The organism is Glaciimonas sp. PCH181 (genome assembly GCF_003056055.1).
Classification (GTDB): Bacteria; Pseudomonadota; Gammaproteobacteria; order Burkholderiales; family Burkholderiaceae_D; genus Glaciimonas.
In genome coordinates this window covers 403,701-865,073 of sequence record NZ_PYFP01000002.1, presented here as the reverse complement: position 1 = coordinate 865,073, position 461,373 = coordinate 403,701, and the positions used below count along the sequence as shown (strand labels likewise).

General features: G+C 51.1%; 433 protein-coding genes, 2 tRNA genes, 2 other RNA genes and 4 pseudogenes (2 of these 441 running past the window's edge). 251 read left to right on the top strand and 190 right to left on the bottom strand.

Annotation, left to right across the window (positions count from 1 at the left end; all coding sequences use genetic code 11):
* The 7 genes from rpoA to C7W93_RS16995 form a co-directional block, all read left to right on the top strand.
* Positions 1-262, top strand: the final stretch of a protein-coding gene (gene rpoA, locus C7W93_RS17025; RefSeq protein WP_108441469.1) for a DNA-directed RNA polymerase subunit alpha. 716 nt of this gene lie to the left of the window's left edge; only the last 262 of its 978 coding nucleotides appear in the window; its start codon lies off the left edge, out of view; the stop codon is at positions 260-262.
* A 169-nt stretch (positions 263-431) separates the two neighbouring features.
* On the top strand, positions 432-827 hold the full coding sequence (gene rplQ, locus C7W93_RS17020) for a 50S ribosomal protein L17 (RefSeq protein WP_108441468.1): 396 nt from the start codon (positions 432-434) through the stop codon (positions 825-827).
* A 197-nt stretch (positions 828-1,024) separates the two neighbouring features.
* Positions 1,025-1,987: an ATP-binding cassette domain-containing protein gene (locus tag C7W93_RS17015; RefSeq protein ID WP_370446479.1), complete on the top strand. Its 963-nt coding sequence runs from the start codon at positions 1,025-1,027 to the stop codon at positions 1,985-1,987.
* Between the two features lies 1 nt (position 1,988).
* Entirely contained in the window at positions 1,989-2,765 is a 777-nt protein-coding gene (locus tag C7W93_RS17010; protein ID WP_108441467.1) for an ABC transporter permease, read from the top strand.
* Positions 2,766-2,787: 22 nt separating this feature from the next.
* Positions 2,788-3,120, top strand: coding sequence for a divalent-cation tolerance protein CutA (gene cutA, locus C7W93_RS17005; protein WP_108441466.1), 333 nt, complete (start codon positions 2,788-2,790; stop codon positions 3,118-3,120).
* A complete protein-coding gene (dsbD, locus tag C7W93_RS17000) occupies positions 3,113-4,972 on the top strand; it encodes a protein-disulfide reductase DsbD (RefSeq protein ID WP_108441465.1) in 1,860 nt (619 codons plus the stop codon). The genes cutA and dsbD overlap by 8 nt, the downstream gene beginning before the upstream one ends.
* Before the next feature lie 222 nt (positions 4,973-5,194).
* Positions 5,195-5,833 carry a peroxiredoxin gene (locus C7W93_RS16995; RefSeq protein ID WP_108441464.1) on the top strand — a complete coding sequence of 213 codons (639 nt, stop codon included), beginning with the start codon at positions 5,195-5,197 and terminating at the stop codon, positions 5,831-5,833.
* A gap of 66 nt (positions 5,834-5,899) precedes the next feature.
* On the opposite strand, the gene C7W93_RS16990 is transcribed toward C7W93_RS16995, so the two are convergent.
* The 3 genes from C7W93_RS16990 to yihA form a co-directional block, all read right to left on the bottom strand.
* A complete protein-coding gene (locus C7W93_RS16990) occupies positions 5,900-7,048 on the bottom strand; it encodes a magnesium transporter CorA family protein (RefSeq protein ID WP_108441463.1) in 1,149 nt (382 codons plus the stop codon).
* A gap of 183 nt (positions 7,049-7,231) precedes the next feature.
* On the bottom strand, positions 7,232-8,257 hold the full coding sequence (hemB, locus tag C7W93_RS16985) for a porphobilinogen synthase (RefSeq protein WP_108441462.1): 1,026 nt from the start codon (positions 8,255-8,257) through the stop codon (positions 7,232-7,234).
* Positions 8,258-8,554: 297 nt separating this feature from the next.
* A complete protein-coding gene (gene yihA / locus C7W93_RS16980; protein ID WP_108441461.1) occupies positions 8,555-9,310 on the bottom strand; it encodes a ribosome biogenesis GTP-binding protein YihA/YsxC in 756 nt (251 codons plus the stop codon).
* Between the two features lie 235 nt (positions 9,311-9,545).
* On the opposite strand from yihA, the gene C7W93_RS16975 reads away from it, so the two are divergent.
* From C7W93_RS16975 to C7W93_RS16950, 6 genes are all read left to right on the top strand, one after another.
* Positions 9,546-10,205: a cytochrome c gene (locus C7W93_RS16975; RefSeq protein ID WP_108441460.1), complete on the top strand. Its 660-nt coding sequence runs from the start codon at positions 9,546-9,548 to the stop codon at positions 10,203-10,205.
* Between the two features lie 71 nt (positions 10,206-10,276).
* Positions 10,277-12,433: a cytochrome c biogenesis protein ResB gene (locus C7W93_RS16970; protein ID WP_108441459.1), complete on the top strand. Its 2,157-nt coding sequence runs from the start codon at positions 10,277-10,279 to the stop codon at positions 12,431-12,433.
* A 121-nt stretch (positions 12,434-12,554) separates the two neighbouring features.
* Entirely contained in the window at positions 12,555-13,700 is a 1,146-nt protein-coding gene (gene ccsB / locus C7W93_RS16965; RefSeq protein ID WP_108441458.1) for a c-type cytochrome biogenesis protein CcsB, read from the top strand.
* Positions 13,701-13,703: 3 nt separating this feature from the next.
* On the top strand, positions 13,704-14,393 hold the full coding sequence (locus tag C7W93_RS16960; RefSeq protein WP_108441457.1) for an HAD-IA family hydrolase: 690 nt from the start codon (positions 13,704-13,706) through the stop codon (positions 14,391-14,393).
* A 219-nt stretch (positions 14,394-14,612) separates the two neighbouring features.
* Positions 14,613-15,593 carry a protein-methionine-sulfoxide reductase catalytic subunit MsrP gene (msrP, locus tag C7W93_RS16955; protein WP_108441456.1) on the top strand — a complete coding sequence of 327 codons (981 nt, stop codon included), beginning with the start codon at positions 14,613-14,615 and terminating at the stop codon, positions 15,591-15,593.
* 117 nt (positions 15,594-15,710) lie between these two features.
* Positions 15,711-16,373, top strand: a complete 663-nt coding sequence (locus C7W93_RS16950; protein ID WP_108441455.1) for a sulfite oxidase heme-binding subunit YedZ — start codon at positions 15,711-15,713, stop codon at positions 16,371-16,373.
* A gap of 118 nt (positions 16,374-16,491) precedes the next feature.
* Here C7W93_RS16950 and lysA read toward each other — a convergent pair whose 3' ends face one another.
* Together lysA and C7W93_RS16940 are read right to left on the bottom strand one after the other, a co-directional pair.
* Complete coding sequence (gene lysA, locus C7W93_RS16945; RefSeq protein WP_108441454.1) at positions 16,492-17,781, bottom strand: diaminopimelate decarboxylase; 1,290 nt, start codon at positions 17,779-17,781, stop codon at positions 16,492-16,494.
* Between the two features lie 11 nt (positions 17,782-17,792).
* The gene (locus C7W93_RS16940) at positions 17,793-18,044 is read right to left on the bottom strand and encodes a lipoprotein (RefSeq protein ID WP_108441453.1); all 252 of its coding nucleotides are present in this window, start codon (positions 18,042-18,044) and stop codon (positions 17,793-17,795) included.
* 52 nt (positions 18,045-18,096) lie between these two features.
* Between C7W93_RS16940 and cyaY the strand changes: the two genes are divergently transcribed.
* Entirely contained in the window at positions 18,097-18,438 is a 342-nt protein-coding gene (gene cyaY / locus C7W93_RS16935) for an iron donor protein CyaY (RefSeq protein ID WP_108441452.1), read from the top strand.
* Between the two features lie 122 nt (positions 18,439-18,560).
* Here cyaY and C7W93_RS16930 read toward each other — a convergent pair whose 3' ends face one another.
* Positions 18,561-20,876, bottom strand: coding sequence for a penicillin-binding protein 1A (locus C7W93_RS16930; protein ID WP_108441451.1), 2,316 nt, complete (start codon positions 20,874-20,876; stop codon positions 18,561-18,563).
* Between the two features lie 447 nt (positions 20,877-21,323).
* Between C7W93_RS16930 and C7W93_RS16925 the strand changes: the two genes are divergently transcribed.
* From C7W93_RS16925 to C7W93_RS16890, 8 genes are all read left to right on the top strand, one after another.
* On the top strand, positions 21,324-22,403 hold the full coding sequence (locus C7W93_RS16925; RefSeq protein ID WP_225869916.1) for a pilus assembly protein PilM: 1,080 nt from the start codon (positions 21,324-21,326) through the stop codon (positions 22,401-22,403).
* A complete protein-coding gene (locus C7W93_RS16920; RefSeq protein ID WP_108441449.1) occupies positions 22,403-23,005 on the top strand; it encodes a PilN domain-containing protein in 603 nt (200 codons plus the stop codon). The genes C7W93_RS16925 and C7W93_RS16920 overlap by 1 nt, the downstream gene beginning before the upstream one ends.
* Before the next feature lie 29 nt (positions 23,006-23,034).
* On the top strand, positions 23,035-23,688 hold the full coding sequence (locus C7W93_RS16915; protein WP_108441448.1) for a type 4a pilus biogenesis protein PilO: 654 nt from the start codon (positions 23,035-23,037) through the stop codon (positions 23,686-23,688).
* Entirely contained in the window at positions 23,685-24,233 is a 549-nt protein-coding gene (locus C7W93_RS16910) for a pilus assembly protein PilP (RefSeq protein ID WP_108441447.1), read from the top strand. The genes C7W93_RS16915 and C7W93_RS16910 overlap by 4 nt, the downstream gene beginning before the upstream one ends.
* A 122-nt stretch (positions 24,234-24,355) precedes the next feature.
* Entirely contained in the window at positions 24,356-26,440 is a 2,085-nt protein-coding gene (gene pilQ, locus C7W93_RS16905; RefSeq protein ID WP_201747312.1) for a type IV pilus secretin PilQ, read from the top strand.
* Between the two features lie 87 nt (positions 26,441-26,527).
* A complete protein-coding gene (gene aroKB, locus C7W93_RS16900) occupies positions 26,528-28,312 on the top strand; it encodes a bifunctional shikimate kinase/3-dehydroquinate synthase AroKB (RefSeq protein WP_108441445.1) in 1,785 nt (594 codons plus the stop codon).
* Entirely contained in the window at positions 28,312-29,472 is a 1,161-nt protein-coding gene (locus tag C7W93_RS16895; protein WP_108441444.1) for a deoxyguanosinetriphosphate triphosphohydrolase, read from the top strand. The genes aroKB and C7W93_RS16895 overlap by 1 nt, the downstream gene beginning before the upstream one ends.
* Positions 29,473-29,529: 57 nt before the next feature.
* A complete protein-coding gene (locus C7W93_RS16890) occupies positions 29,530-30,228 on the top strand; it encodes a DUF4197 domain-containing protein (protein ID WP_108441443.1) in 699 nt (232 codons plus the stop codon).
* A gap of 211 nt (positions 30,229-30,439) precedes the next feature.
* On the opposite strand, the gene hpf is transcribed toward C7W93_RS16890, so the two are convergent.
* The 7 genes from hpf to C7W93_RS16855 form a co-directional block, all read right to left on the bottom strand.
* Positions 30,440-30,793, bottom strand: coding sequence for a ribosome hibernation-promoting factor, HPF/YfiA family (hpf, locus tag C7W93_RS16885; protein ID WP_108441442.1), 354 nt, complete (start codon positions 30,791-30,793; stop codon positions 30,440-30,442).
* A 107-nt stretch (positions 30,794-30,900) separates the two neighbouring features.
* Complete coding sequence (locus C7W93_RS16880; RefSeq protein WP_108441441.1) at positions 30,901-32,388, bottom strand: RNA polymerase factor sigma-54; 1,488 nt, start codon at positions 32,386-32,388, stop codon at positions 30,901-30,903.
* Between the two features lie 35 nt (positions 32,389-32,423).
* Positions 32,424-33,176 (bottom strand): LPS export ABC transporter ATP-binding protein, encoded by a 753-nt coding sequence (lptB, locus tag C7W93_RS16875; protein WP_108441440.1) that lies wholly within the window; start codon positions 33,174-33,176, stop codon positions 32,424-32,426.
* A gap of 1 nt (position 33,177) precedes the next feature.
* Positions 33,178-33,717, bottom strand: coding sequence for a lipopolysaccharide transport periplasmic protein LptA (gene lptA / locus C7W93_RS16870; RefSeq protein ID WP_108441439.1), 540 nt, complete (start codon positions 33,715-33,717; stop codon positions 33,178-33,180).
* 78 nt (positions 33,718-33,795) lie between these two features.
* Positions 33,796-34,395 carry an LPS export ABC transporter periplasmic protein LptC gene (gene lptC, locus C7W93_RS16865; RefSeq protein WP_108441438.1) on the bottom strand — a complete coding sequence of 200 codons (600 nt, stop codon included), beginning with the start codon at positions 34,393-34,395 and terminating at the stop codon, positions 33,796-33,798.
* Positions 34,396-34,405: 10 nt separating this feature from the next.
* Positions 34,406-34,972 carry an HAD family hydrolase gene (locus C7W93_RS16860; protein ID WP_108441437.1) on the bottom strand — a complete coding sequence of 189 codons (567 nt, stop codon included), beginning with the start codon at positions 34,970-34,972 and terminating at the stop codon, positions 34,406-34,408.
* Positions 34,972-35,991, bottom strand: a complete 1,020-nt coding sequence (locus C7W93_RS16855) for an SIS domain-containing protein (protein ID WP_108442185.1) — start codon at positions 35,989-35,991, stop codon at positions 34,972-34,974. Before C7W93_RS16855 ends, C7W93_RS16860 begins: the two co-directional genes overlap by 1 nt.
* A 329-nt stretch (positions 35,992-36,320) precedes the next feature.
* On the opposite strand from C7W93_RS16855, the gene C7W93_RS16850 reads away from it, so the two are divergent.
* Together C7W93_RS16850 and C7W93_RS16845 are read left to right on the top strand one after the other, a co-directional pair.
* A complete protein-coding gene (locus tag C7W93_RS16850) occupies positions 36,321-38,309 on the top strand; it encodes a monovalent cation:proton antiporter family protein (protein WP_108441436.1) in 1,989 nt (662 codons plus the stop codon).
* A 125-nt stretch (positions 38,310-38,434) separates the two neighbouring features.
* A complete protein-coding gene (locus C7W93_RS16845) occupies positions 38,435-39,364 on the top strand; it encodes an alpha/beta hydrolase (RefSeq protein WP_108441435.1) in 930 nt (309 codons plus the stop codon).
* A 15-nt stretch (positions 39,365-39,379) separates the two neighbouring features.
* On the opposite strand, the gene C7W93_RS16840 is transcribed toward C7W93_RS16845, so the two are convergent.
* From C7W93_RS16840 to C7W93_RS16825, 4 genes are all read right to left on the bottom strand, one after another.
* Complete coding sequence (locus C7W93_RS16840) at positions 39,380-40,153, bottom strand: phytanoyl-CoA dioxygenase family protein (protein ID WP_108441434.1); 774 nt, start codon at positions 40,151-40,153, stop codon at positions 39,380-39,382.
* A gap of 70 nt (positions 40,154-40,223) precedes the next feature.
* Positions 40,224-43,109, bottom strand: coding sequence for an excinuclease ABC subunit UvrA (gene uvrA / locus C7W93_RS16835; protein ID WP_108441433.1), 2,886 nt, complete (start codon positions 43,107-43,109; stop codon positions 40,224-40,226).
* 420 nt (positions 43,110-43,529) lie between these two features.
* Entirely contained in the window at positions 43,530-43,832 is a 303-nt protein-coding gene (locus C7W93_RS16830; RefSeq protein WP_108441432.1) for a hypothetical protein, read from the bottom strand.
* Positions 43,825-44,031, bottom strand: a complete 207-nt coding sequence (locus C7W93_RS16825) for a hypothetical protein (RefSeq protein WP_108441431.1) — start codon at positions 44,029-44,031, stop codon at positions 43,825-43,827. Before C7W93_RS16825 ends, C7W93_RS16830 begins: the two co-directional genes overlap by 8 nt.
* 231 nt (positions 44,032-44,262) lie before the next feature.
* Here C7W93_RS16825 and C7W93_RS16820 point away from each other — a divergent pair, with 231 nt between their 5' ends.
* Together C7W93_RS16820 and ssb are read left to right on the top strand one after the other, a co-directional pair.
* Entirely contained in the window at positions 44,263-45,459 is a 1,197-nt protein-coding gene (locus C7W93_RS16820) for an MFS transporter (RefSeq protein WP_201747311.1), read from the top strand.
* Between the two features lie 30 nt (positions 45,460-45,489).
* Positions 45,490-46,041: a single-stranded DNA-binding protein gene (gene ssb / locus C7W93_RS16815; protein WP_108441429.1), complete on the top strand. Its 552-nt coding sequence runs from the start codon at positions 45,490-45,492 to the stop codon at positions 46,039-46,041.
* A gap of 179 nt (positions 46,042-46,220) precedes the next feature.
* On the opposite strand, the gene C7W93_RS16810 is transcribed toward ssb, so the two are convergent.
* Positions 46,221-46,559 carry a helix-turn-helix transcriptional regulator gene (locus C7W93_RS16810; protein WP_108441428.1) on the bottom strand — a complete coding sequence of 113 codons (339 nt, stop codon included), beginning with the start codon at positions 46,557-46,559 and terminating at the stop codon, positions 46,221-46,223.
* A gap of 120 nt (positions 46,560-46,679) precedes the next feature.
* Here C7W93_RS16810 and C7W93_RS25300 point away from each other — a divergent pair, with 120 nt between their 5' ends.
* A complete protein-coding gene (locus C7W93_RS25300) occupies positions 46,680-46,811 on the top strand; it encodes a hypothetical protein (protein WP_255419195.1) in 132 nt (43 codons plus the stop codon).
* 42 nt (positions 46,812-46,853) lie between these two features.
* On the opposite strand, the gene arsH is transcribed toward C7W93_RS25300, so the two are convergent.
* The 3 genes from arsH to arsB form a co-directional block, all read right to left on the bottom strand.
* Positions 46,854-47,576 (bottom strand): arsenical resistance protein ArsH, encoded by a 723-nt coding sequence (gene arsH / locus C7W93_RS16805; RefSeq protein ID WP_108441427.1) that lies wholly within the window; start codon positions 47,574-47,576, stop codon positions 46,854-46,856.
* Positions 47,557-47,988 (bottom strand): arsenate reductase (glutaredoxin), encoded by a 432-nt coding sequence (gene arsC / locus C7W93_RS16800; protein ID WP_108441426.1) that lies wholly within the window; start codon positions 47,986-47,988, stop codon positions 47,557-47,559. The genes arsH and arsC overlap by 20 nt, the downstream gene beginning before the upstream one ends.
* A gap of 159 nt (positions 47,989-48,147) precedes the next feature.
* Entirely contained in the window at positions 48,148-49,221 is a 1,074-nt protein-coding gene (gene arsB / locus C7W93_RS16795) for an ACR3 family arsenite efflux transporter (RefSeq protein ID WP_108441425.1), read from the bottom strand.
* Between the two features lie 432 nt (positions 49,222-49,653).
* Between arsB and C7W93_RS16790 the strand changes: the two genes are divergently transcribed.
* Complete coding sequence (locus C7W93_RS16790; RefSeq protein WP_108441424.1) at positions 49,654-50,268, top strand: glutathione S-transferase; 615 nt, start codon at positions 49,654-49,656, stop codon at positions 50,266-50,268.
* 147 nt (positions 50,269-50,415) lie between these two features.
* Here the strand turns inward: C7W93_RS16790 and C7W93_RS16785 are convergent, their stop codons facing one another.
* A complete protein-coding gene (locus C7W93_RS16785) occupies positions 50,416-51,774 on the bottom strand; it encodes an MFS transporter (protein ID WP_108442184.1) in 1,359 nt (452 codons plus the stop codon).
* A gap of 163 nt (positions 51,775-51,937) precedes the next feature.
* Here C7W93_RS16785 and cyoA point away from each other — a divergent pair, with 163 nt between their 5' ends.
* The 7 genes from cyoA (at position 51,938) to C7W93_RS16750 (ending at position 59,052) form a co-directional block, all read left to right on the top strand.
* On the top strand, positions 51,938-52,885 hold the full coding sequence (gene cyoA, locus C7W93_RS16780) for a ubiquinol oxidase subunit II (protein ID WP_108441423.1): 948 nt from the start codon (positions 51,938-51,940) through the stop codon (positions 52,883-52,885).
* Between the two features lie 102 nt (positions 52,886-52,987).
* Entirely contained in the window at positions 52,988-54,991 is a 2,004-nt protein-coding gene (cyoB, locus tag C7W93_RS16775) for a cytochrome o ubiquinol oxidase subunit I (protein ID WP_108441422.1), read from the top strand.
* Positions 54,984-55,619 (top strand): cytochrome o ubiquinol oxidase subunit III, encoded by a 636-nt coding sequence (gene cyoC, locus C7W93_RS16770; RefSeq protein ID WP_108441421.1) that lies wholly within the window; start codon positions 54,984-54,986, stop codon positions 55,617-55,619. The genes cyoB and cyoC overlap by 8 nt, the downstream gene beginning before the upstream one ends.
* Complete coding sequence (gene cyoD, locus C7W93_RS16765) at positions 55,616-56,119, top strand: cytochrome o ubiquinol oxidase subunit IV (protein ID WP_108441420.1); 504 nt, start codon at positions 55,616-55,618, stop codon at positions 56,117-56,119. Before cyoC ends, cyoD begins: the two co-directional genes overlap by 4 nt.
* On the top strand, positions 56,116-56,997 hold the full coding sequence (locus tag C7W93_RS16760; RefSeq protein ID WP_108441419.1) for an SURF1 family protein: 882 nt from the start codon (positions 56,116-56,118) through the stop codon (positions 56,995-56,997). Before cyoD ends, C7W93_RS16760 begins: the two co-directional genes overlap by 4 nt.
* Positions 56,998-57,110: 113 nt before the next feature.
* The gene (locus C7W93_RS16755) at positions 57,111-58,493 is read left to right on the top strand and encodes an ATP-binding protein (RefSeq protein WP_108442183.1); all 1,383 of its coding nucleotides are present in this window, start codon (positions 57,111-57,113) and stop codon (positions 58,491-58,493) included.
* On the top strand, positions 58,483-59,052 hold the full coding sequence (locus C7W93_RS16750; protein WP_108441418.1) for a response regulator transcription factor: 570 nt from the start codon (positions 58,483-58,485) through the stop codon (positions 59,050-59,052). Before C7W93_RS16755 ends, C7W93_RS16750 begins: the two co-directional genes overlap by 11 nt.
* Before the next feature lie 105 nt (positions 59,053-59,157).
* Here C7W93_RS16750 and C7W93_RS16745 read toward each other — a convergent pair whose 3' ends face one another.
* The 4 genes from C7W93_RS16745 to C7W93_RS16730 form a co-directional block, all read right to left on the bottom strand.
* The gene (locus C7W93_RS16745) at positions 59,158-61,464 is read right to left on the bottom strand and encodes an EAL domain-containing protein (protein ID WP_108441417.1); all 2,307 of its coding nucleotides are present in this window, start codon (positions 61,462-61,464) and stop codon (positions 59,158-59,160) included.
* Between the two features lie 294 nt (positions 61,465-61,758).
* Positions 61,759-64,623 (bottom strand): insulinase family protein, encoded by a 2,865-nt coding sequence (locus C7W93_RS16740; RefSeq protein WP_108441416.1) that lies wholly within the window; start codon positions 64,621-64,623, stop codon positions 61,759-61,761.
* A gap of 134 nt (positions 64,624-64,757) precedes the next feature.
* A complete protein-coding gene (locus C7W93_RS16735; protein WP_225869915.1) occupies positions 64,758-65,792 on the bottom strand; it encodes an FAD:protein FMN transferase in 1,035 nt (344 codons plus the stop codon).
* A complete protein-coding gene (locus C7W93_RS16730; RefSeq protein WP_108442182.1) occupies positions 65,789-67,942 on the bottom strand; it encodes a 4Fe-4S binding protein in 2,154 nt (717 codons plus the stop codon). The genes C7W93_RS16735 and C7W93_RS16730 overlap by 4 nt, the downstream gene beginning before the upstream one ends.
* A gap of 549 nt (positions 67,943-68,491) precedes the next feature.
* On the opposite strand from C7W93_RS16730, the gene C7W93_RS16725 reads away from it, so the two are divergent.
* Complete coding sequence (locus tag C7W93_RS16725) at positions 68,492-69,640, top strand: porin (protein ID WP_108441414.1); 1,149 nt, start codon at positions 68,492-68,494, stop codon at positions 69,638-69,640.
* Positions 69,641-69,985: 345 nt separating this feature from the next.
* Positions 69,986-71,734 (top strand): PQQ-dependent methanol/ethanol family dehydrogenase, encoded by a 1,749-nt coding sequence (locus C7W93_RS16720; RefSeq protein ID WP_108441413.1) that lies wholly within the window; start codon positions 69,986-69,988, stop codon positions 71,732-71,734.
* A 942-nt stretch (positions 71,735-72,676) separates the two neighbouring features.
* Here the strand turns inward: C7W93_RS16720 and C7W93_RS16715 are convergent.
* A complete protein-coding gene (locus C7W93_RS16715; RefSeq protein WP_108442181.1) occupies positions 72,677-74,584 on the bottom strand; it encodes a sigma-54-dependent Fis family transcriptional regulator in 1,908 nt (635 codons plus the stop codon).
* 303 nt (positions 74,585-74,887) lie between these two features.
* Here C7W93_RS16715 and pedF point away from each other — a divergent pair, with 303 nt between their 5' ends.
* Together pedF and C7W93_RS16705 are read left to right on the top strand one after the other, a co-directional pair.
* Positions 74,888-75,355 carry a cytochrome c-550 PedF gene (gene pedF, locus C7W93_RS16710; RefSeq protein ID WP_108441412.1) on the top strand — a complete coding sequence of 156 codons (468 nt, stop codon included), beginning with the start codon at positions 74,888-74,890 and terminating at the stop codon, positions 75,353-75,355.
* A 122-nt stretch (positions 75,356-75,477) separates the two neighbouring features.
* Positions 75,478-76,323, top strand: a complete 846-nt coding sequence (locus tag C7W93_RS16705; RefSeq protein WP_108441411.1) for an ABC transporter substrate-binding protein — start codon at positions 75,478-75,480, stop codon at positions 76,321-76,323.
* Positions 76,324-76,478: 155 nt separating this feature from the next.
* Here C7W93_RS16705 and C7W93_RS16700 read toward each other — a convergent pair whose 3' ends face one another.
* On the bottom strand, positions 76,479-76,733 hold the full coding sequence (locus tag C7W93_RS16700) for an Arc family DNA-binding protein (RefSeq protein WP_108441410.1): 255 nt from the start codon (positions 76,731-76,733) through the stop codon (positions 76,479-76,481).
* Positions 76,734-77,259: 526 nt separating this feature from the next.
* On the opposite strand from C7W93_RS16700, the gene C7W93_RS16690 reads away from it, so the two are divergent.
* The 9 genes from C7W93_RS16690 (at position 77,260) to C7W93_RS16650 (ending at position 88,180) form a co-directional block, all read left to right on the top strand.
* Positions 77,260-77,604 carry a hypothetical protein gene (locus tag C7W93_RS16690; protein ID WP_108441408.1) on the top strand — a complete coding sequence of 115 codons (345 nt, stop codon included), beginning with the start codon at positions 77,260-77,262 and terminating at the stop codon, positions 77,602-77,604.
* Positions 77,598-78,194, top strand: coding sequence for a DUF6036 family nucleotidyltransferase (locus tag C7W93_RS16685; RefSeq protein ID WP_108441407.1), 597 nt, complete (start codon positions 77,598-77,600; stop codon positions 78,192-78,194). The genes C7W93_RS16690 and C7W93_RS16685 overlap by 7 nt, the downstream gene beginning before the upstream one ends.
* Before the next feature lie 54 nt (positions 78,195-78,248).
* Positions 78,249-78,407, top strand: coding sequence for a hypothetical protein (locus tag C7W93_RS24855; RefSeq protein ID WP_201747325.1), 159 nt, complete (start codon positions 78,249-78,251; stop codon positions 78,405-78,407).
* Positions 78,408-78,444: 37 nt separating this feature from the next.
* Entirely contained in the window at positions 78,445-78,702 is a 258-nt protein-coding gene (locus C7W93_RS25505; protein ID WP_370446476.1) for a DUF86 domain-containing protein, read from the top strand.
* A gap of 278 nt (positions 78,703-78,980) precedes the next feature.
* Positions 78,981-82,331 carry a DUF2126 domain-containing protein gene (locus tag C7W93_RS16675; RefSeq protein WP_108441406.1) on the top strand — a complete coding sequence of 1,117 codons (3,351 nt, stop codon included), beginning with the start codon at positions 78,981-78,983 and terminating at the stop codon, positions 82,329-82,331.
* A 306-nt stretch (positions 82,332-82,637) separates the two neighbouring features.
* On the top strand, positions 82,638-85,319 hold the full coding sequence (locus tag C7W93_RS16670) for a circularly permuted type 2 ATP-grasp protein (protein ID WP_108442180.1): 2,682 nt from the start codon (positions 82,638-82,640) through the stop codon (positions 85,317-85,319).
* Positions 85,316-86,266 (top strand): transglutaminase family protein, encoded by a 951-nt coding sequence (locus tag C7W93_RS16665; RefSeq protein ID WP_108441405.1) that lies wholly within the window; start codon positions 85,316-85,318, stop codon positions 86,264-86,266. Before C7W93_RS16670 ends, C7W93_RS16665 begins: the two co-directional genes overlap by 4 nt.
* 169 nt (positions 86,267-86,435) lie before the next feature.
* A complete protein-coding gene (locus tag C7W93_RS16655; RefSeq protein WP_108441403.1) occupies positions 86,436-87,443 on the top strand; it encodes an aldo/keto reductase in 1,008 nt (335 codons plus the stop codon).
* A 398-nt stretch (positions 87,444-87,841) separates the two neighbouring features.
* Positions 87,842-88,180 (top strand): hypothetical protein, encoded by a 339-nt coding sequence (locus C7W93_RS16650; RefSeq protein WP_108441402.1) that lies wholly within the window; start codon positions 87,842-87,844, stop codon positions 88,178-88,180.
* A 276-nt stretch (positions 88,181-88,456) separates the two neighbouring features.
* Here the strand turns inward: C7W93_RS16650 and C7W93_RS24490 are convergent, their stop codons facing one another.
* Positions 88,457-88,765, bottom strand: coding sequence for a hypothetical protein (locus C7W93_RS24490; RefSeq protein ID WP_146177575.1), 309 nt, complete (start codon positions 88,763-88,765; stop codon positions 88,457-88,459).
* Positions 88,766-88,877: 112 nt separating this feature from the next.
* On the opposite strand from C7W93_RS24490, the gene C7W93_RS16645 reads away from it, so the two are divergent.
* From C7W93_RS16645 to C7W93_RS16625, 5 genes are all read left to right on the top strand, one after another.
* Positions 88,878-90,692, top strand: a complete 1,815-nt coding sequence (locus C7W93_RS16645) for a methanol/ethanol family PQQ-dependent dehydrogenase (protein ID WP_108441401.1) — start codon at positions 88,878-88,880, stop codon at positions 90,690-90,692.
* A gap of 210 nt (positions 90,693-90,902) precedes the next feature.
* Positions 90,903-91,259: a cytochrome c gene (locus C7W93_RS16640; protein WP_225869970.1), complete on the top strand. Its 357-nt coding sequence runs from the start codon at positions 90,903-90,905 to the stop codon at positions 91,257-91,259.
* A 104-nt stretch (positions 91,260-91,363) separates the two neighbouring features.
* A complete protein-coding gene (locus C7W93_RS16635) occupies positions 91,364-92,203 on the top strand; it encodes a substrate-binding domain-containing protein (protein WP_201747310.1) in 840 nt (279 codons plus the stop codon).
* A gap of 81 nt (positions 92,204-92,284) precedes the next feature.
* Entirely contained in the window at positions 92,285-93,055 is a 771-nt protein-coding gene (locus tag C7W93_RS16630; RefSeq protein ID WP_146177574.1) for a hypothetical protein, read from the top strand.
* Between the two features lie 253 nt (positions 93,056-93,308).
* Positions 93,309-94,328 (top strand): ATP-grasp domain-containing protein, encoded by a 1,020-nt coding sequence (locus C7W93_RS16625; protein ID WP_108441399.1) that lies wholly within the window; start codon positions 93,309-93,311, stop codon positions 94,326-94,328.
* Positions 94,329-94,562: 234 nt separating this feature from the next.
* Here C7W93_RS16625 and C7W93_RS16620 read toward each other — a convergent pair whose 3' ends face one another.
* Together C7W93_RS16620 and C7W93_RS16615 are read right to left on the bottom strand one after the other, a co-directional pair.
* On the bottom strand, positions 94,563-96,554 hold the full coding sequence (locus C7W93_RS16620; RefSeq protein WP_108441398.1) for a sigma-54-dependent Fis family transcriptional regulator: 1,992 nt from the start codon (positions 96,552-96,554) through the stop codon (positions 94,563-94,565).
* 140 nt (positions 96,555-96,694) lie between these two features.
* Complete coding sequence (locus C7W93_RS16615) at positions 96,695-96,988, bottom strand: hypothetical protein (protein WP_108441397.1); 294 nt, start codon at positions 96,986-96,988, stop codon at positions 96,695-96,697.
* Between the two features lie 58 nt (positions 96,989-97,046).
* On the opposite strand from C7W93_RS16615, the gene C7W93_RS16610 reads away from it, so the two are divergent.
* The 3 genes from C7W93_RS16610 to gfa all read left to right on the top strand — a co-directional run bounded on the left by C7W93_RS16610 (position 97,047) and on the right by gfa (position 99,686).
* Complete coding sequence (locus tag C7W93_RS16610) at positions 97,047-98,153, top strand: S-(hydroxymethyl)glutathione dehydrogenase/class III alcohol dehydrogenase (protein ID WP_108441396.1); 1,107 nt, start codon at positions 97,047-97,049, stop codon at positions 98,151-98,153.
* Between the two features lie 11 nt (positions 98,154-98,164).
* Positions 98,165-99,040, top strand: coding sequence for an S-formylglutathione hydrolase (gene fghA, locus C7W93_RS16605; protein ID WP_108442177.1), 876 nt, complete (start codon positions 98,165-98,167; stop codon positions 99,038-99,040).
* Positions 99,041-99,110: 70 nt separating this feature from the next.
* Positions 99,111-99,686, top strand: a complete 576-nt coding sequence (gene gfa / locus C7W93_RS16600) for an S-(hydroxymethyl)glutathione synthase (RefSeq protein WP_108441395.1) — start codon at positions 99,111-99,113, stop codon at positions 99,684-99,686.
* A gap of 262 nt (positions 99,687-99,948) precedes the next feature.
* Here the strand turns inward: gfa and C7W93_RS16595 are convergent.
* The 11 genes and pseudogenes from C7W93_RS16595 to C7W93_RS16555 all read right to left on the bottom strand — a co-directional run.
* Positions 99,949-100,185, bottom strand: a pseudogene (locus tag C7W93_RS16595) (type II secretion system F family protein); the annotation flags it as partial.
* Positions 100,186-100,410: 225 nt separating this feature from the next.
* Entirely contained in the window at positions 100,411-101,409 is a 999-nt protein-coding gene (locus C7W93_RS16590) for a GlxA family transcriptional regulator (protein WP_108441394.1), read from the bottom strand.
* A gap of 185 nt (positions 101,410-101,594) precedes the next feature.
* Entirely contained in the window at positions 101,595-102,809 is a 1,215-nt protein-coding gene (gene pqqE / locus C7W93_RS16585) for a pyrroloquinoline quinone biosynthesis protein PqqE (protein WP_108441393.1), read from the bottom strand.
* 4 nt (positions 102,810-102,813) lie between these two features.
* The gene (gene pqqD, locus C7W93_RS16580; protein ID WP_108441392.1) at positions 102,814-103,077 is read right to left on the bottom strand and encodes a pyrroloquinoline quinone biosynthesis peptide chaperone PqqD; all 264 of its coding nucleotides are present in this window, start codon (positions 103,075-103,077) and stop codon (positions 102,814-102,816) included.
* 7 nt (positions 103,078-103,084) lie between these two features.
* Positions 103,085-103,810 carry a pyrroloquinoline-quinone synthase PqqC gene (pqqC, locus tag C7W93_RS16575; RefSeq protein WP_108441391.1) on the bottom strand — a complete coding sequence of 242 codons (726 nt, stop codon included), beginning with the start codon at positions 103,808-103,810 and terminating at the stop codon, positions 103,085-103,087.
* Positions 103,807-104,730: a pyrroloquinoline quinone biosynthesis protein PqqB gene (pqqB, locus tag C7W93_RS16570; protein ID WP_108441390.1), complete on the bottom strand. Its 924-nt coding sequence runs from the start codon at positions 104,728-104,730 to the stop codon at positions 103,807-103,809. Before pqqB ends, pqqC begins: the two co-directional genes overlap by 4 nt.
* Positions 104,731-104,853: 123 nt before the next feature.
* A complete protein-coding gene (gene pqqA / locus C7W93_RS16565; protein WP_108442176.1) occupies positions 104,854-104,928 on the bottom strand; it encodes a pyrroloquinoline quinone precursor peptide PqqA in 75 nt (24 codons plus the stop codon).
* The gene (locus tag C7W93_RS25295; protein WP_255419194.1) at positions 104,915-105,049 is read right to left on the bottom strand and encodes a hypothetical protein; all 135 of its coding nucleotides are present in this window, start codon (positions 105,047-105,049) and stop codon (positions 104,915-104,917) included. The genes pqqA and C7W93_RS25295 overlap by 14 nt, the downstream gene beginning before the upstream one ends.
* A 2-nt stretch (positions 105,050-105,051) precedes the next feature.
* Entirely contained in the window at positions 105,052-105,180 is a 129-nt protein-coding gene (locus tag C7W93_RS25290) for a hypothetical protein (RefSeq protein WP_255419193.1), read from the bottom strand.
* A 49-nt stretch (positions 105,181-105,229) separates the two neighbouring features.
* Positions 105,230-105,805, bottom strand: coding sequence for a cytochrome c (locus tag C7W93_RS16560; RefSeq protein ID WP_108441389.1), 576 nt, complete (start codon positions 105,803-105,805; stop codon positions 105,230-105,232).
* A gap of 175 nt (positions 105,806-105,980) precedes the next feature.
* Positions 105,981-107,654, bottom strand: coding sequence for a PQQ-binding-like beta-propeller repeat protein (locus C7W93_RS16555; protein ID WP_225869969.1), 1,674 nt, complete (start codon positions 107,652-107,654; stop codon positions 105,981-105,983).
* A gap of 342 nt (positions 107,655-107,996) precedes the next feature.
* Between C7W93_RS16555 and C7W93_RS16550 the strand changes: the two genes are divergently transcribed.
* The 5 genes from C7W93_RS16550 to C7W93_RS16530 all read left to right on the top strand — a co-directional run bounded on the left by C7W93_RS16550 (position 107,997) and on the right by C7W93_RS16530 (position 113,276).
* The gene (locus C7W93_RS16550; RefSeq protein ID WP_161539955.1) at positions 107,997-108,608 is read left to right on the top strand and encodes an ankyrin repeat domain-containing protein; all 612 of its coding nucleotides are present in this window, start codon (positions 107,997-107,999) and stop codon (positions 108,606-108,608) included.
* A 76-nt stretch (positions 108,609-108,684) separates the two neighbouring features.
* On the top strand, positions 108,685-108,864 hold the full coding sequence (locus tag C7W93_RS16545; protein WP_108441386.1) for a hypothetical protein: 180 nt from the start codon (positions 108,685-108,687) through the stop codon (positions 108,862-108,864).
* Between the two features lie 53 nt (positions 108,865-108,917).
* Positions 108,918-111,203, top strand: a complete 2,286-nt coding sequence (locus C7W93_RS16540; protein ID WP_108441385.1) for a TonB-dependent receptor — start codon at positions 108,918-108,920, stop codon at positions 111,201-111,203.
* Between the two features lie 502 nt (positions 111,204-111,705).
* The gene (locus tag C7W93_RS16535) at positions 111,706-112,695 is read left to right on the top strand and encodes a beta-propeller fold lactonase family protein (protein ID WP_108441384.1); all 990 of its coding nucleotides are present in this window, start codon (positions 111,706-111,708) and stop codon (positions 112,693-112,695) included.
* Positions 112,692-113,276 (top strand): cytochrome b, encoded by a 585-nt coding sequence (locus C7W93_RS16530; RefSeq protein ID WP_108441383.1) that lies wholly within the window; start codon positions 112,692-112,694, stop codon positions 113,274-113,276. Before C7W93_RS16535 ends, C7W93_RS16530 begins: the two co-directional genes overlap by 4 nt.
* Positions 113,277-113,346: 70 nt before the next feature.
* On the opposite strand, the gene C7W93_RS16525 is transcribed toward C7W93_RS16530, so the two are convergent.
* Positions 113,347-114,258, bottom strand: coding sequence for a LysR family transcriptional regulator (locus C7W93_RS16525; RefSeq protein ID WP_108441382.1), 912 nt, complete (start codon positions 114,256-114,258; stop codon positions 113,347-113,349).
* A 189-nt stretch (positions 114,259-114,447) separates the two neighbouring features.
* Here C7W93_RS16525 and C7W93_RS16520 point away from each other — a divergent pair, with 189 nt between their 5' ends.
* The 11 genes from C7W93_RS16520 (at position 114,448) to fba (C7W93_RS16470) (ending at position 126,554) form a co-directional block, all read left to right on the top strand.
* Positions 114,448-115,911 (top strand): form I ribulose bisphosphate carboxylase large subunit, encoded by a 1,464-nt coding sequence (locus tag C7W93_RS16520; RefSeq protein WP_108441381.1) that lies wholly within the window; start codon positions 114,448-114,450, stop codon positions 115,909-115,911.
* A 98-nt stretch (positions 115,912-116,009) separates the two neighbouring features.
* On the top strand, positions 116,010-116,429 hold the full coding sequence (locus C7W93_RS16515) for a ribulose bisphosphate carboxylase small subunit (protein WP_108441380.1): 420 nt from the start codon (positions 116,010-116,012) through the stop codon (positions 116,427-116,429).
* 96 nt (positions 116,430-116,525) lie between these two features.
* Complete coding sequence (gene cbbX / locus C7W93_RS16510) at positions 116,526-117,482, top strand: CbbX protein (protein WP_108441379.1); 957 nt, start codon at positions 116,526-116,528, stop codon at positions 117,480-117,482.
* Positions 117,483-117,487: 5 nt separating this feature from the next.
* Entirely contained in the window at positions 117,488-118,315 is an 828-nt protein-coding gene (locus C7W93_RS16505) for an HAD family hydrolase (RefSeq protein ID WP_108441378.1), read from the top strand.
* A gap of 65 nt (positions 118,316-118,380) precedes the next feature.
* Positions 118,381-119,085, top strand: coding sequence for a ribulose-phosphate 3-epimerase (gene rpe / locus C7W93_RS16500; RefSeq protein WP_108441377.1), 705 nt, complete (start codon positions 118,381-118,383; stop codon positions 119,083-119,085).
* A 35-nt stretch (positions 119,086-119,120) separates the two neighbouring features.
* Positions 119,121-120,218, top strand: a complete 1,098-nt coding sequence (locus tag C7W93_RS16495) for a class 1 fructose-bisphosphatase (protein WP_108441376.1) — start codon at positions 119,121-119,123, stop codon at positions 120,216-120,218.
* An 86-nt stretch (positions 120,219-120,304) separates the two neighbouring features.
* Complete coding sequence (locus C7W93_RS16490; protein WP_108441375.1) at positions 120,305-121,189, top strand: phosphoribulokinase; 885 nt, start codon at positions 120,305-120,307, stop codon at positions 121,187-121,189.
* Between the two features lie 12 nt (positions 121,190-121,201).
* On the top strand, positions 121,202-123,214 hold the full coding sequence (gene tkt / locus C7W93_RS16485) for a transketolase (protein WP_108442175.1): 2,013 nt from the start codon (positions 121,202-121,204) through the stop codon (positions 123,212-123,214).
* Positions 123,214-123,990, top strand: coding sequence for a phosphoglycolate phosphatase (gene gph, locus C7W93_RS16480; RefSeq protein WP_108441374.1), 777 nt, complete (start codon positions 123,214-123,216; stop codon positions 123,988-123,990). The genes tkt and gph overlap by 1 nt, the downstream gene beginning before the upstream one ends.
* A 22-nt stretch (positions 123,991-124,012) precedes the next feature.
* Positions 124,013-125,200, top strand: a complete 1,188-nt coding sequence (locus C7W93_RS16475) for a phosphoglycerate kinase (protein WP_108441373.1) — start codon at positions 124,013-124,015, stop codon at positions 125,198-125,200.
* Positions 125,201-125,489: 289 nt separating this feature from the next.
* Positions 125,490-126,554 (top strand): class II fructose-bisphosphate aldolase, encoded by a 1,065-nt coding sequence (gene fba / locus C7W93_RS16470; protein ID WP_108441372.1) that lies wholly within the window; start codon positions 125,490-125,492, stop codon positions 126,552-126,554.
* A 95-nt stretch (positions 126,555-126,649) separates the two neighbouring features.
* On the opposite strand, the gene C7W93_RS16465 is transcribed toward fba (C7W93_RS16470), so the two are convergent.
* From C7W93_RS16465 to C7W93_RS16430, 8 genes are all read right to left on the bottom strand, one after another.
* A complete protein-coding gene (locus C7W93_RS16465; RefSeq protein WP_108441371.1) occupies positions 126,650-129,331 on the bottom strand; it encodes an EAL domain-containing protein in 2,682 nt (893 codons plus the stop codon).
* Positions 129,332-130,351: 1,020 nt separating this feature from the next.
* Complete coding sequence (gene pelG / locus C7W93_RS16460; protein ID WP_108441370.1) at positions 130,352-131,731, bottom strand: exopolysaccharide Pel transporter PelG; 1,380 nt, start codon at positions 131,729-131,731, stop codon at positions 130,352-130,354.
* Positions 131,731-133,341 (bottom strand): GT4 family glycosyltransferase PelF, encoded by a 1,611-nt coding sequence (gene pelF, locus C7W93_RS16455; protein ID WP_108441369.1) that lies wholly within the window; start codon positions 133,339-133,341, stop codon positions 131,731-131,733. Before pelF ends, pelG begins: the two co-directional genes overlap by 1 nt.
* Positions 133,338-134,339: a lipopolysaccharide N-acetylglucosaminyl transferase gene (locus tag C7W93_RS16450; protein ID WP_108441368.1), complete on the bottom strand. Its 1,002-nt coding sequence runs from the start codon at positions 134,337-134,339 to the stop codon at positions 133,338-133,340. The genes pelF and C7W93_RS16450 overlap by 4 nt, the downstream gene beginning before the upstream one ends.
* Positions 134,332-135,789: a PelD GGDEF domain-containing protein gene (locus C7W93_RS16445; protein WP_108441367.1), complete on the bottom strand. Its 1,458-nt coding sequence runs from the start codon at positions 135,787-135,789 to the stop codon at positions 134,332-134,334. Before C7W93_RS16445 ends, C7W93_RS16450 begins: the two co-directional genes overlap by 8 nt.
* Before the next feature lie 121 nt (positions 135,790-135,910).
* The gene (locus C7W93_RS16440; RefSeq protein WP_108442174.1) at positions 135,911-136,456 is read right to left on the bottom strand and encodes a penicillin-binding protein activator LpoB; all 546 of its coding nucleotides are present in this window, start codon (positions 136,454-136,456) and stop codon (positions 135,911-135,913) included.
* Between the two features lie 111 nt (positions 136,457-136,567).
* Positions 136,568-140,626: a tetratricopeptide repeat protein gene (locus C7W93_RS16435; protein ID WP_108441366.1), complete on the bottom strand. Its 4,059-nt coding sequence runs from the start codon at positions 140,624-140,626 to the stop codon at positions 136,568-136,570.
* Complete coding sequence (locus C7W93_RS16430) at positions 140,616-143,480, bottom strand: bifunctional glycoside hydrolase 114/ polysaccharide deacetylase family protein (protein ID WP_108441365.1); 2,865 nt, start codon at positions 143,478-143,480, stop codon at positions 140,616-140,618. The genes C7W93_RS16435 and C7W93_RS16430 overlap by 11 nt, the downstream gene beginning before the upstream one ends.
* Positions 143,481-143,886: 406 nt before the next feature.
* On the opposite strand from C7W93_RS16430, the gene galE reads away from it, so the two are divergent.
* Positions 143,887-144,918 (top strand): UDP-glucose 4-epimerase GalE, encoded by a 1,032-nt coding sequence (gene galE, locus C7W93_RS16425; protein ID WP_108441364.1) that lies wholly within the window; start codon positions 143,887-143,889, stop codon positions 144,916-144,918.
* Positions 144,919-144,946: 28 nt separating this feature from the next.
* Here the strand turns inward: galE and C7W93_RS16420 are convergent, their stop codons facing one another.
* From C7W93_RS16420 to C7W93_RS16405, 4 genes are read right to left on the bottom strand one after another with little or no spacing between them, the layout of a single operon-like run.
* A complete protein-coding gene (locus tag C7W93_RS16420) occupies positions 144,947-145,843 on the bottom strand; it encodes a hypothetical protein (protein WP_108441363.1) in 897 nt (298 codons plus the stop codon).
* A 47-nt stretch (positions 145,844-145,890) separates the two neighbouring features.
* Positions 145,891-147,768, bottom strand: a complete 1,878-nt coding sequence (locus C7W93_RS16415; RefSeq protein WP_108441362.1) for a StlD/DarB family beta-ketosynthase — start codon at positions 147,766-147,768, stop codon at positions 145,891-145,893.
* Entirely contained in the window at positions 147,758-148,633 is an 876-nt protein-coding gene (locus tag C7W93_RS16410) for a fatty acid desaturase (protein WP_108441361.1), read from the bottom strand. The genes C7W93_RS16415 and C7W93_RS16410 overlap by 11 nt, the downstream gene beginning before the upstream one ends.
* On the bottom strand, positions 148,623-149,351 hold the full coding sequence (locus C7W93_RS16405) for a sterol desaturase family protein (protein WP_108441360.1): 729 nt from the start codon (positions 149,349-149,351) through the stop codon (positions 148,623-148,625). Before C7W93_RS16405 ends, C7W93_RS16410 begins: the two co-directional genes overlap by 11 nt.
* Before the next feature lie 642 nt (positions 149,352-149,993).
* Here C7W93_RS16405 and C7W93_RS25375 point away from each other — a divergent pair.
* Positions 149,994-151,904 (top strand): collagen-like triple helix repeat-containing protein, encoded by a 1,911-nt coding sequence (locus tag C7W93_RS25375; protein ID WP_108441359.1) that lies wholly within the window; start codon positions 149,994-149,996, stop codon positions 151,902-151,904.
* A 102-nt stretch (positions 151,905-152,006) separates the two neighbouring features.
* On the opposite strand, the gene prpF is transcribed toward C7W93_RS25375, so the two are convergent.
* The 4 genes from prpF to prpB form a co-directional block, all read right to left on the bottom strand.
* Complete coding sequence (prpF, locus tag C7W93_RS16395; protein ID WP_108441358.1) at positions 152,007-153,197, bottom strand: 2-methylaconitate cis-trans isomerase PrpF; 1,191 nt, start codon at positions 153,195-153,197, stop codon at positions 152,007-152,009.
* Positions 153,198-153,284: 87 nt separating this feature from the next.
* On the bottom strand, positions 153,285-155,879 hold the full coding sequence (gene acnD / locus C7W93_RS16390) for a Fe/S-dependent 2-methylisocitrate dehydratase AcnD (protein ID WP_108441357.1): 2,595 nt from the start codon (positions 155,877-155,879) through the stop codon (positions 153,285-153,287).
* Positions 155,880-156,087: 208 nt separating this feature from the next.
* Complete coding sequence (gene prpC, locus C7W93_RS16385; protein WP_108441356.1) at positions 156,088-157,236, bottom strand: 2-methylcitrate synthase; 1,149 nt, start codon at positions 157,234-157,236, stop codon at positions 156,088-156,090.
* A 64-nt stretch (positions 157,237-157,300) separates the two neighbouring features.
* Positions 157,301-158,188 (bottom strand): methylisocitrate lyase, encoded by an 888-nt coding sequence (prpB, locus tag C7W93_RS16380; RefSeq protein ID WP_108441355.1) that lies wholly within the window; start codon positions 158,186-158,188, stop codon positions 157,301-157,303.
* A gap of 257 nt (positions 158,189-158,445) precedes the next feature.
* Here prpB and prpR point away from each other — a divergent pair, with 257 nt between their 5' ends.
* The gene (gene prpR, locus C7W93_RS16375) at positions 158,446-160,089 is read left to right on the top strand and encodes a propionate catabolism operon regulatory protein PrpR (RefSeq protein WP_108441354.1); all 1,644 of its coding nucleotides are present in this window, start codon (positions 158,446-158,448) and stop codon (positions 160,087-160,089) included.
* Positions 160,090-160,555: 466 nt separating this feature from the next.
* On the top strand, positions 160,556-160,807 hold the full coding sequence (locus tag C7W93_RS16370; RefSeq protein WP_108441353.1) for a prevent-host-death protein: 252 nt from the start codon (positions 160,556-160,558) through the stop codon (positions 160,805-160,807).
* A 162-nt stretch (positions 160,808-160,969) separates the two neighbouring features.
* On the opposite strand, the gene C7W93_RS16365 is transcribed toward C7W93_RS16370, so the two are convergent.
* Positions 160,970-161,045, bottom strand: a tRNA-Phe gene (locus C7W93_RS16365).
* Positions 161,046-161,129: 84 nt separating this feature from the next.
* Between C7W93_RS16365 and C7W93_RS16360 the strand changes: the two genes are divergently transcribed.
* The 5 genes from C7W93_RS16360 (at position 161,130) to C7W93_RS16340 (ending at position 166,441) form a co-directional block, all read left to right on the top strand.
* A complete protein-coding gene (locus C7W93_RS16360; RefSeq protein ID WP_108441352.1) occupies positions 161,130-162,419 on the top strand; it encodes a UbiH/UbiF family hydroxylase in 1,290 nt (429 codons plus the stop codon).
* A 55-nt stretch (positions 162,420-162,474) separates the two neighbouring features.
* Positions 162,475-163,167 (top strand): DsbC family protein, encoded by a 693-nt coding sequence (locus tag C7W93_RS16355; RefSeq protein ID WP_370446502.1) that lies wholly within the window; start codon positions 162,475-162,477, stop codon positions 163,165-163,167.
* Between the two features lie 78 nt (positions 163,168-163,245).
* Positions 163,246-163,842, top strand: a complete 597-nt coding sequence (locus tag C7W93_RS16350) for an NTP transferase domain-containing protein (protein WP_108441350.1) — start codon at positions 163,246-163,248, stop codon at positions 163,840-163,842.
* 126 nt (positions 163,843-163,968) lie between these two features.
* Positions 163,969-164,439 (top strand): DUF3429 domain-containing protein, encoded by a 471-nt coding sequence (locus C7W93_RS16345; protein WP_108441349.1) that lies wholly within the window; start codon positions 163,969-163,971, stop codon positions 164,437-164,439.
* A gap of 196 nt (positions 164,440-164,635) precedes the next feature.
* Positions 164,636-166,441, top strand: coding sequence for a M61 family metallopeptidase (locus C7W93_RS16340; protein ID WP_108442173.1), 1,806 nt, complete (start codon positions 164,636-164,638; stop codon positions 166,439-166,441).
* A gap of 58 nt (positions 166,442-166,499) precedes the next feature.
* Here the strand turns inward: C7W93_RS16340 and C7W93_RS16335 are convergent, their stop codons facing one another.
* Both C7W93_RS16335 and grxD read right to left on the bottom strand, forming a co-directional pair.
* Positions 166,500-167,129: a UbiX family flavin prenyltransferase gene (locus C7W93_RS16335; RefSeq protein WP_108441348.1), complete on the bottom strand. Its 630-nt coding sequence runs from the start codon at positions 167,127-167,129 to the stop codon at positions 166,500-166,502.
* 11 nt (positions 167,130-167,140) lie between these two features.
* A complete protein-coding gene (grxD, locus tag C7W93_RS16330; RefSeq protein WP_108441347.1) occupies positions 167,141-167,452 on the bottom strand; it encodes a Grx4 family monothiol glutaredoxin in 312 nt (103 codons plus the stop codon).
* A gap of 235 nt (positions 167,453-167,687) precedes the next feature.
* Here grxD and rplU point away from each other — a divergent pair, with 235 nt between their 5' ends.
* The 4 genes from rplU to proB all read left to right on the top strand — a co-directional run bounded on the left by rplU (position 167,688) and on the right by proB (position 171,095).
* A complete protein-coding gene (gene rplU / locus C7W93_RS16325; RefSeq protein WP_108441346.1) occupies positions 167,688-167,999 on the top strand; it encodes a 50S ribosomal protein L21 in 312 nt (103 codons plus the stop codon).
* A gap of 49 nt (positions 168,000-168,048) precedes the next feature.
* Complete coding sequence (gene rpmA / locus C7W93_RS16320; RefSeq protein WP_108441345.1) at positions 168,049-168,306, top strand: 50S ribosomal protein L27; 258 nt, start codon at positions 168,049-168,051, stop codon at positions 168,304-168,306.
* A gap of 385 nt (positions 168,307-168,691) precedes the next feature.
* Positions 168,692-169,801 (top strand): GTPase ObgE, encoded by a 1,110-nt coding sequence (gene obgE, locus C7W93_RS16315; protein WP_108441344.1) that lies wholly within the window; start codon positions 168,692-168,694, stop codon positions 169,799-169,801.
* A gap of 175 nt (positions 169,802-169,976) precedes the next feature.
* The gene (gene proB / locus C7W93_RS16310; protein ID WP_108441343.1) at positions 169,977-171,095 is read left to right on the top strand and encodes a glutamate 5-kinase; all 1,119 of its coding nucleotides are present in this window, start codon (positions 169,977-169,979) and stop codon (positions 171,093-171,095) included.
* 78 nt (positions 171,096-171,173) lie between these two features.
* On the opposite strand, the gene C7W93_RS16305 is transcribed toward proB, so the two are convergent.
* A complete protein-coding gene (locus C7W93_RS16305; protein WP_108441342.1) occupies positions 171,174-171,764 on the bottom strand; it encodes a CNP1-like family protein in 591 nt (196 codons plus the stop codon).
* An 8-nt stretch (positions 171,765-171,772) separates the two neighbouring features.
* Entirely contained in the window at positions 171,773-172,360 is a 588-nt protein-coding gene (locus tag C7W93_RS16300) for an RNA pyrophosphohydrolase (protein WP_225869912.1), read from the bottom strand.
* 225 nt (positions 172,361-172,585) lie between these two features.
* Between C7W93_RS16300 and C7W93_RS16295 the strand changes: the two are divergent.
* Positions 172,586-174,326, top strand: a pseudogene (locus tag C7W93_RS16295) (proline--tRNA ligase).
* 175 nt (positions 174,327-174,501) lie between these two features.
* Complete coding sequence (locus tag C7W93_RS16290; RefSeq protein ID WP_108442172.1) at positions 174,502-175,113, top strand: lytic transglycosylase domain-containing protein; 612 nt, start codon at positions 174,502-174,504, stop codon at positions 175,111-175,113.
* 254 nt (positions 175,114-175,367) lie between these two features.
* On the opposite strand, the gene C7W93_RS16285 is transcribed toward C7W93_RS16290, so the two are convergent.
* Both C7W93_RS16285 and ffh read right to left on the bottom strand, forming a co-directional pair.
* Positions 175,368-175,733, bottom strand: a complete 366-nt coding sequence (locus C7W93_RS16285; RefSeq protein ID WP_108441340.1) for an SWIB/MDM2 domain-containing protein — start codon at positions 175,731-175,733, stop codon at positions 175,368-175,370.
* 347 nt (positions 175,734-176,080) lie between these two features.
* Positions 176,081-177,448: a signal recognition particle protein gene (gene ffh / locus C7W93_RS16280; protein WP_108441339.1), complete on the bottom strand. Its 1,368-nt coding sequence runs from the start codon at positions 177,446-177,448 to the stop codon at positions 176,081-176,083.
* Between the two features lie 416 nt (positions 177,449-177,864).
* Between ffh and C7W93_RS16275 the strand changes: the two are divergent.
* The 10 genes and pseudogenes from C7W93_RS16275 to C7W93_RS16230 all read left to right on the top strand — a co-directional run.
* Positions 177,865-178,623 (top strand): annotated as a pseudogene (locus tag C7W93_RS16275) (NYN domain-containing protein); the annotation flags it as partial.
* 200 nt (positions 178,624-178,823) lie between these two features.
* Entirely contained in the window at positions 178,824-179,633 is an 810-nt protein-coding gene (locus tag C7W93_RS16270; protein WP_108442171.1) for an inner membrane protein YpjD, read from the top strand.
* Positions 179,630-179,911: a PP0621 family protein gene (locus tag C7W93_RS16265; RefSeq protein WP_108441337.1), complete on the top strand. Its 282-nt coding sequence runs from the start codon at positions 179,630-179,632 to the stop codon at positions 179,909-179,911. The genes C7W93_RS16270 and C7W93_RS16265 overlap by 4 nt, the downstream gene beginning before the upstream one ends.
* 34 nt (positions 179,912-179,945) lie before the next feature.
* The gene (locus tag C7W93_RS16260; RefSeq protein ID WP_108441336.1) at positions 179,946-181,703 is read left to right on the top strand and encodes a PAS domain-containing sensor histidine kinase; all 1,758 of its coding nucleotides are present in this window, start codon (positions 179,946-179,948) and stop codon (positions 181,701-181,703) included.
* Positions 181,704-181,732: 29 nt separating this feature from the next.
* Positions 181,733-183,250, top strand: coding sequence for a sigma-54 dependent transcriptional regulator (locus C7W93_RS16255; RefSeq protein WP_108441335.1), 1,518 nt, complete (start codon positions 181,733-181,735; stop codon positions 183,248-183,250).
* 11 nt (positions 183,251-183,261) lie between these two features.
* Complete coding sequence (gene ampD, locus C7W93_RS16250) at positions 183,262-183,975, top strand: 1,6-anhydro-N-acetylmuramyl-L-alanine amidase AmpD (protein ID WP_108441334.1); 714 nt, start codon at positions 183,262-183,264, stop codon at positions 183,973-183,975.
* 427 nt (positions 183,976-184,402) lie between these two features.
* On the top strand, positions 184,403-187,327 hold the full coding sequence (locus C7W93_RS16245) for a ribonucleoside-diphosphate reductase subunit alpha (RefSeq protein WP_108442170.1): 2,925 nt from the start codon (positions 184,403-184,405) through the stop codon (positions 187,325-187,327).
* A 158-nt stretch (positions 187,328-187,485) separates the two neighbouring features.
* On the top strand, positions 187,486-188,595 hold the full coding sequence (locus tag C7W93_RS16240) for a ribonucleotide-diphosphate reductase subunit beta (RefSeq protein WP_108441333.1): 1,110 nt from the start codon (positions 187,486-187,488) through the stop codon (positions 188,593-188,595).
* 510 nt (positions 188,596-189,105) lie between these two features.
* Positions 189,106-189,924, top strand: coding sequence for a hypothetical protein (locus tag C7W93_RS25135; RefSeq protein WP_108441332.1), 819 nt, complete (start codon positions 189,106-189,108; stop codon positions 189,922-189,924).
* A gap of 265 nt (positions 189,925-190,189) precedes the next feature.
* Positions 190,190-190,732: a YggT family protein gene (locus C7W93_RS16230; protein WP_108441331.1), complete on the top strand. Its 543-nt coding sequence runs from the start codon at positions 190,190-190,192 to the stop codon at positions 190,730-190,732.
* Positions 190,733-191,065: 333 nt separating this feature from the next.
* Here the strand turns inward: C7W93_RS16230 and bfr are convergent, their stop codons facing one another.
* The 18 genes from bfr to C7W93_RS16140 form a co-directional block, all read right to left on the bottom strand.
* Positions 191,066-191,536 (bottom strand): bacterioferritin, encoded by a 471-nt coding sequence (bfr, locus tag C7W93_RS16225; RefSeq protein WP_108441330.1) that lies wholly within the window; start codon positions 191,534-191,536, stop codon positions 191,066-191,068.
* Between the two features lie 349 nt (positions 191,537-191,885).
* Complete coding sequence (locus tag C7W93_RS16220; RefSeq protein ID WP_108442169.1) at positions 191,886-192,302, bottom strand: biopolymer transporter ExbD; 417 nt, start codon at positions 192,300-192,302, stop codon at positions 191,886-191,888.
* Positions 192,302-193,042 (bottom strand): MotA/TolQ/ExbB proton channel family protein, encoded by a 741-nt coding sequence (locus C7W93_RS16215; protein WP_108441329.1) that lies wholly within the window; start codon positions 193,040-193,042, stop codon positions 192,302-192,304. Before C7W93_RS16215 ends, C7W93_RS16220 begins: the two co-directional genes overlap by 1 nt.
* A 153-nt stretch (positions 193,043-193,195) precedes the next feature.
* Positions 193,196-193,900: an energy transducer TonB gene (locus C7W93_RS16210; RefSeq protein WP_225869911.1), complete on the bottom strand. Its 705-nt coding sequence runs from the start codon at positions 193,898-193,900 to the stop codon at positions 193,196-193,198.
* 15 nt (positions 193,901-193,915) lie between these two features.
* A complete protein-coding gene (locus C7W93_RS16205) occupies positions 193,916-194,155 on the bottom strand; it encodes a bacterioferritin-associated ferredoxin (protein ID WP_108441327.1) in 240 nt (79 codons plus the stop codon).
* Positions 194,156-194,236: 81 nt separating this feature from the next.
* Complete coding sequence (locus tag C7W93_RS16200) at positions 194,237-194,569, bottom strand: hypothetical protein (protein WP_108441326.1); 333 nt, start codon at positions 194,567-194,569, stop codon at positions 194,237-194,239.
* Between the two features lie 75 nt (positions 194,570-194,644).
* Positions 194,645-194,851 (bottom strand): hemin uptake protein HemP, encoded by a 207-nt coding sequence (gene hemP / locus C7W93_RS16195; RefSeq protein ID WP_108441325.1) that lies wholly within the window; start codon positions 194,849-194,851, stop codon positions 194,645-194,647.
* A gap of 317 nt (positions 194,852-195,168) precedes the next feature.
* Complete coding sequence (locus C7W93_RS16190; RefSeq protein ID WP_108441324.1) at positions 195,169-196,422, bottom strand: class I SAM-dependent RNA methyltransferase; 1,254 nt, start codon at positions 196,420-196,422, stop codon at positions 195,169-195,171.
* 144 nt (positions 196,423-196,566) lie between these two features.
* Positions 196,567-197,169: a 2-hydroxychromene-2-carboxylate isomerase gene (locus C7W93_RS16185; protein ID WP_108441323.1), complete on the bottom strand. Its 603-nt coding sequence runs from the start codon at positions 197,167-197,169 to the stop codon at positions 196,567-196,569.
* A gap of 30 nt (positions 197,170-197,199) precedes the next feature.
* Entirely contained in the window at positions 197,200-197,622 is a 423-nt protein-coding gene (locus tag C7W93_RS16180) for a CopD family protein (RefSeq protein ID WP_108441322.1), read from the bottom strand.
* A 78-nt stretch (positions 197,623-197,700) separates the two neighbouring features.
* Positions 197,701-198,972, bottom strand: coding sequence for a glutamate-5-semialdehyde dehydrogenase (locus C7W93_RS16175; RefSeq protein ID WP_108441321.1), 1,272 nt, complete (start codon positions 198,970-198,972; stop codon positions 197,701-197,703).
* Positions 198,973-199,022: 50 nt separating this feature from the next.
* Positions 199,023-200,039 (bottom strand): DNA polymerase III subunit delta, encoded by a 1,017-nt coding sequence (gene holA / locus C7W93_RS16170; protein ID WP_108441320.1) that lies wholly within the window; start codon positions 200,037-200,039, stop codon positions 199,023-199,025.
* An 11-nt stretch (positions 200,040-200,050) separates the two neighbouring features.
* Positions 200,051-200,638, bottom strand: coding sequence for an LPS assembly lipoprotein LptE (gene lptE / locus C7W93_RS16165; protein ID WP_108441319.1), 588 nt, complete (start codon positions 200,636-200,638; stop codon positions 200,051-200,053).
* A gap of 183 nt (positions 200,639-200,821) precedes the next feature.
* The gene (leuS, locus tag C7W93_RS16160) at positions 200,822-203,467 is read right to left on the bottom strand and encodes a leucine--tRNA ligase (protein WP_108441318.1); all 2,646 of its coding nucleotides are present in this window, start codon (positions 203,465-203,467) and stop codon (positions 200,822-200,824) included.
* A gap of 262 nt (positions 203,468-203,729) precedes the next feature.
* A complete protein-coding gene (locus tag C7W93_RS16155; RefSeq protein WP_108441317.1) occupies positions 203,730-204,161 on the bottom strand; it encodes a biopolymer transporter ExbD in 432 nt (143 codons plus the stop codon).
* 70 nt (positions 204,162-204,231) lie between these two features.
* The gene (locus tag C7W93_RS16150) at positions 204,232-204,924 is read right to left on the bottom strand and encodes a MotA/TolQ/ExbB proton channel family protein (protein WP_108441316.1); all 693 of its coding nucleotides are present in this window, start codon (positions 204,922-204,924) and stop codon (positions 204,232-204,234) included.
* Positions 204,925-204,981: 57 nt separating this feature from the next.
* Positions 204,982-205,788, bottom strand: a complete 807-nt coding sequence (gene dapB, locus C7W93_RS16145) for a 4-hydroxy-tetrahydrodipicolinate reductase (protein WP_108441315.1) — start codon at positions 205,786-205,788, stop codon at positions 204,982-204,984.
* Positions 205,789-205,823: 35 nt separating this feature from the next.
* Positions 205,824-206,420 (bottom strand): outer membrane protein assembly factor BamE, encoded by a 597-nt coding sequence (locus C7W93_RS16140; protein ID WP_370446475.1) that lies wholly within the window; start codon positions 206,418-206,420, stop codon positions 205,824-205,826.
* Positions 206,421-206,494: 74 nt separating this feature from the next.
* On the opposite strand from C7W93_RS16140, the gene fur reads away from it, so the two are divergent.
* On the top strand, positions 206,495-206,914 hold the full coding sequence (fur, locus tag C7W93_RS16135; protein WP_108441314.1) for a ferric iron uptake transcriptional regulator: 420 nt from the start codon (positions 206,495-206,497) through the stop codon (positions 206,912-206,914).
* An 81-nt stretch (positions 206,915-206,995) separates the two neighbouring features.
* Here the strand turns inward: fur and hrcA are convergent, their stop codons facing one another.
* Together hrcA and C7W93_RS16125 are read right to left on the bottom strand one after the other, a co-directional pair.
* Positions 206,996-208,018 (bottom strand): heat-inducible transcriptional repressor HrcA, encoded by a 1,023-nt coding sequence (gene hrcA, locus C7W93_RS16130; protein WP_201747276.1) that lies wholly within the window; start codon positions 208,016-208,018, stop codon positions 206,996-206,998.
* Between the two features lie 139 nt (positions 208,019-208,157).
* Positions 208,158-208,898, bottom strand: a complete 741-nt coding sequence (locus C7W93_RS16125; RefSeq protein WP_225869910.1) for an HAD family hydrolase — start codon at positions 208,896-208,898, stop codon at positions 208,158-208,160.
* 75 nt (positions 208,899-208,973) lie between these two features.
* On the opposite strand from C7W93_RS16125, the gene C7W93_RS16120 reads away from it, so the two are divergent.
* From C7W93_RS16120 to can, 7 genes are all read left to right on the top strand, one after another.
* Complete coding sequence (locus C7W93_RS16120) at positions 208,974-209,900, top strand: NAD kinase (RefSeq protein ID WP_108441312.1); 927 nt, start codon at positions 208,974-208,976, stop codon at positions 209,898-209,900.
* 196 nt (positions 209,901-210,096) lie between these two features.
* Positions 210,097-211,776, top strand: a complete 1,680-nt coding sequence (gene recN, locus C7W93_RS16115; protein ID WP_108441311.1) for a DNA repair protein RecN — start codon at positions 210,097-210,099, stop codon at positions 211,774-211,776.
* Positions 211,777-211,940: 164 nt separating this feature from the next.
* The gene (hemH, locus tag C7W93_RS16110) at positions 211,941-213,047 is read left to right on the top strand and encodes a ferrochelatase (protein WP_108441310.1); all 1,107 of its coding nucleotides are present in this window, start codon (positions 211,941-211,943) and stop codon (positions 213,045-213,047) included.
* A 501-nt stretch (positions 213,048-213,548) separates the two neighbouring features.
* Positions 213,549-214,058, top strand: a complete 510-nt coding sequence (grpE, locus tag C7W93_RS16105; RefSeq protein ID WP_370446474.1) for a nucleotide exchange factor GrpE — start codon at positions 213,549-213,551, stop codon at positions 214,056-214,058.
* 122 nt (positions 214,059-214,180) lie between these two features.
* Positions 214,181-216,130, top strand: coding sequence for a molecular chaperone DnaK (gene dnaK, locus C7W93_RS16100; protein WP_108441309.1), 1,950 nt, complete (start codon positions 214,181-214,183; stop codon positions 216,128-216,130).
* Positions 216,131-216,351: 221 nt separating this feature from the next.
* Positions 216,352-217,488, top strand: coding sequence for a molecular chaperone DnaJ (dnaJ, locus tag C7W93_RS16095; RefSeq protein ID WP_108441308.1), 1,137 nt, complete (start codon positions 216,352-216,354; stop codon positions 217,486-217,488).
* Between the two features lie 247 nt (positions 217,489-217,735).
* Positions 217,736-218,401, top strand: coding sequence for a carbonate dehydratase (gene can / locus C7W93_RS16090; RefSeq protein WP_108441307.1), 666 nt, complete (start codon positions 217,736-217,738; stop codon positions 218,399-218,401).
* A 153-nt stretch (positions 218,402-218,554) separates the two neighbouring features.
* On the opposite strand, the gene panB is transcribed toward can, so the two are convergent.
* The 8 genes from panB to C7W93_RS16055 all read right to left on the bottom strand — a co-directional run bounded on the left by panB (position 218,555) and on the right by C7W93_RS16055 (position 224,798).
* Positions 218,555-219,388, bottom strand: coding sequence for a 3-methyl-2-oxobutanoate hydroxymethyltransferase (panB, locus tag C7W93_RS16085; RefSeq protein ID WP_108441306.1), 834 nt, complete (start codon positions 219,386-219,388; stop codon positions 218,555-218,557).
* Between the two features lies 1 nt (position 219,389).
* Complete coding sequence (locus C7W93_RS16080; protein ID WP_108441305.1) at positions 219,390-220,037, bottom strand: deoxynucleoside kinase; 648 nt, start codon at positions 220,035-220,037, stop codon at positions 219,390-219,392.
* Positions 220,038-220,190: 153 nt separating this feature from the next.
* Complete coding sequence (folK, locus tag C7W93_RS16075) at positions 220,191-220,697, bottom strand: 2-amino-4-hydroxy-6-hydroxymethyldihydropteridine diphosphokinase (RefSeq protein ID WP_225869909.1); 507 nt, start codon at positions 220,695-220,697, stop codon at positions 220,191-220,193.
* Positions 220,698-220,699: 2 nt separating this feature from the next.
* Entirely contained in the window at positions 220,700-222,058 is a 1,359-nt protein-coding gene (gene pcnB, locus C7W93_RS16070; RefSeq protein WP_108441304.1) for a polynucleotide adenylyltransferase PcnB, read from the bottom strand.
* 66 nt (positions 222,059-222,124) lie between these two features.
* The gene (locus tag C7W93_RS25285) at positions 222,125-222,247 is read right to left on the bottom strand and encodes a hypothetical protein (RefSeq protein WP_255419191.1); all 123 of its coding nucleotides are present in this window, start codon (positions 222,245-222,247) and stop codon (positions 222,125-222,127) included.
* A 20-nt stretch (positions 222,248-222,267) separates the two neighbouring features.
* Entirely contained in the window at positions 222,268-222,939 is a 672-nt protein-coding gene (locus tag C7W93_RS16065; protein WP_108441303.1) for an HAD family phosphatase, read from the bottom strand.
* Positions 222,936-223,676: a DnaA regulatory inactivator Hda gene (gene hda, locus C7W93_RS16060; RefSeq protein ID WP_108441302.1), complete on the bottom strand. Its 741-nt coding sequence runs from the start codon at positions 223,674-223,676 to the stop codon at positions 222,936-222,938. Before hda ends, C7W93_RS16065 begins: the two co-directional genes overlap by 4 nt.
* Positions 223,677-223,715: 39 nt before the next feature.
* Positions 223,716-224,798: an AI-2E family transporter gene (locus tag C7W93_RS16055; protein WP_108442164.1), complete on the bottom strand. Its 1,083-nt coding sequence runs from the start codon at positions 224,796-224,798 to the stop codon at positions 223,716-223,718.
* A gap of 153 nt (positions 224,799-224,951) precedes the next feature.
* On the opposite strand from C7W93_RS16055, the gene purM reads away from it, so the two are divergent.
* Positions 224,952-225,995: a phosphoribosylformylglycinamidine cyclo-ligase gene (gene purM / locus C7W93_RS16050; protein ID WP_108441301.1), complete on the top strand. Its 1,044-nt coding sequence runs from the start codon at positions 224,952-224,954 to the stop codon at positions 225,993-225,995.
* Between the two features lie 117 nt (positions 225,996-226,112).
* On the opposite strand, the gene C7W93_RS16045 is transcribed toward purM, so the two are convergent.
* The 9 genes from C7W93_RS16045 to C7W93_RS16005 form a co-directional block, all read right to left on the bottom strand.
* Positions 226,113-226,988: a peptidase gene (locus tag C7W93_RS16045; protein ID WP_108441300.1), complete on the bottom strand. Its 876-nt coding sequence runs from the start codon at positions 226,986-226,988 to the stop codon at positions 226,113-226,115.
* A gap of 126 nt (positions 226,989-227,114) precedes the next feature.
* Positions 227,115-227,927, bottom strand: a complete 813-nt coding sequence (locus C7W93_RS16040; protein WP_108441299.1) for a transglutaminase family protein — start codon at positions 227,925-227,927, stop codon at positions 227,115-227,117.
* A 7-nt stretch (positions 227,928-227,934) separates the two neighbouring features.
* Entirely contained in the window at positions 227,935-228,936 is a 1,002-nt protein-coding gene (locus C7W93_RS16035) for an alpha-E domain-containing protein (protein WP_108441298.1), read from the bottom strand.
* 1 nt (position 228,937) lies between these two features.
* A complete protein-coding gene (locus C7W93_RS16030) occupies positions 228,938-230,353 on the bottom strand; it encodes a circularly permuted type 2 ATP-grasp protein (protein ID WP_108441297.1) in 1,416 nt (471 codons plus the stop codon).
* Between the two features lie 182 nt (positions 230,354-230,535).
* Positions 230,536-231,021 carry a cupin domain-containing protein gene (locus C7W93_RS16025; protein ID WP_108441296.1) on the bottom strand — a complete coding sequence of 162 codons (486 nt, stop codon included), beginning with the start codon at positions 231,019-231,021 and terminating at the stop codon, positions 230,536-230,538.
* Between the two features lie 290 nt (positions 231,022-231,311).
* A complete protein-coding gene (locus C7W93_RS16020; protein ID WP_108441295.1) occupies positions 231,312-233,363 on the bottom strand; it encodes a sodium:solute symporter family protein in 2,052 nt (683 codons plus the stop codon).
* A complete protein-coding gene (locus C7W93_RS16015) occupies positions 233,353-233,697 on the bottom strand; it encodes a DUF4212 domain-containing protein (protein WP_108441294.1) in 345 nt (114 codons plus the stop codon). The genes C7W93_RS16020 and C7W93_RS16015 overlap by 11 nt, the downstream gene beginning before the upstream one ends.
* A gap of 153 nt (positions 233,698-233,850) precedes the next feature.
* The gene (locus C7W93_RS16010) at positions 233,851-235,335 is read right to left on the bottom strand and encodes a sensor histidine kinase (protein WP_225869966.1); all 1,485 of its coding nucleotides are present in this window, start codon (positions 235,333-235,335) and stop codon (positions 233,851-233,853) included.
* Positions 235,336-235,448: 113 nt separating this feature from the next.
* Positions 235,449-236,174, bottom strand: a complete 726-nt coding sequence (locus C7W93_RS16005; RefSeq protein WP_108441292.1) for a response regulator transcription factor — start codon at positions 236,172-236,174, stop codon at positions 235,449-235,451.
* Positions 236,175-236,568: 394 nt separating this feature from the next.
* Between C7W93_RS16005 and C7W93_RS16000 the strand changes: the two genes are divergently transcribed.
* From C7W93_RS16000 to C7W93_RS15920, 17 genes are all read left to right on the top strand, one after another.
* Positions 236,569-236,928: a hypothetical protein gene (locus tag C7W93_RS16000; RefSeq protein WP_146177573.1), complete on the top strand. Its 360-nt coding sequence runs from the start codon at positions 236,569-236,571 to the stop codon at positions 236,926-236,928.
* A gap of 378 nt (positions 236,929-237,306) precedes the next feature.
* A complete protein-coding gene (locus C7W93_RS15995) occupies positions 237,307-238,281 on the top strand; it encodes a Tim44 domain-containing protein (RefSeq protein ID WP_108441290.1) in 975 nt (324 codons plus the stop codon).
* 294 nt (positions 238,282-238,575) lie between these two features.
* Entirely contained in the window at positions 238,576-239,241 is a 666-nt protein-coding gene (locus C7W93_RS15990; protein WP_108442163.1) for a TetR/AcrR family transcriptional regulator, read from the top strand.
* A 22-nt stretch (positions 239,242-239,263) separates the two neighbouring features.
* Complete coding sequence (locus C7W93_RS15985) at positions 239,264-241,054, top strand: acyl-CoA dehydrogenase C-terminal domain-containing protein (protein WP_108441289.1); 1,791 nt, start codon at positions 239,264-239,266, stop codon at positions 241,052-241,054.
* 74 nt (positions 241,055-241,128) lie between these two features.
* A complete protein-coding gene (locus C7W93_RS15980) occupies positions 241,129-243,516 on the top strand; it encodes a 3-hydroxyacyl-CoA dehydrogenase/enoyl-CoA hydratase family protein (protein ID WP_108441288.1) in 2,388 nt (795 codons plus the stop codon).
* Between the two features lie 14 nt (positions 243,517-243,530).
* Entirely contained in the window at positions 243,531-244,727 is a 1,197-nt protein-coding gene (locus C7W93_RS15975; protein ID WP_108441287.1) for an acetyl-CoA C-acyltransferase, read from the top strand.
* A 142-nt stretch (positions 244,728-244,869) separates the two neighbouring features.
* Positions 244,870-245,634 carry an enoyl-CoA hydratase gene (locus C7W93_RS15970; RefSeq protein WP_201747275.1) on the top strand — a complete coding sequence of 255 codons (765 nt, stop codon included), beginning with the start codon at positions 244,870-244,872 and terminating at the stop codon, positions 245,632-245,634.
* A 282-nt stretch (positions 245,635-245,916) separates the two neighbouring features.
* Positions 245,917-247,467 carry a sugar ABC transporter ATP-binding protein gene (locus tag C7W93_RS15965; RefSeq protein ID WP_108441284.1) on the top strand — a complete coding sequence of 517 codons (1,551 nt, stop codon included), beginning with the start codon at positions 245,917-245,919 and terminating at the stop codon, positions 247,465-247,467.
* A gap of 91 nt (positions 247,468-247,558) precedes the next feature.
* Positions 247,559-248,542 carry an ABC transporter permease gene (locus tag C7W93_RS15960; RefSeq protein WP_108441282.1) on the top strand — a complete coding sequence of 328 codons (984 nt, stop codon included), beginning with the start codon at positions 247,559-247,561 and terminating at the stop codon, positions 248,540-248,542.
* Positions 248,543-248,672: 130 nt separating this feature from the next.
* Positions 248,673-249,590, top strand: a complete 918-nt coding sequence (locus tag C7W93_RS15955; protein WP_201747308.1) for an ABC transporter substrate-binding protein — start codon at positions 248,673-248,675, stop codon at positions 249,588-249,590.
* A 122-nt stretch (positions 249,591-249,712) separates the two neighbouring features.
* Positions 249,713-250,723, top strand: coding sequence for a zinc-binding alcohol dehydrogenase family protein (locus tag C7W93_RS15950; protein ID WP_108442162.1), 1,011 nt, complete (start codon positions 249,713-249,715; stop codon positions 250,721-250,723).
* Between the two features lie 6 nt (positions 250,724-250,729).
* A complete protein-coding gene (locus C7W93_RS15945) occupies positions 250,730-251,848 on the top strand; it encodes a D-mannonate oxidoreductase (protein WP_108441278.1) in 1,119 nt (372 codons plus the stop codon).
* 164 nt (positions 251,849-252,012) lie between these two features.
* Positions 252,013-252,927, top strand: a complete 915-nt coding sequence (locus tag C7W93_RS15940; RefSeq protein ID WP_108441276.1) for a GntR family transcriptional regulator — start codon at positions 252,013-252,015, stop codon at positions 252,925-252,927.
* A 94-nt stretch (positions 252,928-253,021) separates the two neighbouring features.
* Positions 253,022-253,354 (top strand): UxaA family hydrolase, encoded by a 333-nt coding sequence (locus C7W93_RS15935; protein WP_108441274.1) that lies wholly within the window; start codon positions 253,022-253,024, stop codon positions 253,352-253,354.
* A gap of 3 nt (positions 253,355-253,357) precedes the next feature.
* Complete coding sequence (locus tag C7W93_RS15930; protein WP_108441272.1) at positions 253,358-254,569, top strand: UxaA family hydrolase; 1,212 nt, start codon at positions 253,358-253,360, stop codon at positions 254,567-254,569.
* Positions 254,570-254,607: 38 nt separating this feature from the next.
* Positions 254,608-255,621: an aldo/keto reductase gene (locus C7W93_RS15925; RefSeq protein ID WP_108441270.1), complete on the top strand. Its 1,014-nt coding sequence runs from the start codon at positions 254,608-254,610 to the stop codon at positions 255,619-255,621.
* Between the two features lie 96 nt (positions 255,622-255,717).
* Complete coding sequence (locus tag C7W93_RS15920; protein ID WP_108441268.1) at positions 255,718-256,047, top strand: L-rhamnose mutarotase; 330 nt, start codon at positions 255,718-255,720, stop codon at positions 256,045-256,047.
* A 154-nt stretch (positions 256,048-256,201) separates the two neighbouring features.
* On the opposite strand, the gene C7W93_RS15915 is transcribed toward C7W93_RS15920, so the two are convergent.
* From C7W93_RS15915 to C7W93_RS15905, 3 genes are all read right to left on the bottom strand, one after another.
* Positions 256,202-256,312, bottom strand: a complete 111-nt coding sequence (locus C7W93_RS15915; RefSeq protein ID WP_370446501.1) for an entericidin A/B family lipoprotein — start codon at positions 256,310-256,312, stop codon at positions 256,202-256,204.
* Between the two features lie 240 nt (positions 256,313-256,552).
* Positions 256,553-257,230, bottom strand: a complete 678-nt coding sequence (locus C7W93_RS15910; RefSeq protein WP_108441265.1) for a MarC family protein — start codon at positions 257,228-257,230, stop codon at positions 256,553-256,555.
* Between the two features lie 255 nt (positions 257,231-257,485).
* Positions 257,486-258,754 carry a D-amino acid dehydrogenase gene (locus C7W93_RS15905; protein ID WP_108441263.1) on the bottom strand — a complete coding sequence of 423 codons (1,269 nt, stop codon included), beginning with the start codon at positions 258,752-258,754 and terminating at the stop codon, positions 257,486-257,488.
* Positions 258,755-259,010: 256 nt separating this feature from the next.
* Here C7W93_RS15905 and rnpB point away from each other — a divergent pair.
* The 10 genes from rnpB (at position 259,011) to C7W93_RS15860 (ending at position 267,324) form a co-directional block, all read left to right on the top strand.
* An RNA gene (gene rnpB, locus C7W93_RS15900) (RNase P RNA component class A) lies at positions 259,011-259,338 on the top strand.
* 259 nt (positions 259,339-259,597) lie between these two features.
* The gene (locus tag C7W93_RS15895) at positions 259,598-260,152 is read left to right on the top strand and encodes a fasciclin domain-containing protein (protein WP_108441261.1); all 555 of its coding nucleotides are present in this window, start codon (positions 259,598-259,600) and stop codon (positions 260,150-260,152) included.
* Between the two features lie 469 nt (positions 260,153-260,621).
* Positions 260,622-261,806, top strand: coding sequence for an enoyl-CoA hydratase/isomerase family protein (locus C7W93_RS15890; RefSeq protein ID WP_108441259.1), 1,185 nt, complete (start codon positions 260,622-260,624; stop codon positions 261,804-261,806).
* A 278-nt stretch (positions 261,807-262,084) separates the two neighbouring features.
* Positions 262,085-262,540 carry a DUF2244 domain-containing protein gene (locus tag C7W93_RS15885; protein WP_108441257.1) on the top strand — a complete coding sequence of 152 codons (456 nt, stop codon included), beginning with the start codon at positions 262,085-262,087 and terminating at the stop codon, positions 262,538-262,540.
* A 32-nt stretch (positions 262,541-262,572) separates the two neighbouring features.
* On the top strand, positions 262,573-263,742 hold the full coding sequence (gene coxB / locus C7W93_RS15880) for a cytochrome c oxidase subunit II (protein ID WP_108441254.1): 1,170 nt from the start codon (positions 262,573-262,575) through the stop codon (positions 263,740-263,742).
* A gap of 18 nt (positions 263,743-263,760) precedes the next feature.
* Positions 263,761-265,371, top strand: a complete 1,611-nt coding sequence (gene ctaD / locus C7W93_RS15875; RefSeq protein WP_108441252.1) for a cytochrome c oxidase subunit I — start codon at positions 263,761-263,763, stop codon at positions 265,369-265,371.
* A 33-nt stretch (positions 265,372-265,404) separates the two neighbouring features.
* Positions 265,405-265,512 (top strand): cytochrome oxidase small assembly protein, encoded by a 108-nt coding sequence (locus C7W93_RS25130; protein ID WP_225869908.1) that lies wholly within the window; start codon positions 265,405-265,407, stop codon positions 265,510-265,512.
* Positions 265,512-266,090, top strand: coding sequence for a cytochrome c oxidase assembly protein (locus C7W93_RS15870; protein ID WP_108441250.1), 579 nt, complete (start codon positions 265,512-265,514; stop codon positions 266,088-266,090). Before C7W93_RS25130 ends, C7W93_RS15870 begins: the two co-directional genes overlap by 1 nt.
* A 118-nt stretch (positions 266,091-266,208) precedes the next feature.
* A complete protein-coding gene (locus tag C7W93_RS15865; protein WP_108441248.1) occupies positions 266,209-266,424 on the top strand; it encodes a DUF2970 domain-containing protein in 216 nt (71 codons plus the stop codon).
* A 33-nt stretch (positions 266,425-266,457) separates the two neighbouring features.
* On the top strand, positions 266,458-267,324 hold the full coding sequence (locus C7W93_RS15860) for a cytochrome c oxidase subunit 3 (RefSeq protein WP_108441246.1): 867 nt from the start codon (positions 266,458-266,460) through the stop codon (positions 267,322-267,324).
* Between the two features lie 223 nt (positions 267,325-267,547).
* On the opposite strand, the gene C7W93_RS15855 is transcribed toward C7W93_RS15860, so the two are convergent.
* Positions 267,548-267,748 carry a twin transmembrane helix small protein gene (locus C7W93_RS15855; RefSeq protein ID WP_108441244.1) on the bottom strand — a complete coding sequence of 67 codons (201 nt, stop codon included), beginning with the start codon at positions 267,746-267,748 and terminating at the stop codon, positions 267,548-267,550.
* Positions 267,749-267,787: 39 nt separating this feature from the next.
* On the opposite strand from C7W93_RS15855, the gene C7W93_RS15850 reads away from it, so the two are divergent.
* From C7W93_RS15850 to C7W93_RS15830, 5 genes are read left to right on the top strand one after another with little or no spacing between them, the layout of a single operon-like run.
* Positions 267,788-268,552, top strand: coding sequence for an SURF1 family protein (locus tag C7W93_RS15850; protein ID WP_370446470.1), 765 nt, complete (start codon positions 267,788-267,790; stop codon positions 268,550-268,552).
* A complete protein-coding gene (locus tag C7W93_RS15845; protein ID WP_370446469.1) occupies positions 268,518-269,168 on the top strand; it encodes an SCO family protein in 651 nt (216 codons plus the stop codon). Before C7W93_RS15850 ends, C7W93_RS15845 begins: the two co-directional genes overlap by 35 nt.
* Positions 269,165-270,349 carry a heme A synthase gene (locus C7W93_RS15840; RefSeq protein ID WP_108441241.1) on the top strand — a complete coding sequence of 395 codons (1,185 nt, stop codon included), beginning with the start codon at positions 269,165-269,167 and terminating at the stop codon, positions 270,347-270,349. The genes C7W93_RS15845 and C7W93_RS15840 overlap by 4 nt, the downstream gene beginning before the upstream one ends.
* Positions 270,350-270,353: 4 nt before the next feature.
* A complete protein-coding gene (gene cyoE / locus C7W93_RS15835) occupies positions 270,354-271,238 on the top strand; it encodes a heme o synthase (RefSeq protein ID WP_108441239.1) in 885 nt (294 codons plus the stop codon).
* Positions 271,239-271,269: 31 nt separating this feature from the next.
* Complete coding sequence (locus C7W93_RS15830) at positions 271,270-271,914, top strand: SCO family protein (protein WP_201747274.1); 645 nt, start codon at positions 271,270-271,272, stop codon at positions 271,912-271,914.
* 89 nt (positions 271,915-272,003) lie between these two features.
* Here C7W93_RS15830 and rpoH read toward each other — a convergent pair whose 3' ends face one another.
* The 7 genes from rpoH to C7W93_RS15795 form a co-directional block, all read right to left on the bottom strand.
* On the bottom strand, positions 272,004-272,900 hold the full coding sequence (rpoH, locus tag C7W93_RS15825; RefSeq protein WP_108441237.1) for an RNA polymerase sigma factor RpoH: 897 nt from the start codon (positions 272,898-272,900) through the stop codon (positions 272,004-272,006).
* Between the two features lie 408 nt (positions 272,901-273,308).
* Positions 273,309-273,752, bottom strand: coding sequence for a GTPase (locus C7W93_RS15820; RefSeq protein WP_108441235.1), 444 nt, complete (start codon positions 273,750-273,752; stop codon positions 273,309-273,311).
* Positions 273,749-274,465, bottom strand: coding sequence for a response regulator (locus tag C7W93_RS15815; RefSeq protein WP_108441233.1), 717 nt, complete (start codon positions 274,463-274,465; stop codon positions 273,749-273,751). Before C7W93_RS15815 ends, C7W93_RS15820 begins: the two co-directional genes overlap by 4 nt.
* Before the next feature lie 650 nt (positions 274,466-275,115).
* Entirely contained in the window at positions 275,116-277,437 is a 2,322-nt protein-coding gene (locus C7W93_RS15810; protein ID WP_108441231.1) for an ATP-binding protein, read from the bottom strand.
* Between the two features lies 1 nt (position 277,438).
* A complete protein-coding gene (locus tag C7W93_RS15805) occupies positions 277,439-277,969 on the bottom strand; it encodes a DUF4390 domain-containing protein (RefSeq protein ID WP_370446500.1) in 531 nt (176 codons plus the stop codon).
* A 178-nt stretch (positions 277,970-278,147) separates the two neighbouring features.
* Complete coding sequence (gene rsmB, locus C7W93_RS15800) at positions 278,148-279,581, bottom strand: 16S rRNA (cytosine(967)-C(5))-methyltransferase RsmB (RefSeq protein ID WP_108442157.1); 1,434 nt, start codon at positions 279,579-279,581, stop codon at positions 278,148-278,150.
* An 8-nt stretch (positions 279,582-279,589) separates the two neighbouring features.
* On the bottom strand, positions 279,590-280,243 hold the full coding sequence (locus C7W93_RS15795; protein WP_108441228.1) for a LysE family translocator: 654 nt from the start codon (positions 280,241-280,243) through the stop codon (positions 279,590-279,592).
* Between the two features lie 206 nt (positions 280,244-280,449).
* Between C7W93_RS15795 and C7W93_RS15790 the strand changes: the two genes are divergently transcribed.
* Entirely contained in the window at positions 280,450-281,667 is a 1,218-nt protein-coding gene (locus C7W93_RS15790) for an MFS transporter (protein WP_225869907.1), read from the top strand.
* A gap of 542 nt (positions 281,668-282,209) precedes the next feature.
* Here C7W93_RS15790 and C7W93_RS15780 read toward each other — a convergent pair.
* The 6 genes from C7W93_RS15780 to ftsY all read right to left on the bottom strand — a co-directional run bounded on the left by C7W93_RS15780 (position 282,210) and on the right by ftsY (position 287,395).
* Positions 282,210-282,554 (bottom strand): DUF1840 domain-containing protein, encoded by a 345-nt coding sequence (locus tag C7W93_RS15780; RefSeq protein ID WP_108441222.1) that lies wholly within the window; start codon positions 282,552-282,554, stop codon positions 282,210-282,212.
* Between the two features lie 191 nt (positions 282,555-282,745).
* Positions 282,746-283,315: a hypothetical protein gene (locus C7W93_RS15775; protein WP_225869906.1), complete on the bottom strand. Its 570-nt coding sequence runs from the start codon at positions 283,313-283,315 to the stop codon at positions 282,746-282,748.
* Positions 283,316-283,352: 37 nt separating this feature from the next.
* Positions 283,353-284,309, bottom strand: coding sequence for a DMT family transporter (locus C7W93_RS15770; RefSeq protein ID WP_108441218.1), 957 nt, complete (start codon positions 284,307-284,309; stop codon positions 283,353-283,355).
* Positions 284,310-284,430: 121 nt separating this feature from the next.
* A complete protein-coding gene (gene ftsX, locus C7W93_RS15765) occupies positions 284,431-285,357 on the bottom strand; it encodes a permease-like cell division protein FtsX (RefSeq protein ID WP_108441216.1) in 927 nt (308 codons plus the stop codon).
* Complete coding sequence (locus C7W93_RS15760) at positions 285,354-286,034, bottom strand: cell division ATP-binding protein FtsE (protein WP_108441215.1); 681 nt, start codon at positions 286,032-286,034, stop codon at positions 285,354-285,356. The genes ftsX and C7W93_RS15760 overlap by 4 nt, the downstream gene beginning before the upstream one ends.
* A 65-nt stretch (positions 286,035-286,099) precedes the next feature.
* Positions 286,100-287,395 (bottom strand): signal recognition particle-docking protein FtsY, encoded by a 1,296-nt coding sequence (ftsY, locus tag C7W93_RS15755; protein WP_108441213.1) that lies wholly within the window; start codon positions 287,393-287,395, stop codon positions 286,100-286,102.
* 160 nt (positions 287,396-287,555) lie between these two features.
* Between ftsY and rsmD the strand changes: the two genes are divergently transcribed.
* The 3 genes from rsmD to C7W93_RS15740 are packed head-to-tail and all read left to right on the top strand — an operon-like array spanning position 287,556 to position 289,110.
* A complete protein-coding gene (gene rsmD, locus C7W93_RS15750) occupies positions 287,556-288,233 on the top strand; it encodes a 16S rRNA (guanine(966)-N(2))-methyltransferase RsmD (protein WP_201747272.1) in 678 nt (225 codons plus the stop codon).
* Between the two features lie 60 nt (positions 288,234-288,293).
* The gene (gene coaD, locus C7W93_RS15745; RefSeq protein ID WP_108442155.1) at positions 288,294-288,800 is read left to right on the top strand and encodes a pantetheine-phosphate adenylyltransferase; all 507 of its coding nucleotides are present in this window, start codon (positions 288,294-288,296) and stop codon (positions 288,798-288,800) included.
* Between the two features lie 52 nt (positions 288,801-288,852).
* A complete protein-coding gene (locus C7W93_RS15740; protein ID WP_108441211.1) occupies positions 288,853-289,110 on the top strand; it encodes a YfhL family 4Fe-4S dicluster ferredoxin in 258 nt (85 codons plus the stop codon).
* Positions 289,111-289,195: 85 nt separating this feature from the next.
* Here the strand turns inward: C7W93_RS15740 and C7W93_RS15735 are convergent, their stop codons facing one another.
* A complete protein-coding gene (locus tag C7W93_RS15735) occupies positions 289,196-290,038 on the bottom strand; it encodes an MOSC domain-containing protein (RefSeq protein WP_108441209.1) in 843 nt (280 codons plus the stop codon).
* A gap of 267 nt (positions 290,039-290,305) precedes the next feature.
* On the opposite strand from C7W93_RS15735, the gene C7W93_RS15730 reads away from it, so the two are divergent.
* On the top strand, positions 290,306-291,190 hold the full coding sequence (locus C7W93_RS15730) for an SMP-30/gluconolactonase/LRE family protein (protein ID WP_108441207.1): 885 nt from the start codon (positions 290,306-290,308) through the stop codon (positions 291,188-291,190).
* Between the two features lie 166 nt (positions 291,191-291,356).
* On the opposite strand, the gene C7W93_RS15725 is transcribed toward C7W93_RS15730, so the two are convergent.
* From C7W93_RS15725 to moaC, 4 genes are all read right to left on the bottom strand, one after another.
* Positions 291,357-291,620 (bottom strand): DUF2164 domain-containing protein, encoded by a 264-nt coding sequence (locus C7W93_RS15725; RefSeq protein WP_108441205.1) that lies wholly within the window; start codon positions 291,618-291,620, stop codon positions 291,357-291,359.
* 271 nt (positions 291,621-291,891) lie between these two features.
* A complete protein-coding gene (locus C7W93_RS15720) occupies positions 291,892-292,089 on the bottom strand; it encodes a hypothetical protein (protein ID WP_108441203.1) in 198 nt (65 codons plus the stop codon).
* Positions 292,090-292,277: 188 nt separating this feature from the next.
* Positions 292,278-292,481, bottom strand: a complete 204-nt coding sequence (locus C7W93_RS15715; protein WP_108441202.1) for a hypothetical protein — start codon at positions 292,479-292,481, stop codon at positions 292,278-292,280.
* 92 nt (positions 292,482-292,573) lie between these two features.
* Positions 292,574-293,080, bottom strand: a complete 507-nt coding sequence (gene moaC, locus C7W93_RS15710) for a cyclic pyranopterin monophosphate synthase MoaC (RefSeq protein ID WP_108442154.1) — start codon at positions 293,078-293,080, stop codon at positions 292,574-292,576.
* Positions 293,081-293,331: 251 nt separating this feature from the next.
* Here moaC and C7W93_RS15705 point away from each other — a divergent pair, with 251 nt between their 5' ends.
* Positions 293,332-294,855 carry a M48 family metalloprotease gene (locus C7W93_RS15705; RefSeq protein WP_225869905.1) on the top strand — a complete coding sequence of 508 codons (1,524 nt, stop codon included), beginning with the start codon at positions 293,332-293,334 and terminating at the stop codon, positions 294,853-294,855.
* A gap of 16 nt (positions 294,856-294,871) precedes the next feature.
* Here the strand turns inward: C7W93_RS15705 and C7W93_RS15700 are convergent, their stop codons facing one another.
* The 5 genes from C7W93_RS15700 to C7W93_RS15680 all read right to left on the bottom strand — a co-directional run bounded on the left by C7W93_RS15700 (position 294,872) and on the right by C7W93_RS15680 (position 298,628).
* Positions 294,872-295,483 carry a DUF2946 family protein gene (locus C7W93_RS15700; protein ID WP_108442153.1) on the bottom strand — a complete coding sequence of 204 codons (612 nt, stop codon included), beginning with the start codon at positions 295,481-295,483 and terminating at the stop codon, positions 294,872-294,874.
* A 79-nt stretch (positions 295,484-295,562) separates the two neighbouring features.
* Positions 295,563-296,534 (bottom strand): YheT family hydrolase, encoded by a 972-nt coding sequence (locus C7W93_RS15695; RefSeq protein WP_108441198.1) that lies wholly within the window; start codon positions 296,532-296,534, stop codon positions 295,563-295,565.
* A 261-nt stretch (positions 296,535-296,795) separates the two neighbouring features.
* Positions 296,796-297,227, bottom strand: a complete 432-nt coding sequence (locus tag C7W93_RS15690; protein ID WP_108441196.1) for a nuclear transport factor 2 family protein — start codon at positions 297,225-297,227, stop codon at positions 296,796-296,798.
* A gap of 149 nt (positions 297,228-297,376) precedes the next feature.
* The gene (locus C7W93_RS15685; RefSeq protein ID WP_108441194.1) at positions 297,377-297,586 is read right to left on the bottom strand and encodes a zinc-finger domain-containing protein; all 210 of its coding nucleotides are present in this window, start codon (positions 297,584-297,586) and stop codon (positions 297,377-297,379) included.
* Between the two features lie 121 nt (positions 297,587-297,707).
* Positions 297,708-298,628, bottom strand: a complete 921-nt coding sequence (locus tag C7W93_RS15680) for a branched-chain amino acid transaminase (RefSeq protein WP_108441192.1) — start codon at positions 298,626-298,628, stop codon at positions 297,708-297,710.
* A 246-nt stretch (positions 298,629-298,874) separates the two neighbouring features.
* On the opposite strand from C7W93_RS15680, the gene C7W93_RS15675 reads away from it, so the two are divergent.
* The 11 genes from C7W93_RS15675 to msrA all read left to right on the top strand — a co-directional run bounded on the left by C7W93_RS15675 (position 298,875) and on the right by msrA (position 309,625).
* Positions 298,875-299,783, top strand: a complete 909-nt coding sequence (locus tag C7W93_RS15675) for an AzlC family ABC transporter permease (RefSeq protein WP_225869904.1) — start codon at positions 298,875-298,877, stop codon at positions 299,781-299,783.
* Entirely contained in the window at positions 299,780-300,103 is a 324-nt protein-coding gene (locus C7W93_RS15670) for an AzlD domain-containing protein (RefSeq protein ID WP_108441190.1), read from the top strand. Before C7W93_RS15675 ends, C7W93_RS15670 begins: the two co-directional genes overlap by 4 nt.
* Before the next feature lie 121 nt (positions 300,104-300,224).
* Positions 300,225-301,418 (top strand): phosphoglycerate kinase, encoded by a 1,194-nt coding sequence (locus C7W93_RS15665; RefSeq protein ID WP_108441188.1) that lies wholly within the window; start codon positions 300,225-300,227, stop codon positions 301,416-301,418.
* Positions 301,419-301,534: 116 nt separating this feature from the next.
* Positions 301,535-302,968, top strand: a complete 1,434-nt coding sequence (gene pyk / locus C7W93_RS15660) for a pyruvate kinase (protein WP_108442151.1) — start codon at positions 301,535-301,537, stop codon at positions 302,966-302,968.
* A 45-nt stretch (positions 302,969-303,013) separates the two neighbouring features.
* Positions 303,014-304,078 (top strand): class II fructose-bisphosphate aldolase, encoded by a 1,065-nt coding sequence (gene fba, locus C7W93_RS15655; RefSeq protein WP_108441186.1) that lies wholly within the window; start codon positions 303,014-303,016, stop codon positions 304,076-304,078.
* A gap of 123 nt (positions 304,079-304,201) precedes the next feature.
* Positions 304,202-305,098 (top strand): phosphoribosylaminoimidazolesuccinocarboxamide synthase, encoded by an 897-nt coding sequence (locus C7W93_RS15650; RefSeq protein ID WP_108441184.1) that lies wholly within the window; start codon positions 304,202-304,204, stop codon positions 305,096-305,098.
* Between the two features lie 2 nt (positions 305,099-305,100).
* Complete coding sequence (purE, locus tag C7W93_RS15645; RefSeq protein WP_108441183.1) at positions 305,101-305,607, top strand: 5-(carboxyamino)imidazole ribonucleotide mutase; 507 nt, start codon at positions 305,101-305,103, stop codon at positions 305,605-305,607.
* Entirely contained in the window at positions 305,604-306,860 is a 1,257-nt protein-coding gene (locus C7W93_RS15640; RefSeq protein WP_108441181.1) for a 5-(carboxyamino)imidazole ribonucleotide synthase, read from the top strand. Before purE ends, C7W93_RS15640 begins: the two co-directional genes overlap by 4 nt.
* Positions 306,857-307,906, top strand: coding sequence for an L-threonylcarbamoyladenylate synthase (locus C7W93_RS15635; protein ID WP_108441178.1), 1,050 nt, complete (start codon positions 306,857-306,859; stop codon positions 307,904-307,906). The genes C7W93_RS15640 and C7W93_RS15635 overlap by 4 nt, the downstream gene beginning before the upstream one ends.
* A gap of 289 nt (positions 307,907-308,195) precedes the next feature.
* Positions 308,196-308,921, top strand: a complete 726-nt coding sequence (locus tag C7W93_RS15630) for an OmpW family protein (protein ID WP_108441177.1) — start codon at positions 308,196-308,198, stop codon at positions 308,919-308,921.
* A 173-nt stretch (positions 308,922-309,094) separates the two neighbouring features.
* Positions 309,095-309,625, top strand: a complete 531-nt coding sequence (msrA, locus tag C7W93_RS15625) for a peptide-methionine (S)-S-oxide reductase MsrA (protein ID WP_108441175.1) — start codon at positions 309,095-309,097, stop codon at positions 309,623-309,625.
* Between the two features lie 122 nt (positions 309,626-309,747).
* On the opposite strand, the gene C7W93_RS15620 is transcribed toward msrA, so the two are convergent.
* The 3 genes from C7W93_RS15620 to C7W93_RS15610 all read right to left on the bottom strand — a co-directional run bounded on the left by C7W93_RS15620 (position 309,748) and on the right by C7W93_RS15610 (position 312,292).
* Positions 309,748-310,959 carry a cyclopropane-fatty-acyl-phospholipid synthase family protein gene (locus tag C7W93_RS15620; RefSeq protein WP_108441173.1) on the bottom strand — a complete coding sequence of 404 codons (1,212 nt, stop codon included), beginning with the start codon at positions 310,957-310,959 and terminating at the stop codon, positions 309,748-309,750.
* Between the two features lie 137 nt (positions 310,960-311,096).
* On the bottom strand, positions 311,097-311,759 hold the full coding sequence (gene pdxH, locus C7W93_RS15615; protein WP_108441171.1) for a pyridoxamine 5'-phosphate oxidase: 663 nt from the start codon (positions 311,757-311,759) through the stop codon (positions 311,097-311,099).
* Positions 311,756-312,292, bottom strand: a complete 537-nt coding sequence (locus tag C7W93_RS15610; protein ID WP_108441169.1) for a hemerythrin domain-containing protein — start codon at positions 312,290-312,292, stop codon at positions 311,756-311,758. Before C7W93_RS15610 ends, pdxH begins: the two co-directional genes overlap by 4 nt.
* A gap of 331 nt (positions 312,293-312,623) precedes the next feature.
* On the opposite strand from C7W93_RS15610, the gene tcdA reads away from it, so the two are divergent.
* The 3 genes from tcdA to C7W93_RS15595 all read left to right on the top strand — a co-directional run bounded on the left by tcdA (position 312,624) and on the right by C7W93_RS15595 (position 315,669).
* Complete coding sequence (gene tcdA / locus C7W93_RS15605) at positions 312,624-313,472, top strand: tRNA cyclic N6-threonylcarbamoyladenosine(37) synthase TcdA (protein ID WP_201747271.1); 849 nt, start codon at positions 312,624-312,626, stop codon at positions 313,470-313,472.
* 73 nt (positions 313,473-313,545) lie between these two features.
* Complete coding sequence (locus C7W93_RS15600) at positions 313,546-314,580, top strand: transporter (protein ID WP_225869903.1); 1,035 nt, start codon at positions 313,546-313,548, stop codon at positions 314,578-314,580.
* A gap of 384 nt (positions 314,581-314,964) precedes the next feature.
* The gene (locus C7W93_RS15595) at positions 314,965-315,669 is read left to right on the top strand and encodes an MgtC/SapB family protein (protein WP_108441167.1); all 705 of its coding nucleotides are present in this window, start codon (positions 314,965-314,967) and stop codon (positions 315,667-315,669) included.
* Positions 315,670-315,695: 26 nt separating this feature from the next.
* Here C7W93_RS15595 and hutC read toward each other — a convergent pair whose 3' ends face one another.
* The 3 genes from hutC to epsC form a co-directional block, all read right to left on the bottom strand.
* Positions 315,696-316,412, bottom strand: coding sequence for a histidine utilization repressor (gene hutC / locus C7W93_RS15590; RefSeq protein WP_108441166.1), 717 nt, complete (start codon positions 316,410-316,412; stop codon positions 315,696-315,698).
* A gap of 175 nt (positions 316,413-316,587) precedes the next feature.
* Positions 316,588-317,526: an NAD-dependent epimerase/dehydratase family protein gene (locus C7W93_RS15585; RefSeq protein WP_108441165.1), complete on the bottom strand. Its 939-nt coding sequence runs from the start codon at positions 317,524-317,526 to the stop codon at positions 316,588-316,590.
* Between the two features lie 363 nt (positions 317,527-317,889).
* Positions 317,890-318,804, bottom strand: coding sequence for a serine O-acetyltransferase EpsC (gene epsC / locus C7W93_RS15580; protein ID WP_225869902.1), 915 nt, complete (start codon positions 318,802-318,804; stop codon positions 317,890-317,892).
* Between the two features lie 288 nt (positions 318,805-319,092).
* Here epsC and C7W93_RS24665 point away from each other — a divergent pair, with 288 nt between their 5' ends.
* On the top strand, positions 319,093-319,257 hold the full coding sequence (locus tag C7W93_RS24665; protein ID WP_161539952.1) for a hypothetical protein: 165 nt from the start codon (positions 319,093-319,095) through the stop codon (positions 319,255-319,257).
* A 186-nt stretch (positions 319,258-319,443) separates the two neighbouring features.
* Here the strand turns inward: C7W93_RS24665 and C7W93_RS15575 are convergent, their stop codons facing one another.
* Positions 319,444-320,337: a LysR substrate-binding domain-containing protein gene (locus C7W93_RS15575; RefSeq protein ID WP_108441161.1), complete on the bottom strand. Its 894-nt coding sequence runs from the start codon at positions 320,335-320,337 to the stop codon at positions 319,444-319,446.
* Between the two features lie 210 nt (positions 320,338-320,547).
* Between C7W93_RS15575 and C7W93_RS15570 the strand changes: the two genes are divergently transcribed.
* The 4 genes from C7W93_RS15570 to C7W93_RS15555 all read left to right on the top strand — a co-directional run bounded on the left by C7W93_RS15570 (position 320,548) and on the right by C7W93_RS15555 (position 325,056).
* Positions 320,548-321,360 (top strand): class II aldolase/adducin family protein, encoded by an 813-nt coding sequence (locus C7W93_RS15570; RefSeq protein WP_108441159.1) that lies wholly within the window; start codon positions 320,548-320,550, stop codon positions 321,358-321,360.
* 164 nt (positions 321,361-321,524) lie between these two features.
* On the top strand, positions 321,525-322,826 hold the full coding sequence (locus tag C7W93_RS15565) for an MFS transporter (protein WP_108441157.1): 1,302 nt from the start codon (positions 321,525-321,527) through the stop codon (positions 322,824-322,826).
* Positions 322,827-322,912: 86 nt separating this feature from the next.
* Positions 322,913-323,929: a ketol-acid reductoisomerase gene (gene ilvC / locus C7W93_RS15560; RefSeq protein ID WP_108441155.1), complete on the top strand. Its 1,017-nt coding sequence runs from the start codon at positions 322,913-322,915 to the stop codon at positions 323,927-323,929.
* Positions 323,930-324,177: 248 nt separating this feature from the next.
* Positions 324,178-325,056, top strand: a complete 879-nt coding sequence (locus C7W93_RS15555; RefSeq protein WP_108441154.1) for a LysR substrate-binding domain-containing protein — start codon at positions 324,178-324,180, stop codon at positions 325,054-325,056.
* A 102-nt stretch (positions 325,057-325,158) separates the two neighbouring features.
* Here the strand turns inward: C7W93_RS15555 and C7W93_RS15550 are convergent, their stop codons facing one another.
* Positions 325,159-326,688, bottom strand: coding sequence for a Rieske 2Fe-2S domain-containing protein (locus C7W93_RS15550; RefSeq protein WP_108441152.1), 1,530 nt, complete (start codon positions 326,686-326,688; stop codon positions 325,159-325,161).
* Positions 326,689-327,079: 391 nt separating this feature from the next.
* Here C7W93_RS15550 and C7W93_RS15545 point away from each other — a divergent pair, with 391 nt between their 5' ends.
* Positions 327,080-328,126: a PDR/VanB family oxidoreductase gene (locus C7W93_RS15545; protein WP_108441150.1), complete on the top strand. Its 1,047-nt coding sequence runs from the start codon at positions 327,080-327,082 to the stop codon at positions 328,124-328,126.
* Positions 328,127-328,142: 16 nt separating this feature from the next.
* On the opposite strand, the gene chrA is transcribed toward C7W93_RS15545, so the two are convergent.
* Positions 328,143-329,507 carry a chromate efflux transporter gene (gene chrA / locus C7W93_RS15540; RefSeq protein ID WP_108441148.1) on the bottom strand — a complete coding sequence of 455 codons (1,365 nt, stop codon included), beginning with the start codon at positions 329,505-329,507 and terminating at the stop codon, positions 328,143-328,145.
* A 374-nt stretch (positions 329,508-329,881) separates the two neighbouring features.
* On the opposite strand from chrA, the gene C7W93_RS15535 reads away from it, so the two are divergent.
* Positions 329,882-331,501, top strand: a complete 1,620-nt coding sequence (locus C7W93_RS15535; RefSeq protein WP_108441147.1) for a glucan biosynthesis protein — start codon at positions 329,882-329,884, stop codon at positions 331,499-331,501.
* Between the two features lie 140 nt (positions 331,502-331,641).
* Here C7W93_RS15535 and C7W93_RS15530 read toward each other — a convergent pair whose 3' ends face one another.
* The 3 genes from C7W93_RS15530 to C7W93_RS15520 all read right to left on the bottom strand — a co-directional run bounded on the left by C7W93_RS15530 (position 331,642) and on the right by C7W93_RS15520 (position 335,909).
* Positions 331,642-333,021: an L-serine ammonia-lyase gene (locus C7W93_RS15530; protein ID WP_108441145.1), complete on the bottom strand. Its 1,380-nt coding sequence runs from the start codon at positions 333,019-333,021 to the stop codon at positions 331,642-331,644.
* Positions 333,022-333,185: 164 nt separating this feature from the next.
* Entirely contained in the window at positions 333,186-334,346 is a 1,161-nt protein-coding gene (locus C7W93_RS15525) for a M20 aminoacylase family protein (RefSeq protein WP_108441143.1), read from the bottom strand.
* A gap of 222 nt (positions 334,347-334,568) precedes the next feature.
* Entirely contained in the window at positions 334,569-335,909 is a 1,341-nt protein-coding gene (locus tag C7W93_RS15520) for a DUF3100 domain-containing protein (RefSeq protein ID WP_108441141.1), read from the bottom strand.
* Positions 335,910-336,046: 137 nt separating this feature from the next.
* Here C7W93_RS15520 and C7W93_RS15515 point away from each other — a divergent pair, with 137 nt between their 5' ends.
* From C7W93_RS15515 to C7W93_RS15460, 13 genes are all read left to right on the top strand, one after another.
* Positions 336,047-336,958: a LysR family transcriptional regulator gene (locus C7W93_RS15515; RefSeq protein WP_108442148.1), complete on the top strand. Its 912-nt coding sequence runs from the start codon at positions 336,047-336,049 to the stop codon at positions 336,956-336,958.
* 301 nt (positions 336,959-337,259) lie between these two features.
* On the top strand, positions 337,260-339,458 hold the full coding sequence (gene fhuE / locus C7W93_RS15510; protein WP_108441139.1) for a ferric-rhodotorulic acid/ferric-coprogen receptor FhuE: 2,199 nt from the start codon (positions 337,260-337,262) through the stop codon (positions 339,456-339,458).
* Between the two features lie 872 nt (positions 339,459-340,330).
* The gene (locus tag C7W93_RS15505; protein ID WP_108441137.1) at positions 340,331-341,191 is read left to right on the top strand and encodes a hypothetical protein; all 861 of its coding nucleotides are present in this window, start codon (positions 340,331-340,333) and stop codon (positions 341,189-341,191) included.
* A gap of 121 nt (positions 341,192-341,312) precedes the next feature.
* A complete protein-coding gene (locus C7W93_RS15500) occupies positions 341,313-341,516 on the top strand; it encodes an AlpA family transcriptional regulator (protein ID WP_108441136.1) in 204 nt (67 codons plus the stop codon).
* Positions 341,513-341,875, top strand: a complete 363-nt coding sequence (locus C7W93_RS15495; protein WP_146177571.1) for a hypothetical protein — start codon at positions 341,513-341,515, stop codon at positions 341,873-341,875. The genes C7W93_RS15500 and C7W93_RS15495 overlap by 4 nt, the downstream gene beginning before the upstream one ends.
* Before the next feature lie 2 nt (positions 341,876-341,877).
* A complete protein-coding gene (locus C7W93_RS15490; RefSeq protein WP_146177570.1) occupies positions 341,878-342,156 on the top strand; it encodes a hypothetical protein in 279 nt (92 codons plus the stop codon).
* Positions 342,157-342,168: 12 nt separating this feature from the next.
* Positions 342,169-342,456, top strand: a complete 288-nt coding sequence (locus C7W93_RS15485) for a hypothetical protein (protein ID WP_108441129.1) — start codon at positions 342,169-342,171, stop codon at positions 342,454-342,456.
* A 126-nt stretch (positions 342,457-342,582) separates the two neighbouring features.
* Positions 342,583-342,858: a hypothetical protein gene (locus tag C7W93_RS24485; protein WP_146177569.1), complete on the top strand. Its 276-nt coding sequence runs from the start codon at positions 342,583-342,585 to the stop codon at positions 342,856-342,858.
* 3 nt (positions 342,859-342,861) lie between these two features.
* Entirely contained in the window at positions 342,862-344,685 is a 1,824-nt protein-coding gene (locus C7W93_RS15480; protein ID WP_108441127.1) for a type IV secretion system DNA-binding domain-containing protein, read from the top strand.
* Positions 344,682-347,141 (top strand): MobF family relaxase, encoded by a 2,460-nt coding sequence (mobF, locus tag C7W93_RS15475; protein ID WP_108441125.1) that lies wholly within the window; start codon positions 344,682-344,684, stop codon positions 347,139-347,141. Before C7W93_RS15480 ends, mobF begins: the two co-directional genes overlap by 4 nt.
* A gap of 115 nt (positions 347,142-347,256) precedes the next feature.
* Positions 347,257-348,750 carry a GNAT family N-acetyltransferase gene (locus C7W93_RS15470; protein WP_108441123.1) on the top strand — a complete coding sequence of 498 codons (1,494 nt, stop codon included), beginning with the start codon at positions 347,257-347,259 and terminating at the stop codon, positions 348,748-348,750.
* Positions 348,686-349,156 carry an ASCH domain-containing protein gene (locus C7W93_RS15465; protein ID WP_108441122.1) on the top strand — a complete coding sequence of 157 codons (471 nt, stop codon included), beginning with the start codon at positions 348,686-348,688 and terminating at the stop codon, positions 349,154-349,156. Before C7W93_RS15470 ends, C7W93_RS15465 begins: the two co-directional genes overlap by 65 nt.
* Positions 349,153-349,704: an ATP-binding protein gene (locus C7W93_RS15460; RefSeq protein ID WP_108441120.1), complete on the top strand. Its 552-nt coding sequence runs from the start codon at positions 349,153-349,155 to the stop codon at positions 349,702-349,704. Before C7W93_RS15465 ends, C7W93_RS15460 begins: the two co-directional genes overlap by 4 nt.
* Before the next feature lie 45 nt (positions 349,705-349,749).
* Here the strand turns inward: C7W93_RS15460 and C7W93_RS15455 are convergent, their stop codons facing one another.
* The 12 genes and pseudogenes from C7W93_RS15455 to C7W93_RS15405 form a co-directional block, all read right to left on the bottom strand.
* Positions 349,750-350,487, bottom strand: a complete 738-nt coding sequence (locus C7W93_RS15455; protein WP_108441118.1) for a hypothetical protein — start codon at positions 350,485-350,487, stop codon at positions 349,750-349,752.
* Positions 350,488-350,490: 3 nt separating this feature from the next.
* Entirely contained in the window at positions 350,491-353,007 is a 2,517-nt protein-coding gene (locus C7W93_RS15450) for an N-6 DNA methylase (protein WP_108441116.1), read from the bottom strand.
* Between the two features lie 9 nt (positions 353,008-353,016).
* Positions 353,017-355,110, bottom strand: a complete 2,094-nt coding sequence (locus tag C7W93_RS15445; RefSeq protein ID WP_370446499.1) for a DEAD/DEAH box helicase family protein — start codon at positions 355,108-355,110, stop codon at positions 353,017-353,019.
* A gap of 99 nt (positions 355,111-355,209) precedes the next feature.
* Positions 355,210-355,560 (bottom strand): annotated as a pseudogene (locus tag C7W93_RS25500) (type I restriction enzyme HsdR N-terminal domain-containing protein); the annotation flags it as partial.
* Positions 355,561-355,962: 402 nt separating this feature from the next.
* Entirely contained in the window at positions 355,963-357,396 is a 1,434-nt protein-coding gene (locus tag C7W93_RS15440) for a hypothetical protein (protein ID WP_108441112.1), read from the bottom strand.
* A 512-nt stretch (positions 357,397-357,908) separates the two neighbouring features.
* Entirely contained in the window at positions 357,909-359,123 is a 1,215-nt protein-coding gene (locus C7W93_RS15435; protein WP_108441110.1) for an integrase arm-type DNA-binding domain-containing protein, read from the bottom strand.
* A 215-nt stretch (positions 359,124-359,338) separates the two neighbouring features.
* The gene (locus C7W93_RS15430) at positions 359,339-360,541 is read right to left on the bottom strand and encodes an Arm DNA-binding domain-containing protein (protein ID WP_161539951.1); all 1,203 of its coding nucleotides are present in this window, start codon (positions 360,539-360,541) and stop codon (positions 359,339-359,341) included.
* Positions 360,511-360,717, bottom strand: coding sequence for an excisionase (locus C7W93_RS15425; protein ID WP_201747270.1), 207 nt, complete (start codon positions 360,715-360,717; stop codon positions 360,511-360,513). The genes C7W93_RS15430 and C7W93_RS15425 overlap by 31 nt, the downstream gene beginning before the upstream one ends.
* Positions 360,714-361,775, bottom strand: a complete 1,062-nt coding sequence (locus tag C7W93_RS15420) for a DUF551 domain-containing protein (RefSeq protein ID WP_108441106.1) — start codon at positions 361,773-361,775, stop codon at positions 360,714-360,716. The genes C7W93_RS15425 and C7W93_RS15420 overlap by 4 nt, the downstream gene beginning before the upstream one ends.
* Before the next feature lie 144 nt (positions 361,776-361,919).
* Positions 361,920-362,105, bottom strand: a complete 186-nt coding sequence (locus C7W93_RS24480) for a hypothetical protein (protein ID WP_146177568.1) — start codon at positions 362,103-362,105, stop codon at positions 361,920-361,922.
* A 72-nt stretch (positions 362,106-362,177) separates the two neighbouring features.
* Positions 362,178-363,245 (bottom strand): hypothetical protein, encoded by a 1,068-nt coding sequence (locus C7W93_RS24850; protein WP_201747269.1) that lies wholly within the window; start codon positions 363,243-363,245, stop codon positions 362,178-362,180.
* 10 nt (positions 363,246-363,255) lie between these two features.
* Positions 363,256-363,603, bottom strand: coding sequence for a hypothetical protein (locus C7W93_RS15405; RefSeq protein ID WP_108441102.1), 348 nt, complete (start codon positions 363,601-363,603; stop codon positions 363,256-363,258).
* A gap of 381 nt (positions 363,604-363,984) precedes the next feature.
* Here C7W93_RS15405 and C7W93_RS15395 point away from each other — a divergent pair, with 381 nt between their 5' ends.
* Positions 363,985-364,494 carry a hypothetical protein gene (locus C7W93_RS15395; RefSeq protein ID WP_146177567.1) on the top strand — a complete coding sequence of 170 codons (510 nt, stop codon included), beginning with the start codon at positions 363,985-363,987 and terminating at the stop codon, positions 364,492-364,494.
* Between the two features lie 49 nt (positions 364,495-364,543).
* On the opposite strand, the gene C7W93_RS15390 is transcribed toward C7W93_RS15395, so the two are convergent.
* Genes C7W93_RS15390 through C7W93_RS15345 form a run of 11 tightly spaced genes read right to left on the bottom strand, consistent with a single transcriptional unit; the run spans position 364,544 to position 370,436 of the window.
* Positions 364,544-365,791, bottom strand: a complete 1,248-nt coding sequence (locus tag C7W93_RS15390; RefSeq protein ID WP_108441096.1) for a DNA cytosine methyltransferase — start codon at positions 365,789-365,791, stop codon at positions 364,544-364,546.
* Between the two features lie 43 nt (positions 365,792-365,834).
* Complete coding sequence (locus tag C7W93_RS15385; protein ID WP_108441094.1) at positions 365,835-367,007, bottom strand: hypothetical protein; 1,173 nt, start codon at positions 367,005-367,007, stop codon at positions 365,835-365,837.
* Entirely contained in the window at positions 367,004-367,903 is a 900-nt protein-coding gene (locus C7W93_RS15380) for a recombination-associated protein RdgC (RefSeq protein ID WP_108441092.1), read from the bottom strand. Before C7W93_RS15380 ends, C7W93_RS15385 begins: the two co-directional genes overlap by 4 nt.
* A 24-nt stretch (positions 367,904-367,927) precedes the next feature.
* Positions 367,928-368,302, bottom strand: a complete 375-nt coding sequence (locus C7W93_RS15375; protein WP_108441090.1) for a hypothetical protein — start codon at positions 368,300-368,302, stop codon at positions 367,928-367,930.
* A 2-nt stretch (positions 368,303-368,304) separates the two neighbouring features.
* On the bottom strand, positions 368,305-368,526 hold the full coding sequence (locus C7W93_RS15370; RefSeq protein ID WP_108441088.1) for a hypothetical protein: 222 nt from the start codon (positions 368,524-368,526) through the stop codon (positions 368,305-368,307).
* A gap of 4 nt (positions 368,527-368,530) precedes the next feature.
* Positions 368,531-368,749, bottom strand: a complete 219-nt coding sequence (locus C7W93_RS15365) for a hypothetical protein (RefSeq protein ID WP_108441087.1) — start codon at positions 368,747-368,749, stop codon at positions 368,531-368,533.
* Positions 368,746-368,883 (bottom strand): hypothetical protein, encoded by a 138-nt coding sequence (locus C7W93_RS24660; RefSeq protein WP_161539950.1) that lies wholly within the window; start codon positions 368,881-368,883, stop codon positions 368,746-368,748. Before C7W93_RS24660 ends, C7W93_RS15365 begins: the two co-directional genes overlap by 4 nt.
* Positions 368,880-369,179, bottom strand: a complete 300-nt coding sequence (locus C7W93_RS15360) for a hypothetical protein (protein ID WP_108441086.1) — start codon at positions 369,177-369,179, stop codon at positions 368,880-368,882. The genes C7W93_RS24660 and C7W93_RS15360 overlap by 4 nt, the downstream gene beginning before the upstream one ends.
* Positions 369,176-369,607: a hypothetical protein gene (locus tag C7W93_RS15355; RefSeq protein ID WP_108441084.1), complete on the bottom strand. Its 432-nt coding sequence runs from the start codon at positions 369,605-369,607 to the stop codon at positions 369,176-369,178. Before C7W93_RS15355 ends, C7W93_RS15360 begins: the two co-directional genes overlap by 4 nt.
* On the bottom strand, positions 369,600-370,016 hold the full coding sequence (locus C7W93_RS15350; protein WP_108441082.1) for a hypothetical protein: 417 nt from the start codon (positions 370,014-370,016) through the stop codon (positions 369,600-369,602). The genes C7W93_RS15355 and C7W93_RS15350 overlap by 8 nt, the downstream gene beginning before the upstream one ends.
* 51 nt (positions 370,017-370,067) lie before the next feature.
* Positions 370,068-370,436, bottom strand: a complete 369-nt coding sequence (locus C7W93_RS15345; RefSeq protein WP_225869901.1) for a DUF1566 domain-containing protein — start codon at positions 370,434-370,436, stop codon at positions 370,068-370,070.
* Between the two features lie 454 nt (positions 370,437-370,890).
* On the opposite strand from C7W93_RS15345, the gene C7W93_RS24475 reads away from it, so the two are divergent.
* Positions 370,891-371,112, top strand: coding sequence for a hypothetical protein (locus C7W93_RS24475; RefSeq protein ID WP_146177566.1), 222 nt, complete (start codon positions 370,891-370,893; stop codon positions 371,110-371,112).
* A gap of 101 nt (positions 371,113-371,213) precedes the next feature.
* On the opposite strand, the gene C7W93_RS15335 is transcribed toward C7W93_RS24475, so the two are convergent.
* The 6 genes from C7W93_RS15335 to C7W93_RS15315 form a co-directional block, all read right to left on the bottom strand.
* A complete protein-coding gene (locus C7W93_RS15335) occupies positions 371,214-371,675 on the bottom strand; it encodes a hypothetical protein (protein WP_146177565.1) in 462 nt (153 codons plus the stop codon).
* On the bottom strand, positions 371,672-371,983 hold the full coding sequence (locus C7W93_RS15330) for a helix-turn-helix transcriptional regulator (RefSeq protein WP_161539949.1): 312 nt from the start codon (positions 371,981-371,983) through the stop codon (positions 371,672-371,674). The genes C7W93_RS15335 and C7W93_RS15330 overlap by 4 nt, the downstream gene beginning before the upstream one ends.
* Before the next feature lie 43 nt (positions 371,984-372,026).
* A complete protein-coding gene (locus tag C7W93_RS24655) occupies positions 372,027-372,491 on the bottom strand; it encodes a hypothetical protein (RefSeq protein ID WP_161539948.1) in 465 nt (154 codons plus the stop codon).
* A gap of 391 nt (positions 372,492-372,882) precedes the next feature.
* Complete coding sequence (locus C7W93_RS15325; protein ID WP_108441074.1) at positions 372,883-373,530, bottom strand: hypothetical protein; 648 nt, start codon at positions 373,528-373,530, stop codon at positions 372,883-372,885.
* A gap of 104 nt (positions 373,531-373,634) precedes the next feature.
* Positions 373,635-374,555 (bottom strand): exonuclease domain-containing protein, encoded by a 921-nt coding sequence (locus C7W93_RS15320; protein WP_225869900.1) that lies wholly within the window; start codon positions 374,553-374,555, stop codon positions 373,635-373,637.
* Between the two features lie 47 nt (positions 374,556-374,602).
* On the bottom strand, positions 374,603-375,292 hold the full coding sequence (locus C7W93_RS15315; RefSeq protein WP_108441073.1) for a S24 family peptidase: 690 nt from the start codon (positions 375,290-375,292) through the stop codon (positions 374,603-374,605).
* A gap of 83 nt (positions 375,293-375,375) precedes the next feature.
* On the opposite strand from C7W93_RS15315, the gene C7W93_RS15310 reads away from it, so the two are divergent.
* A complete protein-coding gene (locus tag C7W93_RS15310) occupies positions 375,376-375,720 on the top strand; it encodes a YdaS family helix-turn-helix protein (protein ID WP_108441072.1) in 345 nt (114 codons plus the stop codon).
* Positions 375,721-375,837: 117 nt separating this feature from the next.
* Here the strand turns inward: C7W93_RS15310 and C7W93_RS24470 are convergent, their stop codons facing one another.
* A complete protein-coding gene (locus C7W93_RS24470; protein ID WP_146177564.1) occupies positions 375,838-376,110 on the bottom strand; it encodes a hypothetical protein in 273 nt (90 codons plus the stop codon).
* Positions 376,111-376,251: 141 nt separating this feature from the next.
* On the opposite strand from C7W93_RS24470, the gene C7W93_RS15300 reads away from it, so the two are divergent.
* The 18 genes from C7W93_RS15300 to C7W93_RS15200 all read left to right on the top strand — a co-directional run bounded on the left by C7W93_RS15300 (position 376,252) and on the right by C7W93_RS15200 (position 387,616).
* A complete protein-coding gene (locus tag C7W93_RS15300; RefSeq protein ID WP_108441068.1) occupies positions 376,252-376,557 on the top strand; it encodes a CII family transcriptional regulator in 306 nt (101 codons plus the stop codon).
* A 289-nt stretch (positions 376,558-376,846) separates the two neighbouring features.
* Positions 376,847-377,038 carry a hypothetical protein gene (locus tag C7W93_RS15290; protein ID WP_108441064.1) on the top strand — a complete coding sequence of 64 codons (192 nt, stop codon included), beginning with the start codon at positions 376,847-376,849 and terminating at the stop codon, positions 377,036-377,038.
* Positions 377,039-377,123: 85 nt separating this feature from the next.
* On the top strand, positions 377,124-377,813 hold the full coding sequence (locus tag C7W93_RS15285) for a phage antirepressor KilAC domain-containing protein (protein ID WP_108441062.1): 690 nt from the start codon (positions 377,124-377,126) through the stop codon (positions 377,811-377,813).
* A gap of 166 nt (positions 377,814-377,979) precedes the next feature.
* Positions 377,980-378,855, top strand: coding sequence for a DNA adenine methylase (locus C7W93_RS15280; RefSeq protein WP_108441060.1), 876 nt, complete (start codon positions 377,980-377,982; stop codon positions 378,853-378,855).
* Positions 378,852-379,277, top strand: coding sequence for a hypothetical protein (locus tag C7W93_RS24465; protein WP_146177563.1), 426 nt, complete (start codon positions 378,852-378,854; stop codon positions 379,275-379,277). Before C7W93_RS15280 ends, C7W93_RS24465 begins: the two co-directional genes overlap by 4 nt.
* A gap of 2 nt (positions 379,278-379,279) precedes the next feature.
* A complete protein-coding gene (locus C7W93_RS15275; RefSeq protein ID WP_161539947.1) occupies positions 379,280-380,437 on the top strand; it encodes a DUF1376 domain-containing protein in 1,158 nt (385 codons plus the stop codon).
* A 220-nt stretch (positions 380,438-380,657) separates the two neighbouring features.
* Positions 380,658-380,885: a DUF3310 domain-containing protein gene (locus C7W93_RS15265; protein WP_108442144.1), complete on the top strand. Its 228-nt coding sequence runs from the start codon at positions 380,658-380,660 to the stop codon at positions 380,883-380,885.
* Positions 380,882-381,232, top strand: a complete 351-nt coding sequence (locus C7W93_RS15260) for a DUF1064 domain-containing protein (protein WP_108441054.1) — start codon at positions 380,882-380,884, stop codon at positions 381,230-381,232. Before C7W93_RS15265 ends, C7W93_RS15260 begins: the two co-directional genes overlap by 4 nt.
* The gene (locus C7W93_RS15255; RefSeq protein ID WP_108441052.1) at positions 381,232-381,555 is read left to right on the top strand and encodes a hypothetical protein; all 324 of its coding nucleotides are present in this window, start codon (positions 381,232-381,234) and stop codon (positions 381,553-381,555) included. Before C7W93_RS15260 ends, C7W93_RS15255 begins: the two co-directional genes overlap by 1 nt.
* Positions 381,552-382,043 (top strand): hypothetical protein, encoded by a 492-nt coding sequence (locus C7W93_RS15250; protein ID WP_108441050.1) that lies wholly within the window; start codon positions 381,552-381,554, stop codon positions 382,041-382,043. Before C7W93_RS15255 ends, C7W93_RS15250 begins: the two co-directional genes overlap by 4 nt.
* Positions 382,044-382,182: 139 nt before the next feature.
* Positions 382,183-382,521, top strand: a complete 339-nt coding sequence (locus tag C7W93_RS15245; RefSeq protein ID WP_108441048.1) for a hypothetical protein — start codon at positions 382,183-382,185, stop codon at positions 382,519-382,521.
* Positions 382,522-382,612: 91 nt separating this feature from the next.
* Positions 382,613-383,134, top strand: coding sequence for a hypothetical protein (locus tag C7W93_RS15240; protein WP_225869899.1), 522 nt, complete (start codon positions 382,613-382,615; stop codon positions 383,132-383,134).
* Between the two features lie 236 nt (positions 383,135-383,370).
* A tRNA-Met gene (locus tag C7W93_RS15230) sits at positions 383,371-383,446 on the top strand.
* 360 nt (positions 383,447-383,806) lie between these two features.
* A complete protein-coding gene (locus C7W93_RS15225) occupies positions 383,807-384,070 on the top strand; it encodes a hypothetical protein (RefSeq protein ID WP_225869767.1) in 264 nt (87 codons plus the stop codon).
* A gap of 131 nt (positions 384,071-384,201) precedes the next feature.
* Complete coding sequence (locus tag C7W93_RS15220; RefSeq protein ID WP_108441042.1) at positions 384,202-384,429, top strand: hypothetical protein; 228 nt, start codon at positions 384,202-384,204, stop codon at positions 384,427-384,429.
* A 534-nt stretch (positions 384,430-384,963) separates the two neighbouring features.
* Entirely contained in the window at positions 384,964-385,401 is a 438-nt protein-coding gene (locus C7W93_RS15210) for a hypothetical protein (RefSeq protein WP_108441038.1), read from the top strand.
* 5 nt (positions 385,402-385,406) lie between these two features.
* On the top strand, positions 385,407-385,856 hold the full coding sequence (locus C7W93_RS15205) for a hypothetical protein (RefSeq protein WP_108441036.1): 450 nt from the start codon (positions 385,407-385,409) through the stop codon (positions 385,854-385,856).
* Positions 385,857-385,915: 59 nt separating this feature from the next.
* Positions 385,916-387,616, top strand: coding sequence for a hypothetical protein (locus C7W93_RS15200; protein ID WP_108441034.1), 1,701 nt, complete (start codon positions 385,916-385,918; stop codon positions 387,614-387,616).
* A 64-nt stretch (positions 387,617-387,680) separates the two neighbouring features.
* Here C7W93_RS15200 and C7W93_RS15195 read toward each other — a convergent pair whose 3' ends face one another.
* Positions 387,681-388,238 (bottom strand): hypothetical protein, encoded by a 558-nt coding sequence (locus C7W93_RS15195; protein WP_108441032.1) that lies wholly within the window; start codon positions 388,236-388,238, stop codon positions 387,681-387,683.
* Between the two features lie 123 nt (positions 388,239-388,361).
* Here C7W93_RS15195 and C7W93_RS15190 point away from each other — a divergent pair, with 123 nt between their 5' ends.
* The 31 genes from C7W93_RS15190 to C7W93_RS15045 all read left to right on the top strand — a co-directional run bounded on the left by C7W93_RS15190 (position 388,362) and on the right by C7W93_RS15045 (position 413,045).
* Positions 388,362-388,670, top strand: coding sequence for a hypothetical protein (locus tag C7W93_RS15190; RefSeq protein WP_108441030.1), 309 nt, complete (start codon positions 388,362-388,364; stop codon positions 388,668-388,670).
* Positions 388,671-388,672: 2 nt separating this feature from the next.
* Positions 388,673-389,104 (top strand): HNH endonuclease, encoded by a 432-nt coding sequence (locus C7W93_RS15185; RefSeq protein WP_201747268.1) that lies wholly within the window; start codon positions 388,673-388,675, stop codon positions 389,102-389,104.
* A 304-nt stretch (positions 389,105-389,408) separates the two neighbouring features.
* Positions 389,409-389,888 (top strand): phage terminase small subunit P27 family, encoded by a 480-nt coding sequence (locus tag C7W93_RS15180; RefSeq protein ID WP_108441028.1) that lies wholly within the window; start codon positions 389,409-389,411, stop codon positions 389,886-389,888.
* On the top strand, positions 389,881-391,602 hold the full coding sequence (locus C7W93_RS15175; protein WP_108441026.1) for a terminase large subunit: 1,722 nt from the start codon (positions 389,881-389,883) through the stop codon (positions 391,600-391,602). Before C7W93_RS15180 ends, C7W93_RS15175 begins: the two co-directional genes overlap by 8 nt.
* A 1-nt stretch (position 391,603) precedes the next feature.
* Positions 391,604-391,759 carry a hypothetical protein gene (locus tag C7W93_RS24650; protein ID WP_161539946.1) on the top strand — a complete coding sequence of 52 codons (156 nt, stop codon included), beginning with the start codon at positions 391,604-391,606 and terminating at the stop codon, positions 391,757-391,759.
* Complete coding sequence (locus C7W93_RS15170; protein ID WP_108441024.1) at positions 391,760-393,316, top strand: phage portal protein; 1,557 nt, start codon at positions 391,760-391,762, stop codon at positions 393,314-393,316.
* A gap of 2 nt (positions 393,317-393,318) precedes the next feature.
* A complete protein-coding gene (locus tag C7W93_RS15165; protein WP_108441022.1) occupies positions 393,319-394,380 on the top strand; it encodes a S49 family peptidase in 1,062 nt (353 codons plus the stop codon).
* A 188-nt stretch (positions 394,381-394,568) separates the two neighbouring features.
* Positions 394,569-395,882, top strand: a complete 1,314-nt coding sequence (locus C7W93_RS15160) for a phage major capsid protein (RefSeq protein WP_108441020.1) — start codon at positions 394,569-394,571, stop codon at positions 395,880-395,882.
* Between the two features lie 57 nt (positions 395,883-395,939).
* Positions 395,940-396,386 (top strand): hypothetical protein, encoded by a 447-nt coding sequence (locus C7W93_RS15155; protein WP_108441019.1) that lies wholly within the window; start codon positions 395,940-395,942, stop codon positions 396,384-396,386.
* 57 nt (positions 396,387-396,443) lie between these two features.
* Entirely contained in the window at positions 396,444-397,301 is an 858-nt protein-coding gene (locus C7W93_RS15150) for a phage head-tail connector protein (RefSeq protein WP_108441018.1), read from the top strand.
* A complete protein-coding gene (locus C7W93_RS15145; RefSeq protein ID WP_108441017.1) occupies positions 397,301-397,642 on the top strand; it encodes a phage head closure protein in 342 nt (113 codons plus the stop codon). Before C7W93_RS15150 ends, C7W93_RS15145 begins: the two co-directional genes overlap by 1 nt.
* Positions 397,635-398,033, top strand: a complete 399-nt coding sequence (locus C7W93_RS15140; protein ID WP_108441016.1) for an HK97-gp10 family putative phage morphogenesis protein — start codon at positions 397,635-397,637, stop codon at positions 398,031-398,033. The genes C7W93_RS15145 and C7W93_RS15140 overlap by 8 nt, the downstream gene beginning before the upstream one ends.
* Positions 398,030-398,380 (top strand): DUF3168 domain-containing protein, encoded by a 351-nt coding sequence (locus C7W93_RS15135; RefSeq protein ID WP_108441015.1) that lies wholly within the window; start codon positions 398,030-398,032, stop codon positions 398,378-398,380. The genes C7W93_RS15140 and C7W93_RS15135 overlap by 4 nt, the downstream gene beginning before the upstream one ends.
* A gap of 98 nt (positions 398,381-398,478) precedes the next feature.
* Complete coding sequence (locus tag C7W93_RS15130; protein ID WP_225869898.1) at positions 398,479-399,081, top strand: phage tail tube protein; 603 nt, start codon at positions 398,479-398,481, stop codon at positions 399,079-399,081.
* A 28-nt stretch (positions 399,082-399,109) separates the two neighbouring features.
* Complete coding sequence (locus C7W93_RS15125) at positions 399,110-399,439, top strand: hypothetical protein (RefSeq protein WP_108441013.1); 330 nt, start codon at positions 399,110-399,112, stop codon at positions 399,437-399,439.
* A gap of 74 nt (positions 399,440-399,513) precedes the next feature.
* Positions 399,514-399,777, top strand: a complete 264-nt coding sequence (locus C7W93_RS15120) for a DUF4035 domain-containing protein (protein WP_146177562.1) — start codon at positions 399,514-399,516, stop codon at positions 399,775-399,777.
* Positions 399,778-399,798: 21 nt separating this feature from the next.
* The gene (locus C7W93_RS15115; RefSeq protein ID WP_146177561.1) at positions 399,799-400,290 is read left to right on the top strand and encodes a hypothetical protein; all 492 of its coding nucleotides are present in this window, start codon (positions 399,799-399,801) and stop codon (positions 400,288-400,290) included.
* A 93-nt stretch (positions 400,291-400,383) separates the two neighbouring features.
* Positions 400,384-403,134: a phage tail tape measure C-terminal domain-containing protein gene (locus C7W93_RS15110; protein ID WP_108441010.1), complete on the top strand. Its 2,751-nt coding sequence runs from the start codon at positions 400,384-400,386 to the stop codon at positions 403,132-403,134.
* Positions 403,135-403,141: 7 nt separating this feature from the next.
* A complete protein-coding gene (locus C7W93_RS15105; protein WP_161539945.1) occupies positions 403,142-403,639 on the top strand; it encodes an HNH endonuclease in 498 nt (165 codons plus the stop codon).
* Positions 403,639-404,505: a DUF2460 domain-containing protein gene (locus C7W93_RS15100; RefSeq protein ID WP_108441008.1), complete on the top strand. Its 867-nt coding sequence runs from the start codon at positions 403,639-403,641 to the stop codon at positions 404,503-404,505. The genes C7W93_RS15105 and C7W93_RS15100 overlap by 1 nt, the downstream gene beginning before the upstream one ends.
* Entirely contained in the window at positions 404,502-405,338 is an 837-nt protein-coding gene (locus tag C7W93_RS15095) for a DUF2163 domain-containing protein (RefSeq protein ID WP_108441007.1), read from the top strand. The genes C7W93_RS15100 and C7W93_RS15095 overlap by 4 nt, the downstream gene beginning before the upstream one ends.
* Complete coding sequence (locus C7W93_RS15090; protein ID WP_108441006.1) at positions 405,335-405,742, top strand: NlpC/P60 family protein; 408 nt, start codon at positions 405,335-405,337, stop codon at positions 405,740-405,742. Before C7W93_RS15095 ends, C7W93_RS15090 begins: the two co-directional genes overlap by 4 nt.
* Complete coding sequence (locus C7W93_RS15085; RefSeq protein WP_108441005.1) at positions 405,739-408,531, top strand: phage tail protein; 2,793 nt, start codon at positions 405,739-405,741, stop codon at positions 408,529-408,531. Before C7W93_RS15090 ends, C7W93_RS15085 begins: the two co-directional genes overlap by 4 nt.
* A 59-nt stretch (positions 408,532-408,590) precedes the next feature.
* Positions 408,591-409,619, top strand: a complete 1,029-nt coding sequence (locus tag C7W93_RS15080; RefSeq protein WP_108441004.1) for a hypothetical protein — start codon at positions 408,591-408,593, stop codon at positions 409,617-409,619.
* Positions 409,619-410,350, top strand: coding sequence for a LamG domain-containing protein (locus tag C7W93_RS15075; protein ID WP_108441003.1), 732 nt, complete (start codon positions 409,619-409,621; stop codon positions 410,348-410,350). The genes C7W93_RS15080 and C7W93_RS15075 overlap by 1 nt, the downstream gene beginning before the upstream one ends.
* 166 nt (positions 410,351-410,516) lie before the next feature.
* Entirely contained in the window at positions 410,517-410,810 is a 294-nt protein-coding gene (locus tag C7W93_RS15070) for a hypothetical protein (RefSeq protein WP_108441002.1), read from the top strand.
* Positions 410,807-411,286 carry a glycoside hydrolase family 108 protein gene (locus tag C7W93_RS15065; protein ID WP_108441001.1) on the top strand — a complete coding sequence of 160 codons (480 nt, stop codon included), beginning with the start codon at positions 410,807-410,809 and terminating at the stop codon, positions 411,284-411,286. Before C7W93_RS15070 ends, C7W93_RS15065 begins: the two co-directional genes overlap by 4 nt.
* Before the next feature lie 26 nt (positions 411,287-411,312).
* Positions 411,313-411,882, top strand: a complete 570-nt coding sequence (locus C7W93_RS15060) for a hypothetical protein (RefSeq protein ID WP_108441000.1) — start codon at positions 411,313-411,315, stop codon at positions 411,880-411,882.
* A complete protein-coding gene (locus tag C7W93_RS15055; RefSeq protein ID WP_108440999.1) occupies positions 411,875-412,132 on the top strand; it encodes a hypothetical protein in 258 nt (85 codons plus the stop codon). The genes C7W93_RS15060 and C7W93_RS15055 overlap by 8 nt, the downstream gene beginning before the upstream one ends.
* Positions 412,133-412,206: 74 nt before the next feature.
* Positions 412,207-412,641 carry a hypothetical protein gene (locus C7W93_RS15050; RefSeq protein WP_108440998.1) on the top strand — a complete coding sequence of 145 codons (435 nt, stop codon included), beginning with the start codon at positions 412,207-412,209 and terminating at the stop codon, positions 412,639-412,641.
* The gene (locus C7W93_RS15045; protein ID WP_108440997.1) at positions 412,638-413,045 is read left to right on the top strand and encodes a DUF1353 domain-containing protein; all 408 of its coding nucleotides are present in this window, start codon (positions 412,638-412,640) and stop codon (positions 413,043-413,045) included. Before C7W93_RS15050 ends, C7W93_RS15045 begins: the two co-directional genes overlap by 4 nt.
* Positions 413,046-413,340: 295 nt before the next feature.
* Here the strand turns inward: C7W93_RS15045 and ssrA are convergent.
* Positions 413,341-413,715, bottom strand: a transfer-messenger RNA (tmRNA) gene (gene ssrA, locus C7W93_RS15040).
* Positions 413,716-414,048: 333 nt separating this feature from the next.
* Between ssrA and C7W93_RS15035 the strand changes: the two genes are divergently transcribed.
* On the top strand, positions 414,049-414,519 hold the full coding sequence (locus C7W93_RS15035) for a hypothetical protein (RefSeq protein ID WP_108440996.1): 471 nt from the start codon (positions 414,049-414,051) through the stop codon (positions 414,517-414,519).
* 71 nt (positions 414,520-414,590) lie between these two features.
* Here the strand turns inward: C7W93_RS15035 and C7W93_RS15030 are convergent, their stop codons facing one another.
* The 5 genes from C7W93_RS15030 to C7W93_RS15010 form a co-directional block, all read right to left on the bottom strand.
* On the bottom strand, positions 414,591-418,361 hold the full coding sequence (locus tag C7W93_RS15030; protein WP_108440995.1) for a DUF748 domain-containing protein: 3,771 nt from the start codon (positions 418,359-418,361) through the stop codon (positions 414,591-414,593).
* 193 nt (positions 418,362-418,554) lie between these two features.
* Entirely contained in the window at positions 418,555-419,226 is a 672-nt protein-coding gene (locus C7W93_RS15025) for an HAD family hydrolase (RefSeq protein ID WP_108440994.1), read from the bottom strand.
* Between the two features lie 216 nt (positions 419,227-419,442).
* Positions 419,443-420,138, bottom strand: a complete 696-nt coding sequence (ubiG, locus tag C7W93_RS15020) for a bifunctional 2-polyprenyl-6-hydroxyphenol methylase/3-demethylubiquinol 3-O-methyltransferase UbiG (protein WP_108440993.1) — start codon at positions 420,136-420,138, stop codon at positions 419,443-419,445.
* Positions 420,139-420,329: 191 nt separating this feature from the next.
* Positions 420,330-420,962 carry an outer membrane protein OmpA gene (gene ompA, locus C7W93_RS15015; RefSeq protein WP_108440992.1) on the bottom strand — a complete coding sequence of 211 codons (633 nt, stop codon included), beginning with the start codon at positions 420,960-420,962 and terminating at the stop codon, positions 420,330-420,332.
* 291 nt (positions 420,963-421,253) lie between these two features.
* Positions 421,254-421,931 (bottom strand): OmpA family protein, encoded by a 678-nt coding sequence (locus tag C7W93_RS15010; protein WP_108440991.1) that lies wholly within the window; start codon positions 421,929-421,931, stop codon positions 421,254-421,256.
* Between the two features lie 410 nt (positions 421,932-422,341).
* Here C7W93_RS15010 and gyrA point away from each other — a divergent pair, with 410 nt between their 5' ends.
* The 16 genes from gyrA (at position 422,342) to cysM (ending at position 444,075) form a co-directional block, all read left to right on the top strand.
* Positions 422,342-425,059, top strand: a complete 2,718-nt coding sequence (gyrA, locus tag C7W93_RS15005; protein ID WP_108440990.1) for a DNA gyrase subunit A — start codon at positions 422,342-422,344, stop codon at positions 425,057-425,059.
* A 158-nt stretch (positions 425,060-425,217) separates the two neighbouring features.
* Complete coding sequence (gene serC, locus C7W93_RS15000) at positions 425,218-426,330, top strand: 3-phosphoserine/phosphohydroxythreonine transaminase (protein ID WP_108440989.1); 1,113 nt, start codon at positions 425,218-425,220, stop codon at positions 426,328-426,330.
* Between the two features lie 284 nt (positions 426,331-426,614).
* Positions 426,615-427,688 (top strand): prephenate dehydratase, encoded by a 1,074-nt coding sequence (gene pheA / locus C7W93_RS14995; protein ID WP_108440988.1) that lies wholly within the window; start codon positions 426,615-426,617, stop codon positions 427,686-427,688.
* A gap of 152 nt (positions 427,689-427,840) precedes the next feature.
* Entirely contained in the window at positions 427,841-428,947 is a 1,107-nt protein-coding gene (gene hisC / locus C7W93_RS14990) for a histidinol-phosphate transaminase (RefSeq protein ID WP_108440987.1), read from the top strand.
* Between the two features lie 63 nt (positions 428,948-429,010).
* On the top strand, positions 429,011-429,910 hold the full coding sequence (locus C7W93_RS14985; RefSeq protein ID WP_108440986.1) for a prephenate dehydrogenase/arogenate dehydrogenase family protein: 900 nt from the start codon (positions 429,011-429,013) through the stop codon (positions 429,908-429,910).
* Positions 429,910-431,250 (top strand): 3-phosphoshikimate 1-carboxyvinyltransferase, encoded by a 1,341-nt coding sequence (gene aroA / locus C7W93_RS14980; RefSeq protein ID WP_108440985.1) that lies wholly within the window; start codon positions 429,910-429,912, stop codon positions 431,248-431,250. Before C7W93_RS14985 ends, aroA begins: the two co-directional genes overlap by 1 nt.
* Positions 431,251-431,256: 6 nt before the next feature.
* A complete protein-coding gene (locus C7W93_RS14975) occupies positions 431,257-434,778 on the top strand; it encodes a DEAD/DEAH box helicase (protein WP_108440984.1) in 3,522 nt (1,173 codons plus the stop codon).
* Between the two features lie 144 nt (positions 434,779-434,922).
* The gene (gene cmk / locus C7W93_RS14970; protein ID WP_108440983.1) at positions 434,923-435,606 is read left to right on the top strand and encodes a (d)CMP kinase; all 684 of its coding nucleotides are present in this window, start codon (positions 434,923-434,925) and stop codon (positions 435,604-435,606) included.
* 308 nt (positions 435,607-435,914) lie between these two features.
* Positions 435,915-437,627, top strand: a complete 1,713-nt coding sequence (rpsA, locus tag C7W93_RS14965; protein ID WP_108440982.1) for a 30S ribosomal protein S1 — start codon at positions 435,915-435,917, stop codon at positions 437,625-437,627.
* A gap of 23 nt (positions 437,628-437,650) precedes the next feature.
* Positions 437,651-437,956 (top strand): integration host factor subunit beta, encoded by a 306-nt coding sequence (locus C7W93_RS14960; RefSeq protein WP_108440981.1) that lies wholly within the window; start codon positions 437,651-437,653, stop codon positions 437,954-437,956.
* A 254-nt stretch (positions 437,957-438,210) separates the two neighbouring features.
* A complete protein-coding gene (locus C7W93_RS14955; protein WP_108440980.1) occupies positions 438,211-438,525 on the top strand; it encodes a lipopolysaccharide assembly LapA domain-containing protein in 315 nt (104 codons plus the stop codon).
* A gap of 192 nt (positions 438,526-438,717) precedes the next feature.
* Entirely contained in the window at positions 438,718-439,893 is a 1,176-nt protein-coding gene (gene lapB, locus C7W93_RS14950; RefSeq protein WP_108440979.1) for a lipopolysaccharide assembly protein LapB, read from the top strand.
* 102 nt (positions 439,894-439,995) lie between these two features.
* The gene (locus tag C7W93_RS14945; protein ID WP_108440978.1) at positions 439,996-441,378 is read left to right on the top strand and encodes a UDP-glucose/GDP-mannose dehydrogenase family protein; all 1,383 of its coding nucleotides are present in this window, start codon (positions 439,996-439,998) and stop codon (positions 441,376-441,378) included.
* Positions 441,379-441,404: 26 nt separating this feature from the next.
* A complete protein-coding gene (rfaE1, locus tag C7W93_RS14940) occupies positions 441,405-442,343 on the top strand; it encodes a D-glycero-beta-D-manno-heptose-7-phosphate kinase (RefSeq protein WP_108442142.1) in 939 nt (312 codons plus the stop codon).
* A gap of 251 nt (positions 442,344-442,594) precedes the next feature.
* Positions 442,595-442,936, top strand: a complete 342-nt coding sequence (locus C7W93_RS14935) for a helix-hairpin-helix domain-containing protein (protein WP_108442141.1) — start codon at positions 442,595-442,597, stop codon at positions 442,934-442,936.
* A gap of 236 nt (positions 442,937-443,172) precedes the next feature.
* Positions 443,173-444,075, top strand: a complete 903-nt coding sequence (gene cysM / locus C7W93_RS14930; protein ID WP_108440977.1) for a cysteine synthase CysM — start codon at positions 443,173-443,175, stop codon at positions 444,073-444,075.
* Between the two features lie 84 nt (positions 444,076-444,159).
* Here cysM and C7W93_RS14925 read toward each other — a convergent pair whose 3' ends face one another.
* A complete protein-coding gene (locus C7W93_RS14925; RefSeq protein WP_108442140.1) occupies positions 444,160-444,492 on the bottom strand; it encodes a hypothetical protein in 333 nt (110 codons plus the stop codon).
* Between the two features lie 374 nt (positions 444,493-444,866).
* On the bottom strand, positions 444,867-445,442 hold the full coding sequence (locus C7W93_RS14920) for a DUF1415 domain-containing protein (RefSeq protein ID WP_108440976.1): 576 nt from the start codon (positions 445,440-445,442) through the stop codon (positions 444,867-444,869).
* Between the two features lie 468 nt (positions 445,443-445,910).
* Between C7W93_RS14920 and C7W93_RS14915 the strand changes: the two genes are divergently transcribed.
* A complete protein-coding gene (locus C7W93_RS14915) occupies positions 445,911-446,447 on the top strand; it encodes a YaeQ family protein (RefSeq protein WP_108440975.1) in 537 nt (178 codons plus the stop codon).
* A 119-nt stretch (positions 446,448-446,566) separates the two neighbouring features.
* On the opposite strand, the gene mltB is transcribed toward C7W93_RS14915, so the two are convergent.
* The 4 genes from mltB to C7W93_RS14895 all read right to left on the bottom strand — a co-directional run bounded on the left by mltB (position 446,567) and on the right by C7W93_RS14895 (position 451,864).
* Complete coding sequence (gene mltB, locus C7W93_RS14910) at positions 446,567-447,793, bottom strand: lytic murein transglycosylase B (RefSeq protein WP_108440974.1); 1,227 nt, start codon at positions 447,791-447,793, stop codon at positions 446,567-446,569.
* Positions 447,784-449,901 carry a DUF3488 and transglutaminase-like domain-containing protein gene (locus C7W93_RS14905; RefSeq protein WP_108440973.1) on the bottom strand — a complete coding sequence of 706 codons (2,118 nt, stop codon included), beginning with the start codon at positions 449,899-449,901 and terminating at the stop codon, positions 447,784-447,786. The genes mltB and C7W93_RS14905 overlap by 10 nt, the downstream gene beginning before the upstream one ends.
* Complete coding sequence (locus tag C7W93_RS14900; RefSeq protein WP_225869897.1) at positions 449,898-450,866, bottom strand: DUF58 domain-containing protein; 969 nt, start codon at positions 450,864-450,866, stop codon at positions 449,898-449,900. Before C7W93_RS14900 ends, C7W93_RS14905 begins: the two co-directional genes overlap by 4 nt.
* A 71-nt stretch (positions 450,867-450,937) precedes the next feature.
* Positions 450,938-451,864, bottom strand: a complete 927-nt coding sequence (locus tag C7W93_RS14895; RefSeq protein WP_108440971.1) for a MoxR family ATPase — start codon at positions 451,862-451,864, stop codon at positions 450,938-450,940.
* A gap of 279 nt (positions 451,865-452,143) precedes the next feature.
* On the opposite strand from C7W93_RS14895, the gene C7W93_RS14890 reads away from it, so the two are divergent.
* A complete protein-coding gene (locus C7W93_RS14890; protein WP_108440970.1) occupies positions 452,144-453,097 on the top strand; it encodes a histone deacetylase family protein in 954 nt (317 codons plus the stop codon).
* Positions 453,098-453,324: 227 nt separating this feature from the next.
* Positions 453,325-454,290 carry a ribosome biogenesis GTPase YlqF gene (ylqF, locus tag C7W93_RS14885; protein ID WP_108440969.1) on the top strand — a complete coding sequence of 322 codons (966 nt, stop codon included), beginning with the start codon at positions 453,325-453,327 and terminating at the stop codon, positions 454,288-454,290.
* Between the two features lie 88 nt (positions 454,291-454,378).
* On the opposite strand, the gene C7W93_RS14880 is transcribed toward ylqF, so the two are convergent.
* Positions 454,379-455,059, bottom strand: coding sequence for a TetR/AcrR family transcriptional regulator (locus tag C7W93_RS14880; protein ID WP_225869896.1), 681 nt, complete (start codon positions 455,057-455,059; stop codon positions 454,379-454,381).
* Between the two features lie 120 nt (positions 455,060-455,179).
* Between C7W93_RS14880 and C7W93_RS14875 the strand changes: the two genes are divergently transcribed.
* A complete protein-coding gene (locus C7W93_RS14875; protein WP_108440967.1) occupies positions 455,180-456,748 on the top strand; it encodes a 4-hydroxyphenylacetate 3-hydroxylase family protein in 1,569 nt (522 codons plus the stop codon).
* A gap of 216 nt (positions 456,749-456,964) precedes the next feature.
* Here the strand turns inward: C7W93_RS14875 and C7W93_RS14870 are convergent, their stop codons facing one another.
* The 4 genes from C7W93_RS14870 to groL form a co-directional block, all read right to left on the bottom strand.
* On the bottom strand, positions 456,965-457,765 hold the full coding sequence (locus C7W93_RS14870; protein WP_108440966.1) for a MetQ/NlpA family ABC transporter substrate-binding protein: 801 nt from the start codon (positions 457,763-457,765) through the stop codon (positions 456,965-456,967).
* Between the two features lie 60 nt (positions 457,766-457,825).
* Entirely contained in the window at positions 457,826-458,479 is a 654-nt protein-coding gene (locus tag C7W93_RS14865; protein ID WP_108440965.1) for a methionine ABC transporter permease, read from the bottom strand.
* Positions 458,469-459,518 carry a methionine ABC transporter ATP-binding protein gene (locus C7W93_RS14860; RefSeq protein ID WP_108440964.1) on the bottom strand — a complete coding sequence of 350 codons (1,050 nt, stop codon included), beginning with the start codon at positions 459,516-459,518 and terminating at the stop codon, positions 458,469-458,471. The genes C7W93_RS14865 and C7W93_RS14860 overlap by 11 nt, the downstream gene beginning before the upstream one ends.
* Positions 459,519-460,196: 678 nt before the next feature.
* Positions 460,197-461,373 carry the 3' portion of a chaperonin GroEL gene (groL, locus tag C7W93_RS14855; RefSeq protein ID WP_108440963.1) on the bottom strand. It continues 479 nt past the right edge of the window, so only the last 1,177 of its 1,656 coding nucleotides appear in the window; its start codon lies beyond the right edge, outside the window; the stop codon is at positions 460,197-460,199.

Sequence of the window (461,373 nt, the reverse complement as noted above, 5' to 3'; positions counted from 1 at the left end):
GCCATCACGTGCACCACAAGTTGATCCTATCCTGTTGCGTCCGGTCGATGATCTGGAACTGACAGTACGTTCAGCCAATTGCCTGAAAGCAGAAAATATTTACTACATTGGTGATTTGATCCAGCGTAGCGAAAATGAACTGTTGAAGACACCGAATCTGGGTCGTAAGTCCTTGAATGAAATCAAGGAAGTATTGGCTTCGCGTGGTCTGACTTTAGGTATGAAGCTTGAAAACTGGCCACCTGCCGGTTTAGAAAAGTAATATTTGCCGTAAGCAGCAAGGGCGATGTAAAATCTCGCCCCTGTTGTCAATTTTTTGGTTATTTTGACCAAGTTGTTGTTAATTAATCTTAAACCGGCCCGCGACTAGGCAAGATTGCCGAAATCGATCGAAGAGCTGGACTTAAACTCAAAACTGAAAAGGAATTATCATGCGTCATCGCCACGGCTTACGTAAATTAAATCGTACCTCTTCCCATCGTTTGGCTATGCTGCGCAACATGACTGTTTCGTTGCTGCGTCACGAAGCAATCAAGACAACATTGCCAAAAGCAAAAGAACTGCGCCGCGTTATTGAGCCGATTCTGACATTGGGTAAGACTGACACACTAGCAAACAAGCGTCTGGCATTTAGTCGCCTGCGTGACCGCGAAATGGTCTTGAAATTGTTTGCTGAATTCGGCCCACGTTACGCAAATCGCAATGGCGGTTACCTGCGTATCTTGAAAATGGGGTTCCGTGTTGGTGATAACGCACCTATGGCTTACGTTGAGTTGTTGGATCGTCCTGAGGTCAGCGACGAAGCAGATGTACCGACAGCAGACTAATACGTCAAGTACGTAAAGTGTGCGTTAAAATTGAAAGCCAGGCCTAGCCTGGCTTTTTGCATTTTGTGATTTTTTAAAGCTGCCTTCATGTATTACAGATTTCCATCGATCGTGAATGTAACTCCGCTAAGCTATTGATTTGCCACACGCCAGAACTGTGGCCCGACAAATAAGTACAATAATATAAGTGCTCAGCTATGGCCTCGATAATGGCTCCGATATCCGATTCATCCATCTTAAGTGTGACTAATCTGCGTAAATCTTTTGGCAGCAAAGGTGCCAAAACGATAGTGATTGACGGTTTGTCGTTCGAACTGCGCGCAGGGGAATGCTATGGCTTGTTAGGCCCGAACGGAGCGGGTAAGACTACAACGTTGCGGTTATGTCTCGGCTTAACGGCAGCGGATAGTGGCGATATTCGGTTAGCAGGTCATCCTATCCCGGCCGAGTCACGTTTAGCCCGTCAAAGGATCGGTGTAGTACCGCAGGGTGACAATCTCGATCCAGACTTCACCGTCTCAGAAAATCTCTTAGTCTTTGGTCGTTATTTCGGGATACCAGATGCCGTGATTAACGAAAGAATTCCAAAACTGCTGGAATTTGCCAATCTGGGTGCCAAGCAACATGCACGGATCAATGAATTATCCGGCGGCATGCGTCGGCGTTTAACGTTGGCCAGAGCGTTGGTCAACGATCCGGATTTGATTTTCATGGATGAGCCTACCACCGGTCTCGATCCGCAAGCCAGACATATGATTTGGGAGCGTCTGAAAACGTTGCTAAGCCAAGGGAAGACAATTTTATTAACCACGCACTTCATGGATGAGGCTGAGCGTCTGTGCGACCGTCTGGCAGTCGTCGATCATGGAAAAATGATCGCTGAAGGCTCGCCGCGCGCCTTGATTGCGCAGCATATTGAAGCCGAGGTAGTCGAGATTTATGGCGAGAAGGCCAAAGCGTGGCTGAATGGTGATGGTGGCGGCAACTCTGCCCGTTCGGCAAGGATCGAAATCAGCGGTGAAACTATTTTTTGTTATACCAACGATGCACAAGTACTCGTACATGAACTGCAAGGAACCCCGGGCGTGCGCTACATTCATCGTCCCGCCAATCTTGAAGATTTGTTTTTAAAACTCACTGGCCGTGAAATGCGGGATTGACATGAATATCTATGCATTTCCCGCATTTTCGAGACGTTTTCAGCCGATCTGGCAGCGCAATTTTTTAGTATGGAAGAAGCTGGCGGTAGCGAGTGTGTTAGGCAATATTGCCGATCCGCTTATTACACTGCTGGCTTTCGGCTATGGTCTGGGTAGTCTGCTCAAAGAAGTCGATGGCATTCCCTATATCCATTACCTGGCTTCAGGTTCCATCTGCATGTCAATTATGTGGGCCGCTTCTTTTGAGGCGCTGTATTCCGCATTTTCGCGCATGCATGTGCAGAAAACCTGGGATGCGCTGTTGAATGCACCGCTGGCGCTGGATGACGTGATACTGGCAGAAATGTTGTGGGCTGCCACCAAGTCGATTTTTTCCGGGGTAGCTATTCTTTTGGTGATGTTTTGTCTGGGAATCGGCCTGCATCCGCACACGTTGTTAGTGTTACCGCTATTATTCTTAATCGGTATGACTTTTGGCTCTCTGGGCTTGGTCTTCAATGCGCTCGCCAAGGGCTATGATTTTTTTACCTACTACTTTACGTTGGTGTTGACGCCGATGATCTTTCTGTCCGGCGTGTATTATCCATCGGCACAGTTACCAGGATGGTTACAGACGATTGCGCAGATATTGCCGTTGAATGCCGCCGTACATTTGGTGCGGCCGTTATTGCTCGGAACCTGGCCGACTACCCCAATAACTGATCTCGCTATTTTGATTGGATATTGTTGTTTTGGCTTTTACGCCGCAGTGGTCCTGACCCGTCGACGTTTATTGTAAGGAAAATACTTCGGAGGCGACTATGACAAATGCGCTGCTGGTAGTAACTAATATGCCCGATTTTTCGACCGCAAACGTGCTTGCGGGACAACTTGTGGAACGTAAATTGGCGGCCTGTGTCAATCTCCTGCCTGAGGTGCATTCAGTGTATCTCTGGCAGGGAAAATTAGAGCAGACGACAGAGGTGACATTGATGATCAAGACCACCACAGAGCGTTATAGCGAGCTTGAAAATTTTATTAAGGCAGCGCATCCGTACGAGCTTCCTGAAATTATCGCGTTGCCGATTGCTAAAGGCCTTCCTGCTTATCTCGAATGGATCGGCACTGAAACAAAAAGGGATTTGAATGTTTAAATGTTTCAAACCGGGATTGGTGCTTTTCTTGGTGCTAAGCCTGATGACTGTGTTCATGTCCGCTGCGCGTGCAGAAGAGGACTATCTGGCGCCAGAAGTTGCTTTTAAATTTTCGGCCCGCATGGCCGATCCAAAAACTGCCGAAGTGACCTATGCCATCGCTGATGGTTATTACATGTATCGCGAGCGGTTTCACTTTCAGGCAGAAGGCGCGACGCTCGGAGAGCCGCAAATCCCAGCTGGTGTGGTCAAATATGATAAAACTTTCCAGAAAGATGTAGAGACTTATCACCATAGCATCACGATTAAAATCCCGGTCGCAGCGGCTGCTGCGTTCACGTTGATCGTGGCCGGTCAAGGCTGTGCCGACAAGGGCTTGTGTTATCCACCGATGGAGCATCGCGTTAATCTATCGGCGAATGGCGGTCCATCCAGCGGTGGCGGTTTACTTGGTGCAATCGGCGCAGCCAAAGGAAGTGGCGCGGCGATTGATACTCCCCAACAAAATGCAACGGGGGCCGCAAATTTTTCGACAGCGAATCCCGCAGTGGTGAATGCAGATAGCGCGAATCTGACTGACGATGCCGATATTGGTCGTATCGAATCTTCTCTAAAAGGCGGCAAGCTTCTGGTCATCATGCCGCTATTTTTGTTGCTCGGACTCGGGCTATCCTTTACGCCGTGCGTATTGCCGATGGTGCCAATTTTGTCTTCGATTATTGTTGGCGAAGGCGCGCAGGTAAAGCGGCGACGTGCGTTTATATTATCGGTCGCGTATGCGATGGGGATGGCAATTGTCTATACCGCGCTGGGCGTCGCTGCGGGCCTTGCTGGCGAGGGTTTATCCGCTGCATTACAGAACGTCTGGGTATTGTCGGCATTTGCATTGCTGATGGTCTTGATGTCTCTCTCGATGTTTGGCGTATATCAATTGCAGTTGCCAGGATCGATGCAAACGAAACTGACGCAAGTATCGGATCAGCAGTCCGCAGGTAAACTTGCTGGTGTATTTGTCATGGGCGCGATTTCGGCGTTGATTGTGGGGCCTTGTGTTGCGGCGCCTTTGGCGGGTGCATTGGTGTATATCAGCCAGACTCGTAACGTCGTTATCGGCGGTAGCGCGTTGTTCGCGATGGCGGTTGGCATGAGTGTGCCGTTGCTGCTGGTGGGGATATCCGCCGGGGCTTTGTTGCCGCGTGCGGGCGCATGGATGGAGTCAGTCAAGCGCTTCTTCGGGGTGCTGATGCTCGGCGTTGCATTGTGGATGGTGTCTCCAGTCATTCCTGCGACGGTGCAGATATTTTGTTGGGCCGCGCTTGGGATTGGTTATGGTGCGTATTTATTGTGGGATAAGTCTGCACGTTGGTTCGCCAAGGCATTTGGTTTAGTGTTCATTGCGTTGGGCTTGTTGCAGCTGGTCAGTGGCGCCACTGGTGGTCGTGATGTGTTGACACCTCTCGCGCATCTTGGCGGCCAACAGATCGTGCATACCGAGTTTGTGCGCGTCAAATCGGTTGCAGAATTAGATGCAGCACTCGCACAAACGAACGGCAAAGCGGCGTTGCTGGATTTTTATGCTGATTGGTGTGTGTCTTGCAAAGAAATGGAAAAATTCACCTTCCCGGATCCGCGCGTAAAGGCCCGTTTCGCCGACTTAGTCTTGCTGCAAATCGATGTGACCGCGAACAATGCTGATGATAAGGCGATGCTCAAGCGCTTCAATTTATTCGGGCCGCCGGGCATCATCCTTTTTAATCGCTCGGGCAAAGAATTCTCCGGCGGCAGAGTGATTGGATTTCAGAATGCCGATACATTCGTACAATCATTATCAGCGTTGGACAAGACAAATTAATCACGTGTTTTTTGTGTCAATATTTGCTGATTGTTGCGCGAAGCAGCGCAACAATCAGCAAATTAACGTTTTTCTTCATAGCATAAAGTTATGTAGATAATCGTTAATAATCGTTAGTTAATCTTTGTATCAAGACTATAGTTTTAGATCTATCCAGACCGCAACAGGGTCTTGGCAGGAAGTTTGTCTAATAGTTACTTGCATAATTTAAAGGAGAACGAAATGACCTTACGTCTTGGCGATATCGCCCCCGACTTTGAGCAGGATTCTTCGCTGGGTAAAATTAAATTTTACGATTGGGTCGGAGATTCTTGGGTAGTATTATTTTCCCACCCGGCCGACTTCACACCCGTGTGCACAACTGAATTGGGCCTGACCTCTAAACTGAAATCGCAGTTCGAGCAGCGCGGCGTGAAAGTGATCGCCCTCTCCATTGATCCGGCTGACAAACATCAGGAGTGGATCAAGGACATCAATGAAACGCAAAATACGATAGTCGGTTTTCCGATCATTGCAGATGCTGATCGCAAGGTGTCGGAGCTCTATGACTTGATCCATCCTAATGCAAGCACAACCAATACAGTGCGTTCATTGTTCGTGATCGACCCAGCTAAAAAAGTACGTTTGATCATTACTTATCCTGCCAGCACCGGACGTAATTTTGATGAGATTTTACGTGTTATCGATTCGTTGCAATTAACTGACAACCATTCGGTAGCAACACCAGGAAACTGGAAAGATGGCGACGATGTAGTGATCATTCCGTCGCTGCAAGATGAAGAAGTTATCAAGCAGAAATTTCCAAAAGGTTATAAAGCAATTCGACCTTATTTACGCCTGACACCGCAGCCTAACAAATAATGCGCTGCAAGAAAAATGCCTCAAACGTTATTGTTTGAGGCATTTTTTTATGCGCAAAATAGAACGTTAGCGGCGTTCAGGTCGCGGACTTTCCAAATAGCGGCGGCGTCGAAAGAACGCCAGCATGCCAATGACAATCAGCACCATGCTAATCATTGTCAGCCAAAATCCAGTCTTGTTTTGCAGTAGCGGCATGACCGCGAAATTCATCCCAAAAATACCCGTAATGAGCGTCAGTGGCATAAACAGCGCAGTGATGACGGTCAGCGTACGCATGATTTCATTGGTCCGATGCGCAACGGCGGAGAAATGAATTTGCACTGCGGATTCAATCGATGATTCCAATCGGCTTGCGTGATTCAATACGCGTGTGATGTGTTCCATCACGTCATGAATACGTACTAACAATAAATCGCGTGCCCGGCTGATCGTAACGCCGTCGCCGTCATCGTCCATATCGACAAAGTAGTCACGCAATTCTTGCATCGCATCGTGCTGTTCTTCGCACAAACTTTCCAATTTGCGTAATTCAATACGCGCATCGAGCAATCTTACCCAGTCCTTGAACGGCCGCGCCGGATCGAGCAGCGCACGTTGCCAGCGATCAAGTTGCGAAGTCAGTGGTTGGCGTAGTTCCAGATATTTGTCGACCATGGCATTCAGCAGCCGCAGCATTAAATCTTCTGGTGAGTTTGGCAGTCGCGCACCGTTATGCAGAGGTTTGCTGCTTTTGTTGGCGTAGCCCAGCAGGCGACTACGCACCGCGCTAATGGTGCGGCTGTGGTGCTCATGGACTGTTACCAGCGCATTTCCCATGAGAAAGAACGTGATCGGCTGCGTGGAAAGATCACTTAATGCGGCGGCAGGCTTACGTTTGCCACTTTCTGCCACAGCGCTGGACGAGTCCTCCACGGTAGCCACTGGCGGGGTATCGCTATTGCTGCTGTCACGCGGCGATAATTTGCGAAATACCACCATGCCGTAGTCTTGCGTCGAATCGAAATACGACGGATGAGCAGGATTAATCGCATCTACCAAATGCGGATCATAAATTTGTGTGCCGGTGGCCGCAGCAATCATATCGCGCCAGCCCTCTGGATCAGCAGCGACCTCTTCGTGCGTCGTATCAATCCATAAGAAGCCTTGGGACGGTACGACGCTCGGCAATTCGCTGGTCTGTGTGACCTGATTGTCACCTATCAAAAAAATGTCCATAAGGGGATATGCGAAGTATCTGAGGAATGGTCTGCCGAGAGTTATCGCTAAAGATGTCGATTAGCGGCGCTGACGGTGTGAGGCGAAAAGCAGAGTATAGAATTATTTGTGCAGATTTAATGCGGCAACGTGGCGTTTTTGCTGAAGTCTGCTTACGCAAAAACGCCACATTTTCCAGCTAGATTAATTTTTGTGTAAATGGCGTGCAATATCTAGCGCGAAGTAAGTTAATACGCCATCGGCACCGGCGCGCTTAAATGCCATCATCGCTTCCATCATCGCCTTGTCATGATCAAGCCAGCCATTTTGCGCGGCAGCCTTAATCATTGCGTATTCACCGCTGACTTGATAAGCGAAGGTCGGGACTTTGAATTCGTCTTTGACGCGACGCACGATGTCCAGATACGGCATGCCGGGTTTCACCATTACCATGTCAGCACCTTCAGCCAGGTCTAGCGCGACTTCGCGAAGGGCTTCATTGCTGTTCGCCGGGTCCATCTGATAGGTATTTTTGCTGCTCTTGCCTAGATTAGCCGCAGAGCCGACTGCGTCCCGAAACGGGCCATAGAACGCCGAAGCATATTTGGCAGAGTACGCCATGATCCGCGTATGGATGTGCTGATGTGCCTCCAGCGCACTGCGAATTGCACCGATGCGTCCGTCCATCATGTCTGACGGAGCGACAATATCCACGCCAGCATCCGCCTGAGTGAGCGCCTGCTTCACCAGTAATACGCAGGTCTCGTCGTTGAGTACGTAGCCATCGGCATTCAACACGCCATCCTGACCGTGGCTGGTGTACGGGTCTAACGCAACGTCAGTCAAAATGCCTAATTCCGGGAAGCGTAATTTTAATGCGCGGACGGCTTGCGGAATTAGTCCGTTAGGATTCGTGGCTTCGATACCATCCGGCGTTTTTAAGGAAGGGTTGATTACCGGAAACAAGGCGATGACCGGAATGCCTAATTCGACGCACTCTTCGGCCACGTTTAATAACAGATCGATGGAAAGGCGCTCAACGCCGGGCATCGAAGCAACCTTCTCACGATGATTGCTGCCCTCGACCACAAAGACCGGATAAATCAGATCGGCGACCGTCACGGTGTTTTCGCGCATCATCGCGCGGGAAAATGCATCCTTACGCATACGACGCATGCGCAGCGCTGGAAAAGGGGCAACCAATGGGCTGAATTTGGGCGTATTTTGCATAACTGCTCCGAGGTCTTTCAATGAATTGTTGAGCCTTTGTTAAGGGATTTCGGGAAGGCTAAAAAAGTCGCGAAAATCATTAGAAAAAATCAAAAACTCTTGAACTTTTCAAGTTTGGCCGCCTCATAGCGATAGGTGCATTATTCACCTCCCGCTTCCCTCCCTGAGCGGGGCCATGTCGCTTTATGTGATAAGGCATTCTGCCCTGAAGATAATCCCCTTTCTTCAGGGCTTTTTTATTTCCGTCTGCTTAACTGTTGGCTATGAGTGTTGGTAATAAGCGACGGCAAATGGATCTTATGAGTGCTTACTTTGATCGTTCTGATCATCGCTGATGCTGTCGTCACCGGCGTCGACGTCAGTTTCCTGACTGATTTCTGATGTCTTATTATTGACCAATCCCGCCAATTCCAACACGCGCTGATTAGCTTCGTCCAGCCCGGTACGCTTCAACGCCGAAAACAATTGCGCCGTGAACGGCAGAGGCTGATTATTTTCGTCTACGTAGCTTCCCAGAAAAGTATGCGCCTGACGCAACGCATTGGTGGCATCGTTGCGATTTAATTTGTCTACTTTGCTCAGGATGCAATGGATCGGCTTGCCGGTGGGGGCAAACCACTCCACCATTTGGACGTCCAGATCAGTGAATGGGCGACGTGAATCAACAATTAGTACCAAAGCGGCCAATTGTGAACGACGGCGGACATAATCGCCGAGCAGTTCCTGCCAATGCAATTTGGCCGATCCTGAGACCTGCGCATAACCATAGCCAGGTAAATCGACTAGCATGGCGCGGATTTCATCGACCTTGGTTTCATCTTTGCGATGTTGGCCGACTTGAGCGCCACCGATCGAAAAATAATTGATATGTTGGGTTCGTCCCGGTGTTTTTGAGGCAAAAGCGAGCTTCTTTTGATTGCACAAAAGATTGATAGCGGTAGATTTTCCTGCGTTTGAGCGACCTGCAAAGGCGATCTCAGGAATTTGAGTGGTGGGCAAATCACGGAGGTGATTAACCGTAGTAAAAAAACGGGCTTGCCAGAGTAGGGACATGGAATGAGCAGAAAATGCGGTAGAGGCGGCGAAAATGCCGGAAAGCTATTGTACAATAAGGGGTTGTGTAATGTGGCATCGCGTATGTCAATAGGACGGGAGCTTGCTCTGCAGGCCTATATTGACCGTTGTTTGAGTGATAAGTGACTATGCGTAGCATCGATAGCCGCAATAAGAGATCGCCATCAGGGCAGAATTTATTGTCAAGTTTAATATAAAGTCTCAGGGTGTTTGAATGAACCGTGCGTTTCTCTCCGTTTTAAAGTCCTTGTTTATCACCGTATTGGCAACGTCGTCTTTTGCCTATGCAGCAGATGCACCAGCGGCGCCTAAAATCGATCCTGCCAAGGGCGAAGCGTTATTCACCAATGGCGATGCTGCACGCAATATTACGGCGTGTATTTCTTGTCATGGTGCCGCCGGTGCTTCATCCATCAGTCAAAACCCTAAGTTGGGTGGCCAGCATGCTGCGTACATTTATAAACAGCTGAAAGATTTCAAGGGCCCGGACCGCAACAACGCCATCATGTCGATGATGGCAAAATCGCTGACCGATGAAGAGATGGTGAATATCGCGGCCTACCTTGATGTGCAAAAAGCCAAGCCGGGCGCTGCTAAAAATAAAGATTCGCTTGATCTTGGCAAAAAGATCTATCGCGCTGGTATTGCCGAAAAGAATATTCCTGCGTGCGCGGCCTGCCATAGCCCGAACGGTGCCGGTATTCCAAATCAATTTCCGCGTATTGGTGGGCAGCATCAGGATTACACCGTTGCTGAGTTGACAAATTTCCGTGGCGGCGTTCGTAAGAACAGTCCACAAATGATTACCATTGCCAGCCGTATGTCTGACAATGAAATCAAAGCAGTAGCGGACTATATCGCTGGTTTGAAGTAAATTTATAGTTATTCGCGACATAGGGGGCGGCCAAGGCCGTCCCTTTTTATTTTCAAAAGAGCAAATTGCTTATGAGTACCAGCAACAAAGCGACAACCAGCATCGACGAGCCTCTACGCACTGGCGGTATCGAGTTGAGGACAAAGCATCGATGGCTTGCTGAATCGGTCGAGTTAATATCATCGATGCGTTTCGCCATCAGCATGTTGACCCTGATCGCGATCGCTTCAATTATCGGCACCGTGCTGAAGCAGAATGAGCCGATGCCCAATTATGTCAATCAATTCGGACCGTTCTGGTTCGATGTTTTTGCAAAACTGGGTCTGTACGCGGTCTATTCGACGTGGTGGTTTTTGCTGATTATGGGATTTTTGGTTCTGTCGACTTCTCTTTGCATTAGCCGTAATGGCCCTAAGATGCTAAAGGACATGCGCAGCTGGAAAGAAAATGTCCGTGAGCAATCGTTGCGCAATTTTCACCATAAAGCAGAATGGACCGCTGCTGTAGCGCCGACCACCTTAACGCAGCAATTATTGGCAAGAATCGCGGCAAAGGGTTACAAGACTAAAATCGTCCAAAAAAACGATGCTATATTAATAACGGCAAAGCAAGGCGCAGCCAATAAATGGGGCTACATTTTTGCTCATAGCGCAATTGTGATCATTTGTATCGGCGGCTTGTTAGATTCTGATCTGCCCATTCGGGCGCAAAAATTACTTTTCAATAAAATCCCCTTCAGCGGTACTGGCGTCATCGCCGATATCGGACCAGAGCATCGCTTAGGCTTGGGAAATCCAACTTTTCGTGGCAATACATTGATACCGGAAGGCTCGGCCAGCAGCACCGCCATCATTCCGCAACAAAACGGCGTATTGATTCAAGACCTGCCATTTACGCTCCAGTTGAAGCGCTTTGTTATCGATTACTACACGACAGGCATGCCTAAGTTGTTCGCCAGTGACGTCGTATTGCGCGACAACACGACGGGCGAAACCATTACTTCGACAGTCAAGGTGAATCAGCCCCTGATTTATAAGGGCATAGCGATTTACCAATCTAGTTTTGAGGACGGTGGCAGTAAATTACGCCTGACTGCTTTTCCAATGATCGGCACAAATAATGTGACCTCCCCATTGGCGGGCGAGGTAAATGGCACCACGCCGCTGGCTAGCAGCGGTAGTAATAATGAATATACGATTGAATGGTCTGGTTTTCGTCCGTTTAACGTAGAAAATATGGCGCAGCAAGGGCAGGATTTGCGTGCCGTTTCTACACCCAAAAGCTTTAACCAGAAATTGTCTGACGATCTTGGCAAGCACATGGGGTCCGGCGCAAAAAATGCGAACAACAAGGATTTGAAAAACGTTGGTCCTAGCGTGCAATACAAGCTACGCGACAAAAATGGACAGGCACGCGAATTCAGCAATTACATGCGGCCGGTAAAGGTTGATGAGGATTACGTGTTTCTGGCCGGAGTACGGGATCTGCCGGACGAGCCATTTCGTTATTTGCGCATTCCAGCAGATGAGAATGATTCTGTAGAAGAATGGATGCGCTTGCGGTCTGCTCTGATGAATCCAGAACTGCGTAGTCTTGCCGCGCAGCGTTATGCACAGCGGGCAATTCCCGAAAACCGCACAGGGATTGCCACTTTGCGTGAGCAATTGCAGCAATCCTCATTGCGAGGATTGTCACTGTTTGCCGGAAACGGGAAGCAGGCTGGTTATTTGGCAGTGTCAAAATTTCTTGAGCAAGTGCCCGCGCAGGAGCAAGAAAAAGCCGCTGATATTTTCATGAAAATTCTCAACGGTAGCTTGTGGGATTTGTGGCAAGTGGCACGAGAGAAAGATGGCTTAAAAGATGTGACCGCCGATGAAAAGCATGCCCGTTTCTTACAATTGAGCAGCAATGCATTGTCGGACGCGAGCTTCTATAATGCACCGGTATATCTGCAACTCAACGGCTTCGACGAGATCAAAGCGTCCGTATTTCAAGTTACGCGCTCACCGGGCAAGAAAGTTGTTTATTTAGGCTGCTTATTCTTGGTTCTGGGTGTGTTTTCGATGCTTTACATACGGGAACGTCGCTTGTGGGTATGGATTCGACCAGATGCGCAAGCCGAAGGCCAGTCGCACATCTTGATGGCGATGAGCACGCAGCGTAAGACGCTGGATTTTGAAAAAGAATTTGACGTAATGAAAACACAATTGATGCAATCGCAAGCTTAATTGGCAGAAACCCGTAGTTGAGCGATTATATAAACACGGTCACGATGCGTTAGACCAATGCGTGGCATGATGTGCACCGTTGATAATAGAAGTAACGCATAAGAACGATACGGAGAGAATGATGGAATTGATCCAAGCTTATTCACCACCAGACGGCTTTTTCAAGAAGCTGTCGATCTGGGACTGGGTGTTCGCTATCGCGCTGATGGCCGGTTCGTTATTTGCGTTAAGTCGGTATGGCGCGCATATGGACTATTACGAAAAAGCGGTGCTGTTTTTGGCTGCGCCGACCTTCGCGCTGGTTGGCTGGAACTGGAAGTCGGTACGTTGGCTGATGCCACTGCTGGCGGTGTTGGCCTTGTCGGCGATTGCGATGTACGACGGCTCGCTCGATATGGCAAACAAGAAATTTTTCCTTAAATATATCCTCTCAAGCCAATCTGCCATTTTGTGGATGGGCACACTGTTTTTCCTTTCGACTTTTTTCTACTGGGTTGGCTTGATCGCCCGTTCCGATTTCGGTCATTCGATCGGCTCCAAATTGTGCTGGGCTGCAGTGGTGATGGGCTTCACCGGCATGTTGGTGCGTTGGTATGAATCGTATTTGATCGGTCCGGACGTTGGTCATATTCCTATTTCCAACCTGTATGAAGTCTTTATTTTATTTAGCATGATCACCGCGCTGTTCTATTTGTATTACGAGCAACGCTATCGCACACGGCAACTCGGTCCTTTTGTCATGCTGGTCATTTCTGCTGCGGTCGGTTTTTTGCTGTGGTACACGGTGGCGCGCGACGCTGCTGAAATTCAACCGTTGGTCCCGGCTTTGCAAAGCTGGTGGATGAAGATCCACGTACCGGCTAACTTTATCGGTTACGGCACATTTTCGATGTCAGCGATGGTGGCAATGGCGTATTTGCTGAAATCGCATGGCTATCTGGTAGATCGTTTGCCGGCGCTGGAAGTGTTGGACGACGTGATGTACAAGGCGATTGCAGTGGGTTTCACATTCTTCACGATCGCGACGATTTTGGGCGCTTTGTGGGCGGCTGATGCCTGGGGCGGTTATTGGTCGTGGGATCCGAAAGAAACTTGGGCGCTGATTGTCTGGCTCAATTATGCGGCATGGTTGCATATGCGTCTGATGAAAGGCTTACGAGGTCGTGTTGCGGCTTGGTGGGCTTTAATTGGTTTGCTGGTTACAACCTTCGCTTTCCTCGGCGTCAATATGTTCTTGTCGGGTCTGCATTCTTACGGAGAGCTGTAACCAATGTTTGTACCGCAATTTGTTAATCCAGCGCCTGTTGTTGAGTCTTTGAAGAATGCAGGAATCGAACTGATTATTTTTGATTCTGATGGCACTTTAGTCGATAGCGAACTACTCGCCGCCGAAGCGATGGTGGCGCATGTTGCTGCATTTGGCGTGACGCTTACCGCACCAGAAGTGCTTGATCGCTTCAAGGGCGGCAAGATGGCGGATTGGGTAGCTGCTATCGAAGCGTTGCGCGGCGCTGCGTTGCCAACGTCGTTTGAAGCGACGTTGCGTGAGCGCACAGCGGTGTTATTGCAACAGCGGTTAAAACCAATACACGGCGCACTAGAATTGGTACAGGCTCTCAAAATACCTTTTTGTCTGGCCTCAAACGGACCACGTGAAAAAATTGAGTTGTGCCTTGGTGTGACTGGATTATTACCGTATTTCGAACAGCGCATTTTTAGCGCCTATGAATTAGGTGTCTGGAAACCGGCGCCTGACCTGTTTTTACACGCTGCCGCGCAAATGGGCGTCATGCCATCGCGTTGCGCTGTCGTCGAAGATAGTATTCCGGGTGCGCAGGCTGGCGTGGCTGCCGGTATGCGCGTCTTTGCACTACAAACAGGCGAGCTTGAGTTCGGCATGCCACCGCAAGCAACCGTGATTACGCGGTTAGCAGATCTACTCGGCCACATCGGTCATTAATCGATTCTCTGTTATGGGCAAACTTATTAGTTTGCCTATTTTCAATTCAGTATTCCACCCGCGAAATCATTCGCATCTGCAACGTTATTTTTTGCGTATAAGCTATAGGTGTGTTGTAAGGATGACCCATGTCCTTCGACTAACACTTTCTATTCGTAATTAGCCTACCTCACCCAGTAGCCGCTCATATTGCTTTACCGATCTTCACAGGAGATGCGCATGTTGATTCGCCGCAGCCAAAATGTCATAGATATTCCCGCGCCTTCCGAAATTACGCCGCGCGCCGTGTTTGAGTCCCGCCGCAGCTTTATTCGCCAATTGGCGGTCGGTTCGATTGCAACTGGTTCGATGCTTGAACTAGTCTCGCAACAGGCTTTTGCACAAAACCCAGCCGCCCAAAAACTGGCAGCAAAGCGGAATGCCGCCTTTGTTGTGACAGATAAGCCAACGCCCTATAAAGACGCGACGACTTACAATAATTATTACGAATTTGGGACGGATAAGTCCGATCCTGCGCAAAATGCCGGCACACTCAAAACCAAACCATGGAGCGTCATGATTGAGGGAGAGGTGAAGAAGCCGATAACACTTGATCTGGACAGTTTGATGAAACTGGCCCCATTGGAAGAGCGGATTTATCGACTGCGTTGTGTAGAGGGATGGTCGATGGTCATTCCGTGGATCGGCTACTCGCTGTCAGCATTAATCAAAAAAGTCGAACCGACCAGCAATGCGAAATATATCGAATTCATCACACTGGCCGACAAAAAACAAATGCCGGGCCTGAATAGTCCGGTGCTTGAATGGCCCTATGTAGAGGGCTTGCGCATGGACGAGGCTATGCACCCGCTGGCGCTGCTAACCTTTGGCATGTATGGCGAAGTATTGCCCAACCAGAACGGTGCGCCTGTGCGGATGATTTTGCCGTGGAAGTATGGATTTAAATCAGCGAAGTCGATTGTAAAAATTCGCTTCCTGAAGGAACAACCGAAGACAGCATGGAATCTGACGGCTGCGAACGAATACGGTTTCTATTCCAACGTTAATCCAAACGTTGATCATCCACGCTGGTCTCAAGCTACGGAGCGTCGTATCGGTGAAGATGGATTTTTTACCAAGAAGCGCAAGACGTTGATGTTCAATGGCTATAACGATGTTGCATCGTTATATACAGGCATGGATTTGAAGAAATTTTTCTAACGTGCTCAAGGCAATTTGCAGAAGGAGCGGCGGACAGGCTTTGTACCGCTCTCGCTGCAAAATATCATTTATCGCAATATACACCGCACTACGACACCCTGATTTCATAGGTCGAAGATGATTAATCCCAGTCCAAAGCAATTCCGTATTCTAAAAGCTGTGCTGTTTATATTGGCACTTCTGCCTGCTGTGCGGCTAGTGGCGTTTGCCTTCCTGGATAAATTGGGTGCAAATCCGATTGAGTTCATTACCCGCAGTACTGGCGATTGGACATTGTATTTCTTGTGCATCGCGCTGGCAGTGACGCCGCTTCGACGATTTACCAGTTGGAATTGGTTGATCAAATTGCGCCGGATGTTGGGGTTGTTTGGGTTCTTTTACGCCGCGTTGCATTTTACGACTTTTCTCTGGTTCGATCATTTCTTTGATGTCACAGAAATGTTAAAAGACGTCTACAAACGGCCTTTTATTACCGTTGGATTCATTGCTTTTGTATTGCTGATTCCGCTGGCAGTGACCAGCACTAACGGGATGATCAAACGACTCGGGGGCAAGCGCTGGCAATGGTTGCATCGCACGGTATATGTCACTGCGATGCTAGGGATTCTGCATTTCTGGTGGATGCGTGCAGGCAAGCACAACTTCGAAAAACCAATCATCTTTGGCACGATAGTCGCGATGCTGTTATTGCTGCGGGTATATTGGTATTTCAAGCAAAAGCGCAGTGCGCTGAGCCGTCAAACCAGCACGGTTCAAAAGCGGCAGGTGACGTCGGTCTGACGCGAAATATGCGCGGGAATTGAAAAGATGCGGGTGTATGAAATGCAAAGGGGCGCGGTAAAAATACCGTGCCCCTTTGCATTTTAATGTTTGCCGAAAATAATCTTTCGTCAGATCTTTACGGTAATAGTGATTCCAGCGCAAATAATGCGATCGGCTCTTCACGTTTGCGGATCAGATGCACCTGATCGCCATCCACCATCACTTCAGCCGCGCGTCCCCGGGTATTGTAATTAGACGCCATCGTCATCCCATACGCTCCGGCAGACTGAAAGGCTAGCAAATCGCCTTCTGCGACCGCTAATTCCCGTGCGCGAGCCAGCCAGTCGCCCGATTCGCAAATAGGTCCCACAACATCATAGGTATGGCTGCTGGCGTCTGGATTTTGCTGCGAGACGGTCTGGACGCCGTGCCATGCTTCGTACATTGCCGGGCGCATCAAGTCATTCATCGCAGCATCTACCACCGCAAAATTCTTGCTGACGCCATATTTAAGATATTGAATTTCCGTCAACAAGATGCCAGCGTTGCCGACAATCGAACGGCCCGGCTCAAACATCACTTTCAGCGGCACGCCTTGATATTTTTCGTTGCGCCAGGCATCAATGCGGGCAAACAAGCGGCCCAGATAAGCGCCTACCGCGACTGGCTTTTCATCATCGTAAGTAATGCCGATGCCGCCACCGATGTCGAGGTGATGCAAGTGGATATCTTCGCTGGCCAATTGGTCGATTAATTCGATGACTTTATCCAACGCCTCAAGCAATGGCGTGTCATCTAATAATTGCGAGCCAATATGGCAATCGATCCCAGTGACATCAATATTTGGCAACTTCGCCGCGGTACGATAGCAGGCTAGCGCATCTTCATAGGCTACACCGAATTTATTGTCTTTTAGACCGGTCGAGATATACGGATGCGTCTTGGCATCGACATTTGGATTCACGCGCAATGAAATAGCGGCGCGTTTGCCCATTTCTCCGGCGACCTCATTAAGTCGATGCAGCTCAGGAATAGATTCGACGTTAAAGCATAAAATGTCATGCGATAACGCCAACCGCATTTCATCCCGGGTTTTGCCTACGCCAGAGAAAATGACCTTGTGCGGATCGCCGCCAGCTGCCAATACGCGTAATAATTCGCCGCCCGAAACAATATCAAAGCCTGAGCCGAGTTGGTTCAGGACTTGTAATACCGCGAGGTTAGAGTTGGATTTGACGGAGTAGCAAACTAAGGTATTCGCTGGATCGCGACCACCCGCAGTGCAGGCATCGGCGTATGCCGAAAAATGGTCAGCCAGGGCCGCTTTAGAATAGACGTAAGTCGGCGTGCCAAACTGTTGCGCGATAGTGGACAGAGGCGTATTTTCTGCGTGCAGATTGCCGTTTTGATACGAAAAATAGGACATGAGAAAGTCGATTATTGATGAGTAGAAGGTGTCGAAGCGGGCGCAACGGGGGCCATTGTCGGCGTGTCTGATGCGCTGCTGCCCGCCGTTGTATCTTTCTCTGTTTTTGGCGGCGCAGCTGCCGGCGCGGCCGGTTTAGTCGCCAATGGTGGTATTTTCGGCATATACAAAGGTCCTTTTTGACCGCAGGCGGTCAGCAGGAGCGAGAATGCAAGCGCGCTGCCCAGAATTACTACGCGGGGCAAATCAAATAATGGTTTCACGGATTAGAATCACTGTGTAAGTTTAACGAAATGGAATGGATTGGAGTTTAGCATGACAGAATCAGAATTCCTGGTTGCGGCCGAGGCTACTTTGGGCGCACTAGAGGCGGCACTCGAGCGTGCTAATGACAAAGATGAGATCGATGTCGAGTGCAGCCGCAGAGGCAACGTGCTGGAAATCGAATTTATCGACAATGGATCAAAGATCATCGTGAATAGTCAGGCACCGATGCAAGAATTATGGATTGCAGCAAAATCAGGCGGCTTTCACTATAAATTGCACGGCAATGTGTGGCGTAATACACGCGACGATTCGGAGTTTTTCAGCGCTTTATCGGCCATGGTAAATGAGCAGGGCGGGGCAGCATTGGAATTGCGACCAGACGCGGATTAACGTCGGATTGACAGAAGATAGTAATAAATTAGCATCACATTCGTTGAGCTAATCAATAAAGAGCGTTAAAAATGATCTTATTTTCAACGCTCTTATCGTGTTTATCAGTTTATCGAAGCAGGCTAGAACAATTCGTTTTTGACTTCGTCGCGCGCCTTGTCTTCATCCTTAGGCGAATCTGCGCTTCCGCCACCGATACTTTGGGTGCCAGTTCCGGGTGGATACTCGGCGTAATAATACTCCGTGCCGCTATGCAGCAGACCGTCCGGTACTGGACGTTCCAGGGTCGGCACGCCCTTTAAGGCTTTTTCCATATAATCGATCCAGATCGGCAATGCCAGGCCGCCGCCGGTCTCGCGATCTCCCATATTTTTTGGTTGGTCAAATCCCATCCATGTTACCGCCACTAATGTTGGTTGATAGCCCGCGAACCAGGCATCCATCGAATCATTCGTCGTCCCGGTTTTACCCGCCAGATCGGTGCGTTTTAGCGCCATTGCTTTAAATCCAGTTCCGGCACGCACAACGTCTTTCAGCATGCTATCCATTAAAAACGCATTGCGTGCATCGATCACGCGATTTTCTTCATCGCCAGCTTTGGCTGGATGCGCCTCTGCCAACACCACGCCATTCGCGTCCAGAATTTTGCTGATCAGATACGGGTTAGTTTTATAGCCGCCATTGGCAAACACAGCATAGCCCGCCGCCAGTTGCAGCGGTGTCACCGCGCCTGCACCCAGTGCGAGTGTCAGATAAGGCGGATTTTTATCCGGATCGAAGCCAAAGCGGGTAGTAAATTCTTGCCCGTATTGCGCGCCGATTTTATCCAAAATACGCACTGAAATCATGTTCTTGGATTTCATCAATCCTCTGCGCATGGTCATCGGGCCTTCGTACTTATTGCCGTAGTTTTTCGGCTGCCAGACTTGACCGCCCGTGAGGCCACCGCCAAAACTAATCGGCGCATCATTAATCACGGTGGCAGGGGACAAACCTTTTTCCAGCGACGCCGAGTAAATGAACGGCTTGAATGCAGAGCCGGGCTGACGCCATGCCTGCGCAACGTGATTAAACTTATTCCGATTGAAGTCAAAACCACCGACCAGCGCACGGATCGCGCCATCGTTGCTGTTGATCGATACCAATGCCGATTCAACCGCAGGCATTTGCGTAATGCTCCAGGTTTTTTCGTTTTGCATCACACGAATGATCGCGCCCGATTTGACTTTGCGCTGCGGCGGCGCTTTGTCGCTCAGCAAGTTTGTGGCGATGCTCAGGCCGCTGCCAGTGATGGTAATTTCTTCGCCGGAAGAGAGCACTGCACGCACGCTTTTGGGACTAGCGTCAAGGACGACGGCGGCGACGATTTCGTCGCTGTCGGGATGGTCGGCCAACTCCACTTCGATTGCTGCATCGATCTCTTCCTTCGATCCTTCAGGAATGGTCATATAGCCTTCGGGGCCACGATAACCGCGCCGTTTATCGTAGCTCATGACGCCGCGTCGCAGCGCGAAGTAGGCGGCATCCTGATCGGCTTTGGTGATGGTTGTAAATACATTCAGACCACGCGTATAGGTTGCGTCTTTGAATTGTTCGTAGACCATCTGACGCGCCATTTCTGACACGTATTCAGCATGAATACCAAACTCGGTAGCGCCGGTTTTCAGCCGCAAAGGTTCATTTTTGGCCTCTTCATATTGCGCTGACGTGATGTAACCTAGTTGCAGCATGCGCAACAAAATGTACTGTTGTCGTGCTTCGGCACGCTTAGGATTGACGACAGGGTTGTTGGCCGATGGGGCTTTGGGCAAACCGGCGAGCATGGCGGCTTCGGCGATACTCAGGTCTTGCAGTTTTTTGCCAAAATACACCTGCGCGGCAGAGGCAAAACCATAGGCGCGCTGTCCCAGATAAATCTGATTCATGTACACCTCAAGAATCTGGTCTTTGGTCAAATTCTGTTCGATTTTCCAGGCTAACGGTATTTCATACAGAAATTTTCGCGATGCTTTTTGGAGAAATGTCGGCTCGTTGCTAGTCAGGAAAAAATTCCGTGCAACTTGCTGGGTGATTGTGCTGGCACCGCCGCCGCCGCCGGTCAGGTTAGAAAACGTGGCGCGCAGGATGCCTTGGTAGTCGACGCCGCCATGTTGATAAAACCGATCATCTTCAATTGCCAATACGGCTTTTTTCACGACATCAGGAATATCCTGAATATGGACCAAATTGCGCCGTTCTTCGCCGAACTCCCCGATCAAAACGCCATCCGCTGAAAAAATTCGCAGCGGAATCTTCGGGCGATAGTCCGTCAGCGAATCCAATGCCGGAAGGTTGGGCCAGGCCATCGCCAGCATAAATCCGAATGTCAGCGCTGCGATCGCCACCAATCCCGTGATAACGCCAAAAAAACCTAAAAAAAGCCGTAGTACTAACGGCATGCGCCGCCGTGGCTGGGGCGCTGGCGGCTCGGGATTTCTGGCATCTGTATTTAAAACTGGAGGTGTCATTCGCTTGTATAGGTATCTGTAATGATGCGTCGCATTATAACGGCAGGACTGTAGCTACAAGAGGGCACAAAACTTGCAAGACTAGCCGATATACTTAAATTTGTAGCTTCGTGGCAAATTTCATACAAGAAATAGACAAAAAGCATTACATTGACATTTATTTACCACGATGTGACCGAAATTGGCAATCCGGCAGGGTATAGTTGTTTATAAGTAAATTACTTTGCAGCATCATGTCATTGTTGTTACGATTTCTGAGTGATCGTAAAAGAAAAAATAGGAATGTTTTGTTAATAATTTGGGCTGGCGGAATAGCAATTTAGGCTGTTTGATCAGCGAAATGTTCCCCGCATAAACATGCTCACCGGAGAGATGCTCTTGGTAATAGATCTTGGATCATTATTTGGTAAAAAGAACCCACCGCTGGTAGGGATCGATATCAGTGCATCGAGTGTCAGGCTGGTTGAATTATCAGACGCAGGCAACGATCAGTTAAAGCTGGAACGGTATGCATCGGAGCCCCTGCCGCGTGGCGCTGTCGTAGACGGCAATATCGAAAATATCGAGCAAGTATCGGAAGTGGTGCGGCGGCTTTGGAAAAAAAGCGGTACAAATACACGCAACGTGGCTTTGGGAATGCCCTCGGCATCGGTCATTACTAAAAAGATCATTTTGCCTGGCGGTATGACTGATGACCAACTTGAGTTACAGGTAGAGTCGGAAGCCAGCCAGTACATTCCGTTTGCTCTGGATGAGGTCAGTCTTGATTTTTTTGTCTTAGGACAAGCACCAAATTCTGCTGATGACGTGGAAGTCTTGCTCGCCGCCACCCGTAAGGAAAAGGTCGAAGATCGCGTTGCTGTAGCAGAAGCCGCAGGCTTGAAGCCGATCGTTATGGATATAGAATCCTATGCCGCCCGCGGGGCGATCAATCGCATCATCGCGCAATTACCGCAAGCCGGACAGGGCCAGATGATCGGTCTCTTTCAAATTGGTGCACAAAGTACCTACGTTTCCGCTTTGCTGGATGGCGAACTTGTCTATGAGCGTGAGCAACCTTTTGGCGGCCATCAGCTGACGCAAGACATTGTGCGCGCCTATGGTTTGTCGTATGAAGAAGCCGATGCCAAAAAACGCACTGGCGACTTGCCGGAAAGCTATCAACAAGACGTTCTGAATCCGTTTTTGGAGAGCGCGGCTGTTGAACTGTCCAGAGCGATTCAATTTTTCTTCACTTCAACTCCGTACACGCGTATCGATCAGTTATTTTTGGCCGGCGGCTGCGCGATTATTCCCGGCATGGTGGAAGCCGTTGCCGGGCGCGCCAAAATTTCAACTTCGGTTGTCAGTCCATTCGCGGGGATGCAATTAGCCTCCAGTTTGCGTGAACGGCATCTACGAATTGAAGCGCCTTCTTATTTGGTCGCCTGCGGCTTAGCAATGCGGAGATTTGGCTGATGATCAAGATCAATCTACTACCCCATCGCGAAGAAAAACGTAAGCAGCGGCGTGCCGCCTTTTTCGCTATGTTGGGATTTTCCGGCGTTGTCGGTGTGTTGATAGTGATTTTATTAGGCGCTTATTTTGCGCACAGTATTGCTAATCAAAATGCGCGAAATCACTTTATTCAGCTAGAGAATGTGCGTCTGGATGGCGAAATCAAGGAAATTGTCAGCCTAAGGCAGGATATCGCCTCTCTTAAAGCGCGTCAGCAGGCTGTTGAAAACTTGCAAGGTGATCGCAACCAACCTGTGTATTTGATGGACGAATTGGTGAAACAGGTGCCAGAAGGCATCTATTTGCGTAACTTTAAGCAAGATGGTCAGCGCGTTATTCTGAATGGTTATGCGCAATCAAATGAGCGGGTTTCTGAGCTCTTACGCAACCTTAGTAATAACTCGCCTTGGCTTGAGCGTCCCGACTTGATTGAAATTCGCGCGGCCAGTATCGGTACCGGAAACGACACTAAGCGGGTTTTCGATTTCACCGTCAACGTTGGCATTAAACGTCCGAGTGACAACGTACCCGATACGGCTGACAAAAAAATAGTCGCCAAGTAATAGCGCAGCATTGATATGAGAGATGCACGATGACGGATTTGAAACAGTGGAATGCTGCAATTAATGCGCAGTTTCGCGGGCTAAGCGGGCATCCTGGTCAATGGCCGACCATTCCTCGCAACTTATGCGGGGTTGGCGTGTTATTGGCAGTGATGTTTCTGGGTTGGTTTTTTTATTGGAGTGATCAGCAAACCGATCTCGTCGCTGGTGAGCAACAAGAGTTACAGCTGAAGGACCAATATAAAAGCAAAATTCAGCAGGCGATTAATTTGGATGGTCTGCGCAAACAAAAGAAGCAGGTTGCCGAGTACGTTATTACCCTCGAAAAGCAATTGCCGAGCAAAGCTGAAATGGATGCATTGTTATCTGATATTAATCAGGCGGGTTTGGGCAGGGGACTACAGTTTGAGTTGTTCAAGCCGGGCCAGGTCGTCGTAAAAGATTACTACGCGGAGCTGCCCATCGATATCAAAGTCACTGGCGGTTACCACGACGTTGGTTCCTTCACCAGCGATATTGCCAATCTGCCACGTATCGTCACGCTGAATAACATGAATCTGAGTACCGGCAAGGATGGCACATTGACATTGGAGGCGGTCGCTAAAACTTTCCGTTACCTTGATCCGGAGGAAGTGGCAGCGCAACGTAAAGCCAATGATGGTAAGTCGAAGGAGGCAAAATGATTGCCCCTCCTATCGGTCGGCTGGCCCGGATTTTCGCCACTGTATTGCTGGTTTCCACCTTATTTGGTTGTGGCAATAGCGATGAAACAGAGATTAAAGAGTGGATGACGGAAGTCAAAGTCCATACGCATGTATTTATTCCGCAATTGACAGAGCCGAAAAAATTTATTCCTTTTGCTTATGCCGGCAAAACCAGCATTGACCCGTTTAATGCGAACAAGCTTCTGGTGGCATTGGCAAAAATGCAGGGGAACGGTAGCGGTCTTAAGCCGAATCTTGAGCGTCGACGGGAAGCTTTGGAAAGCTATCCGCTGGATACAGTCAAGATGGTCGGTACTTTACAAAAAGTTGGCTTGAGCTATGCGTTGCTGCAAATCGATAAAACGGTATTTCCCGTGAAAGTCGGCAACTATGTCGGTCAGAATTTCGGCATGGTGACGAGCATCAACGAGACCGAGGTAAATTTGAAAGAAATCGTACAAGATGCGTCCGGCGAATGGGTCGAGCGTGAAGCCAAGTTAGCATTGCAGGAGAGCACAAAATGAGCGCAGTAAAGGGGATAACAACGGCAGTATTCAGAGCGCCATTCGCCTGCCTGAACATAATTCGTCACAGAGTATTGAAGGTGGCGGCACTGGTTTTGTTGGTCGTGTGTGGACATTCGGCAATGGCAGATACGAATGCCATTACGTCAATTAGTGCGAACCATCAAGGCAGCAATACGATTGTGACGATACATCTTAAAAATGCGCCGACCGCCTTACCGACCGGGTTTGCGATAATCAATCCTGCCCGTATCGCGTTAGATTTTCCAGGTATGGCGAATGCGACCGGCAAGACAATGCAAGATGTCAGTTTAGGCGACGTGCGCAATGTTATTGTCGCCCAGAATGATGATCGTACGCGTCTGGTCATCAATCTCTCGCGGTCGCTCAATTACGCTATGACGATCGATGGTAGCGCGGTCGTTGTCACGATTGATGGCTCGGGTGGCGTTGCCACTGCTGTCAGTGCTGCGGGTGCCCCGATTATTTCTCCTGCGCCGATTCCTTCTGATTCCGCTCTTACATCTGCGGTAGCTGCGCCCAACCCACCTGCGGTAGCCTATTCCTCTAAAGATACGCAAGACAGCAAACCAGCGCTACGAGATATCGATTTCCGTCGCGGTACCGCTGGCGAAGGCCGTATTGTGATCGACCTGCCAAGCAAGCAAGTAGTGGTCAACGTGCGTCAACAAGGACAATCGGTTGTGGTTGATTTCCTTAAGACAAGTTTGCCGGCAACGTTGCGTCGCAAGCTAGATGTGGGTGATTTCGGTACACCGGTGCGTACCATCACTACTATGCAGCAGGGCGAAAATGTCCGGATGGTGATTGAACCGAAAGGACTGTGGGAGCACAGCGCCTATCAAAGCGACTCCCAATTGGTGATTGAGGTCAAGCCAATCAAGGAGCAGCCCAATAAATTAGGTCAAGGTGTACAGAATTATCGTGGGGATAAGCTATCGCTGAATTTTCAAAATATCGAAGTCCGCGCAGTATTGCAGGTAATTGCTGATTTTACCGGGCTGAATATTATTACCAGCGATACCGTTAGTGGCAATTTGACGTTGCGCCTAAAAGACGTGCCATGGGATCAAGCGCTGGATATTGTCCTGCAAGCCAAAGGTCTGGACATGCGCAAGAATGGTTCAGTAGTCTGGATTGCGCCGAAAGACGAATTGCTCACCAAAGAGAAGCTAGAGCTGGAACAACGTGCGTTAATTGCTGATCTCGAGCCTTTGCGGACCGAATCGTTTCAGTTGAATTATCAAAAAGCAGAAGCATTCAAAAAAGTCTTTGGCATCAATGATGATGGCAGTACTGTCGGCGATAAAAAGAATAGCATCTTGTCGAAGCGTGGCAGTGCCGTTATCGATCCACGCACGAATCAATTGTTTATTACCGATACGCCAACCGTATTGGAAAATATTCGTACCCTGGTCACAAAAATCGACATTGCCTCTCGCCAGGTATTGATTGAGGCACGGATGGTCGAGGCGAATGACGGATTTAGTCGCAATCTCGGGGCTAAACTTGGATTTGGCTTTACCAGCGCCAACGTCGCCGCCGGTGGTCAGCAAGTCGCATCAGTAAGCGGTGCGCCGACTCTTGGCCAAAGCGCTGTGAATTTACCCGCCTCTCCTGCCAGTGGAACAGCAGGCTCGGTTGCGCTGACACTTTTTAATTCCGCTGCGTCTAAATTTATCAGTCTCGAATTGTCTGCGCTCGAAGCCGATGGACAAGGAAAAATTATTTCGAGTCCACGTGTTGTGACTGCCGATCAGCAAAAAGCATTGATAGAGCAGGGTACAGAGATTCCTTATCAAAGTGCTACCAGCAGTGGTGCAACGTCGGTTGAATTCAAGAAGGCAAATCTGAAGCTGGAAGTTACGCCGCAAATTACACCGGATGGCAATGTTATTTTGACCGTCGATGTGACCAATGACAGCGTTGGCGTGGTGGTGCCGGGCGGTGTATCAATCAATACGAAACACGTTCAAACTCAGGTTCAGGTTGAAAATGGCGGAACGGTTGTGATTGGCGGTATTTACACCCAGACAATTTCTAATGATGTTAATAAAGTGCCACTGCTTGGAGATATTCCGATTCTGGGTTATCTTTTCAAACAAAGTGCAGTTGTTAACAAAAGAACTGAGTTATTGATTTTTCTGACACCTAAAGTTGTTGTAGACCGGATCGCTGGACGCTAGCCATTAGCTGCTAGTCGCAAAGACGCCGGTCACCTGCCGGTGTCTGTATTTGCGAAAAAGGTTAAGTGGTGAAATGGGTCGGTGTACATGAAAGGCAATATCATTCTGGTCGGCCTGATGGGTTCAGGCAAGACTACGGTTGGCCGCGCTCTGGCGAAGAAATTAAATAAATTATTTATCGACTCGGACCACGAAATCGAAGCGCGTTCTGGCGCTTCGATTCCGCTGATTTTTGAGATTGAAGGCGAGCCCAGTTTTCGCCAACGTGAAGCGGAAGTTATCCGGGATATTACTGCGCGTCAGAACATTGTGCTGGCGACTGGTGGCGGGGCGATCTTAAATCCGGATAATCGGGCTTCGTTGAAAAGTTGTGGCACTGTTATTTATTTGCGTGCTAGTGTCCATCATATTCTGCAACGCACCGGGCGCGATAAAAATCGGCCCTTATTGCAAACTGCAGATCCCCGCAAATTACTTGAAGAGTTAACGCGTCAGCGTGATCCGCTCTATCGTGAAATTGCCGATATCATCGTCGATACCGGACGGCCTAACGTACAATTTCTGGTGCACAGTATTTTGTCTCAATTAGATATGACGCCGACGCCTGTCGATACGTCTTTCAATGCGTCAACGGATACGCTAAAAGAGTCTGCTCAGAGCAGCAACCACATTCCCATTAAATTTACTATGAATCAGCAGAACCAGCCGACGCAGCAATCTCCATTCAATTCGCCGCTTGGCGCAACAGCATTCACATCAACGATTAGTCTGCGAGTGGAATTGGGTGAGCGTAGTTATCCAATAGAAATTGGGCAAGCGTTGATAACGGATAGCGAACGCGTTGCGCGCCTGATCTCCGGCAAACATGTTGTCATTGTTACCAATACTGTTGTCGCCCCGTTATATCTGGGGATGTTGCGTGCTACTTTACTGGCCGCCGGGAAGAAGGTGATCGAGATCATCTTGCCGGATGGAGAAGAGGAAAAAAACTGGGCCAACTTAATGGTCATTTTTGATCGTTTGCTGACTGAAAAATGCGATCGAAAAACAACCCTGATCGCACTGGGCGGTGGCGTCATTGGTGACCTGACCGGTTACGCTGCTTCAGCCTATATGCGCGGCGTACCTTTCGTACAAATCCCAACGACTTTACTGGCGCAGGTTGATTCTTCCGTCGGTGGGAAAACCGGTATTAATCATCCGCTTGGCAAAAACATGATCGGCGCGTTTTACCAGCCACAGGCAGTCATTGCTGACATTTTGACATTGCAAACATTGCCCGAGCGGGAATTATCCGCAGGTCTGGCAGAAGTGATTAAATACGGCGCGGTGATCGATCCTGTGTTCTTTGACTGGCTGGAAGCAAATATCGATAAATTGATGGCGCGTGATGGCGCTGCTTTGGCCTATGCCATTCAGCGCTCCTGCGAAATCAAGGCTGATGTAGTGCGACAAGATGAGCGCGAAGGCGGTTTGCGGGCGATCCTGAATTTTGGACATACTTTCGGCCATGCGATTGAATCCGGCCTTGGGTACGGGGTATGGCTGCACGGTGAGGCGGTGGGTTGCGGCATGATCATGGCGGCGGACTTGTCGTATCGCCTTGGTTATATTGATGCACAGGCGCGTGACCGCGTTAGCGCATTGATACAGGCTGCCGGTCTACCGACGGTGGCACCTGATCTGGGTACTGCTCGCTGGCTTGAGTTGATGCAAATCGACAAGAAAAACGAAGGCGGACAAATCAAATTTATTTTGATGAAACAACTAGGCGGATCATTAATTACTACCGCTCCTCAGGATGCCTTATTGGCAACGATACTGGCGACCATAGCCGAACCCATCCAACCTTTATCTGCCCCACAACCATAATGAATACAGAAGCGTCCCTCGCCCCGTATGCTGCCCATTCAGCGACATCGCGAGGACGCTTGTTCGACGAAGATGCGCCCAATACCCGGACCCAATTTCAGCGCGACCGGGATCGCATCGTACATTGCACGGCTTTTCGCCGACTTGAATATAAGACGCAGGTATTCGTCAATCATGAAGGCGATCTGTTCCGTACACGTTTGACTCACAGCATAGAAGTTGCGCAAATCGCGCGTTCGATTGCCCGTAATTTGCAATTGAATGAAGATTTGGTCGAGGCAATTTCACTTGCGCATGATCTGGGGCATACGCCCTTTGGGCATGCAGGGCAAGACGCGTTAAATGCCTGTATGACAAATTTTGGTGGCTTCGAACATAACTTGCAAAGCTTGCGGCTGGTCGACAAGCTCGAGCAACGCTATGGCGCATTCGACGGTTTGAATCTGATGTTTGAAACCCGCGAGGGCATACTCAAACATTGTTCCAATGCCAATGCCAAAAAACTAGGCGATATTGGGCAGCGCTTTATCCAGCGCAAACAACCGACGCTGGAAGCGCAGGTTGCTAATTTGGCGGATGAAATTGCCTACAATAATCACGATATTGATGATGGTCTGCGTTCCGGATTATTGACGCTCGAACAAATGATGGAAATCGATTTCTTTGCGCGCCATAGCCATGAAGTTGAAAAAACGTTTCTTGGATTACGTGGGCGACGCGCTATCAATGAAACAGTGCGGCGAATGATTAACGCTTTGATTAACGATTTAATCGACACCTCACGCCAACGGATTTTGGCCGCTGCGCCGTTAACCGTTGAAGACGTGCGAGATGCTGCGCCACTAATCGCATTTTCGGATGCAATGGCGGCTGAGGCGGCTGCATTAAAGCGCTTTTTACGCGAAAATCTTTATCGTCATTATCTTGTGAATCGCATGACTGCTAAGGCGCGGCGCATTGTGGTCGAGCTGTTTGATTGTTTTGTGGGTGAACCGAATTTGCTGCCGCCGGACTATCAATTAACGCCATCAACCTTGCAACATCCAGACGGCGCACAACTACAAGCGCGACAGGTTGCCGACTATATTGCCGGCATGACCGACCGTTATGCCATCCGCGAACACCGACGTTTATTTCTGGTCGATGAGGGTCATCTGTAATTGTTGCCGTGGCGATAATTCAGACGCGGGTTATTCAACTTTTTTAAGGAGTCATCCATGAAATTTCACTTCCAACCCGTTTGTAGTCTGGGTTTGATCGGCGCTCTCATTTCTTCTACTGCATTTGCATTTTCTTTAGCCGATTTGAGCAATCAGGATGCCAGTTCTGGATTGAAGGCGGCACTGGATAAAGGTGCAACTGTTGCGGTCTCTAAACTCGGTGTTGAAAATGGATTTTTGAATAACGATAAAGTAAAAATTGGATTACCAGGCGTGTTGGAGCAGGCGCGTCCGCTCTTGAGAATGACAGGGAAAGGGCAGCAATTGGATGATTTGGTTTTGTCGATGAATCATGCGGCAGAATCCGCCGTGCCACTGGCTAAACCTTTGCTATTGAATGCAGTGAAATCGATGTCGATCACGGACGCAAAAAATATTTTGAGTGGCGGTGAGACATCGGTGACGGATTTTTTCAAGCAGAAAACGGCGGCACCTCTGGAAGTGAAATTTTTGCCGATAGTGAAAAAAATTACAGACCAGAATGGCGTCTCAGCACAATATAACGCAACGATGGGCATGGTCAGTAAAACAGGATTAGTGCCAGGGCAGGCCGCCACGGTTGAGGGCTACGTCACTCAACGTGCACTGGATGGTTTGTTTTATATGATCGGGGAAGAAGAGAAGGCGATTCGTCGCGATCCGGTTGGCGCGGGAAGTGCCATTATTGGCAAGGTATTTGGTGCACTGAAACAGTAATCCGGCTGCCAGAGAAATGAAAGCCTCATTGATGAGATGAGGCTAAACAATCAGCAAAAAAATCATGCTGAAAATTATCCAAATAATATAGGTAATTAAAGTGATTTTCCAATAACAAAGGGCGCATTAACTGCGCCCTTGCTCGTTTGTCAGTTTAGTATTTTCTCAATGATTCTTGAGACACACTTGCATTGACTTAGACCTCACAACATTACGTAGCCGGGATAGGTGCATCCTCGGGCAAATGTTTAATCGCGGAATGTTGGTGGTTCTGCAGTTTATCCTTATATTTAATTACTTGACGATCAAGCTTGTCGATCAGCAAGTCAATGGCGGCGTAAAGGTCATGCGCAATGCTTTCAGCATGCAGGTCTTTGCCTTTTACGCGCAAATTAATTTCGGCTTTCTGGCGTTTTTCTTTCTCTGTGATTTTGTCGATAGTCAGGATCACACTAATATCTATGACCTGATCGAAATGGCGCTTGATACGCTCCAATTTGCTTAGCACGTGTTCGCGAATGGCGGGAGTTACGTCGAGGTGATGCCCACTAATTGTGAAATTCATACAGCGCTCCTATGAAGTATGTCGTTGGCGGTTCGGACTTGGGATGATCAATTCATTATGAATCGGTCAGTCAGGACACAGCGACGGTTGTGCATACATACAAACAGCTAAAGAGATTTACGCAAATTGACTGGCGGAATTCTTAATGCTTCGCGATATTTTGCGACCGTACGACGTGCAACTACCATACCTTGTTCCGCGAGCATATCGGCAATCTTGCTGTCAGAGAAAGGACTTTTAGAATCTTCCGCTCCTATCAGTTGTTTGATTAACGCCCGTATCGCTGTAGAGGAAGCCTCTCCACCTGCCTCTGTAGCAACATGGCTACCGAAGAAATACTTTAATTCGAACATCCCGTGAGGGGTGAGCATGTATTTCTGAGTGGTCACACGAGAGATAGTACTTTCGTGTAATCCTAGTGTATCAGCTATTTCGCGCAACACAAGCGGCCGCATCGCGACCGCGCCGTGTGAGAAGAAATTCCGTTGACGTTCTACAATTGCTTGCGCCACGCGCAGGATGGTATCGAAGCGTTGACGCATATTTTTGATCAACCACTTCGCCTCTTGCAACTGCGATCCCAGCGATCCTTCGCTTTTACCTTGCTTCAGAATATTGGCATAGAGGGCGTTTACACGCAGTCTTGGCATAACGTCATTATTAAGCATGACTTGCCAACCATTTTTTGTACGTCTGACAATCACGTCCGGCACCACATAATCCGAGGCGCTGCCCGCAAAAGTAGCGCCTGGATGAGGATTGCATTGCTTGATAACTACTTGTGCTTCACGTAAATCTTCGTCGTCGCAATCGAGCGCTTTTTTGATTTTATTAAAATCGCGTTGTGCAAATAAGGCCAGATAATCTTGCACAATAATTAATGCCAGACGACGTGTGACGAAAGCTACTTTCGGAAATGCTTTAATTTGCAGAGATAGACATTCGGCAGCATTGCGAGCACCCACACCAGTCGGGTCAAAGCTCTGCACCATCTTCAGAGCCATTGATAGCTCTTCGACTTCGATGTCTAATTCCTCTGGAAGACGGGCATGAATATCTTCCAGCGGCTCTTCCAGATAACCATTCTCGTCCAGCGCATCGATGATTAATTCGATCAATGCGCGGTCGCGATGCTGATCCACAGTTTCACGCATTTGCTTCAGCAAATGTTCGCGCAAGGTCGTTTCATAAGCTTCCAACTGCGGCCTGGCATCTTCGTCGTCCGGGGCTTTGGAAGTGCGCGCAACGTCGTCGAAACTCCATTCGCTGTCATTGTTAGCGCTGTCCTGGCTATTGTCGCCAGCCTCTTGAGTTTCACCGCCGCCTTCCGGCTCTGTTGGTGAACTGCTGACTTCACTATCGCCGGTTGGTGCATCCATCGTCGAAGCCGTCGAGTTGATTGCGCCGTCCGCTAACAACCTGACAGAGTTATCAAGAGGGTCGTCAAGCCGTTCCAGCAACGGATTGTCCGAGAGGATGTGTTCCAGTTCCTGATGCAGTTCCAGCGTAGACAATTGCAACAATCGTATAGATTGCTGCAACTGTGGTGTCAGCGCCAGATGTTGCGAGGTGCGGAGTTGGAGGGATTGTTTCATGTGTGCTGGGGATTCCTCAGTATTCCTGTATTCAGTTACATGCGGAAATGTTCACCCAGATAAACGCGTCGCACCGATTCGTTGGCGATGATGTCGTCTGGACTGCCGCTGGCCAGCACGCTACCCTGGTTGATGATGTACGCCCGGTCACAAATGCCGAGCGTTTCCCGCACGTTATGGTCGGTAATCAGGACGCCGATCCCACGCTCTTTCAAGAATCGCACGATGCGCTGAATTTCGATTACGGCAATCGGATCTATCCCTGCGAATGGCTCATCGAGCAATACGAAACGGGGATTGGTGGCTAAAGCGCGGGCGATTTCTACGCGACGGCGCTCACCACCAGATAACGACAAAGCCTGGTTTTCGCGCAGTTTATCGATTTGCAATTCTTGCAGCAGTGATTCCAGCTTGTCCGAGATTTGTTGTTTGGTGAGCGGCACGCCGTCTGGACGCTGAAGCTCGAGCACAGCCCGGATATTGTCTTCTACCGTAAGTTTGCGAAATACCGATGCTTCTTGCGGTAAATAGGACAGACCGAGCACGGCACGTTGATGAATAGGCAAGCGCGAGATATCCACGCCATCCAGATCAATTGCGCCGCCATCCGACGGCACCAAGCCCACAATCATATAAAACGAGGTCGTTTTACCGGCACCGTTGGGGCCCAGTAATCCAACCACCTCGCCATTTTTGACATTCAGGGAAACATCGCGGACAACCTGCCGCGCACCATAACTTTTTTGCAAGCCTTTGACAATCAGCGTACTCGAATTAATCGCCGTCATCTTACTTCCCCTTCGGTTGGATGACCGCTTTGATGCGTCCGCTACCGGGCTGACTTGTGCCAGACGCGTTGTTATTCACCGAGTAGAATTCAGCGCGACTATCGTAGGAAATGAACTCGCCGTTCACGACATCGGTAGGTTTTGTGCCTTGCAAGCGCCGCATTTGCGCTTTAGAAAATAATTTTACGATTTCAGTTTTATCGTCGTATTCGATACGCTCTGCTTCGCCGTCAATCCATAAATCCGGACCGCCATCGCGTTTCTGGCGGAACGTTGCCAGTCCGCCCGGTGCTGCATATAACGTTGCGAATTGGTAGCCGGATGGGTCGGTTGTCACGACCACTTTATCGGCCTTCATCACCAGCGTACCGCGCGTCAAAATAACTTTTCCAGTAAATATCTTGACCTGCTTCACGTCATCCAAAGTGAACGTGTTTGCTTCGACATTCGATGGTTTATCTGCATCCGCTTTCTCGGCGCGCGCACCCGACATCAATGTCAGTTGCAATGCCAGTAGCGATAAAAAAAGAATACGTTTCATAAAAATCCTGAATCCTGAAAAAGGAATAACGGGGATAACGGCACAGGGCACGATCCGGGGTGGCTGTGGGATTGATGCCTAAGGTTGGCGCGGTGTTGCGCGATAGGTGCCACGTACATTGCTCAGTAAACGCAATTCCAGCGTTGCGTTGTTAGCATACATGCCGGTGCCGTTCATTTTCGACTGGTCGATTGTAATCTGGACCGGTTTGTCACTAGTAATGATGTCATCGTCAGGCAGCAGTTGCAGATACTCGGACTGCAAATGTAATTTCGACGATTTCGGTGTTGCAAGGCGATCAGCGGTGACATTGCCATACATATTCACCTTGCTATTATTGTCTTCAATTTTGGCCGTATTCGAGCGCAAGGTCATCGGCGGTTTGGCTTTATCCAGGCTATGGATCACCGGCAAATTGACGTTATAGGAATCGTCGGCAGGATTATGCGTCAGGCGCTGGCCCGAGATGTTGTAGCGTGGCTGACCATTCAACGCCAATTGCACATAATTAAAATTTTCGACGTAATAATCAGGCGCAACACGCGGCGCATTGGGCAACATTTTTTCAGTGCTCTTATTCATTACTTCCATGATCCAGAAGCTGCCCAGCGCAAGCGCGATGCACAGCGCCAGCAGCAACATGAAACGGAGGCGGAAAGTTGACCGCAGGTTTTTCATAAAACTCTCATCACGCAGAAATTCCGCTTAAATACGGCGCCAGTGCAGCATCGTATTTGTCTTGCGCACGTAAAATTAAATCGCATACTTCTCGCGCCGCCCCATGGCCGCCACTGGCTTGCGTGACATAGTGCACCCGTGATTTGACTTCGGCATGGCCATTCTGAACACTGACGGCGAAACCGGCGCGCAACAAAATCGGCAGATCAATAATATCGTCGCCGATAAAGCCACATACATCCGGCGTTAGATTTGTGTCGGTTAATAATTTCAGGAATGCTGCATATTTGTCGTGCACGCCCTGATGGACATGCGTGATACCCAGATCGCTTGCACGACGGCTGACAATGGCCGAAGACCGTGCACTGATAATTGCGGTGGCAATGCCCGCCTGCTGCAACAGTTTGATGCCTAAGCCATCTAAGACATTAAAGCGTTTTAACGCTTCACCGTCCGCACCAAACACCAAGCCGCCATCGGTCAACACACCATCGACGTCAAAAATCATCAAGCGCACTTGCGCTGCACGCGCATTTACTGCTGCGGGTACGCTGATGGTGTTTCCGGCAGCAGTCATCAAATTACCTTTGCGCGGGTCAGGTCGTGAATATGTAGCGCACCCACTAGCTTACCGTCGGCATCGGCCACCAGCAATTGATTGATACGGAACTCTTCCATGATCTGCACTGCGTCAACGGCCAATTGATCCGGGCCGATAGTGCGCGGGTTAATGTGCATCACATCGGCGATGGTCAGTTTTGAGAAATCTTGCACATGTTCGATCAAACGGCGCAAATCGCCATCGGTAAACACGCCTACAGGATGAAATTTGTCGTCGACTATCGCCGTCATGGCGAGGCCTTTACGGGTAATTTCGAGTAATGCGGCTGATAATGACACCTCAGCAGTCACGGCAGGAATCGCATCGCCACTACGCATGACATCGCGCACATGGGTCAGTAAACGTCGGCCAAGTGCGCCGCCAGGATGGGATCGCGCAAAGTCTTCTTCGCGAAATCCGCGTGCATCCAGCAAAGCCACCGCCAACGCATCACCCAGCGCCAATGTGGCGGTAGTGCTTGCGGTTGGTGCCAAATTCAATGTGCAGGCTTCTTTATCCACCTTGACGTTGAGATGGACGGTCGCCAGTTGCGCCAGGCCTGATTCGTCATTGCCGGTCATCGCGATTAAGGTCGCGCCCATGCGTTTGACGATCGGCACGATTGCCATCAATTCTGCGGTTTCGCCAGAGTTGGAAATGGCAATAAAAGCATCATGTTCTGTCACCATGCCGAGATCGCCATGGGCGGCTTCAGCGGGGTGAATGAACAATGCAGGCGTTCCGGTCGAGGCTAATGTAGAGGCGATTTTGCGTGCAATATGGCCGGATTTTCCGATTCCTGAGACGACGACGCGGCCGCTACAGTTCAATAGCAGTCCAACCGCTTGTGCGAAGGGCGCTTCGGGATTATCAGAAATACGATTTTTCAGAGCGAGAATGGCGTCAGCTTCGATTTGCAGCGTTTGACGTGCAAGCTCTAGCGCGCGGAGGGCGTTAAAAGATTTTGGCAAGATTTTGGCATCGGTTAAACTCATCCCGAAAGTATAAACGAATTCGCAAAGCAAAAAACTTGCCAGTTTTATTCTGGTGCAATTAATCTATCTATGGCAAAGCGGGCATGCCCTTATTTAGGGCGGAGCCGATCAGGCAGAAGATGGCGAAAGCGGTGGCTTAGGCAATATTTCACTGAATTTTCGGTTAAATAGTCCCACTATTGATCAAAAAACCCGCAAAATCCGAGGTGGAGCAGGGATTTTTTGCTGTGAACTTTTGCAGCACCGCGCCACCAATCTAAGAAACCAAGCGTTGGAAGTCATGTCGCAAAACCGCACGTTGTTGTGGATTAACTACGAATTGAACGCAAATGCTTTCTGGATTAGAACTCACTATTTTGTTACTCGGGTCCGCGGTGCTCGGCGTCGTGGCTTTTCGCATGCTCCACCTGCCGCCCATGCTGGGCTATCTGACGGTGGGGATTGTGATTGGTCCCTACGCGCTTGGGTTTGCTGAAGACAACGCAACGACGCATGCGTTAGCCGAATTTGGCGTCGTGTTTTTGATGTTTTCGATTGGCCTTGAGTTTTCGCTCTCCAAATTATCGGCGATGCGCCGTATCGTATTTGGACTAGGCATGGCGCAGGTATTGTTGACGATAGGCGCGGCGATGCTGTTCGGCTGGCTGGTCGCTTACCTGTTGCCGCAACTCACCAACATTAGCTGGCAAGCAGCGTTTGCCCTCGGTGCGGCCTTGACAATGTCTTCAACCGCCATCGTCTCGAAGCTATTGACCGAACGGCTGGAACTGGAGAGCGAACACGGTCGTCGCATTATTGGCATTTTGCTATTTCAGGATCTGGCGTTGGTGCCGTTGCTGATCATTGTTCCCGCGCTGGCAAAGGATTCCGGCAACCTGGTGGCGACGCTCGGTTGGGCCAGCGCTAAGGCAGTCGTCGTTTTAGTGCTGCTGCTATTCCTCGGACAAAAACTCATGCGTGGCTGGTTCCAAATTGTGGTCCGGCGCCGTTCGCAAGAGTTGTTCATGCTTAACTTGCTGCTGATAACGCTAGGCGCCGCCTGGATTACCGAACGCGCCGGTCTCTCGCTGGCGCTGGGCGCGTTCATCGCAGGCATGCTGATTTCAGAAACTGAATACAAACATCAGGTAGAAGAAGACATCAAATCATTCCGCGATGTCTTGCTTGGTCTGTTTTTTATCACCATCGGGATGCTGCTAAACGTCCGTCTGGTTATTGAGCACTGGTGGCTAGTTTTGCTACTGCTGGCGGGTCCGGTCTTCTTGAAATTCGTCCTGATTGCAGCGCTGGCAAAAATTTTCGGCTCTTCTACCGGTGTCGCGTTGCGGACCGGTTTGGCGCTCGCACAAGCGGGGGAATTTGGCTTTGTTCTGTTGAGTCAGGCGGGCGGCTTGCATTTGATGGATCCTTTGTTGATCCAGTTAATTTTGGCATCGATGGTGCTTTCGATGCTGGCAGCGCCGTTTATTTTGAATAACGCAGACGCCATCGTCATGAAGCTCTCTGCCAACGAATGGATGATGCAATCGTTGCAATTGACGCAATTGGCAACGCGCACAATGGCGACGCAGAAACACGTCATCATCGCTGGGTTTGGCCGCAGCGGACAAAGTCTGGCGACCTTGCTGGAAGAGGAGGGCATTAGTTACCACGCTCTTGATCTCGATCCTGACCGCGTCATTGAGGCACGGGCTGGTGGGGCGCAGGTTTCGTATGGCGATGCTTCGCGTCGCGAAAGTCTGGTAGCCGCAGGTATACATCGGGCCGCAGCGTTGGTGATCACCTACGCCAGCACGCCCTCGGCGTTACGGGTGCTGCACCATGTTCATGAATTGGCGCCATCATTGCCGGTCATCGTGCGCAGCTATGACGACACCGATCTGGATAAATTGCGTGCCGCAGGTGCAGCCGAAGTCGTGCCCGAGGCGCTAGAAGGCAGCCTAATGCTGGCGTCGCACGCATTGGTCATGCTGGGCGTGCCGTTGCGACGCGTAGTCCATCGCGTGCAAGCTTCGCGCGATGAACGGTACGCCTCATTGCGGGGCTATTTCCACGGCGCTGGCGATACAAGTGACATTGAAGATTATTTGCAAGAGCGTTTGCATTCGGTCACGTTGCCAGACGGCGCGAAGGCGATCGGCAAGTCACTGGCCGCGCTGGATTTAACCAAAATTGGGGCAGAAGTCAGCAGCGTCCGGCGCGGCAGAGGGCGTATTGATATTAGTCCGCAGACAGTGTTGCAAGGCGGCGATATTGTCATTTTGCGGGGTGCGGCAGAAGGCATTGCGAAGGCGGAAGAGCGCCTATTTAGTGGCTGATCGCAAAGGATCACCGTTTGTTTTGTTATATTTTTGACTCTTTTTGAATCTGCTCTGACTTGTTCGTCGTATATAAAGCTTAATGCACAGCTGTGTGATGTGATGACGCTTTCGGGAGTTGGACAATGGTTCTTTTTTCAAAAATTGCGCTGACATGTGTCGTGCTGGTGTTGGCCTTAACGGCAACGGTTGCGTGCTCGCCGCTGACGGCCATTAACGCAGTCACCACCAGCAGCACTTATAACAAGACCGCCGACATCATCTATGGTGCCAATCCGCGCAATGAATTGGACGTTTATACGCCTAAAAATTTACATTCCCCGGCCCCTGTCGTGCTGTTTTTCTACGGCGGCAGCTGGAGTAGCGGTGAACGCGGCGATTATGCTTTTGTGGGTGAGGCGCTTGCTTCCCGCGGCATTGTCGCCGTCATCGCCGACTATCGACTTTATCCGGAAGTCCGTTATCCTGCCTTCCTGGAAGACGGCGCGAAAGCTGCCGCGTGGACTGTGCGAGAAGTTGCAAAATATGGCGGCGATCCGCATCGGTTATACGTGATGGGCCATAGTTCCGGTGCTTACAATGCGGCAATGTTGGCGCTTGATCCACGCTGGCTGGCAGAGGTAAATTTAACGCCGGCGGTTTTTCGCGGCTTTATCGGTCTGGCGGGCCCGTATGATTTTCTGCCGATTGAAAATCGTGGTGTACGACCAGTATTTTTCTACCCCAACTCACCGGTCGACTCCCAACCAATCAATCACGTGACATCGCTTGCGCCGCCAACATTATTACTCGCCGCGACGAAAGATAATTTGGTCAATCCGGAGCGCAATACCGGCGGTTTGGCAGCAGCGTTGCGCACCGCGCACGTGCCTGTGAAAGAGCAATATTTTGAGCACGTCAGTCACGCCACTTTGGTTGGTGCTATTTCGCGTCCGTTGCGCGGTTTGGCCCCGGTTTTAGACGTGGTGGATGCCTTTATCCAGTCAAATCCAGAAAATACAACGGCTAGCGCTTCAGCCAATCATGGATTGCCGTTAGCGGACACCGCTGAGTAATAACGTTTCTGCGATTTAGTTATCAAGGAAGATATCTTCTGCGGAGGCAGAACGACTACCGGGAAGCGGTGGATTGCTGACGCCGTGATAGGCGAACACCACTGACTCTTTAATGGATGGACTATTGTTGCGACCAGCTGCGTGGAATAAGCCGCTATGAAAAAACACGACATCGCCTGGATTTAAATTCAGCGCAATACCTTGCGCAAAAAGCGCTTGATTTTCAGCAACGTCAGGCCGCAGGAAATCAAGATCGTCCATTTGCGACGGTTGTATAGCGAAGCGATGCGAACCGGGAATAAACCGCAGGCCGCCATTGTTTTCGGTCTCGCTATCTAATGCCAGCCATACCGAAATCAGCTCGTTACGCGCAAATGACCAGTAACGAATATCACGATGCCAGCCAGTCGCCGTGCCGAAATGTGGATGCTTGGTCATCACGCAATTATGATGTGCCAACGTCAGGCAGACCGGCTCATCCAGTACTTGCGTCAGCATCGCCACCAGCACCGGATTAACGGCCCATTGACGATACGACGCGTCGCGATGGTAGGCATCGCGTAAGCGCCGTGCCGTGCGCCCGCCAAGGCTGTCTAGCGAGGTCGGTGCGCCAGCGTAGCCGACCTCCGATTCATATTCCAGCGGCGCAACCGCGTCTTGCAAATGCTTGTTAGTGATGGCGACCATCTGCGCACATTCCGCGGTCGATACTAGCCCTGGCAACAACAAATAGCCATCGGTTTCAAATGCCGCAATCTGCGCTGCAGAAAGTGGAGTCTTACTGTTCATCACGACGTTCCTAGGTGAAAGATTAGCGCTAAAAAAAGAGAGAAAAGATGGGCCGTTCAGCCCATCTTTTTTAACCTGTTTTCTGCAATTTCTGCGGTTTATTATTCACGCTTTCGAGCAATGGCGCCAGATATTTTCCGGTCACGCTATTCGGATTTTGCGCGACATCTTCCGGCGTCCCCGTCGCAATAATCAAGCCGCCACCAGCGCCACCTTCAGGACCCAGATCAACCAGCCAGTCGGCGGTTTTAATCACATCCAGATTGTGTTCAATGATGACGACAGTGTTGCCCTGATCACGCAGCCGATGAATCACTTTCAGCAGCAAATCGATATCGTGGAAATGCAGCCCTGTAGTTGGCTCATCGAGAATATACAGCGTGCGGCCAGTGTCGCGCTTCGATAATTCCAGCGATAATTTAACCCGCTGCGCCTCGCCGCCAGACAACGTCGTCGCACTTTGGCCGAGGCGAATATAACCTAGACCAACATCCAGCAGCGTCTGCAATTTTCTTGCAATCACCGGCACCGGTTTGAAGAATTCATGCGCTTCTTCGACCGTCATTGCCAACACCTGCGTGATGTTTTTTCCCTTGTATTGGACTTCCAGTGTTTCGCGGTTATAGCGCTTGCCATGACAGACATCGCACGGCACGTACACGTCTGGCAAGAAATGCATTTCAACCTTGATCACGCCGTCGCCCTGACAGGCTTCGCAGCGTCCGCCTTTGACGTTAAACGAAAAACGTCCTGCATTGTAGCCGCGCTCTTTCGCCATCGGCACGCCCGAAAATAAATCGCGAATCGGCGTGAATAAGCCTGTGTACGTCGCCGGGTTGGAGCGCGGCGTACGGCCAATCGGTGCCTGATCAACCGAAATAACTTTATCGAAATGCTCCAGTCCGCTGATCGCATCGTGCGCCGCTGGTTCCGCTTGCGAGCCATACAAATGCCGCGATGCCGCGTGATATAACGTATCGTTAACCAGCGTTGATTTGCCCGAGCCAGAAACGCCAGTAACGCAAGTCAGCAAGCCGACTGGCAATTTCATCGTAACGTTTTTCAGGTTGTTTCCGCTAGCGCCATAGATGATGAATTGCTTGTCCGGATTAGGAGCGGTACGCTTCTTCGGAACGGCGATTTTAAGTGTACCGTTCAAGTATTTAGCGGTGAGCGATTTTTTGCTTTTGAGGATTTCTGCCAGCGTGCCTTGCGCGATAATTTCACCGCCGTGCACACCCGCGCCCAGCCCCATATCGACTACGTAATCGGCAGTACGAATCGCGTCTTCATCATGCTCAACCACCAGCACACTATTCCCGATATCGCGCAGATGACGTAGCGTTTCAATCAAGCGATCGTTGTCGCGCTGATGCAAGCCGATGGATGGCTCATCCAGCACATACATCACGCCAGTCAGACCCGAGCCGATTTGCGACGCCAGACGAATACGTTGCGCCTCGCCGCCAGATAGCGTATCGGCGCTGCGTTCCAGCGACAAATAATCCAGACCGACATTGTTCAGAAAAGTCAGGCGCGAGATAATTTCTTTGATGATGCGGTCAGCGATTTCTTTTTTCGCTCCGGTCAGTTTCAGCTTCTCAAAGAAGTGCAATGTCTCACGCAAAGGCGTTGCGGCGACCTCGTAAATAGCGCGCTCTTGCTTGCCATTGCCAACTTTGACGAAGCGCGCCTCGATGCGCAAACGGGCACCGTGGCAGGATGGACATTCTTTCTCGTTGATGAACTTCGCCAGTTCTTCTTTTACGGCCATTGAATCAGTTTCGCGATAACGGCGTTGTAGATTATTGACCACGCCTTCAAAGGTGTGATCTTTGATGACAGCCTTGCCACGCTCATTGATATACGTGAACGGAATCGTCTCGCGACCAGAGCCGTACAGCACAACTTGCTGGGCTTTTTCCGGCAGTTTTTCAAACGGCATATCGAGATCGAATTCGTAATGCGCGGCCAGATTCGACAGCATCTGAAAGTAAAACTGATTACGTCGATCCCAGCCTTTTACTGCGCCGCTAGCGAGCGACAAATTCGGGAAAGCAACGATACGTTTTGGATCGAAAAATTCGATATGGCCAAGGCCATCGCATTCAGGGCAAGCGCCCATCGGATTGTTAAACGAAAATAACCGCGGCTCCAATTCTTGCAACGAATAACCGCAAGTCGGACAGGCGAATTTATTCGAAAACATATGCTCCGTGCCGCCGTCCATTTCCAGCGCAATCGCACGACCTTCGGCCAGACGCAATGCGGTCTCGAAACTTTCCGCCAGACGTTGTTTGATATCTTCCTTGACCTTCACGCGATCAATCACAACGTCGATAGTGTGCTTTTCAGTTTTCTTCAACTTAGGCAAATCATCGACTTCATAAATGCGCCCATTCCCGGTCCCGCTTTGAATACGGAAACGGACAAAACCTTGCGCCTGCATACTTTCAAACAGATCGACGTGCTCGCCTTTTCGATTGGCCACCACCGGTGCCAGAATCATTAATTTGGTCTCATCCGGCATCGCCAATACCGCGTCCACCATTTGAGAAACAGATTGCGCAGCCAACGGTTTTTCCGGGTGATCGGGGCAATACGGCGTGCCCACACGCGCGTACAGCAAACGCAAATAATCGTGGATTTCGGTGACCGTGCCGACGGTGGAGCGCGGGTTATGCGAAGTAGCTTTTTGTTCGATAGAGATCGCCGGCGACAGACCTTCGATCAAATCGACATCCGGCTTTTCCATTAACTGCAAAAACTGGCGCGCATAGGAAGACAGCGACTCAACGTAGCGACGCTGACCTTCCGCGTACAGCGTGTCGAAAGCCAGCGAGGATTTGCCCGAGCCAGATAGCCCGGTAATCACGATCAGTTTATTACGCGGCAAATCCAGATTGATGTTTTTGAGGTTATGCGTACGTGCACCCCGGATGCGAATCTCTTCCATGAACAGCTTTCTGCGTAGATTTTCTACGGCGATGGTTTGTGTTGGAAATTGCAGCTTACTTGTCCTTTATTACCGCTCTATGCGTAATAAGGAGGCAATTTGCATTTATTAGATGTCAGTTTTCGGCATCCATGCATATCTTCAATCGGCGTTGCTTAAATACTAAGCCTGGCGATCATGCGACCGCCAAAATGGCACAACCTGACACTATATCAGGGTACGGATTTTCGAGTTTGGTCTGATTATCTGTCGCGGTCCAGATTTATGCGGAAGCGGAGAAAGCAGGGAAGACGCCGCCTTAAATGAAAAATGAGCTTAGCGGAGTTAGCTTTAGATCACATGTTGGAAAAAGGATAAAAGCGTTCACACTTTATGGGCATTCTCTACATAAAATACTCTACATAATGAGAGCGTAATTGCTTAGATATAGTTGATTTTTTTGGATCGGTTTCTGCTTAGGAGTGTTGATGGAAGCGGCGACGGCGATCGCACATAGGCAGAACTAATTTTTAGCTTGTTCGCAGCTTCTTGCATTCCGGCAAACACCGAGCGGGCGATTGTTTCAGGGAAATCTGTGGGACGCTGTGTACGTACTTTTGCGATAACATTTGGTGTGCGAGCAATCCGATCGCTAATGATGTCTTCGCCGCCGTGCGCAAGGCCATTTCTGGTTGCCGTCATATTCCAGTGTTGTCGCTGGATTTCATAAATATGACTATGCATATTTTCCTTTTTCGCCCTTAGCTAATTTTACTTTGTGGGGTGATAGAAGGGTCTTGCCTACACCTATTACCGGATAAGCTGACAAAATGTCATAGAGCGATGTCAATGCATAGGCACCCCCCTGTTTTAGATGAATGCTGAATTTTTTTGCATGGCCATCTGACAAATTTCGCTCAACCCTGATATCTATGTAGGTCATGTTCGTTTCATTCCCTGATACTATATTGGGCTTCGATCTTCGTCGTAAATCGACGTCAAACTCGCATTGCTGTGTTGCCAGGTTTGCCTGAGTTTGTCTCAATATGCCCGCGCTTAGCTCGCTCAGTTTCGTTTACCCGCCTTCATTGCAAGGCATGACCCCACATTCAACATGACCAGCTCGTTATCTTCTACCGCCGTTGCTTCTGATGACACTGACGTCGGCAATCGCATGACCCGTGCCGAAATTCGTTCCAGCGCTTCGCTAGCGTCTATATTTGCGCTGCGGATGTTGGGTTTATTTTTGATTTTGCCGGTCTTCTCGGTGTATGCCAAAACTCTCCCCGGCGGTGAAAGTGCGACATTAGTCGGTCTTGCCATGGGGATTTATGGGCTGGCGCAATCGTTTGGGCAAATCCCGTTTGGCGCTGCCTCCGATAAATACGGCCGCAAGAAAATTATTATCATCGGCCTGATCCTATTTGCGCTGGGGTCGTTCATTGCCGCCGCTGCGCCAAATATTTATTGGGTCATTATCGGCCGCGCAGTGCAGGGCGCTGGCGCGATTTCCGCTGCTGTCACGGCTTTTATTGCCGATTCGACGCGCGAAGAACACCGTACCAAAGCGATGGCGATGGTCGGCGGTTCGATCGGATTAACCTTCGCGCTGTCCATGGTGGCGTCGCCGTTATTGTATGAGTGGGTCGGTATGGGCGGCATTTTTGCCATTACCGGGGTACTTTCATTGGCAGCAATCGCCATGATTATTTTTGTCGTGCCGAATGCGCCGATGGTGAAGGCCAAGCGGGTCGCCTGGTCTGAAATCCTGCGTAACGGTGAGTTGATGCGGCTTAATGTCGGTGTATTTTCTTTACATCTGACGCAAATGGCAATGTTCGTCGTGATGCCGTCTGCATTAGTGCAATACGCCAACTTGCCAGTAACACAACATTGGAAAATCTATTTACCGGTCGTACTGATCTCATTCATCCTGATGCTACCGCCGGTTTTTATCGGTGAAAAACAAGGCAAGATGAAGCAAGTTTTTGTCGCGGCAATTAGTTTGTTGCTGGCGGTGCAGATCGGTATGTGGCTGGCGTTCTCGCAAACGAACGTTTATTGGCCGTTGCTTGTTGGCTTATTGCTGGCATTTTTTATCGCATTCAACGTGCTCGAAGCCAGCCAGCCTTCGCTGGTATCACGTATCGCCCCGCCCGCAGCCAAAGGCGCAGCGCTCGGGGTATATAACACGCTGCAGGCGCTGGGCTTGTTCTGTGGCGGAGCGTTGGGCGGCTTACTTAAACAACATGTCGGGACGTCATCGGTCTTCGTTTTAGGCGGCCTTTCAACTCTGGTCTGGCTTATAATCGCATCCGGCATGAAAAATCTACCGCGCCGAAGTAAGCCAGCTTCCGCGGTGACACATTAAATACAGTTAATTAACATTTAGGAGAAATATATGGCGTCGGTCAATAAAGTCATTATCGTCGGCAATCTGGGCCGCGATCCGGAAACCCGCTACATGCCTAACGGCGAAGCGGTCACCAACATCGCCGTTGCTACTACGGAAAGCTGGAAAGACAAGAATAGTGGCGAAAAGAAAGAAGTGACCGAATGGCACCGTATTACTTTCTATCGCAAATTAGCTGAAATCGCCGGTCAATACCTGAAAAAGGGTTCGTCTGTCTACGTAGAAGGTCGTCTGCAAACGCGCAAATGGCAAGACAAAGAAGGCGTAGAACGCTACACGACCGAAATCATCGCCGACTCCATGCAAATGTTGGGCAGTCGCCAAGGTCAGGGCGGCGGTAGTGGCATGGATGACGGTGGTTACGATGGCGGCGACGCACGTCAAAGTGGTGGCGGCTCTTCTTACAGCAACGCACCATCGGGTCAATCGAACAACGCGCCATCGCGTCCGGCACAGGCACCTGCTTCACGTCCTGCACAAGCGCCAGCATCGCGCCCGACACCGAATTTCTCGGATATGGATGACGATATTCCGTTCTAAGAAATATGTTTTTGTAGTAGACAAAAAATTAACGCGGCTCTTAAACAGGCGGCGTTTTTTCTTGTCGGTACGCGTTATTGATGCCATTAAAACCACGAGGCCGTAGCATTCCAACGCTGACTCTACCGCGTAGCTGACCGCGCTCCAAAGTTGCATTTAGTCTTGATATTGCCCTGATTTCAAGTCACCACTTCTTTAGATCCATCCGCACACAAAAGTGTTGGCGAGCAAGGAACGCCGCCGCAGCAATTTTCCGTCATAAAAGCCATCAACGCGTTCATCGTGTCGAAATTCACACTATAAATAACGAATCGCCCCTTTTGAAGTGGGACTACAAGATCTGCGTGGCTGAGCTCTTTCAGGTGAAATGATAAAGACGAGGGCGGAATACCTAATTGCTCAGCGATTTTGCTTGCCGCCAATCCCAATGGCCCGGCCTGGACTAGCAGACGGAAGACGGCAAGTCGCGAATCTTGGGCGAGTGCGGCAAATGCAGAAAGCGCGTTTTTAGTTTCCATTATTACTTGTCATATTTCTTGGTTGTATATCGGATCTATTATTCTATAAAAATAGAGTGGAGAGAAATTCTCCAGCATTGGGCGAGTGCGCATTCTTGCCGTTCGGAAGGAGGGGCGAATATGAAAGCGAGATTTTGGGGCGTCATCGCGACCCTCCTTATTGTTGCTGCGGTGGCGGGTTCTTATGCCCAATATCGATGCGCAGCGCTTGGTGGGGTTAATATTTATGCCACCAAGGACAGGCCGGATTGATCTGCAAATAAGCAAGATCGACCAAGCCCGATTCATCTTTAGCTAGATTGATTTCTGGTTCACGCGCTTGCTGAGTTCTTCGGCGTTTTCCTTGCGTTCGCTGTAACGATCCACCAGGAATGAGGACACATCACGCGTAAGTAAGGTAAATTTAAACAGCTCTTCCATCACATCAATTACGCGCTCATAGTAAGCAGACGGTTTCATCCTGCCCGCGTCGTCAAATTCCAGAAATGCCTTGGCAACCGATGATTGGTTTGGGATGGTGATCATGCGCATCCATCGGCCCAATATGCGCATTTGATTCACCGCATTGAATGACTGCGAACCGCCGGATACTTCCATCACGGCCAGTGTTTTACCCTGCGTCGGGCGCACCGCACCGATAGACAACGGAATCCAGTCGATCTGCGCTTTCATGATGCCGGTCATGGCACCGTGACGTTCGGGCGAGGTCCAGACCATACCTTCAGCCCATTGCGCCAACTCTCGCAGTTCTTGCACTTTGGGATGGCTGTCGGGTTCGTCGTCGGGCAAAGGTAAGCCATGGGGATCGAATATTTTTACCTCTCCGCCCATTGCCTCCAACAGCCGGGCTGCTTCCGTCGTCAGAAGTCGGCTATAGGATTTCTCACGTAAAGAGCCGTACAGCAGCAAAAAGCGCGGCGCGTGCGTTGATCGCGCTACGCCAGCAAAATCAGCGGCGACAGGCTTGCGAAACAGTTCTGCGTCGACGTTGGGTAGTTTAAGCAGATGGTGTGACACGGTTTCCCTCCGCGTTGATGACAATTTCGCCGTCTTCTTTCGCGAAGGCTCCCTTTTGTGGCAATGGCAGGATATCCAGCACCAGTTCGGACGGGCGGCATAGACGCGTGCCGTTTGGGGTGGCGACAAACGGCCTGTTGATCAGGATTGGGTTTGCTAGCATGGCGTCTAGTAATTGGGCATCCGTCACATCTGCGGCATCCAGGCCAAGCTCCGTGTAGCAAGATTCTTTTTGGCGGACGGCTTCCAGCACCGTGAGCCCGGCATCGGAAATAAGCTTTGTGAGTGTTTCCAGTGTCGGTGGGCTTTTTAAATATTCAATCACTTCAGGTTCGGCGCCCGTGTTACGTATTAACGCCAATGTGTTGCGAGAAGTGCCGCAGCGGGGATTGTGATAAATCGTTATGGTCATGATCTAACTTTCTGAAAGTTTGCAGGCCATCTGCCAGCAAGGATGATTGACATAAATAAAAAGAATTACGGCTGGCAAGGTGATGTCGCTCAATGCCCGAATGGTTTCAGCATAACTGCGGCTGAGCGTGTGCGCTAGTGAGATCAAGAATCTTGAATGTCATCGCTCAACGCCCTCATACCAGCCCTGTGTTCGATTGACGATTGCAACAATCAACAGCATGACCGGTACTTCGATTAGCACGCCAACCACGGTTGCCAGTGCTGCGCCGGATTTAAAGCCAAACAGGCTGATCGCTGCGGCGACTGCTAACTCGAAAAAATTGGATGCGCCGATCAATGCCGAAGGGCAAGCGATTGCGTGCTTTTCACCGACAATTTTATTGAGCCAATAGGCCAGCGCTGAGTTGAAAAAGACCTGTATCAGGATCGGGATAGCCAATAGGGCGATGACCAGCGGCTGCTCGATAATCGCATTGCCTTGAAATGCAAACAGCAGCACCAAGGTCAGCAATAATGCCGAGATTGACCAAGGCTGAATCCGTTCCACTGCTTTATCAAAGCTGGCTTGTCCGCGTCGTAACAGAGATCTGCGCCAGAGTTGCGCGATGATCACGGGAATCACGATATACAGGATTACCGATGTCAGCAATGTTGCCCACGGCACGGTGATGCTGGATACGCCTAGCAATAGTGCAACCAGGGGCGCAAAGGCAAACACCATGATCAGGTCATTCATTGCTACTTGCGATAACGTGAAATACGGATCGCCGCCAGTCAGGCGACTCCATACGAATACCATGGCGGTGCACGGAGCCGCAGCCAATAGAATTAATCCTGCTACGTAAGAATCCAGCTGTTCGGCGGGCAAATAAGGTGCGAACCAATGTCGAATAAATACCCAGGCTAGCAGCGCCATCGAGAATGGTTTGACCGCCCAGTTGATGAATAAAGTGACGCCAATCCCACGGGCATGTCCCTTGATTTGATTCCATGCGGCGAAATCGATTTTCAGCAGCATGGGAATGATCATCACCCAGATCAGCAGGCCAACCGGCAAATTGACTTTGGCGATTTCTAACGAGCCTATTGTTTGAACGCTAACGGGGAAAAGCTGCCCTAGCGAAATACCGGCAACGATACATAGCATCACCCATATTGTCAGGTAACGCTCAAAGAAATTCATGGAGTTGGCAGTGGCGCGTCGATCGGTCACTTCGCATTGGGCAGGCATATTGCTTCTCTAATAACAACTTCGTTTAAGTGGTTAGATTTTTACAACGCAGCAGAAAATGCTTACTAACATTTGGTGGTGTTTTTTTCTGGGTATAAAACAAAGGGCGGGATTACGTAGGCGAAACACTAAGCGCAGCCTCCCAACCGTTGCTATATCTACTAAGAACTGATCAAGTTTTCATTTAATATTTTCAACGTTTCCATATTAGTCAAAATGTCGAATTGATGCAAGGGCGTTTTATCAAGTTGCGGTCAATGGAGGGGGAAAACGTTGCAAATAAATCTTCTATTGATGCTTTCATTTATGTTGCTTTTCACCTATGGGAGAAACGCTTATGCTGCTATGCGGATCAGTAAGTTGACATCAATCGCGGATATTTTTGACTGAGTATGGTGTTGGCTAAATCACAGAAATTTTAACGGGAGTGATATGAAATTAATTGGAATGATGGATTCGCCTTATGTCCGGCGCGTGGCTATTTGCTTGAAATTACTTAAACTCGATTTCGAGCACCACCCCGTTTCGGTTTTTAGCAATTTTGAAGATTTTCGCAAGATAAACCCGGTAGTAAAAGCGCCGACGCTGGTTCTCGACGATGGTCAGACCTTGATGGATTCCAGCTTGATTCTGGAATATGTCGCGACTCTTGCGGACGCCGGCCTGACGTTAACGCCTGAACCCGCCAATGAACGTCTGCGTGCGTTGCGGCTGACCGGTTTGGCATTGGCAGCGTGTGAAAAGTCCGTGCAGATTGTGTATGAACGCAAGCTGCGGCCCCCTGAAAAACAGCATGAACCATGGACGGAGCGGGTGAGAGGGCAATTGCTGGCAGCTTACGCGGCGCTTGAGGCGGAGCTATCAGCCGCACCTTTATCACGCGATGTAAGCCAGCTTGGACAGGCTAGCGTGACGGTTGCGGTTGCATGGCAATTTACGCAAATGATGGTGCCGGATGTTGTTGCAGAGATAGCTTATCCCGAGGTGCGGTCGTTTTCTGATTATGCTGAGCAGCTACCGGTTTTCATCAGCACGCCCCCGGTTTGAGCGCAAACTGGCGATCGACATGGGAATGATGGTCTTCCCTTGTTTTAACTAAAAAGGGTGAAATAACGGTCGCTTAAAACGTTTTCGGGTTGCACGTCAGACGTGCAACCCGAATTTTTTTATACCGACAATTGGCCAGCAGACTAATTAGTCCCGAATCTCCAACTTGCGATTAAGGCTCAGCGCCCCTAGCGAACACACTGCGCCCGATAACAAATAAAGGCTGACATACGCCAGACCGAAATGTGCAGAAAGACCAAGCGCCACTAGTGGTGCGAAGCCCGCGCCGACCAGCCATGACAGATCCGAGGTCAAAGCCGCGCCAGTGTAGCGATATTTTGCGGAGAAATTTGCTGTAACCGCGCCAGCAGCCTGACCGTAAGACAATCCCAGCAAGCTGAAACCGACCAGAATGAAGATGTTTTGTCCAAGCTCGCCGCCATCCATTAGTGTCGGGACAAAGCCACTCAGTACGGCGATAAGCAACGCGAGGGCACCCAAAGTGGTGCGGCGACCAAAACGGTCAGCGATTAAACCCGATGAGATCACCCCCACGGCCATCAGCGCCGCGCCGATCACCTGCAAGACTAAAAAGCCACTTAGTGAGCGAGTCGAATAAAGCGTAATCCACGACAACGGAAACACTGTCACCAGATGGAATAAAGCGTAACTGGCCAATGCCGCCAAAGCGCCGATCAACACGTTGGACCCTTGCGACTTGGTCATTTCGGCTACGTTAGTCGGCTCTAATTCTTTCTCATCCAGCAAATGCGCGTATTCCTTGGTAGATACTAAGCGCAAGCGTGCGAACAGAGCGACGACGTTAATCGCAAACGCGCAATAGAAGGGATAGCGCCAGCCCCAATCGAGGAAATCTTCGGTGCTGAGGTTGGCGATCAGATAGGCGAATAGTCCGCCCGCGATCATGAAACCCACCGGCGCGCCTAATTGACCCAGCATTGCATACCAACCGCGTCGATTAGCAGGGGCATTCAGGGCCAGCAATGACGGCAGACCGTCCCACGTGCCGCCTAACGCTATCCCTTGCCCGATGCGCAACAGTGACAGTAAAACAACGGAGGCAAAGCCCAGATGCTCAAAAGTTGGAAGAAAAGCAATCCCGGCGGTAGAAATCCCTAGCATGAACAGCGCCGCCGTCAGTTTGACCTCGCGCCCGAAATATCGCTGAATTGCCATGAAAGCAACGGTGCCAAAAGGCCGCGCCAGAAACGCAAAAGAGAAAATCACAAAGGCGTATAACGTGCCTTCCAGTCGTGACTCAAAAGGGAAGAAAACCGACGGAAACACCAGGACCGAGGCGATCGCATAGACGAAGAAGTCGAAATATTCCGAAGCGCGACCAATCACGACCCCGATGGCAATCTCTCCCGGCGCGATCGCCGGATGATCAGATTTGGTCGACGTCGATGACCGCGCATCATTGCCGGTTGACGGCGATGGGAAATTGGCGGAATGTTCGCTATGCTGGATGTGAATGGAGGTCATAATCGTCATTTCTCAAAATGGGTTTCGGTCGATGAATACGCCACAAAACGCGTCAGCTCATCCCAAATGTCGTTGTAAGGGTAGGACAAAACGTCCAATCGCCAACGCGCACCAGTCGAGGTACATTAGCATGATTTTACGGCTTGGATTGGAACTTTCCTACATGGTTTCCCAGAAAATTCGTCGTGGACTGATCCTCGGCCTGACCCTGTTACCCGCTGCTTTGTTGGCAGGCTGCAACATGGTCGTGATGCATCCTTCTGGTGACATCGCGGACCAGCAAGGTCATTTGATCGTCGTCTCGACATTGTTGATGCTTTTGATCATCATTCCGGTGATTGTGTTGATCATCGTATTCGCATGGCGCTATCGAAAAAATAACACTGCTGCCGCCTACGAGCCGGACTGGGATCACTCGACCCAGCTTGAGCTGGTGATTTGGGGCGCACCGCTTCTCATCATCATCGCGCTAGGCCTGATCACCTGGATCAGCACCCATACGCTTGACCCGTACCGCCCACTATCCCGACTCGATGCACAGCGTCCTATTCCTGCTGGCACCAAGCCGATGACGGTCGAAGTCGTGGCGCTGGACTGGAAATGGCTGTTTATTTATCCCGATCTGGGCATTGCCACAGTGAATGAACTGGCCGCGCCGATTGACGTGCCGATCCACTTCAAGATCACGGCGTCTTCGGTGATGAATTCGTTCTATATTCCTGCACTGGCTGGGCAAATCTATGCGATGCCGGGCATGCAGACTTCGCTCAATGCGGTCATTAATCGCCCTGGCGAGTTCGAAGGTTTCTCCGCCAACTATAGCGGTGCAGGATTTTCGGACATGCGTTTCAAGTTCCACGGCATGACGCCTGAAAACTTCGAACGCTGGGTGCAAGCCACCAAAACCGGCGGCGGTGCATTAAAACGGGCTGAATACGTACAGTTAGAGAAGCCTAGTCAGCGCGAGCCGGTGCGTCATTACGGCAGCGTGGACGCGGATCTTTACCATGCAATCGTTAATCGGTGTGTCGATCCCGCGCAGGCCTGTATGGACAAATTGATGATGACCGATACGAATGTAAAAGTCGGTCAGCCTGCAAAGCATGAGTAAAACCATGCAGAGAACTGTGCAAGAAGTCCCGGCAGCGCGTCGCGCTTTTGCCATCGGCGCTGGCATGTGCGCCGCGTTTCCCTTTTTCCTCGGAAAGTAACGATGCTAGACCATATTAATCTGACGAAGCTGATCTTCGGTCGTCTCACCTGGGAAGCGATTCCTTACCACGAGCCTATCCTGCTAGCGACCTTTATCGTGGTCGGCATCGGCGGGTTTGCCTTGCTTGCAGCGTTGACGTATTACCGCGTCTGGGGAACATTGTGGCGCGACTGGTTTACCAGCATCGATCACAAACGCATCGGGATTATGTACGTCGTTCTCGGGATCGTCATGTTGCTGCGCGGCTTTGCGGATGCGCTGATGATGCGGATGCAGCAAGCGATGGCCTTCGGTGATAACGCCGGGTTCCTGCCGCCACACCATTACGATCAGATCTTTACCGCGCATGGCGTGATCATGATTTTCTTCGTCGCCATGCCTCTGGTGACCGGACTGATGAACTATGTCGTGCCGCTGCAAATCGGTGCACGCGACGTTGCTTTCCCTTTTCTGAATAACTTCAGTTTCTGGATGACCACTTTCGGTGGCATGCTGGTCATGGCGTCGTTGTTCGTTGGTGAGTTCGCCCGTACCGGCTGGTTGGCTTATCCGCCACTGTCAGGCATTTTGTCCAGTCCGGATGTGGGGGTCGATTACTATATATGGGCGTTACAGATTGCCGGGGTCGGGACGCTGCTGTCGGGGATTAACCTGATCGCCACCATCGTCAAGATGCGCGCCCCCGGCATGAACATGATGAAAATGCCGATCTTTACATGGACTGCGTTATGCACCAACGTCCTGATCGTCGCTGCTTTCCCGGTATTGACTGCTGTACTCGGCATGCTGGCGCTGGATCGTGTGTTCGGTACAAATTTCTTCAGCACCGATATGGGCGGCAACGCCATGATGTACGTCAATCTGATCTGGATTTGGGGCCATCCTGAAGTCTACATTTTGATTCTGCCATGCTTTGGTGTCTTCTCTGAAGTCGTCTCAACGTTTTGCAGCAAGCGCCTGTTCGGTTATACATCGATGGTCTACGCCACCGTGGTTATCACGATTCTGTCTTATCTGGTCTGGTTGCATCACTTCTTCACCATGGGTTCCGGTGCCAGCGTCAATTCCTTCTTCGGGATCACGACGATGATTATTTCGATCCCGACCGGTGCCAAGATTTTCAACTGGTTATTTACAATGTATCGGGGCCGTATCCGCTTCGAAGTGCCAATGCTGTGGACCATCGGCTTCATGATCACTTTTGTTATCGGCGGTATGACCGGCGTTCTGTTGGCGGTGCCATCGGCCGACTTCGTGTTGCATAACAGTTTGTTCCTGATTGCCCATTTCCATAACGTGATTATCGGCGGCGTGGTCTTCGGTATGTTTGCCGGGATTAACTTCTGGTTCCCGAAAGCATTTGGCTACAAGCTCGATTCTTTCTGGGGCAAATGCTCATTCTGGTTCTGGACAATTGGTTTCTACGTTGCGTTCATGCCGCTGTATGTACTCGGTTTGATGGGCGTGACGCGACGTCTTAGCCATTTTGAAGATCCGTCATTGCAAATCTGGTTCCAGATCGCCGCCTTTGGCGCAGTCTTGATCGCGCTTGGCATTGGCTCTTTCCTGATCCAACTGGTTGTCAGCTATCGTCGTCGCGATGCGTTGCGTGATACCACCGGCGATCCATGGGGTGGTCGTACGCTGGAGTGGTCGACTTCGTCGCCGCCACCGGCTTATAACTTTGCCTTTACGCCGCAAGTTTATGACAACGACGCCTGGGCAGACATGAAGGCCAATAACTACGTCCGGCCACAAAAAGGCTTTAAAGAGATCCATATGCCGAAGAACACTGGCGCTGGCTTTATCATCGCTGCCCTCAGCGCGGTCTGTGGTTTTGCGCTTATCTGGCAAATGTGGTTAGTGGCGATCGTCGGATTTGTGGCGATGCTGACTGCCGTCATCATTCACACCTTCAACTACAACCGCGAATACTACATCCCGGCGGACGACGTCGTCCGTACCGAGGGTGAGCGCACACGTTTGCTGGAAAGCTATGTCTGAGATATCCACTTCTTCTGCTGGCGCCATGAGCGCTGATCCGAGCGCGCGTTATTACGTGACGGAGCATCATCCCGAGAACGGTACGCTGCTCGGATTCTGGTTGTATCTGATGAGCGATTGCCTGATCTTCGCTTGCCTGTTTGCAACGTATGCCGTGCTGGGCCGCAACTATGCAGGTGGTCCAACCGGCGCCGAGCTGTTTGATTTGCCGCTGGTGGCGGTGAATACCGGCTTATTGCTGCTGTCATCGATTACCTACGGGTTTGCGATGCTGGAAATGCAACGCGACCGTCAACGCGCCACGCTCATCTGGCTGGCTGTAACGGGAATCCTCGGTGCCTGCTTTATCGGATTTGAATTGTACGAGTTTGTGCATTTGATCCATGAAGGTGCCGGACCGCAACGCAGCGGTTTCCTGACATCGTTCTTTGCGTTAGTGGGCACCCACGGACTGCACGTCAGTTTCGGTATCGTCTGGCTGATCACGTTGATGTTTCAAGTCGGTCGGCACGGTCTTAGCCCTGAAAATCGTCGGCGCTTGATGTGCTTGTCGATGTTCTGGCACTTTCTTGACGTCGTCTGGATCGGCGTCTTCACCTTTGTCTACCTGATGGGAGTATTGCCATGAGCGGCCATCACGAACACCCGGCGCGCGTTGTGGCAGATGGTCACGGCCATCATGACGACCATGGCGGCGCAGACCACGGCACGCTGAAAAGCTACACCACCGGCTTCTTGCTAGCCGTCATTCTTACCGCAATTCCGTTCTGGATTGTGCTGGGAAAAGTCTTTGAAAAATCGAGTACCACCGCGCTGGTCGTACTTGCCCTTGCTGCCGTGCAAGTCGTTGTGCATATGATTTATTTCTTGCACATGAACACCAAGTCCGAAGGCGGCTGGTCGATGCTGGCGCTGATCTTTACGATAATGCTGGTAGTCATTATGTTAAGCGGATCGTTGTGGGTGATGTATCACCTGAATCACAACATGATGCCCGGCATGACGCCTGATCAGATGCAAGAGGCAACGCCGGAATCGATCCAGCAAATGCAAAACAGGCACGAAATCCGGGAAACCCCACAAATGCCTAAAATGCACGACATGAACAGCATGCATAAGATGCCATGATCCCCACGCCTCGCAGCCGGCCTGCGGGCGATAACGCGGCGTCAACTTCGCAAGAAGTTGCGCCGCGTTTTCGTTCGGCAGCAGTGCGGCGCACGTTGATTATTTGTGCGGGACTGATTGTTGCGGTCTTTATCGGACTGGGTACATGGCAGCTTAAGCGCTTGCAATGGAAGCTTGATCTGATTGCGCGGGTGTCAGAACGTGTCCATGCGCCGGCTATCGCAGCCCCAACGCGGGAGCGTTGGTCGCAAGTCACTGCCGATGCCGACGAATACCGACATGTGCGCGTAGCAGGAACATTTCTTTATCCACTTACCGTTCGGGTGCAAGCCGTCACCGAACTTGGTAGCGGCTTCTGGCTGCTAACGCCGCTGCGCACTGCCGATGGCAGCGTGGTACTGATCAATCGTGGTTTTGTGCCCGCCAAAGCCGGTGACTGGCGACCTCAGGTTTCTCCTGATACGCAGAATATTTCTACCCCGACAGACATCGCAGTCGTGTCCGGGTTGTTGCGCATGACCGAGCCGGGCGGCGCTTTTTTGCGTCACAACGATCCAATCGGGAATCGCTGGTATTCTCGCGATGTACAAGCCATTGCAGCGGCGCGTAATCTGCCGTTGGTTGCGCCTTATTTTGTGGATGCAGATGCAACGAAACAAGCTGCGTCGACAGAAACTGCTGCGGACAGCGCCAAAGATCAACCCGTCGGCGGTTTAACCGTCATCGCTTTTCACAACAATCACTTGGTCTATGCACTTACTTGGTATGCTCTGGCATTGATGCTGGGCGGTGCTGGTTTTTGGATTCTGCGTGAGGAACGCCGCATACAGAATGACAAGCCCGGCGATGACAGAAAAACCAACAGTAATACTGCATAATTTTTTCAACGTCGTAGCTAGCATCCTGCGACAGTCGATTCCAACGCGCATCCGGTGAGGGCAAAGGTCGAAGATAGCGAACCACGAAAGTGAAGATGCCAAGCAAAATTGAAATGTCTGCACAGACAGACGAAGCCAAAGATGATGGCTTCATTGCGTTAAGCTATGCCAGCGAGAAACCGGGTAAGCGCGGCAAGCGTTTTGAAAATGCGGCCGGTCGCGAAAACATGATGCAGCTGATTCAACTGCGCTGGATCGCGGTGATCGGACAAATCACCACGATCTCGGTTGTCATGCTGGGCTTCGATATCCCGCTTCCGCTACCGCATATGCTAGAGGTGTTGGCTTGCCTGATCGCGTTTAATCTCGCCAGTCAGTTGCGATGGCATGAACGTCCCGAAGTGGCAAACAGTGAGCTTTTTCTGGCGCTTTTGGTGGATGTCGGTACGTTGACTGCCCAGTTATATCTCAGTGGCGGCACCGCAAATCCTTTCGTATTTCTCTATTTATTGCAGGTCATTCTGAGCGCTGTGCTGCTAGAAGCCTGGTCGACCTGGACCATCGTTGCCATCACCAATAGCTGCCTGGCCGGGCTTTCTTTGTTTTCGAAACCGCTGGCGATACCGCATGATCATGGCAATGGTTTATCCAGTTTGTATGTCGATGGCATGCTTATTTGCTTCGGCCTGAATGCCGCTTTATTGGTGTTTTTCATCAAGCGCATTGGCAATAATCTGCGCGCCGGTGATGCGCAACTTGCGCACTTGCGCCAGCGCGCCGCCGAAGAAGATCATATCGTCCGGATGGGGCTGTTAGCATCCGGCGCGGCGCATGAACTGGGCACGCCGTTATCCACTTTATCGGTGATTTTGGGCGACTGGCGACGGATGCCGGAATTCAGCCAGAATAACGAGTTGCAAGAAGAAATTGGTGAAATGCAGGCCCAGTTACAGCGCTGCAAATCGATCGTCAGCGGCATCCTGCTTTCGGCCGGCGAGGCGCGGGGCGAATCCTCGGTGAAGACCACGATTAATACCTTTCTCAATGATCTGGCGCAAGATTGGCGCTCATCCCGATCGATCGTCGCATTTGAGTATGAAAATCGGATTATGTGGGATATCCCGGTCGTGTTCGACTCAGCCCTTAAACAGATGATTTACAACGTACTCGACAATGCGCTGGAAGCGTCGCCGCTGTGGGTGCGGCTGGAAGTGACACGCGAAGCCGATGCACTGGTGTTGCTTGTCACCGACAATGGCCCGGGTTTTGTGCCATCAATGTTGGCGCATATAGGCAAACCGTATCAGTCCAGCAAGGGACGCCCCGGCAGCGGATTGGGCTTGTTTTTTGTCGTCAATGTCGCCCGTAAATTAGGCGGCGCAGTGTCGGCACGTAATCGGGAGGAGGGCGGTGCTGCGGTGCTACTTACACTGCCGCTGGCAGCGATCAGTCTAGAGGAAATAAGCGTTGATGGAGACAATGATCATGTCGGCTGATCACTTGCCAGAGTCGCCCAATCACCCTGCAAATCGTCTGTTACTCATCATCGAAGACGATGCCACTTTCGCACGCACGCTGGGGCGCTCATTTGAACGGCGTGGCTATACGGTATTGCTCGCAGAAAATCTGGATGCGGCCAGCGCACTGTTGCGTCAGCATTCACCGGGCTATGCAGTGGTGGATCTTAAATTAAACAGCAATACTTCCGGGCTGGCGTGCGTTCAGATGCTGCACAAACATGATCCGGCGATGTTGATTGTGGTGCTGACCGGTTTCGCTAGTCTCGCCACAGCGGTTGAGGCGATCAAACTAGGGGCTTGTCAGTATCTCGCCAAGCCTTCCAATACCGACGATATCGAGGCCGCTTTCGGTCACGTTGCCGGAATTGCCGAAGTTGAATTGACCAACCGTTCAACCTCTATCAAAACGCTTGAATGGGAACGTATTCACGAAGTATTAGTGGAAACCGATTTCAATATTTCCGAAGCCGCGCGGCGTCTGGGCATGCATCGGCGCACGTTGGCGCGCAAGCTGGAAAAGCAGCGCATTAAATAGCATCATCCGCTTAAAAAAACATCATTTCTTCAGTGATTCAGCTGGCATAATGTCGCCGTTTAAAGGCAGCATTATCCATGTCGTTTTAGACGCGCCAATCCGCATTTATACGATCGGCGTTGCCGATTTTACGTGGCCGAATTTAAAAATATCTTCACTCAGAAATCTTGTCAGCAGCGCCGGTACTTCCTCAGCCCGGACCGGCATGCTGTAAAAATAGCCTTGCACAATTTCGCAAGAAAGCGCTCTTAGCATATCCCGTTGCGCGGCTGTTTCGACACCTTCCGCGATGACTTGCAAATGAAAACTTTTGGCTAATGAAATTACGGTGCGAATAATTTCGGTTGCACCGCTTTGGATAAATGCGCGATCGATTTTCAGACAATCTACCGAGTAATGCATCAACGATGCCAGCGATGAATGTCCCGCACCAAAGTCGTCTATCGATACCTTGATACCGATGGCGCGCAGTTTCATCAGAATGGCTTCTGCCGCTATCGGGTCGTTCATGACCAGACTTTCTGTCAGTTCCACTTCCAATATGGACGGGGGCACGCCATGGTTTTCTAACGCCGCCACAACGTCCTGGATAAGATGGCTGCTGTTAAATTGGCGGGCTGAGACGTTAACCGCGACGGGAATCCAGCCCAATCCTGCCGTTTGCCATCGTTGCATCTGCTCGCAAGCCATTTCTAACGCGCGTCGACCTAATGGCAATATCAGTCCGGTTGCTTCGGCGGCGGGAATAAATTCGGAAGGCAATACAATCCCTTTTAACGGATGCTGCCAGCGCATAAGCGCCTCGAATCCCACGACGCGTTCCGACATTAAATCAATCTTTGGTTGATAAGTTAAAAAGAATTCTTGACGAGAGATTCCCTCGCGGATCGACTGTTCAAGCGCCAATCGTTCTGCCATCTCGGTGCCTAAGCGTGCGGAAAAGAAGCGATAAGCGCCTTTTTCTTCGGTCTTGGCCTGATACATCGCGATGTCTGCATGTTGTAGCAGTTCGGTCGTTGTGGTGCCGTCTAAAGGGTGTCGGCTAATCCCCACGCTGGCGCCAATTGACAGAGATTTTCCATTGATTGAAAATGGTTTTTCCATCGCTGTGATGATGCGATTGCTCGCCAATACAGCCACTTTATCATCGGTGAAATTATTCAGTATCACGGTAAATTCGTCACCGCCCAATCGGAAAACGCTATCTGAATTACGCACCGCCGATTGCAGACGTTCGGCCACTGCGCATAACAATTTATCGCCCGTTTCGTGGCCAAGACTATCGTTAATATTTTTAAAATTATCCAGATCGATAAACAGTACGCCAGTCCCGCTTTTTTTATTTTGTGCGTAATTGATCTCATTTTGCAGGTGGCGCAAAAATAGCAATCGATTAGGCAACTGTGTCAGCGGATCATGGCCAGCCAGGTATTCCATTTGCGCCTGATGGTTTTTCAGCTTAAACGCAAGCAGGCCGGTGACTATCATAAAACCAATGATCAGACAGCTGGCCCCAACAGCCCAACGATAGTGAGTCACTGCAGCAAGATTGACGTCCCGCAGCACGTCGTCGACCGAGATGCCAACACTGACGCTTAACGGATATTCGTCGAGTTGCCGAAATGCAGAAATCCGGGGGATGTCATCAATGGCGTTGATCACGACGGGGCTATCGGTTTTGTGCGCGGCAGTATAGAGCGCCAACGTATTGGCAAAATTGACCGTGACATTTCTTTTTGCGGTCTCCCCGACGCGAATGGCGCGATAGGTGCCATCAGCGCCTAATAAACTGACCATGCCTTGCGCGCCAAAATCCGCTTTATTGTAAAAGTCGGTGAAAGAGGCGGGGTCTGCGGAAAGCACCACTACGCCTCGAAACGATCCGTTCGCATAATTCAGGCGACGGCTCATCTGCAAGGTTTCTTTATTGGAAACGCGGCCCATGACAGGTTTGCTGATAAACATTTTTTGCGAGTCGTTGGCGATATGCACCTTGAAATGCTCACGGTCGCGCAAGTTGACTGTCTGAAACGGCCCGGTCTTGGTCGTCGCCACCAGATCACCTTTTTCGTTGGCGATAGAGGCCAGAATCAGCAAATCGGATGACAACAAACCGCGTTCAATAAAGTCCGGTAAATCAATCATGCCGTTATTGCTTTCGTACTGAAATTTCAGATACTTCACTACCTCGTCGTCGTGATGAAGGGTGCGTAACGTATATTGTTCATAGCCCCGGGCGAGGGTGTCCATATCGCTGCTGGCGCTATGGAGTGCCGCGACGCGTTCGTTCTCGGTATAGATATGTATGCCCACCCATAGCCCGACCAGCAGCAATAAGTTGAACGCAAGAAGAAGAACCAATAGAGAGTCGTGACCGCGATGAAAGACAGTAGTTTTAGTCTTGGGTATCATGTGATGCCCTACGTTAGCACGGCCAAAGAGCGAATTGTCTCAAGAATGCCGTGCGTTTTTTGACGGTTATTTCTAGAGCAGAAAGCAGACTTTCAGAGAATTTTCCCTTTCTTTCGATGCCTAGTTCTGATGGCGCTTTTTGAATGGCTGCGAGACTAATTTTCATCTTCGTAAAAATTTTTAGTGTTTAATATCTTGGTCCGCACAGGCTGTCTAGCCATGCGGACCATTTTTTATTTTTTTGAAAAAACCGGCGCGTCGTCCCTGATGTTTGCGCCTAGGCCTTTTCGTTATTTATACCAGCGACGCCAATTTGGTCAGCTCAAGACCTGCCAGCTCTTGCTCTGTTTTACCAACAAACGCAGCACGACTTGGGACGATATTATTGAGCCATTTTTCTGCAGCCGTCTTGATATCTGTCGCGGTACAGCGCAGAACATTTTGACGATACTGGATACGCATCGCCTCGGTCACGCCAATCTGCTTGCGCGACCAACTGTTGATCGCCTCGGCATAGGGCGAGCGTGGTTGATCCAGCCCCTGCACGACACTAATGATGGCTTCTTCAATGCTTTCATCGGTCAGTTCAGTCGTCAATACCCATTCGATTGCCTGGGCAAAATCGGCATACGTCGCTGCCAATCGCGGATCGCGGAACGACGTCATTTTAAACAACCCTGATGCCACCGCATGCGAAGCTTGCGCACCATACGCACCGCCTTCTTCGCGGATCGTCCGGTGTAATACTTCGTTGGTCATTAATTCGGCCAACACAGACACAAACGCCGCATCCGGCGCAGCGATAGTCGGCCCGGCCCAGATGGCGAAGCAGTGATTCACTTGCGCAGAGGCGTGTAAAGCCGCATTGGCTGGCGGGATTGTCGCCGGGGTCGGGGCAATCCCAACTGGCCGTGGCTGCGCGCTAAAGGGCTTAACCAACGCTTTGCCGAGCAAGGGGGCGGCATCCGGCTCTGCGGAGACAAGTACCGTAACAGGGCTGCTGATGACTTTTTGATGCAAGGCTTTTAACTTTTCCGCAATCGTCTGCATGCCATCCGGCTGTTCGCATTGTTCTTGCAAATAGCGATAAAACGGCAGACCGCTGGCACCAAATACGGCTTCTTCAAACTGGCTTAAGCGCGACCACGGTGCGGCGGCGGCAAGCGATGCATAACGACCGCCATCTTCGGCTAGATCGTTTTGTACTTCGCGCACCATGCTATCGATCAGAAATGCCAGGCGGTCAAGTTCATCAAAGCGTGCATCGGTAATCGTGTCTTGCAATGCTTCCCTGATTTGCTCCTGCTCTTCTTTCAAGCCTTTTGCCGAAAACTCCACAGAAATCTTTAGCGGCGCGCTGGCATCCAGCGCTTGATGCACATCCAGATTAACGGTGAAATCAGGCACCAAATCTTGCCGCCATGCGCTGGCTGCTTCGTAGTTTTTGTCGGCCAGGCCAACATCCGGAATCAAGCTGGCATATAGATTTAGCCAGCACCATTCTTCCGCCAAAAAGTCTGACACGTTAAATAAAATAGAGGCATAGCTAACGCCGTTGGAAGCGATCGGCAGGATGACTGCGCCTTGTTCTGCGGCCGGTATCGGAAAGCCCGGCTTGACCGCCTGTGTCACGTCCGCAGGGCGAATGCGCGGCAGCACGTCTTTATTCATCGGTTGCCGCTGGCGATGCAATAATTCAGCCGATTCGGCCACAATACGCGCGCGATCTTCTTCGCTTAAATTGCTTTCAATCTGCGCCAGTCGCGCGGTCTCAGTCGCAATGCGGTCGACGTCATACCGCGCATCGGCAAAAACGCTAGACTCCAGCCGTGTAGGCGAATCCAGTAGTGATTGCACCAGGCCTTTAAAAAAGGCCGGATCTTTAATTTCCGCGTCGAGTTGCTGCAAAACCGGTTCGGCGTCAAACGCCTGAATGATGTCGCCGCCATTCATTTCAAACGGCAGCGCGTTGAGCAAAAGATGCAAGCCGTAGGGCAGGCCGCCGCCCTTGATTTCACGCTGATGAAAGCGGATATCGCGCAAGCTGGCTTGCAGCGTGGCGTGCGGAACGCCGGTAATAGCGGTTTTTTCCAACGCGTTCCAGATGCGTGTTCTGGCTTTACTGACTTCCGATTTTTTGAGACCTTCCATACCGGTATGAAAGCTCATTTGACGCGATTCGGTTTCTGCATGATTCATCGCAGAAGGACGGCCGAAACCGGCAGATTCCATCGCTTGCGATAACGGCGCCGAAGCATCGCCCAATAAACCGGCTTCCAGCAATTTTGCTCGTACATTGCCGACCGGATCGGTGGATTCGCCCAGTAACCAACTCATCTGAAAACCGTATTTATTGTCGCTGCCTTCTTGCGAGGGAATCGCGATAGTCGCATTTTTAGGCGCAGCCCACGCGCTGGCCAATTGCGGCAACATGCGCTCTGCACGCCCCGGTAATTTCGCCAGAACGCGTTCGGTAATAATTGCCTGCACGGCCGCCACATCGACATTGCCCGCGGTCATAAACACCGCTTGTGAGGGATGATAATGCTTCGCATGAAAGGCTTTTAACGCTGCATGCGTCAGATCCGGTATATGCAAGGGATCGCCGCCGGATTCCACCACATACGTCGTGTTTTCGAAAAGATGCTGTTTGATGCCCTGATCCAGCGCCCGCATTGGGTCCGAATACGCGCCTTTCATTTCATTTAAGACAATACCCTGATAGGTCAGCTTGCCGTCTTCAAACGCCAGTCGCCAGCCTTCTTGCAAAAAGTCGTAATAATCCAGCGTCGGAAAAAAAGCCGCATCCAGATAGATATCAAGCAAATTGAAGAAGTCAGTCTTATCCGTAGTCGCGAACGGATACACCGTTTTGTCTGGATAAGTGAATGCATTCATCCAGCCTAACGAACGTCGCGTCATCGAAAAAAATGGATCGCGGACAGGAAAACGTGCGGAACCGCACAACGACAGATGCTCCAAAATGTGGGCGCGACCATCACTTGTGTCTGGAATGGTCGGGAAAGCCACCAGAAATACCATTTCCTGCTCATCAGTGCGCAAATGAATATGACGCGTACCGAAGGCCGAATTTTCGTATTCTTCTACGACGGCACGGAGAGCAGGAACGGGATGAAGGCGGGTCTGTTTAAAAGCCATGTAAGGAATTATTGAAAGTTGATTGCCAATATTCAATAGTGCCTTAAAAACGCTAAAAAAGGCTGCCGTAGTGCGGATCGCCCTCTGTTAATTACCGCTTATTTTCTTATTCGTAAAGCAATAAAGACAACGTTTTATGCCGCAGATTCGCGCAGCGTCGGTGTTTTCCAGGTTTTGCCCTTTTTATCGACCAGCAGAACATCGACCTGATCGAGTTGCGCGGCAAGTCGCATCGCCTTCTCGGAGCCGAGCACGAACAGCGCCGTAGATAGCCCATCGGCCAATAAACCGGTCGGGGCGACGACGGTCACGCTCGCCAGTTCCAGCGGAGAATCGCCAGTGGCCGGGTCGAAAATGTGATTGTGGACAAAATCCGGCGTAAAGGTCGTCTCATAATCCCCGGATGTCGCCACGCTGCGCCCATCCATTTGTAACGCTGTTGTAAACACATCGGTCTGGCGCGGGTCCTGCACCCCGACTAGCCAGCGACGGTCCGCAGTTTTGGTTCCGGCAGAAATAAATTCGCCCGTGTCGAGCAGCGCGTTGTGAATGCCACGGGCTTGCACCGCAGCCAGAGCCAGATCGACCGCGTAGCCTTGCGCCACGCCATTTAAGGTGATCGCCATACCCGGCTTCAGGCTGACTTGGTGCGCGTCTGCCGATAAATCTTTCCAATTAACCAACGTTTTGGCCTGCGCAACTTCCGCAGCAGATGGCAGAGTATTGCTAGCCGCTGCGGTGCTGAACTTCACCCAAAGCGGTTGAACCGTGATATCGAAAGCGCCGTCGGTGAGAGCCGACAATCGTTGTGCTTCTGCCAATACCACCAATAAATGCGGATCGGGGTGCGCCAGTCGACCGTCACGATTCAATTGGAAAACCTGACTATCCGCGCTGTAGATGCTCATCAGCATATCGATTTTCTTAGCCTCGTGGATCGCGTCTTGAATCGCCAATTCCGCTTGACGTTGATCATGGTGCAACACCTGAATGCCGATGGTTGTGCCAAAGGCCAGATCGGCACCGGAATACAAACGCTGGCCGGAGGGGAGGATATCGCTGCGGGTAAATGCGCCAGCTTTTACGTGCGATGGAAGGAATTGCCAGCCCGCCAGCGTACTTAAGGCAGCGCCAACAGAGGCTGAAATAAAGGTGCGACGTCGCATCATGACTCCCTTAACGGTTGTGTGGACAGACTGACTGGCAGAGGCTGGATTGGAATCGTTCTGGCGCGTTTTTTCTCCATGATCAGCGGCGCGCATTTTTCGGGGCTTTCGTAAATCACGACGCAATCCATGCACTGAAAACATTCGTCATAGGCGATTTTTCCATCCGGCTTAATCGCCTGATAGTCGCAGCGATGGCGACAGGTCTGGCAAGGCGTGCCACACTCCTTGCGACGCGGCAACCAATCCAGAATCCGAAAGCGCCCCAGTACCGCCAGTCCCGCGCCAAACGGGCAGAGATAGCGGCAAAAGAATTTGTACACAAACGTGCTGGCAATCAACAAGCCCAGCGCATACACAACATACGGCCACGAACGGACGAAGTTCAGCGTGATCGCGGTTTTAAACGGTTCAATCTCAACCAATGTATCGGTCAATCTGGTGGAGAAGAACGCGCTAATAACGATCCCCAGCAGCACGACATATTTGATGCGTTTTAGTTTTGCATCGGTTTTCGTCTTGATCGTGAGTTGTGGAATTTTTAGAAATTGCGCCAGCTTGCCGACAAATTCTTGCAACGCGCCAAACGGACATAACCAACCGCAAAATGTGCCGCGCCCCCACGCAAATAGTGACACCGCCACAAATGCCCACAACACTACGGTCATCGGGTCATACATAAAAAATGCCAGACTGCGCCCGGCAACGACGGCTTGCAGAAAGCCCGTCATATTCACAATCGATAATTGTCCTTGTGCATACCAGCCAATAAAAAATAGCGTGAATGCCAAAAATCCGCGTCTGAACCAAGTGAAGGCGACGCCGTTTTTAGTCAGCCGTTTTTGCCATGACAACGCTATCGCCAGTACCGCAAGCGCGCCGATGAGCAACGCAATTTCCCACCAGCGTTTTTCCCAGCTGGCTCCCCATGACTTGGCGTCACTTTCGGCGGCTTGGTAAAACTTCGCTGGCAATACAAAGTTGAAGGGAAAATTTTCGGTAATACGCTCGGGATAAACGATGCCTTTACTACGTGTCACCGCGAGTGAAAAGTCGAGCGGCCGCGCCGGGTCTAATCCAGACTGGCTAATCACCCTGAATACCTTGATCGAATCCATTTGTAGTCCGGCAGACTCTGCATTGTCATCCAGCTTTAGATCCAGATCAAGATCACGCATTTCAATCGGCAACTTATCTTGCTGCAATTGCAGACGGTCCGGAATCGTACCGCTGACAAACGCCTCGCTGAGCACGCTGTAGCGACCTCTTGACATCACCAGAAGCGCGTGATCGCCTTGCTCCAGGCGGTTTTCAAGCTTGGTCCAGCTGGCAGCATTTAATAGATTGCGACCGATGCCGGGGACCGAAACATACGCAAGATAGAGATCAATAAACGTCCCGCCCGGATCTTTCAATCCGTCGGCATCAAGACCTGCGCCAGCGGTTTTGGCGAACGTCTTTTCAACATCGCTATTGCGTAAAACCACATGTTTAATCAAGCCGGAATCGATTAATTGCTTCACGCTGGCGGGCGTAAATACATCTGCCTTAACCCGCGCAATTAAATCGGGATCACGACCTTCCGCAAAGCCGAGTTTTTTTCGCGCCACTTTTAGCGCTGCTGAAAGAACGGTCTGATTCATGATGCGCACCGACGCCGTGGCTTTGGTGACGCCATCCAGATAAACGTTGATGCCGTGCGTCTTATTGGTATTATTTTTTTGCGTCTCTATCTTGATGTTTTGAAATAACGACAAGCCTTTATATTGATTCACAAACTGAAACATCGGCGCTTCACCCAAGCCGTCAAGAAACACGGGTTCGTGATGCGCGATAACGCTGACCTCAATAAAATTTCCTTTGGGATCGAGCGCAATCAGAAGATTAATCGGCAAGCCGGAAAAACCGGCGATTGGTGCCAGATCGATGGACTCGAAAACATAACCGACTAATTCATTCGCCGTAGCGTTCTGCTTAAAAATCGGCCAGACCGGTATGGCACTGTCTTTTTCCCCGATAATAAATGGCGATGGGAAACGTTTTTCCAGCGTGGCATGCGTCATGGTGCCCGCGCGGGACATCGTCGCCCAGCTCGCCGCTAGCAAGATGGCGAAAAGCATTAATCCACGTAACCAACCTAAATAGGCGCGCATCGGAGACCTTAAAGATAGAAATGAGGGTGCGCACATCTGTTTGGCATGCCCGCGATTGGCGGTGGCAACAGCCAGATGTTTAGGCGATATGTGCAATAAATATGCCATCGATGCAATGCACGTAAAGACCGCATCAACTGTCAGGCGTTTTTTTGCGTTTTCCAAGCGATCAGAATGTGAACAAGTTGTATTGCATGTGATCCAGATTTAAACACCGGACGATGGTTAATTGTTTCGGGATCGGCACGATGACGTTGCCGTCCAGCGGCGACGCTGATCTTCATTTTGGTTTTCATGCGGCCAGATCGCGACTGCAAAACCGACCAGATTTAACGTCCTAAAATCCGATGGCTACCGAATGAAGAAGGCGACATTTCAGCCTTGCATAACCCTGTAATAGCCCGGACAAACTCAACCTGTCAGTTTGCGCAAATGTGTTTTTTACACAAGAATACGTCATCACTGGCATGGCTTTTGCCAAGAGCGAGTTGCTGCAGGACTCTGTAATCCCTGCCGCGATTGAAAAATAAAATCCCCAAGGAGACCTCTGTGAAAAAAATATTTAAGCTCAAAACCTCGCTCATCGCTGTATCGGCAGTAATGGGAGTCTGTGCAATAGCGGGTTCTGCACATGCACAATCGTCCGTCACCATTTATGGTGTGGTCGATGCGGGGCTGGTATATGTCAACAACCAAAAAACGCCTTCCGGCGGCAATGGCAGCGTCACATCATTCAACACCGGTGGCGTTACGCCGAGTATTTTTGGCTTCAAAGGAACAGAGGATCTGGGCGGTGGTTTAAAAGCCAACTTCAATCTTGAAGGACACTTTTTCGCAGGCACGGGGCAGGGCGGCCAATGGGGCGGTTTGTTCGGGCGTCAGTCCAACGTCGGCCTCTCCAATAGCTACGGCACGATCACTTTGGGTAAACAATATTCACCTGCGGTGCTGGCCTTTGCTGCGACCGATCCGCGTGGTTTGAAAGAAACTTTCTCAGGGTTGATCTCATGGGCGCTGACGCAAAGTCCGCTCAACGTCGGCACCGCTGTGGCCCCGGCTAACTCGAATGCACCGATTGATGTTTTTGTGGCGAATGCTTTGGCGCTCAGCACAAAAATTGCCGATGTTAATTTAAGCGGATCGTATAGTTTCGGTGAAAACGCGGGAAGCAACGCCGCCAATCGCGTTATCTCTCTGGGTGCGGTCTATACCGGCCCTGTTACGCTGTCGGCTTCGTATCAATCCGATAACGGTCAGCGGGCCGGTTTGGTGGGCGGTACTGGCGTGCAAACCAGAAAATATAGCTTGGGTGCGGGCTATACGATAGGCGATGCAACGTTGACGTTGAACTATCTGAATAACAAAAATAGTGATCCTGCTACTGGCGCCGAATTGGCCCAATATCGGGTCTATGGCGCGGGTTTGAATTATCGGACATCGGTGGCTAACACAGCGACGCTGGCCTACTACTATTCCAACAATAAAGATGGCAGTAGCGATATCTCCAAGACGCTGATTCTGAGCGATGACTACGCGCTTTCGAAGCGCACAACGCTCTACGGTTTGCTCGCTGGCGTCAAAGCTAGCAGCGGCTATACCACCGGTGCGGCGTTCGGCGTGGCAAATAACAATCTCTACCTTGCCACTAGCGGCAAAACCACTACCGCTGTTGAAGTCGGTATTAAGCATACGTTCTAATCAAGCAGCGGCCCGTTGCGGCCGCCATTTTCTGTTGTCGTTAGCGCACCGCCATCATTAATCATAGTCAACATTGTTCACGCAAAGAAGCGGGTGTGCTTGCCACAAGCAGGCATACCCACGCATCTCGGTGAAGTAAAAACCATGTTGCCCTGCCTGATCTGAGTTGTTCAGTTCTGTGACACTTGCTGAAATTTAGCGCAGTCAAAAGCACATATTTTGTAGATTCAAGCGCAAAAAAGCCGGATTCAGGGCTAACGATGGGATGGCATGCGGCTTGCCTATAGAGGTCTGTGCGACACGACAAAAAAAGTTGAATATTCGATTTATAAACAGGAGGATGATATGCATAAAAAATTGATAGGCGTATTGCTCGGCGCGGTAGTCGGCAGTGCATTTGCCGCCACCGGCGCAGGTGTCACCGACGCCATGATAGCGAACGATTCGAAAGCACCGAACACCGTTTTGTCATGGGGTATGGGGACGCAAGGACAGCGTTATTCCACACTGACTCAGATCAATACGCAGACCGTCAGTAAATTGACGCCAGCCTGGTCTTTTTCGTTCGGTGGTGAAAAACAACGCGGTCAAGAATCGCAGCCGCTGATCTATAACGGCAAAATGTTTGTGACCGGTTCCTACTCCCGCATCTATGCGATTGATATGAAGACCGGCGCCAAATTATGGAAGTACGAACATCGTCTGCCTGACGGCATCATGCCTTGCTGCGACGTGGTTAATCGCGGTGCCGCTCTGTATGAAAATCTGGTGATTTTCGGTACGCTTGATGCGCAATTGATTGCGTTGGATCAAGATACCGGCAAGATCGTCTGGAAAGAAAAAGTCGCGGATTATGCTGCTGGATATTCGATGTCCGCTGCGCCGTTGATTGCGAAAGGCCTGTTGCTGACCGGTGTTTCTGGTGGTGAGTTTGGTGTCGTTGGACGTGTTGATGCACGTAATCCGCGCACTGGCGAACTGGTCTGGTCGCGTCCCATGATTGAAGGACACATGGGCTATAAATACGACAAAGAAGGCAAGGCAACCGAAAACGGTATTACCGGCACGACTAACAAATCATGGCCTGGCGATCTTTGGAAAACCGGCGGCGGCGCCACCTGGTTGGGCGGTACTTATGATCCAACGACTGATCTGGCCTATTTCGGCACTGGCAATCCATCGCCGTGGAACAGCCATTTGCGTCCTGGCGATAATCTTTATTCTTCGTCGACTGTAGCGCTGGATCTGGATTCAGGGAAGATCAAATGGAGCTATCAAACAACGCCGCATGACGGTTGGGATTACGACGGCGTCAACGAGTTTGTGACCTTTGATATGGATGGAAAACGGTTCGGCGGAAAAGCTGATCGGAATGGTTTCTTTTATGTGATCGATGCTAAAAACGGTAAGTTGGAAAATGCTTTTCCGTTTGTTAAAAAGATTACATGGGCAACAGGAATCGATCTGAAAACCGGTCGTCCTAACTACATCGAAGCGGGCCGTCCTGGCGATCCTACTAAGGGTGAAGAAGGCAAAAAGGGTTCTACTTCGTTCGTAGCACCTGCTTTCCTCGGCGCAAAAAATCAAATGCCTATGGCGTATAGCCCGCAGACTAAATTGTTCTATGTTCCTGCCAATGAATGGGGCATGGATATCTGGAATGAGCCGGTCAGCTACAAAAAAGGCAGTGCTTATTTAGGTGCCGGTTTTACTATTCGTCCGATTAACGATGACTACATCGGCGCGATGCGTGCGATCGATCCTAAGACAGGCAAAATCGTCTGGGAAATCAAGAATAACGCGCCGTTGTGGGGTGGTGTTATGACGACTGCTGGTGGGTTGGTATTTTATGGCACGCCAGAGGGTTTCTTGAAAGCAGTCGATGCTAAAACAGGTAAAGAACTTTGGAAATTCCAAACCGGTTCGGGTGTTGTAGCGCCGCCAGTGACATGGAAAGATGGCGATACGCAGTATGTTGCGGTCGTGTCTGGCTGGGGTGGTGCGGTGCCGTTATGGGGTGGTGAAGTTGCTAAGAAAATTAGCTCTATCGAGCAAGGTGGTTCGGTTTGGGTGTTTAAGTTGAGCTCTAAGTAAATTGTAATTTGTAATTTGTAATTTTTAGATTGTGTTTGTGGTTTTACCTTTGATGCCGTTGTTACCGGACGACGTGCATTGAAGGGAGATTAAGGTATCTTCTCCGCCCCCTGAGGCGTTTTGGCTGACAACATGAGTTGTTGGCCTTTTTTTTGGGTTTTTTTTAGTTCAGTTTGGGTGTTATTTAAAACTCGGTTTTCTCCGTTGATGCAAGCCGGGGTGGCCTGGTAGGCGGTCACTTTCTTTTACTTCAGCTCGGCGTCCCCGCCAAAAGAAAGTAACCCACGAAAAGGCGACCGCAAAGACGCTGCCCTTTGAGTTCCCACATTTTTTAGCCATCCCTCGGGCAGAGAAACCAACTCGCTGCGCTCAAACATGTTTCCCGATTATTTTCGAGTGACAGCTAAAAAATTCGGCAGCGCCCCATGACGGGGTAGGTCAACTGCCACTGTCACTTCAAAAGCAGCTTCAACGGCAGCTTCGATCGGAATCGTCATCCTGCTTTGTACTGCACACGCCGCATGCGCCGTGAGCACTTAAAACAAAATTATTTACATCAAAGAGGCTGCGGCTTTTGACGTTGCAGGCGCAGCCACCTTTGACGCTGTTTTTGAATTTGCGGACGTAGCCACAGTTGACGTTGCAGTTGTTTTTGAAGTTGCAGCTGCTGTTGAAGTTGCAGCTGCTGTTGAAGTTGTAGCTGCTATTGAAGTTGTAGCTGCTATTGAAGTTGGAGTGGCCGTTGAAGTGACCGTTGAAGTGGTTTTTGACGTACCCCAACACGTAGCGCTGTCAAATGTTTTAGGGATTTGACAGGGTTTGTCGGGAAACATGTTTGAGCGCAGCGCGTTGGTCGCCCCCGGCGAACTAACCACGGAGCGCCAACCGCTTCAATTTCCAGTAACCAAAATAAATCACGCCTTAAAAAATCAAAAACTCCTCTTATTTTTGTAAGGGAATCTTCCGATAAATAGTATTCCTCGACACTCCCAACGCCCGGGCGGTAGCCGACACATTCCCCCCATTAGACGCCAAAGCCTTCTCGATAACCGATCTCTCAACCTGCTCCAGATTAGCCCCGCTAGAAACCAGCCATTTAGTATTATCGTCTTGCTCGCTAGCCTGGACCTGCTCAATATCTTCCAAAAAATCATCCGGAAGATGCTGATGTTTAATCTCATGATCCGTATCAGCCATGACAATCGCAGTCCGCAGCAAATTAGTCAATTGCCTAAAATTCCCCGGCCAATTATGCAATTTAAACAACCTCATAATTTCCGGCGAAACCGTATAACGTCCACTAGTAGATTCGGCGATCAAAATCTTCTCAACCACGATATCCATATCGGTCCGCTCCCGCAGTGGCGGCAACTTCACTACCAACCCATTCAACCGATAATAAAGATCCTCACGGAATTCACCCTTAGTGATCAACTCCCGCAGATTACGATTAGTCGCGCAAATCAACTCCACATTCACTGTAATCGATTTAGTGCTACCCAACGGCGTCACCATCCGCTCTTGCAAAACGCGCAAAAGCCGCGACTGCAAACTCGACGGCATATCCCCAATCTCATCCAGAAACAGGGTCCCGCCATTCGCCTGCAATATCTTCCCAACAGCGCCTTTTTTACGCGCACCGGTGAATGCCCCATCCTCATAACCGAACAATTCCGACTCAATCAACGTCTCCGGAATCGACGCACAATTCACCGCCACAAACGGACCGCTAGCCCTTGGCGAATCATTGTGAATCGCCTGCGCCAATAACTCTTTACCGGTGCCAGTCTCGCCCATAATCAAAATGGGGATATCGCGGCCCAACACCTTGTTCACTTTTTCGATCAACGCGGCCACCTGCGGATCGCCAGTATTCAGATATCGCAGCCCCGACATGCGTCGCGACGACTGATGGTTACGATTAGCCGTCCCCGCTGATGGATTGTTATTCCTATTTGCATCGCTCGCAGGATTATCATCAGCCCGCGCCAACTCAACCGAGCGGTGAAATTGACTATTCGCGATATGCAATTGCGCACGCCCATACACCCGCACTCCGCTAGGCATGCACAGACTCAATAGCCCCGGCATAGCTGTGCGATAGTGATCAAACAGCGCCGTAATCGATAAGCCAAAAAGTGAACTGAACGTATGCGATTGCAGCGCCGACATCGGCAAGCCAAGCTGAAATAAGCCCGTCCGGTTAGCAGAAAGAAAGCGTCCGCTGGGCGAGAACGAAACAATCCCCTCCATCAATGTGCCGACAAACTCAGGCCGCGTATTAAAGTGCAGCGTAATCGCATCTTGAAATGCCGCCAGAAACAAATGATTCTCAATCATCTGCGCTGACATCCGCACCAACGCCATCGTGTGTTTATGAAAACTCGATTGATCCCCAGTCACATCCAGCACGCCAATCACATTGCCCTGATGATCTAAAATCGGCGCGGCAGAGCAGGTGAGGAAATGATTGGCGACCAAGAAATGTTCGTTAGCATGAATTTGCACCGGCACTTGCTCAGCGATAGCAGTGCCAATCGCATTCGTACCCTTGCTCGATTCCGACCACGTAACACCGGGTTTGAGTGCGACCCGATTGGCTTTCTCCAGAAAATCATCATCTCCCAACGTATGTACGATCAAACCGTTCACGTCGGTCAGGATCACCATGTTGTGGGTGTTAATGATTTGTTCGTAGAGCGTTTCCATCACCGGCAGCGCGTGGATGTGCAGGGTACGATTTTGTTCCAGCAATAGGGAAAGATCAGGCCGCCCAATGGGACTGAAATCCGGCTTTTCTATTTCCGACAAACCATACGCTTTAGAGCGTTGACGGGATTCTTCTATCATCATGGTAGTTTCGCAAGCAGAAAACGTGCCACGACCAAGTGATTTTTTGTTATCGACGCCTGGAGGGGCGTCGGGCTTGTCGTGCGGTGCGCTGCTATTGATAGGCGGCATGACGTGTCTCCTGCTGATGTAATTATTCAGCGTGTATTTGTTTTATTTGTTCTAAATGCTGTTCTTTAATATAGCACCTGCTTTTGGCATTGTTCAAAAATAGAACAAAAACTACCTCAGGTGTGCCGTATTTGTATGGCACGACAATTGCCATTACCTCTTCATTATTCAAAACGTTGTTGAGGAGCTAGTATGAAAAAGTCGCGTCAATTGATTTCTTGTTGCCTTTTAGCCGCTGTTGTCATCGCCCCATCATTTGTCTATGCCCACGGCGATGTAATACCACAGCCTGTCGATACCAAAACATTACCTACTCTAGGCCCTGAGTGGCGTGATGAAAATCCGTTTCGCGGCCAGAAAGAGGCCATCAACATCGGTACATCTGCCTATGCAGAAAACTGCGCGCGCTGCCATGGACTGCAAGCCCAGTCAGGCGGTATCGCGCCTGATTTGCGCTTACTGGACCGCGACTGTAGCGATCTGAAAGGCGCGAAACAACAAGCCTGTTATAAAGAAACGGATAAATATTTTCTGATATCAGTGCGTCATGGAAAAGTCCGCAATGGTGCTGTCTACATGCCGCCGTTTGAAGGCATTTTGAATCAAGAGGCGATGTGGTCTATCAAAGCCTATCTTGAAACATTGCGCGCCATTAACTGATTCTGCCCGACCGCGCTTCAGCGTTTGCAGGCAACCTGCGCGGTCAGGTCCGAAGTTTAAGTGCACAAAGTATGCCGCTTCCATCAGAGTAATGGCAACTATAAAAGAATGGGTGAGACACCATGTACAAAATTTCTTCTAAAGCGCTGGCAACGATCATATTGCTGGCGTGGGTTTGTTTTGCGGCTGGCGCCTACGCACAAGCGCCGGCTGGAAATGATTTTGCGAAAATCAAGCAGTCAGGAATATTGAAGGTCGCTATCTATAATGATTTCGCGCCGTTTTCAGCCAACAGCAAAGGTATTGATGTCGATATTGCGCAGGCGCTGGCTAAAAAATTAGGATTGACGGTAAGTTTTCTGCCGTTTCCTGCTGGCGAAGAATTGAGTGACGATCTGCGCAATATGGTCTGGAAAGGCCACTATCTCGGCTATGGTCCTGCTGATTTATTGATGCATGTGCCGGTAGACCCCAACCTGATTAACCAAAATGACAAGGTGAGTATTTTTGCGCCGTATCATCGCGAGACGGTGCGTCTGGTGCGGGATACTCGCAAAGTGCCAGAATTCGATAATCTGGATTCCATGACCGGAAAAGCGATTGGCGTAGAAAAAATTTCGATCGGCGCGATGCTGTTAATGGGCGCAGAAGACGGAAAATTTCGCGACAACATCAAAATATTTCCCGATGCAACAGCGGCGCTTGAAAAACTCAAAGCAGGCGAACTTGATGGCGTAGTGGCGAACCGATCAGAAATAGAATCAGTTGTCGGAAAAGACGCTAATTTTCAAATGAGCGAAGTCGCTTTTCCGCGCTTGCCATCTAAAGGTTGGGTGATTGGTATGGCGGTGAAGAAGGATGATCAAGAGCTGGTGAAATTATTACAGGATGCCACTGCTACGCTGGTTTCTTCGGGTGAGATGGCGCAAATATTTGCGAAGCATGGCGTGACCGTAGTGACGCCTTAATCGTTGAAGACGACACGTTAGCGTCATAAAAAAAAGCAGGCATCTTTCGATGCCTGCTTTAGGGTTTTTCGTACGTTAAGTTTACCGGATTGGCTACGAATGTCAGGCGCGTTACCACCGCGCCAAATATTGGCGGAGTGTGTTTTTGTTTACATTTATTTTTTGCGGGAGATTTGAGTAGTAAGCGCATCGACTCTTTTAGAAAGCAATTCTATTTGCTCTGTAAGCGTTTGCAATTGATTTTCCGCCGATAGAAGTAATGGTGAATTATTTTTTTCCGTAAAAGTTTGCTGAAGTCGTTTAACCACTTCAGCCGTCAATGAACGGTCATTTTCTGCAGCAGCATCTTCAATTTGCTCTTTTAGAGTAACGGGAATGCGCAGATTCATTTGGGGATCATTTCTAGCCATGACGAAGAATAATGCAGCACGGTGCTTGCTAACAATAAAGCACCGTACTTTATTTTATTCGCGGCCGTTTGATTTCAATGCGGCAGGTCTCATCAAAATCATCGGAAGCGGCGATTTGGCAACCATAAAGTCCGCCACTTCATCTTTCCCGTTGAAGATGCATCGAATGGCTACTTTCACCAGCGGGTGACGACCTTTTGCGATGATGAACGCCGCCGCCCTGGGCAGGCCGTTCAGCCAGCCGCAATAAATGTATTTTGGCTGTGATCAGCTTGACGATTCGCATGTTGAATCTCAAGCTAAATTGATTAATCCGGTCCCGATGACGAAATTTCGCAAGATGGCATTTATTAGTCGCTTTTGCAAGCACAATGGGCAGAAACAACGCGATATCAAGTTTGATATCAAATAGGCAAAAAGTGTATGCGCTGCAAAATAATTGTTGAATATACACAATGAGTAGAGAATGGAGCCGCTAGGTAAGAGATAGTATTGCGCTGTGTATCAGACTGAAGAGGAAAATTTTATGATCAGCCACGTGCCGCCTGCGGATGCGCAAATTACATCAACAGCGTGGAATAGAGAAAGCGAAGATGCACTCGTGAAGCTCTGCATGAATGCTGCAGCCGAAAATAGTCTTCCGGCAAGTGCGAATGAGGCCGATGTGTTCCGCTTGGTCGCACAGTTGGTCAAGACAAGACATCCCGAGGTTGCCGCGGCCTTAGAGAAAGCAACAAAAGCCTATTTCGATGCGCATCAACCGCTGCAACCACGATCTTTTCCTGAAGTAGTCCAGGCGGGCCTCGTACGAGATCTGCCACGTGTTCGCAACCTTCTGGATCGTCAACTTTCCGGGATACGTACATGGTAGAGAATATTCGTTTTAATACCGATACCGACCTCGCCACAGGTCTTGTACAACTGGTCAAGAAGCTTAATGAAAGTCTGGATTTGAAGGAGCCAGTGAAGATGTTCATCGCCGGCGGAATGGCGACGCATCTTTATACGGCGAGCAGAGTAACGATGGATGTCGATGCCGAGTTTTCGAAGCGATTTTTAGTACCTTCAGACCTCCTCGTGGAAACTGCAGCGGGCAATGTGTTGTACCTGGACGCATCTTACAACAGCACATTTGCCCTGATGCACGAAGATTATCAGCAGGATTCGATTAAAGTTCCTGTCGACACAGACTATATTGAGATATATGTATTGAGTCCGGTGGACCTGATTGTTAGCAAAATTGCGCGATTTTCAGGGCCTGACAGAGGCGATATTGAAAACTTGATTTCGCATATGCGCGTTACTGCTGATGAAATACTTAAGCGTGCGACCGAGGCTTTGGGAGGGTACATAGGCAACACGAGCACCGTGAAATTGAATCTCGAAGAGGTCCTTCTGATCGCACGACATGGCAAGCAAGATCCAGATGAAAAAATTGATGGTCCGGAAACACAAAGTTAAAGAATATTTTATGAAGGCAGCGCTATACCTTGAATTGAGACGTCAAAACATAAAATGCGTCTGCCGGAAAATACTCAAATACGAGGTGCCTTATTCTACGTTGATGGTCTAGAGAAGGACGTATTTTTTGCAGACAAACGTACTCAACAGGCAGTGATTCTCAATATCATCAGCATCGTTGAGGCTGCAGAAGCTATTGCAGAATCATGGTAATTTTCTGGAACGATATCCAGCCGTGCCGTGGCGAAGCATGAAAGGAATGCGCAACCGCCTTACGCATGTCTACTTTGATATCCGTCTCAATATTATTTGGGAGACTGTACGATCAGCTCTCCCACAGCTTCTGGAATTCCTCCTCGGGTTCGTGAGGATGCGGCAAATAAACACGATCATTCTGATTCTGGCGTCTAGTCGTCGCGATAACAGCGTTTTGCGTCAATACCCCTACCATCTCCCTCCCAAAAAATACTTGTCACCCAGCCCCTCTCACCGCCAAACATTGCAGTAGACTATCGAGATCGCAAGGCGGCTAAATTGCCGGTCGCAAGACCGTTCGCAGGCCAGACGGCGAGACCATTCCATCGTCAATTTTCGCTACCTTGAGACGTGCAACGGGGTACAAAGACGCGCCGGGTATTGACTCTGCCGCTTGCCGCTACGTGATCCCGTTTTTCGGGTATGAATCCTGCTTAAAGGAAATAGATCATTTCCCGCGGTATTTAGGGCTTACATGCATCGTTTGTTTCGCCCAATTTTGCGTCAACATTCATCGAAAGGCACCATCCAATGGCCATCCGTGTCGCGCTGCACCATAAAACCAGCTACCACTATGATCGCCTGGTCACACTGTCACCGCATGAAGTGCGCTTGCGTCCTGCTCCCCATGCACGTACCCCGATTCTGTCGTATTCACTGACTGTTACGCCTGAAGATCACTTTATCAACTGGCAACAAGATCCGTACGGCAACTATATTGGCCGTTTCGTGTTCCAGGAAAAGGCCGATGTGCTGGAATTTGCGGTCGATCTGGTCGCAGATATGACGGTTATTAACCCGTTTGACTTCTTTGTTGAGAAATACGCCGAACATTTCCCGTTCAGCTATCCAAAACAACTGACCGCCGAGCTGAGCGCTTATCTTAAAGTCGATGAGCCCGGCCCGTTGCTGGTGGAGTGGGTCGCCGCCGCACGCCGGGATATTCTGAAGAAGTCTCTCGCTACTAATGACTTTTTAGTCGCAATTAACCAACGTTTGCAGGGCGATATCGCGTATTTGTTGCGGATGGAGCCGGGCGTGCAAACGCCGGAAGATACCCTCAAAATTGGGTCTGGTTCTTGCCGCGATACTGGTTGGTTATTAGTGCAAATTTTGCGTGAAATGGGCTTGGCGGCGCGTTTTGTATCCGGTTATTTGATTCAACTGAAGGCCGATCAAGAGTCATTGGATGGTCCTACCGGGCCAGAAACTGATTTTACCGATTTGCACGCATGGACCGAGGTGTATATCCCCGGCGCTGGCTGGATCGGGCTGGACCCAACATCCGGCATGCTGGCAAGCGAAGGCCATATTCCGCTGGCTTGTACCGCAATGCCGTCGTCGGCAGCGCCGGTCAGCGGCTTTACCGACAAGGCTGAGGTTACTTTCTTCCATGAAATGACGATCACGCGGATTCACGAAGATCCACGCGTGACTAAGCCGTATTCAGAAGCGGATTGGGCCAAGATTGACAAGTTAGGTCAGCAAGTCGACGTTGACCTGAAGCGTCAGGATGTGCGTCTGACCCAAGGTGGTGAGCCGACCTTTGTTTCGGTCGATGATATGGACGGTCCGCAATGGAATACCTTGGCGCACGGCGATAAAAAGCGTGAATTAGCCGGTCAACTGATGCATCGTCTGAAAAACCATTTTGCCCCCGGCGGAATGCTGCATTACGGGCAAGGAAAATGGTATCCGGGCGAGCCGTTGCCGCGCTGGGCCTTGAATATCTTTTGGCGTATCGATGGTCAGCCGATGTGGACCGACGCGACTTTATTCTCGGATGAGGAAAAAAGCGACGGTTATAGCAGCGAAGAGGCGACCCGTTTTACGACCGAATTGGTGCGGGCCCTCGGTTTGCCTGCCAATAGTCTGATTCCTGCCTATGAAGATGTGATGCTACAGGCGCAGCGCGAGCAGGGCTTGCCGGTAAATCTGGACCCGCTCAAGGCCGATTTGGATGCGCCGGAAGAACGGCGCAGTCTGGCACGCCTGTTAGCGCGTGGTCTGGGACAAATTGTTGGCTATGTGTTGCCGCTGAAAGCCAAGGATTTCGATCCGGGCGTCTCGCTGGGAACAGTCTGGCGTTCGTCGGCATGGCCGATCAAGCGCGAGCATTTGTATCTGATTGAGGGCGATTCGCCGATGGGTTTGCGGTTGCCTCTGAACGCGCTGCCGTGGGTGATGCCGGATGATAAACCGGATGAATTCGACGTTGATCCGTTCGCGCCACGCGGCTCGTTGGCGGCAGCAAAGAACGGCAAACGGCCTACGCTAAGTATCGATGCTGACAAGAGCAAGGCTGCCACGGCTGCGGCTGGCGCTGCTGTCGTTGATCCTAAACCCGCACCGCGTGAAGTAATTCACACCGCCTTGTGCGTGCAGGTGCGCGACGGGCGTTTGCATATTTTTATGCCGCCGCTGAAGCGTATCGAGGATTATCTGGCACTGGTAACGTCGATCGAAAATACGGCTGCCAAGCTCAAACTGAAGCTGTGGATTGAGGGTTATCCGCCACCGCGCGATCCGCGCATCAAACTGCTTAGCGTCACCCCGGACCCGGGCGTCATTGAGGTGAATATTCACCCTGCGGCTAGCTGGAATGAGTTGGTCTACAACATGACGACGCTGTATGAAGAGGCGCGGCTGACGCGCCTGGGCACAGAAAAATTCATGGTCGATGGCCGCCATACCGGGACCGGCGGCGGTAATCACGCGACCTTGGGCGGTGCAACTGCTGAAGATAGCCCGATGTTGCGACGTCCGGATATCCTTAAAAGTCTGATTACGTACTGGCAAAATCATCCGGCGCTGTCATATTTGTTTTCTGGCACGTTTATCGGACCGACTAGTCAGGCCCCCCGGGTGGATGAGGCGCGTGACGATAATCTGTATGAGCTGGCGATTGCGTTCCAGCAAATGGATAAAGTTTTGCCAACCATGCATCCGGGCGACAAACCGTGGATGGTGGACCGTTTGCTGCGCAATTTGCTGGTCGATTTGACCGGAAATACGCATCGGTCAGAATTTTCTATCGATAAATTGTATTCTCCCGATGGCCCGACCGGGCGATTGGGACTGGTGGAGTTCCGAGCATTTGAAATGCCGCCGCACGAACGCATGAGTTTGTTGCAGATGTTGCTGCTGCGGGCGTTGGTAGCGCGCTTCTGGCGTCAGCCGTATCAGTCCAAATTGGTGCATTGGGGCACGGCGCTGCATGATCGCTGGATGTTGCCGCATTTCGTGGCGCAGGATATCCGCGATGTGGCGAAAGACTTACGCGCTGCTGGCTATGCATTTGAAGAGCATTGGTTCGATCCGTTTATCGAGTTCCGCTTCCCGCGTTTTGGCACCGTGGTCTATGAAGGTGTGGAGATGGAATTGCGTCAGGCAATTGAGCCGTGGAATGTTCTGGGCGAAGAAATGGCTGCCGGTGGCACAGCACGTTATGTCGATTCATCGGTAGAGCGCATGCAGTTGCTGGTGCGTGGCTTGACTGACGGGCGTCACGTGATTGCTTGTAATGGCCGCATGTTGCCATTGCATCCAACCGGGATTCCGGGCGAATACGTGGCTGGCGTACGATTCCGCGCATGGAGCCCTTGGTCAGCCCTGCATCCGACGATCAAGGTGCATGCACCGCTGACGTTTGATCTGGTCGATACCTGGAGCGGCCGCGCAATTGGCGGCTGTACTTATCACGTTACGCATCCGGGCGGTCGCAGTGAAGCGACAGCACCGGTGAACGCGAATGCGGCTGAAGCACGTCGTTTTGCACGTTTTTGGGCGCATGGGCATACGCCGGGCCCTATGACGGTACAGAAAGAAGATCTCAATCCAAGCTTTCCAATGACGCTCGATTTGCGTTGGCACGCCTATTGATCGTATAGATTCGGAGTGTGGGGTTATCTGACTGGGAGGCGGGGGCCGATTCGTATATGATTCGGTCTCTGCGACCCGGCCAGGAGTCTGTCGGATTTGCGGAGTCGAAGCGAAAAATGGGCAGAAAAAGACGGATATCACCGGTTCGAAGCGCCAATAGTGGCTATTGGTCAAGAATCTGACTCGGCGTCCCCGCTGAATATAGACCGTTCAGCCCATTTTTCAGCCGATTATCCGTGAGTCGGACAGACTCTTACGCGACCCCGCACGCCGTTGGAATCGCTTGCAAGAGGAATGAGCAACAAAATGTATAAACAATTACTCACCGGCTACAGCGCCCCGCCAGACAGTTTTGATGAAATGTTGGATGCCTCAGATCAGCCGCGCCCGCATTGGCGCACTATGCTGGACAGTCTGGGAGGAGAAACACCGGAGCAGATGCGTGAACGCATCGAAACGGTGCAAAGACAGGTGAGCGAAAACGGCATTACCTACAACGTTTATACCGACGCCAAAGGAATGCAGCGCCCGTGGGATTTAAATGTCCTGCCACTGATTTTGCCGCAAGACGAATGGGCTGGAATCGAAGCCGCTGTTATCCAGCGGGCAACGCTGATGAACCGGATTCTGGGCGATGTGTATGGCGATCAGAAAATGCTCGAAGAAGGCCTGCTGCCACCGGCATTGATCCATGGTCATGCCGGTTTTTTGCGTCCATGTCACGGGATGCAACATCGCGACGATGTAGCCCTGCATTTTTATGCGGTCGATCTGGCACGTGCCCCGAACGGCGCGTGGTGGGTCGTCGCAGATCGTACGCAAGCGCCGTCCGGTGCCGGATATGCGCTGGAAAATCGCGCCATTATTGCGCGTACTTTCCCCGATTTATTGCGTGACCTGAACGTTCAGCATCTGACTGAATTCTTTAATACGATGCGCGACAGTTTGGCCCAATGGGGCCGTTTGTGCGCCGCTAAAGGGACGGACGGCGTGCCGCTGCGCAGTAGCGAATCGCCGCTGATCGTGTTGTTAACACCCGGCCCTTACAACGAAACCTATTACGAGCAAGCATATTTGGCGCGTTATCTGGGTTTGCCGCTGGTAGAAGGCGGGGATCTGACCGTGCGCGATGGCATCGTCTGGCTAAAAACGTTGTCCGGCATGCAACGCGTGCACGTCATCATGCGCCGGGTCGATGACGATTTTTGCGATCCGTTGGAATTGCGGCCTGATTCTGGTCTCGGCGTCGCCGGATTGACTGAAGCAGCTAGGCGCGGCAATGTCCTGATCGCGAATAGTCTGGGATCAAGTTTGCTGGAATCAGGCGCGTTGCTAGGGTTTTTGCCGGGATTATGTGAACGTCTGTTGGGCGAGCCGTTAAAAATGCCATCGGTCGCAACGTGGTGGTGCGGCGAACCGGCGGCGTTGGATGAAGTTATCGAAAAGATGGATAAGTTGGTGATCAAACCAAGCTTCCCGCAATTGCGGCAGTATCCGGTTTTTGGTCAGGATTTAAAAGGCGCAGAGCGCGAAAAATTTATCACCGCCATGCGCGCCAAGCCTAACGATTATGTCGCGCAGGAATTGGTGCGCTTGTCGCAAGGCCCAGTCTGGAAATCAGGCGCAGCGGGTGGCCTCAGCGCTTGTGCGATTGGTTTGCGCGTGTATGCGTGTGCCACGCCGCAAGGCTACGTCGTCATGCCGGGCGGCCTGACGCGGGTCGCTACAGGACCGGATGCACGGGTCATTACCATGCAGCGCGGCGGTGGCAGCAAAGATACGTGGGTGCAGGCGAGCCGACAGGTTACTGCGCAGAGCCTTTCCCGCCGTACGACAACCAGCGCAGATTTAGTCCGTGATGACACTAATTTGTCGAGCCGTATGGCAGAAAATCTGTTTTGGTTTGGTCGCCATGCGGATCGCTGTGACAACATTGGACGGTTGTTGCGGGTGACGTTGAATTTTCTGTTTAACGTAGGACCAGCGTATCGCGGCGCTGAATGGCCGACGGTAGAATCTTTGTGTATTTGGTTTCATCTGATCGATATTGAAGATGCTGAGAAAGACGCGGATGCAGATGCGGCTATAGAGCCAGATGCAGCGCTCATATCGGTGCAAGAGCAAAGCCAGAGTCAGGGGCAAAGCCAGACGCAAATGCAGACCCAAATGCATACGCAAATTCAGACTCAAGCGCATACGCAAAGCCAAAGCGCGATTACTAAAACCGAAGCGATTTTTAGTGACACGCAGATTGAGGCGACGTTGCTGCGGGCGGTTATCTCGCCCGATGTGCCTGGCCTTGCCAGACAACAACAACAACTCTACAGCATTGCCAGTCAATTGCGGGAGCGCTTGTCGGTGGATAACTGGCGTGCGCTGAATCGCATGGCGCAGCGCGAGGTCAGCGACACGCATCGTCTATCGCAGTCAGAAGCAATGACGATTCTGGACGACGCCACTGAATCCCTGATGACCATGGCCGGTTTTGCCTTAGATGGCATGACCCGCGATCTGGGATGGCGTTTCCTTTCTCTGGGGCGCCGTCTGGAGCGACTTCAGTTTCAAAGTATTGTTTTACAGCGTGCGCTGGAGATGGATGCCAACGGTAATCTGGATTGGCTGCTGGAACTCTCGGATAGTATCGTGACTTATCGCGCACGTTATCGGGCGCAACCAGAATGGCTGCCGGTGCTTGATCTGCTGCTGATGGATGAGACCAATCCGCGCTCGATCCTGTTTCAGGTCTCCGGCATTGTAAAAAGTCTCAGAAAAATAGCCCTGACTTACGGTGCTTGTGGTGAAGAGCGTCTGGTCCCATTCAGAGATGAGTTATTAGCGCTGGCACCGGAAACCGATCTGTATTGCGGCAACGCGCATTTGATTGACTTGCTGCAACGTATTCAGGTCGCCAGCGAAGCTATGTCAGAACAAATTAGCCTGCAGTTTTTTAGCTATACCGATAACTCTCAAGACAGGAAAACGGCATGAGCGATTTTGCAGCGCAGGTTGTGCCGATTGCGCCGGTTGCCTTGATCTCGGGCTTGCCGTGTGCGCGTTACCGTGTCGTGCACGAAACCCTTTATACCTATCAGAGCGTCGTCACGCTGTCGCAGCAATACCTGCATTTGACGCCGCGATCTTTCCCTTATCAGCAGTCCGAATCGCATCAACTTCGGATTGAGCCAGCGCAAGAAGACGGCTCTGACGGTCACGATTATTTTGGTAATATCACCCGCCATCTCTCCATCACGGTACCGCACAAAACGTTGCTGGTGCTGGCTGAGTCGGTCGTTGTTCTCAAGCCTCGCGTCGCGTTGGCACAGATCAAAGGGACGCGTCCGTGGGAGAGTCTGCGCGATAGCGTACAGCATGACAAGACCGCCGCCGGACTGGAAGCGTGCCGCTATTTATATGCGTCGCCGCACGTCAATCTCAGCGCTGAATTGGAAGAATATGCGCTCATTAGTTATACCGAAGGCAGACCATTGCTGGATGCCGCGCTGGATTTAACGCAGCGGATTTTTGAAGATTTTGAGTTCGACGATAAAGCGACGGAAATCTCAACGCCGTTAGAAGAAGTGTTAAAAGGTCGGCGCGGCGTCTGTCAGGATTTTGCGCAATTAATGATCGGCTGTCTACGCAGTCTGGGCCTGCCAGCGCGCTATGTCAGCGGCTATATTCTGACCCATCCGCCAGCGGGACAACCTCGCATGATCGGCGCGGATGCATCGCACGCCTGGGTCTCGGTATTTTGTCCGGAACTGGGCTGGATTGATTTCGATCCGACCAATCGTTGTCTGGTACAAACCGAGCACATTACTTTAGGCTGGGGCCGCGATTTTAGCGACGTCACGCCTATGCGCGGCATCGTCTTAGGCGGTGGTGAGCAGACGCTTGAGGTGCGGGTAACGGTTAGTCCGCTGCCGTTAGTTTAAAACGGCAGGGAGGTGCACCGCGCATCTCCAGCGACCGAAAAAATCCAAAAATGGCCGTTTTCAGTTCATCCTGCATTTTTTGTCCATAATATGCGTCTGGAATCCCCGATGTCATCGGCAATGATCGTTTGCCGTCGGGTTTCTCAACCAAAAAACAGGATAAAAGATGATGCAATATCGACGTCTCGGCAATAGCAATCTGAAGGTCTCCGCGCTCTGCCTCGGCACCATGATGTTCGGTGATCAGACTGACATCGGCGAAGCGGAGCGGATTGTCGCCTCCGCCCGCGCACATGGCGTTAATTTTATCGATACGGCGGATGTCTACAGCAAAGGCGGTTCTGAAGAAATGGTCGGCAAAGTATTGGCTGCCGATCGTCCAAATTGGGTGCTCGCCACCAAGCTCGGCAATCCGATGAGCACGCAACCAAATCAATCTAATTATTCGCGTCACTGGATCATCAGCGAGGTGGAAAGCAGCCTCAAGCGTCTTGGTACGGACTATCTCGATATTCTGTATCTGCACCGTGATTATCATGACGAAAATCTGGAAGAAGCGGTGCGCAGTCTTGGCGATCTAATTCGGCAAGGCAAGATTCGTGCTTTTGGTCTCTCCAATTTTCGCGGTTGGCGAATTGCTGAAGTCGTCCGTTTATGCGAAAAACTTGGCGTGCCACAACCGATCGTATGTCAGCCTTATTACAATCTGCTAAACCGGATGCCGGAAGTCGAAATTTTGCCTGCATGCGCTCATTACGGCCTTGGCGTCGTCCCTTACAGCCCGATTGCGCGTGGCGTACTTACCGGCAAATACCTGCCGGGCCAGCAGCCCCCGGAAAACACCCGCGTAAGTCGCGGCGACAAACGCATCATGGAAACCGAATTCCGGGAAGAATCGCTAGTAATCGCTCAACACCTGAAGCAACACAGCGAAGCCCGTGGAATTCAACTGGGCCAGTTTGCCACCGCCTGGGTGCTGGCAAATCTGAACATCAGCTCAGTCATCGCCGGACCGCGCACATTGGCGCAAATGGAAGATTATTATGCCGCGATAGACGTCAAGATTTCCGCCGAGGATGAGGCGCTGGTAGATAGTCTGGTTGCACCGGGACATGCTTCGACACCGGGTTATACCGATCCGAGTTATCCGTTTTTTGGACGACGTAAGGCAGGCTAAGTCATTATCTGGATGGCTGTTACTGCTTACCGATGACATATAACTGTCACGATAGTTAGGTTCAGTAACAGCCGGTGGTTGGTGTAAATGTAAGTATGTATGAAGCCCTACTACAAATGTAGTCAGGGCGGAAAATGAGCGTAACCATATTCATTCGTATTGATAAAACTCTTTACGATTATGTCAAGGTTGATGCTGCCTCTGAGCATCGTACTATTTCTGGGTAAATTGAAGAGGTAATCAAGTTTTTACCATTATTGGCAGACGTAGAAAAGTACTCGGTTTATAAGGTTATAAAACGATTAAATTACATTTCGATACCAGCAGCCCCTTCATGGCATGAAATATGCTCACTTTTATTTTTCCTTAGTACGAAATATAAAATAAATGGAGACGAAATGAAGGTTTTCCGCCTGTTGTTGCTGTTGGCAGTCGCTGCACCCATCACTGCTTATGCCAACGATTTTCCGACTTCGGATCGGGTTGAGTATGTTCTTGAATGCATGAAAAATCACGCTGGGAAGTATGAGTATTTATACAAATGTTCATGCGCAATCGAAAATATCGCAACGCAACTGAAGTATGAAGATTACGTCGAACTGTCGGTGGCGCTGCGTTCTCAGACCATGGGTGGCGAGCGCGGTGCAGAGTTTCGCGATCCTGAAATGGTGAAAGCGATGGCGAAGAAATACAAGACAATTCAGACTGCGGCTAATGCTGCCTGCTTCGTTCAGTGAGCCGGGAACGCTACGCTATAACGTAGTTATCTTTATGGACTAACACTGCTTATGGGCGCGATTTACACTGCGTAATCGCGTTATAAACCGGCGTTCTGCCCACCATCAAATACTCAAAAACACCGTCTGCGAAAGATCGTCCGGCGGTGGTTAATCACGTCGTTAGCCTAGCCACTGTTAAGGCGAGCGCTCGCTCGGCTACGCCACCGATACGGCGTAGTGACACACCTCCCAAACCGCCATTATTTTCGACTTCCATTCATTCGAAGTCTTCCGTTAATACAGGCGTAATACAACCTTCTTCAACTCCGCTGGCGATGCCAGTGGCACGAAAATGACACAAACGTGGCGCATACGTTTTGCCCAACTGTTCATCAAGCAGAACATGGTGCTTTGCAGCATAAAAATCCGGATATAGCCCCACAACTCCGCTAAGAGAAGGTAGTTATTCCCTCTGTTACTTGGGAGCGAGCTGCCAGCGACGGCTTGCTGTATCCAGGATGCACCCTGTAGCGCCGCGGTTGGCACGCAATATGCTGAGTGTTCATTCGGAATGATTTGAAATGCGTGTGTACTACGTTTCAAAGTGGCAGTTATCACCCCTTACCAGCCCTGCTACTTACCGCTAAAAATTGGAGAGGCGGCAAGTTACATCGATGGTGTTCTACCTTAAAAAAAATTAACAAGGAGATTAGACATGTCATCCCGAAAGAGCTTCAGAAACTGGTGGCAATACGCGGTGTTACTCGCGGTACCAGTTTTCGCATCCGCGAGTTCCGATATTGAGGCGCTCACCAAAGATTCAAATAATTGGGCAATGCAGGCCGGTAATTTTGCGAATCAACGTTACAGTGAACTTAAACAAATCAATAAAAGTAACGCCAAGAATCTGCAAGTGGCGTGGACCTTCTCTACTGGTGTTTTGCGCGGTCATGAAGGCGGCCCGTTGGTAGTCGGCGATACGATGTATGTGCATAGTCCATTCCCTAACAAAGTGTTTGCGGTTAATCTCGAAGACCAGAAAATAAAATGGAAATACGAGCCTAAACAAGACTCGGCCGTTATCCCTGTAATGTGTTGCGACACGGTCAATCGTGGCGTTGCTTACGCAGACAATAAAGTCTTCTTGCAACAGGCCGACACAACGTTGGTCGCCTTGGATGCCAAGACTGGTAAAGAAATTTGGAAAGTCAAAGTCGGCGATCCAAAAATCGGCGAAACCACTACCAACGCACCGCATATCTTCAAGGATAAAGTCATCACCGGTATCAGCGGTGGCGAATTCGGTGTGCGTGGTCGTTTGACTGCCTACGACATCAATACTGGCAAAGAAGTCTGGAAAGCCTACAGCACCGGACCAGATGCTGAAATGCTGATGGACCCACAAAAAACCATGACCTGGACTGACGGCAAGATGGCGCCAGTCGGCAAAGATTCTTCACTCAAAACATGGAGCGGCGATCAATGGAAACTCGGCGGCGGTACAACCTGGGGCTGGTATAGCTATGATCCTGCGTTGAACCTTGTGTACTACGGCAGCGGAAATCCAAGTACATGGAACCCAAGCCAACGTCCTGGCGACAACAAATGGTCGATGACTATTTTTGCCCGCGATCTGGATACCGGCGAAGCCAAATGGGTCTTCCAAATGACACCGCATGACGAGTGGGATTATGACGGCGTCAACGAAATGATTTTGGCCAATATCAAGGTCAAAGGTCAGCAGCGCAAGACGTTGGTTCACATGGACCGTAATGGCTTTGCATACACGATGGACCGTTCTTCCGGCGAATTGTTAGTCGCTGAAAAATACGATCCAACTGTCAACTGGGCCTCAGGCGTCGACATGAAAACAGGTCGTCCTATCCTTGATGCAAAGTACAGCACAGACCGTCAAGGTCCTGATGTCAACATCAAAGGTATTTGCCCAACAGCACTGGGTACGAAGGATCAGCAACCAGCCTCGTTCTCACCAAAAACTGGTCTGTTTTATGTGCCGACTAACCATGTCTGCATGGACTACGAGCCATTCAAAGTTGATTACACAGCAGGTCAGCCGTATGTTGGTGCCACGCTCTCAATGTACCCAGCAACAGCCAAAGGCAACATGGGTAACTTTATTGCCTGGGATGCCGGTACAGGCAAAATCGTCTGGTCCAAGCCAGAAAGATTCTCCGTCTGGAGCGGTGCGTTGTCGACTGCCGGTGACGTCGTGTTCTACGGCACGCTGGAAGGCTACATCAAAGCAGTGGACAACAACGGTAAGGAACTATGGAGATTCAAAACCCCATCGGGCATTATCGGCAACGTTCATACATGGTCATTTAAAGGCAAACAATATATCGGTGTGCTGTCCGGCATCGGTGGTTGGGCCGGTATCGGCCTGGCCGCAGGTCTGGAGAAATCCACCGATGGTTTGGGCGCAGTGGGCGGCTATAAAGACTTGGCTAACTACACCGAACTGGGCGGTGTCTTGACAGTGTTCGCACTGCCAGGCAAGGCGGGCGTATAAAAGTAGAAGTAGAAGTATAAGAAGCAGCACGGCGTTATCGTTGTTCTGACAACGCTGTACCGAGTCTGACATCCCTGCATCAACAGGGGTGTCAGCGCGGTGGCTGCGGAAGTCAGGAAAAATTTAGATTTGAGAGGTATTTTAATGACTACAAGCACTATGCAAGCAGCATTTAAGGTAGCAACGCAAGCAGTGATTGCCAGCGTACTCATGTTAGGCACAATCGGCGGGACACGCGCCGCAGATGCACCGCTCTATACGGTGGTGGATGGTAACAAAGTGGATAGCAACACGATCAAAGGCTGGCACACATGGCGCGCGATGGCGTGCGAACGTTGTCACGGCGCAAATCAGGAAGGTCTGGTCGGCCCAGCGCTGGTCGATAGCCTTAAAGTCCTGACCAAAGAACAATTCAAAACAACTGTACTGCTTGGCCGGATGGAAAAAGGCATGCCGAATTTTAATGGCAGCAAGCAAGTCGTTGAGAACATCGATTTTCTGTACGCGTTTCTTAAAGGTCGTTCTGACGGGGCGATCAAACCGGGCCGCTTAGAGGAAATAAAATAGTGAAAAAACTCGACAATTCTGGCGGTGAAAAGGGCACGTGGATACAGCGCGTGGGGCCTGTTTTTGGGCGTGTTTGCCGAGGTAGAGTTGGCGTCGGTGGGTTTCTGTTGATTGCCGCGCTGGGAGCAATTCCTGCACATGCAGCAGATCCGGAACCGGAGCATGAAAAAGTGTTGCGGGTCTGTCAGGATCCCAACAATCTGCCGTTTTCCAGTCGGGATTTGAAGGGTTTTGAGAATAAAATTGCTGCACTTTTCGGTCAGGAATTGGGCTGGAAAGTGGAGTACACCTGGTATCCGCAGCGCATGGGTTATGTGCGCAATACCTTGAAGGCCAAAGAGCCAAATTCGGATAATTTCAAATGCGATTTGGTGACCGGCGTCGCGGTTGGGTTTGATCTTGGCGCGACGACGCAGCCGTACTATCGTTCCGCGTATGCGATGGCGTATGCCAAAGGACGCGGACTTGACGATATCAAGACGCCCGAGGATTTGCTGAAGCTGGACCCGGCCAAACTAAAAGCGCTGCGCTTAGGGGTATTCGGACGTTCGCCAGTAGTGGATTGGTTGCTTAAAAACGGTCTGGCCAATCAGATGGTGTCTTATCAAACTCAAACCGGCGATCCGGATCAATATCCCGGCGAGATGGTAGAAAAAGATCTGGCTAACGGAAAAATCGACGTGGCTTTTCTTTGGGGGCCGATTGCCGGTTATTTCGCCAAGAAATCGACGACTGTTCCGATCGTGGCCATTCCGTTTAAATCGCAACCGCACATGCCGATGGATTTCAGTATCGCGATGGGTGTGCGGTATGGCGAGAAGGCATTTAAAGATCAGATCGATCAGTTGATTGTTAAAAATCAGAAAAAAATTACAGCCATTCTTGAGGACTACGGCGTGCCGCTGGTTGATGCGCAGGACAATCTGATTGTGCCGGGAAAATAACGGTCATGAATGCGCTGGCGGCAATGGCGTTGGCGCATCCTGATTCTTGATTTGCAAGCCATGATTTTTATAGGAGTTTCAATGCTGCATTTATTCGGACATCGCCTTTCCCAGATTCGCAAATTTCCGAAAATAATATGCGGTGGTGTTTGCCTGATGGCGGCCCAAATGGTGGCGGCACAAGCGGTGCCAGCAGCGCCAGCAGCGCCAGTGCAGCCGATATCGCCTGCTGAGGTGTTGCTGTTTCAAACCAATCATTTGCAGAATATAAGTAAGCCGCAAGACCTGACTTATACGTATAAAAAAATTGCCGATAGCAAACCTGCTGTGAGCGACGAAGTGCATGTCGATGTGACTAAAATCAATCCGGACGGTTCTGCATCGGTGTCCTTACGGTTTTTGACCGGCACCCGGAAACTAGAAATTCCAGAGATGGAACATGCGCAGGGCAATCCGATCCTGCTCGGATTTCTAGAGTGGGATATCGCGCAGATGCAGCAGCAAACCGGCGGTTCATCTAATTATTTTCGCAGGCGAATTCGGTTGGCGTTGGCCGGTGCCGCGCAAGTTAAACCGATCACGTTTACGTATAAAGGCAAGCCGCTGGCGGGCAGCGAGGTCAGCATTCAGCCATATCTGAATGACCCGCAGCATGAGCGGTTGGGGAAGTTCGTGAATAAGCGATATACGTTTGTTCTGAGCGATAAAGTGTCTGGCGGGGTGTATCAGATCGCTACAGCTGTGCCTGCCGGGAAAGCTGCACCAGCTGGCGCACCGGCTGCTAAACCGCAAGATTTATTGCGTATGGAAGAAACGTTGACGCTGGCGAAAGAAGAGAACAGCAAGCATTAAAGGTAGTGGTGTTTTGATTGTTCGATGGCGGAGAAAAATGACAATAATGCCTGATCAGTTTTACGTAATGAAGTGCAGTTCATCAGAGTTGTCTTAGGAGATTGTCTGACGATGGCCGGGAAGAGGTGTAGCTGCCGAGATCGGACAATGTTCGCGGCGATGTACTAAAGGGCACCTCAGCACAAACGGCGTTTTCTACGCCTAAGTATGATGCAGCAGGTCACTGCGCTGAATTTCAAACAACGGTGTTCTTATGGATGTTTTTTTATTCGATTATTCGTCAGGCGGTGGCCGGACGAATCAAGAATATCGCTCTGCCGATATGCATCATGGCGAGATGATGCATCGCGCATTGCTAGCCGATCTTGCGGCACTGCCGGAGGTGAATGTCACTGTGATGCGCGATGCGCGTTTGCCGGGGCTTGATCCGGTATTGGCGCAGTCTGTGCAGGTAGTTTCGGTTTCTGGCAGTTTTGAATCCCAATTCGATGATTGTGTCGTGGCGGCAGATGCTGTCTGGCTAGTTGCGCCTGAGGCTAACGAGATATTGGCTGTGTTGTCGCAGCGGGTGCTGGGTGCCGGTCGGATTTTGTTGGGTAGTGCGCCGGATGCGGTACGGGTGGCGGCTAGCAAGTTATGTACTATTCAGACATTGCGGGATGCTGGTGTGTTGGTGGCCCCGACTTATACTTCGCAGGATAATTTATCCGATCAAATTGTGGCTTCGGCGTGGGTGGTTAAGCCGGATAAAGGAGCGGGGTGCAGGGATACGCGTATCTTTAGCGGGCCTGTTCGGGCCCTGGCGTGGATAGAGGCGAATGGGGATGATGATTATGTTTTGCAGCCGTTTATTTCCGGTCAGCCTTGTAGTCTTTCTTTGCTTTGTTGTGATGGGTGGGCACGGGTGTTGAGTTGTAATAAGCAACGTATTGCGGTGCGGGATAATCAGTTATATTTTTTGGGCAGCATGATTAATAGTTTTGCGGATTCTTCGGGTGAATTCGATCGTTTGGCGCAGCAAATTTCTGCTGCTATTCCTGGGTTATGGGGCTATGTGGGGGTGGATTTTATTTTGTCTGATGCGGGGGCGGTTGTGTTGGAAATTAATCCGCAGATGACTACGTCGTTTGCTGGCTTGCAGGCATCGATTGGGTGTAATCCGGCCGGGTTGGTGGTGGAGTTGTTGGACCCGTCTTGGCGGCAGTCGCTGCCGCAGAGGGTGTTTTCTGCTGTGACTGTGAGTGTTGATGTGGCAGCGTTTGATGGATTGTGATGGGAATTCGGCTGGCGGTATTTAACACGGTATGTGCCCCGTTGATGCAAGCCGAGGGGCCTAGCTGAAGCAAGAAAAAGTGACCGGCTGCCCCAGTCCGCCCCGGCTTGCATCAACAGAGAACATACCGTTTCAGTTACAAGAAATTCTCCCAAAATTGATAGCGCTAGCATCAATCACCAACCTAATTGATGCCAAACCCCCACCTGAAAAAGAAACCGCGATCCCATCGCGCTAAACCGTAACACGATCTAATTCCTTCACATCAAGCCGCCGCATCTTCCGATACAAGGTATTCCGACTCATCTTCAATTGCTTCGACAACGTCGTGATATTCCAGCCATGCTGCTCAAGCTCCTGAATCAATGCATCGCGTTCGGCATTTTCCAAAGGATTCCGCTTCCCCTCCAACCCCGCGCCGCCATCGCACCCAACCGGCAACGCCACGCTCGGCAATGACCCCGTAAAGAACCCTTCCGGTAGATCACGAACACTCAAAACATCCTCATCCCGCAACGCAATCATCGTCCGCAACAGATGCCGCAATTGCCTGATATTCCCCGGCCAGCGATGCTGATCAAAAATCGTCAAAAGATCGTCATCGATTTCAATGTTATTGTCGCCGCCGCTTTCTTTAATCAACAAATGTTTAATCAATGCTTGCTTATCCGTACGCACCCGCAGCGATGGCAACGTAATCGTCAAACCGAGCAAGCGATAATACAAATCCTCGCGGAAAAGATTCTCTGTAATTTTTGTTTGTAGATCGCAATGCGTTGCACTAATCAACCGGATATCCAGCTTGATCGGCCGGTCGCCACCCAATGGCATGACCTCCCGCTCTTCCAGCACACGCAACAATCGCGCTTGCAATGACATCGGCATATCCCCGATTTCATCCAAAAATAACGTGCCACCATTTGCCTGAAAAATCTTGCCGCGTTGACCATCTTTGCTAGCACCTGTAAACGCGCCGGACTTATAACCGAACAGTTCACTCTCAATCAAAGACTCAGGAATCGACGCACAGTTAATCGCTACGAAAGGTTGCTGCACGCGGCTGCTGGACATATGCGCAGCCTTGGCAAACATCTCTTTTCCGGTCCCTGTTTCGCCCAATAAAATAATCGCAACGTCGCGTTCCAACACGCGCTTGGCCGCATGCACGTTGACGGACATCGCCAGATCGCCGAAATGTAATTCGTCCAGCGGGGTCCGCGACGTCTGCGCAGTTTTATCGCTTTTATCGGCTTTGAATAAATCACGTTTTTGCGTAGATAAGCGCGATGCGCTCTGGGTTGGCTCTGGCGGATAGATCACCGCAAAAAAACGGGCACCGCTGCGGACTTCAAAAATCGGGGTTGGATGGAATGCTTTTTTGAGACTGCTATCTAGCAATCCCGGCAGCGATACATTAAATAATTCTGTGATATTGCGACCGTAAATCTCGGTAGGAGAACGCACGCCGAGTTGGAACTGCGCGCAGCGCGTTGCGGCCAGAATGGTGCCCGCTTCGTCGAAAGCGATAGCGCCTTCGCTTAGCGTGCCGACGAACTCAGGCCGGTTATGAAAACGGACAATATATTCACGATGAAATTGTTGCAGAAAAACCCGATTTTCAATCATTTGCACCGACATGTTGACCAGCGCCAACGTGTGCTGCTGGGCCAGTTTCGATTCGCCCGATGCATCCAGCACTGCCAGCACATCGCCCTGATGATTGCAGATGGGGGCAGCGGCGCAACTGATGCCGATATTGCGGACTAAATAGTGCTCGTTTTGATGAACAATGATCGGTCTTTTTTCGATCAGGCAAGTACCCATACCGTTGGTGCCTTGCAAGCGTTCACTCCATACTGCGCCTTGCATCAAGCCTGTTTTTGACGCCGCGTGGGTGAAGCTTGGGTCGCCAAAATAATTGAGTAAAACGCCATCGCAATCCATCAGCATGATGGCGTATCCGGACCCGGCCAATTGCTGATAAAGGTTCGCCATTTCGATCTTGGCGACCTCTTGCACATCTGCCAGACGTGCCTGTCGTTCTTGCAATTCAACGTTACCGATAACGATGGGTTCATCGCAATTGTCGGGGTCCAGACTGTATTCGTTTAAGCATCTGATCCACGAATTAACGATGGGATTTCCACCAATAATGCCGTCGGGTTTCGTTCTGCTTTGAACAACTGAATGGACGTGCTTAACGTGCTGTTCCGCAACTTCTGTCATGGTGTCTCCTCTGACAAACATCGCATATTGGCGTTGGGAAAAACACCGTCTGACGCCGAATATGTGTGTGGACTGTTTTTTGCTTATGTTCGGAATAAGCTTTCCGAATCTGCATTTTTTGTGTGTCTGACGATACTAACCTACTCCAGCCGACAGATGAAGAAATTATGCAGGGGTGGCAAAATCGGGCAAGAAAGTGATGTGCGATTTGCGGAACACTGCGGTGTTGTGTTGGTACGGAATTGATACGTTTGATGCGGTTTAACTGCAGTGCAGCATTTTTTAAACCAGTTTGATGGCACGTCAGCAAGCCAAAGGCGGGTGGTCGGCGGAGTGATGTCCAGCAGGTCAGGTACTAGTAACTGTAAGTCAGGTTGGGATGCAAATGCGGACGGAATTGCGGCATTTTCAGCCAAATTTTTGCTGATTTCCATTTGTCGTCTTTTTCGGACAGCAGAATACGATTATAAAATTTTTTATGGAGCTCAATAGATGAAAACGAAAGCCGCAGTCGCATGGAAAGCCGGATCACCGCTCACCATTGAAGAAGTTGATCTGGCCGGCCCCCGGGCGGGTGAAGTGCTGGTCGAAATCAAGGCGACCGGGATTTGCCATACCGACTATTACACTTTGTCGGGCGCTGATCCTGAAGGTATTTTCCCGTCGATTCTGGGCCATGAAGGCGCGGGTATTGTGGTTGATGTCGGTCCCGGTGTGACCACACTGAAGAAGGACGATCACGTCATTCCGCTGTACACGCCAGAGTGTCGCCAGTGCAAATATTGCTTATCCCGCAAGACTAATTTATGCCAGTCGATTCGTTCGACGCAAGGCCGTGGTTTGATGCCGGATGCGACTTCGCGCTTCTCGATTGATGGTAAGCCAATCTTCCATTACATGGGAACGTCGACGTTCTCTAATTACATCGTCGTACCAGAAATCGCATTGGCAAAAATCCGCGAAGATGCGCCATTCGATAAGGCTTGCTACATCGGTTGCGGTGTCACAACCGGGGTTGGCGCGGTAGTTTTCTCGGCCAAAGTGGAAGCGGGTGCGAATGTTGTTGTATTTGGACTTGGCGGGATTGGATTGAACGTGATTCAAGGCGCGAAAATGGTCGGCGCTGACAAAATTATCGGTGTCGATATCAATCCGGGCCGCATCGAAATGGCACGCAAATTCGGTATGACGCATTTCGTGAATCCGAAAGAAGTTGCAAACGTTGTCGATCATATCGTGCAGTTGACCGATGGCGGTGCCGACTATTCTTTCGAGTGCATCGGTAACACCACCACGATGCGTCAGGCGCTGGAATGTACGCATAAAGGCTGGGGCCAGTCGTTCATCATCGGCGTGGCAGCAGCAGGCCAGGAAATCAGCACACGACCGTTCCAGTTGGTGACAGGGCGTGAGTGGAAAGGTTCTGCTTTCGGTGGTGCACGCGGGCGTACCGATGTACCGAAGATTGTTGACTGGTACATGGAAGGTAAACTGAATATCGATGATTTGATTACGCATACATTGCCGCTGGAGCGTATCAACGAAGGCTTCGATCTGATGAAAAGCGGCGAGTCGATTCGATCCGTTGTGTTGTATTGAGCGGGGTCGCAATGTCTACCCAAACACCGGTGTCACCGCTTGAACTGATCAGCGAACACGCTTGCTTTGGTGGCGTGCAGCGGTTCTATCGCCATCAGTCGACAGCGATCGGTTTGCCGATGCGGTTTTCGGTATTTCTGCCGCCTCAGGCAAAAGAGGGCAATGTTCCTGCCTTGTTTTATCTGGCCGGACTGACCTGCTCGGAAGAGACGTTCATGACCAAAGGCGGCGCGCAACGGGTGGCGGCGCAGCAAGGTTTGATGCTGATTGCGCCGGATACCAGTCCGCGTGGCGCTAACGTGCCGGGTGAGGCCGATAGCTGGGATTTCGGCATCGGGGCGGGGTTTTATGTTGATGCTACCGAAGCGCCGTGGCGCCAGCATTACCGGATGTATAGCTACATTCTGGAACTGCACGGATTGATCGTAGAAAACTTTGCGGTCGATGCGGCGAACATCGGTATCACCGGGCATTCGATGGGTGGACATGGGGCGCTGGTGTTGGCGTTGCGCAATCCTGATTTGTTCAAGTCGGTGTCTGCATTTGCACCGATTTGTGCGCCATCGCATTGCCCTTGGGGCGTCAAGGCATTTTCTGGTTATCTCGGCGGTGATCAAAGTACTTGGTCGCAGTACGACGCCAGCGCGTTGATGGCGGAGCTGAGCGCACCATTTCCGAACGGGATTTTGATTGATCAAGGGTTAAGCGATAAGTTTTTGCCTGACCAATTGTTTCCGCAGGCGTTTGATGCCGCTTGCGAAAAGGCGCAGCAGCCGTTGGAGCTGCGTCAGCATGCGGGCTACGACCATGGTTATTACTTCATTTCGACCTTCATCGAAGACCATTTACGATTTCACCACCGACAACTAAATGGAGCCGCTCGGTAACGGCGCAAATATGACCACATCATTTAGTACCAAGCTTTTAACAACCATAAAATCCATACGGAGAAATCTCATGAATACAGCAGTCAAAATCCATCCAGCCGTCGATAACGGTTTGAAACCAGCTGCGGCTGACTTTGCTGGCGGCACGCTTTCTTGCGCCTGTTCTACCAACAAAGTGCAGGTCACGATCAAGGGACAAATTGCCCACAATCACGTGTGCGGTTGTTCTAAATGCTGGAAGCCAGAGGGCGCGTTGTTTGCACAGATCGCGGTGACTTCACGCGATAACGTTAACGTCATCGCTAACGGCGACAAGCTGAGAGTTGTCGATACAAACGCGGCGATTCAACGTCATGCGTGTAAAGATTGCGGCGTGCACATGTACGGTCGTATCGAAAATACAGGACATCCATTTCATGGCCTGGATTTTGTGCACACTGAGCGTTCGACAGAGAGTGGTTGGGCACCGCCGGAATTCGCCGCATTTGTGTCGTCGATTCTGGAAACAGGCACCAGCCCTGACAGCATGGGCGCGATCAGAGCACGATTGGTCGAGCTAGGTTTGCCACCGTACGATTGCCTCTCGCCACCATTGATGGATGCGATTGCTGCGCACGTTGGTAAGGCGAACGCTGCACGTAAGTAATTACATCAGTAATTACATAAGTTCAGCAATCGATGCAGTCAGTAGCGTTGAGCGCGAGAATGTCGGAAGGCATTCTCTGCTAGCGTTACTGGCGATCTTGTCAGGTGAAGATTGATATTTGATACAGATCCCCACATTCGTTCCGCAATGTGAAAAATCTGCTATTGATGGCAGCTTTTTTTGCTTGTTTTTGTTTAGATTTTTAGCATTTTTATATCCCCGGCAGAACCCGCTTGAAAACAGACTCTGCCGTGCACTGTGCTTAGTTTTTCAATGCCACATTGCCCAGATTCCACATCGGTAAAAAGATACCCAGCGCCAGAATCAATACCATAATGCCTAGCGCAACGATCAGAATCGGCTCGATTTGCGAGGATAGCGTTTTGAGTTCGTAATCAACTTCACGCTCATACATTTTGGCGATTTCATCCATCAACTCATCCAGATCGCCGGTTTCTTCACCGACCGCAATCATCTGTAGCACCACCGGCGTAAAGACGGCATTAACCACCGGCAGGTCTTTTTATATAGACAAGCGCGACACCGTCGATGTGAAAACTAATCACCATCCAGCCCGAGTATTTTTTGCTTTTTCCGAATAAACTCACGCATAGACCTATGCGTGTTAGCAATAATAGTGGATATAGGATTGCGATTGTTGAATGACGATGGGGAGGGCGCTAATCAGTAACCTGCCTTGATCGGCAGGCCGGGCAATACGCATTTATAACGTAGTCGAGAAACGCTCACGATAGACTTTGGGCGTGACGCCGATCTTTTTCTGAAATACGCGGCGCATTTTTTCCTCTGTGCGGAAGCCGGTTTTCAGGACAATCAGTTTGAGCGGGGCGTTGTTTTCTTCCAGCATGCGCCGGGCAACTTCAAATCGCGCGCTTTCTATAAATTCTGCAGGACTGTCGGCGGTTTCGCGTTGAAACACGCGAGTGAAGTTTCGTTCGCTCATGGCGACCCTTGCGGCTAGTTTTGGCACGCTTAAGTCTTCGTCCAGATGGGACATGATCCAGCTTTGTAATTGGCGTATCGAGGGGTGGGTGGTCATCTGGCTGGAGAGATGGACACTGAATTGCGACTGGCCGCCGGGGCGTTTCAGATAGATGACCAGATCGCGTGCGACCTCGAGCGCGATTTCTGGCCCGAAATCTTCTTCGACAATTGCCAGCGCCAGGTCCATTCCTGCCGTGACCCCGGCGGAGGTCCAGATGTTGCCTTCGCGAATAAAGATCGCGTCGGCGTCGACTTTTACGGCAGGGTATTTTTTGCGTAATAGTTCGGAGAAGCGCCAATGGGTGGTGGCGCGGCGGCCGTCGAGGGCACCGCCTTCAGCTAAAAAAAAACTGCCGGTGCAGAGCGCGGCGAGGCGTTGTATTTTTGGTGCGGCGTTGGTGACCCATTCGACTATTTCAGGTGAATCGAGGAGGGCTTTTTCGATATCGGGGGCACCGACTATCATGGCGAGGTCGGGCAACGCCAGCATGCTGATGGCTTTTGTTGCTTGCAGTGACATCAGGGAGTCGGAGGTGATTGTGCCGGTTTTGGTTGAGGCGATGGCGACTTCGTAGCCGTCTGGTCGCTGGCGCTGACGCAGGCAGGTGTTGGTGTAGTCGAATACTTTTAATGGGCCGATGGCTTCCAGGGCTTTGAAGCCTGGGTAAATGATGATATCTACTGTACGAGGGGCTGTTTGCTGAACTTCGTTGCGCATAAGTGTGGGATTGTTGCGATTGTTCGGGTGGGGATATTTTGCCAGTATCGGGATGATTTTGTTTAGTTGCTTGGTAATTGAAACGGGTTTTTCTCCATGGTTAGTTCACCGGGCTACCCGCGGCAACTCTCTACGGAGTGAAAACCGTGTTATTCAACCACCAAACCGTAACAACTATAACTAAATTATTTTTTAGAAATAGCACCTCCACCACCACCAGAAAATCGCAGCGAATTCGCATCAGTGCGAAACATAATCGGCTGTAACACAGGCTCGACCAATCCAGCTAATCCAGCTGAGCCAGCAACTTTCCCACCAGGCTGCGCATGCAAAACAATCTTCTGCAAATCAGCATGATGCGGCGATTTACTACACACCGGATCTGCATTAGCAGCATCCCCAGTCAACGCAAACGCCTGACACCGACATCCACCAAAATCCTTCTTCTTATCAGGGCAACTCTGACAAGGCTCTTTCATCCAGGCATCCCCCCGATAGCGGTTAAACGCATCGCTATGGTGCCAAATATCATGCACACTATCTTCCGTCACATTAGGAAAAGTAAACCCCGGCAATGACTTGGCAGCATGGCAAGGCAAAGCGGTCCCGTCCGCGGCCACGGCCAAAAATACCGACCCCCATCCATTCATGCACGCTTTCGGCCGCTCTTCAAAATAATCCGGCACCACAAACAAAATCCGTAATTTATTACCAATTTTGGCGCGATACGCATTCACCGTCGCCTCGGCCCGCTCCAGCTGCTCGCGGCTCGGCAGCAAATGCCCCCGATTAACCAACCCCCACCCGTAATACTGGGTATTCGCCAACTCAAGATATTCCACATCCATCTCAATCGCCATCTCAATGATGCGATCAATATGATCCAGGTTATAACGGTGCAAAACAACATTCAACACCATCGGATAATCGTATTGCTTGATCAGTTTCGCCACCCGCGATTTCAGATCGAAAGTCTTGGTACTGGTCAGGAAATCATTCATCTCCTTAGTCGAATCCTGAAACGACAACTGAATATGATCTAGTCCCAGCTCCTTCATCCGAGCAATCCGCGATTCAGTCAAGCCGACACCCGACGTAATCAGATTGGTGTAATAACCCAACCGATGGCCTTCGCCGATCAACTCTTCCAAATCATCCCGCAATAACGGCTCACCACCCGAAAACCCCAACTGTGCCGCGCCCAATTTACGCGCCTGCGCCATCACATCAAACCATTGCGCTGTCGTCAGCTCATTGCGATTTTCCGCGTAATTCAACGGGTTATAACAAAACACGCAATGCAGCGGACAACGATAAGTCAGCTCGGCCAGCAGCCACAATGGGGGTGATGCAAGATTGCTTTCAGCGCGTGCTGCGGGAGCTTCGGTCAAGTCCATCATCTGATCACCTTATCCAGCCCTGTTCATTGGCGGTACGCAAAAAATCTTCCACATCGGCAGTTAAATCCTGCATCTCAAAAGTAGTTTCCAGATCGCTCACAATCGCCGCGCAATCACGCTCGCCATCGCAGCGCTTTAAAATCTCGGCAGCGCTTTCATTGAGTTTGACCATGCCCTCGGGATACAGCAGCACATAGTTGTTTTGCGCCTCTTCCCACTGCATGCGAAACAATTTGGATAACTTTGGCTTTTCGGGATAAGCGTTCATAGTTGGCCTACAAGTGACTACGCGGCATGTCTGGATACGCTTTATCAATCGCATCCAGCATCGACCACAATACATCGAGTTTGAATTGCAAAATGTCCAGCGCCCGGTCCTGCTGCACGCGTGTCGTGAAGTGGTCCAGCGTGACTTGCAAACCGTGTTCTACATCGCGTTCGGCCAGCGAAATGCGGCTGCGGAAATACTGCAATCCGGCAGTGTCGATCCATGGATAATGTTGCGGCCAGTTGGATAGACGATCCTTATGAATTTTGGGCGCAAACATTTCTGTCAGAGACGAACAAACCGCCTCTTGCCAAGGCGATTGCCGTGCAAAATTCAAATACGCATCGACCGCAAAACGCACGCCCGGTACGACATGTTTCAGCGACCATAAATCAGGGCGTGGAATGCCTACCGCTTCGCCCAGCGCAGTCCAGGCTTCCATGCCGCCCGCGTTATCTTCCCAACCATCGTGATCAAGGATGCGCAACACCCATTTGCGACGGGTCTCGCGGTCATCGCAATTGCCGATGATGGCGCCATCTTTTTGCGGAATCTTGATCTGATAATAGAAACGATTCGCCACCCATCCGCGCACCTGATCGTCGGATAACTGACCGTTGGTCATCTTGACGTTAAACGGATGATGGATATGATAACCAGCACCTTTGGCGCGCAATTGCGCCTCAAATTCAACGCGATCCCACGGACCGCCTGGCGTCACAGTGACGTTCATAACGTAATCTCCATGCCATCAAACGCTACCTCGATCCCATGCTGCGTCAAGACCGCACGTTCGTGCGAATCGGCATCGAGAATCGGATTGGTATTGTTGATGTGAATCAGAATTTTGCGCGGTCCATCGATCGCATCCAGCACTTCAATCATGCCGCCGTTTCCGGACTGCGGTAAATGCCCCATGTCTGCCGATTTCTTTTTCGAGAAACCCAGCGTGATCATTTCATCTTCGGTCCATAAAGTGCCATCGACCAGCAAGCAATCGGCGGCCTGCATCGCGGCGTCAATGTGCGGTTCGATCTGGCCCAGACCGGGCGCATAAAACAGCTTTTTCCCAGTCGCGATATCTTCAATGATCAACCCCAGGTTATCGCCCGCTTGCGGTTGCTCGCGATGCGGCGAGTACGGCGGCGCTTTGCTTTTAAGCGCCAGCGGCGTAAAGCGAATTCCCTCAATGCCGGGGATGTGCACGGCGGTGTGCTGATCAAACTGATTAGTCGGCAACGGATGCCATTGCACGCCGCAATAGTGCGACAGCACGTGCATCAACGGCAAGCCCGTGGTCAGGTCATCCCAGACGGCAGGTGTGCAGTACAGCGGTAATTGTTTACCTTCACGCAGCATCAGCAAGCCGGTCACATGGTCAATTTGCGCATCCATCAGGACGACAGCAGCAATGCCGGTATCGCGCTTGTTGCGGTTCGGTTGCAGGGCAGGGGTGTTGCGAATTTGGGTCAGGATATCCGGCGAGGCATTGATCAATGCCCAATCAGTTCCGTTGGACGAGACAGCAATCGATGATTGCGTACGCGCGGTGGCGTTTATGGTGCCGTTGCGCTGGCCGTTGCAATTGCGGCAATTGCAGTTCCATTGCGGAAATCCACCACCTGCTGCAGAACCTAATACGATGATTTTCATTATTTTGAAGGTATTAGTGGGGGATTAAATGCGGGGTTAAATCAAAAATTGCGTTGCAATTGCGACGATGCTAACAGGCGGCGATCATGGGTTATCAATCGCCGCCCCAATTGCAAGAATCAATTAACGATTAGCAATGTACATCGTGATTTCAAAACCAAAACGTAGATCGGAAAATGCAGGTTTAGTCCACTTCATGGTTAATCTCCAGTTTTTTTAAATTAAAAAATACCACGGTTACTACGGTCACTCTTTGATTGCAACCATCAGCAGCTGCACTGACATTCAGACAATCATAGTCATTTGCAGCAATTTTCATGCCTAATCACCCTTCCCCAACGTGACGATGGACTGCACGTAGGGACGGGCCTTGCCTGAATACGATAGATGGTAAATCGGCAAAATACCGATCACCGTCATGTGTGCAAAATTGGCACAGTCGTTAAGCACGACTGTTCAAATTTTGGACCATCACCTTTTTTGCTGTTCAGCAATCGGGCTAGTTGATATTGGCGACGTACTGAGAAATATTTTCGATATCTTCATCGCTCAGCGTTTTTGTCACCGAAGTCATATTGCCCGCATCGTTGTGCCGGTCGCGCGCCTTGAAATCCATCAATTGCTTCTTAATGTACGCGTAATGCTGACCGGATAGTTTTGGAATCTCATTTTGTCCCTTCATGCCGCCAAGGTGACACATCGAACACAATACTTCTTCGGACTTCGCGAAGCCCAGTTTCACCTTCGCCGGGTCAGCCTGAAATTTGATCGCGGCAGGTGTTTGCGCCGCAAAATAGGCTGCTAAATCCTGCATGTCCTCTTTTGATAGATTGACCGCCATCGGGCTCATCATCGGATTGACGCGTGCGCCTTCTTTAAAATCGCGCAATTCAAGATAGAGATAGCGCGCATTCTGCCCAGCCAGCACAGGAAACATCGGTATCGTCGAATTCCCGGCAACGCCATGGCAAGCGATGCAGGCTTCTGCTTTCTTCTTACCGGCTTCAATGTCAACGGCGTGACTCTGAAAGGATAGGGCGGTCAGTACCGCAAAAACAAGGTGGGCAGCTTTCATGTGTTTTGTTTCTGTATCGAATGGTCAAAAGAAGAAAAAAGAGAACACGGTGACGTGGACTCTTTTTGGAGTGTGAGAGAGATGCACTTTACGCCGGGGGATGGGGCAAAAAATGCAGCGGTCTCACAAGGGCATAAGCAAACCGCATGCCCGAAATATTTATTGATCCGATTGATTACAGACCGAACACCATCACGCTGTTTCCGCGTTTAAAGTCCATCTGTGAATTCCCACCGACTGCAACAGCGATGTATTGCTTGCCATTGACCATGTAAGACACTGGCGGTGCATTGACGCCTGCGCCGCATTGGAATTGCCACAGCACCTTGCCGGTTTTTGCATCGTAAGCCTTGAACAAGCCATTGCCTTCGCCTGCAAACACCAGATTGCCCGCCGTTGCCAACGCGCCACCGATCATTGGTTGATCAGTTTTTGCTTGCCAGGTGATCTTGCCGGTGTCGATATTGACTGCGGTGACGTTGCCCGATTGCTCTTCGCCCGGTGCGTTTTTGAATGCGCCGCCCAGCCATAGTTTGCCGTTTGGATAGTTTGAACCATCGACTTGATACGTCATCGGTTGATTCAGATTCAGCGCGTAAGTCAGGCGTGCGCCAGCGTTGTAAGCCATCGGCGACCATTCAACACCACCGTTAGCACCCGGCAACATACGTGCGCCGGTAGCTGTCGGCAGAGTCCACATATTTTCTTGTGGAACCATCGCGTCAGAGAACCGAATCAGGCTGCCATCGCGACGATCATGGACATAGACATGGCCAGTTTTGCCGCCGTGGATCACACCTGGAATCATTTTGCCGTTCTTGTCTTTTACATCGACCAGAATTGGTGGGCTGACAGCATCCAAATCCCATACGTCATGCGAGATGTACTGGAAATGCCACTTGTATTTACCGGTATCGAGATCAATCGCCACCAATGAATCGGTGTACAAATTGTCGCCCGGACGCTCTGCGCCGTACAGATCAGGCGATGGATTGCCGACTACGAAGAACACAGTTTTAGTCGCACGATCGATTGCCGGAGTCGTCCAGACGCCGCCACCTAAAGTCTCGTGGAAGTTGGATTTTTTGGCGAAAGCAACTTTTTCAGCAGCGATATCACGGTGCATGTCGCGGCCGGTAGCGTCGTTTTTAGCCCAAACGCCTTCATGGCCTTTTTCTGGAATCGTGTAGAAAGTCCAGTCCAGTTTGCCGGTCTGCGCATCGAATGCTTTGACGAAGCCACGGATACCATATTCGCCACCGTTGGTGCCGATCAGGACTTTACCGTCGGCGACTGTGGGTGCCATCGTTTCGCTGTAACCTTTTTCAGGATCGGCGATTTCGGTTTCCCATAGCAGCTTGCCGGTCTTGGTATCCAACGCAATCAGCTTGGCATCCAGCGTGCCCATGTACAGTTTGCCTTCAGACACTGCAACACCGCGATTATTAGGACCACAACAGAAAGTCGTGACTGGGCCCATCTTGTGTTTGTAGTGCCAGAACTCTCGACCAGTGACCGCATCGACGGCGTAGACGTAGTTATACGAAGTGGTGATAAACATCACGCCATTGACGACAATCGGCGCGGTTTCCATGGATTCGACCACTGCGGTCTGGAACACGAACTTCGGCTTCAGAGTCGCCACGTTCTTCGCATTGATCTGCGTAGCAGGGTAATAACGCGTTTGCGCGTAATCGCCATTGGTGTGCAACCAGTTCTTGCTGTCTTTTGCTGCGCCGTCTAGCATTGCCTGACTAACTGGTAACAGCGCTGCGGACATCGGGAGGGCTTTAATGCCAGCGCCGCCTTGGGTTTCTTGTGCTATGCCTGCGCCAGCTGTGGCTAACATACATACCGCCAGCGACAATTGACCTGCTATTTTATAGCCTGCTGTATTCATATTTTTCCCCTGATAACGTTGCTTTTTGCAACACAACTTTCTTATTTGGCTTGGGGCTTATTTCAAATCTTTATTGAGGTGTTCAAAATGATTTTAAATAAGGCTCGGAATTGCCTAGATCATAATTCCAATTTCGCATAATATACCTAATTAATATTGCAATGGTTAACAATCGTGCGACACGGCTTATTTGCCACAACCGACGCCTTTGCAAGAAATAACTAAGGACAAAACGTGAAAGTAGTGCGCTTCAATTTTTTAATATCGGTTTTTTTTATCGCTGGATGTTTGTTGTCCTGCAGCATAAATGCAGCTGAAGATCAGGCTGATCTAAACCGTCAGGCGCTGGCTGCTGGTCGCAGCGGTAACGTCAGTAATTTCAAAAGCCTTATCGAGCAGGGTGCCGCGCCCGATACGCGCAATCGCGTTGGCGACTCATTGCTGATGACCGCCATTAAAAGCGGTTATATGGACATCTTCACTCTATTGATTGCTCATGGTGCAAATGTCAATCTCGCCAATGTGGACCATGTCACGCCCCTGATGGCCGCCGCTTATTTTGGCCGTCCTCAGATGGCACAGGTATTGATCGACAAGCAGGCTGACGTGACCGCCGTGGACCAAATGCACAAAACTGCGATGGTCTATGCCGCTGGAAAAGGACAAACCGAGATCGTCGAAAGCCTGTTGCGCACCAAGAAAGTGTTTCTCGACACGGCTTATGAAAATGGCCTTACCGCCTTAATGTGGGCAGGTGCTTCCGGCTATGTCCCGACCACGCAAGCCTTGCTCAGCCACGGCGCGGATAAGTCGCTGGTAGACAATCGCGGTAAAACCGTGTTGCAGATGGCGGCTGAAAATGGCTATCTGGACGTGGTGAATCTGTTACAGGTCAGCAAATAACCTGATTTCTCTCAACACTGCTGGCGGACGCAATAAGTGTTCATATCTGGAGCACTTTATTTTAGTTGCGTCCAATATGGAACAGTTGCGCCGGCATCCTCATGCCGATGCTTCCGTGCGCCCGTGTGTGCCGAAGCGCGGTAAAACCACGTTCACCTGCCAGCAAGCCTACCTCAATGCGGTATTAATCCCCCTGCCGGGCAATCCTTATTGCCCGGCACGGATGTTGCTGTCTGAACTTACTGGCGGCACTTGATGCTGACTAAGTGCTGGTGTCATGGCACAAAAAATATAAATCCGGAGATGAAAATGCCTAGCTGGAAACCATTGCCTGAAAAAGTGTCGCCCGGAAAATCATCGCCGCGGAAGATCAAGATTGCATTGGCGAGCGTTTTGTTACTTTTGCAGGGACCGGTGTTTGCAGCAGATGCAGCAGACGCCTCCGATCAGAAATTATCGGAGATTATCGTCACCGGCACCACGCCACTTCCCGGTCTTGGCTTACCACTACGCGACTTTGCCGGGACGGTACAGACCGTCAAAGGCGCAGACATTACGCGACAACACGCAGGCAACATCACCGAATATCTAGAGCAGAATGTCGGCAACCTGACCATTAATTCGGCGCAGGGCAATCCTTATCAACCAGATGTTAACTATCGCGGCTTTACCGCCTCGCCGCTGCTGGGCACACCGCAGGGTTTATCGGTATTTCAGGATGGCGTCCGCATCAACGAACCTTTCGGCGATGTCGTCAATTGGGATTTGTTGCCGCAATCGGCGATTGCCAGCCTGCAGATCATGCCGGGATCGAATCCGGTTTTCGGTTTAAATACGCTAGGCGGCGCGCTGGCGATCACCACCAAAAGCGGTCGCACCAATCCCGGCGGTCAGGTCGAAGTATCGGCTGGCTCATTCGGACGCAAGACGCTGGAATTAGAGCAGGGCGGCGTGGTCGGCAATATCGATTATTTTGTCACTGCCAACGACTCAATCGATCATGGCTGGGGCGATCATAACCCAAGCCGGGTCAAGCAATTTTTCGGTAAAGTCGGCTATCAGGACGCTGCCACCACGGTCTCGCTCAGCTTGACTGCCGCAGACAACGATTTGCAGGGCACGCAAACCATACCGCGCAGCTTTCTGGACAATCGTCGTCAAGCTTATACCTTCCCTGACGAAAATATCAATCGCGCGCAACTCTGGAATTTATCGGCGAGCCATTTCTTTAACGATCAATTGCAGCTGTCGACCAACGCCTACTATCGCAACTATCACAACGCCAATATCAGCAGCAACGTCAATGGCGATTACGACGCTGTGAACAATCCGACAGAGGCCAATAACACCCGCTCGGAGATAGACCAGGCCAGTTACGGCTTCGGTGCCCAATTGAGTTATCTCGGCAAAATCGGCACGATGGACAACCGCGTAGTTGTCGGCATGTCCGGCGACTTCGCCAATTCACGCTTCAAACAAATGGCGCAGGACGCACAATTTGTAAACGGTCGCGATACGATGGGAATCGACGATTTTGTGTCGGGTACAGATGCAAAAACGCACAACAGCAATCTCGCCGTTTTTCTGTCCGACACGTTATCGCTAAACGACCAGTGGGCCATCACCGGCTCCGGCCGCTACAACTACGCCCGCGTCAATCTCAGCGACCAAACCGGTTTGCAACCGTTACTAAACGGCAAAAATACCTTCACCCGCTTCAATCCCGGTGTCGGCATCACTTACAACCCAATTGCCACATTAACCGCTTACGCTACCTATAACGAAGGCATGCGCACCCCGACCGCAATCGAACTAGCCTGCGCCGACGCAACTTCGCCATGCTCATTACCGAACGATTTCATCGCAGATCCTCCACTAAAACCAGTCATCGCCAGAACCGGTGAATTTGGTGTGCGTGGCAAGCTAAACGCCGTCACCAGCTGGAGCGCGTCCATCTTCCGCACGCAGCTAGACGACGACATCCAATTCATCAGCAGCACCGGCGCAACAGCCAGCACAGGCTACTTCCAAAACGTTGGCAAAACTCGCCGTCAAGGATTGGAGCTGGCAGGCCACACAGTAGTCGGCGACGTAGGCATCACGATGAGCTACAGCTACATCGACGCTACCTATCAAACCGGTTTCGTAGAACAAAGCGCTCCCAACTCCAGCGCTGATGCCAGCGGCAACATCACCGTCAATCGCGGCAACAAAATACCCGGCATCCCCCAAAACACCTTCAAAGTCCGCTTTGACTACGCCCCGACATCAAACTGGAACATCGGCACAAACGTCGTCTACCGCAGCAGCATCTACGCCCGTGGCGATGAAAACAACCAAGACGTAAACGGCAAAATCCCCGGCTACACAATGGTCAATCTAGACTCAACCTACAACATCACCAAGCACCTGCAATTGTTCGGCCGCATAGACAACCTGTTCAACAAGCAATATGCCAACTTCGGCGTACTAGGACAGAACTTCTTCAACGGCGCAGGGCATACTTTCGATGGCGGAAACATCACCAACGAACAATTCATAGGCCCAGGAGCACCAAGAGGTGCATGGATAGGGGTTAGGTATTCTTGGAGCTAGACCTTCCGCAAAAATGCCCCAGCGGCGTTGTGCTCTCCTAGCCGTACTAGCGTACTGTCTTCGTCGGCACGCCTTGCTGGGACAATTTTGCGAAAGCCCTTGAGATGGCTATAAAAAAATCAAGATCTCCGTTAGCATCAAAATGGAGATCTTGAACTAGAATTTGCAGGCGCAGCCCTAGGAATTTTTTAGCTGTTACTCAAAAATAGGCGGGAAACATGTTTGAGCGCAGCGAGTTGGTTTCTCGACTTGAGGGGCAGCTAAAAAATTTGGGGACCTGAAGGGCAACGTCTTTGCGGTTGCCTTCTTTTTGGTTACTTTTTCTGTGGGGGCGCCTAGCTGAAGCAAGAAAAATTGACTGGCTGTCGGGCCACCCTCGACAAAGCCCCGACGGAGCACCACCCGTATCAACAAGCAATAACCGAACTAAAACGAGAACTAGAACCAAAACAAACAAATATCGACCGTCCTCCCCGTTGAAATTTTAAAAGGTTCCACCAACATGAACACCGCAAACCGCCAAAAATTCCCCCGCGTAACAGCAATCAAAACAGCTCTCTCAATTGCCCTGCTACTAGCCGCGGCAGCAACAACAACCACCACATCAGCCGCCCCCTTCGCCTACGTCCCTAACGAAAAATCCGGCACAATCTCCATCATAGACAGCGCCACAGACACCGTAGTAGGCGACATAAAAGCCGGCACAAAACCCCGTGGATTAGCAGTAAGACACGACGGCAAAGCCCTTTACGTCAGCGATCAGCCAACCAACGCATTATTAATAGTGGATCTGGGCACCAGAGCCGTAGTAGGCTCAGTAAAAGTAGGCGAATCCCCTGAAGGCGTAGGCATTTCCCCATCAGGCGACTGGATAGTAGCGGCCAGCGAAATCACCAACTCCGTCAATTTCATCTCCACCTCCACCAACAAACAAGAATTCATCATCAAAACCAAGGGGAAAAACCCCGAACACGCAGAATTCAGCCCGGATGGAAAATGGCTCTACGTCAGCGCCGAAGAAGCCGACTCCATCGACATCATCGACATGACCAAGCGCGAACAAGTCGACCTCGTCAAGCTAGGCAAGCGTCCCCGCGGCATCGCCTTCACCCCTGACGGCAAAAGCGCCTACATCGCCGCAGAACTAGAAAGCATGGTCTACGTAGTCGACGTCGCCACCCACAAAGTCACCGCCCAAGTCAAAGCCGGTAAATTCTCCAACGGCGTCACAATGGCTCCCAACGGCAAACGCGTCTACATCTCTAACGGTAAAGACGCCTCAGTCTCCGTCATCGACACCGCCAACAACACGGTCGTCGCCACCGTCCCAGTCGGCCAGCGCCCATGGAACATGGCCATCACCCCGGACGGCAAAAAACTCTATGTAGCGAACGGTCGCTCCAACTCGGTATCCGTCATCGACACCGCCACCAACACCGTCAGTAAAGAAATCCCGGTCGGCACCTTACCTTGGGGCGTAGCCGTCCGATGAACACTTCGACCAGCGTGCTCCATCCGTTTAAAAAACGTCCACACGTCATCAGCACTAAAAGTCATCGCTATGGCCCACCAGCAATCGTGCTGCACTGGATCATTGCCGTACTGATTATCGGCATGATCCTGTTGGGCTATTACATGACGGATATCCCTAAAGGCACGCCCGGTCGGGCATTCTATTTCAACCTGCATAAATCCTTCGGCGTCATGGCCGGGGTGTTAATTCTGCTACGCCTGCTATGGCGTCTGACCCACCGCGCACCGGCATTACCTGGCACGATGCCGCGCTGGGAAGCCAGCACCGCAAAGTGGAGCCATCGACTGCTATACGTCTTCATGGTGTTACAACCAACAGTGGGCTACCTGTCGTCGTCTTTCAATAAATATGGCGTGAAATTTTTCGGTATCCCGCTGCCGCAATGGGGCTGGGAAAATCCGTATTTACGCGACCTGTTCGGCGACGCGCATGAAGTCATCGGCGCGATATTAGCAACGCTGATCGTCATTCACGTGCTGGCCGCATTCAAACATTTATTAATCGATCGCGACGGCATATTTCAACGCATGTTGCGCTAGAAAAATGCTCAAGTCTGAATAGGAAAAATCACCTTGTACGTAACAACGTGCAATGTGGTGGTGGCCGCAATTATGCCCAGATATTCACCAGCGGCCCAGCCTCTTCAATCAAAAAAGTCTTCAACACGCTAGCCGCTGGCGACAAGCGTTTAGAAGTCAGATGTGTTACATGCCAGTGCCGCACAATCGGCAAGCCCTCGATATCGAGCAGTACGAGATGCCCGGATCCCAGCTCATGCCGAATCGTTCGTAACGATAGAAAACTTAATCCCATGCCCGCCATAACTGCCTGTTTGATGGTTTCGTTACTCGGCATTTCCATCACGATGGGCGGATTAATATCATGCTCGGCAAACAGGCGCTCCATCAACTGGCGCGTGCCGGAGCCTTTTTCCCGCACCACAAATTCATGATCTTTCAAGGCCGCCAACGGCGCTTTACGGCGGCGCGACAGTGGATGCTGCGGCGCGCTGATGATCCCCAACGGATTTGTTGCAAATATATTCGCGGTGCATTCCAGCGTGTCGGGCGCGTGGCCCATGATGACCAGATCAATCTCGTTGCGCGACAGCAAATTCATAATGCTTTCGCGATTATGGATTTGCAGCACCACCTCAATAGCCGGAAATTTTTTGCGAAACAACACCAGCAGCATCGGTACGAAATATTTTGCCGTACTGACAATCGCCAGCTCCACGCGTCCGCGCTTAAGACCGCGCCGTTCCGCCATCGCGTCTTCAAGTTGTTTCAATTGTCCAACAGCAGCAATCGCATATTGCTGAAAATCCAGTCCCGCATCCGTCAAGCGAATTTTGCGGCCCGTTTGCTCATATAACGGCAAGCCGACTGCATCCTCAAGTTGCCGCATTTGCATCGATACGGCTGGCTGCGTGACATGCAATTTTTCTGCCGCGCGTGAAATCGATAACTCACGCGCGACGTCTAGAAAGGTATCTAACTGGCGAAGTGTATAGCGGCGCATAGCTCTGTCCCGGTGGTGTGTCAGTGTCCGATTTGATCAGCCGATTCCTACCTATAAGTAGTGGCTGATGCAATTTATAGTTTTATTTATTAGACCTGATGCTAGTCGTTTTATATAGTGAAGTCCATAGGCAAAGGACACACGTCCGAATGTGGTTAAACGGGCATCGGCCCAACTGAGGAGAGCACAATGGGAAGCAACGACGCAGGGCAGATCATAGATGCAAAAAAGCGTTATTCAGCAGGCGTTCTGAAATACGCACAGATGGGTTATTGGGACGCTGATTATGTCCCGAAAGAAACCGACATCCTGGCGCTTTTCCGGATTACGCCACAAGACGGCGTAGATGCCATCGAAGCCGCAGCAGCCGTTGCCGGTGAATCATCGACAGCCACCTGGACAGTCGTATGGACCGACCGCCTGACAGCCTGCGACATGTATCGCGCTAAAGCCTATCGCGTCGATCCGGTGCCAAACAATCCAGGTCAGTATTTCTGTTGGGTTGCTTACGATTTGTCCTTGTTCGAAGAAGGCTCGATTGCCAACGTTACAGCGTCCATCATCGGTAACGTTTTCAGTTTTAAACCACTAAAAGCAGCGCGTCTGGAAGACATGAAATTTCCAGTCTCGTATATCAAGACTTTCCCAGGCCCACCGACCGGGATCATCGTTGAGCGCGAACGTCTGGATAAATTCGGCCGTCCTTTGCTGGGTGCCACCACTAAGCCAAAACTGGGCTTGTCGGGACGTAACTATGGCCGCGTGGTGTACGAAGGTCTAAAAGGCGGTCTCGATTTCATGAAGGATGACGAGAACATCAACTCGCAAGCATTCATGCATTGGCGCGATCGTTTTCTGTTCGTCATGGAAGCAGTCAACCGTGCAACTGCAGCCACTGGCGAAGTCAAAGGTCATTACCTGAACATCACTGCCGGCACGATGGAAGAAATGTATCGTCGCGCTGAATTTGCAAAAGAGTTGGGCTCTGTCGTTGTCATGATCGATTTGGTTGTGGGCTGGACCGCGATTCAATCGATGTCCTTCTGGTGTCGTCAGAACGACATGGTTCTGCATATGCACCGCGCAGGTCATGGCACTTACACACGTCAGAAAAATCACGGTATTTCGTTCCGCGTGATTGCAAAATGGCTGCGTATGTGCGGCGTCGATCACCTGCATACCGGCACGGCAGTTGGCAAGCTGGAAGGCGATCCTATGATGGTGCAGGGCTATTACAACATTTGTCGCGATACGCAGACCAAACAAGATCTGGAACGCGGTATCTTTTTTGATCAGGACTGGGGTTCATTGCGCAAGGTTATGCCGGTCGCTTCTGGCGGAATTCACGCAGGACAAATGCATCAGTTGTTGCACCTGTTTGGCGATGACGTTGTGTTGCAATTCGGTGGCGGCACTATCGGCCATCCACAAGGAATTCAAGCGGGCGCTGTGGCTAACCGTGTCGCGTTGGAAGTCATGGTGCAAGCACGTAACGAAGGCCGTGACATCAATAACGAAGGTCCGACCATCCTGCGCGATGCTGCCAAATGGTGTTCACCATTGAAAGCAGCGTTGGATACATGGGGCGAAATTTCATTTAACTACGCCTCGACCGATACGTCTGATTTTGCGCCAACGGCTTCTGTTTCCTGATAGCGGAAATACGGAAAAGCAGCATTCAGGTCAGCCCGGACGCAGTGTGTTGATGGGCTGTTCACGAATGCCTCACTACAGAATTGAAGAGGAATATCATGCGCGTTACTCAAGGAACATTTTCGTTTTTACCCGATTTGACCGATGCTCAAATCTCTAAACAAATTGACTACTGTCTCAGCAAAGGCTGGGCGCTGGCGGTCGAATATACGGACGATCCACATCCGCGTAATACTTACTGGGAAATGTTCGGGCCGCCAATGTTCGACCTGCACGATCCTGCCGGCATCATGATCGAACTGGCAAATTGCCGGAAGACATTTCCAAACTATTACATCCGAATGACTGCGTTCGATTCCAGTCAGGGTGTTGAATCGCTGGTGATGGCGTTTATCGTCAACCGTCCTGAAGTCGAGCCGGGCTTCCGTCTGGTGCGGCACGAAGAAGCCGGACGCACGATTCGTTACAGCATCGAAAGTTATGCAGTGCAGGCCAAGCCAGAAGGTGCGCGGTACTAACCGACCGTAAAAAGAGGAGCAATATTGATTGCTCCTCTAGCGAACTTGCAGCCCAGCAAATTCATCGTCATTCATCGTTTTTAGAGCGAGTTCATCATGTCAACGCCGACCATCTTATCCGCTGTGCCAGCGCTGCAATCTGAACCGGTGCCGGCATCGGGCAATCCGTTCGCGATGGCGCTCGCCAATTCAGGCATCACGGATTTGCTGGAACAACTCGACCGCGAGCTGATTGGATTGGCGCCCGTCAAACAGCGTATTCGCGACATTGCCGCGTTGCTGCTGATCGACAAATTGCGTGCGGAACGTGGATTTTCGGCTGGCGCACCCAGTCTGCATATGTGTTTTTCCGGAAATCCCGGCACAGGTAAAACGACGGTCGCATTGCGCATGGCGGCGATTTTGCATCGTCTGGGCTATGTACGTAAAGGGCATTTGGTTGCGGTTACGCGCGACGATCTGGTCGGCCAATATATCGGTCACACCGCGCCTAAGACTAAAGAGGTATTGAAAAAAGCGATGGGCGGCGTATTGTTCATCGACGAAGCTTATTATCTTTATCGCCCGGAAAATGAGCGGGATTATGGGCAAGAAGCGATTGAAATTTTGTTGCAGGTGATGGAAAACAACCGGGATGATCTGGTGGTAATCCTGGCTGGCTATAAAGATCGGATGGATAAATTTTTTGAGTCTAATCCCGGCATGTCGTCGCGGATTGCGCATCACATTGATTTCCCCGATTACAGCGCGGGTGAACTGGGCCAGATTGCCGACTTGATGTTGCAGACGATGCAGTATCGGTTTGACGATGAGGCAGTGGCAGTCTTTAGTGACTACCTCACGCGCCGCATGGCGTTGCCGCATTTTGCCAATGCCCGCAGTGTGCGTAATGCGCTGGACCGGGCACGTTTGCGACATGCTTCGCGCCTGATGAACGGCGCTGGCCCGGATGCTATCGCCGATGATGTGACCTTGACCACCATTACCGCCCCCGATCTGTTGGCAAGCCGCGTATTTGCGCAGCCGCGTGCATCGGTCGATATAAAGGAGTAATAGAAATGCGCGCAAGTACGGGAACGGCAGGCGTTGGCAGTGGTAAACCGGCAGGCATAACAAGCACACTCAATGCATTGATATTCGATGTAGACGGCACGCTAGCCGACACCGAATCCGCGCACCGCGATGCATTTAACGCAGCTTTCCATGACGTCGGGCTGGACTGGCATTGGGACGCCTCGCTGTACGCCGGTTTGCTGGACGTCGCCGGTGGCAAAGAACGTCTGCTGCATTACTGGAACATGATCGATCCGGATGAATCCGGCGGCACTAAAGTGAAAGAAGCGATCAACGCCGTCCATGCAATCAAAACGCAGCATTACGAAATGCTGGTTAGCGGCGGCAAGCTGGCGTTGCGTCCGGGCATATTGCGCCTGATCCGCGAAGCTCACGCGGCGAAAATGCCGATGGCGATTGCGACGACCACGACGCCTGCGAATATCGATGCGTTGTTGCGCTCGGCCTTGGGCAGCGATTGGCGCAAGATGTTTGTCGCGGTGTGCGATGCATCGACTTGCACCAACAAAAAACCTGCGCCGGATGTGTATCTGGCGGCGCTTAAAGAACTCGGATTGCCGGGGGAAGAATGTCTGGCGTTTGAAGACTCCGAGAACGGTTTACGTGCCGCTCGTGCAGCCGGTATTCCGACGCTGATTACGCCCAGCGCTTACACAACCGGGCAACAGTTTGACGATGCCTTGCTGATCCTGCCGCATCTGGGCGATCCGGATCGTCCGATGTCGCAGCATGTACCTGGTGCCGATCAGCGTTGGGTCGATCTGGCGGCCTTGCGTCGCTGGCATAACGGCACCTTATTTGAGGCGGCCTGATTTTTCTATTTAAGCCCTGAAACTTCGCCTCACAATGCGATTGTAAATCGTCAATGGAAACTGCAATGAATACCACCGACACACCTACTATTCGCATAGCGCCATCGATCCTCTCCGCTGATTTTTCACGTTTGGGTGAGGAAGTGCGCGCCATTGAAGCAGCCGGAGCCGACATGGTCCATTTTGACGTGATGGACAATCATTACGTCCCAAATCTGACCATCGGCCCGCTGGTGTGTGAAGCCATCAGGCCGCATGTCACGATCCCGATTGACGTGCATTTAATGGTTGAACCGGTGGATGCGCTGATCCCGCTATTTGCTAAAGCGGGGGCAAATATTATTACGTTCCATCCCGAAGCAAGTCGCCATATCGACCGCACTTTAAGTCTGATTCGCGAGCATGGCTGTCGCGCCGGATTAGTCTTTAATCCCGCCACACCGCTGGACTTGCTGGACTATGTCATGGACAAATGCGACATGATTTTGTTGATGAGTGTTAACCCCGGTTTTGGTGGACAGAAATTTATCCCCAGCACGCTGACCAAGCTGAAAGCCGCTCGTGCGCGTATCGATGCGCACCGTGCCGCAGGCGGTCAGGAAATCTGGCTTGAGGTGGACGGCGGCGTCAAAACCGACAACATCGCCGAGATTCAACGCGCAGGCGCAGATACTTTCGTCGCAGGCAGCGCCGTGTTTAGCGCACCTGACGATGACAAAGGTTACCGCACGATCATGCAGCAGCTACGCGCCCAATGTCGTAGCCTCTAAAAATTTCAAAATATAAAAACCATCAGGAGATCACCATGCCATTGACCGAGCATCGCACCACACTGACGCAATTCCTGATTGAAGAGCGGCGTCGTTATCCCGATGCCAGCGGCGATTTCAATAGTTTGATTTTGAACGTCGCATTGGCCTGTAAAAGCATCTCGCGTGCCGTCGCCTTTGGTGAGCTGGGCGGCGTGCTGGGTAACGCCAGCGGTGCCAGTGGAGCGGATACATCGGTCAATGTCCAGGGCGAAACGCAGAAAAAGCTCGATATCATGAGTAATGAGGCTTTTCTGCATGTCACCGAATGGGGCGGTCAGCTGGCGGGTATGGCGTCGGAAGAAATGGAATTGCCGTATCAGATTCCTAGCCAGTTTCCGAAGGGGAAATACCTGCTGGTGTTTGACCCGCTGGATGGCTCATCAAACATTGATGTGAACGTTTCCGTTGGCAGTATTTTTTCGGTATTGCGTGCGGCAGATGGTCTGGAAAGCGTTTCAGAAAGTGATTTTCTGCAACCTGGCACGCAACAAGTCGCGGCGGGTTACGCCATTTATGGCCCCTCCACGATGTTGATGTTAACGGTAGGCACCGGCGTTAACGGCTTCACGCTAGACCCTAATCTGGGTGAGTTCATGTTGACGCATTCGGATTTGAAGATTCCGCCAGACACCAACGAATTTGCGATTAATGCCTCGAATAGCCGCTTCTGGGAAGAACCGATTAAACGCTATGTCGATGAATGCGTTGCCGGTAAAAGTGGCAGTCGCGGCAAGGACTTTAATATGCGCTGGATTGCCTCGATGGTGGCAGAAGCGCATCGGATTCTGATGCGCGGTGGCGTGTTCATGTATCCACGCGATTCTAAAGATCCGAGTAAGTGCGGTCGTCTGCGTCTGCTGTATGAAGCCAATCCGATTGGATTTCTGATGGAGCAGGCTGGCGGTCGTGCCAGCACTGGGCGGCAACCGATTATGGCAGTGCAACCGACCTCGCTGCATCAACGCATCGGTCTAATCTTTGGCTCGCGCAATGAAGTTGAGCGTATCGAGGCGTATCACAATACGCCACGAAAAGAGGATCTGCCTAGTCCGTTATTTACTGAGCGCAGCCTGTTCCGGGTATCTGCCTGATCTGCTGACCGGCTGACTGCCTTAGTTGTCGGCTTATTTGTTGATAAGCCGACATCGCGCGATTATTACTTTTTTGAGAGATCATCATGTCTGAACGCTATCCAATCATTGCCATTACCGGGTCATCCGGCGCAGGAACGACTTCGGTCACGCGCACGTTTGAAAACATTTTCCGCCGCGAAAAAGTGCGTTCAGTGATTGTTGAAGGCGATAGCTTCCATCGCTATGACCGCAACGAAATGAAAGTAAAACTCTCCGCCGCAGAAGCCAGCGGGGACAATAATTTCAGTCACTTCGGACCGGACACCAATCTCTTCCCAGAGCTGGAATCGCTGTTCGCCACCTATGCCGAAACCGGCACAGGACGCCGTCGCAAATACTTACATGACGTCGAAGAAGCCGCGCCCTATAAGCAGCAGCCTGGCACCTTTACGCCTTGGGAAGATTTGGCGAAGGATAACGATCTGTTGTTTTATGAAGGTTTGCATGGGGGCGTCGTGACCGATAAGGTCAATATCGCCAAGCACCCGGATTTGTTGATCGGCGTGGTGCCCGTCATCAATTTGGAATGGATCCAAAAGCTATGGCGCGATAAGTCCAAACGTGGTTATTCAACCGAAGCCGTGACGGATACCATCCTGCGACGGATGCCGGATTACGTGAATTATATTTGTCCGCAGTTTTCGCATACGCATGTAAATTTTCAGCGCGTGCCTTGCGTCGATACCTCGAATCCGTTCATCGCCCGCGAAATTCCAGCGCCGGATGAAAGTCTGGTCGTAATCCGTTTTGCCGATCCAAAAGGCATCGATTTTCAGTATTTGCGGAATATGGTGCACGACTCTTTCATGTCCCGCGCCAATACGATTGTGGTCCCGGGCGGCAAGATGGAACTGGCGATGCAATTGATTTTCACGCCGTTTATTTTACGCATGATGGAACGCAAAAAACGCGCCGTTGGCCTACTCTGATCGAGGTGAATGATGAATGCTCCAGAAAAATTGAAGGTCACTCCGACGCCTGCTGACGCGTTACGATTTTTAGCTGCCGATGCGGTAGAAAAAGCCAAAAGCGGTCATCCCGGTGCGCCGATGGGCATGGCCGAAATAGCTGACGTGTTGTGGCGCGGACATTTGCGCCACAATCCGACTGACCCGACGTGGGCCAATCGGGATCGTTTTGTTTTATCCAACGGTCATGGCTCGATGCTGCTGTATGCGTTGCTGCATTTGAGTGGCTATGATTTGAAGATAGAAGAGCTGGCGCAATTTCGGCAGATGCATTCCAGGACGCCGGGCCATCCAGAAGTCGATGTCACGCCGGGTGTAGAAACCACGACCGGTCCGCTGGGGCAAGGTTTGTCGAATGCAGTCGGTATGGCATTGGCAGAAAAGATGCTGGCAGCCAGCTTCAATCGCCCCGGCCACAACATCATCGACCATCACACTTATGTGTTTGTCGGCGATGGCTGTTTGATGGAGGGGATTAGCCACGAAGTTAGTTCGCTGGCGGGAACCCTGGGTTTGGGCAAGCTGATTTGCTTCTATGACGACAACGGCATTTCCATCGACGGTAATGTTAAAGGCTGGTTTGCCGACGATACGCCGAAGCGGTTTGCTGCCTATGGCTGGAACGTGATTGCAGCGGTGGATGGTCATGATGTCGATGCGCTGGACGCAGCAATTCGTCAGGCGAAATCGCAAAATACGCAACCAACGTTGATTTGTTGTAAAACGGTCATCGGGCAGGGCGCGCCGACCAAAGCGGGCGGTCATGACGTGCACGGTGCACCATTAGGCGCGGCAGAAATCGCCGCCATGCGTGTGAATAAAAATTGGACTGCTGCACCGTTTGAAGTGCCGCCAGAGATGGCAACGGCGTGGGATGCACGTGCCAAGGGTCAGGCGCGCCAGACCGAATGGGATGGACATTTTGCCGCCTATAAAGCCGCCTATCCAGAGTTGGCGGCGGAATTATTACGCCGTTTGGCCGGGGAATTACCAGCCACATTAAGCGAAAAATTCTCGCAGCTGATTAACACCGCAGGCGACTTGCAAAAGAAAGTAGCGACACGTAAAGCCTCACAAATTGTGCTGGAACATATTACCGCGACGTTGCCTGAATTTTTTGGCGGATCGGCAGATTTGTCGGGATCGAATCTGACCAATGTCAAAGCATCGGTATGGGTCAATTACGAAGGCAGCGGCAATTATCTGAGCTATGGCGTGCGTGAATTCGGCATGGCCGCAATCATGAACGGCATGGCGCTGTATGGCGGATTTGTGCCTTACGGCGGCACGTTCATGACGTTCTCCGATTACTCCCGCAATGCGATTCGGATGGCGGCGTTGATGAAGCAGCGCGTGATTCATGTACTGACGCATGACTCGATAGGCTTGGGCGAAGATGGGCCGACGCATCAGCCGGTGGAGCACGCTGCCAGCTTGCGGTTGATTCCGAACAACCGACTCTGGCGGCCTTGCGATGGTGTCGAAACTGCTGTTGCATGGCAAGCGGCGATCACGCGTGCGGATGGGCCAACCTGTCTGGTGTTTTCACGACAGGCGTTGACGCCGTTTGAACGTACACCCGAACAAATCAGCGATCTGGCACGCGGCGGTTACGTATTGATCGATCACCCTTCGCCCAAAGTTGTGTTGATTGCGACCGGCTCTGAGGTAGAAATTGCCGCGGCAGCAGCAGCGCAACTGACCGAAGATGGCGTCGCAGTGCGGGTGGTTTCAATGCCTTGTGTGGAAGCCTTTTATGCGCAGGATGCAAGCTATCGCAAATGCGTTTTGCCGGACGGCATTCCACGCGTCAGCATTGAAGCAGGCGTGACCTGGTTCTGGCGCGGTGTAGTCGGCGACAGCGGCATCGCCATCGGCATTGATACTTTCGGTGAATCGGCTCCTGCCGAACAACTGTATGCGCACTTTAAACTGACTTCTGATCACGTAGTTGCATCGGCGCTGGCCGTTATAAAGGGAATGTGATGCATCAGGCGAATTCTCCGATTAATCATCAAATCAATACTTCGCAACGGGCGATTCTGATCGATCTGGACGGCACGTTGGTAGACACCGCGCCAGACATTTTTGCCGCCGTCAATCGCATGCTCGATGATCTGGATGCCGGACCTTTACCGTTTGAAACCGTGTGCAGTTTTATTGGTAAAGGCGTACCGAATCTGGTCCGTCGTGCGCGCGATGCAACAGGTATTACCGACCGTTTCGATTCGCAATATGTTGAGGATTTATTTCATCACCATTACCGCGAAACCAACGGTCATTTCGGCAGCGTCTTTACCGGTGTGCGAGAAGGCCTGACGCAGTTGAAAGAAGCCGGTTTTCGCTTAGGTGTAGTGACCAATAAGCCATTTGAGCTAGCAGAATCGTTGCTGCAAATTGCTGGTTTGGATAGCTATTTTGATGTCGTCGTAGGTGGGGATTCTTTGTCGACAATGAAGCCGGCTGCTGAGCCTTTATTACACGCCTGCGACGTGTTGGGCGCCAGCCCGGCCCGCGCTTTTATGGTGGGCGATTCGGCGGTCGATGTTGACGCTGCACGTGCTGCTGAAATGCCGGTGTACATCGTCCGTTACGGTTATCCGGGGCCGGGCGGATTGGATGCATTGAAGTGTGATGGTTTGATTACCTCGTTTATGGAATTGGCCGCGCTGGCAGAGCCACTTTCGCCGGTGGGAAGCACGTCGGCGGAAGAGGAAATACGGCCAACTTTACGGCTTCCTAAAAAACGATTGAATTCATAAATCCAACAAAGCGAATACCACCATGCAATTTAAAAAACTGACCGATTTTTCCGCCGCCCAATTGCTAGGGCAACGGGTTTTTATCCGTGCCGATTTGAATGTGCCGATTGATGATGCGGGGAATATTACCGACGATACGCGGATTCGGGCGGCGTTGGCGGGTGTGCGGTTTGCAGCCAAAGCCGGTGCACGGGTGATGGTGACATCGCATCTGGGGCGGCCGACCGAGGGCGAATTGCGCCCGGTGGAGTCGTTGGCGCTGGTGGGGGAATGTCTGAGCAAGCATTTAGGTCAGCCGGTGCGGTTGATAAAAAATTGGGTAGCTGGTGGGTTTGATGTAGCGGATGGTGAGATTGTATTGTTAGAAAATTGTCGCGGCAATGTGGGTGAAAAAACCAATGCCGCTGCCTTAGCAAAGACGATGGCGGCGTTGTGTGACATTTATGTGAATGATGCATTTGGCACCGCGCACCGGGCAGAAGCCAGCACAGAAGGGATCGCGCATCACGCGAAAATTGCCTGTGCGGGGCCGTTGATGGCGGCGGAGTTGGATGCGTTGACGACGGCGTTAGCGAACGCAAAACGTCCGCTGGTGGCGATTGTGGCGGGGTCTAAGGTGTCGACTAAGTTAACTATTCTTGATGCGTTGGCGGAGAAGGTCGATTTGTTGATTGTCGGTGGCGGGATTGCGAATACGTTTTTGTTGGCGCAAGGCACGCCGATTGGGAAGTCGTTGGCAGAGCCGGAGTTGGTGGGCGAGGCGCGGACGATTATCGCCAAGATGCAGGCTCGGGGCGCCGCTGTGCCGCTGCCCACAGATGTGGTTTGCGCTAAGCGGTTTTCGCCGGATGCGGAGGCGACTATTAAGCCGATTGCTGATGTTGACGCGGATGACTTGATTTTTGATATCGGGCCGGAGAGTGCTGCTGCGCTTGCGCGCACGTTGCAGTCGGCGGGAACGATTGTCTGGAATGGGCCGGTTGGGGTGTTTGAGTTTGCGGCGTTTTCGGATGGGACGCGGGTGCTGGCGGAGGCTATCGCCGGGTCGTCGGCTTATTCGATTGCGGGTGGTGGCGATACGGTTGCGGCGATTAACGCGTTTGGAATTGCAGATCGGATTGATTATATTTCCACTGCTGGAGGAGCTTTTTTGGAGTTTTTGGAGGGGAAGCCTTTGCCGGCTGTGGCGGTGCTTAATGTGAGAGGGTAGTTTGACGAGGTTTGTCGGGAAACATGCTTGAGCGCAGCGAGTTGGTTTTTCGACCCAGCAAAAGCCTGAGGCATGCGGGGACCCGAAAGGTAGTGATGTCTGCGGTCGCCTTCTTTTTGGTTGCGTTTTCTGCGGGGGCGCCTAGCTGAAGCAAGAAAAAGTGTCTAGCTGTCTGGCTAGCCTGGATAAAGCCTCCACGGAGAGCCAACCATTTCAAAAACCACCAAACTAAACCAAACAAAACCAATTACCGATTTCGTACTAAAACAGCCCTAAAAGGAGATTGAAAATGGCCCTAGTATCCCTACGTCAATTGCTAGATCACGCAGCAGACCACCAATACGGTCTACCCGCCTTCAACGTCAATAATCTAGAACAAATCCTAGCGATCATGCAAGCAGCAGACGCCTGCGACAGTCCCGTAATCTTGCAAGCCTCAGCAGGTGCCCGCAAATACGCCGGTGAAGCGTTTCTCCGCAAAATGGTAGAAGCCGCAGTAGAAGCCTACCCGCATATTCCAATTTGTATGCATCAAGATCACGGCGGCAGCCCGGCAGTCTGCCAAACCTCCATCCGCTCTGGATTCTCAAGCGTCATGATGGACGGCTCGCTAATGGAAGACATGAAAACCCCTTCATCGTATGAATATAACGTCGAAGTCACCCGCAAAGTAACCGATTTCGCCCACTACATCGGCGTATCGGTAGAAGGTGAATTAGGCTGCCTGGGATCGCTAGAATCCGGCCAGGCTGGCGAAGAAGACGGCTCCGGCGCAGAAGGCATCCTCTCCCACGATCAACTGCTAACCGACCCAGCCCAAGCCGCTGATTTCGTCAAACAAACTGGCGTAGACGCGCTCGCCATCGCCATTGGCACCAGCCACGGTGCCTATAAATTCAGCCGCAAACCAACCGGCGATATTCTGGCTATCAATCGCATCAAAGAAATCCACGCCCGGATTCCAAACACGCATCTGGTCATGCACGGCTCCTCATCCGTCCCACAAGAATGGCTAGACATCATCCGTGAATACGGCGGCGACATGAAAGAAACCTACGGTGTTCCGGTAGAAGAAATCCTGCAAGGTATTAAACACGGCGTGCGTAAAGTCAATATCGACACCGATATCCGCCTCGCAATGACCGGTGCAATGCGCCGCAGCATGGCAAAAAATCCCTCCGAATTTGACCCGCGAAAATTCTTCAAAGATGCCACCGCAGCGGCCAAAGATATCTGCCAGATACGTTTTGAAGCCTTCGGTTCTGCCGGACAAGCATCAAAAATCAAAGTCGTCTCGTTAGACGAGATGGCGCAAGGCTACGCCAAGGGGAAATTCACCGCAGCAGTACGCTGATGGCGTTTTATAAGATGTGTGTGTAATTTGAATTAGAAGAAACGGACCACCGCATTAACATTGATGCAGTAAAAATCGGGTAAAGCCGTGCGGCTTTACCCGATTTTCTTTACATTTCCGACGGCTTCAGGAAACAGAAACCGCTTCCGCATCAGTTTGGCAATGTCATCCGACGGTAACGGCCGTGAGACATAAAATCCCTGTATTTCGTTACAGGATAATTCTTGCAGAATATGCAATTGCTCCAGCGTTTCCACGCCTTCTGCAACGACGGTCATGTTCAACACATGCGCCATCGAAATGATTGCCATGAAAAATACTTCGCCTTCCTTGCCTTTACCAAGTTTGGCGGTAAAAGCCCGATCGACTTTCAAAATATCCAGATCCAGTCGTTGCAATTGCGACAACGACGAATAACCTGTACCAAAATCATCCAACAGCAATTTAACGCCCAGCGCCTTCAACGCGCCAAGTTGTTTAAAGATAGCCTCATCTTCGCCCATCATGCAGGACTCAGTCAGTTCAATTTCGACCATCGAAGGCGAAATCCCATGCCGCCGCATATGCGATGCAAACAGCACCTCAAAGTTGCCTTGATTGAATTGCGGCGACGATACATTGATCGAAACCGGCACCAGTGGCAAGTTGGCTGCCTGCCATTTTGCCAGTTGCGCACAGGCCTTTTCGATCACCATTTCGCCTAGTTTGACGATCAGTCCTGTCTCTTCAGCCATTGGGATAAATTCGTCCGGCGGAATCAGGCCGCGGATCGGATGAATCCAGCGTATCAGCGCCTCCAGACTGCGTAATTCGCCGCTGGCGGCGTCTACCCGTGGCTGGTAATAAAGCACGAACTCATCGGCATCGATGGCGGTACGCAGCGCTTGTTCGTTGCTCAGCCGCACGACCAGATTTTGCGATAGTTGCGGCTGAAAGAATTGATAACTTGCCTTGCCGTTAGCTTTGGCCGCATACATGGCGATATCGGCATGTTTGAGCAGGGTTTCGACATCATCGCCATCTTTTGGAAAAACACTGATGCCGATGGAGGCACAGACCACGTGACTGCTGCGCCCGCCCAGCAAGAAAGGCCGCTTTAATGCGGAAATCACGCGTTCGCTGACACGTTCTACGGCGACGGCGTTTTCGGGATTTTCGAGAATGATGGTGAATTCGTCGCCACCCAGACGTACGACGCTGTCCGATGGTCGGATGACCGAACGCAAGCGGGCAGCGGCGGCTTGCAGCAGTTCATCGCCAGCCGCATGTCCCATCGTGTCATTGACGTTTTTGAAGTCATCCAGATCGACGAATAGCAGCGCCAGTGTGGTCTGGCTGGTGCGGGCACGGTTGATCGCAAACGGCAAGAAATCCATCAGCCAATGGCGGTTGGGCAGGGCGGTCAGAGCGTCTGAATTCGCCATCGCCAGCAGCGCTTGTTCATGCGCTTTGCTTTCGCTGATGTCGCGCAATGTCAGTGCCAGTCCGGCGTTGGAGCGCATCATTTTGCGATGCACCCACAGCATATTCAGCGGACTTTCTGTCGGCACCGGAAAGTCGTCTTCGTAAAAGCTGGCGTCCATCGCGGCGACGTAGGTTTGCAGCAGTTGTTCAAAATAGGACGGGCTGGTGTAAATACTGGACAGTCTGCGCCCCAGCATTTCGCTTTTGGCCCGACCATACAGCGTTGCGCCATATTCATTGCAATCGGCAATCAAAAAGTCGATGACGGTGCCGTCGCGACGGCGTTGGGCGGCGAACATAAAGAAGCCTTCGGTGCCGCCTTCGGATGAAATGCCATAGGCTTCGCGGGCTTGCATTGCCTGATGTTTGCGCCATGCCAGTCGGGATGAGAAGAAGATGCCGATGAGGACAAAAATCATGACGACTAAAATTCGGGCCAATGCGAGGATGTGGTACTCACGGGCGATGGCTTGCAGCGGCAGTATCAGGTCTTCTTCGGATAAGCCTGCGACTGCTACGAGAGGATAGTTTTTTACGCTTCTCCAGGCGACGACGCGTGCTTGATTGTCGATGAATTTTTCTTTAGCGGTGACGCCGATACCATTGTCTGCTTTGAGGACTGGAGGTGTTCTGAATATGGTGGGGTAGGCGCGGATGCTTTCGCCGGTTCGCATGGCGAGGAGGACGCCATCTTTGCTTCTGACGGATAAAAAGCCGCGTTTTCCGAGCGTGGTATCGGCGCTGGTGTTAGCAAAATAGGCTGGTTCGACGGAGACCATGACGATGCCGTCGAAGCTGCCATCGGGGGTGTTTAGTCTGCGTGAAAAACGTACAACAAACTTGCCTGATCCACGTCCGACGGATGGCTTGCTGATCAATAATTGATTGGTGTTATTACTTTTATGCGATAGGAAATAATCGCGGGTTGCCATGCTGTTTTTTGGGCGTTGTAGCGTGGTGGTGACGATATCGCCGTTTTTGTCGATGATTGTGACATATAGCTGGGAACTGACTGGATACAGGCCTGCGCGGAGCTGGTCATCTAGTCTTAGCGTTCCACCGCTTAGCTGCCAGTAGTATTTTAGGTTGAGCGTGATCTGGTCGATTTGCTCGATCGGGCGGGATAATTGTTCTGCGTAGGTGTCGGCAAGTAGCGCTACTTGGGCGATGCCGTTTTTGCGGAGTGTTTGTTTTTGGTCGTTGATTTGCGAGGTGGTTATCTGCCAAATGACGAGAGACAGGAATAGGCCTACAGCCGGCCAGATCAAAATGATATGAAGACAACCGCGCAGGAAGCCAAGGTTTGTGGCCATGTGGCTGAATCGCCTGAACGGTCGAGTAATCAACATCACACGGCTTGCCATGGGTAGAAATTTACTGCTATTCGCATGGACGGATGGCTTTCACTTTGAGACTGTTTGGCAGGAGGCCGATTAAAAATAATTCCACCCAGAAAGATTATCATGTTCGGCATTTTTTTTCTGCGGAATTAATGCTTAATTGGCAATTTCTTTGAAAAAAGTTATGAAATATTTGAGTAAAGAGGGGGATTTGTTGTTGGGCGTTATTTGGTAATTGAAACAGTTAGCTCTCCGTAGGGGGGCTTTCTGGTTTGATGGTTATTGACACGCGATTAGCTCTCCGTGGATGCAAGTCGGGGTGGCCCCCGGACTGGTCCCTTATTAGCACTCGTGTTATTTACCGGCCACGCCGATCAGATTGCAAATTGGCAATTACGATAGGTTATTGACATTTTCTAGAGGGCGCAAAAACATACCGAGCACCGTGGGCACTGACCGTAGCGTCATTGTTGCGTAATCTTGAAACTTGACTCAGCCCTTTGACCGTCCTGCTTGGCTAGATGCTCTTAGGGCGGCTTTGTCATTTCTGAAGGGAATTTTTGAAAACGATTGTCTTGCAGGCGCAGCACCTTTGACGTTGAAGTTGTTTTTGACGTGGTAGCTGCGGTTGTCGTTGAAGTGGCCGTTGAAGTTGACCTATCCCGTCATGGGGCGCTGTCGAATTTTTTAGCTGTCACTCGGAAACAGGCGGGAAACATGTTTGAGCGCAGCGAGTTGGTTTCTCGACTCGCAGGATGGCCAAAAAATGTGAGGACACGAAAGGCGACGTCTTTGCTGTCGTCTTCTTTTTGGTTGCGTTTTCTGCGGGGGCGTCTAGCCGAAGCAAGAACAAAATGACCGGCTGCCGGGCCGCCTCCGGCTTGCATCAACGGAGCACAAACCGTTTCAGCTATAAACCATAAGAATAAATCCATAAGGCTTGTCGGGCTAAACACCCGACAAGCCAATTACGCATCAAATTACCCGCAATCCCTATGCCGATTTCTGCAACATATAAGTCTGATACTCCAACACTTCCAACTTCCGATCCAGCATATAAATACTCGCCATCACCACAATTAACAAGGCCCCGGCAAATCCATACCCGTAATACGTGGGACCCAACTCCAACGTCACCCACGTCATCACATTATTGAGCACCACAAACGCCGCAGTCAGCAACAAAACTTCACGCCGTCGATCAAGATAAAAGAAAATATTCAATACGCCCAAAAAGACCACCTGCAAACTAGCGGCAACCACATCCACATACAGCAGCGGCAGATACAACTCCGAAATCCCTAGTAATCGCAAAATCGGTCCACCCAATGCAAACAACAACAACGCGGCAATCGCCTGAATCTTCATGATTTCATACAGACCGACCCTGATCGTCTGTACCATCAAATTACGCATCTTCTCAATGTGATCCAGCGAACTTCCCTGCCGCACGGCATTATAAAAAGCCTCGTGAAACTCCACAAAATCCGTCTCGATCCGGACCAGAAAAACCGCCATCCCCGGAATAATTCCCAGATACGCCAGAAAAATCGGAATGTCGTAAATCACCGATGCCCGTAACGGCCCGATAACTTGCTGCCCAGTTCCATCCGCATACCAAAATATAAATTTATCCGTCCAAATTCCCAGGTTATACAAAAACCCAATCAACAACAAACTAGGAAATAAATAACGTCGCTGAAATATTTCAAACGATATAAATACCGGACCGCCGTAGGCCCGATAAATCAATAACGATAACCCCGTCAGTAAGGAAATCTGACCAATCACAAAGCCTAAAACCAAGCCTTCAAGCCCCCAATTGGCCAGATACAAAGACGCACCGACCGTCAGGCCGTAGCCGATAAAAAAGGTCCAGACAATCTGCTTGTATTGCTTCATCCCGGTAAGAAAAATCACCGCAATCCAGATGTTGCTGACGACCACAAAACCAATCACCATCAATAAGCGATAGCCTACGGACTGATCCGGAAATAAAAATACCGCCGCCAGCAGCCCGATCAGGCCAGCTACCGCAGTCACCAGCAGCACCACCGCGTGGTAATTGGAAAAAACCAGATCATCGCGATGCTCAAACAGGCGGTCTGAGGTAAAGCGGGTAAACGCCAATTGCATCGGCCCCGTAATGATGAGACTGACCGCAATCAAATATGTGATCGACACCTGAAACTGCGTGACCTGCACGCTGGGAATCACAAACGGCAAGCTCAGAATACCGATCAGCAAAATCCCGACGATCGACAATATCCACGAGCCGGAACTGATTACACCCGCATAGGTGTACGCTCGAAACACCCCAAACAGCGTATTTTGTTTGAGGATTTTTCTGAGTTCAAATCCGATCCCGGCCATTAGCTTGCTCCCGCATTGGCGATGTTGGGCATGTTTGCCATCGGACAAACCAGCTTCGGTTTGCTGGCATCCGTCGCCGCTGGTGGCGTGCTGCTTGCCAACAGGCGCGAATACAACTCTTGATAGGTACTTACCATCAATTCCTGCGTGTAATATTTTTCTACGCGGGCGATTCCGGCGCGTTGTGCTGCATGCCATAGATTGTCGTCGCGCAGCAGTTTTAATGCTTCTGCGGCGAGTGAAATCGGGTCGGCAATCCGCACCACGGCACCGGCGGCACCCAGCGCGGCATCTTCGCCTTCTGCGCCATAAATCAATTGGCGGCAAGAGCCAACATCGGTCGTGACGGATGGCACGCCAGCGGCAAAACCTTCCAGCACGACTAACGGTAATGCTTCGCTGATGGAACTGAGGATCAGGACGCCGCATTTCGGCAATAAATCGTTAATATTTTGATAGCCTAGAAATTTTACTTTTTCTGTCAGCCCAAAACTTTCCACCAGATTTCTACATTCTGAGGCGTATTCTTTGTCTTCGTCTTCCGGCCCGGCGATCCAGCCTTCTGCTTCCGGCATTTCCCGCGTCACGGTCAGCATGGCGCGGATGAAGGTTTTAATATCTTTGATCGGCACCACGCGGCCCATCAGACACAGGACTTTGGGCGGTGTCGCAGGGCGCAGATCGCGCAATTTAGCCAGCCGTGTCAGATCGACGCCGTTGGGGATAGTCATGGTTTTTTTGATGTCCGCGCCGTCCAGAATCTGGCGTTGCCGATTGCCTTCAAACAGCGCCACGATTTGTGTGCTGGCGTCATAACAGACATGGCCGAGAGTTTCAAAAAACCGGACCCACAAATTGCGGAAATAACTGACTTGCGAAATGTCTTTTTCAAACACGCTGCGATTGTCTTGTATCCATTGATTCTGGAACAAATCGATCTTGCGTTCTTTGGTATAAATACCGTGTTCGGACGTGATCAATGGGCGATTGGTTTTGTGATGCAGCAGCGATCCCAAAAAGCCAGCATAGCCGGTGGAGATCGTGTGATACAGCTTTACGTCGATCATGTTATTGGCAATGCGCATCATTTGCCACAGCGGTTTGTGCATCAGCCGCACGGTCCAGAAATAGTCGGTAAACGACGGATCGGTGCAGTATTTGCGATATTGCTCGGTGATGTATTCCCATGACTTGCGGCTGTAGAGGAACTGGCTTTCTGATAAGCCGTCGTCGTCGCCGAACAGGTTCATGCTTTCACGCAAGCCCTTGGTGGCTTCTTCGCGCTTGGCCGGATTGCGCAAAGCTTCGTGCAGACTGGCAACTTTGTCGAATACCGCCGGGTTGCCTTCGCTGGAAACGACCGTCGGCTCGGCATGGAATTCATAGAGGTAATGGACCTCCAGATGCACGACGTTGGGCGGCAGCGCATAGGCCATCTCGCCGTAATCTTCTTCACGGCTGCCGACGAATATGCAAGCGAAAGTGTACTGAGGAAAAGCCTGGATCATTTGATTGACCCAGCTTGATACGCCGCCGCGAACGTAGGGAAAGGTCCCTTCGAGCAGCAGAGCGATATCCGCCGAGGCGGCGCGCGGCAAGGATTTTTTCATGATGTCCAATAGAGCTGGAGTGGTTTTAGGGATGGCAGCATCGACTGATTCCGAAATCCAAGAAAGGCGCTGCGGACATGTTGATAATCGCCGCGCAGATACGCTGCTTCGGCTAAGCGCGGTAGCAGCCGATCATGCGGAAAATGGTAAGTACCGGCCAGTTTTAGAAAACCTTCCGCCAGATCGGGGATGCCACGCATTAGCGCTAAGCGACCGCGCATATACCACAGCGGCGCGATGGTGTGATCAAGTGTGAGGGCGGCGAAGGCGTATTTTTCGGCCTGTTCGGCGGTGTAGCGATAAATATCGTCTTGTACCAGATTCTGATAAATGAGTTCCCAATACAGATCCGCAAGCCGGTGATTGGCGGCGCATAGTTCGGCGTCGTTACTGGCTGCGGCCAATGCCGGGAAAGCGGTATGAATTTGTTGCGTAATTTCTTTTTCTGCGCCATCCAGCATGCCGTAAACCAGCAGCCGGACATCTTCGACCGAGTCGGATAACAGGCCGCGCAAGATTGGGCTGGCGGTACGTTTTTGCATGGCTTGAATAGCGACTAACGCTGCCATCCGTTCGGCGACTGGCGCGGCAACGTTTTCCAGTTGTACCCGCAGGCGTGCGCCGCCGCCGTGTTTCACCCGCGATACCAGTTGCGGAACAAATGTTGGCAGAGCGACTTCGCCAATATCTTTCAGTTCGATATTGACCGGGAAGCGGCGCGCCAGCCAGATGCTGGGCAAGCACACCAACAACGCGCCGAAAGGTACGGCTAGCGAAAAAATAAACAGATATGGGCCGGACTTGCGCCATTGCTGTCTATATTTTTTCGGCAATATAAAAAGCGCGATGACGGTAACTATTAAAGCGACAATTCCTTGCAATAGAAAAAGGCTGATTAATACCTGTTCGTCGTTGCCGGTAAAGTAGGAATGCAGAAAGGAAAACAGCCCGTGATTAGTCTGCGCAAGGTCACCTAGCTTGTTGACTGGGTTATCCATGAATCTGCATCCTTGTGACCAGATGCTGTAAGGCATCTTCGCCGTTTTCTGCGCCGACTCTCATCGATTGAACGGTGACTTTTGCTTGTCCAAAATCGGCACCAAAGTTGGCGCGCATGCCTTCTTCCACGCGCAGCAGATAGCCGGATACAGCGTTCGCGCCAGAAAGCGGAATCAGGATAATCAGCACCGTGCTTTTGCCAATTTGCAGCGGCCACGCCATATCCAGCGAACGCAGTCCACGGGTGACATGCGTCGAGAGGATTTCTTGCATGTCATGCTCACCAAAGCGCAGCGCCAGGATATGCGATTCGACGCCGGTTTCTTTCTGCAGGCGGGCAAGACGGACATAGTCGAGCGCGAAATCCTGCGGGCAATCGGGAACCATTTTGAGAATTTGGCGGGTAGCCTGAGCGTGCCGCGCACCGTCGGCGTAATACCCCATCAGCACCAGCAAAAATTGTAAATTCTCATAATTCAGGGATAAAAATGGCATCCGCTTGACGACTAATATACCGATCAAATCGTCGGTGCCGCTAAGGACTGGCACGCACGCAACGTAGTGGGTTTTTTGATCGTCTTGCAGTTCTGCCGATTGCAGATGCACCAGCGTTTTTTTGTCCAGGCACATCTTGAACAAAGGATCATCGTGATTCAATGGGAATGGCTGCCCGACCTTGCCTGAGGCGACTGTGCCGACTCTGCCATTGTTGACGACGTATAACGCCGCTGTTTCGAGCTGGCAGGCATGGGCGGCTAGCTGGACCAACTGCGCTGCGCTCGGCAGGTCGACGGTATGATCGCTGTCGGCTAATACCACGTCACGCAATTGCGAGAGGGTGTCGCGCAAAGTGGTGGGTTTTGCCAGTAAGTCGTTTTCTAACCGTTCGTGCGAAAGACGCAGCAGAAAATGATTTTTGGTGAGCGCACTCAGGCGGTCGCTGAGATAGCCATTGACCACGTTTGAGCGTGCCAGACGGACGGCCCAAATATCGCCGTATTGACCGGCAATAAACACCAGCAAAAAACCGCCGATAAAGAAGTCGCGCGGGAACAACGGTGAGGCGACCGACGGTATCGGACCGAAGCCAGCGTAAAGGAAAAGCCATCCGGCCACCACGACCAATCCGCTCAATACGCCCATCATAGAGCCGTAGCGCAGGGCCAGAATCAGCGGCAAAATCCAGGCATAGGGAAAACTCAGACGCAGCAGCAATGGGTCTTCGGGCGAGAAAGCATAGCCAAGTCCCAGCGCAATCAGCATCAACGCTGCCGATTCGACAATCGCACCTACGCCGGTGATGCCGGGCGCCAGCAAACGACTATAGCGGCTCGGCGTCTTAATGCCGCGCAGATAGCCGGTGTGCTCTTGGTGCGGCGATAGCAGATCCGGATCGTTGGACGCTTCTGGTGTCTGCGGCAGAACCGGTTTGTATTGCGGTGCGTTCATAATTTCCCCTCTTACTGGCAATTCAATGGCAACTATTGCGTGCTAATCACATATTGCTGATCTGCTGATTTATTACTTACTTATTGACGCTGCATTGACAATCGATTGCCAGCGGCGTGCTTCATTTAGCCAAAGAACTTAATAGCTGACCGATGAGTTTTTGGGCCACGCCAGAGACAGCATCGCGGCTCCAGCCAGAACGGCTGCCGGAGGCTGTCCAGACGACTTCGCCGGTCTCGATATTGATCAGTTTGAGCGAAATGCCGACTGCAGGCTCGCCATCAACGCCGACTTTATAGCGCCATTCCTGAACCGATCCGGTCAGGCCGTATTTGGCTTTTTGCGTGCGTGCGGTGGCGGTGGCTTGCTCCACCGCGTCGCGGTCAATATTTTGAAATAGCGTATCGCTGTTGACGGTGCCAGCGTAGTGCTTCAATTGGGTGAAGCCGTCAGCTTGTAGTAGTGTTTCTACCAGCACTTCTGCACGTGCACCAGCCTGCGGTGTTTCGGTCAGGTTGATGATCGGCAGCAGCGCGATACTGTCGCCGCGCTGCACGTCTACCGCCGAGGTGGATTTAATCACTGCGCAGCCGCTGAGGGCGGTAGCTGCCATAAAGGTGACGGCAAGTACGGACGAGCGTATCGACGAATGTACAGATAAGCCCATGCGGCGATTGACGAGCTGGGAAAAAGTAATCATTGCTACCTCCAAGTAAATGTAATTTTGTCGTTCTTTGTGATACGGATTAAGCAGTATTCAAAAAACCTGAGAAACCTATTAGAAATTCCAGCGATATCGCACACCAAATTCCGAAGCCGGAGAGCCACCGTTTTGGGCGGAGCGGTCATGCGTGTAGTACAGCATTGCGTGATCGTTACCCAACACCGATCCGGCCACTCCTACCCGCGCGTTGCGGACCCATCCTTCGCGGGTGTCATGCAGCAGGCCGACTTCTAGAAATGGTCGCCATGCGCGGGTATAGTTTTCTTGCAAGTCCATGCCGAAACTAAATACCAGACCGGCTTGGGTAAAGCTGGCTGGCATGACCTCGGCGACGGTGGCTGTGCCGTCGGGTGAGAGGTGGCCAAACAGTGTGCCAGCGTCGCCGCTGACGGTGTAATTGGCGCGGGTGGCGACGGCGCGCAGCGTGAAATCGGGATACTCGATCCGGAAGCGATGACCGGCTTCGATTTCAAACTGGGTGCCGCTGCCGATGGCGGTTCTGTCTTGTGCGTAATAGCGGGATGCTTCGACCTGACCCTGAATAAAATCATGCGTGCCGATGCGCCAGTTGGCACCAAGGGAGGCGACATCTTTCATGCCGCCGATGCGTAATTGCGGCGAGTCGGTGGCTTCTTGGTTGAGGCCCAATCCAGCGTTCCAGGTCAGGGCGTCAAGCTCTTTCCAGCTGCCTGCAAACCGTGCTTGTCCAAAGGTTTTTACGGCATTACGGGTGCCAGCTTCAAATAACAGATCGGTATTGGTAGTTTTATAGTTCAGGCCCAGCTTCAGGCTTCTATCCTGATGGGGAACATTGATTAATTGCGTCAGATCGTCGCTATGCTGATTGCGGATGGCTTCTTTGATGATCACGCTGAGATGTTCGGTGACATGCTGCTTCAGCGTTAAATCGCTTTCCACGAAGCGCAGCGGACTTTGCCGGAACGATGTGGCGCCGGCTTCGACATAGTTCGCATTGACTAAAGCGGTTTCGGTGAACCGGGATTGCAGTTCTTCGTTGTCAGGATTTTTGTCCAGTCCGTTAAACGCCAGACGTTGCGCTTCTCTGCTGCGGTCGAGCCGAATGTTGGCATCGATACGATTCAACAGTGGCAGACGATCAGGATTGTCAGCCAGCAATTTTTCCATCGCGGGGATGTCGTCGGCGGCGAGGGCAATCGCTATTTCCGCAAAGGCCGGGCGCTCCAGCTGAGCGGCATAGCGTTGCGCCATCCATGCGCGTGCCAGCTCATACGGTTCGTTGGATAACGACCATGTCAACGCGACATCTTCGGCGACTGCTTCCGAATATACCGGTGCTTTGGCAGGGCCGATTTTGATGTCGTCGGTGGCTAACCCAAGTCCTTGAATCGAGAACGTTTGACCGCCCGGTGCACTGGCTTGATCGGCGAGGTTTTGGCGTAATACATGGGTCAGCAGATTGCGCGAGAAATCACCGCCGGCAAACGTTTGTGCCAGCGTGACGCTGCGGGCGCGCATTTCGGCTTGATTCTCGACGCTTTGCAGGCTGATTTCCACTTCGCTGTCGTCATCGGCATCTTTATCATTGGCTGTATTGCCAGCGCTTGCAACTTGCTGTGGTTTCTTGCCTGAACCGGGACTTGTGCCGAGTAATACAGCGCGACGTTTGGATATCTCCAGCCATGCCCGGCGGCGAATTTGCCAGGCGCGGTCCGGTTGCCCTAATTCTTCCAGCGCATCGGCGTAGGTAAGCGCAAACAATGGGTCGTTCAGTTTTTCCGGACCTTGTTTGTTCAAGAAATGGAGGGCGTTGGCGCGGTCATACAGACGCGTATAGCCCGCTGCGTACGGTGCCCACAATTCTGAGTCGTTCTCGGCATCGTCACGCCAGCGCTTGAGTGTGGCCCGCAATTCGATGTCAGTGCCGCGGTCCGTCAGCGCCCAGATAAAGGCAGCGCGTGCGTCGCCGGCGGTGTCATTCACTGCGATGACAGTGCGCAAGGTGGCCAGCGCGTCATCGTTACGTCCGGTTTGTCGCAGAAACTCTGCCTTGGCCATCAAAAATTCTGGCGATTTCTCGGCTGCTTCAGTTTGTTCCAAGGTCAGCGAGTTGAGCAGCGCATCAATCCGCTGCCATGCTCTGGCGCGGGAATACTGATAAACCGCTTCTTGCAACGAGACGATATTGCCGGTTTTGCGGAAAGAACTTTCTGCCAACCGCGCCGCATCAATCGGATACTCATCCCACAGACTGATGATGTTTTCCATGTCGCCCGGTGTAGCTTGTTGACTGGTAACCAGATGGCGCGAGGCTTCGCGGGCGACATCGTCACGCTCAGCACGCACGGCGCTCTGGATCAGCGCACGCCAAAAAAAGACATCGGCGGCATCGACCTTGTTTTGTACTGCCAGCAGCACGTCGCAGGCAGCGACAAAATCACCGCGTGCGCTATAGATATTTGCCAGCTTTAATGCGTAAGGGGTTTGCGGTCCGTATTCACGGTTAAGACGCAGATACGAACGCAGCGCAAGATCGTCGTCGCCAGTACGTTCGGCCAGCGCTGCATAGCGTTCCAGCAATTCTTTGCGATAGGCGGTTTTATTCATTTGCGCATCGAGGAATGCCAGCGCTTTGTCAGCCTGATCCAGCCGCTCGTAAGTGCCAACAATTTGATCAATCAACACCAGCTCAGAACGTGCGCTACCGGCTTGATGGCGCAATGCTTCCAGATAGACAGCATCGTTATTGAGCCCGGGCGCCAGCCGCAATACGGCTTGCCATGCCTCGGGACTATTGGTGGCGTGGGCCATGTCCAGCCATGCTTGCAATGCCTGCGGTGCCTGACCCTTCCACTCATTGACCATCGCGCGGCGGCGCATCCATAGCGGATCGCCGGGAGTCCGCCGGTTAGCTGCCTCGGCCACGCGCAAGGCTTCGGTCAGGTTTTGATTGGAGAGAAAAACGTTGTAAGTGAGTTCGAAATCGTCGTTTTGCGTTGATTTCGGGGTATCTGTTTTCGGTTTTTCGACAGGCGCAGCGGGCGCGGTATTTTTTTTGACCGCCGGACTCGCTTGCGCGGGTGCTGGCGTAGCTGAATTGGTGGCGTTGGCGGCGACCCGCAGAATCCCTGCGGGATGGTCGCGGTCTAGCGCTTTTCTTAATGCATTCCCTTTAACGCCATCCAGATACACCGGCTGATCGGCGGCGGGGTTGCTGCCGTCGCTGCTGGCGTGCATCAACACAAACGTGTCGGCCATTTGCATTCTGTCGATGGCGTTGATCGCGCTGGTTTGCATCACGCTCAGCAAGCGTTTGGCGTATTTTTCAGCCAGGTCTGGACGATTGGCGGAGCGCGCAAGGTTGGTGAGAAAACGCAATGTTTCTGCGTCGTTTTCCAGATAGGGACCGGCGTGTTCCTGCGCTTCCGACATTGCCAGTTGCATCAGATTACCGGCTTGCAATGCGCGCAGACCGGATAAAAAGTAAGTGCGTTGTTCTGCGAGCGAGGTTGAGGCTGCCTGTGCCGCAAAGGAGGCGTTTGCCGCATCGCGATATTTGCTGTTTTCCAGCGATAGTTCACCCGCCAGCATTTGCCATTCACCAGCATGTTTGGGATCCACCAGAGCCAGACGACGATAAAACTCAGCAGATAAATCCAGCAGATTCAGTGCGCGTGATTTGACAGCCAGGTTTTGCAGCGTGACGGGTTCCCATGTGAACGTTTTGGCTTGCGTCATCATGGTGCCGATTTTTTCTAGCAACGCAATCCGCTGCGGGTCTTCCGGCTGTAGCGCATAGGCGCGTTGTTCGGCGATTTGAATTTCCAGCAGCAGGGCATTGCCGCGGATAGTAGGGTCTGTGGCGGTGAGCAGGCGCGCCACCAGCGGATCGGCCTCTGTCAGCCGACCGGACTGGATATATTGGCGAGCGAGGACGCTGACCAGTTCCAGATCGTCACGTTTGATCCGTAACCATGCTTCAAGATAGGCCACGCTGAGCGCGTTGCCCTCCGCATTTTTGAGGCGCTGCACCAGACGTTCATGCGGCAGCATCAGGCCCAGCGTAAAAGCGATCAGTGCGCCGAATAGCGCAATGAAGAAAGGATGGACCAGACGTTCTCGTTTAATTGCCACAGCGGACCTCTATATGACGTAGCCCATCGGCAGCGACGACTGACTGCAACGGGAAATCAACACGGCTTAGGGAGTTTTCTTTTGTTAAACGCACTGCTTTTCCGTCTACGGTAACGTTGCATGATCCCGTTTGCGCCAGGCGCAGAATAGGTTTTACGTGTGATTTGAAATCGAACGACAGCGTATTGCCGGTTTTTACCAGATTCGAAATACGACCATTGGCGTCGGCCAGATAAGGCGCAGCAACGGAAGCAGGAGTGGCGGTGCCGATTGAAAATCGCGCTGTGTCGCCAGCCAGATGGACGTAAGTGCCGCCCGGTCCTGCGGCGTAACCAGCGACGCCTTCTGCGCTGTCCAGATTTGGTGTCGCGCCAGTTGGGATGCGTAATGTGCGCAGGTCGCCGGCGCTTCTGACGATCCAGTTGTCGCCTTCGCGCGCAATCGACATATTTTCAAAATCGATGACTTTGCGCACATATTCCGTAGCGTATATCGGAAAATTCGGCTGTGACAGCGCGTAGTCGTAGACCCGTTGCAAAGCTTTCAGTGCGGCTAATTTGGTGCCGCTATACATGTGGTAATAGATGTCGACTGGCTTGAAACGCAGTGGCAAATCGGTCATCTGGAAGGTTTCGATCACGCGTTCGAAGCCGTAGAAAGGTCCGGTCCACTCGTTGGTGTACAAGTCTTCATTCTGGTTGGGTGCATAGATCTGATATGCGCCCGGACCTTTGTTGACGCCCAACGGCGCGATGGCGGTCCAGCTGGCGTTGTTTTTGGTGATCAGGGTGTCGCCGCCGTTCATGTTCAGTACTCCGGCCGCGTAGACCTTTCTGACGGCATCGGCCGGAGGATCGCAACTGCCCGGCCACAGCAATATTGCCACCGGTTTGTTTTTGGTGGTCAGTGTGCTGTTGATGTAATTCAGGGTGCCGGTGATTTCGCGGTCCAGATTGTAAATATAGCCGGGAATATTCAGATGAAAATCTTCGGTCTGGACGGCGTTTGGTCCGGCTTTTCCTTCGGAGATTCGTTGATGCTTGACGGTAGCGTCCCACTCAAAAGGATGCGAGTAGGTATGGCTGCCAATTTCTACGTAGGGCAGGGCAAACATACGCTTGGCCAGCGCTTCCAGTTGTGGCGTCAGGTTGGGATACATGCCTTTGGCGCCGACTTCGCCTTCTACAATCGATAGCGTCGTAGGAATTTTGTATTTTTCCCAGACGTCTTTGTAGAGCGATTCGCCCGGAAAACCGCCGGGAAAAAATTCGTTACGCGATGCATAACCGTCGCCATCAACGTGCGCCATCAATAAGCGTCGACCATTTTCAGTGGTGGTATCCGGCACTGGCAGCAGCGTTAAATTTAATGCACGGCGGAAAAATTCAATCGGCTGGATCGCCCAGCTATTTTTTTGAATGTCATCCATGGCGTAGACGGCATACGGTGACAATACATAACCGCCCCAAGGTGTAATCGCTGCGGCGTCGACCGCGTACGCATCGGCACGCAGCCGCAGCAACGATGTGCTGCCACGTCCTGCTAGCACGCCGACGGCGTCGCGACGTTCGCCGGGTGGCATGATTTCAAAGCCCATCATAGGATCTTTTGACTCGACCTTGAGCGGACCGCGTGGCCGACCGGGGACAGATTTTAAGCCCAGTAGTTGGCCTAGTGCGCTATCGACCGGTGCGCCAAACTGGTTCATGAAGGCGACGCGCACGCCGGTTGTCATGCTGTCTTTTAGCCACTTGATGAACTTGGGTGACGACGTTCCCATGGGACCGTTAGCCCATACGACGATCCCTGCATAAATGTCGGAAGAGACATTCGAGGGCAACGTATCCTTCATGTCGGCATATTCAACTTTATAACCAAGATAGTTAAGCGGCGTGGCCAGAAAGCGCACCCCATCCGAGTTATCGATGTTGATATCCTCCGCCAGATTCTGGACGATCAGAATGCGGCGTGGGACAACGCCGACGCGTCCTGACCCAACCGTTTGCAAGCCGCCATCGGCGACATACGGGGTAATGCCTAATTTGTTTATCTTGGCAACGGTGCTATCAGCGCAGGCGCGGTTTCCCGGTGCGCAATAATCAATCGATATCACTGGCAAGTGATAAGTGTCTTGAATAGTTTTTACTTGGCCGAGTAACCATTGCCGATCGTTTTCGGGGACATCTATATAGCGCTTGCTGCCTTCGTCCCAGGCGCTGAAGAGTGATTCCAACGCTACTGCGGAGGCTAAGTTACTGACTTGCGGCAATATTTCAAAGCCGCGATTGAATACAAGATTGGCGTCGGGGTAACGGGCTTTTATCGCTTTGATGACGGCGATCAGACCGGCCTGCTGTTGCGCAATAGCGTCAGGAGTTTTGGCGACCAGTTGATAAGAATCGAGGGTATCGAGAAAAAAACCGCGAAAGCCCCGGCTCCACAATGGCGTGATAACCTTCTCTACAAAAAATGCAGGCCAGCCAGCGGCTGATTGATCGATTACTTTTGAGTTCCAGGTGGTGTTTTGTCCAATGAACCATGCTGGCGGAATCGCTTTTGCATAGCTGCGTGTAGCGGCAACTTCGCCCACGCTGACATAGGCCAGCCATTGGGTGCGGGCGCTTTTCAGCTGGTTTGGATTGATGTTGCTATCGGCGTCGAGCACGACTTTGTCGAACGCTTGCAGTTCGGCAATCGGTGGGTTGTCACCATAATAGAAGGCGTAGTTCGCCTTGTTGTCTGGCGAGGAAACATTTTCAGCAGCGAAGATTTTGCCGGCTGATAGAATAAATAGAATGGTGAAAATTACTGCAAAGTAATAAAATTGATTATCCCAGTCGACTGAAAGCCGCATAACTCTTTCCGATCTTTTACAACACCCTGTGGGTGATGAATTATTTGCAAAAATACGCGGTCGTATTTTCGCCCGATTTTAATTTTGTTTGGAATTTAAGAAACAGCCGTTGCAGAATAACATCAAATTATTATTATTTTATTAATATTTTTTCGCTTGCAATATTTCTTTAATAAAACATAACACAAACCGTTGAAAAAAGTTGTTAAAACATGTGAATTTTTTGTTTCAAGGTAACAGTTTTAATAGGAAATTTCTATTATGTATTTCCTTTATATTAAATAACTATTTTTGAATATAAATTTAAATGTTTTATATAAACAATTACTCAAAGTAAATAATTGCCGCATGCAAATTTTTTATTAAAAAATACATTGTTTATCCTTTCTATTTCTTTTAGGTGTGCATGAATAACTCTAATAAATCAGCCATTCTTCTGACCGGTGCAACCGGTTATATCGGCTCCCACACTTGGGTCGAATTGCTTAATGCAGGACACGACGTTATCGGCGTTGATAATTTGGTGAATAGCAGCCCCGTGGTATTGGACCGGATTCAGAAAATTACCGGGAAGAAACCCCATTTTGTAGAGGCTAATTTATGCGACCGCGCCGCGACGGAGTCTTTATTCAACGGCAACCGGATCGGCGCAGCGATTCATTTCGCGGCGCTAAAATCGGTAGGTGAATCGGTGGCGAAGCCGGTTGAGTATTACGCGAATAATCTTGGCGCTTTGTTAACTTTATGCAGCGCGATGACGGCGGCTGGCGTGGATCAGTTGGTCTTTAGCTCATCGGCAACGGTGTATGGCAATCCTGCGACGGTGCCAATCCGTGAGGATTTTCCGTTGTCGGCGACCAATCCGTACGGCCAGACCAAGCTGATGGGTGAGCAGATGCTGCGCGATCTGGAAATATCCAACGACAGCTGGAAAGTGGCGTATCTGCGCTATTTCAATCCGGTTGGTGCGCATGAAAGCGGCTTAATCGGTGAAGATCCGCGCGGCACGCCAAATAATTTGATGCCGTACATTGCCCGCGTTGCTGCTAAACGTTCAGCAAAATTGTCGGTATTCGGGTCGGATTATCCAACGGTCGACGGCACGGGCGTGCGTGACTATATCCACGTAGTCGATCTGGCGAAGGCACATTTGGCGGCGCTGGCCTATTTGCAACGCGAGCAGAAAAGTTTGACGACGAATATCGGCACCGGCTCTGGGTATAGCGTGCTGGAAGTGATTGCCGCGTATGAAAAGGCTAGCGATCAGCCGGTGCCTTACGATCTGGTCCCGCGTCGTCCTGGCGATATCGCGTCGTGCTACGCCGACCCAAGTCTGGCGGCGGAATTGTTGGGCTGGCGTGCAGAGCGTGGTTTGGCAGCGATGTGCGCGGATTCATGGAAATGGCAATCGCTGAATCCGCTGGGATTTGAGGCTTAACCCGCAACGGGTGTGTCTTTTTAGTCGATTAGTCTCTTAGCGGCGTTGGCGTCAACGCCGGTGTCTGTTGCGCCTGTTTCATCTCGGTCAGCAGACAATGCAGCATCTCACTAGACAAGCCATGTAACACCAGACGGTGCCCGGCACCCAAGGTGGACATCGGCACTAGTGGATGCTTATTGTTCAGCAGCAGCAGATGCTGCGGCGTATTCAGCACGGTCGCTGCATACACGCCCATGGTTTCATCGAGTTGCAAAGAGTTGGCAGCGCGCCAGAAATCGTTATCGGTCAGAAATAGCTGATAAACCGGTGTGAAAATCTCGATAGCGGTCTGTAGATCAATCCCGTTCAGACGGCCATGCGGCATATCTTCCATTTTCAGCGGCGGTTCCGTGATCATGCTGAAATCGACATTTTCTACCGCAGCCAATGCTTTTCCCTCGTCGCGCAGCTTTTGATTGAGGTGGATGACGAAATTAAATAAATTCAGATCATGCTTCAGAAATAATTCGTCTTCCAGATCGTCGATGGTCAACGGCGTCAGCGGCGATAAGGGCACGCTGACCGGTGCGTTGCGTTCAATGAAGGTAATGATTTGCGCACCCAGATGGAAATGCCGCAAGATCAGCCAATTCGCTTGCGGCGAGACGAAGCCTTTTAATCCCCATACCAGCAAACGATGCAGCAGTTTGGATGCCGACCAGCGACGCGGTAAAACCGCCTTCAACACTTGGATCAGGATGATCATTAATCGTGCAAAAGGGCGCACAAACGGCAGCAAAAATTGGCGCGATGGCGACGCCAGATCTTGCAACCATGCGCGCTTTACCTGATCCGGCAACGGCGTGCTGCTATCGAGATAGAGCGCTAGCCACGGGTCTGGATCGCGTGGATCGTGCGCTCTCTGTAAAAAATCGTTTTGCATGATGTGTGCTCAATAAGGAGTGTTGGTTTTACAGGGGTTGTTTGCGCTTAATCCTGGATATGTTCCAGCTGCATCAAATATAACTGGGCGGTGCGTTTGGCGGTGGCGTAAATGGCTTCGGCTGCGTTGGGATCGAGTTGCAGCGTGATTTCTATTGCGCACAGCCAGCGGGCGAGATGGTGCTCGTCATTGCCGCCGTGGTAATCCAGAAAATGGAAGGCCTGCGGCGGCAGCGCGACTTGCTGGCGCAACATTGGCAGCAGCGCTGGCACGATCCGTTGCCCTGTGCCTTCGATGATATAGATCGCGCCTAGCAGGCCGACTGGGTTTGGCGTAGCGGCCAAGGCGTGCAGATAACTGTTCAGCGCCTCGCCGCCGGGATTGCGTTTGAGCGCTGCCAGAGGCTGGTCGCCACCGGCTGCCAGATAGTCATCATACAAAATTTTGAAATCGTTTTGCTCGTCTCCGGCATGCATTTCGATCAGTTGGCCGAGCGCCGCAAATTCCCCGGTGAGCGAGGCGACCGCTTCGCGCATCCATAAACTGCCTTCTTTGACTTGCGGTACCCATTGCGCAGTCCAGTTGCGATACGCAGGGATATCGAATTTGCCGCTGACCAGCCGATGGATGACCGGCGTGCGCCAGGCTTGAGAGCGATAGTCCTGCCATAGACTGGCCAGACGGGTCAGTAACGGCTGCAGCGGTTCGGGGGCACTTTCTGGCTGATGCGGGGCGGGAATGTCGATCATTGATGGCGTTGGCGCAGTGACGCTGATTGGCGTTTCTGTTGTCTCTGCCATGTTCGCATCCTCTACTTCAAACAGCATGAATGCGGCGGTAATCCTGCCCGACTCCGGGATAAAACAGAATATCTTTTCACCTGCACGCAGGTTTTTTTGCTGCAAAAATTCAGCCAGCATGATGAAAATCGATGCCGCGCCGGTGTTGCCACGCGTCGCCAGATTGCTGTACCAGCGTTCTGGCGGAATGGTCAATCCGGCTTTCGCCAACAGTTCTTCTACCACTGGCATGAATTTGGCTGACGAGTAATGGCACAGAAAATGGTCGACGTCTTCGGACTTGATCCATCCGGCTTCGACTAATTTTACGTATTCATGAATGCAGACATCAAACAGATGAGGCAACAATCGAATGTCCTGCCGTAACGATAATGCACCAGCGGCTTCAGCTTCGGCGGAGGAGGCAAAGTCGAGGAACGATTTTTTGCGATCTTCGGTCAGGCCCAGTTGCATGCAGACCGGATAGTCGCCGGAAAAACTTTTCTGATGCACCCATTTCAGTTTGATACGCAGGCCATCGCGTGCCTGCGGTTGACGGCTCAACAACATCGCGCCAGCGCCATCGGACAGCATCCAGCGTAAGAAATGTGCACCGAAATCGCTGTCATAGTCGCGCGAGGCGAAACGGCTGCGTTTGAACATGCGGGATGGCATTTCGGCGGCCACCGCGAGCGCTTGCTGATGCGTGCCTAATTCGATGGCTTGCGCCGCGAATTCAATCGCGCTGACGCCAGCGGCGCATACGCCCTGACTTGAGAGGGTTTGCATCGGTGCCGCGCCCAGTTCGCCTTGAATCATGTTGGCGAAGCCGGGCATCAATGCATCGCCGCCGGACGAACCAACGCTGAGTAAGGACACCTGATCTAGCGTGGTGCTGGTTTGTTGCAGGCAAGCGTGGATGGCGGCGGCCGCCAACTGCGCGTGACTTTGCACGGTATTGCCGTCGGCATCGATGGCGTAATGGCGGGTCTGGATGCCGTTTTCGGTCAGAATCCGCTGCTTGATACGGCTGGAAATGCGATTCAGCGGCGCGATATAGTGATCCATATCGTCGTTGTTGACAGGTGCGCCGGGCAGATGAAATCCGGCTGCTGCGAGGTAGACATGTTTGAATTCAGTTGGCATTCTTTTCCCAGGGTTGCATCAGACTGCGACTACGCCAGCGCGGCCGTAGCAAACTTATAATAAATGTGCGAAACATATACGGCAACAACGGCCCCGCATTCAGTTGCGGACTAACCTGTGAGCGATAGTGTTGATGCAGTGCGCCCAGTTGCGACCAGTGGGCGCGAGGGTGGCGGTGGTGAGCAGTGTGCAATCCGATATTGAACAATAGCGGATTAACCCAGCCTTCAAAGTTGCGCGCAAAGTCGGTGGACGAGCTGCCGTCAGCATGTGCATGTTGCAGATAATTGGTGGCTAATAGCCAGTGCAAGCCATGCAATTGCGGAATCAGTATCAAGAGCAAAAATTTTTGCCAATTCAACCATCCCAGCAACGACCATAGCAGCGTGACGGCAATGTATTGGCGCAGAAAGTAGAAAAATACACTGGCGTGGCGCTGGCGTATTTGCATCAGCCAGCGCCAGATCATTGGATACAAGACTATGCCAGCCTGTAGCGGATGCAGCAGATAGCCGAGCAAATGATTGGTATCGCCGCCAAAACGATAGGTCCGTGCGACGTCCTGCGGACCGTGATGATAGCGATGATGATTGCCGGTATGGGCGGGATAGAAAACAAACGTCGGATGTCCCTGTAGCAGGGTGATCCAGACATCGGTAATGCGATTAAGGCGCTGGTTTTGCCAGATGCGCAAATGGGCGTGATTGTGATTGATCACTCCGACCCCCAGCGTTAAAAATAACAGCACGCCGTAAAGCAGCACATCGACTATTGAACCCGTTCCGTATTGCCAAAGATAGCCGACCAGCGGCGGCAGGCTAATGAGGTAGAGCAAGCTCTGCCAGTCTTTGCGACTACGCAGCATTCTTTTTCTCGCCGCGTGCAAGCTTGGCATCTGCTGCGTCAGAGGGTAATTCAGTGTTCAGCAGTCTGTCCATGAACGGAAACATGAAGCCGTAATTGCCGTGATAGCAGGCATGGTGCAAGTGATGACGGCGCGCGCCATTCAGCCACCAGCGATCATGATCGGCATCGGGCAGATAGTCGAAATTGGAGTGACCGATATTATTAAAGACGATGCTAAATACCGGCACGAAGGCGAGCGAATAAACGCTGAAATCATGCAATAGCATCGGCAGTAAAAGTACATTGCCCAGCATCATGGCTTCTAACGGTGTGAAGCTATAGCAGGTCCATGGCGTGGTGACGATAGAGCGGTGATGCGGCAGATGAAAGCGCTTCAGCCAGGATACGTGCAGCAAACGGTGACTGAGATAGAAATGGCATTCGTTCCACACCACCATGAACAAAATTTCCAGCGCGATTTGCCAGCCTGATGCTTGCACTGCTAATCCGGCCCAACCCAGTTGCAGCAAGCCCCACGGGAACACCATGCCGGTGCCGAACAAGAGAATGGTCACGCTGGATTCAGTCAGTTCGCGGCGCAGTTGCTGTGGTCCCAGTGGGCGCGGATCGAGCACGCGGCCATAGCCTAGCGCAGGCAAAATTTTGCGACTGAGGACGTAATTCAGCGCGCCCACACCGAAATATAGGCAGGCAAAAAAGACGATGCCAACGCCCATGATGGTGGTCCAGTGACAGGTCAGGATGAAATCGCGCACAGAATGGGTCTCGATTCAAAAAGCAGGTTGCTTCCACTATTGATGATGGTGCTGACACAGGGGAGTGTGCGGTTTCAAAAATGGGAATAAACAAAAATGTGACGACGTATTTTGTTGCCGATGAATCCGTAAAATCTGTCGCCGATGCTAATAGCGATGGGTTCTGGAGTTCGACTTGGTTGGCGGCGTTCCCGCAATTAATTGCAGGATAGCATCGGAATCGTCAAAGATGACAGGTTTAACAATCGCTCACATTCATGGAGTGACGGACGACGACTGGGGACAACAGGGATATTTCAGTGCGGGAAATTAGCGTGCGGTCAGTCAGAAATTCAGAATTCTTTTAGTCAAATGGGGCCTTGATGTTCCCTGACGTTACGTAGCATTTATTCCCAAAATGGCGTATTTAACAGAATTTAACGAACTTGGTATTTTTGAATTAATATTTTTAAGTGATTGATTTAAAAGGATTTTAATATTTTTTTTGGCGATAATTTAGAAGAAAAGGTGCCCAATTTTAATAATGTTGCCATCTGGTATGTTCTTTGCTGTAAAGAGCCTAAATCAGATTTCTATCTGGATTATTAAAAAAGGGAAAATATCATGAAGTCGTCACAAAAAAGAAACTTGGTCGCCGTATCAATGTTGTTCGCTGCTTTGCTCACCGGATGCGGCAGCGGCGGCTCGTTAGGCACACAAATCGGTGGCGGCGGTAATGGGCCCGTTGTAGGTCCGACTAGCGGCGGTACTGGCGGAACCGGTGGTACAGGTTCAACCGGTGGTACAGGTTCAACCGGTGGTACAGGCGGTACAGGATCAACGGGCGGCACGGGGGGGACAGGCGCGACAGGTCCAACGGGACCGACTGGACCAACCGGCCCAACGGGTCCAACAGGCGGTACAGGCGGCACTGGTGGGACAGGACCGACAGGACCGACAGGCCCAACGGGACCGACAGGACCGACAGGACCGACAGGACCGACAGGACCGACAGGACCAACAGGACCGACAGGCCCAACGGGACCGACAGGACCGACAGGACCGACAGGACCGACAGGACCAACAGGACCGACAGGCCCAACGGGACCGACAGGACCGACAGGCCCAACAGGACCGACAGGACCGACAGGACCGACCACCCCAGCGACATCGAATCTGCTTTCGAACACAGGGACTGTGGTATCCAGCGTCGGCACTGCCGTAAATGGTATCGGCTCGACATTAGCCAGCCAGTTGCCGTTGCCTGCCGCAGCTGGTGCCGGCTTGAACGGTGTCGTTAGCAATGCCAGCGGGATATTGACTACGCTGGGTGCTGGTGTGACCAATGGCCTCGGTCAAATCGGCACAGCAACTGATCCAGTTGGCATCACTGTCGGCAGTGTTGGTGGTGTAGTCGGAAAGGTCGGCGATACGGTGCAAAGCGCAGGTCAATTGGTCACAGGTTTAGGTAGCGGTCAGCTAGCGGCATTAGCGCCGATCACGACCCCAGTTGGTGGTTTGGTCAGTACGCTTGGCGGTGTGGTTAAACAATTGAATGCGCCATTGACTTCTGCTTTGACCACAGGTCCAGTGCAGCAAGTGACCTCCGGATTGAGCACAGTGATCGTGCCGCTAACTAGTACAGTCAACACGCTGACGCAAACAGTGGGTAATACAACGGGTCTGAATCAACCGGTCAATGCGTTACTGGCGACGGTTGGCGGCACGGTAGTCTCGCTGGGAAATCAGCTGACTGGCTCGAAAGCACCAGTTGCCGGAGATTTAGGCGGTGTGATCACGACTGTCGGTAATACCGTGATTGCATTGGGCGCGAACAGCCTGACGAATAGCAATCAACCGTTGCTGGGCAATCAGACCGGTGGCCTGCTAACCGGCTTGCTTGGCGGCTTGGGCGGTGCAACTGGTGGTACAGGTGCTGGTCCTCTGGCCCCGGTAACTGGTTTAGTTGGTGGTTTGCTAGGCGGCTTGGGTGGTGCAACTGGTGGTACAGGCGCTGGTCCTCTGGCTCCGGTAACTGGTTTAGTTGGTGGTTTGCTAGGCGGCTTGGGCGGTGCAACTGGTGGTACAAGTGCTGGTCCTCTGGCTCCGGTAACTGGTTTAGTTGGCGGTTTGTTAGGCGGCTTGGGCGGTGCAACTGGTGGTACAAGTGCTGGTCCTCTGGCTCCGGTAACTGGTTTAGTGGGCGGTTTGCTAGGCGGCCTGGGCGGTGCAACTGGTGGTACAAGTGCTAGTCCTCTGGCTCCGGTAACTGGTTTAGTTGGCGGTTTGCTAGGCGGCTTGGGCGGCGCAACTGGTGGTACAAGTGCTAGTCCTCTGGCTCCGGTAACTGGTTTAGTGGGCGGTTTGCTAGGCGGCCTGGGCGGTGCAACTGGTGGTACAGGTGCTGGTCCTCTGGCCCCGGTAACTGGTTTACTGGGCGGTTTGCTAGGCGGCTTGGGCGGTACAACTGGTGGTACAAGTGCTGGTCCTCTGGCTCCGGTAACTGGTTTGTTGGGCGTTCTGGCAGCAAAATAAAGCGCTCTTCCAATAAAAAACCCTCGGATGACTACCGAGGGTTTTTTTTCGCTCAAAATTGTCTGCTATCGGATTTGATCTGGCTTGCGCGGCGTTATTTTCTTAGAACGTATCGCCGGGAACGCGGACCCAGCCCTCCATCAACACGCGGGCGCTGCGACTCATGATAGCTTTGGTGACGCTCCATTGGCCGTTGTTCTGGCTGGCTTCCGCGCCGACCCGTAAGGTGCCGGAAGGATGGCCGAAGCGCACCGCACTTTGCGCACCACCGCCAGCGGCGATGTTGACCAGTGTGCCCGGAATCGCTGCGGCGGTGCCAATGGCAACGGCTGCCGTCCCCATCATCGCATGATGCAATTTGCCCATGGATAGCGCGCGCACCAGCAAATCTATATCGCCAGCAGCGACTTGTTTGCCACTGGAAGATACGTAACCGGCTGGCTTGGCGACGAAGGCGACCTTTGGCGTATGTTGGCGATTCGCTGCCTCATCGATATGTTTAATCAAGCCCATGCGCACTGCGCCATACGCGCGAATTGCTTCAAACTTTGCCAATGCTGCGGTATCGCTGTTGATCGCGTCCTGCAATTCTGTGCCGGTGTAGCCGATCGCTTCTGCGTTGACAAAAATGGTGGGGATGCCTGCGTTGATCATCGTGACTTTAAGCGTGCCAATGCCTGGCACCTCTAAATCGTCGATCAGATTACCAGTGGGAAACATCGATCCACCTTCGCCATCTTCGTCAGCTGCCGGGGCCATGAATTCAAGCTGGACTTCGGCTGCCGGGAACGTGACACCGTCGAGTTCGAAATCGCCAGTTTCCTGCACCGCGCCATCGGTGATGGGCACATGCGCAATGATGGTCTTGGCGATATTAGCTTGCCAGATACGCACAATTGCAATGCCGTTTTGCGGGATGCGATCCGCGTCGACAATGCCGTTACTGATGGCGAATGAACCGACGGCGGCGGAAAGATTGCCGCAATTGCCGCTCCAGTCGACAAAGGCTTTATCGATGGCGACTTGACCGAACAGGTAATCGACATCGTGATCCGGCTTGCTGCTCTTGGACAGAATAACTGTCTTGCTGGTGCTCGATGTGGCTGCGCCCATGCCGTCAATTTGCTTGCCGTAAGGGTCGGGACTGCCGATGACGCGCAACAATAATGCGTCGCGCGCTGCGCCCGGTACTTGTGCTGCTTCGGGCAAATCCTGCAGGCGGAAAAATACGCCTTTGCTGGTGCCGCCACGCATATAGGTGGCGGGAATTTTGATCTGGGGTACGTGGGTCATAGTCGCGTTATCCGGTTAATTTGTGCGGACCATTTTTCATTTCTGGTCCGCACAGCATCACGATAGTTGGATGTTTGTATTGCGTTTTCAGGCAGCCGTAGTCGACTCTAAAAAGTCTTGCGCAAAACGTTGCAACACGCCGCCAGCTTCATAGATCGACACTTCTTCTGCCGTGTCGAGACGGCAAATTACCGGCACTTCTACCCGTTCGCCATTCTTGCGATTAATCACCAGCGTCAAGGTTGTACGCGGTGTACGTTCGCCAATTACGTCGAAAGTTTCGGTGCCGTCGATGTTTAATGTAGTGCGATTAACGCCGGGTTTGAATTCCAGCGGCATCACGCCCATGCCGACCAGATTGGTACGGTGGATGCGCTCAAAACCTTCCGCTGCAATGGCCTCGACGCCAGCCAGACGCACGCCTTTGGCGGCCCAGTCACGTGAAGAACCCTGGCCATAGTCGGCCCCTGCGATCACGATTAATGGCTGCTTGCGTTCCATGTAAGTCTCGATCGCCTCCCACATGCGGGTGACTTTGCCTTCTGGTTCCAGACGTGTCAGCGAGCCTGCTTTTACCTTGCCGTTTTCCAACACCATTTCGTTTTTTAACGTCGGATTGGCGAAGGTGGCGCGTTGTGCGGTCAGGTGATCGCCGCGATGCGTAGCGTACGAGTTAAAGTCTTCTTCAGGCAGACCCATCTTGGCCAGATATTCACCGGCTGCACTATTGAGCATGATCGCGTTTGATGGCGATAGATGATCGGTGGTGATGTTGTCGCCCAATACTGCCAACGGTCGCATGCCCGTCATTGTGCGCGCGCCAGCCAATGCGCCTTCCCAGTACGGTGGACGACGAATGTAGGTGGTTTGCGGACGCCAGTCATATAGCGGGCTGACTTTTTCACCGTTGTCGGCGACCACGGCAAACATCGGCTCGTAGACTTTACGGAACTGCTCTGGCTTGACGCTGGAGGCAACGATGGCATCGATTTCTTCGTCGGAAGGCCAGATATCTTTCAGCGTGACAGGATGACCATCGGCATCAATTCCCAAGACATCTTTTTCGATATCGAAACGGATCGTACCAGCAATCGCATAGGCCACTACCAGCGGCGGCGAAGCCAGGAAAGCTTGCTTGGCATAAGGATGGATACGACCGTCAAAGTTACGGTTGCCAGAGAGAACAGCGGTCGCGTACAGATCACGCTCGATCACTTCTTGCTGAATAACCGGGTCCAGCGCACCACTCATGCCGTTGCAGGTGGTGCAGGCAAAGGCGACGACGCCGAAGCCCAGTGTTTCCAATTCCGACAGCAATTGCGCTTCTTCCAGATACAACTTAACCGTCTTCGAGCCGGGTGCCAGCGAGCTTTTTACCCACGGCTTGCGCGTCAGGCCGCGTGCATTTGCGTTGCGCGCTAACAGGCCAGCGGCAATCATGTTGCGCGGGTTGTTGGTGTTGGTGCAGCTGGTGATGGCGGCGATAATCACGGCACCGTCGGGCATCAGGCCGGGTTCGTTTTCTACCGTGCCGCTGATGCCACGGGCAGCCAGTTCGGAGGTCGGTACGCGGCTATGTGGATTGGATGGTCCTGCAATGTTACGGACTACGGAAGACAGGTCGAACTTGATGACGCGTTCGTACTCGGCATGTTTCAGGCTGTCCGCCCATAGGCCAGTTTCTTTGGCGTAGATTTCGACTAGTTTGACCAGCGCATCATCGCGACCTGTGAGTTTCAGGTATTTGATGGTCTGCTCATCGATGTAAAACATCGCGGCGGTTGAGCCGAATTCTGGCGCCATATTAGAGATGGTCGCACGGTCGCCCAGCGTCAGGTGGGACGCGCCTTCGCCGTAGAATTCAAGATAGGAAGAGACGACTTTCTGCGCACGCAAAAACTCGGTCAGCGCCAGCACGATATCGGTTGCAGTGATGCCCGGCTGCGGTTTTCCGCTCAGTTCAACGCCGATAATGTCCGGCAAACGCATCCAAGAGGCGCGGCCCAGCATTACGCTTTCGGCTTCCAGACCGCCGACGCCGATGGCAAGCACGCCCAGCGCATCGACCATCGGTGTATGACTATCGGTGCCGATCAGCGTATCCGGAAAAGCGATGCCATCTTTTACCTGGACCACTGGCGACATGCGCTCCAGGTTGATTTGATGCAGGATGCCGTTGCCCGGCGGGATGACGTCAACGTTTTTGAACGCTTTTTTGGTCCAGTTGATGAAATCGAAACGGTCTTCGTTACGACGATCTTCGATGGCGCGGTTTTTTTCGAACGCGTCTACATCAAAGCCGCCGCGCTCGACTGCCAGCGAATGGTCTACGACTAATTGTGTCGGTACGACAGGATTGACCAGCGACGGGTCACCGCCTTGTGCCGCAATCGCGTCGCGCAGACCGGCGAGGTCGACCAATGCGGTTTGGCCCAGAATGTCATGGCAGACCACTCGGGCGGGAAACCAGGGGAAATCCAGATCGCGTTTGCGCTCGATGAATTGTTTCAGGGAATCGGTCAGGGTTGCAGGATCGCAGCGGCGCACGAGGTTCTCGGCCAGGATGCGTGAAGTATAGGGCAGTTTGTCATACGCGCCGGGCGAGATCGCATCGACCGCGGCCCGCGTATCGAAAAAATCCAGCTTGGTGCCGGGCAGGGGTTTGCGGTTTGCTATGTTCATGGCTCACTCAGGAAAGAGGGTGTGATCGGGGATTGTGCTTAACGATGCGGCTCTATTTGCGGCCTTGATCGGAATGAACAGCAGGACTTTGGCCTGCTTTGATGTTCAATAACATTGATGCCAGATATTGTATTCAGGTATGACGTTTAATGCATTTTCAAAACGCCGCGCGCTACTGGCAAATATCAGCAGCGCGCTAGTCAACTTATTAGCGTTTGTCGATAGGCACGAAGGCTAAATCGTCCGGGCCGACATAATTGGCTGATGGGCGAATAATCTTGTTATCGATACGCTGCTCGATCACGTGTGCGGCCCAACCGGAAGTGCGCGAAATCACGAACAATGGCGTAAACATCGCTGTCGGTACGCCCATCATGTGATACGAGACAGCCGAGAACCAATCCAGATTCGGGAACATCTTTTTGACTTCCCACATCACGGTTTCCAGACGTTCGGCGATGTCGAACATCGCGGTCGAACCGGCTTCTTCCGACAACTTGCGCGCGACTTCTTTGATTACTTTATTGCGCGGATCGGAAACTGTATACACCGGATGACCGAAACCGATCACGACTTCTTTATTTTCTACGCGGGTGCGGATATCGGCTTCGGCTTCGTCCGGATTGTCGTAACGCTTCTGGATTTCGAATGCTGCTTCGTTCGCGCCGCCGTGTTTTGGACCGCGCAATGCGCCGATGGCGCCGGTGATGGCAGAGTAAAAATCAGAGCCTGTGCCAGCGATCACGCGGCTGGCAAATGTGGAGGCGTTGAATTCGTGTTCCGCGTACAAGTTCAGCGAAACATGCATCGCTTTTTCCCATTCTGCGGATGGTTTTACGCCATGCAGCAGATGCAGAAAATGGCCGCCGATAGACTCGTCATCGGTTTCAACTTCGATACGTTTGCCGTTGGTGCTGAAGTGATACCAGTACAGCAGCATCGAGCCAAGGGATGCCATCAAACGGTCAGCGATGTCGCGTGCGCCCGGCGCATTGTGGTCATCTTTTTCTGGCAACGTGCAGCCTAGTACCGATACGCCGGTACGCATGACGTCCATCGGATGCGATGCGGCAGGCAGAGCTTCTAACGCAGCTTTGACGCTGGCAGGTAAGCCGCGCAAGGATTTTAGTTTGGCTTTGTAGCCTTTGAGTTCGGCAGCTGTCGGCAGTTTGCCGTGGACTAGCAGATAGGCGATTTCTTCGAATTCGCACGTTTCGGCGACATCCAGAATGTCATAGCCACGATAGTGCAAATCGTTACCGGTTTTACCGACGGAACATAGCGCGGTGTTACCTGCGGTGACGCCGGATAGTGCGACGGATTTTTTTGCTTTGAAAACGGTTGGTGCTTCGCTCATTTTTGGTGTCTCCTGACGGAAAAGAATCGGTGTAAATAATCGTATTCAACTACAACGGCGGTGCTTATTTTTTCTGTGCGGCAAACAACGCATCCAGATGCTGCTCGAAATCGTGATAATTGATGCGGTCATACAATTCCATGCGGGTTTGCATGGTGTCGACCACGTTCTTTTGCGTGCCATCGCGGCGAATCGCGGTGTACACGTTTTCGGCGGCCTTGTTCATTGCGCGGAAAGCGGACAACGGATACAACACCAGACCGACATCGGCTGATTTCAGCTCATCTATTGTAAACAGCGGTGTCGAGCCGAATTCGGTGATGTTGGCAAGTACCGGGACTTTGACGGCGGCAGCAAACTGCTTATACATCGCCAGCTCTGTAATCGCTTCCGGGAAGATCATGTCAGCACCGGCTTCAACGCAGGCAATCGCACGTTCCAGCGCAGACTCCAAGCCTTCGACGGCCAGCGCATCAGTACGCGCCATGATGACGAAATTATCGTCGGTGCGAGCATCGACGGCGGCCTTGATACGGTCGACCATTTCCTGCTTGCTGACGATTTCTTTGTTCGGACGATGACCGCAGCGCTTGGCGCCGACTTGGTCCTCGATATGAATCGCTGCTGCGCCAAACTTGATCATCGATTTAACGGTACGCGCCACGTTGAAAGCGCTCGAACCGAAGCCCGTATCTACATCGACCAGCAATGGCAGATCGCATACATCAGTGATGCGGCGCACGTCGGTCAGCACGTCATCCAGATTGGAAATGCCAAGGTCGGGCAAGCCCAGCGAACCCGCTGCGACACCGCCACCGGACAGGTAAATCGCCTTGAAACCGGCACGTTTAGCGAGCAGCGCGTGGTTCGCATTGATCGCGCCGACCACTTGCAGCGGGGATTCTTCTTGCATCGCCTTACGGAAGGCAGCGCCTGCGGAATATTGACTCATGTGTTCTCCTGTTGGATGGCAATTTGTTTCATGCAGAGATCTGCACTGGCATTTTCTCTATACTCAGCAATCATCGTGCCAAGTTTGATTGATAGCGTGAATAGCGTGTCTTAAATAAAAATAAATCAATAAAATCAAATATTTATAGGTATTTTCGATAAAAAATTAACATGCTTGAAAAGCAGGGCGAAAAGAAAAATTGTTTCAACTTATGTTACATTTTGGAATATTGAAACATCATTTTGAACAGTTGAAACATGTCGCCTCCATCTCCTCCCCGCCGTGATGCCACTGATCCCAACCATACGCCGGTAATTTGGACTGTCTCGGTATCGCGCCTTTCCGACCTCTTTCGCGACATTACGCTGGAATACGACGACCGCGCGATTATCGAGCCTATCCATTTGGGCTTCGATGAAGCGGCGCGCCATATCCGTGAACGGATGGAAACCGAGCGCTGTGATGCGGTGATCGCTGCCGGGTCGAACGGTGCGTATCTTAAAAGTCGCTTATCGGTGCCGGTCGTGATTGCCAACGCCAGTGGTTTCGACGTATTGCAGGCGTTGTCTCGCGCACGCCAGATTACACCTGATATCGGGATCATTACTTATCAATCTACCATGCCGGCGCTGAGGGAATTCCAGAAGGCCTTTGGTTTTAAAATTGAGCAGCGCAATTACGCCACCGAGGAGGATGCGCGGGCACAAATAAACGAGCTGAAGGCCCGTGGCATCAAGGCGATTGTGGGTGCGGGTTTGATTACCGATCTGGCGGAAGAGGCCGGACTGGCGGCGGTATTCGTCTATTCCGCAGCATCAATCCGCCAGGCTTTTGACGATGCGTTGGAAATCGCCCGTCTTGCGCAACTGGAAGCGAGCCGCAGTCGCAGTCGGACTATCTCCGCGCCGGTGGTCGATACGCTGCGCGCTAAACATGGCATCAACGATTTGCGCGGCGATTCTCTGGCGATGGAAAACCTGCGTCAATCGATTGTGCTGTACGCCAAATCGCAGGCAACCGTGCTGATTCAGGGCGAAACCGGGACCGGCAAGGAACTGGTCGCGCAAGCAATTCACCGTGAAAATCCCCGCACGATGCTAGGCAACCGGCCATTTGTCGCAGTCAATTGCGGTGCGATTGCAGAGTCGCTGCTGGAGTCTGAATTGTTCGGCTATGAAGACGGCGCATTCACCGGCTCGCGGCGCGGCGGCCATGCCGGACTGTTCGAAGCAGCCCATCGCGGCACGCTGTTTCTGGATGAAATCGGCGAAATGCCGTTGACGCTACAAACGCGTTTGCTGCGTGTTTTAGAAGAACGCGAAGTAGTCCGAGTGGGCGGAACGCGGCCGATTCCCGTCGATGTACGGATCGTCAGCGCCACCCATTGCGACCTGGAGCAGCGCATACGCGAAGGCCGTTTCCGCGCTGACTTGTTTTATCGCTTAGCGGTATTGCGTTTGACGCTGCCAGCGTTGCGTGACCGTCCTGATGATCTGATCGCCTTGGCCGAATGGTGCTTGAAAAAAGCACTGGCCGCTTTGGGCGCCCGCCCGCATCCCGATCTGCACGCCGAAATCGTTACCTGCGCACCGCTGCTCAGCGCTTATGCGTGGCCGGGCAATGTGCGCGAAGTACGTAATTTGATGGAACGACTGGCGTTGTTCCTCGCCGCCGAACCGCTGCAGGCTTTGTCACCGGCGTTCATTATTAGCGTTGCGCCGGAATTTGTTCAGGTCGCATTGCCAGCGCCAGCAATCGCGGCAGTGACAACAAACATTGCGCCACAAACCGCTGAAAGCATTGTGCAAATATTGGCGCGTTTCGATGGAAACCGTGAAGCCGCGGCGAAATATCTTGGGATTAGTCGGACGACGCTTTGGCGCAAGATTAAGAATCAGTGATTGGCGATAATGGCTTTGGGAGGTTAAAGAAAATCCCTATCTTTTCCTCCGTAAAAACCGTTCGCATCAGAATCACAAGTCGAGTACACCCCAAAAATCGGCGAGTTAGGCAGACGGTTGGGAGCCTTGTCTGCAGTCCCGCTAGAGAAGAATTGTGCCTATAAGTCAGGGATTTTTGCTGTTTCTTGATTTAGTTCGCTGCGATTCATCGTACGGTCGGTCAAACCGGATACTAAGAAGCTAAGAAGCGTGAAACATGCGCAGTTTTTGGTTTCATCTGAATAGCTTCATATAAAATTTTTCATATTGAACTATACCGTGCCTGGGTGTCGGCATATCTTGAAAGCAAATTCAACGTTAAATTTATTGAACATTTTGAAAAAAATCAAAACGCAATGAGCGAAAGAATCATTTATGAACCGGCAGACGGTGGACACGTTTCTGTTCGACTTAACGGCGAAAGCCTTTGGCTGACGCAAAAACAATAGCTGACTTATTCACGAGAGAGCGGTCGGTGATTGCAAGCAATGCGGAAAATCTGCGCATTGCCGGTTCGGACAAGCCAGTTAAATCTTTGGCGTCGTGCAAATATATCAAATGGCAAGAAGAAACGCGCGCACTGCTAAAAATTTTGGCGTTAAATAATCGTGAAATTGCGCAAGGCACATTTTGTGACGCCGACGAGGTATTTGCTGAACTGGATAAGGCTGATCACTGATGGGCTAAGAATTCTCACCTTAAGTCGGCGCAGCAAGATTTAAAATCACTCATAGCTACGCAAGAATTTGTATATCGGCTGAGATAAACAGCAAATCGCAGCTGAAAACAAAAAAGGATTACAAGCCGAAGCGTGTAATCCTTTGATAGTCCTACCATTTCTTGGTGGCCCGGGGCGGAATCGAACCACCGACACAAGGATTTTCAATCCTCTGCTCTACCGACTGAGCTACCAGGCCAAGGAGCGGAATTATAGCAAGACATTTTGAATTAGCAAACCCCTTATGTGTTTTTTTTGAATTAGTAGTCGTTATAATGCATTCATGAATGATTTCAGACCCCCCTCCAAGAGCGTCGGCGCTGGTTTAGCGGCGCAAAGTACGCTTTCTATTTCTTCGCGAAATGTTTCTCGTAGTGATATTTGTATCGTCGGCAACGGCGCGGTCGGTAAGGTTGCGGCGTTGGGATTGGCGCAGGCCGGTCTTTCCGTCACCTTATTAGGTGCACCGTTGAAAGGCGCGAGTCGTCCCGATGACGTTTCTGGCGCATGGGATACGCGGGTGTATGCGTTAAATCATGTGGCGCGAAGTTTGCTGTCTGGACTGAAGGTCTGGGATGCGCTGGATGCTAGTCGGGTCGCGCCGGTGGAAAGCATGCTGGTAAAAGGTGGCGCGGACGCCGCTGCTGGCAAGATCAACTTTGATGCTTTTAGTGCCCGGACCAATGCGCTGGCTTGGATTGTTGAAGATCGCAATTTGAATCAGGCGCTCGATGCGGCGCTGAAATTTGCGCATAACGTGCGCGTGGTATATGGCCGTGCGCAGCAAATGACGGTCGATGCCGATGGCGCTACGTTGCAGCTGGAAGATGGCGCCGTCCTGAAATCCGCGTTGTTGGTCGGTGCCGACGGTGCGCAATCGTGGGTTCGCAATCAATGCGAAATCGGAATCGACTATCGGGCGTATCATCAGCGTGCCATCGTTGCTAACTTTGAGATCGAACGGCCGCATCATGATGTGGCGCATCAATGGTTTACGGCCGAAGAGGGGATCGTTGCTTTATTGCCATTGCCGGGCAAGCGCGTATCGCTGGTGTGGTCTGCGCCAGAGGCGTTGGCGGCGACGTTGCTGGGTGAGTCGCTGACTGAGTTGGCAGTGCGGTTGTCGGTGCTGGCTGGTGAGCAGTTAGGGCAATTACAACCGTTGCAGCCGGAAATCGTACAGAATTTTCCATTGTCATTGATCCGCAGCCATGCGCTGGTCGCACCGCGTGTGGCGTTGATTGGCGATGCGGCGCATGTTATCCATCCGCTGGCAGGGCATGGAATGAATCTGGGATTTGGCGATGTCGTGGCACTGATTAAGGTATTAAGTGAGCGCGGCCCGCATCGCGATTGCGGCGATGCGACAGTATTGGCGCGTTACGCACGCTCACGCAAGGAAGAAATTTTGTTGATGCAGGTGGCGACAGACGGTCTTGAGCGGTTATTTGGGCTTGATATCGGGCCGTTGCGCCTGGTGCGAAATGCTGGATTGAACTTGCTGGATAAACTTCCGGTCTTAAAGCGACGATTAATGGGCCATGCTTTTGGCCGCACAGTGGAAAAAAATTAAGGGAGTTGTAATGCAAGTTTGGAATAGTTATTTAAAGCCACTATTGTTGGTGGCGATGATAGGGATGGTAACGACAGCGGCAATCGCCGAAACGCCCCAGGAAGCAAATGTAAAAAAATTAATGGAGCCGCGTTTAGGCGACGGCGTTAAAGTCGACCAAGTGACTAAAACACCTTATCTGGGGATGTTTGAGGTGCGCGTCGGCAAGGATATTTTTTACACCGATGCTCAGGCTAAATACATGTTTGTAGGCCGGATTCTGGATGCGGATAGTTCACGCGATTTCACCAAGGAACGCATGGATGAAATCAGCAAGGTGAAATTTTCTGATTTGCCACTCGATCAGGCGATAAAGGTGGTGAAGGGTAATGGCAAGCGCGTTATTGCGGTCTTTGAAGATCCAAACTGCGGTTATTGCAAAAAATTCCGCAAGACGCTGCAAGAGGTCGATAACACCACGGTGTATACATTTATGTACAACATTCTGGCCCCGGACTCTTCTATCAAGTCTAAAAATGTCTGGTGTAGCGCTGATCGTCATAAAGCTTGGGACGACTGGATGATAAACGGCAAAATACCAGCGACGGCCGCTTCAAGCTGCGTCGATACGCCGAACGATAAAGTGTTGGCGCTGGGGCAGAAACTGAATGTGACCGGCACTCCGACGATTATCTTTACCGATGGCTCACGCATTCCCGGCTTTATCGATGCCAAGGCGCTCGAAGCCAAATTTGCGACTGTTAAATAAGATAAAACATTTTTTAGCGGCGAAGCGGTGGTGGGGCAATAACGTTATATGGCGATAAAGCCCCACCGCTAAACTCTTATGCATCCCCACTCCTCAGAACAAATAGTTGGTATTTTGCTGGCTGCCGGGCGCGGGCGTCGATTTGATCCGAGCGGAAAACAAAGCAAATTACTGCAATTTCTGCCTGACGGCCAGACTGTTCTGGCAAGCGCGGCGAAAAATCTGCGCGCTTGCTCGCCAACCTACGTCGTTTGTCGATCCGATACGCCAGCGGCAACGATGCAATTGGCGCAACAATGCGATGGCAGTGTTTTGCTGACCTGTGCCGATGCGGATGATGGGATGGCGGCGACGCTGGTATGTGGCTTGAAGCAAACGGCGAACGCTGCCGGATGGGTGATTGCTTTGGGCGATATGCCCTATGTACAGGTTGCTACGCTGGTGGCGTTGAAAACTGCGTTGGAGCAGGGCGCTGATATCGCGGTGCCGGTTTTTAATCAGCGGCGCGGTAATCCGGTGGCTTTCAGTCGTCATCATTTATCGCGCTTATTGCAGTTGCGCGGCGATCAGGGCGCACGCAGTCTGCTGCAACAGTTTCCGGTGACAGAGGTCGCGGTGGACGATCCGGGCATCCATCAGGATATCGATACCGTCGCCGATATACCACATTCATAAGCCGTAATGCGCCGATTGAGGTCTCGCGCAGTTGGCAAATGACCAAGGCCGATACGGGTTTGTGCGGATGCCGCTAGACTAGCGGTTTTTTAACGCCTTGCTTCACTAACCGGTCTATCTTCTGCGATGAATCCACACTTCCTAAATAAACGCCTGATCCTTATCCTCGGCTACGCTGGATTGATTCCTTTTGTATTATTGACGTTAGGCTGCTGGTTTGCTAGCCCTGACTGGATAGGTGATTTTATTCGTGGCCAGATGGCCTATGGCGTGGCGGTTTTATCGTTTTTGGGCGGGATTCATTGGGGTGCAATGGTGCTGCGGGCGGATTTGTCTGCTGAGCGGACCAAAAAAGCGTTGATCTGGGGCATTATGCCGACCACGATTGCATGGTTTTCGACCTTATTTTTTGCGTATGGCTATACTTTATTGATCCTTGGATTTATTGCTGCATATCAGGTTGATAAGCGCTTGTTCGTCTGGTACGGTTTGCCAGGCTGGTTCACGGAATTGCGCTATAAGTTAACCTGTGTAGCGGTTGGCGCCATGGTGTTGGCGATGCTTGCTGCCGGTGTGAGAGGAAATTTTAGTGCCTAAATCTAGTCAAAAATCTGCCGTAAAACCTACTGCAAAGGCTGGTGTTAAATCCCTGCCTAAGTCTGTCCAAAAGCAGGTTGCCAAAGGCGGCGTCAAAGCGGTTTCCAAGGCGCGTCTTAAGGCTGTTAAACCGATTAAAGCGCTCGGGAAATCGTTGAAAAATACCAGTTCTCAGGCAGTTGGCGGCAATGGCGCTGTGCATTACAGCATCGTCGCGGCAGATCCTGCGGCGCACTTGTTTGCGGTGACGTTGCAGATCGCTGCGCCAGCGGCGGTCGGACAAATTGTGGCGCTGCCAGCGTGGATACCCGGTAGTTATATGATCCGCGAATTTGCGCGCCATATTGTGCAGATTCGGGGCGAATCAAATGGTCGGACGATTCCTCTCAAAAAACTCGACAAACATTCTTGGCAAGCCGCACCTTGCGATGGGCCGCTGACGTTGCACTACCAAGTGTATGCATGGGATTTGTCGGTGCGCGCTGCGCATCTGGATCAGACGCATGGTTTTTTTAACGGCACCAGCGTATTTTTACGCGTGGTTGGTCATGAAAATGCATCGCATGTAGTGGATATTCAACGACCGCAGGGTGCTGAGTACGATCAATGGCGGATCGCAACGGCATTGCCGACCTTGCGCGCCGGGCGTGGTGCTGTTGGGACGTATGTTGCGGCTAATTACGATGAGTTGATCGATCATCCTGTCGAAATGGGCACGTTTCAACTCGCCACTTTTAAGGCGCATGGCGTGCCGCATGAGATTGCGATTACCGGCAATGTGCCGAATCTGGATATGGTGCGCTTGAGTGCCGATCTGAAAAAGATTTGTGAGACGCAAATTGCATTCTTTGAGCCCGCCGGAAGTAAATTTGCCAGACAGGCACCGATGCAGCGTTATGTGTTTTTGACGCTGGCAGTCGGCGACGGTTATGGTGGTCTTGAACATCGCGCATCGACGGCGCTGATTTGCGCTCGGGCTGATCTGCCGGTGAAGGGCCAGCCGGAATGCAGCGATGGCTATCGTACTTTCCTCGGTCTTTGCAGCCATGAGTATTTTCATACGTGGAATGTGAAGCGGATCAAGCCAGCCGCGTTTGCGCCGTATGATTTGCAAGTCGAAAATTACACATCGTTGTTATGGTTGTTTGAGGGTTTTACCAGTTATTACGATGACTTGATGTTGTTTCGTTGCGGCTTGATCGATCAGGCGGAATATCTGAAGCTGGTAACAAAGACGATCAATGGCGTCTTGCTCGGCAGTGGTCGGGGTAAACAAAGTGTGGCGGAATCCAGCTTTGATGCCTGGGTTAAATACTATCGTCAGGATGAAAACGCGCCTAACGCTATCGTCAGTTACTACACCAAAGGGTCGCTCGTGGCGTTGGCCTTGGATTTGACGATCCGTAGCGAGACTAAAAACAAGAAATCGCTGGACGACGTGATGCGTGTGTTGTGGCAAAAATATGGTCGCGATTTTTATGCGACTAACGACACCGCTGGACGTGGCGTGACGGAAGCCGCGGTTGAGGCGTTGTTTGATGCGGTGACCGGATTAAAATTGAAGCGGTTTTTTGATCGCTATGTACGCGGTACGGATGATCTTCCATTGGAAAAACTGTTGGCGTCCGCTGGTGTGACGATTGCCGATGAGCGCAAAGCAGTGAAGCCCGGCTTGGGTGCGCGCACGACGCGTGGTGGTGCTGAGTGCAAGTTGCTCAACGTGTATGAGGGCGGCGCTGCGCATCGGGCGGGATTGTCTGCTGGCGATGTGTTGATGGCGCTGGACGGTGTACGCGTGACGGCCAATTTGGACGTGATATTTGGGCGTTATCGTGTCGGCGATACGGTAACGGTGCACGCATTTCGGCGCGATGAATTATTGATTTTTAGTGTGAAATTGCTTGCCGATACGACGCCGCAACTGGGTTTGAACGCGATGCAGGGACCGGACACAGCAGTGGCCACGCGCAATGCGTGGTTAGCTGGACGTCATAGTCGCTGATTGATGGGCGCGGTAATTTTGTCTTGAAGGCAGGCGGGAACGGCTCTCTGCCTGCAGATTAGCTGTCTGCCTTCATGCCGCTCCAACGCGGCGTCAGCGTGTGCGCAATTCCATACAGGTCTAGCACGCGCCCGACGGTGTGATCGATCATTTCGTTGATACTTTTAGGACGGTGATAAAAGCCCGGCAGCGGTGGAAAAATGATTCCGCCCATTTCGGTGACACTCGTCATATTCCGCAAATGTGCCAGATTAAATGGCGTTTCGCGCACCATCAGCGTTAGCCGACGGCGTTCTTTCAAGACGACATCGGCTGCTCGCGTAATCAGATTATCCGACAGACCATTCGCGACTGCGGCCAATGTTTTCATCGAACATGGAGCGACGATCATGCCGTCTGACTGAAACGAACCGCTGGCAATAGATGCGCCAATATCGCGCACGTTGTGCGTGACATCGGCCAATGCCTCCACCTCTTTGCGACGCATATCCAGCTCCTGATGCAAATTCAGCACGCCAGCATCGGAGATCATCAAATGGGATTCGATTTCCGGGATTTCGCGCAAAAATTGCAACAGCCGCACGCCGTAAGCAACCCCCGTCGCGCCAGTGATGGCAACGATTAGCCGACGTGATGCGTGATGCGGTGCGGGTGGAGGCTTTGGCTGCTGTCGGGATGCGTCTGACACCGAGAGCCCTTTCAGGCGGTCAGCAAAGTTTTCAGTTCGCCGGACTCATGCATTTCATTCATGATGTCTGAGCCGCCGATGAACTCACCTTTAACGTACAGTTGCGGGACAGTAGGCCAGTTCGAATAGTCTTTGATGCCCTGGCGCACTGTCGGATCTTCCAGTACATTAATCGTCACAATGTTTTCCGCGCCGTTGGCTTTCAGCAGTTGGATGGCGCGACCAGAAAAACCGCACTGTGGAAATTGTGCTGTGCCCTTCATGAATAACACCACCGGATTTGCTGTCACGGTTTCTTTGATCCACGTTTGTACGTCGCTCATGGCAATACCTTTAAATGTTCAGAATGCAGTCATTATATGAAAAAGCGGGCCGCGCCGCTGACGTGACTGAAATGGCACAGAAATAATGTGTTCTTAATGCAATTGTCAAGAGTTTTTGACGCTGATGATAAGTCTATGTATAATCTCAGGTTCTCCCGGCTCCGGATGTCTTTTTATGCCATGCCGGATAGGATGAATTGTTGTTAGTTATTCAATTATTTCGATGAGGTTTCATATGTATGCGGTCATAAAAACCGGTGGCAAACAATATAAAGTTATTGCCGGTGAAAAACTTAAAATAGAACAGATACCTGCAGACATTGGCACCGAACTCACTATTGATCAAGTGCTTGCAGTTGGCGCTGGCGATACCCTGCAGGTTGGGGCGCCATTGGTCGAAGGTGCTACGGTGTCGGTTAAGGTATTGGCGCAAGGTCGCCACGATAAAGTCAAGATCTTCAAAATGCGTCGTCGTAAGCATTATCAGAAGCATCAAGGCCATCGTCAAAATTACACCGAAATTCAAATCGTTTCGATCAACGCTTAATTTAGCAATAAATTACGTCGATTGACTTAACCAAATCCAGGAGTTTTAAATGGCACATAAAAAAGGCGGCGGCACTACGCGCAACGGCCGTGACTCAGAGTCAAAACGACTCGGCGTCAAGGTCTACGGTGGCCAGGCGATTAACGCCGGCGGCATCATTATTCGTCAACGCGGCACTAAGACGCATCCAGGCGAAAATGTTGGCATGGGCAAGGATCACACCCTGTTCGCACTGATTCAAGGCAAAGTACAATTCGTGATCAAAGGCGCTGAAAAGCGTCAATATGTCACTGTTGTAGCAGCTTAAGTTAGTTAGCGCGAGGCGGAAGCCTTGCCGCAAAAGGCTCTGCCGTAGGTAGAGCCTTTTTAGTTTTCTGAGCATGAAAATTATGCGCTGCTTGCGTAAATTCATCGAAACTGCTCCATCGAATTGCAATGTCAATAAGTTGCGATATTTGCATGATGGCTACGATGATTCATCGATCAGTAGCAAAAACTGACTTCACAATATTAGTTAGTCGAAATAAATGTGCCATACGTTATATCAGTTAAAGGTCGTCTAAATTGTTGTGTAAGTTGCATAGGTTTTTTGCGGACTTCAACAATGCGATCACCCCGGAAGCCTGCCCGGCAACGCTAAATCAGGTAGGCATATCAGAATTATTTACCTCCAATCTCATTAGGACCTTCGAATGAAGTTTATAGATGAAGCAAAAATCGAAGTCATTGCCGGCGATGGTGGCAATGGGGTTGCGAGTTTTTTGCGTGAAAAATTTCGCCCCTTTGGCGGCCCTGACGGCGGCGATGGCGGCAAGGGTGGCAGTATTTGGGCCGTGGCCGACCGTAACATCAATACGCTAGTCGATTTCCGTTTTTCCAAAATGCATCGCGCTGGTCGCGGTGAAAATGGCCGTGGTTCGGATTGTTACGGCAAGGGCGCAGACGATATTAAATTGCGCATGCCAGTCGGTACATTGATTATCGATATCAATACCGGTGAAAGCATTGCCGATCTGACTGAACATGGTCAGGAAGTCTTGTTGGCAAAAGGCGGCGAAGGCGGCTGGGGTAACATCCATTTCAAAACCTCGACAAATCGTGCGCCACGCCAAAAAGGCGATGGTAAAGAAGGCGAACGTCGCGAATTGCGGCTTGAGCTGAAAGTCTTGGCCGATGTCGGTTTGCTAGGTCAGCCAAATGCCGGTAAGTCGACTTTCATCACTGCGGTATCGAACGCACGCCCGAAAATTGCCGATTATCCATTTACGACGCTGCATCCGAATTTGGGCGTAGTACGCGTTAGTCACGAAAAAAGCTTCGTGATTGCGGATATTCCCGGTTTGATCGAAGGTGCGGCTGATGGTGCAGGGCTGGGTATCCAGTTTCTAAAGCATTTACAGCGTACCGGCCTGCTATTGCACATCGTCGATTTGGCACCTTTTGAATCGACTGTCGATCCGGTCAAAGAAGCCAAGGCGATTGTTAAAGAGCTGCAAAAGTACGATCAGTCTTTGTTCGACAAACCGCGTTGGTTGGTGCTGAATAAGTTGGATGTCGTGCCGGAAGATGAGCGTAAGAGTCGGGTCAAGGATTTCGTTAAGCGTTTTGGCTGGAAGGGTCCAGTCTTCGAAATTTCGGCTCTGAATCACGCCGGTTGCCCGGAACTGGTCAACGATATTTATGCTTATCTGGCTGAAAAGCGTCAGCAGGAACACCGTGCTGAAGAAACGCAAATGACAGAAGAAGCACAAGGTATTCTGTCGATTGATCCAGATGATCCTCGCTTTAAAATTATTGACTAACGTTACGACTAACATTATTCAATAACGTTACGCATCAACGTTTAAGCGCCATAAATGTGCGTAGAGAGCCAATTAAGTGGCTCCACTCATCAACCGATATGGCTAGCGCTGACAAGCTCTGGCAATATCGGTTTTTTATTATTAGCGCCGAATAGGACCTTTGGCAGATCAAAATATGAATTCCATCATTCAAAAATCTAAACGTCTTATCATCAAGGTTGGTTCTTCACTGGTCACTAATGACGGTAAGGGACTCGATGGTGCTGCGATTGCTACGTGGGCTGCGCAAATTTCAGCATTGCGTGCGATGGGGAAAGAAGTGGTGCTGGTGAGTTCTGGCGCTATCGCTGAAGGGATGCAACGATTGGGTTTTGATAAGCGCCCGACCAGCATTGAGGAATTGCAGGCTTGCGCCGCAGTAGGACAGATGGGGCTGGCGCAAATTTACGAAACCAGTTTTCGTCTGCACGACATCCATACCGCGCAAGTGTTGCTGACGCATGCCGATCTTGCGGATCGGGAGCGTTATCTGAATGCCCGTTCGACCTTATTTACCTTGTTACGTTTTGGTGTCATCCCGATCATCAATGAAAATGACACGGTGGTGACCGATGAAATCAAGTTCGGCGATAACGATACGTTGGGCGCGTTGGTGGCGAATTTAATCGAGGCTGAGGCACTGATTATTCTGACCGACCAAAAAGGGTTATTTACTGCCGATCCGCGCAAAGATCCCAATGCTGAGTTCGTTCATGAGGCGCAAGCGGGTGACCCTGCGCTAGAAGTGATGGCGGGCGATGCGGGCACCGGGATTGGTCGCGGCGGGATGATCACCAAAATTCTGGCTGCGAAGCGTGCTGCGACATCTGGCGCACACACAGTCATCGCGTGGGGCCGGGAAGCGGATGTGTTGACGCGGCTTGCTGCCGGTGAAGCGATTGGTACGCAATTGAATGCCCAGACCGGCCAGTTGAAAGCGCGTAAGCAATGGATGGCAGATCATCTGAAAACGGCCGGTAAAGTGGTACTGGACGCTGGCGCGGTGCAAAAGCTGACGAACGAGGGTAAGTCGTTATTGCCCATCGGCGTGACAGATGTTTTGGGTGAGTTTGGGCGCGGCGACGTGATTACTTGTATGAATAGCGATGGCCGTGCGATTGCACGCGGCATCAGTAATTACACGAGCGCTGAAGCTCGGCGGATTATGCGTCATCCATCGTCAGAGATCGCCGCAATATTGGGCTTCGTCGAGAAATCGGAATTGATTCATCGCGACAATTTGGTTTTGTTGTAGGCCTTTGCTTATAAAAAAGCCGCTATGGAAACATAGCGGCTTTTTGACATTCAGCGTGCGTGTTTTGATGGTGGACTATCAGCTACCGGGCTTTATTGGCTGATTATTCCGGAAGCGCGCTTGTATTACAGGAACCTTGCCAGCGATCGTACCGCCTTGACAGAGAAAATCTGTAAACAATGCAGCATGCTGCCGATTTGCCCCGACTGCGCTGATCTGCTGCCACTTGCTCAGGCGTGCGCGTGACCAATTGCCATCTTTATGGCCGAAAGCATATAGTTTCTTTTCGGCGGTTTGACAGCGAATGCCTTCGTAGCTGACATTTTCTGCGCCGCCGCTGCTAGTGCTGATCAGCGTGTAACGGATGACCCCGTCGGATCCGGCTGAGATTGAATCCAGATCAATCGCGAATTTCATGGTGGTCGTAGGGCCGACATAAAACTCTGCCATATTTTCAGGTTTGGGCTGCGGAGGCAATTGCACCGCCAGTTCTTGCCAGGTCTTTACTTCATCGTCAAAATCATCATCAAAGCCGGGACCTGGGCCAGAGCCGGGGGCTGCGTGTACGTGGGCCACTGCAGAAAGGAGCAGGGCGGCGACCGCGACAAGTTTGTTGATCCTGCCGACGTTGTTAATTTTCGGCGTTGAAGAAATAATGTTAAAAAACATGGGAAAACTTACTCCTTATGGATAGTCGGATCAGCCGGAATGCAGGGATTTGGCGATTCTGACAAATCCTCTGTATTCAGTGCACAGCGCAAATGGCGCGGCTGGCGCGCTGAGCTTTGCAATGGGCGGGTTAAAAAGCGTGATAATTCTTGCAAGGCACGCTGATAGACATCGCGCTTGAACTCGATCACGGCATCCAGCGGGACCCAGTAATCATGCCAGCGCCATGCATCAAATTCAGGATGCTCGGTCAGGCGTAAGTTGACATCGCAATCGCGCCCCGTCATCCGCAGCAAAAACCAGATTTGTTTTTGGCCACGATAATGTCCGCGAATATCGCGTTTAATGAAATGATCAGGCACTTCATAGCGCAGCCAGTCGCGTGTACGGCCGACAATTTTGACGTGTTCCGCCTTCAGGCCGATTTCTTCCTCAAGTTCGCGGAACATCGCCTGCTCCGGCGTTTCACCGTATTTAATGCCACCTTGTGGAAATTGCCACGAATGTTCGCGCACGCGCTTGCCCCACCAGACTTCATTCTGGGTGTTGAGCAAGATAATGCCGACGTTAGGGCGGAAGCCTTCACGGTCCAGCATAGTATTACCTCAAAACTTTCTGCGACTAGGCGGTCCTCATGCCAATTTGCTTACGTTCTAAATTAAATACGACATTTAGGGGTAAATCCACGCATAGCAGGTCCCAACCAGTGGTGAAACTGGGCAGAACATCAATCAATTGTGCAAAGAGTGGGCGCATCAGCCAGCTAATCCTTTAAAATTGAGTCGATTATAACCCTCTCTTTTTAAAAAGAATTCACCGTTATGCGCGCCTCCCGTTTTTTTTGTATCGACTCTTAAAGAAGCTCCATCCGACGCTGAAATCGTCAGCCATAAATTAATGATGCGCGCCGGCATGATTAAACGCCTTGGTTCTGGTATCTATACCTATATGCCGATGGGATTGCGCGTGATTCGAAAAGTCGAAAATATCGTGCGTGAAGAGATGAATCGTTCCGGCGCGGTTGAATTATTGATGCCAGTTGTACAACCTGCTGAACTTTGGCAAGAAACCGGCCGTTGGCAAAAATACGGCGATGAACTGATGCGCGTCAAAGACCGGCATGGTCGTGATTTCATTATTCAGCCAACCTCGGAAGAAGTGATTACCGATATTGCGCGCACTGAATTGCGCTCTTATCGCAAACTTCCGGTCAATTTTTATCACATTCAGACTAAATTCCGCGATGAGCGCCGTCCACGTTTCGGTTTGATGCGCGGTCGTGAATTTACGATGAAAGATGCTTATTCTTTCGATCGCGACCTGGATGGCCTGAAAAAGTCGTATCAAGTAATGTACGACGCCTATATCCGGATTTTCAATCGTTTCGGTCTGCAATTCCGTCCTGTCGCCGCTGATAATGGCGCCATTGGCGGCACTGCATCGCATGAATTTCATGTGATCGCCGCAACGGGTGAAGACGCGATTGTGTATTGCCCGACCTCAGATTACGCAGCAAATATGGAGGCCGCCGAAGCGCTGGCCGTTGATGCAAGTCGTGCTGCGCCAAGTCAGGTAATGACTAAAACAGCGACCCCTGGTAAAGCCAAATGTGAAGCAGTCGCCGAATTATTGAATATTCCGCTAAGCGCCACGATTAAATCCATCGTGCTGACAGTTGAAACAGCGGCGACCGATAAAAAGCCTGCTGACAAACAAGTTTGGTTGCTGATGCTGCGGGGCGATCATGCGCTGAATGAAATCAAAGCGAATAATATCCCTGGTCTGACCGGATATCGTTTTTCAACCGAAGAAGAAATCGTCGAATGGTTCGGTACGCCACCGGGTTATTTGGGCCCGATCAATACTAAAAAGCCGATTAATGTCGTCGCTGATCGTACCGTGGCGAACATGCACGACTTCGTTTGCGGCGCGAATGAAGTGGATTATCATTTGACGGGCGTCAACTGGGGCCGTGATTTGCCGGAACCGTTGGTAGTCGATATCCGTAATGTCGTCGAAGGCGATCAATCGCCGGATGGCAAAGGCGTGCTGGCGATTCAGCGCGGGATCGAAATCGGTCACGTGTTCCAGCTCGGGACGGCTTATTCCGAAGCGATGAATGCTACTTTTCTAGATGAAAACGGCAAGCCGCAGCCATTGCAAATGGGCTGCTATGGCATTGGTATCACGCGGATTTTGGGCGCTGCCATTGAACAGAATTATGATGACAAGGGCATCATCTGGCCAACCGCGATTGCGCCATTTGAAGTTGTTCTCTGCCCGATGGGCTATGATCGCAGCGAAGCGGTTAAAAGCGAGACCGATAAACTCTACGAAGCCTTGCAAGCGGCAGGCATTGACGTGATTCTGGATGATCGCGGCGAACGTCCGGGTGCGATGTTTGCCGATTGGGAGCTGATCGGCGTTCCGCATCGCGTCGTAGTGGGTGATCGTGGTTTGAAAGATGGTCAGCTAGAATACCAAGGTCGTCGTGATACTGAGGCGACTAGCGTGCCATTGGCTGAGATGGTGGGTTTTGTGAAAGCCCGTCTGGGCGTCTGATCTGGCTGGAGGTTGATTGCGTGTTTCTCAGAGGCGAAGAAAGCTGTATGCGTGGCACGCAATACGTGAGAAATGGTTGTTGTTTGAGGTCTTTCCTCGGAAATCAATCGTTCTGAATGAGATTTTCCGAGGAGTTTTCTTGCGTTTGACAGGCCGTATTTTTCTCTGCTTGACGATGGTGCTGACTACATTGATGGTCGGTGGCGTCGCGCATGCCGGGAATCAAAAAGAAGAGGCGATGGCCGACTCAGTAAGGTTAGCGCTATCGCGGGCGATCAATGACGGGCGACCGCCGAAGCCGCAATTTACCGATATCCAGCAGCGCATTCAGTACCTTTACTGGCTGGTGGAAATGTCGGAGCGCCTAAAAAAGAAATTCCCCGATGCGCAAATGCGTACCGAATTTCTGGAAACAACCTGGTACGAATCCAAGCGAGCGGGACTTGATCCGGCGATGGTATTGGGCTTGATTCAGGTGGAATCCGCATTTCGCAAATACGCTATGTCTAGCGTTAGCGCGCAGGGGTTGATGCAGGTGATGCCGTTTTGGACCCGTGTAATCGGGGACGCAGATCGCAGCAAATTATTTGATATACAAACCAATCTGCGCTATGGCTGCGCGATTTTGCGTATGTATCTGGACATGGAAAAAGGTAATCTCTACCTGGCGCTAGGCCGTTATAACGGAAGCCGGGGTCGGCCCGAATATCCGAATGCGGTGCAGGCTGCCTGGAAGCGCTGGGAGTTTGAGCCGGTGCCGATCAAAACCACGGTGGCTGTGCAGTAACGTTAAGTTGCAATTCACCCAGACCTGAAGTTGCGCGTCGCCGTAGCACTGTCTTGGTATTTCTTCGTGATGTAATTCTGTCGAAACTCGCTTCTTATATTTGCAGTGGTCATGCAATTAAGAACGCGACAGCGTCAGAAGCGCCCTCGGGCAAATAATCTCAACTATCAAATTCATGTGTTCCAAAAACAAAAAAACCCGCGCAATGCGGGCGTTTTTGTTTGGCACTTAAGTTAATCTAGCTGAGCTAGACCTTAAGCATTGCTCAAGTGAGCAGAAATGAGTTTAGTCATTTCAAACATAGACACTTGTTTTTTGCCGCCAAAGACAGCTTTCAGCTTTTCATCAGCATCGATGTTGCGCTTATTTTCTGGATTTTGCAGATTGTGCTTCTTGATGTATTCCCAAACTTTCTTGGTAACTTCAGTGCGTGGCAGCGGATCAGCGCCGACAACAGCAGCCAGAACATCTGATGGTTTCATTGGCTTCATGAACGCTGCATTAGGCTTGCGTGCTGGCTTCTCTGCTGCAACTTCTTTTGCTGGTGCTGCTTTTTTAACTGCTGGTTTAGCGGCTGCAGGTTTTTTTTCTGCAACTACTGGTTTTTTTGCTGTGGCCATCTTTAAGCCTCCTTGACGAAGAGAGTGTGAAAAATGCGTCAATCACGCATCGCCCATAGTGGTGCGCTTTTCGCAGTGACGCAAGTGTTTTTTATGGCTTTTGCAGGATTTTGTGTGTGACGGCGATGCCTGCTGAAATACACTGCCTTTTCATAGCGCTTTAGGGAACTAAATGCGCTTTCTGCACGTGATAAATATTGCAATAAAGTGGCAGTGAGTTTCCACTCTTTTGGGGCGCTCGGCGAACATTGGTCCAGAGATCAAAAGCCTTATCAATCAAGGATTTATAGATTATTCCGCGGAATTAAATCGTTACCAAATCTTTCAACGCAAGATTTGGCGCGGTTCTATTTCAAGCCCGGCATCATGCCTTTCATGCTGCGCATCATTTTCATCATGCCGCCGCCCTTGAGTTTTTTCATCATCGATTGCATTTGATCAAATTGCGACAACATGCGATTGACTTCCTGCACTTGGACGCCCGCGCCAGTGGCAATCCGGCGTTTGCGCGAGGCTTTGATCAGCTCCGGCTTGGCGCGCTCTTGTGCGGTCATGGAATTGATCATCCCTTCCATGCGCCTAACTGACTTCTCTGCCTGATCCATATTTGCACCGCCAGCGGCTTGCTGGAACTGTGCTGGCAGCTTATCCAGCAAACTCGACATGCCGCCCATTTTTTTCATTTGACCTAATTGCGCCTTGAAATCATTCAGGTCGAACTTGCCGCCGCCTTTGATTTTCTGCGCCAGATCCTGCGCTGCAGCAACGTCGACACCTTTTTTAGCTTCTTCAACCAGCGCCAGAATATCGCCCATGCCGAGAATCCGGTTCGCCATGCGTGACGGATCAAACGCTTCCAGACCATCCAGCTTTTCGCCGACACCAGCAAATTTGATCGGCTTGCCAGTAATGTGACGTACCGACAGCGCAGCACCGCCACGCGCATCGCCATCCAGTTTCGTGAGCACAATCCCGGTCAGCGGCAGCGCATCATTGAACGCCTTGGCTGTGTTGATCGCATCCTGACCGAGCATGGCGTCGACTACAAACAGCGTTTCGATAGGTTTGACAGCGGCATGAACGGCGGTGATTTCTTGCATCATCGCTTCGTCGATACCCAGGCGACCGGCGGTATCGATGATCAGTACATCGTGATAATGGCGCTTGGCAAAATCGAGTGCGGCCAGTGCGATATCGACCGGTTTATCGGTCACCAGGCTCGGAAAGAAGTCAGCGCCAACTTGTTCGGTGACCGTTTTCAACTGTCCAATCGCTGCCGGACGGTAGACGTCGGTAGAAACGGTCAGGACTTTTTTCTTTTTCTGCTCGCGCAGATATTTCGCTAATTTACCGACCGTCGTAGTTTTACCTGCACCTTGCAAACCGGCCATCAGGATGATCGCTGGCGGTTGCGTGGCGAAGTTAAGCTGCGATGCTTCCGGCCCCAGATCGGCGCCCATTAACGACGCTAATTCGCGTTGTACCACGCCGACCAACGCCTGGCCCGGCGTCAGCGATGCGATGACTTCCTCGCCTAAGGCTTTTTGCTTAACGTTGGCGATAAATTCGCGCACGGCTGGCAGCGCGACGTCGGCTTCCAGTAGTGCCAACCGGACTTCACGCAACATTTCGGCGGTATTGGTTTCAGTCAAACGCGCTTCGCCGCGCATGGTTTTGACGACTTTGGCGAGGCGCTGGGTAAGATTGTCTAACATAGGTGACAGTGTTTTCGGAAGAGAGGACGGAAGGGGCGGAGGACTGCCGGTATAAACGGTATTAAGGTATAAGAAACATTTGTTTCCGCGATGTTTCCAGCGGATGTTTTACCGACAATGACCGATGAAGACCGATACTGCGCCCTAAATATAATCGGTTATTTTACCCGATACCGAGGAAAAGCCCGCTTTCCAGAGAATGGGAGGGAAAGAATAATTTTTTTACAGAAATCGCGGAAAATGAACACCAGAGCGGAGGCCTGAGTCGGTAATGCCTTCAGATCAGAATTATGTGAATTGCCGACCGGCAATGTGATAGTCAGCATCCGCCTAATGCGCGCCATAAATGTCTGATCGCGATAGGGTACGGGCTTTCCTTGAGGTATGATTCTTCCATCCAATATTCAGGAAATACCATGTCAGGAAATTCCTCGCCCGAAGCGCCGCGTCTGGCGGTATTAATCGATGCCGACAACGCTAGTGCAGCGATTGTCGATGGTTTGCTGGCAGAGGTTGCCAAATACGGCGTGGCTAGTGTCAAACGTATTTATGGCGATTGGACTGACAACCGGCTGGGAACCTGGAAAGAATGCCTGCTGCGCAATTCGATCCAGCCGATTCAACAGTTTGGCTATACCAAAGGTAAGAACGCAACCGATAGCGCGATGATCATCGACGCGATGGATTTGCTGTATACAAGGCGTTTCGATGGATTTTGCATTGTCTCCAGCGATAGTGACTTCACACGGCTGGCGTCGCGTATCCGGGAAGAAGGTTTGACCGTATATGGTTTTGGTGAGCGCAAGACGCCGCAGCCTTTTGTGACGGCATGCGATAAGTTTATTTACACTGAGCTGTTGACGGATTTGGACGTCGAAGACGTCTCGCAGGCGCCTGGGAAATTGCATCCTGCCGCGAATGAGCTTAAACAGGATACGCGGTTGGTGCGTTTGTTGCGAAGCGGTGTCGAAGCAGTGTCGGATGAAGATGGTTGGGCGCAGCTGGGATCGGTTGGCAGCCATATTGCCAAGCAAGCGCCGGATTTTGACGCGCGTGAATATGGTTATGCGAAGCTCAGCGGACTAGTTAGTGCAACTGAGCTGTTTGATGTAACGCAACGGATTTTGGCGAATAACAAGTCTGCGATGTATATCCGGGACAAGCGTAAAAATAAGTAATCGTGACGTCCGAAAACCGGGCCGCTGCGATGAGCCAGTTAAATCTGTCTTATTAAGTATGGTCAATTGTCGTCGTTGGTTATCGCTTGATAAATACGTTGCCGACCCAATTTATGTGTGTCTTTAGTAAGAAAATTTCTTTCCCGCTGTGGGTTATCGCACCGCCAGCACAAGGTTACATACTGTAAACTTACATGATGCAAACTTATCTCTTTATTTTGACTGCACTGTTATACCTTGGCTGCGCCTTGCTGCCATCGAAACGGCGCAAGACCATCTCGGTAGTCGCTGCCGCAGGTTGGTTGCTGCATGGCGGCGCACTATGGGCTGACGTGATCGGTCCCGAGGAGGTGCGGGTTGGTTTTTCGATGATGCTGTCGGCGACGCTATGGGTATCGGTCGCTGCTTACTGGCTTGAAAATCGCAACTATACTCTCGATGGATTACGCGTTCTGGTGTTGCCGACCGCGGCGCTGGCGGTGATTTTGCCCGCGCTATTTCCCGGAAATATGGTGCCATTAAGCGGTAAATCGCCAGTGTTTTTATGGCATATCGTGATTTCTATTCTGGCTTACAGTACGCTGACGATAGCGGCATTTCATGCGGTATTGATGGTATTGCAGGAATCCCGTTTGCATACGCGGCCCGGTCGCGTGAGTACTAGTTGGTTTGGCGTTGCACTGGATCGCTTGCCCGCGTTGCTGACGATGGAAAAGTTGCTGTTTCGGTTGATCGCTTTCGGCTTCGTATTGTTGACGCTAACAGTATTGTCCGGCGTCGTGTTCTCGGAAGAATTGTTCGGCACCGCCTTCAAGTGGGATCATAAGACTATATTCACGATGCTGTCGTGGGCCTTGTTTGGCTTATTGCTGGCGGGACGTAAATGGCAGGGCTGGCGTGGTCGCACGGCGCTCAGTTTTACATTGATCGGATTTGCTATTTTGTTACTGGCGTATGTCGGTAGTCGTTTTGTGCTTGAAGTGGTATTGCATCGGGTCTTGGTATGAAATATGTGATTTGGTTAGTCATTGCGCTGGCAGTTGTCGTCTGGTTTCAGCGCACTAAAAAGAACATCATCAATAAAAGCCGTTCCGCCTCGGGTGATCCGACAGGCGGCGCTGGTGGAGGTGCGCATCCGTCGTCTTTGTCGGGTGCTTCCCCGCCAGTGGAAGAAATGGTGGCATGCGCGCATTGCGGTCTGCATTTTCCTGCTTCCGAAGCTGTGACCGATTATGCCGGTACAGTGTTTTGCGGTGAGGAGCATCGGCGTCTGCACGCACATTGATGTTGCCACCGGATAACTTCTTGAATTGACGCGCATGAGCCGATCCGGATCGCACTTCCATTTTCCAAAATTCGGGTCTGCCATCTTTGCAGACACCGATAGGCCAATAACGTTTTGGCGCAATCTCCAAACATTTAATATTGCCCGGATTGTCGTGGCGTTAGTCTTGCTGATGTATCTCAGCGCGAATGGCGCTAAAGATAAGGGCTTGTTGAATTTTTTTAATTATTCCGAAATCTGCACGATTTACCTGATTTGCGCGATTGTCTTCACCTTATTAGCGGCCTATTACCGGCGTAATTACAAGCTCCAGATTGTGGTGCAAATTGTGATTGATATCGGCGCGATTTCTATTCTTTATATAGGTGCAGGGGGCGCTAAGAGCGGTTTGGCGATTCTTTATTTATTCCCGCTCGCGGGAGGCGCAATTCTGGCGTCGCTGTTACAGGCGATGCTGTTCGTCTCGATTGTCACTCTGGTTCTATTGGGGGAGAGCGGCTATCAAATTTTGCAATCGACGTCGGATGCAACGACATTGAAAGCAGGGTTATCAGGCGCAGCGTTCTTTTTTGCCGTGTTTGTGATCAATCGTTTGGCTAACAAATTGATTCGACAGGAAGATCTGGCGAAACAGCGCGGCACAGATTTACGCGTGCAGCTGGCAATTAATCGCATGGCTGTGGCAGATATGGGCGATGGTCTGCTGGTTGTCGGCCCGGACGCGACTATCCTGATGGCCAATCCGATGGCTGAACGCATGCTGGCTTTGTCGATTCCTGATGAGCCGCATTTGTTCAAGCTGACTGATTTTCCTTCGCTGTCTCCGATTGCCGAGGCTTTTTTGGCTTGGGCTGCCACCGTCAGTCTCCATCCCAGCGTTAGCCCTCCCTCTCTTTCGGACGCAACCTCCAGCGATTCACCCTTTCTTGTCACGATCAAACAAACCGAGGATAGAGGGCCGAGCAGCACAGCTATGGGGGTAAGCGGGCATGAGCTGGCGATGCATTTTAAATTGCGCTTTGCCGCAGTCAAAACCGAGGATTTAAGTGAGTATCTTGCGGTTATTTTTTTACAAGATGTCAGCGAAATTGAAAATCAGGCGCAGCAATTGAAGCTGGCAGCGATGGGGCGATTAACTGCCAGTATTGCCCACGAAGTGCGCAATCCGCTGTCGTCCATTTCTTATGCTGCGACCTTGTTGATCGAAGAAGCCGTCAGTCCGACGCAAGTACGTCTGCTCAACATTATTGAGGATAATGTGGCGCGGCTTAATCGTATGATCGAAGATATTCTGTCGCTATCGCGTAAGGCGCAACGACAAACTGCGCCTATCCTGTTGGCTCCACTGGTCGCTGAGATCGCTGAAGAATTTCAGCAAACTAACCTGATAAAGGCTGGGGTGCTGCAATTGCTGATCCCGGCGACTGACCAACATCGCGTGTGGTTTGATGCGTTACATTTGCGTGAGGTCGTGGTTAACTTATTGTCGAATGCACTGCGCTACGCCAGCGGCGAGGCCAACAGCATCCGTTTGCTGGTTACCACCAATGCGGCGGGCGGTCTGGAGCTGCACGTACAGGACGATGGCCAGCCGATTACCCCGGCAATTCGCCTGCATTTATTTGAGCCGTTTTATACGACCTCTAATAAAGGAACCGGCCTTGGACTATTTTTGGCACGCGAGTTGTGTTTGAATAACGCTGCAAAGCTGGACTATGAATATCGTCATGAAGCGCACGAGCATCTCACCGGACGTTTTGTTATCGCGTTTGCTGCTCGTGGGCCACTTTAAATGTTAGTTGACCGGAAAAGATTGTTGCCATGACTTCACCCCGTATTCTGGTCGTCGATGACGAGGCGCATTTACGCGAATTACTGGAAATCGCCTTAGTCAAAATGGGTTTGGATGTCGATAGTGCTGATTCGCTGGCAACAGCCCGGCAATTTCTGTCGCAGCGCGAATACGCCCTTGTACTTACCGACATGCGACTGCTCGACGGCCTTGGTATTGAACTGGTGCACGAAGTTGTTGCCAGTTGCAAAATGACACCGATAGCGGTGATTACCGCCTTCGGTAGCGCCGATAACGCCGTGATGGCCTTGAAGGCGGGGGCATTCGACTATTTATCCAAGCCTGTTGCGCTGGATCAGCTACGTTTAATGGTGCAGTCGGCATTACGTATGAACGTGCCGGAGCGCAGTCCTTCCCACGCAGGGCTGTCATCGCGCAATAGCGCTACGGATAGTAAGGTAGGGGCGCAGCCGTTACGGCTGATCGGCACTTCTGCGGCGATGCAGGATTTGCGTGCGCAGATTGCCAGATTAGCGCGCAGTATGGCGCCGATTGCGATTAGCGGCGAATCCGGCAGCGGCAAAGAATTGGCTGCCCGCGATTTACACGCGCTCAGTCCGCGTGCCGACAAACCTTTTATTGCAGTCAATTGCGGTGCCATCCCCGAGAATTTGATGGAGGCGGAGTTTTTCGGCTATCGCAAAGGCGCTTTTACCGGTGCCGCAGACGATCGGGATGGCTTTTTTCAGGCTGCTAACGGCGGGACGTTGCTGCTCGACGAGGTGGCCGATTTGCCGCTGGCAATGCAAGTTAAATTGCTGCGCGCAATTCAAGAGCGCCGGGTCCGCAAAGTCGGCGCGACGACGGAAGAGGTTGTAGATGTGCGGTTGGTCAGCGCAACGCATCAAAATCTGGCGGAATGCGTGGAGAAAGGCAAATTCCGGCAGGATTTGTATTACCGTTTAAACGTGATTGAATTGCGATTGCCACCTTTGCGCGAGCGGTTGGAGGATATCGGTTTGCTGGCGGAGGTTATTTTGGCGCGTCTGGCGATCCCCGATCCCCATTTGACCTCGATGTCATTGACCCCCTCGGCATTGCAAGCCTTACGTACTTATAGCTTTCCGGGCAACGTCCGTGAACTTGAAAATATTCTTGAGCGGGCATTGGCTTTTGCTAACGATGGTCAGATCGAAGTGTTTGATCTGGCATTGAAAGTAACGGGCTTACTTCAGCCTGAGCAGAATCTTGCAGCCGATCTGAATGAACCCAAAGAGCCAATCGGCCCAGAGGAATCGGCGGCCGCGGTTGCCTCAATCATGGCAATGGCAGAAAAATTTGTCAGCGATCCCTCTGTTACCGCCGAAGCTAATCCTGCGTTGCCGCCGTCGTTACCCATGCATCTCGACGATGTTGAGCGTAATATTATTCGACAAGCATTGGCGCGAACGCAATTCAATCGCACCAAAGCAGCGGAATTGTTGGGCATAAGTTTTCGGCAATTGCGTTATCGGATGCAAAGATTATCGATCCATGAACAGGATTAAGAGTATTCGCGATGACGGATAACGTACCAAAGATCGCCGTGGTCACCGCTGCTGAAGGTGCCGTTGCGGCTGCCGAGGCAACCTTCGTCCAGCCAGTTACGCCCGTTTTTCAGATTGGCGAAGATGGCTGGTGCGTAGCGGAAAGCGGCGCGAAGGATGCGCCCGAAGTGCGTCATCTGCGCTCGCCGAATTGCGATGCCCGGCCAGAAGGCAGCGGTATTGATCTGCTAGTGATCCACAACATCAGTTTGCCGCCCGGTCAATTTGGCGGACCGTTTATTGCTGATTTATTTGGCAATTCTCTGGATTACGATGCCGATCCGTATTTTGAACAGTTGCGGTCGTTACGGGTGTCTGCCCACTTTCTGATTCGTCGCGACGGCAGCGTGATGCAGTTTGTATCGACTAACGATAGGGCCTGGCACGCTGGCGTATCGACATTTGGCGAACGTCAGCGCTGCAATGACTTTTCGATCGGGATTGAACTCGAAGGGACTGATTTCACGCCTTTTACCATGCCGCAGTACCAGTCTCTTTGCGCGATGACGGACGCATTGCTGTCGCGCCATCATCTGTTGGCAGTATGCGGGCATGAACATATTGCACCGGGCAGAAAAACCGATCCAGGGCCTTTTTTCGACTGGCACCTGTACCAGCAAGGTTGCGTCGATACGCGCCTGCGAGCACTCACCAACCCGACATTGCGCTTCCCGTGCGGCACCTAGAAAAGTCAATGGAATTTTGATTTTTCTTAGCAAAAAAGATTATATCGATCCCTCTCTTTAAGCATTGCGTCTGTACTCGCTAGGTACTACAATTAGTGCAAACAACGATCTAAAAACTATATCTAGTGTTTTATGATCTTAAACGCAATTTCTCCTTTAGCTGTTCCAGGTGCCTAGGCTGCATAACTAAGAAGGTTTTGGTATTCATGTTGTATGGGCCTGAGGACAGCCCCCTTATTTGAAATTGATCAAGTTTGACGCAAGCGTCAGTTGGATTTTGCGTTTGCGTGTGGCATGGCATCAGCATTAGTTTGGTGATGATATGTAGCAATCGTAGTGGCGTTGGCGGTGTGGTTTTTTTAGTCCTTATTATTAGTTATTAACAACAGGCGCAATGCGCGTCTGTCAACTCAGCTCGGGAGGCTCAGTGCAATCTACTCAAGAAATTTCCGTTAAATCTTTATCCGAGTTCGGTGGCGCATCGTCGCAGACAGGTACTAGCTCCGCTCCCGCGAAGGCGCCTATCAGTTTTGGCGATTATCGGATCATCCGTCGTAATGGTTCTGTTGTCGGTTTCGAGCCATCCAAAATTTCGATCGCGGTCACTAAAGCATTTCTCGCGGTCAACGGCGGCCAGGGCGCGGCTTCTGCGCGCGTCCGTGAGCTGGTCGAAGAACTGACTTCCAACGTTGTGAATGCGTTGGTGCGTCGTCAGCCTACTGGTGGCACTTTTCACATTGAAGATATCCAGGATCAGGTCGAGCTGTCATTGATGCGCTCTGGTGAGCACGATGTTGCGCGTGCTTACGTTTTGTATCGCGCCAAGCGGATGGAAGAGCGCGCACAGCTATCGACCACTAGCCCGGCGGTTGCGGCAGCTGAGCTGTATGTGACGGAAGGTGGCCAACGTCGCGTCCTCGATATGCAGCAAGTGCGCGATTTGATTTCCGCGGCGTGTATCGGTCTGGAAAAGCACGTCGACGCTGATGCCATTCTGTCAGAGGCAGTCAAGAATTTGTACGACGGCGTGCCGGTTGAAGAACTGCATAAGTCAGCGATTCTGGCAGCGCGTGCTCTGATGGAAAAAGATCCGGCCTACAGCACCGTTACGGCGCGTTTGCTGATGCATACGATTCGTAAGGAAGTCTTCGGCAAAGAAGTCGCGCAAGCGGATGCGCCTGCGGAATATCTTGAATATTTCCCAAAATATATTAAAAAGGGTATAGAGGCAGATCTGCTTGATAGCAAGCTGGCGCAGTTTGATTTGAAAAAACTGGCTGAAGCGTTGCAACCTGAACGCGATCTGCAATTTGCTTATATTGGTCTGCAAACGCTGTACGACCGTTATTTCCTGCATATTCAGGACAGCCGCATCGAAATGCCACAGGCGTTTTACATGCGCGTGGCGATGGGCCTGTCATTGAACGAAATTAACCGCGAAGAGCGTGCAATCGAGTTCTATAACTTATTGTCCAGTTTCGATTTCATGAGTTCGACTCCAACGCTGTTCAATTCCGGGACACTGCGTTCGCAACTTTCATCCTGCTATCTGACGACAGTGTCGGACGATCTTGAAGGCATTTACGATGCCATTAAAGAAAACGCCTTGCTGGCGAAATATGCAGGCGGCTTGGGTAACGATTGGACGCCGGTGCGTTCGCTGGGTGCGCATATCAAAGGCACGAACGGTAAATCACAAGGTGTGGTGCCATTTTTGAAAGTGGTCAACGACACAGCGGTTGCGGTCAATCAGGGCGGTAAGCGTAAAGGGGCGGTATGCGCCTATCTGGAAACATGGCATATGGATATCGAGGAGTTCCTGGACCTGCGTAAAAACACCGGCGATGATCGTCGTCGTACGCATGACATGAACACTGCCAACTGGATTCCTGACCTGTTCATGAAACGCGTGATGGAGAAGGGCGAATGGACTTTGTTTTCGCCTAGCGATGCGCCAGACCTGCATGACAAGGTCGGCAAGGCATTTGAAGCCGCTTATGTCGGTTACGAAGCTAAAGCTGCACGTGGCGAGTTGCGTACATCCAAGAAAATCCATGCGCTGGATCTGTGGCGCAAGATGTTGTCGATGCTGTTTGAAACCGGCCATCCTTGGATTACTTTTAAAGATCCTTGTAATATCCGTTCCCCGCAGCAACACGTCGGGATGGTACATAGCTCAAACCTATGTACAGAAATTACGTTGAATACTAACGAATCAGAAATCGCAGTATGTAATCTGGGTTCGGTCAATTTGCCCGCGCACATGAAAGACGGTCAGTTGGATGCGGTCAAACTCCAAAAAACGATCAACACGGCAATGCGGATGTTGGATAACGTCATTGATATCAACTATTACGCAGTGAAGAAGGCGCGCGATTCTAATTTGCGTCATCGTCCTGTTGGTCTGGGTATTATGGGTTTCCAGGATTGCCTGCACATGATGCGGATTCCTTATGCTTCGCAAGAAGCGGTCACGTTTGCCGATCGTTCGATGGAACTAGTGTGCTACAACGCGTATTGGGCTTCGACGGCTTTGGCCGAAGAGCGCGGTCGTTACAGTTCATACCGTGGTTCGTTGTGGGATCGTGGCATTCTGCCGCAAGATTCGTTGAAATTATTGGCCGAAGAGCGCGGCGGTTATCTCGAAACGGATATGTCGGAATCGTTGGACTGGACTGAGTTGCGCGGCCGTATCAAAGAATTCGGTATGCGTAATTCGAACTGCGTAGCGATTGCACCGACGGCGACCATTTCGAACATCATTGGCGTGTCGGCCTGTATCGAACCGACTTACCAAAATCTGTATGTGAAGTCGAATCTGTCTGGCGAATTTACAGAAATCAACGCTTACCTGGTACGTGATTTGAAGGCGCGCGGTTTGTGGGATGAAGTCATGATCTCGGATCTTAAGTATTTCGACGGTAGTCTGGCCAAGATTGATCGCATTCCGCAAGATTTGCGTGCGATCTACGCAACGGCGTTCGAAGTTGAACCGTCATGGTTGGTTGAAGCTGCATCGCGTCGTCAAAAATGGATCGACCAGGCGCAGTCATTGAATATTTATATGGCCGGTGCATCGGGCAAAAAACTTGATGAGACTTACAAGCTGGCTTGGTTGCGCGGTCTGAAAACGACTTATTACCTGCGCACAATTGGCGCGACTCACACTGAAAAATCCACCACTAAAACAGGTGCATTGAATGCAGTGTCAGTGGATGGCGGCGCAAGCGGCGGTGCGATGGCAAATTATGCAACCAAGCCGGTCGTATCGGATGAGATCGAACTGGATGGCCCGGCATGCGTGATGCGTCCAGGCGACCCAGGCTTTGAAGAGTGCGAAGCCTGCCAGTAATTCTGTAATGGTGTAACGCGGCAACGCAGTTACACCGAAATAAATGAGGAAGGACGGCACGTTTATGACCCATCGAACGTGCCGCTGATAACAGATAAGTTGCATTGGCTGAACTAAAGCCAGTCTCGCTAATCAAAAGATAAAATGAAGGAAGAAATATGCTCTCTTGGGATGAACAAGTAAGTTCAACACCCGCCCCGCGTGCGATGCCGCTGCCGGTGCAGTCGACCGAGCCTGCGGTAGATACAACGCATCGGGTGAATGCTGCAGACAAACGTATTATCAATGGCCACACCGACGTGAATCAACTGGTGCCGTTTAAGTACAAATGGGCATGGGACAAGTATCTGGCAGGTTGCGCGAATCATTGGATGCCGCAAGAAATCAACATGCAGCGCGATATCGAGTTGTGGAAAAGTCCAAATGGTCTGACCGATGATGAGCGCCGTCTGGTAAAGCGCAATCTTGGCTTCTTTGTGACTGCCGATTCGTTGGCTGCCAATAACATCGTGCTGGGAACTTACCGTCATATTACTGCGCCAGAGTGCCGTCAGTATCTGTTGCGTCAAGCGTTTGAAGAAGCGATTCATACGCATGCTTATCAGTACATTGTTGAGTCGCTCGGTTTGGATGAAGCAGAAATTTTTAACGCTTATCATGAAGTGAAGTCGATTCGTGACAAGGACGAATTTTTGATTCCGTTTATCAACACGCTGACCGATCCTGAATTCAAGACCGGCACCACTGAGAATGATCAAAAATTATTGCGCTCGCTGATCGTGTTTGCTTGCATCATGGAAGGTCTTTTCTTCTATGTCGGTTTCACGCAAATCCTTGCACTCGGTCGTCAAAATAAGATGATGGGCGCAGCAGAACAGTACCAATATATTTTGCGTGATGAGTCGATGCACTGTAACTTCGGCATCGATCTGATCAACACAATCAAGATGGAAAATCCGCATTTATGGACCGCAGAATTCCGCGACGAAATTAAATCGTTGTTTTTAAGCGCGGTAGAGTTGGAATATCGCTACGCAGAGGATACAATGCCGCGTGGAGTGCTCGGTTTGAATGCGCCAATGTTTAAAGGTTATTTGCGGTTTATCGCAAATCGCCGCGCGCAACAAATCGGACTGGATCCAATGTTCCCTCAGGAAGAAAATCCCTTCCCCTGGATGAGCGAGATGATCGATCTGAAAAAAGAGCGCAACTTTTTTGAGACACGGGTTATTGAGTATCAAACCGGCGGTGCACTGAACTGGGAATAACGGCTCCGGAATCTCGGACAAGAATAACGAGGTGGACGGAAAGATGCAGCGATCAGTATATAAAAAACGCTGCATAACCAAAGGTAGCAATCCAATTTAATGAACAGTCAAAGACCGAAAAGATCTTATCTGTCGTCGCCGCTCATCCCGACTAAATCGGGCATGGCGGCGTTTTCTTTGGAAAATCCGAAAGCCTTTTGCAAACGACATAAAAGAAATAATTGAATTCCGACGCTGGCGTAACTGCCCGCGTTTTTTTGGTTACGTTCGCCGCCTGAAGGCGCTACGAACGGTGGATTATCTTTCCGATAAAGAGGAAGAAATCCTTAACCAATAATGGCTGAAGTGCTGCATCAATGAGGGGATGGAGCAGTTCAGCTGGTGCCGAATTCATTAGCGCAAGCAGATATTTGATTGCGCCGATGAATAATCCGCCGTACTCATCGCGATGGGTCCGTCGGGTTTCCAACTTGGAGCTTGATTTTTTCCATCACGTGAAGGAGAAACAAAATGGCAACAGCAACAAAAAAACCCGCAGCGAAGAAACCCGCTGTGAAGAAAGCCGCTCCGGCCAAAAAGCCAGTAGCAGCTAAAAAACCAGTCGCCGCTAAGAAGCCAGTAGTTAAGGCAGCAGCGAAACCTGTGGCAAAAGCGGCAGCGAAACCTGCAGCTAAGCCAGCGGCCAAAAAGCCGGTAGCGAAAAAAGCAGCAGCAAAGCCAGTGGCAAAAGCAACAGCGAAACCTGTCGCTAAAAAACCGGCAGCGAAACCTGCAGCTAAGCCAGCGGCTAAAAAAGCTGTGGCAAAAGTAGCAGCGAAACCTGCAGCTAAAAAACCGGTAGCTAAAGCAGCAGCGAAACCTGCAGCTAAGCCAGCGGCTAAAAAAGCTGTGGCAAAAGTAGCAGCGAAACCTGCAGCTAAAAAACCGGCAGCTAAAGCAGCAGCTAAACCTGCGGCAAAGCCAGCGGCCAAAGCAGCAGCGAAACCTGCAGCTAAAAAACCGGCAGCTAAAGCAGCAGCGAAGCCAGCAGCTAAACCTGCGGCAAAGCCAGCCGCCAAAGCAGCAGCGAAACCTGCAGCTAAAAAGCCAGCAGCTAAAGCAGCACCGGCAGCGAAGCCAGCAGCAAAACCTGCAGCTAAAGCAGCCGTAAAGCCAGTAGCTAAAGCAGCACCAGCTGTTAAGCCAGCGGCCAAACCTGCGGCTAAAAAACCAGCTGTAAAAAAAACAGTAGTTAAGCCAGTAGCTGCAAAACCTGCTGCTGATTCAGCAGTAAAAACTGTACTTAATCCTGCAGCGGCTTGGCCGTTCCCAACTGGTACACGTCCGTAATTGTCGTGTGTCAGAAGGAGGCCTGGTTAAATTCAGGCGCACTACCCGCTTTATGGCCTCGTGCTATTCAGCGGGTTTTTTGTTTGGCGCGACGATGATGACGTCTTGTAAAAGAAGTGTGAACTGGTTCTGTACGGCAATTTGATTTTCATCTTCACCATTTTGCGTCATGATGTGCCCAGCGTTACTATCTGTCACAACTTTCAGTTGTTACGCTGACTTGGAAACGAAATGCCCCGCTCCATCTTGAAAGAGAGAAACCATCGTGTTGCAGAATATTTTTTCATTGATTATTGAGACCGCCGCCAGTGTATTGGGCGGCGTGCTGTTGTTACGCTTCTGGATTCAGGCTGTGCGCGTGCGCCCGCCGCAACAGGTAGCACATTTTATTTTTACAATATCGGATTGGATGGTGCGCCCGATGCGCAAAGTGTTACCCGGATTTAGTGGCTATGACTGGGCTAGTCTGATCGGTGCGCTTTTGGTCGCGGTGGTCTGCATTGCGCTGCAGCTGGTGGTGGCGTCGGCATTGAGTGCGCCGATCTTGTTAATGCTGGCGGCATTGCTGTTTCTTCAATGGGTTTTTTATGGTTTGATCGCACTGCTGATTATCGAGGCAATTTTTAGCTGGGTAAATCCGCAGGCACCGTTGGCCCCATTTGTGCGGGCTTTGAATGAGCCGCTGTTGGGACCGATTCGTCGCTTTATTCCGTTGTTAGGCGGTATCGATCTATCGCCTTTAGTGGCCCTGATCCTGTTAAGAGTCGTACACCAACTTCTGATCGCATTGATTCAGTGGCTTGTATAAGGTTCGCCAGATTCCGTACAAAGATAGCGTGTGAGGGTGTTTCCCCGGGTTTGGAGGGTGGTGGCGACTAGTCTGAGGTAGAGGGCTTCTCCGCTGCCGTTGATCCGGGAATTGCAATGTGCAGCGCTGTGATTGGGCGTATAAAAGCGCTTCACCGTCTCGCTAGTGCTAGTTGACGCTTAAGGCGTGCAGCAGGGGGGATATAGAGGATTTTTGAGGGATGCAGTGACGTTACACTTTTTTCAAGTGCACATCCCAGATCCCTATTTGATATAGGCTATGCAGGAAATTTCCACATAGGATGTCCCCGCATAGCCTTGAACGCATGGCGGTTTAGGCAGCCATTTGGCTTTGCAGATAGTTTTGGATGCCGACTTTGGCGATCAGATCGATTTGGGTTTCTAGCCAATCGATGTGCTCTTCAGTGTCATCCAGAATGTCTTTGAACAGTTCGCGCGAAATATAATCGCCAGCTGCCTCAGAGGTGGCAACGCCTTCTTTCACTGTCTTCTGCGCAGCTTGTTCCAACTTCAGATCGCAGGCCAGCATTTCTGGCGTATTTTCGCCTATCATCAATTTGTGCAGCGCTTGCAGATTCGGCAAGCCATCCAGCATCAGAATCCGGTCAATCAGACGATCAGCATGCTTCATTTCACCGATCGACTCTTCATATTCTTTCTTACCAAGTTTTTCCAGGCCCCAATGCTTGTACATGCGGGCGTGTAGAAAATATTGGTTCACTGCGGTGAGTTCGTTAGTCAACTGTGCGTTGAGCAGCTTAATGATGTTTTTGTCGCCTTGCATGGGAGCCTCTTAAAAATAAACCGACGTGGGGCGAGAGTAGCCTTGGAAATACGACCCGGACCGCCTTAAAGTCGCCATGATAGCCTAGGCACTCAGCTTTTTCATCATTCATTAGCAGGAATCATTCGCACTCCTATTTAGCGCTCAATCGGGGATCGCCGGGACTAAGAAAATGCGTGAGAATATACTTGGAAGCCAGATTATTTTAATACCTTCTATCGCCCGATATGTCTCAGAGGCGGGGATGGATGATTGATGTGGTGCGGATAGCATAAAGCCTTTGCCTACAAAGTAGGCAAAGGCTTTATCGATTGGAGCAGGGTGATATTACTGTAAGACGTTGCTGCGATTATTTGGCGTCTGGATCGGTAACGAAACCAATTTTTCCAAGGCCGCCAGATTGTGCCGCCGCCATTACTTGCGCAATTTTTTCGTATTCAGTGGTGCGTTCAGCGCGTAAATGTAATTCCGGTTGCGGTTCTTTTTTCGCCGCAACGGCAATCTTCACCTGCAATTGATTGCGATCAACCACTTCGTCATTCCAATAAACTTTTCCAGCAGCATCGATCGATAAATTGATGCTCTCCGGTTTTACATCATCGGGTTGATTGGTGGCGCGTGGCAGATCAATTTTGACCGCGTGATTCATCACCGGTATCGTCATGATAAAGATGATCAGCAGGACCAGCATCACGTCAACTAGTGGCGTGGTGTTGATCTCCGGATTAAAGTCGTCGTCCGAGTCGGACAGGGAACCCATTGACATCATGCACCTTTCACAGCGACCAGCTTGGAAGGAGTATTTTCCGTATCGCCAGTGCCGGTTTTGTTCATATCAGCACGTGAACCGGTGACGAATAACGCATGCAAATCAAAACCAAATTTATTCAATTTGGCAATAATCGTTTTGTTACCGCGTACCAGCGCGTTATAACCAAAAGTAGCCGGAATCGCAACCGCCAGACCCAGCGCCGTCATGATCAGTGATTCACCGACAGGACCAGCGACTTTATCGATACTAGCCTGACCGGAAGTGCCAATGGCCACCAATGCGTGATAAATCCCCCACACCGTGCCAAACAGACCAACGAACGGTGCTGTAGAGCCGACTGATGCTAATACCGCCATGCCCGTTTGTAGTTTGCCGGATGCTTCATCGATCGCCTGACGCAAGGATAGCGTTACCCAGTCACTGGTGGATAGCTGATCGTGCAGATGTCCGCTATGCGCGGTGTGATGGCGCATTGAAAGTACGCCAGCCTGAGCGACTTCTGCGAAAGGATTGTCGGTGCCCAATGTGGCAATTCCTTCCGGCAAATTAGTGGTATCCCAGAATTGGTGACCAGCTGCACTGGCGGCACGCTGCAAACGCAGAATTTGCAGCGCCTTGGTCAAAATCACGTACCAGGAAGAGATCGACATGACGACTAACAACATGGCAACGCATTTGATAACAAAATCACCCTGTGACCAGAGTGCCTCTAAACCGTACGGACTGACTTCCATGATTATTCCTTGTTTCTGTAAAAGGTATCGTTGAATTGGTAGGGGGCTTATTCACACGAATAAGCGACCGCAATTTTCTGAATTGTTGATTAAATAGTAGGTAAATTCTGGTTCGCGAGATGTAGCGTATAAGGGGTAAGGGCAAATGCCTGATTAATTCGACAGCTGGAAATTGATGGGGACGATAGCATATACCGGCATCGGCTTACCATCTTCCATGTAAGGCTTGAAGAGAGCACGCAATAGGGCTTGTTTGGCCGCGTCATCCAGACGAGCTGAACCTGAGCTTTTTTGTATCTCCACCCGTTCTGCGCGGCCTTTTTCATTGACCAGTACGCGCATGACAACTTTGCCCTCTTCGCCCATGCGTTTCGCAGCGGAAGGATATTCAGGGTTCGGTTGACGGATATATTCGACGCCAGAGCTAATGGTACGCGGTGCAGACGGTGCGGCCGGGGGAGCAACTGGTGCTGGCGCTGGCGCAGCAGCTTCTATAGGTTGCGGTGGCTGTGGCGCCGCAACTGGCACAGAGATAGCTTTTTCAGAAGGTGTATTGTTGACTACAACAGGGGTCGGGCGGGGAGGTGCAATGTTCTTTTTTACCACTGGTACTGTTTTGGGGACAGCCGGTTGTGGTTTCGGTGGAGTTGGTTCCGGCGCACGTTCTGGCGTAATGAAAGTGGCGAATACTTCTTTTGGAATTGCCTGTACAGCCTGATGAATCAAGCCACTCTTTAGCGCAATGAAGAAACCCACATGCAACAAAATAATCGCGCCTAGGGGCCCGATACGTTTAACTTGACGCCACACAAAGGTGGGAAGGTATGGCGATGATGACGACGACATTGTTGCGCTCATTTACTTATACTACTCTTATACGGCGGTTGCTATGGAGGGCATCGGTTGAAATACCAAAGCATGAAGATGACGATGTGCTGTTGGGACGTTATTTTCTAAACATTCGCGCAAGACGTTTTTCGCGCAAGAATGACATTTTCCGCAGCTATCTGCGACTCCGAGTTTTTGGCGAAGTTCCCGCATAGAGGACATGCCGGAATCCACCGCGTGGCGTATTTTTTGTTCGGAGACGTTGTTACAAACACAAACAATCATTTTTTACCTTACTACTAATAAACTCTATATTAATAAATAAGCGTGATATTTACGCCATAACCGTTAACTCTTACAACTATTTCAAGTAGTACGCGTGCCGCCGACCAAACGCGTGAACAAATTATATTTCTCCGGGCCCGGCATGCTGCGTTCTACTAACGTCGCCCACTGTTCCGATAATTGTTGGCAGGTAGTCCGTAACACCGGCGCCAGGTTAGGAAGTGCCGCCAGCGCCTTCAGATGCCGTTCAATGACCGATGCCAGCTTGGTGCAACCACGTGCTTCCGGCTGCATCGTCTGATGATGCGCGGTGTAATGCGACATCAAATGCAATACGGCAGAGACCAGCAGTTCTGGTTGCGCCGGTGCCTCGTTGGGGGCAATAAAAGCAGTATTCATATCCTCGGTAACCATCAATGTTCCTTGTCAGTGGCTCGCTGGCGGTACATCCTGGCTAGCTGGTAGGCCGAATTTCCTGGCATTGACGATTTATGCCGTCAAAATCAACTTATTCAATTGCGTCAGTCGTAATTTATAAATTCTGCCGCCGTGATCAATTTCCAACTCACGCATTTGCTGGAACAGGTCATGGCTATTAATACGCGTGATGGCTGGCCTGACTGCTTTTGTGACGCTTGAAGTGGGTGATTTCTCACCCTCCAGATGTTCCGTTGCGCGCTGTAACGAGTGGCCCATGATAGTCCTTTATGTAAATGCGAACAATTCTTATTTAGATTATTCGCTATTTAAACAGGAATTGCAAGTGCTTTTACTATCTTCTCCATAGTTTTTTGTATAAAAGCGACTGGATGTTTTCTCGTTGTCAATAAATTCTGCCGCTGATCGGGTTAGGGCAACCGAAAATGTTTATTTTTTGAAATGACGAGATAATGTTTCTATCTTTTTCTTTATGCCGAAACCTGCTTCAGATTGGTTTTATTTACGTCCAGACAAAAAAATGCCATCAAATTTGATGGCATTTTGTATTACGCAGAATTATTGATTCTATAACCTTACTCTTTAGGCTTCGCCGCTTCCCGGCGATTGAATCCCGCTACCATATCAAAACGGAACAAGCGACATTCGAGTGCGCCGTTGAAAAATGGTGTTTTTCGCGCTTCTTTCAGACGCAGCAATTTCGGCAATGTCAGATCGGCGGTAAAGAGGAATACGGTCCAGCCAGCGAAGCGCTGTTTAAGCGTGTTCCCGAGCGCATTGAAGAACTCATTGAACAGGTCATCGGTGGTCAACGTACTGTCGCCACGTACACCGATACGCTCGCCGTAGGGAGGATTGGTCAGCATAATTCCGCCACTACCGCTGAGTTCGTTTGGCGGACGTACTTCCTGCGCTTCAATCTGCTTTAGCGGAACTTCAAAAAGAATCCCCGCGTTGCGCAGATTTTCTGCGGTCATCGCGACCATATCGCCAGAAATATCGCTACCGAAAATAGTCGGGATCAGCGGCATTGGATTTGGCTTAATCGCCCCTTTGATCGCTTGCCATTGAGAAATCTCGAAACCATGAAATTTTTCGAAGGCAAATTCGCGACGGGCACCGGATGGAATACCGGCCAAAATCTGCGCAGCTTCAATCAGAATCGTGCCAGAGCCGCACATTGGATCGAATAAAACTGTGCCCGGTTTCCAGCCAGCGGTGCGGAGTAATCCTGCGGCCAGATTTTCGCGAAGCGGCGCATCGCCGGTCTCAGCGCGCCAGCCGCGTTTGAAAAGCGCTTCGCCGGAGGTGTCCAGATAAAGCGTGAAATTATGTGCATCCAGAAAACCAACTACACGCATGTCCGGCGTATGCGTATCGACCGATGGCCGTTCGTCGCAGATGTCACGGAAACGGTCGCAAATCGCATCTTTGATCTTCAGCGTAGTGAATTCCAGGCTACGCAACGGGGATTTGATGGCGGTGATATCGACCCGGATAGTGTGGCTAACGCTAAACCAGTTTTCCCATTCTTGTTCCAGGGCGGTATCGTAAATATCGTTTTCGGTCTTATAAGAGCCATGCGCCAGACGCATTAACACCCGACTGGCAATCCGTGAATGCAGATTGATGCGCCATGCATCGCTGAGTAAGCCAGAGCAATGTACGCCGCCAGGTACTTGATTGTGGACGCGCAGCGTGACTGTCGGTGCAGCTAATTGCGCAATTTCGTTTATTTCTTCTGCAAGCGCAGCTTCAAGTCCACGTGGACATGGACAGAAATAAGAGTGCTTTGAGGTCGGTGATTGTGCGGTTAATGCTTGTGCCATGAGGGGTTCTCTTTATCCGTTAACACCATCTACAGTCGATGGTGTGGTGAAATGGCTATTTACGCGATGGTAAATAGCCGTCGTGTTGCAGGGTTACTTTACTACTTTAACGATGGCCGCCTTGTAAAAGAGCGACCGACGATTTTATTTTGCAAATGCGCGTTCGACAAAATCGAGCCGGTCCTGGCCCCAATATCCTTCGCCATCAACGATGTACCAAGGCGCGCCAAACACGTTCGCTGCAATGGCCTCATCCGTGAACCGCACAAATTCAGCCTCTACGCTGACGGTTTCGGCCGATTTCAATAGTGTTTTGCCGTCATAGCCGAGCGCCGTTGCCATCGCGATTAACGTATCGGTATCAGCGATGTTCTTCTCTTCTGCCCATACGCCGCGCATGATGGCTGCGGTCAAATCTAGCGCGGCCTGCGTGCCGTGGGCGAGCTGGGTTGCGATGATTAACTTGGCCGCATCATCGCTATGAACCGGGAAGTAGGTCGGTTGCAAGTTCAGCGGCTGCTCTAAATACGCGCTCCAACGTTGCAATTCTTGCAGGCGGTAGGCTTGTCGCTGAGGTGACCGCTTAGCCAGCGGCAGGCCGCCGGAGATCGGGAAAATTTTCGACAAATCGAACGGTTTCAACACAATCTGAACGCCATATTGTTTGGCCAACGCCGTCAATCGTGCATGCCCGAGATAGGCAAATGGCGAATGGGGCGCGAAATAATACTCACAGATTTTACTCATGTTGCATCCTTGGCAGGTAAGGGACCAGAATTAGAATGGCTTGACGACGACGAGAATAACGATAGCCAACAACAAAATAACCGGGACTTCATTGAACCAGCGCAGCCAGACATGGCTGCGTTTATTCGTTCCCAGTTCAAATTTCTTTAGCATGCTGCCGGACGCATGGTGATAACCGAGGACTAAAATAACCAGGAATAATTTAGCATGCATCCAGCCGTTACCCGGGCCTCTGCCGATGCCGTAACCCATCCACAACCAAGCACCAAAGATCACCGTGCCTATCGCCAATGGCAACATGAAACGGTACAGTCTGCGCGCCATCAACAATAACCGTTGCGTCGCCATTGGTTCGGTCTCTTGCGCCAGATTGACCAAGATACGGGGCAGATAAAACAAGCCAGCAAACCATGAAACCATGAAGACGATGTGTAGCGCTTTAATCCAAAGCATGAAGGTATCCTTATTGGTGAGTCCGGGAGTGGGGTTATCTAGCGGGTTGGTTGCTCAGGTTATCAATTCTTTGGTTTGTTATGTACGTACTTCGCCATGACCAAACACGACGTATTTCAGCGATGTCAGCCCATCTAGCCCGACCGGACCGCGCGCATGCAATTTATCGTTTGAAATACCGATTTCAGCGCCTAAGCCAAACTCAAAACCGTCCGCAAAGCGGGTTGATGCGTTGACGATGACGGAGGCCGAGTCAACCTCACGCAAAAACCGCATCGAATGCGAATAGTTTTCGGTGACGATACTGTCAGTGTGGTGAGAAGAATAGTGATTGATATGGGTGATCGCCTCGTCCATGTCTTCGACGATTTTGATCGCAAGAATCGGCGCCAGATATTCAGTGCTCCAGTCTTCTTCGGTCGCATCGGTCAGATGCGGATAGTCGCAGAAGCGCAATATCTTGCTGGCTTCGGCATCCGCACGTAGTTCTACATCTTTAGTCCGATACAAATGCGCCAGTTCTGGCAGCACATGTGGCGCGATGGAACGCGCTACTAGCAAGGTTTCCATCGTATTGCAGGTGCCGTAGCGATGACATTTGGCGTTGAAGGCGATCTTCAGGGCTTTTTCGGGATCTGCCGCATCATCGATGTAGACATGACAAATACCATCCAGATGTTTGATCATCGGGACTTTTGATTCTTTGATCAAACGGGCGATCAGACCTTTGCCGCCGCGCGGGATGATGACATCAATATATTCAGGCATGCTGATCAATGCACCCACTGCTGCGCGATCGGTCGTTTCGATAACTTGCACTGCATCGCCTGGCAAACCTGCGCCCTTTAATCCTTCTTTGACCAGTTTCGCTAATGCCTGATTGCAGTGAATTGCCTCTGAGCCGCCGCGTAAAATCGTTGCGTTGCCACTTTTGATACATAAACCAGCAGCATCGATAGTCACGTTAGGCCGTGCTTCATAAATGATACCGATGACGCCAAGCGGGACGCGCATTTGACCTACCTGAATCCCGGTAGGACGATATTTCATGTTGGAAATCTCGCCAATCGGATCGGGTAGGGCTACGATTTGCTGCAAGCCTTCGATCATGGTCGCGATGGCTTTGTCGGATAAGGTCAGGCGATCCAGCATCGCTTCTTCTAATCCACTGGCGCGCGCGGCTTCCAGATCTTTTTGATTGGCGGTGCGCAAGATATCGGCGTCGCGGCGGATTGCTTCTGCGATCAAGGTCAACGCACGATTCTTGGCGGCGGTATCCGCGCGTGCCATCAAGCGCGATGCTACGCGGGCACGTTGACCGACTTCAGCGATGTAGTGTTGGATATCCATAGTTTCTAGTCTGTCTAATCCGTTGGAAAGTGGTGACGGCGCAGAGGCATTTAAGAGCGAGCGACCTTTAATCCTAATTGCAGCAAAGCATCCCAGGCGTCGCCAGCAAATGTTTTGGCGCGCAAGCCTTTGACCATTTTGTCGATCTGAGCGGCCTGTTGCAGCGCTGCTTCGATGGTCGCCAGCGATAAGCGCCGCAACGCCGGTTCCATCAAGCGTTCACGCGGCCCCCAAATGCGGTATTCCTTCATCAACGCATTCAGCGGGCGGCCTTGCGTCATGCCTGATTTCAATTTTAATAACGTGCGACATTCTTCTGAGATTGCCCAGAGTACCAGCGGCAGCGCTTCGCCTTCGCCTTTTAGTCCATCGATCATCCGTACCAGACGCCCGATATCCCCGGCCAGCATCGCCTCGTTCAATTTAAAAACATCATAGCGCGCTACGTTTAGCACTGCGTCGTGGATCTGCTCGAAATTTAGTTTGCCCGCTGGATGTAGCAACGCCAGTTTCTGGATTTCCTGATGCGCTGCCAGCAAATTTCCCTCAACCCGATCGGCAATAAAATCCAGCGACTGTCGGTCGGTACTTTGCTGCTGCCCAGCCAAACGCACGCCGATCCAGTTCGGTAACTGTGACCGTTCTACTTGCTGAATGTCGAGATAGACGCTGGTCTGCTGTAAGGAGGCTACCCACGCCGCTTTTTGTGTTGCCCAATCCAACTTCGGCAACGTAATAATAGTGACGTTATCCGGATTTAACGTGGCGGCATATTGCTGCAATGCCTGGCCGCCATCTTTGCCGGGTTTGCCGGTCGGGATACGCAACTCGATCAGTTTTTTATCCCCGAACAACGATTGCGACTGATTCGCAGCCTGTAACTCGCCCCATTTAAAACTACGATCAACGATCAGAACATCGCGTTCCGAGCAGCCATGTGCGCGCGCGCTTTTGCGGATTTTATCCGCAGCTTCGAGCGCCAGCAGATGCTCATCGCTGGTGATGACGTACAGCGGGGCCACGGCTTTTGCCAAGTGGCCTTCAAGGGCGTCAATCCGCAGTTGCATGCCTAGCCTCTTTATTGCGCTGGAGTGACCGATGGGACTGACGACGCTGGCGGCGTCGGCGTTACCGCATCAGTGATTCCGGCATTAGCAGGTTTGAGCGCGGCCAGACGACGCAGAATTTGCTGTACCAGATCGGTTTGCATGTCGCGATACAACAGCGCTTCCTCGGCAACTTTTGATAATTCTTGCGATTCGTTATAGCTGATATCGCGCTTCAGTGTGATTTGGGTCGGCGTCATCAATTCTTTCTGCTGCGCATCTTTCAGGCGGAATGAAAATTTGTAATACAGCATGTATTCACGTGCACGGCCCTGACTGTTCAGAGTCAAAATGACTTTTTCCTGACTCTGCGCGAGGACTTCCATAATCGCTTCTGCGCCAGCTTCCTTCTCTGACACTGTGGTGGTGCCACTAGCGACAATATTACGTTTCAATTCGATACCCAATGGCGTGCCGGTAGCCGAGCCGAGATAGATAGATTTAAACGGTAAATTGGCCGAACCGCGCAAATGAAAGCCACAGGCGGCGAGCAGTGCGCTGACGGCGATAATCATCGACCAGCGAAAAAAAGGAAGGCGGCTCAGGGAAATGCGCGTCATACAGATAGTCCTTGTTTCAAGATGCGGAACGACATGCAATGACCGGGCTAACTCATTACTACTTGAGTGTACCCGGCCACAAGATCAAACTTAAAGGCCAAGCTGTTGCTGGCTGCGGCCGAATATCAACCGCTTACTTCGCCGGATTACTTCATTGTCTTACTTAGTACCGATGGCCGCTTTTTAAGCCACGATATTGATCAGTTTTCCCGGCACAACAATGACTTTCTTAGGTGCACCTTCAAGGTACTTTTGCACATTTTCATGGGCAAGTGCCAGTGCTTCGACGGTTGCTTTGTCGGCATCCTTGGCAACGATAATGCTGCCGCGAAGTTTGCCATTGACCTGAATCATCATCTCAATTTCGCTTTGCTCCAGCGCCGTGAGGTCGACCTGTGGCCAACTAGCGTCTAGAATATCGCCGTGTACTTTGCTGAAACCGAGCTCTTGCCAAAGCGTATGCGTAATATGCGGCGCGATGGGATTGAGTACGCGTAAGAAAATCGACAGACATTCTGTCAGTACTGCATTGCTGGTTGCCGAGGCTTCGAGCTTGGCGGCTTCTAGCGTGTTCAGCATTTTCATGCATGCCGATACGACCGTGTTGTATTGAATACGTTTCAGGTCGTGGTCTGCTTGCTGCAAAATTTTGTGCACTTCGCGGCGCAAGGTTTTGAGTGCATCTGGCAGATCGGTAAATTGCGTGCTGGTGCCTGGGCGGATATTTGCTGCCTGGGCAAAACTGAAACTCCAGACTCGGCGCAAGAAACGGTTCGCACCTTCGACACCGGCGTTTGACCATTCTAATGTTTGCTCTGGCGGTGACGCAAACATAGTGAACAGGCGGGCCGTGTCGGCACCATATTGGTCAATCTGTGCTTGCGGATCGATGCCGTTGTTCTTCGATTTAGACATCTTTTCGGTGCCGCCGATGGCAACCGGCTGACCGTCCGTTTTCAGGATCGCCGACAGTGGTCGACCCTTATCGTCAAAAGTCAGGGCAACGTCTTCTGGATTGAACCAGATTTTTTTGCCGTTGGTTTCTTCGCGATAGTAGGTTTCGTTCAGCACCATGCCCTGCGTGAGCAAGTTGGTAAACGGCTCGTCAAACTTGACTAGTCCAAAGTCGCGCATGACTTTGGTCCAGAAGCGCGCGTATAGCAGATGTAATACAGCGTGCTCGATGCCGCCGATGTATTGATCCATCGGCATCCAGTAATCGTTGCGAGAGTCGACCATCGCATCGGTTGAGCCGGGCGAGGTGTATTTCATGTAATACCAGGATGAATCGACAAAAGTATCCATGGTGTCGGTTTCGCGTCGCGCCGGTTTGCCGCAGGTAGGGCAGTCGACGTGCAGAAACTTTTCATGCTTGTTTAGCGGATTGCCGCTGCCGTCAGGCACGCAATCTTCCGGCAGCAAGACCGGTAAATCTTTTTCTGGCACAGGCACATCACCGCAGTCATCACAATGGATGATCGGGATCGGCGTGCCCCAATAACGTTGGCGTGAAATGCCCCAGTCGCGCAGGCGGTAGGTGATTTTCTTTTCGCCTAAACCATGGGCCGCGAGGTCGGCAGCGATGGCGTCAACCGCTTCTTGATAGCCCATGCCATCGTATTTGCCAGAGTCTACGCAGCGGCCGTTTTCTTTGTCGGCATACCAATCATGCCAAGTTTCGGTGGAATACACTTTGTCTGCGACGGCAATGACCGGGCGAATCGGCAGAACGTATTTTTGAGCGAAGGCAAAGTCGCGCTCGTCATGCGCCGGTACGCCCATCACCGCGCCGTCGCCGTAGGTAATCAGCACGTAATTGCCGACCCATACTTCGACCAGTTGACCTGTTAAAGGATGAGAAACGTAGAGGCCGGTTGGCATACCTTTCTTTTCCATGACCGCCATATCGGCCTCAGCAACGCCGCCTTTTTTGCATTCGGCGATGAATTCGGTCAGTTCTGGATTGGTTTTGGCGGCGAAGGTTGCCAGCGCATGTTCTGGCGCAACGACGCAAAAGGTCACGCCCTTGATGGTATCGACACGGGTGGTGAATACCCATAGCTTGCCATCTTGAATCAGTTCGCCGTTTTCGGTGATTTTATGTGGGAAGGCAAAGCGTACGCCTGTCGATTTGCCTATCCAGTTGGCTTGCATCAGACGTACACGCTCTGGCCAGCCCGGTAATTTGGTTTCGACGTGATCGAGTAATTCTTCAGCGTAATCGGTGATCTTGGCGTAATACATCGGGATTTCACGCTTTTCAATTAGCGCGCCGGATCGCCAGCCGCGACCGTCGATGACTTGCTCATTAGCCAATACGGTTTGGTCTATCGGGTCCCAATTGACGGTGCCGGTTTTTTTATAGATGACGCCTTTTTCAAGCATCTTCAGGAACATCCACTGGTTCCATTTGTAATACTCTGGCTTACAGGCCGTCATTTCACGTGACCAATCGATGGCAAGTCCCATCGATTGCATCTGGGCTTTCATGTGTTCGATATTGCTGTACGTCCATTGCGCCGGAGGCACGTTGTTCGCCATTGCCGCATTTTCCGCCGGCATGCCGAAAGCATCCCATCCCATTGGCATCAAGACGTTGTAATTGTTCATCCGCATATAGCGATACATGACGTCGTTGATCGTGTAATTGCGCACATGGCCCATATGCAATTTGCCGGATGGATAAGGCAGCATTGAACAGGCGTAAAACTTCTTCTTGTCCTGACCGTTCTGGTCTTTCGCGTGTTCGACGACTTTGTAGGCATCTATAGCGCGCCAATGGTCTTGCGTCGATTTTTCGACGTCGGTCGAGCTGTATTTTTCTTGCATGGCGTGGATGGGGCTAAAAAAGTGAATGTGAGAGCATGGGGTGAATTCACCCGGAACCAATGATTATACTGGTTCATGTGCTGGTGTACGACAGGGGACTTACGGAGATGCTATCCAATGCGATACAAACGGGATCTATATGCCGCTCATCATTGAGTGTCGACTAGGCAGATTTTGGCTGATTCAAGCCTGATAACGCCATGGATAGAGGAATTCTGGAGGAGTAGAGCAGCGATTGTCTAGCGGGTAGACCTTGGTGAATTTACTTGTTTGCCTGGGTATTTTTAGGATCGGTAACAAAACCAATCTTGGTCAACCCATTATTTTGCGCCAAAGACATGACTTCAGCCAGAACTTGATAACGGGTGTCTTTATCGGCGCGCAATTGTAATTCTGGTTGCGGTTGCTTTTGAGCAGCGGCAATAAGTCGCGGGGCTAGCTCATTTTCGGCAATAGGGGCGTCGTTCCAGAACATTTTTCCGGCACGATCAATCGACAGCGCAATTGTCTCTGGCTTTTCAGGGGCAGGGGCGGATTGTGCGGTTGGCAGGTCGACTTTCACCGCGTGCGTAAACAACGGCGCCGTGATGATAAATATCACCAGCAGCACCAACATCACGTCTACCATCGGCGTGATATTGATATCCGCCATTGGTGCAGCTTGCTGATTGTCGTTAAATCCGCCGAATGCCATTCTTAATCCTGGATGAGTTGCTGTCGATTAATAGCGCTGTATTTTGTAGTCGTATCCGTATGCTGGTAATTTATTTACCGACTCGGCTACCTGTTGTCAGATAAGCATGCAGATCATGGGCAAATGCATCTAATTCCGCCAGTGTAATCCGATTCACGCGGGTGAATGCGTTGTATGCCAGCACAGCAGGGATAGCGACCACTAAACCGAGCGCAGTCATGATCAGCGCTTCGCCTACCGGGCCCGCGACCTTATCGATTTGCACTGTGCCAGATGCAGAAACCGCCATCAATGCATGGTAAATACCCCAGACAGTGCCAAACAAGCCGACAAACGGTGCTGTTGAACCGACCGATGCCAGCAAGGTTAAGCCGCTTTCCAGTCGTGAAGAAACACGGTTGATTTCGCGGCGTAAAGTGCGTGTGATCAATTCGCCAAGGTCAGTCGCCGCATTCAGGGATGCGGCGGAATTGCCAGCCGCCGGGGTTCTGATCGCAGCAGCATCGGCTGCTTGCTCGGCTAATGGCGCATAGACGTTTTCAGTATCGACGGGTTTGATGAGGGCAATTGCATCGCGCATTGTGGACGCTTGCCAAAAGCCATCCAGCGCCGAGGCGCTGCGGCGAATGCGCCACGAACTTAAGGTTTTAGACAGGATATAAAACCAGCTGACGACAGACATCAGTAGTAGCAAATATGCCACGGCATGCGAGACTGCATCGCCCTGTGCCCAATAATGCGCGAAACCAAGATTATCATTCATGATGGTGATCCAGAGGTTGGCATAAATGACAAGAAAGATAGCGGAAAAGACATAAAATTAACGCAGACCGAGCACATCCTGCATGTCATACAATCCGGTTGTCTTGTCAATCAGGAAACGTGCAGCACGCAGACTGCCATGCGCATAAGTAACCCGGCTGGAGGATTTGTGTGTAATTTCTACCCGTTCGCCATCGCCCGCAAACATGACTGTGTGATCGCCGACGATATCACCGCCACGGATGGTAGCGAAACCGATAGAAGAAGGATCGCGTTCACCAGTGACGCCTTCGCGGGAATAGACCGCAACATCATCGAGTTTGCGGCCTAGCGCAGCGGCGATGACTTCGCCCATTTTTAAGGCCGTGCCCGATGGCGCATCAACCTTATGACGGTGATGGGCTTCGATGATTTCAATGTCATAGCCGTGCGAGAAGCTCTTCGCGGCCAATTCCAGCAATTTCATGGTGACATTGACGCCGACACTCATATTCGGCGCGAACATGATGGCGGTTTTTTCAGCAGCAGCGGAAATGGCTGCTTTACCTGCTTCGTCAAAGCCGGTCGTGCCGATAATCATCTTGATGCCATGCTCAGCGCAATACGCCAGATGCTTCAGCGTGCCTTCAGGGCGCGTAAAGTCGATCAGATAATCGGCATTCGCCAGGCTGGTCGCCAGATCGGATTCAATTATCACGCCAGCGGGTGCGCCTAGAAAAGCAGCAGCGTCGGTTCCCAATCCGGGCGATGTCGGTACATCCAGCGCGCCCGCCAATATCGCATCGTCCGCATGCTGAATAGCTTCGATCAGCATGTGACCCATACGCCCGGATGCGCCAGCAACGGCAATTTTCATTTGATTCATCGTTAATTTAAACTTCCGACTTATTATTTGCAGTGTTATTTGACTGTAGATGTAGGAGGAGGCAAAGGCACATCCTTGGCAATACCCTTATCTTGGGTCGCTTTCTTGGCTTCTTTATCGCCACCGGAAATTTGTGCCAGATATTCTGCCTCGGTCGGCAAATCGCCGCCGCCTTCAACATGGGTCACCAGGTTGTCTTTAAAGAATACACTGACGCGACTGGAGGTGATTTCGCCGTTGCCTTTTAGCAGACGGAATACATAATCCCAGCGATTCGCGTGAAATATATCTGTTAGCAATGGCGTGCCAAGTGCAAATGATACCTGCTCGGTAGTCATGCCTTCTTTTACCTGCGAGATCATTTCTCTCGACACAAAATTGCCCTGTTGAATATTTGGGCGATAAGGCGAGAAGATACCGAAAAACCGGCGATTCTTGACGGTTTGGACGCCTGCATCTGCTGTCGCGGCAGTCGGCGCTGTTGCGCTGGTGGTGCCTGCATTGGTGCCGGTGGCCGCCGTCGGATTGTCGATCAGGGGATTTTTGGAAGCGCAGCCAGCGAGTAACGCTACTGAAACAGCAGCGATGGTCAGGACAGAGGTGCGGTTAATACAAGAGAGCAACATGCGCATAAGGATCTCAATTGATTGAGCAATTGTGCTAAAACGCTATATGATAAAGCAGATCATCCATTTGCGACGTAAACATGCCTAACAATCCATCTGAACTAAAAGCAAGCGGCCTAAAAGCTACTTTGCCACGACTTAAAATTTTGGAAATCTTCCAAAATAGTGAAGTACGTCATCTGAGCGCTGAAGACGTTTATAAAATTCTGCTGACCGAAAATCTTGATGTCGGTTTGGCAACTGTATATCGCGTATTAACGCAATTTGAGCAAGCTGGCCTATTGCAGCGTAATCATTTTGAGACCGGCAAAGCGGTTTTTGAGCTTAACGAAGGCTCACATCATGACCATCTGGTCTGTCTGGTGTGCGGTCTTGTGGAAGAGTTTTACGACGAAGAAATCGAAAGTCGTCAAAAAGCAGTTGCCAAAGAGCACGGTTTCGAGATTGCCGATCATGCTTTGGCGCTATATGGCCATTGCCGGTCATGCGTTAAGAAATAACGGCGAAGAAAGATTTCACGCGGGATTTTTGCTACGTAGGTAGTCAGATGCCGGCAATTAAGCCAAACGCATTAAGCCAGACTAGTTCTGGCTTAATGCGTTTGAGAGTAATTTTGCCGTAATGTCTACAATCGGGATGACCCTTTGATAGGCCATCCGGGTTGGTCCGATGACGCCTAGCGTACCGACGATCTTACCGTTGACCTCATACGGCGCGGTAACGACGCTCATTTCTTCCATCGGGACGAGTTGGGATTCTCCGCCGATAAAAATTTGCACACCTGTAGCCTTGCCGGAGATATCTAGCAAGCGCATCAAATTGGTTTTTTGCTCAAACATATCGAATAGCTTACGCAACGAAGCCATGCTCGACGATAAATCGGTCACGCTCAAAAGATTGCGTTCACCTGAAATCACAACATCATCTGCGTTGTCCGTCATCGCATCGCTGCCAGCCTCAACCGCGGCTTGCATCAAGCGCGTCATGTCGTCGCGCAGTTGCAGCACTTCGCTTTGTAAACGATGGCGAACATCGTCTATGCTGTGGCCGCCGTAATGTTGATTGATGTAATTTGCGGCTTGTACTAACTGGGACGGGGTGTAATCGACATCGGTTAGCAGCAACCGGTTCTGGACATCGCCGCTGGGGCCCACGATGACCAGCAAGATGCGTTTTTCGGATAACCGTAAAAATTCGATTTGCTGGAAGATGGATTCGCGCCGGGGCGTTAGTACGACACCAGCAAATTGCGACAACGACGATAGCACTTGCGCAGCGTTGGCAATGATCTTTTGCGGCGAGTTGGTTTGCAGGCGCGATTGCATCCGGGATTCAAGGGCGCTTTCATCAATCGGCTGTACCGTCAGTAACGTATCGACAAACACCCGATAACCACGCGGCGTTGGTACCCGTCCGGCAGAGGTATGCGGACTGGCGACAAAGCCCATTTCTTCCAGATCCGCCATGATATTGCGAATCGTGGCAGGCGATAACTCTAATCCCGAAATCTTTGAAAGCGCGCGCGAGCCTACCGGCTGGCCGTCGAGAATGTAACGTTCTACGAGGGCTTTCAGAAGAGTTTGAGCGCGGGTATCAAGATGCATGGGCAGTATTTTAGCGAGCGCTGGCTCAGCTTGCCAGCCCCTTATGGATGTACTTATACACTGTTACGCCACGTTGCGCTTGTTCAGTTGTTGTCGTTTACTTACTCTCTGACGGCAGAGTTTAGATGCTGCTGGCGGCTTAGCGGCTTGTGACGCTCTGCAAATGCAGCCAAGCCTCCAAATCGTGCAGTGTCACGCATTCTGCATCGGCATCGATTCCGGCCGGTAGCGTCCGCTCAAAACGATTGATCCAGACACTGCGCAGGCCAGCCTGGCGAGCACCGACTACATCCAGCAATGGATCATCACCGACATAAACAGTTTCTTCCGGCCGGACCTTAAGCGCGTCGCAAGCGGCATGAAAGATGGTCTGATCGGGTTTGGCGCAGCCGAAAGTATGGGCGGCTATGGAGATGGAAAAATGCGGTGCCAAGCCGATTTTATCCAGATCGGCAAAGCCATTGGATATCGATCCCAGCAAAACACGTTGACCCAGACGGGTTAACGCTGGCTGAACATCGTCGAATGGCGTGACCGCATGGCGCGCTTCGGAAAACAGCGCCATCGCAGCATCGACCTTGGCCGTATCTTCTCCCACACTTTGAAATGCCTCGGTCAGTCCGGCATGGCGTAAAGCCCATAAATTGATCTTGAATAGCGGATTTGTATTGCTCATCGCAATACGTCTTTGCCGCAGCGTTTCAATCGTAAATGTCTGCGTGACTGCCGGTGCATGCAACGCTAACCAGTCGTACAGTAATTGTTCGGCTCTCACCAGCACGGGCATAATCGGCCACAGCGTGTCATCCAGATCGAACAGGACAGCTTTTATGGGGGCATGGGATTGTGGGTGGTTAGCGGTATTTGTCATATTGCGCATGATAGATCAAATTGTCTGCGGAGTATCCTCCAAGGAAGCTGTAACACCGGGCTAAATTATGGTTTAATCGCCAGCATGTGGCCTATAAAATTATCTCATCAGCAAAATTTCCCCAATTTGCCAAAAACCATTGCGATTGTTGGCAAGTATTATGCCGCCGGTATTGCCGAATCATTAAACGAGGTCGCCGCATTTTTGCTGGCGCGCGGGCATAACGTCGTGTTTGAAGCTGAGACCGCGCAAAACATCGCCCTGACCGGATTTGACGCGTTGACGCCTGCGCAAATCGGCCTTCAGGCCGATGCTGCGATTGTCCTTGGCGGCGACGGCACCATGCTTGGTATTGCCCGCCAACTCGCGCCCTACGATGTGCCGTTGATTGGTATCAATCAAGGCAGACTGGGATTTATGACCGATATTTCGCTAGAGCGGATGCTGCCGGTCCTGGGCGAAATGCTAGATGGCAACGTTGAATCCGAACGTCGTACGTTGTTGCAAGGGGTAGTGAAACGCGACAATGCGGTTATTTTTAGTGCGCTGGCGTTTAATGACATCGTCGTGTCACGCGGTGCGACGACTGGCATGGCCGAACTCCGAGTCGATGTCGATGGTCGATTTATGTATAACCAGCGTTCGGATGGCCTCATTGTCTCGACCCCGACCGGCTCGACGGCCTATGCGTTGTCGGCTGGCGGTCCATTGCTACATCCGTCGCTTAGCGGCATTGTTTTGGTGCCGATTGCGCCGCATGCGTTATCAAATCGACCGATCGTGGTGCCCGACAGCAGCGAAATCGTGATCGAAATCGTCAATGGCCGGGATATTAGTGTCAATTTTGACATGCAATCGCTAGCCAGCCTGCAATCGGGCGATCGTATCGCGATTAAACGTTCCGATCACACGATTACCTTTTTGCATCCTGCTGGCTGGAGCTATTACGAGACGCTGCGTCAAAAATTACACTGGAACGAATATCCTTCTGCGGATGGACATTTGCGCTGAGCCAGACCGAGTCAGAAAGCCGCAATCAGATCGCCCTGTATTCTGGGCGATCAATTGCAGTACACTGCCCGCTCAAATGCCTGAACCGTTTCTGTTATCGACGTTGCTGAGCGCTCACGTGAAAACGCTTGAAACCGATTTTTGTCTCACAAACCGATCTAAGTTCAACCTCTAATTCAACCTCTAACTCAACTCCATGCTGCGCACCCTTTCCATTCGCGATTTTGTCATCGTTGATGCCATTGAGCTTGATCTGGCGTCTGGCTTTACTGTTTTCACCGGCGAAACCGGTGCAGGCAAATCCATCCTGATCGATGCGTTGGCCTTGGCGCTGGGCGGGCGCGGCGATGCCAGCGTGGTACGTGAAGGTGCGGCTAAAGCAGATATCAGTGCCGAGTTTTCAGTCTCTCGCTACAGCGAAGGCAGCCCGATTGATACCAGTGAGGCAGTCAGAGCGTGGCTGGCGGTAAATGAATTTGAAAGCGAAGAGGGCGGTGTGCTGCTGCGACGCGTTATCGACAACGCCGGACGCTCTAAAGCGTATATCAACGGGATTGCCGCGACAGCAGGACAGTTGCGCGAATTGGGTGAAATGCTGGTCGATATTCATGGTCAGCACGCGCATCAATCATTGTTGAAAGCCGATTCGCAACGGCTGTTGCTGGATGGGCAAGCCGGTTTGCAAGATGAACTGCAACTGGTTTCCACCGCTTACAAGAGCTGGCGCGCCTTAGCTAAACAACGGCTGGAATTTGAAACTAACGCCAAAAACGTCATGCTGGAACGTGAACGGCTCGAATGGCAAGTCAATGAGCTGGAAAAGCTCGCCGTCAAGCCCGGTGAATGGGATGACATTACCAATGAGCATAGCCGTTTGTCCCACGCTGCCAGTCTGATCGAAGGTGCGCAAGAAGCGCTGAATCTGATCTCTGAAGCAGAAATTCCGATGCTGTCCCAGTTGGCCGGCTTGAATATCAAGATTAGTAAATTGGTCGACGTCGACAACGATTTAAAGCCAGTATTGGAAGCGCTGGAGCCAGCACGGATTCAGTTGCAAGAGGCAGTTTATGCGCTCAATGATTATTTAAGCAGGATGGAGCTGGACCCCGCCCGCTTGCACGAAGTTGATCGCCGGATGGAAGTTATCCATTCCGCGTCGCGCAAATTCCGACTGGAACCAGATGCCATACCGCAGGAACTGGCGACGCTTTCCACGCAATTGCAGCAGTTGGCCGACGCCAGCGATCTTGATGCATTGCGCGTGCAGGAAGAGAAACTAAAGGCGACCTATCTTGGATTGGCGCAGAAATTATCCAAGGCGCGGGGTAAAGCAGCCAAAAGCCTGACCGCCACAGTGACAGCGGCGATGCAAGAATTAAGCATGAGCGGCGGGCGTTTTGAAGTCGCCTTGAATCCTTGCGAACCAACGCTGCATGGAATAGAGCAAGTTGAATTTTTGGTCGCCGGTCATGCTGGCGTGGTACCGCGACCGCTGGCGAAGGTCGCTTCTGGGGGCGAGTTGGCGCGGATTGCATTGGCGATTTCGGTCATTACTTCCAGCGCTACCGCCACGCCAACCTTGATCTTTGATGAGGTCGATAGTGGCATCGGGGGCGGCGTGGCCGAGGTTGTCGGCCGTTTGCTTAAGCGCCTCGGTCAAGCGCGTCAGGTATTATGCGTAACGCATTTGCCGCAAGTCGCCAGTCAGGCTAATCAACATTTTCAAGTCAGCAAGCAAAGCGCAGCAAACAAAACGGTGTCGGCGATTGATGGTCTCGATACCAAAAGCAGAGTGGAAGAAATTGCGCGGATGCTAGGTGGAATAGAAATAACCGCCACGACGCGTAAACATGCACGAGAATTATTGGCGTCGTAGTTGGCGCTGCTACGGTAGCTAGCTGATTACCTGCTGCGATGAGATTCTTGTAGGCATTATCCGCAACAATCCACGTTTGACCTTTTACCGAAAAAGCCAGCGCTAAGCTGTCCCCAAAACTGCACGCGCCTATCTCGGCGCGGCAAATTTTCAGGAAATTCCGCATGACTTTTCGTAAAGAACCGCCTTTCACGCATGGCGCTACGCTAAAAACAGCGGTAGTGTTGGTCAACCTGGGAACGCCGGATGCGCCAACCGCCAGCGCCGTGCGACGCTATTTGAAACAGTTTTTATCCGATACTCGCGTGGTCGAAATCCCCCGCATCATCTGGTGGTGCATTTTGCATTGGATCATTTTGCCGTTTCGCTCCAGCAAATCAGCGCAAAAATATGCATCGATCTGGACCAATGAAGGTTCGCCGTTAAAAGTGAATACAGAAAAGCAATCCATGCTGTTGCGGGGTTATTTAGGTCAACGTGGCCATAAAGTCGAGGTTGCTTACGGCATGCGTTATGGCAATCCATCCTTGTCGTCAGTGTTGGATAAGTTAAAAGTCGATGGCTGTGATCGGATATTGATTCTGCCAGCGTATCCACAGTATTCAGCGACCACAACGGCCTCTATTTTTGATGCGGTATTCAGCCATTACGCACAAATCCGGAATATCCCGGAATTGCGTCTGGTAAAAAATTACCACGACCATGAAGCGTATATCCAAGCGTTAAAAGAGTCAGTTTTGGCCCATTGGGAAATGAATGGCTTGCCAGACAAACTGGTGATGAGCTTTCATGGCGTACCGAAGCGGACCTTGCTTCTGGGCGATCCCTACCACTGTGAATGCTATAAAACAGCAAGATTGTTGGCGCACGCGTTGGATCTGTCGCAAGACCAATATATGGTCACGTTTCAGTCACGTTTCGGCAAGGCCGAATGGCTGCAGCCTTACACTGCGCCGACATTGGAAAAGTTGGCGAAGCAGGGTATTGGGCGGGTTGATGTGATGTGTCCAGGCTTTACCAGTGATTGTCTGGAAACGCTGGAAGAGATCGGAATTGAAGCAAAGGCGGATTTTTTGAAGGCTGGAGGGAAAGAGTTTTATCTTATCCCTTGCCTGAATCAATCGCCCGCATGGATTAATGCGCTGGCGATGTTGGTGGAGGAGCAACTAATTGGCTGGCCGACGCGGTTGTCCGTCAGCGAATTGGCAGAACAGAAAGCGCAAGCAGTTGTGCAAAAAAATGAGGCGATCAGGATCGGTGCAGTCTCGTAAGGCAAGAACAGTTCGAGGTTGGTTGTGTTTATGATTAGTAAAGCGCAATTAAATTTGAATAGCTAATCCAGCCGGCTGCAAGCGATATATAAACGAGCGTCATGGCGTAAATAAGGGACAATTTCACGATTTTCTCCTTGCAGATTCAACTTCTATGGCCTGAAATTGCTATATGTAAGAGCAATTTGATTCAGAATAGGGCTATTGCGGCATCGCAGCAAACGCAAACCGGTAAAATGTGCAACAAATTGTTGCTACGGCTGTAATTTGATGGGATATAAATCCCTTGAAAAAGTAGGAGATAGCCCCATTTGGCTATGCATAGAGCGAGCGGGGCAAGCCTCGTATCAAGCTGAATTCAACGCGTATTACAGTGGGTTCGCCATAGCAGCGGCGCAAATACCCGCATTAACCACCGCATTAACACGCTAAACACATTATTTAAGTCATATATTGCTGGAGATTTTTGAATGGAAGATATGGAAAAGCAGACCGTGCAAGTTGAAAACGAAAAAAACCATTGCTGAAGAGCAAGCAGCCGTCACGACCGAATCGGCTCTGGAAATCGCATTAGCCGAAGCGCAAGCCAAAATCGCTGATATGCACGATGCGTTTTTGCGTGCCAAGGCCGAATCCGAGAATATCCGTCGTCGCGCTCAGGAAGATATCGCCCGTGCCAGCAAATTCGCCATCGAAAATTTCGCTGAAGCAATGGTGCCAGTTAAAGATAGTCTGGAAATCGCCTTAAAGCTGGAAGCGCCATCGGTAGAGTCGTTAAAAGAAGGCGTGGAAATGACGTTGAAACAGTTGACCGCGGCGTTTGACAAAAATCGCCTGCTGGAAATTGCGCCTGAACCGGGCGACCGTTTGGACCCGATGAAGCATCAGGCGATTTCGATGGTGCCTTCTGAGCAAGAAGCTAATACAGTCGTCAGCGTGTTGCAAAAAGGTTATACCATTTCGGACCGTTTATTGCGTCCGGCGTTGGTCACTGTTGCTCAAAGCAAATAAACGAAAAATAAGCGAAAAATTAAAAATAAACGCTTATTGGGACCTGAAAAGGGTTGAAAGCATCGTTTTTCTCCCAATATTCAGAACATCAAAATTCAACAAATTAAGTAAAGGACAGCATCATGGGTAAAATTATCGGCATTGACTTGGGTACCACCAATTCTTGTGTTTCCATCATGGAAGGCGGCAAGCCTAAGGTTATCGAAAACTCGGAAGGTGTGCGTACTACGCCATCCGTTATCGCGTATCAAGAAGATGGCGAAATTCTGGTCGGCGCCCCGGCAAAACGCCAGGCAGTCACCAACCCAAAAAATACCCTGTACGCTACTAAGCGTCTGATCGGTCGTAAGTTCGACGAAAAAGAAGTCCAAAAAGACATCGCGTTGATGCCTTACGAGATCACTAAAGCCGATAACGGCGATGCATGGATTGCTGTCCGCGACAAAAAACTGGCACCTCAACAAATCGCCGCAGAAGTTTTGCGCAAAATGAAGAAAACCGCTGAAGACTACCTCGGCGAAGAAGTAACTGAAGCGGTCATCACCGTTCCTGCTTATTTTAACGATGCGCAACGTCAGGCAACTAAAGACGCTGGCCGTATCGCTGGTCTGGACGTAAAGCGCATCATCAACGAGCCAACCGCTGCTGCGCTGGCATTCGGCCTGGATAAAACTGAAAAAGGCGATCGCAAGATTGCTGTGTATGACTTGGGCGGCGGTACTTTCGATATTTCGATCATCGAAATCGCGGACGTTGACGGTGAAATGCAATTTGAAGTGTTGTCGACGAACGGCGATACCTTCCTCGGTGGTGAAGATTTCGATCAACGCATGATCGATTACATTCTGGACGAGTTCAAAAAGGTCAATGGTATCGATTTGGGCAAAGATGCGATTGCATTGCAACGTATCAAAGCTTCGGCAGAACGCGCTAAGATTGAATTGTCATCTTCGCAACAAACAGAAATCAACGAGCCGTACATCGCGATGGCAAATGGCGCACCAGTCCATCTGACTATGAAGATGACACGCGCTAAGTTGGAATCGTTAGTTGAAGAATTGATCGAAAAAACCATCGCGCCTTGCCGTATTGCGATTCAGGACGCTGGCGTTAAGGTCTCTGACATTGACGACATCATTCTGGTCGGCGGTATGACCCGTATGCCTAAAGTGCAAGAAAAGGTCAAAGAATTCTTCGGCAAAGATGCACGTAAAGATGTGAATCCTGACGAAGCCGTTGCTGTCGGTGCTGCGATTCAAGGTTCGGTGTTGTCCGGCGATCGTAAAGACTTGCTGCTGTTGGATGTTACGCCTTTGTCGCTCGGGATCGAGACGATGGGCGGCGTCATGACCAAGATGATCAAGAAAAATACGACTATTCCGACTAAGTTTAGCCAAGTGTTCTCGACTGCTGACGACAATCAGCCAGCAGTGACCATCAAAGTGTTCCAAGGCGAGCGCGAAATGGCAGCCGGTAACAAAGGTCTGGGCGAATTCAATCTGGAAGGTATCCCGCCAGCATCACGCGGTACACCGCAGATCGAAGTGACTTTCGATATCGACGCGAACGGTATCTTGCACGTCGGCGCGAAAGACAAAGCAACTGGTAAAGAAAACAAGATCACCATCAAGGCAAACTCTGGTTTGACCGAAGAAGAAATTCAAAAGATGGTGCGTGATGCGGAATTGAATGCCGAAGACGACAAGCGTTTGAAAGAATTGGCTGAAACGCATAACCAAGGCGATGCGCTGGTCCATTCGACACGTAAATCACTGGCTGAGTACGGCGACAAGCTGGAAGCGTCTGAGAAAGAAAGCATCGAAGCCGCGATCAAAGAACTGGAAGAAGTGTTGAAGGGCAGCGACAAAGCAGCCATCGACAACAAATCCGCCGCTTTGAGCACAGCAGCGCAAAAACTCGGCGAAAAGATGTATGCCGACATGCAAGCGCAACAAGCTGCTGCGGGCGCTGAAGGTGCTGCTGGTGCTGGTGGTAACGCCGGTGCATCAGAAGGCAAAGCAAAAGAAGACGACGTCGTTGATGCTGATTTCAAAGAAGTAAAAGACAAGTAAACATTCGTCCGGCGGTGCATCGGGAAGTCTTCCGATGCACTGCAATGACGCGCCGGACAAAGCTTTTAGCTCTGTTCGGCGTTTTCGCTTAGAGCAAATTGCCATGTTGCTGCGTTGTTGAGCTCGATCCATCGTTTTACGTCCCCGATTCCGGGACGAACGAATTGAAAAGCCACTAACGTCAGCTACAAATATGTTCTTCAATAATAGGGTGCCAAAACATGGCGAAACGTGATTTTTACGAAATTCTAGGGGTTGCGAAAAACGCTTCTGATGAAGAAATCAAGAAGTCGTACCGCAAACTCGCGATGAAACATCATCCGGACCGTAATCCGGATAGCAAAGGTGCTGAAGATAAATTCAAAGAGGCGAAAGAAGCCTACGAGATGCTGTCCGACCCGCAAAAACGTGAGGCCTATGATCGCTATGGTCACGCCGGTGTAGACCCAAATATGGGTGGCGGAGGCGGTGGTGGTGGCAGTGGTGGTTTTGCGGATGCCTTTGGCGACATCTTTGGCGATATCTTCGGTGGTGGCGGTGGTCAACGTGGCGGTCGCAGCGCTGGCCCGCAGGTATATCGCGGTGCAGATTTGCGCTACAACCTGGAAATCACGCTAGAGCAGGCTGCGCACGGCTTTGACACCACTATTCGCGTTCCTTCATGGGATGCTTGCGAGCCGTGTCACGGCAGCGGTGCCAAGCCTGGCACAGAGCCAGTGACATGCCCGACTTGCGGTGGTCATGGTCAGGTCCGGATGCAGCAAGGATTTTTCAGCATTCAGCAAACTTGTCCAAAATGTCATGGTAGCGGCAAAGTCATCGCTGAACCATGCGCGTCTTGTGCAGGTGCCGGTCGTATCAAACGCAATAAAACCCTCGAAGTGAAGATTCCTGAAGGGATCGACGATGGCATGCGCATTCGGTCATCCGGCAACGGTGAGCCGGGCATGAACGGCGGGCCTCCAGGCGATTTGTATGTCGAAATTCATATCAAGCAGCACGGCGTATTTCAGCGTGATGGCGATGATTTGCATTGCGAAATGCCGATTTCGTTTGCTAAGGCGGCTTTGGGCGGCGAAATTGAAGTGCCGACGCTCAATGGCAAGGTCTCGTTCACGATCCCAGAAGGCACGCAGTCTAGCAAAACCTTCCGTTTGCGTAGCAAGGGGATCAAAGGGGTTCGTTCAGGCTATGCCGGTGATCTGTTTTGCCACGTCGTGGTCGAAACGCCAGTGAAGTTAAGTGATCGCCAGAAAGAACTGCTGCGTGATTTTGATTTGCTGACAACTGAAGGCGGCGCTAAACACAATCCTCAGACCAAGTCTTGGAAAGACAAAGTTAAAGAGTTCTTTGAGTAATTAAGGCGTTCTCGATAAAACGTCTAAAAATAGTTGCAAAAAGCCGCTGATCTTGACAGATCAACGGCTTTTTTACAATTTCAGTGCATACGAAGAACCGCATTTGATGCAATATTTACTCTTCCTGCATGCGGATTTTGAAAAAAATAAATGTAACTCTACAGTTTCGATAAAATGGCGGTCAAGTTGATTTACGTGAGTTGTAAAAATATCATGTTAATTAAAAGCTTACCCTGAACGGAAAACGATGATAAAGCATAAAGACGTCCTCACACAGGAACAACTTTTCGATAGCAACCGTCAATGGGCCGCTGCAATGATTGCACGCGATCCGGTCTTTTTTAAAACGCTGGCCGCCCAACAATCGCCTGATTATTTCTGGATCGGCTGCTCTGATAGCCGGGTTCCTGCCAATGAATTACTTGGCTTGCTACCGGGCGAATTATTTGTCCATCGCAACATTGCGAACGTAGTCGCGCATAGCGATCTGAATTGCTTGTCGGTACTGCAATTTGCGGTAGATGTACTTAAGGTCAAGCACGTATTCGTCGTCGGCCATTATGGTTGCTCCGGCGTCCATGCGGCCCTGACCAAGCGTCGTGTTGGTCTTGCTGACAACTGGCTGCGCCATGTGCAAGATGTGCATCAAAAACATGAGCGTTATTTGGGAGAAGGGCTGTCCGAACAGCTACGACATGATCGTCTGTGCGAACTCAACTCAATGGAGCAGGTGTCTAACGTTTGCCAGACGACGATCGTTCAAGACGCTTGGGAACGTGGACAAGAACTGACGATCCATAGCTGGGTGTACGGCGTGCAAGACGGCTTGTTGCGTGATTTGGGCGTCACAGTGAATGGTCCGGACGATCTCGCACACAATATGGCCTGCAGTTTGAAGCGTTACGACGAGTGAGATTGATGTGCAGCTAGGAATGCGTGGAATGGTGAACACACTTTTCTAAGCGGAATTATAAACATTCAATTAGCTGTAAAAAAATCCCCAATTCGGTTAGCCGGATTGGGGATTTTTTATTATTTTCTCGTCAGGCCAAAGCCGGATTGAACATTAAAAACAATGTTCCGGCGCAGGAAATGACGTGTCCTTGACTGCCGCGATATAGGTCTTTACCGCGGCGTCAATGCTGGTTTGACCTTCCATGAAATTCTTCACGAAACGTGCTTTGTGGCCTGGGAAAACGCCCAACAAATCATGCAACACCAACACCTGGCCGGAGCAATCCGGACCCGCGCCGATGCCAATCGTCGGGATGTTTAGCAATGCCGTCACTTCTTTGCCTAACGTTGCGGGAATCGCTTCCAGCACAATCAGCGTTGCGCCAGCCGTTTGCAATGCCAGCGCGTCCGCTTTCAATTGCTCCGCCGCTGCATCGGTTTTACCTTGTACTTTGTAGCCGCCCATCTGATGCACAGATTGCGGTGTCAGACCCAGATGCGCGCACACCGGAATGGCACGATCAGTCAGAAAACGCACGGTTGGCGCCAGCCAGGCGCCGCCTTCGATTTTGACCATCTGCGCGCCTGCCTGAATCACCTGAACGGCGTTGGCGAACGCGCTCTCAGGTGTGCCATAACTCCCGAACGGCAAGTCGGCCAGCACCATTGCAGTAGGATTGGCACGTGCAACGCTGGCGGTGTGATACACAATATCTTGCACGGATACTGGCAGCGTCGATGCGTGACCCTGACAGACCATACCGAGCGAATCTCCCACTAGGATAGTGTCGATGCCACAACGGTCCAGCAGCGCTGTGAAGCTAGCATCGTAACAAGTCAGCATGGTGATTTTTTCACCTTTGTCATGCATGGCTTGCAGTACCGGAGCCGTCACCGGTTTTGTCCGTGTTGGCGACGCCGTGTCGCCTTGTAAGTAACCCGCCATATTATTCTCCGCGATTAAAAAATTCACGCTTTCCGCGCATGCTATCGATACGGGCCAGCAGCAACTCAAAATCGGCATCACTGCCGGATAAATCCAGATGTTCGTTATTCACGATTAATAATGGCGCGGCCTCGTAATCGTAAAAAAAGCGGCTATAGCTCTCGCACAGTCGTTTCAGATAATCGGGTGAAATACCGGATTCCATAGGAATTCCGCGTTTTTTGATGCGTTCGAACAGCGTATCCGGTTCTGCTTGCAGATAAATGACAAGATCCGGCGTCGGCGTTTGCGGGCGCAGATGGCTGTACAGCTGTTGATAGAGTTTTAGCTCATCATCGGCGAGTGTCAGATTGGCAAAAATCGGATCTTTATCTAGTAAAAAATCGGCCGCAACGGCGCCTGAGCTGTCAAATAAATCGCTCTGTGCCAGATCGCGCAATTGATTGATACGCTGGAACAAAAAGAACATCTGCGTCGATAGCGCATAGCGGGCTGGATCGTAATAGAACTTTTCCAGAAAAGGGTTATTTTCCGGTTGTTCCAGCAGCACTTGCGCACCGATGTGTGCGGCTATTTTTTTTGTCAGGGTCGTTTTTCCGGCCCCGATGGGGCCTTCAACCACGACGTACTTGTAAGATTGTAGATTCATATGCGGTAAATAAAATGCTTCGCTGTAGCAAAGCGTCTGGCGAGGATGGAGTCCCGCAAATTGTCGTATTTACAGTCTGTAAAACGACACCGTGACTAGCGTAGAGCGTGCATGTTTTTTGAGACGATGCAGTCAGCCGACTTGCATCTCAGGTTAAATTTTAGCAATTGCCTGATCGGTGACTTGCGGCACGAACTGGTGTGCCGGACCGAGTCCTGGAATCGCAATAAAAGGATCGATTTGCAGCAAAGGGATCAAAACGAAGGCGCGCTGAACCATGCGGGGATGTGGCACAGTTAATGTTGCATCGGCAATCGTTGTTGTCCCATATAACAATAAATCCAGATCCAGCGTTCGCGGAGCGTTCAGATAAGGACGTTCACGACCGAAATTGTGTTCGACATCTTGTAATGCCTGCAACAATGCATGCGGATCTAGTTGCGTATCAATGCGCACGACTGCATTGACGTAATCATCACCGCTGGACTCTATGGGGGCGGTGCGAAACAAACTGGATTGTGCGCTGAGCTTGGTATGCGGTAACGCGCCCAGCTGCACAATCGCATTTTCTACCTGCGCTCTGGCATCGCCAAGATTGCCGCCGACGCCTATGTAAGCGACTACATTAGCGCAAATAGGGGGATTGGGGGGAATCGTCACGCCTACGCCCCGTTTTGCGCACCGCCGCCGCCCGTGCTGCTACTACGTCTGCGTGCACGTTTTTTCGGTGGCGGCGGTTCGTTTGTGACCTTTGGCTTTTGTGCCAGCAATACTTCTCTCCCGGTCCCATCGGCTTCCATGAAGGCCGTCCACCATTCGCCTAATTCGCTGTCAAGTTCGCCCGAGGCGCAACGCAATAGCAAGAAATCGTAGCCAGCACGCAATCGCAGATGTTCCAGCAATTTGTGCGGTGATTTGCCGACACGACGCTCGAATCGCGGTTGCATCGACCAGATATCACGCATATCGGACGCGATTTTGCGTTGTAGCGCCAGCTTATCGGTTTGTGCATCCAGCACATCATCGGCCGCAAGATGCAGCGCGGGGATAGGAAATTCACCAGCCGCTTTATAGGCAGTCCACTTTTCCAGCACTTGATGCCATAGCAATGCGGCAAATAGGAAGCCGGGCGAAACTGGTTTGCCCTCACGGACGCGCTGATCGGTATTTGCCAGCGCCAAAGTGACGAATTTTTCGCCCATTGGTTGCTCCAGCACCACGTCCAGCAATGGCAACAAGCCATGATGCAAGCCTTCTTTACGCAGCTGTTGCAGGCAAGCCAGCGCATGGCCGCTCATCAGCAGCTTTAGCATTTCATCGAATACGCGTGCTGTCGGAACGTTATTGATGAGAGTTGCCATGACGGGAATCGGGGCCCGGGTTTCTGGCTCGATGGTGAAGTTAAGCTTGGCGGCAAAGCGGACGATACGCAACATCCGCACCGGATCTTCGCGATAGCGGGCTTCAGGGATGCCGATGATGCGCAAGATTTTGCCGCGAACGTCGGCAATTCCGCCGTGATAATCCAGCACGCTTTGGTTGCTTGGATCGTAATACATGGCGTTGATAGTGAAATCGCGGCGGGCGGCGTCTTCGTGCTGCTCGCCAAAGGTATTGTCGCGCAATACGCGGCCATGCTCATCTTTCGGCGCGCCGGTCGATGAAGCGCCACGGAATGTGGTGACTTCGATCAATTCCTGACCAAACATGACGTGCACGATCTGAAAACGCTTGCCGATCAGGAACGCACGCCGGAATAGCCGTTTGACCTGTTCCGGCGTGGCATTCGTGGCAACGTCGAAATCTTTCGGTTTTACGCCCAGCAAAAGATCGCGCACCGCCCCGCCTACGATGAAGGCCTTGAAACCGGCCTCTTGCAGCGTACTGGTCACGCGTATCGCATTGGGCGAAACCAGTTGTGGGTCAATGCCATGTTGCTTGGGGGCCAGCACCACTGGTGTGGTGTGGTCGTCCATCTTTTTCTTGGGTCCGAGGATGGAGCGAATCAGCTTTTTGATCATTGTGGTTTGATTATAGGTGGGCGATGCAGAGGCGTCGTCTCGACTAGGTGCATTCCGAAATAATTCTCACGTTTGGATCGGATCGGTGCCATTTACAGTAGCAGTAACGTACTGGTTATTACAAGGCGCACTATAACTCTTGCGCGCCATGTTGCCAGAAGCGCTGGCCGGGGCCGATCCAAACGTCATGCTTATTTCTTCAAAGCGCCTTATTCGTCGAATAAATTCAGAATCGACCAGCCGTGCGCGTCAGCATGTGCTTTCAGTTGCGCGTTCGGATTGGTCGCAATCGGGTCGGTAACTAGTTTCATTAGCGGCAAGTCATTATGCGAATCGCTATAGAAAAAAGTGCGCGGAAAGCTATCCAGCGTCATGTCCATCGTAGCCAGCCACGCATGCGTATGGATGACTTTGCCCGGACCGTATGTTGGGGTATCCAGCAGTTTGCCGGTAATTTCGCCTTCATCTGTGGTTTCCGGGTCGGACGCGATCAGAAAATCGACGCCTAGCGCTTTGGCAATTGGTTCGGTGACAAAACTGTTTGTGGCAGTCACGATGGCAACCAGATCGCCCGCATCGTGATGCTGTTGCAACAGGTCCAGCGCCTGCGGTGTAATACGCGGCAGGATCACTTCTTTCATAAATTGCTCATGCCAGGCATCCAGCTGCTTACGCGGAAATGCTGACAACGTGCCGAAGGTGAATTCCAGATACTTCACAGGATCAAGGGTGCCTGCCTGATATTGGGCAAACCACTCAGCATTACTTTTTTTGAACGCATCGGCATCCACTGCGCCGATACGGATTAAAAATTGCCCCCACTCGAAATCCGAGTCGATAGGCAGCAGTGTGTGGTCAAGGTCGAATAGCGCTAGATTCATAATGATTTTTCTTCAGATTCGAGTTGTAACAGGCTGCGTAATAACGGCAGGGTTATAGGGCGTTTGGTTTCTAGCGAATAACGGTCGAGTTCATCCAGCTTTGCCATTAATGAACGCATATCACGTCTGAAATGGGTAATGAGATAGGGTAGCACGCCACTTGACAGGGTAAGCCCACGCGCTTGTGCTGCCTGCGTCAATGTCGAGATTTTTTCCTCGTCGCTTAAGCCATGCAATTGATAAATCAGGCCCCAGCCGAGACGCGTACGCAAATCTTCGCGCACCGTGTTCGTCAGTTCTGCGGGCGGTTGGCCGCCACTGGTAATCAGCCAGCCGCCATGTTCGCGGATTTGGTTAAACAATGCAAATGCAAGAATCTGGTCTTCTGCACATAATTTGTCGCAGTCATCAATCAGATAGCCGGTATCGTCGGGCGAAAAATGAAACAGGCCCGCGCTATAGGCCTCATTGTATTCAGTCGCATGATGCGCGTTTAAATCGGCGGCAGAGATCAAATGCGCGTTGGTGGCACGTGCAAAAGCTTGTAGTAAATGGCTTTTCCCTGCGCCGGATTGACCCCACAGGTAGACGAATCTATCGCCCGGTGCGGTAACTACGGCGGTTGATGGTGCTGTTAATTGCTGCAAAAAATGCAACACTTCCTGGTTATTTCCGATGACGAAAGTATCCAGGGTTTGTGCGTCGTCGGCAGTAATGTCGAGCAGTAACTGCCTCATGCTTGGGTTTTCCTACTTGATTGCTGTTGTAATGGCATTTTACTGATTATAAAAACTGCTGCTGAGATAGTGCATACGAAGATGTTTGACCATCACGGAGATAATTGCCGAAGCGGGTAACGCCAGCAAGATGCCGACAAAGCCAAACAACTGCCCAAAGGCCATCAACGCAAAAATGACTACCAGCGGGTGCAAACCAATGCGTTCGCCGACCAGGCGCGGTGTCAGGATAAAGCTTTCGAGCACCTGACCGATGCCATACACAATCGCCACCGCGATTAATCCATGAAAGCCGCCGAACTGCAACATCGCGGCAATCAGCGCCAGCACCAAGCCTAGCCCGAAGCCGACGTATGGAATAAATACCAACAATCCGGTAATGATACCGACTGGCAGCGCAACGTCAAATCCGGCAATTGCCAGCCCGGTAGAATAATAGACTGCCAGTACTAACATTACCAATAATTGACCACGCAAATACTGCGCTAACAATTCGTCGACTTCATGCGCCATGCTAGCCGTCTTTGCTTGCCAGCGACGCGGCACCATTTTGCCAAGGCGGGATAGAAACTGGTGCCAATCCTGCAATAAATAAAATAACACGATAGGGACTAGTAATAAGGTCGCCAGCCAGCCAATGACGGCGGTGCCGCCAACTTTGATGGAGGCAAGCACCGAAGTCCAGATTTCATCCCCACTAGTGGAGAGTTGTTTGACCAGCATATCTTTGATGCCAGCACCATCCAGTCGAAAATTAATCCCAAGGTCGTGCAAATGCGGCCCAAGCGTATCGTTTAGTCTGGTTAAAAAGGTCGGTATTTGATTTTGCAACAATGGAATTTCTTTGTGCAGCACCGGAATCACGATCAGGATCATCGCCAGAATCGCCAACAACAGTATCATCATGACCAGAAATACCGCCAAGGCGCGGGGCAGCCGATATTTGCCTATTCGTCGTTTCGCCAGCCAGTCGACACCCGGGTTAAGAGCGTACGCCAGAATCGCCGAGGCAACGAATGGCGTCATGATCGGGCCCAATGCGACGAATAACGCAATGAGCAACGCACCCATGACACACCACAACGTTGTTTGTTTTTGCTCTTCAGTAAAAGAAAATGGCATGTATTTTGGGGATAGTTGAATCGGTTTGATAAAATAGCGTTTTTGCCGCGATAACAAACCTAAATAAACCTAATAATAGAATGTTTATTTGTTGTTATTTTGTTATGCGCGGACGAATTCTTCTATTTTACCGCCTCTGCTGCCAATCACATCATGACTTCAACATCCAATGTTTCTCTTTCCTATCGCGACGCCGGCGTTGATATGGACGCCGGCGACGCTTTAGTCGAGGCCATCAAGCCATTTGCTAAACGCACAATGCGCGAAGGCGTAATGGGCGGCATCGGCGGTTTTGGTGCGCTGTTCGAAATCAGCAAGAAATTCAAAGAGCCAGTGTTGGTTTCTGGCACGGATGGCGTTGGCACCAAGCTAAAACTAGCTTTTATGCTGAATCGTCACGATACCGTAGGTATCGATCTGGTCGCAATGAGCGTCAATGACATTCTGGTCCAAGGCGCCGAGCCACTATTTTTCCTCGATTATTTCGCCTGCGGCAAGCTTGACGTGCCTAGCGCGACCGATGTCATCAAGGGCATCGCCCAAGGTTGCGAGCAAGCCGGTTGCGCCTTAATCGGCGGCGAAACTGCCGAAATGCCAAGTATGTATCCAGACGGCGAATACGATCTGGCCGGTTTTGCGGTTGGCGCAGTCGAGAAATCCAAGCTGATCGACGGCACCAAAATCACTCCCGGTGATGTGATCCTCGGTCTGGCATCATCGGGCGCGCACTCCAACGGTTATTCGTTGGTTCGCAAGATTATTGCTGTTGCTAAACCTGACCTTGATGCTGATTTCCATGGCCGTAGTCTGGCCGATGTGCTGATGGCACCGACCCGTATTTACGTCAAGCCGCTGCTGGCATTGATGGAATCGATGGAAGTCAAAGGTATGGTCCATATTACCGGCGGTGGTCTGGTAGAGAATATCCCGCGCGTGCTGCAAGACAATTTAACCGCTGTACTGCATCGCGATGGCTGGACGATGCCGCCACTATTTACATGGCTGCAAGAGCATGGCGGCGTCGCTGATGATGAAATGCATCGGGTTTTCAACTGCGGTATCGGTATGGCCGTGATCGTGGCGAAAGAAAATGCACAAGCTGCATTGGCGCAATTGCAGGCTGCGGGCGAGACAGTATTTACAATCGGTGAAATCCGGACGCGCGCTGACGGCGAAGCACAGACGATTGTGCTGTAAATCTATTTTTGCAAGATTGATAGTAAAAAAGCTCCCGGCATCGGGAGCTTTTTTTATGGCTGGAATAATCGCCGCAGCTGAAATACTCAGCGCTTACAACGATTACGCAAACTAACGCTAGCTTTGCCCGCTATTCTGACTCTGGGCCAGCGTTTGCAATGCAGTTGGGATGCTATCCCACAGAATATCCTTGGGCGGCGTTATCACCAGCGACTGAGTTTGGTCGGCTTTCAACGTCAATCTATCGGAAACCTCTGCCGGGACTGGATGCCACAACGGATCTGCGGTTTCATCGAAGACCCGCCTAAGCTGGCTAGACCAACTGCCGATAATCGACTTGAAGTACTGATTTTTTTCATCGATGGTCACGAAATGGGTTAGCGCCAGTTTTTCGCTTTCATACACCAGCAAATCAAGTGGCAAGCCGACCGATAAATTGGAGCGTAAGGTCGAATCCATTGATAGCAGCGCACATTTTGCAGCTTGATCAAGCGTCAAATCTGAGCCGACGAAAACCCGATCGATGATCGGTTTGCCGTATTTGGCTTCGCCGATCTGGAAATAAGGGTTCTCATCATGCGCTTCGATGAAATTGCCTGCGGAGTAAATCTGGAATAAACGGCAACGTTCGCCTTTGATCTGGCCGCCAAAAATAATCCCGACGTTGAAATCGATGCCGAATTTTTGCAACGCGCTGGCATCGCGTTCAAATACTATTCGAATAGCATCGCCCACAATTTGCGTCGCTTCGTACATCGAATTGGCGGTCCAGATACTTTTTCCGGTGGCGGTGGTGTGTTCCGAGATGATTTGTTTAATCGATTGCGAGATCGATAAGTTGCCTGCCGTCATCATGACCAGCATGCGCTCGCCCGGATTTTCAAACACGCTCATCTTACGGAAAGTGCCGACGTGATCGACACCGGCATTGGTGCGAGAGTCGGACAAGAAAACCAGCCCGGTCTTCAGGCGCATAGCGACGCAATAAGTCATGATGCAAATAAAAAATCTAAAGGACAGATTTTACAGGATTGCGCCACATTGTTAGTTATCTGAAGAATAACTAACAACGGAGGCTATCACTTTTCAGCGCAACGGTTGTTGACGAAATATTAAGAATTATTGATCCGATGCTGTCGCAGTAACGTTGACGCGTACGCTAAGGGTTTCCGAACCGCCGCCACGTCGTACACCGCGCACCGGCGCAGCAGAATCATAATCGCGGCCGATTGCGAGACGGCAATACACGTCGCTGGCAAAGCGCGCATGCGTGACGTCGACGCTAATCCAGCCCGAAAAATCGGGTTGCACAATCCAGACATCCACCCATGCATGGCTTTCTGCATGGTCGCTGTTGCCGGGGTCGATATAGCCTGAAACATAGCGTGCAGGAATGCCCAGCGCATGACAGCAGGCGAGGAATAAATGCGCATGATCCTGGCACACCCCCTGACCGAGCCGCAGCGCGTCGTCGGCGCTGGTGGTGACGAGAGTTGCGCCGCTTTGATATGCCACGGCATCACAAATTGCGGTGGCTAGCGCAAGCAGATTGTCGCTGTTTGCCGCCCGGATTAAATGTCTATGGGCAAAATCGATAATCGCGGGGGAGGGTTGCGTAAGTTGGGTCGGCACCGTAAATACAAGCGGCAAAAATTCACCTGCTTGCGATAGCCGGCCCAGATGCAATGGCGCCACCACAACGCTGCCTTCTGCCACAATCCGGACTTCATTATGTTGCCCGGTAATGGTCAGCATGTGGCAAAGGTTGCCAAATGCGTCGTTAAAAGGATGATGCACGCCAGAGCTGGTGATGCGCCAGTCCAGCGTGCGCTGCTGTGGTTCGGCACGAGGCGACAACCGCAATTGCTGAATCGTATAAGTGAGCGGCTCAGTATAGCGATAGACCGTTTCGTGCCTGATGGTCAGTAGCATGAACGGGTCAGGCCGTTAGCGGAACCAGAAAGTCACGGCTGATACGATTACCCAGTTCGAAGATGCGCTCAAAAAATACGGTCAGATAATCATGCAAACCGTCTTCAAGAATTTCATCGATATTACTGAACTGTAGTTCGGCGTGCAGTTTGCCAGCGAAGCGCTCGGTATCGGCGGATGCATTGTTGCTGACGTGCTTGAGATTGTTCACGACCTCTTCAAGGCAGGCCAGCAGCGAACGTGGCATGTCGGCACGCAGGATCAGCAGATCGGCTACGCGGGCCGGTGAGATGACGTCGCGATAGACTTTCCGATAAATTTCAAATGCCGAGACGGAACGCAAAATCGCAGCCCAGTAATAGAAGTCCAGCTGCGGTTCTGCGGTGACTTCTGCGTGCTCGCCCTGACTTTGGCGCAGACCTTGCGACTGCGTTTGTTTTTGCTGCTTTTCTTTGGCGCCATGAAATTTGACGTCGATAATCCGTGCGGTGTTATCCGCACGCTCCAGAAAAGTCCCAAGACGAATAAAGTGAAAAGCTTCGTCTTTCAGCATGGTGCCGATGGTGACGCCACGAGATAGATGCGAGCGATGTTTGACCCACTCAAAAAACTCGGCCGGATTTTGTTCCAGCGCGTTGGTTTTGAGATAGGTCTGCATCTTCAGCCAGGTAGCGTTCTGGATTTCCCATGCTTCCGTAGTCAGCGCGCCGCGCACGGCCCGTGCATTTTCACGCGCTTGTGTCAGGCAGGCAGCGATAGACGAAGAATTACTCGGGTCGCGCACCATGAAGTCAATGACGTCTTTCGCCGTCAGAGTTTCATGGCGTTTGTCGTAGGCTTCCTGCAATTCGGAAATCCCCAGAATTGCGCGCCAGCCTTGTTCGGTGTCTTCTACGGCCTGTGGCAACATCCCGGTTTGTAAATGCACATCCAGCATGCGTGCGGTATTTTCTGCCCGCTCAGTGTAGCGGGCCATCCAGAATAAGTGATCGGCGGTGCGGCTTAACATGTTATTTCTCCAGTATCCAGGTGTCTTTTGTGCCGCCGCCTTGCGATGAATTGACGACTAGCGATCCTTCTTTCAGTGCCACGCGCGTCAGACCGCCACGTACCATCGAGACGGTTTTACCCGACAGGACAAACGGGCGCAGGTCGATGTGGCGCGGGGCAATCCCGGCTTCGACATAAGTAGGGCAGGCCGACAATGCCAACGTCGGCTGGGCGATATAACCTTCTGGATTAGCAATCACGCGAGCGCGAAAGTCTTCGATTTCCTGCTTGGTTGAGGCTGGCCCGACCAACATGCCATAACCGCCCGCGCCGTGGACTTCTTTGACGACCAGATCTTTGAGGTTAGCCAGGGTATAGGCCAAGTCGTCTTTTTTACGGCATTGAAAGGTTGGAACGTTGTTCAGTATGGGTTTTTCGGACAGGTAAAACTTGATCATGTCAGGAACATACGGATAGATCGATTTGTCATCGGCAACGCCGGTGCCGATCGCGTTCGCCAACGTCACGCCGCCAGCCCGATATACCGATAACAAGCCAGGTACGCCGAGGGTTGAGTCAGGGCGGAATGCCAGTGGATCAAGATAGTCATCGTCAATCCGACGATAAATCACGTCAACCCGTTTCGGTCCGCGCGTGGTGCGCATATATACCGCATTGTCTTTGACAAACAAGTCCTTGCCTTCGACCAGTTCTACACCCATTTGCTGGGCTAGAAATGCGTGCTCGAAATAGGCCGAGTTATACATACCCGGCGTCATGATCACGACCGTCGGATTGGTGACGCCGACCGGTGCGACTGAGCGAAGATTGTCCAGCAACATGTCGGGATAATGATCGACCGGCGCGATTTTGTGGCGGGTAAATAGCTCTGGAAACAAGCGCATCATCATTTTGCGATCTTCCAGCATGTAAGACACGCCGGACGGGACCCGCAGATTGTCTTCCAGTACGTAAAAATCGCCTTCACCGGCACGCACGATATCGACGCCAGCAATGTGTGCGTAAATGTCGGAAGCCACTGAAATTCCCTGCATTTCAGGGCGATATTGGGCATTGCGCAGAATTTGTTCAGCGGGAATGACACCGGCTTTAATGATGTTCTGATCGTGATAAATATCATGGATGAACATATTCAGGGCGGTAACGCGCTGAATCAGCCCCGCTTCCAGTTGCGTCCATTCGGCGGCATGGATGATGCGCGGAATGATATCGAACGGGATCAGTCGTTCAGTGCCTGCATCATTGCCATAGACCGCAAAGGTAATGCCGACGCGGCGAAAAATAACGTCAGCTTCGACCCTTTTCCGTGCAATGGTTTCGGCGGACTGCTGACCTAGCCAGCTACAAAACTCACCATAATGGGGACGCGCCAAATTGGTGCCGTCGGTGTACATTTCATCGAAAAAATTTGCCATGACTTTTGCTTTGCAGTTGTTTGATGATTAAATATCGAAAGGCTGATTGATCGATGTGGTTAAAAGGCATCGATCAATGCCGATGTTATTCAGTCTCATATTGGAATTGTCAAAATAGCACTATTTATTCTGGGTGAGATTCAAATCTCACCGCGGCTACTCTTTCAAGTGTGATCGCGGTGTTATTCGCTATTGAGTGGGGAGTCGGTCCCGTCGTTTAATTTGCTGAACCATGGCGTTGGCTTTGGTACCTCGCACGGTCCGAGAACCGAAATCGAGGTGAAATCAGCAGGACTAACGATTTCCAGGTATTCCATATCGGGAGAATAGTCGAACAAAAAATGCACTATTCCGGGGCGTTGATGCACGCAATCACCTGTGTTGACCAGTGTTAGCTGATCCTCATACATGAAACGCGCCCAACCTTTAAGCATGTAGACGATATGGAAGTTGGCCTCGTGTCGATGCCAGCCGGTGCCTGCTTCGGGGGCGATATTTGCGCGTACCAACTGGGCAATAACTTGCCCACCAGTAGCAGCACTGATGCCGAGATCGCGATATTGGAAAAAATCTCGTAATCCACCCGGTTCAAAAGCGGTATCACCCTCACGAACGTGAGAAAACGCGGTTTTTGGGACTACTTGGTCATTGGTGTTTTGCGCATCCATTGCATCGTTCCTTTCATGCAAAATACGTATTTAACATGACCATGACGACAATCAACGGCAGCGAGACCGTTGATATAGTGGTCGCATGGGCTGTCTTCGGCGACCTTAAATGCACTATCCCCGTAAAACCACGGTAGATATAACTTTACTCCTGATTGGGCTTAAAGCAACAACCGAAATGATGATTCAATGCAAGGAAAGTCAGAATAAGCAGTAAGCAATTCTTATGCCAATAGGTCATATTCTTCTCTTTCAATTTGCCCATGCTATCCGTCTGCTTTTGGGTTCGCTTAGGGCGCGCGAATATAGTCGACCAACGCCATCGTGCGCGCATCCGGCGGGGGCGTCAGCAGGCTGACTAACACCATCGCCAGCAATCCGGCAGGCACGCCGAAAACCCCGGCGGAAATCGGCGCGATGTGAAACCACTGGGCCGCGGCGGTTCCACCAAAGGCAGGCAGCGTGTGCAGCATGTAATACACGCAGGTGCCGAAGCCGACAATAATAGCCGCCAGCGCGCCTTGCTGATTCGCCCGTTTCCAGAATACGCCTATGATCAGGGACGGGAAAAGTGCCGAACCAGCCAGCGAAAATGCCGCGCCAACCATCGATAAAATATCCCCGGGTTTCAACGATGCGGTATATGCCGCCAGCAGCGCCACCACCAGCAACAGCAATTTCGAGATCGTCACGCGCTTCTGGGTCGAGGCCGCCGGATCGATCATTTTGTAGTACACGTCATGCGATAACGCGTTGGAGATCGTCAGTAATAAACCATCGGCGGTAGACAGCGCCGCCGCCAGACCACCGGCAGCGACCAGTCCCGAAATGAAATACGGCAGTCCCGCGATTTCGGGCGTTGCCAGTACGATCATGTCGCCGTCTAGCGTAATTTCCGATAGCTGCACAATGCCGTCGTGATTCAGATCAATGATGCTGACCAACGGATTAGTTTTGTCGATATTCGCCCAGTACGAGACCCAGTTCGGCAGATGGGAATATTCCGTACCCACGAGCGAGGTGTAGATGTCGTACTTCACCAGCACTGCCAACGCTGGCACGGTCAGATAAATCAGTAAGATAAAAAACAGCGTCCAAAATACTGATTTGCGGGTTTCTTGCACCGATGGCGTGGTGTAGTAGCGCATCAACACATGCGGCAGCGCGGCCGTGCCCAGCATCAAACAAAAGACCACCGCCAAAAAGTTGTTGCGCTTGATATCCGACGCTTCTTTATCCTTGCCAGGAAAAGGCGTTGCTTGCGGAGTGGGAGGATCAGCATGCGCCAGATTCAGCGCTTTGGCCTCGGTCCATCGTTGCCTGGCCTCATCGGGTGATTTGGGATAGTCGCTTAATTTTCGATTGGCGGCACGAATATCAATCAGAGAAGTTTCGCTGCTGTGTTTCAAGATTTTTAGCTGACGTTGGGCTTCCATCCGGCCTTGCGCCCAGGATTGTGGCAAGTCCTGAAGACGCTTGTCATAGATCGCCGCCCGTTCTTTGAAAATACGCCGCACTTCTAATTCTTTAGGATCATCGCTCAACGTCTTTTCGATGTCGCCCAATTGCATCATGACCGAGCCATAGGCAAATTGCGGTATCGGATTATGCGTATGCTTGGCCGATAGCCAGATCACCGGGATCAAATACGCAAACAGGATGATGATGTACTGCGCGACCTGCGTCCAGGTAATCGCCCGCATGCCGCCCAAAAACGAACACACCAGAATGCTTGCCAGACCGAGAAATATGCCGACCGAAAAATCGACGCCAGTGAAGCGCGATGTGATGAGGCCGACGCCGTAAATCTGTGCGACGACGTAGGTAAAGGAAATCAATACTGTCGCGATCACGGCCAAAATACGGACGGGGTTGCCGCCATATTTGCCGCCAAAACGACCGCTGTAGCGCGCCGCCAAAAAGTCGGGAATAGTGTATTGACCGAATTTGCGCAAATACGGCGCGATCATCAGCGCGACCAGACAATAGCCACCGGTCCAGCCGATGATATAGGCCAAGCCATCGAAACCCTGCAAATACAAGCCACCCGCCAGGCTAATAAACGTCGCTGCCGATATCCAGTCGGCGGCGGTCGCCATCCCGTTGAATATCCCCGGCACGCGGCGTCCGGCAACGTAATATTCGGAGACGTCTGATGTTCGGCTAACGACGCCGATCCCCGCATATAACGCGATCGTCGCAAACATGAATAGATAGCCGATCCATGAGCGCGGAAAACCTTCGTTTTCCAGAATCGCCAAAATAATCAAAAAGCCGATAAAACCAGCGGTATACCAACTGTAGTAACGCGTAAGCCGCGATAAGAATGATTTATTTTTCATTGTTAAGCGCGTGGTCGGATGAGGTCGTCTGAGATGGCTTTGGCGAGTGAGGATGCTGTGCGGTCTTGCCGATCCCTGCATCCCGGTCAAAACGCCCCATTTGCCAGGTATAAACGGCCACGATGATGAGATAAATTACGACTAATCCCTGCGCGGCCATATAGAACGATAGCGGCCAGCCAAACACGGTAAAACTCGATAATTCGCGCGCAAAAAAAATCACAAAGACCGTGACCAGCACCCAGATCAGCATCAAGCTAAACGTCAGCGTTTTTGTCCTGCGCCAATGTCGGGCGTTGCTGGCGGCGGTATTTTGAAGGGCGGATGGCGGCATGGTCAATGTGAGCTAGTCTTAGTTTAGATTGCAAAGAACGGCAGTCGGTTTGCTTTCAGGTGCCATTTGAATAGCATCGCTTGTATCGCCGAGATGTAAAAATGGCGTAGGTTGATAGTTATTTGCAGTCGATAGGACGTATTTTGGGGGCATTTAGCGATACTCCGCTCTTGGGCTGAGAGCCGGTGTCAGCTTAAAGGTGACACGGAACAGGCTGCCCGGAAGTTTGGGATTTTCGCTGCGTGGATTGTAAAGAATAGCGACCTCGGCATCATGTTGCTGCGCGATTTCTCGCACGATGGCCAGCCCCAGACCGCTGCCGCTGCGATTGCTGTCGAGGATGCGATAGAAGCGTTCAAATACGCGTTGCCGCTCTGCCGGAGGAATGCCCGGGCCGGTATCTTCAACTTCCAGAATCGCCTCATCGCCGTTTTCGCTGGCGCGGATGCGCACCGTGACGTGGCCGCCCGGCGGGGTGTAATGCAAGGCGTTATCGATCAAATTGCGCATTAATTCACGCAACATAATCGGGTTGCCCGTGACCATCAGGCGGCGGTCCGCCTCTTCAAAACCCAGATCAATCCGCTGCGTAAATGAGGTCTGAACCCAGTCGCCAACGACCTCGCGTGCCAGGTCAGAGATTTCAATCGAGCTCAGCGAGGTGTTTTCCTGCGTTTGATTTTCTGCCCGGGCTAAAGACAGCAATTGATTCACCAGCCGCGTTGCAGAATCTGAACTCTTGGCCAACTGTTCCAATGAGCGGCGGATATCTTGTCCGTCCGTTTGACGCAGCGCCAACTCGGACTGCATTCGCATCCCGGCTAGCGGTGTTTTCATTTGATGCGCGGCATCGGCAATGAACCGTTTCTGGGTTTGTATCGTATGCGACAGCCTTGCCAGCATGTCGTTAAGCGAGCGTACCAACGGTGAAATTTCCTCTGGCACTTGACCGGAATCAATCGGACTTAAATCATCCGGCCGGCGGGCGCGTATCCGTTGCTGCAACTCTGACAGCGGCGATAACCCGCGTGATAGCGCAAACCAGACCAGCGCCAGCGCAATCGGCAGGATCAAAAACTGCGGCAGGATCACACCCTTGATGATTTCGTTGGCTAATTGCGCGCGTTTTTCCAGTGTTTCCCCGACCTGCACCAAGGCCATTGGCGCGTTCTGATCGTTACCGTTGCTGGCCGTATCATTGCGCAGATCGACATAAGTGTAAGCAACCCGCACGTCTGTGCCATGCATCGATCCATTGTGAAATTGCACCGTGCCAGCGTGGGGTGGATCTTCTTCCGGGGCGAGCGCGGGCATTTCTTTGTCGCCATCGACGTATTCGCCCTTGGGGCCTGTGATCAGAAAATAGACATTATCAATATCGTCAGCACGCAAGAAATCGCGCGCCGCACCCGATAGTCGCGTGACGACTTTGCCATTGGTCTGGCTGACCTGTTGGGATAATACCGTCACGCTGTCGTCCAGCGCACGGTCAAAAGGCTGATTGGCAATCGACTTTGCGACCAGATACGTAATCGCAATGCTCATCGGCCACAGCAGCAGCAGCGGCACCAGCATCCAGTCTAGAATTTCGCCAAACAGAGAGCGTTGAATGCGTTCTTTGGATTCAGTTTCCATCATCAAGCTGGGATCGAACGCGCTATCCGGGGCATTTTGGTCCTGTCCGGAAAGCAGGTCGGGCGACGCCTTCGCCGTCATGGGTCGTGCTGGTTCGGCGTCAAGCATGGGCGAAATCAGCTAGGATTAGAGGCGGCGAAGGGCGTGACAGGCGTGATTGGCGCGGCAGGCGCTTCGGCGATTTTTTCAAGGCAATAACCCAGTCCGCGCACCGTCGCAATGCGTACGCCGCCGACTTCGATTTTTTTACGCAAGCGATGCACATAGACTTCAATCGCGTTATTGCTGACTTCCTCGCCCCATTCGCACAAATGATCGACCAACTGCTCTTTAGAAACCAAGCGACCCGTGCGTTGCAGCAATACTTCCAGCAAGCCGATTTCGCGCGCCGACAAATCCAGCATCTGATCGCTGATATAGGCAATTCGGCCCACCTGATCGTAGGATAGCGGACCATGTTTAATCACCGTCGGGCCGCCGCCGGCACCTCTGCGCGTCAGTGCTCGCACGCGGGCTTCCAGTTCGGACAGGGCAAAGGGCTTTGCCATATAGTCATCGGCGCCCAGATCAAGTCCTTTAACGCGTTGTTCGATTGAGTCGGCGGCCGTTAATATCAGTACCGGCAAGCGCGAATTGCGGGCGCGCAACCGCCGTAATACTTCCAGACCGGCCATTTTGGGCAAGCCCAGATCCAAGATCAATAAATCAAAATCCTGCGTAGACAATGCCGAATCGGCCTCCACGCCGTTCAATACGCAATCGGTTGCGTAACCGGACTGGCGCAAAGAACGGGTCAGCCCGTCGGCTAAAACACTATCATCTTCAGCGAGTAAAATGCGCATGGCTAAGTTGCCTTTTTAGATACTTGTGACCTGTGGGCGCTGTATGTGAGCGTTTAGAAGACTGTCGGATTTACGCTCCCATAATTCCGATAGCCTCCCAGATCGCGATATTGCGCCAAGGATGATTATTTCAGGCGATATGTTTATATTTTTACTTGATCGACTTTAAATATGTGCTTTAGTTGCCATTGTAGTCTATGGCGTTTTAGGGGTAGCGGCAAGCATTGCGCTATGACCTGAACAGAATTGTTGACAACGTGGCGACCTGACCGCAAGTGCGACGGAAGGCTTGTGTTTCTCGGCGGTTTGGAGCCGCCTTTGGTATAATCGTGCTCATTACGCCTTTAAACTGTGATTGCCCTTATTCATGATGCGTTCGCTCATAATCTTTTTGATGTTCTTACTGCCCCTGCAAGTATTTGCGGGCGGGACGGACGCGCCAAAAGGATTTTCTGCGCTTCATGTCCAGCAATTGCTGCATACGCAGCACAGCAAGGCTGTCTCTTTGCAACAGCAACAATTGCACGTCGCTGTCGATTTGATGGCGCAGCAAATCGATGACACCAATGACTGTTGTTCATTCGGTGACGATACAACCGACCTGAGCTTGCATGCCGATCTTGGTGACGAAACTGTCCCCGCGCATGCTTTTCATTTCGCGCCAAATTTACCTTCTTTGACTCTCGCGCACGGTAACGATAACGTGCGTGAACCGCCTTTCCTTCCTGTAGATTTTCCTCCGCCTCGCGCATAAGCGTGTTGCCGATCACTGCGTTCCGCACTAAGTCGCGGATGTTGCAGAGCTTACTGGCAGATGACGACTACAAAATCTGCCACCGGTAACTCGCCTGCTCACAATAAGTCCTGATTTAAGCTATTTTTCGCGCATTTTTGCCTTCGTTAAGGGGCATCTGGCGACGCTACATAGTCATTGGTAGCGCGCCAAAGTTTTCTAGCGAAGCGTGAGTTTGCTTGGTAGTTACTTTCAGGCAATGCATATTAAATAATTAATTGTAAGGTTTTGGCCTGATTTCGCTGTCCGTGTCTGGTGTTTCCATTCAGGCAAGAAAGTCAGGATTGTTTCGGCAGGTGTGGCCCTATTTCATACCGTTTTTAAAACTCAGGAGTAAGCATGAAGAAGATGTTTGTGGCATTGATCGTCGTTGCGATGACGTTATCAATTGGTGTTTCAACGGTCGAGGCGAAGCGGATGGGCGGCGGCAGCTCGTTCGGTAAAAAATCGCAAAGCATGAACCGTCAACAAGCGACCCCGGCGCAAAATCAGGCGGCAGCCAAGGCGGCACCGCCTGCTGCAGCCGCAGGCGGCGCGGCCGCAGCAGCTAAATCCAGCCCATGGAAGGGCATGTTGGGTGGCGCGTTGTTGGGCTTGGGCTTAGGCGCATTATTGTCGAGCATGGGACTCGGCGGCGCGATGGCCAGTATGATCAGCACCATGTTGATGGTCGGATTGCTGGCAGTAGCAGGGTTGTTCATCTACCGTATGTTTCGTAAAAAAATGGACAGCAATAACAACGGCATGAAGCCAGCGTTTTCCGCTGCCGGTTCGTCAAATAACGTGCACAACGCCAGTTTCACCCCGGCAATCGCTTCACGGCTTGAGCCAGTGCAAAAGACAACATTTGACGCGCCAAGCACTGCCGGGTCGACATTTGGCGGCGCGCAATTTGGTAGCACTAACGCAGGACAATTTAACGCTGACAATGCGATTGAAGTGCCAGCAGATTTCGATGTAGCTGGTTTTGTGCGTCATTCAAAAACCAACTTTATCCGTTTGCAAGCCGCCTGGGATAAAGCAGATATCGAGGATATTCGTGATTTCACGACGCCGGAAATGTTTGCCGAGCTGAAAATGCAATTGCAAGAACGTGGTGCTTCTGCTAACAATACCGACGTTATTACCATCGACGCCGAATTCCTCGGTCTGGAAACCATCGGCAGCGATTACATGGCGGGCGTTAAATTCTCCGGCATGATCAAAGAAGATCCGACCAAGCTGGCAGAGCCATTCAATGAAATCTGGAATCTGACCAAGCCTATCAACGGTCAGGGCGGATGGACTTTGGCGGGTATCGAGCAGGTTGCCTAAAGTCTGGGAGTCTAGGATTTTGTTGAAGCGTGATTAAGGTATTGCAGGTCCGCATGCCTCGAGGAAGCAAAAAAACCGGCTGTGAGAAATCGCAGGCGGTTTTTTCATTTTGAGAGAGTCAAACGAGGGGCAATCCGGTTCACTAGAATTTGCCCTCTAAGTCATGTTACAGAGTGTTTTTCTGGTGCATAATAGTACGGTCGTTCGCATTATTCTATCGCCGTATCATTAAAACCATGACTTGAAAGACAGATTATTGTGGCACATTTAATCATCGGCACCCCCGCCAAATTTATGCGAAAAGGGGAGCTTACGCGTGCAGCTATTCTGGATGTTGCGCTGAGCCTTGCCAGCCGCGACGGCCTGGAAGGACTCACGATAGGCTTGTTAGCTGAAAAAATGAGCATGAGCAAATCCGGGGTTTTTGCGCATTTTGGGTCCCGCGAAGATTTGCAACTGGAAGTCGTCAAGCTGTATCACCGCCATTTCGAGCAAGAAGTATTCTATCCAAGCATCAAGGAACCAAGAGGCCTGCCGCGTCTGCGTGGCATGTTTGGGCGCTGGATCAAACAAGTCACGATCGAAATTTCATCTGGCTGTATCTATATTAGCGGTGCAGTTGAGTACGATGATCGCCCGGGGGAAATTCGTGATCAGCTGGTGTCGATGGTACGGACCTGGCAACAAGCCTTGCACCGCTGCGTGCTACAGGCAGTCGAGATTGGCCATTTACGCGCCGATACCGATGCAGAGCAATTGGTCTATGAAATGTACGGGTTAATTTTGGGTCTGCATCATGATGCCCGATTCCTCAAAAAAGCCGGAAGTGAAGAGCGCGCTCAAAAAGCCTTTGATCGTCTGATCCAAAGCTATCACAGCAATCCTTCGGAACAATACACGGAAGTCGGCAAAAAGACTTCGTCATCGCATCAAAAATCTACTGTCCACAAGGCAGTCTGACAAAACTAATCAGGAGAGCACCATGGGTCAATACGTCGCGCCACTGCGAGATATGCAATTCGTCATGCACGAGTTGTTACGTGTAGAAGATACGCTGAAGCAATTGCCGAAACACGCAGAAATCGATGCCGACATCATTAATCAGGTGTTGGAAGAGGGCGGAAAATTTACTTCGCAAGTCTTGTTTCCGTTGAATCATTCTGGCGATCGCGAAGGCTGTCATCACGACAAAACAACCAAGTCCGTTACTACACCGAAAGGCTTTAAAGAAGCCTACAAACAGTACGTAGAAGCTGGTTGGCCCGCGCTTTCTTGCGCCACAGAATTTGGCGGCCAAGGCTTACCGTTGGTGATGAACAACGCCTTCTACGAAATGATGAATTCCGCCAATCAAGCGTGGACCATGTATCCCGGTCTGTCGCACGGCGCTTACGAATGCCTGCTTGAACACGGTACGCCAGAACAAAAAGCATTGTATTTGCCGAAGCTGGTATCGGGCGAGTGGACTGGCACAATGTGCCTGACTGAAGCGCATTGCGGGACCGATCTCGGCATGCTGCGTTCTAAGGCAGAGCCGCAAACTGACGGCTCTTATCGGATCACTGGCAGCAAGATTTTCATCTCAGCCGGTGAGCACGACATGGCCGACAATATCCTGCATTTGGTACTGGCACGTTTGCCTGATGCACCGCAAGGCTCGAAAGGCATTTCGTTATTTCTGGTACCGAAATTTCTGCCCAATGCAGATGGTTCGGTTGGTGAGCGCAATCCGATCACTTGCGGTGCAATCGAAGAAAAAATGGGCATTCACGGCAATTCAACTTGCCAGATGAATCTCGACGGCGCTACCGGCTGGATCATCGGTAGCCCGCATAAAGGTTTGAACGCCATGTTTGTGTTCATGAATGCAGCGCGCCTTGGCGTCGGCATGCAAGGTCTTGGCCTGACTGAAGTAGCGTATCAAAATGCATTGATATACGCCAAAGACCGGATTCAGATGCGCAGTCTGTCGGGCATCAAAGCCCCGGATAAAGCCGCCGATCCGATCATTGTTCACCCTGATGTGCGCCGTATGTTGTTGACGGCAAAAGCCTACGCAGAAGGCGGTCGCGCGTTCTGTACTTACCTTGCGCTGCAAATCGACAAAGAACTAAATCATCCTGACGAAGCAGTGCGTAAAGACGCCGCGGACGAAGTAGCGTTGCTGACGCCGGTAGTCAAAGCGTTTATTACCGACAATGCCTGGGTCGCCACCTCAGAGTGTATGCAAGTCTACGGCGGTCATGGTTTTATCGCCGAATGGGGCATGGAGCAATACGTGCGCGATGCCCGCATCAACATGATTTACGAAGGCACTAACACGATCCAGTCGCTGGATTTGCTGGGTCGCAAAGTCTTAATGGATAACGGTGCCAAGCTGAGAAAGTTCGGCGCGAAGATTCAGGCATTCGTCGAAGAAAATGGCACGGACGAAGCATTATCCGAGTTCATCACACCATTGGCCGATTTAGGTGATAAGGTCACCAAGTTAACCATGGAAATCGGTATGAAAGCATTCCAGAATCCAGATGAGGCCGGTGCCGCCGCGGTGCCCTATTTGCGCGTCGTCGGTCATCTGGTATATGCCTATTTCTTTGCACAAATGGCCAAGATCGCGTTGGAAAAACAAGATAGCGGCGATAAATTTTATATTTCAAAACTGGCGACAGTCCGTTTCTACTTTGCGCGTTTGCTGCCAGAAACGGCGATGCTGATTCGTCAGGCGCGCTCTGGTTCGGCCAGCCTCATGGCGTTAGATGCTGATCTGTTTTAAATATTGATGCACAGTAGAACACCGTTCCCGCTGTGCATTTTTCGTATCAGGATTTGCTAATTAAGGAGACAACAGTGTCCAATTTCATCGTAAAAAAAGTCGCCGTACTGGGTGCCGGCGTGATGGGCGCCCAAATCGCTGCGCACTGCCTGAATGCCAAAGTTCCGGTCATTCTGTTTGACTTGCCAGCCAAAGAAGGCCCAAAGAATGGCATCGTCTTGCGCGCCATTGAGAATCTAAAAAAACTCAGCCCGGCCCCGCTAGGCAATAAAGATGACGCTGCGCTGATCGAAGTCGGTAACTACGAAGACGATATCGCCAAGTTGGCAGAGTGCGATTTGATCATCGAAGCGATTGCCGAGCGCATGGACTGGAAGCATGATCTGTATAAGAAAGTCGCGCCGCATATTGCGCCGAATGCGATTTTTGCTTCCAACACTTCGGGTCTGTCGATCACTGGTTTATCAGAAGGTTTTGACGCAGAATTGAAAGCTCGCTTTTGTGGCGTGCATTTTTTCAATCCACCGCGCTACATGCATTTGGTCGAGCTGATTCCTACCGCGACCACCAAGCCGGAAATTCTGGATCAGTTAGAAGGCTTCCTTGCTACCACGCTGGGCAAAGGCGTTGTACGCGCCAAAGATACGCCTAACTTCATCGCTAATCGCGTTGGCGTGTTCGGCATTCTTTCGACTGCGCATCAGGCTGAGAAATTCGGTCTGTCGGTCGACGTTGTCGATGACCTTACCGGGGCTAAACTGGGCCGTGCCAAGTCGGGTACTTTCCGCACCGCAGACGTCGTCGGGCTGGATACCATGGGCCATGTTATTAAGACGATGCAAGACAGTCTGAAAGACGATCCTTTCTACAGCGTCTATGCCACGCCACCACTATTGGCAAAGCTGATTGAGCAGGGCGCATTGGGTCAGAAAACCGGCGCAGGATTTTACAAAAAAGTTGGCAAAGATATTTTGCGGATTGACGCAGTCAAAGGCGAATACGTCACTGGCGGCGGTAAGGCCGATGATCTGGTCGCACGCATTCTGAAAGACAAAGATCCGGTCAAGCGCATGAAGGCGCTGCGTGAATCGACCAATCCTCAGGCACAATTTCTGTGGTCGATTTTCCGTGATGGCTTTCATTACATCGCTATCCATCTTGCGTCGATTGCTGACAATGCCCGCGATATCGATTTCGCGATGCGCTGGGGCTTTGGCTGGAGCGTAGGTCCGTTTGAAATCTGGCAAGCTGCTGGCTGGCAACAAATTGCCGGTTGGGTTAAAGAAGATATCGAAGCCGGTAAAGCGTTATGCAACGCGCCGTTGCCAGCATGGGTATTCGATGGCCGCACCGGTGTGCACACTGCCGAAGGTTCTTATTCTCCGGCCAAGAAAGCCAACGTTGCACGCTCTGATCTGGCGGTGTATCAGCGTCAGGTATTCCGCGCGCCACTAGTTGGCGAAGGCGTCGCTGATGGTAGCACTGCTGGCACGACCGTATTTGAAGACGAATCTGTGCGCCTCTGGCATCAAGACGACGAAGTCCTGATCATCTCGTTCAAAACTAAATTGCACGTTATCGGACCGGGCGTGATCGCCGGTCTGAATATGGCAATCGCCGAGGCTGAAAAGAACTTCAAGGGCTTGGTGTTATGGCACGCAGATGCAGCCAATGGCGGCGCATTTTCGGCCGGTGCCGATCTACAATCGATGTTGCCGTTATTCATGTCTGGCGGCGTTAAAGCGATTGAGCCGATGGTTGCCCAATTGCAGCAAGCCTTCATGAGCCTGAAGTATGCCAGCGTTCCGGTAGTGGCGGCTGTGGCCGGTCTGGCGCTTGGCGGCGGTTGCGAATTGGCGTTGCATGCATCGAAACGTGTGGCGGCGATTGAATCGTATATCGGTCTGGTGGAAGTCGGCGTTGGCTTGATCCCGGCTGGTGGTGGATTGAAAGAAGCGGCGTTGCGCGCTGCGCATGACGCCAACGGAAATGACATCCTGCAATTCCTCAAATCGTCGTTCCTGAATGCTGCCACTGCAAATGTGTCGAAATCGGCTTTGGAAGCCAAGAAAATGGGCTATCTGAAGGACAGCGATGTCATCGTCTTTAACGCCTACGAATTGCTGCATGTCGCTAAGGTTGAGGCGCGTGCGATGTTTGACGCCGGTTATCGTCCGCCTTTAAAAGCGTTGATTCCAGTCGTCGGTCGCAGCGGCATCGCGACCATCATGGCGCAATTGGTAAACATGCGTGACGGTGGTTTTATCTCGGCGCATGACTATAAACTGGGATGCATGATTGCTGAGATCGTCTGCGGCGGTGAAGTCGAAGAGGGCAGCGTCGTCAATGAACAATGGTTGCTGGATTTGGAGCGCAAGGCTTTCATGGAATTGCTGAATCATCCAAAAACCCAAGAGCGCATCATGGGCATGATGCAAACCGGCAAACCGGTCCGCAACTAATAACGGAGATTTAAATGACCAAACAACTACAAGATGCGTACATTGTTGCCGCTACCCGTACCCCAATCGGCAAAGCGCCGCGTGGCATGTTCAAGAACACGCGCCCTGACGATTTGTTGGTGCGTGTGCTGCAATCAGTGTTGGCGCAGGTGCCTGATCTGGACCCGAAGCTGATCGAAGATGCCATCATCGGCTGCTCATTCCCTGAAGGCGCACAAGGCCTGAACATGGCGCGTAACGGCGTGTTGCTGGCTGGCTTGCCGAACACTGTTGGTGGCGTCACCGTCAATCGTTATTGCGCCTCAGGCATCACTGCTATTGCAATGGCCGCTGACCGGATTCGTGTCGGTCAGGCTGATGTGATGATTGCTGGCGGTGCCGAATCGATGTCGATGGTGCCAATGATGGGCTTCCATCCATCGGTGAATATGAACGTCTTCAAAGATGAAAATATTGGCATGGCGTATGGCATGGGCTTGACTGCGGAAAACGTCGCCAAGCAATGGAAAGTCTCGCGTGAATCGCAAGATGCATTTGCGTTGCAATCGCATCAAAAGGCGATTGCCGCGCAATTGGCGGGCGAGTTTGATGATGAGACTACATCAGTCGATATCATCGAGCGCTTCCCTAATCTGGCGACCGGACAGATCGATACCAGCACCCGTACCGTCAGCCGCGACGAAGGTGCGCGAGCTGAATCGACGTTGGCTGCGCTGGCTAAATTGAAGCCGGTGTTTTCTGCTAAAGGCAGCGTCACCGCCGGTAACAGTTCACAAACGTCGGATGGCGCGGGTGCATTGATTCTGGTCAGCGAAAAAATCCTGAAGCGATTCAATCTGACGCCGCTGGCACGTTTCGCATCGTTTGCGGTGCGTGGCGTTCCACCTGAAATCATGGGAATCGGTCCAAAAGAAGCGATTCCGGCAGCGTTGCGCGCAGCGGGGATTACGCAAGATCAACTGGATTGGATCGAGTTGAACGAAGCGTTTGCGGCGCAAGCATTGGCGGTGATTCAGGACTTGGGGCTGGACCCATCCAAGGTCAATCCGATGGGCGGCGCGATTGCTTTGGGTCATCCGTTGGGCGCGACCGGTGCGATCCGCGCAGCCACGACTATCCATGCATTACGCCGTAAGAATCTGAAATACGGGATGGTGACAATGTGCGTCGGTACGGGCATGGGCGCCGCAGGTATTTTTGAGCGGATGTAATCCGGTCACTATCGTGCATTGGCATCAAAAAAGCCGTACCGCGATTGCTGTGCGGCTTTTTTATGGGTGAAGATTTCGTCATCTGAGGCGATTTTAAGATGACCCGATTGACCTTTATTTTTTTGCTTTACTGGAGATAAATATGGATATTTTGACGAGCAAGGAAAATGGCATTTTGACGATTACTTTTAATCGTCTGGAAAAGAAGAACGCATTTACCGCAGTGATGTATCAATCCATGGTTGACGCAATGAAAGACGCAGAAGCAGATGCGGAAGTGCGCGCGATTTTGTTCGTCGGCCAGCCGCAAATATTTAGTGCGGGTAACGACATCGAAGACTTTTTGAAGAATCCCCCGAATAGCGAAAGCAGTCCGGTATTTCAATTTCTTTGGCAGATCAGCCATGCCAGCAAACCGCTGGTCGCTGCGGTGGCAGGCGCTGCGGTAGGAATCGGCACCACTATGCTATTGCACTGCGATTTGGTCTATGCAGCAGACAATGCGCGATTTTCGATGCCGTTTACGCAGCTTGGTTTATGCCCTGAGGCTGCATCAAGTTTGTTGTTTCCGCAACTCGCTGGCTATCAACGGGGCGCTGAAAAATTATTGTTGGGTGAACCGTTCGACGTAATCGAGGCGCACGCAATGGGGTTGGTAAATAAAATAGTGCCAGCCGATGAGTTACTTGCCTTTGCACAGGCGCAAGCAGCCAAGCTGGTCGCTCTGCCAGCGGCTTCGATTCGCATTACCAAACAATTGATGAAGGGCGCACAGACTGCCACGGTCGAAGTGCAAATGGCGCAGGAAATCAATCATTTTGGCGCGATGTTGAAAGCGCCGGAGGCCAAAGAAGCTTTTACCGCCTTCTTTGAGAAACGTCGCCCGGATTTTAAGCAGTTCCGCTAATCCGTCGTCCAAAAAGCTGCGGCATTGCAGCATGAATATTTATTGACATTGGATTTTCGGTTCTATATATTTATAAAACCAAACGCAGGAAGATGGCTTTAGATCGATTTTTTGGGTGAACGTAGGCCCAAAACATAACAAACGAGTGCTGTCGTTCTACACGTTTTGAGAGGGAAGAGCGGATGCCAGAAGGACTCTGGATCCGCTATTTATTTATCCTCGTTGGTTTATTAAACATATTAAACCGACGAAGTGTGGCAGGCGCGGGGAAAGCAAAAACATATGCAGCTAGAAATTAATGCCGAAACGGTCAACCGCCCGCTGGCTTCCCCTATCCCGGAATACATCCTTTCTCTTAGCGATGTCACCAAGCGTTTCCCCGGCGTATTGGCGCTGGATAAGGTCAGTTTTGATCTGAAAAAAGGTGAGGCGCACGCGGTTTGCGGAGAAAACGGCGCGGGGAAATCAACCCTGATGAAAGTAATCAGCGGCGTATTTCAGCCCGACGAAGGGACAATTCTCTATAAGGGGAATACCTGCCAGTTCGCGTCCAGCATGGAAGCGCAGACAGTCGGTATCGCGATCATTCATCAAGAATTGAATCTGGTGCCGCATTTATCGGTGGCGGAAAATATTTTCCTGGCGCGTGAGCCGAAAAAGGGCTGGTTCATCGATAACGCCAAAATGTGTGCCGATGCCCAGTTTTTTCTCGATCAGCTTAAGTTACAGATTAAACCGACCGATCTGGTGAAATCGCTCTCGGTGGCACAACAACAAATGGTTGAGATTGCCAAGGCGTTGTCGCTGAATGCAGAAGTATTGATTATGGACGAGCCAACATCGTCGTTGACCGAAAGCGAAACTGAGCAGCTTTTCAAGATCATCAATACGCTAAAAAACGACGGCGTTTCGATTGTGTATATCTCGCATCGCCTTGATGAAATGGTGCACATCATTGATCGCGTTACGGTGATGCGGGACGGTAAATATGTTAGTACCGATGATTTTTCCACTATCAGCGTCGATCAGATCGTGTCGAAAATGGTCGGGCGTTCGCTCGATAGTAAATTCCCTGAACGGACATCAATCCCTACTGAAGAAATCTTGCTGTCAGTCAAAGACTTAACCAGAAAAGACGTTTTCGGCCCAGTCAGTTTTGACCTCTATCGGGGAGAAATTCTGGGCTTTGCGGGCTTGATGGGAGCGGGCAGGACAGAGGTTGCACGCGCCATCTTCGGCGCGGACGCGATCAGTGGCGGCGCAATTTATCTGGGCGAGTCCGAGGTAGTTATTAACTCGCCGATAGACGCGATTAAGCAGGGCATTGCTTACTTGTCCGAAGATCGCAAAAAGGATGGTTTGCTGATCAAAATGTCAGTGGCAAATAATATTTCGATGACCAACATGGCGTCTTTGTCCGATCGGTTTGGATTCATCCAATTTGCGCAGGAAGAACGGATCGCCAAAGAATATGTTCAGGCGCTAGATATCAAGACGCCGTCCTGCCATCAGATCGTAAAAAACCTCTCCGGCGGAAATCAACAAAAAGTCGCGATCAGTAAATGGCTGTATCGCGGATCAAAAATTCTATTTTTTGATGAGCCGACGCGTGGCATCGATGTCGGCGCTAAATTCGCTATTTATCAATTGCTGGACAAGCTGGCTGCCGATGGTATTGGCGTCGTCATGATTACGTCCGAACTGCCAGAAATTCTTGGAATGACTGATCGGGTGGCGGTATTTCATGAAGGAAAAATCGCAACAATTTTGTCTAGCAAGGCAACATCGCAAGAAGAAATAATGCATTTCGCTTCAGGTCGAACTGCAACATAGTGGACAGTATTCACACGCTTTACTAGAAAAAATAGAGGGTAATTTTTCAGTTGTCCTCAACAAAAAATAGAACTTGTCTGGAGACAAAAAAATGAATGAAAAGCAAAAAGATCTGATGCAAAAATTTGCAGCGCTGGGCAGTTTGCTTGCGCTTTGCATCACCTTTTCGTTGACTAGCAGTGCGTTCTTTTCGATGAACAACGGTATGAGCGTGGCGCTGCAAGTGACCTCCATTGCCTATCTCGGTATCGGTGCCACCTGCGTGATTATTACTGGCGGCATTGATCTTAGTGTCGGATCAGTGTTAGCGCTATCTGGCGTCGCTGCCGCACTGGCGGTGAAGGCGGGCGTGCCGGTGCCGTTGGGGATGTTGCTAGGTATTTTGGTCGGCGCATTTTGCGGCGTGATCAATGGGTTTTTTATTACTAGTCTGAAACTGCCGCCGTTCATTGCGACGCTCGGCATGATGTTGGTAGCGCGTGGGGTTGCGTTGCAAATTACCGGTGCCCGCCCGGTATCGGGACTTGGCGATGATTTTGGCGTGCTAGGTAATGGCGCGTTGTTTCGGGTTGTGCGTGAAACGGCAGGTGGCTTTCCGGATGTGGTGTTTCCAGGCATTCCGTATCCCGTCATCATCATGGTGATACTCGCCGTGGCGGTCTCGATCATGTTAAGCCGGACCACTTTTGGCCGCCATATTTACGCAGTCGGATCAAACGCAGAGGCAGCGCGATTGTCTGGTGTCAACGTCGCTCGTGTGACGCTTTCCACGTATGTCATTTCAGGCGCGCTTGCGGGTCTGGCAGGTTGCGTGTTGATGTCGCGATTGGTGACGGCGCAACCGAATGAGGGCGTGATGTACGAGCTAGATGCCATCGCGAGTGCAGTGATTGGCGGTACCTCTTTGATCGGCGGTATCGGATCGATTTCGGGCACGGCGATTGGTGCTTTTGTGATCGGTATTTTACGTAACGGATTGAACATGAATGGCGTGTCCAGTTTCATCCAGCAAATCATTATCGGCGTGGTTATTTTGCTGACAGTCTGGATTGATCAAATGCGGAATAGACGTTGATGCGTAAAACGTTTTTCTGGATTGTGCGATAGGTTGGTCGCAGCAGTGGTAAGAGCAGTGTTAAAAGCAATTAAAACTAAACAGGAGAAGAAAGATGAACAGTATCAAGAAAATTTCTATCGGCATTGTTATGACGGCGTTGGCGTTTTCGATGCATTCGGCGTTTGCTGCCGGTGGTGAAATTGCGGTGATCGTGAAGTCGTCTAATTCCAACTATTGGCAAAACGTGCAAAAGGGCGCAGCTGCTGCGATGAAGGATGCCAAGGGTTACACGATGTCGTTTCAGGGACCAGCATCGGAGTCCGCGATTGCAGATGAAGTCAGCATGGTCGAAAACGCCGTGAATCGTAAAGTGGCCGGGATTCTTTTAGCACCGTCTGATCCTGACGCGTTGATCCCGGTCATGAAGAAAGCCTGGGAAGCCAAGATACCGGTGATTCTGATTGATTCTTTAGTGTCCGATGGCGGCAAAAAATACTATCAGTCGTTTCTTTCTACAGATAACGAAGCTGCCGGTGAATTGTGCGCTAAAGAGCTGATCGCCAAAATCGGTAAGACTGGCAAGATTGCGGTCATGTCTTACGTTGCTGGCGTCGGTTCTGAAATCGGACGTGTTGGTGGCTTTAAGCGTTACATTGCCGCAAATTCCCAGCTGAAAATTGTGAATACTTTCTACTCGCAATCGCAAATGGCGACGGCCCTGAACCAGACCACCGATGTACTCACCGCGCATCCTGATCTAAAGGGCATTTTTGGCGCGAATGAACCAACCGCCGTCGGCATGGCGCGGGCAATTACGCAAGCCAGCAAAGCCGGAAAAGTGGTCGCTATCGGATTCGATGGTAATCAAGATTTGCAAGGCTTTGTGAAAGACGGCACGTTGGATGCAACGGCGGTGCAAGGGTCTTATCAAATGGGTTCGTTGGGTATCCAGACATTGGTGAGCGTTATCGGTGGAAAAACGGTGCCGAAGTTTGTAAATACCGGCGTCGTCATGGTGAATAAGAAAAATATTGATTTGCCAGAAGCAAAGAACGTTTTGTATTAATCGCAGTTTTGATTCCGCGATCTGAGGGCTGACGTTGCGGTGTTCAGGTTGATGGTCCATGGAGAAAGCGGCTTCCCGAGTTCGGGAGTCGCGATTGTCAATTGAGGAAATGAGAAAAAATGATGAAGACGCTAGTCTGTGCAAGTCCGGGTGTTCTGCGCATGGAGCAAAGGCCCATGCCGGTGCGCGGGCCGGACGAGGTGCTGATCCGCGTCCGGCGTGTCGGCATTTGCGGAACCGATATGCATATTTATCAAGGCACGCAGCCATATCTTAACTATCCGCGAGTGATGGGTCACGAGTTGGCGGGCGAGGTGGTTGAGGCATCTTTGGCCTCTAGCTTAAAGGCTGGCGATACGGTCTACGTCATGCCGTATATTTCTTGCGGCGTCTGCGTGGCGTGCAGAAAAGGTAAAACGAATTGCTGCACAAATATTCAAGTGCTGGGCGTGCATCGCGATGGCGGTCTGACCGAATATCTGTCGATCCCCGCAGCCTTCGCATTTAAGACAGACGGCATATCGCTGGATCAGGCGGCGATGATTGAGTTTCTGGCCATTGGCGCGCATGCCGTGCGCCGCGCTGCAATAGCGCCGGGGCAAAACGTGCTGGTAGTTGGCGCAGGACCGATTGGTATCGCCACGGCGCTGTTCGCAGGTCTGCAAGGTGGGAAGATAACCATGTTGGATACGCGGGCAGATCGACTCCAATTCTGTCGTGAAGCGATGGGCATTGCACACGCGATTGAGGTCGGCCCGACCGACAAGATGCAATTGGCAGAACTGACACAACAGGAATTTTTCGACGTGGTGTTTGACGCCACCGGCAATACTAAAGCGATGGAACGCGGTTTTGAATTTGTCGCGCATGGCGGCACCTATGTGTTGGTATCCATCGTGCGCGATGCGATTTCATTTTCCGATCCTGAATTTCATAAACGCGAAACGACTTTGCTTGGCAGTCGTAATGCCACTGTAGAAGATTTTGAAACCGTCTTGACAGCGATGCGCGCAGGATTGGTACCGACGCAATTGCTGAACACGCATCGGACCACGTTGGATGCGCTTCCGGGCATTTTTCCGGAATGGCTGAAACCGTCGGCTGGTGTGATTAAAGCACTGGTTGAATGTTGAGTGCCCATGAATCCAATATTCCAATTTGGCACTAGCCGTTTCCTTCAGGCCCACGTTGATTTGTTTGTCAGCGAGGCGCAAGAGCACGGTGACGCGCTCGGCGGCATTACGATTGTGCAGACTAGCGAGAGCGCTGAAAGTGCGCGACGGATTGCGGCTTTCAATCGGCAAGATGGATTTCCGGTACGGATTCGGGGATGGCAAAACGGTGCGGCAATTGACGTAGAACAGCGCGTGACGTCGGTCACCGAGGCATTGCAAACGGGCCGCGATTGGTCGCTTATCCGAGAACGCGTTGCGGGTGAAATAACGGTCATTTTGTCGAATACCGGGGACAGCGGTTTTCAGCTCTCGACCGACGACAATGCCGCGCTGCTTCAAAGCAATATCGCGCCGGTGAGTTTTCCGGCCAAGCTGCTAGTTTTACTGCATGGCCGTTTTCAACGGAATGCTGCGCCGATTACGTTATTTCCCTGCGAGTTGGTGACGCGCAATGGTGACGTATTACGCGAACTGGTCGTTGGTATCGCCCGCGAATGGCAAATGAGCGCTGACTTTTTGGCCTATCTTCAGCAGAGTTGCATCTGGGTTAATTCGCTCGTGGATCGGATTGTTTCGGCACCGATTGATCCAATCGGCGCGGTCGCTGAGCCTTATGCTTTGTGGGCGATTGAGGGCCAACCCGGCATGGTATTGCCGTGTCGGCATCCACAGATTATCGTCACCGATAATCTGGATCGCTATGTCCGGTTGAAGCTATTTTTGCTTAATCTTGGTCATACCTATCTTGCTGAGCAGTGGTTGACGTGCAATCGTCCTGCCGACGAAACGGTGTTACAGGCCATGTCGGATGCAGCATTGCTCGCGCAACTGAATGCCGTTTGGGAAGAAGAGGTATTGCCGATATTTATTGCGCTGGATGAGGAGTCTTTGACACGCGACTATTTGGCGCAAGTAAAAGAGCGGTTTTGTAACCCTTTTCTGGCGCATCGTTTATCCGATATTGCACAACATCATCTTGAAAAAAAGCAGCGACGATTTACGCCGGTGCTAGCGTTGGCCGCCGAGTTGGGGCTGGCGATTCCGCAGCGCCGGTTACGGCTGGCTTTGGGCGAAGATCAATAATGCGCCCGAACAATTTATTGCGCCGGAACGATCAAAAAGGCGTATTTCAGCCCGTGAAGGCGCAAGTTGAATTGTTTTTTACTGGTAAAATACTATGAAATTTATTGCGTATTCTCAGGTAGTCTTAACCACGCGCAACGCGGCAATTGCACAGACAAAATTCGATGTCAAAACCACCTACCATCTTCAAAAAGTCGACCAATCTGTTATTGGAATTCATCGCCGGCAACATGACAGTGGGCGAAGCACTGCCATCCGAACAATTTCTGGCAACGACCTGTCAGGGCAGCCGCACAGTGGTGCGCAGCGCGATGGCTTATTTGCACACGCGGGGCGTGATCAATGGGCTGACGGATCGCCAACTTATACGGCGGCCGACCGAGGACGACTATTTCGACGTGGCGGAATTGCAATCTGGCATGGAGCGTATTCAGCAGGTCATGATGGAGCGCGTGTTCCAGCGCGATATGCAGCCGGGGGCCGAGTTTTCGGAAGTAGAATTGGCGCGAGAGGCAGGGACCAGCACCGTCAGTATCCGGGAATTTCTGATCGGTTTTTCTCGCTTTGGTTTGATCGAGAAAAAGCCGCGTGGCGGTTGGCGTCTGTGCGCCTTCGATCCTTCATTTGCGCAGGAGTTGGCGGATATGCGGCAGATGTTCGAAATCGCTGCGGTCGAACGTTTTTGCAGTCTTCCGTCGTCCGATCCTGCCTACAAAGAACTCGCCCGATTGATCGCCAAACACCAGCAATTGAAGCCAAAAATGAAAACGCGCTACGGCGAGTTTCCGGCGCTGGATCGCGAGTTTCATACTTTCTTGATCGGCTTGCTGCACAATCGATTTGCGCAGGAATTTTACGACATCATTTCTTTCGTATTTCACTATCATTATCAGTGGGACAAAGGCGAGGAGATGGAGCGCAACAGCTACGCCTTGACCGAACATCTGGCGATTCTGCTGGCGCTGGAGGAGCAAAATCCGAGCAAAGCGCTGGAGTGTATGCGCAGTCATTTACACTCCGCCCGGACCTCGCTGCTGACCTCCATCCGCACTCGCGGACAAGCTCCCGAAGCAGCTTAATCCGCTTTTTATTGATGACCAACGGCCTTTTATTCAGGCCGTTGATGGCTGTTCGCAGCCTTCTTTTTTATCCCCTTTTTTATAGGTGTACCGCATGGTGACCACTAGCACCCCTGCGCGCGTTTTCGGCGTATTGCTGATGTCTGCGCAAGACAATTGTGTTATCGCCCGCTCTGCGCTTTGCGCTGGGGATATCGTGTTGATTGATGGGCAGGAAATCACGCTGACACAGGCTATCGACATCGGCCACAAACTGGCCCGCCGCGCATTGGCGATTGGCGAAAAAGTGGTGCGGTATGGCGCGCCGATTGGCAGCGTGTCTCAGCCGATTGCCATTGGGCAGCATATTCATACCCACAATCTGGAGAGCGACTACATTCCGACCTACACCCTGAGCGGTGACGGTCATCATTTTATTGAGAGGTAAGCCATGAGTACCACGGAAATTTCCGGCTATTTGCGGGCAGACGGACGCAAGGGGATACGCAATATTGTTGTCGTCGCATATATGGTGGAATGCGCGCATCACGTCGCCCGGCAAGTCGTCAATATGTTTCCGGACCAACCTGTGCATTTGATTGGATTTGCCGGTTGTTTTCCAAATGAATACGCTGACCAGGTGATGCGCCGCCTGGTGACGCATCCCAACGTTGGTGCGGTTTTGCTGGTGTCATTGGGCTGCGAAGGTTTTAACAAGCACGGCTTAGCCGACGTGGTAGCCGCCAGCGAACGCCCGGTGCATACGATTACGATTCAGGAAAACAAGGGTACCCGCTTAAGCGTTAGCAGCGGTGTTGAATGGGTGCAATGGGCGCTAGAGGATATTGCGCAGCAGCCCAGAGTACCGATGGCGTTGAGCGAGCTGGTAGTCGCTACCATTTGCGGCGGCTCTGACAGCACCAGCGGCATCACGGCGAATCCAGCAGTGGGACGCGCGTTCGATATGCTGATCGATGCTGGTAGCACCTGCATTTTTGAAGAAACCGGCGAGCTGGTTGGCTGCGAATATCATATGAAAAATCGGGCGGTGACACCCGAACTTGGCAACGCGATTGTCGATACAGTTGCCAAGGCTGCGAATTATTACACCATCATGGGCCACGGCAGTTTTTCGCCGGGCAATGCGGATGGTGGCTTAACGACGCAGGAAGAAAAATCATTGGGCGCGTATGCCAAGAGCGGTGCATCGTCGATTTGCGGTATTTTAAAGCCCGGCGATCAGGCACCCGGTGGCGGTTTGTATTTGCTCGATGTGGTTCCGGATGGCGAGCCGCGGTTTGGCTTTCCGAATATTTCCGATAATGCTGAAATTGTTGAATTGATTTCTTGCGGTGCGCATATCACGTTGTTCACTACCGGACGTGGTTCGGTGGTCGGTTCGGCTATTTCTCCGGTCATCAAAGTTTGCGCGAATCCAGAAACCTATGCGCAACTATCCGACGATATGGACGTTAATGCTGGTCGTATTTTGACCGGTGAAGCGAATTTGGAGGAAGTCGGCGCAGAGATTGTGGCGCTGGTTTGTGATGTGGCGAATGGTGAATTAAGCCGCTCTGAATTGCTCGGCCATCAAGAATTTATCCTCACTTACAAACGTTTTGAGCCATCCGGCCCAAGTTGTTTTCCGCTGCGGCGTGCTTGATATCGGATTTTTTTAATGTGCCTGATTAGGAAATAAATATGCTCGCTAAAGATAGATTTCAACTTCCTCGCAGCGGCCTGGAATTAACCGCGTTGGGTATGGGCGGCGCAGTTATCGGCGGTTTGTATACCGCCACCAGCGACGCCGATGCGCGTGCGGCGGTGGATGAAGCGTGGGCGCTTGGACTACGTTATTTTGACACCGCGCCGTATTATGGATTTACTTTATCCGAGCATCGATTTGGTACGGCTTTACGCGAACGTCCACGCGCTGATTACGTGATCAGCACCAAAGTCGGACGTCTGATGAACCCGGATGCGACGGTGCAGCCGGGTGAAAACGGCTGGGCCGCGCCGCTGCCGTTTCGGCCCATTTTTGACTACACTTATGACGGTGTCATGCGCTCTCACGAAGATAGTTTGCAACGGCTTGGACTGGCGCATGTGGACATGCTGTTTGTGCACGATATCGGGCGCACCACGCATGGCGATCTGCATGACCATTACTGGCAGCAACTGACTAGCGGCGGCGGATTTAAAGCGCTGGATGCGCTGCGTAATAGTGGTCAAGTGGCGGCGATAGGATTGGGCGTGAACGAGTGGGAAATCGTGTATGACAGCATGCAGGAAATTGATCTGGATTGCACGTTACTGGCCGGCCGCTACACATTGCTAGAGCAGACGAGTCTGTCACCATTGCTGGAGGCCTGCGAACGCGCTGGTAATGCCATCGTGATTGGTGGGCCGTTTAATTCGGGGATTCTTGCTGGCCTGCCAAAATTTAATTATATGGATGCGCCCACCGAGATTGTTCAGCGGGTGGCGGCGTTGGAGGCCGTTTGCCGTCGTTTTGATGTGCCGCTGCCTGCGGCCGCATTGCAGTTTCCGATGGCGCATCCGGCGGTTGTTTCGTGTATTCCCGGCGTCAAAGACGTGGCACAGCTTCGTCAAAATATTGCTTGGTTTGAAATGCCGATTCCTGCGGAGTTATGGTCAACGCTGCAATCGCAAGGACTTATCGATGAACGTGCGCCGGTGCCGATTGGGGCTTAAATATATGCCATGAACGAGATCGTTGAAGTGCTGCCTGAAGACTCAGATGCACAGCGTTTTTCGGTGTAATTCGAACGCCTAATAGCGAGAAAAGACATGCAGAAAATGGGAATGGTAATAGGCATTAACCCAGAAAGTATTGTGGAATACAAGGCGCTGCATGCAGCGGTGTGGCCGCAAGTGTTAGCGACTTTGCAGAAGGCGAATATACGTAATTACACGATTTTTTTGCGAGAGCCGGAAAATCTTCTGTTCGGCTGCTGGGAATATCACGGGAATGATTTTGATGCAGATATGGCCCAAATTGGGGAAGATGCGGAAACCAAAAGATGGTGGCGTATCTGTGGTCCCTGTCAACAACCGCTCGCTTCACGTTTAGAGGGTGAGCATTGGGCAATGATGGAAACAGTGTTTCATATGGATTGATCGAAAAAAGGTGTTTGTCTGCAAGAAATTTTTGATCGATTTGATGGATGCTGTGACAAACTTTGCGTTTTTTTAATGTGAACGGCGAATAAAAAACCCGACCTGATGTCGGGTTTTTTTTGCCGAATGTTCGGCGTTATTGCTGACTGCTTAATTACATTTTTGCTTTGGTATCTTGCGCCGCATCTTGCACTTTCTCGCCGCCCTTCTGAACATCCTTGCCCATACCTTCAAATGTGTTGCAGGCGGATAGGATACCGAACATGCTGATTACTGCTGCGATCGAAATGATTTTCTTGATCATAGTGGGCTCCTGATGCTGTTAATAAAACTATGGCGATTACCTGGGAATTGCTGATATTCGTTTGTTGACCAATCCCGCCAGACGAGAGAAGTCAGCATTAGATTAAGCCTTCACAAAGACTGTGTCCATAGCTAGTCAATATTCTGTTGTTCCGTAACAAATGGCGCAAGGAAAGTGGCAGAGGCACCATACCCGAGATAATTACAGGCCAAGCGCACGTAATTGGCGTAACAATCCGATGATGCCGTCCCACATAATCTGCACGCCGATACATAACAAGATAAACGAATACATGCGCAGCATCACGGTTGTGCCGGTGTCGCCCAGTAGACGCACCAGCACGCCAGCAAAACGATTGCTGAAATAAACGGTTGCCGCTGCCAGTGCCAATGCCACGACGGCGGCCACCAATGTAATGACGATGGGCACGTCAGGAATTCGAAGTCCGGCCCCTAACGTAATGGCGACCGAAATCGATCCCGGCCCGACTGTAAATGGGAATGTGAGCGGATAAAAGGCTTTTTTGGAGGCCAGTTCTTTGGTCCAGAGTGAGCCGGGAATAGCGTCCACTTTTGGCGCTTCTTCCATATCCAGCAATTTCCAGGCGGTGGCAATGACTAACAGGCCACCGGCGACTTTTACTACCGGCAGCGAGATGCCGAAAAAAGCGAGAACATGCGTGCCGATGAACATCCCTGCGACTAACAGAATGAAGGTGTTGACGGCGACGCGCCAGGCCAGCGCATTGCGGGTGCTGTCCGATGCGCCAGCGGTAAGCGAATGGAAAATTGGTGCGTTACCGGGCGGATTCAGGATCGGCAATAGCGCTGCCAGCACAAAGAAAACAGTCTTTAGAAAGGCGAGGAGGTGGAATTGCATGAGATATCTGGCTTGCCTTTTTTGGTCATTCCGCGGGCTGGATGCTGCTGAAATGTGTCGATCACAGATTCTAGACTGAGGACGGCGTTAGCGGCAAGATTTACCTTGCAAGATAGGTTTTTGCCTTAATTACGGGGAGATTTTTAGGCCGAACGTGCCGTGGGAAATAGGTCTGACTAAGGGTGCAATAAAGCGGAAGAGGTCTCGCCGCGCTGCGAATCACGCCCCTCAGGCAGCTTATCTGGGCGAGGTTGCTTAGCCTTGAAACGTAAATGGCGTGCTATCGATGCTGGTGATTTCGCCCGTTATTAATTGCGATAATAATGTTGCACTGCCATGCGCCAGTGTCCAGCCGAGACTGCCATGACCTACGTTCAGATATAAATTGGGCACCGGTGATGCGCCGATAATCGGAATGCCGGTCGGTGTGGCCGGGCGAAAACCAGCCCATGGCGACAGCGCGCTATCGGCTACCGCGTCCAGACTTCCCGGGAATAATTCGCTGACGCCGCGTTTAAGTTCGTCAATCGCGCGCACCGGGATACGTCGATCAAGTCCGAGTATTTCGACCCGGCCAGCGACGCGTAATTGCTCGCCCAAGCGTGCGTAAACAATTTTCTTTGAGAGGTCGGTAATCGAGACTTGCGGCGCGGCGGCTTGTTGCGCACTCTCGTTCAGCGGGACGGTGATGCTATAGCCTTTTAGCGGATACACCGGCAGCGAAAATCCTGCCTGACGCGCAAACGCGGCGCTGTGTGCGCCTAGCGCCAGCACGAATTTGTCGGCGCCGATTTCTTCGTCACCGGCGTGGACGGCGGTCAGCGCGCCATTGCGCATTTCTAGTTTGCCTATCCGTTTTGAGTGGGCGAAACGAAATTGTGGCCGACGTGCCATGGCTTCGACTAGTTGTTCGCAGAAGAGGGCGCAATCGCCCGCTTCTTCGCTGGCGGTGTAGACACCACCGGCCCAGTCGCGTTTTGCATTCGCCAGCGCGGGTTCGATTTCGAGGCAGCGCGCAGCGTCGATCACTTCTTGCCGACAACCGTGATCGGCCTGAAACGCGACCTGATTGCGTGCTGCAACCAATCCTTTGCTATCGGTGTACATCACCAATTTACCCGCCATTCTGTGCTGAAAATTGAAGGGCGTTGCCTGGGTCAGTTGCGCTAGCTGATCGCGACTGAAGAAAGCTAGCCGGAGTAATTCGATAGTGGTTTTTTGCGTAGTTTTGGCATTGCATGCGGCTAAAAAATGCAGCAGCCAGCGCCATTGCGCCGGGTCCATTTTCGGGCGCAGCGTCAGTGGCGATTCGGGGCTAAATAAATAGTGCGGCCAGTGGGTCCAGACCGAAGCGTCCGCCAGTGGCGCGACATAGGAGTAGCTCAACTGCGCGCCATTTCCCCAACTAGTCTGGGAGCCGGGCAACGCAGCAGCATCGACCAGCGTTACCTGATGACCGGCTTCCAGCAAGCGGTAGGCGGTGGTCACGCCGATTACGCCAGCGCCTAAAACGCAAATATGCATTTGCTTGATCCTATGAAGAGAAATGGTGCAGAAATAGGGTGAAAATGCTGCCTTTGCGTCTGTGAAATAGGACCGGCATTGCCTAAGAGGGCTGCGCCAGATTACCGCGCACCGCCGCTAAGGTAAAGACTATACGGAACGGCCCGACTGCTGTCTCATGCTATTTTGGCATTATGACGACGTTGATTGATTGCTGAAGATGGTATTACTGGAAACTATCTGCGCGGCGGCGCAGGGTTGATGTAAAATGCGCGCTGAAGTAAGCCAGACAATCGCTGGTCGTGCTGCGCAAGTGGCATGGCGGGAGGAAGGTCCGGACTCCATAGAGCAGGGTGACGGTTAATGGCCGTCCGCCGTGAGGCGAGGAATAGGGCCACAGAGACGAGCGTATTTAGTTACGGTGAAACGCGGTAACCTCCACCCGGAGCAATTCCAAATAGGCACGCGTTGATGTTGCTCGCGGAGCGTGCGGGTAGGAAGCTTGAGCGCTGGAGTAATTCAGCGCCTAGAGGAATGGTTGTCATAACGAGCGGGTGCAAGCCTTAACGTCGTAACAGAATCCGGCCTATCGGCTTACTTCATTTTTTCCTGCATTTCCTGGATAGGGTTGCTTGCCTATCTTGTCAACTCTGGCAAAGCTCTCCCGAGTTTTGCTATTTTGTATTCTAAGATTTTTCAGCGTTACTTCAAATCCCTGCTTCAGTTTCTCCTCGGTTGTTTGCCGCCTCTTTATATCCTTTCGCTATTTTTTTGAATAATTTCTAAAGCACTGAATCCAGTTTCGATAAGCGCGCGTATATCTCTCTGCAAGCTCCCAACACTCACTCTTTCAAGGAAATTATCATGCGTAAATTAAGCTATGTCATCACCCTCTCCGCAGCTTTGTTAGCCGCTAATGTCGCCTTTGCTGAAAACACCGTGATGGTGGGCGGACAAAGTATGTTGCCAAGTAAAGATATCGTCGATAACGCCGTGAATTCGGCCGATCACACCACGCTGGTTGCCGCAGTTAAGGCTGCCGGGCTAGTCGACACACTGAAAGGAAAAGGTCCTTTCACTGTATTTGCACCAACCAATGCAGCTTTCAACAAACTGCCAGCAGGCACTGTTGATACTTTAGTAAAACCGGAAAACAAAGCAACGTTGACCAAGATTCTGACTTACCACGTCGTACCAGGCCGTTATGATTTTGTCGCACTATCAAGCGCGATCAAAAAGGGCGGCGGAATGGCTGAGTTGCCAACTGCCAGCGGTGGTAAATTAACCTTCAAGCAAAACGGTATGCACAATATTGACGTGACCGATGATGGAGGCCATGTCGCCAGCATCAGCACCTACGATGTGTATCAATCGAACGGCGTGATCAACGTCATCGATACAGTGTTGTTGCCGAAGTAATTTGAACTGATCTTTGAGATTTAATGCAGCGATCTCTGTTTAGGGCAGAGATAAAAATTCAAACGTCAATAGCGTGTCGATACGTCGCTGGCTGTTGAATGTTGTTGGTTTTCTGGTGGCTGTGAGTTAGGGCGACGTGCTCCAAGCGTCGCCCTTTTTTTGTTGTGCGCTGCCGCATTTTTTTCATCCCCTCATCCCTGGTTTTGCGGACGCGTTTTATAGTCACGTTTACGTAAACGTCAATTCTTGCTATTCTGCGGAAAACACCGACTTCAAGTCGTAATCTTGCAGTAAGACAGCCCAATTTTAGATGGTGACGACACCATTCAAGAGCGCCGCCTGCGGGTGTTTTAGCGCTGTTTAGACCGTTAGATGTAGGTTGAAAGCACGTTATAAGCACGTCAAAATCGAAAAAGCCCCAATGAAGCAGTGGGGGAATGTTAAATAGTGGATCAATCGAGGATGTGAAATGACTCAGGGGATTTCAGAAGTATTGGCACCATTAGTTTTGCCACCGGTTTTATTTGAAGAGCGCGCAACACAGAATGGCAAACGCATCGGCATCGCCACGCTGAATTCAGAAAAGACTTTGCATGCGATTTCGTTGGAGATGGTGGATTTGCTAGATCCGCAATTGCGCAAATGGGCGTCTGATCCGCAAATTGCCGTCGTCGTTATTCAGGCGGCCGGTGAAAAAGCCTTTTGCGCTGGCGGCGATTTGCAGCATTTGTATCGCACGATGCTGGAGCATCACGCTTCGGATGATCCTGAAAATATTCAGGGTAATACTTACGCCGGTGCTTTTTTTGAGCGTGAATACCGACTCGATTATTTGATTCATACCTTCCCAAAGCCAATTCTTGCATGGGGACATGGCATTGTGATGGGCGGCGGCATCGGTTTAATGGCGGGTGCCAGCCATCGCGTGGTCACGGAAAAATCACGATTGGCCATGCCTGAGATCACTATCGGCTTATATCCGGACGTCGGCGGGACGTGGTTTTTGAACCGCATGCCGGGTCAGGTTGGTCTCTTTTTGGCATTGACCGGCGCTTCGATTGGCGCGGCGGATGCTATTTTCGCCAAGCTTGCCGACTATCATATTGCGCAAGCCAACAAGCAAGCGGTGTTGGATGCTTTGCTGACGCAACCTTGGTCTGGCCATGACGACGATGTTTTATTGACGCGTTTGCTGCAACGCAGCGCGATCTCTGCGGAGGATGCCGCGTTAGCGTCTGCGCCGCTGTGGCAAAACTTCGCGCTGATTAATCAGCTTTGCAGCGAGCCAACTTTGGCGGAAATTGTGGATGCGATTGTCACGCTGAATACAGACGATGTCTGGCTGCAAAAGGCGATCGCAACATTGGTGGCGGGCAGTCCCGGCTCGGCGTGTCTTTCGTATGCGCTGCAGCGGCGGACGCAACATTTGTCTTTGGCTGAAATTTTTCGGCTGGAATATGTGGTGTCGTTACATTGCGCCGCGCGGGCCGATTTTTCGGAGGGGGTTCGTGCATTGATTATTGATAAGGATCGGCAGCCGAAATGGTTGCATGCAACATTAGAAAGTGTCGCTAGCGACTGGATTGATGGATTTTTTATCGGGCCTTGGTCGGGCGAAAAACGTGCAGCTCACCCGTTAGCGGATTTAAATTAGCGCATAAAACAACACTCTATTATGCCTACCCGTATTCAAACGGTATTTAAATTACGCCCTGTTTATGGGGCAAAACAGGCGATATCGTGGGGTTTGGCCGTAAGGATGGCGTTGATCTTCTGTGTAGCGAATTTACCCGTAATTTTAGTGCGGGTTGAAAGTTCTTCACTTGGCTTTCAGGGCTTATTTCTCCTTGATAATAAGCCCCGTTACCCCTTATACTTCGAAGGTTTTAGCTTGTGCGGACAGGGGCGTTACAAGCATTGAGGTACTACACAATGATCCGGCGTGAATGGGATTTGAAGCGGAATTGCGCAATTGCACCGCGTCAACTGGCTACTTTTTACGCGTGTATGTGTGGCACGTCATTCTTGGTTGCCGCCGTGTGTGTGTTGCGCGGAGCCTGGTTTGTGTTGCTGTTTGCAACGCTCGAAATGCTTGCCGTTGGCATAGCATTTTTGGTGTATGCAAGACACGCAACTGATCGCGAGCACATCGCTATGCAGGATGATTGCCTGTTGGTAGAGCTGATACAGGCACAGAAAGTTCGACAATACAGACTGGCATTACGTTCAATCCAGATTAGGGGGAAATCTTCTCGCAGAGAATTGATTTGTCTGGAAGCGGATGGTGTCCGGGTTGAAGTGGGTCGGTTTTTGACGGAATGGAAGCGGCGCGAATTTGTGAGGGAGTTGCGGCAAGAGCTGCAGCACGAAGGCGCGTCTGGTAGTTGATAGAATTATAATTTTGGGCTTTTGGGGTAAACATGAAATATGCGAAGCGCCTTATATCGTTAATGCTTGGTGCGCTATCCCTGACGGCATTGCCGTCGTGGGCAGTGAATGACAGCGTTGGCGGTCCTGCGGTACTGCAATTGAATTTTCAGCCACCGGTGACGCAAATTGCGCAACAGATTTACGACTTGCATACGTGGATGCTGATTATCTGTCTGGTGATCTTCGTCGCGGTATTCAGCGTCATGTTTTATTCGATTGTGAAGCATCGCAAATCGCGCGGTCACAAATCGGCTAGTTTCCACGAAAGCACAACAGTTGAAATCGCATGGACTGTGGTGCCCTTCCTGATCGTTATCGGGATGGCATTACCAGCGACCAAAACGGTCGTGGCGATGAAAGATACGTCAAATGCTGACTTGACGATCAAGGCCACCGGGATGCAATGGAAGTGGGGCTACGATTATCTAAAGGGCGAGGGCGAGGGAATTTCTTTCCTGTCCAACCTGTCGACCCCGCATGAACAAATCGTCGATCCGACCAAAGTTAAAAACGATAACTATTTGCTGGAAGTCGATAACGAAGTCATCGTTCCGGTCAATAAAAAAGTTCGTATCATCACTACCGCTAACGATGTGATTCATTCCTGGGGTATTCCGGCATTCGGCGTCAAGCAAGATGCTATTCCCGGTTTCGTGCGCGATACATGGTTTAAGGCTGAGAAAATTGGTACTTATCGCGGTCAATGCGTCGAGTTGTGCGGTAAAGATCACGCCTTCATGCCAATCGTCGTTAAGGTAGTCAGCGATGCCGACTATACCAAATGGGTCGATGGCAAGAAGAAGGAAATGGCTGCGCAAGCGGACGATCCAAGTAAAGTCTGGACTATCGACGAACTGAAAACACGCGGCGAAAAAGTCTACGTGGCGAATTGCGCAGCTTGTCATCAAGCGACCGGTAAAGGTGTTCCAGGCGCATTCCCTGCATTGGACGGCGATCCCGTTGTGAACGGTCCACGTGCTGCCCAGATTCATGTTGTGCTCGAAGGTAAAGTTGACGGTTCTATGCAGATGCCGGCATGGAAGGCTGTCTTGTCGGATACCGAAATTGCTGCGGTGATTACTTACACCCGTAATACTTGGTCCAACAAAGCAGCAGAAAACATTGTTCAACCGGCTGAAGTGCTGGCTGCGCGTAAGTAATTGAATTAGGAGATTGAGATGAGCACAACAGTAGTCGATCACGCACACGATCATTCTCACGACCATCACCATGATGACCACGCGCATGACGTTCCGACAGGCTGGCGCCGGTGGTTGTTTGCGACGAATCATAAAGATATTGGTACGTTGTATTTATGGTTTTCGTTCACTATGCTGCTATCAGGCGGCGTCCTGGCATTATTGATTCGGACAGAATTATTTCAGCCTGGGATGCAATTCTTCAAGCCGGAATTCTTTAATCAGCTGACCACGATGCACGGCATCATCATGGTGTTCGGTGCGATTATGCCGGCCTTCGTTGGCTTTGCTAACTGGATGATCCCGCTGCAAATCGGCGCATCCGACATGGCTTTTGCCCGGATGAATAACTTCTCATTCTGGTTAATGCCACCGGCCGCGATTCTGCTGTTGACATCGTTTCTAGTCCCCGGCGGCGCAACCGCTGCTGGCTGGACGCTATATGCACCACTGTCAACTCAGATGGGACCTGGTATGGACATGGCAATTTTTGCTATCCATATCATGGGTGCATCGTCGATCATGGGTTCAATCAACATCATCACCACCGTACTGAACATGCGTGCGCCTGGCATGACATTGATGAAGATGCCAATGTTTTGCTGGACCTGGTTAATTACTGCTTACCTGTTGATCGCTGTTATGCCGGTCTTGGCTGGTGCGATTACCATGACGCTGACTGATCGTCATTTCGGCACGTCATTCTTTAATGCTGCTGGTGGCGGCGATCCAGTGATGTATCAACATATTTTCTGGTTCTTCGGTCATCCAGAGGTATACATTATGATTCTGCCAGCGTTCGGTATCATTTCGCAGATCATCCCGGCCTTCGCCCGTAAGCAATTGTTTGGTTACGCTTCGATGGTGTATGCAACTGCATCGATTGCGATTCTGTCGTTTATCGTCTGGGCGCATCATATGTTCACCACTGGTATGCCAGTGACTGCGCAGTTGTTCTTCATGTACGCAACATTGCTGATCGCTGTTCCGACAGGCGTGAAGATATTTAACTGGATCGCGACAATGTGGCGTGGTTCGATGACGTTTGAAACCCCGATGTTGTTCGCTGTTGGTTTCATCTTCGTTTTCACCATGGGTGGTTTCACCGGTCTGATTCTGGCTGTGACACCGATTGATATCCAGATGCAGGATACTTATTACGTAGTGGCCCATTTCCACTATGTATTGGTGGCTGGTTCATTGTTCGGTTTGTTCGGTGGTTACTATTACTGGAGTCCAAAGTGGACCGGTTTCATGTACAACGAAACACGCGGCAAGATTCACTTCTGGGCATCGTTGATCACTTTTAACGTTACCTTTTTCCCGATGCATTTCCTTGGCCTGGCCGGTATGCCGCGTCGTATCGCCGATTACCCTGCGCAATTCACCGACTTCAATATGCTGGCGTCGATTGGTGCGTTTGGTTTTGGTCTCAGCCAAATCTACTTCTTGTTCTTCGTGGTTATCCCTTCTATCAAAGGCGGTGTAAAAGCCCCTGCGAAACCATGGGAAGGCGCGGAAGGTCTGGAATGGACTGTACCAAGTCCAGCGCCATTCCATACATTTGAAGTGCCACCGACCGTAAAATGATAGGAAAGGCAGGCCTTGGCCTGCCGACTCACCATGTCTGATAGAAAAAAACCGAACAATTTACGTACTGCATTGCTGCTGGCATCGATTGCTATCGCGTTCTTTGTAGGGATCATTATTAACCGTGTCTGGTTTACCTGATGAGCGCACCAAGCCCCGATAACGAACACCGTTCTTATGCGTCGCAGTTGAATCGGAAGATGCTCGGCAAACTAATCGTGATTGCCGGGTTGATGTTCGCTTTTGGTTATGGTCTGGTGCCGGTATATCGCTCGATTTGCGCGCTTACTGGTGTCAATTTCCTGACACCGCAAGACTCAACCGTCGTCGCACCTAGTAACACGCAGGTTGATAAATCGCGGACTATTACGGTGGAGTTTGACGGTAATTCGCGCGGAGCCTGGCGTTTCCGTCCGACTGTGAGCAGTTTGCAAGTACATCCGGGTGAAATGACGCAAGTCATTTATGAGGTCGTGAATAAAGAAGCGCGCACGATGGATGCGCAGGCGATTCCGAGTTACGCACCGATGGAAGCAGGGGCCTTCTTTAAGAAAGTGGAATGTTTCTGTTTTACGCAACAGACGTTGGGGCCGAATCAGGCCAAAGAGTTTCCGGTAGTGTTTTATATTGATCCAGCGATACCTAAGAATGTGACTTCAATTTTGTTGTCTTATACTTTTTTTGAGATCACCAAACCAGTGGTCGCAAAGCCTGCTTAATGTCTGAATGCGCAATCGGATCTTCATCGATAGCGTTTCAAGTAATTAGCAGGTAAGGAATTGTTGTTGGTCTGACTGTTAGAGGGATAGCAGCGGTAAGCGGTATAAAGGGACATAAATGTCGGATCTGAAGAAGGCAAGTCGCCGTAAGATTTCATTTGGCGCGACGGTCAAAGCGGTATTGTGGGGATTCTTCGGCGTACGTAAAAAGAAAGATTACGAAAGCGATGCGGCCGGTTTAAATCCGGTGCATGTGATAATTGCCGGTGTTATCGGTGCCGCAATTTTCATTGCAATATTGGTCACGATTGTGAAACTGGTTGTCGCTCAGTAAGCTCAAGAAATTATTTAAAATGTGTATCGGGAGATGGAAATGAGTTCTCAACAAGGTAATGCACCTTACTATTTTGTGCCAGGTCCATCTAGATGGCCTGTACTAGGTGGTGCAGCGCTGCTTTTGACGATGTTAGGTGCTGCGGCCTGGGTGAATAGTGTTCCTTTCGCCCCGGAAGTGTGCGGAGCCGGGATTCTGGCGCTGCTGGTTATCTTGTATAAGTGGTTCGGCGATGCGATTGGCGAATCAGAAGGCGGCCTGTATAGCCCGCGTATCGATACCTCGTTTCGTTGGAGTATGAGTTGGTTCATTTTCTCCGAAGTCATGTTTTTTGCGGCATTTTTCGGTGCATTGTTTTATGCGCGGACAGTGTCGATGCCTTGGTTGGCCGATCTGGACCATAAGATATTGTGGCCTGATTTCGCTGCGCACTGGGGTAATACCGGTCCAGCCGGTACGATCGAGACATTCCGTACTATGGGTCCGTTTCCGATCCCTACGATCAACACTGCGTTATTGCTGACATCCGGCGTGACATTGACGATTTCTCACCATGCATTGCGCGCTGGTCATCGTGGCAAAACAGCATTTTGGTTGGCGGCAACGATTTTGCTTGGCGCAACGTTTATGTGTTTTCAAGCTGCTGAGTACATGGAAGCGTATCAAGATTTCAACCTTAAACTGACTTCCGGTGTTTACGGTTCAACGTTTTTCCTGTTGACCGGTTTCCATGGTTTCCATGTGACCGTCGGCGCGATCATGTTGTCCGTAGTGTTGTATCGGGTACTAAAGGGTCATTTCACACCGGATAATCATTTCGCGTTTGAAGGCGCTGCCTGGTATTGGCACTTTGTCGACGTGGTTTGGCTAGGTTTGTACGTTGTGGTGTATTGGCTGTAAATCGACCACAAGTAAGTGTAGATTCAAAGAAAGGCCGCACTTCGGTGCGGCTTTTTTTCTGGTAAAAACGAAGTGGTAATAACGTCAATACCGCCAGGCATGTTCGACAGGCAATTATGCTGCCGGTGGAGTCACTTAAGCCAGCGCAGCGGTCTGAATGGCGGCATCGGCAGAGATATATTTTGTCTGATTGTCAGCGGTGTGCATCACGACTAGCGCGAGATTAGCGTATCCCGGTAGGTTGGATGTAGCCTAGTTTGTAGGCAATCAATAGCAGAATGAACAGCGTCACCGAGAAGCCGACGCGCAGCGCCAGCGCTTGTACAGTACGATTGCTTTTGCCTTTGTCGCGCATCAAAAACACGAGCGCGGACGCCAGGCTACCGATGATCAGAATGAAAGCGATGGCAACAATGATTTTCATGGATGGGTTTCAGGAATCGATAACTAAGGCGGTATTGTAATGCGTAATAGTTTGCCGATCAGGTTCAGATTCCGTTTTCGATTGATTCCTTTTGTCGCTACGGTTTTGTTAATAGCGCTGGGTATTTCGCTGGCGCAATGGCAAACCCGCCGTGGTGATCAAAAACAAGCGATTGAAGACGCCATGAAGCAGCGCAGCATGGAAGCACCGCTGCAACTGAGCGCTGCTTTACAAAATGTTGATCAGATAGAATATCGGCGCGTGACAGTACGCGGCGAGTTTGTGCAGAATTGGCCAGTCTATCTGGACAATCGCAGTTATAAAGGTAGTCCGGGATTTTATGTATTAATGCCGCTTAAAATAGCGAACTCGAACGTCCATGTACTGGTCGAACGCGGTTGGTTGCCGCTTAATCCGCAAAGCCGGGCGAGTCTGTTGCCCTATCCGACGCCTGCGGGCGTGGTTGATGTGGAGGGCGTGGTCGTAAAGCACGCTGGCAGGGTGCTGCAACTAGGGCAGCCGACGGCGCTTCAGCCCGGTGCTATTGTACAAAATCTGACAATTCCTGAATTGGCAACTGCCAGCAAACTGCAGCTGCAACCGTTTTTGATCGAGCAGACCGGAGATAACCACGATAGCCTTGTCCGCGATTGGCCCAGCCCTTCGCTTGGCATCGAGAAGCATCGCGGTTATGAATTCCAATGGTATGCACTGGCCGTAATGGCCTTCCTCTTTTTTGTTGTGACGGGATGTAGACATGGACGCAAAGATGCAAAAAACTCCTCTGTCGGTGAACGTGAGTAAGACGGCGGCAAACCAGCCGGCAGCCGCGGGTGGTAAAAATTTGAAGCGAAATGGCCGCATCAAAATGTTTTTGATCGTCGCTGTATGTGCGGCGCCGATGATCGCATCGTATTTCACCTATTACGTTATCAAGCCGCAAACGCGCACCAATTACGGCACGCTACTTGAGCCAACCCAATATGCGATCCCCGATCTGGGCAGCACTGCATTGGATGGCTCCCCGCTCGCACTTAGCGCCTTCAAAGGCAAATGGGTAATGCTGCAAGTCGATAGCGGCGATTGCCAAAAAGAATGTAAAGATAAACTCTTTGAAATACGCCAGTTAAGGAAAATGCAAGGCAAAGAAATGGAGCGTATCGAACGGGTTTGGCTGATCACCGACGATAAACCTTTGGATAAACAAAGCTTGCAACCCTTTGCGGGTACGAAGATGTTGCGCGTTAAACCGGAGCTGTTGAAAGCCTGGTTGCCGACCGAAGCAGGAACTACTGCCGCCGATCATATCTATCTTATCGATCCGCGCAGCAACCTGATGATGCGTTTCCCTAAAGATGCCGACCCTTATAAAGTCAAGACCGACCTGTCAAAACTGCTGCGGGCTTCCGCCATTGGATGATGTCAAATTTACTTCAACTTGCCGCGATGGGACTATTGGTCGCTTTGCTGGCGCTGAGCGTGGTCTGGGCGTCTAAAGACGCTAACAAATATCGCAAGCTGGTCTGGGTGACCTTGTTTTTGACCTTTGATCTGATTATGTTCGGGGCGTTTACGCGGCTGACGGATTCTGGTCTGGGATGTCCGGATTGGCCAGGTTGTTATGGTCATTCCAATCCATTGTTGGCGCACGCGCATATTAGCGCTGCCCAAGAAGCCATGCCGACCGGTCCTGTAACGGTCGTTAAGGCGTGGATTGAAATGACCCATCGCTACTTTGCAATGGGTGTCGGCGTACTCATCATTGGCCTGATGGTGGTAGCGTGGATCAAATGGCTCAAGCCTGCGGCTTCGATGAGCGCCGCGCAGCATCAAGTGCAACGCGATATTAAGTTTTCACCCTGGTTTCCGACCCTATTATTTCTGACGGTATGTTTGCAAGGCGCTTTCGGCGCGTGGACTGTCACGATGAAGTTACAGCCGGTGATTGTTACCATCCACTTGCTATTGGGATTGAGTTTGCTGGCGCTGCTGACTTGGTTGGCGGCACGTCAAAGTGATCATGCGCCGGTCGCTGCGCAGGGCAGTCGCCTCGTTACTCCTGCGCTAATCGCGATGTTGCTATTAGTAGTGCAGATAGCGCTGGGCGGATGGGTGAGCACTAACTACGCAGCGCTGGCATGTAATGATTTTCCGTTGTGCCACGGGATGGTTATCCCGGATATGGATTTTGAGCATGGCTTTACGCTTTGGCGTCATTTGGGCAAAACGGCTGACGGTGAGTATTTGCCATTTGAGGCGTTAACCGCCATCCATTGGACGCATCGCATGTTTGCGTTTGTCGTGATTGCCTTTATCGGCTGGCTTGCCTGTCAGGCGTTGCGCGTCGACGGTCTGCGCAAGGCCGGCCGTTGGTTGCTGGTCATGATTGGTGTGCAATTGATGACCGGCCTTGCCACAATATTCTTCAATTGGCCCCTGGCGATAGCGGTTGCGCACAACGGTGGTGCGGCGCTGATTCTGCTGTTGCTGGTCATGTTAAACTACAAAACTCGACTAGCCACCGAAAAGCCAATCCACCCTGTTGTGCCGGTGGCGCCAAGTAACCCAGCTTCGGCTGATCGCATGACTTCACCTTATTGACCGCATGACTACCTTAACTGCAACCCCAAATCGTGTGGCCCAATACTGGGCGCTGACGAAGCCGAGAGTTACCCAATTGGCCGTCTTCTGCGCGGTAATTGGCATGTTTTTGGCGACCCCGACGTTACCGGACTGGCATCGCGTAATCGCCGCAACGATTGGCATCTGGTTGCTGGCTGGTGCAGCGTTTGCTGTCAATTGTTTGGTCGAGCGCGAAATTGACTCTCGCATGGCGCGGACTGCACGCAGGCCGATGGCACGTGGCGAAATTACGGTGCCGCAGACATTGGTGTTCTCGGGCGTTATCGGTGGTATCGGTAGTTGGGTGTTGTATAACTTTGTGAATGGCCTGACGATGTGGCTGACGCTGGCGACATTTATCGGCTACGCAGTGATTTACACGATGATACTCAAGCCCGCAACGCCGCAAAATATCGTTATCGGCGGTTTGTCAGGGGCAATGCCGCCAGCATTGGGATGGGCTGCAATCGCGAATGATGTGCCTATGCAAGCCTGGATATTGGTCTTGATCATTTTCGTTTGGACGCCGCCGCATTTTTGGGCGCTGGCGATGTATCGTCGCGATGACTACGCCAAATCCGGTTTGCCGATGTTGCCGATTACACACGGATTAAAATTCACCCAATTCCACATCTGGCTATACACGATTGCTTTGGTTGCCACTACGATGTTGCCTTTCGCAGTCGGCATGAGCGGATTAATCTATCTGGTCAGCGCGGCGATTTTAGGTGCCATTTTTCTCTGGTACGCGTGGCAGATTTACAAACATTACACTGATTTGATCGCGCGAAAAACTTTTGCCTATTCAATCATTTATTTGTCGTTATTGTTTGCCGCGTTGCTAGTCGATCACTATTTCAGGTTTTGATTTATTTTCCGAAGCCGTATTGAAAGTAAGCATGAAACGTTTTGTCTCAGTTTTAAATCCACTTTTGACCTCCGTTATGATGGCTGTCATGGCTTTTTCTCTTGCTGCTTGCGGCGATAAGGCCGCAGGGACAAGTCAGGAAATGACGCTATCTCCACAAAACAGCAAGTTCATTAATACGGATGTCACCGGTCTTGGTTATGCCCGCGATTTTGCGCTGACAGACAATAACGGCAAACCGCGCACGCTGGCCGATTTTAAAGGTAAGGCGGTAGTCGTATTTTTCGGTTATACGCAATGTCCTGATGTCTGCCCAACAACGATGGCGGAGATGGGGAGCGTGATGAAAGAGCTAGGACCGTTAGCTGATAAAGTCCAGGTTCTGTTCATCACGGTCGATCCAGAGCGCGATACGCAGGCTTTATTGGCGCAATATGTACCAGCTTTCGATCCGCGCTTTCTAGGGCTGTATGGCGACTTGGCGGCGACTGAAAAAGTAGCGAAGGAATTCCGCGTGTTCTATCAAAAAGTCCCCGGAAAGACGCCGGGTAGCTACAGTATCGATCACACTGCGGGTAGTTATGTGTTTGATCCGGCCGGACATATACGGCTGTTTGTACGTCATGGGCAAGGACCGGATCCGATTGTGCATGACTTGAAATTGCTGCTTTCGTGATCTGAATTTTCCATAAAAAAAGCGCCTAATTGGCGCTTTTTTTATGTGGGGTTAGTCTGACGGCTAGTCTTTAACGCATTAGTAATACATTAAGAGTAAGCGACTAGTGCCCCTTTCATTTTCTTTAATGCCACCGCTTCAATTTGACGAATACGTTCGGCAGATACGCCAAATTCTTTCGCAAGCTCATGCAACGTTGCGCCAGAACCATCATCGTTAGCCAACCAACGTGCTTCGACAATCCGACGTGAGCGGTCGTCCAGCTTTCCGAGTGCAGATTCCAGGCCTTCAGATTGCAGACGGTCGTATTGCTGCGCTTCAAGCACCTTGGTAGGCTCTTGCATATCCGACGACAAGTAGGCGATAGGAGCAAATTTATCGTCATCGTCATCGGTTGGCGCTTCCAGCGCAATATCACGACCGGTCAGACGGGTTTCCATCTCAATGACTTCTTCCCGTTTGACATTCAACGTTTTAGCCAATGCATCAACTTGCGTAGGCGTCATCGCATCCAGTCCAATTTTATGGCTGCGCAGATTGAAGAATAATTTTCTTTGCGCTTTAGTTGTCGCAACTTTGACCAGACGCCAATTTTTCAGAATGTATTCATGCATCTCTGCCTTGATCCAATGCATTGCATAAGACACCAGGCGCACGCCTTGGTCTGGATCAAAGCGTTTGACGGCTTTCATTAAGCCGATATTGCCTTCCTGAATCAGGTCGGCATGCGGCAGACCGTAGCCTAAATAACCGCGCGCAATCGACACTACCAGACGCAAATGTGACAAGACGAGCTTTTGAGCCGCAGCTAAGTCATTGTTTTCACGCAGTTTTTGCGCCAGTGAAATCTCTTCGTCATGCGTTAGCATCGGCAGACGATTGACAGCTGAAATATACGCGTCAATATTGCCCAAAGTACCCGAAAAGCCAAGCGCAAGCGATGCTTCGGCTGGAATTAACGCAGTTTGTAGTGACGGATTTTTCATTGTTTCTCCTAGCTATCAGATGGAGTGTAAGGGCTAATAGCACCTTAAACCATACTGATTTGATCGGGTATTCTAGCACTCTCTATTATAGAGTGCTAATCGATTTTATTAAATAATAGAAATAGTCAACCACTATCGATAACATTTGCCCATGTAAGTATCCGCTATGTTTGGAGTGACTTGCCGCAGGGAAGTTGCGTCGATTTAAGTCAAAATACTGTGAGAATGTGTAACTTTCTTCTCTCCCATCATTGGGAAAACTCTTATCAATAGCGATAGCAGTAAACAAGCTATTAACAAGTTAACTAACTTGCTATTTCGTCCATCGCGATTTTATAGATTGGCTACAGCAGCATTCACGACGCCAGCGTTAATTCAGCGTAGTGCTCAGTCGCCCACCAGTCGCTCTTACATCGTTATAGCATCACTTAGTGTCAGCCATGTGTCGTAAGGAGAAAGCGAGAGAAAATCGTGGATTTTGTCGAGGTGCGTGATATCCGCGATGCTGATATATATCCGGCTTGGATGCGTTCGAAGCAAACGGTTCAAAGTGACGCGTAAAGTCAAATTGCCAATGCAACAAAAGCAACCGGGCGCGATACGGGTGATATGTAGTTGGGAGTGTGTTGGCGCGGGTGGGGATTTCCCATCCGGCAGGCCTTCCAGAATAACGGCTAACTTATTAACGGCTAACTTATCGCTATCTTGGGCCGAGGCCGCATCTGCCGCAATTGCAGACCAGATAGCGGCTTCTCGGACAAGGGCTGAGGAGCCGGTCACCAGAGTGACTAAAGTAACGCTGGCGCTCGGCTTGCCTGATGATGCGGGCGATGCAGGTGGATGCGAAATCATCCGCCTTTTTTAGATAATTTGCCCGGATCGACACCTAGCTGTTTGAGTTTGCGGTACAAGTGAGTCCGTTCCAGTCCGGTCTTTTCGGCCACACGTGTCATGCTGCCGCTTTCCCGGATTAAATGGTACTCAAAGTAAGCGCGCTCAAATGCATCCCGTGCCTCGCGCAGCGGCAGGCCGAACGATGACGAAAACAAATTATCCGACGCCAGCATCGCTACCGGCAACGGAGTCAGATTCGGTGCTTCCGAAGCCGCCGATGCACCAAAACTGCCATTACCGGTAATTTCCGAAGTCTCGCTGGATACCGCTGGCTGTGCAAACTGTGGTGGCGTGCGCGAAGTTTTTGGACCTTGCGCCAAACCTTGCTGCACAGCTTTCAATAGTTTCTGTAAGGCAATCGGTTTCTCAAGAAAATTCAAGGCGCCGATCCGCGTTGCTTCTACAGCGGTATCAATGGTGGCGTGACCAGACATCATGATCACTGGCATCGTTAGTAGCCCATCGCGCTGCCATTCTTTCAGCAGCGTGACACCGTCGGTGTCGGGCATCCATATATCCAGCAGTACCAGATCGGGTACACCATTTTGTCGAAATTCTCGTGCTTGCTGCGCGTTTTCTGCCGTCGCGACAACATGCCCCTCGTCTCCCAAAATCTCGGACAGTAATTCTCGAATTCCCATTTCGTCATCAACGACCAGGATATTAGCCATGCGTTAGCTTTCCCATTTTCTGTTGCCTCAAATCATAAAATTTTGGACCGTTAGTACAGCCCAAATTTATGCGATTGCAGCACTTTGTGTGCTTTGTGCTTAATGTTTAAAACTGTAAATGACCGTAGAGCTTACTCAGAATCTTGCTACGCAAAATGCGGCGTACCACCTGGATCGGAACCATGCGCAACGCAAACTTTATTTACTGAATAAATAATGGTTTTTGCGCTGCACTCCCTATGATGGCGACATCAAGGCGGATGGAATGTAACAAGATACTGAACAAGCTCTTAGAACTTGGTATGGATATTACTACGCAACTTTGATTGAGGTGCATGCGCGGCGTGACTTTTCGCATTTATTCAGGTCAATTCCGATTTTTTGCTTCTTCTCAAGCGCTGATGGAGGTTAGCTTCGTGAGGTTCTAAGTCTAAAGCAGTGGTACTGCCTGAGCTTGATCGGGATTTAGCCTATTGGCTCCTGCGTAATAGGTAATACTAATGCGATCGCTATGATAACCAAAATCACTGCAGTCTTGCTGCGCCATTTCACCTGATTCAGCGCAACAAAGGTCTCTGATTCAACCTCAAGCCATACATCCTATATCAGCGCGGTCCTACTTGGTAGATATCTGCACATAATGATTTCATTTAAATCAATTTTTTTGCATCATCTTGATTCGTCGTTGGAGCTAACTTTAACAGCAAAATTAAAATCCTCGCACCCTTTGTATCGCTGCGGTTGTGTAAGTCGATGCGTCCGCCGTGTTCGTCCACAATTTTTTTCACCATAGGCAATCCTAAACCAGTGCCGCGGGGCTTCGACGTAATATAAGGTTCGAAGGCACGCGACAGAATTTTGGACGAAAACCCCGGCCCATTATCAGTAATCGACAAACGCACTGCGGTGCTTGGCCGACCGTCTGAACCTTGATAGCTGATACGCTCAGTCACGACATCGATACGGGGCGCAGCTACCTCGGCGATGGGATCGGTCACCGCATCCTGCGCGTTTTGCAATAAATTGTGGATAACCTGGCGTAACTGCGTGGCGTCGCCCATGATATGCGGCAACTGTGGGGCCAGCGCGGCGTGAATCATGTCGCGCTCATCCCCGGCCATATACAGGTGCAGGATCTCGGCGATTAAAACATTCAAATCGAGTTCGCTTAACACTGCCGGGGGTGTCTTAGCATAATCACGGAAATCATCCACCATGCGTTTCATCGCGGCGACCTGGTTGACGATGGTGGAGGTGCTTTTCTTGAGGATGGCGGCATCCTGCGTCATCAATTTGTCTTCCAGTTTCATCTGGAGCCGTTCCGCCGACAACTGGATCGGGGTTAATGGATTTTTGATTTCATGTGCCAGACGCCGCGCAACTTCGCCCCATGCAATTGAGCGCTGGGCCGAGATGACGTCTGAAATGTCATCGAACACCACCACATAGCCATCACGATTATTGACCGGCAGCCGCGAGCCGCGCGCCAGCAGCGAAATATCATCGCTATCAATGCTATCGATGCGGCGTGGAATTTCAATTTGCTGTTGCCAGTGCAGTCGGCTTTCGCCTATTTTCCCTGCCGCAAACTGCGCATTTTGTTCGGAGAAAGCTCTGGTAATGATTTCTGCAAAATGGGATAGGCCATCAATGATGTTCAACGGTTGGCCGATATGCGGATTCAAATCATATTGCAAAATACGCTGCACCGATTGATTACTGGTGACCAGATGGAAGTCCTCATCCAGCACCATCACGCCTGCTGACATGTTTGCCAATACCGACTCCAGATAGGCCTTGGCGTTTTCCAGCTCGTTGCGATTACGTTCGACTGAGGCACGCGCGTCGGATAACTGACGCGTCATCATATTGAACGACTGGGTAAGCGTGCCCAATTCATCCGAGCTAGCAACAATCGGTCGCGGTGATAGATTACCTTCCGCCACGGCCTTAGTCCCCTCTGCTAGCAGTAAGAGCGGTTTAGCAAGGTCGCTGGCAATCAGAAATGCGCTGATGATCGCGCCAAAAATAGCTAGTAGCAGCGTCAGCGTCAGTGTGACTAAATAAATTTTGCGCAGACCAGACCGCGCTAGCGAGCGCTCTTGATATTCGCTGGATGCGGCGCGCAGCGCTTCTGCATTGGTGGCGAGATAGGCGGGAACCGGCTGCAGTATTTGCAGGAAGCGGGTCTCATTTTGCAGCGACAATGAATTGATTGGCGGCGGGATCTCGATGACGACATGGAGCCGTAAATTATTATTCGCATCGTTTACCGTTGAAGCGGGCAAATCCGTCTGCGTGTTCGACGCGGTATCGTTGCCGCTATCAAGTTCGCTTTCAATGGCCGAAAAGCCACGGCTTTGGCGGGCCTGCCGTAACATTGCGGCGTTTGGCAAGATCGGGGTTAGTGTACCCAGACGGCCACCGACGGAGGCCACGACCTGACCGGTGCTGGTGATGATCGATGCTTCTAAATTTTGATCGCGCAAACGGGTGAGTTGCGAAACCTGACCCGAGCTCGTTTCTTCCGATAATTCCAGCGCGATGCTCTTAGACTTGGCCATCAGATCGGTCAAGGAGGAGTTAAGTGCTGCGCGTCCGAGATTCAGGCCAGATTCGAGGGCTGACTCAACCCGCACATCAAACCACGATTCAATTGAGCGCGACACAAATTGCACCGACACCAGATAGATAATAACGCCGGGCAAAATGCCGATGGTGGCAAACAGCAATACCAGTTTGGCCATCAGCCGCGAACCGAATTTGCCGCGTTTATAGCGACTGTACAGTCTCCCTAGCAGCAGGCACACCAAGCCTAACAGGGCAAATGCGACTAGCGCATTAAGGCCAAATAGCCAGGAGTAATACTTATCGAAAAAAACTGAATTTTCTGAGGCCGAGGCCAGCAAAAAGAGGAGGATGCTGATTATTGCGCCACCAACAATCAATAAATAGCGAATCGCACGTGGCACGTTATTCGGCCCTGTAGTTGAAGATTTTCCAATCGGATGATAAACGCCAGTCGCTGTTGTTCAACGCATTTACCTGAAACGGCTTCGGTAACTGGGCCAGATCAAGCCCCATACGCACAGCGACCTTGTAGACTTCGCCGACTTGTAATGCGCCTTTGTCCGCGATCACCCATCGACTGGGACGTCGAATCAACGACATTGCATCATCGAGCGTGTCAAAACTCTGTTGCAGGCTGCCGGTGATTGCCGCGTGATAGCGGCGTGTCAAAACGTTATAGGAAATGCGAATGGTTTGCGTGGCATTGATGGCTTTTTCATCAAACCAATACCAGCGTGGCCGGGTCAGTTCGACTTCGGTCGTGAAATATAACGGGACGCCGCGGTTAATGGCGTCTTCCAGTCCACGATTCAGGTCAAACGAAAATGCGGCCGAGAGTCGATAGCCATCATCGCTGGTTTCAATGCGCGCCTTGGTCATGTCGGCGCCGTCCGCCGCATAAGCAGCGACAGTGCCCAATGACACCCCCAGCATCATGAGTAGCAAGAGCTTAAGCAGCGAGTGCTTAATTAGATGATGCAATAGTCGCGTCACTGTTCTCGGGCCGGATCAACGTCCGGTTAAAAAAAGAAGATAAATGTTGATGATGGCAGCCACTAAAGCTGAGTTTGTCAGTCAGTCATCGATCAAGTTGTTATGAAGCGTTGAAAAATCAGGCTTTCTGGAACAGGGCATAAAACAGGCCATCGTGATCTTGCTGCGCGCCCATTGTTGGTATTAATTGGCCGGGTGCGGGCAATCTGATCGCCTGATGACGCGCGGCAAATGCCGCTGCTTGTGCTTCTGATTCTTGTGGCCACAGAGAGCAGGTTACAAGTAACAATTTACCATCTGGTCGTAGCATCTGCCAAAGATTGTCCAGAATATCTGCCGAAAGTGTTGCAAGTTGATCTGTATCGGTCATGCGTCGTAGCCACCGAATATCCGGGTGGCGTCGCACGATGCCAGAGGCAGTGCAGGGCACATCTGCCAGGATGCGGTCGAATTGCTGACCGTCCCACCAACCGCCAGTTGCAGAGGCTGAAGTAACGCCGGTGCGCGCATCGCCCACTTGTAAGGTTGCCTGTAGTTGCAAACGCTGTAAATTTTGGGCGATCCGTTGCAGGCGTTTTGCATCATGGTCGAGCGCAGTAACGCTGACATCGGCGAGTTCGAGCAAATGGCAAGTTTTTCCGCCCGGCGCAGCGCAAGCATCCAATATCCGCATGCCATCTTGCAAATCTAATAACGGTGCTGCTAATTGTGCCGCTGCGTCCTGTACGGAGACTAAACCGTCTTCAAAACCCGGAATTTGGTTGACCGGTAGCGGTTTGTCCAGACGAACTGCCACCGGGCCGATCTGACTGGCCTTAATATTATTTTCGGATAATAGTTGCAGGTAATTTTCTACGCTGGTTTTGCGTTGATTCACGCGCAATGTCAGTGGCGGGGCTTGATTGCCGAGTAACAGAATGGCTTGCCAGTCGTCTGGATAAGCCGCCGCGATCTGATCTATCCACCAGACCGGATAATTCCATAAGGCCAGCGGATTTTTATTCGCCTCGGCGGTCAGTGCCTCGCGTTCGCGTAAAAATCGCCGCAGAACCGCATTAACCATGCCTTTTGCATGGGCGATACTAAGGTCGGAACCAGTCGCGGTGACAGCCTGATCGACGACTGTAAAGTTGTCATAAGCGGGATCATCGGTCTCTGCCAGTAAACACAGGGCACAACATAATAAGCCATGTAATAACGATGGTTCTGGCGCTTTGCTGGTCAATGCAGCCAGTAAAACTTCGGCCTGACCGACGCCGCGCATGGTGCGATAGCTAATATCCTGAATCGCACCGCGGGTGGCGGCTGGCGCACCCGCTTGCGCAAAGACTTGCGACAGGGCCTGCGGTAACGACGCACCGTCCCGCACCATCGCGATGGCCTGACCTGCGCCTAATAAAGCGTAGGCCAGAGAGTCATTTTTCAGGTTCGAAAAATTCAACTTGTGGGGGGCATTTGGCCGGATTGCGGCGGGCTTTGCAGGAGATTGCACCGATGATGGCGAAGCTGGCGCGCTGGCTTTTTTCACCACGCGGATTTTACTTTTGTCCATGATCGACATTAACTTTTAGTGAGGGCTAGCTTTATACCGAGCGCGATAAAAGCAGCGCCCACGGTACGTTCCAGCCATTGTTTAATTTGAGGATTGTTGCTGGCATGGCGACTTAAGGTGCCTGCGAGCAATGCAGTGCCACTGTTCCAACATAACGTCATCGACGCAAAAATCACGCCTAACAGCAGAAAAGCACCTATTTTGTGGGGAGAATCGTGTTGTACGAACATTGGAAAGAATGACAAGAAAAACAGAATAACTTTGGGATTGAGGATATTCGTCAGCAGCGCTTGCAGAAAAATGGTGCGATGCGGACGCACATCGCCAGCGGTTTTGCGGTTGCTGTCAGTGTCTGCATGATCAGGTTTTTTTAGCAGCATGCGCACGCCCAGATAAATCAGATACGCGCCACCTGCCAGTTTGATCGCCAGAAAAGCTGAAGCAGAAGTGGCCAGCAACGCCGTTAAGCCGAATGCTGACAGCGTGGCATGCACCAGACAGCCTGCGGTAATGCCCAACGCCGACATTAAGCCCGCGCTGCGACCTTGCGCCACGCTGCGGCCGATGATGTACGCCGTATCCGGGCCGGGAGTGGCGTTTAGTAGCAGTACAGTCAGACAAAATAGCCCTAAACCGGAAATGCCAAAGTAGCTTGTTAACATGGGTTTGCGTTACCGCTTGCTATGTAAAGACGTGATTGTAACGGCATGTGTGGCGGCTGCGGGCAGAGAGTGACGATTTCCGCTAAAGTACCTGGTCACATTGCCAATTCTAGGCGGTTTCTTACGCTTGACTGAATGACGACCAGATTTTTTGCGGCTATCGTCCCGGCTAAAAAATTTATTTAAAGGCAACAATGACTTCTGCAATGGCATCCCCCGTGTCTAATCCGGTGCCCACCGCCATTCCTACCTGGATTACATTATTACTGGCAATTGCTTGCGGGGCAATCGTCGCCAATCTGTACTACGCCCAACCGCTAATCGGCTTGATTAGCGCCTCGATCCATCTTTCACCGGCAGCAGCAGGGCTAGTCGTGACGCTGTCGCAAATAGGTTATTGCCTTGGGCTGCTATTTATCGTACCGCTCGGTGATTTGATCGAAAATCGGCGTTTGGTGGTCAGCGCACTGGTGGTCACCGTATTTGCGTTAATCGCCGCTGCATTTTCGCAAACCGCCTGGCAATTCTTGCTGGCTGCGCTCGTGATTGGGTTGAGTTCGGTTGCCGCGCAAGTTTTAGTACCGTACGCGACGTATCTGGCGACCCCGGAAAAGCGCGGTCAGGTAGTCGGCAACGTAATGAGCGGCTTATTAATGGGGATATTGCTGGCGCGCCCATTATCTAGCCTGATCGCTAACTATTGGGGCTGGCATGCCGTGTTTGCGATGTCTGCCTGCGCAATTGGCCTCCTGGCGCTGGTATTGGCGCGTCATTTGCCACAACGTCAGCCTGCGGTCGGCATGCGGTATGGTCAATTGCTCCATTCGATGTGGGGTTTGCTCACTTCCACCCCGATATTGCGTCGGCGCGCGGCTTATCACGCATTACTGTTTGCTGCGTTCAGCATGTTCTGGACCGTGATCCCATTGTTGCTGGCAGGTCCGAGGTTTGATTTGTCACAAACCGGCATCGGGTTATTTGCGCTCGCCGGGGTGATGGGGGCGATTGCTGCACCGATTGCAGGAAGACTGGCAGATCGCGGCTTAACCCGAAAGGCGACAGGATTGGCACTGCTGCTGGCATTGATCTCTTATCCCGTGGCCTACATCGGCGCGACTATCGGCGCAAGTTCGCACCTTTCGATGGCCTTGCTGGTCGGGGCGGCATTATTGCTGGATATGGGGGTATCGGCGAATCTGGTACTGGGACAGCGCGCCATCTTTTCGTTAGGCGGAGAAGTACGTAGCCGTTTAAATGGCTTGTATATGGCGATATTTTTTGCCGGTGGCGCGGTTGGCTCCGGGCTGGGTGGTTGGGCTTATGCTTACGGCGGTTGGGGATTTGTATCGTTGTTCGGCGTTGTAATGCCTTTATTAGCATTGCTGTATTACTTTACGGAGTTTAAGCAAAAGCGTGCAAAGTAAGTCGCCTGAGAGTGCCGCACGACTGCGCGGCACGGTTGTACTTTTTCAATCGTGCCTACTACGCAATGTTTGATGCGGCTAAAGTCACGTTGCTTAAAATCGCTCCTGATGATAATCCCCCATTTGAGAAAACACACCGCGGATTGATTTCAGCGTTTGGGTTGTATTTGGTGAAAACCGGACTTGTTCCTGCTGAATTTGGTCGGGTATTTAATCGCGCACATGATTCGGCAGGTAGCTGATTACACGGGCGACTTGGTGGACGCTGATCAGGTTAATTTATTGATAACGCCGGCTACAGAATTTGTTAAGTGGATTAATTCGCAGATTATTAGTACATAAAATCGGACGGCGAACTGGGCAGAAACTAGCCTCAAGGGACGCTGTATGCATGCAATTTTGCGAGAGGTGCAGATAACAACTTACTGATGATTTGGAGAAAGCTCGGGTTTTTTGGGCCGATATTCTGGCCACGTTATCGCGTATGGTCGAATATCGGCACTGACGAAGCTATTTTTTTAAACTGATTGATTCAGGGTGGATTAAATACCCCAAAGAACGTCGTTGCCAGCCTTGTTGGCGGCAATTAACATTTCCAGTAATGGACGGGTACGTGCAGCGTACGGGACGCGTTCAATAGCTTCGTGGTTATGGTCATCGCCACTTTCGCCGTGATGCGCGACCACATCGCGTTCTACTTCTGCGGATTTTTCATGGGCTGCAGTCTTGGCAATTTCACCTTGCAGTAATTCGATCGCATGACCGGTTTCGGCGGCAGTGATCACCCCAATTTTTGGTTCTTTGTGCAGCAATTCGAAAATGCGTTGGACGTGTTGCTCATACATGACGACGTCTGGTGATGCTTTGCATTTAAAGGTAATTAACATAAAGCCTCAGCATATATTATTGTTGATTAAAAAAATACGTTTGTAGAATACCTGTTCGTTAGTGCTATCGCCACTATTGTGACTTCTCGTTACAGTCCCATCAAGATATATCCATATTGCCCTAAAAAAACCGCGTAATCAGGCGGATTTTGACGCCGCAAGACCACGAATGCACATAAAGCCAGTGTTTTTTAGCTGGCTTTGAACGATTGCATAAACATGTCCACATTCTCTCGCGAGACGGTTTTTTGCGGACCGATGACGATTACTTGATAAATGTATTGCCCCTTACTTTGTAAATGCGCGAACAGTATCTTCGGTTGACCGCCATTTTCAGGCGCGCCGAGTGCTTCTAGCGTAATGCTTTGGCCGCTGTTTTGTGGGTTGCTGGTGGCGACGGCGGTCGAAGTTTCGGATGTGACACTACCGCTGATATTTTTTACCAGGGCTGTTTTCATGGCTTGAAGGGCTGCGCTGGTCTGATCAGTATCAGCTATTTTTGCGCTACCGACAGCAAATACGGTGTCGTCGATTTCGGTCGCGGTCATGGTCATCTTCAGTTTGAGGCCGTTCAGGTCAATCTCACGCGAGAAGGTAGAAGGCTTTGCCGGTAGCAATACGCTAAACGGCGCATCGTTGCCCTGCACCTGACGCCAATTGAATTTAGGCGAGCAGGCGGCCAGTAAAAGGACAGTTCCCAGGCATAGCAACGCGGCGCGGCTGGCAGAGGTTAGCGAACGTTTGATAGCAATTTTGAACACGGTAGGAGGCAGGTAACTGCAAAAATGGAGGTAGCCGCTATGGTATCTGATGCTGAAAGGTACGGACACCCAAAATCACGCCGCATCCCAGCAGCACGACTCCCGCTATGACGACCAGGCTCGGTGCCGTGCCGCGGAGTATGAACGCATACAGCAGCGCCGCCAACGTTTCAAAAACGATAAGTTGCGCTAGCAGCGTTGTCGGCAAATGTTGACTGGCCTTGTTCCAAAACAACGTTCCCAGCCACGAAGCGCATAAGCCTATCAGGAGCATCAGCCCGATAAATACGGCAGGACGTGGCCCGAAAGGGAACGTGTAGGCATTACCGGTTAATTTCAAATATATGAAATAACCGATAAAACCGATCACTGCCAGCGGAAACGTGGCCAAGCCCTGCGCGGTGGCCCAAGTGGTGGAGCTTATTCGTGGATTGGCTTTTAGATAGCGCGCATTGACAATCGGATACCAGGTCCATGCGACAACGCCAGCGATTGCCATGCCGCAGCCAAGTAAGTAGTCCGACAAAGGCCGTGGTTCTGTACCAGCATTTTGCATGTGCGCCATTTCCGCGCTATTCACACACAGCAAGCCCAACAAAATAATTACGATAGACGGCAACAACAGACGCCATGCGACGCTGTCGGCCCCACGCGTCGGCGACCAGTTTGAACATATGGAAATGACCACCGGCAGGGTGCCGATGATCATCGTCGGTAGTGGCGCATCGGCCAATTGAATCGCCGTTGCCAATGCCGCGTAGTACAGCAAATTGCCAACCAGCGCGAGTTTCAGTGCGGCCTGCCAATCCGCCCGCGTCAGTTTCAAGATGCGCTTACGATCGAATAACGCAGGAACGACGGCAATCAGCCCAAATGCCAGATAGCGGCCAAATGACAGCACGATGCCGGGATAGTCGTAGAGCAGCAAGGGCGTAATGAATACCATGCCCCAGACTAACCCGGCACCGAGTGCGCACAGCACGCCGATCAGCATGGGTTAAGTTGGCTTGTATTATTGAGAAGCAATTTACATCCGATAAATTTAAATGGTGATGATGGCGATGTTATCGCCATCACATAGCGTAAAGGCGCATTGAGAACGATACAGCCGTTGTTTACGCTAAGCGTGCCAAGTGACGCCGCACCGATAATACCGCTCCGATTAGACCCAATCCGGCGCTGACAGCCAGCAACGCGAACGTAAAGCTGAGGTCCAGCGGCAGTAATAAAAATTCGGAGGCATACAATTGCGCGAATTCCGCGATTGCCTGATTCAAAGGTTTTAATCCAAGCGCGACGCCGCCCAGCGCGACGACACCAGCACTCAACCCTAGCAACGCGCCGGAGTAATAAAACGGCCTGTGAATGAAAGCATTGGTCGCGCCAACTAGCTTGGCGACGGCGATTTCTTCACGTTGCGTCAGAACCTGCAAGCGTACGGTATTGAACACAACTGCGACCACCACCACAGCCAGCGTTATCGCCAGAAATAACAGCACCAGACGCATGATGTGCAACAAGGCTGCCAGGCGTTTTACCCAATCCGAATCGACCTGCACGCTATCCACGCCGGGCAGCGCTTTTAGCTCTTCCGTGATGGCGTCAATTTGATTGGCATCCGCCAGACTTTTAAAGCCGGATAATTGCAAAACGTAGGCGTCCGGCAGGGGATTTTGACCCAGCGTGGTCAGCGCATCCGCCAGACCGGTTTTACCCTTCAAGTCGTCTAGCGCCTGTTCGCGTGGGACGAAACGGAGTTTGGCCTGTTTGTCATATTTCTGCAAAATCGTGCGGATCGGCGTAGCTAACGCAGTGGTCTTTTCGCGTGACGTCTCGATCTTGGCGAACACACTCACTTCAGGCTGCACCGCCAATTGCTCGGACACTGGACGAATGTTTTCAAGGATCGTCAAACCGGCAAACGGCAACGCTAATGCAATCGCCACCACCAGCACGTTCATGGCAAAACTACCGGGCGCTTTACCTAAATGGAGAAAGGCGTCTGCGATGGCCGATAAATGCTGTCGTAGCCAAGTTTTCATTTGCCACCTCGCGCAGAGTTTTGCCAATGATCGACAATTTGTCCCTGATCCAGAAAAATAACGTGGTTGGCGCTATGTAGAAATTGCTCGTCATGGGTTGAGATCAAACAAGTCACGCCAGCGGCATGGAATGATTTGAGTGCATTTAAGACGTGATCCGCATTGTCGCGGTCGAGGTTTGCAGTTGGCTCGTCCGCCAGAATAATTTGCGGCCGGTTGACGATAGCGCGGGCAATCGCCACACGCTGTTGTTCACCGCCGGACAAGGTTTGAGGCAGGGATGCGGCTTTATCGATCAGTCCGACTTTGTCCAATGCGGCCCGCGCACGGATTTCTGCTTCAACCCGGCTGGAACCGGTGACAAGCAAAGGCAGCACTACATTTGCCAGCACAGTGCGATCCGATAAAAGGCGTTGTTCCTGAAAAATCAGGCCCAGATTACGGCGCAGATAAGGGATGCCCGACGCTTTAAGTTTGCCAACGTTTTGACCGCTGACGGTCAGCGTGCCGCTGCTTGGTCGTTCGATCGCGCCGATCATTTTTAATAAGGTCGATTTGCCAGCCCCACTCGGCCCTGCTAAAAAAATCAGATCGCCTTTATTGACTGTGAGCGTAATATCGCGCAAGGCAAAAGTGTCGCGTTGATACTGTTTTGAGACCTGGCTGAATTTAATCATCGTCTAAGGAAAAAATACTTCAAAAAAATCCGTAAAAGTGCGTAAATCCACCATCAGATTGCCTTTTAGCGCAGCAAAGCATCCACAAAGTCGGTCGCGTCAAAAGGTTGCAAGTCTTCTATCTGTTCGCCCACCCCAATGAAATACACTGGGATGGCGCGCGTAATGGCGATTGCTGCCAGGATGCCGCCTTTTGCGGTCCCGTCCAATTTAGTAATCACCAAACCGGTCAGGCCGAGCGCATCATCGAATGCTTTGACTTGCGTCAAGGCATTCTGGCCGGTATTGCCATCGATCACCAACAGGATTTCATGCGGGGCCGAAGCCATGCCTTTGGCGATCACACGTTTAACTTTTTTCAGCTCATCCATCAAATGCAACTGCGTCGGCAAACGACCGGCGGTGTCGACCATCACAACATTGGTCCCGCGCGCTTGCGCAGAATGCACCGCATCGAAAGCAACAGCGGCCGGATCGCCCGATTCTTGTGCGATCACGCTGACATTATTGCGCTCGCCCCAGATCGTCAGCTGCTCGCGGGCAGCGGCGCGGAAAGTATCGCCTGCAGCCAGCAAGACCGATTGTTTATGCGCCTGTAAATGCTTGGCTAGTTTGCCGATAGTGGTTGTTTTTCCAGCACCATTTACGCCGGCAATCATCATTACCAGCGGTTGATGTTTGCCGATAGCCATCGGTTTTTGCAACGGTGTCAGCAACGCAATGAGCAAAGAACGTAAAGCGGTTTTTACCTGAGGAGCTTCGGTCAGGCGCTCATCCTTAACCTTCTTTTTCAGTGCATTCAGCAAATATTGGGTCGCTTCAACACCGGCATCCGAGACCAACAACGCAGATTCCAACTCCTCATACAGCGCATCGTCGATCTTTGCGCCGATGAATAACGTGGTCAGATTAGAGGAAGTCTTTGATAGACCCGTTTTCAGTCGCGTTAGCCAGGAGCGCTTTTGCTCTGCGGCAACTGCGGCTGGAATAACTATTTCCTCTTCGTATTCTTCAGCCTCGAGGATAGCGGCTGGTGCGGGGGACGCGACGATTGGCGGCGTTGGTAGCGGAACGACGGCAGGGGTCGGCTTTTCCACCGGCAGCGGTGCAATCGGTTGCGGCGGCGCAATAACTTCAGGTATCGCCTGCTCTGAAACAGGTGGCGTTGAAGCCTCGGCCTCTTTATTAGTCAGCCGATCTAGCCATGAGCGTTTTGGCGTATCGGCGTTCTGCGTGCTTTCGGGCAGCGGCGGAGCGCACTCCGTGTTGGAGGCTTCGGGCACTGCGGGAGGCGTTTCATGTTGCAATTCCGGCAACGCGGTTGGGTCAACTTTGGATTTTTTCTTGAAAAAACTAAACATCAGGGGCCTGGAGTCAGAAAGGCGTTCAAATACGGGGCAGTGCGGCTACCGCAACGGCGCGCCGCGCAAAAATTCATCGCAAGGTACAATCCCGGCATTCTATCAGAGCAATGCCGATCAAATTCAAGACGGCTTGCACTCTATTCCGCGAAGAAAGCAAATGAAGCAAAGTAAAAAACCAGCCGCCGTCCATCACCAGCGACCTGCGCAACCACGTCAGGTCCGCATCATCGGCGGGCAATGGAAGCGCACGCCACTGGCCGTGATCGACTGTGAAGGCTTGCGGCCGACGCCGGATCGGGTGCGCGAAACGGTATTTAACTGGCTGACACATATATTGGACGGGCGATGGTCAGCGGTGCGCTGTCTCGATTTATTTGCCGGTACGGGCGCGCTGGGATTTGAAGCGGCCAGCCGCGGTGCCGCAGAAGTGTTGATGATTGAACACAATACGCCAGCGGTGCGTCAGCTGGAAGCCACAAAAGCCAAGCTAGATGCCGGTTCGGTGCAGATTTTGCGTGGCGATGCGGCCACTACATTGCAAACATTAGTGGGTAAATTGGGTGTCCCACCAGAAAATCGCACTGAAAATGCGCGTTTTAATTTGATTTTTCTCGATCCGCCGTATCATCAGGGCTGGCTGGCCAAAACATTGCCGCTATGCGAACGCTTGCTGACCGAGCATGGTCTGATCTACGTAGAGTCAGAATTTGCCCTGATTGAGGCCGATGACGCGGGTGAAATAGCAGCGCCGGAATGGATGGCGGATTGGCAGGTTGTCCGGGCTGACAAAGCCGGAATAGTGTTCTATCATTTGTTGCAACGAAAGCAACACTAAATTGCGCTATTTTCAGGCATAATGCGCGGTCTGATCAGGGCACTTCAGGGGGAAAACAAGATGGTCACAGCTGTATATCCAGGAACATTCGATCCACTCACGCGTGGGCATGAAGATTTGGTGCGACGCGCGTCAGGATTATTTGACAAGTTGGTCGTCGGCGTTGCCGATAGCAAAAGCAAAAAACCCTTTTTCTCGCTAGAAGAGCGCTTGTCGATTGCAAACGAAGTCTTGGGTCATTATCCTAATGTGCAGGTGGAGAGCTTTTCCGGCCTGCTAAAAGATTTCGTGCGTCAGCATGATGCCAACGTGATTATGCGTGGATTGCGCGCCGTATCGGATTTTGAGTTTGAGTTTCAGATGGCGGGCATGAACCGCTATTTATTGCCAGATGTGGAAACCTTGTTCCTGACACCGTCGGATCAATATCAATTTATTTCCGGCACGATCGTCCGGGAGATTGCAACATTGGGCGGCGATGTTTCCAAATTTGTTTTTCCTTCGGTCGAAAAATGGCTGAAAGAAAAACTGGCTGCACAAGCGGCCGTGCAACAAGGTAAAGTATAAATAATCTGCGGGCGGCATCTTGCCGCTGCAGTAGCGTTAAAAGAGCAGGCTCATGGCATTACTGATTACCGATGATTGTATTAATTGCGACGTGTGCGAGCCTGAGTGCCCGAACGGCGCAATTTATATGGGGCCGCTGATTTACGAGATCGACCCGCATAAATGTACCGAATGCGTCGGCCATTTCAATGAGCCGCAATGTCAGCAGGTTTGCCCCGTTAGCTGTATTCCGCTTGATCCTGCATGGCACGAAAGTGCAGAGCAGTTGCAGGCTAAATATGAACGCTTACAGGCTGAGATCAAGGCCTGAGGACAGCATGCAATGGCAAGATGCGCGGTTGCGATTCTTGCCATTTGCCATTCTTGTTAGTCTCACATCGAAATATCCATCATTCTCAAAATGCCAGTTCCATCGCAATTTCCTGTCCCACCCGCAATACCTCTCCTTCGCCTTCTAATAAAATAGTATTCATGCCGAACGTAATGCCGCCATCGACTTTGGGGTTTACACGATAAGTTTGCAGAATATCCAATGGATCCGGGCCGTGTTTCCCAGTGGCCTGATCAATCGACGGGATAGGGCAGCGAGGACAGGGTTTTACCGGCTGTAATTGCACGTTGCCGGCACTGAAAGTCTCGACAAAATCCTCTTCAAACGCCTCTACGCCATCGATCACAATGTTGGGTCTAAACCGATTCATCGGCAATGCGCTGCGTCCTTGCAACACCAATTTTTGATTTAAATCATCCAGTGATGCCTGCGATGCCAGCAGGATCGGATAGCCATCGGCAAATAACGTCGGCACGTCCCGTCCGCCGGTCCATTTTTTGCTGGCGAGGCGTTTGCTGGTCGCATCAAAATGCACCAATCGACAAGCATCGCCAATGATCGCAGAAAACCATGCAGCGACCGCATCGCCACAGTCGTGCGCGATGAGATTGTCGTCCCAGACAGTCACAGGAATCGGATTGGGCGCGGACAGCGCGAACGTTACCTCTAGCGCCGTCATTCCGGGTGCGGTCAGGCGCATGCCCTCTGCGTATAGTGTCGGTACGATGAGCGCCATCTGTGGATAGTCGCGCTGCGTTAAAAATCGTCCGGTGGCGTCGACGACCATCCATTCCCGATCATTGGTTTGTTGATGGCGCAGACCGGCAGACGTTAGCGTGGCTTCCGTTACAGCTATCCCTGCGCAGGATTTGATGGGATAAATATGTAGCGAAGTAATGGTCGGCATGTATCTCTGCTTTCAAATGGATTGCTGCGCATGGTGGATGTTTCCACGGCATAAGCTAAGGACTGACGCTATTCTGGCAGAGTCGCAGATTTACATCGAAAAATAGGCCTTTGCCTCCATGAAGACGATGCAGATTGAACCAAAAGACCAATCCGATGACAGTGTCTATACACTGACGTCATCACGCTATCCCGGCATGCCGCTAATGCTGTTAAATATCGCATTTACTGCGTCGCCACGGCCAACCAACAGACAGAAGGAATAATAATGAGTAAGTTTACCTGCGTGATTGATACGCCTGCAAAGTTAGGCGAATGCCCTCGTTGGGACGATATCAACCAGCGCTTGTACTGGGTCGATATTCTAGCGCCAGCGATTCACCTTTTTAGTCCGATTGATGGCCAGCACACGATACTGCCGGTGGCTGAGCATATAGGCTGTTTTTCGCTCACGGATGATGGTGGTTTTGTGGCCGGTATGCGCTCCGGGATCTGGCTATTGAATGCGGCGGGCGAACAGGTCCGCAAACTGGCGGATAATCCTGAAGACCAAGCCAGCAGCCGTTTTAACGATGGTCGCTGCGATAGTCAGGGGCGATTCTGGGCCGGTACGCTGGACGAGCCAAAAGCGGGCAGCAACGCCCATTTATATCGTTTTGATGAACGCGGTCTGAGCAGTATGGATGACGGCATACTCACCTCAAATGGCCTCGCTTTCAGTCCCGATCAACGCTGGTTATATCACTCGGACACACCGAATTTTGTGATTTATCGGCATGCCTACGACGCCGCCAGCGGCACGCTTGGCGATAAAGAAGTCTGGGTGCGTTTTACGCCGACGGCAGAAGATCGTGGTCGTCCTGATGGCGCGGCGATGGATAGCGAAGGTTATTACTGGAGCGCGTTATATGAAGGCGGCCGGATTGTACGGATTTCACCCGCCGGTGAAGTGGTGGAGACCTATCCGTTGCCGGTACGTTGCCCAACGATGTGCGCGTTTGGCGGCGCTGATTTGCAGACCTTATATGTCACCAGCGCCAGTGCCGGTCGCCCCGCAGCAGAGTTGCTGCAATACCCGCAATCCGGTGGTGTCTTCGCGATGCGCGTCAGCGTGGCGGGTTTGCCGGAGCCGCGTTTTCGTTCGGCGGTGTAGTGCTGAAAACGTTGAGATAGATGGGGGTTGGGAGAGGGCGTCGAAAACTACTTTTTGGTTTCGCTAGATGGCAGAGTGAGTTCGATGCTGTTGCGGGGATGCATGCGAAACGGCATCTTTCCCGCTTGTTTTTCCTGTCGGAAAGACTGTTTGTTGTTTGCTGGCGTCAGCGCGACCGCTTATTTTTTCCCCAATAGCCAAACTCTTTCTCGTGGATCTCAATATCCAATTCCTGAACACGTTGTTGCAGTCGCTCCTGCGCATCCAGGACGGCTTTGTTATAAATAGACGGTCCTATTTCCTCTAAAATAAATCCTAATAATGCGCCCGCCTGAAGATTGCCGATCGGTTCTTCCATGTTTTCAACAAAGTAGCGTTCGATGGATTTAATCGCTTCTTGCCGGGTTTCTTTTTCTAATTCAATGGTCATGTTGGCATGCCGTCTGGCAAAGTTTGGATGCGAAATATTATATTGCAGCGCAGTGTTGAAAGCGTTTAAAAGTATTAGGGACTTTTCAGGAAAATCAGAGTGCAACCCGACCTGCGGAGCGGGCCGTTCGGACTAAATGACGCAGATGGTAGTCTTGAAGCCAGTACAGGCAGAGGGGAGTGGTCGGTTTGTCATACTTTTACCAGGGGCAAAAAGTATGACCGATTAACGCATGAAGCGTTAACCAAACCGACTCAGACTAGTGAATTTATTAATGATAAACGTGGTGACGCTTGGCATGGCGCATGTGTTTTGCTGCCATATGATGCCGATGCGCAACGACTGCGCGATCCTGTAGCTCCTCAGCCCGTCGGTCGTTTCGCGCATTTTCATGTCCAACTAATCCTTGTGCATGCGCAAATGGTGTAAATGCCAAGACAAGTGCGACAATGCTAAGTAGCTTTTTCATTTTTCAATCCTTCGAAAAGTTAACGTCCACGATCCGCAACAGGCGGCATACCCTAAAAACGTTGCATCATGCATTTGGTTGACAGCCAAGTAGGGGTAAAACCTTGGCCTCGCATAAGAAATAGTCTGCGTATTTATTAGGCAACTATATGTCAATGATGGAATGCCATGCCAAGACGGCAACAACGATCATCGTCCACCGTCTTTACTCGTGGCAATCTCAAACAAATCGAACGCGTCGTTGTATAGGAAGGATTTCTTTATCGGCTGCCCATATTCGGTGGCAATCGCATACGCAAGCACCTTTTGTTCGCAATCATGCTTGGTTCGGGCAATGATGGCATCGGTTTTCTCGCCATTCACATTTTCTGCAATCCAATAAGTCAGCTTCATTATTTTTCCTTATTCCGATTGAAGTTTATTTTACGGTTGCGTAACGTCATGATGACGTTTTTGCTAATTTTTTGCTCAGCCTTTTGCCAATATCATTTGTCCATATCCGCCGTCCAATCGCCCGATTTCCCACCATGTTTTTCCAGCACCCGGATATCCGTCATGACCATTCCTCTATCTGCCGCCTTACACATATCGTAAATTGTCAGTAAGCCGATTTGCACAGCGGTCAGCGCTTCCATCTCAACGCCTGTTTTACCGACCGTTTCAGCTTGTGCAGTGCAGCTAATACTGGATTGCTGCGCGTCGATAGAAAAGTCGACTTTTACCCGCGTCAGCGCTAATGGATGGCATAACGGGATCAGGTCGCTGGTACGTTTGGTGGCCATGATCGCGGCGATGCGGGCGATGCCGAGGACGTCGCCTTTTTTTGTCGTGCCAGAGGTAATCAGCAACAGCGTTTCTGGTTGCATGCGGATGGTGCCGCTGGCGACGGCGATGCGGTGCGTGTCTTGTTTAGCGCCGACATCCACCATATGGGCCTGACCGGTTTGGTCAAAATGGGTTAACGGAGAGGGGGCTGGCGTTTTGTGTGTCATGGCGGGAATGTTCGGATAGAAGTAACGAGATTGTCGGTTTACGATGACCTTATGCGCATTCAAACCAAAAAAAAGATCAAAATTTTGCTGCGTTGTCATCGCATGATGCTGTAATGCTGTTTGATCCACATGTCATCCGGCCTGATGCTGTGGCCGCATAAGGAACAAACATTGTCTGTTGGTATCATAGCATCGCGGTTTTGTATTTTCGTCCCCTTTTGAACCTTTACGATTATTTCGTTCCGATGCCTATGCATTGCTCCAAGTTTCCTTTATTTCGCTTACGGCAACTATTGTTAGTCGCTTTGTTGACCACCTGTTTCGGCGTGTCTACAGTGCTGGCGCCGACGCGGGTTGCTGCGCAAAATTTGCCTGTATTGGGCGACGCAGATCGCGCGGCTTTGTCGCCGATCATGGAGCGCAAGGTTGGCGAAGAAGTGATGCGCGATATTCGTCGCGATCCCGATTATCTGAACGATGGTCCGCTGCTGGAATATCTGAATGATTTTGGTAATACGCTGGTGGCGGCGCGGCCCGCCGTCAGGGGCGAAGCAAATTTCAATTTTTTCTTTTTTGCGATTCGTGATCCGGTTTTGAATGCGTTTGCATTGCCGGGCGGCTTTATCGGCGTGCATTCCGGCTTGTTGCTGGCGGCGCAAAGCGAGTCCGAACTGGCCTCTGTGCTGGCGCATGAAATTGGTCATGTCACGCAGCGCCATCTGGCGCGGATGTTAGGGCAGCAAAAAAATGATTCGATGATTGCGCTGGCGTCCATGTTGCTGGGTGCGCTGGCGATGCGCGGCAGTGGCGATGCGGGCGCGGCGATCATGATGGGCGGGACAGGTTTTGCGATGCAACGGCAACTGAGTTTCAGTCGTGATGCAGAGCGCGAAGCCGACCGGATCGGCGTCGCGATTTTGGGTGAGGGCGGTTTTGAGACGACCGGCATGGTGGCATTTTTCGGTCGCTTGCAAGCGGCTTCGCGGAATTATTCCGACGCCATTCCGCCTTATTTATTGACCCATCCTTTGACCACTGAGCGAATTGCCGATATCGAAGCGCGTATCCGCGATCAGCGTTATCGGCAGCGTTCGGATAGTCTGGATTTCCAGCTGATTCGGGCACGGGCGCGCGTATTGCAAGATAGCTCTGAGAAGGGTTTGCGCGATGCGCAATTAATTTTTGAGAATCAACTCAGGCTAAATATCAAGCCGCAAACCGTTGCCGCAAAATACGGCATGGCGTTTGTGGCGTTAAAACAGCGCGCCTATGAAAAAGCTGAACGTCTTTTAAAAGAAGCGAATGCGGCAGCAGCACCGGACAAGCCAAGTCTGGTACTGACCGACCTAGGTATCGAAATTAAGTCGGCGGCGAATCAGACTGGCGAAGCGTTGAAATCGGTAACTGCCGCGCTCGATCAGTTTCCGTTATCGCGCAGCATGGCGCATCAATACGCCAATGCGCTGATCGCCAACAAGCAACCTGCGCAGGCCACTGTGTATTTACGTGAGCAGGCGCAGTTGTATCGGCAGGATGCGGATATTCAGGATTTATTGGCTAAGGCCTATGCCGCGCAAGGCAAACAAGCGTTGCAGCATATGGCACTGGCAGAATCCTATGCGCTAATGGGCAGTTTGCCCGCTGCCATTATTCAGCTCGATATCGCACGTAAAGCCCCCGATGCGCAGTTCTACGAGCAAGCCGTCATCGATGCCCGCGAACGGGAATTGAAGGAACGCTGGAAAGACGAACAAGCGGATGCCAAAGATCGTTGAAAACGATGGAAAGCGTCTACGAGTGTGATGAATCAGGCTGCCGTGGACGCTGCTGAAATTTGAATCTGGTTGGCAGGTCATCCGCCGTTGTGCGCGTCACTGCCAATGGTTTTTCTTTATATTGCCAGGTCAGCGTAGTTTGGTCTGATGCAGAAGCCAGCCATTCCAGCAGCGCATCGTCGGCGACGAGGTTGCCGTCGATGCGGAGGTTGGTCATCCATTCTGCGATATCGCGATCATCCAGCGCGGCGACCTTGTTGTCTGCGACAAACAGCGGTTGCCCATGTTCGGTCAGCAGCACGGCATCAATCGCGTTGAATACTTCGCCAGTCTGTAGCACCAAGCCCAATACAGGATCGGTGTGGGCGATATACGGTGTCAGCGCCAGATCGACGTACACGCATTGCGGGCCATTTTGAAAGTAACCACGACCTTCTGCATCGACGCTGTAATTACGGTTGATGAAGGCACATAACGCGGTGTGCATGATTTTGTTGCCGGGCAAATCGTTGCGCTGCGTTTCTTCATCGCGCATGCGCCATGCCCCACGTGCATCCAGTGCCAGCCAGCCGAAACAAGCTGGCACATCGGGCCATTTACTCATTGCTTTCTTGACGATTTCATCCATGCTGATGCGGTCCTTATTTGATGTGGCTACGTGAGTTTGCGCGCCCCAATTTTGCTGCAATGGGAAGGCATTCCAGGTTTTAGGCGGCTAATAAAAATTGCACGATATGTTGCGGCAACCAGTCCACGCGGCCTGGCGGGGAACCGACGGGAAAGCCGACGTGGCCGCCCTGTTCGGGATATTCCAGCGTGACGCAGGCCGCGGCGCTGTGCGGTAAATGGCGCGGCGGCAGAAACGGGTCATTCTTGGCATTGAGCACTAACGTCGGCACAACAATATCGCTCAAGACATGTTTGGCGCTGGCCCGATCCCAATAATCTTCGGTATTGCGATAGCCATGCAAGGGCGCGGTCACGACATTGTCGAAAGCGTGTAAATCGCGGGCACTGAGCATCCGTTCACGGTCAAACAAGTGGGGAAATTGCGCCAGTTTATCGAGCGATTTGGTTTTCATGGTGCGCAAGAAAACCCGTGTATAAATCTTATTAAAGCCACGCGATAAAGCGATGCCACCACCTGCCAGATCAAGCGGTGCCGAGATGGCGCATGCAGCATCCACGATGCGGGCCTGTTGTTGTGATTCGCCCAGCCAGCACAGTAACGCATTACCGCCGAGCGAGACACCTGTGGCAAACAATTTGCTGAATTGTTTTTGTCCCCGTGAGGCCGCTAAACGACGCAAAATCCAATCGACCTCTAACGTGTCGCCAGAATGATAAAAGCGCGGTGCAAGATTGATTTCACCAGAGCAACCCCGAAAATGCGGCGCGGCACCGGACCAGCCCAGCGAGGCCGCATACGCCATCAGTGCGCGGGAATAATGGCTGTCGGATGAACCTTCCAGACCGTGAAACATGACCACCATTGGCTTGCCCGGCTGGCCGTCGACGAAGTCGATATCAATGAAATCGCCATCCGGCGTATCCCAGCGCTCGCGTCGATAGGCAACGGCTGGTTTGACGATGCAAGTCGAGGGATAAATAGTTTGCAAATGACCGCCCGGTAACCATAGCGGAGCGATGTAAGGCTGATGGGGGAGGACGGAGGCCATGCGACGCTTCTGGTTAATAATGCAATTATGCTGAAGGGCGCTGCTCAACTGCTGACGCTTCTATCGTACTGCTGAACATACTGTAAAAGCCATCAAAATTTTGTGATTTCTACAACTATTTGTTAGCCCTGCAACATGCAAACGGTCCTGCAATGGGACCGTCATCGGCACACTAAATTCCTTCTGTTTCCCCTCTGTTTATTGCCTTGGCTATTGGCTGCGCGCCGCTACTGCATTCTTCATCAGCGCGCTAGTACAGTGTCAGTGCAGCAAGCTTGTGGCCAGAATATCTTCCGGTGCCTGACCGGGAGCAATCGACGCATGGTGCAATACGATGCGCCAGCCTTTAGGCGTTTTCAGGTAAGCGTTGGTTGTCAGGATATGCATCTCCTGACCCAGATCGCCGCTGCGATTAACGTCTTCCACCAGATTGTGAATGCTGGTCGACATATTGCGTGAGACATGTACTTGCCGGGTACGGATATGTACGCCGCCACGCTCAAACAGGCTTTCGTAAGCGCCCCGAATTGCAGCGTGACCGACCAGACGCGGCGCGCCGGGATGGACGCAGACGATCTCTTCGTCGTCAGCCCATAACGCCATCATGGCTTCGATATCGGCACGGCCAAGCGCGTCGTAAAAAGCGGTTTCAGTATCATCGGCTGAGCCGTGCATTAATTTTGCGCGTGGCATGCTTACTCCTGTACTTCTGTTAACGACAAAGTCAGATACAAAAAACACACAGGGAGCAGCACCCCCTTATATACTTTTCAGATCAGCGTTTCATGCGTCTCAGTTGGCTAATTAACGGCATTAGTCTCATTAGTTGCTACTGAATAACGTCAGTGGGCCTTGATCACTGCGCCCGGCTTCATACAATATTCTGTGCCGCAATAGGGACATTTGGCGTGGCCGGTTTTTGTCAGGTCCAGAAATACCCGTGGATGTGACGACCATATTGGCATCAGTGGGTTAGGGCAATGCGCTGGCAAATCTTTGCCATCCAGTTCGACTGCGGCTTGCGGGTTTGTTGCGCTTGTTGCTGTACTCATTTAATTCTCCGAATTGCGGGCTTGCTGGATTTTATCTGCTGAAACATGGTGCGCTCGGAGCAAGTTGGCAGGTTGATGCAACTTGCCCGAGTTTTACCGATGGTTATTGATATTGCGGGATTTATACCACCGTCAGCCATTCCTGATACTTGGATGATTTACCCGCGACTACTTGAAAAAACAGGCTTTGGATTTTTTCTGTGATCGGGCCGCGTTTGCCTTCGCCGATAGTGCGATTGTCCAACTCACGGATCGGGGTAATTTCGGCAGCGGTGCCGGTGAAGAAGGCTTCGTCGCAGCAATAGACTTCATCGCGGGTGATGCGTTTTTCGATTACTTCGATACCGTTGTCGCGCGCCATCGTCAATACGGCGTCGCGCGTAATGCCATCCAGACAAGAAGCTAAGTCTGGCGTGTAAATTTTGCCATTCTTGACGATAAATACGTTTTCGCCTGATCCTTCAGAGACATAACCGTCAGTATCCAGCAGCAACGCTTCGTCATAGCCGTCGGTCAGCGCTTCTTGATTAGCCAGAATCGAATTGATGTAATAACCGCTGGCTTTTGCGCGCACCATCGACACGTTCACGTGATGGCGGCTGAATGATGACGTTTTAACGCGGATACCCTTCGCCAGACCGTCTTCACCCAGATAAGCGCCCCATGGCCAGGCGGCGATGGCGACGTGAATCGTATTGTCGCGGGCGGCGATGCCCATTTTTTCCGAGCCGATCCAGATCAGCGGACGCATGTAGCAGGATTCCAGCTTGTTCTCGCGGACCACCTGAATTTGCGCATCGATCAGTGTTTCCAGATCATACGGAACCTGCATCTGGAAAATTTTGGCAGAGTTCAACAGGCGTTGGGTATGCTCTCTTAAGCGAAAAATCGCTGGTCCTTTGTCAGTTTTGTAGGCGCGCACGCCTTCAAAGACCGCCATGCCGTAATGTAGCGAATGGGTGAGCACATGAACGGTGGCGTCACGCCAATCGACTAGTTGACCATCTTTCCAAATTTTTCCGTCGCGGTCTGCCATGGACATAGTGAAATCTCCGGTGATTCAGTTATATGAGGAACGCTGAGCCGTTTCCAACAACGACAATCATCTGCGTTAATCCAACATTTTAACGGATTCAGAACATCTGAACTCTGTAGAATGACAGTTTCGGATAGAGATTTACGGGCGATGGGGTTGCTTTAATGTCACTCAATTCCCCGATAAATAAGCAAAAGTTGTCAGGCGTTGTCGCGCTTTGCCTGTCCTAGACGTTTTTTCACCCGGAACAGCATGAATCAGCAGCAAGATAAGCGAACTCAGCCACCTAAGTCACCGGCTTTGTCGCAACGTAGCGCGACCCAACTTACCGACGTCATTGACCTCGCCGAGACCGCTAACATCGAGCCGGCGTCCATCGCCGCAGCCATGGATCAAGTCCAAAAACGCGCTTATCGTCATGCTTTGAAGGTTGTTTCGCCCTCTTTGGCCGGTATTGCCGCCTGGGGAGCAGTGTCCGGGATGGCGATGGTGAAGTCAGGGTTGACGCTGTGGCATGCGCTCGGTATGTCGATTTTTGTCTATGCAGGCTCGGCGCAATTAGTTGTATTGCCGTTGATTGCCGCGCAAGTACCGATTCTGGTGATTTTCTTAACCGCGACTATCGTGAATTTGCGCTTTCTGATCTTCGGCGCAGCAATCGGGCCGCATTTTGCCCATCTGCCGTGGCACTTGCGGCTATGGAATGGCTATCTCAATTCCGATCTGGCGATGGGCTATTTTCCCCAGCGTTATCCTCTGGGAGGCGCGCATCCCGTCCCTGAAAAACTGGCCTTTTTTTCTGGCATTAGCCATGCTAGCTGGATCGCCTGGCAAGGAGGTTCGATCGTCGGTATTTTCCTGTCTGGCTATATTCCGACAAGTTGGGGCATCGGCTTTGCCGGAACGTTGGCGTTGCTAACGGTAATGGTCCCGATGACGATTAATACCTCCGCGCTGGTGGGCGTCATCGTGTCCGGGACAGTTGCTGTGCTGGCATTTGGGCTGCCTTATCGACTTGGCCTGTTATTGGCCGTGATACTGGGCATGATTGCGGCGGTGATGGCCGATAGTTGGAGCGAAAAGCGGCAAACAGAGAGGTTATCGGGCATCGCCCCATCTTTGAATACAGATATAAGCGCTAATAGGGAAGACCGATCATGAACGAACTGGACATCTGGATAGTCATCGGTTGTATGGTTTTAGCCACACTGGTGACGCGTTGCCCATTTTTTTTACTCGGTCATGCCGTTAAGTTGCCGCCCAAAGTGCAACACGCATTACGGTACGCGCCCGCCGCAGCGCTGGCAGCCATCGTGATACCGGATTTGGCGCTGACCGGTGGTGTTATCCACCTCAGCATGGACAATCCACGGCTGTTGGCGGGGATCGGCGCGGTGGTTTTCTTTTTATGGACGCGGCGCATGCTGGCAACACTGGTACTCGGCATGGGCTTGTTTACCGTTCTACGTCTGGCTGTGTAGTTTGTTACAAATAGCACTGCCGCATTATGTTGCACCCGGGAAAGACTCGCCAAAAACGGTGTTTTCAGAGGCTAGTGGGGTAAAATAGCGCCTTTTCCACCCGGATATCTGCCTGATCGACATGAAATTTAATCGACTGAGCGACTTGATCGCGCAAGACCAACTGCAAGGCAAGCGTGTATTTATCCGCGCCGACCTGAATGTGCCACAAAACAACAACGGTAGTATCTCTGAAGATACCCGCATCCGCGCCTCAATCCCAGCGATCCGTCAGGCACTCGATGCTGGCGCTGCGGTGATGGTGACTTCGCATCTGGGCCGTCCGACAGAAGGTGACTTTCAACCCGCCGATACCTTGGCGCCGATTGCGGTTCGTATGTCAGAGCTGCTGGATCAAACGGTAGAGCTACGCCAAAACTGGCTGGACGGCGTTGAAATCGCGCCGGGCCAAGTTGTATTGCTGGAAAATTGTCGCGTTAACAAAGGCGAGAAAAAGAACGACGATGCGTTGGCGCAAAAGATGGCCGCGCTCTGCGATATCTACGTCAACGATGCGTTTGGTACATCTCACCGCGCCGAAGCCACGACCCACGGGATTGCCAAGTTTGCGCCTATCGCTTGCGCCGGACCTTTGCTGGCCGCCGAGTTGGATGCGTTAGGTAAAGCACTGAATCAGCCAGCGCGTCCGCTGGTGGCGATTGTTGCCGGTTCCAAAGTATCCAGCAAATTAACTATATTAAAAGCGCTGGCCGACAAGGTCGATAATCTGATCGTCGGCGGCGGGATTGCGAACACATTTTTGCTGGCAGCCGGTTTTAAAATCGGCAAATCGCTGGCAGAAGTCGATTTGATTGGCGAAGCCAAGGCGATTATCGACATGATGGCCAAGCGTGGCGCATCGGTGCCGATTCCGGTGGATGTGGTTTGTTCGAAAGAATTTTCGGCAGCCGCGACCGCCACGGTCAAAGACGTCAAAGACGTTGAAGACGACGACATGATTCTGGATATCGGCCCTAAAACAGCAGCGATTCTGGCGGCGCAAATTGCGCAGGCCGGCACGATCGTGTGGAACGGACCGGTTGGTGTATTTGAATTTGACCAGTTTGGCGAAGGCACAAAAGTGCTGGCGCATGCGATTGCCGACTCAAAAGGATTCTCGATTGCCGGTGGCGGAGACACATTGGCAGCGATTGCGAAATACAAGATTGCCGACAAAATTGGCTATATCTCCACCGGCGGTGGCGCATTTCTGGAATTTTTGGAAGGCCGGACTTTGCCTGCGGTGGAGATTTTGCAACAACGTGCTTCACAGTAAACACTTAAGCGCTTAGCCATTTAGCCACGCATTATCAGCATGAGATATTCAGCATTTAGCAGTCCGCTAGTTTTACCACTTCACTTCCAATAAAGGTTGTCATGTTAAAGACTGTGATGCAAAGAGCTACGAAGATAGTTGCCACCATTGGACCAGCATCAAGCGACGCTGAAACATTAACGCGGATGTTTAATGCTGGCGTTGATGTCGTGCGGTTGAATTTTTCACATGGCAAGTCGCAGGATCATATCGATCGCGCCATGCTGGTACGTGAAATAGCGGCCAAATGTGGGCGTCAGGTGGCGATCATGGCTGACCTGCAAGGACCTAAAATCCGCGTTGGTAAATTTGAACATGGCAAGATCGAACTAGTGAATGGTGCGAAATTTGTACTCGATTCCGATTGCGAACTCGGCAATCAGGAACGCGCTGGACTTGATTACAAAGCTTTGCCGCGTGACTTGAAGATCGCCGATGTTTTATTGCTGAATGATGGTCTGATTGTGTTGGTGGTAGAGCGCATTATCGGTAACGAAATACACACCGTCGTTAAAGTCGGTGGCGAGTTGTCGAATAATAAAGGCATTAACCGTCAGGGCGGCGGCCTGTCTGCGCCAGCGCTGACGTCGAAAGACATGGAAGACATCAAGACTGCGATGAGTTTTCAGGCGGATTATGTCGCGGTGTCGTTTCCAAAAAATGCCACCGATATGGAAATGGCGCGGCAATTGGCAAACGTTGCTGGCGAAGCCTACGATCACAAACCTATGATGATCGCCAAGATCGAACGCGCTGAAGCGATTCCGGTTTTGCAATCGATTCTGGACGCGTCCGACGGCATCATGGTCGCGCGTGGCGATCTGGCGGTAGAAGTCGGCAACGCGGCTGTGCCAGCATTGCAAAAACGCATGATCAAGATGGCGCGGGCATCGAATAAATTGACGATTACGGCGACCCAGATGATGGAATCGATGATCGTCAACGCCGTTCCGACCCGGGCCGAAGTATCCGACGTGGCAAATGCCGTGCTGGATGGTACAGATGCTGTCATGACCTCGGCAGAAACCGCGTCCGGTCGTTATCCGGTTGAGACCGTCGAAGCGATGGCCGCGATCTGTTTGGAAGCTGAAAAGTCGGAAGATTGCAAACTCGACGCAGATTTTCTGAATGTGACGTTTACCCGCATTGACCAATCAATTGCTTATGGCGCGCTATTTACCGCGCATCATTTGCGCGTGAAGGCGATTGCGGCGCTGACGGAATCCGGCTCGACGGCCCTGTGGATGAGCCGCCACAATATCGATATCCCTATTTTTGCTATCACCCCTAGCGTGCAGACGCGCCGTAAGGCTGCGCTGTATCGCAACGTTACTTCACTCGAACTTGCCAAATCAACCGACCGCGAAGCTGTGTTGCGCGCCGCGCAGAATTTGTTGGTGGCGCAGGGTGTGGTGCAGCCGGGTGATTTAGTCGTTGTGACCTGGGGCGAGCCGATGGGGCAAATCGGCGGCACCAACGCGTTCAAGATCATGAAGATTGGTGAATATTGATTTCACCGGCTACAGCACAATTTTTATTACCTTTGGAGTATCAACATGCCTCTCGTATCCATGCGCCAACTGCTGGACCATGCAGCTGAAAATAGTTATGGCCTGCCGGCATTCAATGTCAACAATCTAGAGCAAGTTACGGCCATCATGGAAGCCGCCGATGAAGTCGGTGCGCCGGTCATCATGCAAGCGTCGGCGGGTGCCCGTAAATATGCTGGCGAAGCATTTTTGCGTCATCTGATTGAAGCCGCAGTCGAAGCCTATCCCCACATTCCGGTGGTTATGCATCAGGATCACGGCCAGACCCCAGCGGTTTGTATGGCAGCGATTCGTTCGGGCTTTACCTCGGTGATGATGGACGGTTCGTTGAATGAAGACGGCAAGACGGTCGCCAGCTACGAATACAACATCGAAGTATCGCGCAAGGTGGTGGAGTTTTCCCACGCGATTGGTGTCACGGTAGAAGCGGAACTGGGCGTGCTCGGTTCGTTGGAAACCATGATGGGCGACAAAGAAGACGGTCACGGTGCCGATGGCAAAATGACCCGCGAACAGTTGCTGACCGATGTCGCGCAAGCCGCCGATTTCGTACAAAGAACCCAATGCGACGCACTGGCAATTGCAATCGGTACTTCACACGGCGCGTACAAGTTTTCACGCAAGCCTACTGGTGATATTCTGGCGATTGAGCGGATCAAGGAAATTCATGTACGTATCCCGAACACGCATCTGGTGATGCACGGTTCGTCATCCGTACCGCAAGAATTGCTGGCTGAAATCCGCGAATTTGGCGGCGACATGAAAGAAACCTACGGCGTGCCTGTGGAAGAAATTCAAGAAGGTATTCGTCACGGCGTACGCAAGATTAATATCGATACCGATATTCGTCTGGCAATGACCGGCGCGATCCGTCGTTATTTGATGGAAAATCCAAGCAAGTTTGATCCACGCGATTACCTGAAACCAGCACGCGAAGCTGCTAAGGCAGTCGTTAAAGCACGTTTTCTGGCGTTTGGTTGCGAAGGTCAGGCAGCAAAGATCAAGCCATTGTCGCTGGAAAAAATTGCACAGAAATACAAAAAAGGCGAACTAGCGCAAATCGTGCAATAAGAACTTGCAAAATCGCGGTTAAATTAATCGCGATTAAACAAGCTTTTATGCGTGCGCAGCAACCCACTACACGGCCAGGCGGTGATAATTTCTCCCCGCCTGGCTTCTACTTTTGGAACCACCATGACTAGTCTTTACAAATCTTCTATTACTTCTTTGCCGCTGCTGGGTACTGGCAAAGTGCGCGACAACTATGCTGTCGGCACCGACAAAATTCTGATACTGACCACCGACCGTTTGTCTGCGTTCGATGTCGTTATGAATGAGCCGATTCCGGGCAAGGGCAAAGTATTGAATCAGATGAGTGATTTCTGGTTTGAGAAGCTGTCAGCTATTGTGCCAAATCATCTGACCGGGATTGCTCCGGAAAGCGTGGTTGCACCAGAAGAAGTCGAGCAGGTCCGTGGCCGTGCGGTGGTTGCGAAACGTCTGGAGCCAATCATGGTCGAGGCGGTAGTACGCGGCTATATCATCGGTTCGGGATGGAAAGATTATCAGGCGACTGGCGCAGTATGTGGCGTGACGTTGCCAGTGGGTTTGCAACAAGCCGCCAAGCTCGATGAGCCGATTTTTACACCAGCGGCCAAAGCCGAAATGGGCCATCACGACGAGAACATCAGTTACGACGACATGGAACGCCGGATCGGCACTGAGCTCTCCGCCACCATTCGCGATATCAGTATTCAGTTATACAAAACCGCTGCCGATTACGCAGCGACACGCGGCATTATCATTGCCGACACCAAGTTTGAATTCGGCCTCGATCAGCATGGCAAGCTGCATTTGATGGACGAAGTATTGACCGCCGATTCATCACGTTTCTGGCCCGCAGAAAGCTATGCCGTTGGTATTTCTCCGCCGTCATTCGATAAGCAATTTGTGCGTGATTATCTGGAAACGATTACCAGCTGGGATAAAACAGCCCCAGCACCGACGTTACCGGCCGACGTGATCGAGAAAACCGGTGCCAAGTATCGTGAAGCATTAGAAAGCCTGACTGGTGAGAAACTGAAGGATTAATCATGCGTGCAAGCCAACAAAATACACCGCTGATCGGCGTAGTCATGGGCTCGTCCTCTGACTGGGATGTGATGCAACACGCGGTCGCCATACTGGTTGAATTCGGTGTGGAACATGAAGCGCAGGTCATTTCTGCGCATCGCATGCCTGATCAGATGTTCGCTTATGCCGAGACCGCCCGTGAACGCGGTTTGCGGGCGATTATTGCCGGTGCTGGCGGTGCCGCCCATTTGCCCGGCATGATCGCTGCTAAAACCATCGTGCCTGTTTTAGGTGTGCCGGTGCCGTCGAAGTATTTGCGCGGCGAGGATTCGTTGCTGTCGATTGTGCAGATGCCCAAAGGCATTCCGGTTGCGACCTATGCGATTGGCGAAGCGGGCGCGGCAAACGCTGCATTGTCGGCGATAGCGATGCTGGCTTGCACCGATGATGTGTTGGCCGAAAAGCTGCTGGCGTATCGCGCCAGACAGACCCAGATGGCACTTGATATGAAATTACCTCCTGTATGAGTAGCGCGCAACACGTAACATCCGCAACAACCGCAACAGCCGCTGTCGTGATAGCTGACGACGCTTCATTGACCGCCTTCGTCCCCACCACAACGCCAGCAACCTGGTTAGGCGTGATGGGCGGCGGTCAGTTGGGCCGCATGTTTGCGCATGCCGCGCAATCGATGGGCTATAAAGTCGCTGTGCTGGAGCCAGCAGAAGATTGCCCTGCATCGCACGTTGCTGACCGGCACGTTCTGGCTGACTACGATGATGAAGTCGCCTTAGCCGAGTTGGCGTCGTTGTGCGTGGCTGTTACCACCGAGTTTGAAAATGTCTCGCACCACAGTCTGGCATTTTTGGCCGACAGTATTTTCATCGCGCCCAAAGCGGCTTGCGTCTCCATTGCGCAAGACCGTGTCGCCGAAAAAGAATTTTTCACGCAATGCAGTCCGCAATCCAACGTCTTTCCAGCGCCCTATAAAGTCATCGCATCGGATAGCGATATCGACAGCGTGCCTGCGGACTTACTGCCCGGTATATTGAAAACCGTGCGTTTGGGATATGACGGCAAAGGGCAGGCGCGCGTGCGCACGCTGGATGAATTGCGCAGTGCGTATGCCGAGATGAACGGTGTGCAATGCATTCTTGAAAAAATGCTGCCGCTGGCTTACGAAGTATCGGTACTAGTCGCGCGTGGTGCTGACGGTGCGGCCGTCGTGTATCCGATAGCAGAAAACGTGCACCGCGACGGTATTTTGTTTACGACCACTGTACCGGGACCGAATGTTGGCGCCGATGCGGCTAAACGCGCACAAGATGCTGCACTGGCGCTCGTCGGCCAACTGGGCTATGTCGGCGTCCTGTGCATCGAATTTTTTGTGCTGGCGGATGGTTCGCTAGTGGTCAACGAAATGGCCCCACGTCCGCACAATAGCGGGCATTACACGATCGACGCTTGTATTACCAGTCAGTTTGCCCAGCAGGTACGGGCGATGGCGCGCATGCCGCTGGGCGATACGCGTCAGCATTCTCCTGCTGTCATGCTGAATATTCTGGGCGATGTCTGGTTCCCTGATGATAGCGATCAAGTGCGCGAACCAGCCTGGGATCAGATCACCGCTTTACCCGGTGCTGCGCTGCATTTGTACGGCAAAGCCGAAGCGCGTCGTGCCCGCAAAATGGGGCACATCACTTTTGTCGCACCTACGCTGGCAGAAGCGCAGGTGCAGCTCGCCCTCGCTTGCGGCATTCTTGGTATTGCTTTGGCATGAACGGTTCGTCTGCATCCCCGCTGATCGATCTGGAAGCCATTGCGCTGGCCGCGCGCAAACTTGAAGCAGGTGAGCTGGTAGCGTTTCCGAGCGAGACGGTTTATGGCTTGGGAGCGGATGCAGAAAATCCGGCTGCTGTAGCGGGTATTTACGCCGCCAAAGGCCGTCCATCCAATCATCCCGTTATCGTCCATATCGCGCCCGAGGCTGATCTTGAGTATTGGGCGCAGGCGATTCCGTCGCAGGCGCATCAATTGATTGCCGCATTTTGGCCGGGACCGCTGACGCTGATTTTGCCGCGTGCGGCGCATGTTTCCAGCGCGCTTTCGGGCGGTCAGAATTCTATCGGTATTCGTTGTCCCTCTCATCCGGTGGCGCAAGCGTTATTCCGCGCATTTAAAGGCGGTAAGGGCGGTGTCGCCGGACCGTCTGCGAATAAGTTTGGCCATGTCAGCCCAACCAGCGCGCAGCATGTACGCGAAGAGTTTGGCGATGGTCCTGACAGTCCGATTGCGTATATTTTGGATGGCGGTCAGGCCGAAGTCGGGATTGAATCCACTATCATCGATCTGTCACGGGTGGCGACGCATGGCCCGGTGTTATTGCGTCCGGGCGACATCAGCGCCGCGGAGATTGCCGCAGTATTGGGCGAAACTGTACAAGCCCCTGACGCCGCCGCTCCCCGTGCTTCCGGTACGCTGGAATCGCATTACGCACCGCGTACGCCAGTATTGCAGGTCGCACCCGCGCTTTTGTTTGCAACGTTGGCGCAGCTACATCAGGCAGGGAAACGGTTAGCATTGATTTCTTATTCGGCGTCTGCTCAGAACGCCGCACCGTTGCTGGCGCACTACCCAATGCCAGGAACGCCGCATGACTACGCCCATCATCTTTACGCTGCGTTGCGCGATCTGGATCACGCTGCTGCTGATTTGATCGTGGTGGAAACGCCGCCGCAAGAGATTGCGTGGCAGGGAATCAATGATCGTTTGCGTCGCGCAGCGCACGATTCAACCGATATATTCACACCATTTTTGCGCCCTTAAGTTTGTTTGAGGCAAAAATACCACAACGCTAGTCAAGCATGGTCAAAGTGGTGCAAAACTGGCATAGTGTAAAAAAAGAATAGCACGCACGTTCTTTTTAGTGATTGAGAAAAACATGCAAATTGCCTGATATCAACATCAAACTATAGTTTCATACGCGAAAATAAATAATAATAGAGCGCCTCCAGCCAATAGCGATTAGCGAGGCAGGCGCCAAAAAGGGGTGGGGATGCATGCTCCAACACCAATGTAGTACTTACATTTTAAACACCATACTTGGAGAAGACATATGAAAAAACATTTTGCCATGCTGCCGAAGGTCGCCGCTTTAACATTACTGACAATGGCTGCCATGCCAGCAATCGCGCAGCAAGCTGGCGATAACATCGTTGGTATAGGCTGGTTTCATCTGGCACCGCAGGATTCGAGTCAAAATCTGGTCGTTGGCGGTCAAACTGTGCCAAATACCGGCGCTAGCGTTGGCAATGCAGACACGTTAGGTTTGCAATTCAGTCATTTCTTTACTGACAACTGGGTATTATCTGGCGACGCAGGTATTCCGCCTAAATTTAAACTGGATGGCGAAGGCAGTTTGCAAGGCTTGCATATCGGCTCGGCTAAACAATGGAGTCCAGCGCTTCTTGTTAAATACTACTTCGGCGATAAAAATAGTCAGTTCCGTCCCTTCCTGGGCGCCGGTGCTACCTATGTCTGGTACTCGGATGTTAAGTTGGATAATACTTTCCAGCAAACATTAAGTGGCAAAATCAGTGGTGGACGCACAACCGCTTTCACAACTAGTGCCGATTTGAGCAGCTCGTTCGCGCCAGTGATCAGTGCCGGTGCAAGCTATAACTTCGATGCGCACTGGTCGGTTGGCTTCTCGGTTTCTTATATTGCGTTGAAGACAAAAGCCGACTTGACCACCAATACACCGGCTGGCCCAGTACACAGCACAACCAAACTGACGTTGGATCCGATTGTTAGTTTCTTGTCGGTTGGTTACAAGTTCTAAAGTGGCATAAAAGTCTGGCCGGAACTGTGGCTGGTCGTAAAAAAACCTCGATTATGTCGAGGTTTTTTTACGACTATGGAAAGGCAGCAAAGAGAAATCAAATCCTCAAGTAGGCAAATCCAGACGGATTGCGTTAAAGTCACTATAAATGATGAAACTATGAGGGAAATAATATGGCTATCGAAACTGCAGTTATCGGCGGTGGCTGCTTCTGGTGCACGGAGGCGGTCTATCAGGAAGTCAAAGGCGTCGAACATGTCGAATCAGGCTATACCGGCGGCCACATTGTCAATCCGACCTATGAGCAAGTATGCGACGGTACGACCGGCCATGCAGAAGTAGTTGCGATTACGTTTGATAACGAGAAAGTCAGTTTTCGTGCATTGCTAGAGATATTTTTCACCATTCACGATCCGACTACGCTGAACCGGCAAGGGAATGACGTCGGCACCCAATATCGGTCAGTGATCTATTATCAGTCGCCTGAGCAGAAAGAAACTGCAAAACATGTGATGGCGGAAATGGCCTGTGTCTGGGATGCGCCGATTGTCACGGAATTGTCTGCTGCTGAAACCTATTACAAGGCCGAGGATTATCACCAGAATTACTTCAGACAACATCCTTTGCAGGGTTATTGTGCTTTTGTGGTTGCCCCAAAAGTCGCCAAGCTACGCAAAACATTTATGGATCAGATAAAGGCTTAAGCGACGTGATTGTTTGCTGCGATAGTGGGTGGTAAACCGCATCAGTGCGCAAATCAAGTAAGCCTGCAATAAAAAAGGTCGCCGCGGAGGGCGACCTTTTTACATGTGACCGGTAGGACTAATTAAGTCTCACCATAGATATATTTGCGCGACCACGGCAGCGTTGCCGCACTCCGTCCAGCCTTGCGACAAATCACCTGATATAGCGACATCCAGTCCATCTCAAAACCATACGCGCTGCCCGCCAGATATAAACGCCAGATGCGGAAGCGACGATCATCCGATGCACGTCTGACTTCATCTGAATGCGCCTCAAGATTGTCGGCCCAAATGCTGCAAGTCTTTGCATAATGTCGGCGTAAATTTTCCACATCCATGACTTCCAGGCCGCCTTCCTGCATAGTCTTCAGAACTAGGCCGATATGCGGTAATTCGCCATGTGGGAACACGTATTTATCAATAAATTCACCACCGCCGTAAGGCGATTCACCGTTATCGATATCGGTTGTTGTAATCCCGTGATTCATCGCGACGCCATCGTCATTCAGCAGCGATTGGATACGCGAAAAATACATCGGCAGATTCTTCAGGCCGACATGCTCGAACATACCGACGCTGGTGATGCGATCAAATTTTCCGGTGACATCGCGATAGTCTTGTAAACGGATTTCAATCTGGTTCGTCAGGCCGGCTTCTGCCACGCGTTCTTTTGCCAGCGCATACTGATTTTCCGAGAGCGTCACGCCGACACATTTCGCGCCAAATTTTTGTGCCGCACGCAATACCAGCGCACCCCAGCCGCAGCCGATATCCAACAATGTCTGACCTGGCTGGAGTTGAATTTTGGTCAGAATATGATCGATTTTTTTCAGCTGCGCCGTGTATAAATCTTCATCGCCATTCTCAAAATAAGCGCACGAATACACCATATTCTGGTCCAGCCACAATTGATAAAAATGGTTGGAAACGTCGTAATGATAATGAATCGCTTCTGCGTCTTTTGCTTTGTTGTGTCGGATGGTGCGGGCAACCCGGCCGAATTTTCCGACCGGCTTAAGGTGCGTTGCGGCTAGCGCATTGGCGACGGAGATGATCTGTTTGAGCTTGCCTTCGACCTCGATCTTGCCCTCAACATAGGCCTCGCCAAGGTTCGACAAGGACGGTGTTAATAGATAAGAGAGGGAGGATGCGTGGGGGATGCGGACGATAACTTCGGGTGCTGCGGCGGTACTAAAATCAAAGCGCTGACCGTTCCATAATTCGAGCCTTAAAGGTAATGCGGCGCGATTGCGAATGTCATCAACCCAGTGTTGCAGTTTTGCTTCCCAGAACATGATTTTTCTCCAAAAAATAATCCGATTAATCGGAATTGCGCTTTTGAAAGCCTGACGGCAAGCGTTTTTCAGTGATGATTCTGCTGAGATTCGCTGCCGTCTTTTTCATCAAGTTCGGTCTGCTGGTGCATGCATTGTTACGGCTGCAAACGCTGTCGTTGCCAATTGCCATCGGCGTCCAACTGATACAAAATGCGGTCGTGTAAGCGCGACCTGCGACCTTGCCAAAATTCTACAGTATCTGGAACAAGCTTGTAGCCGCCCCAATTTTTTGGACGCGGCGGATGCTCTCCAAACGTCTTTTCTGCCTCCGCAAAGTTGGCTTCAAGCACCGCCCGATTAGCAACGGGTTGGCTCTGTGCCGAGGCAATTGCGCCCAGACGGCTGCGCAGTGGACGGGTCGCAAAATAAGCATCGTTTTCGGCGTCCGAAATACGTTCGACTTTGCCCTCTATCCGCACTTCACGCTGCAATTCGACCCAATGAAACAGCAGCGCAGCGTAAGGATTCTGCGCCAGTTCTTCGCCTTTGCGGCTGGTGTAATTGGTGAACCAGGTAATGCCTGTGGCATCGAAATTTTTAATCAGAACAATGCGTGAAGAGGGGCGCCCGGCGGCATTGACGGTGGCCAGACTCATCGCGTTCGGCTCTGGTACTTCCGCGCTAATTGCCTCCTGCAGCCATTTGCCAAATTGTGCCATTGGATCGGCCAGCGTGTCCGCTTTGGAGAGACTAGCGTGGCTGTAATCGACCCGAAGACCGGAAATTAATAATGGACCGTCACCTGTGTCGATACTCATGCTGAAATTCCTCTGCGGCGTTGCATGGCCGAACCCAGTTGGGCCATTTGTTCTGCACTAAAAATACGTTTAGCCATCGGTGCAATCCAGGTTTCTTCTTTCTCCATATGCGCCAGATACAGGCTGGAAAATAGCGCCACATCTGGGCCGGAAAGAGCGGACGTATTGCCTGTTTGCAGAGACGTTAATTGCCCCTCCAGCTTATGCCAGAGCTGATCCATTTGTTGATGTTCGCTCATAATTTCTGGACCGAGGCGTTGCAGGACTTTGGCATCCTCGTCTTTGGCGGTCGCGGTCAGCATCGGAAATAAATCTTGTTCCTCATCTGCGTGATGATGCGGTGCAGCTTTGCTGAAATAACGCAGAACGCCTGCGACTGCTTGTTGCGCCTCGTCATCTGCGCCGTGTTCTGGCAAATGCGATTGTAACCGTTCCAGCGTCGCAAGTTGTTTGCGTATCCGCTCGTGGCAATGCTTGAGTACGGCAATCGGCTGACCGAAATCGGGGGCTGTATCGAAAAGGGGGTTACCCATAGTTATCCTGACTAAAAGTCTGCAATGAAAGTGTCTTTCGATCGAACTAATCGTATTAGACCACTACTATTGCGAACGCGTAAATGCTGTAGATCAAGTCCTGATGCCAGTAACCAACATTCCGCTATTGCAACTGAAATACGCCAGTAAGAATGTATAGGTAAAATAGCGATATTTAGGTGCATGCTTTAGCAAATTGTCGTCAACGCTTGATGTTTGCTAGCCGCGTTGTTGGAACAATGCTGCGAAAGTCGGCATAATTTGTACGCTCTCAGAATACGCCATTTTTATTGTTTAATAGTCATCTTTTATTGTTATTTAGTCAGAACTCATGTCCTCATCCGCAGCACCAGTTGAAATCCGCCCGATTACCGATGCCATCAGCGCGGAGGACATCGATTTTGATCGCCGTTTTGGCGGAATCGCCCGCCTGTACGGCGCAGCCGCGTTGGCGCGGTTCCGGTCAGCCAATGTCTGCGTAATCGGCGTGGGCGGAGTTGGCTCGTGGGCAGTTGAAGCGTTGGCGCGCAGCGCAGTCGGTCATTTGACGATGATAGACCTCGATAACTTGGCTGAATCCAACGTCAATCGCCAGATTCACGCGTTAACCGACACGCTGGGTCTGGCCAAAGTTACCGCGCTGGCGCAGCGCATCCATCAAATTAATCCGTATTGTAAAGTCACCGAAGTCGAAGATTTTATTACTGCCGATAATCTGGAAGAGATGTTGGGCGGTAATCGCTACGATTACGTTATCGACGCCATCGACAACGTGCGCGCAAAGACCGCCGTAATCGCCTATTGCCGCGACCATGGCATTCGTCTCGTCACGGTCGGCAGTGCGGGCGGACAAGTCGATCCAACCTGCATCGAAGTGCGCGATCTGGCGCGGACCGAGCAAGAACCATTGCTTGCCAAGGTGCGTAAATTACTGCGTTCGCAACACCGTTTTCCGCGTGGCGAAAAAAGTAAATTTGGCATCGATGCGGTATTTTCAACGGAGCCACTACGCATGCCAGTGACGGAAGAAGCTTGTGCGATAGACGGTCAGGAAACGACCTCGATCACCGGTCTGAATTGCGCCGGTTATGGTTCGGCGGTGGTGGTCACGGCGACCTTTGGTTTAGTCGCCGCTGCGCAAGTCTTGCGCAAGCTGGCTGCGGATGTTGAACAAAAATAATCGCCTTAAGATTGCGCTCTGAACCATAAAACATCCTGATATTGCGCCAGCTACCGAACCCGGAACCACATTGATGAATGCACTGCGCGCACCGACTGTTGATCCGCTGATGAAGCCGCTTATTGATATTTTTTATGAGCCTGCGGGACTGATTTGCGCCTACCATTTTGATGCGAGCGGACCGGCCACATTACTGAAATGGGGCGAGGTGCAAAAGCCCCGTTATCGTGCCCCCGCATTTACCTGGCTGCATGCCAAAAACGCGGACGCCAAAGTACGCGATTGGCTCAAAGATTTTGATGGCGTACCGGATCATGTGCGCCGGTTTTTGCTGACCAGCGACGCCCGGCCTTGCTTGCACGCTTCTGATGGCGGTATTTACGGCACCCTGGCCGATCTTAAGATGGGGCTAGCTGGCAACGATGCAGAAAAAGGCGTGCTGCATTATTTTTTCGACCGGCATCGCCTGATTACCATGCGCACCCAGCCGTTATGCTCGACCAATTTATTGCGGCAGGTGGTGGCGGAAGGGCGGATATTTACGAATCCGATGGAGTTATTTGCAGGCTTGTTGCATTGTCTTGCCGATGGCTTCTCCGAAAAAATAGAACATCTGGCTGAGCGTGTCGACGACATTGAAGAGTCAGTTTTATCCGATCGTCGCAGCGGCGACCGGATCGAGTTAAGCGCGATACGCCGACAACTGGCTGAGATGCGTCGCTACATCAATCCGGAGCGACATTTGTTGCTGCGGCTGACTAGTCAGAAACCGGCTTGGGCATCACTCGAAGCACTCAATCAGGTCACCCAATCGACCGACATTCTCAATAGTTTACACGCGACGCTAGAGGCGCTTTACGAGCGCGCCAAATTATTGCAGGAAGAAATTGCCTCGCAAATGTCGGAGCAAATGAACCGTAATTTAATGGCGCTTTCGGTATTAACCGCATTGTTAATGCCAGCCACGCTGGTCTCTGGCATCTTCGGCATGAACGTCGCGGGTCTGCCCGGCCTGCATGAGTCGACCTCATTCTGGTGGGTGATGGGGATTATGGTGATGCTAGGTCTGGCGACTTTATGGCTGCTCAAAAAGCTAAAAATGTGGTGATATTTTGGCTTGACATGCCGTTGGCAGCTCTTTAAAATTCGGCCCATTACGTTTATTGGAGTTCCGATCTTGGACAGTTGTTCTAGACCCCGTGGATGGGCAATCAGCCCGACATACTTCGCCCGCCACTAGCAGACCTCCCTCCGCTACAGCGTGCAAGTTGTGTTGATTTATTCAACCTTGTCGCGCTGTAGTAGCGTATTTCTGGTGATCCTCTCACCATTGCCTACTCCCATCCTTTTGATTGATTTTAGTTATCTGCCGACGCACAAAAATCGCGTGTATGCAGGACTAAACGTTGCTCATGCAATTGTGGTTTCGATTGCCGACACGTCGGTATCCATCGTCCTGCAATGCAGGGCAACTTCATGGTGAGATGTTGATATGGAATGGCAAATATTTTTAGTACGAATTTTACTGGCGCTCACATTGGGCGCGTTGATTGGCGCAGAACGTCAGATGCGTCAGCGTATGGCGGGTCTGCGCACCAATGCTTTGGTGGCGATAGGCGCGTCGTTATTTGTAATGGTGTCGGCGTTTGAAACCGATCCGCAAGGCGCGACCCGGATCGCTTCGTATGTCGTATCGGGCATCGGCTTTTTAGGCGCTGGCGTCATCATGCGCGAAGGGGCCAGCGTTCGTGGCCTGAATACAGCTGCAACGTTGTGGTGTTCAGCAGCAGTCGGTGTGCTGTGCGGCCTTGGGCATCCGTTGGAAGCTGCGATTGGCGCTGCGGCGATCTTGGGCACCAACGTTTTATTGCGCAGCGTGTCGCATCTGATCAATCGTCAAGACCTGCAAGGCGCTACTGAGGTTGAGCAGGTATATCGGTTGTCTATCGTCTGCCGTCCCGATGACGAAGTGCAAGTGCGCACCTTGATGTTGCATATGCTGAACGGCATGCCGCATCTGATTGTGCAATCGTTGCACAGCGAAGATCTGCCATCCGGAAGCCAGCTAGAAGTGCGCGCTGATGTCATCAGTTCACCCAGCAATCATTTGCAGCTTGAGCAAATCGTTAGTCGGGTGAGTCTGGAAAAAGGCGTTAGCGCAGCACGCTGGGCGGTGCTTAGCGAGGTTCAAATCTAAAGATATTGAGACGCAGATTTCTTGTCTTAAAACCCGCCAGCGAAGCGATAACGGCTGCCCGGATGCCACATCGTTGCGATGGATGCAACCTGTGACATCGACAGGGTTTTTCGCTTGAGCACCAGACACGGCTCTTTTGGCGTGATCTGCAACATCCCGGCAATTGCACGAGGCGCAGTTTGCGCCTCGATGCCGTAATTCATACCCTGCAACGGTGCCGCCGCCATCAGATATTCATTCGGCGTCATATGCGTAAAATCCTGCCGGATATAGTCCGGCACCACCTTTGGATTGACCCAGCGATCTTCGACTTGAATCGGGATGTCATTCTCGAAATGCACGATCACCGAATGGAATAGCGGCTCCCCGATCTCGACGGAAAATTGGTGCGCCAGCACATCGGACGCCTTCAGGCGTTCTAGTTGATGCAGTTCACTGCGATGGACGTGGCCGCGGGTCTGTACTTCTTCGGCGATACTTTTAATCTCCACCAGCGTAGATTGATATTTTTGCTGCGCAACATAGGTGCCAGAACCCTGGATACGACTCAAAATCTGTTCGCTAGTTAATTCGCGTACTGCCCGGTTAACCGTCATGCGCGAAACGTCGAATTGTTTTGCCAATACCTGCTCCGACGGGATAGCGTCGCCCTCGCGCCAACGACCGGCCTGAATCTCACCTAGCAGAAAATCTTTTATCGTCTGAAAAATAGGGACTTTTTTTTGCTTCTCTTGCTCTTCCAAGCTGCTCTCCAAATATCGCGCAAGCAGCCATTGTATTCTGAACGTTATCCAATTTCATCCGAATGTATCAAACCTATTCGGATCGCTTTAAGGGTGAAATCGGTAAACCCCAAACATCCTCGTTCTGAAAAGAACGAGGATGTTTAGCAGAGAAGATTGAATCTTCCGATTCCGCTTATTTGGCAGCAGCGACGGCGTCGATCTCAACTTCGTCGCTGATCTTCATATCATGCTTAATCCATGCGCTTACAGAGGTGTGTTTTGGTGCCCAACCCAACTCTTTACGGGCGCGATTAGCGGAAACCCGGCTGTTGGAGCCGAACGAATACACGGCATGACCGAAGCCCCATTCTTTAATAGCCTCTTCCACCGGCCAGCTTTGCGGTGCGCCCAAGTGCATGCGCTCGGCAATTGCGGCAGTGATGTCGGCATACGAAGACTCGCCGTTTTCGACATAAAAGAATGATCCGGCCGGGGCTTTTTTAACCGCCAGCAAATACAGTTCGACTACATCTTCAATATGAACGTTGGACCAAATATTCAGGCCTTTGCCGACAAAACGGGCGATACCGCTTTTTTGCGCCTGAGCGACTAAAGGCGGAATCTGCACGCTGTATGGATTCAGCCCCAGTCCATTGCCATAAATCATGGTATTGCACAGGATGACTGAGCGCACGCCGCGTTGCGCGGCATCGATAATCAACTGGTCCAAAGCAGCCCGTTTGGCTTTTTCCGGCGCTGGGGTGTACACCGTATTTTCATCAAAAATGGTCTCCGACGCCCATTCGCCGCGGGCGTCGTCGCCAACCACGCTAGAACCGCTAGTGTGAATAAATACTTTGCCCGATCCTGCCAATGCGTTAAGTAATGCCTCGACCGCAGGGAGATTATCCGAGCTGGCGGCGTTGATAACCGCGTCCGCGCGCTGTGCTTCTGCCGTCAGAATAGCGACGTCTTCCAGCGTGCCAAGGACTGGCTCGATACCCAGCGTAAGAAGGCGGGCGGCTTGCGCTTCCGTCCGTACCAGACCACGTACTTTATAGCCCTCTGCAACAAAGCGTGCAGCAACCGAGCCGCCGATAAAGCCAGTCGCGCCTGTGATAAATACATTCATCTTGTTTCCTGTCATTAGTGTGTGAGTAGCGCATCCTGCGCCGTCGTCATTGTTTTTGCCATCTCGCCGCGAATGGTCTGTCTTGCATAACGGCAAGGATAAAACGCGGATAAAAAGTTAATCCGATAGCCCCGATAGCCAACACTATGCACCCTTAATTTGTTAAGAAAAATAGCTGTAATAACAAATCAATTGTGATTCTGAGTCAACAATGCGTTGCCATGACGGGATATGAAGTCTGAAGAAAGAAACGCTGCCACGACAGGATCTGCCGGGCAGGTTTTATGATGGTTTCAGCAGGGCGCTTGAACCAAAGAATGAAGACGGAAAAGCTAGCATCGCGTGTCGCTTATTCGATACCGATCATTCGTCGTTACGCATTTGTGCCTGAGAAATATTACTATTCGGTGGCACGCTTTGCGTCAGCCAGACATTGCCGCCGATGGTTGAACCGCGACCGATTGTAATGCGTCCCAGCACTGTGGCTCCCGCATAGATGATGACGTCATCTTCGACTATCGGATGGCGTGCATTACCTTTGATTAATACGCCATCGTCATCGGTCGGAAAGCGTTTAGCGCCCAACGTAACGGCTTGATAAAGTCTGACATGCTGGCCGATGATGGCGGTTTCGCCGATGACCACGCCGGTGCCATGATCGATGAAAAAACTACCGCCAATTTTTGCCGCCGGATGAATGTCAATGCCCGTCAATGAGTGCGCAATATCCGAAATCATCCGCGCCAGAAACGGCGCACCTAAACGATACAGCGTATGCGCCAGTCGATAGTAAATAATTGCCATCACGCCGGGATAACACAGCAGCACTTCGGACACACTGGTCGCCGCCGGATCGCCCTGAAAAGCAGCCTGTAAATCGCTGACCAACACACCGCGAATGGCAGGCAATTCAGCACTGAAATCATGGGTAATCCGGATCGCCTTTTGATTCAGATCCGCATCCGATAATGTCTCTTGATCGGCACTGAACAGCAAGCCGCGCCGGACCTGACTTACCAATACATTCAAGGTGGTATTGAGCGTATTACCAACGAAATAATCGATGCTTTCATCGGTCAGATTCGGGCGACCATAATGCGTGGGGAAAAGCACCGATGATAGCCCATCTAATACCTGCACCAAGGCTTCCCGCGAAGGCAATTCGCGAATACGGCCCTGATGCCGAATCTTGTGCGTTACCTCGCGGGAACTGCGCAATGCTTGAATAACGTCATCAAGCTGCCATTGCGGTTGCGTCGCGTCTAGGGAATGAAACACTGTTGTATCCATATACGTTGACCGTTCTAAAAGAGGAAATGGCATTTAACGCTTGATGTTAAATAATGTGAGATACAAGCGCTAAACCGCCATCAAAAAACACAAAAAAAAATGCCGGGCAGAACTGTTAACCGACAATCATAAAGACGTTGCAGTCATATCACGAATGCATTATTTCATATGACCCGATTCGGCGTTGAATCAGCCTTTAAATTGGTTGATCCGGAAGTGAACCGATAGCACTTTTATAAGGTCAAATCTTGTATTGCTCACCATCAGGAGATCGTCATGAAACGCTTCACTCTTATGCTGACACTGGCAGCGATGCTATCTATTGGGCTCGGTGGTTGCGTTGCGGTGCCTTATGGCGATGGCGATCGACATGGTCGTGGCGATTGGCATGACCATGATCATGATCATGATAGAGGTGGCTATGACGATCATCGTTATTAAGCGCTCATATATTATGCCGAAGTAATTGCGTCAGCGTCATTATGTGGCGGGACTGCGTGGCGTGACTGCGCTGTGTGATGCGCCAGCGATATGTTTGCTTGGACGGTCGGGCTATCAGAAAAGGGCGTCTTTAAAGACCCCTTTTTTGTGTTTATTAACGCTGCATCTTGCTGCATCTGGTGTCGACTAAACGATTTCAGTCTGGCTAAATAGCCAGTCCCGAAACGCCTTGATTTTTCTGCTGTTCGCCCGCGCCGCCCGATAACACACAAAATGCATTTCCCGTATCATCGGGCGAAATGTCGTTTTGCCGAGTTGCACCAATTCCCCATCGGCAAGCTCTTGCTTCGCCAGTCGCGTACTTTCCAGCGCGACGCCCAGGCCATTCAATGCCGCAGAGATTGCCAGCGAGCCGCGATCAAACGATAACCGCGATCTTTCCGGCAATTTGATGCCGTGCAAATCGAACCAGTTTTGCCATGTCACCGGGCTAAGCTGCGAATCGATCAGGGTGAAATTAGCCATCTGATTGAGGTCGATCCCGGTATTTCCCTTGAGCAGTTTGGGCGAGCACAGCGGCGCAATTACTTCTGTTCCAAGCGGCTCAATGGTCACGCCCGAACGCTCTTTGGCAGCGCCATACGCAATCGCGATATCAATCTCTTCGTGCTGAATTAAATCAATCGGATCTGCGCTAGACGACATCCGAATCGTAATCAACGGATGTTGCTGCATGAAATGCGGCAAATGCGGCCCCAGCCATTTTGAGGCGAAGCTTGGGGTGCAATGGACGGCAAGGGATTCAGTCTCTTCAGGCAGACTTAAATCTGCACAAGACGACTCAATCAAATCAAACGCCCGCGATAAACCGGCCAATAACTGACGGCCATCTGGCGTCAATTCAACGCGCCGGGTCAGTCTTTCAAATAACGGTTTTCCAAAGTAGATTTCAAGTCCCCGAATTTGATGACTGACTGCCGAGGGCGTCAAATGCAAATCCTGCGCCGCGAGCGCAAAACTTCCCTGCCGGGCGGCAGACTCAAAAGCGCGTAGGGAGGAAAAGCTGGGAAGTTTTCGCATGGTTATAGGTGAATTGGATTCATCATTAGTGAAAAGGAAACGTTTGTCAAGGCGCTTCCGACGCCCGATCATCAACCTCACCATCCTAACAACGAATTGGATCGGCGCCCGGGCAAATGCCACCGCGGCGTCTGGTGCAGGCCCGGCACGCTCTATGCCGCCAATGCGCTTTGGTCAATCAAAAAAATGCAGTGTTAACAGGAGAAAATTATGTCGGAAGTCATGGATCGTATATCGCTGTATCAGCCTAAACAAAAAGGCCTCAAATTTCCCGTCATGCCAACCTTTGCTAATCATGCAGAAGAACGCAAGCATCGCAAAGAGCGGCTAGTCGCTTCGTGCCGTGCGTTTGCGCTGCACAACTTGGATTATGGTTTTGCCGGTCATCTCACCGTACGCGATCCGGAGTTTCCAAGTCTGTATTGGACCAATCCGATGGCGGTCCATTTCTCGCAAGTAAAGGTATCGAATCTGATTCTTGCGGATCATAAAGGTGAAGTGATTGAAGGCGATTATGCCTTGAATCGTGCTGGCTTTGTATTGCATTCAGCTGTGCATGAATTACATCCCGACATCATCGCGATGTGTCATGCGCATACGATCTACGGCACTGCATGGGCTTCCACCGGCCGATTGCTAGACCCGATTACGCAAGATGCAGCGGTATTTTTTGAAGACCATATCGTCATCAATGACGAAGCTGGCGCGGTCGCAGTGGAAGAGGGCGCGGGCTATTCGGTCGCCGGTCAATTCAAAAACGTCAAAGCCGTGATCCATCAAAATCATGGCCTGATGACCGTTAGTCGTCACAGTATCGAAGACGCGGCTTTCTGGTTTATCGCACTGGAACGGGTTTGCCAACAGCAATTGTTAGTCGAAGCCAGCGGCATCAAACCAACCCTCGTCACGCCCGACCGCGCCCGTTATAGCCGCGAACATGTCGGCAGCCCTTTCATCGGCTGGCTGCATTTTCAACCGATTTATGAACAACTTCTGGCGACCCAGCCAGACATGTTTGATTGATCGATTTCAACCATCGCATTACCGCCTCAATCAGGGCTACGCAAGTAGCTCTGCGTCATTGCCTTACGTAATTTGCTTTAAATACTGAACAAAAATATTTGCTACTACCTGGGCTGCTCCCGGCAGACCCAGGTCGATAATCAAAAAAATCAGGAGACAGCAAAATGTATAACCCAGCAATTGGTGTAGTCGAAGTACGCGCGGAAGAATCACAGACCTACGCCAAGGTCATGTGGCGACTTCTTCCCTTTCTTTTCTTATGCTACGTTTGCGCTTATCTGGACCGCGTCAACGTCGGTTTTGCCAAGTTGCAGATGATGAACGATCTCAACTTGAGCGAGGCCGTTTATGGCCTTGGCGCAGGCATGTTTTTCGTCGGCTATTTATTGTTTGAAGTACCCAGCAATCTGATCATGCAGAAAGTCGGCGCACGACGCTGGATTGCCCGCATTATGGTGACGTGGGGCGTGATTTCAGCGGCCATGATGTTCGTCACCACACCGACCAGTTTCTACTTCATGCGGTTTCTGCTCGGGGTTGCCGAAGCTGGTTTTATCCCCGCGATTTTGCTTTATTTGACGTACTGGTTTCCAGCATCGCGCTGCGGTAAAGTCACGGCGCTTTTCATGACAGGTATTCCGATGTCGGGCGTTATCGGTGGTCCTTTATCGGGCTGGATATTGCACACGATGAGCGGTGCGCATGGACTGGCAGGCTGGCAATGGCTGTTCATTTTGGAAGGCATCCCGACCGTCATAATGGGCGTGATGGCATGGTTTTATCTGGATGATCGGGTTGCCGATGCCAAATGGCTGACACCTGCAGAACGCGCCATGCTGGAAAAAAATCTGGAAGCAGATAAGCACGGCAAAAAACTCCATTCAATGCGCGATGGTTTTATCAATCCTAAAGTCTGGTTGCTGAGTTTTATCTATCTGTTTTTTACGATGGGGCTGTATGGCGTCAGTTTCTGGTTACCAACGATCGTTAAAGCCAGCGGCGTTTCTGACGCACTCGATATCGGCTTGCTGACCGCGATTCCATACGCTGCAGCGACGATCGCAATGATCATGGTTGGTCGTAGTTCCGACATGCGCGGCGAGCGTCGCTGGCATCTTGCTATTGCCGGTTTTGTCGGAGCAGTCGGTCTGGTATTTAGCGTGCTGTATGCGCAAAATACAGCGGTGGCGATGGTCGCACTGACATTTGCAACGATGGGCATCATGACGACTATTTCGCAGTTTTGGACCTTGCCGCCAACCATCCTCGGCGGCGCTGCGGCGGCAACGGGGATTGCGCTGGCTAACTCGATTGGCAGTGTTTCCGGGCTGATCAGCCCCTATCTATTGGGCTGGGTCAAGACCGTGACTTCTAGTACCAACGACGGTGTGTTGGTACTGGCAGCTAGTCTGGTCATTGGTGGCGTTCTAGTGTTCACAATCCCGGCAAAACTGGTTAATCGCTAGTCATCAATCGCTGATGAATTGAACGGTGCGTGGCGGATCGTCGCGCACCGTTGAACCCAATAATTTTCATTTACGTAAGGATCAATATGAACGTGTTTTACGACAAAGATGCCGACCTTTCTCTGGTCACAAATAAAAAAGTTACGATTATCGGCTACGGTTCGCAAGGTCACGCACATGCGTTGAACCTAAGCGAAAGCGGCGTCAAAGTGACCGTCGGTCTGCGCAAGGGCGGCGCATCCTGGCACAAGGCAGAAAATGCAGGCCTTGCGGTCAAGTCAGTGGCCGATGCTGTAAAAGACGCTGACATCGTGATGCTGTTGCTGCCGGATGAAAATATTGCTGACGTCTATAAAAATGAAGTGCATGATCACATTAAAGCCGGTGCCGCAATTGGCTTTGCGCACGGCTTTAATATTCATTACGGTCAGGTAGTTCCACGTGCCGATCTGGATGTCATCATGATCGCGCCAAAAGCACCGGGCCATACCGTACGCAGCACGTACAAAGAAGGCGGCGGCGTGCCGCATCTGATCGCGGTTGCGCAGGATAAATCGGGCATCGCACGGGACATCGCGCTGGCCTATGCAGTAGCAAATGGCGGCGGTCGCGCCGGAATCATCGAAACTGATTTTCGTGAAGAAACCGAAACCGATCTTTTCGGTGAGCAAGCCGTGCTGTGCGGCGGCGCGGTTGAATTGATCAAATGCGGTTTTGAGACCTTGGTTGAAGCCGGATATGCGCCCGAAATGGCCTATTTTGAATGCCTGCATGAACTGAAACTGATCGTCGATCTTATTTATGAAGGCGGCATCGCCAACATGAACTACAGCATCTCGAATAACGCAGAATATGGCGAATATGTCAGCGGCCCGCGGGTGGTGACTTCGGCGACAAAAATCGCCATGAAAGAGATATTGAAAGATATCCAGACTGGCGAATACGCGAAGAGTTTTCTACTCGAAAATCGCGCCGGTGCCGCGACCCTGTTATCACGCCGACGCCTGACCACCGAACATCAGATCGAGCAAGTCGGTGAAAAGTTGCGGGCGATGATGCCTTGGATTGCGCAGAACCAGCTGGTCGATCGCTCTAAAAACTAAGCAGAAATGCGTGTTGGATCTTTAAAGTAGAGATCCAGTCACAAAAGATGACAAAGATCGCGCAGCGTTATGGCTGTCAGCGCGCTTTGTCATTTTTGCGTTGTCATTTACTTCTGCGTAAAAAGTATTCACTATACGGAACGCATTTTGTTGAAAAATGCACCGAAAAAATGAAAACAGCATCCCCGATAGTCTGGCTACCGCAGTCAATGCGGCTATAGGAGGATGCGGAGGAGCGTAATTTGGCTATGAATTTGCATCAATTACGATGTTTCCACGCAGTCGCCCTCCATGGCAGCTTCACGGCGGCTGCGCGTGCGTTGTTTGTTGGGCAGCCGAGTATCACCACACACGTGAAGGCGCTAGAACAGCGATTCGGAGTCGAATTGTTTTCACGTCATGGACACATTGTGGCGTTGACCGATACCGGACAACGCTTGTTAACCATTACCAACCGCATTTTCTCGCTGGAAACCGAGGCCGAAGAAACGCTGCGCGCCGCCGGTGGCCTGCTAGAAGGAAAAGTCAGAGTTTCAGCCTTTGATCCAGTGCAAGTCACGCAAATGGTCGTCGCCTTCGGTCAGCGCTATCCAGAAGTGCAAGTCTCGGTGACGTTCGGAAACTCCGGCGAATTGAGCGACAGCCTGCTGGAATTACAGGCCGATATTGCCGTCTTGCCACGTCTGGGTGATAAACGCTTCTTTTCTGTCCCGTATCGCCGCGCCAAGATCGCCCTGCTAGTCGGTGCCAGTCATCCGTGGTTTGAACGCAGCGATATTCGCGTTGAAGAACTGGAAGGTCAGCGGATCGTGACGCGAGAAAGCGGCTCAATGCAGCAAAAAGTTTTCGATGACTATTTGGCTGAGCGCGGCGTCAGCGTGCGACGAGTATTGGAAATTGATAGTCAGGATGCGATACGCGAGGCGATTGCAGCGGGAGTCGGTGTCGGCATTGCGCTGGATGCAATCTACCCTGATGGGCGGCTGCGCATTTTGAATATTGTGGATGCGCCGATGTTTATCGACATGGAGTTGGCGTGTCTGGCTGAGCGAAAAGAGGCGCCAGTGATTAAGGCATTTTTTGAAGTGGTTAAAGACTTGCTGGATGCGAGCAATTTAAAAAACTAAAACGGGTAGCACACCGTGGATGCTTTATTGGCATATCCAATAAAGCATCCACAACGCACCACCCGGATTAAATAACATCAACCAACACCAACACTATTCCGCCTATTTCTTGGCAGATTGCTCCAGCGCCTCAAATCCCTCCATCACAAACTGCGTCCGCACATCGCCTTTCATGTGATCGCTTTCCGTCAATATCTGTACAATTTTTCTGGTGATTGATCGCCGTTGGGCAATTTCTTCTTCGATGGTGGCTGCTTCGGCGACTTCCAGCACGTTGCCGCTGCAATAGCTGTTCGGCGCGCCTTTTACCGTTTGTAGCCAGTCGTAAAAATTCTCTGCACTGGCTTTAGGATTCGATCCGCGCACGGCGTCGCGCAACAGTTTGCGGAACAAGAAAACACCGGCATCAAATTTGGTCGGATTTTCTAACGCATGGACTGCGATGGGGCGTTGACTGATGATGGCTTCGTAATCCCCCGGCGCTTGCTGCGCATCTTTATAGCAATCGCGTTCACGATGGTTTGGCGGGATCGGCGGGAAGTCTTCCAACTTATATTTGCCGAACCGTTCTGGCCGCCGCATCGCAACTTGGCCTTCCAGAAAATCGATGGTTTCGTAGCCGACCATTTCTTCATCGCCGATACCGCGTGTATCGATATTCGGACCCATCACGCGCCATCCGATCATCTTGCTATTTTCATCGTCAACAGGAACAGTCCACCGCACGATGTGAAAGCGGCTGAAAAGTTTTTTGGCAGCGCCGTCTTCCGAGGTGTACGCGTGCAGACTCAGATTGGGTAATGCCTGATGTTGTACGCGGATAAAAAGGCGATCTTTGTTGACGCGACGTGCGCCAGCGCATGCCAGGCCACGGCCTTCATGGATCGGAATAAATTGCATGTCCGGGGCGACTTCCATCGATGCCGCGCCCACTTCGTTGAACGTGGTGCCTTGATAATTTTCGTCAACGACATTGGCTGAATTATGCAGCGCTGTCGGATGATAATTGTCGGCTGCATTGTCTTGTACTTGCAGCCAGTTGCAATGCTGAAAATTGCTGTACGGGACTAATTTATCGGTGGCATGAACGGTGAAATTGGACTCCCATTCTGGGAACGGCGGTTCTTTTTCTGGCGATCCCATGTAGGCAAAAACCAGACCGTGGCGTTCGAATGCTTTGTACGCGCCTTGCTGGATCGAGCAGGCAAATTTCTCAGCTTCTTTTTCTTCGCCTTTTGGATACGGAACATGCAAGCAAGTGCCGTCAACGTCGAACACCATGCCGTGATAACAGCAGCGGATACCGTGTTCTTGAATCGCGCCGTATTCGAGTGATGCGCCGCGATGAACGCAATGTGCATGCAGTACGCCGATGGCACCGCTTTTATCGCGGAATGCCACCAATTCTTCATTGAGAATTTTGATAAATTTTGGCGTATCGCCCAGTTCAATCGACATACATACGGGATGCCAGAAAGAGCGCATATATTCGCCCATCGGCGTTCCCGGACCGGTCTCGGTCAACTCTGGGTCATGCCCTGGCGTTTTGCTGGTGTAATAGCCGCCATAGGGGATTAACTTCTTCACTTTTGACGATTCTGCCAGCTTTGCGTTATCAACTTTGGTATCCATCTTGTCTCCTCAAACAACCGTTATTCGGTGGGCTTATCTATTCCTGTCGACAAACATACGTGTTGACGCCAGCTATGTCGAATTCAATTTTGCGATGAATCTCATTGGTAAATCCGAATTGCCATCGGCTTTGTCGCCATGGCGACGTTATCTGTTATCCAGATAGGATTCATGGGTTAATCCCATTGGACGCATTGGCAGTGCCGATTTAGGATTTGGCATAGGTTGGGGTGCAGTGAATGCTGCATCGCAATAGCCAGGACTGACGCAAAATCCTCCCAGCAAGGCGTGCTGACGAAGACAGTACGCCAAGTACGGGTAGGAAAACACAACGCCGCTGGGGCGATTTTGCGTAAGTCCTCATAATAAAAATTCTGAGACTAAGGCACACATGGAAGACCATCAATCGCAAGCGGGTTTGCAATCGCGTTCAGCCCCAACGCCAATGTCGCTTTTAGTACGCCAAATCAGGTTTGAGGCAGTCGGCATCAATTCTTTTGAGCTGGTCCATCCGACGGGTGAGGCATTGCCCGCAGTGACCGCTGGTGCGCACATCGACATGCATCTGGCTGGCGGCGTCATCCGCCAATATTCCCTGTGCAACAATCCGGGCGAGCGGCATCGCTATGTTATTGCCGTCTTGCGGGAAGAGGTCGGGCGCGGTGGTTCGCGCTTGATGCATGAGAGTCTGCGGGTGCAAGATGTGGTGTCGGTTAGTCAGCCACGGAATAACTTTTCTCTCATCAGCGATGCAAAAAAACATATTTTGTTGGCAGGCGGGATAGGCGTGACGCCGTTAAAAGCTATGGCGCATTATCTTGAAAGTACGGGCGAGGATTACGAACTACATTATTGTGCGAAGGGTCAGGAGCACGCTGCATTTCGCGAAGAATTTGCCGCGCAGGTTGAAAAAGGGCGCGTTATATTTCATTTCGATGGCGGTAATCCGCGCGACGGTTTGGATATCGTCGCGCTGTTGGCGGCGCACGTTGAAGGGACGCATGTGTACTATTGCGGACCGGGCGGATTTATGGCCGCGTGTGCAAAAGCAGCGCAGCATTGGCCACGCGGGACTGTCCATTTTGAGCACTTCAAAGCGCCTGATCCCGTTAAGTCTGAGGTTGTTTCTGTTGATGCAATTTCTGATGCAACTTCTGATGCAGCATCAGAAGTTGCGGGAGGATTTTCGGTCCAGATCGCTAGTACTGGCGCGTTAATCGCGATTCCCGACGATAAAAGTATCGTCGAGGCGTTGGCCGATAGCGGCGTGGTGATCGAGACTTCCTGCCAATCCGGTTTATGTGGCACTTGCAAGCTACGCTATCTGTCCGGCGAGGTGGATCATCGCGATTTTATTCTCTCGGATGACGAGCATCTGGAATATTTAACCGCCTGTGTTTCACGTCCAAAAAGTAAGTTGCTGGTGCTGGATTTATAGCCGCATCAATCGTAATTCACAGCATCGTCATTTTCAATAGCAGCCCGATCACAGCGCAGGCGGCGATGACGTGAATCACATTACGCTTAAACCGGAAGAGGGCGATGGCGGCAGCTAATGCGATGCAGGCGGAGACCCAATCAAATCGTCCGCTCAGGCCCGTCGGCCAGAGAACGTGATAGCCAAAGAAGACCGCCAGATTCAGGATTACGCCCACGACGGCAGCGGTGATCGCCGTCAATGGCGCGGTAAATTTCAGATCGCCATGCGTTGATTCGATCAGCGGACCGCCCGCCAGAATAAATAAAAACGATGGCAGAAAGGTGAACCACGTGACTAACATCGCGGCCATGGCACCGGCAAGAAACAAGCTATCCGGCCCAAACACCGCTTTCACATAACCACCCACAAAGCCGACAAAAGCCACCACCATAATGAGCGGCCCCGGCGTGGTTTCGCCTAGCGCCAGACCATCGATCATTTGCGTCGGTGTCAGCCAGCCATAGTGCGCGACGGCACCCTGATAAACGTAGGGTAGTACAGCATAAGCGCCGCCGAATGTCAGCAATGCCGCCTTGGTAAAAAACCAGCCCATTTGCGTGAAAGTATGATTCCAGCCGTAAATCGCCGTTAATAAGCCCATCGGAATGGTCCACAATAGCGCGCCCATAATCACTATTTGGAATAGGCGAAACCAACTAAATTGTGCATGTTCAGGCGTTGGTGTGTCGTCATCGATATAGGCGGGCCCGGACGAATGATGCACGCTGGCATGACCGCCGCCGACTTTGAATTTATCTGGCGCAATGCGTCCCCCGATAGCGCCAATGAGCGCCGCCGTCACGATAATGGCGGGGAAAGGTACGTTTACCGCAAAGATAGCCACGAATGAGGCCGCCGCAATGCACCAGAGTGCATTATTTTTCAGTGCCCGTGAACCGATGCGGTGGGTTGCCTGCACCACGATGGCGGCAACCGCAGGTTTAATCCCGTAAAACAAACCTGCCACTACCGGCAAATCCCCAAAAGCGATGTACAACCACGACAACAGAATCAAAATCAACAGCGACGGCAGGACGAACAGCACGCCAGCGACGATGCCGCCCCATGCGCGATGCATCAGCCAGCCGATGTAAATGGCAAGTTGCTGCGCTTCGGGGCCGGGCAAGACCATGCAGTAATTTAGTGCGTGCAGGAAACGTCGCTCGGAAATCCAGCGCCGATTTTCTACCAACTCGTGATGCATGATTGATATCTGTCCGGCAGGGCCGCCGAAACTGATAAAGCCAAGTTTCAGCCAGAACAGGAAGGCGTCCCAAAAGCGGATAGGAGGGAGTTGGGTCGCGATAGATTCTTCTACGCGTGTTTGGGCATCCGTCATCGAACGATTATTCCTTTTAAGGGAGGCAAGCAGGTCTTTGCAGCGCGACCGAGCGTCGTAAAAAGTTGAATTGTGTATGATTTGCCATCATAGTCCCGGTGTCAATATGTTGGAACGTTTTGTGTTCAATTTTGACTAAACGTCACTTAAGCCATTTGCCGACACATTTCCCCCCCCCCGCTTAGCCAGGTAGTGAAAATCCACGATCAGGTCGAGATCGTCGGCGTACTAATACTCTTCGCCTTGCATTCCATGTCATGTTAGGATTTGCCGTTGGCCTATCGGTAACAGATATTTGCAAAGCCCACGTTCTGGAATAAGTTGCCATTTGTTGTTCCAGCCGTTCTTCTTATATTTTTTGAGATTGCCTGCCCATGATAAATCGCCGTACTTTTTTGCATTCCGCCGCAGCCACTGCGACGCTTCTTTCTCTCGGTGTGCCGCTTGAAGCGCTTGCCGATAACCGCGTTAAACTCGGTAAAGCCTCCGCCTTTTCTTTTGAAGCGTTGATCGCGCAAGCACAGGCGCAGGCGCAAAAACCGTATCAGGCACAGCCTACTGCACCGCGTGAAATACTAGAGAAAATCGATTACGAAGCGCACGGAAAAATTAAATTTAATACAGATTACGCCTTGTTTGCGGATGGCCCGGGGCAGTTTCCGGTAACGTTTTTCCATCTCGGACGCTTTTTCCAGACGCCGGTGCACATGCATCTGATCGAGGGTAGCGGTGCCAAAGAAAAAGCCCGTGAAATCGTCTACGACGAAAGTTATTTCGATATGCCGATTGATAGCCCTGCGCGTAAATTGCCCAAGGGTAGTGGCTTTTCCGGATTCCGTTTTCAGGAAAGTCGGATTGGCGATCAGGAGAAACTCGATTGGCATAAAAACGACTGGGTTGCGTTTCTCGGTGCGTCCTATTTCCGCGCAATCGGCGATCTTTATCAATATGGTTTATCGGCGCGCGGGATCGCCCTCGATGTTGCACAGGGCGATCAGCCCGAGGAATTTCCTAGTTTCACGCATTTTTACTTCACTGTTCCAGACGACAATAGTGCAACCGTTGTCATCTACGCGTTGCTGGACGGTCCGAGTATTTGCGGTGCCTATAAGTTCGTCATGCAGCGCGCTGAGGGCGTGACGATGGAAATCGAGACAGCGTTATTTTTGCGACGGGATATTGGGCGCTTCGGGATCGCGCCGGTCACGTCGATGTATTGGTTTTCAGAGTCGGTCAAAGCCACCGGCGCAGACTGGCGGCCAGAGGTGCATGATTCCGACGGCCTGGCATTGTGGAGCGGTGCCGGAGAACATATTTGGCGGCCGTTGAATAACCCGGCGCAAACTACTGCATCGGCATTTGGCGACACCAGTCCGCGCGGGTTTGGCCTGTTGCAGCGCGACCGCAATTTTGACCATTATCAGGATGGTGTGCGCTATGAACGTCGGCCTAGTTTGTGGGTAGAGCCGATGGAAGGGTGGGGCGAAGGCGCAGTGCAATTGATCGAAATTCCGACCGATGATGAGATCCACGATAACGTCGTCGCCATGTGGGTACCACGCGCTAAAGCCGTCGCTGGCAGCAGTTATCGTCTGCGTTATCGCTTGTATTGGCAAAAGGACGAACCCTTCCCAAGTACGCTGGCCAGATGCGTTGCTACACGGCTTGGCAACGGCGGTATTCCGGGGCAACCGCGACCACAAAATGTACGCAAATTCATGGTCGAATTCTTAGGCGCACCGCTCGAAAAATTAGCCTTTGGCGAATTGCCGGAAGCCGTGTTGACGTCATCGCGTGGTGAGTTTTCTTATATCTTTACTGAGGCCGTTCCGGATGGCGTCGCCGGTCATTGGCGCGCCCAGTTCGATTTTAAAGTTGAGGGCACTGCGCCAGTTGATTTGCGTTTGTATCTGCGGCATAAAGATGAAACGCTGTCGGAGACATGGCTGTTTCAGTATCAACCGTTTAAAACGCGCACGGTGTATGGCAGTTGATATAAGAACGCTGAAATAGGGCAATCGGCGCTTGGACTGCAAGCGCCGATTGCGTTCAGACATCTTCGCTTGTTCGCGTGAATTAGCCTGATTTTAAGGCTAACCGTGAAATTTCATTGCGACAAATAATCCACAATACATCAACATTCGATCACGTTCACGGCAAGGCCGCCGCGTGATGTTTCTTTGTATTTGGTTTTCATATCGGCACCGGTATCGCGCATCGTCTTGATGACATTGTCGAGCGAAACAATGTGTCTGCCATCCCCGCGCAACGCCATTCTTGACGCATTGATCGCCTTGACCGAACCCATCGCATTCCGCTCTATACAGGGCACTTGGACCAGTCCGCCAATCGGATCGCAAGTCAGGCCCAGATTGTGTTCCATGCCGATTTCTGCGGCATTTTCTACTTGCGCCGGTGTGCCGCCCATAACTTCTGCCAATGCGCCAGCGGCCATCGAGCAGGCCACACCAACCTCGCCCTGACAGCCCACTTCAGCGCCAGAAATCGAGGCATTTTCTTTATACAAAATACCGATCGCGGCTGCGGTCAGTAAAAATCGGACTACCCCATCCTCATTCGCCGTCGGCACAAAGCGGGTGTAGTAATGCAATACCGCAGGAATAATTCCGGCAGCGCCGTTGGTCGGTGCTGTCACGACACGGCCACCTGTAGCATTTTCTTCATTGACCGCTAACGCGTACAGGTTGACCCAATCAAGCGTCGTCAACGGATCGCGCAGACTAGTTTCCGGCTGCGCTGCAAGCGTGCGATACCACTCGGCGGCACGGCGACGGACTTGCATCGGGCCGGGAAGCGTACCTTCTTGCGCGCAGCCGCGTTTGACGCAATTCTGCATCACTTGCCAGATATTCAGCAATCCGCTGCGGATTTGTTCTTCGGAGCGCCAGACTTTCTCGTTTTCCAGCATCAACTGGCTGACCGAGAGTTGATTCGCTTGGCATAAGGCCAGCAGCTCGTCACCGCTGTGAAATGGATACGGTAATGTGGTGGTATCTGATACGAGGCGATCCTGACCAGCCGCATTTTCATTCACAACAAAGCCACCGCCGACCGAGTAATAAACCTTGTTGGCGATTTCGGCATTGTCGCTATCGAAAGCCGTAAACCGCATACCGTTCGGGTGATACGGCAAAGTCCGCTGGCGGTACATTAATAGATGTTCTTTCTCTATAAATGCGACCTGCTTTTGTCCTATTAAATTGATCGTTGCAGTGCTGCGGATATGCGCCAATTTGTCGGCAATGGTGTCGATATCGACCAGATCCGGGCTTTCACCCAGCAGGCCTAGCAAGACTGCTTTGTCGCTGCCATGGCCTTTACCAGTCGCGCCTAGCGAGCCGTACAATTCGGCTTTGACTGCGTGCGTACGATCCAGCAAACCATTTTCTTTCAAGCCGTTGACAAATAACTGCGCCGCCCGCATCGGTCCGACTGTGTGCGAACTCGACGGACCGATGCCGATCTTAAATAATTCAAATACGCTAACGGCCATATTATTTGCCTTCCGCTTTCTCTTCTCTTAAAGAGAAAAGAATAAAGGTTAAAGGAGGTACTTATCTGGCACATGAAAGGGCCGTAGAACTGACTGGCCTGTGCACGGATGCGATGGATGACAGCAATTATTGCTGTCATCCCGGATGGCGATAGAGCGTTGCTTTATGCCGTAGTGTTGCCCAGCGTCGTGTGTATCAGCTCGACCCAGTACTTAGCACCGATTGCCAACGCATCGTCATTGAAATCGTAATGCGGGTTGTGCAACGGCACCGATGTATCCCGGTCCACACCCAGCCAGATATACGCGCCGGGTTTGAAATTCAACATGAACGCAAAATCTTCCGAAGCCATCGATGGAACACAATCCCATTCGACGTTCTCTTCGCTGACGGTCGCCGTGGCCGCCAGAATCGCGATGTCAGTTTCTGCAACGGTATTAATGGTCGCCGGGTACGCGTAATTGTAGGAAACGGTCGCTGTCGCGCCGTGGGCCTTGGCAGTGCCTTCGCCCAGCTCGACCAGCAGTTCATGGATACGTTTTTGCGTCGCCATTGAAAAGCAGCGCACTGTGCCTCTGATGACGGTTGTATCTGGCAAGACATTCCAAGCCTCTCCACCGTGTATTTGCGTGACGCTGACCACAGCCGTTTCTTGCGGTGGCAGACGACGGCTGACGATGGTTTGCAGCGCCAACACCAGATGACTGGCGCAGACTAGCGAGTCGATAGATTTCTCTGGCATCGCTGCATGGCCGCCTTGGCCTTGCACCAGAATTTCGAAGGTGTCGAAGGACGCCATCATCGGACCGTGATTGATCGCAAAGCGTCCTAGCGGCAGCCCCGGCCAGTTATGCATGCCGAATATCATGTCGCACGGGAAGCGCTCAAACAGGCCATCTTCGACCATTGCACGGCCACCGCCAGCGGCTTCTTCTGCCGGTTGAAAGATAAAATTGATCGTACCCTGCCATCCGGTATCCTGACTTAATGCGACCGCTGCGCCAAGTAGCATGGCGGTATGGCCGTCATGGCCGCACGCGTGCATCTTGCCGTCATGTTGGGATTTATGCGCGAACGCATTTTTTTCCAGCAGCGGCAGCGCATCCATATCGGCACGCAAACCAATTTTAGGCCCATCTCCTCTTGTCAACGTGCCCACGACACCGGTACGGCCGACACCTTCATGCACCGTAATACCGTTTGCGCGCAGGACCGATGCGACGAGCTTGGCGGTTGATACTTCTTCGAACGCCATTTCTGGGCATGCGTGTAATGTATGGCGCCAATTGGTCATCTCGGCGATCAGGTTTTTATCAATAGACATTGTTTACCTTTCTGACGTGTATCTGGGCGGCGCTTGGCCGCAAGACTAATTTTCTGGCGTTTTTTGCATGGCGTGACAGCAGCCATCCGCGCTGAATGTCGATAGGCAATCAAGCGCGTTGAGTATCCTTATTGCTTCTTAGGCTTCCCGGCATCGCTACGTGTAGCGATGCCGGTTATCACAAAAAGAAATGCGGGAATGGTGGTGAATTAGAAGGACGGTTTAATGTTTGAAAAACTGCGCAATGATGGTTGCACCGAGGAACGTTCCGGCATTTGCTGCAAACGACACAACGACGATTCTCCATCCCAGACGGCGGAATGCGGGAATATCCTTGGCAATCGACAGGCCAGCAAAGGTCAACATTGGTGTGATCAGCGCCAGGAAATTGATCTTCGCGGTCAGGGCGCTGATCTGTTCGGCCCATGGGCATATCGGTGAGGTCAACGCCATTGCGATCAACGATACCCAGCATACTGCAGGGATTTTTTTGCCGGTTGCGTGGTTCAGCAACACACCGATCAGTACCGCGACCAGCATGATTGCCATACCTGGAATCGACTCAAGCGGATTACTACCGCGTGCGATCCAGTCGCCAATCATTGCCAGACCAGCCGACAACACCCATGCGCAGACTATGCCGATCGGACCCAGGGCAGCGCTGTGATCGGCTGACTTTTCCACTTTCGCTTCTTCAGGCGGCGTCGACGAAGATGATTTTCTGCCCAGAATCGGTTCTAAAACGCGATAACCCCAGACCGCCATCGGCAACGAAATAAACAGCGTGAAGTAAGTGCCGATAGTCGTTGTAATGAGATTGCTGGCTGCGGCAAATGTCATCACTTGTTTAGCGATTTCCGGTGTCTGTTGCGCAGCGATTGCACCCGAAGCGGCGGCCATCATGCTGCCCGAGCCAACGCCGGAACCCATCGCCAGAGCGATTGGATCGAAAATATTGAGACTAGCGATAAAGCCCGCCAGAATTGCAATGAACACAGCGCCGAACACGGTGCCGGTCAAGTATTCTGCCAGTACGCCGCGTCCTTCAGGCGAATCCATACCGTATTTCTCGCCAATGATGGCAAGGCTGGGTTCGCGTCCTACAGAAAACGTTGCGCCGATGGCTTCGCGTTTGATTCCCAACAGCAGCGCTAACGGCAAGCCGAACATAATCGTGCCGACGAAATGGCCGAATTCCTGAAATACCAGTGCCCATCCTGAGGCAACAATCTGAGGTAATGAAGAACCGACTAATAAGCCAAGTTTTGCAACGAAAAGAAGTAATGCCGGTTGCAGAATCATCGCTGCATTGAATTGCATGCTGGTTTCGATACGCAAGGGTGCCGGAAGGCGATTTTTCGCCAGACCAAGCGCAGCGCCGATCAACAGTGCCCAGATCATGGGCAACAGCACAATCTTGCCGGGCCCTATGTTGAAGGTAAAGGAGCCAATCAGTTCGGCAATCGTGATGATGATCGCCGCGAAAATATATAGCTTTGCAAAGCGAAAACCGTCATTGCCGTCTAGTGTTTTATAGTTACTTATTGTTTTGGTGCTGCTCATCTTATCTCCCCTTTTTTACCGCAAAAGAATGCATCAGTCCGGCTGTGCGAAGGCGATCATGCATCCATTCCGATCTATAATCAATATCACTGGATAACAATATCTGTTCTAATTTTTAGAACATGAAAGTCGACGATATGTACGAAACAGTCAATGAAGCGCGGATTATCTATTTGTTCGAATCGATACAGCGCGGCACCATGCGGGCCGCAGCGGACGCGTTGGGTATCGCACCTTCTGCAGTGAGTCGGCAAATCGCATTGCTGGAACAGGAATTGGCGATCCCGCTGATTGAGCGGCATACACGTGGCGTCAAGCCGACCGAGGCCGGCAGGCTTTTGCTGGAATATTTTCGCGAGCAGCGCTCTCATCAGGACGATCTTCTTTCCCAATTGCAGGAGTTAAGAGGCCTGCGCAGAGGTACGGTTCGGATTGCATTGGGAGAGGGCTTTGTTTCCGATTTGATGGCGGGGCCGTTGACCAAACTCGGCGCGAATTACAGCGATATTTCGATCGTCCTTGACGTGGCGGGAACCAACGAAGTCATGCGCAGAGTCTGCGAAGATGAGGCGGAAATTGGCCTGATCATGAATCCTCCGCCAGATTCCAAGATCGTCTCGCGCAAGATCAGCAAGCAGCCGATATTGGCAATTGTGGGACCAGATTTTCCGTTGTTAGGCAAAAAAGGGCCGCTCAAGATCGCTGATTTTCTGTCGTATCCGCTAGCCCTCAATCATCCGACATTTGGCTTGCGGCAGATCCTGCAGCTGGTTGAGCAAACCGAAAAAATCAGACTAACACCGCATCTGACGACAAATTCGTTCTACATATTGCGGCAGTACGTAAAGCTGCAACTCGGCGTGACTTTCCTGCCAGCCTTCGTGGTCCGAAGCGAGCTTGAAGCAGGGGAGTTGTTTGCCATTCCAATCCAGCAACCCATTCTGCAAAATGCGGAAGCGCATCTCATCACACGCACCGGCCGCAAACTCTCTATTGGCGCTAACAAGATGCTGCAATACATGGCATCTGGCATGTCGTCATTACAATAAAAGTGATCGCCGTGCAGCAGCGCGCATTGGCGAAACGCGTTATGGCTGAAACGTCGGAATACGCCCTAACGCGGACCCTTCTCCCCATCTGCGGGAAACTCGACGCAATGCAACATTTGGTTATTTTTTGTTGTTTTGACGGGCAAATTTAAGCAATTTCCGCATTTCCGTTGACTTTTTAATGATAATCATTATCATTCGCATCTTGTCCCGTAGCCAGCTAACTGTCCGTCATTTGCCAACGCCATGCATTCGGAGTGCCAGCCAACTATCTTCGTTTTTGTTGTTAATTGGAAAATAAATGGCTATCCATGCGCGCGCCGACCGGCGTCACAAATTCAATCGGTTTGCAGTGTGTGTGGCGCTTGCCACTCCCTTAGCCGCCCATTCTCAAAGCGCTGAACAGAGCGCGGTTACCCTGCCTGAGATTCAGGTCAAGGCGCAAACGCTGGGAGAAACCACGGAAGGCACAGGCTCATACACGACCGGCAAGACCAAGACAGCCACGCCGTTAAGCATGTCGCTGCGCGATACGCCACAGTCGGTGTCGGTGGTGACGCAGCAACGCATTGAAGACCAGGGCTTGATGACGGTGACGGATATTGTCAACAATGTGACCGGAATCTCGGTGAATCAATACGAAACTAATCGCGCCAAGTTTACTGCTCGTGGCTTTGATATCGACAATCTGCAAATCGACGGAATTCCCACTACGTGGGACCAGGCCTGGAGTTCGGGTGAGGTCGCGAGCAGTCTGGCAATTTACGACCGCGTAGAGGTTGTGCGTGGCGCGACCGGTCTGATGACGGGCAGCGGCAATCCCTCCGCAGCGATTAACCTTGTGCGCAAACGTGCTGATAGCAAGGAGTTTAAGGGCTCGGCAGAGATCGGCGTGGGTAGCTGGGGTGAACGTCGGGCCTTGATTGACCTATTTACGCCGTTAAACCAAACGGGCACAGTACGCGCACGCGTGGTCGGTGAATACAAGCAAGGAGATAGCTGGGTCGATCTGATGCATAGTAAAAATCAGACTGTATATGCGACGATTGAGGCGGATCTGACGCCAAACACATTGTTGTCCGCAGGTTTCAGCCAGCAGGATACCGCGCCAAAAGGACCCATGTGGGGCGGTTTGCCTTACTGGTACACCGATGGTTCGAAAACAAATTGGGATCGCTCAAAGACCTCTGCCGCTGGCTGGACACGCTGGGACACGTCCTATCAAAACACTTTTGTGAATCTCGAACATCGTTTCGATAACGGCTGGAAATTGAGCACCTCCTACAGCCATGGCGACCGGACTGGCGATTCCTATCTGTTGTATCTGTCGGGAGTTCCAGATCGGACGACTGGCCTCGGTATGAACTCATTTGCCGGTTCGTACAAGACGCATACGCAGCAGGATGACATTGGCCTGCATGTGAGCGGCCCTTTCGAGTTGGCTGGTCGCAAGCATGAAGCGGCATTCGGCTATATGTATTCTGAGCAGAAGTTTAATTCTGACAGCCGCGCAGCCGATTCCAGCGCGCCGGTTGGCGACTTCAATAACTGGAACGGCGCTGCTTATCCAGAGCCAACCTGGGGTGCGCCGAGTTTTTATGAAGGCAGTATCACCAAGCAGCAGGCGCTTTTCGGCGTGGTGCGGTTCTCGCTCGCCGATCCGCTCAAACTGATTATCGGTGCCCGCGTTACCAACTACGAAAAAACAGGCCACGGCGTCAATACGCCCGAATATGCATTAAAGAATAACCGTGAAGTGACGCCTTACGCTGGCCTTGTCTACGACATCAACGAGACCTACTCTTCGTATGTAAGCTATACCGACATCTTCCAGCCGCAGAATCTTAAAGATTTCGGCGGAAAGAGCCTTGACCCTATTATTGGCAAAAGTACCGAGGCTGGTATCAAAGGAGAGTTTCTAGATGGACGCCTGAATGCCTCTTTGGCGCTGTTCCAGATCAAGCAAGATAACCTTGGACAAGAAGCCGGCCTGGTCGATCGCGATGGCGCCGGGCCGCTTGCACCAGAGCCATATTACCGCGCTGTAAAGGGAGCAACTAGCAACGGGTTTGAGTTAGATGTTTCGGGCGAGTTGGCGCGAGGTTGGAATGCCAGTGTTGGCTATACCCAGTTCAAGGCCACAGACGCTTCCGGTGCGGATATCAATAGCGTTTACCCGCGTCAGCTATTTCGCGTGTTTACAACTTATCGTCTGCCAGGTGATTGGAACGCTTTAACAGTTGGCGGTGGCGTCAACTGGCAGGGCCGTACCTATACGGTTGACCCTAATGCTCCGGCCTCCACTAACGGGATGATTGAACAGAAGTCCTACAGCCTGGTTAATCTGATGGCGCGCTACGAGTTCACCAAGCAGCTCTCGGCGCAACTCAATGTCAACAATGTGCTCGACACAAAGTACTTCGGCATGTTTCCAGCGTATGGTGCGCTGACCTACGGTGCGCCGCGCAACGCTACGCTGACATTGAAGTATCGGTTTTAAGCGGTTTTAATTATTTTGATGGGCGGGCCGGCGCTTGACAGCTTCGGTCCGTTTTTATTTCAGGTGTACTTAAAAACCATTCGATTTCTTATAGATATTTAAGGTGTAAAACGATTAATTTCATGGCGTATTGCATACGTAATTCCTAATAATTGTGCGCTATAAAAAGGTTTATCTATTCGTAATAATCACAGGAACTTGAATGGTTTGTCCATTCTGTTCACCATCAAATAAATAAAAATATCCAGTTTCTAAGGGGCGCTTCATGGCTGGCTTGGTATTGTGTATGGCAGAGTTATTAAGGGGATGATGATAAGCGTGTCGTTAAGTGATGATGTTGCCGTCAAACATACCGTCATCCCATGTCGGATTGTCATGAACGAGTCAGGATCGCCCTAAAATGAAAAAGCCGCAATCTCATACGAGAGTTGCGGCTTTTTGAACATCTTAAAACGATTCATTGGGGCGGCGGGAATCGCATACCACTTGGAAATTAGTATGATTACTAGATTCCGTTGTTTTCATACTTAGACATACCGTCAAAAATACCGTGCAAAGCTAGTTGCTGCGTTCTAGCAACAGATTTCAACAAGACGCACTTTATCTGAATATTCTTAGGCGATAAGCCGCGCCGCTTTCTTGTACCCAGCTCCAATTAGGTCCTGATTTTGTCAGATCGCTGGTATCCCGTAGCTCTTTGGGCGAGTTTGGCATGCTAAATTTCTGAAAAACGGCAAATACGAAAGTCACTCGACGGTATGCGCCTCGAAAAAGCATCTCATAAAGGTAGAATTGTTGTTATGGGCTAGTCGGAGCATGTCAGTGTCAGGACACCTCCCGCGTACTTATCAAATAAATATTACTGGTAAAAAATGCTACAAGTTAAAAATGCAGTGTCGACACTAAAAGATGAGTGGAACGTGTTGGAAGCCCAACATAAATGGTTTGTCTCAAAAATTGATGAACTAAAAGATCAATCAGACTTGGCAACCGACTTGGTTAGGAGTGTTTTTGTAAAGGAAATCCTATCCATTTCCAGCAGAATGGAAGAAGCGTCGACTAAATTAGAGTTTGAGGTAACTAAGATCGAACAGAAAGCTGAGTTTCATGAAAATCTTTTGAATGATATAGCAGCTTCTGATGCGGTAAGTACAGAGTTAGAACGACTAAGCAAAGAATTTCACGATGCGAAGGAAAATTTTAATGCTTTAGTAGAGCCATCGGAAAATGATATTTCAACGTATCAAGAAAAAATAAAGTTATTTCGCGAAATCACAAAAAAATCCAAAATTTTGAAGCCGATAATTCTCGCAATGGAACTTTATCAATCTATTGAAGAAGGGGACGAATTAAAAGGAATTGAAATTATGAAGTCACCAAGCTTTGGGTTGCAAATAGTTAAACAGTTAGTCGAGTTTGTTCGTATGGATGAGCAGCACAGAAATGTGGATTTTGCGGAATTATTAAAAATCAGGGGTAAATTGGAAAATATTAAGTCGGGATGGAAAAATCGGCATACAAACACAGATCAATCTCGATTCATCGCCATGATTAAAGAAAAAAATATAATAATACATAGCGTCAAGGAACTAATCGCTTTGAATGAGGTAAAAAATTTCCACACCAAAGGAAGATATAAAATAGACGACTACAATCCGATTACTTTGAGTAATTGGTATCATAAAGCTATGCCGCATGTGAAATTCCACATCGGCGCTCCAAAACAAAAATGAAATAGTCGTCGTTACCTGGTCCCAATTGCATTTGACCTCATAGGGTAATTTTCATAGAGTAAATTGTTCGATATTGTTCTCCCCATGCTGTGAACTTCACAGGACCACATAGGAGAACAAAATGCTACAGCTTCAATCAACAGGCCCGCTTTGGCGTTTGCCTCGTGTCATCACAGAATCTGGACTGTCCAAATCCGAGATTTATCGTCGTATTAAGTTGGGGACTTTCCCCCGTCCTGTTGAGCTGGGAATCCGCGCTCGCGCATGGCCGTCTAAATCAATTGAGGATTGGATCGGTTCCTTACGCCATGGAGCGCTAAATTGAGCGGCTCCATAGCACGGTCCATGGTCTGGGCAGCTCGCGCACTAAACGAATGCGACGAGCAACTTGTGGCTCGGCAGGCACGCGTACCGGTAAGTTTGCCGCGTCAATCCGAGCGTCTTCAGAAAGGTGAGCGCAAGGACCGACAGGCGAAAGGTCTGAACCAGAAAAAGACCAGTGGTAATTACATACCTGACTCCCAGGCAGTGCTTCGCACCTGCCCAGGAAATTCGCTCGCCCCCAATGAGGCACACCAATTGCCTGCGCGATTACATGACCGGCATTTGGTACCGCACAAAGCCAGCACTGGCGCGGTGTGTACGCTGAATACACCCGCTTCCTATCAAAAATGGGCCTTCTAAAAATGAAAACAAGACCTGTAACAATAAGACTTATGGAGGCGATGCACAAAGAAATCGGTTTTGCAGCCGAGACAGACGGAGCAACGTTCGCCGATGTAATTCGAAACGCGTTGAGTTTGTATCTGAAAAACCGTCGCAACAGTAATTCTGAAGTCGTGCTGATTGCATTAGTTCAGCATTTGTCTTCTGAAATTCGTAGTCAGTCATTAAAAATCGATGTCATCAATTCTGCCACGAGCGAGATAAAGCAACGGCTTGATGACTTTGAAACCACAACCTAAAAGGAAATAAAAATGAAGCATTCAGTGGATTTCAGTAACCCGGACGTGCAGCAGCAAATCGGTATCTGTGCAGTTGATGCGGCTTTACGCATGATGCAATTGGGCGGAAAAGACCAAGGCCTTGGCTTCAAACGGTTGCAGCGTTTTCCGATCGAAAAAATGAAAGCCGAAATTCTCAAAGCTGCAAAAGAAAATAACCCTTCGATTGTCCTATTTTCCGGCAAAGAGTGGTTCTGGCCGACTGTTATTTCAATAATAGAAAAAGGGCCGCCGCTTCCACCGCCAGCATTGCTAAAGTGATAGGAATTTAAATTACGTAGCGCAGGGTAGTTATACCTTGCGCCATAATTTTAATTATTTATCGAATTTAATACGAATAACAGTTTCTGAATGCGTTATTTTAAATTCAAAACGTAAAGGATAGATATGGAATTCAATACAACTTTAGCAGAGGCTGCGTTTGGGCGTCTCTATATAAGCGCCTGTAGTAAATCAAAAGATAGAGAGCAAATAGTAAAATTTTTTTGCACAGCACGAACAATAACAAATACGCACGTGACTTTTGACTTAAGGGCCGTTGATGGTTGTGATTCTTCTACGGTCAGCGATATGGTGTTTCTCTTTTCATGGATGTTGAGAAAAATTTGCATTGATCGCACGAGAGCATCCAAGGATTTAGGTCCTGAAAAAAATAAAGACTGAGAGATGCAAACCAACGTAAATGGTGTTTGGAAAATTGAGGCTGGATTCCAGCTTGGTGTCTTCGTGTTCCTTCTGTCGAGCGTAATACTGACTTGGGCAGGCTTTCACATCTCGTTCCCCTTGATTGATCCGACATGGTCCTGGCGAGGATGGACACAGTTGCCTCCTGCTGTGTTCCATTTTTGGTTGGCGAAGGCTGGGTACAAAGCGGCATCTTGGTCTGTGGAGGAAAGTTTAATTCGCCAATCCGGCACGGCCGTTGCTTTTTCAATTCACGTCTATGCACCGGTCGTGATTTCGACCTTTGCTGGTGTGTTGGTCGGATATCACGGCGCTAAGCCTGGAGACGGATTAATTCATTTGCGTGGCACACGGTATTTTTATGGGCGAGACGCGATCAAGAGTGGGCGCAAATCGTCTCTTGCCGAATGTGCCGACGGGGAATCAGGTATTCGCATACATCCGTCTATCCAGTTGAGCCGCGCCAGAGAACTACTGGGTGTGCTAGTGCTTGGTAGTCCTGGTAGCGGCAAGACACAAGTCTTATGGTCGGCACTTTTGCAGATGATTGCACGACCCAGCGCAAAAATATTTTTGCTCGACAACAAGGGCGATTTTACTGGGCAGGTTGATCCTTCAATTTCAATAATCCTCGCGCCATGGGATAGTCGATCGGAAGCGCTGGATATTGGGGCGACGGTTAAAACCGAACTGGATGCAGAACTATTCGCAGCATCGACGGTGCCAGTTTCCAAAGGCGAAAATGCTGTCTTCAGTAAAGCTGCACGCTTGATGCTGACAGGTCTCATTGTTTGTCTTCAAAAAACACACGGAACAAAATGGGGGTGGACAGATCTAGCCCAAGCGATTGAAGCCCCGGCCAACGAAATAGTCGAAGCATTTACGCGCCACTTCGCCATTGGTCTAAAAATATTCCGAGAAAACTCGCGCACCAGTGAGTCGGTCGTCTTCGACCTGATTAGAGAGTTGGCATTCATCCGTCATCTCGCTACTGCCTGGCCGATATCGGTTGGCAAGTTCAATCTCAATGAGTGGTTGAAAGATGACTCGAATTGCAAACCAGTTCTCTTGCTGCAAGTGAATAAGGCGTTTGCATCCGTATCAGATCCGCTTTGTTGCGCCGTGCTGAATCTGATTTCGCGTCAGGTTTTGTCGCCGCAGTTTCCTGATAACGCGAACAGACGACTGTATTTTTTGCTGGATGAAATCGCACAAATTCCATATGTGGAACAGCTCAAAAATCTTACTGCTCTGGGACGTTCGAAAGGCGTTTCAATTTGGCTCGGCCTTCAAGATATCGGATTGCTTATTGAGACGTACGGCAGACAAGAAATTGATTCACTAATTTCGATGCTGCGAACAAAAATCATTTTGCAAATTGGTGCTGGCCCCGGCGCTGACTATGCTTCAAAGCTGCTCGGAGCACGAGAGGTCGAAAGATACGATTCATCGAAAAACGCTGAAGACGCGGGAAAAATTGCGACCTTAAGTCAAGTACAACCGCAGCAACTCGTTCTGTCTGACCAGGTGTCTGGTTTGAAACTCGCGTCGCTGAGACGCGGTATTCAAGGATGGCTTTCGATCGACGGGTGGGGGATGACTTTGCAACTGAGATGGCCGGCGAAAAAAATTCCACTGGTTCGGAGCGGCTTAATTTTGGCAGATTGGGCGAGTCCAGACTGCGATCAAACACAGCCGTCTCAAGCCAACGGCACTTTCCGAAAAATTGACGCAATAGTTGCATCAAGAATTCCTCTAGCAAAAAAAACAGCTGTGAAAATTAAAAGAAAGGCAGAGCCAAAATGATGACTTTTAGCCCCATTGCAGCTGCAGAAGAAGCGGTCGAATATTTCGAGAATTTAGCAGAAGAGGATTATTACGAGAAGGGTGGTGAACCACCCGGCCTTTATCTTGGCGGTCTGTCTCCGGCACTTTGGATCCAGGGTCAGGTAAAACCGGGCGAGTTAGGACTATTGTTGCGGGGCTTCCACCCCAAAACCGGCGAGAACTTGGCGAGTAATGCAGGGCCGGAGCATAAGCCTGGGTGGGACTTTACGTTTTCCTCGCCCAAATCTGTGTCGACGGCTTGGGCATTGGGAGGCACGGAGATTCGAGAGTCAATCAAACAAGCCCAGGCGAAAGCAGTGGCGTCTGCATTGGCTTTTTTGGAGCAACATGCATTTTCTAGCCGCGATCGGAATGATGGGTTTGAAAAAATTGACAGAGTGCTGGCTGCCGCGTACGAACATGGCACAAGCCGGGAGCTCGATCCTCAACTGCATACCCACGTTTTATGCGCGAATCTCGGATTGCGAAAAGATGGCACGGTCTGTGCGATCGACTTTGACTCAAGATGGAAAATGGCGGCGGGAGCCGTTTATCGGGCGCAACTAGCCCATGAAGTGAAGATGTCGGGTTTCTCTATTCAACAGGAAGGGAGGGGGAGCTTCAGCATTGTCGGCATTGATAAATCCATCTGCGATGTATTCTCAACGAGGCGGCAGCAAATTCTCGCCTATGCCAATGAGACCGGTTTTACTAGTCATGCTGGGATGAAAATTGCGACACTCGCAACCAGGCAATCAAAACCATTGTGCGAATCCCGCGCTACCTTGTTGGATGAGTGGGAGGAAACGGGCCGCCAGAACGGAATTGCCAGCGGCGATATTCAACTGCTGCGCTCATTCGCACCACAGTGCTTGTTTATGCCTACACCCACACAAATGTTTGATCTGATGACTGAAAAAATGTCCACATTCACGCCGATGCAACTGCATCATGCGGTTGCAGTGGTGGCGCAGGGGATTAAGGACGCCGAAGAAATTGACAAGTACATCACAGACCTGATGTGTCATGCGGAACTGGTCCGCCTGATCGCTAAAAACAATCAGATCGACAAGAGATCTGGCTCGACAGAGTGTCGCTACACAACCCAATCACAAATCAAGCTGGAGCAGGCCTTGGTTGAAAATGCACAAAGTCGCGCCGGAGAGTTGAACCACTACGCCAGTCCTTCTGACGCCATAGCTGCACACAAGACGCTCACCGAAGAACAAATATCCGCCTTACGCTATATAACAGTTGATCCCGGTGGAGTGAAAATCGTGCAAGGAATGGCCGGGACGGGGAAAGGATTTATGTTGAGGGCAGCACGCGAAGCGTGGCAAGCGGCGGGTTTGGATGTGCGGGGGGCGGCGCTAGCCGGAAAAGCAGCTGACGGACTAGAGCAATCCGCCGGGATTCATTCACAAACAGTTCATTCATTAATAGAAGAGCTGGAAAAGGGAACAGTAAAGCTATCACCACAATCAGTTCTTGTTATCGACGAAGCAGGAATGATCGGTTCGAAACAGCTTTCAAAGCTGCTGAATCAGATTCATGATGTGGGTGCTAAAGCGGTTCTGGTTGGGGATAGTCGGCAGTTGCAGCCTATTGATGCGGGCGGCGCTTTTCGTTTGCTGGCAGAGCGGCTAGGCTACGCATCATTACGGAATGTCATACGCCAACGTCATGACGTTGATAAAGAAATCGTGCGTCAATTTGCAGAAGGGAGCGTTGCACAGGCATTGGTTTTGATCAAAGCACGCGGCGGGATCGCGGTATGCGCCAATGTCTCTTCAGCTATGTTGAAAATGGAAGAGGAGTGGGCTGCTCAGTTTGACTCATCTAGACCGCAAGAAGCGTTAATGCTGGCCGGGACACGAGCAGAAGCATTTCATCTTAATCAGTTGGCGCGAGAACGCGCTCGTCGGGACAAACGTTTTGGAAGATCTGTTCAAGTTGAAACTGTCATCAATGATATCCGCTACGAGCGCGAATTTGCTGAGAACGACCGCATCATTTTTTGTCGGAACAATCGCTCGATCGGCGTCAAAAATGGTGACCTAGGCACTGTACTTGGCATCGACCAGCGAAAAGATGGTCACTACGTTTTCCAAGTTCAGCTTGATAGCGGCCGGGCGATTCAATTTGTTTTCGGAGATCCAAAAAAACTAGGCCGCCTTGGTTGTCAGGAGATCGAATATGGGTATGCCATGTCGATGCATAAAGGCCAGGGAGTCACGGCAGATAAAGTGTTCATTCTGATGTCCGAAGGAATGGGTGACCGCGAATGGAATTACGTGGGGGTGAGTAGGGCGCGAGATAAAACGCGCATCTTCTGCTCAGAGGAGTTTGCTAAACAGTTGCAAAATGTAATGTCGAGGTCACGCCAGAAAGATACATCGCTCGATTATCAGTTGGAACAAGAAATGGCGACCTGATTTGGGCGCACCCTATTGCCAGATAGACAAAAGCGTATTTCATCGGTTATTCTGAGTGCCATAAATGTAATGAACAAGTTGTTCTGGTATGCGACCACAATGGGGAACCTGAAGCTTGGCGCTGCGACTTCGATTTCTGCTCGACACAAACATTCTAATTCCACTTCAGGACTCTTATCAGGTTCTTGAGCCGAATCTGACTGACTTCGTTCGATTAGCCGGAGTCGGTGGGCATCAGTTGCTCTACCATCCCGCGACCATTGCGGATTTTCGGCGAGATACCGATGAGCAGCGGCGCGAAATGAATCTTCATCGTCTTGCGCAATACTCACAGCTTGATAACCCTGCACGATGCCCTTGGAATACGCCGGAAACTACGGCCAACGAGGCATGCGATAACGAAATTCTCTATGCCCTTGAATGCGATGCGGTGCATGCATTAGTTACTGAGGACAGGGGTATTCACGGTAAGGCGCGAACAAGAGGATTGAGTGATCGTGTTTATACGATCCAAATGGCGCAATACTGGCTCCGTGGGCTGCACGAGCCGAAGCAGGAGGTTCTTCCCAATATTGAGGATGTACCGCTGCATAGCCTGACACCAAGTCTAGCTACGGATTTCTTTGATAGCTTGCGTGAAGGGTACGCCGGGTTTGATGAATGGTTTCGTCGTACGGCGCGCGACGACCGGCGAGCGTGGGTGTACAGGGACGAACATGGAAATTTGTCGGCACTTTGTATTTATACCGTACAAAATGGTGAGGTTCTCAATGATGCGAAAGAGTGCCTTACTGGAGATGCGCTCAAACTTTGCACCTTCAAGGTTGGTGAAAAGGTTCGCGGACGGAAAATCGGAGAGCTATTTCTCAAGGCCGCATTCCGCTATGCCACCAATAACGCATGCGAACATCTGTTCATTCATGCCGATGCCGAGCGCCACGATTACCTTTTGCGTTTACTAGAAGATTTTGGTTTTGAGGAACGCGGGACGTATTCAGGTGATCTAGTGATGGTGAAGACTCATCCGCTATCAGCTCCTGAGCCAGCTGGATTGCCGCCGCTCGACTATGCTCGTCGATATTTTCCACATTTTAGATATGATGCGGACGTACAGAAATTCATCGTTCCCATCTTGCCGGAGTATCACGAAACGCTTTTTCCTGATTACAGTCCGCATCAAGGCCGCTTGTTCAACCCGTCGAACAGCGTAGGCAACGCGATCAAGCTGGCCTATTTGTGTCATGCGAAGACAACTGCTATCGGCGCTGGTGATGTCTTACTGTTCTACCGTACACATGACGAGATGTCTGTAACCACAATTGGTATCGTGGATAAGTTTAAGGTGCTACAAGACCCTGCCGAAATAGCCAGCCTCGTCAGCCGCCGGACGGTCTACAGTCAAGAAGAAATAGAAACAATGGCGAAAAAACAGACGAAAGTTATTCTCTTCCGTTCGGTCGAGCATCTATCTCGACCAGTTAGCTATGCTCAACTTCAGCGGGAATGCGGTGTAGCAGGACCAATTCAATCAATTCGACACATTCATGATGACCAATTCTCAAAAGTGCTTACTGCCGCAGGGTGGAAGAGCCATAGTTCTTTCAATTAAGCCTAAATACGCTGAGCTAATTCTTGCTGGTACGAAAACAGTCGAATTGCGTCGTATGTGGGCTGCCGAGCAGGTGGGAATGATTGTTATCTACGCCAGTTCTCCAGTTTGCCGCCTTGTGGGACGCGTGAATGTGCAAGACGTCGTGAGAGCGGCACCGTCCACTCTATGGAAACACAGTGTTCAACGCGGCGGAGGACTGACTAGGCGTGAGCTTTTTGACTATTTCAGCGGTAAAGATGCTGGGTATGCCGTGCTCTTGGATGACGTTGTTAAATTCGAGAAAATGATTGAGCCGCAGGCTGTCATTGAGAATTTTTCGGCACCGCAATCGTTTCGCTACTTGTCGGCAGCTGAAATACGAAAACTCGAACAGAAAGTGCGAATAAGGAAGGCTAAACAGTGATTATTTTCGTTGCTGGCATTCATGGTGTCGGGAAGACCTATCTTGCCGCCCCCATAGCTAAACAACTCGGAATCAGGCATGCGACAGCGAGTCAGTTGATAAGAGAAGAGCGTGGGGGGCAATCGTGGGGTAAAGATAAACAAGTTAGCGAAGTGGACGATAACCAGACTGCTCTAATTTCAGCAGTCTCAAGATTGAAAGAAAGTGATCCATCGCTACTGCTTGATGGGCATTTTGTTCTTCGTGGCGAACATGGCGTGCATATACCGATTGCGGAAAAGGTATTCCGTTGTTTGCGAATTGACGCTGTTCTATTGCTTGAGTGTGATGTTGAGGTCATCTCGGTGCGGTTGTCAGAACGGGGCGATCATTCGTGGAACGTTGCGGACTTAGCGTCCTTTGCGATAGCTGAGGCCGCCCATGCCAATAGGGTTGCCACAATGCTTGGCTTGCCCTTGCAAATTATGCGGACTCCTAATCCAGCCCAGTTCAAGGAAGTTGTTGAAGCTTTGCTAAAGAGGCGTCCACATATACAAATAAACGCTTAACCAATGTGCCGCAGCATGTCCGTGTTGAGTGATTTGTCGTCATACTCATTGGTAGTCACAGTTTTCATATTTTGAGATCAAAGTGTTGTGCAATTCTTGTATTGCTTCAGAGTGTTCATGCGTAGGTAAACTGGTGATGTCAAAGTCGATGCAGATTTCGATGTCTTTTAGCGAGATGTAATTTCGATGGAACAGGTTAGCTTCTATCTCTTGATCTGGGGTTGCATACTCGCGTTCTTCTTGGTCTGAACCTCCGATCAAAAAACGGCCGTACACTTCTTGAATAATCGGACGCATACATCGCTGAATGTTGGCCACTTCTAGCATCATCTCCTTGATTTCGGTGTCAATCGATTTTTGGTCGTTGAAGAAGACAGTGCCACTGGGATGTGCGATCTTGTTGCGACGCTTTACAAATTTCGCGAATTCACCGACTTGCTCGTTTCCGCAACCTATTAGTTTTAGGAAACGGAAGATCTGCGATTCCTTCAGTTTTTCGTAAAATTTGAACGGCGTGTCAGCGTCGAGGAGCGTATTCTCAGACTCGCTTTGAAAGCCGACGAGCGCATTCTTGAAATCTTGTTCGCGAACCAACCGGATTTGCCAGATCGAAAAACTGACGAAGCTCATATATAGCAGGTGAAAGGCGAGGCTGGAGAATTCGTATTTCCCCGTCGCGTAGTTGCTCTGAAAGGCATCCCAGAGAAAAGTAATATACTTGCCCTCGGATTGCGTCTTGTACGACACGGGGAGATAGTCTGCTAATTCGAGTGCCTCGTCCATAGCCTAGACCTCCACTTCAGGTAGATCTTCTTCACCCCAGGCGCGGGCGATGGTGGCCTGGACTTTTTTCTCGAAGCGGATCATCAGTTCGCGGTTGGCGGCGACCAGCGCTTGCTCGGCTTCGATCTCGGCGACGATGGCTTGCTGCGTGGCGAGGGGTGGGAGGGGGATTTTGATCGTTTTAATATCGACGAGATGGAGGTTCGTAACCGTGCCTGACTTGGAGCGGGCAGTCGCCTGAGCATATGCCGTGTCGGAATTCAAAAAGCACGCCAAATAATGCGGGTCCAGCAACTCTCTCTTGGGCTTAATTAGAGCGAGGCTCACGAATATGCTGAACTCCCAATCCCAATCGATGAGCTTTGCAATGCCGATGGTGCCGTTCTTTGAGTAAAGAACATCTCCCTTCTCTGGACGGCAGCGCTTGATGAGTTCGTTATGCTCGTCCTGCGGAATAAACTTTTTCGACGTGTTGCTTCCAGTGATGTCGGTAACACGCAGAAACGGAACGCCAGACTCAGTGTAAGTTGGGGTGAAATGCGCGCCGTCGGTGATTTTGGTCGACACTTCGCTGAGTTCGAAGACCGGCCAGTCAAGGTGGATGGGGATGTGGGGGCGGTAGTGGTCGAGGACGGTGCGGGCGCCATTGATGACTTTCTGGTAGCCCTCGATCTCCGCCACGATCTCCTTCTGCACCTCCAGCGGCGGGAGAGGGATTTCGAAGTTCTCCACATAGCTACGCGGTACGCGTTGTAAACCTCCGGTGCCAGTCATCTGGGCAATCGCGCTATCTCGGAAGATTGGATGGGTAACACAAAAGTAGATCCATTCAGGGAGTGCAAGCCCTTCGGTCCGCAGTACGTAATACTCGCTTGAACCGAACCCGATTCCATTGACGAGATTTCGCGCGATACCCGCTTTGCCGTTCTCGAAGCAGGGCGTCACTTTTGCCAGCAACACGTCATTGTCTTTGAAGTAGGTGTAGCTGTTCGAAACTTCCGACAGCCTTTTCTCTTCACTGGGCCGGAATGAAATTCTATGCTCGTTCAAGTCTGCCATGGGCACAAAGGAGACGGAAGTTTCACCGCCCAAGTCCCTAAGTTCGCTCTTGAGTGGATTCAATGTGCAGACGTCGCCTAAGCGTAGTTTGGGAAATTTGGATGAGCTTACCCCAATCTCCCGATACCGCTCCCCGCTGAGGTTGTAGTCGCCGTTCGCGGCGATTTTTTCCTTCGCCACAATCAGTCCGAGCGTGGGCTGAAGCTTGTCGGTGGCTTGTTGCCTGCGGAGCGCTTGCAGGTATTCGGCCAGTTCAATTTTTACCTGCGTAAGTTGTTCTCCTCCATTCGCGCGGCGTTGTGCACCAAGACCGAAGCCGTCGTTTTCGATTTTGAAAAAGGCAACGCTGTGGCTTTGTTTGGCGAGGGATTTATCGAGGATTAGGATGGAAGTTTTGACGCCAGAGTAAGGCTGAAACACGCCCGCTGGGAGCGAAACTACGGCGACGAGCGAATTTTCGACCAGCATTTTCCGCAGTTCTTTGTAAGCGTTCTGGCTCTGAAAGATGATGCCTTCGGGAACAATGATGCCAGCACGACCAGTAGGCGTGAGGTGCTCGGCGATGTAATCCACAAACAGCACTTCACTGCGCTTGGCCTGAATGGAAAAGCGTTTATGCGGCTTGATGCCGCCTTTCGGCGACATGAAGGGCGGATTCGCAAGAATGACGTCAGCGGATTCGTTCCAGCGTTCTTCGGATGTGAGTGTGTCGTATTCGACGATGTGCGGATCTGAGAACCCGTGCAAGTAAAGGTTCACCAGCGATAGGCGTACCATGTCGGGCGAGATGTCGTAGCCCTGAAAGTTTTTGGCGATGCGGCCTTTTTCGTCAGGGGTGAGCGTGCTGGTATTTTTGGCGTCGATATTCGTACGCAAAATGTATTTGTAAGCGGAGATGAGGAAACCCGCCGTGCCACAAGCGGGGTCAAGAATCATCTCGCCTTTTTTTGGTGCCATCACCTCAACGATGAAATCAATGATGTGGCGCGGGGTGCGGAACTGACCCGCATCGCCTTGCGAGCCGAGGACGGATAGCAAGTATTCGAAGGCGTCGCCGAGTCGCTCGGAGTGGTCGTAGCTAAATTCATCGATAATTTTAAGAAAACTCTTGAGCGTCTCGGGGTCGCGATACGGTAGATAAGCGTTTTTGAAAATATCGCGAAACAGCAGGGGGATACCGGGGTTCTGCGGCATGGTGGTGATGCCTTCACCGTAGAGGCCGATCAATTCGTGGCCGCCAATGCCTGCGCTCATCAGCTTGGCCCAGCCGTAGCGGGTAAAGTCGCCGGTGAAGAATTTACGCTTGCCGCCCAGCTCTTCGGCTTCGGCGTCCATATCATCCATGAATTTGTAGATGAGGGCGATGGTGATTTGCTCGACTTGGGATTTTGGGTCAGGGACCTTACCGACGAGGATGTCGCGGGCGGTGTCGATACGGCGTTTGGTAACGGAGTCCAGCATGAAAATCCTTTATGCAGCAAATTGGTTCAAGGATACGTAGTCCTTGATGTAATTGGGTATGAGTGTGCGGTATTGCTCTGGCACGGCCCTGAGGTCACGGGTCGAGAAGATCGGATTGGTGGCGAGATCGGTGTATTGTTTAGTCTCGATGATGTGGCGAATCTGGTCGCTGGTGACGTAGGCCTTGAAGTAATTCTTGAGCGCCGGAATAGCCTCAGCTTCTTCCGGTTTGTAGTCGGCGACGAATTTCGAGAATTCTTCTTCAAGCAGTTCATCCTTGGATTTGAAGCGCGGGATCAGGCCGAAGATTTTTTCGAGAATTTCGCGCAGGCCGAGGCGACGATCCACGGCAGCGGCTTTACGGAGCTTATCGAGGGTATAGAATTCGTTAGGCTTGTCAAACACTTCGCGGTTGACGTAATCAATAACACGGTCCCACTGGCCTGCCTCGACGGCCTCAACGATGGTCGCATTCTCGCGCATGGTGTCCTCGAATTTCTCGTAGAACATGCGGTCGATCTTCATGCCCTCATAGCCGATGGTCTCTTGTTGAATGGATGAGATAAAATCTGCGCCTAAGTGCTCGTAGCTTTCACCATAGGCCACTGGTCCCGCGCCACCCCCCGCATCTTCGCTGCCTTGCCCTTTTGGTTTAGGTAGTTTGAGAATCTCGTCGTAGTTGAACTCTTCTTCGAAGAATTCGCAATTGGCAAAAAAATCGAACAGTTTGTAAGAGGTTTTGCACGGTTTCTTGACAATTTCCTTGAGGTCGTTATCGAATAGCTGTTCGAGGAAATTGTGTTTGCGGGTGCCGCGCCCTTTGATCTGGATGAAATCGGTGGGCGAAAAGATCGGCCGGAACAGGCCAAGGTTGAGCAGGTCGGGGCAATCGTAGCCCGTCGTCATCATGCCGACGGTAATGCAGATGCGAGCTTTGCTGGTTTTGTAGCTTGGCAGAAAATTGGCTGATCCGAGCAGGTTGTTATTGGTGAAGTTGATGGTGAACTGCTGGGCGTCGGTAATCTGCGAGGTGACTTGCACGGCAAAATCAGACTGGTATTTGCCTGGGAACATCATGTCCGCCATCAGGTTCAGAATCTGCGCAAGTTTGGCGGCGTGATTTTGACTAACGGCAAAGATGATGGATTTACCAATCTCGCCGCTGATGGGGTCGCGGTGCGCATGCGCCAGAAATGTTTTACAGAAAAGCTGGTTGGTGGCGTCGGAAAAGAAGCGTTTCTCGAATTCGCGCTGCTTGAAAGTCTCTTTCTGATCTTCGCCCTGATCGTCTTTGAATTCAACGATAAACCCATTTTCCGAGAGAAGCTGTGTGGTGATCTCGCTGCGGGCATCTACTACGGTAGGATTGATAAGGAAGCCATCTTTCACGCCATCGAGCAGGGAATAACGGAATGTGGGCTGGCCATCATCGCAGCCGAAGGTGCGGTAAGTGTCGAGCAACAAACGGCGTTCGAATTCGCGTGGGTCCTTGGTGGTAGGTTTCGCTTTCTCAAACTTTTTGAGGTAGTCGCTCGGTGTGGCGGTAAGGCCGAGTTTGTACCCGATAAAGTAGTCGAAAACGGCGCGGGCATTGCCGCCAATGGAGCGGTGGGCCTCGTCTGAGATGACGAGGTCGAAGTCGGTAGGCGAGAAGAGCTGCTGGTACTTGTTGTTAAAAAGTAGTGACTGGACGGTGGTGACAACAATTTCAGCGCGTCGCCAATCATCACGGTTTTCTTTGTAGATGACGGTTTTGTAATCGTTGGCGAGCACCTTGCTGAAAGCTTTTTTAGCTTGGTCTTCAAGTTCTAAACGATCCACCAGAAAAAGCACGCGCCTAGCATTACCCGTGCGCAAAAAAAGTTTGACTACGGCGGCAGACGTGAGTGTCTTGCCGGTACCGGTGGCCATCTCGAATAGGAAGCGGTCTTTGCCATCTTTGACGGCACTTTGCAGGGCGTATATGGCTTTCTTTTGATAGGGGCGGAGGAAACGCAGACTGTTCGCGTCGATGAATTCAGGGCGTTCGGCCTTATTCTTCCAAGAGGCCTCGGCAGCATAGCTGGGTCGCTGTGTGAGAACAACATAGTCGTCGTCAACCACCTCTTCAACAAGACGCTTAGGATCGGGGACGGTTTTCTGATAGCCGATCACTGACGTGGGCGTCGGGAATGTTGTGATGACGTAGGGATTGCCGCGCTCCAGATCCCAGAAGTAATGCAGGTTGCCGTTAGAAAGGATGATAAAACGGCAGTTCTGCGAACGAGCGTATTTGCGGGCTTGCTCCTTCCCAACGAGCGGACTTTTGTATTCAGCCTTTGCCTCCAGGACTATAAAGGGAAAGCCTTTCTCGTTGAGAAGAAGAAAATCAATAAATCCTTTTGATGATTTCTCGAAGTCTTCGCCGAGAGCGTCAAGGTCCTGTGTTTTGATCGTGACACTGGGCTCAAGCTGGATGTTTGCAGGTAATTTGCCATCGGTGAAGAAACGCCAACCAGCAACTTCGAGCAGTTTGTTAATCTTGATGCGGGCAGTGGCTTCTTTAATAGTCATTTTATTTTAGCAACATTATCCAAGTGCAACCATACTCTTCAGTTGCGTGGGAAACAAGGAAACACAACGAGAATACCCGACTGAATTACGAGTCGGGGGTGTATGGCCATCGTAAATTTTGTTGCAACCCAGAAATCGGGGAATTCTGGTGCGATACACTATTGAAACCACACCGTAGCTTTGGCTACCGCTTCAGCTGGGTTCGCCAGTATCCGATACATCGTTTGGCGGGCACCCTTATTGTCCGTTAAAGTGCAGTCCGTATTTTACCTGTACGTAATTGATAAATGGCCCTAACGGGCGCATAAGATCAAATTTCTTGTTCTGTACGTATAGGCATAGCCTTACGTACAACAAAGCGCCTTGCCTCCGCAACGAGAGTAGAGGGCTTCATTAACTCAATTACATTATCAATCGGTTAAAAAGAGACTTGAGATGGGAGAACGCTTGGCTTTTTGGGTTTTCAAGATAATTTCCGATTAATTCTGCTAGATCGGTGTCTCCTAGCGGGATTATGAAACCACGGTCATCTTTCGCTGTATCAATGCACCGTTGAATAAATTTTTCTCGATTGTCGATTTCTCTATACAGCAATAACCCAACTCGACCACGGCTAGGAGAGAACCGCCCTGAAAGCTGGTCTAGTTCTGGATTACTAATGTCGGAGCTGAAATTTTTGCATTCGATGAAAATATGCCCACTTGGGTAATGCATCGCAAGCCAAGCGAAAAAGCCGGACGAAGCACTATTTACATATGTAAGGTCAATCCGTTTTCTACCCTCATGGATGTTATGTTGTTTTGTTGGCGAAGTTAAGCATGGGTAAAAGAGGGCGGACAGGATTTCTTCGATCAAATTTTCATAAACTGTCGCATGATCCCTGCCTGGTGGGACAGCAGAAAGCTTTTTAAGCTTTAAAGCAAAGTCGGGTGGGGGTGTAGTCTCTATGTCTGCCAATGTTTCATGATCCATTGGCTTTGGAAAGCGTTTTTTCTTCGCCTCTCTGTAGTTATCTAAGACTGATGGGTGCTTAAGGGTCTGTTCGACAACCGCTAGTTTGTCGGCGCCGTATTTATGCATCAAGCTTTTTTTTGTTACCCGTGTCCGGCCGTCTTTAAGCGTCTCGACTAATGCAGTATGAAGGCGTTTTTCCTCGCTCTGCATGTGCGGGAGTAGGTAATAGCGGTAATATTCCTGTGAGTCATACCAGATCTGATGCCGAACGATTATTTTCGGAACGAGAATCACGCGTCCATACTCCGTCATAGGCAGGGCAATTAAGCGCTCTTCCCACAGCTCTTTATCTGGATTCCAAACAGGACCAGATGCAACGTCTGGAGTTAATTCAATTCCATAATAATTACAGACCTCCTGGGTGTATTGAATTAGGGGGCCACGCAGAATGTTGCAGACGGCATCTGAAATTCTATCTGGGCCTATTCCATCAATTAGCAAACATGTGTCTTCAAGGTCTTGGAGAAGGCCCGTGATACTCGCTTTACTCTTGGTCAAAGCTCCCCATACGTCATGAGCCGATCCGTCACCCATTCCATTGCCTCGCGATTTTCCTTTCGAAAAGCCAAAATGGAAGTCATTACTTTCTTTTAGGCAACTAAGAAGATTGATTGCACCTTCATCATCCCCATTGTTGATTTTTTTAAGTACGGTGTCGAAATAATCTTGAATGAGGGAAAGACACTCTGTCGCCCATGTACTTTGGAGACTTCTTAATCGGCCAGGATCTACGAAAACCGCAAGGTCCGTATCTAATCGAATATCCACGAAATCTAAATAAGGCTGTTCTTTATTGAGCTTAAAATATTGCGAAATTCGCATCTTAATCCCTCGTTGTTATCGTCAAACCACATTAAATTTGAGCTGCGGAACCTACATATAACAATGGTGCTTTGGTGAGTTAGAGATAAAGATGCATGAGGCGACGCATATTTTCCAATAGTTGTACAAACGGCATGCGCTTGAATACTACCTTCGGTGTGGAAACATTGATACCAGTAAACATAAACGAGGAAAATATCTGGTCTTATTTTGTTCGGTGTCACGCGGAAAATTGCTCGAATTATTCGGCCGTTTCTGCATTTAAGGGATATGAATGCAGGGGTTGCTGCTGGACATGAACAGTTTGTTAGGATAATTGCGGATCAGCGTAGCGTACTGACTACGAAAAAAGTCAATAATTGTGGAGAAAAAACTTGCCGCAACTAAGGTACAGAATAATTAAAATAGAAAAGGCCGATCGTCGGATCGGCCTAAGTCTTTGATTTCATTGGTTGGGACGTGGTGATTTGAACACTCCGCCCCATTCCGTTAAAATAATCTCGGGCAATTTACTAAGCAACTTTGTTGTCTATTGGCATGACTTTATCCCCGCTGGCCAGTTTGTCAAGAAAATCGGCCCAAGACTGCATCATATTGCGCCTCTCTCCCAAATATTCAGCAAAGTTATAAGCCCCGCGCACGGGATCGCGCTCACCATGCGCCAGTTGGCGTTCGATGGCGTCTGGATTCCAGCCCTGTTCATTTAAATGCGTAGATGCCATGCTCCGAAAACCGTGGCCGGTCATTTCTTCTTTGCTATACCCCAAGCGGCGTAACGCACCGTTGACGGTATTCTCACTCATTGGACGTCCGTTTGTCCTTGCGCCCGGGAAAACATATTTCCCGTGACCCGTCAGTGGGTGAAGCTCCCGCAGGATTACGACAGCCTGGAAGGAGAGGGGAACGATATGCTGTTCCTTCATTTTCATGCGCTCAGCAGGAACGCGCCACTCCGCCCGATCTATATCAAACTCTACCCATTCGGCTTTCCGTAGTTCTGCCGAACGAACAAAAACGAGAGGAAGGAGCCGTAGCGCACACTGGGTAACAAATGAGCCACCGTAGCTTTGAATGACCCGCATTAGTTCACCTATCCCCTTGAGGTCAGTAATTGATGGGTGGTGAGTTTCTTTCGCTGGCGGAATCGCTCCGCGTAAGTCCGGCGAGAAGTCGCGTTGCATATGTCCGCTCGCTACTGCGTAACGGAATACCTGACTGCAGTTTTGATGTGCTCGATGCGCTGTCTCTAGTGCGCCACGGTTTTCAATTCTGCGCAGCACGGCTAAAAGTTCGGGCGGTGTAATGTCCGCAATTGGGCGGCCACCAATCCAAGGGAAAATGTCTCGCTCTAAGCGGCGGAGAATTTTGCTGCTGTGACTCTCCGCCCATTCTTTGGAGAATTTTGCAAACCATTCGCGGGCCACCACTTCAAAACTGTTGGCCGCTCTAGCTACGGTTGCCGCCTTTTGCACCTGCTTATTTACCGCAGGATCGATCTCGTTTGCGACTAAGGTACGTGCTTCGTTAAGTTTTACTCTGGCAACGGCAAGGGTTATGTCTGGATAAACCCCTATCGCAAACGTTTTGCGTTTTCCTGAAAAACGATAGTCATAACGCCAATATTTTCCTGCTTTATTGATAAGAAGATAAAGACCTCGTTCATCAGAAAGCTTGTAGTCTTTATCCTTTGCTTTAGCATTACGGATTTCAATGTCTGTAAGGGGCATGACGGTATGTCTCTTGTAAGGTGGTGGGATACCGTCAGACATACCGTCTGAAATCACGGGATGTGGCGATACTTTATGATACCTCACGAGACAATAAAAAGGCCGCTTCCCTATGAGGGGAGCGGCCTTTGGAACAGTTTGGGACTTTGTGATACGCGTAATTGGTGGAGGCGGCGGGAATCGAACCCGCGTCACGGTCACCGCCGAGCCTGTTCCTATAACGCTTTGCCGATTATCCCATTTGATTTGGGCGACATTTGGGCGAAAAACTCCAAAAGCTGTTTCCGCGTTTCCGATTCGGTTCCCTGCTCAATCCAACGACCATAATTTCGGGTAATCATCTCGGTGTCGCGGTGTCCCATCATCTTTGCGACGTATAAAGGGTTTGCTCCTGCGGATAGCAACGTACTAGCGAAGGTATGACGCGTCTGGTACGGATTGCGATACCTGACTCCTGCCTTTGTTAAGATTCGTCGCCAGCGCTTGGCTAGCGCATGGTCATCAGCCCACCCTTCGTTATAACGAGGATCCTCAAATACCAATCCTCCTTTTAGTTGAGTGAATTCCTTTTGCGCAACCAGGGCGTCGTATGCGCCGCGTAGCATATCTATCTTCCGATTACCCGCTGCGGTTTTGGCATCCGTCTTGGTGATGCCTTGAGTTTTGACGCGATCAACACTAATTTTTGAACTCACCCAGTCAATCGATTGCCACTCCAGTGCGATAAACTCCGATGTTCGCATTCCCGTTGCAAACGCGTGCTGCCACACGTTTCGCTCTTGACCGACGCACGCCGCCAGGATTGCGCTAATTTCCTTCATATCGAACGGATCAACTTCAAAGTCAGTTTTGCGCGCTTCTCGTGGCATGATCTTTGATAGTTTGACTCGCTCCAATGGATTAAATTCGATAAGGTCGTCATTAACCGCCTGCTCCAAGGCATTCCGCAATGGGGTAAGAATGTTGCGGACAGTCTTGATTTTGCAATCCAGTCCAGCAATCCATGCCCTAATCGCCGGTGCCGTCAAATCGCGCAATAGGGTTTTATCCCACTGATCGAATAGATGCGAGTCACAAACCTGCTTATACCCACGATGTGTGCTGGCTGATAGTGTTTTCTTTGCAATATCCAATTGTTCGCGCAGTAACTCGCCGATAGTCTCCTTCACGGGAGCTGGGCCGAATTTGCTAGCCGTAGTTGAGTCGGGAAAATATTCCGCGTAATTGAAATTCCCGCGCTCAATAGCATTGAGGATTTCCCCGCGAAGGCGGATCGCGTAGTTGATGTTCTGCTTGGTGTGCGCAAGTTTTAGTGACTCTCGGCACTCCATTCCCTTGTACATGAACCGGATTCGAATGGACTCGGATTCCGTTCCTTTTCGCAGTTCTATGCCGCGAGTGCTTGCTTGGTTCCCCATTGCTCCACCCATTTTTCTGCCTCAGCCAAATTTACCCACAAAAATCCGTCGACAATCTTGCACTGGGTGCCGTCCAGCCATTTACCCATTTTTCTGCGTGACCGGACCGCATCTGCGGTGTCGCCTGTTATGTCAACGTATTTTGTAAGCTTAACCCAAGTCATTGCGTGGTTCATAAATCAACTCCTTTTGATCCGGTGGCCTTATCTTGCGTTGGGGCAGGCGGTAACTCCATCCAGTGCGTAACAACATCGCCTTCCGTTTCAATGGGTTCGTAATAGTCCTCAAATTCCGCATTCAACATCTTTTTGTACCATCCCGTAAATGACGCGGTCGCCCCCTCATCTGCATATAGATGAAATCCATTTAAATATGTCGCATTGAGCGTGTGAGTTTTCTGGTTGTGCGCACGCCTGCAAGCGATGAAGAAATCCTTGCGATCGGTAGTTTTCACTTCCGGCATCCGCTCATTAACGCCAATCCAGCCGTCCGATACCGGAATTCCGGCATCGCTTCGCAATGGACTACCTTGCAAGCCCTTGCGCTGTAAGTAGTCCATCACCCTCACTAACAACCTGTGGTCTGGCGCGGCTCCACTGAGTGCGCGGACTAATTGGCGAACTAGAACGGATAAGTCGCCCACTACTATTTGCGCCTTCGCCAATTCAGCGCTCAAATTGCGAATCTCGATCTCAAACGCCTTCGCCTCGCAATATCGGGCGCACGGTGCCGGATGTTTACTTTTAGACTGTAGTTCGTGGCGCTTTAGCCGCTCTTGCAACTGCACTAACTCCTGATAGGCTGAAATTCTGTCAACCGGAAGATCGGGACGCTCTAACAGCAGCGCGAGACGTCTGACCAGATTGTTGTGATTGGCTTTCCAGTGCTCGGCGCTTTCGTTGTGCGGCACAGATGCTACCGAACTACTCGAAGTATTTGAGGTGCTCAAAAAATACTTAACTGTGGCGACTGCCGCATTGTAGATTTTAGGCGATGGAGCAATGCCCTCTAGCAAAGATGTCTCAGCAAAAAAACCGATAATGGTCATATCGTTGACGTCACCGCTATGTTTTTGCGTCGCGTTATCCTGCGCAAAATCCAAGAGGGCGGCTTCGATCTTGCGGGCATCGGCGTCCGCATTTGCACTTGATTGGGGGCTGTGGTCCTTCATGTAATACCCATAGTTGGCCCACCGAAGACCAATCTCTAATGCCTCGCGTAATTTATCGCTCATGCTGTTAGCTCCTTAGTGACCAAGACCCTGCAAACCTCTTCTACAATGGCGCGAACCATCTTTTCAATGCGTTCGTGCGCCAGCTTATTTGCTTCGCATGGAGCGGCCTCAACACCATATGCCCAGGCAGCGAATGCGATTCGCTCAGCGCTCAGTGGCTTCGAGTTTGCCAGGGTGGCGGGTAAAGGCGATTGCTTTGGCTTCGCGGCCCGCCGCTGTCTTGATGGGGTAACTATGCGATTGATCATGATTCGCCTGTAATGTTGAGAATGCATCCAGCGTTACCGATTCCCGACTCGCAGGAGACGTCGTCGATTGCCGACGGACCATCGGTATAGGTGATTAGCCAAACAGGATAGTATCCAGGGTGCTTTTGCAGCTCGGTAATGAGTTCTGAGACTGTCATTTCGCCTCCTGAGTAGCGAGGATGGCGCGGGCGAATTTCACGGGATCAATTACTAAGTCTGGACCTCCATCTAAGTCCTCGCTTCCGTGGGCGGCTCCCCAGTGTTTCTGGTCGTGGGCTATGCTCTTTATCTGGTCATCACTCAATGGCACCAACTTTGTCTTCACTGCCGCATCTATAGCCATAGTCACGTTAGCGAATCCATACTTTCTGGCAAGCACCCAAACCTCATCGTACAACTCAGCTCGATACTTATCGCCAGTAGTGCTTTCGCCTACTGTCTGTGTTGGCGCTTCCGAGTATTTCAGCGCTTCTAACCGTTCAATCGCATCAGCGCCAGCGCGTAGCACGTCTGCATAGTCGTTATGGCTATAGCCTGAATTAGATGCGTACTCGCGCAATTCAGTTGCTAAACTGCTTTTGTGTTTTGCTGACGCTGCTATACGCTCCCCGCGCTGGTGAATCATCATCGCAAAGTTTGCAACATCGATAGGATCTCCCTTGGTGACGTGGGCTATGAGCATGTCACTAAGGCTTTGATTTGTGCAGCGACCATGATCGTCCCATCCACTCCTACCATTGGCGCGTGATACAGTCATCTTTTCTTTCATAGCAACAGCGAACCGATCTACCGCGACATCATCGCTATGCTGCAGCTGTGCTGGCGCGGTGCATTCCGAGCATTTGAACGCACCTATTTCGGCTAGCGCTGATTCAACTGTCGGATATGTGGCCGCATCCCAACAGTCAGGATAGTGGATCGATTGGGCGATGTTTACTGGCATTGGTGAGGCGGCGAATAGCGGCAAAACTGTATGACCCATTTTTTCGCGCCAGAACGTCACGTTAATCGGCGCATCAAACAATGCAGAAACACCGTCCGACGTGATGACTCTATAGCTGTCAGGCTCCTGCTGGCTTAGTGCTGCACCTGCCAAGGCTTCTGCAATGGCATAAGCAGCGTCGTGATCCATGTGTTCGCCCGTATGGGCTATGAAGGCATTTTCAACCGTCACAGCAAACTTATCGGCAAATGCCGTTGCCTGCTCGATATTCAATTCCATGATTTATCCTTTATGCCACTAGAATTTGACGATAATTGTTTGAGCATTTGGTTGGGTCATCACATTCACCAAACCAACAGAGCAACCAGACGCGATCTTCCGTCTTGCAGCGCCGATCGAACAGTCCATCGTGGCGCTTCCACATCTTTCCGGGATAGACGCCACTGGGGTGCGTTGATGAGTAGTCCGCTAATTGCGCAAACGAGCTGGCATCCATCAGTGCATGCGTGTCATCGAGCGATATCGTTTCACGGCGCGGTTGCCTCCAGTGCTTACCAAGCGGGTCGGTCATTGGGGGAATAGCGGTTTCCGGCGAACGTAGTCGCGCTTTAATTTCCTGCGTCTGTTCTTTTGTCATGATAGGATTCCTGAATCTGCTCGGAGGCTTCCATGTGGATATGTCGAAAATGCAAAACTGAGTGGGACTTTGCACTCCTTACGCCAGAAGTCGATGAGGTAGGGTCTTACTTTATTTGCCCAACCTGTGATCACCGAAACGAATTGATTGGCGTGCGCGATGAGGGTGGTTCCTCATCCTTATGCAGCCGGATCTTGATTGGCCCTCTGCACGACTGTGGCGCGAGTAAATCAATCGTAAACGCCTTATCGATACCTTTGCGGGTTTGGGTCATGTTAGGATTCCCCCAAAATATGGGAGAAAGTGATGTTGCTTAGATGAAAAATTACAATTGGATTTGCCAGTGCCTTTTTGGTGGTAACGTTTGTGCTGTACCCTCCGATGAGTAGTCAGGATTGGGCTGCTTGGGTTCAGGCGGTTGGGTCTATCGCAGCTATTGGCGCTGCAATTTGGATTTCTAGACACCAGCAAAATATTGTCCGGCAACGAGACGAGGACAATGCGGTTTTGACCCTGCATCTCCTGAACCATGAAGCGATGCAATTTGCTATTAATTTGAACGATCAAATCGAGAGCGCGCCAGGATCCCCGGTCATTTTTGATGTGGCAGCATTCAACGAGATGCGAAGCTCGCTCGGAAAAATTCCTCTCAGATGCCTGGACCCGACTCTGCTTACATGTCTTTTTAGACTTAAGGATATACTTGCGCACGTTTTCCAGCGGTTTCATGGTCGTGAGGTGTGGGTCACGGAGGATGCCGGCCAATCCGATAAGCATTGGCTCTTGGAGATGCGAAGGGTTATGATGAGAATCGCTGAACAATCGTCCTCCGTCATGATTAAGAAAAATATTTCGGAGCTGGTATGGGTTGATCTGGACGATACTCACTAAATTGATCATGCCACCCTCGCAATCTGACGCTCATGAGAAAAATTCGATTTCATAACCACTCCATTACGGTGTCGATAAAAGTTTTTGCCGCTTCAGCATTGATAGCGTTTCCGTAGGCGCGCAGTCGTCCCACTCTTGAGGCAGCCCCATGAGCCAGCGGGAATGTGCCGGGTTCAACTGGCCGCCACTTTCCATCCCTGCATCCAAGCCAGTCAACATCTCGCCAGAAACCGTTAGTCGGGCCGGGCCGCTCCATTCGGGTGATGTTGTCACTCCCGATCCCGCTAAGTTCGCCCCGCAAAGTGCTGCCGTTTTTCTGCCCCCATCCGTGCTGGCTGACGCGTTGTACCCCTTCTGTGCTGGTGTTCCGGCCATTGGCGTCGGCCATCCCGCTAAGTTGACTATTCCGTTCAGTGTCACCTGTGATTTTGTTCCGTCCAACCTCCGCCCCGATGGACTGCAATGCGTCATCGTTTGGCCGCCGTCCCCGTTGGCTTTCGATGGCGTCGGCCAACCGGCCAGCGCCACGATCTGATTCAGCGGCTTGCCCGTATCCCAGGGTCTCGCGTCTTTTACTCCCCTCGAGGAATCGGTTACCGTGCATGTCGGCCAGCCCGCCAAATATGCTTGTCTCGGCAACTGATCCACGCGATCCTTGCCGTCCCTCTGCGCTATCATCCCCGGCGTATCTTTCCAATCCCGTACCGTTGGAGTGATCCAGCCCGAAAGACTTGCTTGCCCCGCCAACGTTTGCAGACCTCTTTCTGTTTCTGGCTGATTGTTGACGTTGCATGTTGGCGTGGGCCACCCAATAGTTCCTGTCTCTGATGTGCGGGGCACCGATGCCCGCAGACGGAAACGGGACCGCCCCGAAGGCGTAACCCAAGGCTTCCATGTCAGTGTGTACAAGGTCGACCCAAGCGTCTGCATCTTTACTCGCAACTTGCTCTCCAAAGACGATTGGAGGATCGCACTCGCTGATGAGGTGGTTCCAAGCAGGCCAAAGGTGCCGCTCGTCAGCAAATCCAATTCCTTTACCTGCCGCGCTGAAAGGCTGGCACGGACAACTACCCGTCCAGACTGGTCGCGAATCTGCCCATCCTGCGCGACGTAAAGCATGGGACCAAACTCCAATTCCAGCGAAAAAGTGGCATTGGATATATCCTCGTAAGTCATCTGGTCTAACATCTTCAATACTCCGTTCATCTACGTCGCCGGGCGCAATGTGTCCAGCGGCGATGAGGTTGCGCAGCCATTTAGCAGCGTATGGGTCGATTTCGTTGTAGTAGTTCGCCATGCGTCAAACCGTTAAATTTGACAGAGGCTATAGAGGTCCGGCTTCATGCTGCCTTCCTTTTCTTTCCCGACTTGGTTCTGAAAACTTCGGGGATGACGTCGTGCTTAGGCGTTGCGATAGCTGAGGCGATCAGCTTGTGCCAGTTGCTTGGTGTGTTGCGCAGGGTTGGCGCCTGGCGCTCTAGATCGCGGTCTGTCTTGTCGCACATCGTCACCAGGCGCTCGACTGTCTCCGCGTCGACGGCGATGTTGTCTCCGCCGTTGTAGTGGCCCAGATGCGCCATAATTTCGTCACGGCTGTACTTGCCGGCTGCGGCGATGCTATATCGGTACCCGCAGCCGCTCTGGCCCCATAGGGTGATGTGGGCATCGGTTCGGTTGGTGTGCTTCAGACTTAGGACGTAGTAGCTGTTTTCCGGCGTCAGGCTGGCGCGCAATACCTCGATCTTCCTCATATTTTTGCGTGCTACAGCTTGATGGATCGCGGCCATCTGTTTTTTCTTCCGATCGTCATCGTTGAAGTGCTGACCTTTCAGTCCTGCTTCCGGTGCTGTGTGGCGCAATTCAAAACTGGCGATGTTCATCACCTCCCCGCAGGGCAACAAGACCCACCACATATTGTTGATGTGGTAATACGCGGTGCCCGAAAACCAGCGTTTATCATGATTGCGGAAGTAGATCGCATCTCCATCGCGGACTGTGTCCTTGGTCGCCGTGGTCGAGTTGCGCGACTCCGGCTGCTTGTCGTATATGCCGCGGTGCTGCTCGGCCAGCTCGTCACGACGATGGGTGATCTCTGCCATGCCTTGGCGCTTGACCTTGACTTGGAGTGCGTAGCCAAGGCCAGCCATTAACGTTGCGATCTTTGCGCGCTCGAGCTCGTACTGCATGCCGATCAGGAATGGCATTTTCTCTCGCTTGTCGAAGTCATACTCGCCACCCGCCCGATTCTCGCGGACTACGTTCTGGAAAAAAATAATTTCCAGGTGTCGGCCGCAGAGGTTCAGATTGAACTCAAGGGCGCCTTTGTTACCGGTGTGATAGTCATCGCGGATGAGCGCGTCGACGCTCTGGTCGTTTTCAATGTGAAAGCCACGGGCACTGAGGTGGTCGACCAACTGGTCGCGGGTTGCCTTGACAGCTGGATCCTTGGGATCATCGAGCCAAAGATTCAGCGACGTGTCGTGTTCGGTGAATCGCGGGGCGCCATTGCTCATACTGCTGGCTCCCCACCTAAGGCAAATACAAGATCGTTTAGCATTTTGTTTAACTCGCCGGTCATCAGCAAGAAGTCACCATCAAAGCGTTCGCTATCATTGCGATTGGTCGGATCGCTTTCTTCTTTGATGACATCGAGGGGAGCAATGCGCTTGATCGCTAGTCCCTCGGTCAGCACGAACGAGATGCGATCATTCCAGGTCATCGCCAAGCGGGTGCACTGCTTCCCTGCGGCGATGTGGCGGCGAGTATCGTCCACTTCCAGGGTGTGGCGGATATAGCGAACGGTTGCCTTGCCTTCGCCATTGGCGCGCAATTCCGTATCCTGATCGACCGTAAAGCCACTCGGCGCTTCATCGGCCACAAGCCAGTCGGTCATGGATGTCAGTGGCGAATGCACCGTGCGCAATCCTGACGCTTCCAACTTATCAACCGATGCAAGCAGCAGCTTCAGAGCGTCCTCTGCACGTGATGGACTGGACACATCTACGATCAGCCAGCCATTGACCGGATCAATCCATACGTGCGTCGTCCGGAGTTGACTAAAGGCGCGTGGCAGCAATTCGTCGGTGACTTGCTCTTTCAAATCCTTTAGTTGCTTGCGGCCCGGCGCAAAACCTTGCTCAGATTCGATTTCGGCGGCGCGATCTTTGGTGACCTGATTAATAACCGAGGCCGGAAGCAATTTCTTTTCAGTACGCAACGCGATAAGCATCTGGCGATCAACGATATGCACCAGCTGTCCGCTATCGCGCGGTGAAGTCCAACCTTGGGTTTGCATTTCCAGACTGCTGCACGGTGCGAAAACCCGCTTCGCCAAAAATGCTTCCAGCTGCTCAGCGCTGATCGCCCAAGGCGCGGGAATACGATAAATTTGAAGATTGTGAAACCACATGATGCAACTCCAGTGAAGTGATGTTTAGGCAGCGACCGCTGCTTGTTCTGATTTTTGGTAAGGCAACCAGGTGATAAGCACCTTGCCGTCGCGCTTTATCTGAACGCCTTTTTTGTCGACTTTAGGTCCGCGAACCATCAGGCGGGGCAGCCTGATTTGCCCCCCCCCAGACGCAATACGAATCCAGTCGTAGCAAAACTGCGGAGCGTCAAACGCTGGTGAAATCTGGCGCAAAGTCTTTTTTTCCTCGAATATGGAGACCGAAAGAACTTCAACTTCGGCGCGCCATTCATCGTGCGATAGCCGTTTCTTGGTGGCCGGATCAACCGTCCGCACCTTCTTCTCTGCAGCTTTCTTGCAATCAAGGCGACTGACGCCGAATACACAAAATGCGCTCATGCTTATGCTCCTATGGGTTTGCGATAGACCTTGACCGGATAATCAGCAATAGAAAAATCTTGGGCGTTGGCGCAAATACGGCCGCTTGCATCAACGCAGACAACACGATCCCTATTCACACGATGCGCAACGAACTTGTCGCGGACGGTGAGAAGCCAATTATCAAAACTAGAAAACTCGAATAACTCTTCGCCGACCGTCATCGTTACGGTGATCTGCGGCATAAAATTAGGTGTGCTTGCAGGCGATGCGACGCGCCTCGATACCGCCCTTGACGTCGGGCCACTCCAACTTGCAAAGCTGTGCCAGCTGCGCGTGCTTATCTGCTTCGACCTCTGCAGGCGTCAGATCGGGTAGCTGGTTTGCATTCGTGGTCATGGCATAGGCAAAGAAAAGTAACGCCACCGCGACAAGGCTGATAAGCCCAACTACGAAGCGCGTATTCATAGCTGCACCATCACGGTTACGCCCAGTGCACCAGCGTCGTAAGCAGCATCGATCAATGCGTCAAGATTGCCGATCGCGGTATAGGTTTCGCCGTCGCTATCAGGTTGTGTTTTGATTGTGATGAGGTAGCTCATTCGGCACCTGCTTGTTCTGCCGCATTGGGCACCCACTCACCATCAACCATCTTTCCATGCTTGATCAAGTTGGAAAAGTAATGGTGATGACCTTGATGGGCATAAAGCTCTGCAGGCATATTGCGCAGAAATCTAGCGATAATCTCGCGCCCAATTTTCTCCGCAAACGCACCTGCATCGGGATCGTCATGAGGTGCTGGATTGGCCTGCCCTACATGCCACAAAGACGCAATATATGAATCGGTAAAACCACTAAGCGAATCGGTATCAACGGACACTGTCACGGCGTACTTCATCCTTGCCTCCCTATGTTGTTTTGAATATCGCGATCGAACTTTGCAATCCACCACTCCCGAGGCGGAACACGGCCGGAATCAAGCATGTCCATAAGCGCTTGCTGAACCCCTTTACCTGAAAGAAAGGCGAGGGCAGTATCCAGGCGGGCGGCGATCAACTCGCTGCTTTCGTTATTGCCGAGGGTGGCCGGTGCAGAGCGCACGTCCACATCCAGCGCAACAGGCGCGGCCAGCAGCGCATCAATGGCGTCCCATAGCGGCACACGGCTAAATCCCGCTTTCTCAGAACTTCCACGTGGATGCTTAAAAGGGAAGAGCGGATGCGCCTGAATGTGGGCTGGCGCTGTTTTAATCGACATGTGCGTACAGGCGCGCAACACCACGACCAGTTTTTTCAACTCGGTCAATTGTTGGGAGGCGTTACGCATTGCAAACTCCGCTAGCGGAATTGCGCATCGCTGCATCAAGAGCAGAGCGAAGATCAACGCCAACGCCAAGCAGTTGCCCTTCGTTGCCATCAATCTGAAAGCGCAGGGCGGGGGTATAGGTAGGCAAATGGCGAATCATGACGCTAGGGTTCGCCTCAAGCCAATTTAAGCGGATCGAATCTGGCAACGGACCACCATCTGGCGTTCTCAGGTAAGTGGCGATTTGGGCCAGATCGTCACTGATCGAATCAGTCGAAATGGGTTTGCAGCCGCAGCACCCTGCCCGCACAGCTTTATCCCAAACGGAATTGCACAACTTAGAAATCGCATCTTCCCATTTGGTGGTGCCAACATTCGCGCTAAGTAGACCGGCAGCGCGCGCCTCTTCATATGCTTCTCGACTATTCATTTCCCGCTCCACGTGGACAGTGCTATAAAATTCAATAAAATTACTAAAGGATTAAATTGGCAATCTGCGGACGGCCCGGGCGCGGAACACATCGCCCTTGTGGCCGATGCTCTGGTCGCCATTGGAAAAACTCTGGCCCCACGCAAAATCTGAAAGGGCCGAGTGCTGCTCACTGGACCAGTAATAACGCTGCTCAAACTCACGTTTCAGATTCGCAAAGAGAAGCGATTGCTCACGTCGAGTAGGTAATTCACCACCAGCCCTTACGGCGAAGGCAATGGCATCCATCCAAGTGACACCAGTTGCTTGGCCTGGCAGCAAAATGATGTGCTGGTCTTTCTCGCCGTCTACGCCAAGCAGGATCCCTGCATAGGCCTCGCCCGGCTTTAGGTTTTCTTTGATCCATTGCTGCTTGCTCATTTGTTGCTCCGTGGGTTTGCTGATTCGTTGGACTCATATTACTAAATGGTAATTTACATGTCAATACCAAATGGTAATAAAAATGTAAAATAACTCCCGCCGCCAAATCCCAGGTGAAAAAATACCCCGACCACCTTGGTTAATGGAGGGCGGGCGACTGCTTATTGAGTTATGTCAGGCTATCGTGTCAATGCCGGAGTGAAGATGTGCCAAATGGCACGTTAAAAATGGGCATTCGGATTCCCGAATTGAAAGGGCGGCATTTAAACGAACGCCCTTTTATTTTTCTTTGCCGACTTCTGGTTTTCTGGGCCGACACCGGCGCCAAGCTTTGGCTATCTCAATGACTAGCGCAAGAGCCTGGCAGGGCAGCCGTCAACAGAGTAAGGGGTGCTAATTTGAACCATGAGCAGATTTTGGCGTCGAAATTCTTTCGACAAATCGAAGGAATGCCATGAAATACCCCACTCTTTTGTTGGCGTTGGCGGTGTCACTCAGCGGGTGCGTAATTGGACCTCCGCGTGGCGATGATCTGTACGGTGGAGGAGATGGGTTTGGGCATCATGACCACGATAGAGGTGGAGGCGACCATGGAGACCGAGGCGGGCAGGGACGCGATGGGCAGGGCGGAGGCGGCAATAACGGAGGCTATACTAACGGCGGCTTCCAGCGCTAAACCCCCTAAGGCCACCCTCATTGAGAACAAGGGATTGCTCAGAGTTGATAGCGCGGTAGGGCGTTAAAAAACCCACCGCGAAGGGTGGGTTGATATAGGTACTATGGCATGTTGAGCGCTATTCGTTCTTCATTTGTTGGGCTTCGGATGATTAAGGTGTTTCCTTTTATCTCCTCTCCGTCGATGTAGGCACGAAGTTTAATCCGGGAAGCGGTTTCGATTAATAGTGGTGCAAAAACAAAGGAAAAGTTTATACCTAAGCGCTGATCTTCAGGGAGAGTTTCTGGATCCGGCTCTGGTATTAACTGACTCCCCAGCGTTGCCTCGTCTAGCGTGATTTCACTTAGCGTCTGATCGTTATATAAGAGTAAAACTCGAAGGTTTTTTGGTGCCTCTAAAGTAGGCAATGTTAACATTACTTGAGCACAAAATTTAGGCATCTGTAGCGGGAATGCATGTGCAAGCAGATCAGTATTGTATACACCCATATACGATTGCTTGCCGCCAATCTCTAACCGTATATCGTCACAATAAATTGCTCGGATAGATTTACTTTTCATCATCGTGCCTTGTTTTTATCAAATGCTTTGTAGATCCCATCCACAGTTACATTAAGCGACTGTGCAAGTTTTTGGGCCGTTTTGTACTCAGGCTTCCTTTTTCCTGTTTCAAACGCGCAAATATTAGGTTGTTGCAAGCCAATTTTTTGAGCAAGGATGCTCTGAGAAAGCCCCGCCTTAAGACGAAGTGATTTTAGTGTTCCTTGATCGCACTCGTCCAAGCTACTACTTAACCATTGTCTAGCAGAAGACATCTCCTCTTTGCCGCCCGGAGCTTGCTCAAACATCGCAACCAAGTCGTCAATCTCCATGGCATCGTCTTTTTTTAGACGAGGTTCTTCAATAACTATTGCTTTAGTGTGGTTTGTAGCCGCTAGAGGACGAGGGGCGGAAAATCTTGTGTTTTGGTAACCCCAAGTCATCGTAGGCGCGACGAATTCTCTTTGTGAGTTCATGATTTGGATCGTAGTTAAATTTCCGGGGCACTATGCCCAATACTCGGAACGTTTGGCAAGATATATCGTATGCATATAACACCCGATACGGCACAGTCCACCACTTTTTGCTTAACGAATTAAAGTCATAAATCTTAATCTTCCAGAGATCAATGCCATCATTCCAGAATTCAAGATATTTTCCAACGTCGTAATCATCGGTGCTGAATTTTTCGGTTGTGAGGTCTTGTAATAACGACTGAGAGTCCTTTATTTCTTGAAGAGTAACCACAATTTTTTGTGCGTAAGACTTCTCATCGCCGCCACTTCCGACCATGTCAGTCAAGTCTTTTACTGCGGCCTTCTCAATGACTAATTTAAGCATTATACCTCGAAAGGTATATTGGGGAGTCTCCCATAGTTTTGAGGGGCCAACTTAAATATATCTCTTTGATATTTGTTGTTTTTCATCGGAGCAAATTTTCATCGATCATTAACAATTTTCTCACACCTCAAGCCGAAATATCTTCTCACGTCGGATTCATTTTGTTTTGGAGTGATCGAGATTGAGGACTTATTGTGCATGCTGATTTCGTACTCTCTCATATCACTAATAATCATGCCCCTATCTCAAGGTTGATCTAACAAAACGCTAACATAGCCGCATCTTCATCAAGAAAAAGAAATGCAGTAACTGACCATAACAGGGCGTATGCCGGGGCAGAGCGGGCTATAAGGATGAGTTTACTAGGTAAAGTGACCAAAGTTGCCGCGAATTAATTCATCATCCGACACTGGCGCATCTCGCATTTAAAAAGTACCTGCTGGCCGTTCTTGCAGCTTGCCTGGTAGGTTTCGATGCCGGTCGTCTTGCCGATAAGTGTCGCGCTCTCTGTGGGATCGCAACCCGACTGGCGCGCTAGCCGCTCCACCGATGCTGACATCTCCCCGTAGGGTTTGCTTGGGGTGTTGCTGGCCGGTGCAACCGACTGGCGTTCGACATAGGCGACAGGGGCTTGTGCTGTCGATGGATCATATGAGAGGATTTCTTGAGCTCGATTCTTATTAATTGGAAAGATATTGAAATCGGGTGCATAGAGCCAGACTTGACCTGGCATAGAAACCTCAAAGAAATATTCGGAATTTTTTTCAGTCTGAATTATCGAGTCTCCTGTGGTTGATGTGACGTGAATGCGCCCGATCGGAACGAGCGTTTTGAGATATCCACCTGGACCAATACGACCAATAAGGTATCGATCAACATAAACTGGAGCAGTGATCGCGGCACCAAATGCACTGTTTGAGCGAACGACGTGAATTGTTGCCGTTGGGGTGCTTGGATCAAGATCAGGATAACTTTGGAATTGCGTAGTACTTGCACAGGCGTTGAGAATAAAACAGAGTAGAACGATTAATCTATTCATGAAATCTTTCTGATCGGAAAATTAGTGTGCCGTTGCGCCTAAATTCAAATTTGAGCCCCCAATACGATCGCGCCTCACCTCCCCCTTTTTTTCAGGGGACAATCTTATTGTTGCAGGTCGTATGCTCTTGCTAGGCTAATGAAGTCATTTTCACTAAGTATGCGAATATTCTGACCTTTCTCGATCAGCAGCTCAGCCTTTAGATGTTTGCTGCTTTTTTCATGCCCATTCAGAGCACGAATGTCTTGATCTCCGCAAATCAAAATCGTGGTGTGTTTAGTAACCCCAATGCCTACATCACAGCCAAGCCGAGCAGCAAGATCCGCTGCTTCTCTGCGAGAAATGGTTAGCGCGCCGGTAAATACGACCAACTCCCCATGCAGAATTCCATCTAGATCGCCTTCGCGGCGAATTGTGGGGATAGTAAGGTCAAGAGGTTTTGCAACGCGCACCAACCAATCAGCGACCGTCATTCCTGTTGCGTGGATGGCGTGATTAAGTATTCTTCCGGCGGTCTGAGCATCCTCACGGGCATCGTGGTGGTTGAATTTAATACTCAGATGTTTGGCAACATTTTTGAGCCCGTAGCCGCTGTGAGCTAGGTCTGGCCATGCCCGGCGTACAATCCTGGCGGTATCGAGCCAGGTGCAGGCGACGATGGGTAATTCATATTTTCTGCATGCTTGTCCAATGGCACCGCGATCAAATGCAGTGTGACTTACAACGATTTTTCCGGTTAGAAGGGGTTGAATGTATTGATAAATATCATTCCACAACGGTGATTTTTTAACATCATTATCCGTGATGCCATGGATGGAAATGTTCATCTCGTCAAAATAATCCCCTGGATTCACCAGGGTGGACCACGACTCCGTTAGCTCACCATTTCTAAATATGGCAATGCCGATTTGGCAAATACTAGCAAGGCTAGCGTTGGCCGTTTCTACATCGAGAGCAAGAAAATCCACCTCATGGAGATTGGTGATTTTCATCAATGCACGAGCATCCTCATTGATCCAAGACATAAAAATCCCCTCTTTTTTCAGAATTGTGGCGTGCTGTTATGTCTTTATCAAAGTTGCTCACTCTTCCATACCGTCAAAACTTTGCCAAACACCTCGAAGTCCATTCCGGCGGTTATATCAAACGAGTCGAAGTCTGGATTTTTTGATTTTGCGCGGTAAATTATGCCCCCTTCAGCCCTCGGGATACGCTGAACAGTCTTAATAAAGCCGTGATCCCCTACTCTAAAAAAATAGACGGCGTCCTCATCATCAAATGATGTAACGCCACGATCCACGAGCAAAGGATCTCCGGGATTAAATAGGGGCCTCATTGATGGGCCGAAACCGGTCACGATGCAGAGATTTTTCGCACCGGTATGCCGTTTGACATTTAGGCGCAGCCATTCATGGTCCACACGCCAGCTTTTGATGACTCCCGGCTGTTCTGTTAGGGCTAGCCCGTGACCCATTGCCCCGCCAGTGGCGAATTGCGGGATTTCGATATCATCTGAACCCAGGCTTTCTAGTGGTCTGAAACTAGTCTCGATCGACTCAAACGAGTCTAGCCACCCGATGGGGAGTTCGCACTTTAATTCAAGTTTCCGAGCCTTCTTCTCTCCGAATGACTTCGTCTTCAAAAGTCCGGAGACCTCTCCTTGGTTTTCGCCAGTTGCCTCGACGAAGGCCGCTTGCGACCCGCCGTACTCGGCATCTATAAGTTGGGCCAGTCTAACTCGCCGAATTTCTTGAATATCCATATGTGAATTGTCCTTGGCAATTACCAATTAGTAAATAACCAAACGGTGTTGACTTGTTCATTACCGTTTAGTAATATGTATTGATGGATAAATTACTTAAATACCTTAATGGTCTATCGAAGGGGGATCGCACACAGTTCGTGAGGGCGTGCGGTACCAGCGAGGGTTACTTGCGAAAGGCTATTAGCATCAGCCAGCAGATTGGCTTGGATCTCTGCATCAATCTTGAGCGCGAATCCAATCGAGCAATTGTCTGCGAGGACCTTCGCCCGGATGTTGATTGGGAATACCTGCGCAGTACGGCAGTTAAGTCCAATCTGGACCCGATGGCGACCAAAGGGATCGAAGAAGAAACCAACGAAGAAAACCGTCGCGAAGCCGATCTTGGTTATCGCCAGCCAGCTGATCCGAAGAAGGTGGTTGAATGAATGGGAATATTTCAAAAAAGTTATATGCGCGTTTTGTGCTGTGGTTGATACGGCCTGCGCTGGACGAGCACGGGCCGGTCATGACCCGGGACATTGTCCGGGTCACGAAGGCGCAAATCAGGCAAGACGACTCGCCGCACTTCCGTTCGCTGGCTCTTGGACAGGTTTTGGATCTAAGCGCGCCTGGAGCATCCGAATTGCCAACTCCAGCGACTCGCGGTGAAGGTCCAGCAACGACATCTCCGGGCGAGCGTTGACTTTGATATGAAATGAGATCGAGTCGCCAGATTTGAAGGAGAACGATCGATCGAGCCAGACGCCATTTCCTGAGCTCATATCGATTTTGTATTCGAGGTCTTTTAAAACAAGGTCGTTCGAAGTAATAGTCATGCGCGCCCCTTTCAAGGGTGGTTAAGAAGGTGAGAGTTCTTGATTTTGCCACGAGTGGGGTGCGCGCCCTAATTATCAGTTCCACCATATTGATATTTTTCATCTCAATCCGTTATTAAATTTTCGCCAAGAGAAATTGCCATGACTACAGAAATTCCAGTGTCACCCGAGTTGATTGAAAACACCCGCAAAGATGGCGCAACGATTGAGGCGTTGATTTTGCAGCGCCTTGCATCGGTCACTCAGGTGCGTGCAGCCGCTTGCATGGGCGTGAGTGGCAGCACTGTTAGTCGTATGACAGACGAGATTGCCAGCGTATCGAAACTTCTCGCTGCCCTTGGTATGCGAGTCGCGCCCATTGGGTCAATGATGGTCACAAAGGAAGAACTGCGCAGCTTCAAGGTTATTGCGCACAAATACCTGGAAGCCGACTTAGCCAACGAATAGCCAAAAAAGGAATATGAGATGAGTGAGAACGATGTAATTTTGATTGTCGGCACTAGCGTTATTGGCCTCGTGCTGCTTGTCGTCAGTTGGGGTATCTCGCAGGGCGGCAAATGATTTTTCTCAGAAAACCTATTGAAGAGGCCGCGCGCGTCGCTGCTGAAGCCGGGCACCCTATCACAGCACATGGATGTAAAAGTCCGACCGATCCCCGCATCGTTGTTTGGACCGAAACGTATCGTCAACGCATAGCGGAGCTCGAGCGCGAATCAACATGTGCCGAGTCCGCGGCATGATTCACACGAAATCAAAAATCGAACTTGTGACTGGTCCTTATCCCTCTTTTATGGCGATTACAGGGCTGTCGTTCCGAATTCCTATTGTCATTTCCGCGGCGGACATCACGCCAGAAGAAACAATGAGGCGCATCGCTGATGCAGAGCGCCTGGTGAGCGCATGGAATTTATTGGTGGAGGCTGCATGACATTTACCCAAGTTTTAATTGCTGGTATGCCGTATTGGTCGCTTGAATTGACGATGATTGCCATCTGGCTATCGGGGGAGATGGCATGAATGAGCTAATTAATTCCAATGGCACCCTCGTCATGACCAGCCGCGAAATAGCGGATTTGGTCGAATCTCGGCATGACCACGTAAAAACGTCCATAGATCGCCTAGTTTCGAGTGGGGCAATATCCCAACCCGCACTGAGGGATGGGACCCGAGCTGGGAACGGCGTAGTTGAAAAGTTGTACGTCATCAGCAAGCGCGATACCTACGTAATCGTCGCTCAATTGTCGCCGGCATTCACCGCTCGCCTAGTGGATCGCTGGCAGGAGCTCGAAGCGCAATCTAAGGTGGCGTTGCCATCATCTTTCGCAGCCGCATTGCGTCTGGCCGCCGAACAGCAAGAGCAAATAGAACAGCAGGCGCTGCGCATTGCTACCGACGCCCCTAAAGTCGAATTCGCAGAAACTATCTGCAATACGGATGGGGTTTGCAAAATGGGCCAATTCGCCAAAACGATTGGATGGGGCCCGAACCGCTTTATCGATCGCCTGCGCACCGACGAGGTGCTGATGCAGAACAATCTGCCATTCCAGAAATTCATCGACCGCGGCTATTTCCGTGTGATTGAAAAGAAGCCGTGGACGGATTCGAGCGGTAACGAACATCCATCCTTTACCACGATGGTGACCGGGCGCGGCCAAGTCTGGCTTGCCAAGCATTACGCGCTAGAAGCGGCGGTACCGGCATGAACTACGCGCAACCCGGGGCAATCATCAAGTTCCGCGAAACCACGCATCGCCACAAAGCGCCTGTCTCACTGGTTCGAAAGCGCTGCCTATGTGGTAAGCGCGTGACAGCCAAGCAGTTAATTCAGTACGGCCGATGCGATAAATGCCTCAGCCAGAAGGTTGATAGATGAGTGCCGTTACCTCGCCAGTCCTGCGCTATCACGGCGGGAAATTCCGTCTTGCGTCGTGGGTAATGTCATTTTTCCCAGAACACACTTGTTACGTCGAACCATTTGGCGGCGCAGCTGGCGTCCTATTGCAGAAAGAGCGCGTCTATGCCGAGGTCTATAACGACCTTGACCGATCGGTCGCGAATTTCTTTAACGTGCTTCGTGATCCCGTTTCCCGATCGGCATTGATTGAAAAACTGATTTTCACAGAATATTCGCGTGAGCAGTTTAATCAAGCCTGGGAACCGACCGACGATGCGATCGAGGAAGCGCGCCGGATGGCTATTCGCGCACAAATGGGTTTCGGTTCTGCTGGCGCCACAAAGGGCAACACCGGATTTCGCATAGACACTAAACGCGAGTACGGCACAGCACAACATCTTTGGGCCCAATATCCTGCTGCGATCGCTGCAGCAGGACAACGCCTGACTGGTGTGTTAGTGGAAAACCGTCCGGCCATTAGCATCATGCGCCAACACGATGCACCAACGACATTGCATTTCGTTGATCCACCTTATGTGTTGGCAACCAGAGCCTTGCAAGCGAGTGGGCGCGGCTATTACCGCCATGAAATGACCGATGCTGATCATGTCCACCTGCTGGATTGCTTGCTCGAGCTAGAAGGTTTTGTGGTGGTTTCCGGCTACGCAACCGACCTTTATAGCGAGCGGCTGTCTGGCTGGACCCAACATCAAATTACCGCCCGCATATCGGCTAATCGCGGGACGGGTTTGCGTACAGAAGTCGTTTGGCTTAATCCAGCATGCGCAGAGGCGCTAACCGACAAAACAACTCCTGCTGCTGAGGAATTACAAAAAAGGATGTTCGCATGAAGCGCACTCCTATAAAGCCCGGCACCAAACCAATGAAGCGCACACCTATGTCACGCGGTCTCACTGGACTGCTGTCTTCTGCATCGTTTCAGTTTTCTAAGAAACCAGCTAAGCGAATGAAGTCGCGGATGAAAGCAATTCCAGCCGCCGAGAAAGCACATTACAAGCGCGTAGCGGCATTGCCATGTGCACGCTGCGGCATTGAAACGTTCTCCCAGGCGGCGCACAGCAACCGCTACCAAGACGGTAAGGGTGCGCGTTTGAAAGCGGACTACCTCGCCACATTCCCGTTGTGCTGTGACCGCCCCGGAATTGTTGGCTGTCATTACAAACATGACCAATGCATCGATATGACCCGCGAAGAGGCCGATGCGCGTACCGATGGCTATATAGCCGATACGAAAAGAAAACTAGGGATTTAAGAATGAATGAACTACCAGCACCCCTAAGCCCAGCTGACTGCGATCTGCGCGATTTCCCGTTCTTGCCGGTTGATATTTCTCGCCTGTTCAATTCTGAGTTTCACGCGCGATCCAATGATACAGAATGGCGCGCCGGGGTAACGCTGTGGTTGAAGTCATTTCATCAGGTGCCTGCCGGATCTATTCCTGACGACGATATCCAACTGGCCCGCTTAGCGGAATTGGGCCGCGATACGAAGACGTGGAAGAAGATAAAGGCGTCTGCGCTACATGGATGGATTAAGTGCGCCGATGGTCGGTTGTATCACCCCGTCGTGGCTGAAAAGGCTGCGGAGGCATTAGCCGGGAAGAAAACGCAACGTGGACGCACCGCTAAAGCACGTCTTCAGGCGATGTTAAAACGTCTGTCACAGCCTAGTGACATCCTAGATTTCGCCTCTGTCGAAACAAGCGTACAGACTGTGTTGAATGAGTTGTCACAGTATTTGTCACAGAGCGAATTTGAAACAATAAATAAGTCTGTCACAGACTCTGTCACAGAAGCCAAGAGAAAGAGAGAGGGAGAGAGAAAGGGACAGGGAGAGGGAAAAGAAAAGCATTCCGATCCTAAAGGATCGGGCGGCCCGCCGCCGTCCCCAGGTCATGAAAACCTCGAACCTAAAGGCAAAAGCCCCGAGGAAAAAACGAAGCAGGAGATTTGGCGCGCGGCAAAATCCCTCCTTGCTCAAGGCGGCATGCCGGAGGCCCAGTGCGGATCGTTTGTCGGAAAGTTGGTGAGCGACTACAGCACTGAAATTGTCTTGGATGCCGTGCGCACTGCGGTGGTTGAACAGCCTGCGGATCCGGCTTCATTTTTGAAAGCCGTTTGCCAGACACGAAGCGGTGAGCGCAAGACCGTATCGCCGTGGTGGTCGTCAACCGAATTGATTTTGGCAAAGGCAGCCGAGATGAACATCCAAACCCGTCCAGGCGAACTTATGCCTGCACTCAAAGCGCGGATCGAGGCAGCGATTGCCAATGACGGGAAACCCCCGGCACCACCAGCAGTTGCACCGAATTCAGCGTCGGAAGAGGTTGTTGAGCAGCGCTCTCCTGAGGCCGTCGGGGCGGGATTAGCTGCTATGCGCGAGGCCAGTAGCAAGCTTAAGCGTGTCGCATGAAATGCCTGACTTGCAAGCACCTTGATCTGAAATCAAATGACAAGATGGCGCGCCTCGGGTTTGGTAAATGCAAGTTGGACAAAGAGGCATGGCGATACGTGAGTTTTCGATTTGAACGGGTTTGCAAGACCTTAGAACCAGTAACCGACGCAGTAGCGAAGAAGCGCACCGATTGGGCTTCTCAGAAATAACTTAAGGGGTTTGAGTGATGGGAGCAAATATGGCTGTACGTGCATTGGATGTACAAGAGGGCGGTGACCACTACAAGAACCTGGTCATCCAGCCGGTTGAGTACATCCATAAAAATGGAATCGGCTTCTGTGAGGGGAGTGCCATTAAATATCTGACCCGCTGGCGCTCCAAGGGGGGTATCGAGGATCTGCGCAAAGCAAAGCACTTCATCGATCTATTGATCGAAATGGAGCAGGGTAAGAAAGAAGCCAAATGATAAAACCCAGCAGGAGGTCAAAATACAAGAACATCAAGGTGGTCGACGGCGATCAGAAATTCGATTCCGCCGCAGAGCATCGCCGTTACAAGTGGCTGGCGCTACTGGAGAAATCTGGGCACATCCAGAATTTAACGCGTCAGGTGACATTCGTGTTGGCGCCGAAGGTCTTGATCCACGGAATTGCGAAGCGATCGCTTATTTATCGCGCAGACTTCGGCTATCTGGATGTCGCCACCGGTAAGCAGGTCGTGGAAGACGTCAAGGGGACACTCACGGCCGTCTACAAGATGAAGCGCCATTTGATGAAGTCCATTTATGGCATCGACATACTGGAGACAAAATAATGGCAGGAAAACCAAGGGTTGTGACCTTAGAAAATGTGCGCCAGTACATCAGTGCATACCCTGGGGCGCGCTATACCAGCAGTAGCATTGCGCGGCATTTCCACGCGAAGGCGCAAGAGGTCACGCGGCTTTGCAATGAACTGGAGGTGCGCGGATTGATTAAATCGTGCGTGCCATCCACCACTAGGATGTATTTCATTTCTTCTCAAGCCGAGATCGATGCGGCGAATCAGGTGCGATGCGTCGCGCCAGTAGTGGCACTGAAGGGCTATGACGCAATGATGCGCAAGATAGCTGCGAATTGCGAAGCGGGGCGGCGATGACCGGCACAAAGAAGCGCAACAAATCTTACAAACCCCGTCGCGTTCAATTAGATCCGGTGAGCTGGGCAATTGCTGGATCTCACAAAATTCCACTAAAACTCCAGGCCGAGCTGCGCGAACCATTGGCGGATGCCTTGGCTCTGCTGCGTCAGGGCGTAGCCAAGCGCGACGACTGGAATCAGCTATCGAACGCGTTGAATCTTGCAGAAGCCCTCGCGGGTTTGCAGATCGGGCCCAACCTGGTTCCGGCGATCGCAGCAGGGGAGCGCTCTCTGGAAGCTGTGGCGTTGCGCATGCAGAAAACCGGGCACTCCACCCTCTGGGCAGTCGAATTAGCAGACATCACTGAGGCACTGGAAATGTACCGCATTCAAGTATCTCTTTGCAGCCAGGCCGAGTACAGCCGCGCAGTTCGAAGAGTAAAAGATATGCACCGCGGTGGCGGAATGTGTGACGTTGCGAAGCTATATGAGGGAATGCCGGCGTGATTACTTTTGAGCTCGATTGGCTGGCGCTGGTGGTATGTGGGTTTGCTATCGGATGGTATGCACGGGGTTGTGCTCGACGTGCAATAGAGTGGTGGCGTCGGCCAGTTGATTGGCAAGAGCGAACCTTTGGGTTGCGAGGATGCTGCGAAGTCAATCCACCACCCAATTATCAGAAACCGATGGCGCCAGCGCCTCCGCCGCAGCCGAGGAAAAAATGACCGAAGAAATTAACCTCCTTCAACTACATCTGGTCCGCGAGGATAAGGATCAATCAAAGGCGCTTCCGGACGAGTTTTACCGCGATCCGGCTCAGCATGTTCGGTTTGCGAAAGAGCGATGTGGCGGCTGTAAATACGAGCGCATCATCATTGCTGGCAAGGATATTGGCATCGGTGTGTGTATGAAGAAAAACAAGGACGGTTCAAAGCGCCTATATGGCACTCGGTGCTCTGATTTCAGGGAGGTAGGCACAAAATAATCCAGTTCCGCTATAGAAATTATTTGGTGTAGTGTGATAGCATCGGCGGGTTGCTAAAAAGGAGAATCCAATGTCGTTTGCCGAGCGCTATGTGTCATCAGTAAATTCCAGTGATCTTCGTGACGATGATCGGCACCACGCAACTGACGCATTAGCGGCCTCCGCAATAGCAGATGAAACAGGTGGAGTTGGACTTGGATCACTTCTTTACCGCGTTAAATATGCTGATGGGACGGTGCACAAGCTTTTTGAGTCCGGCACCAACAATCTTGCGGCACTCTTGCGTATCTGGGTAGTGGCCGTGACGGAGAAGGCGCAGGCACGCAAATGGGTTCCTACCCCTCGTACGGCTTGGGACATGGATGCGGCATATGGACTCTATCGACGTGTAGCCGAGGCATCGCTGGCGCACTGGATGGACGGGCGGTGCAATACTTGTAATGGCACTGGCATACAAGTTACACAGCATGCCTGCCCATCATGCAAGGGAACAAAAAGGGCGCAGATTGTAGGTGGTCGATTAGAAAGCGAGAAGATTGCAGACATGGTTGGCGAGTTGGAGGGGTTATATCAGGCCCACGGCGGCCGTGCGGCGGCGATGTTGCGGAATTAAAAAATTTACTGCGGCTAGTTGTAAACCAATAAATTCCGGCGTATTATGAGTGCTACATTCACCTTTCCCCGCGTAATGATCGCGAAAGCGGCACCGCTCAGAAGGGTCAGGGAAAAACCAACAACCAGAGAAAGCCGTTGCTCGCCCTGAAGAATGAGATTGCTACTTACAAGATATGTCTGAGTGATCCAAAGCCTTGCCTTAATCGGTGAGGCTTTTTGCATTTAGGTTTCAATCGCAGGGTAGAGAGGTGGTCATCTCGCCAGGCTCATAACCTGGAGGTCGCTGGTTCGAGTCCAGCCTTTGCAACCAGTTTTACATCTGAAGGTCGGGCTTATCGCGGATGGGGCCATAGGGCAGCGAGTAGCTTGACACTGGCGAGGTCTTAATCGGGTCAATTAGCCTATAAACCACGGAAGCAACAAGACATGCCAACAGCTGGCGAGCGGACATAGCCTAGGCCGCGACGAAGAAGCCAGCAAGATACGCCGAGCATGGAGCAACCTACAGACATAAAGCTTAATGTCGCCGGACGCTGTAACCGGCAACTATTCAAAGCCTCGCCTTCAACGGTGGGGCTTTTTGCTTTGTTCCGAGAGAGTGCCGGCGAGGCTGGCTAAGAGCGCACAGTGCTGCGACTGCTTGCGCGGAACACCCCAAAGGAGAAATACAATGAGTAAGATGCGCGCAAAAATGCAGGTAGGTTTCATTCAGGAGCACTTCTGGGGTCCTGAAAAGAGCAAGTCACAAGAAACCCTGACTATGCACGCTGTTGCCGCTTCAAAGTATCCGGAGGATGGTAGTGATGAGGACAATACGTTCGCGAAGTTCTCCCCAGGCGCAAACCTTTCCATCAACATCGCTAATCCAGCACTGTTCGGCCAGTTCAAGGTCGGCGAGAAATACTACGTTGATTTCACTGCGGCGCCTGATTAACGATTACTAAATGTCGAAAGGAGGTGATCATCTCCACGATAATTACAGTTCCCTTGTGCAGCCACCATTGCACCTTCGCCGCTGACCCGCATTGAATTGCGGCAGCGGCTTTCTTTATTCTAAGGCATGCAATGGATAATCAGCATAAACAGATAAAAGGCTATCGCGATCTTTCGCAAGCCGAGATCAATGCAATGAACAAGGGCAAAGAGCTTGCTGCATTGGTTGGTGCATGGATTGATGAACTACAAGCTCAGGGTGCCACGCTCGATCAGCGCGCAGTATCGATAGCCAAAACGAATCTGCAGCAAGGATTCATGTGGGCGATTCGCGGCGTTGCGCAGCCAACTACGTTTTAATGAATGCCATGCCGATCTTAGGGTGCGAAATAGGTCCCGACCTAATCAACGCGCTCGGTTTGCCCCGCCACACAAGATCATTTGAATTACGCTGCGCTGTGGACGAGATCGTCACAGTTAAGTGTGAATATTATCTAGAGGGTGATGCTCGTACTATTATCGCTGCACTGGTGGAATATGAGCTGGTCCAACGCAAGGGTTTGCCGATAGATGCTATTGGGTTTGATGCTTGGATGCATGCTCACGCCAATGCAGCGCACGACGCAATGGTGCGTAGGCATTCTGAATTATCGCAAATGGACGCAAGACTTTTCTGCGGTAATTGCAAATGAGCCGCATGCGGCATAAGTGGCCCATTGAAACTCAGCATTGCAGAGGATTAGTTCGTAGTTGAGGATGTGGGGAGTTAATACCGATATCAAGTATCGCAAACGGCCAGCGCACTAAATGGCCGCACAAATTCAAGAGTCTCCTTCTATCCCGCAAGGATGGAACTTACCCGCCCTGTGCGGGTTTTTTTATTCGAGGTCTGCAATGTCGAAATCCGACGTATTTGAAAAAGATTTACTGGGATTGATTTTCAATGCCACTGCCATTGCCAATATGGCCGACAACGCTGCGGGTGCTCCGCTGACCAATCTGTACGTGAGCCTGCACACCGCCGACCCTGGCGAATCAGGTACGCAGGCGACCAGCGAAGTCGCTTATACCAGTTATGCCCGAGTGGCAGTGGCACGCACATCTGGCGGGTGGACATTGGGTGCTGGCGCGAGCGGTACGATCAGCCCTGCTGCAAATATTAGTTTTCCGGCTGGTACGGGCGGCACTGGTACCGCGACGTTTTTCGGGATCGGCACAGCCGCATCGGGCGCAGGAAAGCTGTTGTATAGCGGCGCAATCTCGCCGAATATCGTAACCGGTAATGGGATTACACCAGTTTTGACCACAGCATCGACGATCACCGAGGATTAATAGCTGTGACTACCATCGTCTCATCTACCTACGAGGCAGGCAATGCACAGGCTGATGGTCGTCAGTACATAACCGAGCACCACACGGCTGATGACGGTAGTGTGTACGACTACTCCTACCTAGCCGATAATTCAACTGATATCAATCTAGTGCTGACTGAACGGGCCACCCTACTCAACGTGCAGTTGGCATCGTTGGCGGTGGCACAGTCCATTGTATTCGGCACGACTCTACCGCTGAGCGTGTATGGCTTTCTTAGTCGAATGACGCCGCAAGAGCGGATTGGGATCCGGGCGGCAACTAAGAGTGACCCCATCATCGAGGACTTCATGGTGCTATTGAGCCATGCTGATGTCGTTTATCCACTCAATTCTGATGTGCAAAACGGACTGAGTTATCTGTCTGCAAAAGGCCTATTGACCCCTGATCGTGTAGCAGTCATCGGGGCGGCATAGTGGCAAATATTTACTGCAATTATGGAGATGGGTCCACGACAGGCTACTTCGCGGTGCCGATGTGGACTGCCGCAACTGCTTATTCTGCCTCGTCGAATGGTGGGCGGGGCGACTATGTGCGCCAACGCACCACACCGGCGCTAAACTCTGAGCGCGTATTCCGCTGCACATCCGCAGGGACATCTCTTGCTGCCGAACCGACTTGGTCCATCACCAAAAATGGCGTAACGGCAGAAACTGCTGGCCCGACATGGACAGAGTGCACTGGACAGGAGGCAGATCAGGTTGCTGGTAATTGGAAAGCACCGCATGCGCGGCTAGTTAATGCCATAGCAAGTACTTGGATGGCGGCAGGTGATGCGCTTTATGTTGGTGCCAATCATGCAGAAACGCAACCATCGGCATGGACAGGGTCTCCTCCCGGCGTGACCAATAACCTATCAAAAATACTCTGTGTTAGCGCGACAGGAAGCCTCCCCCCAGTTTCTGCGGATTTGCGAACAACTGCAACAGTTACGACAACTGGGAGTTCACCGATTACGCTTGGCGGGGGATATTACTATCTTAATGGGATTAGCTTCTATTGCGGAACGGGTGCGGTATCGGCTGGCATTCTGCTTGGTAATAGTTCATCCATCGGAGTTGTTTTAGAGAGCGTCCTTCTTGCAAAGATGGGGACAAATGGGGCTGCGGCCGCGATAAATTTCGGCACCAGCGGGACTGGGGGAATGACGTGGATAAAACTGAAAAACACAGCGCTTATGCTTGGTTCAATTACAGATACTGTCCAAATTCAACAATGCCGTCTAGTTTGGCAGAATACACCTAATGCTATTGCTGGGAGTGTATTCCCCACTACATTGTTTAAATCCATTTCCCCTGATCTTATTACGTTTGAAGGGGTTGATCTTTCCGCACTTGGCAGCGGTAAAACATTGGTAGCCGCATGTACGGCACCGGCGATTTTTCAATTTAAAGACTGTAAGTTGGGAAGTGCAGTTAATATGGCTGCTACCCAGTCATCTCCTGGTGGCGCAGAGATTCAGGTGATGCGCTCGGATAGCTCCGGGACAAATTACCGGAATGAAAAATACCGATTCGAAGGTACCCAGCTTGCCGAGACAACCATTATCCGTACTGGCGGTGCAAATGATGGCGTAACTGGATTAAGTTGGAACTTAACATCAAGTGTAAATTCACAGTGGGTTCTACCATTCGAAACGTTCCCGATCGTTATCAAGAATCTCGTTACAGGCGCTAATGTTAACGTAACTGTGCAAGGGCTGCTGAATGCGGCCGCGCTACCGAATAACGACGACGTATGGTTTGATGTTGAGTACATGGGTTCGGCAGCGAGTCCGCAAGGATCATTCCAGTCTGGGACAAAGTCTGACCTCTTGGCAACAGGCACGGCTTGGAGTGCTAGCACACAAGCATGGGATAGCCTTGTTACTGCTCGTGCGAACTCGACAGCTTATACGGTTGGCATGGTGCGCAAACTCGCATCAAATCCGGGGCGCATCTTCTTCTGCACGACTGCCGGCACATCGGCCGCATCTGAACCAGCTGGTTACACCTCCGCAGTGGACGGTGGTTCCGTGACAGACGGTACGGCAGTGTTCCGCGCAGCAATGCGCTTTCAGATGACGGTCGCCCTAACAAGCCCGCAGCCCGCGCAAGTTGGATATATTTATGCGTACCCAAAAGCAGCTAAAGCGTCAACCGCGTACTATCTCTGCCCTAAAGTTACGCTGAGCTAATCATGAGTCAGGCGGCGCTCTACAGTTCGATTGGCCCACTCTACGTCAACGAGGTCGATAGTAATCAATCATCGGCTGGTGGGACATTTATTGAGGAAACGCTTGCCACTTCATCTGCTGCGGTAGCGACCGCTAGCGGCGCTGGAGTAGCAAGCGCAGCCGGTGGTAGCGCTGCGGCATCCCGAGGTAGCGCAAACGGTACTGGCACTCCGACTGCAGTAGGAATTAGCGCCATAGCATTAACAGCAAGCGCAGTCGGCACCAGCGGCGCTGCTGCTGTGGGCGCATCCGCTGTTGCGGCTGCCGCTAATAGCGCTGGAGCGGGAGTGGTCGGTGCAATAGGCACATCGAGGGTGGTCGCTGGAGGATCCGCCGGTGGGTTTGGCGTAGTGGTTGGCGTCGGTGCCGTGCTAGTAGAAGCTATTGCTAGTTCATCTGGAATTAGTTCCGCGATCGCGGCAGGAGGCAGTAGGGCAGAATCGGTTGGGTCGTCAGCAGGAACGTCCACTGCGACCGCCATTGCAAAAACGAGCGCTATTGGAATTGCAGCAGGATCAAGTGTTGCTACAGGTGTGAGCATTTCGATTGCCGCCGGCATTGCATCTGCATCTGGTACTGGCATCGCAATCGGGGCATCTCCACTGCGCTCAAACCCATTACATACATACATCGGCCAAGCACGAATCAGACTGATGGTTGGTGCTAGGCGTCGCAGTTTAGTGGGCGAATCCAGGATAAGAGTGATATGAGTGATTTCACGCCAAAGCGCGTAGGCGAGACGGAAATATTTAGTGTCGATTACGCTGCATTGCTTGGTATCGGCGAGACGATCACGAGCGCTACGTGGACGAATAACGTCAGGGTAGGCGCGGATCCATCCCCTGGTGCGATGATTCAAGGAGTGGCTAGTATCAGCGGATCGATAGTTAGTCAGAGGCTCACAGGGGGGATTGGTTGGGTACGTTATTCACCCATCTGCACTGCCGTAACATCGACTGGTCAGACGATCATTTTGCCAGAGCCGAATCAAGGCACCCTGCTGGTGGTTCCATAGTCATGCCTAAGCGTGCAAAGAGTATCTGCAGGCAAGCGAGCTGCGGTGCATTGGTTGATTCACCTGGCTTCTGCATCAAGCATAAGAGGGATAGGCAGCAGGAGGATGCGGTGCAGCGTGGCACGGCCCATGAGCGTGGATACACAAGCGCATGGTCGAAGGCGCGCAGCTTCTACTTGCGCAAGCATTCATTGTGTGTGCGCTGCCAAGGCGTCGGTAATGTGGTTGCCGCTACTGTGGTCGATCACATCATTCCTCATAAACTCAAGGACGCATTAGATAGTGGCAACATCGAAGCTATCGCCAAAGCCCGAGCGCTGTTCTGGGATAGCGTCGAGAATTGGCAGTCGCTATGCAAGCCACATCATGATGCTAAAACCGTATTGGAAGATGGTGGGTTCGGGCGCGCGCCCATGGCTCAGCGGGATAAATAATTGAATGCCACAGGATTGATTTAAACGTGCTGAGAGACGTTGTTTGTCTCGCTGCGCGTTGTGCCATGCCGTTGCTGCAACGGTTGATTTGACGGCTTATCAACAGCGGTAGCGGCCTCATTTAAAGGGGTAGGGCCCATCAAATCCATGGTTGTTTTCATTTTAAAGACCGACCGTTCAAGCTTTTTTTTACACCCGCGTAATATCAATTTAAAACGGCGCAAATAACAATGTCTTTTACGCAACTATCGAATAGGCTGCTTAGCGTCGCCAGGGAGTACAGCGCTCGCCACGGCGGGCGGTAATGCCTGGGGTTGCAGGGCGGTCCGGACGGAAGGCAAAGCCAACACAGCGCAAAATTGCCGCCGGGAATCCGGGCAAGCGCGCTTTAAATGCTCGTGAACCCGATTTTGGTGAGGTCGCCGATATTGATCCACCTGAATGGATTTTAGGGTGCGGTCGCGACATGTGGCTGCGTATTGTCCCGTTGCTGTGCCAGCAAAAAGTATTGCAAACAACTGATCTGCATAACGTTGAGATTTTTTGCATGGCATACAACACATGGCGGCTATCGGTCATCGATGTTGCCAATAACGGCGTGGTGGTAGAGGGCGCGACCGGCGGGCCAATTAAAAATCCTGCGCTGACTGCGCAAAACGAGGCATCAAGGCAGATGGCAACATTCGGCGGCTTGCTCGGACTGGATCCGACAAGTCGACAGCGTTTGATTGGTGGTGGCAAAAAGAAGGCCGACAACCCTTTCGGTAAGTTGATCAATGGTTAGTAAAGCGGTAAAGAAATATCCCCGAGTTGATCAGGCTAACAAATACGCGCGTGACATTGTCGCTGGACGCCTACCTGCATGTCGATGGGTTAGGTTAGCGTGTCAGCGCCACTTGGATGACTTAGCGGTCAGCCGTAAGCGCACATATCAATATAAATTTGATGCAGCAGAGGCCGAAAAGAAGCTGCAGCTAATAGAAATGCTGCCACACACAAAGGGCGAATGGGGCTTCAAGCGCCAGTTGGTAACGCTAGAGCCGTGGCAAAAGTTCGGCCTCGCCTGCACCTTTGGTTGGAAGAACAAGAAAACAAATTTTCGGCGCTTCCGAGAAAGTTACTGGGAGGTCTGTCGGAAGAATGGGAAGTCGGTCATCGGTGCTGGTGTGGCAATTAGTATGTTCATCGCGGACAATGAGTTTGGCGCAGAGGTGTATTCCGGTGCGACCAGTGAAAAGCAAGCTTGGGAGGTATTCCGACCGGCGCGACTAATGGTCAAGCGAACGCCAATGCTGATCGAGGCCGCTGGCATTGAGGTCAATGCGTCAAATATGAATTTGCCCGAGGATGGTAGCCGCTTTGAGCCCTTGATCGGCAACCCAGGCGATGGCGCATCGCCATCATGCGCGATCATCGACGAATATCACGAGCACAACTCAGCTGCGCTATACGAAACCATGTTGACCGGGATGGGTGCGCGTCGCCAACCGCTGGTCCTGATCATCACGACAGCCGGAGCTAACATTGAAGGGCCTTGCTACGACAAGCGACGCCAGGTTATTGAAATGCTCGATGGTACGGTGCCGGATGATGAGCTGTTCGGTTGGATTTTCACGATCGACGAGGGGGATGATTGGACTAAGCCTGAAGTGTTGGCGAAAGCGAACCCCAATATGGGGGTGTCGGTGTTTCGGGCCTATCTGGAAAGCCAGCAGCAAAAGGCGATTCGGACCGCGCGTTTTACGAATACGTTCAAAACCAAGCATCTGAATGTCTGGACATCGGTCAAGACAGGATTTTACAACATGCCGAAGTGGCGCGACTGCGAAGACAAAACGCTTACATCGGAGCAGTTCGAGGGGCAGTCATGTGTATTGGGCTTCGATTTAGCTCGGAAACTGGATATGAATAGCATGGCCAAGCTGTTCACTCGTGATATTGATGGTAAGCGACACTACTATAGCGTGACACCCCGATTTTGGGTGCCGGAAGAGACGGTGAAAAACACCGATAACAAGCGTATGGCAGAACGGTTTCAGGCGTGGGTAAATAGTGATTTGCTATACGAGACTGCGGGCGCAGAGGTTGATTATCGTGAGATTTTGGCGGAGGCGGTCGAGGTAAATAAGGTTTCCCCAGTGGATACATGTCCGATTGATCCGCACGGTGCCACAGGACTTTCCCACCAGCTCGACGACGAGGGATTGACGCCAGTGGTTATCACGCAGAACTATACAAACATGTCCGACCCAATGAAGGAGCTCGAATCGGCAATCGCATCAGGTCGGTTTCACCACGACGGCAATCCGATCATGACTTGGTGCATATCGAACGTTATTGGTAAATTTTTACCTGGAAATGATGATGTTGTTCGCCCCATAAAACAAGGTGACGATAACAAAATTGATGGCGCGATCGCGCTCATAATGGCAATAGGCCGCGCTATGCAAAGCGACGCTAGGTCAATGCCGGATGATTACGAACTTATGGTGGTGTGAAATGAATATGATTGTTTACAACACCTCTATGCTCGCGGGGCTGGCTATGATTGGCTCTGGTATCGCAATCTGGAGTGCGGCAGCCGCATTGGTCGTGGTCGGAACGCTGGTTATCGGCCTAACGCTGGCCGCTGCTAACCTGTCACGGAAGGGTTAAATGTTTCTGACCAAGATACGGGCCGACAGCGGTGACCGTTCGCCGTGGGGAGGCTTTTGGTTTAACCCGGTGCCGTTCAATGGGTCGGCTGTTACTGCTGACGCGTCCTTGCAGTTGACGGCCGTCTATGCGTGTGTACGCGTGCTGTCGAACTCAGTGTCGACACTGCCATTCCTCCTGTATGAAGAGAGTGCAGATGGCACGAAGACAAAAATCAAGAAGCATTGGCTGTATCGCATATTCGCACGTCGCCCAAACGACTTCCAGAACCCGGCAGAATTTCGGTCGATGATGCAGGGTCACCTGTCATTACGAGGAAATGCCTTTGCGCGCATTTTTTCCAATGGAAAAGGGGAGGTTACCGACCTGATTCCGATTCATCCGGACCGCGTTGCGATTGAGTTGCTAACGGATACTAATTGGCGCTACCGGATCAAGAATGCAGACGGGACGACGACGGTAGTCAATCGCATAGACATGTTCCATCTGAAGGGCCTGTCTGGTGATGGCATCATGGGCTACAGCCCGATTCAGTTAGCGCGTAGTGCAATTGCGGGTGCGATCGCCGCGCAGAACTATGGCACCCGATTTTTTGAGAATGATGCAGCGCCCTCTGGTGGATGGATTGAGCATCCGAGCAACTTCAAGGATAACGAAGCGCGACGTCTGTGGCGAGAATCTTGGCAGGAGCAGCAGGGCGGGAAGAATAAAGGTAAGTTGGCAGTCCTTGAATATGGGCTGAAATACCATTCTGGTGTCGCCATTAGCAATGGTGACGCTCAGTTCATTGAGTCGCGGAAATACAGTGTGTCGGACATTGCGCGCCTATTTGGCGTGCGCCCACACAAGATTGGCGACCTAGAAAAGGCGACGTTCTCGAATATCGAGCAACAGTCAATCGATTCGGTGAATGACGACTTAATGCCATGGGTCGTATGTTGGGAGGAGGCGATACGGTTCAACTTTCTAGATCCGGATGACGATACCCTTCAGGTTGAGTTTCCGATCATTTCCCTGTTGCGCGGCGATTCTGCAGCTCGATCACTGTATTACAACAAAGGCATTATGGGTGGCTGGCTGACCCGTAACGAAGCCAGAATTGCTGAATCGTACAATCCATTACCAGGACTCGATGAGCCATTGCGCCCACTGAACATGATCGCAGATGGCGCCGCAGATGAGGAGGATGATGAGGTGGAAAGTGGAGAGGCGCTCCCGGCTAATGCGAATCCAAATGATTCGCCAGCCGATGCGCCACCCGCACCAGGAAAATCAGACGCTCGCCTAGTTGCGCTAGCGTCGGCCGCCGCTGAACGCGTGGCGCGTAAAGAGGTGGAAATGGTCTCCCGTGCACTTAAGGGCTCCCGGGAATCACTAATCGATGCTTACTCAAAGCTCGCTCCGTTCATCGCGGGCGCTATCGGAATCAGTGCAGAGACCGCGCAGGCTTACTGCGTCGAGCAGATCGAGCTTGCCCAGCAAGCGGACAATATGGAATTGGATCGCTTCGGGGAAATCGCCTGCTGCAAATTAGAACGACTTGCAATTCAAGGATAACTATGAAACGTCAACTACTCTTGGCCGCCTTCGCGTCCCAACCATGGGCGATGGCACCAGAACACCTTGCCACGTTTTCTGCGGTATTGCGCCGCTGGTCCGCCGGCGAGCAGGTCACGCCGGAAGTCATGGTCAACATTGAGGCTGCGCAGGCGGCGCGAGCCGCGCGCGCAAAATCAGTGGGGAGTGTCGGAGGCGGTATTGCCGTACTGCCCCTATATGGCGTTATGTCACAACGCGCCTCAATGGTTGATGATATTTCCGGCGCCGGCGGCACGTCTACGCAGGCCTTTACCTCGGCGTTACGCTCCGCACTGGCCGACGATACCATCGACGGCGTCATTATTGACATTGACAGCCCAGGCGGGTCAGTGTTCGGTGCTGGCGAGCTCGCGACGGAGATTTTCAATGCACGTGGACAAAAGCCAATCTACGGTTATGTGAACAGCCTTTGCGCATCAGGGGCTTACTGGACTGGATCGCAGTGCGCGCAGCTTTTCATGACCCCGGGCGGCCAAGCTGGCTCGATTGGCGTCTACATGCAACACGTCGATGAATCGGCGGCCATGGAAATAGAGGGCTACAAGTGCAATTTCATATCGGCCGGCAAGTACAAGGTCGAGGGTAACTCAATGGGGCCGTTAGACGAAGAAGCACAGGCTTTTCTGCAAAGCCAGGTCGATGCCTACTATGCATCGTTCACTGGTGCCGTCGCCAAAGGCCGTGGCGCTCCGATTGGATCGGTACGCGATGGCATGGGCCAAGGCCGCTGCCTTCTTGCTACCGACGCTCTTGCTGCAGGCATGGTTGACGGCATCTGCTCTTTCGATGATGTGGTGGCGAAGATGACCAAGGCCATCAAATCAGGGGTTACTGGTGCGCGAGCTGTAGTTGATGTGATAGAGGTTGTGGCTAGTGCGGTCGACTTAACGCCGCAAGCCGAAGTAATTGCTGCGTCAGTCGCTGTCGAGTCTGGCGTAGCAGTGGTGGCTAATCTAGTGCAATCGAATCATGCTGCTCGAACCGCTGCCCGGCGCCGAGCACTCGAAATCGCAAGCGCATAGAGCAACATTATTTATCGACGCCGCTTATAGCGGCTTTTTTGCGTCTAAATTTTGGGCTACGCGCAAGCCCGCCCGGTTCCGCTCCCTTGAGTCGGCGCCGACCCGGCCCATCGGTCGATTTGTGCAACCCAGCAGCAATCCAATGCCCACCTCAGACGTGGGCTTTTTCATTTCTGAGAAAGCAAAATATGAACAAACGTCTCCTGCAACAACAGAAAGCGGCTGCAATTGCCCGAGCCAAAGCATTGAATGATGCTTCGGCCCTCGAAAACCGCGATCTGACCGCCGAGGAATCCACCCAATACGAGGCGCACATGGCCGAGTCGCGCAGCCTCGATGCTCGTATCCAGCGCGCCGAAGAAATGAGCGCTGCCGAAGTAAGTGAGGGTGTGACGATCCGTGAGGGTGCGCATATCACCGTGAGTGAGAATGTCGCCAATGATCCAAGGGGTGGTTTCAGCTTCGTCGGCGAATTCATGAAGGCCGTACACAGTGCAACTGCAGCACAACGCAGCGGTGGTGCTGTCGCCATGGACAAGCGTTTGCTGATCGGCGCGGCCGCGCCCGGTGCAGGAACTTACGCTAATGAAGGCTCTGGCGCAGATGGCGGATTCTTGATCCCGCCAGAGTTTGGCAAGGAAATTTTCCAGTTGTCGTTGACCGACAATGCACTTCTGCCCATGACTGATGAGGTCAATGTCGCGGGCAATGGCATGTCGTTCCCAAAGGATGAAACAACCGCCTGGGGCACCAACGGCGTGCGCGCGTACTGGCAGGGCGAGGCTTCGGCGCCAGCCGGAACCAAGCCAGTCCTCGGCTTAACATCGCTGCGCTTGAAAAAGCTGATGGCACTCGTTCCGGTATCAGATGAGATGCTGGATGATAGTTCCGCACTGGCATCATATCTGCCGAAGAAAATCGGTGCGTCAATCCAATGGAAGACGAACGAGGCGATCTTGTTCGGCCCGGGTGCTGGTTTGCCTCAAGGCGCCATGGTCAGTGGTGCCGTTGTGACAATCGCCAAGGATCCCGGTCAAGCCACCAACACTTTGACGGCACTGAATCTGGCGAACATGATCGCTCGCCTGCCGGAGGGCTCGTTTCCAAATGCCGTCTGGATCATCAATAACGATGTGTTGCCAGCGCTCTTCACTTTGACCTTGGGTAACTACCCAATCTATATCCCGTCTGGTGGCCTCTTGGGTGGCATTCAGGGCAATCCGTACGGGACATTGCTGGGCCGTCCGATCATCGTTTCGCAACATGCGAACACGTTCAGCTCTCAGGGCGATGTGATGCTGGTCGATCTCAATTACTACCAGACCATCACTAAGGCGGGTGGTGTGCAAACGGCAACATCGATGCATCTGTATTTCGATGCTGATGCAACAGCGTTCCGTACCACGTTCCGTATCGACGGCCAAAGTAAACTCGCTGCCGCCATCTCGCCAGCCAAAGGCGCGAACAAGTTGTCCCCGTTCGTACAGCTCGGCGCACGTTAATAGTGCAGGGCGGCCCGTGCCGCCTGTTTTGTCATCCATTATTCAAAAAGGCCTCCAATGAACACGAATATCAAACTGAACGAGAAGATTGCGATTCTTGCGGCGATCAATCCATCCAGCATCAACGCAGGCACCGTTGTTTCGGCATGGGTGCCTGCCGCCAACTTCCATTCGATTTCCGCGCAGATCCAAACTGGCGCAATGACCGCAACCGGGACGCTTGATGCGAAGCTGCGCCAGGCAACCGATGCTGCGGGCACTGGCGCCAAAGACGTACCAGGCAAGGCGATTACCCAAATCTTGGCTGCATCGGGCAGTAATGTCCAAGCCAGTATTGAGTTACGCGCAGAAGATTTGGATGTCGCCAACGCCTTTGCATTCGTCGCCTTGTCGCTGACGATCGGCGCGGCAGCCTCGATTGTCGGCGCGCAGTTACTTGGCGCGAATGCTCGCTATGCCCCTGCGTCGGCGCTCAATGCTACCTCGGTAGTACAAGTCGTTTAATTAGTAGCACTGCGGGCCTCGCGCACTCGCGCGGGGTCATTCTTTACCGGATTCCATATGCCCGAAATTTGCCTGATTCAGCCTGCCGGAGAGCCTTTACATCTTTCGGAAGTAAAGAATGACCGTCGAGTTGATGATGATGCCGACGATGCGAAGATTCGGTCACTGATCTCCGCGGCGCGCCAGGCTGTCGAATCGAAGACGCGCCAGCAACTACTACACGCTCGCTGGAAGCTGGTGCTTGATACCTTTCCCATGGCGGGCTGGGGTGCGATGTCGCCATTTCGTGCATCGGTGAGTATCCCTGCATATGCTATCCAGTTGCCACATTCGCCAGTGGTTGACGTTATCTCGATTCAGTACATCGACATGTCCGGCGAGCTGCAAACAATGCCGCAGAGCGATTACGTGGTCAATTCCGCGTTGATGCCAGCTATCATCACACCTGCGTTCGGCAAAGTGTGGCCAATTCCTCTGCCGCAAATCGGCTCAGTCATAGTGATCTATGATGCTGGGTACGCCTCACCAATTACTACGGCATTCGCGAGCGAACCAACGCAATTCAAGGTAAGCGGCCCGGTCACGTGGACAGTCGGTGCCCGAGTGAACTTCTACAACTCCGGGGGGCTACTGCCAGCACCGCTCGATGCCGATACTGCCTACCTGGTCGCTAGTGCCGCGAATGGCGCTTACACGCTGATGGATATTGATGGCAACCCGATCGCACTCACGTCTGATGGCACGGGACGGAGCTTTATCGGCGTCGTGCCAGATGGGATTCGCAGCTGGATGTTGTTGCGGATCGGCTCGTTGTATGAGAACCGCGAGGAGGTGGCCGTCGGTCAGCGCATTGTCGTCCTTGAGTTGCCTTTTGTTGATGGGCTGCTTGATCCGTATATTGCGAGTACCTACTGATGCGTGCGGGCGACCTCCTCCATCGGATTACTCTGCAGCAGCGCAGCACTGCAGCCGATAGTCTTGGCCAGCAGGCGACTACCTGGTCTGATCTATTCACTATATGGGCTTATATCGAATCGCTGACTGCTCGAGAGTTGCTTGCAGCACAAGCTGTGCAATCTGAAGTAAATCACCGTATCACCGTTCGCTACCGCGCCGAGTTCGCTAATCCAATCTCAGTAGCAGCAATGCGGGCCATATACAAAGGGCGTTATTTCAATATTAGCGGGGCGCTCAATTTGGATGAGCGCAATCGGACGATTGAATTGCTGGCCAGTGAGGGCTTGAATAATGGCTGATCTGAGTAATGTGGCAGGGCTGAAAGAAATGCAAGCCAACATTGAAAAACTGAATGCGCGCCTGCTTAGTGAGTTGCCGCAGATTGTCATGGATGCTGCCGCGATCGTTGAGCGAGAGATCCGCAGTCGCGCCCCCGTGCGAACCGGAGCACTCGTTAGCAATCTTGACGCGGTCAGTGTCCACGATGCGAATCATGCTAGCGCAATCGTGCAGATTGAAAAATCAGACAAAAATGGCATTGAGCATTACGCAATATTTGATGAATATGGAACCAGTAAAGAGCCGGCAAAGCCATTCTTTCGACCTGGTATAGAGGCGGGAAAGCAGCAAGTTGAATCTCAATTGAAGCAAAAAATTCTAGATAGTGTGAATAAGGCTGATGGCTTATGAGTATTCAAAACCAGCTATTTACTCTACTGTCTGGTGGCGCTACGTTGGCCGGTGCACGCATTTATCCGCTAACTGCTCCCGATGGCGTGGTGAGGCCTTATATCACCTATCAACGCATTTTTAGCAACTCGGAAAATGTCCTATCCGGTAGCACGAACCTATTCAACACGCGAATGCAAATCGATATGTATGCATTGATTTATTTCGATGCAATCTCCTTGGCTGCTCAGGTCGACTCACTGATGTCCAGTTGGATCGTGCAAAACGTCTCACTTCTTTCGCGGGACTTTTACGAAGACGCCGTCAAGCTTTTCCGAGTGAGTGTCGATTATTCAATCTGGCATTAAGTAAACATAATTTCATCAACAACCCGCCATGTGCGGGTTTTTTTATTTAAAGAGGCTCGCGCATGACAAGCTCTGCAATCTCGGCCCAAGGTAGCACCTTGAGCATTGGTACTGGCACCGGTGGCGCTAAAAACATTACCGCTATCGCGCTCGGCAATCCAACCATTCTCACCATCACGGCGCACGGCTTCAATAATGGCGATGTTGAGACACTAGCGGGTTTGGCTGGTGCTGATGCCGCACTGTTGAACGGGTTGAATTTTACTGTCAAGAACAAAACAACAAATACCATCGCGATTGATGCTGATACGACAGGCAAGACAATCACTGCGGCAGGTACTGCTACGCCAGTAACATTCACGCCAATTGGCAACCTAAAAGATTTCTCCGGCTTCGATGGTTCCGCGTCTGAGATTGACCGAACTAATATGTCTAGCGTAGCAAAAGAGTTCTTGCTTGGTATTACTGACCCAGGGCAGTTTTCTATCAATATCGACTATGACGGCTCTAACGCAGGTCACATTGCATTGCGTTCGAAGCAGGGATCTGGGGTTATCTCCAATTTCCAGCTCACCCTGCCAAATACTAGTGTCATTACCTTTACCGGCTTCGTGAAGAAATTCAGTCTGGCAGGTGGCGTCGATGCACTGGTAAAAACAGCCGTTGATATTCGCATCTCTGGACCAGTTTCGGGTCTGTAATTCTTTATTCTTAAGACAGGAAAAAGCAATGAGCTTTGACAAAAATGCGTTATTTGCGGCAATCAAGCCGAAAACAAAGGCCGTCGAAATTGACGGATTTGGATCGATCACGGCAAAGCAATTGTCGGTAACTGAGGTTAGCGGGATTCGCACCAAACTGAAACAGGCGAATGGCACCGACGATGCCTTCGGCTTGAGCCTGGTGGTTTTATCCTTTGTTGATGATGAAGGAATGCAAGTATTTACTGAAGGCGATCTGGATGCACTGGCAGCGTCGAGCAATGCTGAGGTCGAGAAGTTGGTGACGGTTGCACTGGAGCTGAGTGGTTTCAAAAAACCGGCAGACCAAAAAAACTAAGGGATGACCCCGAGCGCCTCTTTAGGTTTCGCCTGGCGCTCGCCCTTGGCATCACGCTGGGTCAAGTAGATCAATTGCCTTACGAGGAATATCTTGGATGGCAGGAATATTTTGCGGTTGAGCCCGTAGGTTCAATGGTTCATGATTATGCGCAAGCTCACATCGCATCGATCGTTGCTAATGTGAATCGAGATACGAAAAAACGCCCAAATGCCTACACGCTAGACGAATTTTTGCTGTTTGTCCGTCGCGATAAGGTTGATGAGCCGACGTTGCTGCATGATCCTGACGCTCAGTCAGAGCTCATCAAGAAGATGCTTTTTTGTAAGAAAAATTAATGGCAGTCAACGGTATATCCTTTGTTGCGCTATAGTCAGAAAAAACAAGGGGGATTGATGAAAACAAGGATGAAGTGGTTTTTGGGCGCATTGGCACTCTCGGCTGCCGTTGCAGCGGCGGCAAGTGGCGGCAATGGCTCCGGACTGATCAAGCTGTTGATGTTGTTTTTTGTCGTCTGGCTGGCCTGGCGGTTCTTTGTTTTTCTATGGCTGCTATTCAAGCCAGTGCGCGCGAGAACCAAGCATTTTGTCGACCCTATAAATGAGCGCGTTGATGCAACATTGCGGAATTCTGGACTCGGAAAACTTGTCAGCGTATCGAACAGAGTGTACGCGGGGTTGGATGCTGCGGCGCAAGAGACTCAAAATTCCATCGATAAACGTAATGATTTAGCACCAACCCAATATGCTCCCACGCCAGAAACACACATAAAATGCCCGGACTGTCGGGAGTTGATATTTAAAGACGCTCAGATTTGCAGGTATTGCAGATGTAAACTGGTGCCTCAGTAGGATGAGAAAATCGACGTTGTAATTCGATGTAATTAATTAAATTTAAACAAAGCACCTTCGCACCTTCGGGTGCTTTTTTATTGGGCAAATACAATGTCACTCGGCAATCTCTCCGTCAAAGTTAGTGCGGACGTAGGTGGCTTCACATCTTCGATGGACGATGTGGCTAAGTCCGCACAGTCCAATATGGGAATGTCCGCCAGTTCGGTGGATGAGTTTCGCCGCAGCCTATTGCAATCATCCCTCGATATGCAGAAGGCTGCACTGGCCATGGGCGGCGACATGCAGGCTGCGAATGATGCGATCTTGGCAAGTTGTGCGCAATCTGAGGAGGCGATCAAGAAATTAGCTGAGACGCCAGGTGATTCCGACTTCAAGTCAACGGGAGAAAAAATCGCAACAGCTATTGGCGTAGGTGTTGGCGTTGGAATTGTTGGTGCGCAGACAGCATGGCAAAAATTCATGGAATGGACCAAGGCAAAGGCCATTGTCACCGGCTTGGTGATTGGGGCGGCATTTGCTGCGATCGGCCTCGGGGCGATCTACACGGCGTATAAGATCATTTCAGGATCGATCGGCTTTATCGCTGGATTGATCACTGGCGATAGCTACAAGAGCGAGAGTATCGATGCCCTGATTGAGGCAAACAATCAGATCAAGGATATTCAAAATTCGCTGTACGTGACTGCGCAACAGGCTGCTGCTACCAATGCTGCTATCGCTGCTATCGGTGTCGATAAAGGCGATTACATCAGTGTTTTCAAAAATGCGGAAACCACGATCCGCGCCAACACGGATGCATTAGACCGCCTTGGAATTACATACAAAGATGCGAAGGGCAATCTTCTTCCGCTGTATGAGGTGGTAAAGAATGTTAATGAAGAGTTAGATAAATACACTGTTGGATGGGATAGGAATAGCGCAGCAACCGAGATCGGCATCGGCACTGCCGCGCAGGTTGCAGCTGCAGCATCGGTGACAAAAGAAAGAATTGCTGAGGCAGCAGATCGACTGAATGACTACAACCTCGGGATCGGCGATGAATCTCAGGCGGCAGTGAAGCGCTACGAAGATGCAATGCGCGACTTCAACCGCGAAACTGATTTGACCAGTCAGGGATTCAAGCGAGCCTGGGCCGATCAGATCATGCCAGTTTTGACGGACTTCGCAGAGTTCTTCAAAGATGGATTCCCATTGGCCGTAAATGCGTTTCGCTATTCGATGGCAACCATCACATCATTGTTTTATGGGCTAAAGACAGTCGTCTACATGGTCGCCGAAGCCATTGTCGGCAGCATATCTGCGATCGGCCTGGGCTTGGAGGGCGTTGCCACTGCTGGCGCAAGTGTTCTTAAAGGTGACTTTTCGGGTGCGAAAGAAGCGCTGGTAAGTGGGTGGACTGATGCCAAGGCCAGATTAGGACTAATTGGCGACAACATCGTCGCGCAAGCGCGGCACAATGCGGACGCGATGCGTGCCGCCTGGGCGCTTGATGATCGCGGTGCTTCGGCTGCCGACACTGTCAGAAAAAAGGGTAAGACATATGTGCCAAAGCCCGATGATCCAGATAAGCCAGCTGCCATAGTAAAGGACCCCTTCAAAACAGCGATGGACGGACTGAATGCAACGCAGGCAGGTATCGATTATGTTATTAAGCACTTCGACGAGTTTGAGGGCAAGGTTAGAGAGTCGAAGGCCGCCATGGCGGAATTCGATGTGACGATGGGTAAGTTTTCGGATAGCCAGCGTGCGTCGGAGGGGTTTAGCCCTCTAACTAGTCAGCAGAAGTCTGATTACATCGCGAAGAATAAGCTAGTTCAGGACGGCCTAGAGCTTGAGCGGCAAATGCAGGTGTTGCGTAAATTTGATAAATCTACTGATGCATTCGACTACAAGGAGCAGCAGCAACTAGACATTCGCCGGCAAGACATTGATTGGATGGGCAAAGGACAGACTGAACTTGCAAAACTCACCGAGGCACGCCGGATCGATGGCGAAGTGTCGGCAATGATATTTGCAACCAATGCGGAACTCGGAAAAAAAGGATTGAAAATATCTGATGATGAAATTGCGAGCATCCGCGAGAAAGCTGACACCGCCAAACTGGCAGCTCAAGACCTGATTCAAAGGCAGTTTGATAAATCTCAGGACCCGTGGTTTAACGCTGCCGAGTCGGTTCGTAAGTATGGCGAAGAGGCTAGTAATGTTGGTGGGCAAATCGGAAGCACGATGACAGGTGCATTCAAATCTGCCGAAGATGCCGCAGTGCAGTTCATGATGACAGGCAAGTTATCATTTACTAGTCTGGCAAATAGCATTTTGGCTGATTTTGATCGCATGATTATCAAGAAGCAACTAGCGAAACTTTATGACATGGCTTCATCAGGTGGTAGTACAGGGATGGGGCTGATTGGCACCGCATTGAATGCATTAGGAGTCGATTTAAGTGGAGCAACGCAAGGCGCCTCTGCCATGGCTGCGATGGATGGTGCGGGTGGATTTAATCTTGCTGGTGGATTCTCTCAAGGCGTAACGGACATGGCGGCCATGAACGGTGTCAATGGTTTTAGTCTTATGGCAGGCTTTGCGGGAGGGGGTGAGCCTCCGCTGAACGTGCCGTCGATGGTCGGTGAAAAAGGGCCGGAACTTTTCATTCCACGCGGTGCTGGGACGATCATTCCGAATGATCAGCTGCGCGGTAGTAAATCGGATCAATCCAGTCAGCCGGCCAATATCGTCATCAATATTCATGGCAATAGCAATGCCCCGGATGTACGTCGCGCGGCCGGACAAGGCGCACGCGAAGCATTGCAAGCAATTTCTGGCGCGCAGCGCTACGCCTAGGGTTCAAATGATTACTCAAGCAGAAATAAGAAGCCTCCTTACTTACAATGAGGCGACAGGAGTGTTCTCGTGGCTAAAAAAGCATCGCGGGTGTCGCAAAGATTTGGTTGCTGGGAGCGTTAACAAAAAGGGGTACGTGACGATCATCATAGCGGGAGTCCGTTATTACGCTCATAGGCTTGCGTGGCTCTATATCACCGGAGAGTTTCCTGTTGTGATGATTGATCACAAAAATGGGGATCGAGCCGACAATCGTATTTGCAACTTGCGTCTCTGCACAATGTCTCAAAATGCCAATAATTCAGGTATGAAGCCATGCAACACTAGCGGATACAAAGGCGTTAGTTGGAGCCGTGAAAAAGGGAAATTTTATGCACGCTGTCGTGCCTTGGGCAAGGTTTGCTGGCTAGGATATTTTGAAACAGCCGAATCTGCTTCCGCCGCCTACACGAACTTTGCTAGCGCCGCTCACGGAGAGTTTTTCAATTCTGGGAGTGCTGCTTAATGAATGCATTTCTGGAAGAGCGACTGCCTGGCGATGCGTTGATTGGTGCGCTCTATGCTGACGAGTACAACGTCGAGATCACGCAAACCAGCAGTGGGCAGGAATACCGACGCATCGTGCATCCGTTTCCAGCCCGTCATTTCAGTGTCACTTATCGCTTGGAGCAAGCGGATCTATGGACCCGCGTATTGGGTTTATATCACCGCTCTTACGGTATGTTTTCCGGGTTCAGAGTAAGCACCATTGATGATTTCTCGACCAACGGCAATACCGGTACGCCTACTGCGACTGATCAACCTTTAGCCTTGGTGTCAGCTGGTGTCTACCAGTTGCAGAAGCAATATGGCAGCGGCAGCACGCCATTGCCGATCGGCTTGCCAGTAAGGACCATCTTTAAACCGGTTACTGGCACGGTTGTGGTCGGTATTAGTGGAGTTGCGCTGGGCAGCGGCTGGACTGCGGATACAACGACTGGATTGGTGACCTTCGCTGCTAACAAGACGGCCAATATTACTGGTATTACTCAGGCGGCATCCGCCATCGCGACCATTGGAGCGCACGCCTTTGTCGTAGGTGATTCGGCATACTTTAGTAACGTGGTCGGGATGTCGCAGATCAATACTTTACGGGGTCTCGTTACGGGCGTGTCTAGCACGACAATTACGGTCCAGATCGATTCAACCCTGTTCGGTGCTTACGCAAGCGGTGGTGCGGTCAATAGCCGCCCGCAAATTGGGGAGCCTGTCACGGCCGGTTGTCAGTTTGATATTCCATGTCGCTTCAATAGTCGCATCGATGTCAATTACCTGGCACCGAATATTCGTGACACATCGACCATCGATATTATGGAACTCCTCGCCTTATGAAGTCTCAAGTAGCGAATTACGCCACCCGCACGTTATGCCTGCGCATCGTGCCAGTAGTCGGAGCTGCCGTATGCCTGACACATTACCCGCGCAATCTCATAATGAGTAACGGCGCGGTGTATTTGACCAATTCCGGCTATGAGTTCACCGGCTATACCGCCGCTTCTGGCACATCGCCAGCGATGATTGATGTGCAGGGCATTGCAGGTATCGCTGGCATCAGCAAAGCCGCGATTGCGTCCGGCGTCTTTGATAACGCCCGTTGCTACTTGTTCGCGACAAATTGGGATAACCCGATCGAGGACTATGAGCCGATAGTCGCGTCGATTTTTGGCAAAACGACTTTGACCGATGATAAGTACCAGATTCAGGAAATGGCGCTCATCGATGCGCTAAATCAATCGGTCGGGAGGACCTACACAGTGACATGCCAAAAAACGTTTGGCGGGCAGGAATACGCCGGTTGCAAAATCGATCTAGGCCCACTAACCGTGACCGGCACTATTACGTCCGTCACCAGCAACACGCAATTCGGCGACGCTGGGCGCAGCGAAGCGATTGATTATTTCGGCGCTGGCACGATTCAGTTCACGAGCGGAAAGAACGCTGGCTTAAAGCGGCAGGAAATTAAGTCATTCAATGCCGGCGGCGCGATCGTGACGTATGAGGCGTTCTATTACACGCCTGCTGTGGGTGACACGTACACCATGATTCCCGGTTGTCGCAAACGTAGCGCCGATTGTAGTGATAAGTGGCACAACATCATCAATCACGGTGGCTTTGCGAATATTCCGACCGGCTCACAATATGCACAGATTGGACAAGCAGGATGACCGCCGACGACATCGTCGCCGCAGCGCGCGCTGCACTCGACACACCTTTCCAACATCAGGGGCGCATCGCTGGTCTGGCATTGGATTGCGCAGGGCTGGTCGTGCACGTGGCACGCTCTATCGGCGCACCCTATACCGACGTGCCAGCGTATGGCCGTTCTCCGCACCAGGGTCTATTGCAAGCCACGCTTGATGGTAATGAAGGCATCGAACGCGTGATCGATCGCCAAGCCGGTGACATCCTGCTGATGCGCTTCGCCAGTGAGCCGCAACACCTGGCGATCTGCGCGGGCGATACGATGATCCATAGTTATCTGAATGTCGGCAAGGTCTGCGAGCATCGTCTGTCATCGATGTGGGCCGCAAGGATCGTTGCTGTGTATCGTTTCAAAGGACTCGCATGAGCGTCGGTCAGGTAGTTGGCGGCATTGCTGGTGCGGTCGTTGGGTTCTTCGCAGGTGGCGGCCCACAAGGGGCGCTTGTTGGTGCGCAGCTCGGCATGGGCGTCGGGGGCATGGTCGATCCACCCAAAGGACCGCACATCTATGGCCCAAAGTTAACCGATCTGACCACGCAGACCAGCACTTATGGCGCCACGATTCCCCGCATTAAAGGTACTTTTCCCGTTACCGGTAACGTATTCTGGCTAGAAAACAACCAACTTAAGGAAACGGAAAATACCCAAAAACAAGGCAAGGGCGGCGGCGGTTCGGAGACCACCACCTTTACCTATAGCGCGACATTTGCGGTGGGACTGGCCGACTGCCGGATGGATGGTCCGATTGCCGGCGTGCGGCGTATCTGGCTAGGCGCGAATCTGATCTACGATATCGGATCCAGCGACATTCACGCCATGATTGCCAGCGCGGAGGCGGCTGGTAATTTCAAGATCTACTACGGCGACGATACGCAGTTGCCAGATCCGCGCATGCAGGCCGCGCTCGGCGTGGCGAACACACCGGCCTACCGCGGCTTGGCGTATATCGTGTTTTATGATCTCCCGTTAAAGGATTATCAAAATAGTTTAATCGGTGCGCAGGTCAAGGTAGAGTTGGCATCATCTGCAACGATGAGCGACGTTGCGTCGACAGTGATTGTCTCTGATACCAGTGTTGTGTCGAGTAGCGGGGTAACCGTCTTGGCAAACACGATACCAACATGGGCATCTATCTATGGTGCCTCATGGATCTGGGATGTGGCAGCACAAACCAATGGCACCGCAGATAAGCACTTGACGTTTACCAAGCAATTTACACCAGTAGGGGCAGCGGTATCTCTTGAGGTTGCCTGTGATAACACGGTTGATATCTACTTTAACGGTAATTTGGTGGGGAGCGCATCGGATTGGGCATCTGTAGCGACATTTGACTTATCACGATATGTTATTTCCGGCGTCAATACGCTGTCGTTCCGATGCACAAATATCTGGGAAAGTAGCCTGCCGCCATCGTCGCTGGGCAATCCGGCCGGACTCATCTTCAAGATCACGATGGCCGCCACGTCGATCATCGAGATGTATAGCGTGCCGCTCTCGACGGTCGTCAGCTCAGAATGCCTGCAAAGCAAGTTGCTCACAGCATCCGACATAGATGTGACTGCACTTACAAGCATGGTACGCGGGTATGCGATCAGCTCCGTTGCGGCAATTCGTAGTGGCTTCGATCCCTTGATTGGGGCGTGGCCGTTCGACGTGATTCAATCTGGTTACAAAATTGTCTTTAAACCACGGGGCGGGTCATCGGTCGTCACGATTCCAGCGGCCAAGTTGGATGCGCGATCTGCGAGTAGCCAGCCCGGTGTCCAGATAACGAATGCGCGGGAAATGGATTCAGTGCTGCCAAGCAAAGTGGCTGTGAAATATCTGGATAGTGACCGCGAATACAATATTAATGAGCAGTATGCCGAGCGGCTCAATACGCAATCGATCAACGTTAGCGCGGTCGATTTAGCCATGGTGCTCAGCGCAGATGAGGCCGCGCAAAAGGCTGAAATCCTGTTATACCTGTATTGGTTAGAGCGGGATGATGTTTCATTCCATTTGCCGCCTGAATACAATTACTTGGAGCCGTCCGACGTCACTACCATCACTGCACCGGATGCAGCCTATGAGTTACGTCTGACGCAAATCAATTGCACGCCCGACGGTCGATTGGAGTGCCAGGCCAAATACAACAGCGCGGCGGTGTACACCTCGTCGGCAGTGGGCGGAACGGGCACAGCACCCGAGCAGACACTGACGATCCCCGGTCCTACGCAATACGAGTTATTGGATACGCCATTGATGAATGACGTATTTGACACGGCGGGATTCCCAGTGGCAATGTCGGGTTATCTGGCGGGATGGCCTGGCGGCATCTTGATGCGCTCGGATGATGATGGGCAGGTCTGGAACCAGATACAAGGGTTTTCCAGGCCGGGGTCATTAATGGGTTACGTCTTCAATAGCCTTAGTGCGCATTCCGGTTTGTCGATTGACAAGGCCTCGGTATTGTCGGTGACTGTTAATCAACCCTTGTCGAGTGTCACTGAGCTACAAATGCTGAATGGCGCGAATCATTTTGCCTGCGGGATGGATGGCAGGTGGGAAATTATCGCAGCCCAAAACTGTGTGTTGCAGGCGGACGGTTCTTACATCCTGACCGATTTGCTTCGGGGACGCTTTGGTAGCGAGTGGGCAACAGGCTTGCATGCAGCGAACGACCACTTGGTTTTACTTAATACCGCCAATTTGCAATTTATCGCCAGCAATCTTAACGTGATTGGTATGGCCCGTAGTTATCGGGGTATCACGACCGGGAAGACGTTGGACTCGGACAGTGATCGTACGATGACCTACCAAGGCGTTAATTTGAAATGTCTGTCGCCCGTATACTTGAATGGAAATCGTCATCCGACGACACGTGATTGGACGTTGACCTGGATTCGTCGCACACGCAAGGGCGGCGAGTTGCGTGACCTGGTGGATGCGCCGTTAAGCGAGGTGAGTGAAGCGTATTCGATCGATGTTTTTACGGATGGGACTTACCTGACGGTGAAGCGTACACTGGCAGCAACTGCGCCAACCGTCGTGTATTCCAGCGCCAACCAGGTTGCTGACTTCGGCAGTAATCAGGTCACGCTGTATGTAAAAATTTATCAGTTATCCGCTACAACCGGACGCGGATACCCGTTGATCACCCGCATTACGCGTTAAATATATTCGACTAGCTTAAACGTCCTTCGGGGCGTTTTTTGCGTTTACAGGAGCCTACTTTGGCAAATAGCAGCAGTAATATTGATCAACTGAGCCAATCGCAGTCCTCGAAAGAAATCACGATCAACGCATTGCTCGACGCGGCCAGTCCGGCAACGCTTTACGGGCGACGGGAATCCACCACCTCCGGACTGTCGTGGGGTTATTACGGCGGTACCATCATGCTAGGTAGTACCACGACACAGATTGCGAATGGCACGCTAACACTCCCTGCAAATGCGACCAGCTATATCCAGGCGAATCCGAGCAGCGGAGCGGTGACGAGTAATACTGTCGGATTTACCGCGGGGTATTGGCAGATGTATATCGTCGTTGCCGGCATATCAACCATTTCAAGTTACACAGATAATCGCGTGCTTGGACAGAGTTTAACGGGCGTTGGATTTGCTAACCCAATGAGCGCATCGGGCGACATTATTTATGGTGGCGCAGCTGGTGCTGCCACACGATTAGCAAAAGATACGGATGGTACGGTATTGATGCTTGCGGGCGGCTTGCCCGTATGGTCCGCAGCGCCCTGGATGACGAACCCGATGACTGCTGCTGGAGATTTGATATCCGGCGGCGCGTCTGGGGTGGCGGAGCGACTACCTGCTGGTACAACCGGGCAAGTGTTGACAATTGTGGGAGGCGTTCCTGCATGGGCAGTAGCACCCGGTGGCGGCTCCGGCGCGACGATTGGCGCAGTCAATGTCTTTACGCGGAATCAGAGCGTCGATCCTTCATTGCTCACCTCTGGATCCTCAATTGCGGTCGATGCATCCTTGTCCAATAACTTTAAACTGGTATTGGGTGCAAACGCGACACTCGCCAATCCTACCAATTTGACCGACGGCATGGTATTGAACGTCCGTATCAAGCAGGACGCTACCGGCAATCGCACGCTTGCCTATGGAAGCGCTTTTAAATTTCCCGGCGGCACGCCGCCCATATTGTCCACTGCTGCCAATGCGGTCGACCTGATGAGCTGCTATTACGATAGTACCGATGGCACGCTGGCCTGCAACCTGTCGAAGGGGTACGCATAATGTTTGCTTGCGGCCCCGTGCTGTTATCACCGCATGTATCAGCTGCGACCAATGCCTATGCGGTCGAGGTTCTTTCAGACCTTCCGATCGCGTATTGGAAACTTGATGAATTGTCTGGTACTGCAATGACAGATTCAAGCGGACACGGCAGGAATGGGTTATACGGCGGTCTTGTCGCGCTCGGCAATCCACCGCTTATTACAGCGGGAAAATCTATCAAAACAAGCACTACCGGCACGGCAACAGTCGCAACTGCGCCGAATGATGCGGCGTTACGGTTACCTGGTGACTTTAGTTTGGAATTTTGGATAAAGACAGGTGCGACGACAGGTAACGTTTTATCTATGGAGCAGGGAGGGGTGAATTATCCCTCGTGGCAGCTTGGCCTCAACTCTTCTGGCTGCATTAAGTTGGAACTTCGTACAAGCAACGGCGGGTCAATAGCGGCACTTATTGCGACTAGTGCGATTAACGATAACGCTATACATCATATTGTTTATACAAAAAATGGGAGTCTTGTAACGGCATATGTTGACGGCGCTCCTAATGCCACGGGTTCTTTTACGGGCCCCCCTTTTTCTTCAACGGACCCGGTTTCGGTAGGCTGTTCGTATGCACCGGGGTATGACACTAGCGCAATGATTGGTTCGTTGGACGAAGTAGCCATTTACGATACGGCATTGTCAGCAGCGCGCGTGTTGACGCATTACACAGCGGGTATTGCACCGTAAAGGGTGTGGGATATAGCCACATTCGTTCTTTTTTGCATCGTGGAATGGGATAACAGAAATAATCGGCACAACAGAAATAATCGGCACAACAGAAGTAATCGGCACAACAGAAGTAAAGAGCTACTACGCCACCTTTCGGTGGCTTTTTCATTTCCGGGGCAAATAAATGGATGCTGAATTTCAGCGGTTACTAATGTTTTCCATAGAAGGCCTGTTATCGGCTTTTAGTACGGTTATCTGGTTTTCTTACCGGGATCAAAAAGCAAAAAACGAAGCTACACAGAGGGCGTTGGATGAATACAAATTGCATGTTGCGGAGAGTTACGTGACACAAAATGTGCTGAGCAAAGCAGTTGAGGGGATCGCCAAATCCCTCGAATCATTTAGTCAGTCTATGGATAAGAAATTAGACCGCATTGAGTACAAGTTGGATGGAAAACAAGATAAAGGGCAATCATGAATTTTGATCAGGCGATCGAGCGCGTGCTTAGCCATGAGGATGGCTATGTGAATAATCCTGCGGATCCGGGTCGTGAAACGAAATGGGGTATTAGCAAACGCAGCTATCCGAACGTTGACATCAAAAATTTGACCAGGACACAAGCGATTGACATTTACCGACGCGACTTCTGGAGTCGCGTGCACGCTGACGAGTTGTTCGGCGGAGTGGCATATCAGTGCCTAGACTTCGCTGTGAATAGCGGCATAGAGACGGCGATTCGCTATCTTCAACGCGCTCTTAACGTTGCCGATGATGGACATTGGGGGCCGATTACCGTAGCGGCTGCAAAATCAATGACCGAGACCGACCAGATCATGCGACTCAATGCTGAGCGCCTGGATTTCATGCGTAAGCTGACGGGTTGGGCATCTTTCAGTTCTGGCTGGGCGGGGCGGATCGCTGGCAACCTGCGTTATGGCGCGGTGGATGCCTGATTGTCATATTTTTATAGGTATTTAACATGACCGCAGAACACGTAACAGGTGAACATTTAAAAAACGATACTTTGACTGAATCAGTATTCTATCCAGATCATAGTTTGCAGCGCACCGAGTCAACTTATTTTCTTGCGGCAAAACGGCAGATGAAGCTGGAGGGCGGGTATGCTTGCTCGACGTGCGGCGATACTGAAAAAGTTGAGTCCCATCATCGCTTCTTTGAATACTCGTTCAAGGAAGCCATCAACTGGCAGTGGATCAAGGATGTGGCCACCAACAAAACTGACGTTATGTGGTCGCACAAGCTGGAATGCATCGTGCCGATTCCAAAGCGCCATCCTATTTGGGACTTGATTCGTTTGACTCAGGGTTTTGAGTGGTCCGCGCTCGACATTAAAAATTCGCTTTCATTCGTTGATTCAATCTACAACCAACTTCCTCTGTGCGAAACACATCATCGAGGGAAGTTTCACGGGCGCCACGAGATTACTGACCCGGAATGGAATGTGCAGGCGTTTTTGATCAAAGGATTTATCTATTCCCCAGACGAACTTCGCGCACTTCATAAGCCAATCGAGGTATGCAATGTTTAAATTTTTTCGCGACATCACGTCCGACGAGTTTGGTAAAGATTCCGACCTGACGTCGGTTGCCTCGGTGATTGGCTTCGTTGTGGGCATGACGCTTTACTTGCTCAGCCAGTTCGCATGGACCATGTCATGGGTGCCGCACTTCGGGCTACCTGAATATGCGATTGGCTTCGCGGCCCTGATTGGCGCGATTGCGACGTGTCAGCGCTTGAAGCCAGCTGCAGTCGTTCAGGACGTTTCAAAAGAACCATAATTCTCATCGGGTATCACCGGTCTTTGCAGCCGCCATATGGCGGTTTTTTTTCGTCTCACCACTTAGGAATCACTATGAAACGTTTCGTTATCGCTACTCTTGCTGTCGTGGTCCTGCTTATTTCCGGTTGCGCACTACCGGTTCAGCCACTTACGCCTGCGCAGATCGTCGCCCAGGTGAATATGCAGGTATGCCAAGTTATTCCCGCGATCTTAGTGGGTGTACAAACTCCGGGGCTGGCGATTGATCCATCGCTTCAGGCAAAAATTCCAATTGCTCAGAAAGACATTACTGACGTTTGCAGTGCTGGCGCAACTATCAATCCAGCTAATCTCCAAACGCTTGCGACGTCGGCGCTGCCTATCATTTTGGAAATCGTGAAAGCGGTGCCGGGACCGCAGCAAGATACCGCCGTTGCCACGATCACCGCTGCGCAAATACTGTTACCCATCTTGATTGCGCAAATACAGGCAATGCCGACCACAGCCGTGGTGACTGTCACAAAATGAGCGCGTTTCTGTCCAAGTTGCAAATGGAGAACGCGACCGACATGGACGATGGACTATGGATACTGACTGCGCCATTGTTCTATCAGTCCGATGTTGCGAAGCAAACCTTCATCGTTCCGAGGGGCTTCAAAACGGACTTGGCCAGCGTGCCGCGCTTGCCAGTCGTATTCTTGCTAGCTGGTGCGACCTCAAATGAGGCAGCGGCGCTGCATGATTTTCTGTACTCCACACACCCAGTGACACGTAGTGTGGCTGATGCGGTCCTGAAAGAGGCGTCGGCAGTAACTGGCGTTCCGGTATGGCGGCGCTGGCTTATGTATATTGGGGTGAGGATCGGCGGCGCGTCACATTGGGATCCGGTAGCGCCGATTGAGCCGCCAGAGCAATCACTCGGAGGCGCGTGATAACGTTAATCACCCCCTCGAGTATCTATTCAATATCTATTCATATTGAGCGATATTTAGGCAACTCTACTCGTTGTTGGGTTCAGGAGTATCTATTCAGCTACAGACGCTCAGGCCAATCCCTCGGACACTTGGGGAAGTGGGGGGGGTGCAATCCTTGGCATCAATACAACTGGCTATCTATCCAGTTGTACGTGGGCGAAATTTGGGCGAAAACACAGTCCATTTCAACCCTTTCTAAGCCAACTCAATTATCGCCAAGCCCGGTGTTTACGTGGCTTGGAGAGGTTTGGAATGGTGGAGGCGGCGGGAATCGAACCCGCGTCCGCAAATCCTCTACAGACAGTTCTACATACTTAGTGTTGTCATTTAATTTAGCCCAGCCGACGTGGACACACACACTTCGTTCAGGCGAGTTACCTAAATTTAACTTTTAATCAAGTAACCCGATCAAAAGCGATTCCCTGTAAATGACTCCACTGCTGTTTTACCAGCCCACCCCAGGGACGAGATGGTGTAGAGCAAGTCAATTACGCAGCTAGTGCGAAATTGTCTTGTGCGTACGAGTTATCGTTTGCAGTTATATATTTTCTGGTTGTATTTACGAGGTGACCAGCCCTCGGTATGCCCTGCTCTGCTTTGTAACCCACGTCGAAACCAGGTCGCCCCCAAACAGAAGAGTATTGTAGCGCAATTCGGGCTGTCCTTGTAGACGACTGCGTCAACGCGTTTTGCATGCCTCTGTGATGAGGAAGTTTGTCGTGCAAAATAACGCTTTTAACTAAAAGGGTAAGTTGTTTTGATAGATTGAAATGATGCCTCTCGCAAAAGAAGATTGCGGGGTTGGCTAGTCGAAATATCTGTTTGACTGCATCGAATATACCCATTTTGGGGAGCAGTACGCTATTCTTTGTCCTAGGTCAGAGGCATCGTTCGATACGCTGTCTTCTACGTAAGTGACGAAGGTTATACTTCGCTTAGTTAACAATCATTGCCAATAATAATGCGCTATATTTTTTCTGCACTCATCGCTCTTGCATTGTCAGGATGCGGATCATCTACATCAGGGCCGTCCGAAAAGGTCGCTAAAGTTCAGCGCGACCCGGTCAAGGTCGCCGAAATTGCTGACCAAAAACCAAGCAGCAAAGCACCCGTCGTCAAGGAGGATCCAGTTGGTTTTGGGACGTTAGTCATTTTGCGTGACCCTAGCCATCCTACTGCTGGATGTATGATCGGCGTGTACCTGAACAAGCAATTGGTCAACCAATTTGATGCCGATCAGAAGGCGACATTTATTTTGCCTGCGGGCGATCAGGTCGTCACGGTGGAGAATTCGGATGGACGCACATCGTGCGCCATCGCGCCGGGTGAGCGCAGCCAATTAGTGTTCAACATCAAGGCTGGCGACATTAAAAATGTGCGTGCCCAATTGTTGCCGGGAAAAGGCGTCGTGATTGAGGCGACCGCCCGCTAAATCCAGTTTTGCGTACTTTACGATAACGCTATCTCGTCTTGGCTATGCTGGGACGAGATAGCGTTTTTGCGTTATCTCAGGGCAAAATCTACCCGAGTCGGTGCACCTTTGTCTTTAATCCCATCCGCGCTGAGCTTTGGTGCGATCAGGAAGATCCGCTCCAATGGAATCTTGCTCTTCGTTTCCAGATAACTTCGTACTGCTTGCGCGCGCTGGTCTGCTAATGACCGCAAATCATCTGGGGTTACCTTGGTATTGGTTAGAATCAAATGCTCCATTTCTGGGGCGGGCAAGGATTTGGCGAAGCCGATTGCATTGCGTGGCTTGTCGAATTTTTCGCTTTTATAAACCTTTTCCATCAATTGCGTTTTGTCGGCATCAGTCAGCGCAACTTCTTTCGTTGCTGATGGCGACGACGTGTCGACATCAGCATCGTCTTCTGCTGCTGCGTCGGGTTTCGCTTTGGTGCCGCTGCTCTTTTGTTTTAGCGCAGCCAATTTGCGGTTCAGGATTTCCTGACGTACGCCTGCGGTATCAGCTACGGGATCGACTCGGCCAATGATGTCGAGCTTCAACGCAGGACGGTCTAGCAGCGCCTTGGTGAGGGTGTCGAGTTTGGCTTTGGTATCAGTCGTCAGGACGGCGGAGCCGGGTTTGAATTCGGCATAGCCGAGTTCATCGCCGCCGCCGAATGCAGAACTAAGCAGGGCGAATGGCGATGTCACTGCTTTGACGATGAGATTAACAAAAACCCGCAGAATAATGCCGCCAACTGAGAACTTGGGATCGGATAGCGAGCCAGAAATCGGCAGATTGATATCGATCTGACCATTGCGATCTTTTAGCAAGGCGACAGCTAAGCGGACTGGCAGTTTGGTGGCACTGGGACTATCGATTTTGTCGCCAAATGTTAGCTGGTCGATGCGGACATGATTTTGTGCGGTCAGTTCTTGTTCTTCGACTTTGTAATTAACATCCATCGATAGCTTGCCTTTGACGATTGCATAGCCCGCATACTTGGCTGCGTAGGGCGTCAAGCGCGGCAGCTCGACGCCGTTCGCGCTGGCTTTGATATCCAGAAACATGGGTTTGAATAACGGATTGAGCGATCCCGAAATAGCGACCGGTGCATCGTCATCGATTTTACCGTTGATATCGATAGGGGCAGGGGCCGGTTTGTCGGATGCTACTGCGCCGATGCTGCCGTTCATGCCCGTCATGTTGGCGGTGTAATTGGGTTTGATGAAATTATCGGTGAAATTAATGTTGCCATTTTTGAGCAGCACCTGACCAATCCTGATGACCGGTGCGTTGGCTTTTGGATCGGGCGCTGTTAGCGGTATTGCCGCGCTATTTTCTTTGGCTACCTTGCCGTCGCCGGCGTCCGCGACGGCGGTGGTTTCTTTATTTGGCGTGGCTTCATTTGCCGCAGCGGGATTGGCAGGGCTGGCTTCGCTCTTTTTTGGGCCGGAGGTTGTCGCTGGCTCGGTGACGACGGATTTATTGCCCGCTTTAGAGACGGCAATATCTTGCAAATTCAACCTGCCTTCTGGCGACAGAATGGCACGTGCATAAAAATCATCCAGCGCGATTTTGCCGAGCGTAACATTTTGGCGTGGACCATCAATGCTGGCGTTAATCCCGCTGACATCAAGCGATTTCCATTTTAAAAAGTCTGCGCCATTTTCTTTATCAACTACGCGAAAATTCGTTAAGCGCAGCATGCCGTTATAGCGTGCGATCAGGTCTTTTTTTCCCTCTGGCGGCGTTAGCTGGAGTTTACCTTTTGCATTTGCCTGACCCGTTGTCAGCGTCACGTTTAATAGCTGAGTGAAATATGGTTGCAGCGCGGCAATAGGCAGCCCCTGACCATCGATAGCCAGATCAAGCGACTTGAACTGCGGCGCAGCGCTGCCATTAATCGTCAATTTCCCACTTTTGTTAAGTTTGGTGACTAGTCCAATTTTGACGGTTTTGTCGCGCTTGCTGGAGATGTTATCCAACGTTAAATTAATGCCATCTGCCCGCAACTTTACTGCTGGCACAACAGCATTATCGTTATACGTAATGGCACTGTCGGTGATGGTGATTTTGGCGAGATTGGCGACCCATTCCGGGCCGCTTGCCTTGGTTGCCGGTGCTTTTGCGGCTTTGCGGGTCGGAGCAGCGGTGTTGATAAATTGCGCAAGATTAATATTGCCTTTGGCATCGCGACGCACATCGGCTTGCATGCCGACGATGTTAAATGCGGTGGCGTTGAAGGTGGCATTTTGTGTGTTGACGCTAGCGTCTTCGAGTTTGATTTTTTTAATCAATACGCTACCGTTAGCACGCGATTTGGCGGCGAGCTTTGCGTCGCTGACTTCTGCTTCAAATTGGTTTAACGCTACCGTACCGCCATTGATCGTTACCAACGTTTTGAGCGAAAGCTGACCTGATAGATCTGCCGATAATGTTTTGTTGAGGTAGGGCTGAAAGGGCGCTAATGCAAGCTCGGCAATACTGGCCTGGCCGTTGACGGTGGCAGTTGCTGGCGTAACCTGACCGGCAAATTTGATTTCTTGTGTGCCGTCTGTGCCTGTCGATAACAGCACATTGGCCGGTTTAGCATTCGCTGCAAGTGACAGGTGGCTGACATCCAGCGTCAGATTTTTTAGCTGGGTGTTGAAGGCGGGCGACGCATTGGCGGCATCAGACCAATTGATTATCCCATCGTGAATGTTGAATTGATTCAGCGTAAATTGCGGCGCTGTGGCGCTGGCTTTTACGACGGGTTTGTTGGCATCAGAGGCGCTATCGGTCGGCGCTTTCGCTGCGCCGAGGGCGCTCCAATTCAGGCTGCCATCCGCTTGCAATGCCGCCCATACTTCCGGCGATTGCACGTTTATTTTCCCCATCGCAACGCTGGCGTTGAGTAGATCCAGTTTATTGATGTGCGCCTCGATCGATTGCGCTTTGAATAATGGTGCTGCATGCATGTCGGCTAGCGCGATGTCATTGAGTTTAACGTCACCGGACAGATTAATTTCGGGCTTGTTTTTATTGCGTACGAAGGTCAGGTCAAGATTGGTTGATAGCTTGCTGCTCTGGATCGCCAGAGGTAAAGGGACGGGCGAGAAGCCGACATAACTGGCTACATCAAGTTGATCGATATCAATCGCCAACGCTGTATCGAGTGTGCTGGTAAACGGTTTGGTACGTCCTTTAAGAGAAAGCGGCGCACCGTTTACCTTCATAGACAGACTCGGCTGAACAAAGATATCTACTGCGCTTTGGAAGTTGGAGATGTACGGTAAGCCGACGTTTAGCGCGACGATATTGACATGCTTGTTGGTCACTTTATCGTCAAAGGTGATGGTGCCATTTTCTAATTGGATATTCGAAATTGAAAAACGCGTTTCTCCTTCACTCTTGGGTTTCGCCAGAATGCGGTCAATGATGTCAGAGAAATTGTAGCGACCAATGCCTTCGGCGCTGGTGCGAATAATGTGGACGCTGGGTGCCGACAATGTCACTTGCTGTAATACCGGCGCTAATCGAAAAATCGATGTGGCGGAAGCATTGACCAACAGTTGTTTCGCTGAAAGGGCGGGAGTGGTTTTGTCCGTTTCATAAAGCGTGAAATCGGCGACCGTCAGGGTGAGGGTAAGCGGATTAAAGCTGATCTTGCCGATCGTGGCTTTGCGACCAAGTTGCTGCTCGATCTGTTGCTCTGCAACATGTTTTGCCAGTGGCGGGACACCAAGCCAGGTGACGAAGGCTAATACGGCAAGCCCGGCGACTGTGAATCCAGTCCAGCGCACAGTACGGATTAACCAGCGTGGGCGGGCAGAAGTTGGCATAGTGATATTCCTTGCTGAGCAACAAACAACAATATACTGCGAGACAGTCAATGTTGGCTAGCGTGAAGGCGATATCCTTGGCTATCAAAGCATATTGAGTAAGATTGGTGCTATCTGTGGATGGGCATTTTTGCCAGCACCGCACTGGTGCTGGCTAGTGCCGGTTTATTGTTGGCACCAGGGCCGTGTGGCGTTATTGTGCGATTGAATGGCGTATTAGATCGGCTAGCTCGGCAGGAGAGTTGGCGAGCGCGTCTGCTTCCCACGAGATCGGTGCAGCATGACCGCAATAGCCCCACGCTGCGGCCACAGTCGGCATGCCAGCGGCGCGCCCGGCCTGAATATCACGCAGATCGTCACCGACATACCAGCATTCGTTTGGTTGCAGATTAAGACGCCGCGCTGCCTCGAACAGCGGGGCTGGATGCGGTTTTGGGTGTGCGGTCGTATCGCCGGAAATGACGCAGCCAGCTTCTTGCAGTCCGATTTGCGGGATCAGCAGATCAGTGAAACGGGCCGCTTTATTAGTAACGATTCCCCATGCGAGCCCATGTTGCAGCAAATCCTGAATGAGTGTGGGGATGCCATCGAACAGGCTACTTTTTTCTGCTAACGCTTCGGCGTAGTTGTCCAAAAACATCACACGCAATGCTTCGTAGCCATCTTCGCCCGGCTTAATGCCGAATGCCGCGCCGATCAGGCCGCGCGCGCCAGCAGAGGCGAATGGCCGTAATCCCTCATAGGCGGTCTCGACAAGGCCACGTTCACGTTGAATGCGGTTCATCGCTTCGGCCAGATCCGGTGCGGTGTCGGCAAGTGTGCCATCAAGATCAAAGAGAATCGCGCGGGGGATAGTCAGGGGCATGATATTTAGGGGAAATAGGTGGCAAAAAATACGCTGATTGTGATTGTGAAGGTGAGGGGCTGAATACGTTTTGGGCGCCCTTGCTTAGGGCGCCGATGCGCTGGGTGCTGATGCACGGATACAGCGGCAAGTTCGCCCTCATTACTTCTTCACATCAACAATGAAGCATATCGAAGAAACGTTGTCAGCATAACGATGCGGCGGGTTGCCGCAACTTTATGCTGGTCGGGTGCAGGCAATCAGATAGTTGACGTCAACGTCCTGATTGAGCGAATAGATGCGTGTAATTGGGTTGTAACTCATCCCTTTGAGGCTATCTACGACCAATCCGGCGTTGCGTGCAAATTGCGATAGCTCGGCAGGGGTAATGAACTTGGTATAGTCGTGCGTCCCTTTGGGTAACATGCCCAATAGATATTCCGCGCCCAGAACTGCGAACAGATAAGCTTTTGGATTGCGGTTAAGGGTCGAGAAAAAGACTTTGCCGCCCGGTTTAACCAGCGTTGCGCAGGCGCGGACGATGGAGGCCGGATCTGGCACGTGCTCCAGCATTTCCATGCAGGTGACGACGTCAAATTGACCGGCTTCGCGCTCAGCCAGATCTTCTGCGGCAATTTTTTCGTAGCGTACCTGGACCCCGGATTCCAGACCATGCAAATCGGCGACTTTTAAGGCTTTGTCCGATAAATCGACGCCTGTGACGTTGGCCCCTTTTTTCGCCATCGATTCGGCGAGAATACCGCCACCGCAGCCGATATCGACAACCTTTTTGCCTGCCAGCGGGGCGCGTGCATTAATCCATTCGAGTCTAAGCGGATTGATTTCATGCAAGGGACGAAATTCAGCATCCGGGTCCCACCATCGATGGGCGAGATCACTAAATTTTTGGAGTTCTGATGGGTCTGCGTTCATGGATGTAATGATAGCTGGAAACGTCCACTTTGCGAATATGCTTTAACAAGGAAGTCTTGTGCTTCTGAGTAAACTTTCTAGAGAGCACTAACTGGATCATTCGGTTGTTGTGTCAAAGAAATGCATGGCAAGAAATTAAGACGAAAAAAAAACCCTGCCGAAGCAGGGTTTTTTGAATCAGGCTAAATCGATTACTTGGTTGTACCAACCACTTCGATTTCAACGCGACGGTTTTTAGCGCGGCCAGCAGCGGTCTTGTTATCAGCGACCGGTTGTGACTTGCCTTTACCTTCAGTGTAAACGCGGTTCGATTCGATACCTTTGCTTACCAAATATGCTTTGACAGCTTCAGCGCGACGGATCGACAGTTTTTGGTTGTAAGCAACTGAACCAATCGAATCTGTGTGACCAACAGCGATGATGACTTCCAGGTTCAACTCACCCAGTTTCGACGTCAGGTCATTCAGTTTTGATTTGCCTTCTGGCTTCAGGACAGCTTTGTCGAAGTCAAAGAATGCATCAGCAGCGAAAGTAACTTTTTGTGAAGTTGGTGCAGCAACTACTGGAGCTGGTGCTGGTGGTGCAGGCGGTGCTGGCGGAGCAGCTTGTGCCAATTCACCATCACAACCCGGTACTGAATCAGCAGGTGTCCAGTAACCGGTATGCCAGCAAAGACCGTATGGATCACGAGCGATAGTGCCGCGCGCATCTTGTACGTAGGCACTAGTAGGGGTTTTAGCTTGGATATCTTTTATTTCCTGCGCGGAGGCAGTCAGTGCGACGACTGCGGACGCAGCGAAGACGAGTTTTGCTAATTTATTCATGTTTCTCCTCTCGGTTGAGATATCCGCAGATTAACTGCGCAACTAATATACGACATCAAAAATTGGATAATACCACGTGGTTCCAGCCGTTACATGTGAAATTGGCTACATGCAAAGAACTTGCCATCATTCTGCCACAGGCTGCTATTGCTAGCGAAGTATGCCAAATAGGTAGGCCTACGTTTTTCATACTCCGTTGTTTTCTTGCAACATAACATTCTGAAAACATCTTTGCCGGATGCATCTTATATTGCTTTTGGAAACTATACGAATTATTAATATATTTAGTTTTTATTGCACGCTTATCGTCACGCGACGATTAGGACTAAAGCAACTAATAAGACTTTTATGTGGGAGTTGATTACTGCATGTTTTCACTTCTTGCGTGCTTCCGACACCATTTATATTCATTCTGGCAACAACCCCTTTGCTCTTTAAATAATTGGCAACACTTTGGGCGCGCTGTTCGGAGAGTTTTTGGTTATAACCGTTTGCACCAAGTTGATCAGTATGTCCCGTGATCGTAATGACATTATCCTTATTGCAACCATTTAATGGCGCCACGATATCGTTATCAATGTGCGCTTTGGCGGCTGCTGTCAGCGTGTTCTTGCCAAAAGAGAACGTTTGGTCACTACTTAGCGTAGTTAAGAAATTGCAGCTATTAGCTGTCACGGCGGTGTTGTCCGTATTTGCTGCCAGTGGATTGCTGACCAGATCCGGGGCGATCGCTTTCATGAAGGGCGGCAATAGTTCACCGTCGCATCCTGTCACCGCACTATCCTTATCCCAATAGCCGCTGCGCCAGCATAGTCCGAACTGGCTACGCGCGACCGGCCCGCGTGAATCCTGAAGATAAGCACTCGAAGGGGTATTGGCTTGTATATCGGTAGTTTGCGCGAGGACCATAATTGGTGCCGAGCTGAAAGCAATGCCTGTCAGCAGACTCAACGCGAAAAGTTGACGCATAAAATGTTTTCCTGAGGAATGACGGTTGCGTTAATGCAATGTTGGCAATAACGTGTCAATAACGCAATGGAGCTATCGTTATTAAAAGCGACCGTAAGTATATAGGCGATCGGATTAAAATCGATGGAGCAAATTTGACATGGCATTTAAGCATATTACCTGGCGTAACATATTATTTAGTCAACGTGCTCTGACCGCTCTAAGGTCGGGAAAAGCCGATTAGCCAGCGCCACGTGCTAAAATCACGCGTCTTATTGCGAACCTTTGGCTGCATTCTCGACTGGCATCGATGACGTTAGTAATCCATCCGTGTCACCGATAGTTATTAAAATTATTAAAAGTGAATGCCAGACCATGGTCAGCTTTTATCCGTGATCTATCAACCTAAGTAAAGACTCGCCGACTCGCTAATGGATCAATTCGCTAAAGAAACAATACCGATTTCCCTCGAAGAAGAAATGCGCAAGAGTTACCTCGATTACGCCATGAGCGTCATCGTTGGACGTGCGCTGCCTGATGTCCGCGACGGCTTAAAGCCCGTGCATCGTCGGGTCTTATTCGCCATGCACGAAATGAATAATGTCTGGAACCGGCCTTACGTCAAATGTGCGCGTGTGGTCGGTGAAGTCATGGGTAAATACCATCCCCATGGCGATCAATCGATTTACGACACGCTAGTACGTATGGCGCAGAACTTTTCGTTGCGCTACATGCTGGTCGATGGACAGGGTAATTTCGGTTCTATCGACGGTGATGGCGCTGCTGCGATGCGTTACACCGAGTGCCGCCTGGACAAAATCGCGAGCGAAATCCTCGCTGATATCGATAAAGATACCGTTGATTTCGTGCCTAACTATGACGGCAAGGAAAAAGAACCATCGGTATTGCCGACACGGATTCCGAACTTGCTGATCAATGGCTCGTCCGGTATTGCCGTTGGGATGGCGACCAACATTCCTCCGCACAATATTACTGAAGTCATCAACGGCGCGCTGCACGTATTGCGCAATCCCGGCGTGACGATCGATGAACTGATCGAAATTATCCCGGCACCGGATTTCCCGACCGCCGGGATTATTTACGGTGTTTCCGGAGTGCGTGACGGTTATCGCACTGGCCGCGGCCGTGTAGTGATGCGCGCCAAAACGCACTTCGAAGAATACGGTCGTGAAGGTCGCACTGCGATCATTATTGATGAGTTGCCGTATCAGGTTAATAAGAAGGCGTTGCTGGAACGGATCGCCGAGTTGGTGCGCGACAAGAAACTGGAAGGTATATCTGATCTGCGCGATGAGTCCGACAAGTCAGGCATGCGCGTTGTGATTGAGTTGAAGCGCGGCGAAGTGGCTGAAGTTGTCCTTAATAATCTATACAAGCAAACGCAGTTGCAAGATACCTTCGGCATGAATATGGTGGCGCTGGTAGACGGCCAACCTAAATTGCTGAATTTGAAGCAAATGCTGGAGTGCTTCCTGTCGCATCGACGCGAAGTGGTTACACGGCGCACCGTCTTTGAATTACGCAAAGCACGCGAACGTGGTCACGTGCTGGAAGGTTTGGCCGTTGCATTGGCGAATATCGATGATTTCATCGCTATCATCAAAGCAGCGCCAACGCCACCAGTCGCAAAAGCCGGTTTGATGGAGCGCTCGTGGGATTCGTCCGTCGTGCGCGATATGTTGCAACGTACCGGCGCAGAAAACAGTGGCGGTATTAATGCTTTCCGCCCGGAAAATCTGCCTCTGCATTACGGCATTCAAACTGACGGTTTGTACAAACTGTCGGATGATCAGGCGCAAGAAATCTTGCAAATGCGTTTGCAACGTTTGACTGGTCTGGAGCAGGACAAGATTGTTAACGAGTACAAAGACGTGATGGTCACTATCGCTGATTTGCTCGACATTTTGGCTAATCCAGAGCGCGTAACGGTCATCATTACAGATGAAATGAACGCGGCTAAAAACGAATACGGCATCGGTAATAAAGATGAGCGTCGTTCGCAGATCGAACTCAATCCTACTGATCTGGGCACCGAAGATTTGATCACGCCGCAAGACATGGTGGTCACTTTGTCGCATACCGGCTATATGAAATCGCAACCGGTTTCCGAATATCGCGCGCAAAAGCGTGGTGGACGCGGCAAGCAGGCGATGGCGACGAAAGAAGATGACTGGATCGATCAGTTGTTTGTCGGCAATACGCATGATTACATTTTGTGTTTCAGCAATCGCGGTCGCTTGTATTGGCTGAAAATCTGGGAAGTCCCACAAGGTTCACGTAACTCACGCGGCAAGCCGATTGTGAATATGTTCCCGCTACAAGACGGTGAAAAAATCACCGTTGTGTTGCCATTATCTGGCGACAATCGTAGCTTCCCGGAAGATCGTTATATCTTTATGTCGACTAGCCTCGGCACTGTTAAAAAGACACCTTTATCGGATTTCAGTAATCCACGTAAAGCGGGGATTATTGCCGTCGATCTGGACGAAGGCGATTTTCTGATCGGTGCAGCGCTGACTGATGGACAGCACGATGTCATGCTGTTCTCCGACTCTGGCAAAGCAGTGCGCTTTGATGAAAACGATGTACGTCCGATGGGTCGTACCGCACGCGGTGTGCGCGGTATGAATCTGGAAGACGGACAGCAAGTTATTGCTTTGCTGGTTGCCGAGAACGAACAACAATCTGTCCTGACCGCAACTGAAAACGGTTACGGAAAACGTACTCCTATTACTGAGTACACCCGTCATGGCCGTGGTACGAAGGGGATGATTGCGATTCAGACCAGTGAGCGTAACGGTAAAGTTGTTGCCGCTACGCTGGTTGAACCTAGCGATGAAATTATCCTGATCACTACCGGTGGCGTGTTGATTCGCACTCGTGTCGCAGAGATTCGCGAGATGGGCCGCGCTACGCAAGGCGTGACGCTGATCGCGGTTGAAGACGGCACCAAGCTGAGCGGTTTGCAGCGCGTGATGGAAAGCGATGTTGAAGAAGTAATTGAAGAAAACGTAGAAGCCCCGATCTCTGATGCTAATGTTGCTACCGATGCTGCGGCTGACGGTGGTAATGAAGGCGGAGATGACAGCGCTTCTGGCAAAGAAAGCGGTCCTGCCGACGTTGAGTAATTGGCGTTAAAGTGGTCACGCAGAAGGATGTTTCCTTCCGCCTGACCACATTTTATTGCCCTTCAGACTCCTCTGCAACGTTGTAAATATATCCTTTGTTGCACAAGTAATTTTTCAGAAAATCTCGCTGTCCCTAGCTTTTATTGACGAGTGTCAACATGCCTATCTTTAATTTTTCTGCTGGTCCCGCCGTATTACCTAAAGAAGTGCTGCAACAAGCTGCTGCTGAAATGCTGGACTGGCACGGTAGTGGTATGTCAGTCATGGAAATGAGTCATCGCGGCAGCGAGTTTATGTCGATACTAGAAAACGCGCAGCGCGATTTCCGCGAGTTATTGGGGATTCCCGCTAACTATAAAGTTCTGTTTTTGCAGGGTGGTGCGATTGCCGAGAATGCCATCATTCCGATGAATCTGGCGGCGCGACTGAGCGCTGACAATTCCTTGCCAGGCACTGCCGATTACATCAATACAGGTTCTTGGTCGACCAAGTCGATTAAGGAAGCAAAACGTTATTGCAACGTTAATGTTGCAGCTTCTTCAGAGCCGCAAAAATTTGCACAGATTCCATCGCGTGACAGCTGGCAGCTTTCTAAAGACGCCGCATACGTCCATATTTGCACCAATGAAACTATCGATGGCGTGGAGTTTCAATTTACGCCAGAAGTTGCTGGGGAGACCAATGGCGCACCGTTAGTCGCAGACATGTCATCGCACATTTTGTCGCGCCCGGTGGATGTGGCTAAATACGGCGTTATTTATGGTGGCGCGCAGAAAAATATCGGGCCTGCTGGTTTGACGATCGTGGTGGTCCGGGAAGACTTACTCGGTCATGCCATGCCAAGTTGCCCATCGGCCTTCGACTGGAAAATCGTCGCTGATAACGATTCCATGTACAACACGCCGCCGACTTATGCGATTTATATTGCCGGACTGGTATTCCAATGGCTCAAGCGGCAGGGCGGCGTAGCGGCGATGGAGCAAGTGAATATCGCTAAGGCCGGATTGTTGTACGATTATCTGGATTCCACTGATTTCTATCAAACAAAAATTGCCGCAGATTGTCGCTCGCGCATGAATGTTCCGTTCTTTTTGCGTGACGAGACCCGCAACGCCGACTTTCTCGGCGGCGCGAAAGAACAGGGTTTGTTGCAGCTGAAAGGACACAAATCCGTTGGCGGTATGCGGGCGTCGATTTACAACGCTATGCCAATGGCTGGTGTACAGGCGTTGGTTGCTTATTTGAAAGAATTTGAAAAGCGATACGGATAATCACCGGTCGCGGGGAGAGCGATTGGTATCCTGACTAATCCGTAAGTATTCTTATTGAGCAGGGCTTACGGGCGCATTTACCAAAGCCATCTTGGGCGGTATTTAAACGTAATAAAGTCAGGTCTTACGCAAAACTGTTTCAGCAACGTGTTGATCAAAACTTGCCAATGAAGACAGTGCGCCGATGTGGGCCTGTTGAGGAAGTTAACGTTAATAGACGTGCCGTCGCTGGGGTATTTAGCGTTATTTCTTAGAGTGTAAAAAGCGACGCAACCACCATCATCATGATCCAAGAAAAACTTCTACCGTTACGCCAGAAAATCGATGACATTGACGCGCAAATTCTGGTGCTGTTAAATCGCCGTGCCCAGTTGGCGCAAGAAGTGGGGCATGTAAAAGCGGAAACCAATGCCCCCGTGTTTCGACCGGAGCGTGAAGCGCAGGTATTACGTAGCGTTGCGGATCGCAATCCCGGACCGCTGCAATCTGGCGATGTGCAGACCATTTTCCGAGAAGTAATGTCGGCTTGCCGGGCACTGGAAAAACGTGTCACCGTCGCCTATCTAGGCCCCGCTGGCACCTTCAGCGAGCAGGCCGTATATCAGCAATTTGGTCACGCGGTGGATAGCATGGCGTGCGCATCGATTGATGAGGTGTTTCGTGCCGCAGAAGCCGGAACCGCCGATTTTGGCGTGGTGCCAATCGAAAACTCATCCGAAGGCGTCATCAACAGAACCCTGGATTTATTGTTGCAAACGACCTTGCGCATTAGTGGCGAAGTCGCGATTCCGGTACATCATAGTCTGATGACAAAAGATGGAACGACTGATCATGTAACGCGGATTTGTGCGCACTCGCAGGCGTTGGCGCAATGTAACGCGTGGCTAAATCAGCACTATCCCAATATTGAACGACTCGCGGTGGCCTCTAACGCCGAAGCGGCGCGTATGGCCAGCGAAGATGTGACCGTTGCAGGGATTGCGGGCGAGCTTGCCGCGCAAACTTACGGTGTGCAAATCGTCAGTGCGCACATTCAGGATGATCCGCACAACCGCACACGTTTTGCGGTAATCGGTCGCTTGCACACGACCCCAAGCGGCAAGGATCAGACTTCCTTAGTGTTATCGGTGCCGAACAAAGCAGGCGCTGTATATAGTCTGTTGTCGCCGCTCGCCAGTCACGGGGTATCGATGAGCCGTTTTGAGTCGCGGCCTGCGCGAATGGGCGCATGGGAATATTATTTTTACGTGGATGTTGAAGGTCATGAGCAGGACGAAAAAGTTGCCAAGGCATTAGCTGAACTCAAGCAAAATGCGGCGTTTTTTAAGTTACTTGGCTCTTATCCGCTCAGTCTTTAATACTGCTATTAAGTCTATGGTCTGGTCGACCATAGCTGCAATATGAATGTTTGATACCGCTACATTCACCACGCTCAATACAAACGATTTATCTTCCAGTCACACCGATACTGTGACAAAAATTTGCTTATTATTTCTATAGAAAGCACACGATGTCGATTCAATTTGGTCCAGAGTATGTTCGCGCCATTGCGCCGTATCAGGGCGGCAAGCCGATAGCTGAAGTAGCCCGAGAATTCGGTCTTGATGAAGCCAAAATTATCAAGCTTGCTTCGAACGAAAATCCGTTAGGTATGCCGGAATCTGCGCGCGTGGCGATGCAAGCGGCGGTCGCGGATATTGGTCGTTATCCGGATGCCAATGGGTTTGATCTGAAGGCCGCGATCATGGCCAAATATGATGTTCCCGCAGACTGGATCACACTGGGGAATGGCAGTAACGATATTCTGGAGCTCGCCACCCACGCCTTTGTGCAGCCGGGCCAAGCTGCAATGTATTCTGAGTTTTCTTTCGTCGTGTATGGCTTGGCGACGCAGGCGGCTGGTGCGCGCGCTATCGTAGTACCGTCCAAGGATTTTGGACACGATTTGCCAGCAATGGCCGCCGCGATTACAGAGGATACGCGTCTGATTTTTATCGCGAATCCGAACAATCCGACGGGTACTTTTTTGCCGTCGGCTGACATCGCTGCTTTCTTGCAACGCGTGCCGCCGAATGTTGTGGTGGTGCTGGACGAAGCTTATAACGAATATTTACCCCCTGAGTTGCAATTCGACGCGATTGCGTGGGTGCGTCAGTATCCGAATTTACTGGTTTCGCGCACGATGTCGAAAGCGTATGGCTTGGCAGGATTACGTATCGGCTTTGGGATTGCCCAACCGGCTGTGACGGATTTGCTGAACCGCATTCGTCAGCCTTTCAATGTTAATTCGTTGGCACAAGCAGCGGCGATTGCCGCGCTCAATGACAAGCCGTTTTTGCAACGCAGCGCCCAGGTCAATACCGAAGGCTATGCGCAATTGACGGAAGCATTTGAAGCGTTGAAGCTGACTTATGTGCCATCGTTTGGTAATTTTGTGATGGTTAAGGTCGGCGATGATGACGGCGCTGGGGCGCGTGTCAATCTCGCGTTGCTGAAGCAGGGCATCATTGTGCGCCCGGTTGGCAATTATGGTTTGCCGCAATGGCTGCGCGTTACGATCGGTCTGCCGCATGAAAATGCTGCTTTTATTAGTGCGTTGAAGGCTCTGCTGGGCTGATGGCGTCTATTCGGTCTTCGGTAAAATTCACCTTTTCATTATCTTTTTGCGCAAGACTTCATCGTGTTTAAGAAAATTGCTATTTTTGGTGTTGGTTTGATCGGCGGCTCCTTTGCGCTGGCGCTCAAGCAGGCGGGCGCGGTGGCGCAAGTCGTTGGTGCTGGCCGCAGTCTCGCTTCATTAGAGCGTGCGCTGGAGTTGGGAATTATCGACGTTATCGCGACCTCGCCAGCGGATGCTGTGGCAGGTGCCGATCTGGTATTGATTGCCGCGCCGGTGGCGCAAACCGGCGCGATACTCGCTAGCATTCAGCCGTATTTGCAAGTTGGGACAATCGTCACCGATGCTGGCAGTACCAAAGGCGATGTCGTGGCATCTGCCCGTCTGGCTCTTGGTGAAAAAATCAGTCAATTTGTGCCTGGCCATCCGATTGCCGGACGCGAGAGTAACGGCCCTGATGCCGCGATTACACATTTGTATGTGGGCAAAAAAGTCGTACTGACGCCTTTGTCAGAAAATGCTGAAACAGATGTCAAGCGGGTTGCCGACGCATGGGAGCAATGCGGCGCATTGATCCATCGGCTTTCCGCCGCGCAGCACGATTTGGTATTTGCCTCGGTTAGTCATTTACCGCATGTTTTGGCCTACGCGTTGGTCGACGATATTGCCAACAAACCGCACGCCGATATCCTGTTTCAATATGCTGCCAGCGGGTTTCGGGATTTCACACGGATTGCAGGATCATCGCCGGAAATGTGGCGCGATATTTCACTAGCTAATCAGGATGCGTTGCTGCAAGAACTGGATGCTTATCAGTTAAAGCTGACACAATTACGCGGCTTGCTGGCGTCCGGTGACGGCGCTGGCCTTGAAGCGATTTACAGAAACGCGCAACAAGCGCGCCATCATTGGAATTGCGCGATTGAAGCGGCGGAAAAACAGAACAAGGAAGGTGGAGATTAATGCATAAGCAAGCCCCCAAGCACTACCCGGAATATCTTGATTTGCATCCGGCAGCAAAATGTCAGGGTACAGTCAAATTACCCGGCTCAAAAAGTATTTCCAATCGCACGTTACTGTTGGCTGCGCTGGCGAATGGCACGACAGAAATTCTCGAATTGCTCGCCTCTGATGACACGCTGGTAATGCTGATGGCGCTGAAGCAATTGGGTGTCAGTTGGGAACAGGCTGAGGACAGCCCAAACTACACCGTGCAGGGATGCGCCGGACGCTTTCCGATACATCAGGCGGATTTGTTTATGGGTAACGCAGGCACCGCGATTCGACCTTTGACAGCGGCATTAGCGGCAATGGGCGGCGATTACACGCTGCATGGCGTGCCACGGATGCATGAGCGACCGATTGGCGATTTGGTGGACGCGTTGAACGCAATCGGCACCCGCATTGCCTATACCGGGGTTCCGGGCTATCCGCCATTGCATATCCAGCGCGGTCAGTTACATGCGCAACGGATGTCGGTACGCGGCAATGTTTCCAGTCAATTTTTGACGGCATTGTTGATGGCGGCACCGTTGATGGCAAAAGATCAGCCCGTGACTATCGAGGTTATTGGTGAGCTGATTTCCAAGCCGTATATTGAAATTACATTGAATCTGATGCAGCGTTTTGGCCTCTCAGTTGAGCGCGATGGCTGGAAATCATTCACCATTCCTGCGGGCCAGCAGTATCAAAGTCCCGGTGCGATTCATGTCGAAGGTGACGCGTCGTCCGCCTCTTACTTTCTGGCGGCTGGTGCGATTACTGGCGGTCCGATACGGGTCGAGGGCGTCGGTAAAAACAGTATTCAAGGCGATGTGCGGTTTGTCGAAGCATTGCAGCAGATGGGTGCCGACATCACGATGGGCGACAACTGGATTGAGGTTTCATCAAGCGGCGTATTAAAAGCAATCGATGCTGATTTTAATCACATTCCGGATGCAGCGATGACGATAGCGGTGGCTGCGTTATATGCCGATGGCCCGAGCACGTTGCGCAATATTGCCAGCTGGCGGGTAAAAGAAACCGACCGTCTGAGTGCGATGGCGACCGAATTACGCAAGCTGGGCGCGACAATTGAAGAGGGCGAAGATTACTTGCGCGTGACGCCGCCCGCGACGATGCAGCCCGCCACAATCGACACTTATGACGATCATCGGATGGCGATGTGCTTTTCTCTGGCTTCGCTGGATGGTGCTGTACTGCGCGGCACCACCGTGCGAATCAACGATCCGAAATGTGTCGCAAAAACTTTCCCTGATTACTTTGATGTATTTGCAAAACTCGCTGAACAAACTTTACTGTAAGGCGACATGCTGACTTTTTCATTTGCCATTGATGATGTTCTAAAAATTGCTTCGGATGCGACCATTGCACGTGCACAGCCCTACGTTAAAGGCAGTTCAGTGGTACGACTGGAGCCGTCTGGCGATGACGCGCTGGTGAGTACGGTGGTGGGCAGCGGCATCAATATATATGATCAGAAAATCACTTTTTCTGACGTAAAGGGCGAGCTTCAGATTGAGGGGCTTTGCTCTTGTTATGTCGGCTATAACTGCAAGCATGTGGTGGCAGCGCTAACCTACTATTTACAAAGCATCGCTACGCCAGTTGTATCGGACACTCACCATGCAGCGCCCGATACAGCCACCGCGATTCCTCAACTGCCGCGGGTTATCGAAAATTGGTTGCAACGCGTAGAGGATGAATTGATTGTCAAGCCGATGGCAATGGCGATGCAACCGACGCCTGTTACACCAGCTTATCAGCTGGTTTTTGCTTTGGTGCCGACGCAAAATAGTAAACAAGTTTTGCTCTATTTATGCAAAGGACGGCTACGTAAAGATGGGCGTTTTAGTACCATCAAGCCGCTAAGCGATAGCTATAATTTTTATAATGGTATTCGTGAATTTGATCAGGCGATTGATCAAGATACGGTGAGTTTGTTTATCGCGTTGCTCAGTCGTAAAAATCAGAGTAGGCCGTATTATCAATCCCAAGTTCAGCAAAATAATTGTGAATTGAGCGGCAAATTAGGTGCGCAGTTATTGCAGGCGTTGCTAGAGCAGAAAAATCTTTTGTGGGCAAATTCGGTTGCCGATCTGAGTAAAGGACAGGCGCATTTTCTGGCGCTATCCGCCCCTCGAAACGCAACCTTGCAATGGCGTGAGCAGCGCCCGGAAGAGGCGTTAGAAGAGGTGCGTGAACCACCGCACATGAAATGGGCGCGGCATGCGGGACAAGCGCCGGCGGTATTGAAAACGGCACCGCGTGAGGTGTCGAAACTAGTCTGGGAGTTTGCTCCTGCATCGACCAAGACGCTATCCGTGCATGGTGAGACGATCGATTATGTCTTGCCGACTGCACCCCCTTGGTATGTCGATAATCTCTCGTGCGGCGAACTGATGTTGCCGCCGCGCTTGCATCACTTTGCTGCGGATGAGTTGATTAATTTGGTAGCGCAAGCACCATTGCTGGACGCTGATAATAAGCGCCAGGTCGCTCAGTTGTTGCTCGCGCAGGGCGTCAGTGATCTGCTGCCGTTGCCGGTGGATATTCCCTTTACTGTACTGGATGCGATCACGCCACAACCGATTTTGGTGTTGGACAGTAACGCTGATGGTGACGGTGCGCCGCGGGATTTTGCCCAACTATTATTTTCATATGATGGCGCGGTAGTCACGGCAGAATTTTCTCCGATACTTCAGCGTAACGGCGTTTCTGGCGTAGAAAAAATTACCCGCAATCAGGCGCTCGAAAATGCGGCTAGCCAGACATTGTTGGGTCAGCACTTTTTAGTAGCCGACGCTAATACCCATTTTGCCGGAGCGCGGCCCGGACATTTTGTGATGGCTAACGAAGCCGCCTGGTTAAGGTTTGCTAAACATGGCATACCTGCTTTGAGCGCAGCGGGATGGCGTATCGATAAATTGTCTGACTATCGTTTTGACGTGACTGAGATCGACGATTGGTATGCGGATATTCAGGAAGCCGCTGTGGATCAGCCTGGTAATCCATGGTTTGATCTGGCACTAGGAATTGTGGTTAATCACGAGCGCGTTTCTTTGTTGCCACTGTTGATTGACCTGATCCGTCAAGCACCGGATGACTTTAATTCTCAGGCGTTGGCGCAACGGCTGGATAGCGATGAATTTCTGATCCAGCTGGAAAGTGGACAGCGCGTGGCACTGCCATGGGGGCGGATCAAGCCTATTTTGACTACGCTTGGCGAGTTATATTTTACGGACAAAATCGGTGATTCAGTGCGCCTTTCGGTACTCGATGCCGCACGTCTGGCCGAGCTGGAGGGTAGTGCAGAATTGCGCTGGCTAGGCGGTGATCGCTTGCGTGAATTAGGACAAAAACTGAATAGTTTCGGTGGCGTCCAGCAAGTTGCAACACCGGAGGGTTTGCAGGCAACTTTGCGTGATTATCAGCGCGAAGGTTTGTCTTGGATGCAATTCCTGCGCGAATACGATTTTGCCGGCATTCTGGCCGACGATATGGGGCTGGGCAAAACCATTCAGGCATTGGCGCATATTTTGATCGAAAAGAATGCGGGCCGTTTGACCGCGCCTGCGCTGGTGATCGCACCGACCAGCTTGATGTCGAATTGGCGTGAAGAAGCCGAGCGCTTTGCACCGGGGCTGAAAGTCTTGGTATTGCAGGGCAAGGAACGGCTTGCGTATTTTGATCATATTAGCGACTACGATCTGGTGTTGACCACCTATGCGTTATTGCCGCGGGATGAGGAGCGTTTACGTGCTCATCAATACCATTTGCTGATTTTGGATGAAGCGCATTACATAAAAAATGCGCGTTCAAAGGCTGCGCAAAGCATCACTTTGCTGAAGGCACGGCACCGACTTTGCCTGACGGGAACGCCGCTCGAAAATCATTTGGGTGAATTATGGTCGCAGTTCCATTTCTTGCTGCCCGGTTTATTAGGCTCAGAAAAAGATTTCAATCGTGATTTCCGTACGCCAATAGAAAAGTACGCAGACGATGGCCGCAGAGCGTTGCTAGTGCGCCGCATCAAGCCATTTTTGTTGCGCCGGACCAAGGATGCCGTGGCCAGCGAATTGCCGCCTAAAACGGAAATTGTCCGGCATGTTGAATTGTCCGGTGCGCAACGGGATTTGTACGAAACCGTGCGTCTGGCGATGGATAAAAAAGTCCGTGCTGCCATTGAGAGTAAAGGCGTGGCTGGCAGTCAGATCATTATTCTGGAAGCGTTACTGAAACTGCGGCAGGCTTGCTGCGACCCGCGTCTGGTAAAAACCACAAATGCTGAACCTGGACGCATTGCCCACGTGCCTTCCGCCAAGTTGCTCGAACTGATGGAAATGGTCGATGAGTTGCGACAAGAAGATCGACGGATTTTGATCTTTTCGCAATTTACTAGCATGCTTGCTTTGATTGCCGAGGCGCTGACGGCAGCTGACATCAACTACGCTATGCTGACCGGCGATACCAAAGATCGCGGCGCGGTCGTGCGTTCTTTTCAGGACGGCGAAGTGCCGGTTTTCCTGATTAGTCTGAAGGCGGGCGGCGTCGGTTTGAATTTGACCGCAGCCGACACGGTGATTCATTACGATCCATGGTGGAATCCGGCAGCGGAATTGCAAGCAACCGATCGTGCCTGGCGAATTGGTCAGGAAAAGCCGGTATTTGTGTATAAACTCATCGCCAAAGGTACTGTAGAAGAAAAAATCCAAGCCTTGCAGGGCAAAAAAGCGGCGCTTGCTGACGCTATCCTAGGGTCTACCGGCGAAGCATTAAACGTGAAATTGACCGCAGAAGATTTGCAGGCTATTTTTGAGCCGCTGGATTGAGTTGCTTAATATTTAATAGTTTGCCGGCATTATCGATGCACTGTGAAAAATCCGGTGTATGCGAGACAATCTGTCTTGAATCTACATTTTTGCCTTTATCGACGTCAGGTCGATTTTTAAAATTCGTTAATAACTTAAGTATTCATGCCTAATATTCATACACCCGTCATTACCATTGACGGACCAACCGCTTCCGGTAAGGGCACGGTCGCGCAAAAAGTCGCCCAGCATCTGGGGTTTCATTATCTCGATTCGGGTGCGTTGTATCGACTTACCGCATTGTCAGCGTTACGGCGTAACACAGCGTTGGATGACGAACATGCACTTGCCAAGGTCGCGCGCAATTTGCATTGTCAATTCGATGGCGGCCACATATTTTTATCTAAAGAAGACGTTACTGAGGCGATACGGGCTGAGATAGTTGGTAATACTGCATCTAAAATTGCGGCATTAATGCCCGTGCGTCAGGCACTTTATGGCTTGCAACTCGGCTTTCATCGTGCGCCGGGTCTGGTGGCCGACGGGCGTGACATGGGCACGGTGATTTTTCCGCATGCGGTGCTAAAGGTATTTCTTACTGCAAGTGTTGCGGCTAGGGCCGAAAGACGTTATAAGCAATTGATTGACAAGGGCTTTTCTGCTAATATGCAAGACCTTTCGAAGGATTTGAGTGAGCGCGATGACCGCGATACCCATCGCAGTTCTGCCCCACTTAAGGCCGCTGAAGGTGCCTATCTTCTGGATACCTCCGAACTCACCGCCGAGCAAGCGGTTGAGCAAGTACTGAATTGGTATGCGGTGGTGAAGCCGATCGTCAAGCAGCAGTAAGTACGTTCTGGCGGAGTTGTAAAGCTTGTGTAAAAAGTAAATAACGCAACTTTGCGCACCGTGCAGTAGATTTAAAAATGGCTTGCCGATGTCTTTCGACATGTTCATGTAGCTGTTTCATGTAGCTGTAATACCAGATATTTGTTGTTTATTTAGTTGTACCTAGCTGTCCGATCTGGCGCAAAGTTGGATCGGACGTTTAAAAACCTAACCCTTTATTGATCGTATTCTGGTTGTTGTGCTTATTTAAGAGTTTATTATTTAGCACGTTTGAATGCGTCGCAATACTGGCAAACTAGTCCAATCCTATGTCAATCACTGTTCTCTCATCTACATCAGGCGAATCGTCTGCTTTTGCCGCACTATTCGAAGAATCGCTGTCACGTCAAGACATGCGTTCTGGTGAAGTGATTTCTGCTGAAGTCGTTCGTCTTGACCATAACTTCGTTATCGTCAACGCCGGCCTCAAGTCAGAAGCGTTCATTCCAATTGAAGAATTTAAAAATGACAATGGCGAACTCGAAGTAGCTGTAGGTGATTTCATCTCCGTTGCTATTGAATCGCTGGAAAACGGTTTCGGCGACACTATTCTGTCGCGTGACAAAGCTAAACGTCTGGCATCTTGGCTCTCGCTTGAAAAAGCGATGGAGTCTGGCGAGATCGTCACTGGTACTGTCAATGGTAAGGTCAAGGGCGGTCTGACTGTTCTGACCAACGGCATTCGCGCTTTCTTGCCGGGTTCGCTAGTCGACACGCGTCCTGTTAAAGACACGACGCCGTTCGAAGGCAAGACCATGGAATTCAAGGTCATCAAGCTGGATCGCAAGCGTAATAACGTCGTGTTGTCACGTCGTGCTGTGATCGAAGCATCGATGGGCGAAGAGCGTCAGAAATTGATGGAAACGTTGAAAGAAGGCACCGTTGTTAACGGCGTCGTCAAAAACATCACTGACTATGGCGCATTCGTGGATCTGGGTGGTATCGATGGTCTGTTGCACATTACCGATCTGGCATGGCGTCGTGTACGTCACCCATCGGAAGTGTTGACAGTCGGTCAAGAGATCACTGCCAAGGTTCTGAAGTACGATCAAGAAAAGAACCGTGTGTCGTTGGGCGTAAAGCAATTGGGCGACGATCCATGGACTGGTCTGTCACGTCGTTACCCACAACACACACGTCTGTTCGGTAAAGTCACTAATCTGACTGACTATGGCGCATTTGTTGAAGTCGAACAAGGTATCGAAGGTCTGGTTCACGTTTCAGAAATGGACTGGACTAACAAGAACGTTGCACCAAACAAAGTCGTTCAATTGGGCGATGAAGTTGAAGTCATGGTTCTTGAAATCGACGAAGACCGTCGTCGTATCAGCCTGGGTATGAAGCAATGTAAAGCTAATCCTTGGGATGATTTTGCGATTACCCACAAAAAGGGCGATAAAGTCCGTGGCGCAATCAAATCGATCACAGACTTCGGCGTGTTCATCGGCCTGGCCGGTAACATCGATGGTTTGGTTCACCTGTCGGATCTGTCATGGACAGAAACAGGCGAAGAAGCAGTCCGTCGCTTCAAAAAGGGTGACGAACTGGAAGCTATCGTATTGGCTATCGACGTTGAGCGTGAGCGTGTTTCCCTGGGCGTTAAACAACTCGAAGGCGATCCATTCAACAACTTCGCTGCGATGAACGACAAAGGTTCGTTGGTCACAGGTACAGTTAAATCAGTTGAGCCTAAGGGCGCTGTGATTCAATTGTCAGAAGAAGTCGAAGGCTACTTGCGCGCTTCCGAAATCTCCCGCGATCGCGTGGAAGATGCCGGTACGCACCTGAAAGTTGGCGATGTTTTGGAAACAATGGTCATCAACGTTGATCGTAAAGCACGTGGTATTCAGCTTTCGATCAAAGCAAAAGACAATGTTGAAACGCAAGAAGCAATGCAAAAGATGTCTTCGGACTCCAATGCCGCTTCCGGTACAACTAGTCTGGGCGCGTTGTTGAAAGCTAAATTCGACAACAAGAACTAAGCAATAGTTAAGCGAGCACGCTAATGACAAAGTCGGAGCTGATTGCCCGCTTGGCCGAGCGTTATCCGCAGCTGGTTGCTAAAGATGCAGATTACGCGGTCAAAACCATACTTGATGCAATGGCCGATGCTTTATCGACCGGCCAGCGCATCGAGATCCGTGGTTTCGGCAGTTTTGCACTGAACCGCAGACCACCGCGGATCGGTCGTAACCCGAAATCCGGGGATAAAGTGATGGTGCCGGAAAAGCGCGTACCGCACTTTAAACCGGGTAAGGAGTTGCGTGAACGGGTCGATGCAATGGTGGGGCAACCGATCAAAGAAGACTAAGTTGTGCGTACAAAATAAAAACGGCATCTTCGGATGCCGTTTTTTTTCACGTACAATTTCGTTTATGCAATTTGGTTATATTTGTATGTTTATTACTTTTTTGGATGGCTTATACCAGCCTATCGTCGCTGGAACGCTGTAGAGTTGTGCGATAAGTTTGTCTGAACGCCTACACGATGGATGGACGGCGAAATGGCATTTGGCCCGGCGCAGCTTCAGCGCTGTCTTTACACCACCAATCAGGAATCCGCGTTATGAAACTTATTTCCCGCGTTATCGCGATTTTGTTATTTCTTGTGTTTTTTGGTTTTGCTTTGAAGAACACGCAAGAAGTCACAATCGATTTCTTCCTTAATTACCAAATTCGAGGTCCTTTAGTCTTAATTTTGCTGGGGTTCTTTGCCTCAGGCGCTATTTTGGGCGTGTTGGCGATGGCACCGGCAGTGTTTCGTTATCGCCGCAATGCCGCTAAAGCGCAAAAAATGTTGACATCGATACATCGTGAGCAGGAAGCACAGCGTGTTACAAGTGCGGAAGCGCCGCAGCCGGATAGCATCCGGAATATATAATGCCAAGCGGCACGGGCATGATGAAAACAAGCTCCATAGGTTGATGGAAGCCATCATGAACGTTGTTCAGGCGCTTCAAATGTTAGCTCGCCGGGCATCGTATGCAGTGCATTGCCGAAGCGATGCTATCGTCCGATAATCTGGCGTTAGCCATCTATTAATCGTTACACTTTATGCTTATAACAAGTCCGTATGGAATTTGAAACCTGGTGGCTATTAGGTATCCCAATCTTTTTTGGTTTGGGCTGGATAGCCGCGCGTGTGGATATCAATCAATTGATCTCTGAGTCACGTAGTTTGCCCCGTGGTTATTTTAAAGGGCTCAATTTTTTACTCAATGAGCAGCCTGATAAAGCGATTGATGCTTTTATCGAAATTGTGAAACTTGATCCCGAAACCGCCGAACTCCATTTTGCGCTAGGAAATTTATTCCGTCGTCGTGGCGAGACCGAACGCGCTATTCGCGTCCATCAAAATTTGTTGGCGCGGCCCGATCTGGAGCAGGAACATCGTTTGCACGCGCAATACGAATTAGGTCAGGATTATCTGAAAGCAGGGCTGCTTGACCGTGCAGAAGAAAGTTTTAATTTGTTAATAGGGACGTCATACGGCGCACAAGCCGGGCGTGCGTTGCTTGAAATTTATCAACGTGAAAAAGAATGGCGGCGCGCAATTGCATCCGCGCAAGCGCTGCAAGATACGGGCGCAGGCGGACGTCAAAAAGAGATTGCCCAGTTTTATTGCGAGTTAGCGCAGGATGCATTGGTAGACGGCCATCCGGACGATGCCATGGCGTTGCTGGAAAAAGCGTTGGCGAATGACCGCAACAGCGTGCGCGCGACCATGTTATTAGGTGACGTATATTTGGCGAAAGACGATGCCGAGGCTGCGTTGATCGCCTGGCGTCGGGTTGAGCAGCAAAGCGTGCCTCACGTGGCGCTGGTGGCACAGCGGCTGATGGATGGTTATCGCGCAGTCGGACGTCCTCAGGAGGGCGTGAATTTATTGCGCTCCTATCTGGCGGAAGCTTCCTCGATCGATTTGCTGGAAGTTGTATTTAAAGCAGTGCTGGAGTTGGACGGCGTTGAGGCGACTAATCATCTGGTCAGTGATGAGCTGCGTCGTACTCCAACCTTGTTGGGGCTGGATAAGCTGCTGGAAGCACGGCTGATGATTGCCACGCCAGAAATGCATTCCGAACTCTCTGTCGTAAAAAATCTAGTCCACGGTTATACCCAAAAACTGGCACGTTATCAGTGTAGTCATTGCGGTTTTAAGGCGCGCCAATTCTATTGGCAGTGTCCCGGTTGCAGCCGCTGGGAAACCTATCCGCCGCGGCGGACGGAAGAATTGAATGTCATGAATTAATTACGCTTCTGTTGTTTGATAATTTAGTCAATCAATCGTGATCGATTAAACGGTTTTGCGTAAGTCCTCAGAATATGCAGTACAACGCGATAGCGAAAGAACATGAAAATAACAATTATCGGTACTGGTTATGTTGGTTTGGTGACTGGTGCTTGTCTGGCTGAGCTGGGAAACGATGTTTTTTGTCTTGATCTCGACGAGAAGAAAATCGCTATGTTGAATAGCGGTGGGATCCCGATACACGAACCGGGTCTGGCTGAAATCGTTAGCCGAAATCGCGCCATTGGCCGCTTGCGATTTTCCACGGACATCGAAGCTAGCGTGGCGCATGGTCAAATTCAATTCATCGCGGTCGGCACGCCGCCGGATGAAGATGGCTCTGCTGATTTGCAATATGTGCTGGCTGCGGCGCGCAATATCGGTAAATACATGACCGATTTTAAGGTAATCGTCGACAAATCGACGGTTCCTGTTGGGACGGCAGACCGAGTCAGCGCTGCGATTCAGGCTGAGCTAGCTGCAAGGACGCCGACCGCTGAAGCGCTAGCATTTTCGGTCGTATCCAATCCTGAATTTTTGAAAGAAGGCGCTGCGGTAGAGGACTTCATGCGTCCCGATCGGATTGTCATTGGTTGCGATGACAGCAGTGAAGGCCAGCAAGCCCGTACGCTGATGACGCAATTGTATGCACCATTTAATCGCAATCATGAGCGTACCTATTGGATGGATGTGCGCTCAGCTGAGTTCACCAAATACGCGGCGAACGCGATGTTGGCAACGCGTATTTCATTCATGAATGAGTTGGCAAATCTTGCCGATAAAGTCGGCGCGGATATTGAGGCAGTGCGTCACGGGATTGGTTCTGACCCGCGTATCGGCCATAGTTTTCTTTACGCCGGTTGTGGTTATGGAGGGTCTTGTTTCCCCAAAGACGTTCAGGCGCTGGAGCGCACCGCGCGCGGTTATGGTCAGGAATTATTGATTTTGCGTGCTGTTGAGCAGGTCAACAATAATCAAAAGCATGTGCTTGGCAATAAAATCGTCGCGCGTTTTGGTGAGGATTTAAGTGGCAAGCATTTTGCGTTGTGGGGCCTGGCATTCAAACCGAATACCGATGACATGCGTGAAGCATCTTCCCGCGTATTGCTGCGAGAGTTACTTGATCGCGGTGCCTCGGTGGCAGTGCATGATCCGGTCGCAATGGCAGAGGCGAAGCGGGTTTTGGAGCTTGATTTTGCGACCACGCCCGACGTATTAGCGCGACTACATTTTTGCGAGACGCAAATGGCTGCCTTGCAAGGCGCCGATGCGCTAGCCATCGTCACCGAGTGGAAGACTTATCGCAGTCCTGATTTTGAACTGGTTCGCCAGCATTTGAAGGCACCAGTTATTTTTGATGGCCGCAACTTGTATGAGCCAACGGTCATGAGCGAAATTGGTTTCGAGTACTACGGTATTGGCCGTTCGGTACTGACGCGTAAGTAAGGTTAATGAGAATGAAAGACAAGGCAATGGCAGTCGCTCAACAGATTCCCGCTTCATTTGAAAGTGCGCATGTTTTGGTGGTTGGCGACGTTATGCTCGACCGTTATTGGTTTGGCGAGGTCAATCGTATTTCGCCGGAAGCACCGGTGCCTGTCGTACGCATCGAAAAGCGTGAAGAGCGCCTGGGTGGCGCGGCCAACGTTGCTCGTAATATTGCCACGCTTGGTGGCGGAGCCGGGTTGCTTGGCGTCGTGGGAGATGATGAGGCTGGCGACGTGGTCGATAGCCTGCTGACAGAATTGGGGATCGATAGTTTTTTGACGCGCGATCCGGCAATTTCTACCATTATCAAGTTGCGTGTCATCGGTCGTCAGCAACAGCTGTTGCGGATTGATTTTGAAGAGCCGCCAACGGATACGGTGCTGCGCGACAAGTTGACTCGCTACAACACTTTGCTGCCGCAATACAACGTGATCGTTTTGTCTGATTACGCCAAAGGCAGCCTGGTCAATGTGACGGACATGATCGCTGCTGGCAAGTCTGCGGGAAAATGTATTTTAGTTGATCCTAAAGGCGACGATTTTTCACGTTACGCCGGGGCCACCATACTGACACCGAATAAGTCGGAGTTAATGCGCATCGTCGGAAGCTGGAAAAACGAAGATGAGTTGACGACGAAAGCCCAGAATTTGCGGGAATCACTGGCGCTGGAAGCATTGTTGGTGACGCGTTCGGAAGAGGGAATGACTTTATATACTGCGCAACAGGTGGTGCATTTTCCGACGATGGCGCGTGAGGTTTTTGATGTGTCCGGTGCCGGTGACACGGTGATTGCGACGATGGCTGTCATGCTGGGAGCTGGTTTTCCTATCGCTGAAGCTGTGGCGCTGGCAAATCGTGCCGGTGGTATTGTCGTCGGTAAATTGGGAACCGCGACTGTCACGCATGAAGAGCTGTTTGCATAAAATACATAAGAGAAGTCCTATAGTGTGAAGGCAATGCCGGTTCTTTGCGAATTTCCGTTCCTATAATGCCGCAGGTGCATTTGTGCCTGATTCATTTTTAGGATTGACGCAAACCAATCGTTTGACGTTCGCGCCCTTAGCCGTAATGGGCGCGGCGCTTCTGCCCCATAGCATTTGTAGTCGCGGGCAGAAAGAGCGTTGCCGAGGTCCTGAATTTGATGAGTCTCATCACACTAATCAAAAAGGACAGCATGCTTAAGAAATTACTACAAATAACCCTGATGTTAATTGCGACCATGGGCTTGGTCTTTGCGCAAGTTGATGTGAATAAAGCCGATAAGGCCGCGCTGGATAGCGTGAAGGGTGTGGGCGCGGTAACCTCAGAACGTATTCTTGCTGAGCGCACTAAAGGCGGTAATTTTAAAGACTGGTCTGATTTTGAAAAGCGCGTAAAAGGCATCAGCGATAAAAGCGCCGTTAAATTGTCGACGGCAGGTTTGCGCGTAAATGGTCAGCCTAAGTCTGGTGCTGCTGCCCCTGCAGCGAAAGAAGAATCAAAAAAAGCAGCCGATAAAATCCCTGCAAAAAAATAGAAGACCCAATTACCAAGGCATAGAATGATTAATGACTTGGGGCTGGCTGTGGCTTCTATTACTTAAAAGCCCCTTTTACATAAGGGGCTTTTCATTTCCTCCACAACAAAATGCTATTTTTATCGCATTTATGATGACTTCTTTATGTGCATTCTGCAAAGATCGACTGCTGGACGTACGCACAATAATGTCTCATATTAGAATAGGTCTTTTGCCTCCTCTGTAAGCGTAAAACTATGCCATATCTGACTATTGAAGACACGATCGGAAATACCCCGTTAGTACAGCTAAAACGGATTCCGGGAGAAGCTGCCGCGCAACGTAATAATATTATTCTCGGCAAACTAGAGGGCAATAATCCCGCTGGATCCGTCAAAGACCGTCCTGCACTTTCGATGATTAAGCGTGCCGAAGCGCGCGGCGACATCAAGCCGGGCGATACCCTGATTGAAGCGACCAGCGGTAATACCGGTATCGCGTTAGCCATGGCAGCGGCGATGCGCGGTTACAAAATGGTGTTGTTAATGCCAGAAAACCTGAGCGAAGAACGCCGTCAGAGCATGGCTGCTTATGGCGCAAAAATCATTTTGACGCCAAAAACCGGCGGTATGGAATATGCGCGTGATCTTGCGCAAAAAATGGAAAAAGATGGGGAAGGTTTGATTCTTGATCAATTCGCTAATCCTGATAACCCGTTATCGCACTATGAAACGACGGGTCCGGAAATCTGGCGTGACACTGGCGGACGTGTTACACATTTCGTCAGCGCGATGGGAACGACCGGTACGATTATGGGAGTGTCGCGCTTCCTCAAAGAGAAAAGTGAAGCTGTGCAGATCATCGGCGCACAACCGGAAGAAGGTTCACAAATACCCGGCATCAGAAAATGGCCAGAAGCCTACATGCCGACAATTTATGAGCATGCGCGGGTTGATCAAATTGAAGCGGTTAGTCAGTCCGCAGCAGAGCATATGGCGCGCAGAATGGCCAGCGAAGAGGGAATTTTTTGCGGAATATCCGCTGCAGGGGCATGCGAAGTCGCACTTCGGATTTCGCAGCAGGTAGAAAATGCAACGATCGTCTTTATCGTCTGCGATCGCGGTGATCGCTACCTATCGACAGGTGTTTTCCCTGCCTGATCCCTCTTTAATACGCTTGCAGTTTCGCAAGCGTATTAAATAAAATGTGGCAGTGGGAGCAGGGAGGTCGGCGACATACGGCATTTACTTCTGTAGATCTGCCTCGACCTTGTCTTTAGGCTTAAATTGCTTATCGCTGATACGAAATTTCTCACGACGATCACCCATCAATGCGCGTAGCTCACTGATTGTCAGGTTACTGACTTCATGCATGCGAATTAGCAATGAAGCGCCAACTGGCAAGCGATGATGCCGAATTTTGCTGATGACGGGAGGCGCCACTTCTAGCGCACGCGATAACGCTGCATCATTCTTTAAGTGCAGTTTGTCGATAAGCGAGTCAAGCAAATGATTTGGATCGTAAGTTACTTGCTCGTCCAATTTGTTGCTTTTTGGTGCTTCTATCGAGGTATTCATATTCATGAGATTCCATTTATTATGATGTTGAATAGGAAAGGTTTGCGCTGTATTCGGAACGTTGCGCTGTGATAACCTTCGGCTTATTAGCGAAGTTGCAAGTCATGTCATTTTATACCGATTCAGTGTGCTTTTTTCTCATAAAGAAACATCCTGAAACAATTCTAAATGAAAAGTAATAAAAAACCAACAACATTGTGTTTTTATTAATTAACTTTGAACTCTAACAACTTCTGTCAGCTTGGATGATTAATTCTAGTAAAAAGTTGCAAAAACTCAATTTAAAATTGTATTGTTTTGTAGACTACTAGTTAGTAGTCACTTTATTCTTGTTAAGAACATTTTACAACCGCCCTTTTTCGTCCTTCTACGCCTCACTTTGGCAGATTTTTCTCTGTAAACGTTGGGGCTAGTCCAAGATTTTTCCATCCGTCTCGTCCCAGATCATTCAAGGTTTGCATATTTTTTTCAAAGATATCCGCCGCGTCGGGAAAGGCTTCGACTGCCCGATCTATGCTGTCTTCGCGCAACAGGTGCAACGTTGGATAGGGGGAGCGATTTGTGTAATTGGTGATGTCGGTGGCATCGGTGCCCGCAAATTGATAGTCTGGATGGAAGCTGGCTATCTGAATTTCGCCTTCAAGATCTTGCTGTTGCAGCAGGGCGTCGGCGTCATCCAAAAAATCGTTGTAGTCTAAAAAGTCCCCCAATACCAATGGATGAATTAACAACGTCGTATCAATTAATGTAGGATCCGTCTGATGTAAGAAATCTAGTTCGGCTCCCAGTTCTTTTAGTAGGTCTGCACCGGTTTCAGCATTACTGACGACAAAGCGAATCTGATCTTTTATATAGACCGCTTTGGCAAAAGGGCAGAGATTGAGTCCTATGACCGCTTTTTCTAACCATCGTTTTGTGTCGAGAGTGACTTGTTCTGCAAAATTGGACATTGTTCAGCGTATGGAAAATTAAGTGTGTAAGCCGCAAAATGCGGCTATGAATGAATAACTACCAGAGCCGCATTGGATTGCTGGCTATCGTGGTTTGACTACAAAACTAGCTTGATGATCGCTATTTAATAGATTTTTAACCGAATATTGCAGAAGAACAGCGCACTTATTTCAGCTTTCTTACATTTCTCACCTCAAGTCAGGCATCTTCAACTAGTCATCCCAGCTTAGATGTTCTTCACAACGCAACTCTGTTGAACTCTGATGCGAGAAGGGTGACGCGCAATTTAAGTTGCCAATCCCAGACAGCGCAGACTCTTGTACGGGCAAACTACTATATATGTTGTCCGCACAAAAACAAAACGGGTTATTCTTCCGGTCGCGACCGCATCCGCGGCGCATGCGGGTTGCATATCACCTCGTTATATCGATGATCTATGTGACCTATTACCAATAAAGCTCAGCATTATGGCCCTTAAAGCAACTATTTTTAAAGTCGATCTGCAAATTGCAGATATGGACCGTCAGTATTATCAAGAGCATGCCCTGACCATCGCACGCCACCCTTCAGAGACTGATGAGCGAATGATGGTGCGGGTGTTGGCTTTTGCACGTCATGCGTCCGAGGCGCTGGTATTTAGTAAGGGATTGTGGGACGTCGATGAGCCGGATTTGTGGGAGAAGGATCTCACCGGCGCGATCAATCTGTGGGTAGAAGTTGGGCAACCAGATGAAAAGCGTATTTTGAAAGCATGTGGTCGCGCTGCCCAGGTAGTGGTGTATTGCTATAGCAGTACCAGCCATATCTGGTGGGCGCAAGTCAGTAACAAAGTGGCGCGTGCCCGCAATTTAACGGTCATCAACCTTCCTTCCATTACCAGCCTGGCGTTGAGTAAGCAAGCGCAACGCAATATGCAATTGCAGTGCACGATTCAGGATGGGCAAATCTGGATGACTGCCAACGATGAAACCGTTCAGGTAGATTTGGTTACCCTTCAGGGGTAAGGCGCAGCTGGGCTGATGACTAGCCCTATCGTTTATTCATCCCTATTGAGTTAGATAATTCAATAATCCTCTCAATAGGGGTGACGCATTCCTTCTCGCGTGCAGTACGGTTTTAGCGATTAACCGCCACGTGCGACACGTATCGCACGTCCCAAATCAATCACCGACATGGCGTAAAAGAAGCTACGATTGTATTTGGTGATGGCGAAGAAATTATCCGTGCCTAGCCAATGTTCGGTTGGCGCTGTGCCATTTTGCAAATCCACTAATCCAAATAGTTTGCTGCCGGCGGCCGAACTAGCTAAAGACGACGTCGGCACCACGCCTGCAGCAGTTAATTCATCCAGCGAGAATTTGGCTTCCAGACCTTGGCCAATAAATGCCTGCCAGCGATTTTCGCTGCTGGTGTCAGTGGATACCGTTGCTGGAAAAACAATCGGCTCGCCTCTTTTCCAGCCATGCACTTGCAGATAGTGCGCAACACTGCCAATCGCATCGACCGGCGATTTACGCAAGTCAATTTTGCCATCGCCATCAAAATCTACAGCGTACTGACGAATACTGCTTGGCATAAATTGCGGCCAACCTATCGCGCCCGCATAAGAGCCTAGCAGCGAGAACGGATCGATATTCGACTCACGCGCGAACAAAAGGGTATTTTCTAGTTCTTTGCGGAAGAATGCCATGCGTGCTTCACGCGTGGGGGTATTTGGATAATCGAAGGCCAGTGTCGTAATGGCATCCATCACGCGGAAATTGCCGGTATTGCGACCGAAAACTGTCTCCACTCCCAGAATGCCAACGATGATTTCTGCTGGCACGCCATATTGGGCTTCGGCTCGCGCCAATGCATCGGCGTAGGTATTCCAGAATTTGACGCCAGCGTTAATACGGACCGGCTCAACGAAACGTGCACGATAAACGCCCCAATTCTTTGGTTTGCCCGGTGGTCCCGGTTTCATCAGCTGAATGGCGCTTTCGACAAAACGGGTTTTGTTGAATACCGCTTCGAGTTCGGAGCGGGTGAAACCATTTTTAGTCACCATTTCATCAATGAAAGAAGAAACGGTCTTCCATTGGGCAAAATTAGCGTATTCGCTATTGTCGTTGTTGGAAGGTGCAATGCCTGAGTCTACCAGCCTTGGCGGCGGTACTACGGCAGGAGCGCTTGCTGTAGTACCTGGCAAAGTTGCAGGTGCCGCAGTCGTGACTGGACTCACTGTAGTCGCCGGTGGCGTTACAGCGCAAGCAGCGGACAAGGCAGCGATGGCAAGCGCAACGGAAAGTCGGGCGCGGGGCAACGAAAGTGGAGACAATTTGACGCTAGAGATAAGTTTTATCGGCATTGGGATAGCAAAGGTTTGAGTTTTTTGAGTTGGCTTTTTAATGACGTTAGCGAAACTGTGTCGGGGCCATCATTTGCGCTATAGCGGAATGTTTCGTAAGACTGCAAAAACATTGCGGCAGCATTTTTTGCCTGTGGCGTGAGCGGAGACTCAGTCGCGCATAGTCGCTGACGATACGCTGTTGCCCCTTCATGAAGCTGTCTGGTCATATTGAGCTTCGCCATTCGTTTGCAGAATGCCGAGTATACCTTATCAAGTGGCGCAATTTTGTTCCGAACGAGCAGCAATGGCAGCGTTACGAGCGCTACAACAAGGGCGCCGATGCCGAACATCAATCCCACCATCATGCGCCAATCAAGTTGATCGATGCCAAAAGACTGCAATAAACTTTTTTGTCGTTCAGGGGTGTAATTCAATACCCATTGATTCCAACTGTTGCTGATCGCATCCCAGTTTTGGCGGACGACGCTTAGTTTGTTCCACCAATTATTCTGTGCGACACCGATATTAATCAAGCCGCCAAAAAAGCTGCGTGGCAAGACTTGATTCAATGATCTTTGGATGCGTTCAGGCGCGACAGCGGCGGTTGGGTCGACGCGAACCCAGCCGCGACCAGGCAACCAGACTTCAGCCCATGCATGGGCATCCGATTGGCGTACCGTCATAAAATTATCAACCGGGTTAATTTCGCCACCCTGATAGCCGGTGACGACGCGTGCCGGAATATGTGCGGCCCGCATCAGCACCACGAACGCACCTGCATAGTGCTCGCAAAATCCGGCGCGAGTGGAAAACAAAAAGTCGTCTACGCCATTTTTGCCAAGTAATGGCGGTTGCAGCGTATAACTAAAATTCTCATTGTGGAAAAGGCTCAGCACGGCGTTGACGATATTAGAGTCGGTCACCGCTTCGGACCGCAATTTAGCGGCGAACGCAACTGTTTGCGGATTAAAGCCAGCCGGGAGATTCAGCGCTTGTTGCAATACCGATGCGGCTTCTATAGTCGGTTTGCGCAAGCCAATAGTAGAGGTTATATCGTAGCGAATTCGGTCGCTGATGGGCCGATCGGACAGGACTTCGCCATCGCTGTTAATGTGGCTTCGGCTGGCTGGATTGGTCGTTAGTATTGGTGCTATTTGCGGAGTTTCTAATGCAAATAGCCATCGTTGCCCACTCGCTTCCATGGTGATTTGTTGGCGGATATTGGTGCCGGACGGCGCGCTGGTATTCTCCACCATTGACGCGTTATTACTATTTGCGAAACTGGTCGCGGTGCCCTGGCGGGTCCAGGTGCGGCCATCGAAATTGGTTAATACTGCGCCGCGCCAGTAACGTAGAGCCGAGGCGGGCGCAGGGTCAATAAATTTGATGCGGAAGGCAATATCATCCGACAGCGCAAGTTGCGAAATCGTGCCCGGTGCCATGCTGTCAGACATACCGGATCGCCCGCTAAATGTGTCGCCGGGCATACCCCAAAGCGGCCCTTGAATGCGCGGAAACAATACGAATAAAACTACCGTCAGCGGTATCGCCAGCGCCAGAATAAAAGCGCCCATGCGCAATCTTTGTCCTATCGGCGGTATCGCACCGCTAAATTGGAAGGAGAGTTGCGCGGTGAGCAGCACGATCAGGGTCGCCACGATCATGATTGCCGTGGCAATCGATTGCGAATAAAAGAACGTCGTGAGGATTAAAAAAAAGCTCAGAAATAGCACCACAAATACGTCTCGCCGCGCCCGCATCTCTAATAATTTCAGTGTCAGCAATAAGACCAACATGGTGACGCCCGCTTCACGCCCTAGCAATGTATGCGCGGTGGCATAGACGCCCAGCATGGTCAGCGTCGCTACAAACAACAATAAACCTAACGGCGGTAATCGACTGCCGCTCCAGGTAATCGCCCCGCGCCAGAATACGATCATCGCGCAGGTGAATGAGGTCCAGGCAGGTAAATGCTCAATATGCGGCAATAACACCATGATGCACGCAAACAGCAGCAATAAAGTATCGCTTTTGTCTCGTGGCAGGGCATTGAACCAAGAGTCTGTTTTGACGCCTACGGCCACTGAAGGTGAAGCTTTTTGCGCGTTGCTTTCTGTGCCGCTCATAGGCTGCCCTCATACAAAGCCAGCGCTTGCAAACACGCTTGCTGATGCGCTGCGCCAATTGCTGTCGGGTAATCGATGCGGCCGATGCGGAATGCATACGGCAATCCCAGGGTTTCTGCCTCTAGTATCCAACGCGTCATGCGCGATAGCTTGGTTTCTACGTCCATTACGTGGGGCAGTATTGCATAATCGATGACTAAGTCGCTGGCGGCGCCTCCCTCAAAATGTTTCGTAATCAAACTGGTTTCGCCATCGCTATTGAGTTTGGCAATCTGGCGCCATGCCAAGTGTTTAAGAGAGTCTCCGGCTTGGTAGGCCCGCACGCCGGCGAAGTCTTCGTGACCGGCAGTCGCGTTGCCGGTAGTGTTTGCAAGTGCTGTCATGGGCAGCGCAGGCGACGATTCATGCGATTCAGGTTGCGGATAAACTAATACTATGCCGTCCGGTTGCCAGTAACACCAGGAGCGCAGAAGTCCTAATGGAAAACGGGTTTGCAGTCGAACCCGCGGCGCTGCCAGCCAGCCACGTTCCAGCGTAGGCGTACTCAATACAACGCTACAAGATGCTGCCGAGGCGATATCAATCGGCTGCTCCATCACAGGTAAATCGGCGCCGATAAAGCCCAGCCATATTGCATATCGTGGATGCTTGCGGCGGTTAATCACTTGTAGTGTGAATAAGGCCTCCTGACCGGCGAATACGGGGGAGTTTTGACTTGCGGATAAATGTAAAAATGCCATATTCCGGAAAGTTAGATGCATATCGATCACTGCGCATGCCGCCAGTACAAAAGTCAGCGCGAAACCCAGGCTGAGGTTGTAATTGATGGCGCCGATGAACAGTAGCAACAAAATCACGAGGAACGCACAACCGGGGCGGGAGGGCATGATGTAGACGCGTCTTTGGCCTAGATATACCTCGCCGATTTCGGGTTCTCCCTCGCGTGGCCTGAACGGAAATTTCATGCCAAACGGTAACCTGAGATTGCGTTTCAATCTATTTTGCAGAATCTTCAGCATAGGTTTGCCGGGCGCCGTCAAACCGGTACGGATTTTAATAATTGCAGTACCAGATCGCGACTTCCCAAGGCGGTCCCGGCACCATTACGCGATTTTAACGGGCGTAATCGATGCGCTACGACCGGCACCAGCACCGCCTGTATATCTTCTGGAATAACATGATTGCGGCCCTCAAGCGCGGCCCAGGCTCTGGCCGCCTGCACCAACGCGATGGCGGCACGCGGACTCATGCCCTCGGCAAACAAGCCATCCTGACGTGACGCTTGTGCCAACGCCTGCACATAATCAATTAATGAAGTCGAGGTATGAATTTGTCGCAAGCTAAGCCGTGCATCGATTAACTCGGTCGGTTCCATCACTTTTTGCAAGGATTTGAGCAAGATGCGCCGGTCTTCGCCCAGCAACAACGCCCGTTCCGCCGCCGCATCCGGATAGCCCAGCGACAAACACATCAGAAAACGGTCAAGTTGCGACTCCGGCAGCGCAAAAGTGCCGACTTGGTGCGATGGATTTTGTGTCGCAATCACAAAAAACGGCTCAGGTAGATCGCGCGTGCGTCCTTCTGCCGTGACTTGCCGTTCTTCCATCGCTTCTAATAATGCCGATTGGGTTTTTGGCGTGGCCCGATTGATTTCATCGGCCAGCAAGACTTGCGTAAAAACTGGGCCGGGATGGAATACGAAGTTATTTTTCTCACGATCAAACACTGAAATGCCGACAATATCGGCTGGCAGTAAATCGCTGGTGAACTGTAGGCGGTTAAAGCGCAGTCCTAGCGAGATTGCCAATGCGTGTGCCAGCGTGGTTTTACCTACTCCCGGAACGTCTTCAATCAGTAAATGGCCGCCAGCCAGCAGACAAACCAGCGCCTGGCGAATTTGCAGATCCTTACCGACGACAATTTGGTTAACTTGTTTTGCGACTGCATGGATTTTTGCGAACATAGGGTTTTCGGTGAGTGCGAATGGTGTAAAAAGGGTATGTAAAAACGTGTGTAAAAGCGACTAAGCGCGCGCCGCAGCGCTATTGTGTATTTGAGAATAACGCGAATTCAACCACGAATGTCGGTAACGAAAATATCAAGATTACTCTCGGCAGATAATTCTGCTTATAAATAAATTAAGGTTGTTGTTTCCCCGTGCATGCAACGGGCATTTTCTTGGGTACACTAGACCCGGTAATAGGAGATTTTAAGCGAGCAATTCGATACTTAGAAAAATAAAATGACAACTGCTTTTTATACCCATCCCGACTGCAAATTGCACGAAATGGGTGCCTGGCATCCAGAGTCGCCGCAGCGGCTGCAAGCGATTGAAGATCAATTGATTTCAAGCCGTATTGCTCAATGGCTCGATTATCGGCAAGCGCCGGATATCGATGAAGCCGCGCTGGTGACGGCGATTGGGCGCGTGCATAGTCCCGAAGCGATTGAATTGGTGCGCACCAATTCGCTGGCGCTGGCCGACAGCGGCGAACTCCACTACCCCTTGGATGCCGATACATTTCTCAATAAACATAGCTGGCAAGCGGCATTGCAGGCCGTCAGCACGGCGATTGCGGCCACTGATGCTGTTATCGATGGCGAGCTGGAGAACGCATTTTGTTCGATACGGCCACCCGGTCATCACGCCACGCATGCCGCCCCGATGGGATTTTGCATGTTCAATAATGTCGCCATTGCTGCTCGCCATGCGCTTGAAGTGCGCGGCTTGGAACGCGTGGCGATAGTGGATTTTGATGTTCATCATGGCAACGGGACCGAGCAAGCCTTCTTGCAAGAGCCGAGGGTCTTGATGGTCAGTTTTTTCCAGCATCCGTTTTATCCATTTAGCGGCACCGAAGATGCCCCCGCAAACATCGTGAATGTCCCCGTGCCAGCTTATTCCGGCGGCGATGTGGTGCGTCAGCTTGTGATCGAAAAATGGTTGCCCGCGTTACACGCGCATCGACCGCAAATGATTTTTATTTCAGCGGGTTTTGATGCGCATCGCGAAGATGAAATGGGCCAAATGTCATTGGTCGAGGCCGACTATGCATGGATTACGCAGCAGATCATGCAAGTAGCCGATCAATACGCAGAAGGGCGCGTCGTCAGTTGTCTGGAAGGCGGCTATCATTTATCGGCGCTAGGCCGCAGTGTTGTGGCGCATTTGAAAGTATTAGCGGCGTTGGACTAAAATAAAAAGGCGTTTTTAGTTTTTTGCGGGTTGCCGTAAATAGATGGCAAGGCTGGCTAAATGCGGGCTTTTGTTGCCATTTCTGTGTCAATAGCGCGACTATTGAACTAAAACACAATGAAATAAGGCACTTTTAGCGACTTTTACGGCCTATTCCCCCTAAGTCCGACAGCACTCTCAGGTAAGTCCGTACAATAGCGGTTTATTTTCGTCAGACAAGAAAACGCATGTCCATACAATGGTTCCCCGGCCACATGAACGCTGCCCGCAAAAAGGCGGCGGAAGCCATGGAAAAGGTCGATATGATCATCGAAGTGCTGGATGCCCGCATTCCGCAGGCCAGCTGCAATCCGATGATCGAGCAATTACGGCTGTTTCGCCAGCGTCCTTGCCTCAAAATTCTGAATAAAAGTGATCTCGCCGATCCGGTCGCCACACAAGCGTGGATTAGCTATTACAACGCGCAAAAGGGCGTTCACGCCGTTGCGCTGAGCTGCAAAAAGCCGTCCGATGTTCTCAAAGTGCCGGGTTTAGCGTTAGCGCTGGCACCGCATCGTGGCACGCCGCTTAAACCTTTGCGCATGATGATCATGGGTATTCCTAACGTCGGTAAATCGACGTTGATGAATGCTTTGCTGAAAAAACGTGTCGCTGCCGTTGGCGATGAGCCTGCGGTGACCAAAGTGCAGCAGCGTTTATACATGAACAAAAACATGGTGTTGATCGATACGCCCGGTATGTTGTGGCCGAAGATTGCCTTGCCGAGTGATGGCATGATGTTGGCCGCCAGCCATGCCGTTGGCGTGAATGCCTTGATCGAAGAAGAAGTGGCGACGTATCTGGCCGACGTATTGCTACAGCGTTATCCGCAATTAGTTGCTGCTCGCTACAGTATGGAAATTACGGAAGCTACGGACGGTGTTGATGTCGTTGAAGGCGTCGCCATTCGTCGCGGTTATCGGCTTAAAGGCAGTGGCTTCGATGTGGAAAAGGCCGCAAACACGTTGTTGCAGGATTTTCGTACCGGCGCGCTTGGACGTATTTCATTAGAGACGCCGCAGAGTCGTGCAGAAAGCCTGGCGCAGCATCAGCAAGAATTGCTGGAAAAGCAGCAAGCCAAGGATGATGTGATCGCTGCCGCAGCTGCGGAAGAGCTTTTATATAATCCGCCGAGAGATGTTTCGGACACCTGATATAGCGGTGAATTGCTGACATTGCCGTTGCACAAAAAAGCCAATCTTTTAGATTGGCTTTTTTACTTCTGCCGGAAAACTCCAGCATTTAAGGCAGGGTTTGTTGCAATGATCGGCTAATCAGTCCATCCACATACATCGCAAATAATTCCCGGCCATCCTGACCGAACATGCGGATGCGTCCGGTATGCGTCAACAGCAATAAACCGACGCAATGACCGAACAGGGCTGTGGTTTCTCTTGCCGCTAAAGCTGCGGAACATCCACATTCCCTTAATCCGGCTTCCACGCCACCTAGCGCATCACGCAAACGTTGATTCAGATGTTCATTGAGTGTGGGCGTCAGTCCGAGCGGTTTCATTTCCTGAAAAAAATAAAATCCCAGATCGAGCTCTCTCGGATTTTTTAAATAAAAGTCATAAAACGCCATCGCGTCGTGTGTAATTCGTTCTGCTGCAGGAAGGGCATCGTTATGATGTTCGCGAACAGCGGCGTTGAGTTGTTCCAGCGATTGCTGGAGCAGATCGCCATATATTTCTTCCTTGTTTTCGTAATGATTGTAGATAGCGCTAGCGGTGTACCCAGCTTCACTGGCAATGGCGCGGACATTCGCTTTTAGCAGACCGTCTTTTTCGAAGACGCGCCGCGCTGCTTGCAGAATCATCTGGCGTTTCAGATCGTTGACTGCTCGCAAGCGAACGGTGCTGGGCTTATCCGTGCGCGCTGCATCGGGTGATGGCGCGGTAGCTGTATCCGGTATTGTTTTCAAGTTTGTTTGCTTGTTCATGGAACGAGTTTAGCATGGAGATTGCTCAAAAGTGAATGCTTGACTTTAAAATGAACAACGTTCATATTAATGATCGTTAATCAAAATTCGGAGATGAAAGCTATGTTGATGTCTTCTGCAGAATATCGCGAGTCGCTGCGTCGTTACTCGCCAACGGTGTACGTCGATGGCCGAAAAGTCGATTCGGTTGCCGATGAACCAGCATTCTTGCCAGGCATCAACGCGCTTGGCGTGACGTACGACTATGCCCTGGAAGAAAAGTACGCGCCGATTATGCTAGCTAAACAGCATACGTCCGGCAAAACGATTAATCGCATGCTGCACATCAATACCAGCAGCGGCGACCTGTTGAATAAGCTGGAGGCGGTGCGTCTGCTGTGTCAGGAAACCGGCTGCGCGCAGCGGTATCTTGCCCATGATGCGTTAAATGCGATCTACCAAGTCACGCATCGCATCGATGCGGATAAAGGTACGACTTACGGTCAAAACTTTCTGAATTATCTGCACGAAGTGCAAGATCGCGATCTGTCGCTAGGGATCGCGATGACGGATGCCAAAGGCGACCGCAGCAAAAAGCCGCACGAGCAAGCCAATCCCGATACCTACGTGCATATTGTTGAGCGCACTGCAAAAGGCATCCTTATTTCGGGCACCAAAGCCATCGTGACTGGCGCGCCGTATATGCATGAGTTTCTGGTCATGCCTTGTCGAAATATGTCGGAGCAAGATGCGGAGTTCGCGGTTTGCTGCGCGGTTCCTTGTGACGCACCGGGATTGACGATTGTGGCGCGTCCGGCGGGACGTCCGGGTGAGAAAGCGGCGTTGTTCAGCAATAAGTTTGGTCAATCTACGGGCGTGGTCATTTTCGATAAAGTGTTCGTCCCCTGGGAGCGCGTGTTCTATGCGGGTGAATGGGAGCATTCCGGCTATATGACCTATAACTACGCGACGCATCATCGGCACAGCTGCATCGGCGCACGTGCCGGTTTTGGCGATTTGCTGATAGGCGCAGGGGCGCTAATGTGCGAGGCGAACGGTTTTGATCCGGGCAAGGAAAATCATCTGCGCGAACAAATGGTGGAGTTGATCAAGATTACAGAGGGTTTTTACGCTTGCGGCGTGGCCTCATCGGTATACGCCAAAATGGATGAAGGATCGAACAGCTTTGTCCCCGATCCGGTCTTTTCTAATATCGGTAAATTGCTGTTATCGACGCAAATCTACGATATGCATCGCATCGCGCACTATGTTTCGGGAGGATTGATTGTTGCGTTGCCAGGACCGGACGAGGACCATAATCCGGCGACTGCGGCGACTCTGTCGGAAGTGCTGCGGGCGAATCCAGATGTGCCTTATGAAAAGCGGATACAGACGGCGCGTTTTATCGAGGATTTAACCGCCTCGTATCAGGGCGGCTGGTATTCTGTGATCAGCTTGCACGGCGGTGGATCGCCAGCGGCAATGAAGCAGGAAATTTATCGCAATTATCCGATCGGCAGCAAGGTGGAATTGGTTGAACGTTTGTTAGATCGTGGCTTAGTGGAAGAGCCGGGTCGGGCAATTTCTGCCAATAAACAACCGGGAAAATGTTGTTCGACTGGTTGCACAGTTCCAGGTCAGGCGGTCATGGTGGAGATGCCGCAGACGACTAAAAAATTGGAAAATAGCTGATCAAATTTGATGTGCATGTTGCGTGGATCAGTTGATCTACGTGCTGCGCTCATCGGATATATACGCACATTGATCAGCGGACGTACACGTTGCGCTGATTGGCGGACGTAATTAGGGCGAGGAAATCTTTACGATTTACCTCGCCCTTTAACCCTGCGGATATTTAGCAGATCGTAGTTGCGTCAGCCACTGAAGCAGCTACAGACCATGCTATTTTTACCAGGAAGTAATCACCGAATTTTTGTATTGATCGATGACAAACTGCTTCACTTCAGGGCTATGGTAAGCCTTGAGCAGTTTAGCAACCCACGGCTTGTCTTTATCCTCAGTACGCACGGCAATGATATTGGCGTAAGGGCCGCGTGCGGCTTCGATAGCGATACCATCTTTAGTCGGGCTGAGACCTGCTTTTTCTGCGAAATTACCATTGATCGCAGCGGCATCGAGATCATCTAGCGAACGCGGTAACTGCGCTGCGTCGATTTCCAGGATTTTCAATTTCTTTGGATTTTCAACGATATCTAACGGTGTGGCTTGTAACCCTGCGTTGGCTTTAAGCTTCAACAATCCCTGGGCTTGCAATAACAGCAAAGCACGTCCGCCGTTAGTCGGGTCGTTCGGTACACCGATACGCGCACCAGCTTTCAGGTCTTTCAATGACTTTATTTTTTTAGAATAAATGCCCATTGGGAAAGTGATGGTGTAGCCGACATTGCTCAGCTTGTAACCGCGATCTTTGATTTGCGCTTCCAGATAAGGCAAATGCTGATAGCTATTTGCGTCAAGATCACGCGCAGCCAAGGCGGCGTTAGGTTGAACGTAATCGCTGAACTCGACGATCTGAATATTCAGGCCATCTTTAGCGGCGATCTTTTTCACCACTTCAAGGATTTCAGCATGAGGGCCGCCGGTAGCGCCGATCTTGATCGTTTTTTCCTGCGCAAATACAGGTGCGGATATCAAGCTGGCGACGACGCCTAAACCAGCAAAAAATTGGACTAATTGACGACGATTCATTTCTTTCCTTTCTAGGGATGACTTACAACAATTCAGATTTTTTATGCGTGAAAGTAATATTTATTTGTGACTTAAACGACGCACCAGAATATCGCCCAGGGTTTGTACCAGCTGTACAAAGACAATCAAAATCAGTACTACAGCCAGCATGACTTCCGGCAAAAATCGTTGATAGCCGTAACGGATACCAAGATCGCCCAGACCGCCGCCGCCAATCGCACCGGCCATCGCCGAGTAGCCGACCAGACTAACAAAAGTAATCGTCAATCCGGCGATGATACCGGCGAACGCTTCTGGCACCAGCACTTTGTAGACGATTTGCCAGGTCGATGCGCCCATGGCTTGCGCAGCTTCGATCAGACCACGATCCACCTCACGCAGCGCGGTCTCGACCAAGCGCGCAATGAACGGGGCCGATGCCAGAGTCAGCGGTACAATCGCCGCAGCGGTGCCGATGGACGTGCCGACAAAAAAGCGCGTGAATGGAATCACTGCCACCAGCAAAATGATGAAAGGTGTAGAGCGGACTGCATTGACGATCAGCCCGGCAACGCGATTAAAAGCCAGACTCGGCAGCACGCCATCGCGGCCCGTCAGATGCAGCGCAATCCCCAGCGGAATCCCTAAAATGGCACCCAAAATGCCTGATATGCCAACCATCATCAGCGTCTCGCCGAACGAAGAAATGAAAAGATCGAGCATTTCAGATGACATGATTTAACTCCTCTACCGTCACGCCTTGCGCGCTTAAGTACTGCATTGCTGCTGCGATATCGGCGCTGCCGCCGTTGGCTAAAATTGCCAAGGAACCAAACGCCTGACCTTGAATTTCATCGATCTGGCCGTGCAAAATACTGAAATCCAAATTGAATTTACGCACAACTTCGGATAGCAGCGGTTGATTAACGCTGTCGCCCGTAAATGCCAGGCGGAACAAATGGTCGGTGCCATCGCCAGCATCGCTACCCGCCAGTCGTGTGCGCAAGCGCTGCAAGACGCCGGCAGGCAAATCTTGTGCGATAACATCGCCAATCATTGAGCGGGTCACCGGATGTTTGGGGGCGCGGAAGATATCGATTACCTGACCGTATTCGATCACTTCCCCGGCTTCCATAACGGCCATCCGGTCGCAGATCATTTTGATCACTTCCATTTGATGCGTGATAAGGACGATGGTCAGGCCTAGTTCTTGATTGATTTTGCGCAGCAGTTCTAAAATCGACCGCGTCGTTTCAGGGTCAAGTGCCGATGTGGCCTCGTCCGATAGTAATACTTTAGGCGCATTGGCAAGCGCGCGCGCAATTCCCACGCGCTGCTTCTGGCCGCCACTGATTTGAGCCGGATAGCGATCTTTCAGCGCAGTCAGGCCGACTAGCTCTAGCAACGGTGTGACTTTTTTGCTGATGTCGCTTTTCGACATCCCTGTCAGTTCCAGCGGCAGTGCGATATTGTCGTAGACAGTGCGTGACGACAACAAATTAAAGTGCTGAAAAATCATACCGATTTCACGCCGCGCTGCGCGCAATTGATCGGCACTCAGTGCTGTCAAATCTTTGCCATCAACGATGATCTTGCCCGAAGTAGGGCGGTTGAGAAGATTAAGCGTGCGCACTAACGTACTTTTGCCAGCGCCGCTGCGACCAATAATGCCGAAGATTTCGCCCTTGTTAATCGTCAGATCAACGTTGCGTACCGCATCCACCGGACCATTAGCCCCCTCGAACCGCTGGGTAACTGCTTGAATTTTTATCATTTCAGCATAAAAAAAGGCAGCCGACTGTCTCTGACTCCGACAATCTGCCGCCAATATAATTTTTTTGTAAGTGCTTATTTTATAAGGATTTTGTACTCGGGGAAAGTATCTTTTTGGTATAGGGTTATAACCGTTTTCTATATAAGATTTATCTTGTAGTTAAATCTATTTTTTGCGCGGCATTTTCGTTTTCATGAAGACACCCACGCTTTCTCATGAAATCGATATTCTCTTTTCATGTTGTTGAGTGGAGATGCGAAAGCGCCCGCGAGTTTCACATAGCCAGAACGTCGTGCAAGCTGCAAGGGCGGATAGGCCACGGGAGCGCCTGACTGCGACTCCTTCATCCATATAATCTGCTAATACGTGTTCTATTTTGAAAAGGGATTTCGCGCCTTCAGGCACGTATTGACGACGGTTTTCCCTTTTTTAAAATTAGAGCGTCTGTACTTTTCATTCAGACAATAAAAAGCCCACATCACTGTGGGCTTTTTATTAATCAACCAATACATCCTCAAAAAACGAAAGAAGAAATATCAGCCAACTCTGTGTGATCGTTGAGAATCGTATCTAGCGGTGGAAGATTGTGGCCGAGAAGCGCAGCCGTAGCATGTACGGTGAGCATCGCAGGCCACAAGATTGCGCCGCTAGATACAGTTGTCGAAGATCAATCTCACATTACATCATGCCGTCCATGCCACCCATGCCGCCCATACCACCCATACCGCCGCCCATGCCGCCAGCTGATTTGCCGTCTTCTGGCAATTCAGCGATCATTGCGTCAGTAGTCAGGATCAGGCCAGCAACCGAAGCTGCATTTTGCAGTGCTGAACGTGTAACTTTTGCTGGATCAAGAACACCCAGCTCAACCAAGTCACCGTAAGTACCGTTGGCAGCGTTGTAACCGTAGTTACCAGTGCCAGCCAGAACTGCATTGATGACAACCGATGGCTCATCGCCTGCGTTGAATACGATTTGACGCAGTGGCTCTTCAATCGCGCGCAGCACGATTTTGATACCAGCTTCTTGATCGGCGTTGTCGCCTTTCAGGTCCTTGACGTTTGCACGTGCGCGCAGGAAAGCCACGCCGCCGCCAGGAACTACGCCTTCTTCGACTGCAGCGCGAGTAGCGTGCAATGCATCTTCAACGCGTGCTTTCTTTTCTTTCATTTCAACTTCGGTAGCTGCACCGACTTTGATCAGAGCAACACCGCCAGCCAACTTAGCGACACGTTCTTGCAATTTTTCACGGTCGTAGTCTGAGCTTGCTTCTTCGATTTGAGCGCGGATTTGTTTAACGCGTCCTTCGATCGAGATTGCTTCGCCAGCGCCATCGATGATGATGGTGTTTTCTTTGCTGATTTCGATACGTTGTGCTTGACCGAGTTCTGCCAGAGTCACTTTTTCCAGTGTCAGGCCGACTTCTTCTGCAATCACTTGACCACCGGTCAGGATAGCGATGTCTTCCAACATAGCTTTACGACGATCGCCAAAGCCTGGTGCTTTAACAGCAGCAGTTTTCAGGATACCGCGGATGTTGTTGACAACCAGAGTTGCCAGTGCTTCGCCTTCGACGTCTTCTGCGATGATCAGCAGTGGACGGCCCGACTTAGCGACTTGCTCCAATACCGGAAGAAGGTCACGGATGTTAGAGATTTTTTTGTCGAACAACAGAACATAAGGCTGTTCCAGAGCAACAACTTGTTTTTCTTGGTTGTTGATGAAGTACGGTGACAGATAGCCACGGTCAAATTGCATACCTTCAACGATGTCTAGTTCGTTTTCCAGTGATTTGCCGTCTTCAACTGTGATAACACCTTCTTTACCGACTTTGTCCATTGCCTTGGCAATGATT

What these genes read in the sequence shown, in the direction of transcription:
- C7W93_RS15525 (WP_108441143.1), bottom strand. Translation starts at nt 334,346, where the DNA reads ATGTCTATTGATAAAAACCTGATCGCCGAGATGACCAATTGGCGCCAT.
- C7W93_RS24465 (WP_146177563.1), top strand. Translation starts at nt 378,852, where the DNA reads ATGAAGCGCACTCCTATAAAGCCCGGCACCAAACCAATGAAGCGCACA.
- galE (WP_108441364.1), top strand. Translation starts at nt 143,887, where the DNA reads ATGAATAACTCTAATAAATCAGCCATTCTTCTGACCGGTGCAACCGGT.
- C7W93_RS16625 (WP_108441399.1), top strand. Translation starts at nt 93,309, where the DNA reads ATGGATGTTTTTTTATTCGATTATTCGTCAGGCGGTGGCCGGACGAAT.
- C7W93_RS15640 (WP_108441181.1), top strand. Translation starts at nt 305,604, where the DNA reads ATGAGTAGCGCGCAACACGTAACATCCGCAACAACCGCAACAGCCGCT.
- C7W93_RS16735 (WP_225869915.1), bottom strand. Translation starts at nt 65,792, where the DNA reads ATGATGCGACGTCGCACCTTTATTTCAGCCTCTGTTGGCGCTGCCTTA.
- prpB (WP_108441355.1), bottom strand. Translation starts at nt 158,188, where the DNA reads ATGAGTCAATATTCCGCAGGCGCTGCCTTCCGTAAGGCGATGCAAGAA.
- C7W93_RS16055 (WP_108442164.1), bottom strand. Translation starts at nt 224,798, where the DNA reads ATGCCATTTTCTTTTACTGAAGAGCAAAAACAAACAACGTTGTGGTGT.
- C7W93_RS15220 (WP_108441042.1), top strand. Translation starts at nt 384,202, where the DNA reads ATGGATAATCAGCATAAACAGATAAAAGGCTATCGCGATCTTTCGCAA.
- holA (WP_108441320.1), bottom strand. Translation starts at nt 200,039, where the DNA reads ATGCAACTGCGGATTGACGCCCTTGAAGGCCACTTGGCAAAAGCCGTG.
- C7W93_RS15110 (WP_108441010.1), top strand. Translation starts at nt 400,384, where the DNA reads ATGTCACTCGGCAATCTCTCCGTCAAAGTTAGTGCGGACGTAGGTGGC.
- C7W93_RS15960 (WP_108441282.1), top strand. Translation starts at nt 247,559, where the DNA reads ATGAATGAAAAGCAAAAAGATCTGATGCAAAAATTTGCAGCGCTGGGC.
- uvrA (WP_108441433.1), bottom strand. Translation starts at nt 43,109, where the DNA reads ATGGAAGAGATTCGCATCCGGGGTGCACGTACGCATAACCTCAAAAAC.
- C7W93_RS24665 (WP_161539952.1), top strand. Translation starts at nt 319,093, where the DNA reads ATGAAACGCTTCACTCTTATGCTGACACTGGCAGCGATGCTATCTATT.
- prpF (WP_108441358.1), bottom strand. Translation starts at nt 153,197, where the DNA reads ATGACCCACGTACCCCAGATCAAAATTCCCGCCACCTATATGCGTGGC.
- C7W93_RS15760 (WP_108441215.1), bottom strand. Translation starts at nt 286,034, where the DNA reads ATGATTAAATTCAGCCAGGTCTCAAAACAGTATCAACGCGACACTTTT.
- C7W93_RS16040 (WP_108441299.1), bottom strand. Translation starts at nt 227,927, where the DNA reads ATGCTACTGACCATCAGGCACGAAACGGTCTATCGCTATACTGAGCCG.
- C7W93_RS15530 (WP_108441145.1), bottom strand. Translation starts at nt 333,021, where the DNA reads ATGGCCGTTAGCGTATTTGAATTATTTAAGATCGGCATCGGTCCGTCG.
- C7W93_RS15725 (WP_108441205.1), bottom strand. Translation starts at nt 291,620, where the DNA reads ATGACCATTGAATTAGAAAAAGAAACCCGGCAAGAAGCGATTAAATCC.
- C7W93_RS16255 (WP_108441335.1), top strand. Translation starts at nt 181,733, where the DNA reads ATGACTTCACCCCGTATTCTGGTCGTCGATGACGAGGCGCATTTACGC.
- C7W93_RS16475 (WP_108441373.1), top strand. Translation starts at nt 124,013, where the DNA reads ATGCAATTTAAAAAACTGACCGATTTTTCCGCCGCCCAATTGCTAGGG.
- C7W93_RS16915 (WP_108441448.1), top strand. Translation starts at nt 23,035, where the DNA reads ATGACGGATTTGAAACAGTGGAATGCTGCAATTAATGCGCAGTTTCGC.
- C7W93_RS15065 (WP_108441001.1), top strand. Translation starts at nt 410,807, where the DNA reads ATGAATTTTGATCAGGCGATCGAGCGCGTGCTTAGCCATGAGGATGGC.
- C7W93_RS15840 (WP_108441241.1), top strand. Translation starts at nt 269,165, where the DNA reads ATGATGTCAAATTTACTTCAACTTGCCGCGATGGGACTATTGGTCGCT.
- C7W93_RS16025 (WP_108441296.1), bottom strand. Translation starts at nt 231,021, where the DNA reads ATGGATGCGCAAAACACCAATGACCAAGTAGTCCCAAAAACCGCGTTT.
- C7W93_RS15885 (WP_108441257.1), top strand. Translation starts at nt 262,085, where the DNA reads ATGATCCGGCGTGAATGGGATTTGAAGCGGAATTGCGCAATTGCACCG.
- C7W93_RS15820 (WP_108441235.1), bottom strand. Translation starts at nt 273,752, where the DNA reads ATGATTTCGCATCCACCTGCATCGCCCGCATCATCAGGCAAGCCGAGC.
- C7W93_RS16845 (WP_108441435.1), top strand. Translation starts at nt 38,435, where the DNA reads ATGGTTCTTTTTTCAAAAATTGCGCTGACATGTGTCGTGCTGGTGTTG.
- C7W93_RS15345 (WP_225869901.1), bottom strand. Translation starts at nt 370,436, where the DNA reads ATGAGCAAGCAGCAATGGATCAAAGAAAACCTAAAGCCGGGCGAGGCC.
- ylqF (WP_108440969.1), top strand. Translation starts at nt 453,325, where the DNA reads ATGTCCATACAATGGTTCCCCGGCCACATGAACGCTGCCCGCAAAAAG.
- C7W93_RS14875 (WP_108440967.1), top strand. Translation starts at nt 455,180, where the DNA reads ATGTTGATGTCTTCTGCAGAATATCGCGAGTCGCTGCGTCGTTACTCG.
- C7W93_RS15790 (WP_225869907.1), top strand. Translation starts at nt 280,450, where the DNA reads ATGGCATCCCCCGTGTCTAATCCGGTGCCCACCGCCATTCCTACCTGG.
- rpoH (WP_108441237.1), bottom strand. Translation starts at nt 272,900, where the DNA reads ATGAAAAATCCGTCACTACAAACTGCGTTAATTCCAGCCGAAGCATCG.
- C7W93_RS15555 (WP_108441154.1), top strand. Translation starts at nt 324,178, where the DNA reads ATGAATTTGCATCAATTACGATGTTTCCACGCAGTCGCCCTCCATGGC.
- C7W93_RS15265 (WP_108442144.1), top strand. Translation starts at nt 380,658, where the DNA reads ATGGCTGTACGTGCATTGGATGTACAAGAGGGCGGTGACCACTACAAG.
- C7W93_RS15685 (WP_108441194.1), bottom strand. Translation starts at nt 297,586, where the DNA reads ATGAGTACAGCAACAAGCGCAACAAACCCGCAAGCCGCAGTCGAACTG.
- C7W93_RS15945 (WP_108441278.1), top strand. Translation starts at nt 250,730, where the DNA reads ATGAATCCAATATTCCAATTTGGCACTAGCCGTTTCCTTCAGGCCCAC.
- C7W93_RS14920 (WP_108440976.1), bottom strand. Translation starts at nt 445,442, where the DNA reads ATGTCCAATTTTGCAGAACAAGTCACTCTCGACACAAAACGATGGTTA.
- C7W93_RS15730 (WP_108441207.1), top strand. Translation starts at nt 290,306, where the DNA reads ATGAGTAAGTTTACCTGCGTGATTGATACGCCTGCAAAGTTAGGCGAA.
- C7W93_RS16880 (WP_108441441.1), bottom strand. Translation starts at nt 32,388, where the DNA reads ATGAAACAATCCCTCCAACTCCGCACCTCGCAACATCTGGCGCTGACA.
- C7W93_RS16450 (WP_108441368.1), bottom strand. Translation starts at nt 134,339, where the DNA reads ATGGATAACCCAGTCAACAAGCTAGGTGACCTTGCGCAGACTAATCAC.
- C7W93_RS15135 (WP_108441015.1), top strand. Translation starts at nt 398,030, where the DNA reads ATGAGTATTCAAAACCAGCTATTTACTCTACTGTCTGGTGGCGCTACG.
- pqqB (WP_108441390.1), bottom strand. Translation starts at nt 104,730, where the DNA reads ATGAAAATCATCGTATTAGGTTCTGCAGCAGGTGGTGGATTTCCGCAA.
- C7W93_RS16620 (WP_108441398.1), bottom strand. Translation starts at nt 96,554, where the DNA reads ATGACAGAAGTTGCGGAACAGCACGTTAAGCACGTCCATTCAGTTGTT.
- ftsX (WP_108441216.1), bottom strand. Translation starts at nt 285,357, where the DNA reads ATGAAAACTTGGCTACGACAGCATTTATCGGCCATCGCAGACGCCTTT.
- C7W93_RS16890 (WP_108441443.1), top strand. Translation starts at nt 29,530, where the DNA reads ATGAAATTTCACTTCCAACCCGTTTGTAGTCTGGGTTTGATCGGCGCT.
- C7W93_RS15105 (WP_161539945.1), top strand. Translation starts at nt 403,142, where the DNA reads ATGATTACTCAAGCAGAAATAAGAAGCCTCCTTACTTACAATGAGGCG.
- pdxH (WP_108441171.1), bottom strand. Translation starts at nt 311,759, where the DNA reads ATGAGTATCGACACAGGTGACGGTCCATTATTAATTTCCGGTCTTCGG.
- C7W93_RS15940 (WP_108441276.1), top strand. Translation starts at nt 252,013, where the DNA reads ATGTCAAAACCACCTACCATCTTCAAAAAGTCGACCAATCTGTTATTG.
- aroA (WP_108440985.1), top strand. Translation starts at nt 429,910, where the DNA reads ATGCATAAGCAAGCCCCCAAGCACTACCCGGAATATCTTGATTTGCAT.
- fba (WP_108441186.1), top strand. Translation starts at nt 303,014, where the DNA reads ATGCCTCTCGTATCCATGCGCCAACTGCTGGACCATGCAGCTGAAAAT.
- C7W93_RS16185 (WP_108441323.1), bottom strand. Translation starts at nt 197,169, where the DNA reads ATGAGTAAAATCTGTGAGTATTATTTCGCGCCCCATTCGCCATTTGCC.
- C7W93_RS15910 (WP_108441265.1), bottom strand. Translation starts at nt 257,230, where the DNA reads ATGCAATTCCACCTCCTCGCCTTTCTAAAGACTGTTTTCTTTGTGCTG.
- lptE (WP_108441319.1), bottom strand. Translation starts at nt 200,638, where the DNA reads ATGACGCGCATTTCCCTGAGCCGCCTTCCTTTTTTTCGCTGGTCGATG.
- C7W93_RS16760 (WP_108441419.1), top strand. Translation starts at nt 56,116, where the DNA reads ATGATCCCCACGCCTCGCAGCCGGCCTGCGGGCGATAACGCGGCGTCA.
- cutA (WP_108441466.1), top strand. Translation starts at nt 2,788, where the DNA reads ATGACAAATGCGCTGCTGGTAGTAACTAATATGCCCGATTTTTCGACC.
- dapB (WP_108441315.1), bottom strand. Translation starts at nt 205,788, where the DNA reads ATGAATCAAATGAAAATTGCCGTTGCTGGCGCATCCGGGCGTATGGGT.
- C7W93_RS14945 (WP_108440978.1), top strand. Translation starts at nt 439,996, where the DNA reads ATGAAAATAACAATTATCGGTACTGGTTATGTTGGTTTGGTGACTGGT.
- C7W93_RS15280 (WP_108441060.1), top strand. Translation starts at nt 377,980, where the DNA reads ATGAGTGCCGTTACCTCGCCAGTCCTGCGCTATCACGGCGGGAAATTC.
- C7W93_RS16430 (WP_108441365.1), bottom strand. Translation starts at nt 143,480, where the DNA reads ATGCGGCTTTCAGTCGACTGGGATAATCAATTTTATTACTTTGCAGTA.
- C7W93_RS15140 (WP_108441016.1), top strand. Translation starts at nt 397,635, where the DNA reads ATGGCTGATCTGAGTAATGTGGCAGGGCTGAAAGAAATGCAAGCCAAC.
- chrA (WP_108441148.1), bottom strand. Translation starts at nt 329,507, where the DNA reads ATGACGGATGCCCAAACACGCGTAGAAGAATCTATCGCGACCCAACTC.
- cyoC (WP_108441421.1), top strand. Translation starts at nt 54,984, where the DNA reads ATGTCTGAGATATCCACTTCTTCTGCTGGCGCCATGAGCGCTGATCCG.
- C7W93_RS14865 (WP_108440965.1), bottom strand. Translation starts at nt 458,479, where the DNA reads ATGTCATCTGAAATGCTCGATCTTTTCATTTCTTCGTTCGGCGAGACG.
- C7W93_RS15425 (WP_201747270.1), bottom strand. Translation starts at nt 360,717, where the DNA reads ATGAACCACGCAATGACTTGGGTTAAGCTTACAAAATACGTTGACATA.
- C7W93_RS15395 (WP_146177567.1), top strand. Translation starts at nt 363,985, where the DNA reads ATGAGTAGTCAGGATTGGGCTGCTTGGGTTCAGGCGGTTGGGTCTATC.
- pelG (WP_108441370.1), bottom strand. Translation starts at nt 131,731, where the DNA reads ATGGCCGGGATCGGATTTGAACTCAGAAAAATCCTCAAACAAAATACG.
- C7W93_RS16220 (WP_108442169.1), bottom strand. Translation starts at nt 192,302, where the DNA reads ATGTCAATGGGTTCCCTGTCCGACTCGGACGACGACTTTAATCCGGAG.
- rplU (WP_108441346.1), top strand. Translation starts at nt 167,688, where the DNA reads ATGTATGCGGTCATAAAAACCGGTGGCAAACAATATAAAGTTATTGCC.
- C7W93_RS16140 (WP_370446475.1), bottom strand. Translation starts at nt 206,420, where the DNA reads ATGCGCATGTTGCTCTCTTGTATTAACCGCACCTCTGTCCTGACCATC.
- C7W93_RS16650 (WP_108441402.1), top strand. Translation starts at nt 87,842, where the DNA reads ATGAAGGTTTTCCGCCTGTTGTTGCTGTTGGCAGTCGCTGCACCCATC.
- C7W93_RS16675 (WP_108441406.1), top strand. Translation starts at nt 78,981, where the DNA reads ATGGCCATCCGTGTCGCGCTGCACCATAAAACCAGCTACCACTATGAT.
- C7W93_RS17010 (WP_108441467.1), top strand. Translation starts at nt 1,989, where the DNA reads ATGAATATCTATGCATTTCCCGCATTTTCGAGACGTTTTCAGCCGATC.
- C7W93_RS15970 (WP_201747275.1), top strand. Translation starts at nt 244,870, where the DNA reads ATGGATATTTTGACGAGCAAGGAAAATGGCATTTTGACGATTACTTTT.
- ffh (WP_108441339.1), bottom strand. Translation starts at nt 177,448, where the DNA reads ATGTTAGACAATCTTACCCAGCGCCTCGCCAAAGTCGTCAAAACCATG.
- C7W93_RS15670 (WP_108441190.1), top strand. Translation starts at nt 299,780, where the DNA reads ATGAACGAACTGGACATCTGGATAGTCATCGGTTGTATGGTTTTAGCC.
- C7W93_RS15715 (WP_108441202.1), bottom strand. Translation starts at nt 292,481, where the DNA reads ATGAAGCTGACTTATTGGATTGCAGAAAATGTGAATGGCGAGAAAACC.
- C7W93_RS16020 (WP_108441295.1), bottom strand. Translation starts at nt 233,363, where the DNA reads ATGAAAAATAAATCATTCTTATCGCGGCTTACGCGTTACTACAGTTGG.
- C7W93_RS16685 (WP_108441407.1), top strand. Translation starts at nt 77,598, where the DNA reads ATGGTAGAGAATATTCGTTTTAATACCGATACCGACCTCGCCACAGGT.
- dnaK (WP_108441309.1), top strand. Translation starts at nt 214,181, where the DNA reads ATGGGTAAAATTATCGGCATTGACTTGGGTACCACCAATTCTTGTGTT.
- purM (WP_108441301.1), top strand. Translation starts at nt 224,952, where the DNA reads ATGACTTCAACATCCAATGTTTCTCTTTCCTATCGCGACGCCGGCGTT.
- ccsB (WP_108441458.1), top strand. Translation starts at nt 12,555, where the DNA reads ATGGAATTGATCCAAGCTTATTCACCACCAGACGGCTTTTTCAAGAAG.
- C7W93_RS15795 (WP_108441228.1), bottom strand. Translation starts at nt 280,243, where the DNA reads ATGTTAACAAGCTACTTTGGCATTTCCGGTTTAGGGCTATTTTGTCTG.
- rplQ (WP_108441468.1), top strand. Translation starts at nt 432, where the DNA reads ATGCGTCATCGCCACGGCTTACGTAAATTAAATCGTACCTCTTCCCAT.
- C7W93_RS15720 (WP_108441203.1), bottom strand. Translation starts at nt 292,089, where the DNA reads ATGAAAAAGCTACTTAGCATTGTCGCACTTGTCTTGGCATTTACACCA.
- C7W93_RS16990 (WP_108441463.1), bottom strand. Translation starts at nt 7,048, where the DNA reads ATGGACATTTTTTTGATAGGTGACAATCAGGTCACACAGACCAGCGAA.
- C7W93_RS15565 (WP_108441157.1), top strand. Translation starts at nt 321,525, where the DNA reads ATGTATAACCCAGCAATTGGTGTAGTCGAAGTACGCGCGGAAGAATCA.
- C7W93_RS15255 (WP_108441052.1), top strand. Translation starts at nt 381,232, where the DNA reads ATGGCAGGAAAACCAAGGGTTGTGACCTTAGAAAATGTGCGCCAGTAC.
- gfa (WP_108441395.1), top strand. Translation starts at nt 99,111, where the DNA reads ATGAATACAGCAGTCAAAATCCATCCAGCCGTCGATAACGGTTTGAAA.
- C7W93_RS16445 (WP_108441367.1), bottom strand. Translation starts at nt 135,789, where the DNA reads ATGAACGCACCGCAATACAAACCGGTTCTGCCGCAGACACCAGAAGCG.
- ampD (WP_108441334.1), top strand. Translation starts at nt 183,262, where the DNA reads ATGACGGATAACGTACCAAAGATCGCCGTGGTCACCGCTGCTGAAGGT.
- C7W93_RS16750 (WP_108441418.1), top strand. Translation starts at nt 58,483, where the DNA reads ATGTCGGCTGATCACTTGCCAGAGTCGCCCAATCACCCTGCAAATCGT.
- C7W93_RS15515 (WP_108442148.1), top strand. Translation starts at nt 336,047, where the DNA reads ATGTACGAAACAGTCAATGAAGCGCGGATTATCTATTTGTTCGAATCG.
- msrA (WP_108441175.1), top strand. Translation starts at nt 309,095, where the DNA reads ATGGCTATCGAAACTGCAGTTATCGGCGGTGGCTGCTTCTGGTGCACG.
- C7W93_RS16300 (WP_225869912.1), bottom strand. Translation starts at nt 172,360, where the DNA reads ATGCTGGACCGTGAAGGCTTCCGCCCTAACGTCGGCATTATCTTGCTC.
- C7W93_RS16010 (WP_225869966.1), bottom strand. Translation starts at nt 235,335, where the DNA reads ATGATGGAAACTGAATCCAAAGAACGCATTCAACGCTCTCTGTTTGGC.
- C7W93_RS15380 (WP_108441092.1), bottom strand. Translation starts at nt 367,903, where the DNA reads ATGTGGTTTCACAATCTTCAAATTTATCGTATTCCCGCGCCTTGGGCG.
- C7W93_RS25285 (WP_255419191.1), bottom strand. Translation starts at nt 222,247, where the DNA reads ATGACGTTTGGATCGGCCCCGGCCAGCGCTTCTGGCAACATGGCGCGC.
- dsbD (WP_108441465.1), top strand. Translation starts at nt 3,113, where the DNA reads ATGTTTAAATGTTTCAAACCGGGATTGGTGCTTTTCTTGGTGCTAAGC.
- lptB (WP_108441440.1), bottom strand. Translation starts at nt 33,176, where the DNA reads ATGACGGCGATTAATTCGAGTACGCTGATTGTCAAAGGCTTGCAAAAA.
- C7W93_RS16030 (WP_108441297.1), bottom strand. Translation starts at nt 230,353, where the DNA reads ATGGCAAATTTTTTCGATGAAATGTACACCGACGGCACCAATTTGGCG.
- C7W93_RS15360 (WP_108441086.1), bottom strand. Translation starts at nt 369,179, where the DNA reads ATGAAGTACGCCGTGACAGTGTCCGTTGATACCGATTCGCTTAGTGGT.
- C7W93_RS15185 (WP_201747268.1), top strand. Translation starts at nt 388,673, where the DNA reads ATGCCTAAGCGTGCAAAGAGTATCTGCAGGCAAGCGAGCTGCGGTGCA.
- C7W93_RS16755 (WP_108442183.1), top strand. Translation starts at nt 57,111, where the DNA reads ATGTCTGCACAGACAGACGAAGCCAAAGATGATGGCTTCATTGCGTTA.
- panB (WP_108441306.1), bottom strand. Translation starts at nt 219,388, where the DNA reads ATGGCGGGTTACTTACAAGGCGACACGGCGTCGCCAACACGGACAAAA.
- C7W93_RS16005 (WP_108441292.1), bottom strand. Translation starts at nt 236,174, where the DNA reads ATGCGCATTTTACTCGCTGAAGATGATAGTGTTTTAGCCGACGGGCTG.
- C7W93_RS16700 (WP_108441410.1), bottom strand. Translation starts at nt 76,733, where the DNA reads ATGGCTAGAAATGATCCCCAAATGAATCTGCGCATTCCCGTTACTCTA.
- aroKB (WP_108441445.1), top strand. Translation starts at nt 26,528, where the DNA reads ATGAAAGGCAATATCATTCTGGTCGGCCTGATGGGTTCAGGCAAGACT.
- C7W93_RS16440 (WP_108442174.1), bottom strand. Translation starts at nt 136,456, where the DNA reads ATGGGCTTATCTGTACATTCGTCGATACGCTCGTCCGTACTTGCCGTC.
- C7W93_RS15225 (WP_225869767.1), top strand. Translation starts at nt 383,807, where the DNA reads ATGAGTAAGATGCGCGCAAAAATGCAGGTAGGTTTCATTCAGGAGCAC.
- rpmA (WP_108441345.1), top strand. Translation starts at nt 168,049, where the DNA reads ATGGCACATAAAAAAGGCGGCGGCACTACGCGCAACGGCCGTGACTCA.
- leuS (WP_108441318.1), bottom strand. Translation starts at nt 203,467, where the DNA reads ATGCAAGAAAAATACAGCTCGACCGACGTCGAAAAATCGACGCAAGAC.
- mltB (WP_108440974.1), bottom strand. Translation starts at nt 447,793, where the DNA reads ATGCCGATAAAACTTATCTCTAGCGTCAAATTGTCTCCACTTTCGTTG.
- C7W93_RS15010 (WP_108440991.1), bottom strand. Translation starts at nt 421,931, where the DNA reads ATGCGTCAACTTTTCGCGTTGAGTCTGCTGACAGGCATTGCTTTCAGC.
- C7W93_RS16525 (WP_108441382.1), bottom strand. Translation starts at nt 114,258, where the DNA reads ATGCGCCGCTATACACTTCGCCAGTTAGATACCTTTCTAGACGTCGCG.
- C7W93_RS24650 (WP_161539946.1), top strand. Translation starts at nt 391,604, where the DNA reads ATGAATATGATTGTTTACAACACCTCTATGCTCGCGGGGCTGGCTATG.
- coxB (WP_108441254.1), top strand. Translation starts at nt 262,573, where the DNA reads ATGAAATATGCGAAGCGCCTTATATCGTTAATGCTTGGTGCGCTATCC.
- C7W93_RS25375 (WP_108441359.1), top strand. Translation starts at nt 149,994, where the DNA reads ATGAAGTCGTCACAAAAAAGAAACTTGGTCGCCGTATCAATGTTGTTC.
- hrcA (WP_201747276.1), bottom strand. Translation starts at nt 208,018, where the DNA reads ATGCATCTTGATACCCGCGCTCAAACTCTTCTGAAAGCCCTCGTAGAA.
- C7W93_RS15610 (WP_108441169.1), bottom strand. Translation starts at nt 312,292, where the DNA reads ATGGGTAACCCCCTTTTCGATACAGCCCCCGATTTCGGTCAGCCGATT.
- C7W93_RS16240 (WP_108441333.1), top strand. Translation starts at nt 187,486, where the DNA reads ATGCTCTCTTGGGATGAACAAGTAAGTTCAACACCCGCCCCGCGTGCG.
- C7W93_RS15100 (WP_108441008.1), top strand. Translation starts at nt 403,639, where the DNA reads ATGAATGCATTTCTGGAAGAGCGACTGCCTGGCGATGCGTTGATTGGT.
- C7W93_RS15050 (WP_108440998.1), top strand. Translation starts at nt 412,207, where the DNA reads ATGAAACGTTTCGTTATCGCTACTCTTGCTGTCGTGGTCCTGCTTATT.
- C7W93_RS15665 (WP_108441188.1), top strand. Translation starts at nt 300,225, where the DNA reads ATGAAATTTAATCGACTGAGCGACTTGATCGCGCAAGACCAACTGCAA.
- C7W93_RS15155 (WP_108441019.1), top strand. Translation starts at nt 395,940, where the DNA reads ATGAACACGAATATCAAACTGAACGAGAAGATTGCGATTCTTGCGGCG.
- C7W93_RS15740 (WP_108441211.1), top strand. Translation starts at nt 288,853, where the DNA reads ATGGCATTACTGATTACCGATGATTGTATTAATTGCGACGTGTGCGAG.
- C7W93_RS15200 (WP_108441034.1), top strand. Translation starts at nt 385,916, where the DNA reads ATGTGGACTGCCGCAACTGCTTATTCTGCCTCGTCGAATGGTGGGCGG.
- C7W93_RS15650 (WP_108441184.1), top strand. Translation starts at nt 304,202, where the DNA reads ATGACTAGTCTTTACAAATCTTCTATTACTTCTTTGCCGCTGCTGGGT.
- C7W93_RS24655 (WP_161539948.1), bottom strand. Translation starts at nt 372,491, where the DNA reads ATGCTTAAATTAGTCATTGAGAAGGCCGCAGTAAAAGACTTGACTGAC.
- fur (WP_108441314.1), top strand. Translation starts at nt 206,495, where the DNA reads ATGCCTAACAATCCATCTGAACTAAAAGCAAGCGGCCTAAAAGCTACT.
- C7W93_RS24475 (WP_146177566.1), top strand. Translation starts at nt 370,891, where the DNA reads ATGAAATACCCCACTCTTTTGTTGGCGTTGGCGGTGTCACTCAGCGGG.
- C7W93_RS16045 (WP_108441300.1), bottom strand. Translation starts at nt 226,988, where the DNA reads ATGACTTATTGCGTCGCTATGCGCCTGAAGACCGGGCTGGTTTTCTTG.
- C7W93_RS15860 (WP_108441246.1), top strand. Translation starts at nt 266,458, where the DNA reads ATGGAAATGAGTTCTCAACAAGGTAATGCACCTTACTATTTTGTGCCA.
- C7W93_RS15815 (WP_108441233.1), bottom strand. Translation starts at nt 274,465, where the DNA reads ATGGCTAATATCCTGGTCGTTGATGACGAAATGGGAATTCGAGAATTA.
- C7W93_RS16065 (WP_108441303.1), bottom strand. Translation starts at nt 222,939, where the DNA reads ATGAATCTAGCGCTATTCGACCTTGACCACACACTGCTGCCTATCGAC.
- C7W93_RS15390 (WP_108441096.1), bottom strand. Translation starts at nt 365,791, where the DNA reads ATGGCGAACTACTACAACGAAATCGACCCATACGCTGCTAAATGGCTG.
- C7W93_RS15950 (WP_108442162.1), top strand. Translation starts at nt 249,713, where the DNA reads ATGAAGACGCTAGTCTGTGCAAGTCCGGGTGTTCTGCGCATGGAGCAA.
- C7W93_RS14935 (WP_108442141.1), top strand. Translation starts at nt 442,595, where the DNA reads ATGCTTAAGAAATTACTACAAATAACCCTGATGTTAATTGCGACCATG.
- C7W93_RS16265 (WP_108441337.1), top strand. Translation starts at nt 179,630, where the DNA reads ATGAAATATGTGATTTGGTTAGTCATTGCGCTGGCAGTTGTCGTCTGG.
- C7W93_RS15320 (WP_225869900.1), bottom strand. Translation starts at nt 374,555, where the DNA reads ATGTCTTGGATCAATGAGGATGCTCGTGCATTGATGAAAATCACCAAT.
- C7W93_RS15705 (WP_225869905.1), top strand. Translation starts at nt 293,332, where the DNA reads ATGCATTGCTCCAAGTTTCCTTTATTTCGCTTACGGCAACTATTGTTA.
- C7W93_RS16645 (WP_108441401.1), top strand. Translation starts at nt 88,878, where the DNA reads ATGTCATCCCGAAAGAGCTTCAGAAACTGGTGGCAATACGCGGTGTTA.
- can (WP_108441307.1), top strand. Translation starts at nt 217,736, where the DNA reads ATGATAAAGCATAAAGACGTCCTCACACAGGAACAACTTTTCGATAGC.
- C7W93_RS16745 (WP_108441417.1), bottom strand. Translation starts at nt 61,464, where the DNA reads ATGATACCCAAGACTAAAACTACTGTCTTTCATCGCGGTCACGACTCT.
- C7W93_RS14925 (WP_108442140.1), bottom strand. Translation starts at nt 444,492, where the DNA reads ATGAATACCTCGATAGAAGCACCAAAAAGCAACAAATTGGACGAGCAA.
- mobF (WP_108441125.1), top strand. Translation starts at nt 344,682, where the DNA reads ATGATGACTTTTAGCCCCATTGCAGCTGCAGAAGAAGCGGTCGAATAT.
- C7W93_RS17015 (WP_370446479.1), top strand. Translation starts at nt 1,025, where the DNA reads ATGGCCTCGATAATGGCTCCGATATCCGATTCATCCATCTTAAGTGTG.
- C7W93_RS15595 (WP_108441167.1), top strand. Translation starts at nt 314,965, where the DNA reads ATGGAATGGCAAATATTTTTAGTACGAATTTTACTGGCGCTCACATTG.
- C7W93_RS15045 (WP_108440997.1), top strand. Translation starts at nt 412,638, where the DNA reads ATGAGCGCGTTTCTGTCCAAGTTGCAAATGGAGAACGCGACCGACATG.
- C7W93_RS16640 (WP_225869970.1), top strand. Translation starts at nt 90,903, where the DNA reads ATGTTAGGCACAATCGGCGGGACACGCGCCGCAGATGCACCGCTCTAT.
- C7W93_RS16285 (WP_108441340.1), bottom strand. Translation starts at nt 175,733, where the DNA reads ATGGCCACAGCAAAAAAACCAGTAGTTGCAGAAAAAAAACCTGCAGCC.
- bfr (WP_108441330.1), bottom strand. Translation starts at nt 191,536, where the DNA reads ATGCAAGGCGACAAAAACATCATTAAGCTGCTCAACGCACAGTTGACT.
- C7W93_RS16555 (WP_225869969.1), bottom strand. Translation starts at nt 107,654, where the DNA reads ATGTTAGCCACAGCTGGCGCAGGCATAGCACAAGAAACCCAAGGCGGC.
- pcnB (WP_108441304.1), bottom strand. Translation starts at nt 222,058, where the DNA reads ATGATCAAAAAGCTGATTCGCTCCATCCTCGGACCCAAGAAAAAGATG.
- C7W93_RS16350 (WP_108441350.1), top strand. Translation starts at nt 163,246, where the DNA reads ATGCATCCCCACTCCTCAGAACAAATAGTTGGTATTTTGCTGGCTGCC.
- C7W93_RS16345 (WP_108441349.1), top strand. Translation starts at nt 163,969, where the DNA reads ATGAATCCACACTTCCTAAATAAACGCCTGATCCTTATCCTCGGCTAC.
- C7W93_RS15430 (WP_161539951.1), bottom strand. Translation starts at nt 360,541, where the DNA reads ATGGGGAACCAAGCAAGCACTCGCGGCATAGAACTGCGAAAAGGAACG.
- C7W93_RS15325 (WP_108441074.1), bottom strand. Translation starts at nt 373,530, where the DNA reads ATGAATAGATTAATCGTTCTACTCTGTTTTATTCTCAACGCCTGTGCA.
- C7W93_RS15905 (WP_108441263.1), bottom strand. Translation starts at nt 258,754, where the DNA reads ATGCATATTTGCGTTTTAGGCGCTGGCGTAATCGGCGTGACCACCGCC.
- grxD (WP_108441347.1), bottom strand. Translation starts at nt 167,452, where the DNA reads ATGAGCGACGTACAAACGTGGATCAAAGAAACCGTGACAGCAAATCCG.
- C7W93_RS15195 (WP_108441032.1), bottom strand. Translation starts at nt 388,238, where the DNA reads ATGCCAGTACCAGATGCAGATGCAATGCCGGCGGCAATCGAAATGCTC.
- C7W93_RS15890 (WP_108441259.1), top strand. Translation starts at nt 260,622, where the DNA reads ATGACTCAGGGGATTTCAGAAGTATTGGCACCATTAGTTTTGCCACCG.
- rfaE1 (WP_108442142.1), top strand. Translation starts at nt 441,405, where the DNA reads ATGGCAGTCGCTCAACAGATTCCCGCTTCATTTGAAAGTGCGCATGTT.
- C7W93_RS16290 (WP_108442172.1), top strand. Translation starts at nt 174,502, where the DNA reads ATGGTGCTGACTACATTGATGGTCGGTGGCGTCGCGCATGCCGGGAAT.
- C7W93_RS15630 (WP_108441177.1), top strand. Translation starts at nt 308,196, where the DNA reads ATGAAAAAACATTTTGCCATGCTGCCGAAGGTCGCCGCTTTAACATTA.
- pyk (WP_108442151.1), top strand. Translation starts at nt 301,535, where the DNA reads ATGCAAAGAGCTACGAAGATAGTTGCCACCATTGGACCAGCATCAAGC.
- C7W93_RS15375 (WP_108441090.1), bottom strand. Translation starts at nt 368,302, where the DNA reads ATGAGCGCATTTTGTGTATTCGGCGTCAGTCGCCTTGATTGCAAGAAA.
- C7W93_RS16910 (WP_108441447.1), top strand. Translation starts at nt 23,685, where the DNA reads ATGATTGCCCCTCCTATCGGTCGGCTGGCCCGGATTTTCGCCACTGTA.
- C7W93_RS16125 (WP_225869910.1), bottom strand. Translation starts at nt 208,898, where the DNA reads ATGCGCAATATGACAAATACCGCTAACCACCCACAATCCCATGCCCCC.
- lptA (WP_108441439.1), bottom strand. Translation starts at nt 33,717, where the DNA reads ATGAAACGTATTCTTTTTTTATCGCTACTGGCATTGCAACTGACATTG.
- ilvC (WP_108441155.1), top strand. Translation starts at nt 322,913, where the DNA reads ATGAACGTGTTTTACGACAAAGATGCCGACCTTTCTCTGGTCACAAAT.
- prpC (WP_108441356.1), bottom strand. Translation starts at nt 157,236, where the DNA reads ATGAGCGAAGCACCAACCGTTTTCAAAGCAAAAAAATCCGTCGCACTA.
- C7W93_RS14975 (WP_108440984.1), top strand. Translation starts at nt 431,257, where the DNA reads ATGCTGACTTTTTCATTTGCCATTGATGATGTTCTAAAAATTGCTTCG.
- tkt (WP_108442175.1), top strand. Translation starts at nt 121,202, where the DNA reads ATGAATGCTCCAGAAAAATTGAAGGTCACTCCGACGCCTGCTGACGCG.
- C7W93_RS15600 (WP_225869903.1), top strand. Translation starts at nt 313,546, where the DNA reads ATGAATGCACTGCGCGCACCGACTGTTGATCCGCTGATGAAGCCGCTT.
- C7W93_RS15680 (WP_108441192.1), bottom strand. Translation starts at nt 298,628, where the DNA reads ATGTCCATGGCAGACCGCGACGGAAAAATTTGGAAAGATGGTCAACTA.
- C7W93_RS15870 (WP_108441250.1), top strand. Translation starts at nt 265,512, where the DNA reads ATGAGCGCACCAAGCCCCGATAACGAACACCGTTCTTATGCGTCGCAG.
- C7W93_RS16175 (WP_108441321.1), bottom strand. Translation starts at nt 198,972, where the DNA reads ATGGATATCCAACACTACATCGCTGAAGTCGGTCAACGTGCCCGCGTA.
- arsB (WP_108441425.1), bottom strand. Translation starts at nt 49,221, where the DNA reads ATGCCTGCCCAATGCGAAGTGACCGATCGACGCGCCACTGCCAACTCC.
- C7W93_RS15895 (WP_108441261.1), top strand. Translation starts at nt 259,598, where the DNA reads ATGCGTAAATTAAGCTATGTCATCACCCTCTCCGCAGCTTTGTTAGCC.
- C7W93_RS15585 (WP_108441165.1), bottom strand. Translation starts at nt 317,526, where the DNA reads ATGAATGTATTTATCACAGGCGCGACTGGCTTTATCGGCGGCTCGGTT.
- C7W93_RS16505 (WP_108441378.1), top strand. Translation starts at nt 117,488, where the DNA reads ATGCGCGCAAGTACGGGAACGGCAGGCGTTGGCAGTGGTAAACCGGCA.
- C7W93_RS15180 (WP_108441028.1), top strand. Translation starts at nt 389,409, where the DNA reads ATGCCTGGGGTTGCAGGGCGGTCCGGACGGAAGGCAAAGCCAACACAG.
- coaD (WP_108442155.1), top strand. Translation starts at nt 288,294, where the DNA reads ATGGTCACAGCTGTATATCCAGGAACATTCGATCCACTCACGCGTGGG.
- pheA (WP_108440988.1), top strand. Translation starts at nt 426,615, where the DNA reads ATGATCCAAGAAAAACTTCTACCGTTACGCCAGAAAATCGATGACATT.
- ctaD (WP_108441252.1), top strand. Translation starts at nt 263,761, where the DNA reads ATGAGCACAACAGTAGTCGATCACGCACACGATCATTCTCACGACCAT.
- C7W93_RS16035 (WP_108441298.1), bottom strand. Translation starts at nt 228,936, where the DNA reads ATGTTAAGCCGCACCGCCGATCACTTATTCTGGATGGCCCGCTACACT.
- cysM (WP_108440977.1), top strand. Translation starts at nt 443,173, where the DNA reads ATGCCATATCTGACTATTGAAGACACGATCGGAAATACCCCGTTAGTA.
- C7W93_RS15455 (WP_108441118.1), bottom strand. Translation starts at nt 350,487, where the DNA reads ATGGACGAGGCACTCGAATTAGCAGACTATCTCCCCGTGTCGTACAAG.
- C7W93_RS15090 (WP_108441006.1), top strand. Translation starts at nt 405,335, where the DNA reads ATGACCGCCGACGACATCGTCGCCGCAGCGCGCGCTGCACTCGACACA.
- C7W93_RS15355 (WP_108441084.1), bottom strand. Translation starts at nt 369,607, where the DNA reads ATGCGTAACGCCTCCCAACAATTGACCGAGTTGAAAAAACTGGTCGTG.
- C7W93_RS16950 (WP_108441455.1), top strand. Translation starts at nt 15,711, where the DNA reads ATGATTAATCCCAGTCCAAAGCAATTCCGTATTCTAAAAGCTGTGCTG.
- C7W93_RS16895 (WP_108441444.1), top strand. Translation starts at nt 28,312, where the DNA reads ATGAATACAGAAGCGTCCCTCGCCCCGTATGCTGCCCATTCAGCGACA.
- cbbX (WP_108441379.1), top strand. Translation starts at nt 116,526, where the DNA reads ATGTCAACGCCGACCATCTTATCCGCTGTGCCAGCGCTGCAATCTGAA.
- C7W93_RS16155 (WP_108441317.1), bottom strand. Translation starts at nt 204,161, where the DNA reads ATGGCATTCGGCGGATTTAACGACAATCAGCAAGCTGCACCAATGGCG.
- C7W93_RS15210 (WP_108441038.1), top strand. Translation starts at nt 384,964, where the DNA reads ATGTCGAAATCCGACGTATTTGAAAAAGATTTACTGGGATTGATTTTC.
- moaC (WP_108442154.1), bottom strand. Translation starts at nt 293,080, where the DNA reads ATGACACACAAAACGCCAGCCCCCTCTCCGTTAACCCATTTTGACCAA.
- C7W93_RS14960 (WP_108440981.1), top strand. Translation starts at nt 437,651, where the DNA reads ATGACAAAGTCGGAGCTGATTGCCCGCTTGGCCGAGCGTTATCCGCAG.
- gph (WP_108441374.1), top strand. Translation starts at nt 123,214, where the DNA reads ATGCATCAGGCGAATTCTCCGATTAATCATCAAATCAATACTTCGCAA.
- hemH (WP_108441310.1), top strand. Translation starts at nt 211,941, where the DNA reads ATGACTTTTCGTAAAGAACCGCCTTTCACGCATGGCGCTACGCTAAAA.
- C7W93_RS15160 (WP_108441020.1), top strand. Translation starts at nt 394,569, where the DNA reads ATGAACAAACGTCTCCTGCAACAACAGAAAGCGGCTGCAATTGCCCGA.
- C7W93_RS15170 (WP_108441024.1), top strand. Translation starts at nt 391,760, where the DNA reads ATGTTTCTGACCAAGATACGGGCCGACAGCGGTGACCGTTCGCCGTGG.
- cmk (WP_108440983.1), top strand. Translation starts at nt 434,923, where the DNA reads ATGCCTAATATTCATACACCCGTCATTACCATTGACGGACCAACCGCT.
- C7W93_RS15250 (WP_108441050.1), top strand. Translation starts at nt 381,552, where the DNA reads ATGACCGGCACAAAGAAGCGCAACAAATCTTACAAACCCCGTCGCGTT.
- tcdA (WP_201747271.1), top strand. Translation starts at nt 312,624, where the DNA reads ATGTCCTCATCCGCAGCACCAGTTGAAATCCGCCCGATTACCGATGCC.
- C7W93_RS25505 (WP_370446476.1), top strand. Translation starts at nt 78,445, where the DNA reads ATGAAAGGAATGCGCAACCGCCTTACGCATGTCTACTTTGATATCCGT.
- C7W93_RS15830 (WP_201747274.1), top strand. Translation starts at nt 271,270, where the DNA reads ATGAAACGTTTTGTCTCAGTTTTAAATCCACTTTTGACCTCCGTTATG.
- C7W93_RS15855 (WP_108441244.1), bottom strand. Translation starts at nt 267,748, where the DNA reads ATGAAAATCATTGTTGCCATCGCTTTCATTCTGATCATCGGTAGCCTG.
- C7W93_RS16180 (WP_108441322.1), bottom strand. Translation starts at nt 197,622, where the DNA reads ATGCTTTGGATTAAAGCGCTACACATCGTCTTCATGGTTTCATGGTTT.
- C7W93_RS16920 (WP_108441449.1), top strand. Translation starts at nt 22,403, where the DNA reads ATGATCAAGATCAATCTACTACCCCATCGCGAAGAAAAACGTAAGCAG.
- C7W93_RS15700 (WP_108442153.1), bottom strand. Translation starts at nt 295,483, where the DNA reads ATGGATGAAATCGTCAAGAAAGCAATGAGTAAATGGCCCGATGTGCCA.
- C7W93_RS15550 (WP_108441152.1), bottom strand. Translation starts at nt 326,688, where the DNA reads ATGGATACCAAAGTTGATAACGCAAAGCTGGCAGAATCGTCAAAAGTG.
- C7W93_RS15920 (WP_108441268.1), top strand. Translation starts at nt 255,718, where the DNA reads ATGCAGAAAATGGGAATGGTAATAGGCATTAACCCAGAAAGTATTGTG.
- C7W93_RS15125 (WP_108441013.1), top strand. Translation starts at nt 399,110, where the DNA reads ATGAGCTTTGACAAAAATGCGTTATTTGCGGCAATCAAGCCGAAAACA.
- prpR (WP_108441354.1), top strand. Translation starts at nt 158,446, where the DNA reads ATGTCGCCTCCATCTCCTCCCCGCCGTGATGCCACTGATCCCAACCAT.
- C7W93_RS14955 (WP_108440980.1), top strand. Translation starts at nt 438,211, where the DNA reads ATGAAACTTATTTCCCGCGTTATCGCGATTTTGTTATTTCTTGTGTTT.
- arsC (WP_108441426.1), bottom strand. Translation starts at nt 47,988, where the DNA reads ATGACCATAACGATTTATCACAATCCCCGCTGCGGCACTTCTCGCAAC.
- C7W93_RS16560 (WP_108441389.1), bottom strand. Translation starts at nt 105,805, where the DNA reads ATGAAAGCTGCCCACCTTGTTTTTGCGGTACTGACCGCCCTATCCTTT.
- C7W93_RS14900 (WP_225869897.1), bottom strand. Translation starts at nt 450,866, where the DNA reads ATGAAATTTCCGTTCAGGCCACGCGAGGGAGAACCCGAAATCGGCGAG.
- C7W93_RS15500 (WP_108441136.1), top strand. Translation starts at nt 341,313, where the DNA reads ATGCTACAGCTTCAATCAACAGGCCCGCTTTGGCGTTTGCCTCGTGTC.
- C7W93_RS15935 (WP_108441274.1), top strand. Translation starts at nt 253,022, where the DNA reads ATGGTGACCACTAGCACCCCTGCGCGCGTTTTCGGCGTATTGCTGATG.
- C7W93_RS15275 (WP_161539947.1), top strand. Translation starts at nt 379,280, where the DNA reads ATGAATGAACTACCAGCACCCCTAAGCCCAGCTGACTGCGATCTGCGC.
- C7W93_RS15300 (WP_108441068.1), top strand. Translation starts at nt 376,252, where the DNA reads ATGACTACAGAAATTCCAGTGTCACCCGAGTTGATTGAAAACACCCGC.
- C7W93_RS15485 (WP_108441129.1), top strand. Translation starts at nt 342,169, where the DNA reads ATGAAGCATTCAGTGGATTTCAGTAACCCGGACGTGCAGCAGCAAATC.
- C7W93_RS15440 (WP_108441112.1), bottom strand. Translation starts at nt 357,396, where the DNA reads ATGCGAATTTCGCAATATTTTAAGCTCAATAAAGAACAGCCTTATTTA.
- C7W93_RS15490 (WP_146177570.1), top strand. Translation starts at nt 341,878, where the DNA reads ATGAAAACAAGACCTGTAACAATAAGACTTATGGAGGCGATGCACAAA.
- C7W93_RS25295 (WP_255419194.1), bottom strand. Translation starts at nt 105,049, where the DNA reads ATGAAAATTGCTGCAAATGACTATGATTGTCTGAATGTCAGTGCAGCT.
- pqqC (WP_108441391.1), bottom strand. Translation starts at nt 103,810, where the DNA reads ATGAACGTCACTGTGACGCCAGGCGGTCCGTGGGATCGCGTTGAATTT.
- C7W93_RS16495 (WP_108441376.1), top strand. Translation starts at nt 119,121, where the DNA reads ATGCCATTGACCGAGCATCGCACCACACTGACGCAATTCCTGATTGAA.
- C7W93_RS16405 (WP_108441360.1), bottom strand. Translation starts at nt 149,351, where the DNA reads ATGGGCGTTGGCATCGTCTTTTTTGCCTGCCTATATTTCGGTGTGGGC.
- rsmB (WP_108442157.1), bottom strand. Translation starts at nt 279,581, where the DNA reads ATGGACAAAAGTAAAATCCGCGTGGTGAAAAAAGCCAGCGCGCCAGCT.
- C7W93_RS16850 (WP_108441436.1), top strand. Translation starts at nt 36,321, where the DNA reads ATGCTTTCTGGATTAGAACTCACTATTTTGTTACTCGGGTCCGCGGTG.
- C7W93_RS15450 (WP_108441116.1), bottom strand. Translation starts at nt 353,007, where the DNA reads ATGCTGGACTCCGTTACCAAACGCCGTATCGACACCGCCCGCGACATC.
- C7W93_RS15955 (WP_201747308.1), top strand. Translation starts at nt 248,673, where the DNA reads ATGACGGCGTTGGCGTTTTCGATGCATTCGGCGTTTGCTGCCGGTGGT.
- C7W93_RS15505 (WP_108441137.1), top strand. Translation starts at nt 340,331, where the DNA reads ATGCTACAAGTTAAAAATGCAGTGTCGACACTAAAAGATGAGTGGAAC.
- C7W93_RS15165 (WP_108441022.1), top strand. Translation starts at nt 393,319, where the DNA reads ATGAAACGTCAACTACTCTTGGCCGCCTTCGCGTCCCAACCATGGGCG.
- C7W93_RS16690 (WP_108441408.1), top strand. Translation starts at nt 77,260, where the DNA reads ATGATCAGCCACGTGCCGCCTGCGGATGCGCAAATTACATCAACAGCG.
- C7W93_RS16670 (WP_108442180.1), top strand. Translation starts at nt 82,638, where the DNA reads ATGTATAAACAATTACTCACCGGCTACAGCGCCCCGCCAGACAGTTTT.
- C7W93_RS16205 (WP_108441327.1), bottom strand. Translation starts at nt 194,155, where the DNA reads ATGATTGTTTGTGTTTGTAACAACGTCTCCGAACAAAAAATACGCCAC.
- C7W93_RS16840 (WP_108441434.1), bottom strand. Translation starts at nt 40,153, where the DNA reads ATGAACAGTAAGACTCCACTTTCTGCAGCGCAGATTGCGGCATTTGAA.
- ftsY (WP_108441213.1), bottom strand. Translation starts at nt 287,395, where the DNA reads ATGTTTAGTTTTTTCAAGAAAAAATCCAAAGTTGACCCAACCGCGTTG.
- C7W93_RS24470 (WP_146177564.1), bottom strand. Translation starts at nt 376,110, where the DNA reads ATGACTATTACTTCGAACGACCTTGTTTTAAAAGACCTCGAATACAAA.
- recN (WP_108441311.1), top strand. Translation starts at nt 210,097, where the DNA reads ATGCTGCGCACCCTTTCCATTCGCGATTTTGTCATCGTTGATGCCATT.
- C7W93_RS15095 (WP_108441007.1), top strand. Translation starts at nt 404,502, where the DNA reads ATGAAGTCTCAAGTAGCGAATTACGCCACCCGCACGTTATGCCTGCGC.
- C7W93_RS16665 (WP_108441405.1), top strand. Translation starts at nt 85,316, where the DNA reads ATGAGCGATTTTGCAGCGCAGGTTGTGCCGATTGCGCCGGTTGCCTTG.
- C7W93_RS15930 (WP_108441272.1), top strand. Translation starts at nt 253,358, where the DNA reads ATGAGTACCACGGAAATTTCCGGCTATTTGCGGGCAGACGGACGCAAG.
- C7W93_RS16855 (WP_108442185.1), bottom strand. Translation starts at nt 35,991, where the DNA reads ATGAGTTTAACCGATGCCAAAATCTTGCCAAAATCTTTTAACGCCCTC.
- C7W93_RS15735 (WP_108441209.1), bottom strand. Translation starts at nt 290,038, where the DNA reads ATGCCGACCATTACTTCGCTACATATTTATCCCATCAAATCCTGCGCA.
- C7W93_RS15260 (WP_108441054.1), top strand. Translation starts at nt 380,882, where the DNA reads ATGATAAAACCCAGCAGGAGGTCAAAATACAAGAACATCAAGGTGGTC.
- yihA (WP_108441461.1), bottom strand. Translation starts at nt 9,310, where the DNA reads ATGTCCCTACTCTGGCAAGCCCGTTTTTTTACTACGGTTAATCACCTC.
- cyoA (WP_108441423.1), top strand. Translation starts at nt 51,938, where the DNA reads ATGGTTTCCCAGAAAATTCGTCGTGGACTGATCCTCGGCCTGACCCTG.
- dnaJ (WP_108441308.1), top strand. Translation starts at nt 216,352, where the DNA reads ATGGCGAAACGTGATTTTTACGAAATTCTAGGGGTTGCGAAAAACGCT.
- C7W93_RS15285 (WP_108441062.1), top strand. Translation starts at nt 377,124, where the DNA reads ATGAATGAGCTAATTAATTCCAATGGCACCCTCGTCATGACCAGCCGC.
- C7W93_RS15995 (WP_108441290.1), top strand. Translation starts at nt 237,307, where the DNA reads ATGAAGAAGATGTTTGTGGCATTGATCGTCGTTGCGATGACGTTATCA.
- C7W93_RS15150 (WP_108441018.1), top strand. Translation starts at nt 396,444, where the DNA reads ATGCCCGAAATTTGCCTGATTCAGCCTGCCGGAGAGCCTTTACATCTT.
- C7W93_RS16415 (WP_108441362.1), bottom strand. Translation starts at nt 147,768, where the DNA reads ATGCCAACTGAATTCAAACATGTCTACCTCGCAGCAGCCGGATTTCAT.
- C7W93_RS15520 (WP_108441141.1), bottom strand. Translation starts at nt 335,909, where the DNA reads ATGAGCAGCACCAAAACAATAAGTAACTATAAAACACTAGACGGCAAT.
- C7W93_RS15845 (WP_370446469.1), top strand. Translation starts at nt 268,518, where the DNA reads ATGCAAAAAACTCCTCTGTCGGTGAACGTGAGTAAGACGGCGGCAAAC.
- C7W93_RS16995 (WP_108441464.1), top strand. Translation starts at nt 5,195, where the DNA reads ATGACCTTACGTCTTGGCGATATCGCCCCCGACTTTGAGCAGGATTCT.
- C7W93_RS16860 (WP_108441437.1), bottom strand. Translation starts at nt 34,972, where the DNA reads ATGACTGCTGCCGGAAACACCATCAGCGTACCCGCAGCAGTAAATGCG.
- C7W93_RS15030 (WP_108440995.1), bottom strand. Translation starts at nt 418,361, where the DNA reads ATGCCAACTTCTGCCCGCCCACGCTGGTTAATCCGTACTGTGCGCTGG.
- C7W93_RS16960 (WP_108441457.1), top strand. Translation starts at nt 13,704, where the DNA reads ATGTTTGTACCGCAATTTGTTAATCCAGCGCCTGTTGTTGAGTCTTTG.
- C7W93_RS15290 (WP_108441064.1), top strand. Translation starts at nt 376,847, where the DNA reads ATGATTCACACGAAATCAAAAATCGAACTTGTGACTGGTCCTTATCCC.
- C7W93_RS15675 (WP_225869904.1), top strand. Translation starts at nt 298,875, where the DNA reads ATGAATCAGCAGCAAGATAAGCGAACTCAGCCACCTAAGTCACCGGCT.
- pqqD (WP_108441392.1), bottom strand. Translation starts at nt 103,077, where the DNA reads ATGAACGCTTATCCCGAAAAGCCAAAGTTATCCAAATTGTTTCGCATG.
- C7W93_RS16410 (WP_108441361.1), bottom strand. Translation starts at nt 148,633, where the DNA reads ATGCTGCGTAGTCGCAAAGACTGGCAGAGCTTGCTCTACCTCATTAGC.
- C7W93_RS16270 (WP_108442171.1), top strand. Translation starts at nt 178,824, where the DNA reads ATGCAAACTTATCTCTTTATTTTGACTGCACTGTTATACCTTGGCTGC.
- C7W93_RS25135 (WP_108441332.1), top strand. Translation starts at nt 189,106, where the DNA reads ATGGCAACAGCAACAAAAAAACCCGCAGCGAAGAAACCCGCTGTGAAG.
- C7W93_RS15405 (WP_108441102.1), bottom strand. Translation starts at nt 363,603, where the DNA reads ATGACAAAAGAACAGACGCAGGAAATTAAAGCGCGACTACGTTCGCCG.
- C7W93_RS16420 (WP_108441363.1), bottom strand. Translation starts at nt 145,843, where the DNA reads ATGCAAAACGATTTTTTACAGAGAGCGCACGATCCACGCGATCCAGAC.
- C7W93_RS16360 (WP_108441352.1), top strand. Translation starts at nt 161,130, where the DNA reads ATGAATGATTTCAGACCCCCCTCCAAGAGCGTCGGCGCTGGTTTAGCG.
- hpf (WP_108441442.1), bottom strand. Translation starts at nt 30,793, where the DNA reads ATGAATTTCACAATTAGTGGGCATCACCTCGACGTAACTCCCGCCATT.
- C7W93_RS16715 (WP_108442181.1), bottom strand. Translation starts at nt 74,584, where the DNA reads ATGATAGAAGAATCCCGTCAACGCTCTAAAGCGTATGGTTTGTCGGAA.
- C7W93_RS16210 (WP_225869911.1), bottom strand. Translation starts at nt 193,900, where the DNA reads ATGAGCGCAACAATGTCGTCGTCATCATCGCCATACCTTCCCACCTTT.
- C7W93_RS15965 (WP_108441284.1), top strand. Translation starts at nt 245,917, where the DNA reads ATGCAGCTAGAAATTAATGCCGAAACGGTCAACCGCCCGCTGGCTTCC.
- C7W93_RS15990 (WP_108442163.1), top strand. Translation starts at nt 238,576, where the DNA reads ATGCGAAAAGGGGAGCTTACGCGTGCAGCTATTCTGGATGTTGCGCTG.
- C7W93_RS16830 (WP_108441432.1), bottom strand. Translation starts at nt 43,832, where the DNA reads ATGCATAGTCATATTTATGAAATCCAGCGACAACACTGGAATATGACG.
- C7W93_RS16260 (WP_108441336.1), top strand. Translation starts at nt 179,946, where the DNA reads ATGAGCCGATCCGGATCGCACTTCCATTTTCCAAAATTCGGGTCTGCC.
- cyoD (WP_108441420.1), top strand. Translation starts at nt 55,616, where the DNA reads ATGAGCGGCCATCACGAACACCCGGCGCGCGTTGTGGCAGATGGTCAC.
- C7W93_RS16540 (WP_108441385.1), top strand. Translation starts at nt 108,918, where the DNA reads ATGCCTAGCTGGAAACCATTGCCTGAAAAAGTGTCGCCCGGAAAATCA.
- ompA (WP_108440992.1), bottom strand. Translation starts at nt 420,962, where the DNA reads ATGAATAAATTAGCAAAACTCGTCTTCGCTGCGTCCGCAGTCGTCGCA.
- C7W93_RS16785 (WP_108442184.1), bottom strand. Translation starts at nt 51,774, where the DNA reads ATGACCTCCATTCACATCCAGCATAGCGAACATTCCGCCAATTTCCCA.
- serC (WP_108440989.1), top strand. Translation starts at nt 425,218, where the DNA reads ATGCCTATCTTTAATTTTTCTGCTGGTCCCGCCGTATTACCTAAAGAA.
- hda (WP_108441302.1), bottom strand. Translation starts at nt 223,676, where the DNA reads ATGAGGCAGTTACTGCTCGACATTACTGCCGACGACGCACAAACCCTG.
- C7W93_RS15190 (WP_108441030.1), top strand. Translation starts at nt 388,362, where the DNA reads ATGAGTGATTTCACGCCAAAGCGCGTAGGCGAGACGGAAATATTTAGT.
- C7W93_RS16825 (WP_108441431.1), bottom strand. Translation starts at nt 44,031, where the DNA reads ATGACCTACATAGATATCAGGGTTGAGCGAAATTTGTCAGATGGCCAT.
- ubiG (WP_108440993.1), bottom strand. Translation starts at nt 420,138, where the DNA reads ATGAACGCAGACCCATCAGAACTCCAAAAATTTAGTGATCTCGCCCAT.
- C7W93_RS16355 (WP_370446502.1), top strand. Translation starts at nt 162,475, where the DNA reads ATGATAGGGATGGTAACGACAGCGGCAATCGCCGAAACGCCCCAGGAA.
- C7W93_RS24480 (WP_146177568.1), bottom strand. Translation starts at nt 362,105, where the DNA reads ATGGTCCGTCGGCAATCGACGACGTCTCCTGCGAGTCGGGAATCGGTA.
- C7W93_RS16790 (WP_108441424.1), top strand. Translation starts at nt 49,654, where the DNA reads ATGAAATTAATTGGAATGATGGATTCGCCTTATGTCCGGCGCGTGGCT.
- C7W93_RS25130 (WP_225869908.1), top strand. Translation starts at nt 265,405, where the DNA reads ATGTCTGATAGAAAAAAACCGAACAATTTACGTACTGCATTGCTGCTG.
- hisC (WP_108440987.1), top strand. Translation starts at nt 427,841, where the DNA reads ATGTCGATTCAATTTGGTCCAGAGTATGTTCGCGCCATTGCGCCGTAT.
- C7W93_RS16720 (WP_108441413.1), top strand. Translation starts at nt 69,986, where the DNA reads ATGCATAAAAAATTGATAGGCGTATTGCTCGGCGCGGTAGTCGGCAGT.
- C7W93_RS15245 (WP_108441048.1), top strand. Translation starts at nt 382,183, where the DNA reads ATGCTGCGAAGTCAATCCACCACCCAATTATCAGAAACCGATGGCGCC.
- C7W93_RS24660 (WP_161539950.1), bottom strand. Translation starts at nt 368,883, where the DNA reads ATGAGCTACCTCATCACAATCAAAACACAACCTGATAGCGACGGCGAA.
- C7W93_RS14915 (WP_108440975.1), top strand. Translation starts at nt 445,911, where the DNA reads ATGGCCCTTAAAGCAACTATTTTTAAAGTCGATCTGCAAATTGCAGAT.
- C7W93_RS15145 (WP_108441017.1), top strand. Translation starts at nt 397,301, where the DNA reads ATGCGTGCGGGCGACCTCCTCCATCGGATTACTCTGCAGCAGCGCAGC.
- pqqE (WP_108441393.1), bottom strand. Translation starts at nt 102,809, where the DNA reads ATGATGGACTTGACCGAAGCTCCCGCAGCACGCGCTGAAAGCAATCTT.
- C7W93_RS15385 (WP_108441094.1), bottom strand. Translation starts at nt 367,007, where the DNA reads ATGAGCAATGGCGCCCCGCGATTCACCGAACACGACACGTCGCTGAAT.
- C7W93_RS15480 (WP_108441127.1), top strand. Translation starts at nt 342,862, where the DNA reads ATGCAAACCAACGTAAATGGTGTTTGGAAAATTGAGGCTGGATTCCAG.
- C7W93_RS15770 (WP_108441218.1), bottom strand. Translation starts at nt 284,309, where the DNA reads ATGCTGATCGGCGTGCTGTGCGCACTCGGTGCCGGGTTAGTCTGGGGC.
- C7W93_RS15365 (WP_108441087.1), bottom strand. Translation starts at nt 368,749, where the DNA reads ATGAATACGCGCTTCGTAGTTGGGCTTATCAGCCTTGTCGCGGTGGCG.
- C7W93_RS16730 (WP_108442182.1), bottom strand. Translation starts at nt 67,942, where the DNA reads ATGCGCGCCTATTTAGGTTGGTTACGTGGATTAATGCTTTTCGCCATC.
- fhuE (WP_108441139.1), top strand. Translation starts at nt 337,260, where the DNA reads ATGGCTATCCATGCGCGCGCCGACCGGCGTCACAAATTCAATCGGTTT.
- C7W93_RS14895 (WP_108440971.1), bottom strand. Translation starts at nt 451,864, where the DNA reads ATGTTCGCAAAAATCCATGCAGTCGCAAAACAAGTTAACCAAATTGTC.
- C7W93_RS15620 (WP_108441173.1), bottom strand. Translation starts at nt 310,959, where the DNA reads ATGTTCTGGGAAGCAAAACTGCAACACTGGGTTGATGACATTCGCAAT.
- rpsA (WP_108440982.1), top strand. Translation starts at nt 435,915, where the DNA reads ATGTCAATCACTGTTCTCTCATCTACATCAGGCGAATCGTCTGCTTTT.
- ssb (WP_108441429.1), top strand. Translation starts at nt 45,490, where the DNA reads ATGGCGTCGGTCAATAAAGTCATTATCGTCGGCAATCTGGGCCGCGAT.
- C7W93_RS15850 (WP_370446470.1), top strand. Translation starts at nt 267,788, where the DNA reads ATGCGTAATAGTTTGCCGATCAGGTTCAGATTCCGTTTTCGATTGATT.
- C7W93_RS16120 (WP_108441312.1), top strand. Translation starts at nt 208,974, where the DNA reads ATGTGGCCTATAAAATTATCTCATCAGCAAAATTTCCCCAATTTGCCA.
- C7W93_RS25300 (WP_255419195.1), top strand. Translation starts at nt 46,680, where the DNA reads ATGAAAGCGAGATTTTGGGGCGTCATCGCGACCCTCCTTATTGTTGCT.
- C7W93_RS15420 (WP_108441106.1), bottom strand. Translation starts at nt 361,775, where the DNA reads ATGAGCGATAAATTACGCGAGGCATTAGAGATTGGTCTTCGGTGGGCC.
- C7W93_RS15690 (WP_108441196.1), bottom strand. Translation starts at nt 297,227, where the DNA reads ATGCCACGCGCAAAATTAATGCACGGCTCAGCCGATGATACTGAAACC.
- C7W93_RS15985 (WP_108441289.1), top strand. Translation starts at nt 239,264, where the DNA reads ATGGGTCAATACGTCGCGCCACTGCGAGATATGCAATTCGTCATGCAC.
- C7W93_RS15070 (WP_108441002.1), top strand. Translation starts at nt 410,517, where the DNA reads ATGGATGCTGAATTTCAGCGGTTACTAATGTTTTCCATAGAAGGCCTG.
- C7W93_RS15315 (WP_108441073.1), bottom strand. Translation starts at nt 375,292, where the DNA reads ATGGATATTCAAGAAATTCGGCGAGTTAGACTGGCCCAACTTATAGAT.
- fghA (WP_108442177.1), top strand. Translation starts at nt 98,165, where the DNA reads ATGTCTACCCAAACACCGGTGTCACCGCTTGAACTGATCAGCGAACAC.
- fba (WP_108441372.1), top strand. Translation starts at nt 125,490, where the DNA reads ATGGCCCTAGTATCCCTACGTCAATTGCTAGATCACGCAGCAGACCAC.
- C7W93_RS15805 (WP_370446500.1), bottom strand. Translation starts at nt 277,969, where the DNA reads ATGCTGGGGGTGTCATTGGGCACTGTCGCTGCTTATGCGGCGGACGGC.
- C7W93_RS16705 (WP_108441411.1), top strand. Translation starts at nt 75,478, where the DNA reads ATGTACAAAATTTCTTCTAAAGCGCTGGCAACGATCATATTGCTGGCG.
- C7W93_RS15975 (WP_108441287.1), top strand. Translation starts at nt 243,531, where the DNA reads ATGACCAAACAACTACAAGATGCGTACATTGTTGCCGCTACCCGTACC.
- C7W93_RS16655 (WP_108441403.1), top strand. Translation starts at nt 86,436, where the DNA reads ATGCAATATCGACGTCTCGGCAATAGCAATCTGAAGGTCTCCGCGCTC.
- C7W93_RS15635 (WP_108441178.1), top strand. Translation starts at nt 306,857, where the DNA reads ATGAACGGTTCGTCTGCATCCCCGCTGATCGATCTGGAAGCCATTGCG.
- C7W93_RS15535 (WP_108441147.1), top strand. Translation starts at nt 329,882, where the DNA reads ATGATAAATCGCCGTACTTTTTTGCATTCCGCCGCAGCCACTGCGACG.
- C7W93_RS16820 (WP_201747311.1), top strand. Translation starts at nt 44,263, where the DNA reads ATGACCCGTGCCGAAATTCGTTCCAGCGCTTCGCTAGCGTCTATATTT.
- C7W93_RS16610 (WP_108441396.1), top strand. Translation starts at nt 97,047, where the DNA reads ATGAAAACGAAAGCCGCAGTCGCATGGAAAGCCGGATCACCGCTCACC.
- C7W93_RS15370 (WP_108441088.1), bottom strand. Translation starts at nt 368,526, where the DNA reads ATGCCGCAGATCACCGTAACGATGACGGTCGGCGAAGAGTTATTCGAG.
- C7W93_RS16305 (WP_108441342.1), bottom strand. Translation starts at nt 171,764, where the DNA reads ATGTTTTTTAACATTATTTCTTCAACGCCGAAAATTAACAACGTCGGC.
- C7W93_RS24485 (WP_146177569.1), top strand. Translation starts at nt 342,583, where the DNA reads ATGGAATTCAATACAACTTTAGCAGAGGCTGCGTTTGGGCGTCTCTAT.
- C7W93_RS14870 (WP_108440966.1), bottom strand. Translation starts at nt 457,765, where the DNA reads ATGAATCGTCGTCAATTAGTCCAATTTTTTGCTGGTTTAGGCGTCGTC.
- cyoB (WP_108441422.1), top strand. Translation starts at nt 52,988, where the DNA reads ATGCTAGACCATATTAATCTGACGAAGCTGATCTTCGGTCGTCTCACC.
- lapB (WP_108440979.1), top strand. Translation starts at nt 438,718, where the DNA reads ATGGAATTTGAAACCTGGTGGCTATTAGGTATCCCAATCTTTTTTGGT.
- C7W93_RS15175 (WP_108441026.1), top strand. Translation starts at nt 389,881, where the DNA reads ATGGTTAGTAAAGCGGTAAAGAAATATCCCCGAGTTGATCAGGCTAAC.
- C7W93_RS16545 (WP_108441386.1), top strand. Translation starts at nt 108,685, where the DNA reads ATGGAACAGTTGCGCCGGCATCCTCATGCCGATGCTTCCGTGCGCCCG.
- rsmD (WP_201747272.1), top strand. Translation starts at nt 287,556, where the DNA reads ATGAAGCAAAGTAAAAAACCAGCCGCCGTCCATCACCAGCGACCTGCG.
- C7W93_RS16465 (WP_108441371.1), bottom strand. Translation starts at nt 129,331, where the DNA reads ATGGCCACAAACCTTGGCTTCCTGCGCGGTTGTCTTCATATCATTTTG.
- hemP (WP_108441325.1), bottom strand. Translation starts at nt 194,851, where the DNA reads ATGGGCCACTCGTTACAGCGCGCAACGGAACATCTGGAGGGTGAGAAA.
- C7W93_RS16810 (WP_108441428.1), bottom strand. Translation starts at nt 46,559, where the DNA reads ATGGAAACTAAAAACGCGCTTTCTGCATTTGCCGCACTCGCCCAAGAT.
- C7W93_RS16740 (WP_108441416.1), bottom strand. Translation starts at nt 64,623, where the DNA reads ATGGCTTTTAAACAGACCCGCCTTCATCCCGTTCCTGCTCTCCGTGCC.
- C7W93_RS15780 (WP_108441222.1), bottom strand. Translation starts at nt 282,554, where the DNA reads ATGTTAATTACCTTTAAATGCAAAGCATCACCAGACGTCGTCATGTAT.
- C7W93_RS15465 (WP_108441122.1), top strand. Translation starts at nt 348,686, where the DNA reads ATGATGACCAATTCTCAAAAGTGCTTACTGCCGCAGGGTGGAAGAGCC.
- pedF (WP_108441412.1), top strand. Translation starts at nt 74,888, where the DNA reads ATGAAAAAGTCGCGTCAATTGATTTCTTGTTGCCTTTTAGCCGCTGTT.
- C7W93_RS15025 (WP_108440994.1), bottom strand. Translation starts at nt 419,226, where the DNA reads ATGCCCCTGACTATCCCCCGCGCGATTCTCTTTGATCTTGATGGCACA.
- pilQ (WP_201747312.1), top strand. Translation starts at nt 24,356, where the DNA reads ATGGCAGATACGAATGCCATTACGTCAATTAGTGCGAACCATCAAGGC.
- C7W93_RS16515 (WP_108441380.1), top strand. Translation starts at nt 116,010, where the DNA reads ATGCGCGTTACTCAAGGAACATTTTCGTTTTTACCCGATTTGACCGAT.
- C7W93_RS16590 (WP_108441394.1), bottom strand. Translation starts at nt 101,409, where the DNA reads ATGCGCAACGAAGTTCAGCAAACAGCCCCTCGTACAGTAGATATCATC.
- C7W93_RS15925 (WP_108441270.1), top strand. Translation starts at nt 254,608, where the DNA reads ATGCTCGCTAAAGATAGATTTCAACTTCCTCGCAGCGGCCTGGAATTA.
- hemB (WP_108441462.1), bottom strand. Translation starts at nt 8,257, where the DNA reads ATGCAAAATACGCCCAAATTCAGCCCATTGGTTGCCCCTTTTCCAGCG.
- C7W93_RS15335 (WP_146177565.1), bottom strand. Translation starts at nt 371,675, where the DNA reads ATGATGAAAAGTAAATCTATCCGAGCAATTTATTGTGACGATATACGG.
- C7W93_RS14905 (WP_108440973.1), bottom strand. Translation starts at nt 449,901, where the DNA reads ATGAGCGGCACAGAAAGCAACGCGCAAAAAGCTTCACCTTCAGTGGCC.
- C7W93_RS24855 (WP_201747325.1), top strand. Translation starts at nt 78,249, where the DNA reads ATGCGTCTGCCGGAAAATACTCAAATACGAGGTGCCTTATTCTACGTT.
- C7W93_RS15570 (WP_108441159.1), top strand. Translation starts at nt 320,548, where the DNA reads ATGTCGGAAGTCATGGATCGTATATCGCTGTATCAGCCTAAACAAAAA.
- C7W93_RS16200 (WP_108441326.1), bottom strand. Translation starts at nt 194,569, where the DNA reads ATGGTTACCGAGGATATGAATACTGCTTTTATTGCCCCCAACGAGGCA.
- msrP (WP_108441456.1), top strand. Translation starts at nt 14,613, where the DNA reads ATGTTGATTCGCCGCAGCCAAAATGTCATAGATATTCCCGCGCCTTCC.
- C7W93_RS15310 (WP_108441072.1), top strand. Translation starts at nt 375,376, where the DNA reads ATGGATAAATTACTTAAATACCTTAATGGTCTATCGAAGGGGGATCGC.
- C7W93_RS15330 (WP_161539949.1), bottom strand. Translation starts at nt 371,983, where the DNA reads ATGGAGATTGACGACTTGGTTGCGATGTTTGAGCAAGCTCCGGGCGGC.
- C7W93_RS16215 (WP_108441329.1), bottom strand. Translation starts at nt 193,042, where the DNA reads ATGGAAGTCAGTCCGTACGGTTTAGAGGCACTCTGGTCACAGGGTGAT.
- cyoE (WP_108441239.1), top strand. Translation starts at nt 270,354, where the DNA reads ATGACTACCTTAACTGCAACCCCAAATCGTGTGGCCCAATACTGGGCG.
- C7W93_RS14860 (WP_108440964.1), bottom strand. Translation starts at nt 459,518, where the DNA reads ATGATAAAAATTCAAGCAGTTACCCAGCGGTTCGAGGGGGCTAATGGT.
- C7W93_RS16930 (WP_108441451.1), bottom strand. Translation starts at nt 20,876, where the DNA reads ATGCCGTTAGTACTACGGCTTTTTTTAGGTTTTTTTGGCGTTATCACG.
- C7W93_RS16490 (WP_108441375.1), top strand. Translation starts at nt 120,305, where the DNA reads ATGTCTGAACGCTATCCAATCATTGCCATTACCGGGTCATCCGGCGCA.
- C7W93_RS15695 (WP_108441198.1), bottom strand. Translation starts at nt 296,534, where the DNA reads ATGGCCTCCGTCCTCCCCCATCAGCCTTACATCGCTCCGCTATGGTTA.
- C7W93_RS15060 (WP_108441000.1), top strand. Translation starts at nt 411,313, where the DNA reads ATGACCGCAGAACACGTAACAGGTGAACATTTAAAAAACGATACTTTG.
- C7W93_RS15915 (WP_370446501.1), bottom strand. Translation starts at nt 256,312, where the DNA reads ATGTTCGGTATCCTATCCGCCTGCAACACATTTGAAGGTATGGGCAAG.
- C7W93_RS16970 (WP_108441459.1), top strand. Translation starts at nt 10,277, where the DNA reads ATGAGTACCAGCAACAAAGCGACAACCAGCATCGACGAGCCTCTACGC.
- C7W93_RS15435 (WP_108441110.1), bottom strand. Translation starts at nt 359,123, where the DNA reads ATGCCCCTTACAGACATTGAAATCCGTAATGCTAAAGCAAAGGATAAA.
- C7W93_RS16080 (WP_108441305.1), bottom strand. Translation starts at nt 220,037, where the DNA reads ATGAATCTACAATCTTACAAGTACGTCGTGGTTGAAGGCCCCATCGGG.
- C7W93_RS15865 (WP_108441248.1), top strand. Translation starts at nt 266,209, where the DNA reads ATGTCGGATCTGAAGAAGGCAAGTCGCCGTAAGATTTCATTTGGCGCG.
- C7W93_RS16615 (WP_108441397.1), bottom strand. Translation starts at nt 96,988, where the DNA reads ATGGAAATCAGCAAAAATTTGGCTGAAAATGCCGCAATTCCGTCCGCA.
- C7W93_RS16975 (WP_108441460.1), top strand. Translation starts at nt 9,546, where the DNA reads ATGAACCGTGCGTTTCTCTCCGTTTTAAAGTCCTTGTTTATCACCGTA.
- obgE (WP_108441344.1), top strand. Translation starts at nt 168,692, where the DNA reads ATGAAGTTTATAGATGAAGCAAAAATCGAAGTCATTGCCGGCGATGGT.
- C7W93_RS16535 (WP_108441384.1), top strand. Translation starts at nt 111,706, where the DNA reads ATGAACACCGCAAACCGCCAAAAATTCCCCCGCGTAACAGCAATCAAA.
- purE (WP_108441183.1), top strand. Translation starts at nt 305,101, where the DNA reads ATGCGTGCAAGCCAACAAAATACACCGCTGATCGGCGTAGTCATGGGC.
- C7W93_RS15575 (WP_108441161.1), bottom strand. Translation starts at nt 320,337, where the DNA reads ATGCGAAAACTTCCCAGCTTTTCCTCCCTACGCGCTTTTGAGTCTGCC.
- C7W93_RS15545 (WP_108441150.1), top strand. Translation starts at nt 327,080, where the DNA reads ATGGAAGACCATCAATCGCAAGCGGGTTTGCAATCGCGTTCAGCCCCA.
- C7W93_RS15085 (WP_108441005.1), top strand. Translation starts at nt 405,739, where the DNA reads ATGAGCGTCGGTCAGGTAGTTGGCGGCATTGCTGGTGCGGTCGTTGGG.
- proB (WP_108441343.1), top strand. Translation starts at nt 169,977, where the DNA reads ATGAATTCCATCATTCAAAAATCTAAACGTCTTATCATCAAGGTTGGT.
- C7W93_RS15035 (WP_108440996.1), top strand. Translation starts at nt 414,049, where the DNA reads ATGCGCTATATTTTTTCTGCACTCATCGCTCTTGCATTGTCAGGATGC.
- C7W93_RS15075 (WP_108441003.1), top strand. Translation starts at nt 409,619, where the DNA reads ATGTTTGCTTGCGGCCCCGTGCTGTTATCACCGCATGTATCAGCTGCG.
- C7W93_RS16190 (WP_108441324.1), bottom strand. Translation starts at nt 196,422, where the DNA reads ATGGCACAAGCATTAACCGCACAATCACCGACCTCAAAGCACTCTTAT.
- C7W93_RS16530 (WP_108441383.1), top strand. Translation starts at nt 112,692, where the DNA reads ATGAACACTTCGACCAGCGTGCTCCATCCGTTTAAAAAACGTCCACAC.
- C7W93_RS15350 (WP_108441082.1), bottom strand. Translation starts at nt 370,016, where the DNA reads ATGAATAGTCGAGAAGCATATGAAGAGGCGCGCGCTGCCGGTCTACTT.
- C7W93_RS16630 (WP_146177574.1), top strand. Translation starts at nt 92,285, where the DNA reads ATGCTGCATTTATTCGGACATCGCCTTTCCCAGATTCGCAAATTTCCG.
- acnD (WP_108441357.1), bottom strand. Translation starts at nt 155,879, where the DNA reads ATGAACATAGCAAACCGCAAACCCCTGCCCGGCACCAAGCTGGATTTT.
- C7W93_RS14890 (WP_108440970.1), top strand. Translation starts at nt 452,144, where the DNA reads ATGACAACTGCTTTTTATACCCATCCCGACTGCAAATTGCACGAAATG.
- C7W93_RS16000 (WP_146177573.1), top strand. Translation starts at nt 236,569, where the DNA reads ATGTTCTTACTGCCCCTGCAAGTATTTGCGGGCGGGACGGACGCGCCA.
- C7W93_RS16520 (WP_108441381.1), top strand. Translation starts at nt 114,448, where the DNA reads ATGGGAAGCAACGACGCAGGGCAGATCATAGATGCAAAAAAGCGTTAT.
- lptC (WP_108441438.1), bottom strand. Translation starts at nt 34,395, where the DNA reads ATGAAAAACCTGCGGTCAACTTTCCGCCTCCGTTTCATGTTGCTGCTG.
- cyaY (WP_108441452.1), top strand. Translation starts at nt 18,097, where the DNA reads ATGACAGAATCAGAATTCCTGGTTGCGGCCGAGGCTACTTTGGGCGCA.
- gyrA (WP_108440990.1), top strand. Translation starts at nt 422,342, where the DNA reads ATGGATCAATTCGCTAAAGAAACAATACCGATTTCCCTCGAAGAAGAA.
- C7W93_RS16015 (WP_108441294.1), bottom strand. Translation starts at nt 233,697, where the DNA reads ATGCCGCCATCCGCCCTTCAAAATACCGCCGCCAGCAACGCCCGACAT.
- C7W93_RS15055 (WP_108440999.1), top strand. Translation starts at nt 411,875, where the DNA reads ATGTTTAAATTTTTTCGCGACATCACGTCCGACGAGTTTGGTAAAGAT.
- C7W93_RS24850 (WP_201747269.1), bottom strand. Translation starts at nt 363,245, where the DNA reads ATGGAATTGAATATCGAGCAGGCAACGGCATTTGCCGATAAGTTTGCT.
- pelF (WP_108441369.1), bottom strand. Translation starts at nt 133,341, where the DNA reads ATGAAAAAATCCTTGCCGCGCGCCGCCTCGGCGGATATCGCTCTGCTG.
- rpe (WP_108441377.1), top strand. Translation starts at nt 118,381, where the DNA reads ATGAATACCACCGACACACCTACTATTCGCATAGCGCCATCGATCCTC.
- C7W93_RS16150 (WP_108441316.1), bottom strand. Translation starts at nt 204,924, where the DNA reads ATGAATGATAATCTTGGTTTCGCGCATTATTGGGCACAGGGCGATGCA.
- lysA (WP_108441454.1), bottom strand. Translation starts at nt 17,781, where the DNA reads ATGTCCTATTTTTCGTATCAAAACGGCAATCTGCACGCAGAAAATACG.